Genomic DNA, 442,596 nt, shown 5'->3' with positions numbered 1-442,596 from the left:
AGACCGGCGAACCCGTCATCACCATCGGCTACGGCCCGGACTTCGCAGTCCTGCGCTCGGACGGCGTGCGCTTGGACATCCCCGAGATGGTCTCGGAACTCAACGAGGAAGTCGTCGGCGGCGGCGTCTCGGGCGGCGGCCACCTCGTCGTCGGGTCCATCAAGTTCGTGCCCGGCATGCGCGAGGAAGTGCTGGACGCCCTCGTGGAGAAGATGGCCGACGCCGAAATCGACGAGGAGTTGCAGAGTACGACCGTGGGTCACGAGCGAACCGACGACTGACTCCCGCGACTGAACTATCGGCCTTTCTCGAAGACGACCTCCCGTTTTGCGAACGCGATTGCGACGAGCGCACCGACAGCGACGGCCCCGAGAAGTCCGACCGGCACGCGGTTCGAACCACCTCCCGCTCCGCCCGCGCTCGCCTCCCAGTCGCTGTCGAACACGTCGGCGTAGAACCCGCCGACTTCCTCGCCGCGCAACACGACTGCGACTTCCCGGTTCTCTCGCGCCGAATGGTTGTTCCAGTTGAGGCTTCCGACCACCGCCGCCTCGCCGTCCACGACCACGCCCTTGGCGTGAATCTTCTCGTAGCGCCCGCGGGAGTCGGCGAGGCGTGCTTCCAGCGGTAGGTCCTCCTCGTCCGCGACCCGGTTCAACCACTCCACGAGTTTCCGGTTGTCCTCCTCGACGTACCACGCGCTGGAGAGCAAAATCTCGACCTTCACACCCCGGCGCGCGGCCCGCAGGGTCGCGCGCAGGAGCGAGTGCGTCCGCCCGCCGACCGCGACCTGCTGGACGCGAATCGACTCGTCGGCGGCATTTAGCTCCGATAGCAAAGCATCCTCTGCATTGTCTGGAGCAATCAAAATACTGCTCGAAGCAACGTCGAGATTGCTCGACGCGACGTTCGACGGATAGGTCGCGTTCGCCGGTGCGCCCTCCGCGGCGGTGAACGTCCGCCCGCGCCGGAACTCCGACCACGGTTGCGCGCCGCGCCACCCGGCGTCGGCCTCGAAGAGGTCGGCGAGGCGGCCCGCGGCCGCCTCGCTCCGCACCACCGCGCCCCACCCGCGACTCGCGTGGCCGCCCGTCCCGGCGGGTTTCCAGTTCTCGGTCATCACCAGCGCCCGGTCGTCGGCGACGGCGTACTTCGCGTGGTGGAAGTCGTAGCGTGCGCGGGGTCCGCCGAGGACGCGGACCTCCACGCCGCGGGCGACCAGCGAGTCGAGGAGTTCGGCGCTCCGCCGCGAGAGACCGCCGACCGGCGCGCCGTCCACGAGAACCCGGACTTCGACGCCGCGGCGAGTCGCCGACGCGAGCGCGTCGGCGACTCGCGGCGAGGCGAAACTGTAGCCACCGAGCAGGATTCGGCGGTCGGCCCGCCGGAGGGCTTCGAGGGGGACCCCGGGCGCGTCGGGGAGGACGAACGCCCGGACCTCGACGGGTCCGGTCCGGGCGACGCCGAAGTCGGTCGCGCCCAGCGGCGTCCACCGCCAGCGAGTCGTGCGCTCGCCGTCCGCGCCGGACGCGCTTTCGGAGCCATCCGCCCCGCGTCCGGACCGCCGGGCAGCGGTCCGGACGCGATGGCGGCGCTCGCCCTCGGGAGCGTTCTCGTAGGTGACGGCTGAAGCGATAGTGGTGTTTTCGCGGTCCTCGGTCTCGCTCGCGGCAGTGTCGCCGCCGACCAGTCGGACCGTCTCCCCGCCGACCAGTCGGACAGTTTCGCCGCCGTTCGCTAGCGAGAGGTCACCCGCGAGCGGGTAGACGGGCGCGTCGGTCAGGTTCCGCGCGACTCGCGGGTCGGTCGAGACCGCGACTCGGCCCGAGACGGTCGCGTTCGGGAGCGAGACGGTGGCTTCGCCGTCGGCGAGTGCCCACCGCGAGAGGTCGGTGGACTCGGGAACCCGGAGGACGACGAACTCCCCGGCGTCACCGTCGGCGACCGGGTTCGGGTAGAGCGCGACGATTTCGGGTGGGGTGGTCGCGGACGGGGAATCGACCGGCGCGTCGTTGGCCGCCGTCGCGCCGACCGAACTCGTCTCTGCGTGCGCGCTCGCGGCGACGGCCACCGGAGCAGTCACCGAGACGACCGCAAGCAGGACGGCGAGGAGCGTCGCCGCATCGGCCGTCGGAGGCGTGGACGTGGAAGGGGACACGGGCAGGGTTGGTCCCGTTCTCGGATTTAAACCCTCGGGGACCGATGGCTTTTTGCTCGATAGGTTCGCCGGTGTGAATATGGTAGACCTCGTGTTGGCGCTCGAACTGTCGGGATACGCGGTCGGCGCGCTCGGCGCGGCGTTAGTCTTCTTCGAGTTCTTCCAACTGCCGAGTTACGTCGAGTACAGCGAGGAGTACAACGACTACAGCGTCGATATATCTCCGATGGAAGTGACCGAACACACGTGGATAGGTCGCGTCGGCGCGTTTCTGCTCATCGTCGCGTTCGCGCTGGAGTTTCTCGCCGCGCTACTCGCCTGATAGGTAGCCCACGTTCTCGAATGCGCGGTCGTAAAAACGACGGGAGAGCGATTAGGCCGCGGTCTCGGCTCGGCTCTCGACGGCTTTCTCGGCTTCGGTCTGGACGATGTACGCCCGGTCGTCGGCGTAGGGACGGACCGCTTCGAGCGCGCGCTCGGTGCCGATTTGGTTGAGCGCCCACGCCGCGCTCGCCCGAACTTCGTCGGCCTCGTCGTCTTCGAGCAGGTCCGCCAGCGGGTCGATGGCCCGCGTGTCGCCGATGAGACCGAGCGAGCGGGCGGCCTGACTCCGAATCGAGGACTCGTCGGACGCGAGTTGGTCGGCAACGTCTTGGGTCGCCTCCTCGCTCCCGATTTCGCCGACGGCCTTCAGCGCGGGTTTGGCGAGGTTGGGGCCTGAGTCCACGTAGTCCAGCACGGCGTCGAGACCGTCCTCGTCGCCGATTTTCCCGATGGTGCGGATGGCGAACTCGTCCCGGCGCTGGGCGAGTTCTTTCATCTTGTCCAGCGATTCGGGATGGCCCATCCGGACGAGTGACTCCTTGCAGTGTTCCTCCATGAAGTTCGACTGGAGGCTATCTAGCGCGAGCAGAACCATGTCGGCGCGCCCGCGCTTCTCCCAAATCTTCAGCGCGTGCCACTCCGGGGGGTAGTCCTTCCGGTGGTCGAGTACGTCGTAGAAGCCCTGTGCCTGCAACTGCTCGCGGGTCTCGAGGTCGTCCCACTCTTCTGCGTCCTCGACGCCCGCCTGTAGCTCTGTGGCCGCCTCTTCCAGTTGTGCGATAGTCTCGGCGTCGTCGTCGGGGTCCAGACCTGCCTCGCCGATTGCGACCGCGGCGTCCTCGATTGCACCCGCGAGGTCCTCGATGTCGGCCGAAACCGTCGCGGAAACGTCGGTGTCGAGCGTCTCTTCCACGTCCGCGACGAACGCCTTCACGACTTCGACCAGTTCCTCGCGGCCAGTGTCGGTCCACTCGGTCTCTTCGACGGTGGTACCGGACTCGCTCACGTCCTCGACTACGTTCTCGGCGTAGGGGCCGCGGGCGTCTTCGAGTTCGCTCCGGAGGTCCGAGAGTCGGTCCTCGAACTGCTCGTTGGGGTCCTCCGCGTCCTCGTCCTCGGGTTCGGGGAGGTCGGTGTCTTCGAGATGCCCCTCGATTTCGTCGAGGTGGGCCTCCACCTCGTCGAGGTCGGCCTCCGTCTCGGCCGCTTCGAGTTCTTCCTCGGCGGCGTCGAGTTCCTCCTCTATTTCTTCCTCGGAGAGCGGCGTCGTGTCGAGTTCCGTCTCTTCGGCTTCCGGCGCTTCCTCGGTCTCGTCGCCCTCGGTTCCCTCGTCGCTCATTCGTCCCACCCCGCAAGGCTTACCGGACTCATATGCTCAAAACTCGGTGCGTACACCTCAAGAGCGTTTCCCTTCCATCTCGCGCGCGCCCACCTCGCGGCCGTCGAACTCGCAGTCGGCGTCTCGCCAGTAGTATCGCGGGCCGAGTAGGAGATACGCCAGCGCCGCACCGAGCAGTACTCGGGGGAAGACCCGTCCGAACGCCGCGGGCGCGAGGATGGCGAGCGCCTGCACACCTCCCATCGCCACCGCGTCCCGCGCGAACAGGTCGGGGTAGGTCACGCGCGCCACCATCAGGTACGCGAAGGCGGCCGCGGCCGCGAGCAGAACCGCGGCGTCATCGACGCCCGCAAGCACCGTCGCCGCCAGAATCGTCGCCGCGAGCGTACTCGGCACGCCCTCGGTGTGGCCGTTTCCCGCGTCGTAGGCGTTGTAGAGTCCCAACCGGACGACTGCCATCGCCACGAACAGCGCGGGCACGCAGAAGGTGGCGATTGCCATCGGCGAGAGGTCGGCGAGTCCCCACCGCTGGCGCGCGACGACGAACACCAGTACGCCCGGCGCGACCCCGAACGAGGCAACGTCGGCCAGCGAGTCCAGATACTCGCCCGCGGGAGTCCCCCCCATCTTCCGGGCGAGAACGCCGTCGAGTCCGTCGGCGACGGCCGCGAGCAACACCAACTGGGCCGCCAGTCCCGAGTCGATAGTCGCAACCGCGGCCGCGAGAAAGCCGACTGCGGCGTTGGCGACCGTCACCGCGTCGGCGACGCCGAGCCGACCGACGAACCGGGGTTCCATACGTGTCGGGTGTGCGACGGCCGTTGATACGTCTTTATATCCGGCGGACTCTCGCGGGACGGACAGGTTATCTTCTCTCGGGCCGTAGCCGGTCCGATGACCCACCGAGACGAGGAGTCCGCCAGCGAGGTCCGACGGGACCGCCCCGAGACCGAAGCGAGTTACGGCATCCCCGACGACCGCGACGGCCTGCTGTCGTGGGAGTTCGTGGCTTCTCGGATGGCCGACGAACGGACCTACTGGCTCTCGACCACGCGACCCGACGGCCGACCCCACGCTCGCCCGGTGTGGGGCGTCTGGCTGGACGACCACTTTCACTGCGGCGGCGGCGAGCGAACGCGATGGGTGCGGAACCTCCGAGCGAACCCCGCGGTCACGGTCCACCGCGAGAGCGGCGAGGAAGTCGTCGTTATCGAGGGGACGGCCGAGCGAATCGACGACACCGCCGACTCCGAGCGCGTCGCGCGCATCGACGCGGCCTACGACGGGAAGTACGGGATTCGCCACGGCACGCCGTTCTTCGCGGTTCGGCCCGACGCGGTGCTGGCGTGGAGCGACTACCCAGACGACGCGACCCGGTGGACTTTCCGGGACTCGGACGGGTAGCCGACGCCGCCGTGATGCGGCGGCGTCGGCGTTCCGCATGACCTAAATCGCTCGCGTCCCGAGGGTCGGACATGGACCGCCGAACGTTCCTCGCTGGGGCCGCGAGCGTCGGGTCGCTGAGTCTCGCTGGCTGTAGCGCCCTCCGAGACGGGAACGCGAGCGCCGACACCGACCACGACATCGGGATGGGGTCGGCGTTCTTCCGGCCCGCGGAACTCGAAGTCAGCGCGGGCGAGACCGTCGTCTGGGCGAACACGGGCAACCGCCGCCACACCGTGACCGCCTACGAGAACCAGATTCCCGACGAGGCCGAGTACTTCGCCTCCGGCGGCTTCGAATCGGAGGAGTCCGCCCGCGAGGGGTGGATGGGCGACTTCGAGGGCCGCATCGAGGCGGGCCAGACCTACGAAGTGACGTTCGAGATTCCGGGCGAGTATCACTACTTCTGTATCCCCCACGAACCGAGCGGGATGGTCGGAAAAATCGTGGTTACGGAGTAGTTATGTTACCTACATCTCTCGCTGCGGCAGGTGGCGCATTTGCAGGTTCTATCGTCACTGGAATCATCAGCTATTATAACAATCGTGTTCAGCAAAGACGGCAAGACACCCGAGAGCGCGCAGGATTCTATATCCAAAGAAAGGTAGAAATTCTGACTGAACTTCATGAAAAACTATCGGAATGTCATGCCATCCTCTCCCCGTATATTTCTCATAAAAAGATAGAAAATAAGAGATTTGACATCTCAATCACGGAGGAACAGATTCGGGAAGTCAATAATCTGACAAAGGAGCTAAGAAAATTGGCTATTAAATCTCAGCTATATTTGACTGAAGAGGAGAAGACAGCTGTTCAAGTTGGTTTGATGACTCTTAATTATGCAATTGCAGAAGCAGACGAAGAGAGACAGTTCGAACAAAAACATCTACAACAAGGAGCGCAGGAAGCAGTAGAACAAATTGATGATGATGTTGAACTTTCCAACTACTACGAAAATATATATACTGCATTAAATGCGATTAAGTCGGAGGTTAACGAACCAATTGAAGCTGTTCGTCAACCAAAATAAAAAATAAACTCCGAGGTCCGCGCTCAGACTTCGACTTCTTCTTCGTCCACGTCCACGGAGGTCTCTTCCTCGGCGGCGACCTCTTCGGGACGGGCTTCCAGCGTAGACTTCTGAATCTCGACGCGGCGCAGGGGGTAGATGGTCTTGGCCTCGCCGTAGATGGCCGACGAGAGGCGACCCTCGACCACGCTGTCGATGAGGTCCTCGAAGGTGCGGTCCTCGGCGGCCTCCTCCACGATGTCGACCATCGTGTTGCGGATGGCCTTCTCTTGGCTCGCGTCGGCGTCCTTGGTCGTGAACGCCACGGGCTGAATCTGGACGCGGTAGTCGTCGGTCGTCAGGACCGTGACGTAGGCCTCTATCTTCGAGGCACCGCGGCGCACGAGGCTCCGCAGGTAGTCGCGGGTGAGTTCGTGCTTGACGAACTCGGTGTAGGCCGAGTCGCTCCCCACGTCGTTGATTTTGAACGTGAGCTTGGTGTTGTTCTCGCTGGCGTCACCTTTCAGTTCGCCCAGCGTCGTCTCGACGTTGCGGCCGAGAACTTTGTCCGGTTCGTCCGCGGGGGTGCCACCCAGTTCCTGTCGGTCGAACTGCTGGGGTGCGTGGATGGTGTACCACCGCTTCTCCTGTTTCTGCTTGGATACGCTTCGTTCGCTCATGTTTAGGATTTATCGTCTGTGTCTGCGTTCGCGTGTCGTTTTCCTGCCTGTACGACTTTCTGCGCTACCGTGAGGTTTACGACGTAATCGTCCACCGTGGTCCGGAGTCCGCCGGTCGTCTCGCGCTCGACGGTCGTGACGACCGTCTCGACGCCCTCGCCGTCGCGTTCGACGCGGGTGTCGATTTCGGGCGTGTTGTCGGGCCGAACCGACGCCGCGAGAATCGCGGCGTCGTCGAGTTCGCTCCGAATCGTCGCCGAGCGACCGGCCGACTCGTTGGGTTCCGATTGGGTCCCGGTCACGGTCTGGCCTCCCGGAACGCGGCGAGGAACTCCTTGGTGTCCGTTTCGGGGTCGAACGTGGCGTAGCCTCTGTCGGGCGTGCCGCCGCCGGTGCCACCGACGGCTCGTGCGGCGTCGGTCATCGACGCACCGACGCCCGACGCCTCGACTGCGGCCGCGGCCGCTTCCGACTCGCTCACGACGAGCGCGGTCGGTTCGGGCGACCGGAAGTCCCGCAGGAGGCGGGCGACCGTCTCCACGGGGGCGTCGTCGGTCCGGAGGGCGAACAGGCCGTCGTACCGGCCCGTCGTCCCTTTGCGGAGGACCTCGTGTGCGCGCGCGGCGTGGTCGCGCCACGCGTCGAGCGCGTCGGCGCGCTCGGCGTGGCCGAGCGCGAGCGCGACGCCCGTTCCCGGTCGCTCGCGCGCGACGGCCTCCAACACGTCGGCGTACCCCTCGACTGTCCCGAAGGGTGCGTCCGAGTCGCCGGATTCGCCGTCCGGAATCGCGTGCGGTCGAAGCGCGCGCTCGACCGATTCGGCCGCGCGGTCGGTCGCGGCGTCCGCGCCGGTGACTGCCAGCGCGAACTCCGAGGCTATCGCGCGGTGGGCTTGCCCGTCGAGTTCGGCCGGAAGGCCGAGTTCGGCGAGGGCGGCCTGCACCGCTTCGGCGTCGCCCGAGTAGTCCGCGTGCGCGAGCGTCGAGTGTGCGAGTCCGTCGGCGATGTCGTCGGTCGGCACGCCGACGCCGGGACGCCGGTCGAGACCGGCGTCTCGCGCTTTTCGAGGACGCGGGCGCTGTCGCCGGACCCCGGCGGACGGCCCGCGGCCACGACGCCCGCGAGTGCGAGCGTCGGGTCGGGCGAGACCCCGAGTTCGCGCGCCGCGTCGAACGCGGTCACGCTCGCGGGGGTCGCCTCGTCCGGCACGGAAGCGTCCGCGGCCGAATCGAGACCGATACCGACGGTGGTGTCGCTCGCGTCGGCGGCGGGGTCGGCCAGCGTTTCGCCGAAGCGCGCGACCCGAATCTGGTAGGGGACGCCGGAGTCAGCGAGGGCGCGCGCGAGCAGTCCGGCCGCCGCGAGGCAGTCGCCGTCTGCGCGCGCGAGGACTCGAACGAAGTCGGCCTCGCGGAGGTCGGCGGCCACGTCGCTGGCGGACGGCGCTTGCCCGTCGTCAGTTCGACCCGAGGCGGACATTTACGCTTCGAGGAGTTCCTTGGCGGTCTCGTAGGAGTACGTGAAGTCGGCGTCGAGTTCGTCGCCGCGGTAGTAGTCCACGAGACGGCGGACCTTCGACTGGGTGTTCTGGAGCGCCCGCTTGTTCTGGGCGTCCTGCGGGTTGGCGTCCATGTGTTCGCGCAGGCGGACGGCCCGCTCCATCAGGTTGCGGAGGTCCTCCGGCAGGTCACCGTCGGCGTCGTTCTCTTCGAGAATCTCGGTGACTTTCTTGCCGGTCGCCAGTTTCACGTCGGGGACGGGCGTGCCCTTCACGCCCTCGTCGCGTAGCTTCAGGCCGATTTCGCTCGGGGTGTGACCCTGTTCGGCCAGTTCGACCACGCGGTCCACGATTTCGTCTTCGTCTACGTCGCTCCACTCCGGGGGTTCGTCTGCCACCGGTTTGTCCGAGTCGGACGAACCGCGGCGGCGGGTGTGCATTCGTGCCATGGTTGTCTGGATTGGAACTGCACAGGCCGCTATCGCCGACTGTGAGGTAGGCGTGCTGGTGCGTCGGTCTGACGCGGTGCACGTCCGCAATCCCGAGCCACGAAATAGCGAGACGCGAGGCGTCTCCGAGTGGCGAGTCAGATTTGCGGCTGTGCTGTTCCCGTACTTAGTACGGTAACAACGTAGCAAGTAAAGGGTTACTATCCATCAACAACGTGTGGAACACTGTTCGAGATGGGTTTCCGAAGAGGTTACTTACGCTCTTCCGGCGCGCGCTGGCGCGGCCTCGTGCCGCGCCATACCGTGCGAGGGACGAGTAGCGCAGGAGCGAAGCGACGAGCAACGCAGTCGGTTGGGGAGGACGTGGCCTGCGGTTGCGGTGCGGGGCGGTTGCGGTGCGGTCTGATTGGTTCAAGCCTGTAACTAGCTACCTTCTCGTGCGGCCGTCGTCGCGGTCGCGTTCGTCGCAATCGCGTCCTCGTACTGTCGCCGCGATGCCGCCTAGTACCGCTACCGAGCAACGTCAAAAATCGTCTGAGAAAGAAATAAATTGCTTAAAGAAATACAAAAATATTTCAAAGAACGAAAAACAGTTCTATACTCGCCGAGAACAGACCGCGGACGTAAGCCGACTCACGCGAAGCCACGTCACCCTCTCCCGATGTGCGGACGAATCCGAGAGGTTTATCAGTACCCCCGAACAACGAAGAAATGCGTTCGAGGGCTCGTAGATCAGCGGTAGATCATCCCCCTGGCACGGGGAAGGCCTCGGGTTCAAATCCCGACGAGTCCACTTCCTCCTTCACTTCGTTCGGCCGAAAAGTCGTTACTTTCCGACGCTCGCTAGCGCTCACTTTCGTCGTCGCTCGACCCCCTTTCACTGAAACCGCAAAGTCGCAGAAGAGTCGCGTTAGACGTTGATGTGTCCTTCTTGGCGCAACTGGTCCTGCGTAGACTCGTCGTAGCACCACTCGATGTCTGCCTTCTCGTCCTGTCAGTCGGACTCTCGTAACCCCAACTCTAAGTAGACGTAGACGTATACCTACATCCATGGGGACGAAGAGTCTGACCATCACCGAAGAGGCCTACGACCGACTCAAGGAACACAAGCGCGACGAAGAGAGTTTCACCGACACGATTCTCCGACTCACCGGAAGCGACCGCGACGTGATGAAGGGGTTCGGTATGATGAGCGACGTAGAAGGGTTCCGCGAGGCCGTCGAAGACACCCGCGACGACCTCGACGCCGACCTTCGGGAGCGCGATAGTCGATGATGGCGTTCGACACCTTGTTTCTGTTGGACTACCTCGACGGCAAGGAAGCCACACAGGAATTTCTGGAGGAACACGCCGATAAGCCGTTTTTCGCGCCGCAGTTGGCACTCTTCGAGGTGTACCGAGGCGCGGCGCGAAACGGCGGGCGCGAGCAAATCGAGCGGGTTTCGAACGGTCTCGATTGGGTCGAACCATTACCGATGACCGACGCGACTGCGCGAGAGGCCGCGCTGGTCGAGGCCGAACTCCTCGACACCGGGAATCGAATCAACCTCGGTGACGTACTCATCGCGGGTATCTGTCGCCACAACGGTGCGCGAATCGTCACTCGTGACGACCATTTCGAGCGAGTCCAGGAACTCGACGTGCTGGCGTACTGAAACCGCGAAGTCGCAGAAAAGCCGCGTTAGACGTTGATGTGGCCTTCTTGCCGCAACTGGTCCTGCGCGGACCCGTCGTAGCGCCACTCGATGTCTGCCTTCTCGTCCTGCCAGTCCCACGGTTCGCACAGCACGATGTCGTCGCGTCGAATCCAGATTCGCTTTCGCATCCGGCCCGGAATCCGGCCCATGCGCTCTACGCCGTCGTTACAGCGGAGGCGCACTCGGTTCTTGCCGAGCATCTCGGTTACGATAGCGAACTGCTCCGAATCGTCGGGCATACGGAGGTTCCGTCGCCCAGAATCTTCACTCACAAGCAGTGTAAGAGTTCTACACTTTTAAAGGGTTGCATCGTGCGTGGGAACCTCTCTCTGCGAGCGGTCGCTTCGGACTCAGAAGTTCGCCTTCGAAATCCACTCGCGCGCGACGGACACGAACCACGCCATCCACACCGCGAACGCGACCAACCACGCGGCGTACCGGACCAGTGGATTTGCGACGAAGTACGCCCCGCCGAGTAGCGCCGCGACGACGGCGAGAGCGGCCAAATTTCGATACGTCGGGCCGAGCAGTTCCCGCATCCGGCGGGAGTACGCGGTCCGGACACATCACTGTTAGTCGTCGGGCGAGGGATTATCGGGAGTCAGCGCCCTCACTCGCGTTCTCGGCCCGCTCCAGCGCGGACCAACCACATCACGACGCCGATAGCCAGAAGCATGACGATGCTCGCGGTGCCGATGACGACGAGTTGCACGTCGTCGTCGCCGGTGCCCGCGGCGGCGAACATCTGTAGGACGGCGGCACCGACGAGAACGGCGACGAGGGCGACGAGTCGCCAGTCGAACCGGGTAGACTCGGTTGCCATACGATAGCATACCTGTCGGGAAAACGTAATTCTGTCGCCCCAATCGCTTCCGGAACGCGGAACGCCGAATCCGTCGCGTCGGCGGGCTTACCCCTGCACGACGACTCTACCGCCCGAATGAACCGTGACCTCGTACACGTCGTAGGGGAACGACACCGACACCTCGTCGCGCAAGTCGCCGTAGCGTCGGGTGTGGAACAGCATCTGGAGTGCGTCACAGTCTACGACGGAACTAAGCGGCGTCATCTGGGCCGGGTCTCGGTCGAGTGTCTCCCCGAGCGCGAGCGCGAGGCCGGTACACACCTCTCCGGCGAGCATGTGGTCGCTGATGTCGAAGACGTAGGTAGAGGTATAGTCGCCGTTTTCGGACGTAGATTCGATTTCCACAGGGTCGATGTTCTTTCTCGACATGCTCATTTCGTTGCTACCGTTTATCAAGGAAGGGTCGTACATAGGTTTTCCGATGGTCAGAATTTCGGGAAGAGCGCTCCCGCCGAGCGCCGTCACGACGGCCGAGGCCCCCGAGACACGGGGACGAGACCCGACGTGGGAATCGCTCGCGACTCGTTGTCCGTGGCTGGTACTCTCGTCAACGCGCTAGTGAATCTTTCCCGATAGTTGGCGGATTGGTTTATAATCCCGTAGTCCGATGAGGCGGATATGACCGGTCGGCGGAGTCCGAACGCGAGGGCAGACGGGGAGTCGAAGCGCACGCGCGGTCAGTCGGAAGTACTCGGCGTCGTTCTGTTGCTCGCCATCACCATCACGGGGACGGGACTCATCGTCGCGTTCGGGTCGTCGGCACTGGACGACTCGAAGCAGTCGTCGGAAATCGACAGCGCCGAACACGCGATGACCCAACTCGACTCGAAGGCGAGTCTGGTCGGCATCGGTTCTTCGCCCACCCAGAGCGTCTCGCTGGGCGTCGATAGCGCCACCGTCGAGAACCGGACGGGATGGATGCGCGTCCGAGTCGTCAACCGGACCGACGGGACCACCGAACACGTCGTCATGAACCAGACGCTCGGCGCAATCGCCTACCGGAACGGCGATACCAGAATCGCGTATCAGGGCGGCGGCGTCTGGAAGCGAACCGACAACGGGAGTACGATGGTGTCGCCGCCGGAGTTCCACTACCGGGGGACCACCCTCACGCTTCCGCTGGTCGCGGTCAACGGGAGCGAGTCGCTCGGCGGTCGGGTCCGAGTCACCGGCGACGGCGACACTGACGCGAAGTTTCCCAAGAAGGGCAACCCCGACTTCCGGAACCCCCTCACGAACGGCGAGGTGAACGTCACGGTTCGGAGCGAGTACTACGAGGCGTGGGGTCGGTTCTTCGAGCAACGGACCGGCGGGTCGGTGACGTACCATCACCCGGACGACCGCGTGACCATCACGCTGGTCGTGCCCACGCGGACGCGCAACGTCACGAACGCGCTGGCGGGAACCACGCCCGACGAGATGACGATTCAGGGCGCTGGCGGGTCGTCGTTCACCGATAGCTACAACTCCTCTACGGGCGCGTATCCGGGAAGTCCGTCCCCGCCTTACGAGGGAACCATCGTCACGAAGGGGAGCGTCGAACTGACCGGCGGGGCCGAGATATACGGCGACCTGCGGACCGGCGGCGGCACCGTGGACTTCGGCGGCGGGGTCGCGGTCCACGGCAACCTCTCGTACGGCGGGACGGCCAGTTGCAACGGCGGCCCGCCGGGGAGCGACTGTAGCGCGGTGAACGGATGGCAGTCCGGAAACGGGACGGCCCCGGACATCAGTCCCATCGGCGACATGGTACAGGGGAAAGTCACGACCTACAGCAAGTCCTCGAACAACGACAACGGCGGCGTCACGGCCATCAACGAGAGTACCGACACGTGGAACGACTCCGAATCGACGCTGACGCTCCCCGACGGCGCGTACTTCGTCTCGAACGACGACCTCGACTCCTCCCAGACGCTCGAACTCGACAACACCGGCGGGGACATCACGCTGGTCGTGGACGACGACATCGTATGGAACGACGTGAACGTCGAAGTGACCGACCCCAACGGCGGGATGGTGAAACTCTACACCAGCGGTTCGAGGTTCCACGTCGTCGGCGGCACCGTCGGCGACACGACCACCCACCGGTCGCCCGTCTTCCGGGTGTACGCCGGGCCGGGTCTCGAAGTGAGACTCGACGACCACGCGAAGTTCGTCGGTCTCATCTACGCGCCGGGCACCGACACCAATCCGGGCGCGATTACGGTCCGAACGCAGGCGGACCTCTACGGCGGCATCGTCGGCGGCGGCGACACCCTCCTGAAAGCGGGCGGGTCGATTCACTTCGACCGCGCACTGGAATCCGTGGACCCCGTGGTCGGCGCGGCCCAGAACGTCCCGCGCCTGACGTACCTCCACATCAGCGTCTCCCACGTCAACGTCACGAGTGTTTAGTCCGAGCAGGCCGGGGTAGTTCACACGCGACGGCGTTTCTTCTGCTCCGGCGCGCGCGAGGTCTTCCGGAGCGAAGCGACGGAAGGCTCGTCGGAACTCGCTTCCGACGGTGGACGAGTGAGCGACCGAAGGGAGCGAACGAGGAGGTTGGGGAGGACGAGGTGGCGGTGTGATTGGCTCAAACCTGTAGCTAGCTTCTCGCGTCTCTTCTCGTCGTTTCTCGTCGCTTCCCGGTGAAGCCTCTGTGACCCGAGAAAACACGACTTCAGGGCGAGACAGCACTGCGACCGAACGACGAGACAGCACTGCGACCGAACGACGAGACAGCACTGCGACCGCACCGTGACTTCAGGCTTGAACCTATCAGACCGCAACCGCACGGCACCGCGCCACGTCCTCCCCAACCGATTGCGCGTCTCGGTCGTCACTCCCTTCGGTCGTTCCTCCCTGCGATGTTTGCGAACGACGTTCGCAAATCAGCGAGACGCGAAGCGTCTCGCAAGCCTCATCCCTCGCGCGCGTTGCTCGCGCGCGCCGGAGCAGAAAAACGAGAAGACGCGCCGAAAACGGTGAACTCGCCGAAAGCACCGTTTCGAGAGGAAGAACGAATCGAAAGCACACCACGCCACGGCGCTCTCACCCCGCTATCTCGAACTCCACCACCGACTCCGGAACGAGCAGGCGGTCGGTGAAGAACTGGTAGGTCACTTCCCCGTCGCTCGGGTCCGCGGCCGCCGGGTTCGAGTTCGGCGGCGACATCCCCAGCGACTCGAAGTACCGGCCCCACGCCGCCGCTCGCGGCGAGTTCACCGTGACGTTGACTCGGGCCTCGTCCGCGGGGTCCGGGCCGGTGTCGAACCGACCGCCGAGTTCGACCGACTGTCGGTGGGCGACCACCAGTACCGTCGAACTCCCGCCCACGCCGCCCGAGTCGGACGCGGGGTAGGTTACGACCAGCGGAACGACCGACTGGCGGTCCGTGACGACCAGTCCGGGTTCGGACCGCATCGCGGCGTCGCCCCCGTCCACCCGGAACGTCGCGCCCGCCGAGTACACCACCTGTCCGGCCGGTGCGTCGTACACCAGCGGCCGGGTGGTCTGGGTGTAGGTCAAGTTGGCGTCGCTGTCGGTGTCGTTGACCTGCACCGTTATTCCCACCGGGTCGCCGAACCCGACGCTCGCGCCCGAGAGTTTGAGTTCGGTCGCCCGACTCGGCGCGCCCTCGCTGGTCACGTCGCCCACGTTGTCGGCAAGCACGTCGAACGCCCGGACCGCGTTGGTGAGTTGCTCGTCCTCGCGGGCGTCCTCCAGTCCGCCGATACCGGTGGTGTAGACCACGCCGATGGAGGCGGTCACGAGCGCGAACACGAACACGAAGCCGATGGTCTCGCTGACCCCGCGGCGGTCCAGCAGGTCGCAGTTTCTGCTCACGGGTTCGTCACCTCCAGTCGGTCGGGCGCGGCCCCGGCGTTCAACTCGATTCGGAGGTCGCCGCCCCGGACCGTGGTCGATTGGACCGCGGTCGCGTTGTGGAACTCGACCCGGACCGTCACCTCGGGCGTGTTCGACTGGAGGACGATGGTCGAGTCCGTCGCCGTCGCGTCGATGGTCACGTCGTAGCGCGTGCCCGCGACTCGCTCGGGGAGCGTCATCGACACCGCCACCGTCTCGTCGCCGCGGCCGACTTCCGCGAGTCTGTCGGCGGCCATCAGGTCGGTGGCGATGCGCTCGCCCACCACCGAGAGTTCGGTCCGGACCGCCGACTCCCGGCGGTCCTCTACCATCCCGCCCGTCGCGGTCAGCACCCCGCCGATGAGTAGGGTCGCCACCACGAGATTGAGCGCGTAGTTGACCGTGACCGAGACGCCGCGGTCGTCGGCGCGAAGTCCGTCCCTCATGCTGGCTCACCCCGCGCGACTCGGACCGTCGTGTGGAACGCGAGATTCGGCGTCTCGAAGTGAATATCGAACTCGGCGGCGTACACCGCCGGGACCGCCCGCGGCGACCCCACGGACCCGGCCCCGGCGAAGTTGCCGGACGCCACGTCCGTCGCGCCGCCCGACTCGTCGGCGGTCAACTCGTAGGTGCCGGTGGCCTCCTCGCCGTTCCGGAACTCGATTCGGTAGGGCTCGGTGAGGTCGGTCGCCCAGACGAGTTTCGGGCACGCCGACCCGTTCAGCGTCCCGCGGGTGAGGTCCACCGTCGCCCGCGGTCCGTCGGTCGTACACGCGACTTCGGGCGAGTCGGTGCCGTTCTTGACCGCGACGGCGATGTCGTCGCTACTGTCGTTGTAGAGGTAGACCCGCCAGTCGGTGCCGCCCGCACCGGCGAGTCTGACGTGGAACGACCCCGACCGGCCGTCCGAGAGGTTCTCGCCGGAGACCGACAACCGGACGCGACGGGCGTTGCCCACGTCGTCGGCGAGTTCCCAGTCGCTCGACCCGCCCGCGGCGCTGGTGAAGTTCCGCGAGGCGTTGGTCTGGTAGAGCAGGGTCCCGTCGGTCAGCGCCAGCGAGTCGGTCTCGACGCGCGCGACGGTCCCTCGTTCGGCGCGGTAGCCCGCGGTCACGTCGTCGAACCGAGCGATGGCCTCGGTGACGTTGTTCTCGACTTTCGACCGGGTGTCGTACCCCTCCCGGTTCTCGGCGTCCACGACGCCGCCGACGCCGGTGACGACCTCGTGGCGGTACGTGACCGCCTCGGTGTCCTCGATTTCGGCCCCCCGCGTGGCGAGGTTCTGGGTGTAGATGACGGTGTTCAAAAGCAGTACCAGTGCGACCAGCATCACCGCGATGGCCAGTCCGGTCACGAGTATCAACTGGCCCCGGTCGCGTCCGCCGTCTCCGGACCGCCCGCGGTCGCCCGCGGGCGGTCTCGGGTCGAATCTCACATCTGCCATACGACGATTTGCACCTCCACGACGTTGTACAGCGACGAGTTTCGTGCGGCGTCGGGCGCGTAGAAGTTCGCCGCAGAGACGTTCCCTGCCGCGCCTGACAGCGACGTGTCGTCGTACAGCGCGACGGTCCGGGTCGCGGTGGCGGCGTTGTCGCTCGGCGACCCCATGTACACCATCGTCTGTCGCCGGGTCGCGTTGCCGGGCGTCCGATACCGGACGTAGACGTTGTAGGCGATGCGCCGCCCGGTCGCCGAGAGGTTCCCGAACGTCTGGTTCAGCGCGTCCCCGAAGGCGTTGGGCGGTCCGCCGTTGGCGTAGTACCCCCGCCCCGTCGCGTTGACGAACGCGCCCTGCGCGGGGTCCCAGTAGGTCACCGCGGGCCGGAGCGTCCGGTTCTGTGCCGCCGACGCCAGCAGGTCGCTGGCCGCGGTCCGGTGTTGGTTCTCGACGTGCTGGTTCGACGTGCTGGCGGTCAGCGGCGTCACCGCGGTCGTCTGAAGCGCGAAGAGGACGCCCGAGACCACCAGCAGGGCCGCCGTGAACGCTTCGAGCGTGTGGACCTGCCCGCGACCGCGGGCAGGTCCACGGCCGCGAGAGGTGTCGTCGCTCACGGCTACCACACCCTCACGTAGAGGTCGCTCTCCTCGCCGCCGAGCAGGACGACTCGGCGCGAGACGACCACGCTCTCGGACTCGGGCGGCGTCGGTCCCGCGTCGAGGGTGACGCCCCCGGCCGAGCGAACGGTGCCGTTCTCCTCGATAGTGACGTTGACCGCCGTCGTCGGACTCACTCCGAGCGCGGTCCCGAGGTCCCCGGCGTCGGCGTCGAACCGACACTCGTCGATTCGACCGTCGTCGCTCTCCGAGAAGAACTCGGCGGTACAGGTGGCGTTCAGCGCGCCCGGCGTCTCGGGGTCGGCGAGCAACTGCTCGGCCAACAGACTCGCGGTCCGGTCGCTCGCCAGCACGTCGCCCTCCCCGCTGGCGGTGAACGGTTCGAAGACGCCGGGGAGGAACCCGACGACGAACGCCACCGTCAGCAGGAAGACGCTCATCCCGACCACGAAATCGACGCTGGTCTGCGCTCGGGCGTTCGAGCGTCGGGAATCCCCGGCGAAACTGGCGGAGAGACCGCTCAGAAAGCCCCCGGTCGCGCGACCGGCCCCTTTCAGTCCCGCCCATGTCGGCTGGTCGGCCGAGCGTTCGCTTGTCGGATTTTGGAAATAAGATTCTTTCTTAGAGAAAACTCTAGTTAGCCTATAGCTATCTATGTATTGTTCGAGGGAGTCCCAACGCCGATTAGGACTCGGCCGTCGGCGTTCCGAACTCGAAGAGGAAATCTCGCCGAACATGGTTAGATGAACGCGAAGGTCAGGAGTGCGACTGTCGGCAGTACCACGGCGAACTTCACGCCAGACATGAGCGAGGCGTCCCGGATGTAGCCCGCGATGAACCCCGAGAGGACCGCTTGCAGGGTCACGGCGTGGAAGAACAGCATCGACAGGAGTTTCGTGTCGATGCCGCCGCCGAACTGCGAGGCTCCCGCGCCGCCGCCCGACGACGAGGCTTGCCCGGCCAGACCCGCCATCACGTCGAGGAACTTCACCTTCAGGATGGCCATCACCGCCAGCAGGGTGAGGTAGGTCATGATGATGATGACGACCTGCATCCGCGAACGAGACTTGCGCTCGCGGGCGATGTCGTCCTGATTCTCGCTGGCTTGGGCCGCAGTCGAGAGAACCGCCGTAATCTGGCTGGAGGCCTCCTGTGCCTTCGAGACCAGTTTGACCGTCCGGGCGAGTCGCGGGATGTGGTACCGGTTGTTGAACTCGATGAGCGCCGCCTTCAGACTCATCCCGTACTCGACCTTGGCGTGAATCACGTCGAACTCGTCGGCGAGTTTACCTGACGAGGTGTCCGCGACGGTACGAATCGACTCCAACAGGGTCAGTCCGGTGTCGTTGGCCGACGACAGCTTCCGGAGGTTGTCCGAGAGTTTGTCTACGACCGCCTTCCGCGACCGGACGTTCCACGTGTGGAAGATTGCGAGGGGAAGGAAGTTGACGTACACCGGGACGTAGACGTAGATGAACGTCCCCCAAATCGGCTGAGCGACCATATCCTGAAAGTTCCGGGGTGCCGCGCCGGTCCACACTGCGTTTCCGACCAGCACCAGCGACGCCGGGAACGTCAACCCGAGGATGAAAAGCGGGTGTTCCCGGAAGAAGATGTGGGGTCGCTTCAACAGCGCCACCGTCTCGTAGGTCCCCTCCCTGCTCTTGATGCGGTCGAAGACCGAGAACTCGCCGACGTACTTCTCGATGAGACCGAGGTGGAGCAGACCCGCGCCGGTCGTGGCTTCGAGTCGGTCCCCGCCGTCTGCGGGGTTGAGGTAGCCGTCGCCGGGGTCGTCCTGCTTGACCGTCGAGACCAGCACGAGGAACCCGGCACCCGTCAGCGGAATCAACCCGTACACCGTCGCGTAGAGCATCGACTCTTGGGCCTCCCCGAGCATCGACATGATGACGAGGATGATGATGAGAAGCAGGGGAAACAGCGAGAGGGTCATGTACATCTCGCCGAACAACTCCAGCGTCTCCAGCGTCATCTCCTGTTCCTGCTTGGCGGTCCGCATGTGCTTGTCCTTCTTGTCGTCCAAGAAGTCGCTCATGTCGCCCCCGGAGTTGACTATGGAGAGCATGTCGGTCAGAAACTGGCCCAACTCGTCGCTCGGCGTCTCCAGCGACCGCTTGCGAATCGCGGTCCGGTAGTCGGTGTCGAAGTACTCGGTCTCTTGGACGATGGACTGGAACTCGCGGGCCACCTCGCCGTAGGTGTCGTCGGCCTTCGCCATCGCCTCCAGAATCTCCAACTGGTTCAACCCCCCGATGGAGAGGGCGTACATGAACGAGATGGCGTCGGGCAACAGCATGTTTATCTCCCGTTCGCGCTCGCTGGCCCGCATGTACGGAATCCCGACGATGACGCCGAACCCGATGGTGAACCCGATTGCGCCGAAGACGAAGCCGCTTGCCACCACGAGCGCCGGGATTTTGAGCGCGTTGATAATCTGCGCCACTTGCTCGCTGGGCACCGGCAGGCCGATGAGGACTCCAACGTCCACGAGACCGGTCACGAACAGGACGTAACCCACGACCAGACCGAGCAACCAGAGGACGACTCCCGCGAGGACGCCGACTGCCAGCCCTCGGGAGAGGTACAGTTCCACCGTGTCGGGCATCCGCGCCTCGGCGAGTTTGGTCTCCACGTCGTCCACGAAGTCGCCGTCCTCGTCGAACAGATAGTCGAACAGCGGGTAGAACGCGTCGGCCAGCGAGTCGGCCGACCGCTCGGGGGAGTTCGCGCTCCCGTGACTCATCGCTCGTCCTCCCGCCGGTCGTCCTCGTCGTCTTCGAAGGCGGCCTCGAAGTCGCCGAAGGAGCTATCGCCGTTCTCGTCGTCCTCTTCTTGCTCGTCGTACACTTCGGGGAAACTCCCGAGTTCTCCGGCGTCGTTGACGTTCCGAACGCTGTCCTCCGGACCGACCGATTCGGTGTCCTGCACCGACTCGCTCTCGGCGGGTTCGGAGTCGAGGATGTCGCCGCCGAACGGCGCGTCGGCGTCGTCGGATGCGGGTGCGTCCGAACCGTCGGCACCGGGTTCGGCCTCGATTTCCGCGGGCGCGTCGGTTGGTTCGGCAGACTCGGCGAGTGCGACGGCGAGTCCGTCCACGTCGGCGTCCGCTCCCCGGTAGTCGTCGAGCAGGCGGTCCTCGGCCTCCGCGAGGATGCCCTTGGCGAGGTCGTAGGTCTCCTCGCTCGGGTCGGGCCGGGGAACCATCTCCTCTTTCTTGGGGTTCACGTCGATTTGGACGCTCTCCATCTCCCGGAGGTCTTCGAGGCTATCTTCGAGTTTCTCGTTGGCGACCAGCGTCAGGATGGTGTCGGGGTCGTTGATGAACGCCTGTACGGTCGCGGCGACCTGCGTGTACTCGTTGAGACCGTTTTTGATGAGGTACGCGAGGATGACCCGGCGCTTGAGAATTTCTTTCTCCAGTCTGTCGCGGTTCCATCCGCGGTCGAACATGATGTCCTCCATCGTGTTCGACCCCGAGAGGCGCATGAACTCGTCGTCTTCGGCGCGCCACTGGAAGATGTCTTGGACGTTGATTTCGTCGTTCTCGGCGTTGTACTCGTTTATCTCCGTGAGCGACTTGTTCCGCCGGACCTTGCTGTCGTTGACGCGGGTCTGGGTCTGGATGGACACCAAGTCGAGGGCGGTGAACAGCGTCTTGCTGACGCTGATGGGTTCGGTGGTGAACCGCTTGAGAACTTCTCCCACCGTGTCGGCGTGGAAGGTGGTGTAGGTCGTGTGCCCCGTGGACATGACTTGGAAGAGGGTCCGACCCTCCTCGCCGCGAATCTCGCCCATCACGATGTAGTCGGGGCGCTGGCGGAGCGCCGCCTCCAGCAGGTCGAACTCGTCCACGTCGCCCTTGTCGTCGTCCGAGAAGGAAGGCCGGGTGACGCTGGCAATCCAGTTGCGCTGTGGCAGTTCGACCTCGCGGGTGTCCTCGATGGAGACGATTTTGGAGTTGCTGGGGATGAACAGCGAGACGGCGTTCAGCGAAGTCGTCTTCCCGGACGCCGTGCCCCCGGCGAAGATGAGCGACTTGTGGTTCTCGATAGCGAGCCACATGAACGCCATCTCTTCGAGCGAGAAGGTGTTCCAGTTCACGAGGTCGACCGGCGTGAACGGCACGTCCTTGAACTGCCGGATGGTGTAGTTGGTCCCGTGGTCGCTCACCTCGCGGCCGAGGGTCAACTGGGCCCGAGAGCCGTCGGGGAGGGTGGCGTCTACCTGCGGTTGGCGCTTGCTGATGCCTTTCCCCGACCGCTGGGCCATCTTGACCACGAAGTCGTCCAACTCGTCTTCGCCGTGGTAGACGTTGGTGATTATCTGCTCGTAGTCGGTGTGGTAGACGAACACCGGCGAGTTGTAGCCGTCACAGGAGATGTCCTCGACGTTGATGTCGTGTTTCACGCCGTCGATGCGCTCGTAGCCGATGAAGTCCCGCCGGAGGTAGTAGAGCAGTTTCTGGGCCTGATACTCCGAGAGGTCGTCGCTGTCCTCCTCGATGAGGACCGGCTCCGGCCGGACCATGATGCCGTCCAAGCCGCCGGAGTCGTCGGGTTCCAGCGCCTCGATTTTGGCTTCGACCGCGGCCCGGACCTGCTGGCGGAGCGACCCCTCGGCCTCGAAGTCCAAATCGAGGTACTCGTCGAGTCGGATGCGAGGGTCGTCGCCGTCGTCGGTCGTTGCGGGTAGGTCACTCCCATCCGCGTCGTCGGTCTTCGCCGGGAGGTCGGCGGATTCGGCTTCGTCGGGCGAAGACGGTTCCGCCGGTGTCTCGGGCGACTCCGGCGAGACCGTTTCGGGGTCTGTAGCGTCGGTGTCTGCCGAGTCGTCGCCGACCGCGCCGCCGTCCGCCGCGACCTCCTCGGAGTCGGTCGCGGCGTCGGCATCCGGTGACGGGTCGGTGTCGGGCGTCTGTTCTGCTTCTGGCGACGAGTCGGTTTCGGACTCCGCGGCGTCCGCGTCGGGGTCCTCGTCGTCCGTCTCGTCAGTGCGTTCGTCTCGGCGCTCCTCGATGAACTCCCGGACCGGTTCGAACGCGGCGTCGGTCTCCTCGCGGAGTCGTTCGACGTAGGCCGACACCGCGTCTCTGGTCTCGTCGTAGCGGTCGAGCAGTTCTTTCAGTTGCTCGGCGCGTTCGCCGTCGTTCTCGGCGTAGAGGTCGTAGCGCGCGAGCAGTCGGAGGGTCTCGCGCTCGATGACCTCCTCGCGTTCCTCCTCTTGAGCCTCGACGACGACATCCTCGCTGGAGTACTTGATGGACGACCGAAGCTTCTCGGTCAAAAACTCCTTCAGGTCCTCCTCGATGGGCGTGCAGTACGGCTCCACGAGGTAGTACTTGGTCTCGTTCTCCTTCTCGGAGTGGAAGATGACGACGAACGAGTAGGGCTTGTTGACCCAGTAGCGGTCCACCTCCCGAAAGTGCTGTTTCTTGGGAAGTGCGACTTCCTTTTCGAGGTCGTAGCGGTTCGCCAGCGTGGTGTGGCCCTCGAAGGTCGAGAAGAAGGCGTCCTCGTCCAGTTCCTCGGGCACGTCGAGGGTGCGCTCGTCCTCGATTTGCAGGAGTTTCCGGGCGTCGTGTGCGCCCTCCGCGAGGCGTTCTTCGAGGTCCTCCTCGGGGAAACCGAGCCACTCCTCTTTGTCGAAGCGGTCGATTTCCCCCTCGTCGTCGCGCGGTCGCTCCGGGGCGGTGACGCTAGTGTCGGTGTAGTAGTACTCGTACTTGAAGTGTTCCCAGTAGTACTCGCCCTTCGTGACGGGCGTGGTCGCCGGGTCTAGCCACTCCTCGAACGACGCGCTCAGGTCGGTGACGGCCCACCCCGCCTCGAAGACGCTGGCCGGGAAGTCGTCGTGGCCGTGCCACTTGCTCCGGTCGAAGGGGACGACTTCGCCCGACTCGTCGCGGGGGAGCGCCATCCCCTCCTCGCTCTCGTCGTAGTAGTACTCGTACCGGAAGTGTTCCCAGAGGTACTCGCCGAGCGCCACGGGCGTCTTCTCCGGGTCGAGAAAGTCCTCGAAGTAGGCGCTCAGCCCCTCGGCGGTCTCTACACCGTCTTCGACTCGCTGGTCGGTCTCGTCGGGGTCGTGGCCGAGGTACTCCGACGGTTCGAAGGGGAGGGCCTTCCCCCGCCAGTTGGTCGGCGGACTCCCGTCCTCGTAGAAGAACTCGTCTTTGAACTCCTCCCAGTCGTACTCGCCGACGGTGACGCCCGCGCTGGTTAGCTTCTCGTCGCTGATTTCGAGCGAGTCCGGCCCCGCGTCGTTCTCGGCGGTGTCGGATTCATGGTCTTCGTCTCCGCCTTCGGTGTCCGCTTCGTCGGCCCCTTCGTCTTCTCCTTCGGTGTTTTCGACTTCTGGGGCTTCGATGTCGTCGTCTTTGGAGTCGGTATCGCCTTCCGCGTCTCCGCCTTCGGGGTCGGATTCGTCGGCGTCAGGTTCGTCGGCGTCGGGGTCTGCGTCGGAGCCGTCCGCCTGCCGTCGTTTTTCGTCGGGGATGTCGTCCCCGGCGTCCCGTTCGTCGCTCATTGACTACTCCCCTCGCCTAATGACGCAAAAAACCTCGTAACAGACAAAAGATACGTCCTCATACTTTACTTTACATGGTCGATGGAGGGATAATGAACATTGTGGCCGCTCACCCGCCTCCGTGATACGTCACGGTCGGCCGAGTATCGGACTCACGCGGCGCGTTCCTGCGTCTGAACCGGCTCCTACCGGGAGTCGTGTCACTAGACTTACCGAAACTCCGACCGAATCTGACGTGTCGCCGCTCAGATTCGAACCGGAAAGCGTAACTTTCGGGGTTCGCAACCCCCGTGCGTGATTTCAGTACGGTTCTTGGCGATGCTCAGCACGGTCCTGCTCGTGGTCGGTGCGCTTCTCGTCGGCGAGGCAATCCACGGCGGGGTCGTGAACGGCACCTACGCTCTGACCTCGCCGTGGGTGGTGTTGCGGGTCGTGGTCGGCGGCCTGTTCATCGCACTCGGCTACCGGTTCCGGACGCCCACCGAGGAGTACGTCGCCATGCCCTCGGGCGAGTCCCACCGGCGGGAGGGGTCCGGCGACGAGTCGCCGGACCCCGACGGAACCGGCGACCGAACCGGCGATTTCGACCCCGAGATGTCGCCGCTCGGCGGCGACGGTCTGGAACACGTAGACGCCGACGCGGACGACCCGCGCGAGAACGGCCGAGAGTGACGGCGACTGCGATTCTCTCCGCTCGATTGAAAGTGCGGAACTTTTAACCTTGGCGGATAATACCACAAACCATGGCGATACGCGAACAAGTACCGAAACCCCTCCGCGGTCCGGCGGGTTTCGCATCGTTGGCAGTCATGCTACTCGGCATCGTCGTGGGGTACATCCTCACCACGGTCGGACTGACGCTGTACTTCGGTCTCGACCCCATCGAACAGGGCGCGGTCAGCACCGTCGAGTCTATCTCGGTAATCGCCATCGGGGTCGGCACGTTCGGTCTCGGCTACCTCGGATGGCGCGGCTTCAACTACTTCGCATACTAACATGCCGACGGACGTTCGCACTCACCCCGACACGCCCGACTTAGAACAGTTACAGAACTTGGTCCTCGAACCGATTCCCCAATCCGAGATACGTCGCCGACGGTCGGACGGCGAGGTACTCGTCGAGGATGTCGTCAACGACCGCGAGGACCTCGACGTGCGCGCGCCCATGACGCCCGAACCGGGCGAACCCTCCGAGGGCGACGTTGGCACCGCGCTCTACCGCCTCGTCCAGTTGTTCGGCACTCCGACGTTCCCCGAGTACATGGCGGGCGAGGACATCAGCGACCGCCACGAGACGACGTACAAGTACCTCTTCCGGGTCCAACTCGAAGACGACGTGGAGGACCTGCCCGACGAGTGGTTGATGACCATCCGCGACTGGCAACTCGAAGTCGGCGTCGGCATCTGCGAGTGGCGCGACGACGGCGGGGAGTTCACCGCCGACTCCGGTGTCGCGCTCACGTCGATGGCGCTCGCCCAGAACGTCACCAACGAACCCGTGGCGTGCGACTTCAAGGAAATCTGGTACTGACCCGCCGACATGGACGACCCGAAGGAAACCGTCTACGTCTGGCTGACGGACGAAGGCAACCGAGTCCTTCTGCTGTTCGCGCTGGCGAGCGGTCTCGGTCTGGCGAGTCTGTTCTCGTTTTTCACCGCGTCGTCGGACGCGCCCACGCGACCCCAGTTCGCGCTTCTCGTCGCCGCGATGATAGTCGTCTTCTACATGACGCTCCGGACCAACGCGTACTGAGCGTTCGGCATCGAAAACATCTATCTAAGCACGAAAATTGTTTCTCTAAGCGTCGAATAGATTTCCGAAGCCCGCAGACGCTTAGTTCCCGGTCAGCCAGTGCATCAGCGCGAACGCGACGGCGAGCGACCCGACGAGCAGGCCCGCGAACGCGGGGACGATGGCGTCGTAGCCGTAGAGTCCGACCGAGTGCCCGGCGTAAGCCGCGACGATGAACCCCGGCACCGACAGCACCAGAAACAGCGACGAGAGGTAACTCGCCAGCGTCGGGTTGTCGTTGTGACTGGCGAACGTCCCCCGCTCGCGGACCGTCTTCTCCGGTTGGGGCGTGTCCTTCGGCACGTGACGAGGTAGCGCGTGACGGTCTAAAAACGCCTCGGTCGCTAGCGGTGTACTCGGTTGTCGCTGTGGTGTCGGTTGTCGTTGTTGTCGCCGTTTCAGTCGTCGTTGTCGTCGCTGTGGTTTCGGTTGTTGCTGTTTCAGTTGTCGTTGTGGTTTCAGTGGTGTTGGTTGTCGTCGCCGTTTCAGTCGTCGCTGTTATCACTGTCATCACTGTCGTCGCCGTTTCGGTTGTCGCTGTTTCGGTCGTCTTCGTCGTCACTGTCGTCTGAAACGTGGGAGAGACCGCGGGAACCGTCATGATGAACACCTCGAAAGCCCCCGCCCGCTCGCTACGTACCGCGACAGCGACCGCAGGAACCGACGTAACGAAGTCTTCGAAAGCCCCCGCCCGCTCGCGGTCGCTCAGCGACATATCTTCGGCTCACTTCGTTCGCCTCAGATAGGGGTCGCTGAGGCGACTAAACTGCCCGCGAGCGGGCGGCCCCTTTATCCCACCCGGCGGTTGTCCGGCCGAGCGTCTGCGGTGGTGGTTGGTCGGTCAAGCGTCTTCGCTGGCGGTTGTCCGGCCGAGCGTCTGCCGGGAATCCGGTTTGCCGAGCGCGTCCGAACCATCGAGTTCGCCGCCGCGACTCGCCGCCGAAACGACGCGCCAGTCGCTCAGGCCTCCAGATAGCCGCCGAGCGTCAGCGCACCGAAATACGCCGCGTAGAAGGTTATCAGGTACGTCGGCAGGCCGCTGGCGAGCGCCTCGCCCACCATCTTCGGCAGGAGGAGACCCCGAGCGAACCGTGGGTAGCCCAGAATCCACAGCGGCCCAATCCACGCGACGACGTTCGTCGCCAGACCCACGACCACCGCGACCAGCGACAGGGCGATGCTCTCGGAGAGGTCGGCGGCGAGAAAGTGGGTGTAGGCCCCCGCCGCGACCACGAACCCGAGCGCCCACGTCTCGGTGACGCCCCACGGCAGGAAGTTCTCTTGGAGGAACATGAACGTCCCCATCCCGGCGACGACGCCCGTCAGCGACCCGAGCGCCAACACTCGGAGGCGCTCGCGGACCGCACCGAGTCCGAACCCGGCCGCCGACAGCGCGCGTTCAGCCATCCGTCTCCTCCTCGACTCCGACCTCGACTTCCGCGTCCTGTATCGTCCCCTGTAGTTGGCCGGTCACGACCACTTCGCCCGCTCGCGCGGCGTCGATAGCCTGCTCGCGGTGGTCCTCGTCGATGCTGAGGCGGGCGGTCACGGTCCGGGTCTCGCCCGCCGGAACCGTCGCCTCTTCGAGGTCGTTACCGAACCCCGACACCTGCTCGCCGTCCGCTCTGGCGTAGAGTCGGCCGTGAGTCGCGGTGAACGCGCTCCGGGTCGGGTTGCGAACCGCTATCTGGACTACGAGGTGGTCGCCGTCGTCCGACACCGCCACGTCGGTCGCAGTCGCGTCGATGCTGACCTTGTTCATCACCGCGAGGTGCGCGGAGAACGTCGGCACGAACAGCGCGGACGCGACGAGCGCGACCACCAGAAACGACCCCAGCGTGACCGGTTTCCGGGGACTGAAGGGTGTGCGGTCGGTCATGTACTGTCAGTATTCGGTTGCTCTGGCGACAAAAATGTTGTCTGATACCACGCACCTCGGCGCACCGCGCCGGGACCCGACTGCACAGAAATCTCGGGACGGACCCGAGAGGCGTCCGGTCGTCAGTCGTCCGCGCTCGGCGCTTTCCGGGTCTCCTTGCGCTCGCCCTCGTAGAGGTGGCAGGCGGTTATCTGGTCGCCCGCCGTCCGCAGGTCGGGGTGTTCTCGGGCGCAGACGGTCTCGAACTCGCCGTCGAGTACCTCGCGGGCGGCGTCGTAGTCGCCCGAGACGACTCGCTCGGCGGCCTCCCGAAGCGTCTGCTCGGCGTCGTTGGGCAGGTCGAGTTGGCGCGGGTCCACCGTGGTTCCGGTCTCGCTCGCGGACTGGTGTTCCTCGGGGAGTTCGAGCGCCAGACCGTGTTCGAGCAACTCGTCGGCCGCCCGACCCGCCGCGGTCTCGGCGCTGGTGTCGGCGTCGTCGGGACCGAGTTGCTCGGTCACGACTTGGCGCTTGAACTGGAACGCTCGCCGGAACGCGGGTTGACTTCCGGTCCAGCCCTCCGGCGGGATAATCTTCGAACACCGCGGGTGGAACCGGCATCCCGAGGGCGGATTCCGCGGGTTGGGCACTTCGCCCGTGACGTTCGCGCGGTGGCGCTCGGCCTCGGGGTCAACCTCGGGCACCGCGTCGAACAGCGCTTCCGTGTAGGGGTGTTTGGGGTCCATCACCACGTCGTCGGTGGGTCCCTGTTCTATCACGTCGCCGAGGTACATGATGGCGGTCCGGTCGCACATGTACCGGATGAGCGAGAGGTCGTGGCTGATGAACACGTAGGTCAGGCCGTACTCGTCCTGTAGCTCCTTCATCAGGTTCAGCACGCCCGCCCGGATGGACACGTCGAGCATCGAGACGGGTTCGTCACACACCACGAAGTCGGGGTTGACGACCAGCGCCCGCGCGATGGCGACGCGCTGGAGTTCCCCGCCCGACAGTTCCTTCGGGAACTCGTTGAGGTACGCCTCGGCGGGCGACAGTCCCACCTCGTTCAGCACTTCGATGACTCGCTCGCGGCGCTCGCTGTACCCGCCGTACATGTCGTTGATGCGGAGCGGTTCGACCACCGACTGGAACACGGTCATCCGGGGGTTGAGGCTCTCGAAGGGGTCCTGAAATATCATCTGGACCCGCTTGCGGAACTCCTGTTCGTCGTCGTTCGACATCTCGGTGATGTCGTCTCCGTCGAACTTGATGCTCCCTTTCGTCGGTTCGTGGAGTTGGACGAGCAGTTTGCCGAGCGTCGTCTTTCCACATCCCGACTCGCCCGCGATGCCCATGATGTCGCCCTCGTTGATGGTGAACGACACGTCGTCCACTGCTTTCACGGGCGTCGGTTCTCGTCCCATCAGGCGGTCTACGACCCCTTGGGACATATCGAACCACTTCGAGACGTTCTCGACTTCGACTAGTGGGTCTGCGTTTCGGTCCATGTTTCCTCCATTGCGGCGTCTTCGCGCATCTGTTCGAGGTCGTCGATTCGGTAGCACGCCGACCGGTGGGCGTGGCGGTCACTCGCCTCGACTCTCGTCCCGCCTTCGGCGGCGTCCACGTCGTACATCGGCGGGTGCGACGTGTGACACTCGTCCACGACGAACGGACACCGGTCGGCGAACCGACACCCCTCGCTGGGGTCCAACAGGGTCGGCGGCGACCCCGGAATCGAGACCAACTGCTGTTGTTCCTGTTTGACCGTCGGGAACGAGTTCTTCAACCCGAGCGTGTACGGGTTGGAGGCGTTCTCCAACACCTCGGCCTTCGGGCCGCTCTCCATCATCTTGCCACCGTACATCACGCCGAGTTTGTCGCAAATCTCGGCCATCACGCTGATGTCGTGGCTGATGACGAGGATGGACACGTCGAACTCGTCCTGCAGTTCCTCGATTTCTTCGAGGATGCGGTCCTGAATAATCACGTCGAGCGCCGTCGTCGGCTCGTCGGCGATGAGCATGTCCGGGTTGCACGCCATCGCCATGGCGATGACCGCGCGCTGTTTCATCCCGCCGGAGTACTCGTGGGCGTAGTCGTCGGCCCGGTCGGGTTCGATGCCGACCCGTTCGAGCAGGTCCCGGGCGCGGGCGTCGGCCTCCTGCTTGGACGTGTGGGGTTCGTGTCGCAGGATGGCCTCCACGATTTGGTCGCCCACCTCGTAGACGGGGTTCAGGGCGTTCATCGCGCTCTGTGGAATCAGTGCGATGTTGCGCCACCGCACGTCCCGGATGTCTTGGTCGTCGAGTTCGGTGAGGTCGGTCATCCCGTCCTCGCGGACCGGGTACTGGTCGTCCTCGATAATCTCGCGGCGCGGGTTACCGTTCTCGTCTTCCCACTGGGGGAGCGTGCCGTCGAACCACACTTCTCCGCTCTCGACGTAGCCGTTCGTGTCGAGGAGGTGGATGAGCGACTTCCCGAGCGTGGTCTTTCCGCATCCCGATTCGCCGACGAGACCGAACGTCTCGCCGTGTTCGACGCTGAAGTTCACGCCGTCCACGGCGTGGACCTTCGATTCTCCCGCGTTGTAGCGCACCGATAGGTCGTTGACTTCGAGTAGCGACATGTTAGCTCTCCTCCTGCGGGTTGGTCACGTCCTCCATCGAGAAGCCGACGAAGTAGAACGCCGCCGCGATTAGCATGATGCAGACGCCCGGCGGGATGAGCCACCACCACGCGTCGAAGACGTATCCGTTCGACTTGATGTTCTGGAGCATCAGGCCCCACGAGTTGGCGGTGAAGTCCGCGAGTCCGAGGTACGCCAGCGACGCTTGGGCGAGGATGGCCGCCGCCGCGTCCTGCGCGAGGAAGACGAACGCAAGCGGCAGGACGTTGGGCATGATGTGTCGGAACACGATTCGCGTGTCGCTCGCGCCCGCCACCTTCGCCGACTCGACGTACGACCGCTCTTTCAGCGAGAGCGTCTCCCCGCGGATGACGATACAGTTGTTCAGCCACGAGGTGACGGCGATGCCGAGGATGATGTTGGTCGTCGTGATGCCCCGAATCGCCACGAGGACGATGAGGAACGGCAGGAACGGCAGGCCGTACATCACGTCGACCACGCGCTGAATCGTCTCGTCAATCCACGTATTGCCGTAGAAGCCGCTGATGAGTCCGAGCGGGACGCCGACGAGACTCGACAGCAGGCCCGCCGCGAACCCGATGTAGAGGGCGTCGTCGGCGGCGTGAACGACGAGCGTCAGGATGCCCTGTCCGAGGTAGTTCGTCCCCAGCGGTGCGAAGAACGGGTCGCCGAACGCGGGCGGGTGCGGGAGCGAGTCGGCTTGCTCGGCGGTCAGTCGGCCGGGTTCGGTCCCGAGGTACGCCCGCCACTCCATCGAGTGGGGCGCGAACACGTCCGGGAACAGCGCCCAGAAGATGAACACGACCATGATGACGATGCCAAGCACCCCCATCTTCTCTTGGGTGAAGCGGTCCCAACCGCGGCGGAACCGCTCGATTCGAGGCCGCCAGCGCTCCTTCAGCGAGTCGATTTGTGACGCGTTTTCGGTTTCCGTTTCGGTAGACATCAGGAGTCACCCCCGAACTTGATTCGCGGGTCGAGATACGTGTAAGCGATGTCGGTCACGAGGCGCATGACGATGATGAGAACGGCGAGCATGAAGAACGCGGCCTGTGAGACCGGATAGTCCCTGCTCAGCACCGACGAGACGATGACCTGTCCGAGACCCGGCCAACTGAACACGTTCTCGACGATGACGCTCCCGTCGAGGAGAAACGCCAGTCCAACGATGGCTTGGGTCGCCACCGGAATCAGCGCGTTACGTGCGGCGTGTTTAATCATGACCGTCCGCTCGCTCAGGCCCTTCGCCTGCGCGAGGAACACGTAGTCCTCACCGGTGACGTTGTTCATCGCGGGCCGCATGACCAGCATCGCGCCGACCCACGAGACGAACGCGATGCTAAACAGCGGCAGGGCGATGTGTTTGAGTACGTCCACGATGATGGACAGCGTGGTCCACTCGAAGTTAGCGAACTTGGTGAACATGTAGGTACTCGGTAGCCAGCCGAGTTCGTAGTTGAACAGCCAGATGAACAACCACGCGAGCCAGAAGGCTGGCATCGAGTACACCGCCAGACTCGACGTGAAGATGCTCTTGTCCTTCCGGGTTCCGCGCCACCAGCCGAGATACATCCCGACGAGTGGGCCGACGATGAACTGGACGATGAACGCCGAGCCGAAAAGCACCAGCGTCCGCGGGAACCGCCGGATGATGATGTCCCAGACGGGTTCCTTGTACGTCGGCGACCGACCGAACTGACCGGTCTGGTAGTTTATCATGAAGTCGATGTACTGTCTCCACATCGGTTCGTTCAGACCCCACGTCTCTCGCAGTCTCTTGATGTCGGACTGGTCGAGTTCCGGAGTTATCATCGAACCGATGAACGAGCCGGGCATGCTCCGGATGAGGACGAACAGTAGCGACATGATGACAAGCAGGGTCAGGTAGGACACGACCAACCGCTTGCCGAGGTATCGTGCACTAATTCGTGTCATAGTTTGGTTCAGTTACCGTTTGATTTCTTCTTTTCATTGCGACTCTGGCAAATACGTGCTATTTATGGTAAACCCACGTTATGAATGTGATGATTTACCACAACACGGACCCCTCTGGTCTCGATTACTCGTTAGTAGTCCGACGAAAACGGCGACCGAGAGAGGAGAGTTAGACCGCTATTCCTTCAGGTGCATGTTGTTCAACTGCGTGCTGAAGCTCGCGTACGGCGGGTCCACGAGACCCTCGACGAAGCCAGTGAACTTCGCAGTGTTGACCGGCCAGCGCATCTTCTCGTAGTCCATGATGAAGTAGGGCATGTCGAGGTAGATGCGTTCGAGCGCTTTCGCACTGAGTTTGTTGCGCTTCTTGGGGTCTAGTTCCGTCCGGGCCTTCGAGAGCAGTTCGTCGGCACTGCCGCCAGCGAGACCGTAGCCCGTCGAGTTGTACAGGGTCGCTTCGGCGTTCTGCTTGTCGCTCCCGTGGTCTTTCTTCGAGAGGTCGTCGGCGTTGTCCGAGTGGAAGAAGGCATAGGCCGAACTGCCGAACGGACCGGTTCCGCCCCAACCCATCGGGTAGATGTCGAAGTCCTCCTGCTGGTAGACCTTCGACAACATCGTGTTGAACGACAGCGTCTGGGTCTTCACCGGGATGCCGAGGGACTTCAGGTTGTCCGCCCATCGCTGGATGGCCTTCGCCTCCTTCGGCGTGTTCTTCGGCGGGTCGATGAAGATGGTAATCGGGTCGCCGTCCATGACCTCGGGGATGGTCTTGCCACCCACGCGAATCTCCTTGTCGGCGCTCTGGTGGTCTTTGAGGACCGAGGACTTGACCTCGCCGAACGAGTAGTCGTACTTGGCTTCCGACTGACTCGCCTTGATGCCCGAGAGACTGCCGGGGTAGTCCTTTCCGGCGTAGGTACCCGACGACCCGTCGATGACCTTCCCCTCGGAGAGGAACTTCCGGATTGCTTCCACGTCCGGCACCGCGGCTTCCGCCGACCGGAAGTCGAAGGCGTTGGTGGCCGGGTGGGTCATCATCTCGTCTTCGCTGGCGAACTGGTAGTCCGGACGCGGGGCGGGATACCCCGGCGTCTGGGCGAAGTCGCCCTTGATGGCGTTGTTCTGGAGGAGTCGCTCGACCCAGAAGTACTCGTCGAACACGAACGTCATCGCCTGCTTGAAGGCAACGTCGTCGAGCGGTTTGCGGCGACCGTTGAAGCCGAAGTAGGAGAACCCGCTGCCGAGACCGTTGATGAGCGACATGCCGTCGGTCTCCTTGACTTTCGAGAGCTTCGAGGTCTTCATGCTCCCGTAGTGGGTATCGACTTCGCCCTTCAGGAAGGCTTGGGTCAGCGCGGTCTTGCTCCCGTAAATCTTGAAGTTGATTTTGTCGATGAACGGCCCACCGGCGATGAGCTGGTCGTGTTCTTCCCGCCAGTCGAGCGTGCTGAGAGTGTCGTAGTAGTGTTCGTTGTCGAGGACGACCTGCATCGAGGTGTCAGGCTGATACTTCGTGAGTCGGCCCGGACCGAGACCCACCGGACCGTTGTCCGGGTTGGCCTTCATCGGGTCGTACTTCTTGTAGTCCTTGCCTTCCCACTTGTGCTTGGGCAGGAGCGGAAGGCCGCCGAGCGTGTTGCTCTCCCAGTAGCCGATTGGCTTGTTGAGTTTGAGGTGGAAGTCCCAGTCGCTCTTCGAGGACTCCTCGATTTTCTCGATGGGTTCGACAACGTCGGTGTACTGACCCGGCTTGTTCTCCATGCAGTACCGGTAGGTGAACAGTACGTCTTCCTTGGTGAAGTCCTCGCCGTCGTTCCACTTCAGACCCTTCTGCATGTTGAAGTAGAGGTCGGGCTTGTCGGACTCCTCGATGGTCCAGTCGCTGAACACCCACGGCTTGACTTCGTTGGTGATTGGGTCCAGCGCCGTACCGAACTCGTAGATGCGGTAGAGCGGAACGCCAGAGTAGACCGAACTTCCGACCAGAACGTTCGACGAGTCGGGTTTCGAGGACATCCCGTAGGTGAGCGTCCCACCTTCCGGGATGTCGTCGGCGGACCCGGTGACGGTGTTCGGTTCGGTTTCGGTGGTCGTCGTCTCTTCGGTCGTCTCCTCGGTGGTGGTATCGTCGCCACCGCCGCTACAGCCAGCAAGAGAGAGGGCAACGGCACCAGCACCACTCGCCTTCAGGAACTTTCGTCGGCTATCGTTCGTGTCGTCAGTTCGATTGCGCCGGTGTGGCATACCAATGAGGTATGCAATCATGCATTTAAATCTACTGGTGTGAGATGTACGTAGGGTAACGAGCCGTTAAATAAAGTGACGGGCCGTATCTCGGGGTGATTACGTCCCGCGATTGGGTCGATAAGTCGTGCTTGTCAGGTCACTCGCCGAGACCTTCGCCGTGGAGGCCCATGTAGCCGAAGTAGACGGTTGCGGCCGCCGCCATCGACGCCATCGTTATCCAGAGTTTCGGCGTCAGTGCGCTCGGATTCGACTGCGCCCAGAAGATGCTCATAATCGACCACAGGGAAGCGACGGCGAACGAGAACGCCATTATCCACGTTCCGAGCAGTCGTTCCTCCGACCGAGCGGCGATAAGCGCCACGGTCATCAACAGACCGGTGATGATTGCGAGAACGCCGCGGGTGTCTAGCGCCATCTCTCTTCGTCTATCGGTGGGGAGACCGTGATAAAAGTGTGCTTTCGGTCTACGCGGGCGATGCGACGCCGAGCGCTTCGATGAGCGCCATCACGCTCTCGTGGGACGACTCCGGACCTCGGCCGGTGATGAGGTCGCCGTCCACGGTGACGCTGGCGTCGGCGTCGAGTTCAGCGTCCCAGTTGCCACCCGCGGCTTTCACCTCGTCTTCGACCCAGTAGGGCAGTTTCCGGCCGTCGGGCATCAGGTCGTGGTCGTCCACGATGTTCTCCTCCCACTCGTTGGGAAAGCCCGTCACGTCGCGGCCGTCCACGAGAAAGCCCCCGTTACTGTCCCGCGTGAACGCCAACAGACCGACCGCGTGACAGACGACCAGCGCCTTCTGGTCGCCGCCTTCGACCATCTCCCGAAGCAAGGCGCGGGCGTGTCTGTCCTGATTCACGTCCCACTCGGTGCCGTGACCGCCGGGGAACACCACGGCGTCGTACACGTCGGCGTCGGTCTCGGCAATCGGTTTCGGGCTCTGGAGTCGCTGGTCGTTGGCGTGGACCTCCTTGACCCACTCCGCGGTCTCCTCGCCGACGGTCTCGGGGTCGATGGACCGGTCATCCACGACGGGTTTGTTCCCGCTGGGCGTGGCAACGTCTACGCTGGCGTCCGTGTCCGAGAGCGTCTCTAACGGGTCCACGCACTCTTCTCCCCAGTACCCCTCCTCGCTGACTACGAACAGTACGGATGTCATCGTAACACGTTACTCCGCGACGTTCATTAAATACGCGGCCCCGACCCCGGCCCATCGGTGCGCGTCGGGGGTCGAAGCTCTCTGTAGACAAAAATAGTTGTAATTACGGCCACCGAGAAACGGTCTGCGAGCGGGGTCGCTGTTCGGAAGAGACACCAGCACTCGAACGTTGGTTCGGAAGAAGTAGCGGGAGGTAGATTTGAACTACCGGTCTGCGGGTTATGAGCCCGCCGGAATCTCCTGGCTATCCCATCCCGCTACCAATTCGTAGTGCCGTCCCACGGATAAGGATTGTGATTCGACTTCCGTATGCGAATTTTTCTCGATGCAATCGGTCGCGTCCGCCACGGGGTTCGACCACGGTCACCCCTCGAAGAGGCGATTAGGAGGGGGTGAACCCCAAGAGGTTTATCGCTCGGTCGCACGCCTACATACCGAATGGAGTACGCGCTCGTCCTGCTCTGGTTCGCCGTGTTTCAGGCGCTCGCGTTCGTCGCACTGCCGCTGGCGGCCCGGTTGTTTCCCCGCTTTCCCGACCGGGGCGCGGCCTTCGCCCTCCCCGTCGCGCTAGTCGTCGTGACCACCGTCGGCTACTGGGTCGGCCACGTCGCGTTCGGTCGGTGGACCGCAGTCGTCGGTGTCGCGGCCCTCGCCGGACTGTCCGGTCTCGTTCTGTGGACCGACCGCTCGCTCGGACGAGACGGAGACGCTCGGTCCGAGAATTTGCTTCTCGCGCGCGCGTACGCGGAAACAATGATAGTATTCGCCGTCGCGTTCGCGTTCCTCGTCGCGGTCCGGTCGGTGGACCCCGGCATCTACCCCGGCGGCGGTGAGAAGTTCCTCGACTTCGGCATCCTGAAGTCGCTCCTGCGGGCCGACGCCCTGCCTCCGGGCGACATGTGGTGGGCAGGCGACCACGTTCTCTACTACTACGGCGGCCACCTCGCGGCCGGACTCCTCGCCCACCTCACGGGCACCGAAGCCCAGTTCGCGTACAATCTGGCGCTCTCGGGGTTTTACGCCGCGCTCGTCACCGCGGCCTACGGACTCGCGGGCGCGATGGCCGACGCGCGCGGGACCTCGCGCCGGACCGCGGGAACGCTCGGGGCCTTCTTCGTCGGGTTCGCGGCCAACCTCGTCATCGCGGTCACGGGGGTAATCTGGCTCCTGCCCGACTCGACGGCGCAGGGTGTCGCCGACTGGGTGGCCAAGCCAATCGCCGAATCGTCGTCGGGCGAACTCGTGACGAGGGGACTCGACTCCTTTGGCTACTGGGGTCCGAGTCGGGTGATTCCCGAAACCATCAACGAGTTCCCGCTGTTCTCGTTCCTCAACGGCGACCTTCACGCCCACATGGTCAGCACGCCGTTCCTGCTTCTGGTCGCCGCGCTCGGGTACTCCTACTACCGGTCGGGTCCCGGCGCGGTCCGACGGCGGCGCGTCCTCGCGTTCGGCGTCCTTCCGGTCGTGGTCGGCTTCATCGGACTCGTCAACGTCTGGAGTTTCCCGACAGGTCTCGGCGTGGTGTGGTTGGCGGTCCTGTTCTCGCCGGGCGACCCGATGGCGCTGTTCCCCGGCGTCTCGGCCGACTCGTCGGCCGAGACGGTTGCGGACGGAAGGGGCGCGAACGGTGGGGGCGCGGCCGCAGATTTGGCCGGACTCAGCCTTCGCGGGGAGACCCGCCGAATCGCTGGCGCGTTCGCCGCGACTGGCGTCGTCGCCGTCGTCGCAATCGCGTGGGCCGCGCCGTTCGTCTTCGGCATCCTCCTGCGCTCGGCGGGCAACCGGAGCATCGCGGTCCTGCCCGACCCCGCCAGCGCGGTGGGTCTCTTGCTGGTCCACGGCACCTTCTTGGCGGTGTTCGCGGCCTACCTCTGGCCGCGGGCGCGCGCCGCGTTCGACGTGGACCCCGCCCGATTCGGCGTGTTGGCCGCGGCGCTGGCCGGGTTCGCATGGTTGCTGAACTACCCGGTAGTGGCGCTGGTCGTCCCCCTGCTGGTGGTCGGGTGGCTACTGCTCCGAACGGTCGGCGACGGCGGGACCGTCGCCGACGGCACCGACGCCGAAGGCGTCGGCTACGAGACGGTACTGTTGGTCGCGGGGGCCGGACTCGTCACGCTGGTCGAGTTCGTCTACGTGCAGGACAGCGCGGCTACCGGGCGGTTCAACACGGTGTTCAAGGTGTACATGCAGGTGTGGGTCCTCTGGGCCACCGCCGCGGGGACCGCGCTGGCGTCGTCGGTCGCGCCCTCGGGACCGTCGGAGTGGACGCTTCCGGGCGTGGGCATCGACCGCTCGGAGGTCATGGTCGGATTCGCCGCGGTCCTCGTGGTCTCGACCGGACTCTACGGCGCGATGGCGCTCGGCGGGCACTTCACCGCCGACCAACACCGGACCGACGACCCGACGTTAGACGGGAAGGCGTTCGTGGAGGACTACCACCCAGACGAGGCGGCGGCCATCGCGTGGTTGGACGACAGGGAGGGCCAACCCCACATCGTCTCCCCGCCGGGCCACGACGTGTACGCGTGGAGCAGTCCGGCCTCGTCGCTGACCGGACTGCCGACCGTCGTCGGGTGGGTGTACCACGAGGGCATCTACCGGGGCCACGACACCGCCGAAGCGCGGGCCGAAGAAGTCGATGTCGTCTACACCGGGTCGTGGGCCGACCGCGCCGAACGTCTCCGGCGCTACGACGTGGAGTACGTCTACGTCGGACCGCAGGCGCGCGAACGATACGACGACGAGGACCTCCGGTTCTCGCAGTATCCGGGCGTCGAAGTGGCGTTCCGCGAGGACGGCGTGGTCGTCTACCGCGTCCACCAGTCGAAGCTCTGAACCGGCCGACGCTCGGCGGTTGTTCCACTCCACGCTCCGGAGCGAGACGTATAAAAACAATTTCAATTATGTAAGAACTGTAGAAACACGTTAGACATAGATATAGTTAGTCGTCGCTCTGCCACGCGGTTCGGCACGCTTCGGAGCAGAAGTCGTATATCTCGACTTCGCCGTCTTCGTCGCGGACGGTAGCGACCGGATGCCACTCGTCGGACGGGATGGCGTCCCCACAGCGGATACACGTCTCGGTCATTGCGTCGGCGTCACTCGGTCGGCCGTTAGTCGCGTTTCGTATCGGGTCACAACTACGTTGCATCTAATCTCCGTGGTTCGGTTTCGGACGGTCGTCGTCGCTCACGCGGTTTCGTCGAGGTCGGTTCCGAGACGGTGGGCGCTGTCGTTCTCGTCGGCGAGTTCGGCCGCAACGCCGCGTTCGGTCACTTCCACGTCGCCGTTCCCGGACACAACCACGTCGCACCCACCGAAGGTGAACTCTACGTGGCCCCCATTCCGGCCGCTCCCTCTGGTCGGCGAGAACAGACGGTCCAGCGCGTCGGGGTCGATGACGTGGTAGAGCGGTCCCACCTCGGTCGGGTCGCTATCGGTCGCTTCGGCGACGGCGGTGATGACGCGCTGACTGGTCGAACGCTTCTCGAAGGTATCCCCACTCACACTTTGGCTCATTCTGTATCGAATTGTATAGCGTGCAACCGGGATAGGAATTAACGATAGATGTATACCCTGCCGCGACCCCGGTGGGTTATACATCTAAATTCGGCGCGTGACTCGCGCTTGGGCCGGGTCTCGACGGCGCTCACGATTCCTCGAACAACAGGCCGAACAGCACCCGTTCGGCACCGCGGATGTGGCGACTCACCGTCGGTTGGGACACGTCGAGTGCTTGGGCTATCTCCTCGGCCGTGCTTCCGCGGGGCCAGTCGAAGAAACCGCTGAAGTACGCCATCCGGAGGACTTCGGCCTGTCGCTCGGTGAGTCGCTCGGCGAGTTCGGACTCGAAGTCCTGCCGGGTCATCACCGGTTCGTCGCGTTCCCGGCGCGCGACCAGTTCCACGTCGTCGTAGTAGTTCTCGAAGAGGTCCACGAACGCCCGCACGTCGGCGCTCTGCGGGAGGCGAATCACGAACCGGCCTTCCTCCTCGCTGGCGGTCAGCGTCCGGGGCATCGCGCCGCGGTCCATCAGCGACCGGAGGAACGACTGGTCGGCCAGCGCACACTCGTAGAGATACTCGCCGTCGCGCTCGGTCACGAGGTGTACGTCCTCTATCCACGAGACATCTTCGACGTACTGGAGAGTCTCTTCGGGCGGTGCGTTCCGGATAGTGAAGAAGGCGTGAAGTCTGCCGTCGCGGCGCTGGACCGCGGTCTCGAACTCGAACTCCGCGCCGGTCCGGTCTACGAACTCGAGGACCGGACTCCCCGTCCCGTGGATTCGGAAGTCGAGTTCTATCGACCGCTCGCTCACGAGCGCTTCCCGCTGTTCGAGGGCGTTCAGCGCGTAGCCGATGGTCTCTCCGAGTTCCGACAGCACCGTCCGCTCCATCGCGTCGAAGACTCCCGACTCGCTCGCGTAGAGGTTGAGGACGCCCCAGAGCGTCCCGCCGTAGCGGACAGGAACCGAGACGCTCGCTCGATAGCCGCGCTTCAACGCCTGTTCACGCCACGGTTCGAAGGGCGGGTCGCCGAGCAAGTCGTTTTGGACCTGCAACTCCCCCGTCCGGACCGCCCGACCAGCAGGTCCGCGGCCGTGGGAACTCTCGGCGTCGGCGCTGACCTCGATGTCCTCTAGATACCCCTCCCCGGAACCGGCCCACGCTTCGGGATGAATCTCGTCGGTAACTCTGTCGTAGGTGCCGAACCACGCGAACCGATAGGGTCCCGCCTCGGTCAACCGATTGCACATCGCCTGCATCACGTCCTCTTGAGACGACGCCTCGGTCAGCGCCTTGGTGATTTCCCGAATGACGCTGTTGAGTCGGTTGACTCGTTCGAGTTCCCTGTTTTTCTCCCGCAAGTCGTTGCGCTGGTTCCGGAGTTCCGATTCGCGCTCGGCCCGGTCGAGCGCCGACCTGACGTTCGAACACAGCATGTCCGCGAGCGACCGGTCGGTGGCGTCGAACGCGCCCCGTTCGGGTGCCGCGGCGACGAACACGCCGTGTTTACCGAGCGGAACCACGAGCGCGCTCTTCATCTCGGTGTCGGCGTCCAACTCGGTCCCGAGGTCGTCGAACGCCTTCGACTCGCTCTCTACGAAGGTCCGCCACGCCACGTCGTCCCCGTGACCGCTCAGAAGCACGTCGTCAATGTCCCCGCCGGACCACCGCCGGACCGTCGAGACCAGACTGTTCCCCTCGGTGTCGTACAGCGCCACCGCCGCGTTCGGGAACCCGAGCGTCTCGACTGCGGCATCGACGCCGAGGTCACAGATGCTGGTGTGGGACTCGGCGTCGGCCAGCGACTGGAGCATCTCGTTGAGCGAGGCGAGTTTCTCCTCGCGGCGCTTGCGGTCGGACACGTCGCGGACGACCCCGACCCGACCCATCACGTCGCCGAGGCGAAGCGGCGCGACTCGGGCCTCGACAGGAACCGAGTCGCCGTCCGCAGTCGGCATCGTCGCTTCCATCGTCACCACGTCCTCGTCGCCTTCGAGCGCGGTCTGTATCCACTTCGCGTCCTCGTAGAGGTCCGGGCCGACGACCGTCGAGGCGTGTTCGCCGAGCAGGTCCGCGCGGTCGTAACCGGTGAGTTCGACGTACGCGTCGTTGACCGCGACGAACCGCGAATCGGCGTCGAGGGCGTACACCCCGTCGCTGACCGCATCGAGCATCGCTTCGGAGCGTTCGAGTCCTCGCTCGCGTTCGCGCCGCTGGACGACCGTCGTGAGGATGTGGGCGATGCTCTGGACGAACTGCACGTCGTACTCGGCGTACGACCGTTCGTCGGTGTCGTGCGTGCCCAAAATTCCCCACGGGTTCTCGGGCGACCCGATTATCGTGGAGATGCCGCTGTTCACGTCGTGGGAGGTGAGCAGGTCCGGGCCGGAGAACCGCGTTTCCGAGTCGAGGTCCGTGACGACGACCGGTTCCGACGAGAGGAGCGTGTACCCCGCCTGCGAGTCGCGCTCGGTGCCGACGGTGGCGGACCCGACGGCTCCCTCTCGCCACCCGACGCCCGACCGGAGCAGTAGGTCGTCGGACTCGGGCCTGAGTTCGAGGACCTTACAGTACTCGTGGTCGAGGGTGTCGGCGACGAGTTCGACCGCCTCGTCCATCAGGTCGTCGAGCGGGTCGTCCCGGAGCGCGCGCTGGGAGAACGTCGCGAGGGCTTCCTGCTGGCGAATCCGGTCGCGGAGTTCCGACTCGCGTCGCTTGCGCTCGGTGATGTCCCGGACGATGCCGGTGAACCGCAGGTCGCCGCCCGAGGTGAACTCGCTGAACGAGACGCCGAGCATCACTTCGGTCCCGTCCCGTCGCTGACCGGGCAGTTCGAGGTAGTCCCAATCGACGTGACGCTCGCCGTCTTCGAGGTAGCGCTCGATTCCCTCGCGGTGTCGCTCGGCGAGGTCCGGGGCCATGAGCTTCGTCAGCGGTTCGCCGACGAGTTCGTCCGGCGAGTAACCGAACGTCTCTTCGACGGCGGCGTTGGCGAACCGGACGACGCTATCGGTGTCGATGACGAGGATGGCGTCGGAGAGTCCCTCCGCGAGCGCCCGGAAGTGGTCGCCTTCGACGCCGCCGTCCGTGACCGTTTCGGACGCGACGAGCGACTCGATTCGTCGCGCGAGGACCCGAACCCGTTCGGGTCCGGGCCGACGCAACTGACCGCCGGTCGCCTCGGACGCGATTTCGGCGTCGGCCTCCGACACCACATCGACTCGCACGTCGGGGTGTGCGCGACGGATGGCGCTCTCAGGACCGCGACGGGTCTCGGTCCCAGTCTCGGCGTCGAGAACGACGTGGCCGACTCGCTCGATTTCGAGCGTGACCAGCGCCCGTTCGACGCTCGTGACGTACGAGAGTTCGACTGCGGGTCGGTCGTCGGCGAACTCTGATTCGAGGGCTTCGCCCGTCGATGCGTTCGGAGCGACGTAGAGAACGCGAACCGGGCCGGTCATCGTTTCGTCGGGGAGCGAGGCACGTTCATCTCTGAGCTGTTGGCTATGTTAGCGTAACTGTACGTTGGTTCCGATGAGGAAGCAGGTACGTCTACGAATAGGCGGGTCGAACAGAAAAACCGCACGGCCCACCCTGTCGGGCGTTCGGCGAATTCCGTCCGGCGGTCAGTCGGTCAGTCCTGACCGGTCTTCACGTCTAGTTCTCGAAGGCGACTTGCACCGACTCGCCGTACCGGTCGCCGTTCTGCTCGTCGTGGTTACTCGCAGTCGGTCGAGGAAGTACGAGTCGGCAGTCACTCGCCACACAGTTCCGGAAGAAGTGCGCCGACCGGGATTTGAACCCGGGCCATGAGCTTGGAAGGCTCAGGTCCTACCACTAGACCATCGGCGCGCGACTACATTTCCCAGTTGGCCGCCCGGCATTAAGGGCCTTACTGTTTCGTCGCGCGGACCACGCCGTAGCAGTTCCCGCTCGACACCTCGAAGTCCACCATCTCCAGCGCGCTCTCGGCCACGTCCGACTCGAACTCCGCGGGCGAGTAGATGTGGTAGAACCGGTCTACGGTTTCGCCGCCCGGTAGGGTCCACTCCACGGTCGTATCGAAACCCGTCTCGCGGGTCTCGTCCGCTCGACTCTCCGAGGCGCTTTCGGTCTCGCTCTCGTCGCCGTCGAATCGGTCGGCGGCCGTACTCCACGCACTCACGAGCGCGCGACCCTCGGGCGCGAGGACGCGGGCGAGTTCGTCCAGACTCCCGACGCGGGCGGCACGAGTCGGCAGGTGGTGGAGCGTGGCGACGTACACCGCCAGTCCGACCGTCGCGTCCCGCAAGGGCAATCGCGCGGCGTCGGCCTGCACGAGGTCGGCGTCGAAACCCCTGTCCGAGGCGCGCTCACGGGCGTTTTCGAGCAACCCGCGGCTCACGTCCGCGGCGACCACCCGGTCGGCGCGCTCGGCGAGCAGTTCGGCGTGGCGGCCGTTGCCACATCCGAGGTCCAGCGCGACCGAAGCGGAGTCACCGCGGGAGACGAACTCCTCGACTTCCGGCCACGCGTACTCGCGGGTCTGGGCGAAGTGGTCGGCGATGTAGTCGTAGGTCGCCCGCACGTCGTCTCGTGCGGTCTCGGCGTCGTCGCGGCGGTTCGCGTCCGCCTCGTTCATGGGTTTTCGTGGGTGGCGGTGGGTGAAAACGCCACCGGGTTCGTCGCGGGGGAGAGGGGTCGCTTCGGGACCGAGAACGCAGGACGCTGACTACTGCGGACTCCTGTCAGACCGCAACTATACTTCACTGCAACCGAAAGGACGAGCAAGGGGCTGACTTCAGTCTTGAGCCGATGAGGACCGCCACCGCCCCGCACCGCGACCGCGGACCACACGCCTCCCCAGCCGACTCCCTCACTCCGTCCAGTCATTCGGTCATCCACCGTCGGAAGCGAGTTCCGACGAGCTGTTGCGAATCACTGATTCGCTACATCCCAAAAATCTTCGATTTTCGAGGGCTTCGGTCACTTCGTTCCCGACGACCTCGCGCGGATGGGCGCGGCCACTCGCGGGGCGCGCCCGAGCGCGCCGACGTGGAGAGCCGAATAATAAAAATCGTTCTCTAAGAAAGAAATAGACACGTAAAGAAATCCTAAGAAAGTCCGAAACAGCGGAGAACAATGTCCGAGCGAGTCCGACCCCCGCCGACCGCTCAGAGGAACAGGAACACGCCGTAGGCGACGGTCAACAGCACCGTCGCGTGCTTCGCGCCGTTCTTGACGCTCCCCTCACCCATCTGCCCGGCGAGCAGGCCCGAGAACACCGCCTGCACCAGCGACGAGTGGAAAAACAGGAGCGTGTACGCCTCGGTGTCCACGCTCGAAATCCCCGAGAGCGGGCCGCCGCCGACCGGGGACCCGCCGCCCGACGCGGCCCCGTCCGTGGGGAGGTTCGGGATGAGGATGCTGTTGAGCGCGCCGACGATGACGAGGAACACCACGAACGAGAGGTAGATGATGACGACGTAGGTCAGCATCTCCTGTCGACGCTTGCGCTTCAGTCTGCGAGTGTCTTGGGCGTCGTCGGCCGCGATGCGGAGGACGCGCGCGATGTCGCCGCTGGCGGCCATCGCGTTGGCGATGAGCGTCACCGTCCGGGTGATGGTAGGCGTGTCGAGGCGGTCCTCGAACCGGTAGAGCGCGGTTTCGGCGTCCACGCCCCACTGGATGTCGGCCCAGAGCTTCCGCACCTCGTCGTCGAGCGCCCCGAGTTCGCTCCGGGCCACGCGCTCGAAACTCTCGACGACCGACATCCCCGCCTCGTTGACGCTGGCGAGTCTGTCCAGAAAGTCCGGCACCGCCGCTTCGATGGCCGCGATGCGCCGCCGGTGGAGTTCTTGGACCACCGCGAAGGTGCCCACGACGAACAGCGCCGCCTGCACCACGAAGTCGTCCACGACCCGGAGCGAGAGCGACCCCGAGACGAGGTGCGGCCACGACCGGACGAGGACCGACAGCAGGCCGAGCGGAACCGTCGCGTACAGCACCGCGACCGGGTTGTCCCGCAGGGTCCCCACCGGGTCGGCCAGCGTCTCGCTCACCCACCGGACGTTCTCGAAGGCGTCGAGTCGTTCGAAGTTCACCGCACCCGTCTCCCCGCCAGCGTCGGCGGCGTCGGCGGACCCGCCGACGCCGCCGTCCGACTGCGCTCCGTGCGCACCCGTCGCGCTCGCGTCCGCGTCCCGCGCGTCCGCACCCGAGAGCGCGCCCCTGCCTGCGTCCGCGTCCGGGCGCTCGACGCCTACACGCTCGGACGCGGAGTCGTCGGTGCGCCGGACGCCCGCCAGCGCCACCGACGCGAGGTCGATGTCCCGGTCCTGTCGGGTCGCCCGGAGCGACTCGGTGATGCTGTCGAGGTAGACCACGAACCCGACGTTCGCCAGCGGGATGGCGAAGTACGTCAGCATCCGGAGCAGTGGCAGGGTGTCCCCGAGCGCCATCAGCCCCATGATGACGAGGATGGTGATGAACAGCAACGGCGCGACCACGAACACCGAGACGTACCCCTCCGCGAGCGTGCCGAGCAGTTCCAGAAACGCCTCCTGTTGGGCCTCGGCGTCCTCCTGATAGCGCTCGTACTGGCCTTCGAGGTACGACGAGATGCTCTGGCCGCTCTGGAGGACGCTGGCGAGGTTGTCGGCGAACTCGCCGAACTTCTCGCTGGGCGTCCGGTCGGCGAGTCGCTCGATGGCCGACAGCATGTCCAGACCCGCGTAGTCCATCGCTTTGACCACGACCGCGATTTCCTCGGCCGCTTCGCCGTACACCGACCGATTTCGGGCCAGCGTCCGCATGATTTCGGGGAACGCCATCCCGCTCCGCGAGAGGGCGTAGACGAACGCGACGGTCCGAGAGATGCTCTCGTCTATCTTGCGCTCGCGGGCGTTGGCCCGATACGAGAGGTTCTCCCACCGAATCCAGTAGGTCAGACCTCCGGACGCCACGCCGAGCGTCCCACTGCTGGTCAGCAGGATGGCGAACAACTGCCCGGCCGAGAGGTCCGGAAAGACCAGCAGTCCCGCGAGGAAGTGAAGTTGGGTCGGCAGGACTGCGCGCATCGCTTCGGGCGAGATGCGCAGAATCGCCAGCACGCCCGCGACGAGATAGACCCCGAGGACGCTCCCGACCACGGCGGCGAGTCCGGCGTACAGCAGGGTCTTGGCCGCGAACATCCGGTAGGTCTGGCCGACGTGGACCGCCTGTAGGAGGCGCTTTCGCTCGTCGCGTCGTCTGCCGTGGTCGGAGACCCACCCGCCGAAGGCGGTCAGCGCGGTCCGGGTGACGAAGCGGTCGGCCTCCCGGGAGACGGGAGCGAGCGCGACCGGAACCGCCAGCGCGAGGACCGCCAGAAGGGGCAGAAAGCCGAACATCAGTCGAACCCGGTCGAAACTTCGGCGTCCAACTCGATGGTGTCCAGCACGCGTTCGGGGTGGGAGTAGTACTCGTTTATCATCGCGGTGAACCGCCGGTAGTCGGTGACGCCCTGCTCGCGGAGGTACTGGAGGACGCGCTTGCGGTCGCGCAACTCTCCGAGGAGTTCTCCCCGCGACCACCCCTTCTCGTTTTGAATCTCGTCTAAGACGTTGCTGTCGTTGCGCCGGAAGGTGTCCTCGTCGGCGTTCCACGAGAAGGTGGTCGAGTAGTCCAAGTCGCCGGTCCGCTGGTCGATGCCCTCGATTTCGGCCAGCACGCGGTTCCGGCGGACGCGCTCGTCGCCGACGTAGGTCAGCGTCTGGACCGAGAGGATGTCGAGACTCTGAATCATCGCCCGCGGGACGTTGATGGGTTCGTTTTCGAGGCGGTTGATGACGGTCTGTACCGAATCGGCGTGCATCGTGGAGTAGGTGGTGTGGCCCGTGTTCATCGCCTGAAAGAGGGTCATCGCCTCCTCGCCGCGGACTTCGCCGACCACGATGTACTCGGGGCGGTGTCGGAGCGCGGAGCGAAGCAGGTCGTACATCGTGATGTCCGCGCCCTCGCCCCTGCGCTCGCGCGTGACCGACGACAGCCAGTTGTCGTGATACAGGGCGAGTTCGCGGGTGTCCTCGATGGTCAGGACCTTCGAGCGCGGCGGGATGAACATCGAGATGGCGTTCATCGAGGTGGTCTTACCCGACGCCGTGCCCCCCGCGAAGATGAGCGACTTATTCGACTCGATGGCGAGCCAGAGGTACGCCATCTGGTCGAGCGAGAAGGTGCCGTAGTTCACGAGGTCGATAGGGGTGAACGGTTCGTCGGCGTACTTCCGGATGGTGAACGCCGACCCGCGGGGTGTGACCTCCTCGCCGAGGGCGAGTTCGGCCCGAGAGCCGTCGGGGAGGGTGGTCTCGACCACGGGGTCGCCGATGCTGACGTGGCGGCCCGACTGCTGGGCGAGGCGGACGACGAGGTTGTCGAGTTCCTGTTGGGCGTAGACGACGTTGGTCTCGATGTCGGTGTACTCGTCGTGGTAGACGAAAAGCGGCAGGTCGTAGCCGTCGCAGGAGATGTCCTCGATGTGGGGGTCGTGCATGAGCGGGTCGAGTTTTCCGAACCCGCGGAACGTCCGGAAGAGGTAGTAGAACAGGCGGTAGAAACTCGCCTCGTCCACTTCGACGCCGTACATCGAGAGGAGTTCCCGGAGTTCCTCCTTCAGGACGGTTTCGGGGTCCTCGCTCGCGCCGCCCTCGGTTTCACTGTCCTCGCCGTCGGCGATACCCGCGTCCCGGCGGTGGATGAGCGAGTCGCGGATGTCGGCGAACAGGCGGTCCAACAGTTCGGTTTCGAGGTCGTCTAACTCGGGTTCGACGACCTGATAGAGGTACTCGTTCTCCACGTCGTCGTAGTTGACCGAGACGAACGCGAAGGGGGCGTTGACCCAGTAGCGGTCCACTTCCTCGTAGTCGGGGAGTCCGGAGAACGACACCAGCGGGCCGTGTTCGGCTGGTTCGTACTCCTCGGCGTCGATGGCGGACCCGCGAAGCACCTCGGCGGTCCGGCGGAGCGTCTGCTGGAACTCCCGGATGCGGATTCGCACGTCGTCGGTCCACTCGGACAGGGGTGACTCGGACATGATGGGTCGGGGGCGAGCGGTCGGGTCGGCGACCCGACCGCGACGGTTCACGCGCCACATCTCGTCGGGGGTACTTAAATTACCGGACAGGGGACGCGGGCGGACGGAATCGACCCGCTTCGACGTGTCCGTCGGTGGGTCTTTGGCGTCGGCACTCTCGGACGAGTTTTCCACGTCGGCGCGATGGCGTGGTCGCTTTCTACGTCGGCGCACGCTGGCGCGGCTTCATGCCGCGCCAATTCGCGCGAGGGACGAGTAGCGCACCGGGGGGAGCAACGCAGTCGGTTGGGGAGGCGTGTGGTCCGCGGTCGCGGTGCGGGGCGGTGGCGGTCCTCATCGGTTCAAGCCTGAAGCTAGCGCTCTCCGCGTTCGGGGCTGTCAGTTTCGCTCACCCTCTCCGCGTTCACGGTTGTCGGTGGTTCTCGGGGTTCCGACCTCGACCGACTGACCACTAGACAACACGTAGAAATACAAAAGAAATAAAAACAATGCCGAAGCGAATACGCAAACACGTCTTCCCGTCGTCCCGGTAGCTTTTACTCCCCGGCTTTCCGTGTCCCTCGCATGGTCTGGGTTCGGTCCGAGTACGCGGGCGAGTTGGCCGTCGTGTCGGCGTGGCTCTCGGCGCTCCTCCCGTGGAACGTCACCTACTCGACGCTCTCGGGCGTCGGGAGCGTCCTGTTCGTTCGCTTCCCGTTCTTTCAGGTCCGGTACGTCTCGGGCATCTCCATCTCGGAGGGGCTGGCGGTCTCGACGCCGGTCGGCGCGATGGCGTATCAAGGGGGCCACTCGATTGCGACGGCGTACGCCGCGTGGTCGGTCGGCGCGGCCGTGGTCGGCGCGGCCGTAGTGCTGAGCGTCCTGCTCTACCGCTACGAGGAGCGCGTCGAGGCGACCATCGACGCGGTGCGGGTCATGGGCGCGTTGCTGGCGCTCGCCGGTGTCGTCCTCACCGCCGCGACGTGGTTGCTCTGGACCCGCGGCTTCCCCGGTCTGCCGATTCCCGTCGGCGTGGTGTTGCTCTACCTGTTCGGCGGGACGCTGTTGGTCGCCGACCGGGACTGAGGACGGCGAGGGGGTAACTTATCGGGCGAAGTGGGAGACGACGAGGAACGTGACGAGAGTCGTCGGGCGAAGTGGGAGAGAACCGGAAACCGACGGGCAAGCGGGGGACAGGCTTGCGCCAATCAGGACCGCACCGCGCGGGCCACACGCCTCCCCAACCGACTCCCTCACTCCTTCCAGTCGTTCGGTCATCCCTCGCGCGACGGTGGCACGGCATGAAGTCGCGGCGGGGGCGACCCGCGTTCCCCGAGCAGTCGGCGCGGAGCGCCGACGACGCCAGCGCGCGCCGGGGAGAGCCGTCGGCCTCGCACGCCGGGTCGTGTCCGTGCCGACGCGCGGCCGCGAGGCGAGAACCCCCGAGCGACACCGACACGACGGGCGAAGAGCCACGCCGCACTCGACCGAAAAACCCGACCGGAAAAACGAACCCCCAACTCGAACCGTCGCGCCTACTCCTCGCCCGACTCGTAGTGTTCGCCCGCCGCGGAGGGCGACCGAGTGTGACCGACGAACGCCAGCACGACGATGACCGTCACGTAGGGGATGATACCGATGAGTTCGCTCGGGATGGAGTAGCCCAGTTGCTGGAGGCGAATCTGAAGTGCGTCCAGACTGGCAAAGAGGAACGACGCGCCGAACGCCCCGAGCGGGTTGTAGTTGCCGAACAGGAACGCGGTGATGCCAATCCAGCCCCGGCCGTTGACCATCGTCGCGCCGCCACCGATGAACTGCCCGACGCGCCCGAGCGCCAGACCAGCGCCGCCGATGCCCGAGAAGAACCCCGACAGCAGGACGCCCGAGTAGCGGACCTTCCGCACGTCCACGCCCACCGTGTCGAGCGCCTTCGGGTTCTCGCCGCTGGCCTCTATCCACCGGCCGAAGGCGGTCCGGTTCAGGACGTACCACGCCAGCGGAACCGCCACGAGCATCATCACGACCGGCGGGTTCGCCGTGAACAGCGAGATGTCCGTGAACGGGACGCCGAGCGTCCAGTCGCTGAGCGTGGCGACTGGCGGACTGTTGACCTGTCCCCAGATGACCTTGCTGGCGAACGGCGCGAGACCGAGGGCGATGAGCCACACCGCCAGCCCTGCGATAACTTGGTCGGCCTTGAACTCGATGCAGATGACCGCGAACAGGAGCGCGAACAGGACGCTCGAAAGTACCGCCGCGAGAAAGCCCACCCAGAGCTGAAGCTGGGTCGGACTCCCGCCGCTTATCGTCCCGGCCACCGCGATGGAGGTGAACGCCGAGATGATGAGCAGGCCTTCGAGACCGATGTTGATGACGCCGCTCTTGTCGGCGAAGATGCCCCCGAGCGCCGCGAACGTGATTGGGACCGCGAGCCGTAGCACCGACTTGACGTAGTTGGCGTCCACGATGCGGACGATTTCGGACACCGGACTCTCCGGGAAGAACAACTCCACCGCCGCCAGCGCGACGGCGACGAGAGCGGTGCCACCGGCGAGCAAGCGGCGCTTGCGCGAGCGGTCGGCGTAGCTCATCTGTCGTCACCCCCTTGGTCGCCGCCAGCACTTCCGTCTGTCGTCTCGCCGCCGTCGGTCGCAACCGTCGGACGCTCGTCGCCGAACCGGAAGCGCGCCCCGACCATCCGGAAGAACTCCGGCATGGCGATGAACAGGATAATGAGACCACGCAGGACGCCGACCAACTGCTTGGGGACCGAAAGCTGGAACTCGATTGCCAGACTGCCGGTCTTCAGCGCCCCGAACAGCAACGCCGCCGGAATCACCCCAAGTGGGTTGTTCCCCGCGAGGATGGAGACGGTGATGCCGTCGAACCCGAGCGAGGGGATGCCGGTCCGCCACCGCGAGGCGACCATCAGGACGTACACTGCGCCGCCCAGACCCCCGAGCGCACCCGACAGCGCCATGCTCGACACCATCGTCTTCTTCGATTCGACGCCGCCGTACTCGGCGGCCTCCGGTTGGACCCCGCTGGTCCGGAGGTCGTAGCCGAACGAAGTCCCGTTGAGCATCCAGTAGATACCGGCCGCGAGAACGAGCGCACCGACAAGCGCGAGCATCGAGAACACCGTGCTGTCGAAGAACACGGGACGGAGTTGCGCGAATCCGGGAATCGCTCGGGTCTGGACGGTCTGGCTCTCGGGGTCTTTGAACACCTCCGAGACCAGCGTGAACGCGATGCCCGACGCGACGAAGTTGAGCATGATGGTCGTGATGACCTCGTTGGCATCGGCGTAGGCTTTTAGCGCGCCCGGAATCGCGCCCCAGACGCCGCCGACGAACGCGCCCGCGAGCAGACCCACCGTAATCAGAATCAGCGCGCCGACCGCACCTGCGGGGACGACCGGCGCGACCCACAGAACCGCCATCGCAGTGCCGAGGGCACCGAGGACGAGTTGACCCTGCGTCCCGATGTTGAACAGGCCCGCGCGGAACGCGACGGCGACTGACAGGCCCGTGAACAGCAACAGCGTGGTCTCCTTGAGCGTGATTGCGACGTTGTACGACGGCCAAATCGCGCCCTTGAACAGCGTGACGTACACGTCTATCGGGTCGTAGCAGAACGACCCGATTCCGGCCACCGAGAAGACGGGCGACTCGCAGGTCGCCACCCATCCCGAGACGAGGATGACGACTGCACCGACGACCACCGACATCGCGAGCGCCGCGAGACTGATGAGGATGCGCTCGAACGCCGAGGCGTCCACGAGTCGCGCGAGCGCGCGGTCGGCACGTTCCTGCCACGAGTCGCCGCCCTCGTCGCTCATCGCTCACCCCCCACGGCGTCGGCGATGCTCGGCGCGTCCTCGGGGGTCTGGCCAGCCATCAGCAGGCCGAGTTCCTCCTCGGTCACCCGGTCGGGGTCCACCACGTCCACGATTTCGCCCTCGTACATCACGCCGAGTCGGTCCGAGAGTTGCTGGACCTCGTCCAACTTCGAGGAGACCAGCAGAATCGTCTTGCCCTCCCGCCGGAGGTCCAAGATTCGCTCGTGGATGAACTCGATGCTCCCCACGTCCACCCCGCGGGTCGGGTGGGAGGCGACCACCACGTCCGGGTCGCGGGCGAACTCCCGGCCGACCACGAACTTCTGCTGGTTGCCCCCCGACAGCGACTCGGCCTCGGCGTCGGCGTTCGGCGGGCGCACGTCGTACTCCTCTATGATGTCCTCGGCGTGGTCGCGGGTGTACTCCCAGTCGATGCGACCCCGGTCGGAGAACGGCGAGGTGTGCTGACTGCCGAGGAGTCCGTTCTCCACGAGGTCGAACTCCATCACTAATCCTCGCTCTTGGCGGTCTTCGGGGACGTAGGCCATCCCGGTGTCGATGCGCTCGCGCCGCGAGAGGTCGGTCACGTCCCGCCCGTGGAACGAGACCGTTCCCTCCTCGGGCGTGTCGAGACCCGTGATGGCCTCCACGAGTTCCGACTGACCGTTGCCGTCCACGCCAGCGATGCCGAACACCTCGCCCTCGCGGGCGGTGATGTCCACGCCGCTGACCTGTTCGACGCCCCGGTCGTCGGTGACTCGAAGGTTCGCCACCGACAGGCCCACGTCGCCCGGTTCCACGTGGTCTTTCTCGGCTTCGAGCAGGACCTCCCGGCCCACCATCAGTTCGGCGAGTTCCTCGCGGGTCGTCGCGTCGGCGTCCACCGTCCCGACGTTCTTGCCGTCCCGGAGAACCGTGATGTCGTCGGCGGCCTCCATCGCCTCGCCCAACTTGTGCGTGATGAAGATAATCGTCTTGTTCTCGGCCGCCAGTTCGTCGAACACCTCGAAGAGGTCCTCTACTTCTTGGGGCGTGAGGACCGCGGTGGGTTCGTCCAGAATTAGCACGTCGGCCCCGCCGTAGAGTGCTTTCAGAATCTCGACGCGCTGTTGGACCCCGACGCTCACGTCCTCGACGCGGGCGGTCGGGTCCACATCGAAACCGTAGCGTTCGCTGAGTTCCCGAACGTCGCGTTCTGCCTGCGCGCGGTCCATGGCCAGACCGCCCCACTTCCGCGGTTCGTGGCCGAGGACGATGTTCTCAGCCGTCGTCATCGTGTCCACCAGCATGAAGTGTTGATGAATCATCCCGATTCCCGCGTCGATAGCGTCTCGTGGCGTGTCGAATTCGCGCGGTTCCCCGTGCAGGTTGACGGTTCCACCCTCCGGTTGGTAGAGACCGTACAGCACGTTCATCAGCGTCGTCTTGCCCGCCCCGTTCTCGCCGAGAAGGGCGTGGACGCTCCCCTCCTCGACTTCGAGGTCGACCTCGTCGTTGGCGACGACGCCGGGGAACCGCTTGGTTATCCCCTGTAGGTGGACGGCTACGCTCATCTTTGGTCGTTGTTCACGACCGGTCCGCTTAAGATGCGTGGATTTCCCGAAGAGCCTTCAGGCAGGATACGTGTGTTGCTTGTCGAAATCGCCGTTTCCCGAGTTCCCGCTACTCGGAAGTCGTCGCCTGCCCGACTGCGGCCGGTTCGGTCGGGACCGAAATCCCACCGTTCGTTATCTTCCGCTGGGACTGCTGGAGCGCCGACTTGACGCGCCGTGGGATTTCGGACTCCAACTGGTTCCCGTAGACCGCCTCGACGCCATCTTTCTGGAGTCCGAGGCGGTGGACGGTCCCGCCGTCGAAGTTGTCGTCGACCACGCGCTCGACCGACCGAAAGACCGCCTCGTCTACGTGTTTGACCATGCTGGCGAGGATGACGTTGGCGTACTCCGGAAGGCTCTGGGACTGGTCGGCGTCCACGCCGATGGCGTACCGGCCGTTGCTCTGGGCCGCCTTGAACACTCCCGTCCCCGTGCCGCCCGCGGCGTGGTAGATGATGTCCGCGCCGTTGCTGTACATCGAGTTGGCGATGGACTGACCCTTCGCGGGGTCGTTCCACGCACCCGCGTAGGCCGACAGAACGTTTACCTCCGGGTTCGCGTGCTTGACCCCGGCTAGATACCCCGCCTCGAACTTCTTGATGAGCGGTATCTCCTTGCCGCCGACGAACCCGACGGTCAGGTCGTCGTTGGTCTCTCCCGCCCCGGCACTGAAGTCCATGTCGGTCATCAGACCCGCGAGGTGGCCGACTTGGAACGACCCCTGATGCTCCTTGAACACGTAACTGGCGACGTTCGGCGACTCGACCACGGTGTCTACGACCATGAAGTTCTGGTCGCCGAATCGCTTCGCGTTCTGGGCCAGCGCGTTCTGTTGGACGAACCCGATACAGCAGACGAGCTCGTAGTCGGGATTCCGGGAGCGCGCGAACCGCCGCTGGAGGGTCGCCACGTCGCTCGGACTCCCCGGTTCGGCGTTCGTAAACTCGACTCGGAACTCCTCGCTCGCGCGCTGAATCCCCGCGTGAGCCATGTCGTTGAACGAGTTGTCCCCGAGACCCCCGGTGGCGTACACCATCCCGACGTTGGTCGGGTCGTTCTGTAAGAGTCCGGTCGCCCCGAACGCGGCCGTTCCCCCTAACATCTGCAAGAGTCGCCGTCTGCGTTTGTTTCTCCCCCGCATCCCATCCACGTTTACTATCGAACGTGATGAATCCGATGCTTTGTTGCTCGGGAGATACCTCGAAACCGAGAGAAAAGAGGTGAGTAGCGGTAATTCAGACGTTTCCGGGCTTGGTCGGAACTTCGATGTCGCCCGCGACGACCTTCTTCCGGGAAGCGTCGAGTTTCGACTTCACGGAGTCGGGAATCTCCGACCCGAGGTCCTCGCCGTAGACTGCCGCGACGCCGTTCTTCTCCAGACCGAGGCTGTGAACCGACCCGCCGTCGAAGTTGCCGTTCGAAGTGCGCTCGACCGACCGATAGACGGCCTCGTCCACGTACTTGACCATGCTGGCGAGGATGACGTTGCTGTACTTGGGCAGACTCTTGGACTGGTCGGCGTCCACGCCGATGGCGTACCGGCCCTTGCTCTGAGCCGCCTTGAACACGCCGTTTCCGCTACCGCCAGCGGAGTGGTAGACGATGTCGGCCCCTTTGTCGTACATCGAGTTGGCGATGGACTGGCCCTTTCCGGGGTCACTCCACGCGCCGACGTACGCCGTTCGCACGCTAACGTCGGAGTTAGCGTGTTTGACTCCGGCTTTGAATCCCGCCTCGAACTTCTTGATGAGCGGGACTTCCTTACCGCCGACGAATCCGACCGTCAGGTCGTCGTTGGTCTCGCCACCGCCCGCGCTGAAGTCCATGTCGGTCAGCAGGCCCGCGAGGTGACCGACTTGGAACGAGCCTTGGTGTTCCTTGAACGTGTAACTCGACACGTTGTCCCTCTCAACCACGGTGTCCACGACCATGAAGTTCTGGTCGCCGAATCGCTTCGCGTTCTCCTTGAGGGCGCTGGCCTGCACGAACCCGATGCAACTGATGAGGTCGTAGTTCTGGGAGCGCGCGAACTTGCGCTGGAGAGTCGCCACGTCGCTCGGACTGCTCGGTTCGGCGTTCTTGAACGAGGTGCCGAAGTCCGACTCGGCCTTCTGGATGCCCTTGTGGGCCATGTCGTTGAACGAGTTGTCACCGAGTCCGCCCGTCGCGTACACCATCCCGACGTTCAGCGGGTCGGACTTCGTAGTCGTTGAGTCCGACTCGGTGGTCGAGTCCGACCCGGAGGATTCTGTCGTCTCGTCGCCGGACTCCTCGGTGGTCGTCTCGCTACCGCCACCGCCGCCACCGAGACATCCCGCGAGTCCGGTTCCGAGAAGTCCCGCACCGCCGACCTTCAGTACCTGACGTTTCCCTTTGTCAATTTTCGCCATCGTATCCGACATACCTCGGCAACGCGCTATAAAACCGTCGCTTCAAAACTAAAACCGTGGAAAATACCACTTCGAGCGACTGTTCCCCGACATTTCATCCGAGGGCGTCAGGACTGCGCTTCGACTTCGCCCTCCACGGCGTCGGACGCCTCCGCGACGAGTGCGTCCACGTCGTCGCTCTCGGCGTAGATGCGAACGTAGGGTTCGGTTCCGCTCGGCCGGACCAACACCCACGACCCGTCGGGGAGAGTCGCCCGGACGCCGTACTCGGTCGCAACGTCGGCCTCGGGGAAGCGGTCGGGAATCGCGGTTTCGAGTCGGGCCATCACGTCCGACTTGGCGTCGTCCGGACACGAGACGCTGACCTTCCGGTAGGGTCGCTCGGTGACGGGTTCCCGAAGCGGCGCGAGACCCCCTGCGTCGGCGACGAGTCGGGAGACGACGGCGGCGCTGACCACGCCGTCTATCCACCCGCCGAACCGGGTGTGGACGTGCTTCCACGGTTCGGCCGCGAAGACGACTTCGGTGTCGTCGCCGCCGTCCTCGCGGGCCGCGGCGATGCCCTCGTGGAGCGCGCCGAGTCGGACGCGCTCGACGCGACCCCCGGCAGTCTCGACCTGCTCGTCGATTCGTCCGGAGGCGTTGGGCGTCGTCACGACCACGGGGTCGTCGGCCTCGCTCCGTTCGGTGTAGTGGCTGGCGAGGAGCGCGACTACGGTGTCCTCGTGGACGACTTCGCCGTCACCATCCACGACGACGATGCGGTCGGCGTCCCCGTCGTGGCCGATTCCGAGGTCGGCATCGGGGTCCGCCCGGAGGAACTCCCGGAGGTCTTCGAGGGTCTCGGGCGTCGGTTTGCTCTCCCGGCCGGGGAAGTGGCCGTCCACGTTGGCGTTGAGGGTGACGACGTTCGCGCCGAGGGCGCGGAGAACTTGGGGCGTGGCGACTGCCGCCATCCCATTGCCGCAATCGACCACGACGCGCAGGCCGTCGAGGGGCGCGCCGTGGTCGGTGGCGTACCCCACGACCGCATCCCGGTAGTCGTCCAACACGCCCACGCGCTCTCGGTCGCCCCACTCGTCCCACGCGACCGGCGGGTCGTCGTCCTCGACCCGCCGGTCGATGGTCCGCTCGGCATCCCGGTCGTACTCCTCGCCGTCGGCGAACAGTTTGATGCCGTTGTCGGTCGGTGGGTTGTGGCTGGCGGTCAGCATCGCGCCGCGCCGCCCCTGCGAGGCGAACGCGAGCGCCGGGGTCGGCAGTTGGCCCGCCCGTCGAACGTCGGCCCCGGCGCTTTCGAGTCCGGCCTCCATCGCGGCGGCCAACGCGGGGCCGGTCTCGCGGCCGTCGCGCGCGACGACGAACTCGTCTCCGTCGCGTCCGGCCGCCCGCCCGACCGCCAGCGCGAGTTCCGGCGTCACCGTCTCGACTGCACTCCCGCGGATGCCCGCGGTCCCGAAGAGGTTCATGTCGGGACTTCGGGGAGCCTGATACTTAGCTTTCCGCGGTTCGACTTCTACGGACGGGGGTCCGGGAGACGGTACTCCCGGAGGTCGCGAGCGGACGAGAGTGGTGAGACGTACGACAGGCCGAACGGCGTCGAACGAGTCGGTACGGGCCGAATGCCCGTGACACATAAGCCGTCAGTCGTGGTAGTTCGAGGTATGAAATTCAGTCTGACCGACCCGGAGGGCCTGTTCAACACGGTCATCGGCGGCATCGTCCTGCTGGCGGCGATTATCCTCGCGTATCTGTTGCTGTTCGGTACCTTCTGAGGAATCGGAGGGAGGTACGTCGCCGACGAGCGAGAGGGGTCAGAGTTCGACGCCGCTCGGGATGAGACTGTGCTGTCGGAGGAGGTTGCCCTCGTCGTTGTAGACGAGGAACGTACTCTTCTCGTACTCCACGAGGTCCTCGCCGTTGATGCTGATTTCGACGTGGTAGCGTCCGTCCATGTCGCCGGTCGTCTTCCCGTACTCGCGGGCCGCCGCGATGAACTTGAGAACGTCGTCGGCGTCCTGATTGAGTTCGAGAACGAAGTCTCCCGTGATGCGGTTGGTGACGCTGACGACACCCGCGGTGTCGTCGTCGTCCACCGGGCCTTGGAGTCGGAACGCCACGTCGGTCTCCTCGGCGTCGAGCAGTTCGTCGCCTGTCCCCGTGAGGCGCTCGCGGAGCGTCGAGGACGGACCCTCGAAGTCGATGATTACCGTCGGCTTCTTGGCTTCCGCGTCCTCCTCGACCCAATCGACGTTTCGAACCTCCAGCGTGAAGTAGTCGCGCCTCATTCCGTACGCCCACCTACGACCCGGCGCGTCATGAACGTAACGCCATTGGCAGGATGGAACGCGGTCGAAGAACGCGGCGATTACTCGGCGGGGAGGGGTCTCTGGCGGGTGAATCACGCCCTCGATTGATTTCCCCTTCGTCATTTTGTTGCGTGAGGTCGTCGGGAGCGGAGCGACCGAGGCTTGCGAGACGCTTCGCGCCTCGCTGACTTGCGACCGCAGGCAACGCAGTCGGTTGGGGAGGCGTGTGGCCCGCGCGGTGCGGTCCTGATTGGCGCAAGCCTGTCCCCCGCTTGCCCGTCGGTTTCCGGTCGTCTGCGTTTGCCCGTCGGCCTCCAGTCGTCGCGGTAGCAGTGTGGTTGCGGTGCTGTGCAGTCGCGGTGACGCGACGGTCTTCGACTGATGGAGCGTACAGACGCCTCTCCTCGACCCGCGACTCGACGCCCGATGCCCACACCACGACAGCGATGCAACTCGGCGATAGTGGCTCAGCCGTCTCCGGTTAGTCGGACTGGCGGTCCCGCGGCGCGCGGGCACTGCCCGCGCGCCGCCCGCGCCCGGAACCGCGCGAAGCGTCCGGACAGGATTCGTCGCGTTCTCGTACTTGAACCCTCGGGTCGCTGGCTTCTTCAGCCGTCGGCGTCTTCTGTCCGACTGAATAGAAATAGATTTCTTAGACAAATAAATACAATTTCTTAGGAAACGAAAATATAGTTCTGGGTGGGCTACTAGCGAGTCACCCGCCCTCCGCTGGCGGGCGGGAGATATATGCCCCGCGCCTTCGAAGCCCCGCTACCATGAACGAACTCCTCACGGCCGCCCGCGAAGTGCAGGCCGACGCTCACGTACCCTACTCGGACTACCCGGTCGGCGCGGCGCTCCAGACCGCCGACGGGAGCGTCTACGTCGGGTGCAACATCGAGAACGCCAACTACAGCAACTCGCTCCACGCCGAGGAAGTCGCCATCGCCGAGGCGGTCAAGGAGGGCCACCGCGACTTCGCGGCGCTTGCGGTGAGTTCCGGCGCTCGGGACGGTGTGACCCCCTGCGGAATGTGCCGCCAGACGCTCGCGGAGTTCTGCGACGACGACCTGCCGGTCCTCTGTGACGAGGGCGACGACGGCGACGAGTACGCGGTGTCGGAGTACACCCTCGGCGAACTCCTGCCGAACACCATCACCGAGGAGATGCTGGAGTAGCGACGGAGAGACGTTCGAGGTGTCGAACCGACGTTTAATCGTCGCTAAGACGTTCTCGAACGCCCCCGCCCGCTCCGCAGGAACCGGAGAAGTCGTCTTTTCCTCGAAAGCCCCCTTTCATCCACCCAAACCGTGGATTGATTGGTCGAGCGTGGGCCGCGACGACCGACTCCCTCGCTCGCGCCTCCGGCGGTCGGTCCTCGTTCGCCCGGCGTTCGCTCGGTAGTCGCCGGGTCAGGGTCCGAAACTCGTCCGTCTCCGCCACAGGACACCCTCGGCCTTTATACTCGCTGGTCGAGTCAGCCAACGGCATGACTGGAGACAGCGAAGACCCCAACGACGACGTGCAGTACCACCTCGAAGTCGGCGAGGGCGACGTGGCCGACGCCGTTCTCCTGCCGGGCAACCCCGAGCGAATCGAGAAGATAACCCAGTTCTGGGACGACGCCGACGAGGTGGGTCACCACCGCGAGTACCGGACCGTCACCGGCGACTACGAGGGGACGCCCATCAGCGTCACCTCCACGGGCATCGGTAGCCCCTCCGCGGCAATCGCCGTCGAGGAGTTGGCCCGCGTCGGCGCGGACACTTTCATCCGCGTCGGCTCGTGCGGCGCGATTCAGCCCGACATGGAAGTCGGGGACCTCGTTATCACCACCGGCGGGGTCCGGCAGGAAGGCACCAGTGACGCCTACGTCCGCGAGGACTACCCCGCCGTCGCCGACTACGAAGTCGTCTCGGCGCTGGTCGCCGCCGCCGAGCGCCTCGGCTACGACTACCACACCGGCATCACGATGAGCGCCGACAGTTTCTACGCCGGACAGGGCCGCCCCGGATTCGAGGGCTTCGAGGCCGCGGGGAGCGACGAACTCGTAGAGGGGCTGAAGGACGCGAACGTCAAGAACATCGAGATGGAGGCCAGCGCCATCATGACGCTGGCGAACATCTACGGCCTCCGCGCGGGCGCGGTCTGCTCGGTGTTCGCCAACCGCGAGACCGGCGAGTTCCTGACCGAGGGCGAGAACCGCGCGGCCGAAACCGCCAGCCTCGCGGTGAAGCTTCTGGCGAAGATGGACGAGATAAAGGCCGAGAACGGCGTGGAACGCTGGCACCCCGGTCTGAGTCTCGACTGACGAGTCGTACTGCGAGCGAACGGAGTGAGCGAGCAGGTTTTTTTGGTCCAGATTTTTTCGAGGAGCGGTGCCGCAGGGCGCGAGCGAAGCGAGCGCCCGAGGACACCCGACGAGAAAAAAAGGTGGTCTGACTACTCCGAGAGGACCGAGCCAACTTCAAGAGTCACGACGCCGAACCGCCGACCGATGACCCATCCCGACACCATCGCCACCTACCAGTCGGTCGCCGACGAGTACCGCGAGCGCCACGGCGACCGGTCGCAAATTCGGGAACTAGTCGAGCAGTTCGTAGACGCGCTCGAACCGGTGACTCGGGGCGACTCCGCGGAGTCGCCCCGAGTCGCCGACGTTGGATGCGGTCCCGGATGGGAGTCGGCCACCTTCGCGGACCGCGGCCACGAAGTCGTCGGCGTGGACCTCACGCCCGCCTTCCTCCGGACCGCGACCGACCGCGCCCCCGACGCCGCGTTCGTCCGGATGGACATGCGCGCCCTCGGTCTCGCGGCCGACGCCTTCGACGGTCTGTGGGCCTGCGCGTCGTTCCTCCACGTCCCCCGCGAGGACGCGCCCGCGACCCTCCGGGAGTTCCGGCGCGTGCTTCGACCCGGCGGCGCGATGCTCCTGTCGGTTGCCCGCGGCGACGGCGAGAAAGTCGGCGACAGCTACGACGACGACCGGCGGAGGTTCACGCTCTACCGCGCCGACCGACTCCGCGAGTTGGCCGATGACGCCGGGTTCTCGGTCGAGTCGGTCTCGGACGGCGACTGGGTGCAACTGCTCGCCCGCGCGTGAGGGCGGCGGTCCGCCCGACCCGCCGCGTGCGACCTGCCGAGTGACGGCGCTCCGTCGGAGCGCCGTCACTCGGCGTCTTCGTCGTCTTCCGACGAGCGCACCGACAGGACGGGCACTTCCGAGGCTCTGACGACCTTCGCGGTGGTACTCCCGAGGAAGTAGCGGTCGAGTCCGCGCCGTCCGTGCGTCCCCATCGCAATCAGGTCCACGTCCTCGTCGTCGGCGTAGTCCAACAGACCCACCGCTGGCGTCCCCTTCCAGACGGCGGTCACGGCGTCGAGACCGGCCTCCCGCGCACGCTCCGCGACCGCTTCGGTGGCTTCCTCGCCGCGTTCCTCGAACGTTTCGAGGAGTGTCGGCTGAGACGGCATCTCGTCGGCGCTCGTCATCGCCCGAACGTTCATCACGTTGACCGCGTGGACGGTCGCGTCGTACTGCTCGGCGATTGCGATGCCGTGGGCAACTGCGGCGTCGGCGCAGTCGCTCCCGTCGGTCGGAATCAGCACGTCGTCGTAGCCGTCGCCGACGACGCTTCGCTCGGTGGCCCGGACCGTGAACACCGGCGCGTCCGAGAGGCGGACGACTCGTTCGGCCACGCTCCCCGTGACGTACCGGTTCAGTCCGGTTCGGCCGTGGGTGCCCATCAGAACGAGGTCGGCGTCGTTCTCCTCGGCGTAGTCTAAGATGCCCTCCGAGGGCCGACCTTTGACGACGGCCGTCCGCACGTCGTCGCCGGATTCGGCCAACTCCTCCAGCGTCGCAATCTTCTCGCGGCCGCGGTCTTCGAGTCGCCCGACGAACTCTCGGTCTACGCCGCCCGCGCTGAACAGACCACCTTCGGTCTGTACGTCCACGACGTTGACGAAGTGGACAGTCGAGTCGAACGCGCGTGCCAGACTCAGGGCGTGTTCGGCGGCGCGTTCGGCGTGTTCGCTCCCGTCGGTAGGGACCAGAATACTGTCGTACATGATGGCTCTGTCCCGAGGTAGGACGCGCCGTCCCTTAAGATAGCTGGAAGTTCCCGGACGGTGGGAACTGGGAAAACGAGCGGTCGGCCGCTACAGCAGGTCGGCCTCGACCAACCGGTCCACCGCCTCGCCGATGCGCTCCTTGCTGTTGGCGTAGGAGATGCGGGCGTACCCCGGCGCGCCGAACGCGCTTCCGGGCACTGTGGCGACGTGGGCCTCTTCGAGGGCCTGCTCGCACCACGTCTGGTCGTCGGCGGCGACGGGCATCATGAGGTAGAACGCGCCCTCGGGTTCGGGTGCCTCGACGCCTTGCTGGCCGAGTCGGTCGAGCAGGAACTCCCGACGCTCGGCGAAGGCTTCGACCATCTCTTCGACCGACTCGTCGGTGTTGCGCAACGCTTCGACGCCCGCGTGCTGGACGAAGTTGGTCGCACACGAGACCGAGTGGGAGTGAAGCTTTCCGGCCTCCGAAATCAGTTCTTCCGGCCCGGCGAAGTAGCCCAGACGCCACCCGGTCATCGAGTAGGCCTTCGAGAAGCCGTTTATCGTGACGGTCCGGTCGGCCATCCCCTCGACGGTGCCGAGACTCGTCGGTTCCGCACCGTAGGTAATCTCCTGATAGATTTCGTCGCTGATGACGGTCACGTCGTGTTCGACCGCGAGGTCACGGACCCCCTCCAGCGCGGCGTCGGAGTAGACCGCTCCGGTCGGGTTGCTCGGCGAGTTGACCACGAGCAGTTCGGTCTCGTCCGACATCGCCTCGCCGAGTTCGTCCAGCGCGGGTTCGAGTTGGAAGTCGTGGGGCGCGAGGTCCACGCGGTTCAAGTCGCCGCCCGCCAACTTCACCATCGCCTCGTAGGAGACCCACGCGGGGTCCAACAGGACCACTTCGTCGCCGTCGTCCACGAGCGTCTGGATTGCCTCGTAGAGCGCCTGCTTCGCGCCGGGGGTCACGATGACGTTTCCGGCCTCGTGGTCGAGTCCGTCGTCGCGCAACTTCTCGGCGATGGTCTCCTTGAGTTCCGGAATCCCGTTCGAGGAGGTGTAGCCGGTGTGTCCCGCGTCCATCGCTTCCTTCCCGGCCGCGACGACGTTCTCGGGCGTCGGGAAGTCGGGTTCGCCCACGCTCAGGTCAACTACGTCCGCGCCCTCGGCCTCCAGTTCGGCGGCGAGGTTGCTGATTGCGAGGGTCGCGCTCGGTTCGACTCGTTGGATTCGGTCTGAAAAGTGCATTTAGAGTTCCTCCGAAAGTTCGACTGCGGCGTCTACCGCCTCCGCTCCTTTGTCCGCCCGCTCGCGGGCCTCCGCTCCCGACATGCCCGGTCCGCTCACGCCGAAGGTGACGGGCGTGTCGCGGTCGAGACTCACGTCGGTCAGGCCCTGTGCGGCGGCGTCGGCGATAACTTGGTCGTGGTCGGTGTCGCCGGTCACGATGGTCCCCACCACCGCCACGGCGTCGATTTCCTCGCGCCGGGCGAGGCGGTCGGCCGCCAGCGGCGCGTCGTACGCACCGGGAACGCGAAGCGTCTCTACGACCTCCGCGCCGCGGTCGGCGGCGGCCTCCCGCGCGTGTTCTTCCATCTGCTCAGTTACGTCGCGGTTGAACCGCGAAACGACGAGACCGAGGGAAACCATGTCCGGGTGGAGGTTTGGCCGAGTAAAAGAACTACCGTTCTCCGGAAAATTTGTATCCCTCTGGATGGTTTCGGGAAACGATGACCGCAGATGAGAGGTCCGCCAACGCTCGGCAGTGGACCCGCGACCCCGCGAGCGCGTTCGGTCGGGCCGTCGGCGCGCGAACCGCGCTCGCGGTTCTCGCCGTGACACTGGTTTCGCTGGCGCTTCGACTGTTCGGACTCGGCGCGCGGGTGTTCCACTGGGACGAAGGCCGCGTCGGGTACTGGATTCTCCGCTACGCCGAGAACGGTATCTGGGAGTACCACGCCGTCATCCACGGGCCGTTTCTCTATCACGTCAACAAGTACCTCTTCCAGTGGTTCGGCGCGAGCGACTTCCTCGCGCGCCTGCCCGTCGCCGTCGTCTCGGGCCTGCTTCCGCTGACCGCGTGGTTGCTCCGCGAGCGACTCCGCCGTGCCGAGATGATAGCGGTCGGACTCTTCTTCGCGGCCAACCCCGTCGTCCTCTACTACTCGCGGTTCATGCGCAACGACGTGCTTCTCGCGGCGTTCATGGTGTACGCGCTGGCGTTCTACGTCCGTCTGTTCGACACCCGCAAGCCTCGCTACCTCTATCTCGGGACGCTGATGCTCGCGCTGGCGTTCACCACGAAGGAGAACGTGCTGGTCTACGTCGTGACGTGGATGGGCGCGGCCGTCCTCCTGTTCGACCACCGACTCGTGCTGGCGGCGCAGGCCGACGACCGGAAGGCGCTGGTCCGCCGGAAGGCCCGCGAGACGTGGCGCGCGCTCTGGCACGACCGGTGGGGCCTACATCTCGTTCTCGGCGTCGTCGTCTTCTTCGCGGTGGTAATCTTCTTCTACGCGCCGCGCTCGCAGGGCATCTCGGACCCCGGACTCTGGAAGGCCTTCTCGAATCCCGGCACGTTCCCCGCGGTAATCGAGGAAGCCACCGTGGGGTCGTGGGAGTCGTTCGTCGGCAAGTGGGGCGAGGGCAACCAGAAGTCGTACCTCTCGACGTTCGAGTCGCTCGGCGCGATACTCTGGGAGGGCGCGGCCGCACTGCTCGTCCTGTCGGTGGTCGGGTTCGTCACCGACCGGTACGTTGGCGACAAACCCCGCGACGTGGTGTCGTTCGCGTCCTACTGGGGGTTCGTCAGCGTCCTCGGCTACCCCGTCATCGTGGAGAACCCCTTCCCGTGGGAGGTCGTCCACGCGGTCGTTCCGCTGGCGATTCCGGCGGGAGTCGGTCTCGCCATCCTCGTCCGGTGGGGCGCGCAAGCCGTCTCGGACGGCGACGGCGTGAGCGCCACGCTCGCGGCCCTGCTGGTCCTGCTGGTCGCCGGACAGGTCGCGGCCACCGCCGCCAGCACGACGTACATGCACCCCGCCGACCAGTACGTGGACGCCGACAGCGAGGACAGGAACGCCCTGCTCCAGTACGGCCAACCCGCGGAGGGTCTCCGCCCGACCTTAGAACGGGTGCGCTACGCCTCGAAACGGAACGACGGCATCGACGTGCTGTACTACGGGTCGGACTTCTACGTCGCCGACGAGTCCGAGAACGACCGGTGGGCCGCGGGCGGCGGGTGGTACGACCGCCTGCCCCTGCCGTGGTACACCGAGATGTACGGCGCGGAGGTAGACAGCACGACCGAACTCGGCGTGGTCGGGTCGAACCCGCCGCCGGTCGTCGTGGCCCGCGCCGGGGACCGGGGGCAGGTCGCACGGCGTCTCGACGGCTATCGGGCCTTCGAGGAAGAACTCACGCTCTGGGGGAGCGAAACGGTGTTCTTCGTTGACGAGGAGTACCTCCGGCCCGCGGACGCCGAGAGCGGCGGTGAGTAGCGACCCCGGACCCGGCGGTGAGTAGCCACGTTCTTGCACAACTACCGCCCGAGTTGGCAAATCTTATGCAGACCCGTCCACAACCCACCACCAGATGACCGACACAGAGACGCTCGGCGTCGTCGGCGGCGGACAGCTCGGTCGGATGCTGGCGGAGGCGGCCGCACCCCTCGGAGTCGAGGTGGTCGTCCTCGACCCGACGCCCGACTGCCCGGCCTCGCCGGTGGCACGGGACCAAATCGTCGGCGACTTCGACGACGAGGACGGCGTTCGGGAGTTGGCCGAACGCGCCGACTACCTGACCTACGAAATCGAGTTGGCCGACCCCGACCTGTTGGCGGCGGTCGAAGACGAGTACGGCGTGGCGGTCAACCCCGACCCCGCCACCCTCCGGACGATTCAGGACAAGTTGGTCCAGAACCGCGCCCTGCGGGACGCCGGGGTTCCGGTCCCCGACTTCCGGCAGGTGGACGACCGCGAGGACTTGGCGGACGCCATCGAGGACTTCGGCTATCCCGTCATGCTGAAGGCCCGCGAGGGCGGGTACGACGGCCGGGGTAACGTCCCCATCGCCGACGAGAGCGAGGTGGACGACGCGCTGGCGCAGGTCGAAGGCGGCGCGGTGGCAGAGGAGTTCGTGGACTTCGAGCGCGAGGTGTCGATAATCGGCGTGAAAGGCGACGGCGAAACCGCGACCTTCCCGCTCGGCGAGAACGTCCACCGCGAGGAGATTCTGCGCGAGACGGTCGTTCCGGCCCGGACCGACGAAGCGGTCGCAGAGCGCGCCCGCGAGGTGGCCGAGGACGTGCTGGCGATGCTGGACGGCCGAGGGGTCTACGGCATCGAACTCTTCGAGACGACGGAAGGGGAGATTCTGGTCAACGAAATCGCGCCCCGGCCCCACAACTCGGGCCACTACACCATCGAGGGCGCGCTGACCTCCCAGTTCGAGCAACACGTCCGCGCCGTGACCGGCCGACCCCTCGGCGCGACCGACCTCCGGAGTCCCGTGGTGTCGGCGAACCTGCTGGGCGACGGCGACGAACGCCGACAGGCCGAGGTCTCGGGCGACGAGGCGATTCTCGCCGCCCCCGGCGCGAGCTATCACTGGTACGGCAAACACGAGGTCTACCCCCTGCGGAAGATGGGCCACCTGACCGTGGTCGGCGACTGCGAGAGCGACACCGACGAACTACTCGACGCGGCCCGCGAACTGCGCGACGAGGTGACATTCCAATGAGCGAACTCCAAGCACTCATCGACGACCTGCGAGCGGAGGCAGAGCGCGACAGAAGTACCGAAGAGACGCCCGAAATCGGCATCGTGATGGGGAGCGACTCGGACCTCGACGTGATGGCCGGGTCCGAGGACGGACGACCCGGCGCGTACGACGCCCTGACCGAACTCGGGTTCGAGGAAGTGACCGACTACGACGACCCGCCCGAGGCCCGGTTCACCTTCGAGACTTACGTGGTGTCGGCCCATCGCACGCCCGAACTGATGTACGCCTACGCCGAAACCGCGGAAGCGCGCGGACTCGACGTGATTATCGCGGGTGCTGGCGGCAAGTCCGCCGACCTGCCCAACATGACCGCTTCGCTGGCCTATCCCCTGCCGGTCGTCGGCGTGCCGGTCCAAGAGAAGTCCCTGCCCTCGGTGGTGGGGATGCCAACGGGCGCGCCAATCGTCGCGGTGGACGCGGGCAAGTCGTTCAACGCCGCGCTGTCGGCGGTACAGATGCTCTCGCGGGAACACGACGAACTGCGCGACAGGCTCGTGGAGTACCACGACGACTTGCAGGAAGGAGTGGCGGACGTTTCGCGCAGACTTCACGAGAGCGGAACCGAACAGTTCCGGGCCGACCGGGAGTGACCGTCAGAGGAACATCAGCGCGAGTCCGACCGCCATAATCAACAGCGCGTAGTTGTGCATCGGGTGTTGCTTGGCCGCCCGGCGCTGGAGTCGTTCGAGTTTCGCGTCCACGTCGCGGGTGTACTCGATGTCGAACGCCTCGTACTTCTGTTCTTTCAGGTCCTCGGTCACGTAGTCGATGGCCATCAGGATGAGCATCAGGCCGAACGAGAAGATGGAGACCCCGAGCAGTTGCACGTCGAACTCGGGCGAGAGCAGGAAGTACCCCGAGACGGTCGGAATCCACGCGGCGGTGAACCCGAGGTTGCCGACGCCCGTGACGTACTCTCGGTCGTGAAGTCGGCCGTCGAACAGTTCGAGGTTGTACGCCACGGCCCCGAACGCCCCGAGGACGACGAACGAGAAGAACCACCACGAGGTCATCCACGACAGCACGCCCCCGAGGACGACTGCGGCCCCGAGCATCAGGTAGCCAACCGCGTACTGAACCCGCGAGTCGATGTCCACGGTCATGCCCTCGTCGGCGAGGTCCAGATTGTTGGCTCCCTCGCCAGCGAACCACATGAACGGCATGGCGATGGCCCAGAGTTGCCAACTCCAGTCGTGGTTGACCGCCGCCAGCACCATCCCCATGCTCATGTAACTCACTTCGAGGATGTTGAACTGCCAGTAGGGAGATACCAGCGAGTGGACGAGACTGTAGGTGAAGCCTTCCGGCGTCGGGTCGGAGTTATTGTTCGATTCGTATGACATGCAATTTATAGTAAGTTACTATGTAAAAGTAATTTTTGATACTTTTGGCGACACTATTCCGACGCTTCCGGGGGAATCTCGACTTCGCCGTACTCGACGGGCGACCCTTCGCGGGGTGCGGCCCACTTCGCGGCGTTGGTCAACACGTCGTGAACGTCCTCGTTGTGGTAAATCGGATACGCCTCGTCGCCCGGCCGGAAGTAGAAGATGCGGCCCTTCCCGCGCCGGTAACAGCAACCGCTCCGGAACACCTCGCCGCCCTCGAACCAACTCACGAACACGAGCGAGTCGGGTTCGGGCACGTCGAAGGGTTCGCCGTACGTCGCCGCCGCCGGAATCTCGATGTACTCGTCGAGTCCGTCGGCGATGGGGTGGCCTTGGTCGATGACCCAGAGGCGCTCGCGTTCGCCGTCGTTTCGCCACTTGACCTCGCCGGTGGTACCGAGTAGTTCGCCGAATATCTTCGACCCCTGTCCGGAGTGGAGGACGACGAGACCCATGCCGTCGCGGACGTGTCTTTTGACTCGTTCGACTACCTCGTCGTCAACCTCGTCGTGAGCGGCGTGGCCCCACCAGAACAACACGTCCGTCGCGTCGAGGCGCGACTCGGTTAGCCCGTGTTCCGGTTCGTCCAGCGTGGCAGTCTCGATTTCGAAGTCGTCGCCGCGAATCCCGTCCGCGATAGCACCGTGAATCCCGTCGGGATACCGGTCTCGTATCTCGTCATCTTCGCGTTCGTGCCGATATTCGTTCCAAACAGTAACGTGAACAGTCATATCTTACCAATTATGAAAGTTTTATAAAAATGTATTGTTCTCGAAGTCCCTTCCCGAATTAGGCGGTGTTGACCATCCCACCGTCCACCGCAATCGACTCCGCGGAGATGTACTCCGAGAGGTCCGAAGCGAGGAAGACGGCGGCGTCGGCGACGTGCTTGGGGTCGCCGAACTCCGAGAGCGGAATCGCGTGGCGCTTTATTATTTCTCCTCTTACACTTCCCTTTATCAGTTGTTTGAACGACACGTCTCCGCGCTTCAGCAGTTCTTTCCGACCGCTCCCGATTATCGACCCGTCGCGTTTCGTCATCGCCGTCTCGATGACGCCGGGGTGGAGCGTGTTCACCCGAATCCCGTCTTCGCCGAGTTCGGCCGCGAGCGAGTAGGTCAACAGGCGGACGCCACCCTTCGCCGTCGAGTAGGCCGAGGCGTCGGGCACCCCGACGAGTCCCCCGGCGCTCGACATGTTGATGATGCTCCCGCCCTCGCCTTGGGCTATCATCTTCAGGGCGGCCTCCTGACACCCGTAGAAGACGCCGTTGAGGTTCACGTGCATCAACTTCTCGAACTCGGCCTGTTCGAGGTCCACGAACGACTTTTCGGGTCCGGAGATGCCCGCGTTGTTGACCATCACGTCGAGACCACCGAACTCGTCGGCCGCCTCGACTGCGCGCTTCACGTCCGCACGTTCGCTCACGTCGCACTCCACGAACGTCGCCCGAGCGTCCGTCTCGGCCTCGATTTTCTCGTGGGTCGGACGCCCGCCCTCCCGCGGTTCGGTCTGTACGTCGGCGATAACCACGTCCGCGCCTTCCTCGGCGAACCGTCGTGCGATGGCGCGACCGTTACCGCTGGCCGCGCCCGTGACGACCGCCGTCTTGTCTGTGAGAAGTTGACTCATCGTGCTGTTGGTGTTTCCTCACCGCTTACTTATTTCTACTTATACGGTTCATATCGAACGAATCCCAACCGACCGCCGAATTAATCGCCAGCATCTCCGGCCGTTCGGACGTGACCCAACACTTCGTCGCCCACCGACGCTTCCGTGACGTTGAGAGGTTCCCCGTCGGAACCCATCAGTCGGACGTGACAGTGGTCCTGCAACACTGCTTCGACGGTCCGGTCGCCAGCCGTCGCTTCCACGAGCAACAGCGGTCGGGTCTCGGTCTTCTTGCGCCCGATGGAGGCGGGTCGCGTGTTACCGTCCTTATCGACGCACAGCACTTCGTCGCCTGTCGAGAGTTCGGTCAGATACTCTATCTCGTCGTCCGCGACGTTGACGTAGGCGTGGACCGACCCGGCGTTGACCCGAAACGGCCGCGGACTCATGTTCGGCGGAGAGTGGGCCTCCGAACAGACGAACAACCCGCCGTCGCCGGTCGAACCGACGACCATCCCCTCGTCTTTCGAGAACAGCGAAGTCACGTCCACGCAACTTCGCTCGCCGACGCCGACCTGTTCGACCCGCGTGATTTCGAGGGGTTCGACCGCGATTTCCCCGCGGTACTCCCTGAGTAGCGCGTTTCCAACGTCGTACACGTCCTGTGCGTCGCGGGTCGAGAGCAGTGCACCCCCGCTCGCCGCCGACCCGTCTAGCCGACTTTTCGCCGCCTCCGCACTGGACGCGTGCCGGAGTATCGTCGCCGCGCCGCCGAGTTCGTCTTCGAATCCCTCGGGCGCTTCGCCGTTGAAGATGCCGTACTCCGCGCTCCCTTCGAGCAAGTCGAGCGCCGATTCGGGGTCGAACTCCCCGTTCGTCGGCGGCAGGTACCCCGTCCGGAACCCCTGTTCGCTCGCTCGCCGGAGACACTCCGCGTGGGACGAGACGACGATTGCACCGTCCTCGACGGTTGCGAGGTCGTCTACGTTCTCGACTTCGATGGCCGCCGCCGTGCGCGCCGGGAGACTGAACTGCTCTCGCTGGTCGGGAGTGACCAAAAGGGCGTCTACGAGGGTATTGAACCCTGCCGCGACGACACTGCTGTTCCCGTCTAAAAATCGTCGGGCATCGAGCCAGAATTCCTTATTTCGTTCTCGTTCCATACGGTTTAGGAGCAAATATAAGATGATATTATTTTCGGTTCTAGATACCAATCTTTCCTGAGGAATGTGGTGTCCCCGCCGACTCAACACAAAAACGATTTGGGCCGCGTGGCCCGAGTCACCCGTATGTCCGACGAGTCACGCTCCGGCGTTCCGACGGCACGTAACGTCCACCACGTCAGTATCACTGTCCCCGACTTGGACGAGGCAGTGGACTTCTTCGTTGACGTTCTCGGTGCCGAACTGCTCTACGAGAAGGGTCCGTTCGCCGACCCCGAGTTCATGGAGACCAACCTGAACGTCCACCCCGAGGCGGAGGGACAACTGGCGATGCTCCGGTTCGGGCCGACGACCAACCTCGAACTGTTCGAGTGGGACTCGCCCGACCAAGAAGAAGGCCACCCGAGCAACAGCGACGTGGGCGCGAGTCACCTCGGGATTCAGGTCGAGGACATCGACGCGGCCATCGACTATCTCGAAGGCGTCGAGGGCGTCGAGATTCTCGGCACGCCCCAGCACAACGAGGAGGGACCCACCGGCGGCCTGACCTACGTCTACTTCACCGCGCCGTGGGGCTACCAACTCGAACTGCTCGAAGCGCCCGAGACGATGCCCTACGCCGAGTCCGCCGACGACCGACTGTACGGACCGGCCGACGACTGGTCGGACCGACCCGACGCCTAACGCTTCTCGACGCGCACCGGAATCTCGTCTTTCGGTTGGATGTTGATGGCGGCGACGAGTTCCAAGGGGTCTTCCTCGGCGAGTTCGAGTTCGAACTCCTGTGCCACCGTCGCCAGCACCAGTTGGGCCTCGATGCGGGCGAAGCGCATCCCGATGCAGTGGCGCGGACCGCCGCCGAACGGGAAGTACGAGTAGTCCGGGCGCTCGTCCTCCAACTCCTCGGCCCATCGCTCGGGGCGGAACTCCTCGGGGTCGTCGTACCATCGCTCGTCGCGGTGGACGACCCACTGGGGGAGCGAAAGGGTCGCTCCCTCCGGAATCTCGTAGCCGCCGATTTCCACGTCGGTCACGGGTTCCCGGAAGAAGTTGTACACCGGCGGGTAGAGGCGCATCGACTCCTTGACCACCTTGTCGGGGTAGTCGAGTTCGTCCAAGTCCTGCATCGTCGGCGTCCGGCCGTCGAGTACCTCGTCGATTTCGGCGACCAACTTTTCGCGCTTCTCGGGGTTCTTCGAGAGCAGGTACCACGAGTAGGTCAAGGTGAGCGCAGTCGTCTCGTGGCCCGCCAGCAGGAACGAGAAAATCTGGTCGCGGACCGTCTTGTCCGACATCTGACTCCCGTCGTCGGCCTCGGCGTCGAGAAGGATGGACAGCAGGTCGATGCGGTCGGTGTCGTCGGACTTCCGTTCCTGTATCATCCCGTCGATGACCTCGGTGAACTGCTGGAGCGTGCGCTTGTACCGGATGTTCGTCGGAGTCGGAAGCCAGTCGGGGAGGAACACCGACGACTTCGACCCGCCGAACTTCGCGGTAATCGCGTGTCCGGCGTCACCGATTGCAGTCTCCTTGTTCCGGATGTCCTGCCCGGTCAGGGTCTTGGCCAGAATCTGGAGGGTGAGCGCCCGCATCTCCTCGTGGAGCGAGATGCGCTGGCCGTCCTCCCAGTCGTCGGTCAGCGACTCGGCGTACTCGGTCATCATCTGGGTGTACTCCTCGTCCACCCGCTCGTGGAAGAACGCCGGTTGGATAATCTTCCGCTGGCGCTCCCACTGTTCGCCCTCGCTCAGGAACAACCCGTCGCCGGTGACGCCCGCCAGCGCCTCCTGCTGGAAGTCGCCCTTGACGTACTTGGCGTCGTCTTTGACGAGTATCTGCTCGATGTACTCCGGGTGGGTGACGTGGTAGAACTCCTCGCCCCCCACGTCGACGCGAACTACGTCGCCGTACTCCTCGGCACACCGCTCGTAGAGACCGAGTTGGTCCTGAAAGAGGTCCGGGAGATTACCGATGACCGGAAACCCGTCGGGACCCGGCGGGTCGTCCGATTCCTGACTTTTTTCTGTCGTATCATCGCGATTAGATGCCATCTTTTTCTATTGTCTAAATCAAAAGAAGATACAATTTACGGTTACCGGTTCGTCTGATGAAGTGTACGAAGAATCACCGGAGGCGGTGGCGTCAAAACGTCATCTCGTACATGTCGGTCTCGAACTTCTCGTTGACGAACTCCGGCAGGTTGCCGAGTATCACGTTCCGCACGCGACTGAGGATACCGTTCTCCAGTTGGGCCACCTTCCCTCGCTGTCTCGACTGTTCGACCATCTCTCGGGCCTTGTCGAGGCGCAACTCCTCGTAGGTCTCGAACGCGCGCCGGTGTGACGCGCGTTCGTCGAGACACTTCGCCAGCGCGAACCCGTCTTCGAGGGCCTGCGCGCCGCCCTGCGCGAGGTTGGGGAGCATGGCGTGTGCGGCGTCACCCGCGAGGACGACCCGGCCGCGCGACCACTCTTCTATCGGGTCGAAGTCCCGCATCTCGACGCGAGCGACGCGCTCTGGGTCGGTCCCGGCGATAAGTTCGCCCACCGGGGCCGGGAAGTCCGCGTAGCACTCCGCGAGTCGTTCGACTGGGTTGCCGCCCCCTACGGGGTCTAACGACCCGTTTATCGGTGCGAACCAGTACGACCGGCCGTCGCCGAGCGCCGAGTATCCGAACCGCTTGCCTCGGCCCCAAATCGCGCGGTCCATCCGGCGGGACGACGCCGGGAGTTCCACGTCGGTCGTCGCGGCGTAACAGACGCTTCCCGAGTCCCGTAGCGACACCTCGGGAAACAGGTCGGCTCTGAGGTCCGACTCCACGCCGTCCGCGCCGACAACCACGTCGGCGCTCGCAGTCCCGCCGTCCGCGAATTGGAGCGTTGCCGACGCCTCGTCCTGTTCGACGCCGGTACATTGCCGACCGGTCTCGACGGCGGAGTCGGGAATCTCCCCGAGCAACGCCGCCTGTAACTCCTCGCGGTGCGTCGAGACGATGGTGTGGCCGTACGTGTCTTCGACCGCGGTCAGGTCGAGGTCGAAGATGGTCGCGCCGGCCACGTCCTCGACCAGCGTCCGTTCGAGGGGGACGCCGCGTTCGCAGATTCGGTCGGCGACCCCGAGTCGGTCGAGAACGTCCATCCCGTTCGGAGGTATCCAGATGCCCGCGTCCGCCGGTTGGGGTTCGTCGGCCGCTTCGTAGACCACCGGGTCGAACCCCCGGTCGGTCAGTGATGCGGCGGTACAGAGTCCCGCGATTCCGCCGCCGACGATAGCGATTCGCTCCATCTCACTCCCGCTCTCGCACGACCATGTCGATGCCGTCTTTCGGTTCGATGATGGTCGATATTTTCAGGTCGAGGTCCTCGTCGGACACCAGTTCGAGTTCGTACTCCTGAGCGAGCGTCGAGAGGACGAGTTGGCCCTGAAGCATCGAGAAGTGTCTGCCGATACACTGTCTGGGACCGCCGCCGAACGGGAAGTACGAGTACTCCGGGCGCTCGTCGGCGACTTCCTCGGCCCACCGCTCGGGACGGAACGCCTCGGGGTCGTCGTAGTGGGCCGAGTCGCGGTGGACCGACCACGGCGTCAGGTTCACGGCCGCCCCCTCGGGAATCGTGTAGCCGCCGATTTCCACGTCTTCGGACGGTTCACGGCCGAGCGTCCACACCGGGGGGTAGAGGCGCATCGACTCCTTGAGGACCCACTCGGTGTACTCGAACTCCCGAACGTCTTCGACCGTCGGCGAGTCGCCGCCGAGTATCTCGTCGAGTTCGTCGGTCAACTTCTCGCGCTTCTCGGGGTTCTTCGAGAGCAGGTACCACGAGTAGGTCAGTGCGAGTCCCATCGGACCGCTCCCGCCGAGCAGAATCGTGTTGATTTCGTCGCGGAGCAAGTCGCCGTCCATCTGGTGGTCGTCGTCGTTTTTCGCCTCCAGCAGTAGTTTGAGCAAGTCGTCGGGATTCTCGTCGTTCTCCTTGCGGTGGCGAACGATGTCGTCCACGTCGTCTTCGAGGTTCTCGACGGCCCCCTCGTACTGGCGGTTCACCGGGGTCGGCACCCAGTTGGGCACGTACCACGAGGGGTTCGTGGGGTCGTACTTCTCGCTGATGGAGTGGACCGCCTCGCCGATGGCGCTCTCTTCGAACTCCCGGTCCTGATTGAACAGCGCCTCCATGAGGATTTCGACCGCGAGGCGTTCCATCTCGTGGGCGATGTCGTACGTCTCGCCGGGCGTCCACTTCTCGACTGTCCGCTCGGCGTGTTCGACCATCGTGTCGGCGTAGTCGGTCACTCGGTCGCTGTAGAACGCTGGCTGGGCGACTTCGCGGTTTTTCCGCCAGAAGTCGCCTTCGCTCAGCAACAGTCCGTCGCCGAACACCTTGTTGAGTCGCTTCTGCATCAACTGCGGTTTGAGGAACTTCTCGTTTTTCGTGACGAGAACCTCTTCGATGTACTTGGGGTCGGTCACCATGTACATCGGCTTGCTCCCCGCCTCGGTGTAGATTAGCCCGCCGTACTTTTCGGTACACTCTTCCCGAAATTCGAAGGGATTCTTTACGTAGTCGATTGCGTTTCCAAGTAAGGGGACACCATCCGGTCCCGGTGGTTTCGACTGTTTCATTCGAGAGGGATTCAAAACTATAATATAATAAGTGTTCTGGTAATTCTTACAAAAACACACCGAAACTACAGTTCGGCGGAAACGATACTGTAGGTCACGGCGTCGCTCTTGAGCGCGGGATACTGGTAGAAACAGGCCACCGCGTTGCCGAGTTCGGTGTCGTTCTGGCGTCCGAAGAAGTTCAGCAGTTTTCCGAGCGGATAGCCCCAGAGACTAAACAGGAAGATGTCGAACGCCGACTTCATGATGTTGTCCTCGGCGTTCTCGGAAGTGATGTTCTCGAACCCGAGGTCCGCGAGGTCGTCTTGGAAGTCGTCGATGTGAGCGTAGTTGCTCAGTCGCCATCCCTTCAACCACTGGGTGACCATCAGGTCCTCGATGAACGAGAGGTCTCGCTTCTCCATGTACCAGTCGGTGACGACGATTCGACCGTCGTCCTTGAGGACGCGCTTGGCCTGTTCGAGGAACTCGCGCTTGTCGTCGGCGTAGCAGATGGATTCGAGACCCCACACCACGTCGAAGGAGTTGTCCTCTACCGTCTCCATCTTGGTGAAGTCGTCCTCGCGGAACTCGACTTTGTCGTCCACGCCGCGCTCTTTCGCCAGTTCGCGGGCGTAACTCAACTGGAGGGGACTGATGTTCAGGCCGACGACTTCCGCGCCGCGCTCTTTGGCCTGCCACGTCGCGTTGTCGCCGTACCCGCCACTACAGTCCAGCACTCGGTCGTCGGGACCGAGGTCCACGCTGTCGGCGAGTTTCGACTTCATGTTGTGGACAGCCTCGCCGAGGGTTTCGGTCCCCTCGTCGAAGTATCCGTAGTGGATGCTCTCTCTGTCGCTGTCGTCCGACCACTTCTCGTGATAGATGGAGTGACACTGTGAGTAGTAGTCTCGTACGTCGTCGTTCGACGTTTTCTCGGTGTTTATGCCATCTCGCTGTTTGTGTTTACTCATAAATGGTTCACGTCGTTATTACCCTGTGATTCAAAATATATAAAAGTATTCCGGTATGTATTTTTGGAGTATGACTAGCTCGTTATGTAATGGACTCCGGAGACAGTAGGGAAACAACGCTCCAACGCCTATTTTCCGCCGGTAGGGGTTGGGACTTTTATATTTTCGGGCGCGACGGACACAACCGAACTGACGATTGACGTTCCTCACGTAATTTGTCACCAAATGTGGCCGGGTTCTATATTTGATTCAATCCGAGAGAAACCATCACCGGGAATACGAGTAGTTTTCCGGCCTAAGACGAAGGAAGCGTAAGAATCAACGCTTATAGGGGTGCGTTTCTAATCTCGGGATGGTAGGAGAATATCGGCATGAATCCATGGATAGCTATTGGCGCGTTGGCGCTGGTGGGGCTGTTGATACCGGTCGGAATGATGGCGGTATCCAGCCTGCTCCGGCCCACCGTGCCCGAAAAAGGAAAAACCACCACCTACGAGAGCGGCGAAGTGCCGACGGGCGGCACGCGAATCCGCTTCAACATACAGTACTACATGGTCGCGTTGCTGTTCGTCGTCTTCGACATCGAGACCGTTCTCATCTTCCCTTGGACGGTCATCTACCGGAGCGCGGTCTCGATGGACGGCGTGGGCCTGACGAAGGGCCTGCTTCCGATGTTGCTGTTCATCGGCGTCCTCGCCGTCGGTCTCGGCTGGGCGTGGCGTAACGGTGCCGTACGGTGGGTACGAAATCCCGACCGTTCCCAACGGAGCGTCGATAGACAATGAGCAACGAACCACGGGAGACGATTCACGGTAGCACAGACCCGCAGACGAAAACACGGGAAGCCCGGATGGAGGGCGTGGACAACCGATTCAACTCCAAACTTCGGGAGGCGTTCGGCTCGTCGCCGTTCATCCTCACGAAGTTCGACAAGTTCATGAACTGGGTTCGGGGGTCCTCGATGTTCATGCTCCAGTTCGGTATCGCGTGCTGTAGCATCGAGATGATGCACACGTACGCGGTCAAACACGACCTCGACCGCTTCGGGTCCGGGGTTCCCCGCGCGTCGCCGCGACAGGCCGACGTGATGATTGTTCCGGGGACCATCGTCTCGAAGTTCGCCCCCCGGATGAAGCGGATTTACGACCAGATGCCCGAACCCAAGTTCGTCGTGAACATGGGCTCGTGTGCCATCTCGGGCGGTCCGTTCCAAGAGGGCTACAACGTCATCAAGGGTGCCGAGGAGGTCATCCCGGTGGACATCCACGTCCCCGGTTGCCCGCCTCGCCCCGAGGCGCTCATCTACGGCGTCGTCAAGTTGCAGGAGCGAGTCGCCAACGGCGAGACCAGTCCGGTGACGGTCAAGCCGTACGAACTGGAGCAGTTCGGCGACCTCGAACGCGACGAAGTTGTCGAAAAGCTCGCGGGCGAAATCGACGAGGAGACGCTCGTAATGCGTTACAACTGGACTGATTCGCCATGAGCTTAGAAGAACGCACTCCGGACGTAGGCGTCACGGAGGCCGGTCTCGACTACGACGAACTGGCCGACCTGCTGGGTGAACGCGTCCTCGACCGCGAGGAACACCTCAACGCCGAGGGGTTCGTCGTCCGACCCGACGAGGTTCAACAGACCCTCCGGACGCTCCGCGACGAAGCGGGCTTCGACCACCTCTCGTGTCTCACCGCGCAGGACTACGAGGACCGCTACGAGAGCATCTACCACCTCAAGAAGTACGACGACCCGACCCAAGAGGTCAGCGTCGTCGTCCCGACCGACGCTGAGAACCCGACCAGCGAGTCGGCGACGCCGGTCTACAAGACCGCCGAGTGGCACGAGCGCGAGGCCTACGACTTGGTGGGAATCGACTACGACGACCACCCCAACCTCACTCGCATCCTCCTGCCCGAGACGTGGCAGGGCCACCCGCTGAGTTCGGACTACGACCAAGACAAACCGCAAATCGTCTCGTTCGAAGAGAACGCCAACCCGCTGGAGGCCGACCACCGCGAGTCCGGCGAGGGGTCGGACACGATGTTCCTCAACATCGGCCCGCACCACCCGGCGACCCACGGCGTTCTCCACCTCGAAGTGACGCTCGACGGCGAACAGGTCGCGGATGTCGCGCCGGACATCGGCTACATCCACCGGTGCGACGAACAGATGTGCCAGCAGTCCACCTACCGCCACCAGATAATGCCGTACCCGGACCGATGGGACTGGGGCGGCGCGGGACTGCTCAACGAGTGGGCCTACGCTCGCGCGGCGGAGGAACTCAACGACATCGAAGTCCCCGAGTACGCGAAGGTGATTCGGACGCTGAGCGCGGAACTCAGCCGTCTCCTCTCGCACATCCTCGCGGTCGGCGCGTACGCGCTAGACGTTATCGGTGACTTCACCGCGACGTTCATGTACGGCATCCAAGAGCGCGAGAAGGTCCAGAACATCTTGGAGGACCTGACGGGCCAGCGGATGATGTTCAACTACTTCCGACTCGGCGGGGTCGTCTGGGACCTGCCCGAACCCCGCGAAGCGTGGTTCGAGAAGATTCGGGAGTTCATCGACGACATGCCCGCCGCGCTGGAGGAGTTCCACGACCTGCTGAGTCGCAACGAAATCCTCCAGAAGCGGACCATCGACACGGGAGTCATCGAACCCGAAGTCGCCAAGCAGTACGGCTGTACGGGACCGGTCGCCCGCGGGTCGGGCATCGACTACGACCTGCGCCGGGACGACCCCTACGGCTACTACGACGAACTCGACTGGAACGTCGTCACCGAAGACGGCTGTGACAACTACGCGCGACTGCTCGTCCGGATGCGCGAAATCGAGGAGTCGGCCAAAATCGTCAGCCAGTGCGTGGACCTGCTGGAGAGTTGGCCCGAAGACGAGCGCAACATCCAGTCGAACGTCCCGCGGACGCTCAAGCCCGACCCCGACACGGAAATCTACAAGGCGGTCGAGGCCGCCAAGGGCGAACTCGGCATCTACATCCGGTCTGACGGCACCGACAAACCCGGCCGGTTCAAGATTCGCGGACCGTCGTTCTCGAACCTGCAGGCGCTCCCGGCGATGACGCAGGGCGACTACCTGCCCGACCTCATCGCGACTATCGGAAGCCTCGACACCATCATGGGCGAGGTGGACCGCTAATGACCGGGTTCGTTCCCCTACAGGGTCAGGCCGAACCCCTGCTCCCCGAGACCATCGGGGAGTGGCTGTTCGGCGCGAACATGGCCCCGTGGCAGGAGGCGATTGCGGCGTTCCTCGGCGCGTTCCTCATCGGCAACATCATGCTAGCGATGACGGGCGTCGCCGGGCCGTGGGCCAAGCGGAAGATTACCGCGGCGTTCACCGACCGCATCGCAGTCAACCGGGTCGGTCCCGCGGGTCTGCTCATCATCGTGGCCGACGCCGTTCGCCTCCTCGGGAAAGAACTCATCATCCCCGACAACGCCGACCGTCCGGCCTTCGACATCGCGCCAATCGTGATGGCGGGGTCGGCACTGCTCGGGTTCGCGGTCATTCCGATGGGTCACATTTTCGGCGTCAACATCCACCTCGCGGACCCCGAGACGGGGATGGCGTACGTGTTCGCGGTCGCTTCTATCGCGACGCTCGCACTGGCGATGGCTGGCTACGCGTCGAGTAACAAGTACTCGATGATGGGCGGTCTGCGCGCAATCGCGCAGAACATCGCCTACGAGATTCCGCTCGTCGTGACGGCGGCGTCGGTCGTGCTGTTCACCGACACGCTCCAGATGAGTGGCATCGTCGCGGCCCAGCAGGAGGCGCTGTTCACTATCGCGGGCGTCACGATTCCGTCGTGGTTCGCGTTCGTGAACCCCTTCGCGTTCATCCTGTTCGTGGTGGCGAACCTCGCGGAAGTCGGCCGGAATCCGTTCGACATCCCGGAAGCGCCGACCGAAATCGTCGGAGGGTACCAGACCGAATACTCGTCGGTGTACTTCGTGCTGTTCTACCTCGGCGAGTTCCTCCACATCTTCCTCGGCGGAGCAATCATCACGACGCTGTTCCTCGGCGGCGCGAGCGGTCCGTTCCTGCCCGAATCGTTGAACTTCGTCTGGTTCGTCGTCAAGATTTGGGCCGTCTTCCTGTTCACGCAGTGGGCGCGTTCGGCGGTTCCCCGCGTCCGCATCGACCAACTCATCGAAATCGGCTGGAAGGGCATGCTCGTCCTGAGCTTCGCTAACCTCGTCCTGACGGCCGTCATCGTTGGGGTGATGCTCTAATGATTGGTGTACTGAAATCGATGGCGACGACGCTGAAGCACGCACTGGACGGGTCCACGTTCACGGTCGAGTACCCCGACGTGGCACCCGAAGTAAGCCCTCGGTTCCGCGGGGTCCACAAGTTCAGCCAAGAGCGCTGTATCTGGTGTCGCCAGTGCGAGAACGTCTGTCCGAACGACACGATTCAAATCGTTCAGGACGACCAGCGCAACGGCGAGCAGTACAACCTCCACATCGGACAGTGCATCTACTGTCGGTTGTGCGAGGAAGTGTGCCCCGTAGACGCAATCCTGCTCACGGAGAACTTCGAGTTCACGGGCGACACGAAAGACGACCTCGTGTACAACAAAGAGCAGTTGAAGAACGTCCCGTGGTACAAGGACATAGACCCCCTCGAATCCCGCGAACCCGACCGCAGTGCGTGGATTGGCGAGGGCGAAGGCGAGGTGGACTACCAGTAAGTCCGTCTCGAAACCTTAAAAGGACGATTACTAGAATTTCAAGGTGACTGAAATGGTATACGAGACACTTACGTTCGGGTTGTTCGCTCTCGTCACGATAGCGAGCAGTCTGGGCGTCGTCCTGGCGCGGGACGTGTGGCACTCGGCGTTACTGCTTGGTGTCGCGCTACTTTCCGTCGCGGTACACTACGTGATGCTGCAGGCCGAGTTCCTCGCAGCGATGCAAATCCTCGTCTACGTGGGCGGGGTTCTCATCCTCATCACGTTCGCCGTGATGCTCACGCGTCAGGCCACGACAGAGGAGGTGACAGAGGTATGACTACGAAATCCAACGACGACGGAAGCCGGATGTTACCCGGCGTAGCCGCCCTCGCGCTATTCGCAGTGATGGCGTGGGTGTTCGTCGGTGCGGAGTTCGGTGACGCCGCCAGCGGTTTCGGCGGCGACGCGAGTATCACCGCCAGCATCGGCTACGCGATGTTCAACATCCCGGCGCAGAACGCCGTGCCGAGCGAAGGGTTCCTGATTCCCTTCGAGATTATCGACCTCGTGCTGGTCGCCGCGCTCGTCGGCGCGGTCATGCTGGCCCGCCGCGACGAAGGCGGCGAGATTACGTCGGCCCTGCGCTCGAAAGCGGCCGACAAGAAGGGTTCGCCCCAAGATGTCGTCGGCGAGTCGTCCGGGCGCGAAGTTGCGACCGACGGAGGTGAGCAGTGATGGTTCCGATTCAGTACTACCTCCTGCTCTCGGCCGCCGTCTTCGCAATCGGCGTCTTCGGCATCCTGACCCGCCGGAACGCGCTGTTGTTCCTGATGAGCGTGGAGCTACTGCTGAACGCGGCGAACATCAACCTCGTCGCGTTCTCGCGGTTCCACGGCAACCTGACGGGCCAGACGTTCAGTCTGTTCACGCTGGCGCTGGCGGCCGCCGAAGTCGCAGTGGGTATCGGCATCATCCTCGTCCTGTATCGCAACTTCGCGGACGTGGACGTAACCGAAGCGACAACGATGAGGTGGTGAAACGATGGCAGCACTCCCCTTCGAACTGACTCCGGTCATCGCGGCCCTGCCGTTCGTATCGTTCCTAATCGCCCTCTTCGTCGGCGCGTTCGCCCCGCGACTGCTCCCCAAGGGCGGCGCGATTCCGGGCATCCTCGCCACCGGCGGTTCGCTGCTCCTGTCGCTGTGGGTGTTCCTCACGGTGTCGGGCGGCGAGACCTACCACGAGTACGTGACGTGGGTCGCGGGCACTGGCGAGGCGACGTTCGACCTGCATCTGGGCGTTCTCGTCGACCCGCTGTCGTCGATGATGCTCATCATCGTCTCGCTGGTCGCGTTCCTCGTCCACATCTTCAGCCTCGGATACATGAACGACGAGGGCGAGACGGGCCTGCCCCGGTACTACGCCGGTCTGGGTCTGTTCACCGCGAGCATGCTGTCGTTCGTGTTCGCGGACAACCTGCTGATGGCGTTCATGTTCTTCGAGCTGGTGGGCCTGTGTTCGTGGCTCCTCATCGGCTTCTGGTTCCGCGACGACGCGCCGCCGAGCGCCGCGAAGAAGGCGTTCCTCGTCACCCGCTTCGGTGACTACTTCTTCCTCGTCGGACTCGTCGGCGTCTTCGCCACCTTCGGCACGTCGATGTTCGTCGCGGGCGAGGGCATCGAGTCGTTCCCCCACATCGCCGAACAGGTTCTCGCGGGCGAGGGCGCGGCCGAGGTGACGACCTACCTCGGTCTCGACCCGCAGGCGTGGTTCGCGGTCCTCGGACTGCTCATCCTCGGCGGCGTCGTCGGCAAGTCCGCGCAGTTCCCACTGCACACGTGGCTTCCCGACGCCATGGAGGGTCCAACTCCCGTCTCCGCGCTCATTCACGCGGCGACGATGGTCGCGGCGGGCGTCTACCTCGTCGCGCGCATCTACGGGTTCTACGCCCTGCTTCCGCAGGTGCTGGCGCTCATCGCGTTCGTCGGCGGCTTCACGGCGCTGTTCGCGGCGACGATGGGCGTCGTCAAGCGCGAAATCAAGCAGGTGCTGGCGTACTCGACCATCTCCCAGTACGGCTACATGATGCTCGGACTGGGTGCTGGCGGTTACGTCGCATCGACTTTCCACCTGATGACCCACGCCTTCTTCAAGGCACTGTTGTTCCTCGGTGCGGGGTCGGTCATCATCGCGATGCACCACAACGAGGACATGTGGGACATGGGCGGTCTCAAGGAGAAGATGCCCGTGACCTACTACGCGTTCCTCTCCGGTTCGCTCGCGCTGGCGGGCATCGTCCCGTTCGCGGGCTTCTGGTCGAAGGACGAGATTCTCTACGAGGCGCTCGTTCACGGCCTGAACACGCCGCTGCTGCTGGCGGCCTACGTGATGGGTCTGCTCGCGGTGTTCTTCACCGGCTTCTACACCTTCCGGATGGTCGCGCTGACCTTCCACGGTGAACCCCGGTCCGACACCGCGCGCAACCCCCACGACGTTCGCTGGAACGTGAAGGGTCCGCTCGCGGTCCTCGGCGTCCTCGCGGCAGTCGCGGGCGTCGTCAACATGCTCCCGGTTCAGAAGGTACTCGGCGTGAAAGGCATCGACTTCCTCCACCAGTGGCTCGACAGTGGTCCCGAGGCGCTCTCGGCCCACCACTACAGCGAGTTGCTCCACGACTTCGCCCACTACTCGGCGGGCACCATCGGCTCGGAGGTTACGACCGTCCTGCTCGGCGCGGGCCTCTCGCTGGCGCTCGCGCTGGCTGGCGCGGGACTCGCGTGGAAGCTCTACGCCGTCCCCTCGCCCGAGGAACACACCGAAAAACTCGGCGGTGCGAAGACGGTGCTGTTCAACAACTACTACCAAGACGAGTATCAGGTCTGGCTCGCGGAGGGCTTCACCCTGCCGCTCGCTCGCGCCGCGGACAAGTTCGACCAAGGCGTCATCGACGGCGTGGTCAACGGCGTCTCCAGCGTGAGCCTGTTCGGTGGGAGTCGCCTCAAGCGCGTCCAGACCGGCGTGGTGTCGAACTACGCCTTCCTGTTGACGACGAGCTTCGTCGTCCTTCTCGTCGTCGTCGGTCTCGTGGGAGGTTGGTTCTGAATGTGGATTGAAGCACTCATCGCGGTGACGTTGGCGAGCGCGTTCGCGGTGTTCCTCGCCCCGAACAAGGTGGCGGGCAAACTCGCGTTCGCGCTCAGTCTGCTCCCGCTCGTCGGGAGCCTCTGGATGTACAGCACGTACGAGGCCAGCGGCAACGCCCTCTTGGAGGGGAGCGAACTGGCCTTCGAGACGAACTTCGATTGGGTCGTCGCGGGACCGTACGCGCTGAACTGGCACGTCGGACTCGACGGCATCAGCATGCCGCTGGTCGCGCTGACCACGGTACTCACGTCGCTGGCACTGCTGGCGTCGTGGACGCCCATCGACGAGCGCCAGAGCCAGTTCTACGGCCTGATGCTCTTCCTCGAGGCGAGCCTGCTCGGTGTCTTCTCGGCACTGGACTTCTTCCTGTGGTTCGTCTTCTGGGAGATGGTGCTAGTTCCGATGTACGTCCTCATCGGCGTCTGGGGCGGTCCCCGGCGCAAGTACGCGGCCATCAAGATGTTCGTCTACACGAACATCGCCAGCCTCGTGATGTTCATCGGGTTCATCGCTCTGGTGTTCGGTCTCGGCGACTCGGTGACGACCCTCGACATGCCCGCCGTCGCCCAAGCGCTTCGCGCGGGCGAACTCGGTAGTCTGGGTCCGGTCGGCGCGGAGACCCTGAAGGTGGCGGCGTTCGTCGCCATGTTCGCCGGATTCGCGGTGAAGGTTCCGGTGGTCCCGTTCCACACGTGGCTTCCGGACGCCCACGTCGAGGCCCCGACGCCGGTTTCGATTATGCTGGCCGGGGTCCTGCTGAAGATGGGTACCTACGCCCTGCTCCGGTTCAACTTCACGATGCTCCCGGAGGTGGCTCAGAACAACGCCCAAATCATCGCGCTGTTCGCGGTGGTCAGCGTCATCTACGGCGCGATGCTGGCGTTGGCTCAATCGGACCTCAAGCGCATCGTGGCGTACTCCTCGGTGTCTTCGATGGGGTACGTCATCCTCGGACTCGTGGCGTACACGCTCTACGGCATGGGCGGTGCGACCTTCCAGATGGTCGCTCACGGTCTCATCTCGGGCCTGATGTTCATGTCGGTCGGCGTCATCTACAACACGACCCACACCCGGATGGTCTCGGACATGTCCGGACTGGCGAGCAAGATGCCGATTACGGTCGCGGTGTTCGTCGCGGGCGCGTTCGGCTACATGGGCCTGCCGCTGATGGCCGGGTTCGCCGCCGAACTGTTCATCTTCCTCGGGTCGTTCGGCGCGTTCGCTGGCTCGGTGTGGTTCACGGCCGCCGCGATGTTCGGCATCGTCGTGGTCGCGGGCTACCTGCTGTTCGCCATGCAACGCACCCTGTTCGGCACGTTCGAGGTCGAGACCGACTACGAGGTCGGTCCGGCCGCGTTCCACGACGTGGCTCCCCTCGTGGTCCTCATCCTGTTGGTCATCCTGCTGGGCGTGGACCCGAACATCTTCTACGGCATGATTCAGGACGCAGTGAATCCGCTGGTTCCGGCGGCCGGAGGTGGTGTATAGATGGCGGTCGAACTACCGACGTGGACGGCACTCGGTCCGGCGCTCGTCCTCGGACTGACGGGACTGCTCCTGTTGGTCCTCGACAGCATCAATCCTAACTCGACCAACCGCGGCCTGCTGGCCGGAACCGCGACCCTCGGGTCGCTGGCGGCGGCCGGACTCTCGGCGTGGTACCTGTTCGCGGGCACGGGCGACGACCCGATTCGGCTCTATCAGGACTCGCTCGTCATCGACACGATGAGCCTGTTCTTCGCGTTCGTGTTCGCCAGCGTGACCGTGCTGGTCGTGGTCGCCAGCTACGACTACCTGCGCGACCACTCCTATCAGGCCGAGTACTACGCGCTCGTCTCCCTCGCGGCGACGGGCATGACGCTGATGGCGGCCGCTAACAGCCTCGCGGTGGTGTTCGTCAGCCTCGAACTCGCCAGTCTGCCGTCGTACGCGCTGGTCGCCATCCTGAAGAAGAACCGCGGGAGCGTCGAGGCGGGTCTGAAGTACTTCCTCATCGGCGCGCTCTCGTCGTCCATCTTCGCTTACGGCATCAGCCTCGTCTACGGCGTCACGGGGTCGATGCTCCTGCCGGATGTCGCAAGCGGCGTCGGCAGTACGGAACTGACCGGCGTCCTCGGCATCGGCGTGATGATGGTGCTGGGCGGGTTCGCGTTCAAGACCGCCTCGGTCCCGTTCCACTTCTGGGCACCCGAGGCCTACGAAGGCGCACCCGCGCCCATCTCGGCGTTCCTCTCGTCGGCATCGAAGGCCGCCGGGTTCGCCGTGGCGTTCCGCGTGTTCACCGTCGCGTTCCCGGTCGAAGAACTCGTCACGGGTGCGACCGCGGGCGTCGATTGGGTCCTCGCGGCCCAGATTCTGGCGGTCGTGACGATGACGCTCGGTAACTTCGCGGCCGCGACCCAAGACAAAGTGAAGCGGATGCTCGCGTACTCCTCTATCGGACACGCGGGCTACGTCTTCATCGGGCTGGCGGCGCTGTCGGGCGGCAACGACGAGTTCGTCCTCGGCGCGAGCATGGCCCACCTGCTCGTCTACGGCTTCATGAACACGGGCGCGTTCCTGTTCATCGGTCTCACCGAGTACTGGTCGGTCGGCCGGAAGTTCGAGGACTTCAACGGTCTGTCCACGCAAGCGCCGTTCGCGTGCGTGGCGATGACCGTCTTCCTGTTCAGCCTCGCCGGTCTCCCGCCGTTCGGCGGCTTCGTGAGCAAGTACTTCCTGTTCGCGGCGGCCGTCGGCGCGGGCTTCTGGTGGCTCGCCGCCGCGGGTGCCATCAACAGCGCGCTGTCGCTGTACTACTACTCGCGGGTCGTGAAGGCGATGTGGATAGAGGACCCCTCGGGCGAGTTCGACATCGAGTCCAAGCCCGTCGGTCTCTACGCCGCGCTCGCCGCGGCCGCAATCGTCACGGTCCTGCTGTTGCCCGGATTCGGTCCGGTCTGGCAGTTCGCCACCGACGCGGCGGCGGCACTCGTGGCCTGAGCGACTCCGAGACGCAGATTTCCGCGGTTTCGTTTTTTATCGGTCGTCGCGCGAGATAGCCGCCGGACCCGTCGGCGTGGCATTGCGAACTGTGCTTCCGACCCGGCGCGCGCTGGCGCGACCCCGTGTCGCGCCATCGTCGTGCGAGGGATGAGGACCGCAGGCAACGCAATCGGTTGGGGAGGCGTGTGGCTCGCGGTGGCGGTGCGGTTGCGGTCTGATTGGTTCAAGCCTGAAGCTAGCCCTTCTCGACCCATTCTTCCGGACGCGAACACGTCCTCTATCGCCGACAACCACCGACGACACCCGGAACCACCGACGACACCCGGAATCATCGACGACACCCGGAATCATCGACGTAGACCGACGTACAGACTCGAGACCAACCCGAGACGCCGCGTTCGTCTCAGAGACGGTAGACTTTAGGCCGCGCAACAGAAAGCGCCGGATACGATGGTTTCCCGGCTGATACTCGGATGCGGAACCGTCGGTCAGACCCTCGTGGAGGAGATAGCCGACGGTCCGGGGAGCCTGTTAGTAATCGACGACGCCGGGAGTCGAATCGAGGCGCTCCGCGAGGAGGGCATCTCGGCGACTCTCGGCGACCCGACCGACCCCGAGACGGTCCGAGGGGGTGCCGAGAGCGCGGAAGTCGTCGTCGTGGCCGACGACGACCCCGAGACGAACCACCGGGCGGCCGAAGTCGCCGCAGACCTGTTCCCCGAGGCGTATCTGGTCGCGTACGCGGGCCGGGACCCGTCCGACGACCAGCGATTCGCGCTGTCGGCTATCGCCGACCGGACCGTGGACCCGACCGAGGCGCTGGTCGAGCAGGTGCTGGCCGTAGCGCTGGGCAACTACGCGATTCAGACCGCGAACCTCCGGCGGACGCTCCGCAACGTCGATGGGAAACTCGCGGTGTTCATGCACGACAACCCCGACCCCGACGCCATCGCCAGCGCGGTTGCGCTGTGTCGCATCGCCGACGAGGTAGGCGTCGAGGCCGAACCCTGTTACTTCGGCGAAATCTCCCATCAGGAGAACCGGGCGTTCGTCAACCTGCTGGAGTTGGACCTTCGGAACTTCGACGCCGGTCCGGACCTCGACCTCTCGGAGTTCGCGGGGTTCGCGCTGGTGGACCACTCCCGGCCGGGCATCAACGACCAACTCCCCGAGGAGACGCCGGTCGATATTGTCGTGGACCACCACCCGCCGAAAGAACCCGTCGAAGCGACGTTCGTGGACCTCCGGAGCGACGTGGGCGCGACTTCGACCCTGTTGGCCGAACACGTCCAGCGACTCGGTATCGACATCTCCGAGGCGGTGGCGACCGGCCTGCTCTACGGCATCCGGGTGGACACGAAGGACTTCGCCCGCGAAGTCTCGACTGCCGATTTCGAGGCGGCGTCGTACCTCCTGCCGCGGGCCGACACCGGGTTGTTGGAGCGAGTCGAGAGTCCCTCGGTCAGCGCCGACACCTTCGAGACGATAGCGCGGGCCATCCGGAACCGCCGCATCGAGGGAACGGTGCTGGCGACCTGCGTCGGCGCGCTATCGGACCGCGACGCCCTCGCGCAGGCGGCCGACCAACTCCTCGACATGGATGGGGTCACCACGACGCTGGTCTACGGCTTTCGCGACGGCACGGTGTACGTCTCCGCGCGCGCACGCGGGACCGACGTGGACCTCGGCGAGACGATGCGCGCGGCGTTCGGTCAAATCGGGAGCGCGGGCGGCCACGCGGACATGGCCGGGGCACAGATTCCGCTCGGCTTGCTCGGGACGGTCGAACAAGAAGAAGAGGACTCGCTCGCCAGCGTCGTCAGCGACGTGATTACCGACCGGTTCTTCGAGACGATTCAATCGACGCCCAAGTCCGACGGCGAGTACTCCCACGGCGGCGAGGCGAGTTTCGACGCGACCGTCGTGGAACGCGAGGACTGAATTTTCGGTCTTTCGAGATTCGATAGATTCCTTTTAGAAATATCCGTGATTGCTTAGGAATTGTATAGTTGGTTCAATTGGCGGTCTCGAGCGCTGGCGGTGCGCGGCGCTCTGGGCCGCGCACCGCTCGCGTGAGCGGTCCCGGCCCCTTCGCCACGACGGTTGCTCAGTCACGCGCAACCCACGGAGTCGGCCCGCCGTCGCGCGTTTTCGTCCCTCGACGCCGACTCTCGACGTTCGTATCAGTCGGGTGAAGCGGGAAGCCTTTTCACGCGCCGTCGCATCCAACCAGTCATGGACGTGGCGGCCGCAGACGGCGGGACTGCCGACGGGAAGCCAAAAGTGAAAGACTACATGACCCGCGAGGTGGCGACGGTCTCACCCGACGCCACCGTCGAAGAGGTTGCGCGTCGTATCGCCGAGAGCGACGAACACAACGGCTATCCGGTGTGCGACGGCCGACGGGTCGAGGGGTTCGTCACCGCACGCGACCTCCTGCTGGTCGAGGAGAACGAGCCGATTTTCAAGGTGATGAGCCAAGACCTCATCGTCGCCCATCCCGACATGGACGTGAACGACGCCGCGCGCGTCATCCTCCGGTCGGGCATCCAGAAACTCCCGGTCGTGGACGACGCGGGCAACCTCGTGGGCATCATCTCGAACACCGACGTAATCCGCTCGCAGATAGAGCGCGCGACCCCCGAGAAGGTGGGTAAGTTGATGCGGACGCTCGAATCCATCCACGACACCGAAGTCGAACAGACCCGCCGCGAGGTCCCCCTCGACGCGCTTACCCCGACGCAGGGGAAGGTCTACGCCGACGAGTTGGAGGGCCGGACCTACGAACTCGAACGCGGACTGGCCGAACCCCTCGTAGTCATCGACGCCGCGCCGAACAGCGACGGGAGCGACCTGTTGCTCGCCGACGGCCACCACCGCGTGATGGCGGCCAACAAGATAGACATCGCGGAGATGGACGCCTACGTCATCCTCGTGGACGACGACGTGGAACTCGGGATGCAGAAGACCGCCGAGAAGGAGGGTCTCGACGGACTCGACGACGTGAAGGTCGTGGACTACGCCCGCCATCCCCTCGTGGAGACGACGAAGCGGTTGCAGTAACCGAGAGGTCCGATTTTGCCGTCCGGCACGCGATAGCTGGCAGACCGAACCACCAGAGGGACCCGACTGGCCGGACCGCATCGAGTGGAGGAGGGCCGCCCGGTCGCGGTCGCTCGGCGACCGCGACCGGGCAGGGGCTTCAAGAAGACGACGTGGCCCGTACTCTCGGTCTCGCGTCCCTCATCACTCAGCGCCAAACGCTATCGGAAGCAGGTTGCGGAATCTTAATGGACAGTCCGGCAAGTATTACGAGTATGTACGACGAGGACGACCTCGCGGAGATACGCGACGGGAAAGAGGAGTGGGAAGAGGAGACGCTGGGTCCCGTACTCGACGCCTACGGCGAGCGCAAAGACCGGTTCGCCACCGTCTCGAACCTCGAAGTGGACCGCCTCTACTCGCCCGACGACGTGGCCGACGTGGACTACGACGAGGACCTCGGTTTCCCCGGCGAGGAACCGTACACCCGCGGCGTCTATCCCACGATGTACCGCGGTCGGACGTGGACCATGCGCCAGTTCGCCGGGTTCGGAACGGCCGAGGAGACCAACGAGCGGTTCCACTACCTCATCGACGAGGGCCAGACGGGTCTCTCGACGGCGTTCGACATGCCCTCGCTGATGGGCAAAGACTCCGACGACCCTCTCTCTGACGGCGAGGTCGGCAAGGAGGGCGTGGCCGTGGATACCCTCAAGGACATGGAAATCCTGTTCGACGGCATCGACCTCGGGGAGGTCTCCACGTCGTTCACCATCAACCCCTCCGCGCCCGTCATCTACGCCATGTACATCGCGCTGGCCGACCAACAGGGCGTCCCCCGCGAGGAGATTCGGGGCACCCTCCAGAACGACATGCTCAAGGAGTTCATCGCCCAGAAGGAGTGGGTCATCCCGCCCGAGCCCAGCCTCGACATCGTGACCGACACCATCGAGTTCGCCAGCGAGGAGACCCCCAAAATCAAGCCGGTCTCCATCTCGGGCTACCACATCCGCGAGGCGGGTTCGACCGCGATTCAGGAACTCGCCTTTACTCTCGCCGACGGGTTCGCCTACGTCGAGGACTGTCTGGACCGCGGGATGGACGTGGACGAGTTCGCGCCCCAGTTGTCCTTCTTTTTCAACTCCCACAACTCCATCTTCGAGGAAGTCGCCAAGTTCCGCGCCGCGCGGCGCATCTACGCGAACGTCATGGACGAGTGGTACGGCGCGGAGGCCGAGGCCAGCAAGCAGCTCAAGTTCCACACCCAGACCGCGGGCCAGAGCCTGACCGCCCAGCAACCGCTGAACAACGTGGTCCGGGTGACGATTCAGGCGCTCGCCGGAGTGTTGGGCGGCACCCAGAGCCTCCACACCAACAGCTTCGACGAGGCCCTCGCGCTCCCCTCCGAGAAGGCCGTCCGGGTCGCGCTCCGGACCCAGCAAATCATCGCCGAGGAGTCGGGCGCGGCCGACATCGCGGACCCGCTCGGCGGGTCGTTCGCGGTCGAGAGCCTGACCGACGAGACCGAAGAGAAGGCGATGGCCTACATCGAGGAAATCAAGGAGATGGGCGACGGGTCGGTCCGGGACGGTGTACTGGAGGGCATCGAGCAGGGGTACTTCCACCGGGAGATTCAGGACGCCTCCTACGAGTACCAAGAGCGCGTCGAAGATGGCGAGGAGACCGTCGTCGGCGTCAACAAGTACGAAATCGAGGAGGACACCAAGCCCGACATCCTCAAAGTGGACGAGGACGTGCAGGAGCGCCAGCGCGAGCGACTCGCCGAGGTCAAAGACGAACGCGACGACGATGCGGTCGAGGCCGCGCTCGACGACCTCGACGACGCCATCCAGAACGACGAGAACGTGATGCCCGCCATCGTCGACGCGGTGAAGGCCTACGCGACGATGGGCGAAATCATGCAGGTCTTCGAAGCCGAGTACGGAAGCTATCAGGAGACGGTCACTGTCACCTGACGACGGCCGGACTGCGGATTCACTCGCTACCGCGATTCGCCGACGGCGAACGGTCGCCAAACGACCTCACTATTTCTCCGCTATAATATTAAATATCATAGCTCAAAAGCAGTTATATTTATAATCTAAACTAGGAAAATTTTATTAACTGGTGTTGTATGTATCTTAATGCACATGCCATCAAGACGCAACGTGCTCAAGAAGCTCGGTGTAGCAAGTACAGCAGGACTCGCGGGAACGGCGGCCATGTCGGGTTCCGCCGCGGCGGACATGCCAGCGGTTGACTGGGTTCCGGCCGACTCCAGCAACTACACGAGTGCGAACCGCGGTGCAAGCGACATTAACTGGATCATCATCCACACGGTCCAAGGGTCGGCCAGTAGCGCAGTCAACTGGTTCCAAGACCCCGACGCCGACGTGAGCGCCCACTTCACCACCGCCGAGGACGGCTACCTCTACCAGAGCCTCTCGGAAATCAACATCGGCTGGCACGCTGGCAACTGGAGCTACAACGAGGCCTCCGTCGGCATCGAACACGGCGGCTACGTCAGCGGTACCTACGAGGACGCCCAGTACCGCAAGTCGGCCGACCTCGTCGCCTACCTCTGTGAGCAGTACGACATCCCGAAGCAACGTGCTACTTGGGTACCCACTGACGCGGCTGACAACACGACCGGCGGCATCATCGGCCACGATCAGGTCCCCGGTAGCAGTCACACCGACCCCGGTGACAACTGGGACTGGGACTACTTCATCGACCTCGTGAACTCGTACTGAACGACAGACGAACGCGCTGACCCCAGAGTCAGCGTTTTCGACGGATTGCCATACGTCGCCGAAGTTTCTTCCGGTAGCGCGCCGTTAGTCGTCGGCATGGGGTACACTGTCCAGTACTACGACCTCGTGCTAGTCGCCATCTTCGCCACGATGGGCCTCGGTGCGGGCGTCGGCGTCTTGACCTCGCTCGCGCTTCCGACCGCCGTGACCGTCGCAGGTGTGGCCGCGGCCCTACTCATCGCTCATGGCCTGTTCGTCAACGGCCCGGTGGACGGTCCGGAGGACCTGACCGACGAGGTGGACGCGCTGAACTGAGGTCCCGGCGTTCCTATCCGGAAAGCGGAACGTAACTCGCGGTTTCCGCGGCCTGCGGTCCGGAACGACGCGCTTTCGGGAGGTTCTGGCGTGCTAACTCGCGCCAACATTTATTGCTCTCCTGAGTGAGTATTCGAACGAACTCATGCCCGAAGATACTGCCGAACTCGAAGCCCGACTCGAAGAACAGGACGAGTTCGAGCCACCGGAAGAGTTCGTCGAAGGCGCGAACGTCTCCGACGACTCCATCTACGACGAATTCGAGGAGGAGTGGCCCGAGTGTTGGGAGCGGGCGGCCGAACTTCTAGACTGGGACGAGGAGTACGACACGGTGTTAGACGACTCGAACCCGCCGTTCTACGAGTGGTTCACCGGTGGCGAACTCAACGCCTCGGCGAACTGCCTAGACCGGCATCTGGACGAGCGCGGCGACGAGGCCGCAATCGAGTGGGTCGGCGAGCCGACCGACGAGGAGAACCGGACCTACACCTACGAACAGCTCCACCGCGAGGTCAACGAGTTCGCGGCGGCGCTCCGCGAGATGGGCGTCGGCGAGGACGACGTGGTGACGATGTACATGCCGATGGTACCGGAGTTGCCAATCGCCATGCTCGCGTGCGCTCGCATCGGCGCACCTCACTCGGTCGTCTTCGCTGGCTTCTCCGCGGAAGCCCTCGCAACCCGGATGGAGTCGGCCGATTCGGAGTACCTCGTCACCGCCAACGGCTACTTCCGGCGGGGTGACGCTCTGGACCACTACGAGAAGACCCGCGAGGGTCTCGGCGACGTGGGCCACGAGGTGTCGGACGTAGTGGTCGTGGACCGACTTGGCGAACACGGCCACGGTCACGACTTGGAGGACAACGAACACTACTATCAAGACCTCGTTGAGGAGCAGTCGGGCGCGGAAGTCGAACCGGTGTCGCGTGACGCCGAGGACATGCTGTTCCTGATGTACACGTCGGGGACCACGGGACAACCCAAGGGCGTCAAGCACACGACGGGCGGGTATCTGGCGTGGACTGCGTGGACCTCCCAAGCGGTACTGGACGTGAAACCCGAGGACACGTACTTTTGCTCGGCGGACATCGGGTGGATTACCGGCCACTCCTACATCGTCTACGGTCCCCTCGCCTTGGGGACGACCACGATGATGTACGAGGGCACGCCCGACCACCCCGAGCGCGACCGACTCTGGGAGATTATCGAGGAGTACGAGGCCGACCAACTCTACACCGCGCCGACCGCGATTCGGGCGTTCATGAAGTGGGGGACCGAGTATCCCGACCAGCACGACCTGTCGAGTCTGCGCCTGTTAGGGACGGTCGGCGAACCCATCAACCCGCGGGCGTGGAAGTGGTACTACAAGCACATCGGCGACGAGTCCTGTCCCATCGTGGACACGTGGTGGCAGACCGAGACCGGCGGCATGATGGTCACTACCCTCCCCGGCGTCAAGACGATGAAACCCGGAAGCGCGGGACCGCCCCTGCCGGGCGTGGACGCGCAAGTCGTGGATACCGACGGCGACGAGGTGGACGCCGGACGAGCGGGGTATCTGACGGTCCAGAAGCCGTGGCCGGGGATGCTCCGGACGCTGTACAACAACGACGAACGATACATTCAGGAGTACTGGGCGGAGTACTCGGACACCGATTCGGACGACCCCGACGACTGGGTGTACTTCCCCGAAGACGGCGCGAAGATAGACGAGGACGGCTACATCACGGTCCTCGGACGGGTGGACGACGTACTCAACGTCTCGGGCCACCGCCTCGGCACCATGGAAATCGAATCGGCCATCGTCGGCGTCGAAGGCGTGGCAGAGGCCGCAGTCGTCGGCGGCGACCACGACGTGAAAGGCGAGGCGGTCTACGCCTACGTCATCACCGAGGACGGCTACGAGGGCGACGACGAGATGCGCGACCGGATTATCGAGGGCGTCGAGGACGCCATCGGTCCCATCGCTCGGCCCGAGGCGGTCGTGTTCACCCCCGAACTCCCCAAGACTCGCTCGGGCAAAATCATGCGCCGCCTGCTCGAGGACATCGCCAACGACGAGGACCTCGGCGACACCTCCACGCTCCGGAATCCCGACGTGGTAGAGGACATCCAGCGGAGGGTCGGCGGGGACTGATAGCGGGGTTCGGATGCGCTCGGTGCGACAGACCACGGGCGAACGCTCGGTGGAAGTTTCTACCGGGGCGCACCCGGTGACTCATCCGCCGGAATGCGCCCGGTGTCACTCACCCCAATCTAGGTGGACTGAAAGAGGCCGGTCGCTCAGCGACCGCGAGCGACCGAGGGCTTTCTAAGCCATTGTTGCGAAATCAGTTACTCGCTAGATTGAAAACCGAAGTACACGGAATAAAACGCTTCTCAAGCCCCGAGCCAGTCGTTCGTCGAAACCGCCTCGCCCACGTCGCGGCAGATTTCCGCCCCCTTTTTGCGGACCTGCTTGCCGGAGGGGAGTTTCTCCTCCTCCCGAATCGTGGTCTCTATCCACATCGCCAGTCGCTCGGCCTCGGTCTTGCCCGCTGTCTTGCGGACTTCCTCGATGGACTTCTCGTAGACGCGGCGGCGCGACCGGCCTTCCTTTTTCGCTTCGTACTGTTCGTGGGTTCCGACGGTATCCTCGACGGCGCGGTCGATGTCCCGCATCGACTGCTTGATGCTCATGGTACCCGTGACGGCGTTGACGTGGGTATAGCTGGTGGGCGATGGTGGTTTCGTCGCACACCTTTCCATAGAATTTTTCTTTCGGCGAGTAAATTTTCGTTTCCCAAACTTTGCACCCACCAGAACGTATATCATGAAAGTAGCGAACAGTTTCAGTATGAAGAAACCGCTGTTGGTGACTGACTTTTTAGACAGGGCGCGGAACCACTACGGCGACCAAGAGGCTATCGTGGCGACGACGGGGGAGCGATACACGTACGACGAGTTCGGCGACCGAGCGGACCGACTGTCGGCGGCGCTGGCAGACCGCGGCATCGAGAAGGGTGACAGGGTGGCGGTGTTGGACCCCAACACGCACTACCACCTCGAATCGGCCTACGGCATCATGCAGTTGGGCGCGATTCACACGCCGCTGAACTATCGGCTGACGCCCGACGACTACGAGTACATTCTGAACGACGCGGGCGTGGACGCCGTAATCGCCGACTACGCTTACGCCGAGAAAATCGAGGCCGTCCGCGACGACGTTCCGACCGAGGTGTTCGTCTCCAACGACGCCAGCGAGACCGATGGCGACTGGGAAGATTTCGAGGAGGTCATAGACGACGCGAGTCCCGACGACTACGAGCGCCCGGAGATGTCCGAGGACGACATCATCACCATCAACTACACGTCCGGCACCACCGGCGACCCGAAGGGCGTAATGCGGACCCACCGGACCGAGACCCTCCACGCCTACATCGTCTCGGTCCACCACGAACTCTACGACGACGACGTGTACCTCTGGACGCTCCCGATGTTCCACGTCAACGGGTGGGGACACATCTACGCGATTACCGGGATGGGGGCCAAGCACGTCTGCACGCGCGGGGTCGATGCCGACGACATCGTGGAGACGATTCGGGCCGAGGACGTGTCGTTCCTCTGTGGCGCGCCGACGGTCCTCAATATGCTCGCCGACTACTACGAGGAACACGGCGAACCCGAGATGTCCGGCGACAGCGACGTTCGAGTCACGACGGCGGGGTCGGCCCCGCCCGAGGCGACGATTCGGACCGTCGAAGACGAGTTCGGGTGGTACCTCAAGCACCTCTACGGCCTGACCGAGACCGGACCGCTCGTCACCATGTCCGACGCCCGCCGCCTGATGGACCAAGACGACGATAGTCGATTCAAGATGAAAAAGCGCCAAGGAATGGGCGTTCTCGGCACCGAAGTCGCCGTCGTGGACGACGACGGCGAGGAGGTGCCCCGCGACGACTCGACCATCGGCGAAATCGTGGTCCGGGGCAATCAGGTCATGGACGGCTACTGGGAGAAACCCGAAGCGACCGAAGAAGCGTTCAACGAGAAGCGCGAAGGCTGGTTCCACACCGGGGACCTCGCGGTGGTGGACGACCACGGTATGGTGTCGATTCAGGACCGCAAGAAGGACATCATCATCTCCGGCGGGGAGAACATCTCCAGCATCGAAATCGAGGACACCCTCTTCGAACACGACGACGTGGCGGAGGTGGCGGTCATCCCGGCCCCGAGCGAACAGTGGGGCGAGACCCCGAAGGCGTTCGTCGTGCCCGCCTCCGGCGACCCCGACGAACCCGGCGTGACCGAGAACGAGATTCAGGAGTTCACGAAAGAACACATGGCCTCCTACAAGGCGGTCCACCGCGTCGAGTTCGTGGCGGAACTGCCCCAGACCGCGACGGGCAAGATTCAGAAGTACGAACTCCGAGCCCGCGAGTGGGACGACGAGGACCGGATGGTCGGACAGGGATAGGTGGCTTTCGGCCGTAATTTCGTTTCTCTCGACATCGTATCGCTTTTCTAGACAGTTATCTCTCTGTCTCTAAACCCTCTCCCTCCAACTTGGCGCGCGCGGGCGCGACCGCGCAAGCGGGTCGCGCCCGTTCGCGCGAGGAGTCGGCCGCCGGAGGCGGCCGACGAGGATGGGGAGGCGTGAGGCCCGCGCTCGGCCCGACGAACGGCCGCGAGCGGGCGGGGCTTTTGAAGACCTCTCCCCCCGGTTCTGACGACGAATCCACTTCAGAAGAACCCACTACCCCGAACCAAACCATCAAGACCCGCCGGATAGTGAACCAGACGGAATGCCCGAAGACGAACCCGACGCGCTCTGTTTCGACATGTACGGCACGCTCTGTGACACCAGCACCGTCACGACGGCACTCGGCGACCACCTCGACGTGGCCGACGGGTTCGCCGCCGACGTGGGCGCCCTCTGGCGGCGGACCCAGTTGCGCTACGCCCAGCAGGTCGCGCTGATGGACGACTACGCGCCCTTCCGCGAAGTCACCGAGCGCGCGCTCAACTACGCGCTGGACTTCTACGACCTCGACCCCGCCGACGGAGAGCGCCAGCGGGTCCTCGACGCCTACGACGACCTCGACCCGTTTCCGGACGCCGCCGACGCGCTCGCCGACCTCGGCGGGCGTCACGCCGTCGTCGTCCTCTCGAACGGCAACCCCGAGATGCTCGACACGCTCGCGGAGAACGCCGGACTCGCCGACCGTCTGGACGACGTGGTGAGCGCCCACGAGGTCCGGACGTTCAAGCCCGACCCCGCGGTGTACCGGAACGCCGCCGACCGACTCGACCGGGCCGTCGGCGACTGCCGACTCGTCTCCTCGAACCCGTGGGACGTGGCGGGTGCCGCCAGCGCGGGGATGGCGACCGCGTGGGTCAATCGGTCGCGCGAACCGCCCGAGCGAGTCGGCGGGGACGCCGAACTGACCGTCGCGTCGCTCGCGGCACTGGTGGACTCGCTGTAACCCTCGGATGCACGGAACTTCCTTCCGTCGGAGACCAGTCCCGGCGCGGCCGATAAGTGTTAGAAAATGAATGTCTCTCGCCGTCCGACGAGCGCGGGATGGTTCGGCCCTCAACGCTTCGCTACTCGGTATTTAGGCCGATATTTTACAGCTTCGACGCCGGAATCTTCCCGTATAATTATTAATGATGTTCACGTCCCGTGATACCATGGCACGGGGAGAAAACATCGACGTGTCGCGCCGAGATGTCGTCAAGATGGCCGGAGCGTCCGGTCTAGTGGGGTTGTCGGGGGTCGCGGGGAGCGCGAGCGCACAGGAGAATCCGCCAATCGGGAACTTCCCGATTCAGGGGAACCCGACCTTCGGGTTCACGGTTCCCCAGTCGGGACCGTACTCCTCGGAGGGACAGGACGAACTCCGAGCGTATCGACTGGCGGTCGAACACCTCAACAACGGCGGCGGGTGGGTGGACAACTGGTCGGACCTGACGGGCAACGGGGTACTGGGCAATCAGGTCGAGTTCGTCTCGGGTGACACCGCCACCGACGCCGACACCGCCCGCCAGACCGCCCGCCGGATGATTCAGCGCGACCGAGCAATCATGCTGTCGGGCGGGTCGTCGAGCGCGGTGGCGATTGCGATTCAGGAGCTGTGTCAGCGCGAGAAGGTCCAGTACATGTGCTGTCTGACCCACTCGAACGACACCACGGGCAAGTCCTGCGTCCGGTACTCCTTCCGGGAGATGTTCAACGCCTACATGTCCGCGCAGGCGCTCGTCCCGCCGGTCACGCAGGAGTACGGCAACGACAACAACTTCTACCAACTGTACGCCGACTACACGTGGGGCCAGACCGTCCAGTCGTCGATGAGTCGGTTCTTCGGCGAGGCGGGGTGGTCGGAGTTGAACAGCGTGGCCACGCCGCTGGGCACCAAGGACTTCTCGTCGTACCTCTCGCAGGTACCTCGGGACAGGACCGACGTGCTGTTCCTGAACCACTACGGACTCGACGGCGCGAACTCGCTGAGTCAGGCCCGAGACATGGGTCTCGACCAAGACATGGAGATAATCGTTCCGCTGTACAACCGGCCGATGGCCCAAGCCGCGGGCGGAGCAATCGAGGGCGTCTTCGGGACCGTCGCGTGGGACTCCCAAATCGACAATCCGCCCTCGAACCAGTTCACGTCGGCGTTCAACGAGAAGTACTCACGCGTCCCGTCCGGCCCGGCGCAACTGGCCTACGCCCAGACGCTCCAGTACGCCGCGGCGGTAGAGCGCGCTGGCACCTTCTACCCGCCGGAGGTCATCAGGCAACTGGAAGGCTACAACTACAACAACATCGGGATGGGCGAGGAGACGATGCGCGCCTGCGACCACCAAGCCCAGCGCGCGGTGCCCGTGGTAAAGGGCCTGCCCGAGGGCGAACAGCAACAGGGCCAGTTCTTCGAAATCGTCAACGTCACGCCGAGGAGTAAACTCGGCTACGCCTGCGACGAGGGACCGGCCGGGGAGTGCGAACTCGGCCCCTACGAGTAGTCGAACGCGACACCCCGTCTCGGGGTTCAACTGAAGGGACTAACCTTTATGCTTGCGAGAGGATACCACACAGACATGGTGGGGAGAGGCGATATGCATCGACTTTCGAACGACTCGGCCACGGGGGGAGAGCCGTGAGCGTCCTCGCCGAAGTGGTGACGGTGGCGCTGAACGGACTCCAGCAGGGCGCGATTTACGTGCTGGTCGCCATCGGCCTGTCCATCATCTTGGGGACGCTGAAGTTCGTCAACTTCGCCCACGGCGCGCTCTACCTCATCGGGACGTACGCGGGCCTGCTGATTACGCTCGAAATCAACGTCACCGACGGTAAACTCGCCGACTGGGGCTACACCCCCATCGGACTCGAATGGGGCTTTCTGCCCGCGTTGGTTATCGTCCCGTCGGTGGTGTTCGCCGTCGGCCTGTTGATGGAGCGGTTCGTCGCCCGGCCGTTCTACGACCGGCCGGACACCGACCAGATACTGCTCACGTTCGGTCTCGCAATCGTGGTCCAAGAGGTGTTCAAAATCCTGTTCGGCGGCCAGAGCTACAACTTCGCGCGGCCCGGATGGGCCAGCGGACAGGTCGACCTCCCCATCGTGGGGACGTTCCCCGAGTGGCGACTCTACATCATCGGGATTACCGCCGCAGTCGTGGTGCTGGTCTACGGTCTCATCGAGTACACCGACTTCGGGTTGGTCGTGCGCGCGGGCACGCGGGACGCCGAGATGGTCGAACTGCTCGGCATCAAACTCTCGCGGCCCTACCTGATGGTGTTCGGCGTCGGCGCGGCCCTCGCAGGTGTGGCGGGCGTCGTCGGCGGCCCACTCTACGCGGTCAACCCCAACATCGGCACCGAGATTCTGGTTCCGTCGTTCCTCGTCGTGGTTATCGGCGGGGTCGGGTCCATCACGGGCGCGGTCCTCGGCGGGATTCTCATCGGCGAGACGCTGGCGATTCTGGTGGCCGTCGCGCCCCAGTGGTCGCAGGTCGGCATCTACGTGCTGGCCGCAATCGTCCTGCTGGCCCGCCCGCAGGGACTGCTCGGCGTCGAGGAGGTGACGCCGTGAGCGACGAACCCACAGAGACGGCCGACGCCGCCGAGGACACCGGGACGGTGGTCGAACGGGCCGAACGCCAGCTCCCCTCGTGGGAGCGCGTCCGGGAGAGCGAACTGTTCGTCGTGGCGGCGACCACCGTCGCGGTCGCACTCTTCCCGTGGCTGTTCGCGCGCGCGCCGGTCGTCAGCGGCGTCCTGCAGGGGTATCAGGACCTCGCCACGCTCATCCTCATCTGGGGCATCTTCGCCATGGGGTTCAACCTGCTTCTGGGCTACACCGGCCTGCTGTCGTTCGGTCACGCCGCGTTCTGGGGCGGGGCGGCCTACGCCGCGGGCGTATTCAGCGCGAACGTCTCGTCCAGTCCCATTCTGGTCATCCTCGCGGGCACCGCGTTCGCGGCGCTGTCGGCGTGGGTCCTCGGGTTCGTCTCGCTCCGGCGCGGCGGCATCTACTTCGCCATCCTGACGCTGGCGTTCGGCCAGATGGCCTACTACATGGCGCTGTCGCCGCTGGCGGGGATAACTGGCGGCGAGAACGGCTTTACCGGCGTGGAGTTGGGGAAACTGTTCGGCGTCTTCGAACTCCGGTATCCGGTGCCGGGGCTGGACTGGCTAGTCGGGACGTGGAAGTACGTGCTGGTTGGCGGGATTGCGGTCCTCTGCGTGGCCGCCGCGAACCGCATCCTCCACTCGCCGTACGGGATGGTGTTCCGAGCCATCCGGGAGAACGAACAGCGCGCGGAGTTCGTCGGTCTGAACGTCTGGCGCTACAAGTTGATGGCGTTCGTCATCTCGGGGACGTTCGCGGGTATCGCGGGAAGTCTGTTCACCATCTACAGCGCCTACGTCCCGCTGTCGTCGTTCTACTGGACGACCAGCGGCGAGGTGGTCATCATGGCGGTGCTTGGCGGGGTCGGGTCGCTGTTCGGTCCCATCGTCGGCGCGGGGGTCTACCTCTACGTCGAGAACATCGTCAGCGGGGTCCAACAACTGACCCTGCCGTTCACTGGTCCCGCGGAGTACCTGACGCTCGTGGAGGAACCGGTCGTCATCCTCGACGGGTTCGGGGCGTACTGGCACCTGATTCTCGGACTGGTGTTCGTCGCGGTCGTGGTGCTGTTCCCGCGAGGCATCTGGGGTCTGTTCGAGGACGTGGGGAGCGCGCTCCGGCGACTGGGAGGTGGTCGGTGATGGCCCTGTTGGAGACCCGCGGTCTCACCAAATCGTTCGGCGGTCTGGTGGCGGTAGACGACGTGGACCTCGAAATCGAGGAAGGCGAGTCCATCTCGGTCATCGGGCCGAACGGCGCGGGCAAGTCCACGCTCATCAATCTCGTCACGCGGATGTTGGACGCCACGGAAGGCGACATCGAGTTCAAGGGCGAGTCGATTCTGCGCGCCGATCCCCACGAGGTTGTCCAGAAGGGGGTGAGTCGGTCGTTCCAGACCGCCTCCATCTTCCCGGAGCTTTCGGTCGAAGAGAACGCCCAAATCGCGGCTCTGGCTGCCGAACACGGCTCGTTCCGGTTCAACTTCCTTCGGCACCGCAACGTCTACGGCGACGTGGACGCGCTGGCGCGCCGGACGCTGGACGCGGTGGGTCTGCTCGGCCAGCGTGAGGTGACCGCCGAGGACCTGCCCTACGGCGACAAGCGCCGGTTGGAACTCGGTATCGCGCTGGCGAGCGAACCCGACCTGCTGTTGATGGACGAACCCACCGCGGGGATGTCGCCCGAGGAAACCGCCGAGACGGTGAAACTGGTCGAGGAGGTCAAGGAGGAACTGGGCCTGACCATCCTGCTGGTCGAACACGACATGGAAGTGGTGTTCAACGTCTCGGACCGAATCGTGGTGTTGAACCGCGGGAGCGTCATCGCAAAGGGGACCCCCGAGGACGTGCAGGGCGACCCCGAGGTCCAAGAGGCGTATCTGGGAGGTGTCGAGGCGTGAGCCTGCTCGAACTACGGGGCGTAGACGCCTTCTACGGCGAGAGCCACATCCTCCGAGACGTGTCGTTGGCCGTCGAGGAGGGCGAGGTGTGTGCGCTCCTCGGGCGCAACGGCGCGGGCAAGTCCACGACGCTCCGGTCGATTTCGGGCGCGCGCCCGCCGGAGGTCCGCGACGGCCGCATCTCGTTCAAGGGCGAGGACGTGACCGCGATGGCACCCGAGGACATCTCGGCGCGGGGCATCTCGCTGGTGCCCGAGGAGCGCCGCGTGTTCCCGAACCTCACGGTGGCCGAGAACCTCCACCTCGCGGAGGTGTCGGAGAACCGCTCGAACACGGTCGGCCGGTCGCTCGGGCAGGTGCAGGTCGAACACGTCGGGATGACGACCGAGGAGGTGTACGACGAGTTCCCGCGCCTGCGCGAACGCAAGTCCCAGCAGGCCGGGACGCTCTCGGGCGGCGAACAGCAGATGCTCGCCATCGCGCGGGCGCTCAAGCAGAACACCGACCTGCTCCTGTTGGACGAACCCTACGAGGGGTTGGCACCCCAAATCATCGCCGACGTGGAGGACGCCATCGAGCGAATCAGCGAGTCTGGCACCACGATTTTGCTGGTCGAACAGAACGCCGTCGCCGCGATGAGCATCGCCGACCGGTGTTACGTCATCGACCAAGGGGGCATCGTCTTCGAAGGAACCGCGGCAGAACTACGCGACGATGACGAAACGAGAGACCGATACCTCGGCGTCTGAGGCATCGAGCGACGAAAAAACGGACGGAACACGGCGAGCAGTCGCCGCCGAGCGCGAGGCCCTCTTCGACGCGCTAATCGAGGCGGGAGTTCTCGCAGAGAACGACGACGGCGGGGTCCGGACGACCGACGAGTTCGACGACACCCACGCCGTCTACCACGACTCGTACGTCGGCGTGAACACCGCCGAGTTCCACGAGGCGGTGGCGGCGACGTTCGGCCTGCCGGACGCCGACGCCGCGGCGGACCTCGTGGCCGAACGCGGGGTGTCCCGCGACGAGTTCGTCGTCTATCTGGCGGTCCGGTCGCACCTCGGCGGCGCGACATCCGACTCCGAGGACGCCGCGAGCGCCGACGACCTCGCGGCGATGGCCGGGATGGTCTCGGCGGTGGTCCCGGACTCGCCGGTCCCGGCCGACCTGCCGGACGTGACCGACGACCCCGAGTCGTTCCTCGCGGGACGCGACCGGGCGGTGGTTTCGGTGTGGAAGCGATTTTGCGACCCCTGCGAGGCGACGAAGGCCGACCTGCCGACGATTCTCGACGCCGCGCCCGACGAGGTGGCCCTCGCGGGCATCGACGGCGAGGTGGCGGTCGAGTTCTGCGAGACCCACGCGGTGGAGTCCGCGCCGGGGTTCGTCGTCGTGGACGGTGAGGACCGTCGGGCGGTGTGCGAGACGGACGCCGACGCGGTGGCCGAGCGCCTGCGGTCGGTCTTCGGCGACTGACCGCCCGCCGATTCTCGGAATCTTCTTTCGTTCTCAAAGCAACCTCCTTGCTTTCTAAGCAGTTGTAAATATTTTCTAGAGCAACTTTTCTCTTTGTCTAATCCTGACCGACAAGCGTGCGCTCGGTGGAACGGACCACCGGGACGCGCTCGGCACGATAAACTGCCAGCAGACGCTCGGCCGACCATCCGCCGTCGGGCGGGGGCTTTCGAGGAATTCTCTGTCACAGTTTTCGTGGTTGCTGTAGCGGTTGCGGTGCGTAGCGAGCGGGTGGGGGCTTTCTGGACGTTCGTCGTCGTGATTCTTGCCGTAGCCGTGCTGTTGCGGAGCGGACGCGAACGCTCGACGCGCTCACCCCTGACGCCCCCCGGAGGCCAACATCTAAGGCGGCGTTGCCCGTCGTTGCGAACATGTACCACGTCGTCATCGCCGTGGACGAGGAGACCGAACGAGCGCGCAGACAGGCCAGAGCGGTCGCCGACCTCCCGAGTTCCGACGAGGAGGTCCGAGCGACCCTGCTCCACGTCTTCACGGAGAACCCCGACGGCGCGTCGGCCACGCAGGTCGGGTCGGTCCGGCGCGCCGAGGAACTGCTCGAAAACGTCGGCGTCGAGGTCGAAATCGCGGAACGGAGCGGCGACCCCGCGCCGACGGTTCTCGACTTCGCGCAGAGCGAGGACGCCGATTGCGTCTGCGTCGGCGGCCGGAACCGCTCGCCCGCGGGGAAGGCCATCTTCGGGAGCGTCTCCCAGTCGGTCATCCTGCAAGCCGACCGGCCGGTCCTCGTGACCGGCGGCGGCGAACCGGAATAGTCGGTTCGTGGGTTTTTCGGGACGTGTCGTTTCACCGTCGGTCTCCGTCGTTCTGCTACCGCAATCGTCGGAGTCGAGACTGTGAATACCCGGAAGCCTCTGTCCGCTCGCTACGTGACGACCCAGCAACTGCGACCGCAGGAACCATCGTGACGAACGCCTCGAAAGCCCCCGCCCGCTCGCGGTCGCTCTGCGGGATATTCTCGCTCACTGCGTTCGCTCGAATAGTGGCCCGCAGAGACGACCACGGGTCTGCGACCCGCGAGCGGGCGGCCCCTTTCATCCACCCGACGGTGGTCGGCCGAGCGTCTGCTGGCGGGTGGTCGGCCGAGCGCATCCCGGTGGACTGTCGCGCCGAGCGCACTCATCGCCGTCTCTCGGTCCCCTCACGCCGAGGGTTCCCGGAGCAGGAGCGCGGCCAGTCCCGCCAGCACCGCCAGCGCGCCGCCGAGGGCGAACGCGGCGGGCCAACTGGTCCGGGTCACGAGCCATCCCGCGACCCCGCCGCCGAAGACGCCGCCCCACATCTTCCCGGAGTAGAGCAGGGCGTAGTTCGCCGAGGAGTGCTTTTGGCCGTAGTAGTCGCCGACCACGCTCGGGAAGAGGGTGTACTGGGGACTCCAGAAGAAGGTGGCGAGGACGACGGCCGCGAGGAACCCGACCGCCGTGTTGGTCACGCCGAACCAGACCACCGCGAACAGGCCGAGACCGCAGAGTGTGAACGAGACGGCCATCGCTCGCTCGCGGTCCACGCGGTCCGACAGGTCGCCGACGACGAGGCGGCCGACCCCGCCAGCGATGGGCAGGACCGTCGCCCCGGCAGTCGCGGTGACGGCGTTCAGACCGACGTTCTGGGCGAACGACACCACCTTCGCGGTCAGCATCAGTCCGGCCCCGCTGACGAAGACGAACATGGCGTACATCAGCCAGAACTGCCACGTCCGGAGCATCTCGCGGGAGGTGTACTGCTCGCCAGTCGCGCCCGTGGGGTCGGCCGAGTCCGACGAGTCGGCCGCGTCCCCGCCCGCGCCGACCCACCCCGTCGGCGGGTCCCGAAGCACCAGCGCACCCGTGAGGACGCCGACGCCGATGAGCAGGCCCACGTTCCGAAGCACGTCGGGATAGCCCGTCACGGTCGCGTTCGCCCGGACGTAGGGGACGACGAGCGCGCTCCCCCCGGCGAACGCCATCGTCCCGAGACCCGTCGTCAGGCCCCGCCGGTCGGGGAACCACTTCAGCGCGGTGTTGACCGCGACGGTGTAGACGATGCCGACCCCGACCGCTCCCACCGAGTAGAGGACGTAGAGTTGCCAGAGTTCGGTCGCGTAGGCCAACCCGAGGTAGCCCCCGCCCGCCAGCACGCCCGCCAGCAGGGTCAGTCCCCGCGGTCCGTGGCGGTCCCGGTACCACCCGACCGGAAACTGCGACCCCGCCTGAAAGACGACGAACAGCGTGAACACGAACCCGAGCGCGGTCGGGTCGAGCGAGAGCGACCGGGCGATGGGCGACTCGATGGACGACCAGACGTACTGGTAGGGACTGATGAGTCCCATCATCACCGCGGCGGCGGCGACCTGCCACCACCGCGAAAAGCCCAGCACGTCCCGCGCCCGAGCAGAGTAGTCGATGTCGGACTGCGACGGCGCTGTCATTGGTTGGAGGTGACGGTCGGGTTCAATCAGCGTTGTGCTTTCGGCGCTCGCGGAACCGCGAGCGCCGAACGCCGAGTACCGGACGCCGAACGCGAGAACTCAGTTCGGCGAGAACGGTCGCCAGTCGGTCCCCTCGCCCACGCCCTTCACGCGAAGCTCCGACCCGCCCTCGTCGGCCTCCCGGACCTCGATTTGGCCGTCGAACAACTGCTTGAGGGTACTCATCGTCTGCTGGTCGTGGGCCGTCGAGTCGATGACGAAGATGCCCAGCGCGTCGGCGCTCTGGACGCGACCGGTGAAGACGTGGAGGAACCGGAAGACGGTCTGGAGGTTCGAGTACATCAACAGCGTCGAGAGCGAGTGTAACAGGATGCGGTTGCGCTTGACGCCACCGTCCTTGTAGAACGCCTGCAGGAACTCCGAAAGCTGAATCCCGATGCCGGTCATGTCCTTGGGCGAGGAAGCGTAGGTAATCTCGTCGCCGCCGGAGGGACTCATTCCCTGTTGCTTCGAAACGCAGTCCACGATGCCGAGCGGTCCGCCCTCTTCGCGGCCGAGTAGCTCACGGAGGCTCTCGCGCACGTCGTCACCGCCGTCTTTCGTCGTGACGACGATGGTACCGTCTCCGCGACGGCCGCCGTGCGCGAGAACTTCCAGAGCGAGAGTTCGTTTGCCCGTCATCGGTGGCCCGGTCACCAGGAGATTCGTTCCCGGTTCGACCTCGACCCCCGGACAGACCTCACCCAATCCGTACATGGCAGTTCCTCGCGGTGAAGTTGCGACAGGAACGGAGCCTCGGCCAAGTCCGTCCCCGGCGTCGTCTGGCAGTAAAATCTCTTGTTCCGCTTATATTCTTTTTGATTGCTACTGGCCGGTTGTCACGCTCGCCAACGTCGTGGCGTCTCACGTTCTCAGCCCCTCGATTCTGTCGAGTGACTGCTGGCGGATGTACTCGACGGCCATCCGAGTCAGGTGGTCGTCCCGGTCCGCGCAGTCGTCGGCCCGGTCGAGATACGCCTCCAAGATGCGCCGGATGCGCTCTACGCCCGCCGTCCGGTCCTCGGCGAGGTTCAACTCCGCGGTCACGGGCGTCAACTGGGTCCCCTTGTCCTCGGGGTAGTCGTCGGTGTCGTCGAGTCCGATTTGCGCGCCGAGGACCATCAACACGATGGCGCGCTTGAACCCCTCGCCCAACTCCACGCCGAGGTCGGCCTCGTACATGTTGAGCATGTCCTCGTAGAGGACGCCGACGCGGGCGTACTGGGTGGCGAAGTACGGGAGGTCGGTCGCGGACTCGAAGAGGTCGGCGTCCTCGGCGTCGGCGAACTTGTACTGTTCGCGGATGTCCTCGGCGGCCGCCCTGCGCTCCTCCGAACCATCGGCGTCGTGGAACCGGTCTAGCAACTCCCGGAACGCCTCGTCTTCTTCCTGATGTCGTTCGGAGAGTTCGACCGCGTGGTCGTAGGCGCTCCGGACCGCCTCGGGCGTCTCGTCGGCGTCGAACCACGCTTGGACCCCCGACTGGAGGCTCTGCTGGGCGAGTTCGGCCACGCGCTCGCGCGGCCGGAGGTTCGTCTCGAAGTCCTCGTACTCGTCGTCGTTGATGGCGTCTCGCATGTCGCCGTCCAACAGCGCCCGGACGACGTTCCGGGTCGTCTCGCGCCCGCGAGCGACGAACTCGTGGTCAACGTCCCTGCCGACGCGCGCCAGCGGCACGTCCCCGGCCGCGACGTGGATGCGCCCGAGGGTCAACATCGCGGGCAGGACGAGGCGGGTGTCGTAGTCGAACCGGGCCTGTTCGTCCTCGGCACCGGGAATCGGGTCCACGTCCCCAGCCTCGCGCGCGCGCTGAAGGTCGCGCTCGACGCTCAGAAAGAGGCGTTCGGTTATCGACTCGATTTCGGCGTCCGCCTCGTTGCGGAGCAACACCGTGGCGACCACCCGCGGGTCGTAGGTCTCGGCGAGGTGACTCGCCAGCGCCCGTGCAGTCGCCGGAACTCGTGACCGAACGCTACCCATGTTGTCGGAGACTCGCCCGTCGCGGTATATCAGGGTTGTGGAACTGCCGGGAGTCCGGCCCGCCGGAAACGAGCTATTTATCTACCTGACGCCGGGTTGTGGGCGTGTATGACGAGTCTCGACGGTGCCGCGCGCTCGCTGGGTCGCGTCGGCCGCGGGATGACGCTGGCCGCCCGGACCGTGTTGCCGGTCGATACCAATCCGGTTCCCGCCGACTGGACCCACGTCACGAAAGTAGACCCCGAGAACGCGAAGAAACTGCCACTGCTCTATCCGGTCTACCTCCGGCACACGAGCGCGGTGTCGGTCGGCGGGTCCGCGGACGTAACCGCCCGCAACACTGAAGAGACGTTCGACCTGCTCGCGCCAGCCTCGGTACCGGTGTTCCACGAACCCAGCGGCCCGCGTCACGTCACCCCCCGGACCCGCGAGCGGGCCGACCTGCTCGCCATTCCCGAGGTGCTGAACGGCGATTCGGAGTCGCTGGTCGGGCAGTTGGGGGAGGGCACCGAGTATATCCGGGAGGAGCTGGTGCCCGAACTGCTCGGCGAGAAACTCCCGTGGCTCCCCGCGCGCCTCGCGGACGCGCTCGCGGACGTGACTACCTCGTGGTTGCTCGCCGAGGCAGTCTTCGAGGCCTACGTCATCCAGAACCCCGACAGCGCGGCGGCCCGCGAAGCCAACGTCACCGAGTCGGACCTGCTCTCGGCGAGCGAGACCAAACAGCGAGCGATGGCGGCCGAACGACACCTCGAGAGCGAACTCGTCTACCTCGAATACTCGGGCACCTACGGCGGCGACGAGGCCGCCGAGACGCTGGCCGCCGTCTCCGAGAGTCTGTCGTGGTCGCGGCTCTGGTACGGCGGGGGACTCGACTCCCGCGAGCGCGCTACCGCAATGCTCGACGCCGGGGCGGACGCTATCGTCGTCGGCGACGCGTTCCACCGAGTCGCCGACGAGGAGGCCGACCTCTGTGAACGCGCGGCCGAGGACCTCGAACCGGGGGCCTCGGCGTCGGCGGTCCGCGAGTGGGTCGGCGAGAACGTCGCCATCGCCGACTCCCACGCGGCGGCCTATCTCGCCACGATTCCCTCGGTTTCGGACCCCGAGGGACTCGCCCGGCGGTACCTGACCGCGACGGTGTGGACGTGGCTCCGCCTGTGGGAACTCGGCCGGGACGGCGCGGACGAACGGGCGAGCGCACCGAACCCCTCCGACACGGGAGACCTCCGGCGCGCGCTGGGTCCGGACGCGGCCGACGACGTAGAGTCCGAGGACGCCGCGCTCGTCGGCCGATGTCTGCGCGCGCTCCTCGCCGAGGGCACCGAAAGTGACGGCGACGCCGACCCGTCGGCGTCGCCGTCAACCTCCGAGGAGATTCCGGTTGACCACCTCTCTGTGTCGGTTTCTCGACAGTAGCGGCGCTCATACGGGAGTTGTCACTATCTCGCGTCGTGGAGAAAGAAAGCGTCTCAGCGTTTCTGCCGCCGGTTCTCGTCCGAGCGAATAGAAAACGTCTTTAGGCAGTTCGTAGAAACGGGCGTACACGTAGCGGTACACTACGAATGAGTCTCGCCGACAAACTCGCACGCGTGGTCTGCGCCGACGCCGACTCGGAGGAGACCTACGAGTGCAAAGACTGCGGCGCGGCGTTCCCACTCGACCGGCAGACGTGCCCCGACTGCGGCGGGTACGTCATCGACCGCATCGACTGGGACGGCGTCGTCGCTGGTGATGCCTCGTCACCATAGCACACGCCGGGTCGAAACCATGATGTTTAAAACTACCCGGCCAGTAGAAGTGAGCGAGGGCGCTTAGCTCAGTCTGGACAGAGTACTTGGCTTCGGACCAAGCTGCCACGGGTTCAAATCCTGTAGCGCCCACTCGTTTTCCGAAACATCGAGACGACGAGAGATTTCTCCACTACGCCGAGTCCGGCGACTCGGCGGGTCGCTCGTCCGTCCCGTCGTCGCTCGCGCCGTCGGTTTCCGCGTCGGCGTCGTCTGCCCGGCCGAAAATCGCTTCGGGGTCGTCGGCGTCCGCCGGAAGCGCGAACCGGCCGTCCGCGAAGTCGCTCGGCAGGTCAGCGTCCGCCGACGGCGACCGGTCGCCGTCGGCGTCGGTCTCGAAGCGGTCGAGGGCGGCCGAGAGGCGTTCGGCCTGCACGGTCAGGTCGCTGGCCGACCGCGAGACTTCGGTGAGCGCGGAAGTCTGTTCCTCGGCGGCCGCGGCGACGTTCGACGCCTCCCCGGTCGTCTCGTCGCTGATTCGGGCCACCTCGTCGAACATGGCGACGACTTCCTCGGTGGCGTCGGCCTGCTGTTCGGTCGCCTCGCTGATGCTCTGGACGCCGGTGTTGGTCTCTTGGGCGTAGTCGGCGATTTCTTCCAGCGCGTCCACGGCGCGGGCGATGGAGTCGGTGTGGTCGGAAATCCGGGCGCTCGCGGACTGGACTTCTTCGCCGGTGCGCTCGGTCTGGGTCTCGATGCGGTCGAGTCGTCGTTCGATGTCCTCGGCCGCGATTTTGGTCTCCTCCGCGAGGTCCTTGATTTTGTTCGCCACCGCCGCGAACCCCTCGGGGTTGCCGCCGTCGGTACTCGACCGCGACACCTCGATGCTGGCGTTGAGCGCGAGCATGTTGGTCTGGGTGGCTATCTCCCGGATGAACTCGGCGAGTTCGTCCACCTCAGTCACCTCGTCTTCGAGGCGCTGGATTTCGGCGACCGCTTCGTCCGACTCCGCCTCGATTTCGGCGAGTCCGCGAATCGCGTCTTGGGCGGCCTCGCGGCCTTCGCGTCCGGTCTCGGCCGTCTCGGCCGCGAGTTCGGCGACCTGATTCGAGGAGGCCGCTATCTCCTCGGTCGTCGCCGACAGGCCGCTGAGTTCGTCCGCGACGGTCCGTAACTGCTCGTTCTGGCTGTCTGCCCCGGCCGAAATCTCCTGAATCGACTCGGTGACTTGCTCGCTGGCCGAGTACACCTCTTCGGAGGAGGCGGTCACGACTTCGCTGGCGTCGGCAACCCCGTCGGCGAACGCCGCGAGGTCGGCCATCGTCGCCTCGATGTCGGCCAGCATCCCGTTGAACGCCTCGGCGATGGCGACCATCGCCTCGTTGTCGCTCTCGGCGTCCATCCGCCGGGTCAGGTCGCCGTCGGCGCACGCCTCCATCACTTCGCGGTAGTCGTCGGCCTTCCGTTCGAGGTGGCGGTTGAGACGCTCGGTCGTCCGAATCTGGTCGCGCAACTCGTCGCGCATGCTGGCGAACGCGGCGTAGAGGCGGCCGAACTCGTCCTCGCGGCGGGTCGCGAGCGCCACGTCGAGTTCGCCCTGCTCCATGCGCCGACTCCGCTCGCGCAGGTCCGCCAGCGGTCGGACGGTTCGACGGCCGAGGACGAGACCGACGCCGAGCAACGAAACCAGCGTCGCGCCCACGAGCAGACCGATGTTCCGTCCGACGGCCCCGCTCAGCGCGTAGGCCTCCCGTTTCTGGATAGCGGTCGCCGCCACCCAGTCGGTTCCCTCGATGGGCGCGTAGGCCAGCACGTAGTCGCCACGCTCTCGCAGGGTGGCAATCGAGTCCACGCCGTCGGTCGGCGAGTCGTCGTCCGCCGACGCGCCCCGGCCGTCCGCCGACGAGAGGTCGGGACCGCCGACGGCCACCAGACCCGCCGACGAGACGTTGGTCGCGTCGGACGCCAAGACCGTCTCGCCGTCGGTATCGACAATCCACGTCGTCTGGTTGGTCGCGGGTTGGTGGAGTCGCTTCACTCGGTCGTCGATGCCGCCCGCGACGACTAGATACGTGTCGTCGGCACCGGCGACGGGGCTGGCGACGGCCATGTACTTGTGGTCGTCGGTGTACCACGGCGAGTCCTCGTCGGTGTACGTCGTGGTCTTCGAGACGTACGCCCTCGAAGTCCACACGTCGTCGTCGCCCCCGAACGAGGCGGCGACAGACGCGTTCGACCACGGCATCTCCACTCGGTCTAGCGACCACCCTTCGACGGTCCGCATCGTGCTGGCGGTCACGACGCCGCGGTCGGCGTCCACCAGATACATCGCCCGCACCCCGTTCGAAGACCGGTTCATCGCCGCCGCGAGTCGCCGACGCTTCTCGGTCCGGTCGCCCGCCGCCAGCGACTCGCGCGCCGAGAGCGTCCGGGTCTGGGTCCGCACCCCCGCTATCCAGCGACTCAGCGAGTCGGCCTGTAGCGTCACCGTCGATTCGACTTCCGCCGCGGCCTCGTCGCGCGCCATGTCTCTGGCGTCCACGTAGGTCGTCGCGCCAGCCGCGCCGACCACGAGGACGACGAGCGTAATCGAGAGCGTGAACTTCGCCGCGTACCGCCGCCGAATCGCCGCTGGCGTCGCCGCGGCGACGAACCGACTCCACGCCGAACGGTCCCCGGACCCAGACGACGTATCTTCGGTTGTCTCCCCCGTGCTATTTTCATCTTTCATTTATGTGTTGGTCTTTCCGATAGTCCGTGTATAAATCTAATTGCCGACGAATTATCTAAATTTTCAGTGGGGTCGGCGGAGGCGGGTCGTTCCGGGACGACGGGCGGGGGTTTCGCGGTGGCGGGTTCGCCGTCGCGGTGTGCGAGCGATTTGTCAGATACGCCCGCGTGTCGGCCGTTAGAGCTAACTCTTTAATTGGAAGGGACGTATATAGAATTGGTAAACAATTATTCGTATTTCTTAGTTGGTCAGTTGCCGACGGCGTGTCGTCCCCACCTGCTCCGAACGCGACCGAACAGGGGTCCTTTAGACGCTCGCCCACCAACTCCGCCCATGGTCGAAGACCGCGACGAACTGCTGATGACGCCCGGCCCGACCGCCGTCCCGCCCGAAGTACGGGAGGCGATGAGTCGCGCACCGGTCAACCCCGACGTACAGGCCGAGTTCTCGCCGTTCTACCGCGACGTGCTGGAGAAGACCGCGCGGGTCTACGACACCGACGACGACGTACTCGTCCTGAGCGGCGAGGGGATGCTCGGTCTCGAAGCGAGTGTCGCCTCGCTGGTCGAACCCGGCGAGGAGGTGCTGTGTCTGGCGAACGGCATCTTCGGGGAGGGGTTCGCGGACTTCGTGGAGATGCACGGCGGCGAGGCGGTGGTCCACGACGCGCCGCCCGAGTCGGGATTCGACCCCGAGGCGGTGAAGTCGGTGGTGGCCGACCACGACTTCGCCGCCGCCACGATGGTCCACTGCGAGACGCCGACCGGCGTCCTCAACGACCTCGGCGAGATTCTGGCCCTGCTACGGGACGCGGGCGTCCTGACGATAGTCGATGCCGTGTCGTCGCTAGGCGGGACCGCGGTGCCGACCGACGACATCGACGTGTGTCTGGGCGCGTCCCAGAAGTGCCTGAGTTCCCCGCCGGGACTGACCACCCTCTCGGTCAGCGACCGGGCGTGGGAGAAAGTCGAGGCGACCGAACAGGACACCTTCTACACCAGTCTCGCCCCGTGGCGCGACGTTGACCTCCCCGACGACGAACCGCCACACTTACCGTACACTCACGCCGTCTCGAACCTCTACGCGCTCGACGCCTCGCTCGACCGACTGCTGGAGGAGGGCCTTGCGAGCGCCTACGACCGCCACGAGTCGGTCGCCGAGCAGTGCCGCGAACGCGGCCGTGACCTCGGACTCGACCCGTTCGCGGACTCGACGGCGCTCTGTTCGCCGACCGTGACCGCGTTCCGGACCGAAGGTCGGGCGAGCGACCTTCAGCGCCGACTCGAAACCGACCACGGCGTCGTCGTGGCGACCGGTCTCGGCGAACTCGAAGACGACGTGCTTCGCGTCGGTCACATGGGGTACAACGCCGACGCCGAACGCGTCGAGCGGACGATGGACGCCCTCGCGGACGTGCTGGACTGAGACCGCGAGACGAGTCGGCGCGCCGACTCGTCTCGCGGCGCGACTCGCTCCGCCGAGGCTACTCGTCTCGCGCTCTCAGAAGCCATCGCGGGTCGAACGCCGGATGGCCCTCGTAGCTGATTGTCCCGCGGGCGTCGTCGTACTCCACTAACCCGGCCGCGGCCAGTTTCGGGGCGTGAGCGTGGCGGAGTCCGGCCAGAACCGACTCGACTCGCTCGTCGGACGGGCCGCCGGGCGCGTCGTCCTCCCGCGCCGCGACCCGGCGCGCGAGCGTGGGGAGTTCGAGCCGTCCGGTCTCCCGCAGGACCGACAGCACCGTCCGACGCCGACCGTCTGCTAGCGCCGAAAGTATCGCGTCCCGGTCGTCCGATTCGTCGTCGGTCTCGCCGTCGTCTCGTCGGACGAGCGCGTCGAACTCGGGTCGGTCGAGGACCGGACTGCTCGCCGCCGAGACCCGGCCGTCGCTCCGGCGAATCAGTCCGGCGTCGGCCAGTTTCGGCAGGTGGACGTGGTGAAACCGGGTCCACGTCTGCCGGTGTTCCTCGCGGGTCACGTCGAGGAGCGGTTTGTCCGCGCGTCGGGCGACGACGTGGGACACGAGGTCGGACTCGGAGACCGACCCCTCGCGGGTTCGGAGGACCGAAAGCGCCTCGCGCCGACGCCGACTCGCCAGCGCGTCGAGTACGGCGTCTAGCGACCGACCGAGCGAGACGTTCGCGTCGAAGCGACTTCGATAGCTACGGGAGCGGGACATGCTATGGCCGTTCGTTCAGTCGGCACGGGATTAACCACGTTGCCTAATAAAAAAGGTTAGCTCATCTGATACCGGCGGTCGATTCCTCGAACAACGCCCTCAGTAGCTTCTGTTCGGCCAATCGGACGTGCTGGTGGAACGTCGCGTCGGCCACGTCCAGCGAGTCGGCGACTTCTTGGGCGCTGCTCGCTCGCGGCCACTCGAAGAACCCCGCGAAGTAGGCCGCTTCCAGCGCGGTGCGCTGGCGGTCGGTCATCTCGTCGGCCAGCACCTCGTCGAGTCGCCGGAGCGAGTCGCCCGACCGGGAGACCTGCCTCCGGGTCACGGCCTCCACCGTCGGGTAGGTCTCTCGGATGCGTTCGACCACGTTCCTGATTTCGACCGTCGGCGGGAAGTGCAGGGTCATGTTGTAGTCGCCGTCTTCGATGGTCGCGGCGTCGATGTACCCGCCGTTGGACGCGACCAGCGAGACCACCGGCGGTTCCGAGAGTCGCGCCTCGAACGTCGCGGTGCCGAACTCCTCGCGTATCACCGTCACGTCCTCCCAGTAGGGAAGTCGCTCGGTCAGCGTCTCCAGCATCGCTATCCCGTTGCCCGTCGCGGTACCGTACTCCACGAACCTCCCATCGCCGACCGGCACGGTCCGGTGGAACGAGATAGTCCCGCCGTTTTCGGGGACGCCGACCGCCTCGAACACGTCTCGGATGTAGAACTCCAGTTCGACCACCTCGTCGCTCATCAGCGCCCGCTTGCGCTCGATGCTGGCTATCGCGTGGCCGACGATTTCGCCGAGATGTCCGACGACGCGGCGCTCCTCGCCCTCGAACCCGTTCGGTCGCTCGGTGTAGACGTTCAACACCCCGTAGAGGGTGTCCTCGTGGACGACCGGAATCGCCGCCGCCGACCGGAAGCCGTGAGTGCGTGCGTGGTCGCGCCAGTCTTCGAGTTCCCACTCCTCGGTGACGTTCTGGGAGATTTGCACCTCCTCGGTCAGCACCGCCCGTCCGGTGGGTTCTTTCGACCGGTCGTCGTCGGGTGCCACCGGAATCTCGATGGCGTCGAGGTAGCCCTCGACGCCCGCCTCCGTCGTCAGTTCGACTCGCTCGGACCGCGGGTCGACCTCGCCGAACCACGCGAACTCGTAGGAGTCCGACTCTGACAGTCGGTCACAGACGACCTGCTCGACTTCCCCGCGGGTGGACTGCTGGACCAGCGCCTCGTTGATGTCCCGGACGACGGCGTTCAGGTTGTTGAGCGCGGTCAACTGCTCGCGGTGGCCCGCGAGTTGCTCTTCGCGGGCAACCCTGTCGTAGGCCGCCTCCGCGTTCGCGGCCAGCAGTTCCACCAACTGGCGGGTCCGGTGGTCGAACTCGCCCGCCTCACGGGACCCGACGACGAGGATGCCGTGGTCGCCCATCGGCGCGAACGACCCCGCGCGCATCTCGGTGTGTTCGGGGTCCACGCTCAGGTTCGCCACTTCGCAGATGTCGTCGTAGTGGGCGGGGTCGCCGTCCGCGAAGATGCTCCCGGTGATACTGGTGGCGTCGGCCGGGACTTCCGGGAACTCCCGGCGCATGAAGTCGGCGACGACCGACCGCTCGGCCGGGACGAGCAGTCCATCGTCGGCGTCGTGTCGGTAGACGACGACGCCCGGCAGGTCGAGAACGTCTGTGGCAGTCCCAACCACGATGTCGCCGACTTCGGCCGCCGACCCCGCGCCGAGCAGTTGGCGCGCCGAGTCGTGTAGCGCCTTCAGCGTCTCCTCGAACTTCCTTCGGTCGGTCACGTCCCGGACCACGCCGACGCGGTGTACTCCGTCGTCCGAGGGGAGGTTCGAGAACGTCGCTTCGGTGGGAAGGCGTCGGCCGTCTTTGGTGAGCAGGTCGGCCTCGGCGGTCACTCGGTCGTCGCTGGTTTCGATTTCTCGGTCTATCTCGCTCGCAAGTTCGAGGGTCTCCTCGTCGGCCACCAGCGAGACGTGGCATCCGAGCAGTTCCTCGCGGTCGTAGCCCAGCATCTCCGCGTAGGCGTCGTTGACCAGCACGAACTCGCCGTCGTCGTTCACCACGTAAACGCCGTCGTCCACCGTCTCGATGATGCGCTCGTACTCTTCGAGTTCTCGCTCGCGGTGTCGTCGCTCGGTCACGTCGCGCAACACCCCGACCCGGCCCACGTCGTCTCCGAGGTCGTACGGGGCGAAGTGGGTCTCGACGGGAATCCGCTGGCCGTCCTTTCGTTCGATTTCGGTCTCGATTCTTCCGGTTTCCTCGTCGCCGGTCACGAGACCCTCGTGGATTCGCTCGGCCCGGTGGAGCGTCGCGTCGTCCGTGGCGAGTATCGAGGCGCTCCGTCCCCGGAGTTCGTCCGCGGAGTACCCCGTCAACTCCTCGTAGGCGGAGTTGGCCGTCACGAACCGCGAGTCGTTGTCGAGTACGTAGACGCCGTCGTCTACCGTCTCCACGATGCGCTCGTACTGCTCTAACTCGCGTTCGCGCTCCTTGCGCTCGGTCACGTCTTGGAAGTAGACCGAGAGACCGGACTCGGATGGGTAGACGTGGGTCTCGAACCACGTTTCGAGCGGTTCGTAGTACCCCTCGAAGACGGTCGATTCTTGGGTCGCCAGCGCCTCCTCGAAGGCCGCCTGCGCCGCCGAACTGGGTTCGAGTTCGTTCCAGACGTGACCGCCGAGTACGTCGGCGGTCTCGACATCGAGTAGCGACTCCGCGCGCTCGTTGACGTAGGTGAACTGCAGGTTCTCGTCGAGCGCGAAGAAGGCGTCGTCGATTCGCTCGAACACGTCGTCGAGTTCGCGGCGCAGGTCCTCGCGCTGGCGTTCGAGGCGTTGGGTCTGTCGCTTGAGTCGGGTCACGTCGTTGGCCGTGGCGACGACTCGCTCTAACTCGCCGTCCTCGTCTTCGAGGGGGACCGCAGTGACAGACACCCACCGGTTCTCGGCGTTCGGGAGTTCGATTCGGACTTCGCGCTCGGTGACGGACTCGCCGGTTTCGAGAACCTCTCGGACCGGTTTCTTCTCCAAGCGGACCGTCTCGCCGCTCTCGTTCGTCATCTCCCGTTCGCCCGCGGTGTACCGCTCCATCTCGGCGTGCGAGACGCCCACGATGTCGGACATCCGGCGGTTCGACCTGACGACGCTCCCGTCCGCGTCGAACACCGCGATGCCGGTCTGACTCGCCGCCAGAATCCGCTCGGTGAGTTCCTTCTCGCGGGCGAGTGCGGCGGTCGCTCGCTGGTGTTCGACCAGTTCGCCGAGTTCGACGCCGACCGACGTGAGGAGTTCGACCATCCGCTCGTCGGGCGGCCGCGAGTCGGTCATGGCGAGGACCAGAACCGCCACGACGCCGCCTTCGGTCGTGATTGGGACGGCGAGCGCCGACCCGATGTCGTGTCGGTCGGCCTCGTCGGTCCGGACGAACGTCTCCTCCCCGGCGGTCGCGGCGTCTCGAATCCACTCCGAGTCGCCCGACTCCCACACTCGACCGGGGAGACCCTCGCCGCGTTCGAAGGTGAACGACTCCGAGACCGTTCCGAACGGTTCGAGGGTCCCGTCTTCGGCGTAGTCGGCCGAGGCGCGTTCGAGGACGCCGCCGTCGTCGGGAATCCACGTCTCGCCGAACTCCCAGTCGGTCGCCGCACACACCTCCCGCAGGGTGGCGCACAGACCATCCTCGAACGTGTCGGCCGCGGCGATAGCGTGCGTGGTCGAGTAGAGCAGTCGGCGCTCGGTCTCGGCGTAGCGGTCCTCGGTCATGTCGCGGACGACTTTGGCGTAACCGACGAGTTCACCGTCGTCGCGGATTGCCGAGAGCGTGACCCGCGCCCAGAACCGCGACCCGTCGGCCCCGACGCGCCACCCCTCTTGCTCGATGGTGCCGCGGTCGGCGGCGTCGGCGAGGTTCCGGTCGGGAACGCCCGCAGCGGCGTCCTCGTCGGTGTAGAACGTCGAGACGTGTTCCCCGAGGATTTCCTCGCGGTCGTACCCCTTGATGCGCTCGGCCCCCTCGTTCCAACTCACGACTCGACCCTTCGGGTCGAGTCGGAAGATGGCGTACTCGTCTACGGCCTCCACGAGCGACCGGAAGCGCCGCTTGCTCTCGCGGAGGTCGGACGCGGCGTCGGAGTCGGCAGGCGGTCGCCACCACACCCGGCCGCGCGCGCCGACCTTCTTGGTTTCGAGGTCGTCGCGCTCTACGAGTCGTTCGAGGCGGTTGTACGCGGTCCGGCGCGAACAGTCGAGAGCGTCGGCGACTTCGTTGGTCGTGTACGGGGTAGCAGGAGCGTCAGAGCCGTCGAAAACGGCGATAGTGTCGGCGAGAGCGTCCGCGGCGTCCATGTGAGTTTCAGTGGACAGTCGAACATAAGTGCTTCCGTCAACGGAAACTGCGGCGTCTCCGTACATAAATAGGTGGTCTAGCGCGCACGTAAAACTCGCCACGCAGTACCGCGCGACTACACCAACAGCAGGACCGCCGCGTAGCCCGCGGTGGTCTCGGTTCGCGCGCCGCCGACCGTCTCGGGACTCCGGGACTCGCGGGCGAGTCGTTCGAGACCGTAGAAGGCCGCGAACCCCGCGAGCGCGAGCGAAGCCTCGACGGCCCGAGCGACGACTGATTCGGCCACGGCGACGATTCGGGACTGGCGACCTAACGGGTTACGGCCGCCCTCCGTGGCCCACATTCCCGCGCTCGCTACTGCTTCGACGGGTTTAAGTTCCACATGACCATCTTTCCGGAACGAGACAGGCGTCTACTGTCAACTGTCGTTCTGTCGCGGACCGCCGTGTTGGTGGCCTGCGACGACGGCGACGACGGACAGTAACCTGTTTCACTGACCCGTAGGAGCGTCCTGCGTACTACGGAGGTGAACAATGGCAGATCAGGAGATAGAGCAAGCAGTCTCTCGCGCACTCGAGGATGCACCCGAGCGGAACTTCCGCGAAACGGTGGACCTCGCAATCAACTTGCGCGACCTCGATTTGAACGAACCGTCGAACCGCGTAGACGAAAGTATCGTCCTTCCTGCCGGAACCGGACAGGAGACGAAAATCGTCGTGTTCGCGGAGGGCGAAACCGCCCTGCGCGCCGAAGACGTTGCCGACGAAGTTTTCGATGGCGACGACCTCGAAGACCTCGGCGACGACGACGACGAGGCCAAGGACCTCGCCGACGACACCGACTTCTTCATCGCGGAAGCGTCCATGATGCAAGACATCGGTCGGTATCTCGGTACCATCCTCGGCCCGCGCGGGAAGATGCCCGAACCGCTTCAACCCGACGACGACGTGGTCGAGACCGTTAGCCGGATGAAGAACACGGTCCAGCTTCGAAGTGGCGACCGGCGCACCTTCCACACCCGCGTCGGCGCGGAGAACATGGACGCGGAGGAAATCGCCGACAACATCGACGTGATTCTCCGCCGACTCCACTCCAACTTGGAGAAGGGGCCGCTCAACATCGACAACGTCTACGTCAAGACGACGATGGGACCGGCCGTGGAGGTGGCCTAACATGTCAGCCGAAGCAGAACGGAAGACCGAGACCATCCCGGAGTGGAAGCAAGAAGAAGTCGACGACATCGCCGACCTCATCGAAGGCTACAGCAGTGTCGGCATCGTCAACGTCGCGGGCATCCCGTCCCGTCAGCTTCAGACGATGCGGCGCAACCTTCACGGAAGCGCCGAACTCCGCATTAGCCGGAACACGCTCGTCAAGCGCGCGCTCGACCAAGTAGACGAGGGCGTCGAAGACCTGAAAGAGTACGTGGCTGGCGAAGTCGGACTCATCGGGACGAACGACAATCCCTTCGGACTGTACAAACAGCTCGAAGCGTCGAAGAGTCCCGCCCCCATCAGTGCGGGCGAAGTCGCACCTAACGACATCGTAGTCACCGAGGGCGACACGGGCGTAGACCCCGGTCCGTTCGTGGGCGAACTCCAGTCCATCGGTGCCGCGGCCCGCATCATGGAAGGGTCCATCCACGTCACCGAAGACAGCGTGGTCGCCGAAGAGGGCGAAGAAGTGGACGAAGACGTGGCGAACGTCCTCGCGGAACTCGGCATGGAGCCGAAGGAAGTGGGACTCGACCTCAAGGGTGTCTTCTCCGACGGCGTTCTCTTCGAGGCCGACGAACTCGCCATCGACGTGGAGGAGTACCGCGCGGACGTGGAGGCCGCCGCTGCCCGCGCCCGCAACCTCTCGGTCAACGCGGTTTATCCGACCGCCCAGACCACGCCGACGCTCGTCCAGAAGGCCGAAGGCGAGGCCAAGAGCCTCGGTCTGCAGGCCGAAATCGAGAGTCCGGACGTAATGCCGGACCTCGTGAGCAAGGCCGACGGACAGCTTCGCGCGCTCGCTGCACAAATCGACGACGAGGAGGCACTGCCCGAGGAGCTTGCTGACGTAGAGGCTCCGGCGGCGGGTGGCTCTTCCGAGGACGAATCGACTGACGAAGACACCGAATCCGACGCCGAGGAAGAAGCCGACGCCGAAGACGACGAGGAGGAAGACGACGACGACGACGGCGGCGACGCGCTCGGCGCGATGTTCGGATAACAAACTCCCCCCAAACTACTAACCATGGAATACGTTTACGCTGCACTCATCCTGAACGAATCGGGCGAAGAAATCAACGAAGAGAACCTCACCAACGTACTCGACGCCGCTGGCGTCGATGTCGAGGAGTCCCGCGTCAAGGCGCTCGTCGCCGCGCTGGAAGATGTCGACATCGACGAGGCCGTCGAGCAGGCCGCCGCAGTGCCCGCTGGCGGTGCCGCCGCAGGCGGCGCGGCCGAAGGCGGTGCCGACGAAGGTGGCGAAGAGGAAGCCGAAGGTGGCGAGGAAGAAGAGGAAGCCGCCGAGGAAGAAGACGACGACGAGGACGACGACGCCAGCGGCGAAGGTCTCGGCGAACTCTTCGGTTAAACTCGACGCTTCAGAACTCGACTTTTCTTTCGCGCGCTACCGGGTAGCGACCGGTGTGGCTCGTTAGGAGAGAAGTGCTTTTGTGTTGTTTTGAGCAATATTCTTATTTTTTAGATGTGCTTTTCTATTTTTCTTAGAGAGGGTTCGAGTCGGCGGCGACTGCAACCGCACCGCGATTCGGAGAAACTGACGAGGAGCTTCAGATTTCTCCGATTTCTACGGTGTAAAGTGAGCGGACGAGGACTTTCCGGACGGTTGCTCCGACGATTTTGGCGGTGGCAGTTGCTATTCCTCGCCAGCGATTCGTAGACGCCCCCGACGCGAACCTTTAAATCCCATCACGGGACCAAAGTGCCCCGATGGAGGCGCTCGGCGTCCGACTCGGGATGAACTTCGGATTCTCAGCCACAGCACTAGCGTTCGTCCTCGGCGGCGTGGCGCTCGGCACCCTCAGCGGTCTCACGCCCGGACTGCACGTCAACAACCTCGCGCTCCTGCTGGCGTCGGCCGCGCCCGCGGTGCCCGGTCCGCCACGACTCGTCGGCGCGGCGATGCTCGCGGCGGGGGTGGTCCACTCGTTCCTCGACGCGGTGCCCGCGCTGGCGCTCGGGGTCCCCGACGCGGCGATGGCCGCCACCGCGCTCCCCGGCCACCGACTCGTCGTCGCCGGGCGGGGTCGGGAGGCGGTCCGACTCTCCGCGCTCGGGAGCGGACTGGCCGTGGCGTTCGCGGTCCCGCTGGCCGTCCCCGTCACGCGCGGGATGACCGTCGCCTACCCCGTTGTGCGCGCCCACTTGCCGGTCGTCCTCGGCGTCGTCGTCGCCTTCCTCCTGCTCACCGAGGGGAGCGTCCGGGCCGCTCTCGGCGGTGCGGCGGCGTTCGCCGGGAGCGCGACCCTCGGCCACGCGACGCTCGATTTGACACCGGCCGCACCGCTCGACGCGGGCGGGATGCTCACGCCGCTGTTCGCCGGACTCTTCGGCGCGCCGGTCCTGCTCGAAGCCCTCTCGGGTGGTGGCGTCCCCGCACAGGACGACCCGGTGATAGCCGCCCCCCGACGCACCGTCGCGGTCACGGCGCTCGCCGGGAGCGTGGCGGGTGCGGTCGTGGGCTACCTGCCGGGCGTCTCGTCGGCCGTCGCCGCGGTGCTGGCGCTGGCGGTCGTCCCCGGTTCGACCGACGCCCGCGGGTTCGTGGTGGCGACCAGCGGCGTCAACACCGCGAACACGATTTTCGCGCTGTTCGCGCTCGCCGCCCTCGGCACGCCCCGGACCGGCGTGATGGTCGCGCTCCAAGAAGCGGACGCTCCCGTCAACCTCCCGCTCTTGCTCGCTACCGCCGGAATCGCCGGTATCGCTGGCTTCCTGCTCGTTCTCGTGGTCGGGGACCGCTACCTCCGGACGGTCGGGACCGTAGACCAGTTTCGACTCTCGACGGGGGTCCTCGTCCTGCTGGCCGGGTTGAGCTTTCTATTCGCGGGCGTACTCGGGGTCGCAGTCTTCGCCGTCGCCACGCTCGTCGGTCTCGTCCCGGCCCAGTTCGGTGCCCGGCGAGTCCACCTGATGGGGGTGTTGCTCGGACCGCTGATTCTGGGTCTCTAAATCGGACTCACGACTCCAGAATCCGCTTGGTCCGGCGATGTCGGTCGCGGAACATCGGCACGAAGCCTATCGACCCGAGCGGTCCGAGCAGGTCGCCGACCACCGGGAGTTCGTACTCCACGCGGTCTCTGAGGAGGGTCTCGTCGTCCGCGATTGCGTAGAACTGATGGGAGTGGTGCCACTCCGGGAACGGCCCGCCCTCCATCACGTCCTCGAAAACGGCCGCACCGTCGCCCTCCTCCCGGCGGGTGATGCGCGAGGTCCACCGTTGGCGCGGGCCGACGCCGAACGGTCGCATCGACATCCGGACCGCGGTCCCGGTCTCTAACACCTCGGCGTCGTCACGACTACTCCCGTCCGGTCCGCGGACCCCCTCGACCCGGAGGTTCATCCAGTCGGGCGTGAGCGCCTCCAGTCCCGAGATTCGGGAGTGAAACTCCCACACCTCCTCTAGCGGCGCGCGAACCCTGACCTCGCGCTGATAGGTAGCCATCGGTCGGGCGTTTGGTCTCTACCAACCCAATCCTTGCGGTCCGGGGAGCGTATCACGTCTTTCCCGGTTTCGCAACCGCTCCGTGCGTCCGGTCGGGGGACCACAAACTGTGACGGATTCGGGAGCGCGGCAAATACTGACTGTCACATCGAAGGTTTATATGCCGAGTACCCTTCTGTTGTTTACATGGCTTCGGAGCGCGCGACTCGAACGACCCCGTTCGCCGCGATGGACGTTCTCGAACGGGCCAACCGCATGGACGACGTGGTACACCTCGAAGTAGGCGAACCCGACTTCGAGACGCCGGATGCAGTGACCGAGGCGGCAGTCGCGGCGCTCCGAGCAGGTGAGACCGGATACACCTCCTCGAAGGGCAAACCCGAACTCCGCCGGGCGATTTCTGCCTACTACGACCGTCGGTACGGCGTGGACGTGGCCCCCGAACGAATCGTCGTCACCTCGGGGTCTTCGCCCGCGCTTCTTCTGGCGTTCTCGGCGCTGGTGGACCCCGGCGACGAGGTGGTGCTGACCGACCCCTACTACGCCTGCTACCCGAACTTCGTCCGCCAGACCGGGGGTCGAATCTCGACGGTCCCGCTGTCGGCCGACGAGGGCTTTCGCCCGCGCGTCGGCGAGTTCGCGCGCACGGTGAGTTCCGAGACGGAGGCGCTACTGTTGAACTCGCCCGCGAACCCGACCGGCGCGGTGTTGGACGGTTCGACGCTCGAAGAACTCGTGGCGCTGGCCGACGACGCCGACGCGACGGTCCTCTCCGACGAGGTGTACCACGGCCTGACCTACGAGGGCGAGGACCACACCGTGCTGGAGTACACCGACGACGCCTTCGTGATAGACGGCTTCTCGAAGCGGTTCTCCATGACGGGGTGGCGACTCGGGTGGATGGTCGCGCCCGAGGAGTACGTCGGCCACGTCAACCGCATCGCCCAGAACACGCTCATCTGCGCGCCAAACTTCGTCCAGTCGGGCGGGGTCGCGGCGCTCGAATCCGGCGACGACTTCCTCGCGGAGGTCCGGGACACCTACCGCGAGCGCCGGGACTACCTCGTGAGCGAAGTCGAGGACTGGGGCTTGAGCATGGGGTACACGCCGGGCGGAGCCTACTACCTGCTCGTGGACGTGAGCGACCTGCCGGGAGACGCTTTCGACGCCGCGGACTTCTTCTTAGAGGACGCGGGCGTGGCGATGACCCCCGGCCCGGACTTCGGGACGAACGCCGAGGAGTGCCTGCGGGTCTCCTACGCCAACAGCGCCGAGCGACTGGCCGAGGCGTCCGAGCGCATCCAGCGCGCCTTGGAGCGCGTCGAGATTTCGGCCGCGGACTGAGGACGGCGCGACGGCGTTTCAGCAATTATTTTATTTCTTTAGACCATCTAGATGTTTCTTAGAGCATTTCTTATCGTTCCACGTCGGCGCGCGGGCGCGGTCACTCGTGACCGCGCCCATCCGCGCGAGGTCGCCGGAACTTGCTTCCGACGGCGGACGACTGAGCGACCGCAGGGAACGAAGGAGTCGGTTGGGGAGGGCGTGGTTCGCGGCGGCGGTTCGCGGTGGGGCAGTGCGGTCTCGATAGGTTCAAGCCTGTAGCTAGCTCCCTATCTCTCCGGTCGTTTACTGTCACGGTACGGTCTCTCTCGGTTCAGAGATAGTGGTTTTTGTCCACGGCTACGACTCTAAGGACTCGAAACGTAGCCGACGCTTCCGAACCGGACACCTCCGACGCCTACTTCAGTCGCTCTTGGAGGAACGAGGGATGGGCGGCGGTCACGCCGCCGATGTCCAGAATCTTCTCGCTGATGACCTCGCCGACGGCATCGCCGTCGGCGGCGCGGACCTCCGCCATGAGCATGTGGTCGCCCGACGACGAGTAGAGCGTCTCCACCTCCTCGAGTTCCTTCAGGTCGCGGGTCGCTTCGACGTACTGCTCGCTGGCTACGTCGATGCCGACCAGCGCGATGGACTTGCTCGATAGTTTCTTCGGGTCGATTTCGGCCGAATACCCCACGATGACCCCCTCGTCTTCGAGCTTTTCGATATACTTACGGACCGTGGGCTTCGAGACGTTCGCCCGTTCGGCAATCTCGGCGTAGGACGCTTGGGCGTCCTCTTCGAGAACCGATAGAATTCTGTCTTCCGTGGACTGGGCACTCATTGACAGAGTATTTCGGATACGGGAAAAAATACCTTGCGAACGGAAAAACGGTCTGTGCGGTGACCGAATCCGGGTTGGCGACGGACTCGGCGGCGTTCGGTCTGGCGTAACCGGGTCTCGGAACCGAGAACGACTCGTTACCGTCGCTCGACGAACGGAACCCGCCGAACGGTGCGGGACGGCCGCGACCCTTTTCGGACTCGCTCGTCTACCCGTGGACATGGCACGACGCTCGCGGAGACGTTTCCTACAGGTCTCGCTCGCCGGAGTCGCCGCCGGTCTCGCCGGATGCAGTTTCCCCGGCGGTGGAGGAGAAGGCGAAGAGGGCGACGAGGAAGGCGAAGAGGGCGACGAGGAAGGCGAAGAGGGCGACGAGGAAGGCGAAGAGGGCGACGAGGGCGACGAGGAAGATAGTCGGTCCGCGCCCCCGTTCCCCGACGAGTAGCGAACCACCGTCACTATCGACGCGGAACGCCGTCGCTGTCGGAGCGGAGAGCGAAGAAGACGCCGAAGCCGACGGATTCGGCTTACTTGTGCCGTTCGAGCAGGTCGTAGCTACGCTCCCACTCGTAGTCGTCGTCGAAGTACCGCTCCGCCAGCGGTTCCTCGGGCATGTCGCCCGTGGCCTGCTTCTCCTGCTGGTAGGACGGCCGGTCCTCGTCGTGGTAGAAGCGACCCGTGAGAACGGTGCCCTCGTAGAGGGCGTTCTCGGCCTCCTGCATCATCTCCGACGCCTCGCCGCGGTCGGTGATGTCGAAGTCGTAGTCGTCGCTGTCCTGCACGTCGATGTACGGGACGTACTGCTTGGCGTCCTTGTTCCACGTCGGACACTGGGTCAGGAAGTCCACGTGGGCGAAGCCGTCGTGTTCCATCGCCTCCGCGAGAATCTCCTTGGCCTGATTCGGGTTGACCGCCGCGGTCCGGGCGACGTACGACGCCCCGGAGGTCAGCGCGAGCGACAGCGGTCGGATGGGCTGTTTGGCGCTCCCGTGGGGTTGGGTCTTCGACTTGTGACCCTTCGGACTGGTCGGGGAGGTCTGGCCCTTCGTCAGCCCGAAGATTTCGTTGTCGAAGACGATGTAGGTCATGTCGTGGTTCTCGCGGGCGGTGTGCATGAAGTGGTTCCCGCCGATGCCGTAGCCGTCACCGTCACCGCCCGCCGCGATGACTTCGAGGTCGGGGTTCGCCATCTTCGCCGCGCGAGCGACCGGTAGCGACCGGCCGTGGATGGAGTGGAACCCGTAGCTCCGGAAGTAACTCGACAGTTTGCCCGAACAGCCGATACCCGTCACGAGCAGGGTCTCCTCGGGGTTGCGTCCTACTTCGGGCATCGCCTGCTTCAGTGCCTTCAGGACGCCGAAGTCGCCACAACCCGGACACCACGTCGCCTGCGGTTCGATTTCCGGGGTGAACTCGTCTCTGTCTATCTCGCGTTCTTCGCCGATTGCGTTGAATGCACTCATGGTTAATCACCCGTTGCGGATTCGATGCGGACGTTGTACTGGCTCAAGTCGGCCTCCTCGCCGAGACGACTCTCGAACCCGGAGACGATTTCCTCCGGTTCGAAGGGGTTGCCGTCGTACTTGAGCAGACTGTACAGTTTCTCGCCGAAGCGACCCAACTGGCCCTGAATGTGGCGGCGGAACTGCGCCGACGCGTTCATCTCCACGACGAGCGACTCGTCCACGCTCTCCAAGAATGCAGTCACTTCGTCCTTCGGGAACGGCATGATGTCGCTGACGTTCATCGCTTTGACGGAGTGGCCCTCGTCGTTGAGTTGGTCAACCGCCTCTTCGATGACGCCCTTGGTCGAACCGAAGCTGAGGATGCCGTAGTCGGCGTCCTCCGGTCCGTAGACCGGCTGGTGGTCGGCTTCCTCCGAGAGTTCCGTCCGGATGGCGTCGAGTTTGGCCATCCGGCGGTTCATCTGGATGGTACGGTTGTCGGGGTCCTCGCTGATGTGACCGACTTCGTTGTGTTCGTTACCCGACGCGAGGTAGTTCCCGCCCTTCTGACCGGGGAGCGAGCGGCGACTGACGCCGCCGAATCCGCTCTCCTCGTCGTCGTACATGTATCGCTTGAACCGACCGGCCTCTTGGACGGCCTCTTCGAGGTCCTGCTCGGTCACGACGCTTCCGATGTCGGGGTTCGGCTCCTCGTCGAACACGTCCTCGGGCACGGTCTGGTGGCCGCCCGAGAGTTTCTGGTCGTAGAGGACGATGGCCGGAATCTGGTACTCGTAGGCGATTTCGAAGGCCTTGCGAGTCTGTTCGTAACACTCCGCGGGGTCGCCCGGCGCGAACACCACGCGGTTCGAGTCGCCCTGACTCGTGTACAGGACGTGTTCGAGGTCACCCTGCTCGGGCTTGGTCGGCATCCCGGTCGAGGGACCGGCGCGCATCGCCTCTACGAGGACGATTGGCGTCTCGGTAATCTCGGCGAGACCGAGCGGTTCGGACATCAGCGCGAAGCCACCGCCCGAGGACCCGGACATGGCCTTCGCGCCCGCGTGACTCGCACCGATTGCCAGCGACGCCGCGGCGATTTCGTCCTCGACCTGCTCGGAGATACCGCCCATCTCGGGCAGGTGTTGGGTCATGATGGTGTACACGTCGGTCCACGGGGTCATCGGATAGCCCGAGATGAACCGACAGCCCTCGTCTAAGGCACCGTAAGCGATGCCGTGAGACCCGGAGACGAGGACCTGCTCCTCGTCGGCACTTCCGGTCGGGGCTCGCAGGTCGTGGGTGTGTTCGTAGTCCTCGTTGACCGACTCGTAGGCCTCTTCGAGAATCTGGAGGTTCGCCTCCAGCACGTCGCCGCTCATCGCGTCCTCCATCAGGCCCTCGATGTGTTCGAGGTCCATGTCCAGAAGCGCCGCGGTCGCACCGACACCCGCGGTGTTACGCATGACTTCACGGCCGTGTTCCTTGGCGAGTCCTCGCAGGTCGAGGTCGTAGACGTGCCAGTCGTTCTCCTCGGCGCGCTGGTCGAAGTTCTCGATTTCGCTGGCGTCGAGTAGCCCCGAGTCGTAGACGATGACTCCCCCTTCCCGGAGTTCGTCGAGGTTCTCCGACAGCGGCTTTATCTCCTCGTTGCCGTAGTAAGCCTCTTCCTGCGGGTTCCGGGCGAAACTGTCGCCCAGCGCGAGCAGGAAGTTGTAGTTGTCTCCGCGCGACTTTACCGGTTCGTCTTTCGCCCGAATCTCCACGTATGTGTGGCCGCCGCGGATGCGCGACGGGTAGTGTCGGTGCGTGAAGACGTTCAGCCCCGAGCGCATCAGCGCTTTGGCGAAGTTCTGGCTCGTCGAGTCGATTCCGTCACCGGAACCACCTGCGATTCGCCAGATGAGTTCGTCATCCGTCATATTTGTAGCTCACGGCCGTTAGGCCCAGTGTTTACTGATTCGGCGGGGAATCAGTAAAGCCTTTGCTATTGATTAGCAAGCATCTTTCGTGAGGGTTTGGCGGTAATGGCGGGTTTCCTACTATTTTTCACTCGCTCTGTATCCTCATCCCGCGTCCCGGTTCCGGCGGCCGTCGCCCCCGGTATTTACGTTTTCAAACACATAATTTTTTAAGTAGGTAAGGAGCAAACCGTTCGCATGTCGAAGCCGACGCCGGTCGCCATCGCCGTACTCCTCGTCGTGACGACCACTGCCGCCGGAACGCTTCCGCCTACCGACGCAACACCGGCGAACGAGACCGGACTCTCGAACGAGGCACCCCTCGCGGACGCCGGACTCGACCAAGACGTAACGAAAGGGGCGACGGTCCTTCTCGACGCGACCGGTTCGCGCGACCCCGACGGGCGCATCGCGCGCTACGATTGGTCGATAAGAACGCCGAGCGACGACGCCATCACGCCCGACTGCGCCGACTGCGCCCGAACCCGATTCACCCCGGCCGAGACAGGTCGCTATCGCGTCACGCTGACTGTCACCGACGAGGACGGCGCGAGCAGTTCCGACACGCTCTACGTGGACGTTTCGCCCGGCACGGAACCCACCGTCTCGCTCTCCGGACCGACGCGACCCACCGCCGGAACTCCCGCGAACTACACCGCAGACCTCGACGCGGGGGCCGCGACGCTCGATTACGTCGTCTGGAGAGTCGGTGGCGTCGTCCTCGCCAACCACTCGCTCTCGCCGGACCAGCGGACCGACTCGGCGACGAAACACTTCCCGACGCCGGGCAATCGGACGATTACCGCGACGGTCTACGACGCCGACGGTCAGTCGAGTACCAGTTCACTCTCGGTCGGGGTGCGACCCCGACGACCGAACGAGCGCCTCGACCCTGAGTCTATCGCCGACCGTAATTCGCCCCACGTCACCGGTGACGAACTCGTAACCGGGGCGCGGCCACTCCGAGGACAGTACGCCGTGCGCTTCGACGCCGCCACCGGATTCGTGGTCTCGGTCGAATGGCGGAACGCCGCCGGACCCGTCGGAAACGGCGAGTCGCTAACCCGGACGTGGAACCCCGGAGACCACGAACTCTACGCGGTCGTAACCTACACCGACGGGTCGAAGAACGTCGCCACCTTCGCTGACGGAACGACCACGGTTACGGCGGACCCGCGGCCGAACGTATCGTTCGGTTCGCTCGACCGATACGGGTCGATAACGGGAAGTGCGACCGGTATCGACGAGTACGAAAATCTGGACGCGCTTCGCGTCGAAATCGACGGCGAGACCGTTGCGACCGCGCGTTCTACGATGCGCGGTCGCCACCGACTCGGTTTCGACCGCCAGCGCACGATACGCTTCTCACACACGGACCTCACGCCGGGAAAGCAGTACTCCGTGACTGTCGTTGCCACCGACGACCGCGGTCAGACGACCCGCGTGACCCGCGATGTCGTTCCAGTCCAGAAACCCGAAGTCGTCCGGTCCGAGTTCGTCAACGACCCGGTGGACTCCTACCACGAGCGCATCGACCCGAAACGATACGTCGCCCATCATGTGTTGGAGATTGATTTGAACGGTGTCGAACCGGAGAGATTAGATATAGAAATTGGAAAAAGAGATGAAAAATCACGGAGGATTCAGACATCAAATTACCACCAAGTCAAAACCACATCCAGTGATACGATTACGGTAGATAGCTTCTGGGCTGGTGATGTTCCACAAGAGTATTACGTAAACGCCATTTGGGAGGTCCGACAGAGAAGTTCGAAGCAGATGTGGGGAGGAAGTAACAGGACTAATTTCAAGGTCACCCCCAGCAAGCCCGAACTCCGTCTCGACGTGGTGAACGACGGAACGAGGGGATACATAACCCGAGAACACGGAATTTTGGTGAACGCGACCGGGTCGTTCGACCCCGACGGGACGGAACTCAAATACATCTGGAAGTACGGTGCAGAGCCGACCAAACCGGACAACACGACGGCGAAGTTCCGCGCGTACGAACGGGCCGCGAGTATCGTGGAAGACGAGTACGATTTGCGGACGAAGCGCAACTTCGACTTCCTGAACTACTTCGTGCCGGACGTGTCGGAGAAGACGGTCGTCGGTGACGGGCCGCACTATCCGAACGAAACGGTTCGGTTTCGGGTGAAGACGGAGCCGTATCACTTCTCGAAGCAGACGTACTATCGGGATTTCGGTCTCGGTGCCTCGGTGTCGAACCCGGCCGCAAGCGTCGTCGAGTGGAGAGCGGTCGAAGCACCGAAGAGTCGGCACTCGGAACCGACCGAAGACGCCTACCGGTACGTCGGGACAATCGAGATTCCCGCCGACGAACTCGCGGGCACGTCTCGGCCCCCGACGGTGACGATATACAACGAGGACAACGCGAGGAAGCGAGTTCGTGTGGAACTCCCCGAAACCGACGTTCTGCTCGAAGACGAAACCTACTGGAGAAACGTCAGCGTCCGAGACCTCGCGTATCTCGTGGAAAAGCGTCGAGTGAAGAAGGCCGAAGTCGATACGAAGCAACGGCGCGACGAGTACCTTCGTCAGGGATACCGCGTCGAGGAAGTGAACAACGATACGCGATACGTCCTCGAAAAGCGGGTCAAAGTTCGGGACGCGAAGTACGAGACGGTGACCGAAACCTTCCCGAACGAACGCCAGCGAGACATGTTTCTCGACTCGGCCCGTGCGTGGTACGCGGCCGGGACCCACCAGACCGAGGAGACCCGAACGAGGACGTACTCGAACTGGTTCGACGCCTCGACGACGACTTCACCCCGAAAGTGGCACGATTCGAGTCTCTGGAACGGCGAACACACCGGCGCGACGCGGGAGGTTCAGGTCGAACCCGCGGAGTACGAAACCAAACGAAAGTACCGGTACAGCTACGAAGTCCGGAAAACGGGTACTCGAACGGTAAAACGCTGTAGCCTCCGTTTCGGTTGTGAAACGGAGACGGTCACTTACACCTACACGGACACCGAGTACTCGACCTACTGGGCTACCTCCCGCTACGCGTACGACCACTGGTTTACCGGTAAGACGAAACGGGTGAAAGTCCGGGACGCAGTGTACGAGACCCAGTTCGAGGTTCGGTACAAGTCCCAATCGACCGAATTAGTTACGTACTATGAGGCCGCGCGCGACGAGAAGGTGCAGGAGGCGCGCTACGAGTGGGATGGAAGGAGTTCGACGATGGACTACGCTATCGCCAGAAAGCAAGCCGCTGTCGGCGACGAGTGGCGAATCGCCGAGGAACCCGTAAAGCGGTGGACGCTCGTTCGGACCGAAGTCGAGTCGCGCTTCTGGACTCCCGCGTACGAGAACAGGAGTCGAGTCTCGGAGACGACAGCGACGGTCACCGGCGAACTCGTGAAACAGTATTCCGACCCCGATACGGGCGAAACCGTCGAGCGGAGCGAATTCGAGTCGTCGGAGGTGACGTATCGCGGAGCCAGAGACCGAAACGAGATACGGCAAAATATAACTTCTAATTCTGATAATACGAGATGGTGCGAAGTGAAAGCCGCGTGTTCACGCGAGACGAAAGACCTTCGAACTCGTTCCCATGAGTAGAGAAAACACGTACGCCGTCTGGGGTGTACTGGCGTTACTCGCCGTTGTAGCCGTCCCCCAAGTCGGAGTCGTTACCGCCGACCTCTCGAACGACGACGGAACGAACGGAAACGTCACGTCGGTAGGTGGTATCGAGTACCGAGTCTCTCTCGGAACGAACGACTCGACGATGCTGGTCGAGTACACTAATCCGACGGACAGAGAAATCGAATCAGCGGGATACGTCGTTACAGTGGACGGGCAACGAGTTTACGAAGAGAACGTCAATCTCTCCGAAGGTGAGTACCGGACCGAGCGCGTAAACATCACGCCCGGCATCGATGTCAATCGGGACGACCACACCGTCACGTTCTCGACGTTCGGGGGACACACCCACCGAAACTTCACTCGGAGCGTCGACTCCGCCGAGTCTGGTCGAATACCGACGCCGTACGTCTCGGACGTAGAGGTCCGAGAGGGTACCATCGACGGCGAACCGTCCGCAGTCGCCGAGGTGACGCTCGTAAACCCGTCGAGACAACTCTACGGGACCAAGCTCATGGTCCACACCACTGGGACCGACGGGAGTCTCTACCCCGCGTCGGTCCGGCCGGGCGACTCGCGGACGATTACGGTCGAACTCCTCGACGACCGCGGTGCGAAAATCGCCGGGGAGGCGCGACTCTACACCGGGAACATGACCACGAAGGAGGGTGCGATAGACCAAGTCGGGTTCGCGGGACGGGACGGAGCGAAGACTCGGACGTGGAACACCTCCTACGAACCCGTTAGGCCGACGTGGATGAGCGACCACTACGAGTACCGCAACGACAGTTATACTCGGAGTTTCGGTGAGAAAATCAGCGGCGGGCACGAACTCGGCGGGATACCGCTAGCGTACTTAGGTATCGGGCTTCTCGTCGGATGGATGGTCGTCCGGAAGTTCCGCTAGCGGGGTTTTCGACCTACGACTCCTTCGTGCGGATGATTTCGCGCATGTTGACGTAGATGTCTCGCGGGGAGGTCTCCTCGTCGGGGTCGTAGAGGTCGCTGATGCGGTAGAGAATCGCCGCAATCATCTTGCTCTCGGAACTCTCGGCACGGATGTCGTCGGCGACTTCTCGGAGGGTTTTCGTGCGCTCCACGTCCGGACCGTACGCGCCGTCGTCGTGTGACATGGTTCAGCGTTGCTGGCGTCGCCTGATAATCCCGACGTTGTTCGCCACGTTCTCGGTCAGGACGCGGAAAGCGTCCCCGGTGTCGTCGTCGTCCAAGACGATGGGTCTACCCTCGTCACCGCCGGTCCGGACCGTCGGGTCGATGGGGATAGAGCCGAGAAACGGCATGTCGTTCTCTTCGGCGAACTTCGCGCCGCCGCCGCGCCCGAAGATGTCGTGTTCGGACCCGCAGTCGGGGCACTTGAACGTGGACATGTTCTCGGCGATGCCGAGGACGGGGGTGTCGTGCTTGCCGAACATCCGCAGGCCCTTGCGGGCGTCGTCGATGGCGACTTCCTGTGGTGTCGTGACGATGACCGCGCCCGTGACCGGGACGCTCTGGAGGAGGGTGAGTTGGGCGTCACCGGTGCCCGGCGGGAGGTCTACGACCATGTAGTCAAGGTGACCCCACTCCACGTCCTCCCAGAGTTGGGTGAGGACCTTGTGGACCATCGGGCCGCGCCAGATAACGGGGTCGTCCTCGCCGACGAGGAACGCCATGCTCATGAGTTTCACGCCGAACTGCTCGGGCGGAATCATGGTCTCGTCCTCGGTGGCTTTCGGTACTTCCTCGGCGTCCACCATCCGGGGGACGTTCGGACCGTACACGTCGGCGTCGAACAGGCCGACGCGCGCGCCCATCTGGGAGAGTCCCGCCGCGAGGTTGACCGCGACGGTGGACTTGCCGACGCCGCCCTTGCCGGAGGCGACGGCGATGATGTTCTCGACGTTCGGCAGGACCTGCTCGTCGGCAGAGATGCCGTCGTCCACGCGGGCCGAGAGGTTGGCTTCGATGCCGTGGTCCGAGAGAACTTCCCGGACGCGGTTGGCGATTTGGGTCTCGTGGGGCGAGTAGGGCGCGCCCAGTGCGAGCGAGATGTCGGCGGTGTCGCCCTCCACGGACACGTCGTTGACGAGGTTCAGCGAGACTATATCGTCGCCGAGGTCCGGGTCTTCGACCTCCCGGAGCAGGTCGCGTACCTCTGATTCGTTCATACCGGGGCTACGGTCCGAAGCGTCGATAAGCCTTGTCAACTTGGGAGTCGGGCAGGTGGCGTCGGTCGGCGTGGTCGGCGTCGGTCCGCGCCGGTCACGCACCGATTACTTAACCGATGGGGGGTCGTGGACGGTCCCATGCCAGACCGCGAGACTGCTCCGGTCGAGTCCGGTGAACGTTACTCCGTCGAAATCGAAGACCTCGGGAGCGAAGGCGACGGTATCGCCCGAATCGAGTCGTTCGTCGTGTTCGTCCCCGGCGCGGACCTCGGGGACCGCGTGGACATCCGCATCGAGGAAGTCGGCGGGAGTCACGCCACGGCGTCGATAGTGGAGGACGAGGAGGGCGACCGGAGGGAGAGCGACCGCGACGAATAGCGTTATCGCCCGGCGTAGAACGTAACCGGATACGGTTACGCAGAGTCGGGATTCGACAGCGAATTTAAGGATACGCACGCGAAACGTCTCCAAGTGATGCTGGAGGACGACTTCGGGCGCGAGGTCTCGGGCGTGCGAGTCTCGCTCACCGACAGGTGCAACTTCGACTGCGTGTACTGCCACAACGAGGGATTGGGCGACACGCGCGGTCCGATGGACCCCCGAGACGACGAGATGACCGCCGACGAGGTCGTCCGGTTTCTGGAGGTCGCCCACGAGTTCGACGTGGGGAAGGTCAAGTTCACGGGGGGCGAACCCATGCTTCGCCAAGACCTCGAAGAAATCGTCCGGCGGACGCCCGACGGCATGGAGGTGTCGCTCACGACCAACGGCACGTTCCTGCCCGGCCGGGCCGAGGACCTCGTTGACGCCGGACTGGAGCGAGTCAACGTCTCCCAAGACGCGCTCGACCCGGAAGCCTTCGCCGAAGTCACCCAGAGCGGTGCCTACGACAAGGTTATCGAAGGCGTCCACGCCGCCGTGGACGCCGGACTCGACCCGGTGAAGTTGAACATGGTCGTCTTCGAACACACCGCGGGCTACGTCGAGGAGATGGTCGAACACGTCGCCGACAACGAGGGGTTGCAGTTGCAACTCATCCAGTACATGCCCGAACTCACGGGCAGACCCGAGTGGAACATCGACATCCAGCGAGTCCACGACTGGCTAGCCGACATCGCCGACGAGGTGGAGACCCGCGAGATGCACAACCGGAACCGATACTGGGTGGGCGGCACCGCGGACGAGTCGGGCGGCATGGTCGAAATCGTGGACCCCGTTGAGAACCCGCAGTTCTGCGCCAACTGCCACCGCGTGCGCGTCACGCACGAAGGATACCTCAAGGGGTGTCTGAACCGCAACGACGACCTGCGGTCGATGGGCGAGATGACGAAGGACGAGATTCGGGAGACGTTCCGCGAGACGGTGGCGAACCGCGTGCCCTACTACGGCGAGTACATGGTGCGAGACGACGACGGCGAGTGGGAGATAAACGACGAGTACGTCGGGAACGTCCAAGCCTGAGCGTCGGAGTCGGAGTGTGAGCGTTCGGTGAACGAAAGTTTCGTGTTTCTCTTAGGCGGGTAGATGTTTTCTTCGTATAGGTCTTTGATTGTCCCGGAATGGTGTAGTTGTCTCTGTTACGGCGGCGATGTTACAGAGACCGAACAGCACCGCGACGGCACTGCCACCGCGACGGCACCGCTACCGCACTGTACCGCTACCGCACCGCGACGACGAACGGCAGGAGAGTCGTAGAGCTAGCTTCAGGCTTGAACCAACCAGACCGCACCGCCACCGCGAAAGCACCGCCACCGCACGGCATCGCCACCGCGACAGCACCGCGACGGCCACGTCCTCCCCAACCGACTCCCTCACTCGCTTCGCTCGTTCGGTCGTCCCTTGCGCGGGTTGGCGCGGCGCGCTCGTGCGCGTCGCGCCAGCGCGCGCCGGAATCAAAATTATATTGTCTCGAAGCCACGACTGGTCGGCGTAGCAGTCGTGGCCGACCAACCGCCAGCAAACGCTCGACCAATCAACCGACGGGGTGGGATGAAGGGGTCGCCCGGTCGCGGGCTTTCGAGGACTGCTTCACTGCAGTTTCTGGCGGTTGCTGTCACGGGTCGGAACGGGACGCTCCATAGATTCGTGTGCCAATCTCACGACCGCCGAACGCGTCCCGAAACCGGCCCGCACGCTTAACCCCGACTCCGATGAAGGCCGACCCATGAGCGAAACCGAACTGGTCGAACGCCTCGGCGGACTCGACCCGAACGACCGCGTTCGGGTCACACTCGCCGACGGGACCACCTTCGAGGGACCCGCGAGTCCCATCGACTACGTGCCCGAGGAGTCCCTCCGGGTCGAAGTCCGACCCGAGGGCGGGACCACCGACCGCTACGAACTGTCGGCCGAGTACGACGCCGGATGGTCCGAGGTGTCGGTCCGGCACGCCGACGCCGCCGGGGAGTCCGAAGGGTGGGAAGACCTCGGTGCCGTCGAAGCGGTCGAGCCGGGAGACGACGAAGGCGAGTGGAACTGGGGGACCGCGTAGTCGGAGAACCGGCGGGGGACCGACTACGGGGAACCTACCGGGAGGGTGAGAAGAACCCACGCGGGTAAGCCGTTTCGTTGTATTTATATACTCGCCGCCGGTACGATTAGTTGCAAACCTGTAGGGGCGTCCGGTCCCGAGTCCGAGAGGGCGACAGTGAATGCAAGCGTGTCGAGGTAGCCTAGTCTGGCCCACGGCGCAGGGTTGCTAACTCTGTGGCGTCAAGCCTCGAGGGTTCAAATCCCTCCCTCGACGCTTTCCAGTATCCAAACCATGAGTACGGAAGAACCACAGGAGGAAGACGAGGACCTCCGCTACTTCGTCCGCATCGGGCAAACCGACCTCGATGGGACGAAGTCCGTCGAACGGTCCCTGACCGAACTGAACGGGATCGGTCGCCGAGCGGCGCGAATCATCGCCGACAAGACCGGCGTAGACCGCACGGCGACGTTCGGCCGTCTCGACGACGACGAAATCGATACCGTCGTCGAGGCCGTCGAGAACTTCGCCAACGAGGTCCCTGAATGGCTCGCAAACCACCGCAACGAGTACTTCTCCGGAGAGACGACCCACCAGACGGGCAACGACCTGAACATGACCCGTCGGCAGGACATCAACCGGATGAAGATGATTGACTCGTACAAGGGCGTCCGACACAAGCGCGGTCAGAAGGTGCGCGGTCAGCGGACCCGCTCGACGGGCCGTACCGAGGGCACCATCGGCGTCAACGTCGAGGAAATCAAGGAAGAACAGGCCGCCGAAGCAGAAGAAGAGGGTGGTGAAGAATAATGGCGCTCGGCGAAAACACCAAGTTCTACGAGACGCCGAACCACCCCTATCAGGGCGAACGCATCTCCGAGGAGAGCAGTCTTCTCGACCGCTACGGTCTCCAGAACAAGCAGGAACTCTGGAAGGCCCAGTCCGAACTCCGCGGCTACCGCCGCGAGGCCCGGAACATCCTCGCACAGCGTGCGCAGGGTGACACCGAGGCCACCGAGGGCGAGGAGTTCGTCTCCCGCCTCCAGCGAGTCGGCGTCCTCGACGACGGCGACGAACTGGACGACGTGCTTCTGCTCGACGTGACCGACGTGCTGGAGCGTCGTCTCCAGACCGTCGCCTACCGGAAGGGTCTGGGCAACACGCCCAACCAAGCGCGCCAGTTCGTCGTCCACGGACACGTCAAAGTGGACGGGCGGCGCGTGCAGGCCCCCTCGTACAAGGTCGAAGTCGCCGAGGAGGGCACCGTCCAGTTCGACGAGAACAGTCCCCTCGCGGACGAACTGCATCCCGAACGAGCGGAGGGTAACGAATGAGCGCAAACGACGACGATAAATGGGGCGTAGCCCACGTTCACGCATCGTTCAACAACACCATCATCACGGTCACTGACCTGACCGGCGCGGAGACGATTGCGAAGTCCTCCGGCGGCACCGTCGTCAAGCAGAACCGCGACGAGTCCTCGCCGTACGCCGCGATGCAGATGGCCGAGACGGTCGCAGAAGAGGTCAAGGCCGCGGGCATCGATGGCGTCCACGTCCGCGTGCGCGGTCCCGGCGGGAACCTTCAGCAGAACCCCGGTCCGGGCGCGCAGGCGACCATCCGCGCGCTCGCTCGCGCCGGACTCGAAATCGGTCGCATCGAGGACGTGACCCCCATCCCGCACGACGGCACCCGCGCACCCAAAGGCAAGAGTGGATTCTAACCCATGACAGAAGAGTACGAGGTCGAGTTCGTCGAACGCGGGGACCGAGAAGCGCGGTTCCTCGTTCGAGGCGCGACCCCGGCGTTCGCTAACGGGATTCGCCGAGCCATCGTCGCAGACGTGCCGACGCTCTCTATCGACACCGTTCGGTTCGTGGAGAACTCGTCGGTGATGTTCGACGAGCAAATCGGCCTCCGGCTCGGTCTCGTCCCGCTCAGCACGCCGCTGGGCGAGTTCGAGGAAGGCGATACAGTGACCCTGAGTCTCGACGTGTCGGGACCGGGCACCGCCTACTCGGGCGACCTCGTGAGTTCGGACGGGATGGTCCAACCCGCCGACGACAACATCCCCATCATCGACCTCAAGGACGACCAGCGTCTCGAACTCGAAGCGGACGCCGTTCTCTCGACGGGGAAAGACCACGCCAAACATCAGGGCGGCGTGGCCGTCGGCTACCGACATCTCCAGCGCGTGGAGGTCGTCGGCGACCGGGACGAGTACGACGAGGAGGAGACCAACATTCTCCGCGGCGTCATCGAAGACGACGGCGAACTCGTCCCGACCGAGGCGTTCGACAACGACCTGACCAACCGGTTCCCCGGTAAAGAGGTCGAGGTCCACGACGTGCCCAACGCGTTCGTGTTCCACGTCGAGACCGACGGGTCGCTGTCCATAGACGAACTCGTCACTGCCGCGGCCGACTCGATTGCCGACCGCGCAGACGAACTCGAAGCAGCTGTACAACTTTAGAACCATGCAGGGACCTTCGAACCACGTTTCGGCGTTCGTCCGCCCCGGCGAGTCGGGAGACCGTACTCCCGTCGGGCGAACTCGAAGTCAGACCGAAACTGGTTTGAAGGGCCACCTACAACACACTGTTGCCCGCGACGGGCTGCACGTGTGTTCTACGTGCAGGGATAGCCAAGTCAGGCCAACGGCGCAGCGTTCAGGGCGCTGTCTCGTAGGAGTCCGCAGGTTCAAATCCTGCTCCCTGCACTTCAGTTCTTATTCCCATCAGGAGGAAGTATTATGAGCAAGACGAATCCGAGGCTCACCAGTCTCATCGCTGACCTGAAGTCGGTGTCCCGCGATTCGGACGCCGACGTGTGGAGTACTGTCGCGGACCGCCTCGAGAAGCCCCGGAGTACGCACGCGGAAGTCAACCTCGGTCGCATCGAGCGATACGCCGAGGAGGACGAGACCGTCATCGTACCCGGTAAGGTTCTCGGTAGTGGGGTCCTGCAGAAGACCGTCACAGTCGCCGCAGTGGACTTCTCGTCCAGCGCGGAGACGAAGATTCAGCAAGCAGACGGTGAGGCTCTTGAAATCGAACAGGCTATCGAACAGAACCCCGACGGGTCGAACGTGCGGGTGATCCGATGAGTCTCGCAGAATTCGACGCAGACGTAGTTGTAGACGCCCGCGACTGCATTCTCGGTCGCGTGGCGAGTCAAGTCGCACAGCGCGCCCTCGATGGCGAGCGTGTCGCGGTGGTCAACGCCGAGGACGCGGTCATCACCGGGAGCGAAGACGACGTGATGGCGAAATACGAGAAACGCGCCGAACTGGGTTCGGACAGCGGTCCGTACTACCCCAAGCGCCCCGACATGATTTTCAAGCGGACCATCCGCGGGATGGTCCCCTACAAGGAAGACAAGGGCCGCGAGGCGTTCGAGAACGTTCGGGTCTACGTCGGCAACCCCTTCGAGGAGGACGGCGAAGTCCTCGACGGCACGTCGCTGGACCGACTATCGAACATCCGTTTCGTCCAACTGGGCGACATCAGCGAAACTCTGGGTGCTAACGTCACATGGTAACGAACACGAGCGGAAAGAAGAAGACGGCCATCGCCCGCGCCACCGTCACGGAAGGCGAAGGCCGCGTGCGAATCAACTCCCAGCCCGTCGAGCTGGTCGAACCGGAGATGGCCCGTCTGAAGATGCTGGAACCGTTCCGCATCGCGGGCGACGAGAGTCGCGACACCGTGGACGTGGAAGTGGACGTGCAGGGCGGCGGCATCAGCGGACAGGCCGACGCCGTTCGCACCGCCATCGCGCGCGGACTCGTCCAGTACACGAACGACGCCGAGCTTCGGGACGCCTTCATCGAGTTCGACCGCTCGCTGTTGGTCAACGACTCGCGGCGTTCCGAACCCAAGAAGTGGGGCGGTCCCGGCGCTCGCGCGCGCTACCAGAAGTCTTACCGGTGATTACCATGACAGGAAACCCGCGGTCCAAAACGGAGGCAACGTAATCCATGATGGTACCAGTCCGCTGTTTCACGTGCGGCAAGGTCGTCGGGGAGTACTGGGAAGAGTTCAAAGCACGGTCGGAGACCAAAGAGGGTGACGAGGACCCGGAGAAGGTCCTCGACGAACTCGGCGTCGAACGACAGTGCTGTCGCCGGATGCTCGTCGCGCACAAGGACCTCGTGGACATCGTCGCACCCTACCAGTAATGGCTCAGAAACGCTACTCCCGCTACGAGAAAGCTCGCATCATCGGGGCGCGCGCCCTGCAGGTATCCTACGGCGCGCCCGTGCTGACCGACACCGAACAGACCGAGCCGATTCTCATCGCGGCCGACGAGTACGACGCGGGCGTCCTGCCGTTCACCGTCCGCCGAGGTGAGCAATGACGCTCGTCAGCGAGGTCCGACTTCGACAGATTCTCGACTCCCGAGGAAATCGGACGGTCGAAGCCGACGTGCGCACGGAGAGCGGTGGTTTCGGCCGGGCGGCCGCACCGAGCGGTGCTTCGACCGGCGAGTACGAAGCGATAGAACTCGACCCGAGCGAAGCCATCGCCTCGGCCCGCGAACACGCCGTCCCTCGACTGGAGGGCAAGGTCTTCGTCGGCGACCAGCGCGACGTGGACCGCACGTTGCGCGCGGCCGACGGCACGGACGACTTCTCGGAAATCGGTGCGAACAGCGCAGTCGCCATCAGCATGGCCGCCGCGAAAGCCGCGGCGGACGTACTCGGCGCGCCGCTGTATCAGCACCTCGGCGGTGCGTTCCGCGGCGAGGAGTCGCCCACGCCGCTGGGCAACGTCGTCGGCGGCGGCGAACACGCCGCCGACGCCACCGCGATTCAGGAGTTCCTCTCCGTGCCCGTCGGCGCACCCAACGTGCAGGACGCGGTGTTCGCAAACGCCGCGGTGCATCGGGAAGTCCACGACCTGCTGGCCGACCGAGACATCGCCGCGGGGAAAGGCGACGAGGGCGCGTGGGCACCATCCATCGACGACGAGGAGGCGTTCGAAATCGTCCAAGCGGCGACCGACTCGGTGGCCGACGACTTCGGCTTCGAGATTCGATTCGGTCTCGACGTGGCCGCCGCGGAGATGTACGACGAAGACGACGAGGAGTACGTCTACCGCGACACGACGCGTTCGACCGACGAGCAAATCGAGTACGTCGCCGAACTCGTAGACGAGTACGACCTCGCGTACGTCGAGGACCCGCTGGACGAAGACGACTACGAAGGCTTCGCGGAGTTGACCGAGAAGGTCGGCGACCGGACACTCGTCTGCGGTGACGACCTGTTCGTCACCAACGTAAAGCGACTGGAGACGGGCATCGAGCAGGGTGCGGCCAACAGCATTCTGGTCAAGCCCAACCAAATCGGTACCCTCTCGGACGCCGTGGACGCCGTGGAACTCGCCGTCGAGAACGGCTATCAGCCGGTCATCTCCCACCGGAGCGGAGAGACCGAGGACACGACCATCGCACACCTCGCCGTGGCGACCGGTGCCCCGTACATCAAGACGGGCGCGGTCGGCGGCGAGCGAACTGCTAAACTGAACGAACTCATTCGCATCGAGCAAAACGTTTCGAGACTATGAGCGAGAACGACCCCGAACAGGTAGACGAAGAAGGCCTCGACGCCGCGGAATCCGAAATCGACGCGGAACCCGAGGGCGCTGGCGGCGCAGAGCCGTCGGAACAGCCCGACGAGGACGTGGCAAGTGAGGCTGACGACGAGCAAGCAACCGAAGATGTCGAAGACGAGGGACCGAACCTCGACGAAGACGTGATGGAGAACCAAGAGGAGGCCGACCTCCTCATCCCCGTCGAGGACTACCTCGGCGCTGGCGTCCACATCGGTACCCAGCAGAAGACTCAGGACATGGAGCGGTTCATCCACCGCGTCCGGACCGACGGTCTGTACGTCCTCGACGTATCCAAGACCGACCAGCGGATTCGGACCGCCGCGGACTTCCTCGCCAACTACGACCCCGAGCAGATTCTGGTGACGAGTTCGCGCCAGTACGGTCGCTTCCCCGCCGAGAAGTTCGCGGAAGCGGTCGGCGCGCGCGCCCGGACCGGTCGGTTCATCCCCGGCACGCTCACCAACCCCAAGTACGAGGGCTACATCGAACCCGACGCGCTGGTCGTCACCGACCCCATCGGTGACGCCCAAGCCGTCAAGGAAGCCATCACGGTGGGCATCCCGGTCATCGCGATGTGTGACTCCAACAACAACACCAGCAACGTGGACCTCGTGGTCCCGACGAACAACAAGGGTCGCAAGGCGCTGTCGGTCGTCTACTGGTTGCTCGCCAACGAGACGCTCGACCGGCGCGGTGCCGAACCGACCTACTCGCTCGACGACTTCGAGAGCGAGATTTAGACGGTAGATTTTCCGTTTTGCGCGTTTTTCGATTCGCACTCGCTGGTCGCTCGGTAGCGTCGGCTATCGGTCGGAGAAACGGACGTGAAAACAGCGTTCGGGGTCAGTCCCGGAGTTCGTCCAGACAGTCCTCGATGGGACCGATAACCTCGTCGGCGACCGTGTAGGGGTCGGTCTCGCGTTTGCGAACGCCTTCGACCAGTTCGTCCATTCCGCCGTGGCGCTCGATTTCGCCTTCGAGGAGTCCGCCCACGTCGTCGCGCAGGAGGTTGCGAATCTCCTCGGCGTAGCGCATCCGCGCCTTCTCTTCGAGCAGGCCCGAGGATTCGAGGTACGCGCGGTGGTCGGCCAGCGTCTCCACGAGGTCGGCGACGCCTTCGCCGTCCTTGGCGATTGTCTCGACCACGGCGGGTTCCCAGCTTTCCTCGTCGTCGCTCTCGGCGTCGTCGGTTTCGTCGCTTCCGACCGCGCCCGCGCCGTGGTGTCCGGTCGCCAGCCCCGCGGTGTGGTCGTTCTGCATGTGAATCATCTCGCGGAGTTCTTGGACCGTGCGGTCCGCACCGTCCAAGTCGGCCTTGTTGACGACGAACACGTCGCCGATTTCGAGGATGCCCGCCTTGAGCATCTGCACGTCGTCGCCGCTCCCCGGCGGGACCAGCACGGCCACCGTGTCGGCGGACTTCACGATGTCTATCTCGTTTTGGCCCGCGCCGACCGTCTCGATGAGAATCTTGTCCTTGCCGAAGGCGTCGAGGGCTTTCACGGCGTCGGTGGTCGCCGTCGAGAGACCGCCGAGGGTGCCCCGCGCGCTCATCGACCGGAAGAACACGTCCATGTCGCCGACGTTGCTCGCCATCCGGATGCGGTCGCCCAGCACCGCCCCGCCCGTGAACGGCGAGGAGGGGTCTACCGCGATGACGCCGACGGTCTCGCCGCGTTCGCGGTAGTAGTTAGCCATCTTGTCCACGAGCGTCGATTTGCCCGCACCGGGGCTTCCGGTGATGCCGACGACTTCGGCGTGGCCGGTGTGTTCGTGGAGTTCCGAGACGAGGTTTCGGTAGCCCGGCGCGCGGTTCTCGATTTTGGTGATGACTCGCGCGAGCGCGCGGTGCTTGCCCGCGAGCAACTCCTCGACGAGTTCGGCGTTCTCGTCTCGCACGTCGGTCGCCGCGTCGCCGCTCATCGCTGGGGCGCGTTCTCGCGGACGAACTCGATGGTCTCCTCCATCGGCGTACCGGGACCGAACACCTCGGCGACGCCCATCTCCTTGAGGTCCGCCTTGTCGTCGTCGGGCACGACGCCGCCGACGAGGACAAGGGTGTCCTCGAACGCGTCGTACTCTTTCAGACCGTCGATAACCTTCGGGACGAGCGTGTTGTGCGCGCCCGAGAGAATGGAGATACCAAGCACGTTCACGTCCTCTTGGACCGCGGCCTGCACGATTTCGTCGGGCGCGTTGTGCAGGCCCGAGTAGATGACCTCGAACCCGGCGTCACGGAACGCACGGGCGATGACGTGTGCGCCCCGGTCGTGTCCGTCGAGTCCGACCTTGGCGACGAGACAACGAATCGACTGCTGTTCCTGTTCTGCGCTCATACTCCCTTGTTCTTCCCGTCTGACTTTCACAGTTACGGAAACCTTGCTGAAAGTTCATTTTGTTTCGTGCAAGCACAGTTGATGTGCGTGGGAACTCGGGGTGTGTCGCGGCGTCACTGGTTGCTGTATCGGTGGGGACCGGAGAGGGGGCGGCCGTCTCGAAAGCCCCCGCCCGCTCGCGGTCACGCGAGCGGTGCGCGGCGCGGAGCGCCGCGACTGCGAACGGTGCAACCGTGAGCAAAGCGAGTGTGACCTCGGAAGACGCGGTTTGTCTTCCGGCGGTCGTGGTTCGAGACGATGCGCTCGTCATCTCGAAAATCGAAGATTTTCGGTGACTCCGCGGGATATTTTCGCTCGCTCGAATAGTGGCCCGCGGAGCCGGTGCGGTTCTCGTTGGCTCGAGCCTGAAGCTAGCGTCGTCGCCGTCCGCGGTACTGCGCAGTCGTGATAACCGAAGAGCCGTCTATTCTCCCGTCCGCCACGACCACATTCACACACCTCTAATAATTCTTTAGATATTCTTAACAAATATAAATATTTGCAAGACACCGCCACAGAACACTCAGACAGAAGACACTTATCGGCGTCCGTGCGACGACCAACCATGCTCTCGCGTCCCTCCACCGACCTTCCACTTGCGGCCCTCTCGCTCGCGGTCCTGCTGGTCGCCGCCGGGTGTCTCGGTAGCGCGTCCGCGCCGTTCGCGACTACTGACGCGCCGATGGACGACGCCGCGACTGCGGCGTCGTCCTCGACTCCGACAACGACGACCGAATCGACCGCGACGACCACCGAGACGCCCTGCTCGCCCGACACCGACTAAACCGCTCCGTCTCGGAACCGACCGCGCTCTCGGCCGGGTCCGCCCGTCGAGTCGCCGAAACCGTCGAGTCGCGCTACCAGTCGGCCCGCGTCGAGGAACACACCTACTTCAATCACCACCTCCGGAGCGGCGGGGAAGTCGAACCGACCGCCGAGGGCTACCGCGTCGTCCTCCGTTGGGAACTCGACTACGACCGCCGCGGAGTCGGAGAATTTCGACCGCTTCGTCGCCGTCGGTCTACATTCGACTCGGAGGCGTCCGACTTCAAGTCGCCCGGTACGCGGCCGCGAGGTCGACCACGCAGACGCCCGCGACGACCACCACCGACGGCAGGTCGGCCGTCGGGGACAGTCCCGGTTGCGGTAGTCGTCCGAAACGTCCACTCGTCGGTCACGACTCGGGACCCGACGCCGGAGGGCTTCAGTGGGGCGGTTCGACTCCACGCCGGTCAGAAACCGAGGTCGGACAAGCGCGCGTCGAGTTCCGCGGCGTAGCGGTCCTCGCCGAAGTACAGCAGGTGTTCGAGTAGCGGGATCACCTGATACACCTCGCGGCGGCCCTCGAAGAAACCGGGGTCGATGCCTTGCGCGTCGTCGTAGGCCGCGAAGAAGTCCTCGCCGAACGACCCCGCGAACGCGACGTAGGCGAGTTCGACCTCGGCGTGGCCGAAGTAGCACGCGGGGTCGAGAAACGCCCGGACGCGGCCCTCGTCCACGACGAGGTTGTTCGCCCACGCGTCGCCGTGGATTAGCGCCGCGGGCGGCGAGTCAGGGAGCCACGAGTCGAGATTTCGCGCGAGCGAGTCGATGCGGTCGGCGAGTTCCGACGAGAGGACGCCCGCCTCGTCCGCCATCCCCGCGAAGTACCGGAGTCGCTCGTCCCGGAAGAACGCGACCCACGAGTCGGTCCACGGGTTCGGTTGGCGGTACGGCCCGGTCAGGGTGTCGCGCGGAAAGCCGAAGGACCCCGGACGCTCCCGCGGTCGTTCCCCGTGGAGGGCCGCGAGGTGCCGGGCGGCGTCTCGCTCGGCGGCGGGCGAGAGTTCGTCGTCGCCCGCGACGTACTCCATCACCAGCAGGTCGTCGGCACGGTGGTACACCTCGGGAACCGGCAGGCCGCGGTCGGCCAGCGAGTCGAGCATGAACGCCTCCACGCCGAGCGAGGTGTCGCCGGTCTTGGCCGCCGCGGTCCGACCGTCGGCGAGCGCCACTCGGTGGACCCGCCCGACTTCGCCGCCGTCGAGTTCGGTCGCGGATTCGACGCCGACGCCGAGGGCGTCGGCGACTCGGCGTCGAATGCGGGAGTCCGGCGACTCGTCGCCAGACTCCCTACCGGACGCGTCATCCGACGACCCGCCGGACGACTCGTCGCTCATCGCCGCCGGAGGGCCGCGAGCGGAGCGAGCGCCGCCATGTACTCCTCGACGCCGTAGACGTGGTTGAGCATCAGGTAGGTCACGATGCCCAGCGCCAGACTCAGCGCCCACGCGCCCGCGGCCCACCGCCCGACGCGAGCGTGGGCCGTCTCGCGGAGTTCCGACGGCGTGTGGGTCAGGCCGAGGACGACGGCGTAGACGACCACCGGGACCGCGACCACCGACAGTAGGATGTGAATCGCCAGCATCACGAGGTAAGCGTAGTAGACCGGTCCCGTCACGGCGATGGCCTTCTCGCCGCCGCCGCCCACCTTCACGAGATAGAGCGCGAGGAAGACGATGATGAGCGAGAACGCGGTCAGCATCGCGGCGCGGTGCTTGCGGACCTCGCCGCGGCGAATCCACCGCCACCCGGCGAGCAGAGCGGTCAGCGCGACGGTGTTGACCACCGCGATGGCGTGACTCAGCAGGTCTACGGTCGCGCGTTCGAGTTCCGGGTAGACGGGGAGCAGTCCCGCGAACGTCCCGAGGACGAGGACGTAGCCGAGTACCGACAGGACCGCACTCGCGGCCCGCGGGTTGTCCTTGACCCGTCGCTTCGCGTTCGAGGTAGCCATATTTGGGGTTTGGACTATCGACTCAAGTGTGTTGCTGTCCCGTATCGGCGAGGACGGAGCGAGACGAAAGCCGAAGACGAAACGCTACTTCAGGCTTGAGCCAATCAGACCGCGACCGCACTGCCCCGCACCGCAACCGCGGACCACACGCCGAGTCGGTAGCCGAGATTCGCACCCGCCGAAGGAGGCGTCAGTCCGTCCGGGGAATCGCGGCGGCCCCGGCCGCGAAGAACGCCAGCGTCAGCACCGCCAGCACCGCGAGTGAGGTCGTCCACCCGTCGAGCGGCGTTTCGGCGAGGACGGTGACAGCGGTCTCCGGAGGCTGATACGTCAGGTCCCGGACGCCGCGAGCGAAGTACGTCAGCGGCGAGAGGTTCATCGCGGGCCGGAACCACGTCGGCAGCATGTCGGGCGTGACGAACGTGTCCGAGAGAAACAGCAGGGGGAGCGCGATGGCGTTGCTCGCCGCAATCACGCCGTCTTGGGAGTCGGCCAGACCCCCGAGGACCGCGCCGAGACCGCAGAACAGCGCTACCGCGAACCCGACGAAGACGGCGACGAGCGCGAGGGTGGCGGGACCGAGCGAGAGGGTCGCGGTGCCCGTCACCAGCGCCATCAACCCGAGGATGAGGAGACCCGCGATGCCGATGATGGCGACGTTGACCAGCGTGTGCGCGAGCAACCACTCCGGGCGCGACAGCGGCGTCGTCGCCAACTTCTCGAAGCGGTTGCCCTCGCGGTGGCGCGCCACCTCGGACCCGACCCGCGACAGCGGCGTGAACAGCACCACGACCGCGAGATACCCCGGCAGGTAGTAGCCCGGCGGTTGTGCGAACAGGCCGCCGCCGGTCGGGTTGGTCTGGACCAGCACCGCGAAGATGAGGATGAGGATGACCGGGAAGAAGAACGTGAAGAACACCGCGGTCCGTCGCCGGACGAACGACCGCCACGCCGCACTCGCCTCCGCGCGGACCCGACTCGCGGCCGTCATCGCTCACCTCCCGCGAGCGCAGTCTCGCCGGAGTCGCCCCCGAGCGACACCCCTGCTCCGCCCGCGACCGACTGGCCGGTCACCCGGAGGAAGGCGTCTTCGAGGTCGGGTTGTTTCCACGTCAGGGCGTCGTAGGCGACTCCGCGGTCGTTCAGCGCCGTGACCACCTCTCCGATGTCCTCGGGCCGGACGCCGCCGATGACCAACCCCTCGGCGGTCGATTCGACCTCGAAGTCGGTCCCGGCCAGCGCCTCGCGCGCCTCGCCGTCGCCCTCGCCGGTCTCGACCACGACGCGGGTCCGCCCGCCGTACTCGGCCACGAGTTCCGACGGCGACCCGACCGCCGCGAGTTCGCCGTCGGCGAGCAGGCCCACCCGGTCGGCGAGGCGTTCGGCCTCCTCCATGTAGTGAGTCGTCAGGAAGACCGTCGTCCCGCGGTCGGCCAACCCCTCGATGAGGTCCCAGAGCGCCCGCCGACCCGCGGGGTCGATGCCCGTGGTGGGTTCGTCCAGAAACAGCAGGTCGGGGTCGTTGACCAGCGCGGTCCCGACGCAGGTCCGGCGTCGCTGGCCGCCCGAGAGGTTCTCGTACCGGGTCCCGTCGTCGTCGGCCATCCCGACCTCGGCGAGGACTTCCTCGGGGTCGCGGGCCTCGTCGTACAGTCCGGCGTAGTACTCGACCAACTCCCGAGCGGTCAGTCGCTCGGGCGGGTCGAACGACTGGGGCAGGAGACCGAGGCGCTGGCGGTCGGCGGACTCGGGAGCGGTCCCGAACACCGACACCGACCCCGAGTCCGGGTCGGTCGTCCCCGTCAGCGCCCGGACCAGCGTGGTCTTGCCCGCGCCGTTCGGTCCGATGAGCGCGAACACCTCGCCCTCGCCGACCGACAGCGAGACGCCCGCGAGCGCCTCGGTGTCGCCGTAGGACCGCCGAAGGTCCTCGGCGACGAGTACGTCGTTCATGACCGTGGGTTGTGGCGGTTCGCTCCTAAGAAGTTCGGTTCGGTCGCCAGCAGGTATTTGTGTAAGCGGTCGGATGGGACCGGTATGACCGACGCGACCGACTACTTCCGGGCCGACGTGGAGGCGAAAGTCGCGGCCGAGTTCGGTTCGGAGCGGGACGCCGAGCGCGTGGCCGACGCCGCGGTCCGACTCCGCGACGCCGAGGGCGTCGAGTGGAGTCCGTCGTTCGTCGCCGAGCGGATGGCCGACGCGCCGAAAGACCGGAGCGTCCCCGAGAAGTGGAACTGGTTGCTCGGGGTCGCTGGCGGCGAGGTGGAAGACGTTACGGAGTACGAACTCGACGGCGGGCGCTGACGCTTAGAGCCGACCGCCGAAACTGGGCCGCCACCGCAACAGTCCGACCGTCAGGAGGAACGCGACGGTGCCGAGAGTGTAGGACCACTCGCTGGCGGCGGCCGCGACCGCGGTTCCGCTCCCCGTGACTCCCGCCGCGAGGGTGGCGATGACCGGCCACGTGCAACTCACGCACGAGACCAGACCGAGGACGCCCGACACCGCCGACCCCGCGGTGTCCAGCACCGTGTCGTAGACCAGATACGCCAGCGCCACGTAGCCAACGAGTTTGTACGGCATCAGAGTGAGTTGGACGAACGACCCGATGTAGGTGACTGCTGGTCCCCAACCCGGCGGGAGCCAACTGACCTGCCAGCCGGTAGCGTGGTTGTGTCCGACCGTCCCGCCTGCGTGACTGTGAGCCACGAGCCCCGGTTTGACGAGTCCCCCGACGTAGGCAAGCAGGAGGAAGTAGCCGACCGCGATGGCTACGCCGAGGTAGCGCGCCCGGTCGGACCCCGCGGTCGGAGTCGTCCGGACGAACGCCCACACCGCGACGTTAATCCAGACGAACGGGAAGACGAGGTAGCGCCACTCGGTGATAGTCACGTCCGCCAGCAGGAGGTACGCGAACGTCAGGACGAGTTCGGTGTTGACGAGCAGGCCCGCCCACAGCAGGGTGTCACGACTCGGGCGGAGTCGGTCCGCGTCGAAGTCGAGTGTTCCGGTCATAGCTCGTCAGAAGACCAGCGCGTCGGCGACCACCGCGAGCAGGAGCGCGCCCAGATACGCGTTCGAGGCGTGGAACGACCGGAAGGCCGCCTGCTCGGTTCGCTCGTGGTGGAGTCGGACGACGGTCCACAGGAAGATGGCACCGAACGCCACGCTGGTCGCGGCGTAGACCCACCCGAGCGTCGTGACCGCCGAGAGCATGACCGCCGCCAGCAGGGTCGCGCCGAGGTACAGCAGGATGTGCTTGCGGGTGACGGCTTCGCCCCGAACCACGGGCATCATCGGGAACCCGCCGCGGGCGTAGTCGTCCTTGTACGCCAGCGCGAGGTTGTAGAAGTGCGCGGGCGTCCAGAGGAAGATGATGCCAGCCAGCACGACCGCAGGAAGCCCGATGTCGCCGGTCACCGCGGCCCCGCCGATAAGTGCCGGGAGCGCCCCGGCGAACCCGCCGATGACCGTGTTCTGGACCGTGTTGGGCTTGAGCAACAAGGTGTAGACGACGCTGTAGAACAGGATGGCGAACGCGCCGAGTACCGCGGCCAGCACGTTCACCGTCAGGAACGCGACCAGCGAGAGGGCGGCCAACGCGACGCCGAAGGCCACCGCGTTCCGGACCGGAATCTGGTCGGTCGCCGACGGGCGGTCCGCGGTCCGGTTCATCTTCCGGTCCACGTCGCGTTCGAGGACGTGGTTGAACGTGCCCGACGCACCGATTGAGAGGACTCCGCCCGCGAGGGTGGCGACCACCGTCTCGACGCGCAGGGCCGGACCCGCCGCGAGCGCCATGCCCGCCGACGCGACCAGACAGAGCAACCACATCAGCCGCGGTTTCATCAGTCGGAAGTAGGCGAACCCGATTCGCTTCGCGCGAGCGACCACCCCTTCGGGTCGGTCGCTCGTCGGCGAGGGTTCGGGTTCGGTGGCGTCCGGAATCTCGTCGGGGTCTTCGACGCCCTCGGGGTCGTCGAACGTCTCGGGTTCGAGCGTCCACGCGAGGGCGACGACGATGCCGCCGAAGATGGCCATGCCCACGACGAGGTGGACCGCCGACAGCAGGGCGGGGGTGGCGGTGGTCGCCGCGAACGCGCCGAGACCCACCTGCGCCGGATAGAGAAGCGCGGAGGCGGTGAGCGCGCCGCGGACTCGCCGGGAACTCCCGGTCCACCACGCGAGCGCGGTCGTGGCAGTCAGTGCGAGCGCGACCCCGAGCGCGGCGACTCGGTGGCCCCACGCGACTGCCAGTTTCGGCTCGTCGAGCGGGACCAGCCACTGACCGTTACACGCGGGCCACGTCGGGCAGGCGGCCGCGGCGTCGGTCAACGCAGTCGTCGCACCGACGACGACCAGCAGGTAGACGCCGATGGCCGTGCCAGCGAGCATAGAGACGAATCGCCGAGACGTGTGTTCGGTCACGCGAATCTCCTAGCCGATTGTGGGTACTCGTCGTATTTAGAAGAACCGAATCGGGTGAGGCCAATAGGAAAGTCAGTAGGTATTTATGAGTCTCGGCCTAATCCGCAACCAGCATGAGTTCAAAGCGGACAGCGTTCGCAACGCTACTGGGTATCGCGGCGCTCGCCCTGTTCGCCGACCCGGTACTTGCCTACGAGTCCACCACGGAGGAGCTAATTCGGTCGCTGAACACACAGCTTCTCTACATGGCGATTCCCATCACGGTGCTGGTCGAGGGCATCCTCATCTACACCGTGTGGAAGTACCGGAACAACGACGAACCCAAGCCAACCAAGGAGAACCGTCGCCTCGAAATCTCGTGGACCATCGCCACCGCGCTGGTCCTGTTGGTCGTCGGGTACGCCTCCTACGGCGTGATGGCAGACCCGTACGTCTCGAACGCCAAAGGCGAGTTCCAACCGAGCGAGGACGCGGTGGAAGTCGAAGTCGTCGGCCAGAAGTACCTCTGGAACTACAACTACGAGGGTGAGAACGTCTCGGCGACCGGGACGCTCGTCCTGCCGAAGGGTCAGGATGTCTACCTCAACATCACTTCGACCGACTGGTTGCACGCGTTCCACGTTCCCGAACTCGGCCTGAAGCAGGACGCCATCCCCGGCGCGCACAACACCATCAAGACGAAACTGACCGAGGAAGGCACGTACCAACTCTACTGCGCCGAGTACTGCGGCGTCGGCCACTCCAAGATGCTGGGCGAAGTCGAAGTCGTCTCCCAGCAGGAGTATCAGGATTGGCTCGACGAACAGCAGGGTAACAGTTCGGCCTGAGAACCCCTCGCGCCCTTTCTCTCGCGTTCTCGACCGTGTGACGGCGACGACCTTCCGGCGACTAAACGCCGTATTTTAGCTTACGCCGGAGTTATCTTTCGGCCGAAACGACGTGTGAACAACATGCGGTGTCACCACTCCCCGCCCTCTCGAACGCCTCGTCCCCGACCGAACCGACGCCCGGCGCGCGCCGGTGTTACTCGCTCGAACCCCTCAAAGGCGAACCGATGACCAGCGCGAGACTGCTCGCGGTCGCTCTCACTCTCGCAGTCGGAGCGTCCGCCGTCGCCGCGACCGGTAGCGCCGTCTTCACGGCAAGCGGTCTCGCGGTCGGCGAGGGGACGCACGTCGTCTCCGACGGCGACCGACTCGTCCTCGAATCCGGACCCGGACGGGCGATTCGCGGCCGGACCGACCTGCCCGCCGGGACGAAACTCAGCGTCCGCGTCCAGTCGCAGTCGGGCGAACACCCGTTCCTGATGACCGACGAGACGACCGTGGACCGAAACGGCACGTTCCGGGCCGTCGTGGACTTCTCGGACGTGCCGCCCGACACCAACTTCAGCGTGGTCATCCACCACGACGGCACCGACCTGACCGAGACCGAAGGGACCGTCGTGGAGTGCGACGACTGCGGCGGCCGGTCCGGAGACGCCGCGACCGAGACGAACTTCGCCTTCGCGGGCGACCGCTTCACCCTCGGAAACGGGCCGGGCAGGGCGGTCCGAGTCCGGACCGCCCTGCCCGCGGGGACGGAAGTTTCGGTCCGACTGAAGTCCTCGGGGCTCTTTCTCAAGGCCCGAACTGTCACGGTGGACGCCGACGGTCGGGTCCGTGCGGTGTTCGACCTCTGGGACATCCCGTCCAGAACCGAGTTCGAGGCGTCGGTCCACCGCGAGGACCGGGAACTCGCGGCGACGGGGGGGACCGTCGTCGCGTGTTCGGTCCAGTGCGACTCGCCCCACGCCGACGGCGAGTCGCCGGACGACGACCGAGATTCCTCCGAAGCGGACGACCTGACCGTGTTCTCGGTGACGCGAGGGGGGACCGTTCGCATGCCGATTGGAGTCTCCCCGAACGGAACCGCCACGCTCTCGGTCGGCGGCGAGAACATGACGTACTCGCTCGACGCCGCGGTCGAAGACGGCGACGGCGACGGGAGGGTCACGCTCCTGTTCGACACGGGCGAAGTCGGTCTCGACCGGAAACCGATAACCGTCGCCGACGACGCCGACGCCGCGTCGGTCCGCCACGAGTCCGGCCCCTCGTCCGGTGAGAACGTTCTAGACGCCGGGGAGTATCCGCTACTCCAGTACCGCGGCGACCGGCCGACGGGAGCGCCCTCGGAGGACCGCGGGGCGCTCACGGTCGGCGTCAGGTCTGGCGGCGAGTCGGATGGCGGGTCGGACGACGGGCCGGTCGTCGCGGACTTCGGGATTCAGAACGCCTCGGTCGCTACCGACCCCGGCCGGTCCGGACTGTCCGCGAAAAACTATCCGACCGACCGCTCGGTCGAGACCAGAGTCGGCGAGACTGCCCGGTTCGAACTCTGGACCGACGAGGCGAAGTCGGCGACGGTCACGGTCGGGGAGTTCGACCGCGACTACACCCTGTCGGCGACCGTCCGAGACGGCGACGGCGACGAGCGCGTCGTCCTGCTTTTCAACACCACCGCGGCCCGGAGCGCGGGCGGGTCGCCGACGCTGACCGCGGCCGACCCCGACGACGAGGTGACGGTGACGACCGAGCGCGGGTCGTTCGCGGCCGCCGAGTACGACCTCCACGTCTACGTCGGGCCGAGCGTCGAACTCAGCGGGGACCTCGACGGTCCGAAAAAGTATCGACTGCTCCACACCGGAACCCTCGTCGTCACCGAGACGGGGACGACGCCCACGCTCGCGGTCACCGAGGGCGCGGCGGGCGACTCCGGACCGCCGCTGATGGCAGTCGGTGCGTTCGGTCTCGCCGCCGTCCTCGGCGTTGTCGGCGTGGCGCTTCTGGTCGGCGCGTTCGAGTTCGGCCGGTGAGACTACCGGTCGGCGACCAGCGTGGCGACTCCAGCCACGACCAGACATCCGAGGAAGAAGACGAGTCCGGGTTCCAACACCTCGAAGAGTAGCCACGCGAGGGTCTCCGGTGCGGTCGGGTCGGCGGGCGAGTAACTCGCGGGGCCGATGTCGTCGGCCGGGAGTCGCGCGCGGACGAGTCGCTCCCCGGCCCACTGGACGAGTAGGCTCGCGGCCGCCAGCAACCCGAGTCCGCCCACCACGTTCGACAGCGAGCGCCTGACTCGGGGCACCCGGTCGCCGTCGCCGACGAAGATTATCGGGTCGCTGGCGGGTCCGTAGACCGTCATCTCGTTGCCCTTCTCGGAGTACACGGTGTCGATGGGTTCGACCAGTCCGGTCTCCTCCAACTCCGAGAGGTGGTGGTGGACGTTCTGGACCGAGGTGTCGAGTCGGTCGGCGAGTTCCGAGGTGGTCGCCGGTCGGTCGAACAGCGCCCGGAAGGTTCGCCGCCGGGTCTCCGTGGCCAGCGCGTCCAGCACCTCGTCGGCGTCGGCGTCGGTCATCTCCAGCACTCGGGGCTGTTCGTCCGCGCTTCCGGTCCGGTCTCGGAGTCGGTCCACGAGGCTCGCCATACTCGGCGGGATTTCGAAGACCGGCTAATAATAGCTGTCCATAGCTAAAATCGGGCTTTAAGCGGTCGCGTTCCGGCCGCGCTCGACCGCTCGCTCGGGCGCGACGAGTCCGTGACCGGCCACCGGGTCGGTGCCCGGCCGCCCCGCGTCGAAGGCGGTCCGTTCGAGAAGCGTCTCGACCGCTCCGGGTTCGAGAGCCGGGTTCGCGTCGAGGACGAGGGCGACGACGCCCGCGACGTAGGGCGCGGCGGCCGACGACCCCACCAGACCGCCGGGTTCGCTGGCCGCCCGGAGTCTGTCGGGCGCAATCACGTCCACGCCGGGCCGGTCGCCAGCGACCGGTCCGGCGGAACTGAACGGTTCGACCCGTTCGCGTTTAGCGTCGTACGCGCCGACCGCGAGCGCGTCGTCTGCGGTCGCTGGCGCGACGACGCTCCCCGCGCGCTCGCGGAACTGGAACCCGTGGGTCGGCGAGGAGACTTCCAGCGGCGTGCCGGTCGCGTTCCGCGACCCCCGAACCGCGTAGTAGTAGGTCGCTTGCGGGTCGATTCGGGCGACGATACGCTCGTTTGGCGTCGCGTCGCCCGCGTAGGGCCGCGACCGGGCGACGAGTCGCGCGTCGGTCCCGTCCGACCGGTAGAGTTCCATCGAGAACTCACAGGACTCACAGTCGTCCCACGAAAGCCAGAGCGCGAGTCGCCGCGAGTCGCCAACGAGGTAGTTCCGGAGTCCGCCCTCGAAGCGGTGGGTCCCACGGCGATTCGGCGCGAACCGGTCGCGCCAGTGGCCCCGACCGAGGTTGCCGACCGGCGCGACGAACGCCACGCCGCGGTCGGCGGTGCGGTCGGCGACTCGCGCCACCGCAGACGACCCGTCGCCGACTTTGCCGTAGAAGGAGACGGGTGCGACGATTACGTCCACGTCGCTGTCTACCAGCCACGCGACCGCGTCCCGGAACCCCTCGGCGGTGTCGAACGAGGCGAGATAGAGGTCGGCGTCCGGTGCGGTCCGGGCGACCAACGACGCCGCGGCGGTACCGTGGTCGTTTTGCCCGCCGTTGCGAATCGTCTCGCCCGCCGCGAACGACCGCGAGTCGGTGACTCGGCCCTCAAGCGAAGCGTCGCCGGGGTCGAACCCCGTCACGCCGACCACGCCCACGCTGACGTTCGCGCCGGTGACGCCCGCGGCGTGCAACCGGTCGAGTCGGTGGGTGGCGTCGAGCGGAGTCGTCGAGGCGCGGCCGTCGTCGGTCCCGAACGGGACCGACGTTGCGACGAGACCGATGCTGGCGACGAGGACGGCGACTGCGACTGCGATGACGGCGACCTGTCGGCGCGCGCCGCCGTCACCGCCGGAGGGAGAGAGGGTCGTCATACCGATGTCGGGTGAAATCTCGGGCCAACGTCAAAACTGTGGGTGACTCGAAGCGGTCGCTTTCGGGATTCGGAACGAACGGTGAAAAGTGAGACCGAGTTACAGCGTGATTTCCGCGCCAGCGTACAGCACGACGACGAGGAAAATCCACACCGCGTCCACGAAGTGCCAGTACATCGAAACCGTCGTGACCGAGACGTGGCGGTCTGCGGTGTACTGCCCGTAGAGCGCGCGGATGAACACGATAGCGATGAGGACCGCACCCATCGAGACGTGGAGTCCGTGCAGGCCGGTCAGACCGTAGAACGCGCTAGCGAAGATGCCCGACGTGAGGTCGAAGCCTTCGTGCTGGATGAACTCGTAGTACTCCAGCACCTGCCCGCCGATGAAGACGACGCCGAGCAGGAGCGTGGCCGCGAGTCCGATGAGGAAGTTCTGGCGGTTGCCCTTCCGGAGTTCGACGTGGCCCCAGTGGAGCGTGAAACTCGACAACACCAGCAGGGTGGTGTTGATGAGAACCAGCGACCCGAGCAAGTGGGGGAATCCTTCCGTAGACCACGTGCCGACGCGGATGAAGAAGTAGTAGACGAACCCGGCGCTGAACGTTGCGATTTCCGACCCGAGGAACAGTATCATCCCCCATCTGAGCGCGCCGCCGCCGTGACCGTCGCTGGACCAGAACGCCTTCACGAAGGCGTGGTAGACCCACCCGTACAGGCCCGCGAGGAACAGACCGACGGACGCGACGAACGTCACCGGGCCGAAGATGGGGTCGATTATCGGTTGCTGTCCCTTCCCGAGCAGGAACAAGGCGGCCCCGACGTAGATGCCCGCACCACCGAGTGCGGTGATGAAGGGCCACCAGCTCGCCTCGCCGAACCCGCGAGGCCAGTCCTCGACGGCCGGAAGGTGATGGCCGTGCTCTTCTGTTGAATCGTCCGCTACTGTCATACGAGGTGGTTGCGCGTGGAATAGTAAAAAGGCACCTGAACGCGTCCGCGATACGACTCGACTGCGAGGGGACGCGCCGCTACGTCGTCGGTCGGACGGCGGTGGGTTCGCCGCGATTATCGCTCGACTTCCGGTTCGTCCACCACTCGCTGGCGCTGTCGCCGGAGGGAGTCGGGCGTCTGGGCGTAGACGTGTTCGAAGATGTCGTCAACGTCGAGACCGGTCCGCTCCTCGGCGTTGGCGATGGCCTCGACCACTCGGTCGTCGGCCCACGACTGAACTCGTAGCTCGTCGTCGTCGGTCCAGCCGTGAGCGTCCTCCAGATACTCGCGGGTGCGCTCTATCGGGTCCTTCTTGCGCCACTCCTCGACCTCTTCGTCGCCGCGGTACTTCGAGGGGTCGTCGGTGGTCGTGTGTGCGCCCTTCCGGTAGGTGACGGCTTCGATGAGGCGCGGCCCGTCGCCGTTCTTCGCGGCTTCGAGGGCGTTTTCGACCGCGCCGTAGACCGCCAGTACGTCGTTGCCGTCCACGCGGACGCCCTCGAACCCGTACGCTTGGGCCTTCTGAGCGATGGTGGCGCTGGCGGTCTGGCGCTCCTGCGGGACGGAAATCGCCCAGTGGTTGTTCTGACAGAAGAAGACGGTGGGCGACTCGAAGACGCCAGCGAAGTTCATGCCCTCGTGGAAGTCGCCTTCGCTGGTCGCGCCGTCGCCGAAACTGACGAGGGTCGCGCAGTCGTCGCCGCGGTAGTCCGCCGCCATACTCGTCCCGACGGCGTGGGGCAGTTGGGTGGCGATGGGGATGGTCGGCGGGAACGTCCGGAGTCCGTCGGGGTCCTCGCGGTCGACGTAGTTGCCCTCGCCGAGCAGATAGACCAACACGTCTTCGAGTTCGAGACCCCGCGCGAGATACATCGCGTGGTCCCGATACGTCGGGAAGCAGTAGTCCGAGTCCGCGAGCGCCGACGCCGCGCCGACTTGGGCGGCCTCTTGGCCTTGAAGCGGCGCGTAGGTTCCGATGCGTCCCTGTCGGTGGAGTTTGACGGCCTTCTCGTCGAACGTCCGGGCGAGTACCTGCTGTCGATACAGGTCAGTCACCACCGACTCCGAGAGGTCCGGGTCGGTTCGTTCGTCAACGGTTCCGTCCGGGGCGACGACGCGAGTGACTTCGGGTTCCTGTATTGCCATGTCGTCAATCACCGACTTTCTATCAGATAAAGAAGGTCCAGTGTTATAAAGTGTTGTTGGGACACCAAAAAGTCGAAAATTGTCTACCTCGTTTAAGTTAAGAATACAGATTCGTCTTCGATAGTCCCGAAGAGTCCCCGTCGAGTGAAGAATCGTCGGAAGTTTCGATTCGAAAAGCTTACGCCGTCTCCGGATTCATGCGGCCGTATGACACAGTGGATAGGCGAGACGTTCACTAGCGACGTTGGGTGGAACCACCTCGAATCGCTCGTGGACATCGGCGACCGGATGGCCGGGAGCGACGGCGAACGCGAGGCGGCGGAACTGACCCGCGACGCCCTCGAACGCGTCGGCGCGCGCGACGCCCGCATCGAGGAGTTCGACGTGCAGGGGTGGACCCGCGGCGACAGCGAGATTCGGGCGGGCGAGACCGTCCAATCGTCTATCGCGCTCCCGCGGAGTCCGGACGCGGCGGCGACGGGCGAACTCGTGGACCTCGGGTACGGCCTGCCCGAGGACTTCGAGGAGACCGACTTCGAGGGGAAGGTCGTGATGGTCGCCTCGAACGTCCCCGACTACTACGACCGGTTCATCCACCGGCGCGAGAAGTACTACTACGCCGTCGAGGGCGGGGCGGCGGGGTTCGTCTTCCGCAACCACGTCGAGGGATGTCTCCCCCCGACCGGTAGCGTCGGCACCGCCGAGGACCCCATCGGCGACATCCCGGCGGTCGGCGTCTCGAAGGAGGTCGGCGCGCGCCTCTCGCGGCGCTTCGAGGGCGAGGAAGTCGAGGTGTCGGTCGAGGCCGACGTTCACGACGCGACCAGTCAGAACGTCCACGCGGAACTCGGTCCCGACACCGACGAGGAAGTCCTCGTGACCAGCCACGTCGACGCCCACGACATCAGCGAGGGCGCGATGGACAACGGCGCTGGCACGGCGATGGTCGTCGAGATGGCGAACGCGCTCGCAGAGCGCGAGGACGAACTCGACACGAAGGTCCACTTCATCGCCTACGGTGCCGAAGAGGTGGGTCTCGTCGGGTCCGGATACGACGCCGACGTGCGCGACTTCGACTCCATCAAAGCCATCGTGAACAACGACGGCGTGGTCCGCGGGCGGACGCTCTCGTTCCACACCCACGGCTTCGACGCCCTCGCGTCGGCGGCCGAAGACGTGGGCGCGGACTTCGACCACCCGGTGAAGACGATTCCCGAGCAGGGACCCCACAGCGACCACTGGCCCTACGTCAAGTGGGGCGTGCCGGGATTCCACGTCATGAGCGAGACCGGCGACGAGGGCCGCGGGTGGGGCCACACCTACGCCGACACCCTCGACAAACTCGAAGTCCGTGACCTCCGCGAGCAGGCCATCCTGCTGACGGAACTGACGGTGCGTCTCGCGGGCGAGGAGTTCGAAGTCGGCCACGCGGACTCCGAGGAAATCGCGGCGGCGCTAGAGGACGAAGACCAAGCCGCGGGGATGAAGATTATCGGCGACTGGCCCTACGACGAGTAGGGACCGGTAGAGATGTCTTAGAAGAACAATATTCTTTGCTTCGGTAGCTTTTCTATTTCTCAAAGACTCGGATTTCTTTTCGAGATGGGACGCGGCGGACGGAGTGGACGACACTGAGTCCGGACCGGGACCCACGACGACCCTCCACACCGCATCGCGGGCCACGTTCACCACGGCCCTCCCTATCCGAGTCGGTAAACTCCGTACCCTTTTCACGGATGGCGGTCCAAGACGAGACTGATGGGTAGCGCGAACGTAGAGGGGGTCGGAAGCGAATGACGCTCGGAATCGTGGGCGAGGGTGCGCTCGCCGACTGGATTTACGACGCGGCGGCGACCGAGGCGACGGCCGTTCTCGGTTCGGCGACCGAAGTCGTCGCGGCCGACCCCGAATCGGTCGTCGCGGTCGGCGAGTCGGCCCTGCTCGCGCTGGTTCGGGAAGGCGTCGAAGCGCCCGTCCTCCCGGTGGACGCCGGACCGGGCTACGGTGGCGTCTCGCTGGACGACGTGGCGGTGGCGTCCACCGACCGCGAGTCGTCCGCCGAGACCGACGCCGAACCCCGCGAACTCGAACCGGTGTGGGGCGCGCTCGACGCCCTGCTCGCGGGCGAGTTCGAGACCGGCTCGCGGACACTCCTCGGGGTCACGGTCGGCGGCGAGCGCGTCGGTTCCGCGCTCGCGGACGTGATGCTCGTCACCACCGAACCCGCTCGCATCTCCGAGTACGCCGTCGAGTCGCGCGACGAACGGGTCGCACGGTTTCGCGCCGACGGCGTGGTCGTCTCCACCCCGACCGGAAGCCACGGCTACGGCCGGAGCGCGGGCGGTCCCCTGCTCGAACCGGAGTCGGGGGTCGTCGGCGTCGTCCCCGTCGCGCCCTTCGCGGTGAACGTGGACCACTGGGTGGTGTCGGCCGACCGGCCGGTCGCGCTGACGGTCGAACGCGACGAGGGCGCGGTGTCGCTTCTCATCGACGACCGGACCGTCCGTCGGGTCGCGCCCGACACGCGCGTCGAGGTGGTCGAAGACGACACGATAGAACTGGTCGCGGTGCCCGAGAGTCGTCCGTTCTTCGAGCGATGACCGGGCGGGTTCGGAGTGAGTGCGCCGCGTCCCGCCCGCGTCGGCGGGACGCGGCGGTATCGACGGACGCAGAAATCAAGGTTTAATACGTCGCCTTTCCGATTATCGTGTATGGAACCGCTGTCACTGCTCGGACCGATTGACGCGCTCTTCGCGGACATCATCGAGTACGTGGTGTTCGCCCTCGTGTTGGTCAACATGGGCACGCGCTGGTGGGCGTATCGGGATTACCGCAAGCAGGCACGGAGCGACGACCACGACGAGGCGCTCGACCGCAACTGGGTCCACGAGGTGTCGAACGTCGTCCTCGTCCTCGGGTCGTTCTACCTGCTGAGCCTCCATCACCACGCTGGCATCGTCCTCTCGACGCTCGTCCTCGGCCTGTTCGTCACGGACTTCTTCGAGTTCGAGGCCAAGGAGGTCGAACTTCGGAGCGACGAGACGCTTTCGAGTCCGAAGGGCGCGATGACCGCCTCGTTCGTGGTGTTCCTCTACGCGGGGTACCTCAGCCTCTTCTTCCTCATCGAACCCGTCTGGAGCGCCATCGTCTAACTTCGGTCCGCTTTTTTCCGGTTCTCCGATTCCACGGAGACGCATCCACGCTTCGCGCGAGACGCCGCGAGGTCGGACGCCGCCGAGTGACGCGAGCGTGGCGAGAGAGCAACGCACCGCGGACATCCGACCTGCGCATCTCGTCGCCCCACCGTGACTGCTGGCCGGTCGCTCTGCCGTCCGTCCTCTCTCACCCTGCGTGACCGATGGCGGGTCGTCACCGTCCGCGTGGAAGCAGAGTGGCGACCACGCCCTCCGCCGACCGCGGTCCTCCGTCGAGGACGGCAGTCGGTGGACTCTCCCGTGACGCGCGTCACGCGCCCGACCGAGACCCGAAGCGCTCACGCGAGGTGACTCGACGCGGCGCGGGTCCCCCGAAGGACGAACAGCGACCCGAGAGCGACGCTCGCCTCGGAGCGTCTCGGCGACCGCTCGGCCGCGAGGAGTTCGGAGAAGAGCGCAGTCGCTCGCAGGCTAGCGGCGAGACGAGAAAGACGAGACCGGTCGGTTCTACGACGACGCTTCTCGAAGTTGGTCCAGCGCCGGGATGACGACCCAGAACGTCAGGACGCCGATGACGACGAACCAGAACATCACTTCCCGGAGCATGATTGCGGCCTGTCCGTACGTGTCGAGGTCACCGGGTATCTCGCCGAGGAGTTGCGTGTCCTCGAATCCCGGCGTGGTGTACCAACCCGACAGCACCATCCAGATGAGGCCACCGCCCGTCAGGATACCGAGTCCCTTTGCGAATTCGTCAGCCATTGTTTGATGGTTCGTCGGGTTCGTCTTTAGGTTTTCCCATTCCTTCGGCGCGAAACCGAGTTGCGAACGCGTAGACGAGCGCGCCCGCCCCAATCATCGCCACGCCGAGGATAGCCAACGGCAGGTCCATCTCCGAGACCGAAAGCTGTGCGCGCTGTGTCGCCGTGTCGAGGACGATGAACCCGCCCACGACGAACGCCACGGCGAACATCGTCGAGAACACCGTCACGACCTTGTAGAGTCGGAGCGGCACCTCGACTTCGCGGGCGCGAGACTCCCCTTCGGTGTCGGTCGTGTCTGAACTGGAATCCATGAGAAAAATCGCTACGGCGTTACTTCGGCGGTCGGAGCCGGTAGTACCGCCGGTTGAGGTCGAACATGTACCCTTCCTGCATCGACTTCAGCACCGCGTAGGTGATGGTCCCGACGATGATGGGGACGAGGAACGTCAGGTCGAACAGCAGGTGGGAGTCGATGGGGATGAGGTTCTTGATTGACAGCGCGCTGATAGTCCACGCGAACGCGAACCCGGCCATACCGACCGCGGCCCAGAACGGCTGTTCGACGGGACGCCGGGCGCTCCCCTTGTTGAGGAACGGCACGATGGCGATGAACCCGACCACGATGACGTTGGCGACGACGCCGTACATCCGGTCGGTCATCAGCTTGTCGCCGCCCAGAATCGCCAGTTCGGGGTTGAGCGGACCGAGCTTCAGCAGGCCGAACGACCAGTAGAGATACCAGTCGGGCAGGATGACCGCCGGGGTCGAACTCGGGTCGGCGGGCGGCCCGAGGTGGGGCGGGAGCGTCGCCGACAGGAAGATTATCATCCCGACGAAGAAGCTCGTCAACGAGAGGTTCCGAATCATCTCGTGGGGCCACACCGGGAACGCCAGCACGTCGCGCTCGACGTAACTGGACTCCTGTCGCAGGTCTTGGTCTTCCCGTCGTGCGCGCTCGAAGTACTCGTACGTCAGCCGGGAGAGACCCTGCGTGCGTTGCTTGCGCTCGCTCCACGTCGGGGTCTCGTCGTCCGGCGGGACGATGCCGGTGCCGCCACCGTCCGTCTGTGCCTCGCCGCTGCCGTCGGTTTTTGTTTCGTTATCTGTCATTGTTAGTGGGGTTCAGCGATGCCCTGAATCCACACGATAGCGATGTGGACCGCGATGAGCGTCGTCACCACGAACGGGAGCAGGAACACGTGGATGATGTACATCCGCTGGAGCGTTGCCTGTCCGAGGCTGAAGCCGCCGAACAGTAGTTGGGCGACCCACTCGCCCGCCAGCGGTATCGAGAGGCTCATCTCGACGCCAATCTGACCGGCCCAGAACGCCAGTTGGTCCCACGGGAGCAGGTAGCCCGTGTACCCGAAGACCATCGTGAGGCTGATGAGGATGATGCCGATTATCCAGTTGAGTTCGCGCGGTTCCTTGTACGCGCCGGTGAAGTACACCCGGAGCATGTGGAGGAACACCGCGGCGACCATGACCTGCGCCGACCATCGGTGGATGGACCGGAGCATGAACCCGAAGTTCAGGTCGGTCATGATGAACGCCAATTGGTTGTAGGCCGCCGACGCGTCTCCGGACGCCGATACCGTCGCTGGCGCGTAGTAGAACCCGAGTAAGGCCCCACTCAGCGCCGCGACGACGTACGCGATGGTCGAGAAACTACCGAGCGCGTACAGCGGGTACCAGTACCAGAACTTGTTGTCAAGACTGTACTGTTCGGTGTGACTCTTTGGCATCTGCATGTTGACCCTGTAGTACAGAGTCTCGAGGATTTCGAGGTAATCCACGATGCGGAACCGCTTGTCCATCCAGATGAGCGCCGTCAGGAACGTCGTCTCTACCGGCGTGAGGTCCTTCGTCTGCATCCACTCGCCGTGGTCGTGTTCGTCCTTGCGTTCGATACTCATTGGTTATTCCTCCGGTCGCGGGAGTGCCACGAACGATTTCTTCACGACGTTGAACGGGTCGTACACCGACTGGTGGCACTGGCAGTATATCATGTCTTCTGCGCTAGCGACCTTCGAGCCTGCGAGTCCCTTGAACGTCGGCACGCAACAAAAGTGCGTGCATTTGTTCAGGTTTGCGATGAATCCTTCGTCGGTGCTGGCCGCGAACCAGTCGTCTTTCTTCGCCAACTGTTCGACGCGCTTGCTACGGATGACCTGAACCGGCATCGTTCCGCTCGGGGGAACGTCCTGCGAGCGCCACGACCCCTGTGCGGGTTTGCCGAGACCGCTCTTGCCGATACCGTTGCCCCACGACTCGTAATCGCTGAAGTCGTCTACGTGAATCTTCTGTCCGCCGCTCATCTCGTCGTTCTGCCACTCGAACTTCGAGTTGTCGATGTAGCGGAAGTAGTTGTCTTGGTCGGCGTCGGGTTGGACGCCGGGGTAGGTCTGGACACCGCAGTACTGGAACCACTCGCTGGAGTAGGTGACGCCGCCGAGTTGCGTCTCGGCGATTTTGACCTCTCGGCCCTGTTGTTCGACCGTCTTCACCTCGGGCCAGACGCCCTTGAGGTAGCCCTCAGAGTCTACTTCGACCGGAATCTGGGGCATTCCGCGCGGGGCGGGACCGGCCGTGTTCTCCATCGCCATGTACTGGGTGATACCTCCGCCCGCGCCGGTCGGCGCGGTGGCGGAGTTGATACCCGCCGCGGTCGCGGTGCCGACCCCGGCGAGGGAGGCGCTGCCGACGACGCCCTTGACGAAGCGGCGACGACCTGTGCTTTCCGGATATTTGTCGTCTTCTTCTGGCATAGTTATCGTTTGTAGTACGGGTAGACTGCGTGCTTGAACTGTTCCCACGCGCTACCGAGCGTCTCGGTACCGTATTGCTGGTCTTCGCGGACGTAGAGGTCCTCCCACTTGCGACGACGCTTCTTGACAATCATCACGTCGGGGAGGAACTCCTTGCGGTACAACAGGAGGACGAACGCGAGGTCGATGAATATGACCGCGAGAATGAACCCGAGATACATGTTACCGACTTCGCTGTACCCCCAACCGCTCACCAGCCCGTAGGTGAACATGCCGACGAACACGACTTCTACTACCGTCAGGAGGACGATAGCGATGGCCGCGGCCGTACTCTCGCGGGCCGGTTCGTAGCGGTGAATGTCGCCGTACGTTGAACCTGTGGATGACATGGTTATCGGTTACTCCCACTCGCGTGCGGTGATTCGCCGTACTTCAGGAGGAAGAACGTGTAGATGAGCGAGACGACCATCATCAGGAGGGTCGCCAGCCCGACGAAGTGGGCCTGAAACGGCACGCCCATGTGTTCGGGGTCCGCCTCCGCAGCGCCACCACCGCCACCGCCACCACCGCCCTCTTGGACGGTGATGGTTCCGACCATTCCGGCGGTCTTGTGCGGTTGACAGAAGTACTCGTACGTCCCCGTCGTACTGAACGTGTGACTGTACTCGTGACCGGTGTTGTACGTCTTGCTCGGCGCGCCCTCGGTCCCTTGCCAGTTCGCACCGTCGGGTTGGCTCTCCACGACGACGTTGTGGTTGTCCGACTCCCAGACGAAGTTGACCGTCGTTCCGGGTGCGATGGTTAACTCGGCGGGTTCGTACACAAGGCTCCCGCCGGGACCGACTATCACCTCTTTCGTTGGACCGCCGCCGCTGGATGCACCGCCACTCGTGGTGGTCCCGTTGGCGACGGTCGTGGTCTCGTTTCCGGAGGCAGTGGTATTGCCGGACGACGTGGTGGTCGTCTCCTGTGCCGCGGCGGCCGTCGCGCCCGCCCCAGCGCCGCCAGCAACACCGGTGGCTGCCATCAGAAAGTCCCGCCTCTTCATACAGATGAAACTCAGGACAGGAATTGCTTAAAGCCACCGATGCCGCCGTAGCGGGGTTTTCGACGCCGACGCGCCGAGTGCGGCCTAGTTACGGCCGTCGGACGCCGAAGAAACCTCGGTTTCGGCCGTCCCGTCGCCCGGACGCTCGGGGTGGTCCTCGGGGACCGGACCCTCCTCGCCGGGGAGGAAATCGGGTCGCTCGTCGTCTTCGAGACCCACCGCGCGGAGACGGTTTCGGTACTCCTCGGCACGGAACCGGTCGGAGAGTCGGGCGTTGGCCACCAACAGGAAGACGAACACGCCGAAGAAGAAGAAGCCGAACGCGGCCACCGCCGCGACGAGCGGAAGGCCCATCGCAATCCACGCGGCGAACAGCGCGACTCCCGCGAGGACGTGGACCGCGGCGACGACCTGCATCAACTGGTTGCCGAGTTTCCCGGAGCCTTCGGGCACCTCGGCGGGTTCGGGAAGCACGTCGCCCTCGGGCGGGTCGGGCACCTCGTAACTCTCCATCGACGCCAGCGCGACGGAGGGCTTCACGTCCCGGAGGACGGTGCCGCTCCCCTCGACGCTCCCGTCGGGGTAGACCACGGCGTACCCCTCGTCGGAGTACGCGAGCAGTTGGGGTTCGCCCTCCTGTTCGATGCGCTCGACGACGGCGAACACGTCGCGGTCGGCGACCCTGCTCTTGAGGTCGGCCTCCACCCTGTCTAAGAGCTTCTCGCCGGTTATCCACGAGTCGTGGTCGAAGGCCACCTGCCACTCCTCGTAGCTCATCTCGGCCATCTCGCGCGGGCCGAAGTTCTCGAAGTCGTACTTCTCCTCGATTTCCTCGGCGGTGAGTCGGTCGCCGTCGTCCCGTGACGCCGGGGAATCGTCCCGCGACTCCGGGGAAGCCTCTTCGCGCGTCTCCGGGGCGTCCGCGGGTCGTTCGCCCGCCGGGTCGTCCGAGGCGTCGGTCATCGTCCGAAACTCACACCTGAAGCGGCATAAGCGCCGCGACGTGACTTCGGACTGGGAGAACACCGTCGGGACCGGAGGGCCGCCTCACGCTCACTTCGCACCCCTTATCCACCCTCGCTCCTAATCGCCGCGCATGGCGAGCGAGACGCTGGTTGCGACCGTGGTTGCCCTCGTCGTCACCGCCAGTTTCCCCTTCTACCTCTACGGCGCGTGGTACATCCTCGACCAAGAGGTGGTGACGTGGGACGTGCTGATACACCACCTCAAGTTCATCACGGTGGGGTTGTTGCTGACCACGGTGCCCGTGGTGACGTGGATGGCCCCGCGCTTTCTCGACCAACTCGGCGGGTTCGCGGCACTCCACGTCTTTCTGGGGTTGCAGGCCTACGCCATGCTGTTGGTCGCGCTGACGGGCATCGTCCGCATCTTTCAGGTCAAGCGTCAACACGACATGTACGAACGCGGCGCGGCCGACCGTGACGTGGAGATAGACGACCTCCACGAGAACATGGGCGCGTGGCGGGGGCGACTCCGCGTCGGCGTCGCGGGGTACGTCCTCTTCTGGATGCTGGCGTGGCTCGTCGGGATGGTCCGGTTCGTCAGCGACTACTTCCTGTACTGACGAGTCGCCCCGACGCGAGCGTGCTTGTCGCTTCTCACCACGCCTCGCCGCTGGCGAGGTCAACGTCGTGGTCGAGTTTCGAGGACGGACAGATGTCCTCCAGCACGCAGTCGCCACAGTCGGGGTTGCGCGCGGTGCAGGTCGCTCGGCCGTGGCTGATGCAGAGGTGCGTGAACTGTTGCCAGTGTTCCTCGGGGACGATGCCCATCAGGTCCTCCTCGATGTCTTCGGGGCGCTCGTCCTCGGTGATGCCGAGGCGACGGGTGAGTCGCTGGACGTGGGTGTCCACGACGATGCCCTCTACGATGTCGTGGCCGTGCTGGAGGACGACGTTGGCGGTCTTTCGCCCGACGCCCTTGAGTTCGGTCAACTCGTCCATCGTGTCCGGGACCTCGCCGTCGTACTCGTCGAGCATGGTCCGGGCCGAGGAGACGATGTAGTCGGCCTTGCTGTTGTGGTAGGTGATAGACCCGATGTCCTCGGAAAGTTCGTCCACGTCGGCCTCGGCGTAATCCTCGACTGTCTCGTACTTCTCGAAGAGGTGGGCGGTCTCTTTGTTCACGCGCTCGTCGGTACACTGGGCCGAGAGCATCACCGCAATCAGGAGTTCGAGGCGATTCGAGAAGTCGAGCGAGATAGTCGTGTCGGGATACTCGTCGTAGAGTCGGTCGATGACCTCCTCGGCTTGGGCGTCGCGGGTGTCGAGTGGCTCTCCCATGTGACACGCGTGGGACGGGGAGGGTTTGAGCTATTCGGCTTATCCGCGCTCACGTCTTGCCGTCGTGAAATCCAAACTGAAACGCCGAACAGTATCGAAGATAACAAATACAGAAAGTGAAACGAACTGCATATGGACGGTCGCAACTGGCGGGTGAGTCTCGTCTACCTCGTCGTCTCGCTGGCGAACGCCGCCGCGAGATACGGCCACGTCGCGTTCGGCGACGCGACGCTCGACAAGGACGCCGAACACTCCTATCGGCCGTTGGCCGAGGCCGTCAACTCCGGAACGCCGCTGTACTTCGACGGCGCGGCGACGAACAAACCGCCGGGGTTCCTGCTGGCGGACGTGGCAATCGAGTCGCTAGGCGACCTCTATCTGCCGGTGTTTCTCCTCGCGGTCGGACTCTGCAACTTCGGCGGCGCGTACCTCCTGTACCGATACGTCTCGCGGGCCGACTGGCGCGTGGGGGTGGCCGCGGGCGGCATCCACCTGCTGGCGCTCTACCCCGTTTCGGGCTACTACATCAACGTCCGGAGTTTCGCGGTTCTGTTCCTGCTCGGAAGTCTGCTCGCGTCGAGACCGAGCGTCCGCGGCGTGCTGTTCGCGGCGGCCGGGTTGTTCACCCAGTACGTCGTCTTCCTGCTTCCGCTGGTCGCCTACCCGGTCGTCGCCCGCTCGCGGTTCGACGCCCGGCGAGTCGCGGCGTTCTGCGCGGGCGGCGTCGGCGTGACCGCGCTCGCGTGGGCGGCCGTCTTCGGCATCTGGGGCCAAGAGTCGCTACTGGCGGGTCTCAACTGGACCTACGGTCTGCCGACGGGCGTCGAGACCGAACCCGCGTGGGGCGACCGGACCGGCGTCGGCGGCGGCACGGAACCGGCGAGCTATCTGGCCCGGTCGTGGCTGGTCGCCCGTCCGCGCCTCTGGTTCGCCCGGTTCGGTCTCCACAGCGCACCAATCGTCCCGGTTCTCTTCGGTGCGGTACTGGGAGTCACCCACACCCTACGGACCGAGCGGACTCCCTTCCGCCTCGGACTCGTCGCGGCGGCGGCGCTCGCGGCCCTGCCGTTCCTCGTGCGCACGCTCATCGACTACTGGATTCTGCCGCTCCCGTTCCTCTCGGCGCTGGCGGCGCTGTACGTCGTGAGCGACTTGCAGAGGATGGAGACTTCGCCCACGCGCGCCGAGGCGGATTGACCGGATGGTAGGGCGACCCGATTTTACCGGATGGTAGGGCGACCCGATTTTCGGTCCGGCGCGTGCGGGCGCGACCGCGTAAGCGTGTCGCGCTCACCGCGCGAGGGACGAGTAGCGCAACGAAGTGAGCAACGCAGTCGGTTGGGGAGGATGTGGCCGTCGCGGTGCGGTTGCGGTCGCGGTTGCGGTCGCGGTTGCGGTTGCGGTTGTGGTTGCGGTTCTCATTGGTTCAAGCCTGAAGTTAGCTCTCGTCGCGTCTTCCACCGTTCACGGTCGCAGTGCTGGACAACTCTCGTAGGTTCAAGCCTGAAGTTAGCTCTCGCCGGGTCAATTCCTCCGAATCACGGTGAGTAGTTGCGGTGCCGTGTCGTCGTCCACGCAACTTCAACAGTAGCCAGTCCTCCGGCGTCGATGCCGCGAGACGGACCCCGCATCACCGATTCGGCTAACTTCAACCACCGAAAAGACAACTATACCAACTTCTAACAATCAAATGGATATGCGAAGCCATCCATCCCGCGTCCCTCGCCGTACCGTCCACCCGAGAACACTATCGGAGTACCGAGAGTTTTAACCTCTCTTCCCACACCGGTCCAAGCATGAAGGCAACCGCGAAAGCCCACCCCATCCAAGGGTTGGTCAAGTACCACGGGATGCGCGACGAGCAGTTGCGACTCCCCTACCACGACAGCATCAGCGTCTGCACCGCGCCGAGTCACACCAAGACCACCGTCGAGTTCGACCCCGAACTCGACTCGGACACCTTCGTCGTCGGCGGGGAAGAACTCGCCGACCACGAGGCCGACCGCGTGGCGAACGTCGTCGCGGAGGTCCGGGCGCGCGCCGACGCCGACCACGCCGACTACCCCGTCCGACTGGAGAGCGAGAACTCCTTCCCGTCGAACGTGGGTCTCGGGTCCTCGTCGTCCGGGTTCGCCGCGGCCGCGACGGCGCTCGCGGAGGCCGCCGACCTCGGTCTCTCCCGGCCCGAAATCTCGACCATCGCGCGCCGCGGGTCCTCCTCGGCCGCCCGCGCCGTCACCGGCGGGTTCTCGGACCTCCACGCCGGACTCAACGACGAGGACTGCCGGTCCGAGCGCCTCGACTCGCCGCTCGAAGACGACCTGCGCATCGTCGCGGGACTCGTCCCCGCCTACAAGGAGACCGAACACGCCCACCGCGAGGCCGCCGACAGCCACATGTTCGAGGCCCGCCTCGCGCACATCCACGACCAACTCGCCGAGATGCGCGACGCGCTCCGCGAGGGCGACTTCCAGCGCGTCTTCGAGACGGCCGAACACGACTCGCTGTCGCTGGCCGCGACGACCATGACCGGTCCCGCGGGGTGGGTCTACTGGAAACCCGACACCTTAGCCATCTTCAACGCCGTCAGGGAACTCCGCGAGGAAGAGGACGTGCCGGTCTACTTCTCGACGGACACCGGCGCGAGCGTCTACGTCAACACGACCGACGAGTACGTCGAGAGAGTCGAGGAAGTCGTCGCCGACTGCGGCGTCGAGACGATGGTGTGGGAAGTCGGCGGTCCCGCCCGGGTTCTGGACGAGAGCGAAGCGTTGTTCTGAACCGGCGTCAGCGACCCATGTAGTCGGTCGCCTGTTCGACGCAGGCATCGACTACCTCAGTTTCGAGCGTCCCTTGCCACCGGTCGTGGTCGAGGTCGTCGTGGTCCGGTGAAGCGAACCCCCACGTCACGACCTTGCTCTGCGCTGGCATTCCGCCGCGAATCCAGTGTTCGTCGCACAACTCGAACCCTTCGTCGTACCACGATTTCGAGGTCAGTGTGAGGGCGACGTACTGTTTTCCGTAGAACGGGTGGGAGTCGTCGGAGACTATCAGCCACGGCCGGGCGTCCGTACTGTTGTCGAAGGGGTCCCGACCGTAGACGACATCGCCTCGGTCGTACTTCATTCGTCGTCGCTCTCCCGTCCAGCGTTCGGATGCGGTTCGTCCGGTGCGTGTGCGGCCCACTCGTCGGGGTCTTCTTCGCCGAGACGCTCGTTGAGTGCGGAAGTCGTCTGGAAGTACGTGCTGAACGACGCAAGTCGTTCCTCGTCGTCGGTGATAGCCCAGTACGGTCCCTTGTGGCGGACGAGTTCGCGGTCTTCGAGACGCCCGAGGACGTTGCCGATGGAGTTTTTGTTCACGCCCGTCTGCTCGGCGATTTCCGCTGGCTTGAACGCGCGGTTGTCGTTGTGTGCCAGAAATCGGAGGACTCGCTCGCCGTTCGTCATGTCGGCGAGTTCGCTCTCGCTCTTCTCCTCGAAGGTGTCGATGTCGATTGACATGGGAGTACGTAGTGTACACGACGTAATTAGCGTTACTACGTAAGTCAGTAACCTTCGTAACTACTGTCTGCTATACCCTGTCGAGAACCAATCGACCGCTGAGCGCGTCGTCCCCTCACTTCTAAGCCGGTCGGCCCCTTACCCACGGCCGAATGCGACTCGCTGTCCTCGGCGCGGGCTACGCCGGACTGACCCTCGCCCGAAAACTGGAGCGCACCGTCCCCGACGACGTGGAGATTCTCGTAATCGAGAAGACCGGCCGCCACCTCGTCCAGCACGAACTCCACCGGGTGATTCGCCGCCCGTCGCTGGCCGACGAAATCGTCGTCGACCTCGAAGACGTGCTGGACCGCGCGGAGGTCCGGCAGGCCGAAGTCGCCGACGTGGACCCCGACGCTGGCGTCGTCACGCTGGCGTCGGGCGAGACCATCGACTACGACTACGGCGCGGTCTGTCTCGGAGCCGAGACCGCGTTCTACGACCTGCCGGGCGTCGAGGAGCGCGCCACGCCGCTCAAGACGCTCGACCACGCCGAGCGCATCCGCGCGGACTTCCTCGACGTGTTGGAGACCGGTCGCGCGCGCGAGTCGAACAGTCGCGTCGTGGTCGGCGGCGCGGGTCTCTCGGGGATTCAGGTCGCGGGCGAACTCGCGGCGCTCGCGTGGGAGGAGGACGCCCGCGAGACGACGACCATCACTCTCCTCGAACAGTTCGACAGCGTCGCACCTGCGTTCCCCGAGAACTTTCAGGCGGCGGTCCGAGACCAACTCGAAGACCGCGACGTGGAGATTCGGACGAACACGGCCGTCGCCTCGGCGGACGACTCGGCCATCGAACTCGACTCGGGCAAGCGACTCGACTACGACCAGTTCGTCTGGACGGGCGGCATCCGCGGCCCCGCGGCGTTGGACGGCGAGCGCCCCGACGTAAAAAACACCCTGCGCCTCGGCGACGGCACCTTCGTCGTCGGCGACGCGGCCCGCGTTGTGGACGCCGACGGGGAACCGGTACCGGCCAGCGCGCAGGCGGCGGTCCGCGAGGCCCGCGCAGTCGCCGAGAACGTCGCTCGCCTCGTGAGCTACGACCGGGAGGGAGAGGACATCTTCGAACCGCGACTCGACCCCTTCGCGTTCGACTCGCCGGGGTGGTTGGTGTCGGTGGGCGACGGCGCAGTCGCCCAAGTCGGTCCGACGGTCCTCACGGGGACGGCCGCGAAAGCACTGAAGACCACCGTCGGAGCCGGATACCTATCGTCGGTGGGCGCGATACGCAACGCCGCGGACCTCGTGAGCGAGGAACTGGGGTACGAGAAGTAGTCGGGCTACAGTCCGGGGACGCCGAGCGCGCCGGACGCGAGGAGACCGACCGAGTTGAGCAGGACCAACACGACCCAGACGGTGAGGTACGCGACCAGTGCGATGCCGACGGCGTTGCCCCATCCGCCGGGGTAGCGGGCGTTGATGACGTACACCCACGCCAGCAGGCCGAGAACCGACCCGATGAGACCGCCGACGATGGGGATGATGCTGAACAGGCCCGCGACCAACCACCAGACGAACGCGCCGACGAGCGCGGTCAGGATTGCGTACTCGTAGTCGTCCCGGTCGGCGATGACGCGCGCGCCGACGTAGATGCCGAACGCCCCGATGAGGAGGCTTACGACGAATCCGATGACGAAGTTCAGGAACCCTACCATGTACCTGTATCTGTTTCGACCGGCCTATTATATGTGGCGTCTGTCGGTCGCCGAGCGGCGACCCCCTCGAGGCGCGGCGTTCACGCGTTCTCGTCGGTTTCGAAGGTCGCGTCCGTCCGGTCGCGGGCGTCTGCCCGCGTTCGCTCGCGCTCGCCACGCCCGCGCTCAACCCGCTTGCGCGCGCTCTCGGGGGTCTCGGTGTCGAGCAGGGCTTCGACCTTCCGCTCGAACTCCGCTTCGGTGAGGTCCCCGCGGGCGTATCGGTTCCGGAGGGTGTCGAGGGCGTCCTGCTTCGAGTCGGGTTCGTCGGCGGTCCGACTCCGCGGAACGTGGTCGCTCGTCTCCGGGGTCGTACCGATGCCGAGCGCGCGCGTCACGACTTTCACGATTGGGACGAGAACCGCGAACCCGAGTACGAACGCGAGCCAGAACCAGTCGTAGCCCAGAAAGAGTCCGGCGAGTCCGACGCCGAGAACGAGCAACGAGGTGAGTTTCACCAGCGCGTTCTCGTCGTCTTCCAGAGGGTCGTCCATGAGAGTGGCTATCGGGGACGGTGACAAAAAGGTTGCAACTTCGCGGACGCGACGGAATTGTGTTGTTTTTCCGCCGTCAATGGGTTTAAGTTTGTGGGCCAACCTCGGGAGCGCATGGCACGCGAGACTGCGCTGTTCGACAAGGCGCTCGCAGGGTTCGTCGGTATCGCCGCCGGAGCGGTCATCGGCGCGCACGCACTACGCCGCTATCGAGGGAACGAAGGAACGACCGTCGTCTGTACGGAGTGTGGCGAGTCGATGCCGGTAGACGACGTACTCGACCCGACAGTGACCTGCGCCTGCGTCGCGCCGCGGGACTTCCACGACTTCTGGTAACGAGTCGTTTACCCGCTTCGACCCGTATCATCACGCATGGACGACGAGGACCTCCGCGAGCGACTGGAACAGCGACTGATGAGCCACGGCGTCTACGTCACCCACCTCGAAACCGACGACGGGACGCTCCGAATCGACTACGAGACGGCCACGCCCGGCGAGGGAGTTCCCCATCAGGAGGTAGGCCGGGTCCTGAACCGTCTGCTTGCGCTGGCCGACGACGGGTGGGACCCGACCGACGTGCGCGGCACCGTCGCCGACATCGACGGGGACCACCGCGGCGCGTGGCGCGCGGATAGCGAGTGGTTAGTCGCTCACGACCGCGGCGAACTCTCGGACGTGGACCTCTCACAGCGAGTCCTCGACACCATCGAGGAGGCCTGAGGGGACGCGCCCGGCGGGACGGACCACCGAGGCGTGCGCACGGCGGGGCGTAGCGAGCGGTCCGAGAACGGGAAAGACGGTTTTAAGCTATGCGGGACGCCAGTGGTTCACATGGATTTCGACTTCGACCTGTTGCGGGAACTCACCGAGACCAGCGGCGTGCCGGGCTACGAGGACCGAGTTCGGAACCTCGTCCGCCGGGAATTCGAGGGCGTGGCCGATTCGGTCCATACCGACCCGATGGGCAACGTCGTCGGGACGATAGAGGGGTCTGGCGACTACGAGGTCGCTATCGCGGCCCACATGGACGAAATCGGCTTCATGGTCAAACACGTCACCGACGAGGGCTTCCTCGAAATCGACACGCTCGGCGGGTGGGACCCCGACGTACTCCGCGCTCAGCGCGTGACGGTTCACACCCCCGACGAGGACCTCACGGGCGTCATCGGGTCGATTCCGACCCACGTCCAAGACGACGAGGAGGAGTTCGACATCGACGACGTGGCAATCGACCTCGGACTCCCCGCCGAGGAGGTCGAAGAGCGAGTCTCGGTCGGTGACCTCGTGAGCATGGAACAGACCACGGTGCGGGTCGGCGACAACGTGACCGGGAAGGCGCTGGACGACCGGGTGTGCCTGTTCGCCATGCTCGAAGCGGCCAAGCGACTCGACGACCCCGACGTGACGGTCCACTTCTGCGCGACGGTCCAAGAGGAACTGGGCGTCCGCGGCGCGCCCGCCGTCAGCACGGACGTAGACCCGGACCTCGCGGTCGCGCTCGACGTGACGGTCGCAAACGACATCCCCGCGGTCCGCAAGGAGAGCGAGTACGTGACGGAACTCGGAGAGGGCGCGGCGATTAAGCTCAAAGACTCCAGCGTCGTCACGACGCCGAAGGTCCACCGACGGATGCGGTCGGTCGCCGAGGACCGCGGCATCGACCACCAGATGGAGGTGCTTCCCTCGGGCGCGACCGACACCTCGGGCTTCCAGAACACCCACGGCGCGAAACCCGTCGGAGCCATCTCGGTCCCGACGCGCTACCTCCACACCGTCACCGAGAGCGTCCACCACGCCGACGTGGAGGCGACCATCGACCTCCTGACGGCGTTCCTCGAAACCGAGACGGGCGACCACGACTACAGCCTGTAGGTCGGTCCCGGCCAAGCGACGGGCCGTCGAGCGCGGCCGGAAGGACAATCTCTTCCGTTCTCTAAGCACGAAAGTTGTTTCTTTCGCAAACCGAGACGTTTGTCCGACTACGACCCTCGCTCCCTGCCGGTCGCTCGGTCGTCGGGCCGTCGAACTGGCGATTCGACCGCGAGCGACGACCGAAGGGAGGAGCGAGCGGGACTTTTGGTCCAGCTTTTTCGAGGAGCGGTGCCGCAGGGCGCGAACGAAGTGAGCGCCCGAGGACACCCGACGACGAAAAAGGTGGGGTCGTATCGAAAGTATAGAGTACCCACCACCGTTAGCCCCGAGTATGAGTACGGAAGGAAGCGAGTCGGTCACGCGGCGTGGATTCATGCGGGCCGCCACGGGAACCGCGGCGGCCGCGGGTGCGGCGGGAACCGCCGCCGCACAAGAAGAAGGCGGTGGCGGCGGTGGCACTCAGGAAGTTGCAGTCGGTCCCGGCGGGAGTCTCGTCTACGAACCCGCCGACTTGACTATCGCGCCCGGCACGACGGTCAACTTCGTCTGGGAGTCGGACAACCACAACATCGTCGTGGAGAGCCAACCCGACGGCGCGGGTTGGGAGGGGACGAAGGGCGGCGCGAGCAAGACGTACAACACCGGTCACGAGTACAGCCACACCTTCGAGACGACCGGCACCTACGAGTACTTCTGTCAACCCCACAAGACCGCCGGGATGACCGCCAGTATCACCGTCCAAGAGGGCGGTGCCTCCTCGGGGAGTAGCGGCCCGGCAATCCCGAGTAGCGCGAAGACGCTCAGCATCGCTACGACGGCCGCACTGGTGTTCACGCTCGGACTGGCGTACTTCTTCATGAAGTACGGCGGCGACTACGGACAGGCCGAGTAACGCAGTCGCGGTTTCGCTTCGTTTCGCTTTTTTGGGCGTACCGCGTCGAGCGGTCGCTCCGCGGCGCTACACGGTGTCCGGCGATTCGTGGAGCGTCAGTTCGACTTCGCGGCGCTCGCCTTCGAGGTCCTCGACGATGCGCGCGACGACGCGCTCGGCCTCCTTGCGGACGAGTGGTCGCACCTTGCCGATTACCCAGTCGAGCGAGACGAGTCGCGGCAAATCGAGCATGTCGGAACTCGCCGAGTCCGCGTCGAACTTCACGACGAGTCGCACCCGCGAGGCCGACTCCCTGTCGGGCGGGGCCTCTTCTGGCGCGGGTTCGACTACCCACTCGCCGTGCGCGCGGAGGTCCTTGACGATTTTCCACCCGATGCGCTCGGGCGGTTCGAAGTCGGTCACTTCCGACCGGACGACGTAGTTCAGTTTCCACCACTCGAGATGAATGTCGTACTCGGTTCCGGGACCGCCCTCGCCGTGACGCTCGACCCGGCCGAGATGCTTGGAGTAGTCGGCGTATCCGCGAAAGTCCACGAGAAAGTCGTAGGCCTCCTCGGGCGGCACGTAGACGACGGTGCTGAGTTCGACGCTATCCACGTCGGCGACGTTGGAACGAACGCGGCGTAAAACTTCCGGCGGACGCGTTCAAGTGTTCCCACCGGGTCGCTCGGCGTCGGCCCGTTTCGAGACGAGGACGACCAGCGCCAGCGGAACGCCGAGCGCCAGACCCACCGTGACCATGCCGTAGACCGCCAGACCCAGCGGCGTCGGCTGGAGTTCGACCAGACCGAGAAGTTTCACGGCGGTCAGGTCGTCGGGACCCGCCACGCCGAGTACCGCGCCGACCACGCCGGTCAGGGTGACGATGACGCCGTAGAACCCGACCACGAACGACCGTCCGCCGAACGTCTCGCTCACGTCCGGGAGTCCGGGCGGCGGAAGGATTAGCCTTTTCATCCGGACGGCCCCTACCTCCGGTATGTCCGAGAAAGATATGCTGGCCTACCTTCTGGGGGGCATCGCCGTTCTCATGTTCGCCATGGGCATCGTGCTGGCGGTAACGTGACTCGAGACGAGACCTGTGACTCCTCGGAATCTGAGTCCGAGACGGTTCTCGTGACTGGCGCGACCGGCACCGTCGGTCGCACGTCGTGCGCGCACTCGCGGACCGGGGCGTGCGGGTACGTGCGGCAGTGCGCGACCCCGCGGGGACACGAGAGCGATTCGACGAACACGTCGAACTCGCGGAGTTCGACTTCGAGCGACCCGGGACGTGGGGCCGGGCGCTCGCGGACGCCGACCGACTCTTCCTGATGCGCCCGCCCGCGGTCAGCGACGTGAAGCGCCACCTCACGACGTTCGCGGACGCCGCGGTCCGGACCGGCGTCGAGCGAATCGCCTACCTGTCGGTCCTCGGCGCGGAGAAGAATCTGCTTTTACCCCACCGACGACGCCTCGCGCCTCCTCGACCGGAACCCCCGGACGCTCCGGGAGTACGTCGCCGACTACGCCGACGAGTTCCGGCGATAGCTCGCGCTGGTCGGCGAAAAAGAACGAAAAACGAGTCGCTTCTGGGCTATTCGTCTTCGGCGACTTCTTCGCCGCCGTCGGTGAGGGCGGTCTCGCGCTTGCGCTCGAACCACGCCCACTCTTTGGTCTTCATTCCGGTCTCTTCGAGGTCCCACGGGTCGCCGCTCTCCACGAGCGGGCCTTCGAGCCACGAGACCAGCAGGTTGTAGACGAAGATGAGCTGACCGAAGCCCATGATGAACGCGCCCACGGTGGCGACGAGGTGCATGTCGGTGAACTGCGGGAGGTAGGTGGCGTACCGACGCGGCATCCCGCCGTAACCCAGCAGGAGCATGGCGATGAACGTCACGTTGCTCCCAATCATCGTGAGCCAGAAGTGCCACTTGGCGAGCGTCTTCTGGTACATCCGACCGGTGAACAGCGGGAACCAGTAGTAGATGCCCGCGAACCCGGCCACCGCGATGGCACCCATGACGATGAAGTGGAAGTGGCCGACGACGTAGTAGGTGTCGTGAAGCACGAGGTCAACCGGGATGGACGCGAGGAAGACGCCGGTGACGCCGCCGAGGATGAAGTTCTGGACGAACCCGATGGTGAACAGCATCGGCGCGGTTAGCCGGAGTTTGCCGTTCCACATCGTCGTAATCCAGTTGAACACCTTGACTGCGCTCGGCACCGCAATCGCCAACGACACCGCCATGAACGACGCGCGAATCCGGGGGTCGATGCCCGTGCTGAACATGTGATGCGCCCAGACGCCGAACGACAGGACGCCGATGGCGAGCGTCGAGTAGACGACGAACTTGAACCCGAACAGCTTTCGGCCCGCGAACCGCGGCAGGATGAGGCTGACGAGACCCATCGGGGGCAACACGAGGATGTACACTTCGGGGTGGCCGAAGAACCAGAACAGGTGTTGCCACAGGATGGGACCGCCGCCTTCGGCCGCGAAGAAGAGGGTCCCGAAGTTCCGGTCGAGCAGGAGCATCACGAGGGCGCTCCCGAGCAGGGGGAACGAGAACAGGATGAGTCCCGACTGGGTAATCATCGTCCACGAGAAGATGTCGAGGCTCTCCCAGCCAACGTCGTCACCGCGCTCGGTGAAGATGGTGGCGATGAAGTTTATCGCCCCCATCGTCGCCGACACCCCTGAGAGGTGTAACCCGAGTAACATCAGGTCCACGCCGGGGTTGGTCTGTTCGACCGACAGCGGCGTGTACATCGTCCACGAAGTCTGGGCCGGGTCGATAGTCTCGGTCAACGACGCCAGCGGGAAGCCAGCCCAGATGAGGACCGCCGCGGGCGGGAGCAACCAGAACGCGATGGCGTTGATGCGGGGGAACGCCATGTCGTCCGCGCCGATGAGTAGCGGGATGAAGTAGTTCCCGAACGCCGCGATGATGGGCGTCCCGAACAGGAACAGCATCGTGATACCGTGGGTCGTCAGCAGGGCGTTGTAGAAGTTCGCCCCGATGAAGTCCTCGGCGGGCGCGGCCAGTTCTGCCCGCATCAGGAGGACGGCGATGCCGCCCCACGTGAACGCGACGAGACCGTAGAGACCGTAGAGGAGACCGATGTCCTTGTGGTCTACGGTGGTTAGCCAACGCACGATTCCGGCAGGCTTCTCGTGGTGTGCCTGCCCAGTCTGTTCGCCGACGTAGCCACCGCCAGTCGAGAGGGGCGTGTAGGAGCGCCAGTCCTCGAGTCGGGTGAGGAACGCGGCGACTCCGAAGAGGAGTACCCCCATGATGACGGTGAGTGCGATTTGCCCGGCTTCTACCATACGCCTTGGTCAGGACTACAAGGTAAAGAAAGGTTAGGATACGCCCCCGCCCAGTCGCGGAATTTCGTGTCAACTGGTCTCAAACGTTACGGAGACCTGTTCCGAACGCGTCACCGTCGCGTCTTCGACACGTACTCGAACGATACCGGAAGAATCAGGACCGATTCGTCGGACTCACTCCGCCTCGGCGTCCTCGATGAGACGGGCGGCGATGTAGGTCAGGTACGCCAGCAGGACGAAGGGAACGACCAGCAGGGCGAACCCGAGGATGGAGGTCAGCCCTTCGATTGCCCACGGCGATGCGACGGCGAACAGCGCGACGAAGAAGCCGATGATGAAGAGCGGGATGATGTTGACCGAGATGTCGAGCCACGTCTCCCGTTCGAAGATGGGGGTTGCCATGTACGTCGGTAGCCACCGGGGTATCAAATAGGTTGGCGATTCCCTCCGACGCCGAACGCCACGCTCCGGGCCGGTGGGATGGGTTCGGTACCCCCTTCGGCGGCGTGAATCGGATAGGTGATAGGCGATTGACTTCTCCGTGGGGCACGCTCGACCGACCAGTCCACGGGACGCGCCCGCCGACACGTTCCACCGGTCGCGCCCGCCCGCCCAACCGCCAGCGAACGCCCGGCCGACCAAACCCCGGTGTGGGTGGATGAAAGGGGCCGCGCGCTCGCGGTGACAGTACGGAGCGAACAACAGAGACGAACCCAACGAAAACGACGCGGGAAACAACTACAACCACATCAGAGACAACTATAATGACTCCTAACAACGAAAAGCAATTCTCGAAGAAACAAACTTCTAGTTCTACACGCTATTCGGTTGCCAGAAACTCCCGAAGACGCCGCCGAAGAGGATGATGATGCCGCCGACGAGGATGGCGACCCCGCGGAGGTGGACCGACCCGGTCGTCGCGTACGCGATGAGACCGCCGACGCCGAGACAGAGGACCGACGCGGCGACCAGTCCCTTCCACGGGTCGGCGATGTAGCCCGACTCGCGGAGGATGCCCACGACGCTCCCAACGAACAGCAGGAGACCGCCGACCGCGACGGGGAAGAGTGGCCACACGATGCCGACCTCGAAGATGGCGAGTCCGAAGGCGACGAACACCGGCCACGGACTCGCTTTGCGGTATTCGTCACTCAGTCCGGGTTGTTCGTCCATAGCTACGACTCGGGAGGGCCGAGACTAAAGGGCACCGCTCCGAGGTTGAGCGGTCTCGGAGGGTGGTCTGAACGTGTACGTGCCGGAATCTACCGCCGTGAACGACTCATCGGAGCTAGCTACAGGCTCGAACACGTCAATGAGTCATCGGAGCTAACTACAGGCTTGAACCAATCATACCGCACCGCCCCGCCCCGCCCCGCTACCGCGGGCCACACGCCTCCCCAACCGATTGCGCGTCTCGGTCGTCACTCCCTCAGGTCGTTCCTCCCTGCGATGCTCATCCCTCGCGCGACGATGGCGCGGCATAAAGCCGCGCCAGCGCGCGCCGACCGCACATCACTCCGCGAGTACGCCACGCCGTCACCACACTCCGTCTCGCACCCCTCAGACGAACACCAGCGAAATCACGCTGTAGGGGTCGGTCGTCTGCCACGAGTAGACGAACAGGAAGACGAAGTAGACCACCACCAGCAGTCCGAGCATCTTGAGTCGGAACCCTCGCAGGTCGTCGCTCTCGCGCTGGTAGGTCTCGCGGAACTGTTCGCGTCGGTCCTCGTCGAGTCGCTCCCAGTGGTCCAGACCCTCGTGGAGGACGAGCAGCTCCTCGCTCTCCAGCGGTCGGTCGCAGTAGGGGCAGTCGGCGGACGATTCGCCCGGCGGCACGTCGGTGTCGTAGGTGGGTTCTCCGGTCATGGCTCAGACGAACGGCGGTTCGGCGCTCGGTGCGGAGACTATCCAGAGACTGGTCATGGTGTACAGCACCATCACGACGACGAAGGGGTACTGGCTCCGGACTGCCTGCAACCGGCCCGGAAACACTTCGTACGCGCTCGCGTGCGCGACCCACACCGCCAGCAGGTGGCCCAACAGGACGAACGCCACCGCCAGCCCTCCGAACCAACTCGGCAGGACGACCACCGAGGGGTTGATGGGCGGGTTCAGCGGGTTCGACAGTGCCGAGAGGAACGCGGGCGACAGCGAGACGAACAGGCCGAGGAAGTGCGCGAGGTGATAGCCCGCCGCGATGGGCAGAAGCGAGGGCGCGAACCGGCGCGCGATAGCGTCGGGCGTGAGGTACGTCTCGGCGGTCCGCCGGGAGTAGCGGGCCGCGAGCCAGTAGACCCCCAGAAAGAGGGCGTACCCCGCGAGCAGTCCGGCCGGGTAGAGGACGGCGGCGGGCAGACCCAGACCCACCGTGCCCCGAGCGATGTCCGACCACAGCGGCGTCCCGACGAACCCGTCGTAGGTCGTGACCCACAGAATCGCCACCACGAACGCCACTTCGTCCCGACCGTCGGCGAGTCGGGCGTCGGTCAGCGCCATCCCCGGCGCTCGGAGTTCCAGCGACCCCTCTTCGTTCCGACCAATCGGCGCGACACTGCCGTAGTATCGGAACAGTCGCGCCACGGGGTCCACGCTCCCGAACCACCGGTCCGGGCCGACGAGAAGCGCGCCCGCCAGCGTGACAGTCGAGTAGCCCACGACGACCCACGACAGCAGTCGAGGGTCGTCGGCCAGCGGACTCACGACTTCCAACCACACCAGCGCGAGCAGACCGACGACGCTCGGCCACGCACCGAGTCCGTCGAGGTAGTCTCGGTCGAGCGACGGCATCCACTCGGCGATTGCCCGCCACGGGTTCAGCGCGGGCCAACTGTTGCCGACGAGGTAGACCGTGGCGACGTACCCGGCCCACCACCCGACCCAGACGAAGAGGATGGCGGCGTTCCGAAACATCGACTCCGGTCCGAGGAAGCCGACCGCGACGACCCCGACCAGTCCCGCGACCGAGACGAGGCGCGTCACCGTCACCGCGCCGTCGGGTCGTCCACCGGCGACCCGCCGCCAGCCGTGAACCGCCCGGATGAACGCCCGGTCGGTGACGAAACTGGCGAGCAGGAACGACGCGCCGACGACGCCGCCGCCGGTCAGCAGGAAGAGCCACGTCGGAACCGAAAGCGACCCCGCGGCCGCGCGCAGGCCGCCGCCGTGGGCGAGCGCAGTCCCGACGAACTGCGTCCCGGCGAGCAGTGCGAATCCCCCGGCCAGCGTTCGAGCGGTCGGCCGTTTCATCGTCGGTCCTTGGGCCGGTCGGAACTTGTCGCTTCCGAAGTCCACGGGCGGTCCCGGCAGGTGACGAGTCGAGTCTCGGCCGGGCGCGCCAGCAAGGTTTTATGGGATGCTGTGGTACGGAGCGACGGGGAGATTACCGTGGAACGTCAAGGTACACCGACAGGTCCGGGGGAACGCGAGATGGGTGAACAGACCGATGTCGCTCGGCAACCAGACGACATCGCCGAGATGGACATCACCGAGCCGACGGTAACGTGGCTGGAAGTATCACACCCGCAACAGCCGATTCCAATCGGCGAGAACGATAGGGTCCTCGACAGCGAGTTCAATCACCAGCAGGACGTGTGGGAGGTCCTACTGGTCGCGCTACCCGAGGACGAGGGTGAAGAAGAAGACGAGTAGTTACAGCATGTCCTTCTCGTCCAGTCCCACGATGAGGTCGTCGACGAGCGTCTCGACATCGTCGTAGGGGAAGTCCTGTATGTCCGAAAGCTTCGTGGACAGTTCCATCGCGGTGAAGCTAACGTCGCCCGCCTCGAAGCGCGTGCCCGGTCCATCGGGGAGCGCCGGAACGAGGTCCATCGGGTTGCTGACGGGGTAGTCGGCACCTTCGAACGCTTCGGTGAACTGCTCGCGGAGTTCGGCTTTGGTTTCTTCGTCTGCCATATCCGTTGGTGAGTGTCGTTTCGGCCAAAAGCGTTCCGGAACAACGCAGAACTCGTTGACCGTTTCTTCGCTCGGCCGGGACCCGACGCGGCGGGACGACCGACCCTCGCCGTCCCGTCGCGGTTCGGAGTCGCCGAACCGCGACGACCCGCGGGACTGGTCGTCCCTCGCTGTCGATACGTGCGGATTTCCGCCAGCTACAAGCCGCGATTACCGCCGGAACGCTCGCGTTAACCACCCCTTGCTCGCCGAGAAGACGCCACCTCGCGGCGGCGAGTGCGGTTTCGGCGCTCGACCGGAACGTCGCCCGATTCGGTCCCCAACGGGGGAACGAAGATGGCACATAAATCGTTAATTTACCATTGAAGCGAAACCGCAAAGCTTGTAATATAGTAAGATAGCCTTGAAAGTGGCATGGCACGCGACAAGACAGCACGCGAACGCGAACAGTGCGACACGACGGTAAATCGGCGCTCCTTCTTGGGGGCCGCCGGAACCGGCGTCGCCGCCGCACTCGGCGTCGGGACGCTGGCGAACGCGAGCGACGTGGCGAACGCGGCGGACTACCGGACGGTCACGGTTCCCGCCGGTGGGACGAAGACGTTCAGCGTCGGAAGCGGCGAGACGCTGGAGAACCTCCTCATCGACATGACCGCCGACGGCGCGTCGGCGAAGATTTACGCGAAGGGTGACGGGTGGACGGTCAGGAACGTCGCCTTCAAGGGCAACCACCCCGGCGGCCACTACCTGTTCACGCCCGCGGTCTCGAAGGGCGGCACCGCCACCGTCGAGAACCTCTACATGGGCGACGGCCAGACCGCACAGACCGCCAAGGGCGGTATCTGGGTCAACGCGAACGCCCACTACGGCACGCTGAACTTCCGGAACGTCCACATCGCCCACTTCATCGACAACGGACTGTACGGCACCGGTCCGGGCGCGCAGGGTCACGGCGGCGTCGTCAACGTCTACGATAGCTACTTCAACAGCAACAACATCGCCAACATCCGCGTCGGGTCGCGCGACGGCCGGACCTGCCACGTCGAGAACTGCGTGGTGGAAGGCGGCACCGCGCGTCCCTGCGGTGCTGGCTGTTCGAGTCCCGGTAGTATCAGTAGCCGCGGCGTCTGGGCGTGGTGGGGTCCAGTCGAGGTCCGAGACTCCGACATCGGCACGTCGCCCGCCCGCCGCGAACAGGACAACAGAGCCGGGGACCCCGAAATCCTCTCGCAGAACACCCGGTGGGGTTCGGACGCCGACACGAGCAGAGTCCCCGCGGGCGTCCCGATGACCGCCGAGGAAGCCGCAAGCGGCACGTCGAGCGCCGACGGCGGTTCCGGGTCCGACTCCACGACCAGCGAACCCGACGACTCGGACGCCCCCGGCACGGTTCTCGAACTCGTCGCCGGTTCGAACACGTCGAGTGTCTCCTACCAGTTCACCGTCGAGGGAAGCGTCCAAAAGCGCATGTCGCCCGACGACGTTGCCTCGGAGGGCAACGACAGCGTGACGGACAACGGCGACGGCACGGTGACCGTCTCCGGCGTCGCGGGTAACGGCTACGGCGATTCGTACTTCGTTGACGGCGACGTGATTTCGATGGACCTCGACGAGAGCAAGTGGACCATCCGGTACGGCGGCGAGGAAGTCGGCGTCTCCGACCTCTCGCTCCCGAACAAACTCGTCATCGACGGGAGCAACGCGCCGCGACTCGCCAGCGACTACACCTTCGAGGTCAGCGGCACGGCCCGCAAGAGCGCGGCGCTCGGGTCGGTCAACGACCACGACACCATCTCGGATGGCCAGATTTCCGGTCGGGTCATCGGCGGGAAGGACGGGTTCCGCTTCTCGGGCGAAATCACGGCCTTCGAACTCGACGGCCCGGCGACCGTACAGGTCGAAGACGGCTCCTGACTCCGCGCGGTTCGAGGTAGCACTTCTTCTCGTCGTCGGCCGCCTTCGTCCCGACAGGGCGCGATTACCGACAGGATGAACCGGCCGTACGCGGTCCGGAAAAATCGGTTGTCGGAATCTGAATAAACGGAACGCGCCGTAGAACAATACCCTCGTCGGGGCGATACGTATCCGAGACATGAACTACCTGTTCTTCACGAACACCCCGGCCCACGTCCACCTCTATCGCAACGCCATCGCGGAGTTAGAGGCGCGTGGCCACGAGACGCTGGTGCTGGCGCGCGACTACGGATGCACGCTCGACCTGCTCGACTACTACGACATCCCGCACGTCGTCTACGGCGAACTGGCGACCAGCAAGTACTCGCTGGCCCGACAGCTTCCGAGCCACTACGTCACCATCCTCCGGGAGGCCCGAGCGTACGACCCGGACAAGATTTTTGGCGTCGGCGCGTACGCCGCCCACGCGGGGGCCGCCATCGACGCGCCGGTGGTCCTCATCACCGACTCGGAGAACACCCACCTCGACCACGCCATCTCGCGGCCCTTCGCCGACGCCTACCTCACGCCCCACACCTTCGACAAGGACCTCGGCGAGAAACACCACGTCTTCCGCGGGTTCAAGGAGTGTGCGTACCTCCATCCAGACGAGTACGAACCTCAGAGCGACGTGCGCGAGGAGTTGGGCGTCGGCCCGGACGAGGAGTTCGTCGTCGTCCGGCTCAACGCCTTCGGCTCGCACCACGACGTGGGACAGGCCGGATTCACGCCCGAGAAGCGCCGCCGACTCGTGGCGGAGTTGGCCGAAGACGCGACCGTCTTCGTCTCCGACGAGGGCGAGGAGATGGACTTCTCGGAGACGCCCGCCCGCGAGTTCGACCTGCATCCCGCGCTCCTCCACGACGCGCTCGCGGAGGCGTCGTTGCTGGTCGCCGACACCCAGACGATGGTGACCGAGGCGGCGCTGTTGGGGACGCCCGCGATTCGGTCGAACTCCTTCGTCGGCGACGGCGACATGGGCAACTTCGCCGAACTCGAACGCGAGGGTCTCATCTTCAACCGCCGGGAGTTCGACGCCGTGATGGAGACGGCGACCGACCTCCTCGGACGGTCGGGGGTCGCCCGCGAGTGGGCGCGCAAGCGCGAGACGTTCCTCGCGGACAAGGTGAACCTCACCGACCTCGTGGTCGAGGTTGCGACCGACCCGACGAGACTCGCGTCGCTCCCGACCAAGCGGACCCACGACCGGATGCCGACCGGCGCGTCGGTCTGACCGAAAAATCTGTTTCTCCTACTCGTCGGCGTCGGTCACTCGGAGTTCTAGGGCGTCTCCGCTCGTCCTGTCGGAGTACGCGCCCACCGCGAGCGACACGAGACCCGCGACGACGAGGGCCGCGAACGCGCCGAGACCGGCGAGCAGACCAGCGACGACTGCCGCGAGCAGTCCGACCGCACCGAGCGCGTACCCGAGCGACGTGACCCACCCGCCGGACTCGACGAGTTGGGTCCGCTGTCGGTGGAGGAAGTTGGTCAACAGGAGCCACGAGAGTTTCGGGACGAAGCTACGGTACCGGATGGTACTCTCCTCGTCGCCGTAGATGGCCGGAATCGCCACGTCCGCGACGGTCATCCCGTGGCAGTTGAGTCGCACGAGCAGTTCGTTGGCGAAGCCGTAGTCGTCGTAGAGGCTCTCTACGTCGAGTTCCTCCAGCGCCCGGTGGGAGATGGCGGTGTAGCCGTTCTGCGGGTCGGTGGTGCGCCAGTAGCCGCTGGCGATTTTCGTGAGACCCGAGAGGAGTCGGTTGCCGAACAGCCGAAACGCGGGCATCCCCTCGCGGAATTCCGGGTCGAGGAGGCGGGTGCCCTTCGCGTAGTCGGCTTTCCGTTCCACGATGGGGTCTACGAGTCTATCCAGCAGGTCGGGGTCCATCTGGCCGTCGCCCGCGACGACGGCGGTCACGTCCATCCCGTCGTCGTAGGCCCGACGATAGCCGGTCTTGATTGCGCCGCCGACGCCGCGGTTCGTCTCGTGGCGAATCGGCACGACTCGCTCGGAGAAGTCGAGACCCCCGTCCGCGAGCGTCGGCGAAACCTCGAGGCGGGTCGCGGAGTGATTGACCTTCTCGGCGTGTCGCCGTATCTCCCGCCACGTTCCGTCGGTCGAGCAGTCGTCTACGACGTAGATTCGGTCTACGAAGTCGGGTACGGAGTCGATGACCTCGCCGACGAACCCCTGTTCGTTGTACGCCGGTACGACGACGCCGACTGTGTTTCCGTTGTACATTGTTCGGTGTCTCGCTGGAAGTCGCTGGCCGAATCGACGCGGGGGAACCGCACGCCCCGGCCAGCCCGTAGTTCAGTTCCGGCCGTTCGACATTTCGTTATACGCCGTCTGCCGACCTTCGGCGACCGACCGACCCGAAAACAGGGTCGGCCGTCGGTCCGGTAGACGCTCCCAATCGAGCGGTCAATCGCGGTACACGAGGCGACAGTCGGTCCCTGTCCGGCGAATCGGCCTTCCGACCCGAGACCGGAACGCCGACGACGGACCGCCACGGACGCTCGGCGAAACGTCCCCCGTGGCACGCGCCCGGTGGCACCTCCGGGCGGGAACTTCCGAGAGCGAAACCGTGGAGTCTTCCCCCGGCGGCGAAATTACTGACAGGAATTTTCAGAACGCTCTGAGAACCGCTGTACGGTAGCTTTTGAGGATTCTACGGGTGGAAATAGATTCATAGCGTATCTATAAGTTATGAGAATCCAACGATGTGCATAAGATTCGCCTATCAGAAATGCCTCGCTCAACTACGGGAAAGAGTTATATACCTATACCGCATATTCTGTAATGGATTATGACTGGGTACTACGACCTCATCCTCGGACTGATTCCGCTTTCGCTGATTGGTGTAACCGCCGCGCTAAGCGTCGTCGGGTTTTCGATAACGTCTGCCGTGCCACTGGCGGCCAGCATTCCCGTCGCGCTCATCGGTCACGCCCTCTTCGTCAACAGTCCCGTCGATGATACCCAGTCCCCGACGGAGACTGTCGATTCGTCCTCGCCGACCTTCGAACCGGCGGACTGAACGACGCGGTTCTCTCTCGCGGTACTGCGGTTTTCGGTGTGCGCTCGTTTTTCGCGCGTTCGTTCCGGCGCTTCGCGTCCGTCTCGACTGCTCTGGTCAGAGCTACTGTGGACAGCATCTAGTTGCTTAGAGAATTATCTTTCTTGCTTTAGGACCGCTTTGGCATTCTTTAAAGCGTGTAATTCATGTCCTGAGGCCACTAACGGCGTCTCCCGTCTACGAGGGACCGACGACTCGGGTCGTCCGAAGCGAGTCCCCCGCCACCGCTTCCCGCAAGCCTAACCGTCTGCGCCGCTAACTCACTCCCGATGACTCCAGACGCGAACACCGAGACGGCCACCCTCGGCGGCGGGTGCTTCTGGTGCGTGGAAGCGGCGTTCAAGGAACTCGACGGCGTGCGCGAGGTCACGTCGGGGTACGCGGGCGGCCACGTCGAGGACCCGACCTACGAGGCGGTCTGCTCGGGCGACACCGGCCACGCCGAAGTCGTACAGGTCGAGTACGACCCCGAGGTGCTGAGTTACGAGGACGTGCTGAAGGTGTTTTTCACGGTCCACGACCCGACCCAGTTGAACCGGCAGGGTCCCGACGTGGGCACCCAGTACCGGTCGGCCGTCTTCTACCACGACGACGACCAGAAAGAGACCGTCCAGCGGTTCGTCCGCGAGTTGGACGCCGAAGGTGCCTACGACGGCGACGAAATCGTGACCGAGGTCGAACCGCTGGAGGCGTTCTACGAGGCCGAGGAGTACCATCAGGACTACTACGAGAAGAACCCCAACGACCGGTACTGCTCGATTCAGGCCGAACCCAAGGTCCAGAAGGTTCGGGAGAAGTTCGGGGAGAAAGTAAAGAACCGCTGAAATTTATCGAGTCCGGTAACTCCGCCAAGCCGGGGTTACGTACTCGTCTTCTTGGAACCCACCGAAATGGCGACCTTCGTTACATTTTGGGCAACTTTGCGGGTCGAAATCAGCAAAGTCGTAATCTACCGTCCATCCGCATGCTCCGCAATGATAGTGTTTGCGGTAAATTAGGTCATCACCCTTGTATGCCTTTACCGGGTTTCCGTGGCTATCTTCAATAACGTATACCACAATGGAATTGCATATTCCGTTTTTAAATTTTCCGCGCGTTTGGACAGCATAGGGAATCGAATGGCTGTAGAAAATCTGAACGACCAATACTGCCCCATCTAAGCCGAACTGAAGGTTCAGAAGGTCCGCAAGAAGTTCAGGGGACCGTAGGAACTGTTAGGCAAGGTCCTCGAAAGCACCCGCGCGGTCGCTCAGCGACATATCCTCGCTCGCTCACTGCGTTCGCTCGCTCGGAGAGGGGTCACTGAGACGACCACGTAAACGCGACCGGGCGGTCCCTTTATCCGCCCCATCGGTTGGTCGGACGAGCGTTCGCCGGTGGCGTCAGTCCCCGCCGTCGCCCTCTCGAAGCAGAATCGGCTCCGGGTCGTAGACGGTTACGACCGCGATGCGGCCGGTTTCGGTGTCGAACTCCACGGTCCGGCCCCTGCTCCCGCCCACGTCCTCGCCCTCTACCGGCACGTCGAGTTCCGCGAAGGCGCGGCGGGCGGTCGCAACGTTGTCGTCGCTGACCTCGCGGGGGAGTTCCCGGAGGTCCAGCAGGTCGCTCCCGCCGACGACGTACCCCTCCAGCGCGGTGTAACTCGCGCCCGCCGACACCGCCTCGCGGAGCATGGTCTCGACCGCGGCGTCCACGTACTTGCCGTCGCCGGTGCCGTCGCCCTCCGACCGCCGGGGGAGCATCGCGTGGGCCAGTCCGCCGACCGCGCTCTCGGGGTCGTAGACTGCCAGACCGACGCACGCGCCGAGACCGTAGGCGACCAGCGTCTCGCCGTCCGCGACAACCTCGTACTCCGAGACGCCGACCATCCGGCGCTCGCGGTCGGGTCGCTCGGGGTCGCTCTCGTAGGTCTCCATCAGTCGATGACCTCCAGTCCGACCCCCGATAGCTTGTCGAGGAACTCCGCCTTGCCGGGGAACACGTAGATGGCGGCGTTCACGTCGTGGCGGGGGATGCGGAGGCGAGACCGGATGAACAGGCCGACGCCGTACTGCTTGAGGATGCGCGCGACCAGCGTTCGCTCGGGGTCCTGCACGGGAACGGGCGACCCCGTGTCGATGGTCGTGTCGAACAGCGCGGCCCACTCGTCCACGAACCCGTTGGCCATCATGTTGCAGAGTTCGGTCAGCGCGTCCCGGCCCATCTCCGTCGAGACCGACGAGAGGTCCTCGACCGCTCGCTGGAGCATCAGCGCCGCGGCCTTGTTCGCGCCCCCCATCGGGAAGACGACCAGCACGTTCCCGACGAGGGGCTTGCTCAGCAGGACCCGCGCCCCGGCGCGCTCGTTCGCCCGGAACTGCGCGGCGACGGTCTCTTTCTCGGCGTAGCCGATTTTGACCTGCTCGGTCGTCACCGTCAGGTCGTCGTCCAGCACGTCGTTGAGTCGGTCCTCGACGCCGGTGACGCCCCTGTCGCCGAGCCAGTTCAGCACCGCGAGCGTCTTCAGCGGTATCGCGGGGTCCGACCCGGACGACTCTCCGGCGGCAGGGTCGGACCCGGATTGCTCGGCGGAGTCCGCGCCAGACGGCGCGGACTCCGCCGAGCGCGCCCCCGTCGCGGGTGCGGGTGCGTCCGTCCGCGTCTCGCGAGCGTCCGTCCGCGTCCCGCGAGCGTCCGTCCGCGTCCCGCGTGCGCCCGGACGTACCATCTCTATAAGTCATGCTTGAGACCTCACTTTGGCGACGAGTACGTCGAGGTCGAACACCCCGAGCGACCGGCCGCTCCGGTCGTCGTCCACCACGGCGCGGAACCACCGCCGCCTGACGGGGGGTTCCCAGTCGCTGGCGTCCGGGGCGTCGATGCGCCCGACGTGGTGGGCGTCGATGCCGACCACCTCGTCCACGAGCAGACCGGTCGGCCGACCCTCGCCGCGGTCCAGAAGCAGGAGGGTCGTCTCGGCGTCGGGCGCGCGGGCGGGAAGTTCCAACAGCGCTCGACCGTCCACGACGACCGGAATCTCGCCGCCGAGGTTCGCCACGCCCGCGATGGCGGGACCGGTCTGAGGTACCGGCGTCACCGCCGGGCCGTCGAGTATCTGCTCGACGCGGCCGAGTTCGAGACCGTAGTCGCCGCCACCGAGACCGAAGCGCACGAACTCGACCCACTCGCGCCTGTCGTCGCCGGTGTCGGGAGTCGGCGCGCTCGACAGTTCGCCGCTCATCCGTCAGGCCTCCTCGTCGCCGACGAGTTCGGCCGGTTCACCGCCGTCGGGTTCGGGCGTCTCGGCAGGTGGTTCGGCGTCAGCGGCGTCGGCCAGTGGGTCGATGCTTTCGGCCGTCGTCTGGGCGATTTCGTCCGGGTCGATTTCGTCCGGGTCGATTTCGTCCGGGTCGATTTCGCCGTCGGCGTCCGCTTCGGTCTCGTCGTCGCCCAGTACCGCGTCGTCTGTGTCGAAGTCGTCCAACGCGGTGCTGAGTCGGGTCGCTTGCTCGGCGAGGTCGCTCGCGCTGTTCGAAACCTGCGAGAGCGCCGTCGTCTGGGACTCGGCGGAGGCGGCCACCGTCTCGGCCTCGTTGGTGATGCCCTCGCTGACTGCCGCGGCGTCTTCGACCATTTCGAGGGCTTCCTCGGTGGAGTCGGCTTGCTCTCGGGTCGCGTCCGAGATTTCTTGGACGCCCGCGTTGGTCTCTTGGGCGTAGCCCGCGATGTCCGCGAGCGCCTCGGCCGCGTTCTCGACCGAATCGGTCTGCTGGGAGATGCGGGCGCTGGTGTCCCGAACCTCGTCTACGGTCCGGTCGGTGTGGCGCTGAATCTGCTTGAGGCGCTGTTCGATGTCGGCGGCGGCCTCCTTGGTGCGCTCGGCCAACTCCTTGATTTCGTTGGCGACCGCCGCGAAGCCAGCGCCCTGTTCGCCAGCGCGCGAGGCCTCGATGTGGGCGTTGAGCGCGAGCATGTTGGTCTGCTCGGCGATTTCCGAGATGAAGTCGATGAGTTCGTCCACCTGCTGGACCTCGGATTCGAGGCTCTCGATGGCCTCGACCGTCTCCTCGGACTCGTTTTCGATGTCGTTCATCCCCTCCACCGCGTCGGTCGCGGCCGCCCGACCCTCGCGGCCGGTCTCGGCGGTTCGCTCGGCGATGGACGCCACGTCGTCGGTCGAGGCCGCGACTTCCTGCACCGCCGTCGAGAGTCGGTTCATCTGGTCTGTGGCGGCCTGTAGGTCGTCGGTCTGGGTCTCGGCGTCCACCGAGATGTCCCGGAGCGAGTCCACGACGCGCAAACTCCCGTCGCTGACCTCCTCGGTGCTGAGCGTGACCTCTTGGCTGTAGGTCGCCACCTCGTTGGCGAACCGGGTCAGGTTCTCGACGGTCTCCTCGAACTCCGCTATCATCTCGTTGAACTCCGTGGCGACCCGGTTCATCGCCTCGCTGTCGGAACTCGGGTCCATACGCCGGTCCAACTCGCCGTCGGCGCACCGGCGCATGACCTCGCCGTACTGCTCGGCGGTCTGTTCGACGCGGGCGTTGCGGTCCTCGGCGGCGAGTCTGGCCCGGTGCTGGTCGAGAAGCGTCTCGTGGGTGTCGGCCATCGAGTCGGCCACTCGGCCGACGCAATCGACGCGAGGCGTGTCGAACTCGGGGTCCTCGCCCTCGGCCCGCCGGTCGGCGCTCGCCACCAGTCGGTCGAGCGACCGACTGGTCCGCCACGAGACGGTCGTTCCGACGAGACCCGCGAGGAGTGCGCCGCCGAGGGTCGCGCCGACGACACGTCGGTCGAACTGCCCGGTCGCGTACACGCCTCCCGCCGCGACTGCGCCGACCGCCACCATCGTCAGACCGAACTTCAGGGCGTAGCGCCGCCCGAGGAAGGCGGGGACGACTGCGCGCGCAAAGTTAGACATTGAGCGAACCCAATCGGCATAGCGTAATAAATCTTCACGCAACATGACCGTTTAGTTATAAAATATAGGGCAGAATAAAAATCAAACTGATAGTTAATCGCTTCAGAGACTTCGCGGAGCGCGGGAGCGTCGGCGTGCCGACGCTCCCGAGGCGGGGCGCGAGACTCACTGCCGGACGACGAGTTCACACCGGTCGTCGCCGTCGTGCATGCACGTCCGTTCCTCGATTTCGAACGCCGCGTCGTAGTACGATTCGACGCCGCGGAGCAGACCCACCGCCAGCGAACAGAGTTCCCGGTCGGAGGCGTAGGTCACTCTCACCCGGTCGTCGCCGACCCACTCGGAGGCGAGGGCGGGCGGCGTGTAGGTGGACAACTGCTTGGCGCGCAGGGCCTCGTGGATGTACGCCTCGACGTTGGCGACGAGTTCGAGACCGGTCCAGTCCTCCTCGACGTGGACGCCGTAAGTTTCGACCAGCGGCGGCACGAGGAACCGACCGAACGCGTCGAGGAGGTCCGACACGTCCTCACCGGTAACGTCCGAGGCGGCCTCGACCAGCGCGAGGGCGTCGGCGTCGTCGTACTCGGTGATGGGGACGTAGACTTCTCCGCCGAGACCGGCGGCGTCCTGTATCGCCCGCCACGCCTCGCGGTCGTACTCGGCGGTCACGAAGTCCTTCAGACCCTTCAGCACGATGCCATGCACGGCGACCACCACCCTTCGGCGACAGGTCGGTCGGGGCGTGGTTCCGGGAGTTCGGCTACGGGGACGCCGCGGCCGGGCCGGGGTTCCGCGACGGGCGGCCGAACCCTCCGACGCTGATACATGGTTGAAGTGCATTCGGACGGATATTATAACTGTTCTGGCCGTTGAGTCGAAGGATTGTCGAATTCGTGAGGGTGTGAGATACGATATAGGATTCCGGACCGGCGAGAGCGACACCACACGGCACTGCGACCGGGCGACGACCCGCGTCCGCCGAGCAGTCGCGTCGTCGGCGCGCCGCGCCGACGACGCCAGCGTGCGCCGGAGAAAATCTTTTAGCTGTTCGAGACAAACGTCTTTCAACACTAGAAAAATAAAAACAAATCTCAAAGCAATCAAAACATTGCTCAAAGTGATTCCCAGTAGTCCAAATCCACGTCCTCGTCCGAGAGGTCCGTGTCGGCCTCGGGTCGGGTCTCGGCCACGCGGTCCACGTCGAACGCGCCGAGGGCCTGTCGCAGGTCCTCCTCGTCGGGGATGACGTAGATGTCGAGGTCCACCTCGGTCTCGACCGCTTCGATGCGGGTGTCGAAGACGAACGCGAACTCCTGAGACCCGCCGAGTCCGACCACGAGGGGGTCCACCACCGCCGCGCCCATGTCGTGGGCGTAGGCGGGCGTCGAGTGGTCGATGGTGGTGTCCAGCAGGTTGGCCCACCCGTCCAACATCCCGCTGGCCATCACGTTCGAGAGTTCCTGAATCGCGTCGCGTTCGAACTCCCCGAGTCCGGCGGCGGTCCGGGTCTCGACGCTCCGAGCGACGAGTCGCTCGGCCGACCCCTCGCCGAACAGGAACAGGAGATAGCCGCTGGGCATCCCCGCGAAACTGAACGCTACGCCGATTTTGCGCTCGGTCGAGACCTCGCTCGGAATCGCGTCGAGCGAGATGAAGTTGATGCGCCGGATGTCCACGTCCATCTCGATGCCGGTCATCTGCGTGAGGTTGGCCGCCACCTGCGTCGCGCCGCGTTGGGCGATGCGGTCGAACCCGACCAACTTCTCGAACTCGATGGCGCGGTCCTCCGACCGCGCCCGGAAGAGTCGCCGGACCGTCTCGCCGTCGGGGACGAGGTAGTGGCGGAACGCGAGTTCCTCGCCGACCGCTTCGAGGTTGTTCCGGAACAGGACCGCGAGTTCGTCGCTGGCGCGTCCGGCGTCACCTCCGGCGACGCCGGACGCGCCGTCCTCGGAGGGACCGTCTCCGGGCGCACCGTCCCCGACCGCCAGCGCCGACTCTGCGAGGAACTCGTCGGGAGTGTCGGCCGCGACGTAGGTCGGGGCCGACACGTCGATGTTGGTGTCCAGCACGTTCGCCCACCCGTCAACGAACCCGTTGTTCATGATTTGGGCGATTTCGGTCACGGCGCTGTCGTGGAGCGTCCCGTCCTCTACGGTCGGGATGCCGTCGATGACCGCCGACGCGATGGTGGCGGCGCTCTCGGCGTCGAACAGCAGAATCGAGGTCCCGCCGAACCCGTCGGAGAGACCGACCCGGACGCCGACCCACTCGGTGTCGGGCAACTCGCGGGCGATGGAGGCGTCCCGCGTGAAGTTGAGGTGGGTGACGTTGACCCGCGCCGGGATGTCGGTCATCGAACTCAGCCGATTCGCGGCGAGTCCGGCCCCCTCGCGGGCCATCTCGTAGAACGTCCCGAGGGTGTCCACGTCGAGTTTCATAGCGTTGCCACGTCCAGCACGTTCACGGCCCGTCCGTCGCCGAGCGTCGTCGCGCCGCTGACGCCCGGCACGTCCCGGAGCAGGTCGCCGTAGGGCCGGACCACGACCTCTTGGGACGCGACCACGCGGTCACACCGGACAGCGAGTCGCCCGGTCTGGGTCCGAATCCAGACGATTTGGCCGTCGTCGGATTCGCGCCCGGATTCGGCGATGTCCAGCGCCGACGCCAGTCGCACGAACGGGTAGGCGTCGTCGGCCTCGACGCCCTCGGGCAGGCCGCCCACGAGGTCGAGGTTCGACCGCCGAACCACCTCGCGGTCGCCGTCGGACTCGACTGGCGGCGCGGGGGTAATCTGCTCGACGGCGGTCATCGGGACGCCGAAGGTCTGCCCGGCGGCCTCCACGAACAGCACTTCGGTCAGCGCGATAGACACCGGGACCGTGAGTCGGACCGTGGTCCCGACGTTCGGTTCGCTCTCGACGGTCACGGTGCCGTTGAGGTCGGCTATCGTCCGGTTCACCACGTCCATGCCGACGCCGCGGCCGCTCACGTCGGTCACTTCCTCGCTGGTCGTGAATCCGGGTTCGAAGAGCAGGTCGTAGGTCTCGGAGTCGCTCAACTGCTCGGCCTCCCCGGGTTCGACTACCGCGCGCTCGACCGCTCGCTCGCGGACCGCCTCGGGGTCCACGCCCCGGCCGTCGTCCGAGAGTTCGACGACCACCTCGTCGCCGACGCGTTCGGCGGCGACGGCGACGGTTCCCTCGGGTGCCTTGCCGAGCGCCTCTCGCTCGTCGGGCGACTCGATGCCGTGGTCCACGGCGTTGCGCGCGAGGTGGACCAGCGGGTCGCGCAGACGGTCCACGATGGAGCGGTCGAGTTCCACGTCGGCGTCGTTCACGACGAGTTCGACCTCCTTGCCCTGCGAGCGCGCCACGTCCCGGACGGTCCGGGGAATCGCGTCGATGGCGGTTTCGAGTGGCGTCAGGCGCACGTCAACGACCGTCCGTCGGTACTCGGTGACGACCCGCAGGAGGTTCGAGACTTCCTCGCGGATGTCCTCGTCGGTCTCGGGACCGACGGCCTCGTCCAGTCGGAGGTGGGTCAGCGACAACTCCTCGGCGACGTTCAGGAGTCGGTCGGCGGTGTCCACGTCCACGCTCATCGACTGGAGGCGGTCGAACTCCCCGGTCTCGGCCGACCGGTCGGCCCCGCCGGTCGGGAACCCCTCGGCGTCGAGACTGCTCTCCTCGATGGTCGCCACCGCCGACCGGAAGACGGCCCCCTCCTCGCCGTCGTCGTCGCCTCCCGGCCCGGTGCCGAGCAAGTCGCCGAACCGCGATTCGAACTCGGCCATCTCCTCGTCCACGGACACGTCCATGCCGGTGTCGGCGGCGAGTCCGGTGTCGCCCGCGATGCCCGCCTCGCTCTCGCCACCGGGACCGAGACCCGCGTCGAACTCCCCGGACAGGTCCATCCCGAGGTCGGTCTCGGGCATCGAGTCGGGGTCGGGAACCCCACCGTCATCCGGCACCGAGTCCGGTTCGTCCTCGGCGTCCGAAACCGAGTCGTTTCCCTCCTCCGAGAGCGCGTCGAGTTCCGGAACGTCGTCGGGCACCGAATCGGTCTCGGGGACCGAATCCCGGTCCGGCACCGAATCGGTCTCGCTCCCCGCGTCGCCCACGCTCGCGGACTCGGACGCGCCCGCGTCCGAGTCCGCGGCCATGTCCGCGTGGTCGGGCACCTCCACGTCCGCGGGTTCGCTCGCGTCCGCGAGCGAACCCGGTTCCGACTCGGTACCCGGCGTCTGCTCCGACTCGGTACCCGGCGTCTGCTCCGACTCGGTTCCCTCGTCTTCCGTCTCGCCGAAGACGAACGTGCCGGTCTCGGTCGCTTCCTCGGACACCTCGTCGCCCGCGTCGGCCACTCCATCGTCGGCGTCGGCCGACCCGAGCAGGTCTGCCGACAGGTCCAGTGGGTCGCCGTCCGAGGGCGACTCGGTGTCCGTCGCGGACGACGGGGGTCCGTCCTCCGGTGTCTCGTCCGGACTCTCGCCGGGTTCGAGGTCCATCAACTCCTCGATGGTGTAGTTGTCCTCGTCGTCGAACTCGCCGAACTCCACCGCGTCGATGTCCTCCTGCAAGTCGTGGATGTCGCCCGACTCGTCGATTTCGGCTTTCGTCTCCTCGAAAAAGGCCGACGGTCGGTCGGGAGTCTCGGCGGACCCGGAGTCGTCCGCGGGGTCGCCTGCCGGGGAGTCGTCCGCCGAAGCGCCGGGCGAGTCGTCCCCGTCGCCCAACATCCCCCACCCGTCGAGTTCCGCGTCGTCCTCGGGCGCGTCCATCCCGTCGAGGAGCGAGTCGATGTCGTCGAACTCGGCGGTGTCTTCGAGGGCCGCAACCACGTCGTCGCTCAGGCCGTCGTCCGCAGGGTCCCAGTCGCCGCCGGACTCGCCGAAGTCGGCCGCCGCGGAATCGGGGAGGGCGTCCGAATCGGTCTGCACTCGGTCGCGTTCCGCGTCGAGGGTGGCCCGGAGCGACGCCCGAATCGCTTCGGGGTCGGTCTCCACCTCGCCGCCGGTTGCGTCGGCCCGGACCGTCGCTTCGAGGAGGTCCACGGCATCCAACGTCTCGTCTATCAGGGTCGGGGTCGGTCGCACTTCGCCGCCGCGAAGCGCGTCGAGGGCGTCCTCGACGGCGTGAGCGAGCGCACCCGCCTCGTCCAGTCCGTGAGTCCGACACGACCCCTTGAGCGAGTGGGCCACGCGGAACAGTTCGGCGACTGCCACGTTCTCGGCGTCGTCCTCGACGGCGAGCAGACCGTCGTTCAGCGCCCGAATCTGTGATTTGGTCTCCCGATAGAAGGCGTCGTCAGTCGGGACCATCCCTGCACCTCCGCGAGGGTCCGCGTCGAAGGCGCTGGCGGGCGTCGGCGTCCGCGGTCATCCCGTGACCACCCCGTCGATGGCGTCGGTGAGTTCGTCGTCCTCGAACGGTTTGGTGATGTAGGCGTCGGCCCCGGCGCGGGCCGCCAACTGAATCTTCTGTCGCTGACCGACGCTGGTACACATGATGACCCGTACGTCGTCGTCCAGTTTCTTGATGGCGGCGGTGGCCTTCAGTCCGTTCGCCTTCCGCATCACGATGTCCATCAGGATGAGGTCGATGTCGTCTGCGTTCTCCTTGTACTTCTGGATAGCCCACGCGCCGTTGGGCGCTTCGGCGACGATTCGGTACTCGTCGTCGGCCAAGGCGCTCTTCACTCGCTGTCGCATGAACTCCGAGTCGTCCACGATGAGAATCCCGGTCTTCATGGCGTGTTACTCATCATTTAGTCCGCTTCCGTGCGAAGTATAAAATACTATTCCCCGAAATAACACCAAAAAATCCGATACTTCGTCGGTTTCAACTGACTTCCGACAATCTACCCCAGCGTATTACCAGCTATCGGCCAATAGATTTAATTATGCTGGTTATTTGCGGCTAGATACACGTGTCCGAGAGTCTTTACGAGCGTCTCGGCGGTCGAGACGAGATTTCGGCCGTCGTCGGGGATTTCTACGACCGCGTTCTCGGCGACGACCGGGTTAGTCACTTTTTTGAGGACGCCGACGTGTCCGCGCTCCGGTCCCACCAGACGCAGTTTCTCGCCGCCGCGACCGGCGGGTCGGACGGGTACGACGGCGCGGACCTCTCGTCGGCCCACGCCCACCTCGACATCGACCGCCGGGACTTCGGAATCGTCGCCGACCACTTAGACGCGGCCCTCGCGGAGTTCGACGCTCCGGCGGCCGATAGAGAGGAAGTCGTCGCCGCAGTCGCGGAACTCGAACCTGCCATCGTCTCGGGCGGACGAGAGTGACGACCGACTGAGGGCTTCGCAGAAGGGTCTCGAAATCGTCGGAAATCGGGTGTGCAGTCTCCGGACACAGCCGTAGAAGTGTTAACTTTTCCCAAGAACTACCGGCCGACATGGAACTGACTTCGAGGCGAGGATTCGTAGCGACGGCGGCGGGGGTGGCGCTCGCGGGACTCGCGGGATGCATCGGCGGCGTGACCTCACAGGGGGCCGACGGGCACGAGGGGCGAGGAACGGGCGACGACGCCCAATCGACCGCCCGCGGCCCGCGGAAGCAGGGCGTGCCGATTCGGTCGTCGCCACTGCCGGTCGAGTACGAGTTCTCGACCCTCCGGGAGGAAGTCCTGTCGGGCGGCCCGCCGAAGGACGGCATCCCCTCCATCGACGACCCGAAGTTCCGGAGTGCCGAGAACGCCGACGAGGACTTGCGGGACGCAGACGTGGTGTTCGGACTCGTCCGGAACGGCGAGGCAAAGGCCTACCCGCAGAAGATTCTGGTCCACCACGAGATTACCAACGACGCGGTGGGCGGCGAACCCGTCGCCGTGACCTACTGTCCGCTGACCGGCACCGCGATGGGGTTCCGGCGCGGCGAGACCACCTTCGGCGTGTCGGGCAAGTTGCTGAACAACAACCTCGTGATGTACGACCGCGAGACCGACAGTCGGTGGCCCCAAGTTCTCGGGACCGCGATTTCCGGGGCGTTCGAGGGCGAGTCGCTCCGGGAGTTCCGACTGGTGTGGACGACGTGGAAACGGTGGAAGCAGGCCCATCCCGAGACCCGCGTTCTCTCGGAGGAGACGGGCTACGTCCGCAACTACGGCCAAGACCCCTACGGCTCCTACGTCCCGAACCCCAGCGGCTACTACGTCCGGGACTCGACGCTGTTCCCGCCGCTCCGGAGCGACGGCCGACTGCCGAACAAGCGCGTCGTCGCGGGTGCCCGGACCGGCGCGGGCCGAATCGCCTTCGACAAGTCGGCCCTTCGGGAGGCGGGTCTCCTGTCGGGGTCGGTCGGGGACACGCCGCATCTGGCCGTCTACGACGCCGAACTCGACGCGGCCTACGTCTACCGGAACCCCGACGGCGCGTCGTTCGACTACGAGGACGGGCGGGCCGTCGCGGGCGACGGGACGCGCCACGACCCCGCGGACCTGCCGCTCTTGGGCGTGTACGCCTTCGACGCGATGTGGTTCGCGTGGGCGGGGTTCTACCCGAGTACGGGACTCGTGACGGGAGAGGGGGAGTCGGGGTGAGTCGGTAGTGGCGACAGAAACGCGGTCCGGCGGACCTGTCCGCCGGACCGTCTCACGCACGGGGTTCGCGGTCCGGGCGGCGCTCGGTCGGCGCGACGGGTTCGCGGCGTTCGCGGCGACGACGGTGGGCTACCTGCTGGCGTACCTCTACGGGGTCGGCCACCTCGCGTTCGGCGGCGACGGCGAGGTGGGCGTGCTGGTGGTCGCCGACCCGCTCTCACGACTCTTTCAGCGGTCGCTCGGCCACCTGTCGTTCGAACCGGTCGCGCTCGTGGAGTTCGGCGTGGGTACCTACCTGTTCTCGCTGAACACCCTGCTCGGTCTCGCCATCGCCGCGCTGGTCGGGGTCAACCTCGCGGTGACGTATCTGGCGTGGAGACGGCCGAAAGCCTGCGGAGTCGGCGCGTCGGAGGCCTCGACGGGTCTGCTCGCGGGGATTCCGGCCCTGCTCTCGGGCGCGGCCTGCTGTGGTCCCGTCGTTCTCGTCGTCCTCGGGATTCAGGCCTCCGGCGCACTGTTGACCGCGTTCCAGTGGCTGATTCCGGTCGCAGTCGTCCTGTTGGTCGGGAGTCTGCTCTGGGTCGCCCGGTCGGTGGACCCCGCCGCAGTTTAGCGAGTCAGCGCCAGCACCGAGAGCGCCCCGAAGACGCCGACGACTCCGGCCGCGAGCAGGAGGGGCCGATAGCCGGTCGTCGCCGCAACTCCGGCGAACAGAATCGGGCCGACCGCGCGGCCGAGGAAGGTGACGCTGTTGCGGATGCTCAGGGCACCCGCGCGGTACTCCGTCGTCACGAAGTCGCTCAGGAGCGCGTCCACCGAGGGCATCGTCAGGCCGACGCCAGCGCCGAGAACGACCGCGCCCGCGACGACGGCCGGGAGCGAGACCCCGGCCCAACTCACCAGCGGACCGACCGCGTAGCAGACGTAGCCGACCGCGATGATTCGCTCGTCGGAGAGCCGACCCGCCAGCCACCCGTTCGCGGCCGCGACCACCGCCGAGACGACTTCCGCGGCGGTGAGGACGCCGCCGACGAACACCGGCGAGACGCCGTAGCTCTCGGTCAGCAGGAACGGGAGCGCGGTGATGACGACTCCGAACAGTAGGACCTCGGTCAGGAAGGCAGTGGCGTAGGGGACGACCGCGGTCCGGCGCGCGAGCGTCCGGACCGCCGCGCGGAGGTAGGCGGTCCCCCGACCCGCCGCGCCGGTCTCGCTCGCGGTCTCTTCGAGGACGACCCACCCGAACGCCGCGACGGGCAGACCGCCGAGGTACGCGAGGAACGGCGCGTTCCACGAGACGGTGGCGAGAACGCCCCCGAGCAGTGGATAAATCGCCGCGCCCGTGGCGAGGACCGCCGTGTTGACCCCGAGGACGGCGTTTCGCTGGACGCCCTCGAAGGCGTCGCCGATGAGCGTCACCGTCGTCACGAAGATGCCCGCGGCGGCGGTCCCCTGCACGAGTCGGGCCGCGAGGACGACCCGGTAGTCGGGCGCGAGCGCAATCGCGCCGCCGACGACGCTGAAGACGACCAGCGAGGGGACGAGGACGCGCTTGCGGCCCACCCGGTCGGCCAGCAGGCCGATGAACGGCGAGAGGACGATGCCCGTCAGGAAGTAGACCGAGACCAGCAGGCTGGCCGCCGCGTCGGTCAGGCCGAAGGCGTCCCTGACGACCGGGAGCGCGGGACTCACCAGCGGCACGCCCAGCGGCGCGAGCGCGGTGGCCGCGAACACGACCCTGACGGTGGGCGAGCGCCACGGGACGGCGGTGGGTTCGCGGGCGGTGGTCATGGTGAATCGCGGTCGGCGAGCGAGTCGAAGGAGTTGCGACGCGCTCGGCCGTAAAGCTACGGTCGCGGTTGCGGTGCCGTGTGGTCTGATTGGTTCAACGATAGAGGCGGTCGCGGTGCGGTGGTTGCGGTCGCGGTTGCGGTGCCGTGTGGTCTGATTGGTTCAACGATAGAGGCGGTCGCGGTCGTAGTCGCGGCGGTCGCGGTTGCGGTTGTGATTGGTTCGACGGTAGAAGCGGCCACTCTCGGCCCGACGATACTCGTCAACCGGGACGACAGAACTCGCTCGTCCCGAACGCTCCGCACCGCCACAGCAACCGCAGAAGTCGTGACGAAGGAGTCCCGGAAAGCCCCCGCCCGGTGGTCCGGTCGGGACGCGACCACGTACTGACGGACAAAAGACGTATTTTAACGCTGTAAAGAAAGGTTTGGAATTGGTAGAGGAAGGTAGAGATTGCTCTGGTCCGAGACCAGTCGTCGCGGAGCGCGGGGAGAGGAAGGCGACGATTACCATCACTCGGGCCGGGAGCGCCGCGGAAAGAACGTGTGTCGGTCGAGGTGGAAGAAGTCCGCGCTACGCCTCGTCAAACAACTCCTCGCCTTCGACCATCTTCTCCTCCACTACGTCCATGTCCAGCGTCACGCCGAGACCCGGTTTCTCGGGAATCGTGATGTAGCCGTCCTGAATCACGTCCTCTTCCACGAGGTCCTCCCACCAGCCGAGTTGATAGCTGTGGTACTCGACCGCCAGCGAGTTCGGGATGGCCGCGCCGACGTGCGCGGAGGCCATCGTCGCCACCGGCGAGGAGACGTTGTGCATGGCGACCGGCAGGTAGTAGGTGTCGGCCATGTCCGCTATCTTCCGGGTCTCGCGCATCCCGCCGGTCTTGGGCATGTCGGGCGCGATGATGTCCACGGCCTGCTCTTCCACGAGGCGGCGCTGGCCGTGCTTGCGGTAGACGTTCTCGCCCGCCGCGATGGGCGTCGTCGTGGAGTGGGTGACGTTCTTCTGCACGTCGTGGTTCTCCGGCGGCACGGGGTCTTCGAGCCACCACACGTCGTACGCTTCGAGCGCGCTGGCGAGTCGCTTGGCGCTCCCGGCCGAGAACGTCCAGTGGCAGTCGAAGGCAACGTCCGCCCGGTCGCCCACGCGTTCGGTGACGGCCTCCACGATGTCCACCTTGTGCTGAATCTCGGGATTGCGGAGGTGACGGTTCGCGCGGTCCTTCTCGTGGCCCGAGGGCACGTCTAAGTCGAACTTCAGGGCGTCGTAGCCCAGTTCCTCGACCACGCGCTCGGCCTCGTCCGCGTTCGACTCGGGGTCGGCCTCCTCGCCAGCGTGACAGTCGCAGTAGACCCGAACCTCGTCGCGGTACTTCCCGCCCAGAAGCTGGTAGGCGGGCACGTCCAGAATCTTGCCCGCGAGGTCGTGAAGCGCCACTTCGATGCCCGAGATGGCGGTCACGGTGACGCCCTCGATGGACCCCTCTCCCGACATCTTCTGAATCAGGTGTTCGTAGAGGCGGTCGATGTCGAGCGGGTTCTCGCCCACGACGAACGGCTTCATCCGCTCGATGAGTTCGGGCACGCCCGCGCCCCAGTAGGCCTCGCCGGTCCCGACGACGCCCGCGTCGGTGTAGACCCGGACCAACGTCCACGGGAAGTTGCCGTCAATCATCGTCGTCTGCACGTCGGTAATCTCTACGTCGCGGGTGCCGCCGCGCTCCCCGCTACAACCCATCGTCTCCGCCGAGAGGTCCCGCATGGTGTACTCGGCGTTCGGGTCGTGGAGCGACTCGTAGTTACGAACCATGAAAAGGACTTACTCCCCATAGAGTAAAAATTTGGAGGTTCCGGCGCTCCGGCTCGGTGCGACTCAGAGCAGGCCGAGTTCCGAGAGGTCCGCGCGGAGCGCCTCGCGGTCGGACTCGTCCATCGTCCGGAGCGGACTCCGGAGCGGACCGGGGTCGAAATCGGTGTCTCGAAGGCTCAGTGTCGTCTTGACGCCAGCCATGTACGGGCCGCGCTTGAGCGCCGACCGCACGTCGTACACCTCGCTCTGCAGTTCGCGGGCGCGCTCCTCGTCGCCCTCGTCGTAGGCCTCGTAGAGGTCCGCGACGAGTTCCGGGAAAACGTTGGCGACGGCGCTGACCATGCCCGCGCATCCGACTTCCAAGCCGGGGAACAGAAGCGAGTCCGACCCCGCGAGGAACGTCATCTCGGGATGGGCGTCGATGGCCTGTCCGAGCCACGGCACGTCCTTGCTGGAGTCTTTCAGGCCGACCAGATTCTCGATGTCTGCGAGCGCGTCCAAGGTGTCGAGCGACAGCGAGTTGCCGGTCTTGCTCGGGATGTGGTAGACGTAGACCGGCAAATCGACGGCCTCGGCGACCCGCCGGTAGTGGCTCACCGCGGCGTCGTGGTCCACCGGGTAGTAGTAGGGCGTGACGACGACCACGCCGTCTGCGCCGACGCTCTCGGCGTGTTCGGCGTGTGCGACCGTCTGGCGGGTACTCGGTGCGCCGACGCCCGCGATGACCGGCGCGTCGTCGCCGATTTCCTCGACCACGGCTTCCACCACGCCGTCTCGCTCGTCGGGCGTCAACAGCGGGAACTCGCCGTTGGTCCCGAGCGGGAAGACGCCGTGAGCGCCGCGGTCCACGACAAACCGCGCGTGTGCGGCAGTCGCGTCGTAATCGACCGATTCGTCGTCGTCGAATGCGGTTATCGTCGGCGGGACGACTCCGTGTACGCCCAGCGAGTCGTCGCGTCCGGGGGCGGGTGCGTGGTCCACCATACGAGAGTCGTCGGGAGCCGCCTCCTTAAGGGATTTCGTCCCGGCAGGACTTTTTCGCGTGTGAGTAAACTTTTTGTAAGTGGCGGTTCGATGCGTGTGTATGAACGTCACAGTCGAACTCACCGGAACCCTCGTCGCCCGCACCGGCACGCGCAAGGCCCGCGTCGCCGTGCCCGAGGACGCGACGGTCGCCGACGTGGTGGAGACGCTCGCAGACAAGTACGGCCCGCAGGTCCGCGCGGGCGTCCTAGACGGCCAGCGACTCCGGTCGGACACCGTGGTCGTCCGCGAGTCGTTCGACTCGACCGAGACGCTCTCGACGGGCAGTTCGCTGGAGAACGGCGACACGGTTCGGTTCAGCCTGAACGTCTGAGCGGGCGTCTTCCGGGTTCTTCTCGTCTTTCTGGCGTTCTTCCCGCTGATTTCCGGACGCGAACCGCGAGGGACTACTCTCCCTCTTTCCGGCGCGTGCGGGCGCGGTCTGATTGGTGTCGACAATAGTTAGCTTCTCGCCGCCGTCTACTGTCACCCCTCGCAGTCTACAGCGAAGTCCCGACCGAACCCGGTCCGAAACCGCTCACCCCAGATTCGCAAGCCGGTTCATCGCGTAAATCGTCCGGAGTACGTCCCCGGCCTTCCCCCGGTCGAAGACCAACTCGTCGGTCTTGACCACGTGGTCCAGCACGTCCCGCGAGGAGTGTTCGGGCGCGGCGGCGATGCCCGCGTCGTTCTCGGCGACCCACTCCATCACCCGGAGGTCGCTCTTGCTGTCGCCCATGACCGCCGCGAAGGGGTCGTCGATTCCCAGCACGTCGAACGCGGCTTCGACGCCCACGACCTTGTTGAGTTCGAGGCTTCCGATTTCGGCGGCGTCGGCCTCGTAGTAGGCAACGTCGATGCGCTCGAACGTCTCGCGGACGCCCGCCGGAACGTCTTCGGGGTCGGCGTCGGGCATCTCGCCCTCGCCTTCGAGGACGCCGCGGATTTCGGGGTCCTGTTCGGCGTAGTAGGCCCGCGCCCAGTCGCTCGCGCCCTCGGAACTCTCGCCGACTTGCTCGGCGACTGCTTCGCCGAGCAAGTCGAGTTCGTAGACCAGCGCGTGGTCGATGACCTCGCGGGCCTGCTGGCTTCCGGTCTCGAAGTTTGGCTTGAGCGTGACGTTGAACTCGTTGCCCTGCAGGTGACACCCGCGGCGCAGGTCCTCGGGCGCTTCCGAGAGGACCCGCGAGCGCACGGCGTCGAACACCGACTGGATGTCGTCGTCCAAGTCCTCGTAGAGCAGTCGCTTGGTATCCGCGCCGTGGCCGGGCGTGAACACGCCGGTTCCGGCCTCGTAGACCACCGAGAGGTCGCCCGAGTGGACGATTTCGTTGCCGAGACCCTGAATCAGGAACCCCTTGACGTTTTCGAGCGTTTGGCCCGTGCAGACCACGATGGGCATCCCGCCCTCGTGGAACTCGGTCAGGAGGTGGAGGGTCTCGCGGGGAATCTCGTTGTCGGTGCCGCCCGCCGAGCGCAGGGTCTCGTCCACGTCGAGGACGAGGACGTTCACCCCGCGGTCGTACTTGGCGTAGAGGTCCAAGGCGGTGAACGCTTGGTCCCGAGAGGCCCGCGCCGCGAGTTCGCAGAACGTCTCGCCCGTCGCGGGGAACGCCTCGCGCACCTCGGCCTTGCATTCGTCCAGTTCCTCGCCGACCTCCCGCCAGTGTTCGAGGGCGATGCGGGAGTCCACCGGGGGAAACAGGTCCACGAAGTTCTGCAACGCTCGGAGGGTTCCGGCGTCGAACTCGTCGTAGAGTTGATAGAGTTGGTCGTACCGCTCCATGCCGGAAGTGGGTCGCAATCCGGGATAAAGTTCGGGGTCGGCGCGAAATGTCGGGGGATTGTGGTGGTTCGTTGCGCGGGCCGCGCAAGTGCGGGACCTACGAAAATGGAGTCGAACCTCCGCTCTCTTACTTTGTAGCTTCGTTGTCCCTGTTACTCTCGGTCCATCCGACGCCGAAACTCATCTAAGTCGTAGGTATCGTCTCCCTTCGGGAGAATACCGACAACGACCATCTCGTCGTTGCTAATTTCGTAGACGACACGATAACCACTGTTGCCGACTCGTTCCCGATAGAAATTGTATGCTCCTGTTCCAGTAAGGTAGGTGAGATGGTCCTGTGGAACGCGGTCCCACTCTATTTTGTCCTGCCAATCGTCGATTTTCCGTAAAATCCGTTTGGCGTGGTCGGGATTGTGCCCCTGAATATCGGCCAAATCGTCGCGTGCTTCGGGGAGAAACCGGAGTGTAGAAGGTGCGCGCGGCATCCCCTACTCTAACTCGATGTCTAACTCCTCGGCGACTTCCTCGACAGAAAGATGGCTCGAATCGTCGTCCAGCGACTCAATGCGCTCGGCGATTACTTCCCGTTCATCGGGAAGCATGTCGTCGTCAGACGGCTGTCGAGCCGGTTTTCCGTCAGTTGCCATACAAAACTGTATGGCTGTCATCTGCATAAGCGTTACTGTGTAAGCTACTCCGTGCCGCCGATTATCCGCCGAACCTTAGGTCCCGGCCCACCGAGCAACGGGTATGATTGGGAAACTCGACCCTGACGACCTCGCGCGCGTCCTCGATCGCACGGGCGCACGCGACGACTCGGTAGAGATGGGACCCCAGTACGGCGAGGACGCCGCGGCGGTGCGACTCGACGACGGGAGTGTCCTCGTGGTCAACTCCGACCCCCTCTCGCTGGCGAAAGAGCGACTCGGAACGCTCGCGGTCCACGTCGCGTGCAACGACGTGGCGGCGTGCGGGGCCGACCCCCGATGGCTGACGAACGTCGTCTTCCTGCCCGACGATGACCCCGAGACGCTAGACGCCCTGACGACCCAGATGGACGAGGAGGCCCGCGAGTCGGGGGTCGCCATCGTCGGCGGCCACTCCGAGTACACCCCCGCGCTGGAGCGCCCGATGGTCTCGATGACCGCGATGGGACTCGCCGACGAGTACGTCCCGACCGGCGGCGCGCGGCCGGGCGACCGCGTGCTTCTCACGAAGGGCGTCGGCATCGAAGGAACCGCGGTGCTGGCGACCGACTTCCGGGACGAACTCGACCTGTCGGCCGACCTGCTCGCACGCGCCGAGTCGTTCTTCGGCGAAATCAGCGTCCTGCCCGAGTCCCGCGTCCTCCGCGAGTCGGCCACCGCGATGCACGACCCGACCGAGGGCGGTCTCCTCAACGGGATGGTCGAGATGGCGATCGCCTCGGGCGTCCGCCTCGAAATCGACCGGAGCGCGGTCCCGGTCCGCGAGGAGACGGCCGAAATCTGTGCGGCGATGGGCGTGGACCCCCTCCGCATCTTCGGGTCCGGCGCACTGCTGGCGACGGTTCCCCCGGAGACCAGCGCCGACGCGCTCGCGGCGCTCGACGCGGAAGGCATCCGGGCGAGCGAAATCGGCGTCGTCGCCGACGTGGACGGGGCGGACGAGGCGGGCGTGGACATCGACGGCGAACTCGTCCGGGACGCGATTCGGGACGACCTGTACGACCTCTGGGAGTAGCACAGCGTACGACCCGGTAGAGACGTGACGAAAGCCGCCGGAATCGTGGCGACAACTGTGGTTTGTGGGGACGAGCGCGTTCGGATGGTCCGACCGGTCGGCGTGGGACCGAATCTACCGGTAAAATCCCGGACGCGGCCGAAGAAGCGCGGTGGGCGAGCGGTGACAGGCGTTTAGGTTCGACTGGCCCACCCGGTCCAGAGGTTTACTCGGGATAGAATAAATCTTTTGTCCCTCCCGGTCCAACCCCCCGCCATGGAAGCAGTTGTCATCCGGCGGGGCGAGAACTCGCCGACAGTCGCCGAACTCTCGCGTCCGGACCCCGGACCCGGCGAAGTGCTGGTTCGGACGCTCCGGGTCGGCGTGGACGGAACCGACCGCGAGGTCATCGCGGGAAGCCACGGCGGATACCCCGAGGGCGAGGACTTCCTCGTGTTGGGCCACGAGGCAGTCGGCGTCGTCGCCGAAGCTAACGGGACAGCCTTCGAGGAAGGCGACGTGGTGGTCCCGACGGTGCGCAGACCGCCCGCCGAGGGACCCAACGAGTACTTCGAACGCGGCGAACCCGACATGGCCCCGCCCGAGGCGTGCGTCGAGCGAGGAATCGACGGCGCGCACGGGTTCATGGCCGAGTACTTCACCAGTCCCGCCGAGAACCTCGTGCCCGTGCCCGAGGAGATAGCGGAGTGGGGCTTTCTGGTCGAACCAATCAGCATCTCCGAGAAGGCCATCGAACACGCCTACGCCGCGCGCTCGGCCTTCGACTGGAATCCAGACGCGGGTCTCGTGCTGGGCAACGGAAGCCTCGGCCTGTTGACGCTCGCTATGCTCGACCAGCGCGGATACGACCGCACCTACTGTCTGGGACGGCGCGACCGACCCGACCCGACCATCGACGTTATCGAGGACCTCGGTGCGACCTACGTCGATTCGCGCGAGACACCCGTCTCCGAGATTGCCGACGCCCACGAACCGATGGACTTCGTGTACGAGGCGACTGGCTACGCGCGACACGCCTTCGAGTGCATCGAAGCGCTCGCGCCCGCCGGAGTCGGTGCCCTGCTCGGCGTGCCCGAACCGTGGGAGTTCGAAATCGACGGCGGGCGACTCCACAAGGAGTTCGTGATGAACAACAAGGCGCTGGTCGGGAGCGTCAACTCCAACGTCACCCACTTCGAGGCGGCGGTCCGGACGCTCGGGGACCTCCCGGCGTGGTTCTTGGACGACCTCGTGACCGCCGTCTACGAGTTGGACGACTACGAGGCCGCATTTGCGGATGACGAAACGACAATAAAGACCGCGCTCCAATTTAGCCAGATATGAAGAACGTAGACGACCTCATCGAGAGCGCGGCCCACCTCGCCGAGCAGGGGCTATCGAAGGGCGAAATCGCAGACGAACTCAACGTCTCGCGCGAGACGGCGAGTTGGCTAGTCGAGCGAAGCGGCGCGGGCACCCCGACCACCTCGCGGACCGAACCCGCGGGCGGACCCCACGACATCCACGTCGATTGGTCGGCGCTCGGCCGGGACAGCAACCGACTCCACCACGCCGGGGCCTCGATGGCCGACCTCCTGAAAAAGCAGGGAGAGGAAGTGGACCTGACCATCGGCATCGAGAAGGCGGGCGCACCTCTCGCCACCGCCGTCGCGCGCGAACTCGACACCGACCTCGGGACCTACGCGCCGAGCAAACACCAGTGGGAGGAGGGGGACATCGAGGAACTCGGCGGCACCTTCTCGCGGAACTTCGCCCAAATCCGCGACCGGGAGTGCTACGTCGTGGACGACACCATCACCAGCGGAACCACGATGGCGGAAACCGTCAAGGCCATCCGCGAAGAGGGCGGCACGCCCGTCGCCTGCGTCGTCCTCGTGGACAAGCAGGGCGTCGAGGAAGTCGAAGGCGTCCCGGTCCACTCGCTCATCAACGTGGTGCGGGTCGGCAACGACGAGTAACGTCGCAACTTTCTGTAACAGGTTGCTGAAGAGAGCTACTTATCAAAGCGGTAGTTTGTTGTTATAGAATTGAAGTTTATACTTTGGTTTGGAAACCATATTCGTTTCACACTTCGGGAAAGGAAATAACATCATTCTAAAGAGTTAGTTTTAGTTAGGAATATAACTCTAGTCACCAAAATGAATAAGTGACCAGCAACACTCATTTTGAGCAAACGTACGCTATAAGTACAACTGGCACGCGAACAGGACGTATTGGGTGAGAGACCGTTAGGGCGGTCTATCACCATCCCTCGGTAAGCTAGCTTACACGGCAGAGTACGCGTACATTCGCTACGCTCTACTCTGTTGTATTAAAGCCACCGATACCGGGGTGAAATGTCAAATCTGGAGGTTCACAATGACACTACAGGACCTAGAAAGCCAAATTCGGAACGACCGGGAAGGAATTCCGAGTCTTGACAGCCTCGTAGCCCTCGCTTTGGCTATGTACCGTGATGCGATGGTTCCCAGCGAGGACAACAGTCTCAAAAAGAAGCATCTTGACCGAGTTTACGGTGATGTCGTAGATGTAACAATCGACACTTGCCTTGACCACCTCGTCAACATCAATATAGTTGATGAGTGGGTCAACGGTGGTGATTGGTTGATAATCAACGAGCGTCGTGACGAAATCGTAAACGATGAAGATTTAGAAGTTCTCTTAAGAGACGAAACAGAGAGATTAGTTGATGATTTAGAGCCTCTCGCTCTCGCAGATGGCGGGGGTGACGAAATCACACGGCGAGAAGTCGTCGCTGAAGCGTTGGGAGTCGGACTTGATGAAATAGAAGAACAACTCGTTGACGACGAGGAACTCTGGGACTGGCGAGAAAATCTTGAGACAGCTATCGAGGCGATAGAAGACGAAGAGACTGTTGAGAAAGGTGGTGACTACGCACCGATACGAGTAATCCGAAACCCATATCGTTACGAATTGACCGAATGGGCGGTTGAACTCGCTGAAGCGTAGTCACAAGTCAGTCTTCCACTCCAACACTACGTCGCAACTTCTTTGCGCTCGGGGGTCGTATCGAAGCGTATGACCTTTCAACCGAAAAGCGACCTGACCGAGGAAGAAGTCCGCGAGCGCGTGGACTCGGCCATCGAGGACAATCGGGTCGTGCTGTTCATGAAGGGCAACGAACTGATGCCCCAGTGCGGTTACTCCCAGAAGGCGCTGGAACTCGTCCAGCGACACCGCGACGAGTACGAGACGGTGGACGTGCTGGACGCGCTTCCCGAGTTCCGGGCCGCCTTGGAGGACCACAGCGGGTGGGAGACCATCCCACAGACGTTCGTGGACGGCGAGTTTATCGGCGGGAGCGACGTTCTCGCCGAACTGGACGAGCGCGACGAACTGGGTGAGAAGCTGTCGGCGTAAGTACTCGTTACGTGGACAGAAACGAGAACCAAAAGAGTAGGTCATATATGTTCGGAACACCTACACTCCCGTGTACCGTGTCGTCAGCCGGGAACCTGTATGTAAATCACAAATGACGGGGCAAGTATATCGACTTCATTCGACGCTCGAACTGCCGTTAGAGAACGTTTACGACCACTTCGAAGGCGACCCCGACCTTCCGCCCAAGATTGCTAGCGTCGATATTACCCGGCGCAAGAACACGCTCATCATCAGCGCGGTGGCCGACGACGACAGCATCAGCAAGTACACGCCGACCGCGCAGTTGAAAGCCAGCATCTCGGAGACCCGCGTCTACACCGAAGAGGAGCAAAAACGGCGCGAAGGTCCCCGATGGGGCGACGAGGTCGAGGAAGAAGAGGAAGACGAAGAACCCATGGGCGAACTCATCGAAGTCGCCGCGTTCAAAGGTGACCGCGAGACGGTTCTCCAGAACACGGCGCTCCAGTATCCGATGTTTCTCGTCCTCTGCGACATCGCTCGCTTGGCAGAGAAAGGAACGCTCACCGCAATCACCGAACGGGACGGCGAACTGCAGGCGACCCGCATCGTGGACGGCGAGGACCGACCCGCGTCCATCGAAGTGGTCGAAGGGCCGACCTCCTCGGACTCGGGGTCCAGCGGGGTCGATTGGCGGGACAACGAGTTCATCTAACCACCTTTTTTCTTCGTCGGGTGTCCTCGGGCGAGCGACGCACCGCGTCGCTCGCCCTGTGGCACCCTCCTCGAAAAATCTGGACCAAAAAGGGCCGCGGGCGAGCGAGCGCCGGAGACCTTCGGTCCTCCGGCGCTCGCTCGCCCGCGGTACAACTGCCAGTGCGCGAGCCTTCGGCTCGCTGTGGGTGGAAAGGAGAGGGTCGCGTACCGTCGTGGGTGTTTCTCCCACGTTACAGGTTGTCACCAACGACGGCCTGAAAACGCGGTAGACGGCTCGTTCGGGTCGGTGGTCGCGTCCTGTAAGCGTGGAGAGCCGAAAGACACTTTAGGGTGGTAATTAGATGTAATTACGAACGATGCCCGAAGACTTCCCGAACTACGTAGACGTAGACTACACGGACGGCGAAGGCGAAGACCCCGAGGACTACGCCTCGATGGAACACAAGATAGAGAAGGCCATCGACGTGACTCGGCAGGGCCTCGAAGAGTACGAGAACCCGGCCGTGATGTGGACCGGCGGCAAGGACTCGACGCTCACCCTCTACTTCATCAAAGAGGTCGCCGAGAAGTACGACCTTCCGACCCCGACCGCGGTGTTCATCGACCACTTCCAGCACTTCGACGAGATTCACGACTTCGTTGCCAAGTGGGAAGACGAGTGGGGCCTCGATGTCGTCTACGCCAGCAACGACGACGTTGGCGACTACGCCGAGGAGAACGACCTCGAACCCGGCGACGACATCCCCATCGACGCGCTCAACGAACACAACCAGCACCACGTCCGCGAGATTCTGGAGTACGAGGAGGACACCTTCCCCTTCCTGCTCGACACCTACGTCGGCAACCACCTGCTGAAGACGGTGGCGCTCAACGACACCATCGAAGAACTCGACATCGACGGCATCATCTCCGGCGTCCGCTGGGACGAACAGGAGGCCCGCGCGGACGAGACGTTCTTCTCGCCGCGCCACGACCCCGACATCTACCCGCCCCACGACCGCGTTCAGCCGATTCTCCAGTTCGACGAGCGCGCGGTCTGGGACACCTTCTGGCACTACGTCGTCCCGGACACGGTAGACGAATACCCCGACGACGGCTACGTCCCCGAGGCCGACGACGACCTGCCGGGCGACCTCACGCAGGACGACATCCCGGTCAGCCCCAAGTACTTCGCCGGATTCCGCTCGCTCGGTAGCGAAGTCAGCACCGAGAAGTCCGACGAGGAACCCGCGTGGTTGCAGGACCTCGAAGACACGACCGAGCGCGCGGGCCGCGCCCAAGACAAAGAGGACCTGATGGAGCGCCTGCGCGACCTCGGCTACATGTAGGAACGACCTTTTACTGCGCTCGAAATCGCGGCGAAACCGCGATTTCTCGCTGGTAAAAGCTCGACCAAAATCCGTCGTCACCCCCTCCATCGCCCGGAGGTGCGCGGAGCGCACCTCCGGCGCTCCGTCGAGGGATTCCTCGGTCCGCTCGCTCACTGCGTTCGCTCGCGGTCGTCTGCTAATACCTGACCGCGGGTAGTGAATCGAGCAACACCACTCCTACCGTTTTTCTGGCTTCACTCGTCCGGACAGGTCCGGTCGTCGGTGGCGAACGTTAGCCGAGAATCGTCGTAGTCGGTCGTTCGAACGACGACCGTTCGCGAGGGGGACGGTCCGCGGTCGAGACTGACGCGAACGAGTCGGGTTTCGATGTCGCTGGTGCTCGGTCCGGGAACGCCCTCGGCGATGGTGTGGACTCGGAGAGTCGTCTCGGTCTCACGGACGATGTGGTCCACCTCGTACTCAACTGGTCCCGGATTCGTCGTTCGACCCGCCAGCAGGCACGCCATCTCGAAGTCGGTCGCTCGGACGAACTCCCGGACGCCCTCGTCGGTGGTCGTCCAGTCGAACTGCTCGGCTTCGCTCCTGTCAGTCGCTAGTGCGGCGGCGTGGGTGCAGTCTGCAGTCGAGGAGAGGTCGGCCGTGACGATTCGACCCACCTCGTCGGGATACACCGTGAACGGCAATCGTGTTTCGGGCGGACTTCCGATGTCGATGGTCGTCGTGTCGGTGGTCATCTCCGTGGCTTTCGTCTCTGTCCGGTCGGTGGTCGGGGCCGTAGTCCGGTGCGTCGTGGTCCGTGACATCGCGGAGGGCGTCTCGTCTGGGTTCGACCGAGTACAACCGGCGAAGAAGGCGACAGAAGCGCCGACGCACGACCGGAGCAGTTCGCGGCGGTCAGGACGCTCCATCACTACGAGACGTGCCGATGGTCGGGAAAATACGCGTCGGAAGCGCCCGACCTATCGCGTCGCCCGGTACTCGCCGTGCTTGACGCCGACGAAGAGCGCTATCGCGCCGAACACCAGCATCGAGGGCGTCACCATCATCAGCACGGTCGTTGTGGCCATGAATCCCATCCCGATGAGCGCGGCCGTACCGAGCGCGACGATTCCGAGCAGTATCGCGGCGGTCGCGGGGAAAGTAAACTCCATGTCCGAACGTGAGGACGAGGCGAGCAAAAGCGTTGCCCTGTCTCGTCGCGCTCCTCGCCGCCGAAGACAACCTATTTGTTTCTAAAAGAAATAAAAATATTTCTCTAGCACGTGAAAAAGATTCTATAGACGAGACGACACCGGCGGTCGGGACCCGACCGCCTCACTCTCCTTTCGGTCGCACCACGTCCGCCAGCGTCACCAGAGAGCCGAGGACCCACCCGGTCGGTACCGACAGGCCGAACCACATCGCCGCGTAGTTCGCGCCTTCGAGGGTGAACTGCTCGCGCAGGAACGTGTTGAGACCCCACAGGTCCAGCGGGTTGTCGAGCAACCACACCGCCAGCGTGTAACTCTTCGGGAAGACGACCTCCGAGAGCGTCGGCGAGTAGAGCGCCGCGACGACCGGCGGCAGGAAGATGGCCGTCATCGCAAACGGATAGGCGAAGAAGACTGTACTGAGGCGTCCACCGCGCGTCCCCGAGAGGTACGCCAGCGCCGCCGCGACGGTGGCGACCCCGCCCGCGGCACCCACCGCGAGAAAGCCGTCGGTCGAGAACCGGAGTCGGGCCAGCGCCGTCAGGCCGCCCCAGACCAGAAGCGACAGGAGGACCACGCCCACGACGCCGAGTCGGGTCGCGGTCCCGTCTATCTTCCGGGTGTAGTACCGGGCCGCGAACCCGGCGAGCGCGAGGGGGTAGAGTACGCCTACGACCGGCGTTCCGACCGCGCTCCACGCCCGGTACGCTACTTTCCCCGACTTCGAGGACGGTTCCCACTTGCCGAGGACGCCGCTCTGGGTACCTCGCTGGCGCGGGAAGAACAGCGCCATCCAACTCTCGTGCAGTCGTTGCAAGTCGTATCGGACCGCTCCGACGAGACCGGTACTGCTTGTTCCGCCATGCATCTGCGTTTTTACTACGTTACGGTCACTATGAAGCTTCGGGGTCGTTTTTCTGCCGGATTTCGGATAGGTACGGCGTCCGTCGGGAGTAGGGACCGACTACGACCGACTGCGAGAGCGTTCTCGGCGGCCGTCGCGTCCCTCCTCGCGTCTCGACTCGCTGTCGGTTTCCGACCGGCCACCGGTTGGTCCCGACGGACCCATAACGTCGCTCAGTCGGCGCTCGAACTCCTCGCGGGTGAGTTCCCCCGCCGCGTAGCGCCGTTTCAGGACGGCCTCCGCGCTCTCGGGGTCTTCCCCCGGTCCGGTCGCGCCCTCGGGGTACGCCCCGGCGGACTCGACGTTGCCGATGAGCGAGAGGTAGACCGGCCAGAGCGTCATCACGCCGACGACGAACGCGGGGATGCTGACCAGAAACGAGAACAGACCGAACACCAGAATCGGGAAGACGGCACCACCGTACAGAATCGTCGCCCCGCCGAGAAACAGGAACGGCGCGAACGCGAGGGCGGTCCCGCCGAGCAGGGTCCGCCCGAGACTCTCGTCGGGCGTGTAGTGTTCGACCAGTCGGTGGAGGGCGCGGAAGGTGGAGATGTCGCCGGAGTCGTTCATCGTTCCGGTAGTCGGGGACCTCTCGGTAAAAAATTGTGTTCCGCCCGCTGTAACGAAACTCCGGCGAACCGAAACCGGCTATCCCGTCAGTTCCACGGGGCGAAACCGGGGTCTACCTCTCGCTCGCGCCGGTCGATGCCGTCTATCTTCGCCACGTCCTCGTCGTCGAGTTCGAGGTCCAGCGCACCCCAGTTGTCCCGGATGTGGTCCTCGCTGGAGGCCTTCGGAATCGCGGCCACGCCGTCTTTCTGGAGAAGCCACGCCAGACTCACCTGCGCGGCGGAGGCGTCGTGTTTCTCGGCGACTTCCTGAATCTCGGGCACGTCGAACACCTCCCCGCGGGCAAGCGGCGAGTAGGCGACGATGTTCACGTCGTTGTCCCGCCCGTACTCGACCAGTTCGTCTTGGGGGAGCATCGGGTGCATCTCGACCTGATTGGCGAACAGGGGCGCGTCGAGAACGTCCTGCGCTTCGTCCAAATGGCGAGGCTCGAAGTTCGAGACGCCGACGTTCTCGATGAGACCGTCGTCGTAGAGTTGGTCGAACGCCGGGAGCGTGTCCTCGGGGTCGTACTCGTCGGCGGGCCAGTGGACGTACAGCAGGTCCACGTACTCGACGCCGAGCCGGTCCAGACTCTCTTTCGCGGTGTGAATCACGTCCTCGTGAGCGAGGTTGCTCGTCCAAATCTTCGTGGCGAGGAACACGTCCTCGCGGTCAACGTCGGCGTCGGCGATGCCGTCGCCGACGTGTTCTTCGTTGTCGTAGGCTTGGGCGGTGTCGATGTGGCGATACCCCATCTCCAGCGCCTGCCGGACGCTCTCGGCGCACGTCCCGGCGTCGGTGTTCTCCCACGTCCCGAGTCCGAGTCGCGGCATTCCGTCGAGTAGACGCTCGTCGTCGAGTTCTTCGCGTTGAGCCATAGCACGCTATCGTTGGACGAGAGCGAGGAAAGTGGTTACGGCGTCGGAAATCTACGACGATTCGACGCCACGGGACCGGGTTTCGAGAGCGATTTCCGCGGCCGAAGAAAACTCTTTTATCCTATCTACCGTATGGGGTACGATAGCAAGGGCAGGCCCATGATAGACATCACGATGGACATGGAGCAGTACGACTGCCCATTTATCGACACGACCGACGACCACGAAGTCGGCTTCTCGGCAATCCAGTGGGACTTCGACCGGGTGAACCGCCAACTCGAAACCCGGTTGATGGTCGAAGGAGCGGACCGCGCGGCACTCACCGCCGGTCTCGGAACGTTACGCGAACAGGATAACATGCGCGACTACGACCTACTCACCCGCAGGGACAACGTTGCGCACATCCGAACGGTCATCGGCGAGACGGACGCGATGGCGGCCATCCGCGGGAACGGCGGCTACATCACCGGCCCCTTCCACATCGAGGACGGGAGCGAAATCTGGCACGTCGGGTTTGACGACATCGAGTGCGAGGACACGACGCTGGCGGAACTCGACCGGGACAACGAGTTCGAGGTTCTGGAACGCAACAACACCGAACTCCCCGACTTGCAGGGGTTCGTCCAGAACGCGGGCGCGGCGATGACCCTCATCGAGGGGTGTCGGGACCTCTCGGACGTAGAGCGCGAGACCCTCGAAACCGCGGTCAACGACGGTTACTTCGAGAGTCCCCGCGGCGCGACCCTCGGCCACCTCGCCGACGAGTTCGACGTGTCCAAGCCCGCGGTGTCGAAGAACCTCCGGCGCGGCCAGCAGAAGATGATTCAGCGCGTCGTGGAGGCCCTCGAAGAGTTGGAGTAGTCGGCCACGGGCGCGGTACGTTTTTGTGACTCGACTGGGACCACGAAACCATGCCACGAGTCGAACGAACTGACGGGCCGAGCATCTCGTGCGACGCCTTCGAGGAGGGACGCGAGGGACTGATTCTGAAGGACAGTCACGGCCGCAACGTCGGGTGGCTTCCGTTCGAGAAGGTCGAACGCGTGCTTCCGGAGAGCGGGTAGTCGGACGCCGACCGTCGGATTCCGACGGTCGGCGTCCGATGGTCGGCGTCCGATGGTCGGTCCGGTTTCGAGACCCAAATCGCGCTCAGAGCGTGACCGCGGTGTCGTCGCGCCCGAGCGTCCGCGGAATCCGAATTCGGACGGTTCGCTTGCTCCCGGCGGCGGTCACGACGTGGAGGGTCGCCTCGTCTCCCCCCGCCAGCGCGCCGGGTTGGAACGTGTTTCTGAGGGTGCCGCCGTCGTGGTACTGGAGCGGGATGGTCAGGTTGAGCATGTCGTGAGTCCCGCCGAGGACCGTGGCGTCCGCGCCCGAGGTGGTGTAGGTGTGGAACGAGGGCGTCGTCCCCTCGTCGGGACCCAACGGGTTGCCCGAGACGAGCGTCGTCGTCCGGTACTGTGGTCGCAACGCGGTGCTGGTGTAGCCGACGGTGACGTTCTCGGTGTCGATGGGGTCCGCGCCCGCCGTAGGCCGAATCAGCAGTCGGAGTCGCGTGACGGTCACGCGGTCCCGGCCGCCGGTGTGGTCGATTCGGATGTCGGTGCCGAGCGTCGAGACGACCCGGATACCGTCGGAAACCGACGAGACGCTCTCACTGCCCGTCCGTTCGCCCTTCGACTGGAGGAGTCCCGCAGTGTTGAGCAGGACTCCGGCGGCGATGGCCGCCACGAGGACCATGGCGATGAACACCACGAGCGTCCCGATTCCGACCTGCCCGCGCCGACCGGTCCCGTCCGATTCAGTCATGACTCCCTGTCGAAACCACATCTACAATTACCTATTGATTCGGACAGAAACGTGTCGGTGGGGCGTGGTTTTGCGACCTACTCGTAGGTCAGCGTCATCCCGCCGTCGAAGCGCAGGTCCCCGCCGTTGAGGTGACTCGCGTGCGAGGAGAACCCGAAGGCGAACAGGTTGGCGACTTCGGCGGGCGTCATCATCTCCTTGGTGCGCGACTGGCCGAGCATCACGTCCTCGACGACTTCTTGGACCGAGATGCCGCGCTGTTCGGCCGTGTCGGGAATCTGGTCGGTCACGAGCGGGGTCTTGACGTACCCGGTGCTGACCGAGAACGACCGGATGTCGCCGTCGCCCTCCGCGGCGATGGACTGGGTGAGTCCGCGGAGACCGAACTTCGCCACGTTGTAGGCCATCTTGTCGCTGGTGACGTAGTGGCCGTGGACCGACGCCATGTTGCCGACGCACCCGAATCCCGTCTCGCGCATGTGGGGCAGACACTCCTTGGCGAGTTCGACCGGCGCGCGGACCATCACGTCCTGCATCCGGTCGTAGGCCTCCATCGGGAACTCCTCGATGGGGTCGATGTGTTGCATCCCCGCGACGTTGGCGAGGAAGGCGATGTCGCCGTAGTCGGCGGCGGACTCGACGATTTCGGGCACGTCCTCGCGCAGGTCGCCCGCGACGGTTTCGACGGTTCCGTCGGTGCCGAGTTCGTCGGCTTTCTCGCGGGTCTCGGCCAGTCCCTCCTCGTCTACGTCGGTGCCGACCACGGTCAGGCCGTTCGCGGCCAACACGAGGGCAGTCGCGCGGCCGATACCGGAGGCTCCGCCTGTCACGAGCGCGACGTTTTCGGCGGCGAATCGGTCGTCTTCGAGGACGAGTGCGTCCTCTGTCGAGAGTTCCGGAGCAGTAACTTCTTCTGGCATGCCCGAACGCACTCACCGAATCAGTGAAAAACCGACGGTTAATACGTGAACGAATCGGCACTTCCCGTGGCAATCCCCGGTCCGTCTTGCGGTCCTGTTCACATGTTAACCCCGCAGTATTTGCCGGGGGGAAGTTATCATTCCAATCTGTTATGGCGGATGACAGCGTTTCACGACGGCGATGGCTCACTGCGCTCGGGGCGACCGGAGCGGCGGGTCTCGCTGGATGTACCGGCGGTGACGGTGGACAGGACGAGACGACCGAATCGACTACGGCGGGCGACACGACAGAGAGTGGTATGACCGAAACTACGGCGAAGACGACGGAGCAGTCGAGCGTCTCGGGGAAAGTGAAAATCGGCGTTCTCCAGCCGACCTCGGGGGACCTCAAGTACTACGGCCAGCAGGCGCTGTGGGGCTTCTACTCCGGACTGGCATACAAGGGAGACACCGACCCGATAAAGGGGTCGAGTACGGGCAAACACACCATCTCGGTCGGCGACGTGGACTACGAACTCGTCGTCCGGGACACCCAGTTCAGCGCGAAGAAGGCCCAGTCGCTGGCGACCAACCTCGTGAAGGACGAAGAGGTAGACCTGCTGTTCGGGTGTGCCTCCTCGGGTGCGGCCAACCGCGTCATCAAGACGGTGGTCAAGCAGGCCCAAGTCCCGTACGTGGCGGGTCCCGCGGCGTCGGCCGACGTGACTTCGAGTTCCGAGACGTGCGGCAACCTCGTGTTCCGCGCGAGCGAGAACACCGCGATGGACGCCCGTTCGGGCGGGAAGTACGTCGCTAACCAGACCGACGTGAGCAAGGTCTACCTGTTCGGTGCCGACTACTCCTTCGGGAAGGCGGTCGTGAACAACTACGAGCAAGTGCTGAAAGACGAGGGCGTCGAAATCGTCGGCAAGAAGTTCGTCCCGCAGGGCCACTCCGAGTGGAAGGGCCTGCTCGACAACGCCAAGAGCGCGGGCGCTCAGGGCATCGTCGGCGGATTCACCGTCTCTACCCTCCCGAAACTGTTCACGTCGTTCCTCAACGGCGACTACGACTACCGCGTGTTCGGCGGGTTCGCCACGCGCATCACCAACGGCATCGTGGGCCAGACCCTCCAGAAGGCGCTCGGCAAGCCCCTGACGAAGGAGAAGCTTCAGGGTGCCAACCTCGGGCCGTTCACGACGCGCTACCACTGGAACCAGTACGACAACGAAATCAACAACTCGTTCGTGGACACCTACACCAGCACCTACGGTGCCGTGCCCGACCTGTTCACGTCCGGCACGTTCACGGCGGCGTCGGCCATCGCACAGGGAGTCAACGAGAGTGGTTCCACGGAGGGCGCGGACATCGCCGAGGCCCTCCGCGGGATGACCGTCACGGACACGCCGAAGGGCGAGAACGGCTACACCTTCCAGAAGTACAACAATCAGGCCCGGTCCGCGATGACCGTGGCGAACCCGGTGCCGACCACCGACGAGTGGGCGGACAACTGGAAGGCGGCCATCATGCCGAGCGAACCGCTCGCCACCATCGACGCGAAAGAGGCGACCATCCCCAAGAGCGGCGTGGACTGCTCGCTGTAGGCCATGTTGCGAACCACGGGACTGACGAAGGAGTTCGGCGGGCTCACGGCCGTCGACGACGTAGACTTCGCGCTCGACGAGGGCGAACTGTGTTCGCTCATCGGGCCGAACGGCGCGGGCAAGACGACGTTCTTCAACCTGCTGACCGGCGTGCTGACCCCCACCGAGGGCACCATCGAGGTGCGCGACGGCGGCGGATGGCGCGAGGTGACCGACGCCACGCCCTACGAGACGGCGAGCATCGGCCTGCATCGGTCCTACCAGATTACCAACGTCTTTCCGACCAGCACGGTGCTGGAGAACGTCCGAGTCGCGGCACAGGCCGCAAGCGGTGACGCCGCGAAGTTCTGGCGCAACGCCGGGGCGTTCGAGCGACACGTCGAAGAAGCGTACAGCATCCTCGACCGGGTTGGACTCGCACACGAGGCGGAGACCACCGCCGAGAGTCTGAGCCACGGCGCGAAGCGCCAACTGGAGGTCGCCATCGCGCTGGCGGGCGACCCCGACGTGCTGTTGATGGACGAACCCAACGCGGGCGTCTCCTCCGAGAGCGTCGGCCGAATCATCGACCTCATCGAGGACGTAGCGACCGACCACGCCGTCCTGTTGGTCGAACACAACATGGACATCGTGATGAACGTCTCGGACCGCGTGGTCGTGTTGAATCAGGGGGCGGTCATCGCGGAGGGCGAACCGGAAGCGGTCCGCAACGACCCCACCGTCCAAGAGGCGTACCTCGGCGGCTACGAGGCCGGAAGCCTCGACGCCGAGTCGGACGCCGAGTCCGGGACGGACCCGGAGGAGGGTGCGGCGTGAGGACGACTCGCCGACCCTCCGCCGGAACGCGCTCGGTGAATCTTTCCACCGGGACGCGCTCGGTGCGACAGTCCACGGTCTGTGTGGCTGAAAAGGGCCGCGCGCTCGCGGGCCGCAGGCCCGTGGTCGCCTGTGCGCGGCCACTATTCAGCGCGCGCAGTCCTGCGCGCGCTGAATATCCCGCACAGCGAGCGCGCGGGGGCTTTCCGAGCCTTCTCAGCCGGTCGAATCGCGGTCTCTGCCGTCGGCGTCACGACGGCAGAGAAGTCGCTCACGCCGATTCGGACGCCGACCGCGACGGAGAGCGAACGGCGCGCGTCGCACACGAAAGCAACGAATACAATTTCAAAACAAATCTAAACATTGCTAAAGAAAACAAAAATACCTTCGAGAGAAACACGGAGAAGGGTTTAACGGAGGAACGAACATGACGCTACTCGAAGTCGAGAACGCCCACACCTACTACGGCGAGAGCCACATCCTCGAAGGCGTCTCGCTGGAGGTCCAAGCGGGCGAGGTGGTCGCGCTGGTCGGCCGCAACGGGGTCGGCAAGACCACCACGCTCCGGACCATCCTCCAGTTGACGCCGCCGCGCGAGGGGACGGTCCGCTACCGCGGCGAGGACCTAACCGGGCGCGAGACGCACGAAGTCGCCGACGAAGGCGTCGGGTGGATTCCCGAGGAGCGGCGAATCTTCACGCAACTCTCCGTCGAGGAGAACGTCCGGGTCGCGGTCCCGTCGGGCAACGACGTGGACGAGGCGCTGGACCTCGCGTTCGAGACGTTCCCGGACCTCCGGGAGTTCGCCGACCGGGACGCCGGAAACCTCTCGGGCGGCCAACAGCAGATGCTCGCGCTGGCCCGAGGGTTGGTCGGCGACAACGACCTGTTGCTCGTAGACGAACCCAGCGAGGGTCTCGCGCCGCTCATCGTGGAGCGCGTCGCCGAGGCGCTGGCCGACGCCGCCGAGGACACCACGCTGTTGCTGGTCGAGCAGAACCTGCCGCTGGCGCTGGACCTCGCCGACCGCTTCTACGTGCTGGACAACGGGCAAGTAGTCGAGGAGGGTAACGCCGACGAGACTTCCGCGGACGACGAGCGACTCAGGAGGTATCTCTCGGCATGACGCTCGCATCGACGCTCGTCAACGTCGTCGTGCTGGCGGGGTTCGTGGACGCACTCGGCCAGTTCCTGCGTCCCGAAAACCTCGCCTCGGTCTTCGTGGACGGACTGGCGAAGGCCGCCATCTACGTCATGATTGCGGGCGGTCTCACCCTCATCTTCGGGCTGATGGGCGTGTTGAACTTCGCTCACGGGTCGATGACGATGATTGGCGCGTATCTGGGCGGCCTGCTGATGGTGTTCGCCATCGGCGGTTCGACCGGACCGGGCGTGCGCCTGCTGACGTTCTTCCTCGCGCTGGCCGCGACGTTCGCGCTACTGGCGGGTCTCGGCGGCGTGGTCGAGGTCGGACTCATCAGACGCCTCTACGACCGACCGCCGGTCTACCAGATTCTGCTGACGTTCGGGGTGACGCTCATCCTCGACGAGTTGGTCCGCATCGCGGTCCTGTTCTACGGGATGCAACCCACCAGCGACTGGCAGGCCGCACTCGGCACCAAGCCGTCGTTCCTCGCCGAGTCGGTGGACCTCGGACTCATCTCGGTCAGCGGTCTCTCGCTGTTCGAAATCGTCGTCGGCGCGGCCACCGTCGCGGGACTCTGGGCGTTCCTCACCCGGACGCGCTACGGACTCATCATCCGCGCCGGGAGCGAGGACGCCGAGATGACCGAGGCACTCGGTATCGACGTGCGCCGCGTGTTCACCGTCGTCTTCGCGCTCGGAGCGGGCGTGGCGGGCGTGGCCGGGACGCTGTTGATGTGGGACCCCGCGTGGGGTGCCAGCGTCCCCCTCGCCGCCGACACCCTGCTCCCGGCGTTCGTTGTCGTCATCATCGGCGGTCTGGGCACCTTCCGAGGCACCGTCGTCGCGGCGGTCATCGTCGGGATGGCCGACGCCACGACGACGTGGTGGTTCGTCAACGAAATCGACTTCGCTAGCCTCCCCGAGATGACAATCTTCCTCATCCTCGTGGTGATGCTCATCCTGCGTCCGCAGGGTCTGTTCGGCGTCGAGGAGGTGGGCGGCCATTAGCACCGAAACCGCGGACGCCGCGGCGACCGACGCGGAGTCGGAGTCGGCGGCGTCGTGGCCGGTCCGGTACGCCCGCGAGCAGTCGGTCCACGTCGCGGTCATCCTGTTCTTCGCGGCCTACCCCATGCTCCACTCGGCGCTGGTCAACTCGCCGGTCGGCGCGGAGATGGTGACGGTTCTGCCCGACGTGGAGACGATGATAACCGTCCTCTACTTCGGGTTGTTCGCCATGTCGTTCGACTTCATCAGCGGCTACACCGGCTATCTCTCCTTTGGCCACGCGGCCTTCTACGGCACCGGGGCGTACTTCGTCGTCCTCGCGTCCAACGGGAAGATACCGGTCCTCGGCACGGGCACGCCGTTCGTCTACCTGCTGATTCTGGCCGGGCTCGCCGCCGCGGTGCTGGCGGTCCTCATCGGCGCGGTGTCGTTCCGACTGTCGGGCGTCTACTTCGCCATGATTACGCTCGGATTCTCGCAGGTGCTGTACGTGTTCGTCCGCGACTGGGACTACGTGGGTTCGAATCCCCGCGACGGTCCCGCGGTACTGGAGCGGACCGAACCGTTCAGCGTCGGCGTGCCCGGCGTGGACTCGCTGGACCTCGCCATCGGCCAACTCGCGGGCGACAGCATCGAGGGCTTCCTCGGCTTCCTCTCGTTCGGGACGACCGAGGTGTCCTACTACATGATAGGTCTCGTAGTGCTGGTGTGTTACTTCGCCATGCAACGCATCATCCACTCGCCGTTCGGCAAGGTGTTGGTCGCCATCCGCGAGAACGAGGAACGCGCCGAGGCAGTGGGTTACAACACCTTCTGGTACAAACTCGGCGCGTTCGCCATCTCCGCCTTCTTCGCGGCAGTCGCTGGCGGCCTGTTCGCCGGGTTCCAGCGGTCGGTCTCCCCCGAGAGCAGTTTCTACTTCCTCGTGACGGGCGACGCACTGCTAGCCTCTATCATCGGCGGGTTCGGCACGCTCGCCGGACCGCTGTACGGGTGGCTGTTCGACGAGACCGTCACCGAGTTCCTCTCGAAGGCCGGTGAGGGCGGCGGCCTGCTCCCGTACCTCCGGGACCACCTCGGCGAGGCGACGATGACGACCGAACTCTACAACGGGTTGACGGTCGGACAGGCCATCGACACGTTCCTGAACGGCCACGCCGAACTCTACGTCGGCGTCATCTTCGTTCTGTTCGTCCTGTTCGTGCCCAACGGCCTGCTCGGAACCGTCCGGGACCGCCTCGGCGGTCCGGTCGGCAAGCAGGTCGCCGCGCGACTGCGAGGTGACGAGTGATGAACCGGAATGTGAGGCAGTCCACCGGGACGCGCCTGACCATCCAATCCACGATTCGGGTGGATGAAAGGGGCCGCGCGCTCGCGGCCGCAGGCCGTGGTCGTCTCAGCGACCCCTATCGGCGCGCGCAGTCCTGCGCGCGCCGATATGTCGGTGAGCGACCGCGAGCGCGCGCGGGCTTTCCGAGCCTCCGTCGCCGCGGCCCTTCTCGAGCTGGTGACGACTATCACGACGACCGAAAGGAGGCCACAGCATGACCAATCGAGACGAATCCACGGTCGGACTCACGGGCTACGGCGTCTACGTGCCCGACGAGACCGTCACGGGCGAAACAATCGCGGCACAGAGCGGGATTCCCGAGGAAGTCGTGGTCGAGAAGATGGGCATCCGCGAGAAGCGAGTCTGCCCGCCCGACGCCGACCACGCGACCGACATGTGCGTGGCGGCCGCCGAGGACGCGCTTGCGGACGCCGACGTTGCGGTCGAGGATGTCGATATGGTCCTCTACCACGGGTCGGAGTTCAAGGACTTCGTGGTGTGGAGCGCCGCGGCGAACGTCGCCGAGCGCATCGGCGCGGACGGGGCCTTCGCGGTCGAAAGCTACGCGCTCTGTGCGGGCGCGCCGCTGGCGATTCGACAGGCCAAGTCCCAACTGCTCGCCGACGCGCCAGAGACGGCACTGCTGGTCTCGGCGAGTCGGGAGGAGGACCTCGTGGACTACGAGAACGAGGACTCGTCGTTCATGTTCAACTTCGGGAGCGGCGCGTGCGCGATGGTCTTGGAAGCCGACCCCGACGAGTCGCGCACCCGCGCCACCGTCCGGGAGAGCGCCGCGCTCACCGACGGCAGTTTCTCGGAGGACGTGGTGATGCCCGCGGGCGGGTCCCGAAACCCGGCGAGTCAGGCCACGGTCGAACAGGGTCTCCACGCCCTCGACGTGCCCGACCCCGACGGGATGAAAGAGCGTCTGGCGGACGTGAGCCTCTCGAACTTCGAGGAAGTCGCGGAGGACGCGCTGGCGCGGTCGGACTACGACCGCGCGGACCTCGACTTCGTGGCGCTGACCCACATGAAGCGGTCGTTCCACGACCTGCTGACCGACCGCTTAGACGCCGAGAACTACTACTTAGACGAGTACGGCCACGTCCAGAGCGTGGACCAGATTCTCGCGCTGGACGAGGGCTTGGAGCACGGACTGGTCGAGTCCGGCGACGTGGTTTGCTTCCTCGCGGCCGGAACCGGCTACACGTGGGCCGCGACGGTACTTGAGTGGCAGGGCTGAACTCCGGGATTTCGTTTTTTGCGCGGTCGTGACCGCGAACTCGGATAGATGGAGAAATAGCTACAGACTTGAGCCAATGAAACCGCACAGCACCGCTACCGCGAACCACACGCCTCCCCAACCGATTGCGGTCCTCGGCCGATGGCCTGCGTTCCTCATCCCTCGCGCGGAGATGGCGGACCACGAGGGTCCGCCAGCGCGCGCCGACCGCCCTTTTGAGGTGGAAAATATTGCTTAGAGAATGTAAAATACATCTCTAACACGACTATAGATTGCTTTATCGACGCGGAACCAATCCGTCAACGACACCGCACCGCTCGACCGGCGACCGGCGACTGCCGAGACTCACCGCAGACTGCCGAGACTCACCGCAGACTGCCGAGACTCACCGCAGACTGCCGAGACTCACCGCAGACTGCCGAGACTCACCGCAGACTGTCGAGAGCGTCCACCACGCGCTGGTTGACTTTTCGCTGGGCGCGTCGGAGGTTCTTGGACACCGCCGGGGCCGAGACGCCGAACTCGTCGGCGATGGTTTCGAGCGTCCCGTTCCGTGGCGTGTCGAAGTAGCCGTGTTCGACGGCGGCCGTCAGCGTCTCGCGTTCGACCTCCGAGAGGTCCGAACAGCCCTCGACTAGCGTGGCCGCGGCGTCGGCGTTGCGGGCGAACCGTTGGAGGGTGTCGAGGCGGAGGCGTTCGCGCGAGAGGATGTCGAACTCGTTGTTGACTTCCAGACCCCCGAGCGCCCGGTCGGTGACTTCCGGACTGTCGAACCCGACGTTCCACGTCTCGCTCCCGTCTTCGATGTGGAACGGGCCGGTGATGTAGCCGTCGTGGTCCCGAATCGTCGCCATCGCGTCCGTCTCGCCGATGACCGTCCGGACGTGGGCGGCACCGCCCCGTTTCGAGAGGAGTTCGTAGTCGCGCATGTTGTCGTGGTCCCGCAGAGCGGACAGACCGTTCGAGAGCGCCCCGCGGTCCTCGCCGTCCACCACGATTCTGGTCTCTAACTGGTCTACGCTCGGGTTGAAGTCCCAGTGGAGCGTCGTGAACGTCACGTCGTGGTCGTCGCTGGTGGCGATGAATGGACAGTCGTACTGCTCCATGTCCATAGAAATTGTTATCATAGTTCCCGAAGGGTCTCGTCTGGCGGAAGGATTGTGACTCACCCACATAGGACTTTCCCTTCACCGGGACCCGACGTTAAGTGATTAACCACGGGTTATTAGCAACGAGAACGCGGCGTATTGATATATGGTATTGATGCGCACGGTAGACGCGCGCGTGAGCGACCGTCCGCGGTACCGCGCCGACCGTCGCGCAGAGAGATACTAGGTGATTTCATGACTCAGGACGAGCAAGCTTCTGGTGGCATAGAGCGACGGAGCATGTTGAAGGCGGCGGGTGGAACCGCGCTCGCGGCGGCGCTCGCGGGGTGCAGTTCGCTCCTCGGCAGCGGAGAGGAAGACGATAGCCAGTCGAGTAGCGACGTGCCGGACGAACCCATCGAGGCGGGACTCCAGACGTTCACGGAGGGCGCGGCGGCGGTCCTCGGACTACAGGCCCAGTACGGCGCGCAACTCGCAGTCGAGCGCATCAACGGCGCGGGCGGTGTCGCGGGGCGCGAGATGAAACTCGACGTGGTTCACGAGGGCGACTCCCACGTCGAGAACTACAACCAGTTCGTCGAGGAGGGCAAGGACGTGACCTTCGGTCCCATCTCGTCGGGCGGTCACGCGGCGATGGCACCCGAAGTCGAATCGCAGGAAGTCGTCAACGTCGGCACCGACGGTACCGTGACCACCCTCTACGAGGAGACGGTGACGGACCCGACCTACTCGTTCCGGTTCCAGAACTACGACGTGATGGAGTGCGTCTCGGCGGCGCGCGAAGCGGTCGAACGCCTCGGCGCGGACAACGTAAACACCATCGCGGGCATCAACCCCAACTACGCGTTCGGGAAAGACGAGTTCAGCGTGTTCAAGCGCGCAATCAAGAAACTCGCGGGCGACGTGGAAGTCGTCTACGAGGGCTACCCCGACCTGATGGCCGACGACATGTCCACCCACATCACGGAGGTCAACAACGAACAACCCGACGTGACCTTCTCCAGTTGCTGGGGCGGCGACGTGACGACGCTGATGAGTCAGGCCGCCGCGAACAACATGTTCGAGAACACCCAACTCGTCGGGTCGGTCCTCTACAGCGCGGTCAACGACCTGAGCCAAGACGTGGTTGAACAGGCCAGCGCCATCTCCGGGTCCCGGAACTTCTACTGGGGCGAACCCACGACGAACCGGTGGCAACCCGGCAAGAAACTCCGCGAGGACGCCAAGTCGAAGTGGGACATCGTGCCGAGCGCCCACTTCATGAGCGGATACGGCGCGGTCGCGGCGTGGGCCACCGCGACCCAGAAAGCCGTCGATATAGTCGGCGGGTGGCCGTCCCAAGAGCAGATTGCGAAATCGTTGGAGGGCCACGGCTTCTACACCCCCGCGGGCTACCACGTCATGTCCGAGGACCATCAGGGCATGTCCAACAGTTACTACGGGAAGATGTCGTGGTCCTCGGACGTGGGCGCGCCCGTCCTCGAAGACGTGAACATGTACGACCCGCGGGAGGTGTCGCCGCCACCGGGAACCAAGTCCGCGAAGTGGATTGGTAGCTGGTCGTAACGTCGCCCGGACTTCGAGAACACGACGATTTCCATCATGGTTGCACTACAGAACTTCATCACGCACACGCTCCACGGGGTGCAGTACGGGTTCATCCTGTTTCTCATCGCCTCGGGACTGACGATTATCCTCGGCATCTTGGACGTGCTGAACCTCGCGCACGGCGAGTTGTTCGCGCTCGGCGCGTACGTCTCGTTCAGCGTCCTCGGCTACCTGACCGGACTGGTCGGGTCGCCGACCGACCCCGCGTCACAGGCGATATTCCTCGTGCTGGTGTTGGCCGGTGCGGTAATCGCCGCGCTGGTACTGGTCCCGGTCGGGGTACTACTCGAATCGACGCTGTTTAGACCAATCTACGAACGCGACGAGGTGTACCAACTCGTGTTGACGTTCGGCCTGCTCCTCATCATCAAGGACTTCAACAAGTTGGTGTGGGGTCCCTCGCCGCGACGAATACAGGGCGTCTACAGTGGCATCAACTCCATTCCGGTGGCGAAGTTCGTCGGACTCACCTATCCGACCTACAACGTCGTCGTCATCGCCGTCGGCGCGGTGGTGGTCGTCGGTCTGTTCTGGTTCTTCGACCGCACGAAGACCGGGCGCATCATCCGAGCGACCGCAATCGACCGCGAGATGGCGACCGCAATCGGCGTCAACACCGAGCGGACGTTTACCCTCGTGTTCGCGCTCGGCGCGTTCTTCGCCGGGTTCGCTGGCGCGATGGCGCTCCCCCAGTCGTTCGCCAGTCTGGAGATGGGCGCGAACCCCCTCGTCCTCTCGTTCGTCGTCATCGTCATCGGCGGTCTGGGGAGCCTTCAGGGTGCGTTCGTCGCGGCCCTGCTCGTCGGCCTGCTGAGCAAGTGGGCGACGTGGCAGGTGCCCGCGCTCGAACTTGCCGCGCCGTTCGCTATCATGGCGCTGGTCCTGCTGGTCAAGCCCGAAGGTCTCTTCGGAACGTGGGGTGAGACCGAATGAGCGACGCCGAGAAACCAGCCACCGACGGCGGGGGGACGACCGACGCCGGACGCTCGCGGCCGGGTCTCGTCACCCGCGGCGGCGAGACCCACGTTCGGGTGATGAAGGGTCTCGAACTCACGCGCAAGCAGGCCGTGTTGACCGTGGTGGGTCTCCTGTTGGCGTTCGCGGTGCCGGACCTCGCGCGACTCACCGCCAGCGTGCAGTTGAGCGTCGTCCATCAGGGACTCGCGTTCGGTCTGGCCGCGGTCGGTCTGAACCTCCTGCTTCGACACACCAAGCTGGTGTCGTTCGGACACGCGGCATTCTTCGGGACGGGGGCGTACGCCACGGCACTGTTGGCCTCGAAACTCGACGTGGCGATGATGTCGGTGCTGTTGCTCGCCGCGGTTCTGGCGGCGGGGCTGATGGCCGCGGTCATCGGCTACCTGTCGCTTCGCCACACCGGACTGTACTTCTCGCTGTTGACGCTGGCGTTCGGCCAACTGCTGTACGCGCTGGTGCAGGGCCAGAGCTACCTCGGTTCCAGCGACGGGCTTCCGGTCCGGCCGGGCGAGGCGAACCAGCCGCTCATCTTCGGGTTGGCGCTCGACGCCGACGCCTACGCCGTCCTGCTGTACTATCTGACGGTGGTGTTCGCGGTCGTCTCCCTGCTGGTGATGTACCGACTCGTGAAGTCGCCGTTCGGGGCGGCGCTCGACGCCATCGGACAGGACCGGACCCGCGCGGAGTTCATCGGCATCCCGGTCCAGCGATACGTCTGGCTGGCGTTCGTCATCTCGGGTCTCTACGGCGGACTCGCGGGTGCCATCTACGCGATGGTCCAACAGCACGTCCGGCCCGGCCCGGTGTTGTACTTCCTCCAGTCGGGCGACATCCTCTACATGGCGATTCTGGGCGGCTTCCAGACCCTGCTCGGCCCGCTCGTCGGCGGCGTCGTGCTGGTGTTCCTACAGGACGCCGGGAAGGACTTCACCAACTACTTCGACGCGCTGACGGGCATCGTCCTGCTCGTCATCGTGTTCGGCTTCCCGCAGGGAATCGTCGGGTCGCTCGAACGCGGCGGCAACGTCCGCCAGCGGGCCCGAGAGTTCGCAGAGGACCCCAGCGTCGTCGGGTCGTGGGCCGCGGGCGCGGCGAGCGCGCTCAGGTCGGCCTTCGGCGACTGGGTGAACAGCGTGCGGTCGATGCTAGGGGTGCGATAAGATGTTGGAAGCGAAAGGTCTCCGGAAGTCGTTCGGCAAGGTACTGGCGACCGACGACGTGACCGTCGAGTTCGGCCGCGAGGCGGGCGAGATGGTCTTCATCGTCGGTCCGAACGGAGCGGGCAAGACGACGCTCGTCAACCTGCTCACGGGGCGTCTCGACCCCGACGAGGGGAGGGTGTTGCTCGACGGCGACGACGTGACCGGGATGGCCTCCCAGCGGCGGGTCCACGAGGGACTCGTCCGGAGCTTTCAGGTCGTCAAGCTGTTCGAGGAGATGACGGTCCGCGAGAACCTCCGGACCGCGGTGCTGTCCGAGCGCGGACTCACGTCGAGCATGTTCAGCCTGCGCGACGAACACGCCGAAGTCGAGTCGCGGGTCGAGGACCTGCTGGCGCGGTTCGGCCTGACCGACGAGGCCGACGCGGTGGCCGAGGAGTTGCCCCACGGCACCCGGAAGTTGCTGGACGTGGCGATGTCGTTCGGTCTCGACCCGAACTACCTCCTGCTGGACGAACCCACCGCGGGCGTCTCGACCAGCGAGAAGGAGTACGTCATCGACACCATCGCGGACGTGAGCAAAGAGCAGGGAGTGACCACCGTGACCATCGAACACGACATGGACATCGTGACCGAGTACGCAGACCGGGTTATCGCGCTCCATCAGGGGCAGGTCCACGGCGAGGGACCGCCGACGATGATAGAGACAGACGACGAACTCCGCCGCCTCCTGTTGGGGGTCGAAGAATGAGTCTGCTCGAACTCTCGGACGTGGACGCCGCCGTCGAGGGGTTCGACGTGACCCACGACCTGAGCCTCGACGTGAAGGAGGGCGAGGCGGTCGGACTCGTCGGGCGCAACGGCGCGGGCAAGACCACGACGTTCCGTTCCATCATGGGCCTGACGGAGGTCCTGAGCGGGTCGATTCGCTACGACGGCCGGGAACTCACGGAGATGGACCCCGACCGGATTCCCGAACTCGGACTGGGCTACCAACCCGAGGACCGGAAGCTGTTCACCGGCATGAGCGTGGACGAGAACTTCCGCCTACCCATCTGGACGGTCGGAAGCGACCGGGGAATCGACGACGAGGACGCCGTGGTCGAGGACGTGTACGACGTGTTCTCGGAACTCGACGACCGGCGGGACGCGAAGGTCGAGAACCTGAGCGGCGGGCAGGCCAAGATGGTCTCCATCGGCCGGGCGCTGGCGCTCCAACCCGACCTGCTCCTGCTTGACGAACCGCTGGAGGGACTGGCCCCCGTGGTGGTCTCGAACCTCAAGGAACACATCCGGGCCATCAACGACCGGGGCATCGCGGTGCTGGTCGCCGAGTCGAACGTCACCCACGTCCCGGACATCGTGGACCGCATCTTCGTGGTCGAACGCGGCGAAATCGTGGACAGCGGCGACCCCGAAGTGCTGGCCGAGGACGAGGAGATTCAGGAACTGATGCAGGGGAGCGGCAACGAGTAGGCCGGTTCTGACGAACCGGCCTACTCGTCGTCGCGGCCGCTTCGCTCGTCGCCAGAGCATTAAATATAATCTCCTGAAAAATAAAAAGGATTGTCAGAGACAGCTACTTCGTTCTCCGTCGCGGACGAGGCTACGACTCGGCTTCCCACTCGTCGCGGAGCAGGCCGTAACAGTACATGTCGTGGTACTCGCCGCGGTACCACGCCGCCTCGCGCCGGGTGCCCTCGCGTTCGAAGCCCAGCGACTCCAGCAGGGCCGCGGACGCCTCGTTGAAACTCCCGACGCACGCGCCCACCCGCCGGAGGTTCCGGTCCTCGAAGGCGTACCGGACCATCCGGGCGGCGGCGTCTGACCCGTACCCCCGTCCCTGCTCGTCGGGCGCGACCCAGTAGGAGAGTTCGGCCGAGCGCGACCGGGAAGTCTCGTCCGGGCCGTACTGACTCCCCGTCAGCGAGACCCGGCCGACTGGCTCGCCGTCGGCGCAGACCAGACACTTCACGTCGTCGGCGTTCGACAGCACGTTCTCGAAGAACTCCTCGCCTTGCTCGCGGTTCATCGGGTCGATGTCGAGGGCTGGCCGCCAGATTCGCGGGTCGTTCATCCACCGCTGGACGAACTCCATGTCCTCTCGTTCGACCGGGCGGAGGGTCACGTCCTCGCCCTCCAGAAAGACGGGTCCGGGCATGGAACGGGGTTCAGGCCCGGCCGACAAAACACTGTGGCAGGGTCGTCAACAGGTGTCACCGACCGCGGTCCACTGCCGCCGTCACTCCGCTTTCTCTCGCGCCCGTAGCTCTCGGCGTTGAATCTTCCCCGTCGTGGTCTGGGGGAGCGACTCCACGAACTCGATTTCTCGGGGGTACTCGTACTTCGCCAGTCGGTCGCGCACGAGGTCCCGAATCTCCTCGCGCAGGCCGTCGTCGCCCGAGACGCCGGAAATCGGCTGGACGAACGCCTTGATAATCTCGCCGCGGGTCTCGTCCGGGACGCCGACGACGCCGACCTGTTCGACGCTCGGGTGTTCGAGGACGGCCTTCTCGACTTCGCCGGGACCCACCCGGTAGCCCGAGGTGATGATGAGGTCGTCGTCGCGGGACTTGAACCAGACGTAGCCCTCCTCGTCCTGCACTGCGATGTCGCCGGTCAGGTGCCAGTCGCCCACGCGGACGCTCTCGGTCTTGTCGGGTTCGTTCCAGTAGCCCTCGAACTGCGCGGGGTTGCCGTCCGCCCGGATTGCGATTTGGCCGGGTTCGCCCCGTGGGAGGACTTCCCCCGTCTCGTCGTCCACGATTGCCACGTCGTGGCCGGGAACCGGCTTGCCCATGCTCCCCGGTCGGGCCTCGAACCAGTCCTGACAGTTGACCACCGGGAGGTTCGACTCGGTCTGGCCGTAGATTTCGTTGACGACGACGCCCGACAACTCCTCGTCGGCCCAGTCCAGAATCTCGGGCGTGAGCGGTTCGCCGCCCGAGCAGATGGCGTCCACCGCGAGGTCGTACCGGTCGGTCGGGTCCGCTACGTCCATCATCATCCGAATCGCGGTCGGCGGGAGGAAGGCGTCGGTCACGCCGAACTCCTCCATGATTTCGAAAGCTTGCTCGGCGTCGAACTTCCCCATCGGATAGCCCACGACCGGGCGGCCGTAGTGCCACGCCGGGAAGACCAAATCGCCGAGCGCGCCTATCCACGCCCAGTCCGCGGGCGTCCACGCCACGGTCTCGTCCACCACGTCGCGCTCGAAGTACATGTAGAACGCCGGGCAGTGGCCGAGCCACACCTTGTGAGTGTGGAGCGCGCCCTTCGGCGGGCCGGTCGAACCGCTGGTGTAGATGATGATGGCGGGCGTGTCGGCGTCGGTGTCGGCGAGTTCGCGCTCGGCGGAGCAACCCGCGACGAACTCCGAGAACGCTATCGCGTCGCCCCAGTCGGCCGGTCGGTCGCCCTCGCCGTTCTCCCCCGCCCGGTTCTCGCCCTCGCCGTCCACCTCCACGACGGTTTCGAGGTCCGGACAGTCCGCCCGGACCTCCTCCAGCGTCTCGCGGACGCTGGCGTCGGCGACCACCGCTTTCGCGCCGCTGTGCCGGAGTCGGTAGCCCAGTCCCTCCTCGCCGAACAGCACGGACAGCGGGACCGAAATCGCCCCGAGTTTCCAACAGGCGAGGTGCGTGATTGGGTTCTGTGGCTTCTGTGGAATCACGACGGCCACCCGGTCGCCGAACTCGACGCCCGCGTCGGCCAGCGCGTTCGCCATCCGGTTCGACGCGCGGTCCAAGTCCCGGAAGGTGTAGGTCTCGCGCCGCCCGTCGGGGTACGCCTGAAACAGCGCCACGCTCCCGGCCGGGTCGTCGTGTTTCCGGAGGGCGTCGCGGGCGATGTTGTAGTCGTCCGGAATATCCCACTCGAAGTTCTGCCGGGCCTGCTCGTAGCTCTCGTCGTCGAGCGTGAGATGCCAAGCCATGGCAAAATATGGGTCTCGTGCCACCTTCTAACCGGACGTTAATATATTGCCGTCGCTCGATTATGGGTTGCTGTCGCTGTCGTGGTTGCTGTCGCTGTCGTGGTTGCTGTCGCTGTCGTGGTTGCTGTCGCTGTCGTGGTTGCTGTCGCTGTCGTGGTTGCTGTCGTTGTTGGGGTCGTCGGGGGTCGCGGATGCTGTCTCGTCGGCGGTCGCTGTTGTTGCCGCGGTTGCGGGTGCTGTTGTGGTTGCTGTCGCAGTTTCGAGTGCCGAGTGGTTCGAGTAGTCCCAACCACGACAGCGACCACAATCGCCAGAACCACGACGAAGAAGTTCTCGAAAGCCCCCGCCCGCTTGCTACGAACCACGACTTCCGGAATCGGGGTAATAAACGTCCAGAAAGCCCCCGCCCGCTCGCGGTCGTTCAGCGACATATCCTCGACTCATCTTCGCTTCGCTCGATTCGTCTCGGATAGGGGTCGCTGAGACGACCACGGCCTTCGGCCGCGAGCGGGCGGCCCCTTTATCCCACCCCGTCGGTTGGTCGGCCGAGCGCGTGCTGGCGGTTGGCTGGCTGTCGCGCTTCTGGCGGTTGGTGGACCGGGCGCGTCTCGTGGTCCGTCGCGCCGGGCGCGTCCGGTGAAAGCCGACCCGTCTGCCGTGAGTCCCCCGAAGCGTCGGCGTTCCGAAACGGCTTTTCCGCCGCCGTGAGCGATGCCGGTGTGAACGACGACAGACTCCAGTTCTACGCGCTCTATCTCACCCGGTTCGCGTCCGGGTTCGGGTTCGTCACGCTGTTGACGCTCCTGCCGAAGTACATCGCGCTGTTCGGGGCCTCCGGTCTCGTCGTCGGGTTGTTCACCACGGCGTTCACCGGCGCGCAGACGCTCGCTACCGTCCCGCTGGCGTGGGCGGGCGACCGGGGCGACAAGCGACTCGTCCTCGTGGGCGTCCTCGGCGCGAGCGTGCTGAGTTACGTCGGGTTCGCGCTCGTCTCGACGCCCGCCGCCGAGTCGTGGCACTTCATCCTCGTCCGGGGGCTACAGGGCGCGGCCGTCACCGGGTCGGGCCTGATGTCGCTGGCGCTCGTCGGCGAACTCTCGCCGCCCGACCAGCGCGCCAACCACATCGGGAAGGCCAACTCGTGGCGACTCGCGGCGGGCATCCTCGGAAGCCTCGCCGCGGGCGCACTCTACCGCTGGGGCGGGTTCGACGCCGTGTACGCCGTGCTGGTCGCGCTGTTGGTCCCCGCGATGGCCGGCGTCTGGTACCTGCTGGACGCCGACGAGACCCGCATCCGGGGCAACCCCTTCGCCGGACTCGCGTTCAACCGCCGACTCCTGACGCTGACCAGTTTCCGCGCCCAGTACGCCGTCGCGGTGACGCTCGTCCGGACGTGGGTCCCCATCTACGCGGGCGTCAGTGCCGCGCAGGGCGGACTGGGCTACACCGCGCCGCTCGCCGTCGGCGTCGTCCTCACGGCCGAGAAGGTGACGAACATGCTCTGTCAACCGTTCACCGGCCGCCTCTCGGACCGCGCCGGGCGCTCGCTGTTCGTCTTCGTCGGCGGCGGGTGCTACGGACTGGTCGCGCTGGTCGTCCCCTTCACGCCCGACATCGGGACGGCGCTCGACCTGCCCGCTACGTTCCCGGTCGTCGGCGACCTCTCGGCCGCTTTCCTCCCGCTTCTGGCCTGCAACGCTCTGCTCGGCGTGGCCGACAGCATCCGCGAACCCGCGAGTATGGCGCTGTTCGCCGACGAGGGAACCGACGACGGGAGCGTCGCGTCCAGTTTCGGCATCCGAGAACTCGTCTGGCGGCCGGGGAGCGTCCTCGCCCCGATGCTCGGCGGTGCGCTGATGACGACGAACATCGATTGGGTGTTCTTCGTCGGCGCGGCCGCCGCGTTCAGCGGCGTCCTGACGTTCTTGGGGGTCCTCTCCCGTAATTACGGGACGCGGGCGCTGACGGAGTGGTAGCCCGGTCGGAATTCGTCGCCGGTCTTCGTCGCCTCTGTCGTTCCGGAGTCGTCGGAGTCGGCGACGGCATCGCGGGTGTCGGCCAGCATGGGGGTGCAGAAAGCATCCGGTCGCTGAGACGACCACGGGCCGGAGGTTCGCAGTCGCGGGACACCCCGACGCGCTGTCGTCGTCCGGCGCTCCTTCCCGGCGACCGATAGGTATATAAATAGTAATTATCAAGTAGCTAAAAATGGGTCGTTCGCGGCTACGCGAATCGCTGTCGGTCTTGCTCTCGGTCGTACTCGTCGTTTCCGTCGTCGCGTCCGGAACCGTCGTGTTGACCGACACCGCCCAGTCGCGCGCCGAGAACGTCGGCATCAGCGCGTCCGAAATTAAGGCCGGGAACTCCTTTACGGTCAGTTACGTGGACGACTCGGCGGACGACGGGAGTACGATGCACGTCGTCTTGGACACCGACGGCGACGGGACCTACGACGCTGGCGACCCGAAGACCACCGCGCCCTCCGACGACGACAGTTTGGCGACTTCCACGACGTTCTCCGACACCGACGGTCTCGACGGCACCTACTCGGTCTACGTCTACGAGGGACCCGACTCGCTCTCGACCGGTACCGACCTGACCACCGCCGGGTCCGCGACCATAACCATCGACGGGTCTCCGCCGTGGATTAGCGAGTTCAACCTGACCAACCCGGCGGGTCAGCAACTGAAACTGACGATGGTCGCCGACGAGCGACTCCAGACCCACGAGGCCGACCTCTCCGGTCCCGAGAGCGCGACCCTGACGACCTTCGCCGAGACGAACGGGACCGGGACGTACACCTACACCGCGACGTACAACGTCAGCACCGACGGTGACTACACCGCGAGTCTCCGGACCGCGACCGACGACTTCGACAACGAGGTCACGACCAACCAGACCCTCTCGGACGCCGTGACGGTGGACACCACCCCGCCGACCGTCGAGAGCGTCGAGACGGCGGTCGGCGCGCAGCGAGTTCGGGTCGTCTTCAGTGAGGGAGTGACCGACGCGACCGGCGGCGCGCTCACCGCCGCGGACTTCACCTACGACGACGCGAACGCGGCGGGCGCGGCGACGATTTCCGGCGTCTCCCACACCGCGGGGACCGACGCCGCAACCCTCGTCCTCGACGCCGCCGTCGGGCCGACCGACCTCGGCAACGACACGATTGGGCCGAGGACCGACGCGATTTTCGACGCCTACGACAACCCCGCGGGGAACGCGACGACCGAACTCGCCGACACCGAGTCGCCCGCCGCGCCCCTGTCGGCGTCGAGTCGCCCGGTCAACGCCAGCAACCACGAGAGCTACGACCTCGCGGTCACGCTGGCCGACGACCACGAGGCGGGCACCCTCGACGTGGCGGTTTCCGACGGGAGCGCGACGGTCCGCGCGAGCGCGACCGTCGCCAACCGGACCGACGGCGACGCCGACCCCCACACGGTGTCGTTTACGGGCCTGAACCTCTCGACGCTGGCCGACGGCCAACTCTCGGTCGAGGCGAACCTGACCGACTACGGCGGGAACGCCGCGGGCGCGACGGTAGCGACCCCGACGAAGGACACCACCGTGCCGACCGTCGCCGACGCGTCCATCAGCAACGCACCAATCGGCACCTACGACGTGGGGACTCAGCAGACCGTCACAGTCGAGTTCGACGAGACGATGGCGACGACCGACCAACCGAACGTCACCATCTCGGGCCTGAATCGGTCCTACGACGTGACCGGCGGAGGCTTCGCCGACGCGACCACGTGGACCGGCACGGTGAGCATCGCCGACGACGACGAGGACACCCAAGCGGCCATCAGGGTCGCCGACGCCACCGACGCCGAGGGCAACTCGCTCGCTCCCGACGCGTCGAACACCTTCCGGGTCAACACCACCGGCCCGGCCAAACCCGAGGCGACGAGGGCCAGCGACATCGACGCGAGCAACGCGAGCGACTACGCCGCGACGGTCGAACTCGTCTCGGGGACCGACGCCGACGAGGTGCGGGTCCGGGTCGGCGACGGGACGAACGTCGTCGTCGCCAACGCCAGCGTCGGCGCGACTCAGACCAACGTCACCGTCTCGGGCATCGACGCCTCGTCGCTCGCCGACGGGTCGGTGACTGTCGAGTCGATGACGCTGGACGACGGCTACCCCAACATCGAGGGGTTCGTGGAGGAGACGACCGTCGAGAAGGATACGGTCGCGCCGAGCGTCTCGGGGGTCGCAATCGAGGGCGGGGGTGTCAACGACTCCACTGCCGGGACCGTCCAGCAGGTCACGGTCTCGTTCAGCGAACAACTCAACACCTCGCGCGCGCCGACCGTCACCGTCTCGGGCCTGAATCGGTCCTACGCCGTCACCGGCGGAAGCTACCCCGACGCGACGACGTGGACCGGCACCCTCACCGTCGCCGACGACGAGGAGACGACCAACGCCACGCTGACCGTCGCCGACGCCGCCGACGGCGTGGGCAACCCGATTGGGGCAAACGCCCACGAGTTCCGGGTCGACACCGACACGCCGTCGGTGTCGAACCTGACCGTCACCAACCCGGCCGACCGGCAGGTCGCGGTGTCGTTCGAGAGCGACCAACAACTCTCGGCGGTCGGGGTGACGCTCGACACCCCGACCGGCACCGTGACGCTCGACCGCTCGGACTTCGCCGAGACCGGAACCGGCCCGTACAGCTACGAGGCGACCCACGGCGGGAGCGCCGACGGTACCTACGAGGCGGCCCTCGACCGGGCGGCCGACGACATGGGCAACGACGGCGCGGCCGGTGGGACCGACGCCACGACCGTAGACGTGACCGGCCCGACCTTCGCGGCGGCGTCACCCGCCGGGACCACCGTGGCCGACAACCGGACGAACGTCGGCGTCGATATTTCGGACGCGACCAACGCGGTGAACGCGAGTAGTATCGAACTCACCGTGACCGACGCCGAGGGGACGAAACTGGACGCGGCCGGAACTGGCGCGGCGGGCGTGACGTTCTCTGGCGGACGACTCGCGTTCGACCCGGCCGCCGCGGGCGTCTCGTTCGCCGACGGCGACGTGACCGTGACCGCGGCCGCAAACGACTCGGTGGGCAACCGCGCGAACGCCACCTTCTCGTTCCGGGTCGATACGACGGCCCCGACGTTCGGCGACGGGTCGCCGAACGCGACGGTCGAAGACTCCCGGCCCGCTGTCAACGTCTCCATCGACGACGCGACCGGAGTCGCGTCGTCGTCGCTCGCCGTGACCGTGACGGACTCGGCGGGGACGAAACTGGACGCCGCGGGAACCGCCGCGCCCGGCGTGACCTTCTCGGGCGGACGACTCGCGTTCGACCCGGCCGCCGCGGGCGTCTCGCTCGCCGACGGCGACGTGACCGTGACCGTGGCCGCCAACGACACGCTGGACAACCGGCGGACGACCACGTTCTCGTTCCGGGTGGACACCCCGCCGGACATCAGTGGGTTCGACGCCGCGGCGTCCGGGGGCAACGTGACCGTCAGCTTCGACTCCACCGACCAGTTGACGAACGTGTCGGTCGGCGTGTCGGGACCGAACGGGACCGACACGCTGGCGACTCCCGCGTTCGGCCGGTCGGCGAACGGAGCGGGCGGTTACGAGTACGCCGCGTCGTTCGATCCCGGACCCGACGGCGAGTACGACTTCCGACTCGACGCGGCGACCGACCCGCAGGGCGACGGCGCGACCGGCCAGACCGCGACGGCGGTCGTGGACCGGGCCGACCCCGAACCCACCGGCGCGTGGATACGCGACGCCGACGCCTCCTCCACGACGTTGACCGTCGAGTTCAGCGAACCCGTGGACACGAGTTCGCTCGCCGCGGGCGACGTGAGCGTCCAGAACGCGACCGTCACGAGCGTCTCGGGCACCGCGAGCGAGACCACGAGCGTCAACGTCACCGTCTCGGGCCACGTCCCGACCGACGACGCGCCCGCGCTCTCGTTCGACGCCGGAAGCTACGCCGAGGCGGTCGGCGACGGGAGCGGGGGCACCGGGTCGCCGACGAACGTCCACACGCTCCGGATGTCGCTGTCGGCGGGCGAGAACTTCGTCTCGGTCCCGGCGGTCGAGGGCAACGTCTCGCTGGCCGCACTCGACCTCACGGGCGTCGAGACGGTGTGGACCTACGACGACAACCGGTGGCAGAGCTACGACCCCGACGCGCCAGCTAACGACTTCTCGTCGCTCGTCGGCGGCAAGGGGTACGTCTTCGTGGCGAACCGCGAGACGGCAATCGACGTGACTGTCCAGAACGTCGCCGACGGGCCGACTCGCTCCGAGCGACTCGAAGACGGGTGGAACCTCGTGGGCCACTGGGAGGAGGGCGACCGACCGGCCGGGGACGCCCTCGGCACGGTGCAGGCCAGCGACGTGACGGTGTTCGCCCAGCGGACCGACTCGACGCTCGACTACCGACTCGTGGACCTCCAGACCGGGACGTTCGAGTCGGGCGAGGCCTACTGGGTCCTCGTCTCGGAGAACGCGACGTACAACACGACTTCCTACTGATATGCTTCCCCGAAACTCCGACCTCGACCGACGGTGGCCGCGCCGAATCGGACTCCTGTTCGCAGTCGCGGTCGTCGCCGCAGTCGTCGGCGTCGGTCTCGGCGGCGGCGTCCCCGGCCCGCCCCACCGACTCTACGGGACAGTCACCGACCAGAACGGCACCGCCCTCGCGGGTGCGACGGTGGAAGTCGTCTACGGCGGCCAGACGGTTGCCACCGCGACGGCGAACGCGAGCGGATTCTACGACGTGTCGGTCGAAGACCCCGACGTGGACAAGTCCGGCGAGACGCTCGCGCTCTACGTGAACGGTAACTCGACCGGCGCGACCACGACGTGGGAGTCGGCCGCCTCCGAGCGACGCGACCTGACCGGCACCGCGTCGAACGGCACGTACAATCCGACCACCACGCCGACGACTACCGCCGCGACGACCACCTCTACGACGACCACGACGAACGGAGGGTCGAACGGCGGCGGGAATCCGGGCGGGTCGAACGGCGGCAGTCCGGCCGGGTCGGAGAACGACGCGACCGACCCGGACCGCTCGACGCCGGGCGACGACTCGACGCCCGACGGCACGGTTTCGGCGACCGGAACCGAAGGCCCCGCGACGAACCGCACGGCGACGACCGACCCGGCACCCGACGCGACCACCGCCAGCGAGACGCCGGACGCGACGACGACCGTCGGCACGACCACTGACGCGACGACTGGCGAGGCGACCGGCGACGCCACGACGTTCCCCGACAGTCCGGCCGTCGCCGCGGTGGGAGGTGCCGCGCTGTTCGCGCTAGGTGCCGCGGGAGCGATGGGGATTCAGAAGCTCTTCGGGTAGCGCGTTAAATCATCACCAAATCGTATTAACCCCCTTATTTGGTATTAAAATATCCTTAGCCATTCAGGGGTAGCCTCTTGTATGGCTTCGCGGATGGTTCATCCATGACCGAGTACCCACCATCAGATTCGGGAGACCACCACGAGCAAGGTGGCCGAACCCAGCGACTCCTCGCGGACCCCGAGGACTATCGAGCGAACTGCGGCGTCGGCGTCGTGATGAACCTCGACGGGGCGACCGACCACGAGATTCTGGCCGACGGTCTCGACCTGCTGGCCAACCTCGAACACCGCGGGACGACCGGCGCGGAGGAGAACACCGGCGACGGCGCGGGCGTCCTGCTGGAGAAGCCCCACGGCTTCTTCGCCGACGAGGTGCCGGACCTGCCCGCCCCCGACGAGTACGCCGTCGGGTCGGTGTTCCTCCCGCAGAAGGACTCGACCCGCGAGCGATTGCAGACGCTCGCCGAATCGCTCCTCGCAGACGAGGGGTTGGACCTCTTTCACTGGCGGGAGGTACCGACCGACAACTCGGACCTCGGCCGGACCGCGCTCGACGCCGAACCCGCGGTCTGGCAGTGCTTCGTCCGCGCCGAAGACGGGGCCGAACTCGACGCCGAGGCGTTCGACAGAAAGCTCTACGTCGCCCGGCGCGCCCTCGAAGGGTCGGTCGGCGAAGTGGACCTCGCGGGGGCCGACCGCTTCTACGTCTGCTCTCTCGACCGCCAGACCCTCGTCTACAAGGGCCTGCTCAAGGGCGAGCAACTGCCGGGCTACTTCCCGGACCTCCGAAACGACCGCCTCGAAACGACCTTCGCCATGGTTCACGCCCGATTCTCGACCAACACCCTCGGCGCGTGGCACCTCGCTCACCCCTACCGAAACGTCGTCCACAACGGCGAGTTCAACACCATCCGGGGCAACGTCAACTGGATGCGCGCACGGGAGAACGACCTCGAATCCGACGCCTTCGACCCCGACAGCGTGACGCCGGTCGTCGCCGACCCCGAGGGGAGCGACACCGCCGCAGTTGACAACGCCCTCGAACTCCTGTTGCAGGACGGCCGCGAACTCCCCCACGCGCTCCGGATGATGGTCCCCGAGGCGTGGCGCGACGACGACCACATGGCCGAGGCCCGCCGGGAGTTCTACGACTTCCACGCCTCCCTGCTCGAACCGTGGGACGGTCCCGCGCTCGTGGCCGCCACCGACGGCGACCGTGTGGGCGCGGTGCTGGACCGCAACGGCCTGCGTCCCTGCCGGTACGACGTGACGACCGACGACCGCCTCGTGATGGCGAGCGAGGCCGGTGCGCTCGACACCGACGAGAGCGAGATTCGGGAGCGCGGCCGACTCGAACCCGGCCAACTCTTTCTGGCCGACCCCGAGGAGGGCCGGGTCGTCCCCGACGCCGAGGTGTTCGAGGACCTGACCGACGAGAAGTACGGCCAGTGGGTCGAAGACGAGCAGGTCGAACTCGACGCCGACGACGACCCGCGCGCGTCGGCGAGCGCCGACGCGCGCATCGACGCCAGTCTCCGCGAGCGCCAGACCGCGTTCGGCTACACCCGAGACGAGTTGGACGAACTCCTCGAACCGATGGCCGCCGAGGGCAACGACCCCGTGGGGTCGATGGGCGACGACACGCCGCTGTCGGTCCTCTCTTCGTTCGACCGGCCGCTGTTCTCGTACTTCAAGCAACTGTTCGCGCAGGTGTCGAACCCGCCAATCGACTACATCCGCGAGGACTGCGTGACCAGCCTCGAAAGTCGGTTGGGCAACCAGCGCAACCTGCTGGGGGAGTCGCCCGACCACGCCCGCCAGTTGGTGCTGGACTCGCCCGTCCTGACCGACGCCGAGATGACCGGGGTCCGCGACTGCGGCCTCCCGACCGAGACGGTTGACCTGACCTACGACCCCGACACCGACCTCGAAACAGCGGTCGAGCGTGTCCGCCGGGAGGCCAGCGAAGCGGTCGAGTCGGGCACCGAGATTCTGGTCCTCTCGGACCGCGACGTGGGACCTGACAGACTCGCGGTTCCGAGTCTGCTGGCGACCGGTGCGGTCCACCACCACCTCGTCCGGAACGGCCTCCGGAATCGCACCGGTCTCGTCGTGGAGTCGGGCGACCCCCGGACGGTCCACCACCTCGCGTGTCTCGTGGGCTACGGCGCGGGCGCGGTCAACCCCACGCTGGCGTTCGAGTCCATCGCGGACATCGTGGCCGGACCCGAGGGTGCAGACGAGTCAGACGCAATCGACGCCTACGTCGGTGCGCTCGAAGACGGACTCCAGAAGACGATGGCGAAGATGGGCATCTCGACGGTCGAGAGCTACCGCGGTGCCCAAATCTTCGAGGCCGTCGGACTCGACTCGGACTTCGTAGAGGAGTACTTCGAGGGCACCCCCGCCCGGACCGAGGGCGTCGGCGCGGATGGCGTCGAATCCGACCTGCGCGAACGCCACGCCGCGGCGTTCGGCGAGGGAAGCGAACCCGAGCGCCAAGGCGAGTTCGAGCATCGCTCGAACGGCCGCCGCCACCAGTGGAACCCCGAGACGGTCGGCACCCTCCAGCGCGCGGTCCGAGAGAACGATTCGGACGCCTACGCCGAGTTCGCCGAGGCCGCCGACGACCAGAACGGCGGTCCCCAGACCCTCCGGGGCCTGCTGGCGTTCGACGGCGAGGGCCGCGAGTCGATTCCGGTCGAGGAAGTCGAACCGATTTCGGACATCGTAGAGCGATTCTCGACGGCCGCGATGAGTCTCGGGTCGCTGTCGCCCGAGGCCCACGAGAACAACGCGATTGCGATGAACCGCCTCGGCGCGAAATCGAACACGGGAGAGGGCGGCGAACCGCCCGAACGCTTCGGCACCGAACGCGAGTGCAACGTCAAGCAGGTCGCCTCCGGGCGGTTCGGCGTCACCAGCGCCTACCTCGCCAACGCCGAGGAGATTCAAATCAAGATGGCCCAAGGGTCTAAACCCGGCGAGGGCGGCCACCTGCCGGGGAGCAAGGTCAACGAGATGATTGCCCACGTCCGGTACGCCACGCCCGGCGTCGGTCTCATCTCGCCGCCGCCCCAACACGACATCTACTCCATCGAGGACCTCAAACAGCTGGTCTACGACCTGAAGTCGGCCAACTCCGACGCCGACGTGAACGTCAAACTGGTCTCGGAGGACGGCATCGGGACCATCGCCGCGGGCGTGGCGAAGGCCAACGCCGACGTGGTTCACGTCTCGGGTCACTCCGGGGGCACGGGAGCGAGTCCCCGAACCTCAATCAAGCACGCGGGCCTGCCGTGGGAGTTGGGTCTCGCGGAGGCCAACCAGATGCTCCGGGAGACCGGCCTGCGCTCGCGGATTCGCGTGAGCGTGGACGGGGGTCTGAAGACGGGCCGCGACGTTGCAGTCGCGGCCCTCCTCGGGGCCGAGGAGTACGTCTTCGGCACGGCGAGTCTCGTCACCTCCGGGTGCGTGATGGCCCGCCAGTGCCACGAGAACACCTGTCCTGTCGGGGTCGCCACCCAGCGCGAGGACCTGCGCAAGCGGTTCCCCGGCGAACCCGACCACGTGGTCAACTACATGACGTTCATCGCCCAAGAACTCCGGGAAATCATGGCCGACCTCGGCTTCGAGACGGTCGAAGAGATGGTCGGTCAAGTCGAGTGTCTCGAACAGCGCGAGACCGACCACCCGAAGGCCCGGACTCTCGACCTCTCGGGAGTCGTGGCGGAACCCCGAGACCGCGACCCCGAGAGTCCCCAGCGCACCAAGACCCGCGAGCAGACCCACGAGATAGCCGACCACCTCGACCGGGACCTGCTCGGAGTCGCCGAGAGTGCGGTCGAAGACGGCGACCCCGCGAGCGTCGAGACCGAAATAGGCAACGAGGACCGCGCGGTCGGCGCGATGCTCTCGGGGCGCATCTCCGAGGTTCACGGCGAAGAGGGTCTACCGACCGGGACGCTCTCCGTGGACTTCCGGGGCACCGCGGGCCAGAGCTTCGGGGCGTTCCTCCAGTCGGGCGTGGACTTCCACCTCACCGGCGCGGCCAACGACTACCTCGGCAAGGGGCTTTCGGGCGGACGAATCGCCGTCTCGACGCCCGAGTCGGCGGCCTACGACCCCACTGAGAACGTCGTGGTCGGCAACGTCGCGCTCTACGGCGCGACCGGCGGCGAGGTCTACGTCAACGGTCTCGCTGGCGAGCGGTTCGCGGTCCGCAACTCCGGCGTGAAAGCCGTCGTGGAGGGCGTCGGCGACCACGGTTGCGAGTACATGACCGGCGGCGTCGTGGCGGTGCTGGGCGAGACGGGCAAGAACTTCGCCGCGGGGATGAGCGGCGGGGTCGCGTACGTTCTCGACGAGTCGGGCGACTTCGCCGAGAGCGTGAACAAGGGGATGGTCAGCCTCGAAACCTCGCTGTCGGAGCGTGACGAGAACGTCCTGCGCCGCCTCGTGGAGAACCACGCGGCCTACACCGACAGCGAGCGCGCCGAGGAACTGCTGGCGAACTGGGACGCGGTGCTGGAGCGGTTCGTGAAGGTGATGCCCGAGGCCTACGAGCGCGCCGTGACGGAGGAAGGCCGCGAGGACGTGCGCAACTCGCCGCCGCCGGAGGCGCGAGTCCGTGAGGACTCGGGGCGAGCGGTGCAGAGCGGGGCGGATTAAGTAATCAAATCTATCATAAATTCTTTCGCTTCTTTCGCCTTTTCTATAGACTTTCTTGTTGCAGTTCCTCCTAGCATAAATACTGTTGTTATAAATCCTGAGAATACGACTGACATAGAAATCCGTGTTCCCATGGAAGTAGCGGCAATGTTTTGAAAATCACCCTCATTAAGAGCAAAAAGAAAGTAAACAATAAACGATATTATAGAAATCCCGAGAGTTCGGAGGAGATATGCCGAAAATAAACTCATATTCATGCGTGCAGATACAAACACAAGAGCTATCAAAATAAGAAAAATAATGATTGAAAAGACTGAATTCATCGTATTTCCACTCTTTATCCACTCACTTATAATGAGAAAAGCATATAGAGTTATAAATGCCCACCCTACATCAAGCTTCCAATTAAAGACTAAGCATCTCTTGGCGTGTTTATTAGGTATTCTCTGGATTAACCAAAATATTATAAACATACCTAACAAAACACTTGCTAATATGGCGAGAAATGGTTCCCTTATACCAATAATTGGAAAGAATAATCCCACGCTAGCGAGAAAACGCCTAAATGAAGACCATAATGCATTATACCCATTCTGCCAGTTTTCTTGTTTCTTTTGAATTATCTCTCTATTCCCTTCGATAGTTTCCGAATATTCTTTGAGTATCTTTTCTTGAAATTCCTTTGAGGGGAAATCCTTTTTCAGCTTTAATGATTTAAAGTCTACTCCGGTACTAAGAAGATTTAAATCCAATATAACTAACAAATTCTTTGGTATTTCCACTATAAATGAAAATACTGACAGATACAGGGAATAAACACCAGACATCAGTAGTAATACATACAAAAATATAGCAAAATTATAACTTAAATATCTGGAGCTAGCTAACTCCCTAGCTAAATTCCCTATATTGAATTCGGATAGCGGTAGTGTCAACAAAGATGTGGAAAAAGTGGAAATAAGTAAAGAAGAAGTGGTGACTATTAAACCTATGGCGGTTAATAGAATCCGGAGATACTGAGCGGCTTGTTCTTGAAGCCACCGATTAGTTTCAATCTGGTTATCAACCCGTCGCTGTGCTTCCTCATACCAAGTCTCCCATTCTGACTCAGAAATGCTGGAAGATATATCTATTTTGCCTTCGTCATCCGCTTTCATCGGTTAGAATGCTGTATAATTCGGTACTAAATACTTCTGGTTGAATTTAGAATGAACGGCTGATTCGTTACAGATACGACGCGTCCCACCGAACCGGCTTCTTCGTGTTCCCGCACTGGTTGCACTCCAACCGCTCCATCGAGTCCATCGCGGTGTCGAAGCTCTCGCAGTTCGAGCAGAACCATCCGTAGAGGTCCTCGGCGTCCTCGTCGCTGTAGGCCGCGAAGAACGGGGCCTTCGACCCGCGCTCGTTCTCGGCCCAGTTGACGTAGAGGGTCCGGCCGTCGTACTCGCGGGTCTCGAACTGCTCTTTGCCCGCTTGGACGTAGACGTTCTCGACGTAGGTCCCGTCGCCGATTTCGGTCTCGCGCTCGGTTGCCTTCTCGAAGCCGTTGGCCTCGTAGAAGCGGTTGCCGTTCTCGTTGCCAGCCAGCACCTCCGCGGCGACGCGTTCGACGCCGCGCTCCGAGAGGACGGCTTGGGTGTGTTTCAGGAGAGTGGACCCGACGCCGCTGTCGCGGTTGTCCGGGTCCACGTGCAACCAGAGGATGGTGCCGGTCGGGTCCTCGGGGAGGACCAGACTCTGGGAGAACCCGACCACCGTGTCGCCCGCGACGGCGACGAGGTAGACCATCCCCTCCTCGTCGAGTTCGGCGTCCATCGCGTCGTCTGCGTACCAGTTCTCGACCGCGGTTTCGACGACTTCCCGGTCGAGAACGTCGGCGTAGGACGCCCGGAGCGACTCCAGCGCGACGTTTCGGATGCCCTCCACGTCATCCGACTTGGCTTCGCGGATTTCGATTCCGTCGGACTCGACCTCTCTCTGTCCCATGGTCCATCTATTCGACGTTTTCACTGATAAACGTTCTACCCGATTCGCGCAAATCAGACGAAAACCGGACGGTCGGTGGAGTCCGTGCCGGACTCCTACCCAATCGTCTCGGTTCGGGCGAGAAACTGCCCGGGCGTGGGATTCTCGGTCGTCGGGGCGGGTTTCCGACTCCAGTAGGTCTTTGGGACGCGCCGTCCAAGCGCGGGCATGGACACCGCACTCGTCGTCGGCGGCACGCGGTTCATCGGCCGCCACCTCGTCTCGGAGTTGCTCGACCACGACTACGACGTGACGATTTTCAACCGCGGGAACCACGACAACCCCTTCGCCGACACCGACGGCGTGGCCCACTACGAGGGCGACCGGACCAACGAGTCGGCGTTAGAACAGGCCGCGCGCGAAGTCGAACCCGACGCCGTGTTCGACTGCGTGGCGTACAAGCCTCGGGAGGTCCGGGCCGCCACGGAAATCTTCTCGGACGCCGACGCCTACGTCTACATCTCGTCGGGCGACGCCTACGGCAACGAGGAGATTCCCAAGCGCGAGGGCGAGACCGAACTCCGGCCCTGCACGCGCGAGCAGGCCACCGACGACACCTCGGAGACCTACGGCAACCGGAAGGCCGAGGGCGACCGGGCGATTCGGGCGGCCGCAGAGCGCGGCGTCAACGCCTACAGCGTCCGGCCCTGCATCGTCTACGGTCCCCACGACTACACCGAGCGACTCGACTACTGGATTGACCGGGTAGTCAACTACGACCGGGTGGTCGTGCCGGGCGACGGCGACAACGTGTGGCACCGCGCCTACGTCGAGGACGTGGCGAGTGCGCTCCGAACCGTCGCCGAGGAGGGCACGCCCGGCGAGTCCTACAACGTCGGGGACCGCCGAATCGTGACGATAGACGAGATGGTCGAACTGATTGGGGACGCACTGGACACCGACGTAGAGATTGTCCACGCGGGAGAGCGTGAACTCGCGGCGGCGGACCTCGCGCCCGAGGACTACGTTCTCTACCGGGACTACCCCCACGTGCTGGACACGGACAAACTGGCGAATCTGGGGTGGGACTCGACACCGCTTTCCGAGGCGATGGAGCGAACCGTGGTCGAACACCTCGACAGCGACCGGGACGGGAGCGAGTACGACCCCGGCCGGGAGGCCGAAGAGCGCGTTCTGGGCGTGTTAGACACGCTCTGAGCGGTCGAAGGCGGGGTCCCGCCGCTCGATTCCGCGTGTCGGCGAGTCGGACTCGCCGACCCCGCATCTCCCGACGTTAATCACGATTTGAGACCGTTCGCAGGGCCGCGCTACCGGTTTCAGGAGGCTGATAACAAACACACTCGGGGTTCACTCTCGGGACATGACCCGGCATCGCCACCGAACGTCCCACTGCTCGCGGGGCCGACCATGATACGCGAGACGATTCGGACGACGGTCAGAGGCGTCGGGGTCGTCTGTCTGACGGCCGTCGAGGTCACTGCGCTGTCGGTGTGGTTCGGACTGATGGCCGACGCCGACCCACTCTCGGTGCCCGCGCTGGTCGGCGTGGGCGGTCTCTCGGCCGGGATGCTCGTGGAGGCGCTTTTAGTCCACGTCACCGTCAACGGGTGGAGTCGGCCGATTCCGGCGCAGGCGGTCGCGGGTCTCACGCTGGCCGAAACCGCGCTGTGGGTGTGCTGGTTCGCGGTGGTCCGGTGGGCCGAGGGCGTCCTCGGCGTCGTGGCCGCCGGACTCGCGCTTTCGATTGCGCTGGTCCCGCGCCACACCGCGGTGGACAACGCCGTCCGCGACCGGAACGCCCTCGCCTCGCTGGTCCAGCGCGCGACGGTCGGACTCGCGGTGCTTCAGGCCGCGGGCGCGACGGCGTGGCTTCTGGTCGTCTCCGGCGCGGTGGCCCTCCCCGAGTGGTTGCTCGCGGTCCCGGTCGCCGGATTTTCGGCGAGTGCGGTGGTCGGCGCGGGACTACTCGCCGGTGCGGTGTTCGCCCGGCACCTGCTGGCGGTCCGCCACGCCCTCCGGGGCGTTCCGGAGTCGCCGAAAGCGGGGTGGCGGTCCTCGCACGGGACGGTTCGGAAGTAGATAGCGGTTTCTTTCGGGAGTGTTTGTGTTTCTTTCGGACATTTTTACCTTTCCTTCGGACGTTTATATGTTTCCGTCGTCTGTTTGGTCGTCGTCTGTTTGGTCGAAGGAACGACGATGCCTCGGACCGCCACCGCACAGCGACCGCGGACGACTCGAACGGCTAGCTTCAGGCTTGAACCAATCATGACCGCACGGCACCGCCACCGCACCGCGCCCCCGTTCCTCCCCGCACCGCTCGCGCCTGTCGGCGCTCGCGGTGCGCGTCCCGTGGTCGGTAATACTTTCGCGTCCCGTGGTCGGTGATACTTTCGCGTCCCGTGGTCGGTGACTCTCACGTCGCGCGATTCGGAACGTTCCACGGGAGCGCGGACTGTCACCGTCCACGAGGGGTCGGCCGGTGGAACGAGTCGTTGGTTCAAGCAGTCGGTCGCGGTCCGTCGTCTTCCTCCAACTCGCTGTCGTCGCCGTCCATCCCCGAAATCTCTCGCCGCCGTCCATCCCCGAAATCTCTCGTCGCCGTCTACCTCCGAATCTCCGTCGTCGGTGTCGTCCGAAAACGCGCACCGCCGAAACCACCGCGAGCAGTCGAATCCGTCCCGACAGAGAGGTAAACTGTTTTCCCCGCCCGCCATAGAGTAGCGGGTATGTTCGACAAAACGACGTGGATTCGCCTGCCGCGCAACGTACTGGTAGGCCACGGCGTCCTCGACCAGACCGTCGAGGCCGTCTCCGAACTCCACCTACAGGGCCGTCCGCTGGTCGTCACCAGTCCCACCCCGCGGGAGGTGGCCGCCGAGCGCGTGGCCGCCGACTTCGAGGCGGCGGGCGACGACCCCGCAATCGTGGAAATCGAGTCAGCGAGTTTCGAGTCGGTCCAGCGCGTCATCGAGGTGGCCCGCGAGGTAGACGCTGGCTACCTCGTCGGCGTCGGCGGCGGGAAGGCCATCGACATCGCGAAGATGGCCAGCGACGACCTCGGCACCGGATTCGTCTCGGTCCCGACCGCCGCGAGTCACGACGGCATCGTCTCGGGCCGGGGTTCGGTCCCGGAGGGCGACACCCGCCACAGCGTGGCCGCCGAACCGCCGCTTGCGGTCGTCGCCGACACCGAGATTCTGGCCGACGCGCCGTGGCGACTCACCACCGCCGGGTGCGCCGACATCATCAGCAACTACACCGCGGTCAAAGACTGGCGACTCGCCAACCGCCTCCAGAACGTCGAGTACTCCCACTACTCGGCCGCGCTCGCCGAGATGACCGCCGAGATGCTGGTCGGCAACGCCGACTCCATCAAGCAGGGTCTCGAAGAATCGGCGTGGGTGGTCGTGAAGGCGCTGGTCTCCTCGGGCGTGGCGATGTCCATCGCGGGGTCCTCGCGCCCGGCCTCCGGCGCGGAACACCTCTTTTCTCACCAACTCGACCGGATGGTCCCCGACGCGGCGCTCCACGGCCATCAGGTCGGCGTCGGCACCGTCGTCGCCGAGTATCTCCACGGGGGCGACTGGCGGGGCATCAAGCAGGCGCTCGCAACCATCGGCGCGCCCACCACCGCGGCCGAACTCGGTATCGAGGACGAGACGGTCGTCGCGGCGCTGACCGCGGCCCACGAGATTCGGGACCGCTACACGATTCTGGGCAACGGGATGAACGAGGACGCCGCCATCGAAGCGGCCGAGACGACCGGCGTCATCTGAGCGCGGGTCGCATCCGGCCGTCGCTCGCGCGTCTCGCCGCTCAGTCGTCCTGCGCGACGCGGAGGAACGCCAGCGCGCCGCCGAGGAGCGCGGCGTTCTTCAGGAAGTGAATCGCGTGTTGCTCTTTCTCCTCGTCGTCGTCTCTCGACCAGAAGTCGTGCATGACCGGCGTGATGGCGACGAAGAAGGTGGCGACCGCTCCGGCGGCGAGTCGCGGGAGTTTCCACGCCGCGATGCCCAGACCGCCGAACAGCAGACTCCCGCTGATGGCCGGAACCGACCGCTCGGCCGCGGGCGCGCCCTCGCTGTCGGCGAACGCAATCATCTCGTCCAACTTCCGGAAGTTGTCCAGCGCCGTGAACGCCAGCACGCCGCCGAACAGCGCGCGGGCGATTTTGAACGAAGTCGAGTGGGTCTTCGGCCCGTCGTCGTCGGTCGTTTCCTGCGCTACGTCGCTCTCCGTCGAATCGCCTGACATGGACGAACGTAGCCGATTGAGCGACTTACGTCTGTCCGTCGCGTTCGGAACTGCCGGTGTCGGGCGTCACTCCGCGCCCGGAATCGGGAAGTCGGCCAGTTCGGGATACAGCAGGTCGTCGGGCCGGTCGCGCCACCACCGGACCTCGGCGATTTCGCCCTCCCGCGGCCGCACCTCGCCCGAGACGCGCTCGCCGTCGAAAATCACGATGAGGCGGTGAATCGCCGGTTGCTCTCCCTCGGCGTCCCGAATCTCGACGCGGTGGGCCTGCCGGACGCCGGTAATCTCGACCTCGACGCCGCTCTCCTCGCGGGTCTCGCGCCGGGCGGCCGCTTCGAGGCTCTCGCCCGCTTCCTGCTTGCCGCCGGGGTCGCTCCACGCCGACTCTCCCTCGTGGCGAACCAGCAGGACCCGGTCCGTCTCGTCGGTCGCCCAGACGCCCGCCCCGCCGAGGGTTCCGGCCTCGAACCGCTCGCGGACGCCCCGGTACGCTTCCGGCGGGTGGTCCCACGCCTTCTCGACTCGCTCGACGCTCGCGTACTCGCGTTCGAGGCGGTCGAGGGCGTCCCGGACCCGACGGCGCGAACGCTCGGTAACGGTCATTGCCGACGGTTCGGCCGGACCGAAGAAGGAAGTGACGGTCGCTACCCGAGAACAGCGGAGACGAGTCCGCTACCCGAGTTCGGCGCGCTGGAACCGCCAGAAGCCCACCAGCAGGGGAGCGACCACCCACGCCGCGAGGACGACCAGCATGAACTCGGGTTCGAGATAGAACGGCGTCGAGGGGTCGGCGGGCGGCAGGTCCCGGTAGCCCGCCGGAAACGCGAGGCGGAGCGACTGGAGGTAGGCACTCGTCGGACTCAGACTCTGGACGAGCGACTCGGTGTTGGCCGCGAGTTCGACGCCGAGGGTGTCCTCGAAGACGAACCGGAGCGCACCCACGACCGAGAACGCCGACCCCTGAATCCAGAGGACGTTGAACACGAAGAAGTAGCCGATGGACCCGGCCATCGCCCGCGACCGGGAGGCAGTCAGCGCCGAGATGCCCACCGCGACCGAGACGTACGCCAGCGTGTAGAACAGCGTCAGGCCGACCACGCGGGCGAACGTCGCCAACTTCGCTTCGGGGTACCACACCGCCGACAGCACCGCCGCGACCCCGAACGCCAGCAGAATGGCCCCGGTGACGAGACCCGCCCGCGAGAGGTACTTGCCGAACACCACGTCCCGACGCCGGTTCGGAATCGACAGCAGGAACTTGATGCTCCCCGACTCGCGCTCACCGGCGATAGAGAGGTAGGCCGCGACGAGCGCGACCAGCGGGATGAAAAGCACCGCGAGACCCGACATGTTCCAGAGTTGCCGGAGGACCCGCGGGTTCTCGCCGGTACTCCCGGTGTAGAAGAACAGCACGGCGAACAGGGTGTAGATGCCGCCGACGAACCACAGCAGTTTCGCCCGGCGAACGTCCTTGAAGTCCTTGCGGACCACCGCGGCGAGACTCACGCCGCCACCTCCGGGGACTCCTCTGTCTCGCCGGTTTCGCGGTTCACGTCGGGGTCCTCGTGGGTGTACCGGTTGAACAACTCTTCGAGCGAGGCTTCCTCGGAGTGAACGTCGCGGACGGTGGCCACCTCGTCGATTCGCTTCAGCACCTCGATTTTCGCGCCGGGGTTCGAGCAGACCGCGGTGATGGCCTTACCGTCGGCGCTCGCGCGCTCGACGCCCGCGAGCGCCGCGAGGTCGAGGTCCGCGGGCACGCGGTCCACCGTCGCCGTAATCCGGCTGGTCCCGCCCGAGGCGTCTCGGAGGCCCGCGATGGTGTCCTCGGCGACGAGTCGCCCGTCGCTCATGATGCCTACTCGGTCGCAGACCGCTTCGACCTGCGGCAGGATGTGGCTGGAGAAGAAGATGGTGGTGCCGCGACTCGCTTCCTCGCGGAGCAACTCGCGCATCTCCTGAATCCCGTTGGGGTCGAGTCCCGACGACGGTTCGTCCAGAATCAGCAGGTCCGGGTCGCCGACCAGCGCCATCCCCAACGCGAGGCGCTGGCTCATCCCCTTCGAGTAGCCACCGGCGCGGCGCTCGCGGGCCGACGGGTCGAGTCCCACCCGGTCGAGAATCGCGTCCGGGTCGGCGTCCGCGTCCTTGGTCTCGGCGACCCACGAGACGTGTTCCCGGCCGGTGAGTCGGTCGTAGAGGGTCGCTCCCTCGGGCAGGACGCCGACCCGCTCGCGGATGGCTTGGGTCTCGCGCTGGGCGTCGTAGCCCAGCACCTCGGCCGACCCGTCGGTCGGGCGGATGAAGTCCAACAGCACGTTGATGGTCGTAGACTTGCCCGCCCCGTTCGGACCGAGGAAGCCGAATATCTCCCCCGATTCGACCGTGAGGTCGAGCGAATCGACGGCGAGTACGTCGTCGCCGAATCGCTTGGTCAGGTCGGTCGTGTCGATGGCAGTCACGTTCGCGTCGTGGGCGCGCCGACACTTATTGATTTGCGAACGCATCGGAGCCAGCGAGAGGGTCAGGCCGACCCTGCCCGTCGAGCAACAGAGCTTAGACGTGCGTGTCGAGGAAGTCCGCGACTGTCGTGTAGGCCTCGATGCGGTTTTCGAGCTTCGAGAAGCCGTGGCCCTCGTCCTCGAAGACGAGTTTCTCGACCGGGACGCCCTGTTCGGCCGCTACGTCGGCTATCTGCTCGGCCTCGCCGACCGGGACGCGGGGGTCGTTCGCGCCGTGGAGGACCAACAGAGGTGCCTCTATGTTCTCGATGTTGTTGATGGGACTGATGGATTCGAGGAACTCACGGTCCGACTCCAGCGACCCGTACTCGGCCTCGCGGTGTTCGCGCCGCCAGTCGCCCGTGTTTTCGAGGAAGGTGACGAAGTTGGCGATACCCACGATGTCCACGCCCGCCGCCCAGAGGTCGGGGTACTCCGTCAGCGCCGCGAGGACCATGAACCCGCCGTAGGACCCGCCCATGGCGACGATGCGGTCGGGGTCAACGACCTGCTGGTCCCGAAGCCACTCGACACCGGCCTCGATGTCGGCCACCGAGTCCATCCGCTTTTCCACGTCGTCCAAGTGGGTGTAGGCCTTGCCGTAGCCCATCGACCCCCGGACGTTGGGTTCGAGGAAGGCGTAGCCCCGGTTCAGGAAGTACTGCTTGACCGAGTAGAACATGGGTCGGCGCTGGCTCTCGGGACCGCCGTGGATGTCCACGACGACGGGGGTCTCGCCCGCTTCGGCGTCCTCGGGCACGGAGAAGAACGCCGGAATCTCGCGGCCGTCGAACGACTCGTAGCGAACCAGTTCGGGTTCCACGAACGACTCCTTCGGGAGACCCGCGGTCGCGGCGTCGGTCCAGCGCTCGAAGTCGCCCGACTCGGCGTCCACGACGTAGACGTTCGAGTTCTCGGTACTCCCGGTGACGGTGACTGCGAACCGGTCGGCGTCGTCGTCGAACGTCATGCCGCCGACGATGCCCCGCGGGAGACCGTCCGGGGTCGAGAGTTCCCGGAAGTCGGTCTCGCCCGTGAACTCGGCGACGGTCAACTCGGTGTAGCCCTCGACGTTTCGACCGAAGATGAACCGGCCGGTGTCCTCGTCCACGGTGAGACTCTCGACGTTCCAGTCGCCCGCCTCGACCACGGGGTCTAGGTCCCCGGACGCCACGTCGAGGCGCGCGAGGTACTCGGTGTCGGCACCCTCGTCGGTGGTGAGGTAGAGCGCGCCTCCGTCCGGACCCCAGTTGACCTGCCCGTAGCGCACGTCGCCCTCGTGTGGCGTCAGGTGGTTCAACTCGCCAGACTCCAAATCGAGGACGTACACGTCGTAGTCGAAACTGGAGTGCATCTCCACGAGCGCGAGGGCGTCGTCGTCGGGACTCCACCCGGTGACGGTGAACCAGCTATCGCTCTCGTAGACCAGTTCGGCCTCGTCGTCGTCGCGGCCCTGCACGTACACGTCGAAGACCGACTCGTCGCGGCGGTTCGACGCGAACGCGAACTGCGACCCGTCGGAGTTCCACCCGCCCCAGTAGTGGATGGCGTCGGGTTCGTCGGTCAGGGGCGTGACCGTCTCGCCGTCCCCATCGAGACGGAACAACTGGGTGCGCTCGTTGCCGCCCTCGTCCATGCCGAATATCAACTCGTCGCGCTCGGGCGACCAGTCGGCGAACCCGACCGCCTCCTCCTCGAAGGTGAGTTGCTGGGGCCACTCGCGGGGACCGTCGAGTCGCCACACCTGCGGGACGCCCGTGGTGTCCATCAGAAAGGAGAGGCGCTCGCCGTCGGGACCGAACGACGGCGTGTTCGCGCTCCGCACGTTGAGATAGCGCTCGAAGTCGTACGTTGCCATGCCTCGTGGTTATCAGCCGACAGCTAAATCGCTTTGGACTCCGGAAGTCGGTCGGCCGGGACGCGGTTTCGCCGGGGCGCGTTCGCCTCGGGAAACAGCCGATTACGCCGGTTCACCGGGTGATTAACAAAACCGGGAAACCGCGAACCCCGACCCGAGAAATGAATCGGACTCGGGTTCGTGTGGTCGCAGTCGTGACGTTGGTCGTGGCGGCAACTGCACTCGGCGTCGGGACTCGCGCGGACCGACGCCGCCGACGCGACGGGGCGCGCCTCCCACGAAGGCGGTGGTCCGTCCGGCCGGGTCGAACTCGGGGACGCAGACGCCGAAGTCGTCGGGGCGGGACGCGGCGACCTCGCCGGATGGTCGGTCGCCGCGGTCGGCGACGTGAACGGCGACGGCGCGGCCGACCTGCTGGTCGGCGCGCCGTCGTACAACGCGACCGGCGAGGACACCGCGACCGGCGCGGTCCACATCGTCTACGGCGGCGAGACGGACGAACTCTCGGGGACCGTCTCGCTGGCCGAGGCCGACGCGACCCTCGTCGGGGCGGGACGCGGCGACCTCGCCGGATGGTCGGTCGCCGCAGTGCCGAACGCGAGCGAGAGCGGCGACGACGGCGAGCGAAACAACGGAACTGGAAACGGGGACGGGAACGACGGCGGAGAGAAAAGCGGTGGCGAAGGCGACGGAAACGACGACTGACGGTCCCGGTACCGAGTCACGGCGAGCGGTTCGCCTCGTCGGAGCGGTTCCGCCGGAGCGGTCGGCGCGAACGCGGTAGACAGAGCCTATACCCACCGCGAAGTCGAAATCAGCAATGGAACTCGTAGTAACAGGTGGTTCTAACGCCGGTGGGTCACGAGGCTTCCGCTGGGCGTCCCGACGGTGGAACGCGCCGGGAGTCCGACCGACCGTCCGGTCCGACGACTCCGGAGGTCGGCAGTCGCGGTTTCGGCTACGGGTTCGAGTCTCGCCGCCGTCTCGGAACGAAGAGTTTCTGCCCGAACCCCGCCGGGCAACTTTCGGTTGAATCGTTGAACGATTTCGGGGACCGCGTAAACAGTCGAATCGGTTTATGAGCGTTTCTATCCTCCGTTTTCTCCAACGAGGATGGCAACTGAAAGCACACGGACTTCCCGCGAGGAAGTCTTCGACGCCGTGAAGAACCTCCGCCGTCGGTACGTACTCTACTACCTCCAGCGATACGGCGGTCCGGTGGAACTCGGCGAACTCGCCGAGCAAGTCGCGGCGTGGGAGAACGACACGTCCGTATCCGAGATTTCACCGAGCCAACGAAAGTCGGTGTACAGTGCGCTCCACCAGACCCACCTGCCGAAACTGGAGTCGGCGGGAGTTCTCGAGTACGAGGCCGAACAGAGTCTGGTCCGAACGACCGACAAGGCCGCCAGACTCGACCTGCAACTCGCCAGCGACCCGCAGGCCTCCCTCCCGTGGCACCGGTTGTACCTCGGACTCGCGGCGGTGAGCCTCCTCGTCCTCGCCTCGGTGTGGGCGAATCTCTACCCCTTCACGCTCCTCTCGGGCGTCCAGTATGCCCTGCTCGTCATCGCCGTGTTCGGCGTGACGGCGCTGTTCCACACCCACGACCTGCGGCGCTGGCGACGACGCGCGAACAACGCCGCGCCGGACTTCATCCTCGAAGTGAACGACTGAGACTTATTTACGTGTTGTTGAAACAGCTGTAGATTTTGTAGAGGATTGTATAGTTGTCTTTCGGGTATCTTTGGTTATGTCTGCTGGCGACGCGCGAAGTTCGTCCGTGGACCGGCGGGCGTGGAGGGAAAACTGGGGACGGCGGGGTGGGAGACGAGGGACGGGAGAGATGGGAGACGGAGAGACGAGGGACGGGAGAGATGGGAGACGGAGAGACGAGGGACGGGAGAGATGGGAGACGGAGAGACGAGGGACGGGAGAGATGGGAGACGGAGAGACGAGGGACGGGAGACGAGAAAGTCACTAGCTTCAGGCTTGAACCAATCAGACCGCACCCGTCCCGCACCGCCACCGCGGGCCACGCCCTCCCCAACCGACTCCCTCACTCGCGCCTTCGGCGCTCGTTCGGTCGTCCACCGGCAGACAATCCGGTCTGCCGAGCAGTCGGCGCACACCGCCGACGACCTCGCGCGGGTGGGCGCGGCCACTTGCGGGCCGCGCCCGCACGCGCCGGACCGGGGGGAGTCACGCTGGCGCGCGGCGGGCGAGCGCGGAGACGAGAAAGGTTGGGTTTTTAGTCGGTCGCTTCGTGGCGCTTCGTATGCGCGTCGCGTTCGTCTCGGAGACGGTGGCCCAACACCGCGGGACGGGGGCAACGCGACGAATCCGGCGCACTGCCGAGGCGCTCTCTGGCCGGGGCCACGACGTGGTTGTCTGTTGCGCGCAGTGGTGGGACGGCGACCACGACTCGTTCGAACAGGACGGCGTGACCTACCGGGCAGTCACCGACGCGCCCGGCGAGGGCCGATTCGCCGTCGCGCTCCCGGCAGTCCTCCGGGCCGTAGACCCGGACGTGATTCAGGCCACCGCCGCCGACCCGACACACGTCCTCGCCGCGAAAGTCGCCAGTCTCTTCCTCCGGGCACCGCTGGTCGTGGACTGGTACGAGTCGCCCGACACCGGTGACGCCGACGACCCGCGGTGGCGTCTCGCCGCGAGCGTCCCGGACCTCGTTCTCACGCCCTCCGAAACCGTCCGGACTCGCGTCCGGGAACTCGGCGCGGACGGCGAGGCGGTCCGGGTCGTCCCCAACGGCATCGACCTGAACGCAATCCGCGCGGCCCCGGCCCGCGAAGTCGCCGACATCGTTTACTCCCGGCGACTCGACGCCGACGCCAACCTCGAAAGCCTGCTTCTGGCGCTGGCCGAACTCCGGGACCACGACTGGTCGGCCGTCGTCATCGGCGACGGTCCCGAGCGCGAGGTGTACGAGCGGCAGGTCCGGGACCTGCGAATCGACGACCGGGTGTCGTTCGCTGGCGACCAACCGCTCGAAAACCGACTCGCGGCGTTCAAGGGCGCGCACGTCTACGCCCAGACCGCCCGCCGGGAGGCGTTCCCGACCGACTTGCTCCGGGCACTGGCGTGCGGGTGCGCGGGCGTCGTGGAGTACCACGTCGAGTCGAGCGCCCACGAACTGGTCGAACAGCAGGACCGCGCCTTCCGAACGACCAGCGAGCAGGAACTCACCGACGCCCTCCTCACCGCCAGCGAGATGGACCCGATGGACTACAACGAGAACTTCGCGGACTACGACGACGAGCAGGTGCTGGACAAGTACCTGACCGCCTACGACGAGGCGAAAGAGCGGATGAGTTGGGTCGAACCCGCGGCCGTCGCGGGCGGCGTCGTGTTGGTGGTGGCGCTACTGGTGGTTCTGGTCGTGTTGCTGTAAAAACGAGGCGGTCGGTCGCGTCGCCCCGCTATTCTTCGAACCGCTCCGGCCCGTCCGCGGCCTCCACCGCGTTCACCGCGGCGACGTTCTCGGCAACGTCGTGGACCCGAACGATGTCGGCCCCGCGTTCGGCCGCGATTGCGGTCCCGGCCACCGTCGCGGCCGTTCTGTCGTCGTCCTCTCCAATCAGGCCGAACATCGACTTGTGGGAGTGGCCGACGAGGACGGGACACTCCAGCGCGTGGAACTCGTCGGTCCGGCCGAGCAACTCGAAGCTCTCGGCCGATTGCTTCCCGAAGCCGAGACCGGGGTCCACGATGATTTGCTCGCGGTCGAGTCCGGCTTTTTCGGCCAGCAGGACCTTCTCCTCCAGTTCGTCTATCACGTCCTCCACCACGTCGTCGTAGTGAACGTCCCTCTCGGGGACCACGGGCGCGTCGACGCTGTGCATCACGACGATTGGCGCGTCGTACTCTGCCGCGACGAATCGCATCTCGGGGTCTTCGAGACCCGACACGTCGTTCAGGATGTCGGCCCCGGCGTCGAGGGCGGCCTCGGCGACTGCGGCCTTCCGTGTGTCGATGGAGACCATCGCGCCGAGGTCGGCGATGCGCTCGATTACCGGGACCACGCGGTCGATTTCGTCTTCGACCGGAATCTCGTCCGCGCCGGGGCGGGTGGACTCGCCGCCCACGTCTACGATGTCCGCGCCCGCCTCGACCATCTCCTCGGCTCGGGCCACCGCGTCCTCGACGGCCTCGTAGCGGCCGCCGTCGTGGAACGAGTCGGGCGTGACGTTCAACACGCCCATGACCGCGGTGCCGTCCTCCCACGGGTAGCCCCGGCGGTCGGGGTCGGTCTGGATGCCCAGCGTCTCGCGCACGTCGTCGGCGAACACCGACAGGCCGTAGGGTTGGCCGTCGAGTTTCCCGGCGAGGCGCTTGAACTGCGCGAGGGTGCCCATCAACACCACGTCCACGTTCTGGTCGTCCTGTTCGTTGGTCCCCGAGAGCGCACACTCCCCGCCGAGGCTCAGCATCTCCTCTTTGAGGTAGCGGGCCTGTCGGACCTGCACACGGGTCTTGAGGACGCGGTGGACCGCCTTCCCGCGCATCCGCCAGACGCCGGGGTCGGTCACGTCCGCGCCCTCCAAGGCCTCGCGCGCGTCGTCCAGATTTCCGATGCGCTTGGGAATCTCGGCCCGGGTCCAGCGCGTCCGGGCCTCCGCGACGGCGAACAGCGACCCCGTGACGACCACGAGGTCGTCGTCGTCCGCGGCCTCAAGCGCGTTCTCCACCGCGTCCTCGACCGAGTTCCGGGTGCGAACGTCGTCCGCGCCCGACTCCTCGAACGCTCGGGCGACGACCGCCTCGTCCTCCGCGCGGTCTAAGTTCGGTTGGCAGGCGACCATTCGGTCGGGCGTCGGGAGAGCGTCGGCCATCCCGCGGAGGTCCTTGTCGTGCATCGCGCCGAAGACGAGGTGGAAGTCGCCGGTCTCGGCGTCGAACTCCGCGAGGGTGTCGGCCAGAGCCTCGCACGCGCCGGGGTTGTGCGCCCCGTCGAGGACGACCACGGGGTCCCGGCCCATCACCTCGAACCGGCCGGGCCAGTCGGCCTTCCGGAGGCCGCGAGCGAGTGCGTCGGCGTCCAGCGCCGACTCCGGCAGGTCGCGGTGGGCCGCGACCTGCCGGGCCAGCGCCGCCGCCACGCCCGCGTTCCGGGCCTGATACTCGCCGAGCAGGGGAATCTCGGTCTCGACCTCCCAGTCGGGTCCGGCGAGCGAGACGGCCGCCTCGGTGTGGTTGGTCCGGCCGCGGTACTCGACGCGCACGTCCGGCGGGTCGTCCGCGTGGTCGTCGGTGCCGACTCGGAGTACGTCCCCGGCGCAGGCCCGAACGTTGTCGAACGCCTCGCCGGTCGTCGCGGTGACCAGCGGCGCGTCGTCGGGCGCGACGTGGGCCTTGTCGTGGGCGATTTCCTCGATGGTCTCGCCGATGATGCCGGTGTGTTCCAAGGTGACGCTCGTGACCGCGCTGGCGACGGGGTTGACGACGCTGGTGGCGTCGTACCGGCCGCCGATGCCGACTTCGAGGACCGCAACGTCCACCCCCTCGCGCCCGAAGTACCAGAGCGCGAGACCGGTCATGACCTCGAAGAACGTCGGTGCCTCGCCGTCGGCGGCCCGGTCCTCGACGTACTCCCGGACCGACTCGACGTACTCCGAGAGCGCGGCCTTCGAAATCTTGCGCCCGCCGACCCGGACTCGCTCGCGCACGTCGTCGAAGTGCGGCGAGGTGTACAACCCCACGTCCAACCCCGTCTCCCGAAGGGCGCGCTCGGCCATTCTAGCCGTCGAACCCTTCCCGTTCGACCCGGCCACCTGCACGAAATCGACCCCCTCGTGGGGGTCACCGAGGTGGGCGAGCAACTCCGCGGTCGATTCCGTGCCCGGTTTGGGGCGGAACCGACGCAGGTCGAACAGGAAGTTCGCCGCCTCGTGGTAGTCCATGTCTGCGTGAACAGACGCGGCGTGCTTTAGCGTGTCGGACCGGAACGCCGGGGGACGCCGAGACCTGTCGTTTCAGTGTCTCGACTCACCAATCCACGGGACGCCCCCGTCCGACCCACCGACAGGATGCGCCGCGTCTGCGCTCGCGCTCGCGGTTCCCCGCGAGCGCAGACGCACGCGGGGAGGAACGGGGCGCGGTGCGGTTGCGGTGGCGGTCTTCATCGGAGTCGGCGATAGTGCGGTTGACGGTTGCAGTCACGGTGCGGTTGACGGTTGCAGTTGCAGTCACGGTGCGGTTACGGTGCGGTTGACGGTTGCAGTTGCAGTCACGGTGCTGTGCGATACTGTCACGGTGCTGTGCGATACTGTCACGGTGCTGTGCGGTTCTGATTAGCTCACGCAGTCGTCGGTCCCCGACCGCCGTCTACTCACGAACAGTTCGCCCGACGCACCTCCCTGAAAACTCACCGCTCGAACTCGAAGTCCGTCCGACTCCGCTCGTGGCGGACGCGTTCGTCGCTGACGCCCTCCTCGTCCATCAACTCCTGCAAGCGGCGCTCGTACTCCAGTTCGGTGAGTTCGCCCTCGACGTAGCGCCGTTTCAACTCCTCGATGCGGTCGTCGGTGGTGGGTTCGAAGTGGTCGGCCAGACCCACCTGCCGGGCCTCCGACGAGTAGCGTTCGACCAGTCGGGCGAGGCGCGCGAGGCGGTCGTCGCGGGGCATCGACGCCCGGCGGACCGCCGCGACCGACAGCCACGCTAGCAAGAGGAACGAGACGCCGCCGACGACGACGGCGGCGACGACGTACGGGGCCACCGCTTCGACCAGCGCGACGACGAACGGCGTCGTCGGGGTGGGTTGGGCAAGCACCGATACCGCCGCCAGCAGACCGACCGCGGCGATGCCCAGAAGCGCGAACAGCGAGAGAACGAACCCCGCGAGCAACGCCCTGACTCTCCCGTCGCCTAACAGTCCCATCGTCCGGGGATTGGCGTCGGTCGCACTTCAACTCTCGTCTTCCGGGAGACGACCGTCGGGAGTCGGACCCACGGTGGCGTGACTCGGAACGGGTCGGTCCCTCGTCGCGGTTTCGAGTCGCACGAGGAACACACAGATGCGGGTTAGAAAATCATTCAGTGATGTTAGAAATATAATTTTAATTCTTAAACGATTTCTCGTATATCCGGGTCCTATCTCTCGACGAGGACGGTCGTTATCGTCTCGACGGGATTCTCGGCGGGCGTGTAGAAGTCGCCGCTGTTTTCCCGGTAGTACTCGCGGAACTCACGCCCGACATCGTAGAGTCTCACCGACGACCACTCGCCGAGGTCCGTCTCGCCCGGCGGTTCGGCACCGAAGTCGTAGGTGACTCGAACGTTTTCCTCCGGAGTGTACGACTTGGCCAAGTGTTCCGGTCCGAAGACCGCGTGGGCGAACGAGCGGGTTTCGACTGACGTGGAGTCGTCCCATGTAGTCAGAAGTAGCGGGGCCGAGTGGATACGGTTCCGCCCGATGTCGATGACGTACACCTCCCCGTCGTGGTCTACTTGGGCGGCGACGTAATCTAACCCGGACCTCACACACTCGACTGGTACTGCTACGCCGGGAATCGAGTAGCGTGACGGCGATAAAATTTCCGTTCACTGGGCCGGTCGCCGACCCCGGAACGACGCCGGAGTTCGCTCGCTATCGCCGACCGAGCGCGCCACCGCCGTCGCGGGAGACGCCGACGAACTTCCGGCGACTCCTTCGCTTGCGCTCAGTCGTGCCGGAAGCACCTGCTTCCGGTGAAGACCATCGCTATCCCGTGTTCGTCGGCGGCCTCGATTACGTCGTCGTCGTTGACCGACCCGCCGGGTTGAATCACGGCTTCGATGCCCGCCTCGGCCGCCGCTTCGATGGCGTCCGGGAACGGGAAGAAGGCGTCCGAGGCCATCACCGCGCCCTCGGCGGACTTGCCTTCGGCGTCCTTCCCGGCCTTCATCTTCGCAATCTCCACGGCGTCCACTCGCGAGACCTGTCCCGCGCCGACGCCGACCGTCTCGGTTCCGTCGGCGAACAGGATGGCGTTGGACTTGACGTGCTTGATGGTCTGCCACGCGAACAGCAGGGACTCGTACTGGTCGTCGGTGGGTTCGTTCTGGGTGACGACCTCCAACTCGTCGCGGGTCGGCGCTTGCAGGTCGCGCTCTTGGACGAGTCGCCCGCCAACGAGGTCCTTCTCGGTCGTCGTCTCGGAAATCTCGCCGAAGCTCTCCTCGTCTCCCACGTCCAGCACGCGCAGGTTGTCCTTCTCGAAGAGGGTATCGAGCGCCGCGTCGGTGTACCCCGGCGCGACCACGACTTCCTTGAACGAGTCGATAACCTGCTCGGCGGTGGTCTCGTCGCACTCGCGGTTCAGCGCGACGATGCCGCCGAACGCGCTCTTGGGGTCGGTGGCGAGCGCCCGGTCGTAGGCCTCCGCCAGCGTCTCGGCCGTGGCGCATCCCGCCGGGTTGGTGTGCTTGATGACCGCCGCGGCCGGGCGGTCGAACTCCTTGACCAGATTCAGCGCGGCGTCGGCGTCGTTGTAGTTGTTGTAGCCCATCCCCTTCGCGCCCTCGTTCAACTGCGAGGCGTCCACGACGCTGGCCTCCTCGCAGGTCGCGTCACCGTAGAGCGCGGCGCCCTGATGGGGGTTCTCGCCGTACCGGAGGTCGGCCGCGCGGTCGGCCGTCTCGACTCGCCGGGCCGGGAACTCGCCGCCCTCGTCGCCCGAGACGCGGACCTCGCTCCGGTCGTCGGCCACCTCGACGCGACCCTCGGCGAACCACCGGACTGCGCGCGGGTAGGCTTTGAATTCGCCCTCGTAGAGGACGCGCTCTTTCAGGTCGCTCTCGTCGTCGCCGTCGTAGACCGGAATCGGCTCTTGGGTCACGACCGGTCCGGCGTCCACCTCGCTCTCTACGACCTCGCCCGCCTCGTCGGTGGCGTCGGTGACGACGTGGACCGTGCAACCCGTGGTCTTCACGCCCGCGTCCAGCACCTGCCGGTGGGCGTCCACGCCGGGGAACGACGGCAACAGCGAGGGGTGGACGTTCAGCGTCGTCGGCGTCTCGGCGAGGAACGTCTCAGAGAGGATGCGCATGTAGCCGTCGAGACACACGAGGTCGAAGTCGTACTCCGCGAGGGCCGCGACGACTCGCTGTTCGTGGTCTCGTCGGCTCTCGCCCTCGTCGCGTTCCACGACTTCCGTCGGGATACCGCGCTTCCGGGCGCTCTCCAGTACGGGCGCGTCGGCGTCGTTGGTCAGCACCACGCCGAGTTCTGCGCCGCCGGGCGACCGGTCGGCCATGTGCATCAGGTTCCGTCCGCGATTGCTGGCGAGTCCCGCGATTCGAGTCATGTTCGAATCCCCGCCAGCGGAGGAAAAAGGCATTGCGGTCTCGACCGAGCATGTGTGCAAGAACGAGCATACTTTTCGCCAGTATAGTCGCTTCACCCCTGCTTGTATGCACGACTATGACGACTTCGACCGACACGCTTTTGCCCCGCGCCCGGCCAGATTCGGGCATGAACTCCCTCTACGCCGTCTCGCCGCTCGACGGACGGTACGCCGGTCGAACCGAACCCCTGCGCGAGTACGCGAGCGAGGCCGCGCTCATGCGCGCCCGCGTGCAGGTCGAAGTAGAGTACCTGCTCGCGCTGGCGGACCTCGACGCGACCCCGCTGGAACTGGGCGACGGCGAGCGCGACGCTCTCCGGGCGCTCTACGAGGAGTTCGACGCCGAGGACGCCGAACTCGTCAAGCGAATCGAGACCGAGGGGTACCGCGACTACGCCGCGACCAACCACGACGTGAAAGCCGTCGAGTACTTCGTGCGCGAGAACCTGCCCGAGAGCGCACAGGCGGCCTCGTCGTGGATTCACTTCGCGCTGACCAGCGAGGACGTGAACAACCTCGCCTACCGACTGCTGGTGAACGGCGCGGTCGAAGACGTGCTTCTGCCGGAACTCCGCGAGGTCCGGGGCGCGCTCGCGGACCTCGCCCGCGAGTACGCGGACGTGCCCATGCTCGCGCGCACCCACGGCCAACCGGCGACCCCCACGACCTTCGGCAAGGAGATGGCCGTCTTCGCCTCCCGACTCGGCCGCGCGATTGGCCGGGTCAAGGACGCCCGCGACGGACTACAGGGCAAGTTGGCGGGCGCGTCGGGCACCTACGCCGCCCACGTCGCGGCCTACCCCGACGTAGACTGGCGAGCGTTCGCCCGCGAGTTCGTGTCGGACCTCGGTCTCGAACAGGCCCCGCTGACCACGCAGGTCAACCCCTGCGACGACCTCGCGGAACTGTTCGACGCCCTGCGCGGCGCGAACAACGTCCTGCTGGACTTGGACCGGGACGCGTGGCGCTACGTCAGCGACCGGTATCTGGGGCAGGAAGCCACCGAGGGCGAGACGGGTTCGTCCACGATGCCACACAAGGTCAACCCCATCGACTTCGAGAACAGCGAGGGCAACCTCTCGAAGGCGAACGCCGACCTCGTGTTTCTGGGCGACTACGTGACCTCCTCGCGCCTCCAGCGGGACCTCTCGGACTCCACCGTCAAGCGAAACGTCGGCGCGGCGTTCGCCTACTGTCTGCTCGGGTACGTCAAGCTACGGGCCGGACTCGGCAAGGTGGTGCCCAACGAGCAGGTCATGCGCGACGACCTCGACGCGACCCCCGAAATCATCGGCGAGGCGGTCCAGACCATCCTCCGGCGGGAGGGCCACGACGACGCCTACGAGCGAGTCAAGGACCTGACGCGGGGTCGGCGCGTGACCTTGGAGGACTTCCGTGACCTCTTCGCGGACTTGGACGTTGACGAGAGGACCCGCGAGGAACTGCTGGCCCTGACGCCCGCCGGGTACACGGGCGTCGCGGGCGGGATGGTGGACGCGCTGGACGACGAGTAGCGAAATCGCGGGTGGACGCTCGGTGTATCGGACCGCCGGAATCCTCCCCCGGCGAAAACGATATATAAGCACGCGCGTACTTCGGAAGCATGACCGACAGCGTTCACTTCGCGCTCTTCTTCGCGGGCGTCTTCCTCCTGACCGGCGCAGTCGTGGTCGGCGTCGGCGCGTTCGAGTACGAGGTCACGTCGCTCGGAACCACCGACGCGGTTCCCGACGACGCGGAGACGCTGGTCTCCTACGACTCGCTGTCCGACCGCGACCAGCGCACCGTGGACCGGGCCGTCGCGGGCGAACGACTCGTCTTCCGCGACCCGAGCGACCTGCCCGGACCGCGCAAGACGAAGGGGAAAATCGCGGTCGAACGCGACGGCGAACTCCACCTGCTGACTCGCCGGGTCTTCTTCAACTGGCGGACGACGTTCGGCGCGAGCGCAGTCGGGATGGCTCTCGCGGGCGTCGCGGCAATCAGCGAAGCCATCCGGCGACACCACTTCCCGCATCGGACGCCGTTCTGGACCGCGCGGTGACGCCGCGGGGAAAACGACTTGTGACAGTCCGGATAGGTTCGGCTATGGGAAAGAGCCTCCAGTTTCTCATGCTGTTCGTCGGGTTCTGTCTCGTCGTCGGCGCGTTCGTGGCGGGCATCGGCGCGTACGAGTACGAGGTGAAGAGGGTCGATACGGTGACGGGCCAAGCCCCGGAACTCCACGAGTTCAGCCGGTACGAGGAACTCGACGGCCGCCAGAAGGAAATCGTGGACCGGGCAATCGCGGGCGAGGCGGTCGCGGTCCGGCGCGCCGACCAACTGCCGGGCAAGCGCGAGAAGATGGGGAAGTTGGGCGTGGACAAGGACGACACGTACTACGTCCTGACCCGGCGGATGTTCTTCAACTGGCGGACGACGTTCGGGAAGGCGTCGATAGGAATGGGTTCGGTCGGGTTCGCGCTCACGTCGGAGGCGGTCCGCCGACGCCAGTTTCCCGACCGGCCGGTGTACTGGGTGCGGTTGTAGTCCGCTCGCGGCGGGCGCGCGTCGTCAGTAGTTGACCTTGACGTTGAAGGTGTGCTTGAGGTAGTAGGTGTCGGAGGTCCACCCGCCCTGATAGAACGTCCCCTTCGAGACGAGGTCCATCAGGTCGTACTGGCCGCTACCGGCGGCCTCTTGGTCTATCCAGCAGGAACTGCCGGGCTTCATGCCGTTGGTGTTCTGGCGGGCGTCGTCGCTGTTGAACTCCTCGTCCCACGTCGCGTAGTTGCCGCTGGGACTGGAGTTGTCGATGGTCGTGACCGCCGGTTGGGTGTAACTCCACCCGAGGTCCGCACCGCTGGTGCCGACCGAGACCTTGATGCTCTGGCTACCGTCGTGAGTGCCCAGCGGGTCGTACTCGTTGAGGTCGGCGTTGCCCATGTCGTTCTGACTCCAGTCGTGTTTGGGTTCGCCGACGTGGTTCACCCAGTCGGAACCGTACTTCTGGATGCCCGGTTCCATCACGAAGAAGTGCTTGACGGCGTAGGCGTCTTGGGTCGAGTCGCCGTCGCTCCCCAACTGCTTGAGGTCGAGGTTGTTGGTGACGCAACCGTACGGGTCCGAACAGTAGTCGGCCTCGTCGTGGAGGATGTTGTCCCACGAGGACTGGGTGGTCACGTCGTCGGTACTCACTGTCGAAGTCCGGTCGAACGCGCGGGCGCGGTCGGCGGCCTTGCCGTGGAGTCGGCCAGCGGACCCGGCGTCACCCGCGATACCGGTGTACTGGTGGGGAACGCCGTTCTGGTCGAGTTTGTAGGCGTACGAGACGACGGTGCCGTCCTCGGGGTCGGGGTCCGAGACGACCGGCGTCACGTCGAGGTCGCCGCCGCGGGCGTTGTACTCCGCGAGCGCGGACTGGCGAATCTCCCGGATGCGGTCGGCCGAGATGCCGTTCGAGAAGTCGGCCTTGGCGACGTGGGCGTCGCTTTCGGCGGGACCGCGGGCGCTCGCCGCCGCGGGAATCGTCGCGGCTCCGAGGGCTACCCCGGTCGCGCGCAGGAACGTTCGTCGGTCGGTGCGGTTCGAGCTGGACGAATCGTCTGACATGATTCAAGGCAATTTTTGCACCTGTAAAACTTATAATTAACTACTCTAGTTGTTGTTAATTCTTCGGAGGTAGCGGGGTCGAAACCCACGGTGGGCGAGGGGGCGGAAGCGGAGCGCTATCGTTCGAACCAATCGGACCCGGCCGAATCACGACCGCACTACACCACGACCGCACTACACCACGACCACACTACACCACGACCGCACTACACCGTGACTCACTGCGTTCGTCACGGCCACCCTCCTGATGGGCGTGACCGCACCGCGGTCACGCCCGCACGCCCGGGCATCTTCGACCATTTATAGCTAGTTTAAAACTATCTACAGATGTGTCTAAGGCGTATTTGGATTCCTAAGAGACGTTCGAATCCTGCCGAAACACGTTCGAGCCTTACTCTAGAAGGTCCGCCAGCGCCGTCTCGATGGCGTCGGCCGCGCGAGTCACGTCCGCGGTGCGAACGTACTCGCGCGGCGCGTGGGCCACCGCGCCCTCGTCGTCGGCCAGCGACCCCGGCCCGAACACCACCGTCGGGGCCACCTCCGCGAAGTACGACGCCTCGGTCGCGGCACCGAACGGTCGGACCGCCCCGTCGCTGGCCGCCCGGAGCGTCTCGACCAGTCGGGAGTCGGTCGGCGTCTCGAACGCCGCCAGAAACGGCGTCGTCCGGTCGGCCAGCGCCACCGACACCTCGACGGGTCGCTCGGTCGAGACGCGGGCTTGGAGATGGTCCTCCAGCGCCGACCGGAAGCCCTCGGCGGACTCCGGCGGGACGCTCCGGCGGTCCACGACGAACGAACACGTCGCGGGCACCTGATTCGTGGCGGTGCCGCCCTCGATGGTCGTCGGCGTCAGCGTGGCCGCCCCGAGCGCATCGCTCGACTCCGGGCGGTCCGCCCGGTCGTCGAACGAGTCGAGCGCCGCGAGCAGGTCCCCGGCCGCCCGGACCGCGTTGACCCCCGCCTGCGGTTCGGCGGCGTGAGCGTTCGCGCCCCGTACTGTGACCGTGGCCTGAAACCGACCCTTGGCGGCGTTGCACACGTCGAGTTCCGTGGGTTCGCCCACGATAACCGCGTCGGGTTCGGGGTCGAAGTCGAGCGCCGCGGCCCCCGTCGAGTTCGTCTCCTCGTCGGGCGTGACCGCGAGCGTCACCCGGCCGCGTTCGACCCGCGCGCCGAGAAACGCCGCGAGCATCGCCGCCAGCGGTCCCTTCGCGTCGCAGGACCCCCGGCCGCGGATGGTGTCGTCGTCGGTCCCGCGGCCCTCCCGCGAGAAGGAGACGTGGGGCGGCACGGTGTCGATGTGGGTGTTCAGGACGACGTGGGGTCCCTCGCGGCCCGACTCGCGCACTGCCAGCGTGTTCCCGGCGTCGTCCACCGACACCGACACGTCGGCGTCCGCGCTTTCGAGCGTCTCGACCAACAGGTCGCGCATCGCGGTCACGTCCTCGTGGGAGGGAGTCCGGACCGCGCGTTCGAGGAAGTCGATGGGGTCGAAGCTCATGCCTCGCGGACCTGTCGAGGTCCGGGTGTCGAAGCCACCTCGCCCTCGAACTCGCGTTCGGCCGGACCCGTCAGGGTCGCCCGGCCGCCTTGGTACGACACGTCGAGTCGGCCGCCCGGGGGGAAGACCGCCACGTCGTCAGCGTCGAGTCGGCCGAGTCGTCGCGCGACCACCGCGATTGCGACCGCTCCGGTGCCGCACGCTCGGGTCTCGCCCTCGACGCCGCGCTCGAAGGTCCGCTGGTCGAAGCCTCCGTCGCCCTCTCGCTCGCTCCGAGGGGACGCGAACGTGACGTTCGCGCCCTCGGGGAAGGCGTCGGCGTGCCGAATTTCGGGAGCGACCGCTTCGAGGTCCACCTCGGCCACGTCCTCGACGAACGCGACGGCGTGGGGGACGCCGGTGTTCACCGCGGTCACTTCGATACCCGCGACCGACTCCTGTACCAGCGGTTCGTCGTAGTCGGACGCGAGGGGCACGCACCCCGGCGCGAACGACGGTTCGCCCATCTCGATGGTCACGCCGTCGTCGCGGACTTCCGCCCGGCGCGTGCCCGCCTGCGTGTCGAGCATGATTTCGTCCGCGCCGGTCCGCTCGGCGGCCCACTTCGCGGCGCACCGAGCGCCGTTACCGCACATCTCCGCGGTCGAACCGTCGGGTTGGACCAGCGTCATCACCGCACGCGGCGGCGAGAACTGGTCTTCGAGCGCCAGAAACAGCGTCCCGTCGGCCCCGACCGACTCGCGGGTCGCGCCGGTCGCTTCGCCGCCGTCGGTACTCACCCCGTCGCCCCGGTCGCACACTTCCCGAGCGAACGCCCGCCTGTCGGGAACGTACTCGCTCGCGTCTACTACTACGAAATCGTTGCCACTGCCGTGAAACTTCTCGTACTCGATGCTCATGGTTCGTCCTCCGGTTCGACCGCCGTCACGTCCGCAATCGTCTCGCGCCGTCGCGCCACGCGCGCCGAGTCGTCTTCGAGGACGACCGACGCCGGACGCGGGCGGGAGTTGTACTGACTCGCCATCTCGTAGCCGTAGGCCCCGGCGTTGCCGACCGCCAGCAGGTCGCCGCGCTCGGGGTCGGGCAACCAGTGGTCGCCGAAGGTGTCGGCGCTCTCGCACACCGGCCCGGCGACCGACACCTCGCGGACCGGGCGACTCTCGGCGTCGGGGGCCAGACTCCGGAGTTCGTGGTGGGCGTCGTAGATTGCGGGCCGGGCGAGGGCGGTCATTCCCGCGCTGACGCCGACCGCGACGCCCTCCGGAACTTCCTTGACCGTGTTGACCTCGGTCAGCAGGACCCCGGCGTCGGCGACGAGGTAGCGGCCGGGTTCGACCGCGAGGGTCGCCTCGACCTCGCCCAACGCCTCGCGGGTCGCCTCGGCGACCGCTTGCACGTCGAGGGGGTCGTCGTCCGGCCGGTAGGGGACCCCGAAGCCACCGCCCACGTCCACGAAGTCGAGGTCCACGCCGCGGTCGGCGACTTCGCGCGCCAACTCGCCCATCCGCGAGACGAGTTCCCGGTGGGCCGAGAGGTCCTCGCCCGAGATGCCGCTTCCGGCGTGGGCGTGGAGACCGACCACCTCGAAGTCGCCCGCGGCGTCCTCAGACAGGTCGCCCGCCCGGTCGTAGGGCACGCCGAACTTGGCGTCCGCGCCGGTCGCCACCTTTTCGTGGTGGCCCGCGCCCACGCCGGGATTGACTCGCAGGCACACCCGGCCGTCGTACCCGCGTTCGGCGAGTCTGTCGAGGGTGTCGGCCGCGCCCGCCGTAATCGTCAGGTCCGGGTGTTCGTCGGCGAGTCCGACCGCCACGTCCAAATCGCGCGCTGGCGGGTTGACCGCGGTGTAGTGGACGCGCGAACCCTCGACGCCCGCGTCGAGGGTTCGCGCGAGTTCACCCGCAGACGCACACTCGACGCCCGCGCCCTCGTCCGCGAGCGCGCGCACGACCGGCCGGGCGGTGTTGGCTTTCGCGGCGTAGTACACGTCGGCGTCGGGGAACGCCTCGGCCATCCGGCGGTAGTTCTCCCGAACGCGGGTCAAATCGAGGGCGTACACCGGCGTCCCGTACTCGTCGGCCACGTCCCGGAGTCGGTCGGCCGACCAGTCGTCGAGGCGTCGAATCGGCGGGTTACGGGTCTTCGTGGCGTTCATTCTCGCAGGGCCTCCTCGCGTTCGACGCCTTCGAGGGTGGTCTCCTCCACGTCCATCGCCACGACCGCGGGCTTGTAGGCCCCGCCCTCGAACAGGTCGTGGTCGCCGACCGACGACTCCACGAACCGGGTGAACGCCCGGCGCTCTGGCGGGAGGTGGCCGTAGACGACTTCCTCCTCTACGAGGTCGTAGACCGGAATCCGGGGCGTGAGAAGGGTGTTCTCGGCGACCACGGAGTTCTCGCCCACGACGAACCCCGAGGTGACGCGACACCCCGCGCCGAGCGAGGCCCCGTCTTCTACGACGACCGGCGCGTCTTCGACCGGTTCGAGGACGCCGCCGACGAGGGTGTTCGCGCCCAACTTCACGTCCGCGCCGATTTGGGCGCACGACCCCACGGTGTCACAGGAGTCCACGAGGGTTCCGTCGCCGACGTGCGCGCCGACGTTGACGAAACTCGGACTCATCAGGATGCAATCACTGCCGACGTAGGCCCCGCGCCGCAGGACCGTCCCGTCGGGAGTGTTGCGGGTGCCGCGAGTCGGCAAGTCACCGGTCTCGCGCAGGGGTAACACGTCGTGGTAGGTCACGTCGCCGTACTCCCGCCCCGAAATCTCGCGCAGGCCGAAGTTCAGCAGGATGCCCCGCTTGACCCACTCGTTGGACTGCCACGCGCCGTCTCGCTTCTCGGCCGCCCGGACCTCGCCGGTTTCGAGTGCGTCGAGGAAGTCCTCGAGCGCGTCGAGTTCCTCGCGGCTTGCAGAGTCGGCCGAGAGGTCGCCGTCGTCGTATCGGTGCCACAGGTCTTCGATGTCGGATTCCAGACTCATCGTCGGTCACTCCCTTCGATTGCTTCTTGCCCTGCCACTACGTCCGCGAAGTCGTACCAGCCGGGGTCCCGGCCTGCGAGCCAAACCGCCGCGTCCACTGCTCCCTCGGCGAAGACGCCGCGGTCCTCGGCGCGGTGGGTGAGTCGGACCTCCTCGTGGTTGCCAGCCAGCAGGACTTCGTGTTCGCCGGTGATGGCCCCCGCACGGCGGGCGTGGACGCCGATTTCTCCCGCTTCGCGGGGGCTTCTCCTTCTCGGCCGTGGACGCGCGCGCCGGAGTCGGCGCGCGCGTCCTCTACGGTCTCCAGAATCGTCTTGGCGGTCCCGCTCGGGGCGTCGCGTTTGCGGTTGTGGTGGGTCTCGGTAATCTCTACGTCGTAGCCCGGCAGGTCGGCGACCGCGGACTCGACCGCCGACAGCAGGGCGTGGACGCCGCGGCCGAAGTTCGAGGCCTTCAGGACGGGCGCGTACTCGGCGAGTTCCCGGAGCGCCTGCTCGCCCTCGTCGTCGAATCCGGTCGTTCCCACCACGCTTGCGACTCCGGCCTCGGCCGCGACTGCGACGTAGTTCTGACTGCTCGCGGGACCTGTGAAGTCCACGACGGCATCGGGGTCGCGTTCGGCGAGCAGTCGGTCGAACTCGCAGGCCGGTTCGACCGGGACGCCCGCGACCGACGCCGACCTGTCGGCGTCTCCGTCGGCCGACTCCGCCCCGGAAGGGTCGGGGTCGCGGTTGACTGCGAGCGCGACGGTCACGTCCTCGCGTTCGCTCGCGGCCGCGAGGACTGCCTGACCCATCCGACCGGTCGCGCCGGTTACTGCGATAGCTACGCTCATTGCTATATTCCAGCGGGTCGCCCCTCTAACTCACCGAGGATTCCCGCAAGTTCTGCCCGCGGTTCCGCCGAGAGGCGGGTCAGCGGCGAGCGCAGGCGCGCCGGGCCGTAGCCCCGAATCTCCATCGCCTCCTTGACCGGGATGGGGTTGGTCTCGGAGAACAGCGCGCGGACCAGCGGCGCGAGTTCCTCGTGAATCCCGCGGGCCTCGGAGTAGTCGCCCGACAGCGCCGCCTCGACCAGCGCCGCGGTGCGCTCGGGTTCGACGTTCGCCGAGACGCTGATGGTGCCGGTCGCGCCGAGCGACAGCAACGGGAGCGTGAGGAAGTCGTCGCCCGAGAGAACCGAGAAGTTCTCCTCGCGGGTGCGCTCTATCACCTCGCCGATTCGGTTCAGGTCGCCGCTTGCGGCCTTGTAACCCGCGATGTTCTCGTGTTCGGCGAGCGAAGCGACGGTCTCGACGGCGACGTTGCGCCCGGTTCTGGACGGGACGTTGTAGACGATTTGTGGCAGGTCAACCTCGTCGGCGACGGTCCGGTAGTGGTTCTCCATCCCCTCGGGTTCGGGCTTGTTGTAGTACGGCGAGATGAGAAGCAGGGCGTCGGCCCCGGCGTCCGCAGAGCGCCGCGAGAGTTCGAGGGCCTCGCGAGTGGAGTTGCTTCCGGAACCCGCGATGACCGGAACGTCCACGGCGTCGGTGACTGCTTCCACGACTTCGACGTGTTCGTCGTGGGTCAGAGTCGCGCTCTCGCCGGTCGAACCGACCGCCAGCAGGCCGCCTACGCCCGCGTCCGCGAGTCGCCGGGCGTCTGCGCGAAGTTGCTCGAAGTCGATACTGTCGTCGGAGTCGAAGGGGGTCGTCATCGCCGGGTAGACCCCACTGAAGGGTTCGTCGGTACGTGTCATGTTGCGTCGTGTTCGGGACTGGTCGGCGCGCGGTGCAGAACGAGTACGGCCAACGACGGGTCGCCACGCCGCCGAGGACCTATCAGTAACCGGGTTTTGTGCGTTTCAGCCCCGAAAAACCGACCGACCCGCCAGTGGCCGAAAAAGCGCGTCCGACCGCGGCGGCGTCGGCGTGCATACTCGTCTCACTAACCGCCGCGAACTTAGTCTTTGCGCAGGGTGCGATACCTGCCTCACGTCGGTGTTCGTACTATATTTTCCCGACATGACGGGCTTCGTCTGGGAGGACTCACTCTCGGTCGTCCGTTACGGATGGCTCCGCGAGGTCGTCGCTCGCCCGCAGACTGGGAACTAAACCGCGATACGATGGGCGCAGTAGACCCGCTATCGGCACGACGATTTCGTCCGTGATTCCCTCCTCCAGATGGGCACGGAAGTCGGAGGATACGGTGTTGTAACCGTCGTCTTTCCACTTTTCTAACACGGACTCGAACTCCTCTCTGTTTCCCTTGACAATAACGAGAAACTGACATTCGATGGTGCCCGCGGGGTCGGCAGACCCTTCGATTTCGGCCGTGGAGGTCTCACTCTCGTACAGTTGCGCTTCAAGTTCGAAGGCGGCGACGAACGCACCGATGTCGGTTTCGTACTGCGGGTTGCTACTGTACGATATCTCGAATCTCGTCCGCGCGGGACGCGTCTGACCCGGAGAAATCTCCGAGAGAAACAAATCCAAGTCGGTGATGTGGTACTCTGTTGGTCTCATTCGTTGTTCGTCGTAGAAGTAGTGCCGTTGAACGGGCCGACGCGCCCTCTCGTTACCCCCGACTGTTCAATCGAGTTCTGTTTTCGACCGTCCGTACTCCCTCCGTCATCCGAAATATCCCGTCCGAAGCCCAGTTGGTCTCCGTCGATGACGTGTCGGTCCCGAATCGTTCGGTGTCGAGCGTCTCTCGTTCCTTGTCGAGGAGGCGGTCCGCCACGCTTCGGATTTCGGCTTTTCCGATCGCTTCCTCGACGAGGTACTCCGCCGTCGCCTCGCGGGTTCGTTTCGGGAGTTCGAACGCCGAGACGCTCTCGTCGGCCTGGAGTCGTTTCTGCACGTCGTTCCGGACGGTCTCGACGTTCCGCACCTGTCGGACGACGATTCCGGCGAGTCTGTCGAAAAGCTGGTTGTCCGAAAGGTCGAAACACGTCGAGATGTCGAGAACATCGTTGTCTAAACTTTCGAGATATTGGCGAATAGCCCTCTGGAGTTTCCGCCTCGTCTCCGTTTCGAGCGATTGTTCGTCCACCTCTATCTCCGAGCGCGACGCTTTCCGATTTTTCGCGTACTGAACCCACTCTTCGCTCTCGTTGCGGAGGTCAACCGTAATCGTGGGTTCCTCGTCCGACATAAGTGGGTCTCTTACGTTCGTATTTATCTCCGACAGTCTTATACGTTTTGTTCAGATGCGTTTCGCTCCGAACTTCGCCGCTACGTCTTCGTTCCAATCACGCGGAAGTTCGTTCGCCCGCCCGACGACGTAATTAACCACTCCTTCTATGGCCTCTGCGAACTCGTATTCGTCGGTTGCGAGCGTTCCGTACCAATCTGCAATCCGAGCGAAACCGGGGTCGTCCGTGATTCGTTCGTCGCTTTCCGCCAAGTGGCGTATCGCATCGACGTAACACAGATGTTCTGCCCTCGTGAACGACTCCTTCGTTGCGAGAAAATCGAATAACGAAGTCCGTTCCTCATCGACGTACAAGTAGATATCGCGGGGACGGACAGTCCCGATTTCGTCACCGAAAACTCGATACTCGGCGTCCCGTTCGGCGGGACTGCCGTCTTCCCGATGCTTGACGAGATGGTCGGCCGCGATAGCGATAGCCGTGCGCGGAACGTCGAGCCGAAGGACGAGGGGGCTGTAAAAGGACGTGAACGCTTCGGAGGCCGTGAAGTTCTTGAGTACGGTCGCGCGCACTTCGTACACTGGTTGCGTCTCCGCGCGGAGTGCCTGCGCGACGAGTGTCGAGGCGTTGCGCGACAGGCCGCGATACACGGTCAACTCCGACCCGACCGTCCGGTCGAGAAACGCTTGCGTCACGCAGTACAGGTCCCCGGCGACCGCGCAGTCTTCCGAATCGGGTCGGTCCGATGGAGGATTCTCTCCACGAACGTCACAATCGACCCCGAACGTCTCCTTGAACAGGTGTTCGTGACGCTGTGGATGGTCGTGTTCTCGCGGATTCGAAGAGACTTTCCAGCGGTAATGCGCGTCGAGAACTCGACAGACGTTTCGCGGGTCGTGAACGTCACCGAGCGCGCTGAGGAGGCGACACTCCTCCTTGAACGACAACGCCTCGTACTCCGCTCTTCGACCGAACTCGTCACAGAACTCCGAGCGGTAAGTCAGCGGGTCTGTATCAGCGAGGTTGAGTCCGTATTCGGCTTCGTAGTCCGTCGCACCTCTACAGTCGAAGCGCGGGGAGAGAGTACTATCACGGGCCTCTTCTGGGTCTGACACGGTTCTCTACTTTCGAGCGTGTAAACGCGGCAGTCGTATCTCTATGTTACGATATATTTCAGTCACGTCACTTCCCGCTCGAAATCATCACGCCCGGAACCGCCGCCCGAGAGTGGGTTTTATCTTTCCGACCGACGAACCGGTGATTAATGCTCGTTCTCGGAGACGCCCACGCCGACGACCCCGACAATCGGCGCGCACTGTTCGCCGCCTACCGCGAGGCCGACGCCGATGTCGCCTTGCAGTTGGGCGACCTGCTCTACTACGACCTGCCGATTCCGACCTACTTCATCGCCGGAAACAACGAGGACTTCGACACCATCGACGCCCTCCGACACGGCCGCGTCGAGAGTTCCGCGGTCACGAACGCCCACCTGCTGACCGACGAGGCGGTCGAAATCGAGGGCCTGCGCGTGGCGGGTCTCTCGGGCAACTACGCTCCGACCCAGTTCGAGCGCCCCCGCCCGAACCTACAGGGCGAGCGCCGACGCCACTTCGTCCGCGGGGACGTAGAGCGCCTGAAACAAGTCGAGGACGTGGACGTACTCCTGACCCACGAAGCGCCCCACGGCCTGCCGGTCGAGGAGTCCTACGAAGTGGGGTGTGAACACATCGACGGGTTGCTGGAGGCGCTAGAGCCACGGCTCTGCTTGGTGGGCCACCACCACGAACACGCCGAGACGACCTACGGCGACACCCGCGTCGTGAGTCTCGCCGCGGTCGGCGAACGCTACTACGACTTGAACCCCGAGACGCTGGAACTGACTTCCTATTCGACGCCTTCCTCGTAAATGCTTTGAGAATTTTCTAGATACTCTTTAGATAGATATAGATTGCTCTTAGACTTGTTGAGATTTCTTTCGGCGCCCGTGGCGCGGCGCAGTCCCGCGGCGTGGCCGACCGCACTGCGCCGTTGACTGTCGTCGTTCGCTGACTGTTGCTGTTCGCTGACTGTTGCCGTTCGTTGACTGTCGTCGTTTGCTGACTATTGCTGGTCGCTGATTGTCGTCGTTCGTTGACTGCCGCCGACCGCGAACCAGCGAGTCCGTATCTCTGGGAGCTAATCAGACCGCAACCGCACCGCCGACTGCACTATCGCCGACGCCGATGAAGACCGCAACCGCACCGCTACCGCCGACCGCAACGCAACCGCACAGCACCGCGCCCCCGTTCCTCCCCGCGTGCGTCTGCGCTCGCGCGGAACCGCAGGCGCGAGCGCAGACGCGGCGCGTCCCGTGGTCGGTGGTCCGAGCGCGGTCCGGTGGAGGGTCGGGACGGACTCCGGCAAGCCACAGCGTTTAGGTCCGTCCCCGGCGAGTATCCGGCGATGCTCGTCCTCGGAGACGCCCACGCCGATGCCGCGTTGCAGACGGGCGACCTGCCGGTCCCGACCTACTTCGTCGCCGGGAACAACGAGGACTTCGACGCCATCGACGCCCTCCGGCGCGGCGACGACCCCGCGAGCGTGACCGTCCGGAACGCCCGCCTGCTCGCCAGTACCGCGGCCGAAGTCGAGGGCCTGCGCGTGGCGGGTCTCTCGGGCAACTACGCGCCGACGAAGTACGACGAGTCGCGCGCGGACCTCGCGGGCGAGCGCCGACGCCACTTCGTCCGCGAGGACGTAGCGCGCCTGAAGCGGGTCGAAGACGTGGACGTACTCTTGACCCACGAAGCGCCCCACGGTCTGATTTACTACGGCTACGACGCTGGGTGCGAGCGAATCGACGAACTCCTCGACGCCCTCGGCCCCGACTTCTGTTTGGTCGGCCACCACGAACGCCACGCCGAAACGACCTACGGCGACACCCGCGTCGTCAGCCTCGCGCCGCGGAGTGAGTCGCCACGCTGTGGCTGACCGACCGGTCACGAGGGCGCGCCGCTCGGGGCGCGCCCGCTGGAAAAGGTTGTTGGGGAGATTTATACCGCAGGGCGTACCAATCTTGTCTCATGACCGAAATTCACCCGCACCAGCGGGTCGCAGTCCTCGCGGACGCCCAAAATCTCTATCACACTGCCCAGAGCGTCTACAGTCGAAACATCGACTACTCCGCGGTTCTCGAAAAGTCGGTGCAGGACCGCGAACTCACCCGTGCCATCGCCTACGTGATTCAGGCCGACAGTCCCGACGAAGAGCGCTTCTTCGAGGCGCTCGCGGACATCGGCTTCGAGACCAAAATCAAGGAACTCAAGACGTTCGGCGACGGGACCAAGAAGGCCGACTGGGACGTTGGCATGAGCTTAGACGCCGTGACGCTGGCGAACCACGTCGATACCGTCATCCTCTGTACCGGCGACGGCGACTTCTCGCGGCTCTGTTCTCACCTCCGACACGAGGGCGTGCGGACGGAAGTCACTAGCTTCGAGGAATCGACTTCGGAAGAACTGATTCAGGCCGCAGACGCCTTCATCGACATGTCCGAACGGCCCGACACGTTCCTGCTCTGAACGGTGCGACTGTCGAATCGGACCGCAATTAGACCGGGCGGCCGTCTTCGTCGGCGGTGCCGCTCAGGAGCGCGCCCGCCGCCATGAGGAGAACCGCGACCGACGAGAGGACGTAAGTCGTGAACGTCTGCGTGGTTGCGATGGCGAAGACGGCGAGACCGGCGACGACGACGAGTGCGAGACCGAGGTTTGCTTTCATTGTAGTCGCTGGTAGCCGCTCCAAGGATATAAATCAAACCGAAACCGCCGGAGAACGTAATGATTGTTAATTAAATTGTTTCACTGTGGTTCGGCTCACGTTACCACACCCCGCCCTGTTCGTCCCGAAATCGGGCGCTCGGCGACCCGCGGCGTCGTCGCGGACGAAGAGCCAAGCTTTTCGCCGGGCGACCCGAACTCGCGGCCGATGAGTACGACTCACACCGACGACCTCCCTCGACTTCGGACCATCGCTGACTACCAGTTCGGGGCGGGCGTCGGCGCGGTGCTGTTCCCCGACGGCGAGGACCGAGCGGTCAAACGGTCCTCCACGGGACGGCCACAACAGGTCATCGCCGACGCCGGACGCCTCGTGACCTACGGCACGGACGGCCGGTTCACGCTCGGACTCGAAGGAGGCCGTCGGGTCGCGGCGGCGCTCGAACCCCCGGCGGGCCGGGTCGTCGTCGGCGACGAGAGCGAACCGTTCGTCCGCGACGGCAAGAACGTCTTCGCCAAGTTCGTCGCCGCGGCGGGTCCCGAAGTCCGACCCGGCGACGAAGTTGCAATCGTCCACGAGGAGGGAACCCTGCTCGGTGTCGGGCGGGCCGAACTCTCGGCCGACGCGATGGCCGACTTCGACACCGGGATGGCCGTGATGGTCCGCGAGGGCGCGGGCGAGAACGAGGACTGATTCTGCCCGCCGACGCGCACGTCGATGCCGGTCGCCAGCCAGTCGCTCTCGCGGACTCTCCCCGACTCGTCGCGGTAGGTCGCCTGCCCGGTGACGAGGTAGCTTCCGGGTTCGGTCGCGTCGTCTGCCCCCGTCGGGACTTCGAGGGTTTCGGTCTCACCGGGCGCGAGCGACGGGACGTAGAACCCGGCCTTCGCCCGGCGGTCGAGTCGGGTGCCGAAGTACACCGACCCGTTGTCGGTCGAGAGGGTGACTCCGACCTCGCTGGCCGGTTCGGTCCCGACGTTCGTCACCGCGAAGCGGACGACTTCGCTCTCGCCCGGAGACAGCGACTGTTCGGAGGCGGCGACGAGTCGGAGTCGCGGGTCGGACTCGACGACTATCCTCGCGTTCAGCGTCTCGGTTCTGGTCCGGAGCGTGACCGTCTGGTTCGGTTGGACGGAGGCAGTGTAGGAGAAGTTCACTTCGAACGGGACTCGGTACTCGCCGGGCGGGAGTCGTCCGACCGCCACCTCGAACGGTATCGGGCCGGTGACTCCCGGCGGCACCACGCCGACCGGGACGCGACCGGTCTCGAACGAGAGTCCCTCGGCGAGTCGGTTTCCGAACTGCTCGGTCTGGGGGCGAACCGAGACGTTGTAGGCGGTCGTGACCCGTTCCTCGTCGCGGGGGTCGCCGCCGCGGAACACCCGCGCGTCGTTGACCAGCACCGCCGAGAGCGTCGTGGTCTCGCCGGGCGCGACCCGGTTGTCCGAAACCACGAGGTCGAAGTTCGGCCGCCCGACGACCGTGCCGTCCTGCGTAGTGGCGGGCGGAACCACCGCGAGACCGAACGCGAGACAGACTGCGAGCGCGAACGCGGCCCATCGTCGGGGCATACGCTACCTCTCGACGGCCGGGACAAGAAACCTGTCGGCGAGTCGAAGTCGTGTCGGCCGCCCCGAGTGGGGTCGGCCGCACCGAGTCGGGCGTTCGCTCGTGGCCGGTCCGCCAGTCTTATTTCCTCACGCTCCGACCACTTGAGTATGTTCGGAGGAGGCGGCGGGGGACTAGACCCTCGCAAAATGCAGCAAATGATGAAGCAGATGGGTATCGACGTAGACGAACTCGACGCCGAAGAGGTCGTCATCACCAAGAGCGACGGCGAGCAACTGGTGTTCGACAACCCCGACATCACCGTGATGGACGCCCGCGGCCAAGAGACCTATCAGGTCGTCGGCGAACCCGAGACCCGCGACGGCGCGGGCGGGGCCACAGCAGTCGAGTCCAGCGAGGACGCGGGCAACGCTGGCGGCATCCCCGACGAGGACGTTGAAATCGTCGCCCAGCGAACCGGCGTGACCGAGGACGACGCCCGAGACGCCCTCGAAGCGACCGACGGCGACCTCGCGGCCGCGGTCGAGCGGTTAGAGTGACGGTCCTGCTCGTCCACGGCGACCGGGAGTACCTCCGGGAACCCGGCGAGGAACTCCAGACCGACCTCGGCGTCCTCGACGTTCCCGAGGACGTGGAACCCGGCCAGACGCTGGAGACCCATCTGGGCGAACCGTTCGAGGTCCGACGCCTGCGCGGTCCGGACCTGTTCAACCACTTCGAGCGCACCGGCGCGCCGATGATGCCCCGCGACGTGGGCCTCATCGTCGGCCACACCGGAATCGGCCGCGGCGACCGCGTGCTGGACGCCGGGACCGGAACCGGCGTCCTCTCGGCCTACCTCGGCCGGATGGGTGCCGAGGTGACGACGTTCGAACGCGACCCCGACTTCGCGGAAGTCGCTCGCGGGAACATGGAGATGGCGGACGTGACCGACCGGGTTGACGTTCGGGTCGGCGACGTGACCGACGAGATTGGCGACGCCAGCGCGGACCTCGGCGAGTTCGACGTGCTGACCCTCGACACCGAGGACGCGCCGGAAGTCGTCGCTCGCGCGCCCGACCTGTTGGCCCGCGGCGGATTCGTCGCGGTCTACTCGCCGTTCGTGGAACACACCCGCGAGGTGGTCGAGTCGGCCCGCGAGACCGGTCTCGCCGACGTGGAGACGTTCGAGACCATCCAGCGCCGGATGGACTTCGACGACCGAGGGTCGCGGCCCTCGACCGCTGGTGTCGGTCACACCGGCTATCTGTCGTTCGCGCGACGGCCGTAGTCGGTCGCTCCCGACCCGGCGATTCCGGCCCTGCTCGGCCGGTCCGGTCGCGTCCGGTCCGGACGCGACCGGACCAATCGCCGCCTGTTCTTTCGTAAGCGGCCCCTTCGGGAGTCAGTCGCCGCATAACAAAGCCCACAGCGGGCGTTCCGTCCGACAAGACTCCCATGTCAGACACGCTCGAAGTCGCGCTGTTAGTCCGCGGGACCGACGTTCCGGCGTGGCAGGCCAGCGCAGTCGAGGCGATGCTCGCCCGGACCGACGCCGAGGTCAGCCACGTCGTCCGGAGTACCGGGTCGGTCGCCGGGAGCGACGGCGGACTCGACCACTACCTCGACCGAGTGCGCGAGTATCCGCTCTGGACGCCGGTCGGCGCGGCGTTCCGGTTCACCGACCGGCCGCCGTACCGCCGACCGCGGGAGGTGGGCGACATCGCGGGACTGGGTGGCCCCGAGACGCTGGCGGTCGAACCCGACCCCGCACCCGACTTCGGCAACGTCCTGCCCGACCACGCCGTCGAGACGGTCGGCGAGGCGGACGTGGCGATTCGGTTCGGGTTCGGTATCCTCAAGGGCGACGTACTCGACGCGCCGGACCACGGCGTCCTCAGCTTTCACCACGGCGACCTGCGGAAGTACCGCGGGATGCCCTCCGGATTTTGGGAGTACCTCCACGACGAGGACACCGCGGGCGTGACCCTCCAGCGACTCTCCGAAACGCTCGACGGCGGGGCCATCGTCGCCTACGAACCGGTGGACATCGCCGAGGCCCCGACGTGGCCCGCCGTCCGGAGACGCCTGTTTTCGGTCTCCGACGACGTACTCGTGAAGGGCGTCCGGAACGTCTCGCGCGGCGTCGAACCCCGGTCGCCCGACGACCTCGGCGACCTCTACTCGCTCCCGGAGGGCGGCGACGTGCTGAAGTACGTCGTCAAGGAGGGGAAGGGCCGGGTCCGGCAGGTGGTGGAGTAGAGCGGCGAAATCGGCGGTCACGCCGCCGACTCCCGCCAGTTACGCCGCCGAACCGGACCAGCACGCTCACCGCGAGCGAACGACCAGAGAGTGAGCGAGCGGGACTTTTTGGTCTCTTCGTGAGCGAAGCGAACGAAGGCTCGTCAGAGCTTGTCTCTGACGGTGCAGCTTTTTTCGAGGAGCGGTGTCCGGCACCCGACGAAGAAAAAAGGTGGCTAGTTGTCGTCCTCTCGCCACTTGTGGTCGCACTCGGTACAGACGAAGAATCGAGTCTCGCTCTCGTCGGCCGCCCGAATCTGTTGCATGTACCATCGGGCGGTGTCGTTGTCACACTCCGGGCAGTGGGCCTCGGTGGTCGGCAGGGCGGTGTTCTCCTCGTCGCCGGACTCGATGACCTCGCTGACTTCTTGGTCCTCGGTGACGACGTAGTTGGCGTCGGGGTCTTTCGGTTCCTTGTGACCGCAACTGCCACACACCCACAGTTCGTCCTCGGCTTTCATCATCGAACCGCACTCGTCACAGAACTCCATCGTTGTCACGCCGTAACCGACGGGGCAAGTTAAGCGCCGTGTTTTATCCCTCGCCCTCCGACTGGTAGGGTTCGCCCACCGCCTCGCGCGGCAGGACGTTGTTGATTTCGGACTGGAGTTCGTCGGTCGAGTCGAACTCGTCGGCCGGAACGTCCGCGATTAGTTCCCCCAAGTTACGCTCCCCGTCCGCGAGCAACAGCGTCACGTCCTCGAACTCGCTGGCGGCGTCCGCCCGGTCTGCCGGGTAAGAGAGTTCGCCGAGGACTGTTTCGACGCGGCTGAGTTTGACCTCCCGTGCCATGCGACTCGGTACGGTGGGTCACACCTTAGGTGTTGTCGGCAGTTTCCGAGTCCGGCGTCGGTGAAAACCCCGCCGTCGCGTCTTCTCGGAGCAGAGAAACTTTGTGATGCGCGACCGAACGTCCGGCCATGACCGATGTCGTCGTCGCTGGCGGTGGACTCGCCGGACTGGTCGCTAGTCGCCACCTCGCGGAGGCGGGCGCGGACGTGCGACTCTTCGAGCGCCAGTCGGACCTCGGCGGGCGGGTGCGGTCGCTCCGCCGCGACGGGTTCGTCTTCGACCGGGGGTTTCAGGTGCTTTTCACCGCCTACCCCGCGGCCCGACGGGAACTCGACTTCGACGCCCTCGACCTCCGGTACTTCAAGCCCGGTGCGGTCGTCGCTCGGCCGGGCGAGCGCTCGACGCTCGCCGACCCCTTCCGGGACGTGGACGCCGCGCTCGAAACCGCGTTCAATCGGGAGGTGACGCTCCGGGACAAACTCCGAGTGCTGGAACTCCGGCGGGAACTCGCCGACAAGCCCGACCGGGAGATTTTCGCCGGACCGGACGAGTCCACCCGCGAGTACCTCCGCGACCGGGGCTTCTCCGACCAGTTCGTGGAGAACTTCGCCGCGCCGTTCTACGGCGGTATCACGTTAGACCGGAGTCTCGGCACCTCGAAGAAGGTGTTCGAGTTCACGTTCAAGATGCTGACGGTCGGGCGCATCGCGGTCCCGGCCCGCGGGATGGCGGCGGTCAGCGAGCAACTGGCCGAGACCGCCCGCGACGCGGGCGTCGAGTTCGTGACCGACGAGACGGTCACGGACCTCGACCCGCACGCGAGCGACCCCGAAGTCGAACTCGGCCGGGACTCGACCAGCGCCGACGCGGTGGTGGTCGCCACCGACCCCAAGCAGGCCCGCGAGTTGACCGGCGTCGAGTCGATTCCGACCGACGCGAAAGGGTGTGTCACCCAGTACTACGCCTTCGACGGCCCGGAACTCGACGCCGGGAAGCGACTCCTGTTGAACGCCGAGTCCGACGCGCCGAACCAAGTCGCCCAGCTCTCCGCGGTCGCGCCCGAGTACGCGCCCGAGGACCGGAACCTGCTGAGCGCGACCTACCTCGGGGTGTCCGACGACCCCGACGAGGACCTCGCCGCGAGGACGACCCGGACGCTCGACTCGTGGTACCCCGAGCGCAGACTCGACCTCGAACCGCTCCACACCAGCAGAATCGAGTTCGCGCAGTTCGCCCAACCGCCGGGGGTCCACGACGGCCTGCCCGACGTGCGCGCGCCGGAGGGTCCGGTCTACCTCGCGGGTGAGTACACCGACGCCTCGTCGCTGAACGCCGCGATGGTGAGCGGCCGTGAGGCCGCGAAACGGGTCGCTCGGGACTTCGAGTTGGAGTTTCGAGCGTAGCTCCGACCACTTCAGACGTAGTTGACTGACCTTTCCACCCCGGCGCGAACCGTCCTCGACACTCATCCCGGCGCGTGCGGGCGCGGCCCGCAAGTGGCCGCGCCCACCCGCGCGAGGGACGAGTAGCACAGCGACCGGAGGGAGCGAGGCTTGCGAGACGCGAAGCGTCTCGCTGACCTGCGGCCGCAGGCAACGCAGTCGGTTGGGGAGGACGTGGCCCGCGGTCGCGGTGCTGAGCGGTGCTGTGCGGTCTTCATTGGCTCAAGCCTGAAGCTAGCTACGTGCCTTTTTCTCCGAGACGACGACTTCGACTCTCCCAGACGACGAGACGCTTCGACTCTCCGAGAATTACCACGAACGCCGCCGAACTCAGAGCATCCGCCGGAACTCGCCCAAGGGCGGAAACGACAGCACGTCCTCGCCCTCCGAATCCCACACCACCGGCCGCAACGCATCGGCGTCGGTCACGACCGGCGACTGGAAGTCCCGCGCCCCCATTCCGTTGACCGTCGTGCCGGGCGCGAGGCGGTTGAACGCGGGGAGCATCACCACGTCCGCGCCGCGGAACGTCCCCGGACCGTACAGCAGACAGGGGTGGCGCTTGCCCTCGATTTCGATGGCCGGGTGGTCGTGGCCGACGACGTAACGGGCCGCTTCGCCCTCCGGTCGCGCGTGGCCGTGGTGGACCAGCGTCTCGCCGACGCGGTACTCCCCGCGGGCGGAAATCCCGGTCCCCTCCAGCACCGAATCGAGCATCTCGTCGTGGTTTCCGCGGACGACCACGAACGTCGCGCCCGCCGCCTCGGCCGTCTCGCGGAGCGCCGCGACAGTCCCGGCCACGCCCTCGGGCACCCGGTCGAAGGCGTGGAGCAGGTCGCCAGCGATTACGACCTCCGCGGGGTCGAACGCCGCCAGCAGGTCGGCGAGTCGCTCGGTCAGGTCCGCGCGCTCGCCCAACGGGAGTTCGACCGCCGAGGCCGCGTCTCTCCCGACGTGGAGGTCGGCGACGACCAGCGCGTCCTCGTCGGGGAGGTAGACCGCCCGGTCGCGGAACTGCGCGTCCATCGGTGCGGGATTGGACGGCGGCCGTCTTCGGGGTTGCGGTCCGCGAGTCGTCGCTCGGAAGTGTGGGTGTCGGAACGTTTTCGTCCTCGGCAGTTCTCGTCCGCTCGCTACGTACCGCAACTGCCGGAATTGTGGTGACGCAGGCTCAGAAAGCCCTCGCCTGCTCTCTCCGTACCGCGACAGCAACCGCAGACGATGTAGAGACTGCCTTTTCCTCGAAAGCCCCCACCCGCGGCGGTTAGTCGGCCGAGCGTTCGCCGTGGACCGGTCGGCCGAGCGCGTCCGGTCGCTCGCCCGGACCCACCCGGCATATATAACTAAATATTGCTTAAAGACCAAAATAGATTGTCTTAGAAACTATCTAAATAACTGAAACATACCTCAAGAGTGGTCGGCGTGGCAGTCGAGGAACGCCTCGCGGGTGAGGACGCGCACGCCCGCGATGCCGTCGAGGTTCCGAAGGTGGAAGTCGTCGGAGACGATTACGTCGGCGGCCGAGGCCACTGCGCATTCGAGAACCGCGTCGTCGTCGGCGTCTCGGGCGGCGCGGACCCGGACCGCGGGTTCGACCACGCGGGCGACCCCGACCACGCGCTCGATTGCTTCCGCGCGACGTTCGGGGTCGAGCGCCGAAATCGGCAGGTGGTCGTACCGCAGGACCGCCGCGAACTCCCGGACGAGCGCGGGCGAGACGGCGACTTCGACCCGTCCGGACTCCGCGAGCGAGACGCAGGCCGGTGGCTCCTCGGGGAAGGCGAGTTCCGCGACGAGGACGTTGGTGTCGAAGACGACCGTCGGACGGGGCACGGAACCCGTAGAGCGGCGTCCGGTAAAAAACGTTTCCGAACGGGACCACGCCCGGCAGGACCCGCGACCCGTCTCCCGCCGACTCTCCGATAGCCAACCGCCGGGGATTTATATTCGTCGTGGTGAAACGTCGTACACATGGCCGACGTACTGGAGAACAAGCGCGCCGCGACCCGGTTTCGCATCCTCGCCGAAATCGCGGACCGCCAACCGGCGGTGAGTCAGGGCGAAATCGCCGAGGCGGTCGGCGTGACCAGTCAGGCCGTCAGCGAGTACATCCGGGCGCTGGTCGAGGACGAACTGGTCGAGAAAGAGGGTCGGTCGCGCTACACCGTCACCAAGGAGGGCGTCGATTGGCTTCTCCGAGAGGCGACGGACGTGCGCCGGTACGCCGACCACGTCACCGACGACATCCTCGGGAGCGTCCAAGAGGAGGCCGCTATCGCCACCGACGACGTGGAAGAGGGCGACTCGGTGACGCTCTCGCTTCGGGACGGTCTCCTCCACGCGACTCCCGGCGAGGCGGGACCGGCGACCGGCGTCGCCACCACCGACGCCGAGGCGGGCGCGGACGTGGGTGTGACTGGATTCGAGGGCATCATCGACTTCGACCCCGGTTCTGTCACCGTCTTTCAGGTCCCGCCGGTCCGGTCTGGCGGCGCGACTGCCACGGATACCGACGCCCTGACCGCGGCCTGCGAGTCGGCCGACCTCGTGGCCGCCGCGGGCGTCGAAGCGGTCGTTGCGCTCCGGCGGGCCGACTGTAGTCCCGCGACGACGTTCGCGGCGGGCGAGGTGGCCGCGGAAGCGGCGGGCCGGGGACTCGACGCAATCGTCGTCGCTACGGCCGACCTCGTGGGTCGGGTCACCGACGCGCTTCGGGACGAAAACATCGCCTACGAGGTCTCGGAACTCGAATCCTAGCTCACGCGGTTCTTCGCCGTGGTGTAGGCCTCCCGGACCTGTTGGAATTCCTCGTGGTCGCCGCCGTGGTCGGGGTGGACCTCCTTGACCTTCTCCCGGTAGGCGCGTTTGACCTCCGAGAGGGTCGCTCCGCGGGGCACCCCGAGGATGGCGAACGCCGCTTCGGTCGGGTCCACGCGTTCGTCCTCGTCGTCGTCGGACACGTCGGGCGTCTCGAACGGCAGGCGGTCGCCCAGATGCATGCCGGGCATCTCGTGTTCCACGAGGACCGCGTAGGTCGGCGACCGCTCGATTCGGAAGTAGGCCCGAGCGTCGAAGGTGATTGCCACGTCGCGTTCGGGGAGGTAGAACGCGACGTGTTGACCCTCAACGAAGTGGTCCTCGGCGAACGTCTCGCCGATGGCCGAGAGGTACTGGCGAATCTCGACGCGGCGTCGGCCCTCACCAGTGGTGTAGGTGGCGTTCGAGGGCGGGTTCGGGTAGAGCCGCGCCCCGGCGACGAAGATGACGCCGATGAGGACCCCGACCCCGGCCGAAAGCCAGAGACCGACGACCAACCATTCGGGCAACACGCGAGGGTGTAGGGACTGTGCGGTAAAGAATCTCCCGCCGGTCTTCCGAGGGCGCGCCGTCCCGAACGGGGATAACATTAATGTCCGTCGCCTTAGATTGAACGAACAGTATGTCACACCCGTATAGTTTCTAACATATGACAGTAAAGGACTCGAACTCGGACCGCAAAGGCGAACTCGAACCCGGCGAGATACACAACGTCCTTCGGAACGACCGGCGGCGGCACGCGATTCAACACCTCCGAGACGCCGACGGGCCGCTGTCGGTGGACGCGCTGGCCGAACACATCGCCACCGTCGAGACCGGGGAGTCGCCGCCGCCCCGCGACGTGCGCAAGAGCGTCTACGTCTCGCTTCATCAGACGCACCTCCCGAAACTCGACGACCTCGAAATCGTAGACTACGACCAGCGCGAGCAGGTGTTAGAACTCCGCGAACGGGCCGAGGAGGTCGAAGTGTACATGGAAGTGGTCTCGGAAGACGACATCTCGTGGGCGACCTACTACCTCGGCGTGAGCGTCCTCGGCGTCGTCACGCTTCTGGCGGTTCAGTTCGACCTCGTGTTCGTCTCCCAGTTCGGTATCGAGTTCTGGTCGTGGTACCTCGTGGCGCTGTTCGGACTCTCGGCGACGTATCACACCTACTCCGAGCGAAAATACGAACTGTTCGAGTAGCGTTACCCGATGTACCGCAGGTTCTCGTCGCTTGGCATCCCGGACTGCTGGTTCTCCATCTCCTGAATCTTGTTCGCCACGTCTTCCATCTCCTCGGCGCGTTCCTCCAGCGAGTCGAAGTTGACCTCGAAGCCGAGTACGTCCTCTAACACTTCGAGGACGGCCCGCGCGCTCTTGGGGTCAACGAGGTAGCCGCTGGTCTCGCCCATCAGACAGGTCGCGCGGAGTCCACGGCGCTCGCCGAGTCCGAGCAAGAGACCGCTGGTACCGACGATGCCGCCCGCGGGTTCGTCCTCGCGGAACTCGACGCCCGCGTCCTCCAGTTCCGCAACGAAGTCGGCGTCGGTTGCCGCGCCGACGACTGCGTACTCGTCCATGAGTTCGCCCGTCGGAACGCCGCCGAGTGCGTAGACCGTCTCGACTTCGAACGACTCGGCCGCGTCGAGGAACGCGCCGGTCAGTCGGTAGTGGCCCGCGTTGTCGCTGGCCTGATGGTCGCCGGTCAGTACCAACAGGTCGCGGTCCTCGAGTTCGACGGCGTGAATCTCCGCGCACGCCAGTTCAGTCGTGCCGTCGTCGGAGACCGATACCTGCGGCGGGAGGTGTTCGGAGTAGACTCGTCGCACCAACTCGCTTTCTTTCTCTTCGACGAGGTGGTCGGCCGCGAGTTTTCCGACGTGACCCACGCCCGGTAGTCCCTCGACGAGAACCGGGTCCCGCAGGTCTGGGTCGGCGACTGCCTCGATGTCGAGTTCGTTCATATGGCTTACTCGCGGGCGCGCTCCTTAAGTGCGCGTCGGTATTCGCCATGCGGGTCCTCGGGATTGAACGGCGCGGGTGCGCTGTTGACGGCGTCGGCTCCGCACTCCGGACAGGTCTCAGAAAGGGTGTAAACCGGCCGAACGTGGCGGTCGCGCCACGCCGAGCAGACGCGAATGTCGGATTTCATTGTCGGTTCGTCGTCGGCGTTCGTCGGCTTACTCGTCTTCGGTCTGTCGTTCGCGGTGGAACGACCCCGTGCCGCCGACCGACTCGATGGCAGAGCGCGCGCGCGCCGCGCTCTCTTCGAGTTGGGACTCGGCGGTCTTGTAGTTGGGCGCTTTCACCCGGATGCGGTACTCGGGCGCACCCACGTAGGTCACTTCGAGTTCGACCTCTTCGGGGATGTCGCCGTTGCCCTCCGCGGCTTGGAGGGCTTCCTTGATGTCGTCCACGCCGCTCTCCGCGGAGCTTTCGAGGTCCACGTAGCCCGTGACCTTGACGTAGGGCACCGAGACGTTCTCGCGGGCGGTGTCCACGATTCGCTCGACTTCCTCGTCGGTCAGGTCGCTGTCTTCGAGGGCTTCGGGACCGTGGATGGCCGCCTGTTCGAAGCCGCTGTAGAGACCGCCGAACTCCGCGAGCATCTCGTTGGCGACGTGCGCGTACTTGTCGTCGTCCACGTCCTCGCCGAAGGCCAGTTCCATCCAGTTGTCCGCCTTCTGCTCGTTTTTCCACTCCTGAATCTTCTCGGAGTGCTGGTGGTCGTTTACGTCCTTCAGCGAGAGGTCAATCTGCTGGGCGCTCTCGTCTACCTCGAGTACCTTGCAGACGACCGTCTGGCCCTCGTTGACGTGGTCGCGGATGTTCTTAATCCACCCGCTGGCGACTTCGCTGACGTGGATGAGACCACGCTTGCCCTCGTACTCCGAGAGGTCCACGAAGACGCCGAAGTCCTCGATTTCGTCTATCTTCCCGACGACGAGTTCGCCGGGTTCAGGCCAGCCGCTGTACTTCATCGCGCTTCTACCGTCTCGGTCACTTCGCCTTCGAATTCGGCGTCGCCGCCGGTCGGCCGAGCGAGGGTCGCACCGCAGACGGCGCACGCGACCTCGGTCGAGGCTTTGCCGAAGACGGTCTGTTCGTTGTCACAGTCCGGGCATTGGACGGTGTAAAAGTTTCCTGCCATGGTTTACTCCTGGAACTCCAGTCGGCCAGCGCGCCATCCCTCTCGGAGGTGGGCCTTGCCACACTCGCTACAGCGGTACTTGAGGTCGGTCTTCTTCGTGGGCTTGTCCCCGCCGGGCACCTTGGAGAACCGGCCGCGGTTCCCGATACCCTTCGAGCCTTCGCGCTGTTTGCGCTGGTCCCACTTCATCCCGGTCGAGCGACCGGTACGAACCTTCTCGACTTCGTGTTCTTCGTGTGCCTTGCAGTGCGGGCAGTACGTATTGAACCGTCGTGGCATCTGCATAGATATCTACCTTGCCGTGGTGTAAGGCCACGGGGCTTAAAACCCGTTTGGTTCACAATCGCCGTCGCCGAGTCCGAACCCCGGTCGGGTCGCCGCCGATTTTACTTTCACCTCGCGTGGAGCGATTTTAAGTTACGCCCCGCCAAATGTCGGGGTAACGACCGCGGAACGACGGGACGTGGTGGTGTGTCGGCGCTCGCGGCCCGACCCGCGGTCCTCGGAGGAGACTATGAAAATCTGTCATGTAACTCGGGGCGCGCGGTACGGAAATGGACGGTACGGGGTCGCTCGCGTGTCAACGTCCGAGGCGAGGGGACGGACGATGACCGGCATCGCCGAACTGCTGACTTCGGCAGGGGCGAGTGCGCCGGTCCAGCGCGTCCGGAACGACTACCTGACTCACCGGCGGGGGAGTCCGCGTGCGCGCGACTCCCACTTCCGGCAGACCCGCCGGAGTTGTCGGGTGCCCAAGGGCGAGGCGAGCGTCTGCGAACTCGCCGAGCGAGCAGTACCGAACGCCGAACGAAGCGAGTCTCACGAGTCAGTATAATGGCCGAACATCGCTTCGAGTGCGTCCACTGCGACCACCGCGTCCACGCGACCGGCGAGAACAGCGCCGCGGCCAGACGGCACGCCCGCGAACGAGGGGCCACCCACGTCAACGAGAACCACGCCGACCGTCTCGCGCGGTCGGCCCACTGGCCCGACGAACTCGCGCCCGACGACCTGCTCTCCGGGGAAGCGGCTTACGGGTCGCTCAGGGGGTGGCTCGTACCGGTGGACGAACTGTTGGTGTGTGCCGACTGCGGCTACTACTTCGGACGGGACGACCCCGAGCGCACGCCGGTCGGCGACTCGGGTCTCGTCTGTACGACCTGCTACGAGCGCCGAGTCGAGAACCGACACGACTCTGTGGCCGACGCAATCGCGGACTTCCTCCGATAACTGTTTCCACATTTATTTTTGTGTAAGAAAGTAATAAGTGAAACCGCGTAGATGGTGGTATCATGACGTTCAATCGACGGACGTTTCTGAAGCGTAGCGCAGTGACCACCACCGGACTCGCCGCAGTCGTCGGTTCCACCGGCACCGCGGCGGCGTCGGACGTGCCCCTCATCTCGACGCGGGACCACTTCGACGACGACGGCAACCTCAAGTCCGGGTACGGGACCTTCGAGTACGACACCAGCGGCGACGTGCCCGGCGTCGATACGGGTTGCGTCGGCGACCTGACCGTCTTCATCCACGGATGGGACAAGAAGAGTAGCGAGTCGGACGCCGAACAAGCCGCCCACGACAAGATTAGCCACGCCCGAGACGAACTCACCGCGGCCGGATACGACGGTACCGTCGTCGGCTACACGTGGGACAACGACGTTGGCGGCGGCGTAGACTACGGATGGGGCGAGGCCCAGAATGCCGCGCAGGGCAACGGTCCGAAACTCGCCCAGTTCGCGGTGGACCTCAAGTACAACTGCCCGAGCGCGAACGTCCGGTTCGTCAGTCACTCGCTGGGCGCGCAGGTTCTGCTGAGTTCGCTCCGGTCGCTGAACGGGTCGTGGTTCACGGACAACGGCTACGAAGTCCTCACGACTCACCTGCTCGGTGCCGCACAGGACAACGAAGCGCCTACCCAAGAGTGGCCCGATACCTACAACGCCATCTCTAACGTGGTCACGGGCGCGTTCAACTACTACAGCGAGGCCGACGACGTTCTTCAGTGGGTTTACAACACCATCGAGTTCGACCAAGCCCTCGGCGAGACGGGTGCCGAAGACGGCAACACGCCCGCGCCGAACTACACCGACTTCGACGGGACCGGTCAGGTCGGCGACAACCACTCGGGCTACCTGACGAACCTCTCGGACGAAATCGTCTACCACCAGAACCACCTCGGTTCGTACGTCTAACCCGGTCGCTTCCCGATTTCCCTCGATTTTTCGCCCGCTCGTCTCACCAACCGCCAGCGAACGCTCGTCTCACCAACCGCCAGCAAACGCTCGGCCAACCAACCGCCGTCGGGTGGATAAAGGGGCCGCCCGCTCGCGTTTACGTGGTCGTCTCTGCGGGCTACTATTCGAGTGAGCGAAGCGAACGAGAATATCCCGCAGAGCGACCGCGAGCGGGCGGGGGCTTTCGAGGAAAAGGCAGTCTCTCCGGTTCCTGCGGTACGTAGCGAGCGGGCGGGGGCTTTCGGGGCCTTCGTCGTCGCGGTCCCGACAGTAGCGATGACTGTGCCGTCGTCGGTGATGACGCTCGAAGGCCGACCGAACGCGAAGACCGCCGAAAATCCGCGACGAAGCAGTCCCGAAGCGTTTAACCCCGCGCCTTCCGAATCGCCGCGCATGAAGCGACTCATCATCCACGGGGACCCCGGCATCCGGAAGAACGCCGTCATCGACTACGACGGCGACGAGCGCGTCTGCTTCGCCATCAGTCGGCAGGGCGACTGGCACGGTCCCGACGAACCCCAACTGTGGTGCGTCATCGGCACCGAAGACGAGCGCGAGGACTTCGAGAAGCGAAACTACGTCCCCCACTGGCTCGAAACCGAGTCGGCGGACGCCGAGGACATCGACATCGTGAAGCGCGCCGAGGAAGTCGCCGTCGCGTAACTCGTCGGGTGCGACGCGGGCGGCGTCGGTTTTTCGCGCGATTCGGTCCGCGACCGTTCGGAAGTGTGAGCGACGCGTGCCGGTGACGGCGCGACCCTGCGGGTCGCGCCACGTACGAGGGTCTCCCCACCACGCGCCGGTCGGACGGTAACGACCGGAGAAGCAACTATACGATTGCAAAACATGCTTTCGCATTGCTTAGAGCAATAAATATACGACTCCAAGCCCGCGAAGGCCGCCGCCGACTCTCGGGTCTCGGCCGTCAGACCGAGACACCACGTTTTTCCACTTCGGACCCGAACCCCGACGCATGGCAGACGACTCCAACGAGAACGCACCTGACGAAACCGAATCCGAAGGCGGCGAGGGCGAGGAGAAGTCCTTCCGCGAGCGAGTCGAGGAGATTCGAGAGAAGCGCGCCGAGGAAGGCGAGGGCGAGGAGGGCGACCGACGCGAGAAGATGGAAGAGATGATGGGCGGCGGCGGTCCCGGCGGCATGGGCGGGGGCAACCCGTTCGCGCAGATGATGGGCGGCATGATGGGCGGCGGCGGACCCGGCGGCATGGGCGGCGGCCCGCCCGGAATGGGCGGCCCCGGCCGCGAGGAAGAGTCCGCTGGCAACGAGGAACTCGTCCGCGAGGTGCGACAACTCCGCGACGAAGTTCGGGACGCGACCCGCCAACTCCAGCGCATCGCCGACGCCGTTGAGGACTTGGACGACTGACGCCTCGCTCGGTTCCGTCGAACCGGTTCGTCCGACTTTCGAATTTTTCCGTCGTCCGCGTCCCGTAGGTGACCGTCCGTCGAGTCCAGACTGGACCGGCCACGGGCTAGACCCTCCTTGAAATACGCACCGCTGGTCGAACTACGGCCCGAATCGAACTATCAGTTCTACATTAGCGTTGTAATTTACTTTTTTGCCATTAGATTTTTAACACTTGTGTGGATATAATCGCGGTGATGTCCCCGCGAGAAAACGACGAAACGGAGTACAGTAGCGAAACTGGTCGCCGTCGTTTCCTCCAAGGCGTCGGCGTAGTCACTGCAACGAGTTTTGTCGGAGCGTCGTCTGCCCTCGCCGCACCGAGCCGAAAGCGGACGCCGAACCCCTACCCGAAGACGGGGTCCGGACCCTCGTTCGAGAGCGATGCGTACTTCCGGCACATCTCGGAACTCCCATCCGTCAAGCGACAACTCGAGAGCTACGAGAAGTCCGGAAAGGTGGGTCATCTCATGACCCACGACCTCCGGCAGAAACTCTCGGACAGCGCCAGCGGCACAGTTGACCTCACTGTCAGCACGTGCGGCGAGCGCTCGGAGATGTACTCGAAGGGGCAGTACGAACGACCGCTTCACGGTTGGCGACCGACCGAGACTGAGGTCAAAGAACTGAAGAAGTACGGCGACGTGGTGTTCGTCCCGGATGTTGTCTCGACCAAGGTCGGTCTCTCGAACGTCGCCGTAGGCGACATCCCGAAAATCGCGGCGCTCGACTTCGTTTTGGAAATCGGCCACGACCCGGCGTTGGAGGTCCCCGACGGAGAGACGAACGACATCTCGACGCAGGCGAGCAACCCGACCGCAGACGACCTCAAAACGTCGAGTCACAACTCCTTCGACAGCGAGGTCTACGACCTCACGACCTACACGCAGGTCGGCGTCATCGGTACCGGGTATCCGAGTACCACATCGTGGAGTAAGAACTGGGCCGAGTCCATCGGTATCGACACCAACAAAGCGAAAGACTTCGTGGACAGCGACTGGCGAACGGGCGATAGCCACGGAACGGACTGTGCCGATACCGTTGCGTACATGCTCAAGGAAGGCGACCCTGAATCCAACCTCATCGTACCGCTCAAGGTGTGGGACGACAGCGACAACAAGGTCGTAACCAGCGCCTTCCGCAACGCGATAGACTACGCGACGAAAAACGACATCCCGATTTGTAGCACGTCCGTCGAGACGGCCGCCAACGAGGGGACGTGTCCCAGCACGCTCTGTGAGGAACTCGACTCCTACTGTAGCGCAGGCTACATGATTACGTGCGCTACCGGAAACGACGACAAGGAGTACGAGGTCTGCCACCCCGCAACGTCGTACTTCACCATCGGCGTCGGTGGCTACAACGGAAGTTGCTCGGGTGGATATAGCTGTGACCCCGCCTCAAACTACGGGAGCATCCTCTACTACGACGATAACTTCAACACGACGTACTGCTCGTGGTGTTACAACGCCGCGGGACAGCGTTCGTTCCAACCGGACGTGTACGCGTGTTACTCGTTCGACACCGACGCGGGCAACAACATCGCGGGAACGTCGTTCGCCGCACCTGTGGTCGCGGCCGGCGGTGCCGTCCACCACTCGGTCCACGGTTCGACCGGTTACGGCACCCACAGGTCTAAGTACCACGGCATGAACAACCACACCGTGTGTCCGAGCGAGTCCTCCAACTCCGGCGACGTGCTTCACGTCCCCGACCTCACGTAACCCCGTGCCGGAGGCTTCGAAGATGAAACGCCGAACAGTCGTCGCCGGTGCGTTCGCCGTCTGCACGAGTCTCACCGGGTGTCTCGGGTCGTCGCAGTCCGACGCCGACGAGACGACCGACAAGCCGACGACGGACGACCCATCTACGACAGCCACGACACCGACGGTGAACGAGACGCCACACGCCGTCGTCGGGCAGTGGAATCTCCCGAAAAACCCGTTTCCGGCGGGCGAACCGCCGCGAGTCGCGTTGCTGACCGACGACGACTGGGGCAGTCGGCTGCGCGAGCCGGTGCTGTCCGAGCGGAGTCGGTCGTTCCTCGCGGCGACGGACTTCGCGGAGAACGCCGTCGTCGCGGTGTCGGCCCGCGTCTCGGCCGGAAAGAACCGACTCGTGGTCGAGTCGGTCGAAGGCGTCGGCACCGAAACCCTGCGACTTCGAATCGGCGAGTACGAGGCCGGGAGCGGACTCAACAACGCACCGCTCCACCTCCTGCTGGTTCGGGTCCCGAACCGCGGGACGACCCCGACGCGGGCGCGAGCGACGTTCGCACTCGTCGGAGACGCCGAAACCGTCACGACCGGCGAGTGAGGGTCTCTCCACTTCGTTTCTGCCGCGCTCGTTTCGCCGCGGGAATAGCCCTCGGTGCGACGGTTTCCGCGAGCCGTGGACTTATTACCGGCCCGTCTGCTATTTCGATTCGTAACAGTGGCCGAGTCCAGCGGCGGGTCGCTCCGTCTGTTCGGGAACCGCGAGTTCGTCGCGCTCGCCAGCACCGCGTTCGCCCGGAGTCAGGCCTACTCGACCATCCTCATCGCGCTGGCGCTGTACGCCGACATGTTCGACACATCGGGTACCGTCGAAGGACTGTTCGGCACGGCGTTCGCCGCGATTCAGTTGCTCATCGTCCTGCCGCTGGGCCGGTACATCGACCTGCGGGACTCGAAGAAGTTCCTGCTCGCGGGTCTGGCGCTCAACGTCGTCGTGTTCGTCGGGTTCGCGTTCGCCTCCGGCGTCGAACACGTCATCCTGCTCCGGGTCGTGCAGGGCTTCTCGGCGAGCATCCTCTGGTTGACCGGCACCACCGTCATCGGCGAAATCAGCCCCGACGACTCCCGAGGACTCTGGATAGGCACCTACAATCAGGTCGGCGCGTTCTCCAGTCTGCTCGGCGACGTGTTCGGCGGCCTGCTCCTGTTTCTCTACGACTTCGAAGTCACCTACGCCGTCCTGTCGGTCATCACCGTCGGCGCGTTCCTCGCGGTGTTCGCGTTCCTCCGGGACAACCCCGGCGGTCGGGCGGACCCCGAGGAAGCCACCGGCTACGAGACGCTCGCGGACCTGATGGAGCGCCGGGCAATCAAGGCGCTGGTCTTCTTCCGCGGGGCGTTCAGCGTCGGCAAGATGGCGGTCATCATCTTCCTGCCCATCTACGCCCGGACCGAGTTCGGCATCAACGCCTTGGTCATCGGCGGCATCATGGCCGGGGGCAAACTCACCAAGTCGCTCACGCAGGGGAAGGTCGGCGACCTGACCGACCGCTTCGGCGAGAAGTATCGGTTCATCCTCGCCGGCGCGCTGACCTACGCGCTCGGCACCGCGCTCGTCCCCCTCGCGGGGTTCGCCGAGGGGTACGTCCCCGGCACGACGCTCACGGCGTTCGGCACGTCGCTGGCGCTCCCCGGGGCCTTCTTCGTGCTGTTCGCGGCCTACGCGGTCCTCGGCGTGGCCGACAGCCTTCGACTTCCGGCGAGCATGGCGCTGTTCGTGGAGGAGGGCGAACACTTCGACGCGGTGGGGTCCAGCCTCTCGCTTCGGTCAATCGCGTGGAAAGTCGGACAGGTCGGCGGCCCGGTGCTGGTCGGGGCCATCTGGGACGCCACGTCGGTCCTCGTGGCGTTCTGGACCGCCGCGGCGTTCATCGTCGTCTCGGCCGCCGTCTTCGCGTGGTTGTTCACGATGGAACCCGCCCCGGACCACGCGACCGCGGCGGCCGACGACTGACCCGAACGTTCCACCTCGAAGACACGTCAGCCCGGACGAGGAACGTCTGACGCAACGTTTACTTGTTAGCGTACATTTGTCCGGGCATGACAAGCCTCGCGGACGCCTACGAGGAGAACGTCGGCGAAGTCGGGAACGTCCGCCTCCTCTACCTCGGAGTCTGCCTGTTCACCGCCGGGGCACTGCTCGTCGTGCTGGCCATCGTCGTCTCCACGACGGGCGTCGAATCGGCCGTGGGACTGGAGTGGTGGCAAGGTCGGGAAGTCGCGGGCGTCCTCGCCGGACTCGGCGTACCGGCGGTGTTCGTCGGCATCTTCAGCGTCCTCCCCGCCAGCCAACGCGTCCGGGCCGCGGCCGCAATCGGCGCGGGCGTCTCGATACTCGGCGTGGCGCTGTTCACCTACGCCTATCCCTACAAGTGGGCGGGGTCCGACGGTCCGGCAGACCTCACCCTGCCGGTCGTCGCCGTCTACTTCTTCGGCGTCCTCGTCACCTTCGGATGCCTGTTCGTCGCCGTCGTCAACTTCAAGACGCGAAACGACCCCGGCGGGACCGTGACGCTCGAAGTCGCTCACGAGGGCGAGGTCCGGACCGTCGAAGTCCAGAAGGGCGAACTGGAGAACTTCGAGAACTTGGACGAGGTGCGCGCGCTCCGGACCGGACTCGCGGACTCGGCCGCCGGGAACCCCGACAACGACCCCGAACCGGTCGCCGTCGACCGCTTCGGGGCCGACTCCGCCGGGGCCGACCCTTCCGGGACCGACCCCTCCGAGACCGGACTCGGCGGCGTCGCCTTCATGGGAGACACCCCGGACGGCGAGACGCCGACGCAGACGAACCAACCGGGGCGGCGAACCCCGAACCGGCGGACCCCGAACCAGCGGACCGCCACCTCCGGCCGAGGCGTCCCGACGAGCGACGGCGGCACGACGGACGACGACATCACGTCGCCGCTGGACGACGCCGACGCCCCTGCCCAACCCCGCCAGCGAACCACCGACGCCTACTGTGGCAACTGTCGGCACTTCGAGTACGTCCGGACCAACGAGGGGATGCAACCCCGGTGTGGCTACTACGGCCGGACGATGGACGACATGGACGCCTGCGAGGAGTGGGAACCGAACAGTTAGAGTTCCGAAAGCGTCTCTTCGACCGACTCCCAGTGACTCCCTTTCCAGAAGTGCTGACCGCAGTCCGGACACCGCCAGACCCGGAACTCGTCGGTGTCGGGCGCGTACTCGGGCGTCTCCGCGCCCGCCGCCACCGCGACCAACGCCGCGTTGCACTCGGCGCACCGCGCCGGGTCCGAGAGTTCCAGCGCGAACCCGGCGTTCGCCAGTTCGTGGAGTTGGTCGGTCACGTCGAGCGATTTTATAAGTAGTCCGCCCGCGCGCGAGGCCAGTTCCGAGTCCCGCGTCACCAGCAGTCGGCCCTCCGAATCGGCGAGGTCCGCAAGCGCGTCGTCGGCCTCGATACCCCGGTCCAGCGCGTAGGCCGCGTCGTAGCCACACATCCTGAGGTAGGTCGCCAACTTGCCGAGCATCACGTCGAGCAGGAGGGGCGCGTCGGCGGGCGTCCGGCGCGATTGGTCGTCGGCCATCTCAGTGGAGGAAGTCCCGGACGCCCTCGGCGTCGCGGGTGTTCAGCACGTCGTCGGCCTGCGCCCACCCGCGCCGGGCGGTATGGACGCCGTACCGGACGTACTCGTACTCCGGCGGAGAGTGGGCGTCGGTGTCGATGGCGATGGTCGCGCCACACTCGACGACCTGCTTGACCGCGCTCCCCCACAGGTCGAGGCGGTGGGGGTTGCTGTTGATTTCGAGGGCGGTGTCGTTCTCGGCGGCGGCGCGGGCCACCACGTCGATGTCCAACTCGACGCCGGGTCGCCGGTGAATCATCCGACCGCTGGGATGACCGATGATGTCCACGCTCGGGTGTTCGATGGCGGCGACGATGCGGTCGGTTCCGTCGCCTTCGAGTCCGCTGTGGGGCGAGGCGACCACGCAGTCGAGGTCCGCCAGCAGGTCGTCGCCGACGCTGATACTCCCGTCCTTGGCGATGTTGGCCTCGACGCCCGCGAAGACGGTGACGGGCAGGTCCGATTCGAGGTCCCGAATCTCGGCCAGTTGCTCGCGCAACTCCTCGTCGTCGAGTCCGACGCCGCCGACCATCCCCGGACCGGTGGCGTGGTCCGAGACGCAGATGTAGTCGTGGCCGAATTCGACGGCGGCCTCGGCCATCTGTTCGATGGTGTACTCGCCGTCGGACCACTCCGTGTGGAGGTGGAGGTCCCCACGAACCTCGCCCTCGGCTATCAGGTCGGGCAGGTCGCCGTCCGCAGCGGCGTCGATTTCCCCGCGGTCCTCGCGCATCTCGGGTTCGATGAAGGGCAACTCGAGTGCGTCGTACATCCCGTCCTCGGTCCGGCCAGCGACTCGCTGGCCGACTCGCTGGCCGGAATTCGGGTCCTCGACCTGACTCACGTCGAAGACGCCGTACTCGTTGATTTTCAGGTCGCGCTCGATGGCGTAGTTTCGGAGTCGGATGTTGTGTTGCTTGCTCCCGGTGAAATACTGGAGCGCCGACCCGAATTCGTCGGGCACGACGACCCGCAAATCGACGCGCTGGCCCTCCGAGCGTACCGCCGCTTTGTCGGTTCCGGCCTCGATAACCTCGTCGGCCTGCTCCCAGTCGGTGAACGCGTCGATGACGGCCTGCCGGTCGTCACTCCCGACCAGCACGTCGATGTCGCCGATGGTGGGCTTCCAGCGCCGGAGCGACCCAGCGAGTTCACACCGGCCCGCCTCCGGGATGGCCTCGAAGAAGTCGAGAGCCGCCTCGCCCACGGGTCGGGCGTCACCCAAAAGCTCGCGGCCTTGGGACTGGCGGGCGAACTCGATGCCCTCCAAGATGTTCCGTTCGGTCTTCTCGCCGAACCCGGACACGTCCCGAATCTCGCCCTCGCGGGCGGCGTTTTCGAGGTCGTCCAAGTCCCGCACGTCCAGCGCGTGGTAGAGGTCGCCCACCGTCTTCGGACCGACGCCCTCGACGCCGGTGAGCGCGGCCATCTCGACGGGCATCTCGGCGCGGGCCTCCTCCAGTTGCTCGAAGACGCCGGTCTCGACGGCTTCGACCACCTTCTTCGAGATGGACTCGCCAACGTCCTGAATCTGCTGGACCGCCTCGGGACCTTCGGCGGCCAACGCCGCGATGTCCTCGGGCGAGTCCCGGATGCTCTCGGCCGCCCGGCGGTAGGTCCTGTGTTTGTACTCGACGCCCTGTGCTTCGAGCAGGTCGGCGTACTCTTCGAGCAAGTCGGCGATTTCGGCGTTGGGTCTCATGGTTTCTGGTCGTCGTCAGAGTCGTCCGCGCTTGCCCGCGTCGTCGCGTCCGAGCGCCTGCTTGAGGAACGACATCCACCGCTTGCGGTCGGCGGCCTCCTTCGCTCGGGCCTCCTGTTCGAGGCTGGTCGGACCGAGGCTTTCGAGGGCGTTCAGCGCGCGGTCGATGCCCACGATGGCCGACACCAACTCCTCGCCCTCCTCGCGGGTGATGTCGCCCTCTTCGAGCAGTTGCTTGCGCTGGAGTCGCTCGCGCCGGAGGTTCTTCTTGGCCTCGTCCACCCGGTCGCGTTCGCCCGCGGGCACGGTGTCCCGGCGCTTGATTTCGAAGACGAACTCCCGGAGGTCTATCGACTCGCCCTGCACGTCGATGGTCTCGGGGATGTCCGCGCCGACCGTCGCGCCCTCTCGCTCGACGCGTTCGAGCAGTTGTTTTCGCTCGTACTCCTTCACGTCCCCATCTCGGTCCGCCAGCGTCAAAAATTCGCCGGGAAACGTCGCTCGGGGGGACTACCCCCTGTCGTAGGTCCGGGCGACGACTGCCGGAGCATGCGCTCGGGAAATAATCGCCGGGCGGCGTATGACTCCGTTCAAAGCATACAAGCGTGGGGTGAGTACGGAGGTGCATGAAAAAGCCCGGCGAAGTGTTCGCGGACGCGAGCGTCTACGACCCCGGTATCGAGGCCATCGTTCCGCGCTACGACGAACTCCACGACGCGATTCTCAACTCCCCGCCCCACGACCGAAACGACCCCGTGAACGTCCTCGAACTCGGCGCGGGCACCGGCGAACTCACGACCAAACTTCTAACCCGGTTCCCGAAGAGCGACGTTCTCGTCGTGGACCACAGCGAGCAGATGCTCGGCGAGGCCGAGCGCAAACTGGAGACGTTCGGCGACCGGGCGACCCTCGAACGCGGCGCGTTCCCCGACGACTACCCGGCCGCCGAAGACGAGTACGACCTCGTGGTCTCGTCGCTGGCGATACACCACTTGGACGAGGGCCGGAAGCGCGACCTGTTCGACGCGGTGTACGAGTCGCTTTCCCCCGGCGGATGGTTCATCAACGGCGACGTGATTCGGTTCGACGCCCCGCACCTCGAAACCGTCTCGGGCGAGATGATAGAAAACTGGGTGCGCTCGAAGGGGTGGCAGGAAGACGACTTCATGGACGAGTGGCAGGCCAGCGACGACTACGACGACCCCTCGACGCTGACCGACCAACTCGTCTGGCTTCGGGACGCCGGGTTCGAGGCGGTCACGTCCATCTGGCAGTACTACAACTTCGCGGTGTACGGCGGCCGGAAGTCGGAGTGAGACCGACGGATACTCCGACGACTGACACGTCCGATTCCGGGTCTCGTCGGAGCGACGAGACCCGCTACGACCCAAATCCCTTTCAGGTCCGGCCCCCAAGACTCTTCCAATGGCGCAGTGCGACGAGTGTGGCGAACACGAGAACATGCCGTACAACTGCCGGAGATGCGGCGGCACGTACTGTTCTACCCACCGGCTTCCGGAGAGTCACGACTGTCCGGGGCTGAACGAGTGGAACGACCCCGACGGCGTGTTCGACAGTGGTTTCGACGACAGCGTGAACGAAGGCGGTCAGTCCTCGGGCGTCAGCGACCGCATCGGCGTGAACACGGGTCCGGGCGGGCCGCTTGGCTACTTCCGGGACAACATGACCTACGTGTTCCTCGGACTGATGTGGCTCACCTTCGCGGCCCAACTGGTGGTCCAACTCACGGCCCCGTGGCTGGTCGGGCCGATATTCGTCCTCCAGTCCGACCACCTCCTGCGGGTGTGGACGTGGGTCACGTCCATCTTCGCCCACGGCGGGTTCGGCCACATCGCGCTCAACTCCATCGTGCTGTACTTCTTCGGGCCGGTGGTAGAGCGACGAATCGGGTCGAAGAAGTTCGTCGCGCTCTTCCTCGTCGCGGGGATGGCCGCGGGTCTCGCGCAGGCGGGCGTCTCGGCAATCATGTATCCGGGCATCCCGTCGGGCGTCGTCGGCGCGAGCGGCGCGATTGCGGCGATTCTGGGCGTGCTGACCGTCCTGAACCCCAGCCTCACTATCTACCTCTACTTCATCCTCCCGATGCCGCTGTGGTTGGCGACGACGCTGTTCGTCGGCTATTCGGTGTTCGTCTCCGCGACGGGCGGTATCGGCGCTGGCGGCGTGGCGCAGTTGGCCCACCTCGCGGGCGTCGCAATCGGTCTCGCCTACGGCGCGAAACTCAAACAGGAGGGCGAGCGCGCACCGCAGGAACTCCAACTCGGCGGCGGCGGTGGTCCGGGCCGCGGTCCGGGCGGTCCGGGCGGACCCGGCGGCCGGTTCTGACGCTCCCGCACGCTCGCTTTTTCCCGCCGCTTTCAATCGCTGTCCCGTCGCTTCCAATCGCTTTTCCCGCCGCCTCCCCTCGTCTCGCCCATGAGACCAGTCCACCCCGAGTTCGTCCCCGACGCCTCGCTCTCGCGCGCGGAGATGGAGCGACTCCAGCGCGACATCGCGGAAGTCGCCGTCTTCGAAGACCGGTTCGACTTCGACCCCGAGGCGGTGTCGGCGGGCGCGGGCGACGCCGAGCAGACGCAGTTAGGCGGGACGGTCAGCGGGGACGACCCGCCCGTCGTCGCTGGCGTGGACCAAGCGTTCGCCGCCGACGGCGAGCAGGCCGTCAGCGCCATCGTCGCGACTCGCGGCGGCGAGGTGATAGAGCGCGTCCACGCCGTCGAACCCACCGAGATACCCTACGTCCCGGGCCTGCTGTCGTTCCGCGAGGGCGGGGCCATCCTCTCGGCGTTCGAGAAACTCGCGGTCGAACCGGACCTCGCGGTCCTCGACGGGAGCGGGCGCATCCACTTCCGGCAGGCGGGCATCGCCACCCACGTCGGCGTCACCCTCGACGTTCCGGCAATCGGGGTCGCCAAGAACCTGCTCTGTGGCCGCCCGCGCGAGTCGCTGGACGGCCACCTGCCGGAGGGCGCGCGGGTCGCCATCGAATCGGACGACGGCGTGACCGCGCCGCCGGGGACGGTCATCGGCTACGCCTACCAGTCGCGACAGTACGACGACCCCGAGACGCGCCACGTCAATCCCCTCTACGTCAGCCCCGGCCACCGCGTGAGTGCCGAGACGACGACGGACCTCGTGGCGCGGCTCTGCGATGGCTACAAACTCCCGGAACCGACGCGACTGGCCGATAGCTACGCCGACGAGGTGAAGGCGGACATCGGGGAGTGAGTCCGGCACGCGTGCGCTCGGTGGAACGGACCCTCGGTCGAACCGCGAACTGGACCCCGAACCGACGAAATTTATCTGTCCCCGACGCGACAGTGGGAGTGTGACCGAAACCGTTCTCATCACTGGTTGCTCGTCGGGCATCGGACGCGAGACGGCCCACGCCTTCCTCGAAGACGGGTGGGAAGTCTACGCGACGGCCCGCAACCCCGCCGACGTGGAGGCGCTCGGCGAGGCCGGGGCGAACATCGCTACGCTCGACGTGACCGACGAAGACGACGTAGAGCGCGTGGTCGAACGCATGATAGACGAGGAGGGCCGCGTGGACTGCCTCGTCAACAACGCGGGGTACGCCCAACTCGGTCCCGTCGAGGACGTGCCCGTAGAGAGCGTCGAAGACCAGTTCGCGGTCAACGTCTACGGTCCCCACCGCCTCGTCCGCGAGGTCCTGCCCCACATGCGCGAGCGCCAGACCGGGACCATCGTCAACGTCTCCAGCGTCGCCGGGCGACTCGCCACGCCCGGCATGGGCGTCTACAGCGGTTCGAAGTTCGCCATGGAGGGCATCACCGACTCGCTCCGTCCCGAGGTGGCCGACCACGGCATCGACGTGGTGCTGGTCGAACCCGGCCCGGTGGACACCGCCTTCACGGAGCGCGCGAACGACGAGTTGCAGGGCGTCGAGCGCTCTGACGGCTACGACACCCTCTACTCGATTCTGGACGACAGCGAGGCCATCGGCGGCGGCGGTCCCGGTTCGGTGTCGCCTCGCGAGGTGGCCGAGACGATTCTCGACGCCGCGAACCTGTCGGACCCCGCCGACCGCTACCCGGTCGGACAGGTGGCGAAGGTGACGTTACTCGCCAGATTTATTCCGGCGAAGCTCCGCGACAAGTTCTTCGGACTCCTGTTCTCGCTCGTGGCGAAAAATCCGCTCGGGGAGTAGTCTACTCTCCCGCTCTGCGCGCGAGCATCGCGGCCGCGAGCAGTGCGACCACCGTCACACCGACCGAGAATCCCGGCGTGTCGCCGGTCGGCGCGGTCTCTGTGACGGTCTCGGTCCCCTCGTCGCTCGCGGACTCGGTGGTCTCGTCGTCGCGCACCTCGAAGTTCAGTTCGAGTCCGTCGTACTCCTTGGCGGCGCTGGTGTTGCCGACCGGGAAGTAGGTGATAGCGGCCCGGAGCGTGTACGTGCCGGGGTCGGACCCGACCACCTCCGCCGAGATGTCTTTGGTCTCGCCGGGCGCGATGACGAACGTCGCGGTGGGGAGTCCGCCGCCGCTACTCTGTACGTCACTCCCGCCCTGAATCTGGATGCCGCTGGGAACCTGTAGCGTAATCTGGACCTTGACCGGTTTCTCGTTGGTCACGTCCGCCGTGAACGCGCCAGCGAGTCGGCCCGGACTCCCCGGCGCGATTATCTTCTCGGGGGTGTAGAGGCGAGCGACTTGGAACAACTCGCCGTTGGCGAACGACTGGCCGTCAACGCCCGACGACGCGGTGTCTTCGGTCGATTCCGGCGTTTCCTCGGTCTCGGGCGCTTCGGTCCGCTCGGTGGTTTCGGTCGTCTCCTCCAACGCCAGCGACTCCGGCGTGGTCGTCGCCACGTCGCCGACCGGAACGCGGAGCGTCTTTTTCACCGTGCGCTCGCCGTTGTCGGTGACCCGGAGCGTCACCGTCTGGACGCCCGATTCGTCGAACGTGTAGGTGGTCTGGGACCCGTCGTAGCCGAAGTAGCCGTCGCCGTCGAAGTCCCACTCGTACTCGGTAATCCGGCCGTCGGCGTCCGAGGACGCCCCCGCGTCGAACGTCACCGTCTGGTCGGGCGCGGGGTTCGTCGGCGAGAAGGTGAACGAGGGTTCGGGGGCCGAGTTCTCGACCCGAATCGTCCTGATTTCTTTCACCGTCTGCTCGCCGTTGTCGGTGACCCGGAGCGTGACGGGGTAAGTGCCCGCGGTGTCGAACGAGTAGGTGTTTTGGGACCCGTCGTAGCCGAAGTAGCCGTCACCGTCGAAGTCCCACTCGTACTCGGTAATTTGACCGTCGGCGTCCGAGGACGCCCCCGCGTCGAAGGTGATAGTGTCGTCGGGCGACGGGTTCGACGGCGAGTAAGTGAACGTGGCGTTGGGTGCGTCGTTGCCGACTCGAATCGTCTTGGTCTCCTTGGTGGTCACGTCGCCGTTGTCGGTGACTCGGAGCGTGACGGTGTAGCTACCCGCGGTGTCGAACGAGTAGGTGTTCTGGGACCCGTCGTAGCCGAAGTAGCCGTCGCCGTCGAAGTCCCACTCGTATTCTTCGATGTTCCCGTCGGCGTCCGAGGACGCTCCGGCGTCGAACGTAATCGTGTCGTCGGGTGCCGGGTCCGACGGCGAGTAGGTGAACGTGGCGTTGGGCGCGTCGTTGCCGACCCGAACCGTCTTGGTCTCTTTGGTGGTCACGTCGCCGTTGTCGGTGACTCGGAGCGTGACGGTGTAGCTACCCGCGGTGTCGAACGACCGGGTGACCGTCGAACCGTCGTAACCGAAGTAGCCGTCGCCGTCCAAGTCCCACTCGTACTCCTCGATACTGCCGTCCGAGTCGGTGGACGACGACGCGTCGAAGGTGACCGTCTCGTCGGGAACCGGGTCCGACGGCGAGTAGTCGAACGCCGCCGTCGGCGCGTCGTTCGTCACCGAGACGGTTTTCGTCGTCGTGACGCTGTTGCCCTCGTCGTCGGTGACGCGAAGGGTCACGACGTACTCGCCCGCGGTGTCGAACGACCGGGTGACCGTCGAACCGTCGTAGCCGAAGTAGCCGTCGCCGTCCAAGTCCCACTCGTACTCCTCTATGGTGCCGTCGTCGGTGGACGACGACGCGTCGAAGGTGACCGTCTCGTCGGGAACCGGGTCCGACGGCGAGTAGTCGAACGTCGCCGTCGGCGCGTTACCCGCGGCCGCCGCACCGCCGACCACCGCGCCAGTCGTCAATCCCACAGTCAGCAAACAAGCTAGTCCCCAAAAATAGGTCAGAGCTATCGCGCGTCTGTTCATCTAATCCGTAATTTAAATCCCGAATATATAAATATTCAAAAGACCGCGCGGCGTCACTCCAGACAACTCGCCACCAGCGCCAGCATTCGCTCGCCGCGCACCTCGTCGGCCAGCAGGGGGACCCGCTTCACGTCGTGACCCCGGAACACCTCTTGGGCTTCCGCGAGGGCGTCCTGTTGTACGTCCCACCGGCGCTGACAGAACTCACAGGTATCGAGGTTCGGCGAGACGAAGGCCTCGTCGTCCACGTCGCCGCCGGTCACGTCCGCGAGGTCCTCCATCACCTTGTTGACCACGACGGTTCCGACCGGCACCTCGAACTCCGCGAGTTGGCCGAGCAGACGCTTGGACTCGAAGACGCTCATCTCCTCGGGCACCATCACGACGCGGAAGTCGGTCTGGGTCGGGTCCCGAAGCGTCGCGCGGAGTCGTTCGATTCGGTCGCTGAGTTCTTCGAGGTCGTCCAACCCCTGTTCGGGGTCGGCGTCCTCGCCGCCGAACATCCCCTTCATCCCCTCCATCATGCCCTGAAACTTCTGTTTGAGCTTCATGATGCGCCCGACCATCGTGTCCATGAGTTCCGGGAGTTCGAGCAGTCGGAGGGTGTGGCCGGTCGGCGCGGTGTCCACGACGACGCGCTCGAATCGCGGGTCGTCCATGAACTCCAACAACTTCTGCATCGCGGCGGCCTCGTCCGCGCCGGGCATCGGCCCGCCGAGCATCGCGTCCATCGGGTTCTCGCCGCCGAGCATCCCGCCGAGACCCCCGAGCGGTCCCCCTGCCGCGCCCTCGTCGCCGACGCCCGCGGCGTCGGCACCTGTGCCGTCGGCGTCCGCGGCGTCGCCAGCGCCCTCGCCGCCCGTCGCCGCGCCGCCGAAGAGGGCCTGTCCCTCTTCGAGGGCGGCCTCGGGGTCGATTTCGGCGGCGTAGAGGGGCACGTCCTCGCGGATGCGCTCGGGCGTCGCGGAAATATCGGTCCCGTAGGTGTCCGACAGCGAGTGTGCGGGGTCGGTCGAGACCACCAGCGTCGCGGTGCCGTCGCGGGCGCTGGCCATCCCCGTCGCCGCCGCCATCGTGGTCTTGCCGACGCCGCCTTTCCCGCCGTAGAGGACGTACTCGGGGGCGTCGATGCCCTCGGGAACGTCGCTCTCGTCGATTCGCTCGACCGCCTCCACGTCGAGTTCGGTCATTGCCGGAGGGTTGTGAGTCGGGACTTGTGTACCCGTCGGTCTCGCGCGTCGGCGGTCGGGTGCGTGCGAGCGTTCGGAGGTTGTTCTGGGTTTGTTAAAGGTGCATTTTTGTTTGTTTAGGAATTGTATAGATTGCTTTTTGGCAGGGGGGTAGCGTTGTCAGGGGCGTCGTCGGAGGTCACTGCGACGGCACCGCAACTACGACGGTAGACACCTCCGACTGCACTGCAACTGCGACAGTGGACGACTGCAACCGCGACGGCAGACGAATCGGGACGACTAGTTTCAGGCTTGAACCAATCATACCGCACCGCCACCGCACGGCACCGCCACCGCACGGCACCGCACCGCCACCGCACAGCACCGTGCCGCCACCGCACCGCGCCCCCGTTCCTCCCCGCACCGCGAGCGCCGTCGGCGCTCGCGGTGCGCGTCCCGTGGTCCGGACGGGTCGCGTTCGCTCGGTGGACCAAACCACCGTGGGCGGGGTAAAGGGGCCGCCCGCTCGCGGCCGAAGGCCGTGGTCGCCTCAGCGACCCCTATCCGGAGCGAGCGAACGCAGTGAGCGAGCGAGGATATGTCGCTGAGCGACCGCGAGCGGGCGGGGGCTTTCGGGGCGTTCGTTGTCACGATTCCGGCGGTCGCTGTCGCGGTTCGTAGCGAGCGGGCGGGGGCTTTCGGGGCCTTCGTTATCGCGAGTCCGGCGGTCGCTGTCACGAGACGAAGCGACCTGACGGGGGCTTTCCAAATCGGGACTCCGACCGTCTCCGAGTTCCCCGACCTACGACTCCGCCCCCGTCCGAGAGTTTTTTCCGCTGGGCCACGACGTATCGAGTATGACCGAGACCGACGCCACCGAGCAGTCCGACGACGAGGGTCGGGAGTACGACCCCGAGGCCGAACACGCCTTCCCCGACCACCGCCTCAACGAGGTCTTGGAGTTCGTTCAGAGCGACCCCGAGATTCAGACCTACCTCGACGCCCAGAACGTCAACCCCGTCGTCCGGAAGGGGTACAACGACCACGGGCGCAAACACATCTCCATCGTCCGCAACCGGGCGCTCGCGCTCTACGACCTGCTCAAGAAGGGCGGCATCGACTTCAACGGCGCGTCCGAGCAGGGGTTGGACGAGGCCGACGAGAGCGTCATCGTCGCGCTGGCGGCGACCATCCACGACATCGGCCACGTCGTCCACCGCGACGAACACGCCTACTGGTCGATTCCGCTCGCCGCGGACGTTCTCGACCGCATCCTCCCCCAGTTCGACTTCTACGACCGCGAGGATGTCGTCCGCGTGAAAGGCGAGGTCCTCCACGCCATCCTCTGTCACCACACCGAGGAAGACCCCCTCACGACCGAGGCGGGGGTCGTCCGGGTGGCCGACGCCCTCGACATGGAGAAGGGTCGCTCGCGGATGCCCTACGAGAAGGGCGGCCGTGGCATCGACACCGTGTCGAGTCAGGCCATCCAGCGCGTCACGCTGATGCAGGGCGATACCGTGCCGGTCCTCGTGGAAATCGAGATGTTGAACGCCGCGGGCGTCTATCAGGTCGATAACTTGCTGAAGGCCAAACTCCGGGACTCGGGACTCGAAGACGACATCCGAATCGTCGCGGTCAACATCCGCGACGGCGACAACAATCTGGTCGAACGGGTGGAACTCTAACCCACCGCCTGCCTACCGAATCGACTCGTAGACGCTCCGCAACTTCTCGATAGCGTTCTCGACGCTGACCGACTCGCGCCGGGCCAGACACGTCTCTCGCAACTCCTCGCGTTCGGCCAGCGTCCGGCGAATCGCCTCCCGGAAGTCCGCCACGTCGCCGCTCTCGTAGTGATAGCCCGTCTCGCCGTCGCGGATGGTGTTCGAGAGCGCGCCAGCGTCCGCGCCCACGACGGGCGTGCCGCAGGCGTTGGCCTCCAGCGCAACCAGTCCCTGCGTCTCGACCGGACTCGGGAACGCGAAGGCGTCGAGCGCCGAGTAGAACGCGGGCATCTCCTCGCGGTCCAGAAAGCCCAAAAAGCGGGCGTCCGCACCGACTCCCTTCGCCTGCGCTTGCAAGTCCTCGCGGGCCGGGCCGTCGCCGCCGAAGACGACGGTCACGTCCATCTCGGCGGCGGCGGCGACCAACTCCGAGAGGCGCTTTTCGTAGCCGTGACGCCCGGTGTAGCCGATTAGCGGCCGGTCGCCGAGCAAGTCGTGGCGGTCCAGAAAGTCGTCGGTCTCGACGGGTTGGAACCGCTCGGTGTCGATGCCGTTGGGCACCACCTCGACGGGCGTGTCCACGCCCACCTCGTCTTCGAGGTGGGCGCGGGTCGCCGCGGAGGGTGCCAATACCGCGTCGGCGCGCCCGAAGAACCAGCGTTCGTACGCCTCCGAGACCCGGCCGACCAGCGAGGCCACCGAGTCGGTGGGCGAGACGTACTCGGCATACTCGCTGGTCGGGGTGTGGTAGGACGCGACCAGCGGAACGCCTTGGTCGCGGGCGAGTCGGAGGCCGCCGAGACCGATGCTGAACGGCGTGTGGGCGTGGACGACTTCGGCGTCCCGGACCGCCTTCGGAATCGTGGGCGTGCCGAGGCGGAACCCGTCGTAGAACGGAAACGGGAGGCTCCCGACCGGATGCTCGCCGTCGTTCGGCCGGTGGCCGTCAGCGTTGGGGTAGACCACGTCCATCCGCCCGCCTGCCCGTTCCCAGCGATCGCGCCACGACGCGATAGTGTAGGTCACGCCGTTGACAGTCGGCAGGTAGGTGTCGGTGAACGCGGCGACCTGTTCCATTGTTGGCCCCTTTGGGAACCGGTAGTTAAGTCCTTTTGAAGTCGCCTCGCCGCGGAGAAGTCCGAATCCCGTGAGCTACCGCGCTAACTCGCGGTAGAGTGACACGAGGTCGTCACCTATCGCGTCGAGTTCGAACTCTCGGCTCTTCTCGGCGGCGGCGTGGCCCAACTGCTCGCGCAGGTCGAGGTCCCGGAGTCGGTCCAGCGAGGCGGCGAAATCCCCGACGGCACCGCTCGCTTTCAGGCAGTGAGTCCCGTCGTCCAACCAGTCGTAGGTCGGAATGTCTCGAATCACGAGGGGCTTGCCGCAGGACATCGCTTCCAGCAGGGCGATGCCCTCGTTCTCGTTCTTCGAGGGCCAGAAGAACACGTCCCCGGCCGCGAACGCTCCTTCTATGTCCTCGACGTAGCCCGTGAACTGGCAGTTGTCGGGCGCGCTCTCGACCAGACGTTTGGTGTCTCTGCTCTTGAGGAACCGGTCTAACTCGCCGCCCGCGGGATTGAGGTAGCCGAACCACACGAAGTCGAGTTCGGGCATCTCGTGGGCCGTCTCCACGAACGCTTCCAGTCCCTTCCGCTTGATGACGTGGCCAACGTTGAACACGACCGGCGGGTCGAGGTCGTAGCGGTCCAGATACGTCTCGCGCAGGTCCTCGTCGTCGTAGCCCTCGACCTTCTCGGGGTCGAAGCCGTTGCTGATGACGGTCTTGGGCGCGTCGGCGTACTCCTCTACGACCCGACGGTTGTACTCGGAGGGACAGACCAGATGGTCGGCCAGCGAGTAGGCGTACCGGAGGTAGGGCTTCATCGGCTTGGCGAGGAGGTTCGAGAACGCGAAACTCTCCTCGAAGTCCTCGGCGGTCTGGTGGGTGTGGACGAGGACGGGAACGTCGGCGCGTCGGGCCTGCTTCGCGTAGTAGAGGGACTTCGGACCCATGTTGTTGAGGTGGAGCAGGTCGGCGTCGAGCGTCGGTCTCGTCGTGTACTCGACGCCGTGGCGGTCCATAATCTTGCGCTGGTTGTCCACCGACTGGGCGTGGCCGCCGGTGATGTACTCCTCCCACTCGAAGTAGTGGCTCACCTTCATGGTTCGAGTCCAATCAGGCCGAAACCGCCGATTCCGGGGTCGTTGCGCGCGCTCACTGTCGGACGGAAAACGCGGCCGGGACAAAACCCTACCGGAACGCGGCGGAAACGCCTCGGAAAGTAGTCTATTTCGCCCGCCAGAAACCAAAAGATATTTTAGTTGCTCAGAGAATGACCCCGATGGGGCAACACAGGAACCTTCTATCCTTGTCCTGTCTCGCCCCGGAAACCCCCACCCCCCATTCCCATAATGAACATCGCCGAAGAGCGCATCGAGCGTCTCGCCTCGCTCGCCCGCGAAGCAACCGCCGAGTGTCACGACGACCGCGCCCGCGAGTACGTCCGCCTCGCGCGCAGACTCGCCGAACGAAACCGCGTCTCGCTCCCCGAGCAGTTCAAGCGGTTCACCTGCGACGCCTGCGATAGCTACCTCCGACCCGGAAAGAACGCCCGCGTCAGGCTTCAGAGCGGCCACGTCGTCCTCACCTGCGACTGCGGCGAACAGAAGCGACACCCCTACGACTCCTGACCCCGCGGTTCGTCCGTCCCCCTTCACGTCTTTTAAGGTCGTCCCCCACCGAGAAGGGGGCATGACCGACGAAGACCTTCGCAAGCAGGCCCACGACCTCGACGTGACCGTCTGGGTCGGCAAGGCCGGTATCGAATCCGTCACCGACGAACTCGCCAACCAACTCGGCGACCGCGAACTCGTGAAGGTGAAGTTCCTCCGGGCCGCCCGCGGCGGAACGTCCACCGAGGAACTCGCCGACCAACTGGCCGACCGGGTAGACGCCGACCTCGTGGAGACGCGTGGTAACACGGCCGTCCTCCACTGATGGTCGAACCGCTTCCGGTCTTGGAGCGACTCCTCGGCGACGCTGGCTACGCGATGGCCCTGACCCAAGCCATCTACTTCGTCGTCTCGTTTCTGACGGTCTACTTCGTCGGCCGGGCGACGGTAGTTCCGCTGGTCGGCCGATTTCTAGACCGGCGGGACCTCGACAGACACGCCAAGACGCCACTGTTGAAGTTGACCAAGTTCGGCGTCGTGTTCGTCGCCGTCTCGGTCGCGTTCGGGTTCGCCGACTACGGCAACTTCCTGACCTCGCTGGCGACCATCGCGGCGGCGGCCACCCTCGCCATCGGTCTGGCCACGCAGGATGTCATCAAGAACTTCGTCTCGGGCGTGTTCATCTACACCGACAAACCCTTCAAAATCGGCGACTGGGTGGAGTGGGACGGCGGTAGCTACTCGGGCATCGTGGAGGACATCGGCCTGCGCGTGACTCGGGTCCGTACCTTCGACAACGAACTGCTGACGGTGCCGAACTCCCAACTCACCGACGGCGTTATCAAGAACCCCGTCGAGGGCGACCGACTCCGCCTGAAGTTCCTGTTCGGCATCGGCTACGACGACGACATCGACCGCGCCACCGAGATTATCGTCGAGGAAGCCGAGGACCACCCCGACGTGCTGGACGACCCCGCGCCCTCGGTCCGACTCACCGAACTCGGCGACTCGTCGGTGGGTCTCCAGTCGCGCGTCTGGATAGCCGACCCCTCCCGAAGCGACTACGTGAAGACCCGCGGCGAGTACGTCACCGCGGTCAAAGAGCGGTTCGACGCCGAGGGCATCGACATCCCCTACCCCAATCGGACGCTCGGCGGCGGACTGGAGTTGACGAACGTCGAAGGGACGGTCGAAGCCGCGGACGACTAGTTCTGACCACTTCTCTGCTGTGCTGTCGAGTACCAGATACTGCACCGCGAACGAAGCGAGCGGACCAAGGAACCGTCGAAGAAGCGCCTGTGGCGCTTCTGAGGCGGTGACGCCGTGTTTTTCATCGAAGTTTTACAAGCGAAAGACCGGCGAGCCGACGGCTCGCCGGTCTGGAGCGTGGTAAGAGTTCGGTATGAATGCGGACAGCCGGAATCGCCCGGCGTTCCGTGCCGGGGAATCCCGGTCGCGTCCTCCACCCCGCGGCCCTACGAGCGATAGCTGTCCAGTGGTCCGCTGCTCGCTTCCGCGCCTGACGGATTACCACCGGCTAACTCCGACTGCGACACTCCTGCGAGTGCCCGCCGGAGACCGCTATCCCCGTAGGACGAGGCTTCGAAGTCGGCTTCCGGGGCCCGGCACGGTCTGACCGGACTCTTCCGGGGTTCGGCCCCCGCTGAAGACCATAGTGCGGGTGACGAGCAGGGCCTAACTGCCCGACCTAGTCCATCTCGAAGTAAGCGGCCACGGACTTAAGGGCCTTTCGCAAATCGTGCGACGGCGAGGAACCGGACCCCCGGAGAGACCGACGCCGGGCGGGAAAGGACTACGCGACGGCGAGGATAGCCCACGCGTTGCCGACGACGACGAGCAAGCCCGCGAGGAGGTAGACCGCGCCCCCGGCGCGGAACGTCCGGCGGGCGTTGCCGGTCACGCCCGGCAGGACGACGAGGACGACCGCGGCCATCGCCTTCAGGAGGACGAGACCGGCCAACCCTGCTTCCGCGAGGACCGCCGAGGCGACCGGGTTGACCTCTTCGAGTCCCATCGCCATCCCGAACCCCGTGGTTACCACGTCGCCGACCATCAGCGCGACGACTGCGCCGAACAGGACCGACGAGACGTACCCCCACCACGACCGTCCCTCGTCGCGGAGGACGTACTCGCGGTCTTCCTCTAGCAGGAACTCGTCGTCCCGGTGCATCCACCGCTCGCGGGCCTCTTTCGAGTCCGCGAGGTCGCCCACTCCGTCGCCGTCGGTCTGAGGACTCGCGGGCGGGTCGGTGCCCGTCGGGGCGTCGATTCCGGACGGGTCGCTCTCGGACACGACCCAAGCTACCGGCGCGTCGGGCTTTGTTATGCGTCGGCTGACAGCTCCACACGCGGTGGCTGTGTCGGAGTAATCGGTCGCTACTGTCGCTTACAGCACCTCGCGCGCGAACCAACCACCGCTGGCCGCGAGCGCCAGTGACGCCGCGAGCAGTGCCCACCGGTGGTAGCCGAACGCCGCCTGCTCGGTCAGACTGCCGACGAGACTGCCGACCGCGACGGCCCACCAGAGGACGAGCAACGCCACGAACCCGCCGAGGACGACTGCCGCGCCCGCGGCGGTCGGCGGGTCGGTCCGGCCGTTTCGTCCGGCGGCGAAGACGACGATTGCGACCGTGGCGAACAGGCCGACGACGAGGTGAACAGGGATGAGCGTCGGCGCGCTGTAGTAGACGCCGACTTCGGAGGCCCCGATGAGGAAGTACGGTACGACGATAGCGGCGAGGACCGCGAGCGCGGCGACGACGCCGACAGTCGGCGCTGGCGTCTCGGGCAACCGTTCCTGCGACATGCGCGATGCTTTTCGGGGGGAGAGCAAAAGGCCAGCGGTCGAGTCGGAAAAGTCACGTATCAGGCGACACGACTGTCCACCATGGGATTCGGAAGTACGGCCAAGAAAGTCCAGAAACTGGCCGACACCGCCGAGAAGCTGTACAGCAAACTCAACGAACTCCGCGAGCAGGTCGCCGAGATGCGCGAGCAACTCGACTCGACCAGCGAGCGCGTCGAGCGACTGGAGCGCGAGAACGCCCGACAGCGCGCGCTCCTCGAAGCAATCGCCGAGGAACACGACATCGACCCCGCAGAAATCGAAGTCGAGAGCGTCGAAGACGGGACCGAGACCGAAGCGTAGCGGCGGTTTCCCGACCGCCGGGAACTCCACACAAAAAAGGTTAACCGCCCTCCCAACTTTTGCCTACCCAATGACGGACCACCAGACGCCGCTCGACTCCGTGCTGGAGACGGTGGGCGAGACCCCGCTGGTTCGCGTGCAAGCGGCACCCGACGAGGTGCCGGTGTACGCCAAACTGGAGTCGTTCAACCCCGGCGCGAGCGTCAAGGACCGCATCGGCAAGTACATGGTCGAGCAGATGCTCGAACGCGGCGAACTCGAACCCGGCGGGACGGTCATCGAACCCACCGCGGGCAACACCGGCATCGGGTTCGCCATCGCCGCGGGGCAACTCGACGTGAACGCCGTCTTCGTCGTCCCCGAGCGGTTCAGCGTCGAGAAACAGCAGTTGATGGACGCCCTCGGCGCGGAGGTCATCAACACCCCGACCGACGAGGGCATGGGTGGGGCCATCGACCGAGCGCACCGACTCGCCGACGAGATGGACGACGCGGTGGTCCCCCAGCAGTTCTCCAACCCCCTGAACGCCGAGGCCCACTACGAGACGACGGGACCGGAGATATTCGACGCGCTCGACGGCGAGGTCGGTGCAGTCGTCGCGGGATGTGGCACCGCGGGCACGCTGATGGGCATCGCCGAGTACGCCGTAGAGCAGAACCCCGACGTTCACGTCACAGCCGTCGAACCCGAGGGGTCGCTCTACTCCACCACCAAGGGCGAGGACGTGGCGGAGGCCGAGTACAAAATCGAGGGCATCGGCACCCACGACCCCGCGACCAACGAACTGTTCGACCCGGACCTCGTGGACGAAGTGCTACAGGTGCCGGACCGTCGCGCTCACGACGAACTGAAACGTCTCGCGCGCGAGGAGGGCCACCTCGTCGCCTCCAGCGCGGGCGCGGCCAGCGCCGCGGCCTGCCACGTCGCCGAGCGCATCCGCGACGGCGAACTCGACGCGCCCTACGACTCGGTGGCGACGATTTTCCCCGACTCCAGCGAGCGATACCTCTCGAAGGGCATCTACGGGTCGTTCGAGGAGTGGGAAGGGTAGCTCTTACTTAGATATTTGTTTTTCTTTTTCTGAGCAATCTTTAGGTTGTTCAAGCGTGACTTTCTGATTTTCCTCGCTCCCACGGCGCTGTGCGGTCTGATTAGCTCAAGCCTGTCGCCAGATTTTCACGTCTCGCTTCGTAGAGGAGGCTGGAAACGGACCTGCGACGCGATTCCGCACAGCTAGACCGCAACGCGGCTTCAGGCTTGAGCCAATCAAAACCGCAACTGCACAGCACCGCACCGCAACCGCCTCACGCCTCTCCAATCTCCTGCGCTACTTGCTCACGTCCGTTCGCACGCCGGAACGCGACAATCACCGACGACGTGCCGAAAGGAGGGAGTCGCCGAGTGCATCCGAAGTGCAGTTACTCCCCGAGAAACCCCGGAACCGCGCGACTCACACCCACGGCGGCGCGTGCAGGTCGTGCATCGACTCGATGGTGTAGTGGGGCGCGTGGTCGGCCGTCGCACCCGTCCGCTCCGTCCCCGCCTGCTCCAACCACACCGACGCCACGCCCGCGGCGTGCGCGCCCGCCACGTCCGCGCGGAGCGAGTTGCCGACGTGGACCGTCTCGTCGGCCGAGACGCCCATCGCCGACAGCGTGCGGTGGAAGTGGTCGGGGTCGGGTTTGACCGGGCCGCCGGGTTCGGTGAACGTCGCGGCGTCGAAGTGGCCCGCGATGTCCAGCGCCGCGAGTTTCGCGGTCTGGGTCTCCCGGTCGCCGTTGGTCACCAGCGCGAGGTCGTAGCGCGCGCCGAGGGCGTCTAACGCCGACTCCGCGCCGGGCAGAAACTCCACCGCGGTCGGGTCGGGGTCCTCGTAGGCGCGGGCCACCGCCAGCGCGTCGGCGGACTCGAGGCCCTGCTCGTCGGCGATGCCGGTGAAACACCGCTCGCGGAGTTCGACCGTCGAGTCCGCACTCACCTTCGGCAACCACCGCCGGAAGTCGGCGGCCCCGAAGAACGGTTCGACGCCCGCCCGGTCGAAGGCGTCGGCGAGTCGGTCGGCCGTAGAGCGGGGATGGGCACAGATGGTGTCGTCCAAGTCGAGAAAGACCGCGGAGGGGTCCGCACTGCTCATTACGACTCGCTACGCGCTCGACCGACAAAACGCCTCCGGGGAAGTCACTTACGCGTGGACGTGCTATCCGATACGGAACCTCATGACCAGTTTCGACTCGAAGTCAGTGAACAAACTCAGTATCGTCTCGACGCTCGTGGACGCCGCGATAGCGTTCTCCCGCGGTCGCAAGAAGAGCGGTCTCCTGCTCGTCGGTGCCGCGGCGCTCTCCTCGCGCGTTCCGGGTCTCGGGACCGCGGTGTCGCTGTTCCTCCGACTCGTCCGGCGACTCCGGTGAGGCGGCAAAGTAACCGTCTCAGACCACCAATCGCTGGTGTTCGACCTTGAGGCACTTGTCCTGCACGACCCGGAGTCCGGCGTCCTCGGCGCGCGTGGCGGCGTCGGCGTCGGCGATGCCGAGTTGCGTCCAGACGACTGCCACGTCGTCGCGGGCCAGCGCCTCGTCCACGATGCCCGACACCTCGTCGCTCGGCCGGAACACGTCCACCACGTCGATTTTTTCCTCGACATCCGCGAGCGAATCGTAGGCCGTTCGCCCGAATATCTCGTCGGCGGAGGGGTTGACCGGAATCACCTCGTAGCCGTTGTCGAGCAGGTACTTCGGAATCTCGTGGGCGTCCTTGCCGGGCGTGGTCGAGCATCCGACGACCGCGATACGCTCCATCCCGAGGATTTCGCGCAGTTCGGCGTCGCTCTCTACGGGCATACCGTCCCTGAAGTCGCCTGCGTGCAAAAGGATTGAGGTAGCTACCGCGCGGTGGTCGTTCGGGACGCCGCGCTCGCGCTTGCTCGCGCTCGCTCGGGCAGGCGCGCTGGCGCTTGCCGTTCGCGGCCGCGCCAGCGCGCGGGTCGTCAAAACGTTTCAGCGGAGGTACGCCACGGCCCCGCGCCACGCCGCGAAGGAGACGGACCCGATGCCCGTCACGACCAGCGCGAACGAGAGCGGCGCGTCCCCGTGGAAGAGCGCAGTGGCCCGAAGCGCCAGTCCGATAGCGGCCGCGAGGACCCACGCCCCGACCACGCGCTGGACCGCGGTCCGGACCGTCCGGGTCGCGCCGGGCGCGTACACTCCCACCGCGAGGGCGGCGACGACCCACCCGAGGAGGAACGGGGCCAGCGTATCGGCGACCACCAGCGGCGACTCGGCAGGGTTCACGTCGTGGCGGAGTTCGCCCATCACGATGAACCCGACCAGCACTAACAGGTCGCCGAGTGCCAGAAGCGCCGTGTCCGGCGAGCGGTCGAACCGCGAGCGAAGCAGTCCTTCGGCGTTGCTCATGCCGACGGCTTGGGTCCGGGCGGTTATGATTCCCGCGATGCGCGCCCGACCACGGTGTAGGTCGGTCCCTCCGTCCGGTACTTGGCGTCGAGACCCGCGTCGGCGACTTGCCGAGCGAGGTGTTCGGGCGGGAAAAACGTCGAGTCGAAGCCGTAGAGGTGTTCGCCCGCCTCGACCAGTCGGCCGACGAGCGTCGTCGGGTCGAACTCCCGAACGACGAGAACGCCGCCGGGTCGGAGGACGCGGACTGCTTCCTCGACCGCACGCTCGGGGTCGCCGAAGTGGTGGAGCGCGTCCACCACGAACACGGCGTCGGCGCTCGCGTCCGCGAAGGGCAACCGAGCGGCGTCCGCCCGGACCGCCTCGGACCCGTTCCGGCGGGCCTGTCGGGTCATCCCCTCGGCGGCGTCGGCGACGATTCGCTCGCGGACGCCGAGCGCCGACGACCCCCGGCCGGTGCCCCCGCCCACGTCGAGGACGCGCTCTACCGTCCTGTCGGCGAACGCGAGCGCTTCGCGGAACTCGTCGGAGTCGGGTGCGGGGACAATCCAGTCGTAGAGTCGGGCCATCCGGTCGAAGGTGGCGGTGTCGCCCAGCGCGTGGCTCATGGCTGACAAGAGGTGGCGGCGCGGGAAAAAGACCGGACTTCCCAGTTACTGGCTGGACTCGTCGCTCGCTCTCTCGGGGCGTCTGCGACCGCGGGCGAGTAGCCAGACGAGGATGACGACACCCTCCACCCGCGCGGCGGTGTACACCCACGGCCGGAGGGTCACGTCGCCGCTCTCCGTGGCGAGGTTCATCCAGAAATCGACCATCCGCCGCGGGAAGAGCAACTCCACGACGCCGATTGCGAGCATGACGGTTCGGACGACCATAGCGAGCGTACGACCCCCACCGATAAATGATTGGGTGTCCGGTGAGAATCGTACACGTTTCCCTAAGAGATGAAAATAATTCTTAAAGAAATAAATAAGTGTCCGTCAACGCGACCGGCGCGGGCGCGGCGCTCGTGCGCCGCGCCCGCGTACGCGGACGACTGCACGTCTCTCACGAACGTACGCACACGTCCGCTCACGAACGCGGGCGAGCGAAGCGCAGTTACCGCGCGAGACCGAAGTCGGCGGCATGGAGTACGCGCTGGTCGGGTGGTCGGAGGACGAACCCCGGATACGTCTCGACCACCGCGAGTTCAGTTACGCCGGGAAGTTCGTGATGTCGAACACCGGCAATGCCGTGGCGCGCGACCCCGAGACCGTCGAATCCGAGCGAGAGCGCGACCCCGAGTCCGACGGGGGGACCGACACCGATTGGCTCGAAGACGACCGAATCGTCGCCGCCATCGCGTTCAACGAGGACCGGACCGACTCCGCGACGGCGTGGCTACGGTACGTCACGGTCCGGCGGGACCGCCGCGGGGAGGGCATCGGCGCGCGCCTCGCCGGATTTGCGACCGCGCGCCTCCGCGAGCGAGGCTACGACCGGGTGCAAATCGCAGTGAACAACGCGTTCGCCTATCACGCCCTCTACAAGGCCGGATTCGGCTACACCGGCGACCAGACCGGACTCGCGGAGTTGGTCCTCGCCGCGCCCGCCGACCGCACCGCCGAGGGCTACCAGTCCGGTCTCGACGCCTACCGCGAGCGCGAGGACCTCACGACCGCCGAACGCGACTTTCTCGCGGCGAAGGCCGACACGGACCCGCCGGACGTGATTCGAACCCCGGAGTAGGCCCTGTCCGAGGTGCGAAGACAGGCCCACCAACCGCCAGCGAACGCTCGGCCCACCAACCGCCAGTGTGGGTGGATGAAAGGGACCGCCCGGTCGCGGCCGCAGGCCGTGGTCGTCTCAGCGACCACTATCCGGAGCGAACGGAGTGAGCGGAGGATATGTCGCTGAGCGACCGCGAGCGGGCGGGGGCTTTCTAAACCGTCTTTCCAGCGACTCCTGCGGTTTTTCCCGCGTTTTCAATGACGTAGAGCGAGCGGGCGGGGCTTTCTGGGTCTACGTTTCTCCAACGACAACGACTACGACGACAACAACGACAGCGACCACGACGACAACAACGACAGCGACGACAGCGACTACGACGACAACAACGACAGCGACGACAACAACGACGACGGCGACAACGACTACGACGACAACAACGACAGCGACGACAGCGACTACGACGACGGCGACAACGACTACGACGACAACAACGACAGCGACGGCGACAACGACAGCGACGACTACGACAGCGACGGCGACAACGACGACTACGACAGCGACGGCGACAACGACAGCGACGACTACGACAGCGACGGCGACAACGACAGCGACGGCGACAACGACGACAGCAACAACTACGACGATAGCGACCACAACGACGACAGCGACACCCGCGTCGCCGAAGAGCCACCGAGACTAAGCGCGCCGAGACCGAATCCCGAGGCAACTGGGGGTTCGGGACATGGACGACCGAAATTCGCTACCGGGAGAAGACGCATCGTTATGGATGGCGACGACCGGGCGCACCGACTACCCGGCGCTCGGCGGCAGTCGGCGAGTCGATACCGCGGTCGTCGGCGGCGGAATCGCGGGCGTGACGGCCGCGCTCCACTGCGCGGAGGCCGGACAGGAGGTCGCACTCCTCGAATCCGACCGCATCGTCGAGGGCGTCACCGGCCGGACCACCGCGAAAGTCACTGCACAGCACGGCCTGATTTACGACGACCTGCTCGACAGACACGGCCGGACCGCCGCCCGGCAGTACGCCGCGGCAAACGCCGCCGCCGTCGAGGAAATCGCCGACCGGGTGGTCGCCCACGACATCGACTGTGACTTCCGGCGACTCCCGGCGTACACCTACGCCGCGAGCGACGACCAGCGCGCCGCGGTCGAACGCGAGGCCACCGTCGCCGAGGGTCTGGACCTGCCAGCCACCTACACCGCGGACCCGCCGTTCCCCGCCGAGACGCCCGGCGCGGTGGAGTTCGAGGCGCAGGCCCAGTTTCACCCGCGGAAGTACCTGCTCGCGCTGGCCGACGAGATTTCGGACTCGGGCGGGGCGACCATCTTCGAGCAGACGACGGTGACGGGCGTCGAGGACCGCGGGGACGGGTCCGGGTCCCCGTGCCGCGTCGAGACCGAGCGTGGGACCGTGACCGCCGACTCGGTGCTTCTGACGACTCACTTCCCCATCGAGGACCCCGCGTTCTACTTCGCGCGCCAGTACCCCAAGCGGTCGTACGTGCTGGCGGTCAGACTCGCCGAGGACCCGCCCGAGGGGATGTTCTACCGCGACGAGGAACCCTACTTCTCGGTCCGGCCGCATCCGACCGCTGATGGCCCGATAGCGCTCGTCGGCGGCCAGAACCACAAGACCGGGCAGGGCGGTTCGACCGCCGACCGCTACCGGAAACTGGAGCGACAGGCCCGCGACCACTTCGACGTGGAATCTGTCGAGTACCGGTGGTCCACGCAGGACTACGTGTCGGTGGACCGTATCCCCTTCGTGGGCGAACTCGGCCCGACGACCGACGGCGTCTACGTCGCCACGGGGTTCGGCGGGTGGGGAATGACAAACGGCACCGCCGCGGGGAAGATGCTCGCGGCGTTCGCACGGGGGACGACGCCGCGGTGGGCCGACGCCTTCGACCCGACCCGAATCGACCTCGAAGCCTCGGGGAGAGTCCTGCTCTCGGAGAACGTCAACGTCGGCAAGGAGTTCACGGGCGACTGGGCCAAATCGCCCTTCCGCGGCGCCGACCCCGAGGTGGCACCCGGCGAGGGCGAGGTGGTCCGGCGCGGCGGCAAGCAACTCGCGGTGGCCCGCGACGAGGCGGGCGAACTCCACGTCACCTCGGCGGTCTGCACGCATCTGAACTGCATCGTCCACTGGAACGACGCCGAGGGGTCGTGGGACTGCCCGTGCCACGGGTCGCGGTTCTCGATAGACGGCAAAGTGCTGGACGGCCCGGCAGTCGAGGACCTTCCCGAGCGCGGAGAGTAGCGATTAGGCCCGTCACTCGCCTTCGACGAGTTGGCTCAACCAGAGTAACGTCGCCAGCGTGCGGGTCGGATTCCGGAACCGGACCACGCGACTCCGCGGGTCGAACTCCACGAGTCCGTAGTCGGCGAGTCGCGGCAGGTGCTTGTGGTGGAGGTCCGACCGCACGCGCTCGTACGCCGACTCCGAGAGCGCGGACGGCGACCGACCCCTCTCCCGCGCGGCGACGTAGCGCGCGAGTTCGTCCTCGTTCGCTACCTCTTCCCGACTCAGGTAGTACAGCGCGTAGCGCCGCCGTTCGTTCGATAGCGCGTCGAAGTACTGGTCGAGTCGGGGCAGGCCGCCACTGGTCGGTCCGCCCGCTTCCGGTCCGCTCGTTCCCGGTCCACCTGCACCCGGTTCGTCCCCGTCGTTCTCGTCCGGGTCGGACCCGGCCCCGGCGTCAGACATGCCTGTAGTGAACGACAGTTCCCGAAGGTAAAATTCTAGCTGAGAATACTCAGATACGCGCGAGATACACCTTACAATCTCAGTCTAGTTCACGTTCGTTTCAAAACCCTTAGAAACGACTGACGGCGTAGCCGTACCGTACGGCGATTCGCGTGGGAGAGACAGCTGTACAAGACTGTGGAATCGGGGGGAACGATTGGACCTACGACGGTGACGGTCAGTCGTCGCTGACGAACGCGCTCGCCGAAGCGATAGCCGACCACGAGGGGGTCGAACACATGAATCTGGACTTCTCGCTCTATTCGAGCGTCGATGCCGAGGCGTTGGAAACGTTGCTCGATTCGGTCTCGGAGACGGAAGTCTGCGTCCGGTTTCGCGTGGCGAACGTCGTGGTCTCGCTCCGGAGCGAGGCCGACGACGAGGTTTCCATCGGTGTCGCCGACGCCGACCAGTAGCTTTCAAACCTCCGCGCTCCCTACCGTCGAGTGATGGGAAACGCTGATTTGCGCCAACTCGCGGTGTTGGAGGAAGTCGCCTTCGAGCAACTGGAGGGGAGCGTCGTCGCCGTGGACGCCCACAACTGGCTCTACAAGTACCTCACGACGACGGTCAAGTGGACCACCGACGCCGCCTACACCACCGACGACGGCACCGAAGTCGCCAACCTCATCGGAGTCGTGCAAGGTCTTCCCAAGTTCTTCGAGAACGACCTGACGCCCGTGTTCGTCTTCGACGGGGCCGTCACCGACCACAAGGCGGCCGAAATCGAACAGCGCCGCGAGGAACGCGAGAAACGCGAGGAGAAACTGGAGGAGGCCCGCGAGGAGGGGGATGCGGTCGAAATCGCTCGACTGGAGGCCCACACCCAGCGCCTGACCGACACGATTCAGGAGACCACCCGCAAGTTGTTCGACCGACTCGACGTGCCTTACATCGAGGCCCCAGCAGAGGGCGAAGCGCAGGCCGCGCACATGAACCGCACGGGCGCGGTGGACTACTGCGGCACCGAGGACTACGACGCACTCCTGCTCGGGGCACCGCTGACACTCCGACAGTTGACGAGCAAGGGGGACCCCGAACTCATGGACTTCGAGGCGACGCTGGCGAAACACGACGTGACGTGGGAGCAACTGGTGGACATCGCCATCCTCTGCGGGACGGACTTCAACGAGGGCATCGCGGGTGTCGGCCCGAAGACTGCCCTGACGGAGGTCAAAGAGCGCGGCGACATCTGGGCCGTCTTGGAGGCCCGCGGCGCGACCATCGACAAGGACGTGGACGTGATTCGGGACCTCTTCTTGAACCCGACAGTCTCGGACGACTACGAGTTCGACGCCGAGATGGACCCGGACTTGGACGCCGCCCGCGAGTACGTCGTCGGCGAGTGGGGCGTGGCCGAGGGCGAAGTCGAACGCGGGTTCGAGCGCATCGAGGAGTCGGTGGTCCAGACCGGACTGGACAACTGGACGTAGCTCTCGGCAATTAAAACACACCAAAGAGAAATCAAAATCAGGTTTTGAGAAATATATAGATTTCCGACGGCGCGCCGTCACCGGAGTTCGAACTCGAAGCCGTCCACGTCGCCGTGGTCGTCGCCCGAGACGGCGCTGGCGACGCCAGCGCCGAAGGCGTAGGCGACGGCTTGGGACCCACCGCGGAGGCGGTCCATCACGCCGCGTTCGGGTTCGAACTCCTCGACGGTGACTTCTTCGACGCCGAGGGTCGCGGCGAGGCGGTCCTCGACGCCCTTCCGGGTGGCGAGTTCGTCCACGAGACCGATTGACTCGGCGTCCTCGCCGAGGTAGACCTTCGCCTCGGTGTCTCGGACCTGTTCGTCGCTCAACTCCCTGCCGTCGGTCACGCGCTCTACGAACTCGTCGTAGTAGCCGTCGATGATGCCCTGCAAGTACTCGCGTTCGTCCTCGGACATCTCCTTGAGCGACTGCCCGGCGTCCTTGTACTTGCCCGCCGCGAGGCGTTCGTACTTCAAGCCGAGTTTGTCGGCCATCCCCTTGGCGTTGACCCGCGACCCGATGACGCCGATGGAACCGACGATTGACCCCTCGCGGGCGTAGATGTCGTCGCACCCGCTGGCTATCCAGTAGCCACCGCTGGCGCACACGTCCGTCGCGTAGGCCACCGTCGGACCGTCGAACCGCTCGGCGGCGAGTCGGATGTCGTCGCTAGGCACTACCTCGCCACCGGGCGTGTTGAGTCGGAGCAAGAGCGCCCGCGCGCCATCGTCCTCGTCGGCGCGCTCGATTTGGTCCACGATGTCGTTCGCTGGCGTCCCGCCGGGACGTGGCGGAATCGGGCTTCCGCCGCCGTCGCGGGTGATTGGCCCTTCGACGGCCACCTCCGCCACGTCGTAGGGCGCGGCCCACCCCGACGCCACGCGACCCGCCGCCCGCGCGCCGACCAGACCCGTGAGAACCACCAAGACGACGCCGAGCAGTCGCGCGAGACTTCCCTCGGGGACTTCCACGAACAGGACCCACCCGAGCGCGACGGCCACGGCCACGCCGACCAACACGGCGAGCGCCTGCACGACCCGCGAGCTATCGACCACGGTCACTCACCTCCATGCACTGCATGTCACCGACTGTGGCCGCGCGGGTGGTTAAGGCTTCGCTCGGGACGACGAGACTTCGAAAGTTTCCGGTCGCGCTGTACCGTGAGTGTAACCGCCGGAATCGTGGTGACGAACGCCTCGAAAGCCCCCGCCCGGTCGCTATGGATTGACGCAGTAAGTGAGGAACTCGTGGTGACGAATGCCTCGAAAGCCCCCGCCCGCTCGCGGTCGCTCCGCGGGATATTCTCGCTCACTGCGTTCGCTCGAATAGTTGCCCGCGGAGACGACCACGGCCTTCGGCCGCGAGCGGGCGGCCCCTTTATCCCACCCGGCGGTTGGTCAGTCGGGCGCTACTGTCGGTTGGTCAGTCGGGCGCGTCCCGTGGTCTGTGACACCGAGCGCGTCCGGGAGGTTACAGCCGTCTTCACCGGTCTCAGAGCGCCGCGACCGTCGTCCCGACGAGGAAGAGGGTGACGAGCAGTCGGCCGACGCTCCCGACGAACGTCGCCAGCGCGAACTTGGCGTAGTCCTCTTCGAGGACCGCGAAGGCGTAGATAGAGATTGTGTCGGGGAAGAACGGCACCGACAGCGCCATCGCCATCCCGACGTAGCCCCACTTCTTGGCGAGTTCGACCGTCTTGTTCTCGGACCACTCGATAACGTCGAAGCGCGACCGCCGCAGGAAGTCGATAATCGGTCCCGACTCCTTGGCCTCCTGTCCGATGTGGAACGCGAGGATGCTCCCGGCGGCCTTACCGAGTCCGCTGACGACGATGATGAGGCCGAGTCTGCCCGCCTGCGAGAGACCGAGGTCGAGGGGCGCGGCCAACACGACTTCGCTCACGCCGGGCAACGCGAACGCGATGAGAAACGAGTAGACGAAGATGATGCCGAGTCCGACCCACCCGGTCGTGGTCTCGACGACGTGTTCTAACCACTCGAACGACCCGAGGGCGGCGGTGTCTACGAACGCAGGACCGGCGATGGCAAACACAGTCGATAGAGGCGAAAGCACGATTATCAGTTTTTTGTCTTCGACCGGCGAGGACGGCGCGACGACTCGGCGGCCATCGACCGCTTCAGAGCGCGTCCACGTCCGCGACGAACTCCTCCAGCATCTCGCGGGTGACGTGAGGCATACACACCACTCGTAACTCGCCGGTCGCGGTGGGCGAGACCCGCCACCCCGCAGACTGGAGGGCTTCGATTTCCTCGCGGGGGATGTCGGCCGCGACGAGGGGCAAGACCGGCTCGACCACCGAGTAGCCCCGCGATTCGAGCGCGTCGGCTATCCACTCGGCGTTTTCCTGCCCGCGCTCGTAGTTCTCGCGGTAGCCCTCCGACCACAGCGCCTCCATCGCGGCGTGTGCGCCCGCCACGCCCGCGCCGCTCCGGGTGCCCGTCAGCGTCGCCTGCGAGGTGGATTCGAGGTAGGGGGTGTCCACCGCCAGCGCGTCGAGGACCGCCTCGTCGCGCGCGAGGAATCCACCGGCCGGGACCGGCGCGCGGCCCATCTTGTGCGGGTCGATGGCCATCGTATCGACGGGCGCGTGGTCGAAGTCCCACTCCCAGTCGGTGAACGGCAGGACGAACCCGCCCCACGCGGCATCGACGTGGAAGAGCGCCCCGACTTCGCGGGCGACCGACCCGAGCGCGGGAATCGGGTCCACGCGGCCGTACTCGGTGGTCCCGGCCACGCCGACCACGATGGCGGTGTCCTCGTCGGCGAGTCGCCGGACCTCGGCGATGTCGGTTCGCCGGTCGTCGTCGGTCGCCGCGAGGCGCAACTCCACGTCCAGCACGTCGGCGGCCTTCTGAAAACTGAAGTGGGCGCTCTCGGGCGCGACGACGTTCGGGTTCGAGGCGTCGGCGAGGTTCCGGGCCGCGCGCACGGCCTGCAAGTTGGCCTCGGTGCCGCCGCTGGCGACGTAGCCGTGCGGGTCGGCGAGACCGGTCATCTCGCCGAGCGTCTCGACTGCCTCGCGCTCTAACTCGGCGACGGCGGGGTAGGTCGTGGGGTCGCCCGGGTTGTCGGCGAGATACCGCCGGGCGGCCTCGCGTGCGTCGGGGTGGGGTTCCGTACACATCGACGAGAGGACCCGCCCGAAGTCCTGCGGCGCTCTCTGCATGCTCGGTACATCCCGTCGGGGGTGTTTATCCGTTCTGTTCTGGGGTCGCTCGCGCGGCGCACTCGTGCGCCGCGCGAGCGCACCCGACCGGCAGGTGGAAAATCGGGGCGGTCGCGCCCAGTCACAACTCTTCGAGCGACCGGAGTTTCTGCTCGACAACCGCGGGCGCGGCGCTCGGGCCGTCTCGAACCCGGTGGTCCGGAATCAGGAGCGGCGCGGGGTTCTCGTCCAGCGCGGTCCGGACCACGTTCAGGTCGTCCTCGTCGGTGTGGTCGATGCCGCTGGTCATCCTCGCCAGCGTCTCGACGCTGACCTGCTCGCCGTAGGGAATCCCGCGGACGCGCTCTAACACCCGGCGCTGGTCGGTCGGCACCGTGAGCGCGATTTCCACGTCCGCGAAGTCGTCTTCCTCGACGCCGCCCAAGTAGTCGAAGATTCGGTCTAGCAGGTCGTGGTCCTCGCTTGCCTCCTCGTCGGGCGTGTCCGGAAACGAGACGCTGAGGACGCGCCCGCTCGCAATCCCGAGTTGGACGTACCGGTCCAAATACGGTGATTCGCGCGCGAAGATGCCAGCAACGTCCGTCTCACCCGTGTCGTCCATGTCCGGCGATTCGGGCGGTCCGGACTTGAAGATTCCGCGGGCGACCGGCGCGGCGGCGCAAGCCTTATGTACAATTCCGTCCGTTGATGCACAATGATGAACGACAGTGAGGAACTCGCGCCCGCGGTCGCCTCCATCCTCCGGTCTGCGGAGGCCCGCGGCGACCCCGACGGCGGACCGCTCTCGGTCGATGCCCGGTCGCTTCCCGCGGCCCTCTCGCGGGCCGAGGAAGACGGGTGCGTCCCCGTCATCGCGGAAGTGAAGCCCACGAGTCCGACGACCGACGGCACCCGAGAGGCCGACCCGGTGGAACTGGCCGAGAAGATGGTCGAGGGCGGCGCGGCGGCGCTCTCGGTGCTGACCGAACCCGACCACTTCGAAGGCTCCCCGGAGAACCTGCGCCGCGTCCGGGAAGCGGTGGACGTGCCGGTCCTCCGGAAGGACTTTCTCGTGCGCGAGAGCCAACTCGACACGGTGGAGTCCGACGTGGTTCTGCTCATCGCCCGGTTCGTGGACGACTTGGCGGGACTGATTGGGGCCGCCGAGGACCGGGGGTTCCAACCCCTCGTGGAGGTCCACGACGCCGCGGAGTTGGCGCGGGCGGTCGATGCCGGGGCCGAAATCGTCGGCGTGAACAACCGCGACTTGGCGAAGTTGGAGGTGGACCTCGAAACCTTCGAGACGGTCGCACCCGAAGTTCCCGACGACGTGACCCTCGTCGCAGAGAGCGGTATCGGCACGCCCGACGACGCGCGCCGGATGGTCCGTGCAGGGGCCGACGGCTTGCTGGTCGGGAGCGCGATAATGGACGGCGACGTGACGGAGAACACGCGGAGGTTGACACGAGCATGAGTAGCGAATCCAAGTTCGGCGACTACGGCGGCCAGTACGTCCCCGAGGCGCTGATGCCCGCCATCGAGGAGTTGACAGACGCCTACGAACGCTACGTCCTCGACAACGAGGACGGCTTCATGGACGAGTTCCGCGAGCGCCTGCGGGACTTTGGCGGGCGACCGACGCCCCTCCAGCGAGCGGACCGTCTGAGCGACCGGTACGACCGCGGGGTCTACCTCAAGCGCGAGGACCTGCTCCATGGCGGGGCGCACAAGCTGAACAACGCCCTCGGACAGGTCCTGCTGGCGAAGTACATGGGCAAAGAGCGCATCGTGGCCGAGACCGGCGCGGGCCAGCACGGCACCGCGACGGCGATGGCGTCGGCCTACCTCGGAATGCCCTGCGAAATCTACATGGGCCGGACCGACATTTTACGTCAGCGACCCAACGTCTTCCGGATGCGCATCCACGACGCCGAGGTGAACCCGGTAGACATCGGGTCGGGTACGCTCAAGGAGGCCATCAACGAGACGATGCGCGACTGGGCGACCAACGTAGAGGACACCCACTACGTCATCGGTTCGGTCGTCGGTCCCCACCCGTTCCCCCGGATGGTCCGGGACTTCCAGTCGGTCATCTCCGAGGAGGCCCGCGAGCAGGTCCGAGCGCAGGCCGGGAGACTCCCCGACAGCGTGGTGGCCTGCGCGGGCGGCGGGTCAAACACGATGGGCGCGTTCCACGAGTTCGTGGGCGACGACGAGGTGGACCTCTACGCGGTGGAGGCCGGAGGGTCGGCACTGACAATCGACGAGGAGGAGGGTCTGGCACCCCACTCGGCCTCGCTCTCGACGGGCGAAGAGGGTGTCCTCCACGGGGCGCGCACCAAACTCCTCCAGAACCCGGACGGCCAGATTCTCGAATCCCACAGCGTGAGCGCCGGACTCGACTACTCGGGGGTCGGTCCGGAACTCGCCTATCTCGCGGACGACGGGCGGGTCACGCCGGTCAACGTCGGCGACGACGCCGCCCTCGAAGCGTTCCACCGCCTCTCGAAGTTGGAAGGTATCATCCCGGCGCTCGAATCGAGTCACGCGCTGGCGTACCTCGAAGAGAATCCCGAGGAGTTGGGCGACCTCGTGGTCGTCAACGTCTCGGGACGGGGCGACAAGGACCTCGATACCGTCATCGAGGAGAGCGAGAAGCGCGACATCGACGCCGCGCCCACGATGGAGGTGTTCGAGCGTGGCGAGTGAAATCCGCGAAGCGTTCGCCGACGAACCCGCGCTGGTCTCCTACGTCGCGGCCGGAGACCCGGACATCGAGAGTACGAAAGAGTACGTCAAGGCGCTGGTCCGGGGCGGGACCGACGTGGTGGAACTGGGACTGCCGTTCTCCGAACCCGTCGCGGAGGGACCGACCATCCAGCAGGCGATTCGCCGGGCGTTGGACGCCGGGATGACCCCCGACAAGTACTTCGAACTCGTGGCGGACCTCTCGGAGGACGTTGACGCGCCGCTGGTGTGTATGACCTACTACAACCTCATCTACCAGTACGACTCCGGCGACGGGCGAGAGGGTCCCGAACCCTTCGTGGCCGCCGCCGCCGACGCGGGCATCTCGGGACTCATCGTCCCGGACCTGCCGGTGGACGAGAGCGACCCGCTGAAGGAGGCCTGTGACGCTCACGGTCTCGACCTCGTGTTCATCGTCGCGCCCACGACCACCGACGAACGTCTCGGTCGAATGCTGGACCGAGCGACCGGGTTCGTCTACGTGCAGGGGCGACTCGGCACCACCGGCGCGCGTTCGGACGTGAGCAGTGAGACCCACGTCAGTCTCGGTCGCTTGGACGGGACCGACCTGCCGAAGGCGGTCGGATTCGGCATCAGCGAACGCGACCACGCCAGAGAAATCGTCTCGGGCGGCGCGGACGGTATCATCGTCGGGAGCGCGTTCGTGGACATCGTCGCCGAACAAGACGACACCGCCGACCGCCTCGAAGCCAAGGCCCGAGAACTCAAGGCGGGCGCACTCGACGGAGTTAATACAGCACCCGAACCGGAAAACAAATAACCTCTCATTGACACAAATCCACATACTATGGACGCAGGAACTGCGGCACGACTCGACCGAATTGGCACAGACGGAAAGTACGTAATCGTCCCGATGGACCACGGTATCACCCTCGGCGCGGTGAAAGGACTCACCGACATCGAATCGACCATCGACGCCGTGACCCGCGGCGGCGCGGACTCGGTTCTCACCCAGAAGGGCATCGCGCCCCGCGTCCACGAGAACAAAAACGACGCTGGGTACGTCGTCCACCTCAACGCCTCGACCACTATCGGTCCGGACAGCAACGACAAGCGCATGACCGGCACCGTCAAGGAAGCGGTCCGGGCGGGCGCGGACGCGGTGTCGCTCCACGTCAACGTCGGGAGCAAGTACGAACGCGAACAGATGGAGGACCTCGCGCGCGTCACCGACGAGGCCACCGAGTACGGCGTCCCGGTGCTGGCGATGGCCTACGCCCGCGGACCCGGCGTGGACGAACACGACGCCGAGAGTCTGGGCCACGCCGTCCGGTTCGCCGAGGAAGTCGGGTCCGACGTGGTGAAGACGGCCTACAGCGGGGACGCCGAGAGCTTCGAGCGCGTGGTCGAATCGACCCGCCTCCCGGTCGTCATCGCTGGCGGAGAACCGGAAGGCGACCGGGCGACCCTCGAAGCGGTCCGCGGCGCGATGGACGCGGGCGCGGCGGGCGTCTCGATGGGCCGGTCCATCTTCCAGCACGACGACCCCGAGGCCATCGCGCGAGCGGTGTCCGCCGTCGTCCACGACGGACGCTCGGCCGAGGACGCGCTTCGAGAGGCGGGTCTCGCGGTCGAAGCCTGACGCGGCGCTCGGACGCAGAGGATTATTTTTATTTCTTTCGCACTCTTTTCTAATTGGCAGGGCAATATTTTCATTCTCTAACGAATGTTCTTCCGTTCTGCTTCGCGCGTTCGGCGCGGCCGACCCGTCGGCCGCGCCGAACGCCCACTCGTGAGCAGTCGGCACGTCGCCACGAGCGATTCGACTACTCGCGCCTGCGATTCGATTGCTCGTTCCGGTCTCACACCTCGTCGCGGTCGGTGTAGGTCCACCGCTCGGTGATTCGGTCGTCGTCGAACCGGTGGAAGTCCGCGAACCCGAACGACACTCCCTCGCCGTCCTGCGTCCCGGCGAACTCCCCGCGGACGGCGACCGTATCGCCGTCAACCACTACGTCGTGGACCTCGTGGTCGCCGTCTTCGAGCGGTCGGTCTTCGAGGTAGAACTCGCGGAACTCCGCCATCCCCGAGAGGTTCGACTGGCCGGGTCGCTCGTAGGTCACGTCGTCGGCGAACAGCGAGAACACCGCCTCGTAGTCCTCGGCGTCGATGTACTCGTAATACGAGCGAACTGTCTCTACTTTTGTCTCTTGCATACGCGAAAGATGGTCGTCCGGCGTGTAGTTCCTTTCGGGAGCCACGAGGTGGCATCGAACGAAAGAAAGACCTACTCGGGACGCGAGCGTCCCACCATGGACTACGACACGCCGCTGTTCTTCCACGTGATGGAGTACGCCGCCGGTGCCGACAGGGACGTGGTGGACATGGTGAGCGGGAACCCCGACTGGGGGTCGCCCGACGCCATCAGCGAGGGACTTCACGAGTACGCCGACCTCGGCGGGGCGGACTTCCAGTACCCCCCGAGCGAGGGACTTCGGGAACTCCGCGAGGAAATCGCCGCGCGCCGGGACGTGGACCAGTCGCAGGTCGTCGTCACGAACGGCGGCGGCGAGGCGAACTACCTCGCCATGGCCCGCGCACTGGAGCGCGAGCGCGGGTCGGAGTTCGTCCTCACCGACCCCGTGTATCCGTACTACCCCGGAAAGACGACCATGCTCGGCGCGACGGCGCGGTACGTCGCCACCGACGAAGACGGCTCTCTCGACCCCGAGAAGGTTCGGGAGGCCGCCAGCGAGGAGACCGCCGGAATCGTGGTCAACACGCCCAACAACCCGACCGGGGCGGTGTACGACGAGGAGACGATGCGAGAACTCGTGGCTATCGCCGAGGAGTACGACGCCCTGCTGGTGAGCGACGAGGTGTACGACCACTTCGACTTCTCCGGTGAGTTCACCTCCGCGCTGTCGTTCGACTCCGAGAACCGCGTCGTGACGAACTCCTACTCGAAGACGTTCGCCATCACCGGGTTCCGGGTGGGCTACGCTATCTTCCCCGAGTCGCTGGTGGACGTGGCCAAGACCCGCCACATGCTGACCAACGTCGCCACTACCCGACCCGGCCAGTACGCGGTCCTCCACGCGCTACGGAACACCGACCCCGCCTACTACGAGGCGAACCGCGAACTCCTCGAAGAGCGCGTCGAGACGTTTACCGCGGCGCTGGACGACGCTGGCGCTGATTACTCCTCGCCGGACGGCGCGTTCTACGTGATGGCCCGGTTCCCGGACTACCCCGGCACGCTGGAGAACGTAGAGCGACTCATCGACGAGGCGGGGGTCGCGGGCATGCCCGGCGAGGCGTTCGGCGAGTCCCGAACCGACTGGCTCCGGTTCGCACTCGTTAGTCCCCGAGTCGAGGAGGCCGCGGACAGACTCGCGGACTACTTCGCGTAGCCGTCGCTCTCCGGACGACCCTCGGCGTCGGGCGACGACCCTCGGCGTCGGACTTCGGCCCAGAGGCGTCGTTGTCGGATTGGCTCAGCCGTTTCCGGTTAGTCGGACTGGCGGTCCCGCGGCGCGCGGGCACTGCCCGCGCGCCGCCCGCGCTCGGAACCGCGCGAGGCGTCCGCGCCGAGTTCGTCCCGGCCTCGTACTTCAACCTTCGCGTGGGCGGCCGACTCTTCACCAGTCGTCTCGGCGGGCGGGTTTTGTGCCACGGACGCGCCGCGTCTGCGCTCGCGCGGAACCGCGAGCGCAGACGCACGCGGTGAGGTCCGAGGCGCAGGGCGGTCGGCGGTTGCAGTGCTGTGCGGAGCGGTTTCCAGCGCCGGGCCGACTCGCTTCCCGAACAACTAAGCCCTCGCGAGAACCCACCCCGATAACGAATGGCCGACACCAGAGACGAACTCGCCGGGGTGGTGGACCTGTTCGGCGGACTCGCACGCGACGAACTCGAACAGGCCCTCGTGGAACTCGCGTTCAAGCAGGGAAAGGAAGTCGAGCGAGAGGCGTTCACGGCCGAAATCGAGCGCGCGGTCGAGGAGTTCTACCTCGTGGAGACGGCGGTCGAGACCCGAGGCGAGAGCGAAGCAGACGGCGAATCCGCCACGGTCCTCGTCGCCGGACCCGCCGCGTTCCCCACGGTCCCCGAGAACGGCGAGGACCTGCCCCACATTCTGGACGTACCCGACCGGACCATCGACCGCGAGGGTCTCGGCGAATCGGTCGCCGAGCGACTCCGCGAGGAAGCGCGCACCGTCGCGGCCGCCGGGGACGTGGACCGCGCCGAAGAACTGCTGGACGTGAGCTACGACCTCGAATCGTGGGCGCCCGTGGCGACCGACGAGGTGCGCGAGACGCTGGACCGGGCGTTCGAGTAGGTCGAGAGACCGTCTACCGACGGGTTTCGCCCGGTGAATCAACCGCCGGGTTCGGTCGGCGGAAATTCTGCGCGTCACTAGCGCCGGGAGGACGGGCAAATTAAGACGCCGGGGTACGACGTTCGGGGTATGAAGCTGGGTCGCGTGGCCGAACACGTCCCGCGGGACGTTCCCGACGAGGACCACGACGCGGCGGTGTTGGCCCCGGTGGTAGAGCGCGCGGGCGACCACTACCTCCTGTTCACCAAGCGCGCCGACCACCTCGGCGAACACGCCGGACAGATGAGCTTTCCGGGCGGCGGCCGCGAACCGAGCGACGCCGACCTCCGGGCGACCGCGCTCCGGGAGGCCGAGGAGGAAATCGGCCTACGGGCCGAGGAAGCCGACGTAATCGGCCGACTCGACGACATCCGGACCACGAGTCGGTACGCGGTCACGCCCTACGTCGCTACCGTCCCCGACCGGGAGTACGTCCCCGACGAGCGCGAAGTCGCCGAAATCGCGGTGCTTCCGGTCGCCGAGTTCCTGAACCCCGACAACTACGAGAGCGAGCGCCGGGAACACCCCCAGTACGGCGAAGCAGTCGTCCACTTCTTCCACGTCGGCGGCTACACGGTGTGGGGCGCGACTGCGCGGATTTTGGTCCAACTGCTGGAGTTGACCACCGACTGGCGAGCGCCCGAGCGCGTCGATAGGGTGTTGGACCCCGACGCCGACGTTCGGAAAGAAAAATAATTGTTTTAGACTTATTCTTACTGTTCTAAAGTGTTTTTGTAATTGTTTGGCGGGTAGGTGGCTGTCTTTCTTACTTCAGTTCAGGGACGGCCGGTCGTCTCGCTACGTGTCGTTACCGCGACCGCTGGAATCGCCGCGACGAACGCCTCGAAAGCCCCCGCCCGCTCGCCACCGGAAGACATTCCTGCTCACTTCGTTGTCGCCGAAAATCGAAGATTTTCGGGATGACGAGAGCGTTGCTCTCGAACCACGCGGGCTGTGACTTCCGAGGTCTCGTTCACATCCGTTCACGAGACGGCCGCTCAGCGACATATCTTCGACTCATTCCGTTCACCGGCAGACGTTCCTGCTCGCTTCGCTGTGCGGGCGTGCGACTGCCGAGGTCTGCGTCGCTTCGCTCCGCAGACCGCCTCAGATAGGGGTCGCTGAGACGACCACGGTAAACGCCGGGAGACAAACCGCGTCTCCCGAGGCCACACTCGCTCGCTCACGGTTGCACCGTTTGCAGTCGCGGCGCGGAGCGCCGCGCACCCTCGCGTGACCGCGAGCGGGCGGCCCCTTTCATCCTCCCCGACCGTGGTACGTTACACCGAGCGTTCGCTGGTGGTCTGGTCGGCCGAGCGCCTGTAAGATGGACTGTCGAGGCCGTAGAAGAGAAAGCCCGGTATGGAGAGTCAGAGAGTCACGACTGTCGCGCCGTCGCCTCGGGACGAACGGCGTCGAGAGAACCGCTTACCGCGCCTGCGCTCGCTCAATCCACGACGAGATGCGCTTGTCCGAGAGACCCGTCTCTTCCGAGAGTTGCTCGGCGTCGGCCTTCGCCAGTTCGGTCACGTCGGCGACGCCCGCGTCCTGGAGTCGTTGGGCGTAGGCCGGGCCGATTCCCTTCACGTCTTCGAGGGGTTCGCCCTCGCCGACCGGTTCGTCGGCGGCGTCGGGTTCGGCACCTTCGCCGCCGGTGTCCTCGGGCGTCGGTTCGGGTTCGTCGCCCGCGGACTGGGAGGGTTCGGCCGCGTCGGTCGATGGCTGGACCGCCTCTGCGGGTTCGGCGGCGTCGTCGCGTTCGGTCTCGACGCTCTCGGCTTCGGGGGCAGTCGTCACGTCTTCGGTGGCGATGCCCGCCTCGGCGTCTTCGGTCGCTTCGGCGTCTTCGCCCGCCTCCAAGTCGGTCTCGGGGGTCGTCTCGTCGTCGGATTCCGCACGCTCGGCCGCGGTGTCGTCGGGTTCCGCGACTTCGCTGGACTCCTCTGTGTCGGTATCGACGCCCTTGACGGCGCTCTCGACTTCCGCGTCCGGTTCGACTGACTCGTCGGGTTCTCGCTCGATGGTCACGCCGGACTCGCTCCGACGAACCTGCGACCGGTCCTCCGAGAGTCCGAGCAACGACTTCAGCTTCGTGAGCAGTCCCATTTGCGCGACAGTAGACGGCCGCGACACTTAAAGCCGTGCCCGAAGCGCCTCGTTCATCGCGTCCACGGGCGCGTCCCGACCTGTCCACCGCTCGAACGCTTCGACGCCCTGATACAGGAGCATCCACGCGCCGTCGATGGTAGTCGCGCCTCGTTCGCGGGCCTCCCGCAGGAGTCTCGTGTCGAGCGGTCGATACACCGCGTCCAGCACCGCGAGGTCGGCGTGGAGCGCCTCGGCGGGAACCGGCGAGCGGTCTTCCTCCATCCCGACGCTGGTGGCGTTGACAAGCACGTCGGCGTCTCGGACGCGGGCTTCGAGCGAGTCCAGACCGCCGGAAGTCCCGCCGCCCACGTCAGCGACGAGTCGCTCCGCGCGCTCGACGGTCCGGTTGGCGACGTGAACCGACGCGCCCGCGTCGGCGAGTGCGAACGCGGTCGCGCGCGCCGCGCCGCCAGCGCCGACGACCACGGCGTCCCGTCCAGCGAGCGTTACGTCGTGGTGGGCGAACGACCGGCGCACGCCCGCGGCGTCGGTGTTGTAGCCTGCGGGCGGGTCGTCCGGTCCCGCCGCCGAGAAGTCGATGGTGTTGACCGCGCCGATTCGGGCCGCGAGGTCGTCGGGGTCGACGTGGGCCAACGCGTCTTCTTTGAACGGAATGGTGACGTTCAGTCCGGCGATACCGAGCGCAGACGCGCCCTCGATTGCCCGTCCGAGGTCGTCGGGGTCCGGTTCGAAGGTGACGTACCGCGCGTCTACTCCGAGTTCGTCGTAGGCCGCCTCGTGCATCGGCGGCGACAGCGAGTGGCCGACAGGGTTGCCGAGAAGTCCGAACACGTCCATGTCGGCCGCGAGGCGCGCGACCGGGTTAACTTTTGGTTCTGCTGTTTCGTTCTGACCCATAACGCAAGACCTACTTTCGGGGGTGAGCTATCCTCGGTCAGAATGTTGAGTCGTTTACGACATCCTTTATCCGCAGTCGGTGTGACGACGGCGCTCACGCTCCCGTGGGTCTTCGTCTGGGCGACTGGTAGCACCCACTCGTTGAGCGACTTTCAGACGGTCGCAATCAGTGGCGTCGCGGTACTCGGCGCTTCGTTTATGCTGGCGTGGGCCGCCGAGACCGCCGAGAAGGACGTGCCACGCGCCTTCGCGCTGGCAGTGCTGGCCGTCCTCGCGGTCGCACCCGAGTACGCGGTGGACGCCCTCTACGCGTGGACCGCCGGGGCCAACGTCGGCACCGAGCGCGGCATGGAGGCCGCCAACCTCGCGGTGGCGAACATGACCGGCGCGAACCGCATCCTCATCGGTCTCGGATGGTCCGGCATCGCGTTGTTCACCGTCTATCGCACGCTCAGTTCCGAGGACCCAGCGGTGGTCCGGGAGTCGGGCTTCCTCAAGAGCAAGGTCCAACTCGACCGCGACCTCGCGACCGAAATCGCGTTCCTGCTCGCCGCGACCGCCTACGCCTTCTTCGTGCCGCTGGGCGGCGGCATCGGCATGACCGACACCATCGTCCTCGTGGGCATGTACGCGGTGTACATCGGCATCATCATCCGTGGCGAGGTGGACGAACACGACGAACAGGTCGGCGTTCCGGCCTACTTCCAGAGCTTCTCGAAGGGACCGCGAATCGCCTCGGTCCTCCTGCTGTTCGGCTACTCCGGCGGGATGATTTACACCGCCGTCCACCCGTTCGCGCACGGACTGGAGAGCCTCGGGTTGGCGCTGGGCATCCCGCCGTTCTTCATGATTCAGTGGATTGCGCCGCTGGCGTCCGAGTCGCCCGAACTCATCGTGGTCGCGTACCTCGTCAACAAGGCCCGCTCGACCGCCGGGTTCAACGCGCTCATCTCCTCGAAACTCAACCAGTGGACGCTCCTCATCGGGACGCTCGCGGTGGTCTACAGCATCGCGGCGGGTTCGGTCGGAGCGCTCCCCTTCGACGAGAAGCAGTCCGCCGAAATCTGGATTACCGCGGCACAGAGCTTCTTCGCCATCGGCGTGCTGGCGAACTTCGAGATTAGCGTCCGGGAGGCCGTCGTCCTGCTGGTGCTGTTCGCCTCGCAGGTCGCCATCGAGTTCGGCGTCATCCAGACGATGGGCGAAGCGCAGGCTAACGACCTGAGCATCCTCATCCTCTACGCTTACACCGCCATCTACGTCGTCATCGGGACGGTGCTGTTCGTCTCGCGGCGCGACGAACTCCGGAGGATACTCGACCGGACCGCGGCGAACGCTCGCAACGCGATGCCCGGCGGGTCCGAGTCGGTCGAACACGCCGACTGACTCCCGACTGACCATTCGACGCGCTTTTCTTCCGGTCCTCCCGTAGTGTCGCCCGTGATTGCCATCGTCGTCAGCAGAGCAGACTCGGCGTCAGAACACATCGGCGACCACCTGCTGGACCTCGCCGACTGGGAGACCTGCGAGGACGACTCGCTCCCCGACGGCGAGGGCGGCGGACGGTTCTACCGACTCGGCGGGTCGCCGGACGCCTCGGCGTCCGGCGACCCCGACTTCGAACTCCGGGAGTTCGACGACCTCCACCTCGAAATCGAGGACACGGCCGCGGCGTTCGGCGACCCGAACGCCGCGGGAGCGGACGCGCCCGACCTGCTGGTGTTCGCTTCCAAGCACTCCGGGGACACCGGTCCCCTGCTGACGGCCCACTTCACCGGTAACTTCGGCCCGGCCGAGTACGGCGGCGTCGAAGGCGGACTCGCGGAGGCGTGTCCGAACGCCCACGCGTACCTGCTCGACGCCTTCGAGGAGTACGCGCCCGACTCCTACGAGGTCGGCATGGAGTGTACCCACCACGGTCCCTCGGAAGTCGGCGTCCCCTCGCTGTTCGCGGAGTTGGGGAGCGACGAGACCCAGTGGGACGACCCCGAAGGCGCGCGCGCCGTCGCGCGGGCCATCCTCGACTTGGCGGGGGTACAAGCCCACCGCGAGCGACAACTGGTCGGGTTCGGCGGCGGCCACTACGTCCCCCGGTTCGACCGAATCGAGCGAGAGACCGACTGGGCGGTCGGCCACATCGCCGCCGACTGGGTACTCGACGCGATGGGGTCGCCCGACCGAAACCGCGAAGTCGTCCGGCGCGCCTTCGAGGAGAGTCGCGCCGAGCGAGCAGTCATCGAGGGCGACTACCCCGACCTGAAGTCGGTCGTCGCGGACCTCGGCTACGAGGTAGTGAGCGAGACGTGGGTCCGCGAGACCACCGGCGTTCCGCTGGAACTGGTCGCGGACCTCGAAACCGACCTCTCGCCGATTGGGGAGGGTCTGCGGTTGGGCGACGACGCGCCGGGGTACGACGGCGACTACGAAGTGACCCACCTGCCCGCCGACCTGCTGGCGGAGGCGCAGGGCATCGACGCCGACGCCGCGCGCGAGGTAGTCGAGTCGAACGCCCTCGCGTTCGAGACCGAACACGGCGGCACCCGGTCGGCGGGCCGGGCGGCGATTCGAGGGCCGACCGACCGCGAGCGACTGGTCGCGGAGTTGGCCGACATCCTCCGGACGAAGTACGATTCCGTCGCGCGCGAGGACGGCGAAGTCGTCGTCCGCGAAACCGCGTTCGACCCGGAGAAGGCCAGAACCCTCGGAATTAGCGAGGGACCCGCGTTCGGGAAGCTCTCGGCGGGCCAGTCGGTGACGGTAGACGGGAGAGAAATCGACCCCGAAACCGTCCAAACTGAACGGGTTCGCCGATTTTCGACCCGAATCTAAGCTTATCGACGCGCGAGTTGTCACCGAACGTCAGACATTCGTCCGACAGAGAGGGGAAAGATAATTACGCTTCGTTCTCAAGGCAACTTCAGCATGGACTCGTTAGTGGAAGACGCCATCGAGGAAGCCGAGGGGGGACAGGACTCCCGACAGCCCAGTTCGGGGACTGGGACGCAGGCCGCGAACGCGTCGGGGACGATGACCGACGAAGAACTCAAAGACGTTCTGCAGGACCTCCAGACCGACATCACGGTGGTCGGTTGCGGCGGCGCGGGCGGTAACACCGTCAACCGGATGGCCGAGGAGGGCATCCACGGCGCGAAACTCGTCGCGGCCAACACCGACGTACAGCACCTCGTGGAAATCGAGGCCGACACCAAGATTCTGATGGGCGAGCAGAAGACCCAAGGCCGGGGCGCTGGCTCGCTCCCGCAGGTCGGCGAGGAGGCCGCCCTCGAGAGCCAAGAGGAGATTTACGACGCGATTCAGGGGTCTGACATGGTGTTCGTCACCGCCGGACTCGGCGGCGGCACCGGCACCGGCTCTGCGCCCGTGGTCGCCAAGGCCGCCCGCGAATCCGGCGCGCTCACCATCTCCATCGTCACGACGCCGTTCACCGCGGAGGGCGAGGTCCGCCGGACCAACGCCGAGGCGGGACTGGAGCGCCTGCGCGACGTTTCGGACACGGTCATCGTCGTGCCCAACGACCGCCTGCTCGACTCGGTCGGGAAACTCCCCGTCCGACAGGCGTTCAAGGTGGCCGACGAGGTGCTGATGCGCTCGGTCAAGGGCATCACCGAACTCATCACCAAGCCCGGCCTCGTGAATCTGGACTTCGCCGACGTTCGCACCGTCATGGAGAAAGGCGGCGTGGCGATGATTGGTCTCGGCGAGAGCGATTCGGACGCGAAGGCCCAAGACTCGGTGAAGTCCGCGCTCCGGTCGCCACTGCTGGATGTGGACATCTCGGGCGCGAACTCCGCGCTGGTCAACGTCACCGGGGGCAACGACATGTCCATCGAGGAGGCCGAGGGCGTGGTCGAGGAAATCTACGACCGCATCGACCCCGACGCCCGCATCATCTGGGGGACCTCCATCGACGAGGAACTCGACGGCGAGATGCGCACGATGATAGTCGTCACCGGCGTCGAGTCCCCCCAAATCTACGGCCGCAACGAGGCCCAGCAAGCCAAGGCCAACAAGCGGCTTCAGGACATCGACTACGTGGAGTAGTCGGGGACCTCCGCCTCGCTGTCCGGGTCCGACCCATCGAGTCCGTCCCGCTCGGCCGCCCTGCCCCGCTCTCCCCCTCGCTCGCAGGTTCGGGAGCGATAGCTATCTCGGTTTCCGCGTATGGAGAACGCTTTTTCGGAGACGCGCGACTGACCAGCAACCAGTTTTGTCACGCCAACCGACTGCCGGACTGCGCTCGGTCGAACAACAGAGAGGGTGGATGAAGGGGTCGAGTAGGGGCTTCAAGAAACGTTCACGGCCTCGATTACGGTCGAGTACGACTCAACTCGCACCCGAACCACCGAGCGAAGAGCAATAGATAGAAAAAGGACGGTCTCTAACCCCCGGTAACATGGACGTTAAGCTTGACCTCTCGTCGTACGTGCGGGTGTTGAAACTCGCCAGCACGCCCTCGTGGGAGGAGTTCTCCAAGATTTCGAAAATCGCCGGTGCAGGAATCATCCTCGTGGGACTGCTGGGCTTTATCATCTTCGCCGTCATGAGCTTCCTCCCAGCGTAGGTGATTTAGCATGGCAATGTACGCAGTCAAGACGACCGCGAGTCAGGAGCGCACCGTTGCGGACATGATTATCAACCGGGAGGAACCGGAGATTCACGCCGCGCTCGCGCCCGACTCGCTGACGAGTTACGTGATGGTCGAAGCGGACAACGACGCGGTTATCACCCGCGTTCTCGAAGAGATTCCCCACGCCCGGAGCATGGTGCCCGGCGCGAGCGACATCTCCGAGGTGGAACACTTCCTGTCGCCGACCCCCGACGTGGAAGGTATCGCGGAGGGCGACATCGTGGAACTCATCGCCGGACCGTTCAAAGGCGAGAAGGCCCAAGTCCAGCGAATCGACGAGGGCAAGGACCAAGTGACGGTCGAACTGTACGAGGCGACGGTCCCGATTCCGGTGACGGTCCGAGGCGACCAGATTCGGGTGCTGGACTCCGAAGAGCGGTAACTGCGAGAGCTGTTTTCGTCGGTTTTCGCAGTCGTCGGTCGTAATTGGGAGTCGGTCGTTCTCGGTGAGTCTCCGACTCGTGATGGAGGACTGAGGCGAAAGTGAGACTATAGCGAGTTACTTCTTGAACCTCTCAGACCGCAACCGCACCGCCACCGCAGGCCACGTCCTCCCCAACCGACTGCGCGTCTCGCTCCCTGCGGTCGCTCGATGTTTGCGAACGTCGTTCGCAAATCAGTGAGACGCTTCGCGTCTCGCAAGCCTCATCCCTCGCGCGGATGGACGCGGCGCACAAGCGCTGCGCCCGCACGCGCCGGACTGGAAAATCGGCGTGAACAGAGAAGAGTCGGCGTGAGCGCACGCCGGAGAAACGTGGGTCGGGCCGGTAAGTATCGTGCCCGTCGATACGCTTTTGACCCTCCCGCAGGTAGGAGTGACTGCATGGTCGCACAGACGATGGGTCGAGTTCCGCACGGGCAGTAGCAGAGTAACACGAGTGACTATTACTGGAGGTGTTCGAAAATGTTGACCACTGGCGAGACTATCGCCGAGACTGGACTAGACGCCGCCGCGCTCAAACCCGCCGAGTGTGACGTGTCGCGCGCGGTCGAACTCCCCTTCGAGGCGGTCGCTATCGACTACGAAGGGCGCGAACACCTCCCCGACGAAGCAACGTTGGCCGAACTCGCTTCCGAGTTGGAGGTTCGCCTGACCACGCCCGTTAGGGCCGAGGGGTTCGACCCCCTCGGCGACGACGCTGGCTACGACCGGGTTCCCGACGGCGTAAACCGGGTCGCAGTCGCCGGACACGCCGCCTACCTCACCGACGACGAGCGACGGAAGGCGGTCGCACCCCGACTCCGGGCCGCGGTCGAACGCGACCCCACCGCGTGGGTCGGCACCGAGGGCGTCGAACGACTCGCGCTGGCGACGGGAGCGACCCAGTTCGAACTCCTCTCGCGGACTACCGAGCGAGACCTGCGCGCGCTCAGGGCCGCCGGGTTCGACGGCGAACTCGCGGTGTACGCGCCCACGGTCCTCACCGACGACGACGACGAAGTACTGGACGCGGTTGGTGGGTACGCCGCCCGCCGAGGTCCCGTGGCGAGCGCGCTCCCCGACGGCGCAGAGACCGACCGCGCCGCGACCGGACGGGCGCGCGAGGTCCTCTCGGCCGCGACTCGGGACTACGCGCTGGTCGGGACGCCCGCCGAAGTCGGCGAGCGAATCGCGGCGTTGAAAGACGCCGGGGCCGACCTCGTGGTGGGCTACCCCGCCCGCGGCATCGAGGAGTTCGTCGGGTAGCCGAATAGTTAATCTTCTATAATTTTCTAGAAGAAATTTCTATTATGGTTGGGATAGTAACAACTATTCGGTGCCCTCCGGCACCGGAATCGCTCATGACCCGCAAACCCAAGCCTTCCGACGACGCAGAGACCAATCGCCGAGAACTTCTCTCGTCCGTCAGCGACGACGTTTCGAAGACGAACGCCCGCCGCCGAAGCGTCCTCCGCGGTGCGGCGGCGACGGCACTGGCGACCGTCGGACTCACCAACGCCGCGGCGGCCATCGACCCATCCGACGAAGCAGAGCTACAGGCCGTGAAACAGAAGTACAGCACCGAAACCGAGATGCGGGCGACGGTCGAAACGCACGGTCGAGACCTGTTCGACCTGCTGGCCGACCACGGGTACGTCTCGGACGCCGAGATGGACGAACTCGACAACTGGTACGTCGCCGCGTGGAAAGTCGATGGGACGGCGACGGCTCGAATCGACTCGCTACAGGAGTACGGCGACGGCCAACTCCGCGTCTCCATCGAACCGGAGACTGGCCGCCGATACGCGGTCGATTCGAGCGGCGACCAGTGGACGATTCTCGACCCGGACGCCGACCAGACGGTGAAACAACGAGACGCTTCTACGGCCACGACCAGTTGTCTGGACAGCTTCGACTGCTACGAGTGCGCCGAAACCGAAGTCGTCTGTGAGGACGGCGGTTGTCACATCGGGCCGGGCGGAAGCTGTTGCTCGTCCTGTGACATCGGTTGCGGTTGCTACTGACCTGACGACCGCACCGTCGCACTTTTTCGCCGCGCCTCGTCGTGCAGTTCTAAGTACGGGGGTTCCTACGTTCCGCGTATGTACCTCCACGAACACACCACGACGACGGCGGCCGACGCCTTCACCGAGGCAGAGGTCGCGGTCCTGCCGACCGGGAGCGTCGAACAGCACGGTCCCGCGCTCCCCCTCGGGACCGACTTCCTCGCGGCCCGCGCAGTCGCCGAGACGGTCGCCGACCGCTCCGACACAATCCTCCTGCCGCCGATTCCGGTAGGTGTGAGCGCCCACCACCGACAGTTCGACGGGACGCTCTGGACCGACCCCGAGACGTTCGAGAGCTACGTCGCCGACGTACTCGCCAGCGCGACCGAACACGGCGTCCGGAAGGCGGTCGTCGTCAACGGTCACGGCGGCAACTCGGGCGCGCTCCGGCGCGCCGCCCGCGGCCTGCGCGACGACCGCGTGGCCTTCGCCGCGCCGTGGAACTGGTGGTCGAACTTGGACGCCCTCATCGAGGAAGAGTTGGACACCTCGCTCGGTCACGCCGACGAGGTGGAGACCAGCATGATGCTCGCGGTGGCGGGGGACCTCGTGCGCGAGGCGGCCCTCGAAGACGCCGAGGCCCGCGGCGGCGACTCGTGGGGCGAGTCGGTCCGGGGCGCGTCGGTCGGATTCGACGCCATCGATTTCACCGAGAGCGGCGCAGTCGGCGAACCGACCGCGGGGTCGAAGCAAATCGGCGAGAAGTTGCTCGACCACGCCGCCGAGGACCTCGCGGCCCTCGTGGAGTGGTTGGCCGGGCGAGACCTCGCCGACCTCTGGCCGCGGGGTCACAAATGACCGACGTTCCCGACCCGACCCCGGACTCGGCGACCGACTCGGATTCGCCGAGGGTCGCCGTCGTCGGCGGCGGTGCGGTCGGCGTCACCGCGGCCTACGACCTCGCGCGCCGCGGCGCGGAGGTCGTCGTCTACGAGAAAGACGAGATAGGCGGCGGCAGTACGGGCCGGGCGGCGGGTGTCCTCTACGACGCCTTCGCCGCGCCGGAGGACGCTCGCGTCGGCGACCGGGCCATCGAGCGGTTCCGCGAGTTCTCGGGCGAAGGTGACTTCGAGTTCCGCGAGACGCCCTACGTCTGGTTCGCCCGCGAGGGCGACGACCGGCGCGCGGCCGCAATCCGCGAGCAGGTGCCCCGGATGCGGGACGCGGGCCGGGACGTGTCGTTCGCCGACCCCGCGGACCTCCGCGAGCGGTTCCCCGCGGTCGAGTGGAGCGACGTTGACGTGGCCGCAGTCGCGGAGAACGCCGGGCGGACCGACCCCGGAACGTACGCCGACTTGCTCGCGGAGAAGGCCCGCGCGGAAGGCGCGGAGGTCCGAACCGGCGTCGAGGCGCGCCTCGACGCCGACGCTCTCGCGGTCGAGACTGGCGACGGCGAGAGCGAACCCTTCGACGCAATCGTGGTCGCGGCGGGTGCCCACACCAAGCGGGTGCTCGCCGTCGCCGGAATCCCGGTCCCGCTCAAGCCCTACCGGGTGCAGGCTCTGACCGTCGGATTCGACGCCGAGCGACGGGCCGACCTGCCGATGTGCTACGACGCGACCGGGGGCTACTACCTCCGGCCCCACTCCGAGGGACTGCTGGCGGGCGACGGCACCGAGGAGGTAGAGAGCGACCCGGACGACTGGGCGCGCGAGGCCGACCGGGAGTTCTGCGAGGTCACCCGCGAGCGACTCGCCCACCGCGTCGGCGACTTCGGCGCGGTCCGGGAGGCGTGGGCCGGACTCTGCGTGGCGACCCCCGACCGGGACCCGCTTTTGGGTGAACTCCGAGAAGGCCTGTTCGTCGCGGCCGGGTGGCAGGGCCACGGGTTCATGCGCGCCCCGGCGCTCGGCGAGGCGACGGCCGAGGCGGTCCTCGGCGACAACCCCTTGCCCGAGTTCGACCCGACCCGCTTCGACGGCGACGAGGAGTTTCCCGTCGTGGAGGGGATGGCGATAGAGTAGCCGCGATGTGTTCGTCGCCCGCCACGGGAAAACTTAAAGTGGGATGCCTACATTGAAGACTAGTGGCATGGGAGAAGATGCAGACGAACGGGACTTCGAGCGCGAACTGCGGGACCTACTGCTGACCGCGTTCGCCGAAGGGGTGGAGATTTCCGGGGAACGAGAACTACGGACGGTTCCGGACCGGATACCCGACTGGCGGGTGACGGTCGAACGACGCGACGAAGAGCGACCGACGAGTGCGCGTCGATTGGGCGAGTCGCCTTAGGCCTCGGCCGACTCGACTCTGGACTCGTCGGCGTTCTCGACCTGTTTCGGCACGCGAACTCGAAGCGTCCCGTGTTCGGTCAGGGTGGCAGTCGCGGACTCGGCGTCCACCACGGCGTCGGCCGGGAGGTCGGCCTGTCCGTCGAGCGAGAGACCGCGGCCGGGGAACAGCATCTCGAACCCGTCGTAGAAGTCGCGGAAGCGGTCGATGCGGACGTGGACGCCGCCGTCGGCGTACCGGACCTGCACGTCGCTTCCGGTCGCGCCCGGTGCGTCGAACACCACGAGGTAGGCGTCGTCGCTCTCTAACAGGTCCACGGGGAGGGGTTTGGACTCTTGGACCTTGCTCGCGGCACGGCCGATGCGCTGGAGGACGGCGCTTCCGAGCGACCGACTGATGTCGCGCAGAGTCATAGCTCGATTTCTCGGAGGGTGTCGGTTCGAGTGCAGTACGGACACTGGAAATCCGAGACGCCAACGTCGTCGGGCATGTCGTAGGTGTAGTGCATCTCGAACATGTCCAGTTCGCACTCGTCGTTCGTACACTTCACTTCGAGCGTCGCGGGCATGGCCGAACCTAACGCCCGAGCGACCATAAACGGGAGGGCTTCGGCGATTCTGGGGCCGACAGCGCGGGACGACGCCCGCCCGCGGACCGAGGTCTGGCCTCGTCGTCCGCGTCGGACTGACGTGTAGTCACCGTTTTACCCGTCGAGAAGCAACTGCATCCTATGACCGACCTCGCGGACCTCGACGTGACTCTCGTGGACGGGTACGTGGACGAACCCGCCCACTTCGGCGTGCCGCCGTACATCTCGACGTATCCGCGGTACACCGCCGGAGCAATCGTGGACGCGGGCGTCCCGACCGAAAACGTCACCTACCACACGATAGACGAACTCCGCGACGACACCCACAAGTGGCGCGACGTGGAGGAAGCCGACCTGCTCGTCTACCTCGGCGGAATGACCGTTCCCGGCAAGTACGTCGGAGGCACTCCGGCCGAACCCGACGAAGTGCGAAAGATGGCGTGGACCGCCGACGGGACGAGTCTGATGGGCGGTCCCGTGAAGTTCGGCGTCGGCGACGAGAACGCCGGAGCGACCGAGACCGAACGCGACGACTTGGACTTCGACTTCGTGGCGAAAGGCGACGTGGAGGCCGCGGCCTACGACCTCGTGAACACCGGACTGGAGGGGTTCGACAACCGGATGCGCGACAACGAGGAAATCGACCGCTGGGCCGCGAAGGGCGCGTTCGTGGTCGAACAGCACCCCAACCACCCCGACTACCTCATCGCCGAGTTGGAGACCTCTCGGGGATGTCCCTACCGGTGTTCGTTCTGCACGGAACCGCTGTACGGCAACCCCTCGTTCCGGCGACCGGAGTCGGTCGTCAGCGAAGTCGAGACCCTCTACGACCGGGGGACGCGCCACTTCCGACTCGGCCGACAGGCCGACATCCTCGCGTACGGCGGCGACGGCGAGAAACCGAACCCGGACGCCCTGCGCGACCTCTACGGCGGGATTCGTGAGGTCGCGCCCGACATCGGGACGCTCCACCTCGACAACATGAACCCCATCACGGTGGTCGAGTGGCCCGAGCTCGCCCGCGAGGGCATCCGGGTCATCGCCGAACACAACACGCCGGGCGACACCGCCGCGTTCGGTCTGGAGTCGGCCGACCCCCTCGTGCAGGAGGAAAACAATCTCAACGTCACCGCCGAGGAGTGTTTCGAGGCTGTCAAAATCGTCAACGAGGAGGCGGGGTGGCGACCCGGCGAGGACCCCGCGGACGCGCCCACGCACGGCGAGGACGCCGCGAACCGCCTGCCGAAACTCCTGCCGGGCATCAACCTGCTCCACGGACTCAAGGGCGAGCGCCGCGAGACGTTCGACCACAACAAGAAGTTCCTGAAGCGAGTGTACGACGAGGGCCTGATGCTCCGGCGGGTCAACATCCGGCAGGTCATGGCGTTCGACGGCACGGAGATGAGCGACGTGGGCGCGGACATCGCCAAGGACCACAAGAAACTGTTCAAGCAGTACAAGTCCGAGGTCCGCGAACAAATCGACAACCCGATGCTCCAGCGACTCGCTCCGGCGGGGACGATTCTGCCGAACGTCCACCTCGAATACCACGAGGACGGCAAGACGTTCGGCCGCCAACTCGGGACCTACCCCCTGCTCGTGGGGATTCCGGGCGAGCGCGAACTCGGCCGAACCGTGGACGTTGCGGTCGTAGACCACGGCTATCGGTCGGTGACGGGCGTGGTCCACCCGCTGGACGTGAACAGCGCGACGATGGACGAACTCACCGCGATTCCGGGTCTCGGGAAACAGCGCGCCGGGAACATCGTGGTCAACAGACCCTACGAGTCGCCCGCCGAACTCGACGCCGACGTGGGCGTGGACCTCGCCGAGTTCACGACGGCCGAGCGACCGGAGGGCGCGGACTGACCGCCGCCGCGGTCGGCGAACCAATCCACCGCGAGCGGACACCCCAGCACGTCCCACGAACCGCAATCTACCGCGAGCGAGGAGCGCCGAAGGCGCGACGAGCGAGCGGACCGAGGAACCCTCGGAAGGCCGTGCCGGAGGCACGGCCCGGAGAGGGTGACGACGCGTTTTTGGTCGAGCTTTTGCAAGGGCGGCGCGCTCGTGCGCCACCCGCGGCAAAAGGTCGTGGTCAAAAGGTCGTTGAGAAAAACTCTTTACGCGCTGACTACTTGGGTTCGAACGGAGGCATATAGCCTTGGAGATCTCTGACAAACTCCTGTGTCTGTTCAGTGCTGATGTGACTATCGAAGACGACAAGTACGTCGTCGAAGTACCGCGCCGAGAAATCGAAACCGGGTCCGTCGAACCCGGCGAAACCTACCGCGTCGCGCTCATCTCGGACGACTCCGACTCCGACTCCGGCTCCCCGAAGCAAACTGAGTCGAAGTCACAGTCCAAGAGTAGCGGCGCACCGTCCGAACCGCAACCCCCCGTCGAGGAGGGCGAAATCCGCTACGTCGAAGTCGAGGACATCGGCAAGCAGGGCGACGGCATCGCCCGCGTCGAGCGCGGATACGTCATCATCGTCCCCGACGCCGAAATCGGCGAGCGCGTGAAGGTCGAAATTACGGAAGTCAAGTCCAACTTCGCGGTCGGCGAAATCATCGAAGAGGACTTCTAACGCGGTTCTTCCGCGACTTTTTGACGAGACGCGAGTGGGTTGGTAGCGTCGGATAGGGAACGAGAGCAATATATCTATGTCTTTTAGAAATAATATCTGTTCTTAAAAGCATCTGTATATTTCTCTCCCGTTCACGGTCGCGCCAACGCGCGCCGGGTCGGAAGGTCGAAGACGGTACCTGAAGGTTTACGTACGAGAACGGGACGAACCCTGCGCGTGTCCCAGTCCCGACCGAAAAACCGTCTGCTCGCGGTGGTCGTCGTCGCGGCCCTGCTCGCGGGTCTCACCCGTCGTAGGCCGACCCGTCCGGGCGCTTGGCACCCTCGGAGTCGTGGACCACGACGCCACCGTCGGGGTCGGTGGGTTCGTACTCGTCGCGGACCGCGATGGCCTCCGCCAGTTCCCGGACCGCGCGCTCTTTGAGCGCCGCCGCGAGGTCCTCGGCGTCCTCCCGAGAGATGTCTCTCCCCAGTCCCTCGCACTCGTGAGCGCGGACGACGCCCTCCTCGTCGCCGGTTTCACCGGCTTTCCGTTGCGCTCCCAGCGCAACGCTGTCTACCGCCTCGCCCATGGGTTGACTCGTCCCGCCGAGTCCGACCGAGAAGGGGTACGTCTCGCAGATGAGCGGGCGGTCCCCGTGGACCGAGCAGGCACCCGTGCCGTCGTCGGCCTCCTCGTAGAACGCGCAGTCGCCGCAGGCGTCGGTCTGGAGCGCCCACTCGAAGGTCTCGCCCGTGGGCTCACCGTCGGACCCACCGCCGCCATCGCTCTCGCCGCCGTCGAGTCCGTAGGGCATCGGCCGGGCCACGTCGCGCCAGTCGTAGTCGGTAGCGTCTTCGAGGTCCCGCACCTCGTCGGGGAACACCGTCGCGGTGTGGGGGTCGTCAGCCTCGGCTTTACAACACGCGCCGCACCGCGTACACTCGAAACCAATCGACTCGATGGCGTCCGCGATGTCGGCGATGTCGAGACCCTGAGCGCGCTCCAGTTCCGCTTCGAGGCTCTGCACGTCCGGAGATTGGCCTTCGTGGGCAAAAGGGTGTTTATCGGGGGAGGACCTCGTGGTGGTTCTGTGGGACCGGATTGGTTCGACGGCCCTCGTCGTCTCTGTAGTCGTCGGTGTTAGAGTTGCTGTTTCTGCTGTCGTTGCGGTCTCTGTCGTCGGAGTCGGAGTCGGAGTCGGAGTCGGAGTCGGAGTCGGAGTCGGAGTCGGAGTCGGAGTCGGAGTCGGAGTCGGAGTCGGAGTCGGAGTCGGAGTCGGAGTCGGAGTCGGAGTCGGAGTCGGAGTGAACGAGGTTTCGAAAGCCCCCGCCCGCTGGCGGTCACTCAGCGACATATCTTCGACTCACTCCGTTCGTCTCAGATAGGGGTCGCTGAGACGACCACGGGCCTACGGCCCGCCAGCGGGCGGCCCCTTTATCCCACCCGACAGTTGGTTGGCCGAGCGTTCGCTAGTCCACGACGACCGGCGGGCGCGCCCGGTCGCCGTCCCACTCGACTTTCCCCTCCACGTCGAGTTTTTCGAGGTGCGCGGCCACCGTCGCGCGGGCGAGGTCCCGGACGCCCGTGAGGTCCTTGTCGTAGGCGGCGTCGAGAATCGCGTCCGGCGTGGTCGCGCCCTCTCGGACCGCGGCCAGCACCTTCGCCTCGCGGTCCAATCGGTGGCGAATCAGGCGCTCGATTTCCGTCCGGGGGTTCTCGATGACGGGACCGTGGCCGGGGTAAAGCCGGTCGGGGTTCCGTGCGTAAAGCCGCCGGAGCGAGGTCAGGTAGGCGCGCAGGTCGCCCTCGTCAGCGCCGACCATCACGCTCCCCTCGACGACCACGAGGTCGCCCGTCAGCATCGTTCCGTCCGCCGCGAGCGCAACGTGGTCGGGCGCGTGGCCCGGCGTCTCCACGACCCTCGCACCGCCGATTTCGGTCCCCTCCCGAAACGTCCGGTCGGGCGCGACCCCCGTCGCACGCTCAAAGCGCACCTCGCGGCCCGCACGCGCCCAGACGGTCGCGTCGCAGGCATCCGCGTAGTGTGCGACCCCGCCCACGTGGTCGGGATGGGCGTGCGTGACGAGGACGTGGCCGACCTCGCGCGATTCGACTGCCGCGTCGAGTTCGTCGGTCCGCCCCGCGGGGTCCACCAGAAGCGCGTCTTCGCGCCCGAGAACGTAGGCGTTGGTCGTTCCACTCGGTGCGAGCGTCTCGGTGGGAACCGAGACTTCTCGGAGTTCCATGTCGGTAACGTGGCGCGGCGACGAGAAAAGCGTAGCCGGTTCCGGCCGGTCAGCGGTTGAGGAAGTAGACCTGCTTGCGGGCGTCTTGGAAACTGTAGCGGGAGTTCACGAGGTCTTCGTCTTCGAGGCGGTTCAGGGCGTACCGGACCGTGCGGTCGGGCAGTAGCGACTCTTCCGCGAGTTGACCCTGCGAGAGGGGAGCGTCGGTCTCCAGTACCTTCGCTACCAACTTGGCGCTCGGGGGAAGTTCGCGCAGGCGGTCGCGGAAATCGTCTGATAACTGTTCGGCGACGGGGGACTCGTCCGTGGTCGCGCTCATACCTATGTCACTCCAGAACGTACTGGTAAAGCTTGGCTATATGTGCATCAGTACACTCTAAACTCCTTAAGGATGTATTATTTCACCTTAAATTCACTTCCCGCGCTCCGGACGACCAAGGATTACGTCGGCCGAGTACCAACTCCGACCATGGAGTCGATTCCCGACGAGTTCCACGACTTGTTCGAGCGACAGACGTTCGCCAACTTCGCCACTCTGATGGGCGACGGCACCCCGCAGGTGACGCCGGTGTGGATTGACCGCGGCGAGGAAGGCTACCTGCTGGTCAACACCGCCCGCGGCCGTCAGAAAGAGCGCAACGTCGAACGCGACCCGAAGGTCGGTCTCTGCGTGATGGACCCCGACGACCCCTACCGGTACGTCTCGGTCCGCGGCGAGGTGGTCGAGGTTACCGAAGACGGCGCAGTCGAACACATCGACGAACTCGCGCGTCGCTACATGGGCGTCGAGGAGTATCCCCACCACGGCGAGGAGTCCGGTCCCAGAGTGGTCGTTCGGATTCGTCCGGACCGCGTGGTCACGAGCGGCGAGTAGCCACCGACTCAGCCTTCGAGTCGGTCCGTCTGCGGGTCGTCGCCGTGACGGTGGTATCGCCCGACTAGACACTTGCAGTCCGGGCAGTGGACGACGACGAATCGGCCGCGTTCGTGACGAACGAGGTCCTCGGCGTCGAGGTGTCGTCCGCATCCTTTGCACGTCGTCATGGAATCCCCCGAGAGACGTACGACCCCGAGAGGCAAAGAGGTTGGTCACGAGACGCTTCCAATACCGTTTTAGTCCCCCCACGGACTACAAAGAAACGAGAATCGTGAAAGGAGCGGAGTGGTACCAGACGGACGAAGTTGCCGAGGAGTACGAAGAGAAGCGGTTCTCCCGTGGCGGACGACTCATCGACCGCCGCGAAAAGCAGGCCGTCCTCGACGCTATCGGTCCAGTCGAGGACAAGAAGGTTCTAGAAATCGCCTGCGGAACCGGTCGGTTCACGGTCATGCTGGCCGAACGCGGTGCCGACATCGTGGGTCTCGACATCTCTGCCGCGATGCTCCAGCAAGGCCGCCAGAAGGCCCAGAGCGCCGGGGTCGCCGACCACTTGGAGTTCATGCGGGGAGACGCCGGACGACTGCCCTTCCCCGACGACCACTTCGACACCGTGTTCGCCATGCGGTTTTTCCACCTCGCGGACACGCCCGCGACCTTCCTCTCGGAGATGTGTCGGGTCGCCAAAGAACAGGTCGTCTTCGACACGTTCAACGCCAGAAGCACGCGAAGCGTCTACAACTGGTTGCTCCCGATGGGTTCCCACCTCTACTCGCGGAGCGACGTGGAGAAACTGTTGGCCGAGTCGGACCTCCGACTCGTTGACGCCGAACACGACTGGATACTGCCCTACGGCTTCTATCGGAAGATTCCGGGCGCGATAGCCGGACCGATTCGGGACGTAGACACCGCCATCGGTAACTCGCCTATCGGCGACTACTTCGCGTCGGTCTCCTACTGGAACGCCAGCGTCGAGTGACCGACTCGCGAGGCGAACGAGACGAGGCCGAATTGTTTTTAAGGCTCGGGCGGAAGATTCGGGGGTATGGAGCTATCCGTGGTGGTCCCGACGCTCAACGGGCGCGAGCGCCTCGCGTCGTGTCTCGACGCGTTGGCGGCTCACGCTCCGGACGCGGAGGTGGTCATCGTCAACGGCCCCTCCGCCGACGGGACTACCGGGATGGTACAGGACCGCGACGACGTGGACGTGTTGGTCGAAGTCTCCGACCGGAAACTCAACGTCGCGCGGAACGCCGGACTCTCGGCCGCCAGCGGTGAGGTGGTGGCGCTGGTCGGTCAGGACAACGCGGTCGAATCCTCGTGGGCCGAGGGAGTACACGCGGGCCTCGAAGACGCCGACGTAGTGACCGGCCCGGTCCATCGGTCGGTCCGGGCGGGCGTAACCACCGAGTCCGAGGAGTGTTGCACCATCGACGGGAAGGAAGTCACCTACTTCGACGGCGGGAACGTCGCGTTCTCCCGCGAAGTCGCCGAGGCGATGGACGGGTTCGACGAGTATCTGGTGACGGGCGGGGCGCGCGACTGTGCCCACCGACTCGCCACGAACGGTCACGAGGTAGCGTGGTCGCCGGACGTGTGCGTGACCCGGACCGACGACGAGGACGACGAAGACGGTGACGGCCGCGACTGGGGGTGGAAGTACCGAGCGCTCGCCTACCGACTGGTGAAAAACTACGGCCCGCGACCCGGCATCTTCCGGCGGACGCTCCGAGACGCGGCGTCAGACGCCGTAGAGAACGCGACCGACGTGATTCGCGGCGAGAAAGCCCCCTCCGAATGGATGGGCAACGGCAAGCGCGTGACGACCAACGTGGTCGTCGGGTGTAAGGACGGTCTTTGGGCGCGGTTCAAAGACCGGAGCGAGACCAGAAACCCCTACGGTCTCTCGGCGAGGGCGGACCGAGCAGTCGAGCGATACGACTGGCGGACCGACCCCGAGGAGCGCGAGTAGTAGCCTACCCGTCGTTCTCGGGAGCCTCGTCGTCATTCGTTTCTCTGTCCGTCGTTTCGCCGTCCGGCATCTCGGAGTCGTGGTAGATAGTCGCCCGGACCAGCGCTTCGGTCGCCCGTCGGAGTCGCTCGGACACCGACTGACGGGAGACGCCGAGTGCGTCGGCGATGTCCTCCAGTTCGACCCGGCAGGGGACCTCGAAGTAGCCCATCTCGGTCGCGGTCCGGAGCGCCTCGTACTGGCGGTCGGTCAGACCGAGCGAGTCGCCGCCCTGTTCGTCGGCGGCGTACAGTTTTCTGAGGTCGAACGTGAGACCGTGGCGCTCGTCGCCCTCGTCGGTCAGTTCGACCTGATAGGGTCGTCTACGTCGGCCAACACCGTCACGTCGCCGACTGTCGGGTCGTCGGCGAGTCCCGCCTCGAACGCCTCGAAGTCTCCTCCGACGCCCAGAACGCCAGTGCGAACGGTTTCGACTTCCGCGAGGTCCGTTGTTCGATAGTAACGTTCATCTCGGGGGCCGCCCGGAGCGCGGACTGGAGGACTGGCGTCTCTAAGTAAGAGTCCGCGATGAGAGTCATAGCACTAGTACCACGGCGGCTATTTTAACCGTCCGGTCGGTTCGACGCCTGATTCAACGAACCAAAACAGTCACAATGGTCAGTCAGCGTAGCCGTGAAACGGACGGGAAGGTGTCCATCGCTTAAGTGAACGCTGAAAGTAAATCAAGGCGATGGTAGGTGGACACGAAAGGTGGACGGACCACGAGCGCATCGACCGCTCGTGTGACCTGCTCGGTAGCGCGTACCGTCGTCGCGTCGTCTATACCCTCCGAAAAGACGGTTCCGCGACGCTCGGCGAACTCGCCGACGCGGTGGTCGCGTCGGAACTCGCTACCGACCGACAGCGTGCGATGGCCTCGCTCGTACACACGCACCTTCCGAAACTCGCCGACTTCGACGTAGTGGAGTACGACGACCCCGAAGACGGGGTGGCGCTCTCGGACGGGGTAGAAGCGCTCGAACCGTTTCTCACCCTCGCCGCCCGACAGGAGACCGACGGAGCGCAACTGGTCCAATCGGACGAGGGACCCGACGCTATCGCGGGGAACGCGCCGGACTAAGTGTCTTCCCGGCTCTGGATGCGCTCGTGCCACGTTTCGAGTCGGTCGCTTCCCCAGTACCGAACTTCCTTCGTTCGGGGGTCGTAGTCCACGACGCCCGAGTCCGCCAGTTTCGGGATGTGGACGTGGTGGAGCGTCGAGAGAACGTGGTCGTGACCGGGTTGTTCGCCCGTCCGTTCGGCTTTTTTCGCGACGAGGTAGTCCGCGAGTTCGCCGACGGTCGCGGTGGAGTCCTCGGCGTCCAGCAGGTAGTCGAGTATCGCTCGTCGGTCGGAGTGGGCCAGCAGTTCGAGCGTCGCGTCCAGCGAGAGCGAGACGCCGGGAGTTGGCTGGTCGGTCTCGGGCGAGTCGTTCGACGCGCCCGCCGAGTCGTCGCTGTCGGTACAGGTGCCCTCGTCGGATTTTCGGTCGTCGCCCCCGTTGTCAGCCATTCCTTCGGCCTCGCGGGACGAGTCGGGAGCCAGCGACTAAGGAGTTTGCCCCGTAGGGTTCAGAAGTCGCCCGGAAGCGAGTCGTCGAGGACGCGTCTGGCGTTCTTGTCGAAGACCTTCCGCATCGCGTCCTCGGGCACGTCGAGGGTCAGAATCTCCATCACCGCGACGTTCGGGTGGGAACTCGGCGACCCACTGCCGAACAGCACGCGGTCGGGGTGTTCCATCACCGCTCGCTCCAGCAGGTCCCGGTAGCGGACGTAACTCGTGTCGAGGTAACAGGTGTCGTTGCGTTCCAGCATGTCCACGGCGTCGGTCATCAACTCCCGGTTGAGCGGGTGGCCGCCGAAGTGGGCCAGAACGACCGGGAACGACCGCGAGAGCAGGGAATCTTCGGCCGCGGCAGGCGAGAACCCCTCGCCAGCGTGGACGAGGACGGGCAGTGCTACGTCCTCCAACTGGTCTAACGTCTCTTCGTCGGGCAGGCCGTCCTCGGCGGGATTGAGTTTGAAGCCGTGAAACCGGTCGTCGTAGGCGTACTGCTCTACGTCCTCTGGCGAGGTGTGGTGGTCCTTCCGGCGCGCGGCGAGGTTGCGCAGGCGCGAGGACGCGCGTTCGCCGGGGTCGCGGGGTCCGTTGATACGGGCGAACGCGAGGAACGGCCGGTCCACGCTCCGGCGCGCGACGGCGTTGTTGGCGCTCACGTAACTACCGCCGTCGCGCGCGCCGGGGAACACGACCGAGCGCACGACGCCCGCCTGATGCATCTCCCGCTCTAACCGGTCCGGACTGATTGCCCGCCCGCGAGTCTGGACGCCTCCGGCGTCGGCGTTGAGTCTGGCGTGTACGTCTACGACCCGGAAGCGATGCTCCAACTCCAGCATTGGAAGGGGGTTCGGAACTACCCTATTTTTCAGTGTCGGTTCTAGAAAGGCCTCGCATTCGACACCGGCGGAGCGGACGGGAGAGTAGTCTCCTCGAAAGCCCTCGCGCGGTTCGCGGTCGCTCAGCGACCGCGAGCGGGCGGGGGCTTTAGAAACGTTCTTGGCCACGATACCTGCGGTTGTTGTAACGAGTTGGAGCGAGGAAAGTTTCCGAGCGTCCTTCTCGTCGGTCCCGTGAACGTCGCAGAAGGAAACCTAAATAATCGCTAAAGTCAACAAAAACACCGTCAAAGATAACTAAATAGTGCTAAAAGAAACGTGGAAGAGGCTTATTCGAGGTCGAAGCGGTCGAGGGTCATCACCTTGTGCCACGCGTCAACGAAGTCGCGCACGAACTTCTCTTCGCCGTCGTCGGCGGCGTAGACTTCCGCGAGGGCGCGGAGGCGGGAGTGGGACCCGAAGATGAGGTCCACGCGAGTCGCCTTCCCTTCGAGTTCGCCCGTCTCACGGTCGCGCACCTCGAAGACCGCTTCGGAGTCGGAGACCGGTTCCCACTCGTGGTCCATGCCGAGCAGGTTCACGAAGAAGTCGTTGGTCAGCGTCTCGGGGTCGTCGGTGAAGACGCCGAGGTCCGACTGCTGGTAGTTCGCGTCAAGCGCGCGCATGCCGCCGACCAGAACCGTCATCTCGGGCGGCGTCAGGTCGAGCAGGTCGGCTTTATCGACCAGCAACTCCTCCGCGGGCTCTTCGACCCCGCTCTCTACGTAGTTGCGGAATCCGTCCGCCTTCGGCTTGAGCGCCTCGAACGACTCCACGTCGGTCTCCTCTTGGGAGGCGTCCACGCGTCCGGGTTCGAAGGGCACTTCCACGTCGTACCCGGCGTCGGCGGCCGCCTGCTCGACGGCCGCGTTACCGCCCAGTACGATGAGGTCGGCGAGCGAGACTCGCGTCTCGTCGGACCGCGAGCCGTTGAAGTCCGCCTGAATTCCTTCGAGGGTCTCCAGTACGGTCTCAAGCTCCGGCGGCTCGTTGACTTCCCAGCTCTTCTGCGGTTCGAGGCGGATGCGCGCCCCGTTCGCGCCGCCGCGCTTGTCGCTGTCGCGGTAGGTGGACGCCGACGCCCACGCGGTCTTGACGAGTTGGGAGACCGAGAGGTCCGAGTCGAGAATCTCCGCTTTGAGTTCGGCAACTTCCTCCTCCCCAATCGGGTCGTAGTCGGCGTCGGGGAGCGGGTCCTGCCAGAGCATCTCCTCGTCGGGGACCTCCGGGCCGAGGAACCGCTCGGGCGGTCCCATGTCGCGGTGGGTCAGCTTGTACCACGCCTTGGCGAAGTTGATGCCGAACTCCATCGGGTTGTCTTGGAAGCGCTCGATGATTTCCCGGTAGTCGGGGTCGCGCTTCAGGGCGATGTCCGTCGTGAGCATCATCGGCGTCACGGTGTCGTCGTCGTGGGCCGCCTGCGCGGAGTCGCGGATTTCTTCGTCGACCGGAAGCCACTGCCACGCGCCGCCGGGACCCTTCTGGGCCGCCCACTCGTAGTCGAGCAGGTTGTCGAGATAGCCCGTGTCCCACTGGGTCGGCGCTTGGGTCCACGGACCCTCGATACCGCTAGTGATGGTGTCGCCACCTTTGCCCGAACCGTAGTCGCTCTCCCAGCCGAGACCCTGTTGCTCGATGGGGGCCGCCTCGGGTTCGGGACCGACGTGTTCGTCGGGGTCGGCGGCACCGTGGACCTTCCCGAACGTGTGTCCACCGGCGATGAGCGCGACGGTCTCTTCGTCGTTCATCGCCATGCGACTGAACGACTCGCGGATGTTCTCCGCCGACGCCTCGGGGTCCGGATTCCCGTCCGGACCCTCCGGGTTCACGTATATGAGACCCATCACGGTCGCGCCGAGGCCCTCTTGGAGTTCCCCATCCTCGAAGCGCTCGGAGGCTTCCATCTCGCTCTCGGGACCCCACCAGACGGCCTCGTCGGGCGCGAAGGCGTCCTCGCGGCCGCCAGCGAAACCGAACGTCTTGCCGCCCATCGACTCGATGGCGACGTTCCCGGCGAGAATCATCAGGTCGGCCCACGAGAGTTTCCGGCCGTACTTCTGCTTGACCGGCCAGAGCAGTCGGCGGGCCTTGTCGAGGTTCGCGTTGTCGGGCCAACTGTTGAGCGGGGGAAGGCGCTGGGCACCCTCGGACGCGCCGCCGCGGCCGTCGCTGGTTCGGTACGTGCCAGCGCTGTGCCACGCCATCCGGATGAAAAGCGGCCCGTAGTGTCCGTAGTCGGCGGGCCACCAATCCTGCGATGTCGTCATCACCTCTTCGATGTCTTCCTTTACTGCTTCGAGGTCGAGCGTCTCGAACTCTTCGGCGTAGTCGAACTCCTCGCCAATCGGATTGACTTGGCGAGCGTTCTGGTCGAGAACGTCCAAGCTCAACTGATTCGGCCACCAGTCTTGGTCAGACCCATTCATCGTCGGAGAGTTACGACTTTCGCATATTAAGGTTGTCTAATTCGGGATGAAGTTTTCGCTGGAATCCAAGCAGTCTTTCGAATTTATGAACTTTTGTTAGTGATAGGTCCGCGCCGCGTATTCAGCACAATCGCCGAGAGATGTCACAAGTTTCGTGCTTCGCCGAGACCGACTGCGACGGACTGCCGGGAAAGCTTTATATAGAAGTTCAAACATCTTTTGTATGGGGAGTAACCATGTCAGAATCACCATCCGGACAGCGACGCATGGGAGGCCGACCGATGTTCATCCTCGCGGAGGACACCGAGCGAACGCACGGCGAAGACGCCCAGCGGTCGAACATCTCGGCCGGGAAAGCGGTGAGCGAGGCGGTACGCACGACGCTCGGGCCTCGCGGGATGGACAAGATGCTCGTGACCGACACGGGCGACGTGACCATTACCAACGACGGGGCGACCATTCTGGAGACGATGGACATCGAACACCCCGCGGCACAGATGATTGTCGAAGTCGCGGAGGCCCAAGAGGACGAGGTGGGCGACGGTACGACGACGGCGGCGGTCCTCGCGGGCGAACTGCTCGCCAAGGCCGAGAGCCTGCTGGACGACGACGTACATCCGACGACAATCGTAGAGGGGTACGGTCAGGCGCGCACCATCGCCATCGACGCAATCGACTCGCTGGTCCTCGACGGGGAGTTGGACGACGAACTTCTGGGACACGTCGCCGAGTCCAGCATGACCGGCAAGGGAACCGGCGACGTGACGACCGAGAAGTTGGCGGACCTCGTGGTCCGGGCCGTCCGCCACGCCGAGGGCGAGGAGGGCGTCGTCCGGGACAACGTGCGCGTCCACACCCAGACCGGCGGGTCCTCGTCGGCGACCGAACTCGTGAAGGGCGTCATCAGTGACGCCGAGGCGGTCCACGCGAACATGCCCCGAGAAGTCGAAGACGCCACCATCGCGGTGGTGGACGAGAAGTTCGGCGTGCGCGAGACAGAAATCGACGCCGAGTACAGCGTCGAGAGCGTAGACCAGTTGACCGCCGCGATGGACGCCGAGGACCGCGAACTCCGAGAGTACGCCGACGTGCTCTCGTCGGCGGGCGTGGACGTGGTGTTCTCGACCGACTCCATCGAAGACCGAGTGGCGGCGTACCTCGCCAACGCTGGTATCCTCGCCTTCGAGAACGTGGACGACGACGAGGCCCGCGCCATCGCCTCGGCGACCGGCGCGAGTCGCACCTCGAAGGTCGCCGACATCGAAGACGCCGACCTCGGAAATGCCGAGTCGGTTCGCGTCCGGACCTTCGGCGACGAGGACCTCGCCTTCGTGGAGGGCGGCGCGGCCGCAGAAGCGGTCACGATGCTGGTCAGGGGAGGCACCGAACACGTCGTTGACGAACTCGAACGCGCGCTTTCGGACGCCCTCGACGTGACGACTGCGGCCCTCGACACCGGCGGCGTGGTCCCCGGCGCGGGCGCGACCGAAATCGCCATCGCCAACCACGTCCGCGAGGAGGCCGCGAGCATCGAGGGCCGACGCCAACTCGCGGTCGAAGCGTTCGCCGACGCGATGGACGTACTTCCCCGCACCCTCGCGGAGAACACCGGCATGGACCCCATCGACGGACTCGTGGACCTCCGCGCCGAGAACGAGTCCGAGGAAGGCCACGCCGGAATCATCGCCGAGGGCGAACACGGCGAGGTCGGCGACCCAGTGGACGCGGGCATCCTCGACCCCGGAGCGGTCAAGCGCGAGGCGGTCGAGTCGGCGACGGAGGCCGCGACGATGATAGTCCGCATCGACGACGTGATTGCCGCGGAGTAAGCCGAACCACTAGCCTTCTTTATCCACTCGACTGATTCGTCGCCGCTCTCGTCAGTGTGTCCCCCGAGACTGCCAGTGGCCGAGTTCGCGTGGTTGCGAAACTCGGTCAACTGCTCGCGGTGGAGGAACTCGACGCTTCGAGGGAGTTTCGAGTGAGACGAGTCACCGCAGTCGCGCGCCCTCAGGACACACCTCGGTCCGGTTGGGCAGGACGCCCTCCGCGCCGACGGCGAACACCGTCTCGCCGACCATCGCCATGCTCGCGACCCCGCCTGCGGCCTCCACGTCCGCGACTGCTTCCCGAACCTCGTCGGTCGGCAGGCCGATGGCTTCCGCGAAGTCCCACGCCTCGCGGGTCAGGTCCGCGAGCGTGGGGTCGTCGGGAAGCGCGTCGAGGGTGGCCGACCCCTCGCGCGCGACGGTGGCCATGAGGTCGTCGTCGGCCAGCGCCTCGTCGGTGGCGATGGGACCGAAACTGGCGTACTCGATTGGGGTCTCGCGCTCGAACTTCCGCGGTTCGCCGCCGTCGCCGACCACCAGTCCGCCGCGGTTCTGGACGAACACGTCGCCGAGACCCGTCCCGGCCTCGACTTCCGCGCGGTGGGCGACTTCGACCAGTTGCTCGCGGGAGTAGTCGAGTCCGAACTCCGCGTTCGCGGCGATTGCGGTGGCGAGGGTCGCGGCACCGCTCGCGCCGAACCCGCGACCGATTGGGACCTCGGCGGTGAGGTCCGAACGGGCCGAGACGCCGAGGGTTTCGAGGGCCAACTCCACGGGGTCGAAGTCGGTCGGGTCGCCGCCGACGGTGACGACCGACTCGTCGGCGTCTCCCTCCCGCACGTCCGCGACCACGCCGTCGGCGATGGCGACGCTCGCGCCCTTCGACTGGTCCGCGGTCTCTCCCGGTGCGAAGACGGCGGTGACGCTTCCGGGGGCGAAAGCTCTCATACAATCGTCTGAGAGTCGAACGGTCTTAATCGGTTGCTTTCATCTACGTTCTTCGACCCATTCACACCGACTCTCGAAGTCGTCCGCGCCACACTGGTCGCCGATGGACTGGAGCGTTCCGGTACGGATTCGGTCGTGAAGCGGGACCGTGACGGTGCGAACTTCGTCAGTGTCCGGATTCGTGTACTTCAGAATGACGTGGTAGTGAACCAACGCGATTCGTGATGCTCGCGCGAAGAAGAGCAGACGGTCACGAGAAGCTAGCTACTGCCGACTCCGACGAAGACCGCACAGCACCGAGACCGCAGACCTCACACCTCCCCAACTTCAGCGGTCGCCTGAACGCGCGACCGCTTCCCTCGCGCGACGGTGGCTCGCCACGGGACGACCTCCGTCCCCCGAGCAGTCGGCGCGAAGCGCCGACTTCGGTTAAGAAATATTTATCCGCGGTAAGAAAACGAAAACACGCCTCAAACACAGATTTATACGGCTCGACGACGCTCCCAACCGCCGACTCCCCTCGAACTGGTGCGTTTTAGGCCGTCGAAGCCGAACGCTCGCGTATGATAACGCTCGCTTCCGACTTCGGCACGCCCTACCCCGCCGCGATGAAGGGCGTTATGCTCCAGCGAACCGATGCGCGACTGGTGGACGTGGCCCACGACTTCCCCCGCCAAGACGTGCGAGCGACCGCGTTCTGGCTTCGAGAGGTCCTGCCGTACTTCCCGCCCGCGGTCCACCTCGTCGTCGTGGACCCCGGCGTCGGCACCGACCGGGCGGCGCTCGCGGTGCGGGCGGGCGACCACGCGCTGGTCGGACCGGACAACGGTGTCCTGCTTCCGGTCGCACGCGAGTTGGCCGACAGCGAGGGCACGGAGGTCGAGGTGTTCGAAGTCGAGTACGCCGACCCCGCGAGTTCCACCTTCCACGGCCGGGACGTGTTCGCGCCCGCCGCCGCCGCAATCCACGAGGAAGGCGTCGAATCGTTCCACGAGCGCGACGACGTGGTGCCCGACGACGGCTTCGAGGACCTGCGCTTTCCCGACCCCGAACTCGAAGGAGCCACCGCCGTCGGCGAGGTGCTGGTCGTGGACGGGTTCGGCAACGCCGTCACCAACCTCCCCGCGGAACTGCTCGACGGCCGGGAGTCGGTTGCGGTCAACGGCGAGTCCGCGCCCGTCGCGCGGGCCTACGCCGAAGTCGCGCCGGGCGAGCGACTCGTCACGGTCGGAAGCCACGGCAACGTCGAGTTGGCGGTCAACCGTGGCCGGGGCGACGACGCCTTCGGCGTCTCGGTCAGCGACGAAATCCACGTCGAGGTGTAGCGTGGGACTCGACGCCTTTGCGGTGATGAACGTCGTCGGCCTGCTGGCGTTCGCGGTCGTCGGGTCGCTCCGGGGTGCGGACGCCGACCTCGACGTGCTGGGTGTCGCGGTCCTCGGGGTGCTGACCGCTCTCGGTGGCGGCGTCACCCGCGACCTGCTGGTGGACAGTGTTCCGGTGGCGCTCCGCTCTACGACCGACGTGAGCGTCGTGCTGTTCGGCGTCGTCGCTGGCATCGCACTGGCCCGACTCGGCGACGACCTGACGGACCAATCGCTGACGGACCACGCGGTCGTCCTGCTCCCCGACGCGGTCGGACTGGCGGCGTTCGCTACCACGGGCGCGCTCGTCGCCACCGACGCCGGGCTTTCAGCGTTCGGCGTGGTCGTCCTCGCAACAGTGACCGGCGTCGGCGGCGGTCTCGTCAGCGATGTCCTCCTTCGGAACGTCCCGTTCGTCCTCGTGGAAGACTTTTACGCGACCTGCGCTATCGTCGGTGGAAGCGTCTTCTGGCTGGTTGCCACGGTCGGCGTCGGTCAGCGCGCGAGTGCGCTCGTCTGTGCGGTCGTGGTCTTCGGACTGCGCTCGCTGGCTATTCGCTACGAGTGGGAGTTACCGACGGTGTAACTGCCTGTTCTGCTGTCGCTCAGTCGCTCCCGGTGCTGGCTTCGGTCCGGCCTCCGAGGGCGTCCACCTCGAGTAGGCCAGTTCCACGGCGACGGCGACCCCGACGTAGATGAGGGCCGTGGTCGGAATCGAGAGGTAAATTGCAGAGTCGAGAGGTAGGTTGGTTGTGGGGTTGATTGCGGTGGGTGGTTTTTTGCCTCCCGTGCGCACTCGGCGGTCGGGCGCGCACGGCCGACGAGCGTGTCCGCCCGCCCTCAGGCGCGCTCGTCGGCGTCGTCGTACCGGGACGCGAGGGTGACGAGACCGAACAGGAGCGCCAGCACGCCCGCGGTCACGAGCATGCCGAACGCCGCCATCGAGACGGGCGACATCTGGAACGAGACGACGCCGAGAAGGTCCATCGAGACGGCGCGCTTCTGCCCGGACGCGCCGACGATAGCGCCGATGCCGCCCGCCAAGAGGACGACAATGACGGCGACGGCGGCGAAGATGGGCCGTCCGGAGACTGTCGCGTTGGTACTCACGACCGGCGGTTGGGGTTCGCGTCGATTAGGGCTATCGGTACCGGTTCAGTCGCTCTTTCAGGTCGCGGGCGGCTTCCTCGGCGGCGTCGGCGTACGATTGGTCCGACTCTTCTCCGGCGAAGATGATGCCCCGCGTGGAGTTGACCAGTCCAGCGCCGTTCGTCGCCGTGGCGTAGGTTGCGGCGGCCTCGGCGTCGCCGCCCTGTGCGCCGACGCCGGGGACGAGGAACGGCAGGTCGGGGACTCGCTCGCGGACCGTCCGGAGTTCGTCGGGGGTGGTCGCGCCGACGACGAGACCGACGTTGCCGTTGCCGTCCTCGCTCCACTCGCTGGCGAGGTCGGCCACGCGCTCGTACACGAGGTCCCCGTCGGCGAGTTCCAACTCCTGTACGTCCGCGCCGCCGGGGTTCGAGGTCCGACAGAGCAGGAAACACCCCGCGTCCTCCCGGTCGAGGAACGGCGCGAGCGAGTCCCGGCCGAGGAACGGATTGAGGGTGATGGCGTCCACCGAGTCGAGTACCTTCGCGTACTGTCGGGAGGTGTTGCCGATGTCGGCGCGCTTGGCGTCGAGCAGGACCGGGACGCCCTTCTCGCGGGCGTGTTCGACGGTCCGCTCCAGCGCGCGCCACCCGTCGGGGTCCTCGTAGAACGCCGCGTTGGGCTTGAAGACGGCGGCGTGGTCGGCGGTCGCGTCGACGATTCGGCGGTTGAACTCCCAGCGCGGTAGGTCGGCGTCTCGGACCTCGGCGGGCAAGCGGTCTGTGTCGGGGTCCAACCCGACCGACACGATGCTGTCCACCTCGGCGATGCGGTCGGCGAGTCGGTCGAAGAACGCGGTCATCGGTGGTGGTTCCGGCGGTGCGGATACAAAGGCGTCGAAGTTCACGCATCGTCGGAGGAATACCGGTCGGCGCGTGCTGGCGTCGTCGGCGCGAAGCGCCGACTGCTCGGGGGGAGGTCGTCCCCCGACGCACCCTCCGTGGCCCGCGGTTACGGTGGGGTCGGTCGGACTGAAAGGGCACGGCCGGTCGCGTTTGCGTGGTCGTCTGGCCGACCGCGACCGGCCGTGGCTTTCGGGGGAGTCGTCTTTCTGACTCCGGCGGTAGTTCTGGTACGAGTTACGATGCAGAGGACCGGTCGTGAGACGAAAACGAGCGAGAAAAGCGCCTACTCCCCGTTGCTGTCCGAGTCGCTCACGCGCTGAATCCGCTCCAAGCCGCCGGTCTCCTCGACGACTTCGACCACCGCGTCCGGCACCAGACGCTCCCAGTCTTTCCCCTCTATCATCCGGTCGCGGACCTCGGTTCCCTCCAGTACGTCGCGGTTGTACATCGGCGACTGGCGCACCTCGACGCCAGCCTCCTCGAACAACTGGATGACGAGCGGGTTGTTCGAGTAGGCCACGTCGAAGTCCGGACTCATGCTCTGGACGTGACTGACCCACACCGAGTTGCGGTCCAAGTCCTCGATGGGAACCGCGTAGGTCACGAGGTCCGACTCGACCAGCGACTTGGTTATCATCATGATTCGCTCGCCCGCGGTGAACGGGTCGTGTTGTGTGTGCGAATCGCCCGCACTCCCGATACCGAGGACTAACTCGTCTACTTCCTCGGCGATAGACTGGACCACGTTGTGGTGTCCGTTGTGGTACGGTTGGAAGCGACCGATGTAGAACCCGCGGGTCATACCTATCGTTGGGCCGTGAGGTTTTATAAGGGTGGCGAGATGCCGCTTCCGTCCCAAACGCCCACTTCGACGCCTCTATCGCCGAGTTCACCGTAGCCACTGTTGGCGAATCGAGGGAGAAAGTATATCAATTCTCCAGCCCTCAATTCAGGTACGTACAGGACAGTTCTATGAGTAAGGACACCGATAACGAGGCTCCGCCGCCGGAGCAGTCAACCGGACAAGACAGTCCGGGCTTCGAAGACCTCGGTAGTGACGTTGAACCCGACGTGACGGACGACGAGGCAGTCGAAGCCGACCTGCTCGGCGGATTGGAGATAGAGACCACCGACGAAATCGAGATTCCCGACCGACTGGTGGATCAGGTCATCGGGCAGGACCACGCTCGGGATGTCGTCCAGAAGGCGGCCAAACAGCGCCGCCACGTCATGATGATTGGCACGCCCGGAACGGGCAAGTCGATGCTGGCGAAGGCGATGAGCGAACTCCTGCCGAAAGAGGACCTACAGGACGTACTCGTCTACCACAACCCCGACGACGGTAACGAGCCGAAAGTCCGGACGGTCCCGGCCGGAAAGGGCGAGCAGATAATCGAGGCCCACAAGGAAGAGGCCCGCAAGCGCAACCAGATGCGGTCGTTCCTGATGTGGGTCATCATCGCCATCGTGGTGGGGTACTCGCTCCTCATCGCTACCCGACCGCTACTGGGCATCCTCGCGGCGGGCGTCATCTATCTCGCGTTCCGCTACGGGTCGCGGGGCAACGACGCGATGATTCCAAACCTGCTGGTCAACCACGCCGACCAGACCACCGCGCCCTTCGAGGACGCCACCGGTGCCCACGCCGGTGCCCTGCTGGGCGACGTGCGCCACGACCCCTTCCAGTCCGGCGGGATGGAGACCCCGAGCCACGACCGCGTGGAACCGGGAGCCATCCACAAGGCCAACAAGGGCGTGCTGTTCGTGGACGAGATAAACACCCTCGACATCCGCAGTCAGCAGAAGCTGATGACCGCGATTCAGGAGGGCGAATTCTCCATCACGGGCCAGTCCGAGCGCTCCTCGGGCGCGATGGTTCAGACCGAACCCGTCCCCTGCGACTTCATCATGATTGCCGCGGGGAACATGGACGCGATGGAGAACATGCACCCGGCGCTCCGGTCGCGCATCAAGGGATACGGCTACGAGGTGTACATGGACGACACCATCGACGATACCCCGGAGATGCGCCGGAAGTACACCCGGTTCATCGCCCAAGAGGTCGAGAAAGACGGTCGCCTGCCCCATTTCAACGAGGAAGCGGTCGAAGAGATAATCCTCGAAGCACAGCGTCGGTCGGGCCGAAAGGACCACCTCACGCTCAAGCTTCGTGACCTCGGCGGACTCGTTCGCGTGGCGGGGGACATCGCTCGCGCCGCGAACAAAGACCAGACCGAGCGCGAGGACGTGCTTCAGGCCAAGCGCCGGAGTCGCTCCATCGAGCAACAGGTCGCCGACGACTACATCGAACGCCGCAAGGACTACGAACTCACCGTCAATCAGGGCGAAGTCGTCGGCCGCGTCAACGGACTCGCGGTCATGGGCGAGGACTCCGGTATCGTCCTCCCCGTGATGGCCGAAGTGACCCCTTCGCAGGGTCCCGGCGAAGTCATCGCCACGGGGCAACTCAAGGAGATGGCTCAGGAGGCAGTCCAGAACGTCTCGGCCATCATCAAGAAGTTCAGCGACGAGGACATCACCGAGAAGGACGTTCACATCCAGTTCGTCCAAGCCGGTCAACAGGGCGTAGACGGCGACTCGGCGTCGATTACGGTCGCGGCCGCCGTCATCTCGGCCCTCGAAGAGATTCCGGTCGAACAGGACCTCGCCATGACCGGTTCGCTGTCAGTCCGGGGCGACGTGTTGCCGGTCGGCGGCGTCACGCACAAAATCGAGGCCGCGGCGAAGGCGGGTCTCGACCGGGTTATCATCCCGGCGGCCAACGAGGACGACGTGATGATAGAAGAGGAGTACGAGGAACAGATAGAAATCATCCCCGTCTCCCACATCAGCGAGGTTCTCGAAGTCGCCCTCGCGGGCGAGGCCGAGAAGGACAGCCTCGTGGACCGCCTGAAGAACATCACCGGGTCGGCGCTCGAACGGCAGGTCGGCCGTCAGGGTACAGGCAGTCCGAGTCCGCAGTAGCGCACTCGGTTTTTCTCCGTTTTTCGCGCCGAGATAGATATATCTTTTAGGACACCTTACGTAGACCCAATCATGGGACTCAAAAAGAGCCTCCTTCGCGGTATCGTTGCAGGCATCGTTGCGACCCTCCTCGTCCGGAAAGTGGGCGGGAAAGGGACGAAAATCGGCGCGCTGGCCGCCGGTTCCGTGGCGCTGACCACGTGGCTGTCGGGTCGGAGTAACACCGAAATCGAACTCGAAGACGAAGTGGCGGCCGAGTAAGTCGGAATCCGGGGACGCGACCCCTCAGAAGTCGCCGTCCCTCACCGACGGCCGCGTCGCAGTCTCGTTTTTTCGAGTCGTCCCGGTCGTCGCTCGGCGAGCGACGGGTCCGACCGACGGGGAGTCGAACCCGGCGGCGACTACATCGGCAACACGGTGATGCCGACGGAGACGACGATGCCGACGCCGAGCAACACCATCACGCAGTAGCCCATGATGTCCCGGACCGAGAGACCGCTGATTGCGAGGAGCGGAATCGCCCAGAACGGTTGAATCATGTTCGACCACGCGTCGCCCCACGACGCGGCCACCGCGACTCGGGGGACGCTCGCGCCGCTGGTCTTGGCGGCCGTGACGAGCGTCTCGCCGATGACGGCCCACTCGCCGCCGCCGCTCGGGACGAAGACGTTGACCAGTCCCGCGGTCAGGAACGCGATTGCCGGGAGCGCGCCGTCCGGAGCGACTGCGACCATGCCCTGTGCGATTTGGGTGGCGAGGCTGGTCGAACCCTCGGGCGCGTAGGCCATGATGCCCATGATACCCGCGTAGAAGGGGAACTGGAGGATGATGCCCCAGACGTTCTCGACGGCTTCCTTCATCGACTCGACGTAGGCCGCGGGCGTGCCGTGGAGCGTCAACCCGAGGAAGAGGAACGCGAAGTTCACGACGTTGAGTCCGAGGTTGTTCCACGGCATGACGCCTTCCTCGACGAGCGGCGTGCCGAAGTAGAACCCGACCGCGACCAGTCCGAGCAGTCCGGTCGCCACGCCGACGAGCCGGGAGTGTTCGATTCGCTGGGCGACTGTCGTCTCCGCGGCGGGCGACTGCTCGGCCGCGACCCCACCATCGGCCGCGGCGTCCTCGAACTCGCTGGGGTCGATTGGCGTCTTCTTCTCGTCGTTCTCCGGGTACATCAGCGCGTATAGTCCCGGCAGGAACAGGAACGTGACGACCCCGAAGATGGCGAGGTTCGCCACCGTGAAGATGGTCTGGCCGGTGGAAATCGTCCCCGAGAGGACGCCCGCCTCCAGCAGGAAGTTGCCCTCCGTGTTGAGCAGGAGGGGTATCGACCCCGCGAGTCCGCCGTGCCAGACGACGAACCCGGAGTACGCGCCCGCCACGACGATGGGGAAGTCGATGGACCGGTTTGCCTGCGCGACCTTCCGGGCGAAGATTGCGCCGACGACGAGACCGAGACCCCAGTGGACGAACGACGCGAGCGCCGCGACCACCGGCACCAGCGCGGCGGCCCGGCGTTCGGTCGATGGCAGGGTCGCGGCCCACGAGAGGAGTCGGTCAACGAGGTCGGTCTGGGCCAGCGCGTACCCCGTCATCAGGATGAGCGTCATCTGCATGGCGAACGACAGCAGGTTCCAGAACCCGGCCTGCCACCCGTCCATCAGGACGTTCTGGGCGTGGGTACCGTACCCCGCGCCCGGCGCGGGTTCGACCAGCGCTATCGCCATCGCGTAGGTCACGAAGGTCAACACGAGCGCGAACAGGAACGCGTCCGGGAGGTAGCGCTCCACGAGACGCGAACTGCTCTCGGACAGTCTTCTGATTACGTTCGTCATAATCCGTGAGATAGTATCTAACAACCTATGATAAGCATTGTTAGATTAGCCCCGAGGCGCGCGAACTTGACCGACCGGGACCCGCCCGGCCGCGACTCCCGCCGAACGTCGCCGCCGACCGCGGCGCTTTTTGGGTCTCCGACCAACCGCCGACTATGGAGACGCTTGGCGACATCGTGGCCCGCGACCGGCGGTCCGACGACCCCGCCGTCGTCGCGCCGCGCGAGCGCCGACGCTACGACTACCACCGCTTCTGTACCACCGCGTGGAAGACGGGCAACTTCTTCCGGCGGATAGGTGTCCACGACGACGCCGTGGTCGCCGTCGCGGACGACCCCGAACCAGAGGCACTGCTGGCGCTGTTCGGCGCGGCGCTCCTCGGCGCGGGGACCCGGTTCGTCCCGCGCTCGGACGCCGACGCCGCCGACGCCCGAGTCGTCGTCGCACCGGGCGAGTCGGTCGGCGACTACGACCTCTCGGCGGGCGGCCAACGAGTCTGCTACGGCGGCCCGCCCGACGACCCGTCGGTTCACCACTTCGAGCGCGACGTGTGGAGCGAGAACCCCTCGTTCCCCCGGACCGCAATCGACCCCGAATCGGTCGCGCTCGTCGCCGTCGGCGACGGCGACGAGCGCGATAGCGTCCGCGGGAACGGGGACGCCCCCGGTCTCTCGCACGCCGACCTGCTCGCTTCGGCCCGCCGGGTGGCCGACAACTGGGGTCTCGAACCCGACGACGAGGTGGCGGTTCGGGCCTCGCTCGCGGCCCCCGGCACCGTCGTTGCGGGCGTCCTCGCGCCCCTGCTCGCGGGCGCGGCGGTCCTGCTCCCCGACGACGAGGCGACCGGCGACTTCGCAGTCGCGTCGGACGACGCGCCCGAAGCAGAATCGGCAGTCGTCCGCCCCGCCGACGTTCGGTTAGACTAACTGTCCGGGCGCGAACGTCGGGGCATGAACGACGACCCGCTGGACGTGACCCCGAAACTCGGACTCGGAACGATGGGCATCGAGGACCCCGACCGCATCGCCTCGGCGGTCGAACTCGGCTACCGACACCTCGACACCGCCCAAATCTACGAGAACGAAGGGGTCGTCGGCCGCGGCGTCGAACGGGCCTCGGTCGAACGCGCGGACCTCTCGGTGGCGACGAAGGTGTGGGCCGACAGCCTCGCGCCCGAGGACGTACTCGCCAGCACGCGCGAGAGCCTCGACGAACTCGGCGTGGGCTACGTCGATTTGCTCTACGTCCACCGACCCATCGACACCTACGACCCCGAGGCGACCCTGCCCGCGTTCGACCGACTCCGCGAGGAGGGCCGGGTCCGCGCGGTGGGCGTGAGCAACTTCGACGCCGAACAGGTCGCCGAGGCCCGCGAGATTCTGGACGCGCCCGTCGCGGCGAATCAGGTCGAGATGCACCCGCTCTACCGGCAGGACGACCTGCTCGCCGACGCCCGGCGACGCGGCTACTCGCTCGTGGCCTACTCGCCGCTGGCGCAGGGCGAGGTGTTCGACCTGCCCGAGATTCGGGCCGTCGCCGAGAAGCACGACGCGACCCCCGCGCAGGTGAGTCTGGCGTGGCTCGCGGGCAAGGAGAACGTCGTCCCGATTCCGCGGTCGTCCAGCGACGACCACCTCCGGGAGAATCTGGCCGCGCTGGAGTTGTCGCTGGACGACGAGGACGTGGCGAGAATCGAGTCCATCGACCGCCAGAAGAAGTTGTTCGAGTAGCTACTCGGCGTCTTCGAGTTCGTCCAGCGCCTCGGGGTTCTCGATGGAGGACATGTCGCCCAAGTCCTCGCCGGTGTAGGTCGCCTCGATTGCCCGCCGGATGATTTTGCCCGATTGAGTCTTGGGGAACTCGGAGACGAACAGGACTTCGCGGGGGCGGAACGGCTTGCCGAGTTCCTCGCCGACCTGCGCCCGGAGTTCCTCGCGCAGGTCGTCGCTCACCTCGTAGCCGTCTTCGAGGATGACGTAGGTGACGACGGCCTGCCCGGTGGTGTCGTCGGGGACGCCGACCGCGGCGGCCTGATTCACGGCGTCGTGGTCGATGAGCGCGCCCTCGACTTCGGCGGGACCCACCTTCCGGCCAGCCACGTTGATGGCGTCGTCGGCCCGGCCGTGGAGGAACCAGAAGCCCTCGGCGTCCTTCTGTGCCCAGTCGCCGTGGTCCCACAGCGGCGGGTCCTCGAAGCTAGACCAGTACTCTTCGAGGTATCGCTCGTCGCCCGACCAGAGCGATTTAGTCATCGAGGGACAGGAGTCTCTGGCGACGAGGAAGCCGCGTTCGTGGGTGTCGGCGATGGACTCGCCCTGAGAGTTCACGATGTCGATGTCCATTCCCAGCCCCGGCCCGCCGAGCGTGCAGGGCTTGAGCGACTGGATGGGCATCGGCATCAGGAAACAGCCCATGATTTCGGTGCCGCCCGAGATGTTGATGATGGGTGCCTCGCTCCCGCCGACCTTCTCGTAGAACCACTGCCAGCTCTCGGGGTCCCACGGTTCGCCGGTCGAACCCAGCAGGCGAAGGGTCGAGAGGTCGTGTTTCTCTACGTACTCGTCGCCGTGCTTGCGGAGGGCGCGAATCGCGGTCGGCGAGATGCCGAACGTCGAGATGCCGTGGCGGTCTATCATCTTCCAGAAGCGGTCGGGTTCGGGGTGGTCGGGCGCGCCCTCGTACATGAAGACGGTGCCGCCGAACGCGTGGTTGCCGATGAGCGTCCACGGTCCCATCATCCACCCGATGTCCGACACCCAGAAGAAGCGGTCGCTCGGCTTGTGGTCGAAGCCGAAGTAAATCTCCTTGGCGGCCTGCATCAGCGCGCCAGCGTGGGTGTGGACGATGCCCTTGGGCTTGCCGGTGGTGCCCGACGAGTAGAGGAGCATCGACTCGTCGCCCGAGGCCATCGACGCGGTGTCGTACTCGTCCGATTGGGTCTCGACCGCCTCGTCCCACGTCTCGTCTCTGCTTCGCCACCTCAGCGACACCTCGTCGCTGGAGATGTGGCCGAGTCGCTCGTAGACGATGGTGTGTTCGACGTGGCCCGCTTGGTCGATGGCCTCGTCGGCGGCGTCCTTCAGCGTCACCTCGTCGCCGCGGCGGTAGAAGCCGTCGGCGGTGAACAGCACCTTACACTCGGGGTCCTCGATGCGGGTGGCGGTGGCGTCCACGCCGAACCCGGAGAAGATAGGTACCGCGATTGCGCCGACCTTGAACGCGCCGTAGAGGATGGAGATGACTTCGGGCACCATCGGCATGTAGAGACCCACCGCGTCGCCCTCGCCGACGCCGCGCGCTTCGAGGGCGTTGGCGACCTTGTTCGACTGGCGGGCGAGTTCGTGGAACGTGATTTCCCGGACCTCGCCGCCCTCGCCCTCCCAGATGCACGCGACCTTGTTTCGGGTCTCGCTGTCGGGGGCGGCGTGGCGGTCCACCACGTTGTGGGCGATGTTCAACTCGCCGCCGTCGTACCACTCCGAGAACTGGGGTCCCTCGCTGTCGTCCCGAATCGCGTCGTAGTCCTCGTAGAAGTCGATGTCGAGGTACTCGACCATCTCGTCCCAGAACCACTCGACGCCGGACTCCTCGACGCCCTCCACCTCGGTCGTGGTTCGTTCGACGAGTTCGTCGTAGTCCTCGATGTCGTGTTCCTGCATGAACTGGTAGACGTTGGTCGATTCCACGAACTCCTCGGTCGGTTCGTGGACGATTTCGTCTACGTCTTCGAGCGTATCCATAGTGTCCTCCTGTCAGAAAATGTTGCGGGGACGTGCCAAGTAACTTGCTCAACGACCTTTCGACCACGACCTTTTCCAGCGGTCGGTCGCGTCTGAGTCGCAGACTCAGACGCGTCCCTCCCTTGCAAAAGCTCGACCAAAAACCGTCGTCACCGCCGGAAGCGCGTCCGACGGACGCGCTTCCGACGGTTCCTCGGTCCGCTCGCTCGTCGCGCCTCCGGCGCTTCCTCGCTCGCGGTAGCAATCGCGGTTCGTACCGCTACCGCACCGCCACCGCACAGTACTGCCACCGCTACCGCACAGCACCGCCACCGCACCGCGACCGCAACCGCCATCGCACCGCGACCCGGAGTGAGGCTACTCGCGGGGCAGAAACCGCTCCAAGGTCGCGGCGACCGCTCGGGGGTCCTCGACTTCCGTGGCGTCCCGACGGAAATCACGCAGGCCCCACGGCGACCACCCGGCGCGCCGGACGACGATTTCCTCGTCGGTCACGTCGAAACTCTCGTAGGCCGACCACGACCGCAAATGCTTGTAGGCGGGGGTGGCGACGACGATGCCCGCGTCCGAAATCGTGACCCGGCGCTCGGTAGTCGTCCCGTAGAGGGCCGTCCCCGCCGGAACGAGCAACTGGAACAACCACCGGAGCGGTGCGAAATCGAGGAGGGCCGACCCGACGAACCCGAGGATGGCCGCGCCGAACAGTCCGGCCACCGCCCACGTCGTGACCCGGCGGTCTCGGGCCGGTGCGGACGCGGCGAAGCGGACGACCGTCTCCGCGTCGGCCACCATCGCCTTCGCGTGTCGGTTCCGAGAGGCCGCGACCACGCCGACGCCGGAGAGGAACCCGGCTATCGCGCCGACGAGCGCGACGGCCACCATCCCGCCGGGGAGGGCGTCACCGCGGGCGAAGGTCGTCCCGAGCGGAAGGACACCGAAATAGAGGAACGGAAGCGCCATCGCGGTCCACACCCACCGCGACCCGCCGAGGCGGACCGCCAGCGGCGTTCGGCCCGCAATTCGGCCCACCGCCGCGGTGACGGCGACGCCGACCCCGAGCGAGAGAAAAAAGAGGACGCCGGGGTCGGTCGGCACTCGGAGCGCGACCGCAATCGAGACGGCGGGAACGACGAGCGTGGCCGCGTACACGCCCACGACGAGTCCGAAGAAGGCGTCGGTGTCGGTCGCCGACCCTGCGGCGTCGGGAGGTGAGTGTTCGGCCGTCACGTTTCTACTCACACAGTTATCTGTCTGTATCTAAAAACGTTCGTCTTCGCTGGTCGGCGGTTCCCGCGCCCACTCGACGCCAAATCCCTCGTGGACGACAAACTCCAGCGCGTTGACCAGATAGTGGGCGACCACCACGACGAGCAGACTCCCGGTGAGGACGAACGCGGCCGCCAGCGCGAACCCGAGCAGGCCGGTCACGGCCACGCCGCCGGGTCCCTGCGCGCCGTGTCCGATGGCGAACGCGACGGTGGAGAACACCGCGAGCGCCCACGGCGAGACGCCGAACCCCGCCGCGAACGCGCCGACGAGCGCGGCCCTGAACAGCAGTTCCTCGAACACGGCGATGACGGGCAGGACGACGCCGAGTAGCACTGCCCAACCCCGGGGCGTGTCGGGGGCGAGGGCTTCGCGCAGTCCCTCGGAGTAGTCCACGCCCGTAGAGTCCAGAACCGTCGTGGAGAGTTCGTTCGCGGCGTACAGCGCGACGCCGACCGCCGTGCCCACTGCGAGCGCCGGGAGTCCGACGCTCCACGGGTCGCCGAGTCGGACGCCGAGGGCCTCAAGCGGCAGGTCGGCGACCCACGCCGCGGCCACGAGGATAGCGCCGAAGACGCCCTGACTCAGGGCGACGTTCGCCAGCAACGCGCCGGTGGTGAATTCGAGACGCTCCTGCTGGCGGGCGTCGGGGTCGCGCTCCGCCGACGCTCGCCGGGCGTCGAGTTCGGCCTCGTTTTCGCCCCACGGACTCGCGTCGGCGTCGGAAGTCCCCTCGGCGTCGTTCCACGGACTCGCGTCACCTCCGTCGTCCTCGCCGTCGAGGACCTCGCGCTCGATTCGCTCGGCGCGCGTCCGCCCGGTGTCGGCGTGGCGTTCGATTCGGGCCGCACCGGTCGCGGGCGGGCGCGAGTCCGAGTCGTCGCCGGTATCGGACCGCTCGTCGGTCTCGTCGGGGTCCTCGAACATCGCTTGGGAGGCCCGCGCGAGGACGATGAGCAACCCGAGGACGAACATGGTGACGGCGGCGAACGACGGGTACTGCGGCGCTGGCGGCATCGGTCGAAGGTAGGGAGGCCGTGGACAAAAGTCGGTGGTGTCTCGGGACCCGCGCGTGGTCGATTCGGGCGATGGTATCGCCGGTGACGGTTTGACTACGAAAGGTTCCTCGAACGTCCCTGCGACTACGACTGTGACCGCGGAAACTGCTGTGACGAACGCGCCGAAAGCCCATCGGTCCGCGACAGCACCGCAACCGCAGGAACTGCGTCGGTGAATACCTCGAAAGCCTCCGAGAGCGAGCCAGAGAAAACAAAATTATTTCTTAAGAAACGGAGAAAGTTGCTTTAGGAATTGTATTTCATCGTTTGGGTCTCCGACTACGGGAAGGACGGGCGGCGCGTTCGCTTCGCTCGCCCGATTCTCTCGCGGTTCACGCCGACGACTTCTGCGGTGCCCACCACGATTCCACCGTCGGCGTCGTCGGCGCGCCGACGCGAACAGGCCGAGGAACCCTCGAAGAAGCGCCCCGCGCTTCTGAGGGGTGACGACGGCTTTTCGGTCGAGCTTTTATCGAGCGCAGTCGCCGACGGCGACTGCGCTCGGGATAAAACGGTCGATTAGAAGGAGTTCTTAATCTTCTCGAAGAAGCCTTCCTCGACGCTAATCTCCTCTCCACCGGCCTCCGCGAACTGCTGGAGGGCTTCCTTCTGCTCGTCGTTGAGGTCCGTGGGCGTGACGACCTGCACCGTCACGTAGAGGTCGCCCTGTCCCCGCCCGCGGAGGTGGGGCATGCCCTTCCCCTGCAGGCGGAAGGTCTCGCCGCTCTGGGTGCCCGCGGGCACGTCCATCTCGACGGTGCCGTCGAGGGTCGGAATCTCGACCGTATCGCCGAACGTCGCCTGCGGGAACGAGACGGGTTCCTGTCGCCGCAGGTCGTCGCCCTCGCGTTCGAAGTCGGGGTGGTCCTCGACTTCGACTTCGATGAGCAGGTCGCCGTTCGGCCCGCCGTTGGGTCCGGGCGCGCCCTCGCCGTCCATCTGGAGGGTCTGGCCCGACTGGATGCCCGCCGGGACTTCGACCGAGAGGGTGGCCTCGCGGCGGACCGTGCCGTCGCCGCCGCAGGTCGAACACGTCTCGGCGTAGATTTCGCCCTCGCCGCCACAGCGACGGCAGGTCTGGGTCTGCTGGACCCGACCGAGCGGGGTCTGCTGGACCTGCGTGACCTGCCCGCGGCCGTTGCACTCCTCGCAAGTGTGGGAGTCGGTACCCGGCGGGTGGCCCTCGCCGTCGCAGTCGTCGCATCGCTCCGGACGCCGGACGCTGACCTGCTTTTCGACGCCCTCGAAGGCGTCTTCGAGGTCGATGGTCATGCGCGTGCGGAGGTCTTGGCCCTTCTGGGGCCGGTTGGACTGGCGACTCCGACCGCCGCCGCCGAAGAACTGCTCGAAGATGTCGCCCATGCCGCCCTGTCCGCCCATGCCGCCGCCGAACGGACCGCCGCCCATGCCGCCGGGACCCGCGCCGCCCGCGCCAGCGCCACCGTCGAACCCGCCGCGCTTCTCGGCCTGTTCGAACCGGTCGTGGCCCATCTGGTCGTAGGCTTGACGCTTCTCGTCGTCGGTCAGCACTTCCTTGGCCTTCTGGAGCTTTTTGAACTTCTCTTCGGCGTTCGGGTCGTCGCTCACGTCGGGGTGGTACTCGGTCGCCTTGTCGCGGTAAGCCGATTTTATTTCGTCCTCGTCGGCGTCCCTACTCACGCCGAGTACGTCGTAGAAGTCCTCGCTCATTCGTTGTGCCTTCGTAATCGGTTCTGCCACTTGAAGGGACCGGGTTACTCCGACTCGGCGAAGCGAGCAATCTCACGAGCGTAGCGTTTCTGTGCCGACCCTCTCGTCCGACTGCACCGGCAAATCTATCTTCCAATCCCTTGATAAAATTTATAATATAGGACAGCAAACTATTGGTTCGTGGTAGACAATGAATGTCAAACGACTCGCAATCACGCTCGTACTTGCAGTGTGTTTAGTTACCGCAGGAACCGGTTCGGTGTCGGCCGCTGACGCCGGAACAGATGACTGCATAGAACCTCAGGATACCTCCACGGTCCAGTCTGATGCCGGTACGCAAGGCTGTACGCTTCCGCCGTGTTATTGGGATTGCTACTCGTCCGTGAGTGCGTCCAGATTATAGCTCGACGCTAACTGCTCGGAGATTTTCCGAGTCGCTGTGAGTTATTACGTACGACGCCGCTATCCGATTCCAGCGAATCGGAACCCGCGGGTGGAACATCCGACATCCGGCCGCACGACGGTAAAAATAGTAGACTACCTGAACGCGATTACTCCTCGTCGTCGTCCACGTCTTCGAAGTCTGCGTCCACGTACTCGTCGTCGTCGCCGCCAGCACCGCCCGGTCCGGCCTGTCCGCCCATGCCGCCGGGTCCGGCACCCGCCGCACCGCCGGGACCCGCGCCGCCGGGTCCAGCGCCAGCGCCGCCAGCACCGGCTTGGGCCTGTTGCTGGTACATCTGCTTGCCGATTTCCTGCAGTTCGTCGCTCAGGCTCTCGGTGGCGTCTTCGAGGTCCTCCTTCGTGGCGTCCTCGTCGGCCAGCACCTCGCGGACGCTCTCGATTTCGGACTCGATGTCGTCCTTCAGGTCGTCGTCCACGTTCTCCTCGTTCTCTTCGAGGAGGGTCTCGGCGCGCTGGATGGCGCTCTCGGCCTCGTTGCGGGCCTCGATGCGCTCGCGGCGCTTCTGGTCTTCTTCTTGGTGCTTCTCGGCCTCTTCCTGCATCTGCTCGATTTCGTCGTCCGAAAGACCAGCGCCGCCCTCAATGGTAATCTCTTCCTGATTACCCGACCCTTGGTCCTCGGCGGTGACGTTGACGATGCCGTTCTCGTCGATGTTGAACCCGACTTCGATTTGGGGTGTTCCGGCCGGTGCGGGCGGGATGCCCGTCAGTTGGAACTCGCCGAGCAGTTCGTTCTCCTCGGCGATTTCGCGCTCGCCTTGGAACACGCGGACCTGCACCGAAGTCTGGTTGTCCGCGGCGGTGGTGAACACCTTCGACTCCTCGGTCGGAATCGTGGTGTTCTTGTCGATGAGTCGCTCGAAGAGACCGCCCTTGACCTCGATACCGAGCGAGAGGGGAGTCACGTCGAGCAACACGATGTCGTCCACGTCGCCCGAGAGGACGCCGCCCTGAATCGCCGCGCCGAGCGCGACGGCCTCGTCGGGGTTGACGTTCTTCTTCGGTTCTTGGCCGGTCATCTCCTCGACCTTCTCTTGGACTTGGGGCATCCGGGTCGAACCGCCGACCAGAATCACCTCGTCGATGTCCGACTTCGAGTAGCCCGCGTCTTCGAGGGCCTGCTCGGTCGGGCCGACCGTGCGCTCGATGAGGTCCGAGGTCAGGCTCTCGAACTTCGCGCGAGTGATGCTGTCTTCGAGGTGGACCGGCCCCTCGTCGGTCGCGGTGATGAACGGGAGGTTGATGTCGGCCTCTTTCCGGGAGGAGAGTTCGATTTTGGCCTCTTCCGCGGCGTCCTTCAGGCGCTGGAGGGCCTGACGGTCCTCGCGGAGGTCGATGTTGTGGTCGTTCTCGAACTCGTCGGCGAGGTAGTCGATGATGGCCTCGTCCCAGTCGTCGCCCCCGAGGTCGTTGTCACCGTTCGTGGCGACGACTTCGTAGACGCCGCCGCCGAGGTCGAGGATGGACACGTCGAAGGTGCCCCCGCCGAGGTCGTAGACGAGGACGGTCTGGTCGGACTCGTCGTCAAGCCCGTACGCCATCGACGCCGCAGTGGGTTCGTTGACAATGCGCTCGACCTCGAACCCGGCGATTTCACCGGCGTCCTTGGTCGCTTGGCGCTGTTTGTCGTTGAAGTAGGCGGGGACCGTGATGACCGCCTTCTCCACGTCGTCGCCGAGGTACTCCTCGGCGTCGCGCTTGATTTTCTGGAGGGTCATCGCCGAAATCTGCTCGGGCGTGTACTCCTCGCCGTCGATTTCGACCGTGTAATCCTCCTCGCCCATGTGACGCTTGATGGACTGAATCGTACGCTCGGGGTTCTGGACCGCCTGATTCTTGGCGGGTTTCCCGACGAGACGCTCGCCGTCGTCGAAGGCGACGACCGAGGGCGTGGTTCGCTCGCCCTCGCTGTTGACGATTATCTCCGGGTCGCCGCCCTCCATGACCGCGAACGCGCTGTTCGTGGTGCCGAGGTCGATGCCCAGAATCTTGTTGCTCGCCATCTTGTTCGATACCTTGCGCGTTCTGCCGTTTAAGCCTTGCTAGTCTCGCCGTTCGTGCCTCCACAAACATCCCGACGCCTGCTTGCGGTTTCGGAAAACCACTGTGCCGATAGATGGCATACTTATATATCCGACCGCAATTCCACTTCTCGTCTGACTGTCAACTCCGCATCGGTAGCCGCGTTCCGAGGTGGTCGCTTCGCCCGGTGTGCTTTCCACCGGGAAGCGCTCGGCCGACCGAACCACGGTTCCCGGCAGTCGCTCTCTAGGTCCCGAAAACGAAACCGACCTACTCGCCGTCGCTGACCGTCACCTGCGCGGCCCGCAGGACCTTCTCGCCCATCTCGTAGCCCGGCTGATAGACATCCGCGACCGTCCCTTCCGGTTGGTCGCTCTCGACCTGCATCATCACCTCGTGGCGTTGCGGGTCGGTCTCGGTGCCGGGGTCGGGGTCTATCGCCTCGACGTTCTCGCCTTCGAACACCCGGTCTAGTTCCTTCAGGGTCATCTCGACGCCCTCTTTGAGGCTCTCGACGTTCTCGTGGTCGTCCTCGACGGCGCGCACGAGGTTGTCGCGCACGTCCAGCAGGTTCTCCACGAGGTCCTCGGTGGCCCGGTCTTTCATCTGCTCTTGGCGCTTCTTGGCGCGCTTCTTGTAGTTCTGGAAGTCGGCCTGCTTGCGCTTGAGTTTGGATTCGAGTTCGTCGGCGCGCTCTCGGGCCTCTTCTCTGTCGGCTTCGAGTTGCGCGAGGTGGCCTTCGAGTTCGGTGGCGAGGTTGGCGTCCTGCGTGGCCACCTCCGCGACGAGTTTCGTGCTGGTCGGTCCGAGGTGGTCCTCGGTCTCGGTTTCGGCCTCGGCATCTTCTGCTTGCTCCTCGGCGTCCTCCCGCACCTGCTCGGTGACTTCCTCGTCGGTCATGTTCGGTACAAACGGTTGGGCGCGTTTAAGGATTCAGAAACGGCATCGTAGGAGAAGCAGATTCTACATTTAGTATATAAATTGGTTTTTCTATCTCGTTTAATTATATGGCAAAATCAATCAAATCAGAGGTGGGATGTATGGCCCTATAGTTCGGTTGACTGGCTTTCTTTAACTACCTGTCTGTCTATTTGCTCGACGTATGTTTGCCCGCCACCGCCTGAGACACTGAGAGACATGGAACCACTGGAATCAACGGAGAATCCGACAACACTAGTTGATTCGTTCCACACCGTTTGATAAGTAGCTTCTATCTTTCTCGGTGTCTCTGTTGTCGTTTTGTCCATGTCGGTGGCTACCGAGAAGGAGAGGTCACATCCCCACCCGCACGCGTTGAAATCGTCGAATCCCCATAGCGCACCATCGAAGCTGGAATCCTTGAGATACGCGTTGGTGGCGTCTTGTGTTCGAGTACCGTTCTCCTGTAAGTCGTAATCATCAGGTACCCAAGAAATACCAATTACGTCGTGATTATCTTCACCAGTTCCGTATCCGTCTTTTATTTCTACTTTATAATCTGCGAACGTCTCGGTGAGATTCCCACCGACTGTCAAGTAGCCGGTCATGTCTGCGTCTTCTACTTTCTGCGTGGTGACATTTTCGGATGTACCGTCGGAAGGTCGAGCTGGCTTCTTAAACTCGTTTTTTGACGTATTAATTGAAACACCGTGGTTTTCAAGATACGCAATGAACTGTTCTTGACTTCCCGTTCTCTCTCGAATACGCCGTGCTTTTTCGAGAATGTCGCTCAGTTCTCGTCCTGAAGAAGCGTTGGCGCTAGCTGACCCGACAGTAGCCAGAGAAAGTCCAGAACCTGCTATTTTGAGAGCTTTTCGTCTTCCAAATATGTCTTTTTCACTAGACACGAGATGACAAATTCATATAAACTACTTAAAGTTTTATATCTTATGTAAATAATCTATACTTATATATAGTTGCTAATTGTGCATCGTGGCTCTATTCGGAGGTTTCCTCCCGCACGTATCCACCAATGGCACCGCCAAGAGGTGAAATAACGATTGCATACAAAGACGCCGTAATCAATGGTTGTACCAGTGCCCACCAATATCTAATTTCTCCTTGGAGAAGTTCATTACTGATTGTAATTATCCACAGCAATAGTATGGCCACCAAACCAGTTAAAAGACCAACTATTATATTCTTTTTTCTACTTCCCCTCTGCAGATAGCCAGCGAGACTACCCCCTATTAAAGCACCTCCCGGAAAATCAACCAATAATAATGATGAAATAGCGCCAATTGATATATTGATTGCTGTTTTCTTTTTCACATTTCTAGTTTGAACTCCAGAATTAAATTACTACCTTTTCCGGTCGAAGATGAGTTTATATTATAAGTTTGCCATCACCCCTCGCCGCTCGAACGCCGCCCGAACCTCGTCGCTCACGCCCAACTCCTCCAATTCCTCGGCTACGTCTATCTCTTCGAACATCTCCGCGCCCTTCGGCGTCTTCTTGAGATTGTTCACGTGGTAGAGGTAGGACAATCGGAGCAACCAGATAGCCCGTTCCACGTCCTCGTCGCCTTCGATGTAGTGTGTCGTCCACCCCGACTCCGGGACGACGTGGTGTTCTTTCGTCCTGTCCTCCTCGACGAGGGTCTCGCGCAGGCGCTTGGTGAACGGCACGTCCACGATACCCCATCGGTGGACGTGGCCCACCTCGCGCGGGCCGAGAGTGAACTCTCGGCCCTCGAACCGGTGTTCGTTGGTCTCGACGTGGGGCCACGCGGCGACTTCCTCGATAACGCGGTCCACGAGTCGCGCCGCCTGACGCTGGTCTTGGTCCCCCATGGTCTCTGTCGAAGACACGCCGTCTGGCAACTTAGTCTGACTGCCCGTCTATCACGGGAGAACTTCGAGGACCACGACCGAGAGGTAGAGTTGGCCGAGTCCCGCGAGTATCATCACGACGGCGGCCGCTCGCTCCAGCGTCCCCGAGTACCGACCGAGGTCGCGCCACGTCTCGACGCCCGCGCTCGTCAGGAGCGTCACGCCCACCAGCGGGGCCGCGACCGCACCCGAGTACGCGCCCAGAACTGCGAGACCGCGGGCGGGCGAGAACGCGAGCGCCTGCGTCACCACGCCGAGGAACAGCGGCGCGACGCACCCGGCGGCCGCGAGCGCGTATACCGCGCCGAAGACCCCGAACCCGGCGACCGAATCCGGACGCTCGGGGAGCGCCACCCGCAGGTCGGGCGCGCGACCCGTCAGGGTCAGCGCGCCGAACGCCACGAGACCCACCCCGACGATGGGTTCGAAAAGCGGCAGGACCGAGGTGACTGTCTGGCCGAGCGCGAACGCGAGGGCGGCAATCGCTCCCAGCGCGACCAGCGCGCCCGATGCGGCCGCCGCCGCGGGGACTACGCCCGACGAGTCGTCGTTCTCGCTGACGTAGTAGCCGACGTATCCCGGCAAAAGTGGGAACGCGCAGGGCGCGAAGAACGTCGTCACGCCCGTACTCGCCGCGAACGCCACCGCGCCCGCGAACTCGGAAGTCGTCATCGCTCGGCGAGTGCGTCGGCTATCTGTTTCCGGAGGACGCCCTCGTCGGTGAGACCACCGTCCTGCCAGCGCACCTCGCCGTCGGCGTCGAAGACGACGACGTAGGGGATGCCGTGCGCGCCGAGCGCCGACGCGATTTCGCTGTCGGGGTCGAGACCGACCGTCCACCCGCCGTCGTGGGTGCGCCACCAGTCGCGGATGTCGGCCTTCGAGAGCGACCCGCCGACGCGTTCGTTCGTGACCGAGACCATCGCCACCTCGTCGCCGAAATCACGGTGGACGGCATCGAGCGCGTCCATCTGCTTCTTGCAGGGGCTACACCACGTCGCAAAGAGGTCGAGGACCGTCACGGTGTTCTCGACGGGGAGACGGACCTCGCCCGCCTCGGACCCCTGCGCGTCCATCGTCTCGACGCGGAGGGGCAGGTCCGCCGACGACCCGAGGTCGTTTCCCAGAAGCCACGCGCTCGCGCCGGTCAGACCGAGACCCCCGAGCGCGACTAGCAGGGTGCGTCTGTTCATGTTCGAACTGTTTCGAGGTCCGAAATTATCTGCTTCGCTTTCGGCGACTTCGACCGATAGGCGCGTTCGACGTAGCCGTCGGCGTTCACGAGGAAGGTGAGCGCGCTGTGGGTGAACATGTACATGTCCATGTCCTCGGGGTCGGTTCGCTCGAAGGCGACCCCGAACTCGTCTTGGACGACGGCCTTCGCGCGGTCTTTCGACTCCGGTCGGAGGAAGTGCCAGTTTCCGGCGTCGGCGTCCACGTTCATTTTCTCGGAGTACGCCTCCAAGCGGTCGGCGTCGTCGCGCGCCGGGTCGAACGTCGTCGGGAAGAACGCCACGTCGTCGGCGTACCTCTCGTTCAGCGAGTCGGTCTGGACGTTCCGCACGGTCGAGACCAGCACCGGACACACCGTCTTACAGTGACTGTAGAAGAACGTCAGGACGCTCGGTTTGCCGACGCTCCGGAGTTCGACCGTCCGGTCCTCCAGCGGTGCCGGGAGCGTCACGTCCGGGACCTTCTGGCCCCACGTCGGGTACGGCAGTTTCTCGCCGTCCACCTCCCTGTCGGGTTCGCCCAGCGCAACGTTCGAGTTCGAGTCGAGGACGCCCGTACACCCCGCTACCCCGCCCGCGAGTCCGACCGCGGTCGCAGTTCGAAGAAATTCGCGTCGGTCCATACCGGCCCTTACCACCGCCCGGTGAAAGGTAGTCTGGTGCAACTCTCGAAAGACCGAGGTCGGCGACTAGTCCCCGTCGCCGCGTTCGATGGGCGCGCGGACCAGATTCCCCCACTCGGTCCACGACCCGTCGTAGTTGCGCACGTCCTCGAACCCGAGAAGTTCGTGTAGCGCGAACCACTCGATGGAAGACCGTTCGCCGACGCGACAGTAGGTGATGACCGACTCCTCACCGTCCACGCCGTGGTCGGCGTACAGTCTCCGGAGTTCGTCTGGCGACTTGAACGTCCCGTCGTCGTTCAGGACCTGCTTGACCGGGACGTTCGACGCGCCGGGGATGTGACCGCCGCGTTGGGCCGTCTCGCGCATACCCTCGGGCGCGATGACCTCGCCCGAGAACTCTTCGGGCGAGCGCACGTCTACCATCGGCAGACCGCTGTCCATCGCCTTGTCCACGTCGTCCTTGTACGCCCGGATGCTCTCGAAGGGTCCGCGGGCGCGGTACTCCTGCGCCGGGAAGTCGGGCACTTCGTCGGTCGTCGGATAGCCCTCGTTGACCCAGTAGTCCTTCCCGCCGTTCAGGACGCGGGCGTCCTCGTGGCCGTAGTACTTGAACTCCCAGTAGGCGAACAGTGCGAACCAGTTGGGAATCCACCCGTCGCCGTAGAAGACGACGGTTGAGTCGTCCGATATTCCCGCCTCGCCGACGACTCGCTCGAAGTCCTCCTTCTTGAGGATGTCGCGTTCCTGCTGGTCCGAGAGGTCCTCGTCCCACTGCATCCCGATTGCGCCGGGAGCGTGGCCCTCGTCGTAGCGCGAGGGGAAGTCGGTGTCCGGCGACTCGGGACTGTTGACCTCCACGAGTCGGTACTCGGGGTCGTCGCTCCGGAACTGTTCGAGTCGGTCTTCCACCCAGTCGGCCGAGACGAGTACGTCGGTGTCGTAATCCGTATCGTTCATTTGCCCCACCGACCGGGACCACGACGCCGACCTACATAACCGGGAGTGTCGCGTTCCGTGACAGGACGCCTCGGAAGGCGAGCGGGCGTCCCGGTGAGCGAGCCGATGGGTTCCGAGCACTGGTCAGCGCACCAGTCGGGTCCGCGCGCCGACCGGCGCGCGGACCCGACCGGCAACCCTCGGAACGCCGGTCAGCAGATGGGTCGCGGGTCGAGACCCATCCCCTCCAGCGTCTCGGCGTAGTCGTCGTACGCGATTCGGACGACTCCCTCGGCGGTCTCGCGGGCGCGCTCCCAGTCGTCCTCGCCCTCGCAGTGGGACCCGAGCAGGTCCGTCCCGACCGAGACGGCTTCCTGCGTGTCCGCGCGCAGGTCCCGGAAGAGGTCGGCCCGGCGCTCGTCGGCCTCGTTGACGAAGAAGTTCACGACCTGCAACTGGGTCCGGTCGCTCGCCAGCGAGCGACCGACGAGTCCGGCCGCGCGCTCGACGGTCGAGTCGAGATTTCGCAGGTGGGCGTGTACCGAGTCCACCGCGTCGTCGGGGTCGAACCCGCCGTCCAACTCCGCCACGACTCGCTCGTAGTGGTCGCCCTCCTGTTCGGCGAGGGCCGCGAACGCGTCTTCGGCGTCGGCGTCGTCCGCGCTCTCGGCCCACCCGTCGAACGTCTCGCGGGCGGTGTGTTCGCTTCGGGCGGCGGCGCGCAGGACCGTCTCGGCGTCGAGTTCGGCGTCGGTCAGGGCGACGAGCGCCTGCTGAGACCCGAGGCGGTCGAGTTGGGTCGCCTTCGCGTCCTCTACGTCGTCGGAGAAGGTCGCGGGATTCATGTCGGGAGTCTACGGCGTCATCGCGCTTGAAGGTTTGCGGAAGCGTTTCGCGTCCCTTCTACCCTTCTTTTTGTTGCTCTTAGAAGTATTTGAATATGTTAGAAAAATATCTTCCATTCTTTAGACAATCTCGTGATTGCCGGCGTGGAACGTCCGGAACGATGTCGCGGTCGGTCGGACCGCCGTTCATCGTGACCGTGAACGGGGTTTCGGAGTGGTAGCTTCAGGCTTGAGCCACTCAGACCGCAACCGCACCGCAACCGCCGCCGCACCGCAACTGCCACCGCGAACAGCAGTATCGCCGACACCGATGAAGACCGCCACCGCACCGCCACCGCGGACCACACCCTCCCCAACCGACTCGCTCACTCGTACCCTTCGGGTACTCGCTCGTCCACCGGCAGACAATCCGCGTCTGCCGAGCAGTCGGCGCACAGCGCCGACGACACCGTCGGAAGCGAGTTCCGACGAGCAGTCCGTCGCTTCGCTCCGGACGACCTCGTGCGGATGGGCGCGACCACGAGGGTCGTGCCCGCACGCGCCGGGGTGGAGAGGCGAAACGGCAAGGGGAGTCGTCCCTCGTCGGCCTGCCACATCGTTTTCTTCCCTCGCGCCGTACCCCCGCGCATGTCCGACGAGAGCGCGGAAACCCCAGACGCACCGTCCGTCTCGGCCGAGGACCTCCACGACCGAATCCGGCGCGGCGAGCGCGTGACCCTGCTCGACGTGCGCAACCGCGACGAGTTCGAGGCGTGGCGCATCACCGGCGAGAGCGTCGAAGCAACCCAAATCACCTACGCCGAGTTCATGGCGGCGAAGGCCCGCGGCGACCTCTCGGCGTTCGTCGCGGACCTCGGTCTCGGCGAACCCGTCGTGGCGGTGTGCCCCCGCGGGGAGGTCAGTGCCACCGTCGCCGCCGACCTCCGCGAGCAGGGAATCGACGCCCGGAACCTCGCCGAGGGGATGGAAGGGTGGGCGCGGGTCTACGTCCCGCGCGAGGTCCCCGGCGCGCCCGACGATACCACCGTCCTCCAGTACGACCGGCCCGCCAGCGGGTGCCTCTCGTATCTGGTCGTCTCCGGCGACGAGGCCGCGGTCGTAGACCCCTTGCGGGCGTTCGCCGACCGCTACGTCGCCGACGCAGAGGCCCGCGGTGTAGACCTGACCGTCGCCATCGACACCCACGTTCACGCCGACCACCTCTCGGGCGTCCGGCGACTCGCCAGCGAGGCGGGCGCGCGCGCAGTCCTGCCCGCGGGCGCGGCCGACCGCGGTCTCGCCTACGACGCGACCCTGCTCGGAGACGGCGACGAGATTCGCATGGGCGAAGTCGCGCTGACCGCCCTCGCCGCGCCCGGCCACACCACCGAACTGACCGCGCTCCGCCTCGGCGACGTGCTGTTCTCCGGCGACGCGCTGTTCACCGACAGTTTCGGCCGCCCGGACCTCGAACGCGGCGACGAGGGTGCCCGCGACCTCGCGGGCACCCTCTACGACACCCTCCGAGACCGACTGCTCGCGCTCCCCGACGAGACGCTGGTCGCGCCCGGCCACCGGACGCCCGAGAGCGCGCCGAACCCCGACGAGAACGACACGTACACCGCCGGAATCGCCGCCGTGCGCGACCGACTCCGCATCCCCGACGAGAAGTCGGCGTTCGTGGACCGGGTGCTGGACTCGCTCCCGCCGCGACCCGCCAACTACGAGGACATCATCCCGGTAAACCTCGGCCGGGAGTCGCTGGACGACGAGACGGCCTTCGAGATGGAACTCGGCCCGAACAACTGCGCGGTGGCGGCCGACGACTGACCGACGAGTCGCCCTCGTTCCGTCGCTCGCCGCGACCGCAAGCCCTTCCCCGGCGTACCACCTTCCGACGGTATGGAAATCGACCCCGACGAGGTGCCCTCGCTCTACCGAACGCTCGCGGGTGCGGTCGTCCCCCGGCCCATCGCGTGGGTCTCGACCACCGACCCCGACGGCGTGGACAACCTCGCGCCCTACAGCTTTTTCAACGTCGTCGCTATCGACCCGCCGACGGTGATGTTCGCGCCCGTGGACGACGACGGGTCGCCCGAGGGCCTGAAAGATACCCCCCGGAACGTCCGTGCCACCGGGGAGTTCGTCGTCAACGTCGTCACCGAGTCCGTCGCCGAAGCGATGAACGAAACCGCCGCAACCCTCCCCGCGGGCGAGAGCGAGTTCGACCGCGCGGACCTCACGCGGGCGGACTCGCGCACGGTCACGCCCCCGAGGGTGGCCGAGTCGCCCGTCGCCTTCGAGTGTTCGCTCTCCGAGATGGTAGACGTGGGTGGGTCCACGATGGTCCTCGGCGAAGTCGAGTGGGTCCACGTCGCCGACGAGGTGACCACCGACGGGAAGTTGGACGTGGAGAAATTGGACGCGGTGGGCCGTCTGTCGGGGAGTCTCTACGCGACGACGGCCGACCGGTTCTCGCTGGAGCGACCACCCTAACATGGAAGAACGCATAGAGCGCACCGACCACCCGGTAACGCCCGACCGAATCGAGAGCGACCTCGCCGACCTCGGCGTCGAACCCGGCGACACCCTGCTGGTCCACTCGTCGCTGTCGTCGCTCGGGTGGGTCACGGCCGGGCAACCCGCGGTCGTGGACGCGCTGATGGAGGCGGTCACGACGGAGGGAACACTGGTGATGCCGACCCACTCGGCCCAGTACACCGACCCCTCCCGGTGGGAGAACCCGCCGGTCCCCGACGACTGGGAGGACGTGATTCGGTCCGAGCGCCCGGCCTACCGGCCCGAAGTGACGCCGACGCGGAGCGTCGGCGCGATTCCGGAGTGCTTCCGGACGTATCCCGACGCGATTCGGAGTCGCCACCCGGCCTACTCGTTCGCGGCGTGGGGCGCGGACGCCGAGGAAATCGTCGCCGACCACAGTTACGACGACGGACTCGGCGAGGAGTCGCCGCTCGCGGCGGTCTACGACCGCGACGGCACCATCCTCATGCTCGGCACCGGCCACGACACCAACACCTCGCTCCACCTCGCGGAGCATCGCGCCGACCGCCAGCAGGAAATTGCGACCCACACCACGACGGTTCTCGACGACGACGGCGAGAAAGAGACGATTACGCTCGAACACCTCGCGTACGACGCCGACGACTTCGCCGACGCGGGCGCGGACTTCGAGGACGACCACCCGGAGGCGGTCACTCGGGGACAGGTCGGCATGGCGGACGCGAAACTCGTCTCCCAGCGAGCGCTCGTGGACTACGGGGCGGAGTGGTTCGAGCAGAATCGGGAGTAGCGTTCGGGTATCAGTCGTCGGCGGCCGCCGCTTCGTTCTCCATCGCCGTAGCGTCGTCCTCGATGCTCGGCGGGTACTTCCCCCGGTCCAACACGAGGTCGCTGTTGGGTCGGGCCATGCAGGTCAGGGCGTACTCCTCGGCCTCCTCGTCGGTCAGGCCGCGGGCCGCGGGTTGGGTCACGTCGCCCTCCACGATTTCGGCCGAGCAAGCCAGACACATCCCGACGCGACAGGAGTACTCCTGTGCGACGCCCTCCTCGATGCACTTGCTCAGGATGGTCTCTTTGTCCGAGACTTCGATGCTCTCGCCCGTGCCGACGAACTCGACGGTGTACTCGGTCATGCCTCGTGCTACGAAACTCCCGCACTTTACTCTTTATCGCCGGGGCTGTCCCCCGTGCGTCGACAGGATGCCGCTTCGCGTATAAAGAGTTTTGCCCCCTCCGTCTCGTAGCCGAATGCATGGCTACGCACGAGTGCGACATCGTCGTCGTCGGGGCGGGGACGGCCGGTTGTTACGCCGCCGCGACCGCCGCACGCGAAGGATACGATGTCGTCGTAGTGGAGCGAAAGACCGAGGAGGAAGCGGGCCACATCGCCTGCGGTGACGCCCTGAAGGGCGCGGACGCCTTCCCCGAGGCCATCCCGAAGTCCCAACTCGAACCGTCGTTCACCAACACGGGGGTAGACCACGGCCGGTTCGAGATTCCTCAAGAGAACACGGTGCTGGAGATTCCGGTGCCCGGCGAGTTGGCGGTCATCGACCGGTGGGAATACGGTCGGCGCATCATCGAAGGCGCGGAGCGCGCGGGCGTCGAGTTCCACTACGACACGGTGGTCAAGGACGTGACCCAGCGCGAAGACGGCCGCGTGACCGGCGTTCGGGGCAAGCGCAAGGGCAACATCCACCGGTACAGCGCCGACGTGGTGGTGGACGCCGCGGGGTCGCTGTCGATTCTACAGGACAAGGCCGACCTCGAAGACCCCACCTTCGACACCAACGTCACCTACTCCCAGTTCTGCTCGGCCTACCGCGAAATCGTGGAGGTCGAAGAGCCGGTGCCGTGGGACGACGCTCTGGTGTTCAAACCCACCAAGCGGGCCGCGGGCTACCTCTGGTACTTCCCGCGCACGGACACCGAAATCAACGCCGGACTCGGCTTCCAGATGAACGAGGAACCGATGAAACTGGTCGAAGACCTCAAGCGGGACCTCCGGCGTCGGCCGGAGTTCGAGAACGCGACGGTCGAGGACAAACTCGGCGCGGCCCTGCCCACGCGACGGCCCTACGACTCGGCGACTGCGCCGGGATTCATGGCGGTCGGCGACGCCGCGGGCCACGTCAACCCGACGACGGGAGGAGGCATCGCTGGCGCGGCCTACGCGGGCAAGTACGCGGCCGAGGCCGCCATCGACGCCATCGAGGACGGCGACGTGGGCGAGGCCAACCTCTGGGAGTACAACCGGCGCGTGATGGACCACTTCGGCGCGCGCTACGCGGGTCTCGACGTGTACAACATCTTCTCGACCGCGGTGGACGTGGACGACCTGATGGGTCTACTGGGTGCGCTCCCGGCGAGCAAACTCGCCGAGGCGCTCTACTCGGGCAGTGCGAACGTCGGGTGGTGGCTCAAGATTCAGACCGCAATCAAGTCGTTCGGCCACTGGGACCTCATCTACGACCTCTACGAGACGAAGAACCTCGCAGACGACCTCATCGACCACTACGGGAAGTATCCGAGTCGCCCGCAGGGTCTGGAGGCGTGGCAACGCGAGCGCGACTCCATCATGGACGACATCTACGCGACGACCGGCGCGGACCCGAAGTACTGAAACGACCTTTTACTGCGCTCCGGAATCCGCCTGCGGCGGATTCCGTCGCTGGTAAAAGCTCGACCAAAAACACGGCGGTCGTCCCGCCACTCACTTCGTTCGTTCTGGTCCTCCTTGGTCCGCTCGCTCACGTTCGTTCGCTCGCGGTAGAACTGCTGGTGCGAACCGCGGAGGTTGCTGGTGCGAACCGCAGTAGTTGCCGGTGCGAACCGCAGAAATCGTTGGCGTCGGCGTTCAGCGCCCGGTTGGGGCTACTCCGACTCCGCTTGCTCTCGCAGGTCTTCGACGTGGCTCTCCAAGCGGTCCAGCGCAACGTCGGCGTTCATGTACCCCTTGTCGTACTCGCTGTACACCGTGTCCGCTTCGCTCAGGAACTCCGAAACCGCGTCTTCGAGGTCGGTCATACCCGCAAAAACGCGCCCGGCCGAGTTAGGTCTAATGAAGTCGCGGCGCGTCGGCGACCGACGCGCCGCGACGGGCTTGCAGGCCGGACAGGATTTAGTTGATTAGAGAACTATATAGATTTCTAAAGGAAAGGATTTTGTTTGTGAAAGGATGAGCTACGTTTCCGCGGTCCCGCCGTCGGCGGAACCGCGGCGGTCCACCGTCGCCTGCCGCGCACCCATCCAACACTCCGAGCGGCCGACCGTTCCACACCACCCACCAGCGTACGGCGCGAAGCGCCGTTTCGCCGCGAGCGAAGCGAGCGGACGTTTTTAGCGTAGCTTTTTGCGAGGAGCGGTGGCCGCAGGCCGAACGGCCTGCGGCCACCCGACGACGTAAAAAGGTACTATTGGAACATCCGCAACGGTTGGGCCTGCGAACTCTCGTCGGTCTCGGCCTCCTGCATGCGCTGGGCCAGTTGCTCTTTCTGCTCGCTGATTTCCTCGGCGCGGTCCACGAGGTCGTCGGTCCCGACTTCGACGCCCGCCAGCGGCGCGATGCCGTGGTCGATGAGGATGCGGGCGGCCTCCGGGTCGGGGAACTTCGGGTCGCTCTCCACGACGAGACCGAACGCGTCGAGACCCCGCGCGCCCGCCTCGTGCAGGAGCGCGCCCGTGGGACCGCTGACCGCGCCGCGTTCGGTCGGCGCGTCGATGTCCTCGTCGTCGAGTCGGTCCCCCGCCGCGCCGGTCGCCACGCCGTAGAGCGACGGGATTTGGTCGGCCTCCTTCTGCTTTGGCAGGCCGCTCATGTAGATTGGCGTGCCGTCGTGGTCGGCGACCCACTCCGTGACGCAGGAGGCGAACTCCGACGCCGCCGACGCCGACACCGGCACGTCGCTCTGGAGCGCCACGAGGTCCCGACTCTCGTCGGCGTAGAGGCGGACCGGCGGTCGGAGGTCCCGACTCCCCTCCTCGTAGACCGAAATTCGGGGCAGGCCCTCGCAGTCGATGCTGGCGTAGTAGGTCATGTCCAGCGTCCCGACGATGTGGTCGGCCGCGATTTTGCCGACCAGTCCGACGCCGGGCAGTCCCTCGACCAGCGTCGGTTCGGTCAGCGCTACGTCCTCGTCGTGTATCGTGACGCTTGCCATGCCGGAAGATGGGGCAGTGATTGCTTAAAGGTCGGGGGCGCTAGGGGTCTCGAACGGAGTCGGTTCGTTCCGAACCGACGAGGAACACCTCGCAAGCCCCCGCCGGTCGCTACGCACTGCCACCGTAACCGCAAAATCTGCGACGAAGGCTCAGAAATCCCCGCGCCCGCTCGCTACGTCCTGCCACCGTAACCGCAAAATCTGCGACGAAGGCCCAGAAAGCCCCCGCCCGCTCGCGGTCGCTCACCGACATATCTTCGGCTCACTTCGTTCGCTCGGATAGGGGTCGCTGAGACGACCACGGGCCTATCGGCCCGCGAGCGGGCGGCCCCTTTCATCCACCCCTGTCGGTTGGTCGGCCGAGCACGGCCGGTGGTTCGGTCGCCCGTCGCGCGCTACGTCTCGGATTCGGGGTCGGCGGTGTACGCCAGTTCGAGTTGGAGGCGGGCCGAACACGAGATGTTCTTCACGTCGAAGTCGATGCCCTCGACCTGTTCGTTCAGGTAGCCGTTGCACCGGCCCTTCTCGATGATGTTCTCGATGGTCGCCGGGGACCCGCATTCGGGGCAGTCGAAGTAGTAGCCGTCGTCGTTCTCGTGGATGGCGTCGGGTTCGAGTTCCATGCGCGCCGCGTCGTCCCAGTCCACGTCGTCGGGTGCGTTCGCGTTTGCCATGAGAGAGACGACGAGAGATGCACGGGTAATCTCTGGGGCCAACGTTCAGTTTGGCTTACCATGTAAAGTCTGTCTTCCAAATAACTCCGAGAAATACAGAAAAGACCAATATCGCAAACAACGTGAGAGAATCTTCACCGATAATTGGCTCCATTGTACGAACCGCAGACGTTCCAGCTAAAAGAAAGGTTAGTAGCACGATAGCAACGTTTCTATCATCTTCTCTCTTGGCTATTTCTCTCTCGTGTGCTACCTGAAAACCTTCTTCTGTTAGTTTTATTTCCCACCCCATGCTTTCCGCTACTTCTTCGACAGATTCTGCCTCGTCAGGGACCGTCTTGTTCGTTGGCTTCCTCGAAACCAGCTCCTGACGCTCTAAAAACTGTAGTGATTTTTCCACTTCGTCCTCAGAGAGTTCCGTCTCTTCTACGAGTCCGTGTCCCTCAATTTCTGCCATTCGATGTTTGACCGTTTCCGGGTCTTGATACAGGTATTCGATTACTTTTGCCCAATTTGGTTCATCCATTTGTACGATTGCTGATTCTCCTCGACCATATTATTTTTCTGCTCGCCAGTACGCCCTATCGTCGGCCTTCCGAAACCCACAAACGCCGCTCGCGCCAACTCCCCGCCAATGGAGAAACTGGAGCGCTACGAACCGCTGGTCGAGGACTTCGACGCCTTCCTCGACGCGTGCCAGCGCCCGCTCCCCTCGGTCGTTCGGGTCAACACCATCAAGGCGACCCCGGAGCGAGCGAAGGCGGCGCTGGACGAGGACGGAATCGACTGGACCGGCCGCGAGTGGTCCGACACCGTGCTGGAGTTGGACACCGACAACCCCGGTAGCACGTGGGCGTCGTACCACGGGTGGATTCACGGCCAAGAGGAAGTCTCGGCGATTCCGGCCGAAGTCCTCGCGCCCGAGTCCGGCGAGCGCGTCTGGGACGCCTGCGCCGCGCCGGGGAGCAAGACGACCCAACTCGCCGCGCTGATGGACGACGCGGGACTCGTCGTCGCCAACGACAACAACCTCGGTCGCCTCTCGGCCCTGCGGTTCAACACCGAGCGACTCGGCGTGACGAACACCGCGGTCACGAACAGCGACTCGCGGAACTTCTCGCTCAAGCCCTTCGACTTCGACGCCTTCGACAAGGCCCTCGTGGACGTGCCCTGCTCGTGCGAGGGGACCATCCGGAAGAACCCGACCACGCTGGACGAGTGGTCGATAGACCACGTTCGGAGCATCGCCGGGGTCCAGAAGGGCATCCTCCGGCGCGCGGTCCAAGCCACCCGCGAGGGCGGCACCGTGGTCTACTCGACCTGCACCTTCGCGCCCGAGGAGAACGAGGCCGTCCTCGACTACGCCCTCGAAACCGAGGACTGCCGACTCGTGGAGTTCGACATCCCGCTGGACTCCCGGCCCGGCGTCACCGAGTTCGACGGCGAGTCCTACCACGAAAGCGTCCGGAAGGCCAGACGCTTCTACCCCCACCACAACGACACCGGCGGGTTCTTCTGCGCGAAACTGGAGGTGGAGGGATGACCGAAGACGCTCCCACGAACGACGGCCAGCAGTTCGACCGCCTGCCCGCCACCGCCGACGACCGGGAGGTCGAAGGCCGGGCGACCCGCGAGGAGGTCGTCGAGTGGTGGGACCAGCGGTTCGCAATTCCGCCCGAGACCTTCGAGGGGTACACCTTCTGGGAAAAGGGCAAGGGCAAAATCTGGATTCTCCGCGGCGACGTGTCGTCGCCGCTCCGCATCGAAGCCCTCGGGATGAAGTTCCTCCGGACTCGCCAAGAACACTGGAAACCGACGACCAACGCGGTCCAGCGGTTCGGCCGCGAGGCGAGTACGAACGTCATCGAACTCACCCGCGAACAGGCCCGTCGGTTCGTCCGGGGCGAGGACCAAGAAATCGACTGGGACGGCGACTGGGGGTATCTCGTCGCGGTCCACGAACTCGCGGGCGGCCGCGAACCCCTCGGCGTCGGTCTCTACGTCCACGACGAACTCCGGAGTCCGGTGCCGAAGGGTCGCCAGCGCGACCTCTGAACTACCGAATCCCCGATATTTTGTACCCCTCCTTCGAAGGGCCGGTATGAACCGCCGCGCGTTCTTGGCGACCGCCTGCTCCGGTGCGGTCGCGGGGTGTAGCGGACGCCTGCTCGGGCCGAAACTGGACCGGACGGCGATAGCCGACCACCTGCGCGACTACGTGAACGAGGCCCGGACCGACCGCGGCGTGGGCTACTTCGCCACCGACGAGAAACTGGTGAAAGTCGCGCGCTACCACGCCGAGGACATGCTGGACGACTCGTACCTCCGGATGACCTCGCCCGACGGCGAGACGCTGGCCGACCGCTACCGGAAGTTCGACTACTCGTGTGGCGGCGTCCCGGCGGACTCAGACGGGCCGCGGGTCGGCAACGCCGTCCTGTTCAAAATCGGGTTCGACTCGGGGTCGTACACCGAAGCGGAAGTGGCCCGGAGACTGTTCGACCGCCTGCTGGCCAGTCCCGAGAAGAAGGAACTCGCGTTCTGGGACGTGTGGGACGCGCAGGGGACCGGCGCGGCCGTCGGCACGGACGCCGGGGGTCGGACGCTGGTCTACGCGGCCCAATGCTACTGCTGAGACGGGTCAGGACTTCTCGACCACGGTGCCGCCGCTCAACCCCTCCCACTCGACGGCGTAGCCGAGTTCCGAGAGGACCGCGCTGGCGTCCTCGACGCCGCGGTCCGCGAGGGCGTCTTCGGCGTCCGCGAACGTCATCCCGGTCTCGATTTCGTCGGCGAGGGCCGCGAGGACGGCGGGCCGGACGAGCGTCCGACCCACGCGCTCGTGGTCGGGGAACGACTGACCCTCGATGGCGTCTTCGCTGACGCCTCGCGCGCGGGCGAGAGACGCTAGCGTAGTCACGTCGGCCTCGGGGACGAGTTCGTCGGGGAGGTCCGCGGCGCTCTCGGCGACTAACTCCTCCTCGTAGCGCCGGAGGGCGTCCCGAACCTCCTTGAGCCGAATCGTCCCCGAGTAGGAAATCGCTCGGTGGTCGCGGGCCTCGATGTCTTCGCCGACGCCGAGACTCTCGTCCACCGCGACCAGCATCTCGACATCTTCCACGGTCTCCAACTGGCCGAGTTTCTTCTCGACGTACTCGGGCGTCCAGAAGCCCATTATCTCGAAGAAGACCCGGAAGTCGGCGTGTTCGTAGTCGAACGCGAAGTCCGGAATCATGACCCGAGCGCCGGTTTCGAGGGGTTCGGGTTCGCGGGTGAGGTCCCAGTCTAAATCCAGCGACTCGAACCGGGCGGCGAAGTCGGCCTCGACGCCGCTGTCGAAGCTCACGTCCGCGACCGGTTCGGTACCGGGAACCGCCACGGGGTCGTCGTCGGACAGAGAAAGGGTGCGCTCGGTGCCGTAGTCGTCCACGGTCGCCGAGAGGGTCCACTCGTCGGCCTTGGCGACGGTTCGGAGCAGGCGCGCGAACCGGGTGCCGTAGCGCCGGGTCGAGCGAAAGAGGGCGTCCGGACCGGTGACGACGACTTCCCTGCCCGCGCCAGTCTTACGAATCTCGTACAGCAGGCGCAGGCGCTTGACCGCCGAGACGAGCGCCTTCGGGTCGGAGGTGCGGACCCGGACCTCGGTGGCGTCGAAGAGCGCGGTTTGGGCCAGCGAGAGGTTGTACTGGGCGAGCAGTTCGTCGGGACTCCACCGAGCGTCGAACTCGGTGAGGACCTGTCGCTCGTCCAAGTCGGCGTAGAGCGAGTCGGCGACGGACTCGGGGTCGGCGTTCGCCGCGAGTCGCTGGCTTGCGGTCGTGAGGGCCTCGGCGCGTTCGGACTCGGAGACGACGCCGACTTCCTCGGCGGTCTCGAACGCGGCTCGGCGTGCGCGCTCGGGCGGGACCTCGGCGCGGGTCTCGAAGAGGGCCTCGCGTTCGAGGAGTTTGGCGAACCCGCGGACGAGTTTGAAGTGGTCGGCCTCGCCTTCGAGGTCCGAGAGCGCGGCGTCGAGTCTCTCGCGGGGTTCGCCGACGTGTCCCTGATACGTGCCGAGGACCCGCGCGGCCAGCGGCCGGTGTCTCCGGCCAGCGAACTGGGGATGGTAGCCCCCGCCCGCTCTGGAAACGCGCAACAGGTCCTTCGTGAGCATATCCGGAGGGAAGGGGGGCGCGTACAAAAATCGTCGGAAGACAGAAGACTCATTTCGCTGGCCTCGGACTCTGGGCTATGCGCAGACGCGACGCGCTCCGGAAGTGTCTGGCCGTCGGGACGACTGCGGGTCTCGGGTCGCTCGCGGGATGTTCGGGGGGAAGCGGAGACGCGGAGTCGGGACCGTCGGCGGACCTCTCGAAGGAGGGGTTCGACTTTCGGGAGGACGAGTCGGGGAATCTGGTCGTGACGGTGACGGTGAAAAACGCCGGAGACGCCGAGGGGACCGGCCACGTCTACGTCACCGTGACCGCCAGCGAACCGACCACCGGGACCGAAACCAGCGATAACGCGACCGGAGAGAGCGAGACCGAAACCGACGACGGCGACGACACGGTTGCGGCCCGCGAGTCGCGGGAAGTCACCGTGCCCGCGGGCGAGACGAAGACGGTCACGCTGTCGTTCGACGTTGCCTACCGGCAGTTCGCCCGAGGCGGAAACATCGAAGTTGACTTCCGGCCCTGAGCGTCGGCGGTTCTCACCGCCGACGCTCGGCCACCCGTTCCTCGGCGGTTTCCGCGCTGACGACTTCGTAGAGCAGTGCCGGTCGGTCGTCGTCCTTCGGTCGGAGGATTCGTCCGAGTCGCTGGGTGAACTCGCGTTCGCTCCCGCTTCCCGAGAGGAGGACCGCGACGTTGGCGTCGGGCACGTCCACGCCCTCGTCCAAGACGTTCGAGGTGACGACCCGCGAGTAGTCGCCCTCGCGGAACCGGCCCAAGATTTCCCTGCGCTCGGCCGCGCCGGTCTGGTGGGTGATGGCAGGGAGCAAGAATCGTTCCGAGAGGCGGTACACGAGGTCGTTGTGCGCCGTGAAGACGATGATTCGGTCGTGGCGGTGGTCGTCGAGGATGGCTTCGAGCGCATCCACCTTCGCGTCGCTGTTCATCATCACCTCGCGGGCGCGTTGCTTGGCGAGCAGTGCCTCGCGCGCCTCGGGGTCGGACCCCGAGCGCTTGACGAGTTCCTGATAGTCGCTCCCGCTTCGCATCCGAATGTTGGATTTGGCGAGGTAGTTCGTGAACACCTCGTTTGCGGCCTCGTAGCGCTCGCGTTCCTCGGGGGTCAACTCGACTTCGAGGCGCTTGATGTCGTAGGGCGCGAGGTGGTCGCCGGCGAGTTCGTCGGGGTCGATGGCGTAGACCTTCCCGCCCACGAGTTCGGCGACTACCTCGTGTGCGCCGTCGGGTCGCTCGAACGTCGCGGTCAGGCCCATCCGGGCGGGCGCGGTGAGCAGTCGGGCGATGTCCCGGTAGCCCTCGCCGCCGAGGTGATGCACCTCGTCGAAGACGGCGAGTCCGAACCGGTCGCCCAACTCGTCGGCCCGCAGGTACGCCGAGTCGTAGGTCGAGACGGTCAGCGCCTCGACGGTCTGCTCGCCGCCGCCCAACTGCCCGACGGGGACGCCGAACTCGGCTTCCAACTCGCGGCGCCACTGCTCCAGCAGGTCGATGGTGGGAACAACGACGATTGTCGCCGTCTGGAGGTCCTCGATGGCTTTCAGGCCGATGACGGTCTTGCCGCTCCCGGTCGGGAGTTCCAACACCCCGCGGCGTCCGGCGTCCTGCCACGCCGAGAGCGCATCGTGCTGGTACTCCCGGAGTTCGTAGGTCGAAGCGACGTTGGGTAGGTCGGGCGCGTCGAGGACCGAATCCTCGTAGTCGACCGCTCGCTCGTCCAACCACCGGCGCAGGGCGGCGTACCGGAAGGCGGGCGCTCTCCGGGTCTTCGACCGGGCGTCGGTCTCGGTGTGGGGCGGGTCGAGCGTCGTTTCGGGGGCCGTCTCGACCCGGACGGTCCCGTCCTCGAAGGTGAGGGTCGCGTCGGGCACGTGTCGGTAGTCTCTCGGTTCTCCGTCGCCTTAAGCGACGTGTCGCGCGGGCTTTGGCATTCTATAGAATTGTTAAAGACGCTTATTGATATTTTTAAGAATTGTTTCTAGTTGTCTGACTTCCTCCGGACGTGCGTCGGCGCTCCGCGCCGACGACCGAAGCGACGTGGCGGTGGCGAGCGCGCGGGGACTCTTCGGGACCGCTTCCGTGCAGTCGTCGCGGCGACTGGATACGTCACGGGACGAACCTTCCGAGCATCCGTCTCGAACTTTCGACGCCGGTGCCTCAACGGTTTTGAGGCTGGACTGTGTTGTCCCGGCCATGACGGACGCAGTGTTTCTGACGAGCGAGGAGATTTCCGGATTGGCGACGCCCGCGGAGTACGTCGAGGCGGTCCGCGAGGGCTACCGCCAGCGCGGGGAGGGCGCTCCGGCCCGACCCCGTGCGAAACTCACCAACGAGGAACCGCCGGGGATGCTCACCGACTACTCGGCGGTCCTGCCCGAGACCGGCGCGATGGGCGGGTACATGTACGCCGCCGGGTTCGGCGAGACGGACGCGTGGTTCGTCGCGCCGCTGTTCGACGCCGAGTCTGGCGAACCGCTCGCGCTCCTCGACGGCGCGAGCATGAACCCCTTCAAGACCGGCGCGGCGGGCGCGGTGGGCGTGGACGCGCTTGCCCGCGAGGACGCCGAGACGCTCGCGGTCATCGGCGCTGGTTCGCAGGCCCGCGGGCAACTCCGCGCGACGGCGACGGTCCGGGACCTCGAAAGCGTCTGGGTCTACTCGCCCACCAAGGAGAGTCGGGAGGCGTTCGCTGGCGAGATGAACGAGCAGTTGGACCCCTCGGTCGCCGCCGTCGCCTCCAGCGCCGCCGCAGTCGAGGAGGCCGACATCGTGATTACCGCCACGACCGCGAGCGAACCCGTCTTCGACGGCGACCTGCTCGCGGGCGGCACCCACGTCACCGCGATGGGTCAGTACCACCCAAACAAGCGCGAACTCGACGCCACGACCGTCGAGCGCGCGAAGTACGTCCCCGACCTCCGCGAGCGAGTCACGCAGGACGCCGGGTCGTTCATCGCGGCGCGCGACGAGGGCGTAGTCTCGGAGGACCACGTTCACGCCGAACTCGGCGAAGTCGTCGCCGGGCAAGCGCCGGGCCGCGAGTCCGACGACGAAATCACGGTCTTCGACAGCGGCGGCACCGGCATCGAGACGGTGGCCGCGGCCCACATGCTCTACGAGAAGGCGACCGAGGACGGACTCGGGTCGGACATCTCGCTCGCACCGGCGAGCGAGGCGCTCACGGGGAAGTAGGCCGGTCGTTCGCCGACGAGTAGTCGAGCGACTCGTCGGGACGGAATTCGGAGAAAGGGAGAGTCGAACGAGCGAGTCACCGTTCTCAGGCCGCAATCATCACGGCCGCGATGAACGACGAGTTGGTGCCCGCCTTCGTCTCGTGTTTCTTGCGCTCTACGTCGGTCATGTTTCGGGGATGTTGCCACTGCATATCTCTACAAAATATTTACTCACACTTGAGTATGTCGTCTCGTTTATGGGTTGACAGAGCCTCGCAAATCACTTGTGATGGCATATCACGGGCGAAACGCGCCCACCGCAATCGTGACGAAGCGCGGACCGAGAAGAGTCGCGGTTACAGTCCCAACGCCTGCACCAACGTCATCCCGCTCGCCAGCGCACCGACCAGATACCCGCCAATCGCGCCGCCGTTCAGAAGCGGGAGTCCCGCGTGCGCCCGACCCTTCATCACCATCCAGAGCAGGACCAGCAGGCCCGCGATGGTACCAATCATCGAGGTCAACGCGGGCAGGTTCAGTGCGAGACCCGAGACCAGCGGTTCGGCGGGCGCGAAGAACGCGGCGCTGGCGACCATCACCGTCGGCATCACGGCGTCGCCGAGACCGATGAAGAACACGTCGCGCTCGCCCATCTCTGGGCGCTCGGCCTCCGCGTCCGTCTCCGGAGTCCCATCGGCGTCCGCCGCCGGTTCTCCGCCGTCGGCGGCACTGGCGTCCGGTTCGCCGCCCGCGTCGTCGGCCATCCCCTCGTCGTCGAGAAACGAGTACGAGAGGCTCATCGGAATCACGAGGATGACCGGAATTTTGAGGTCCATCACGCCCGAGGCCAGCGTCAGCATGTGTTCGGTGCCGTAGACGCTGATGGCGTCGTACACCGCCAGCACCGTCAACAGCAGGATTGCCGGGAGCAGGCCGAAACTGATGCCGAACAGTCCCGCCGCGCCAGCGCCCATCAGGACGCCCGCGGCGTCGATGACGTACCACTCGGGGTGGACCGCAAGCGCCAACGCGACGACGCCCGCGGCGGCCAGCGCGACCACGTTGAGGGGTGCGCCTCCCGCCTCCACGACCACCCAGTCGGGTACCACGACCGAGAAGACGTACCACGAGAGCAGTCCGCTGGTGAAGATGAGCGCACCGCGGAGCAACCACTGCACGTCGAATTTGATGATGAGGAGCATCACTCCGGTCAGGACCAGCACCGCCCCGACGTACACCAGACTGTTCGTCGGGTCGGAGGGGTTCTCTACCTGCTGGTAGCCCGCCTGCTGAAACGGCTCGACCAGCGCCAGCGCGCCGAGTTGGACCAACAGAAACATCCCGACGGTCAACCCGAGGGCCGCGAACGCACGCGTTCGAGTCTCCATGTCGGAGGCGTGGCACCCCGCGGCCTTTGGGGTTGTGGTCTCCCGTCGCTCCCGAACCGACGGTCGGCCGAAGCGCGACCACCCGAATCCGAGTAAATTCCGCGCGTCTCCTCGCGGCTTTTATCCGGGAAGTAACCGATACGCTTTTTGTAGTGGCCTTCCCGTGAGATGGTATGTCAAGTCACGGAGCGAGAGGGCGGTCGCCGGAGTCCGCTCGCCTCCCCGGTGCCGTCCCGTTCACCGTACCCGCCCTGAACCGCCTCAGTTGGGAACTGGGGTCGCAGGTCGTTTCGGACGCGACGCTGGTGGCGGAGTGGGAACACGTCACCTCGGGTCGGACGCTGGCGGTCTACGACGTGACCGACCACACCGTCGTCCTCGGCGTCCGGACGCCGGTCGGCCGCCAGCGGTTCTACGGCGCGGCGAAAGACGACGTGGAGTCCAAGCGCTCGCGCCTCGACGACGCCGACGACTGGCGGCGGTGCGAGTAGCGTAGCACGAAAATAGTGCCCGCGACGAACGCGAGTGTTCTGGACGACCCCAGCCTACCGCGCGTAGAGTTTCGACCCGAGTAGCGGCGCGAGCGCGACCCCCTCGTCCGGCGAGACGGCGACGTAGGGGCGCGAAACCGGGCCGAACACGTCCACGACCCGGCCCACGGCGTTCAGTTGTTCGTTCACCGCCTCGGTGCCCACGTCCGGGGGTTCGTCGTCGGGACACCGGACGACGGCGAGACCTTGGGCGGTCCGGACGACATCGCCGAGTTTCTGCATCGCCATCAGTCCCGCAGTGCTGCGACGTAGGCCGCGACTGCTTGAATCAGGTCGTTCTTCGAGGAGTCGTCGGCGTTCTGGACCAGCACGCGACCACGCTCGTTCCAGTTCTCCCGCGAGTAGGCCTTGTCGCGTTCGATTATCGCGTCGTAGCCCACCTGCTGAACTGCCTGCGCGATTTCGTCTACCGTCGGCTCATCGACGGCCATCTCGGAGGCCACCCGGCGTCCCTCGTTGCGACTCTTCGCCGCGTCGAAGTACGCAGGCCACAGAACTTTCTCGACCATACGTCAACGTCTCGCCCCGGCCATTAAACAAGTTAGGAAAAGAGCGAGGCGAGCGAGCGGGCGAGAGCGTCGTCAACGACGCCGTGCGAGCATCGCCGCGCCCGCGAGCGCCGCGAGCGCCACGGGGACGCCGAAGCCGGGAGTTCCGCCGGTCGAATCCTCGGCGTCGGTGGTCGTCTCGGTCGAGTCTCCTTCCATCGCACCCTCGGTGGTCGTCTCGGGTGCGCTCTCCGTGGTCGATTCCGTCGGTTGGGTCGTCGTGGTTTCGGACGCCGTGGTCGTCGCGTTCGCCGCGGCGAAGGCGTCGGGGTGGAACGCCTCGGCCATCTTCACGATGGCGTAGACGACCCGCGGGGCGGGTTGGCTGACGTTCTGGTTGCTGACCGTCATGACCCGTCCGTTCTTCACCGCGTCGGTGCCGTTGTAGGCGTCGGTCTTGGGGTACGCGCCGAACGCGCCGAGTTGGACAATCCACTCGGGGTTCTGGGCGACGATGACCTCCTCGCTAATCTTTCCGTAGCCCGAGACGTTGGCTTCGACGGCGACGTTGTTGCCGCCAGCGAGTTCGACCATCCGGTTGATGAAGGTGTTCTCTCCGGCGGTCCACCCGGCCCCCTGCGAGACGAACACGCGCGGGGCGTCGGAGCCTTCGACGGCGCTACGGACCGTCGAGATGCGGTCTTTCATCCACGAGAGCGTCTCTGACGCGCCCTCGCAGTTGCCCGTGAGTTCGCCCACGAGCGTCGTCTTGGCGTAGATGTCTTCGAGGGACTTCGCCTTCTCGAACTTGTAGACCGTCAGGCCCGCGTCACGGAGCTTCTGGACCGTCTCGTTCGAGACGATGTTTGCCGCGAGGACGATACCGGGGTCCTCGGCGACGACTTTCTCGACGTTGACGTACGACCGGCCAGCACCCGAGACGTTGGTTCGGGAGTCCGACCCGTCGAGGTACGAGGCGTACTTCGTGAGACCGACGACTTGGGACTTGCCGCCGATTTCCCACATCGTCTGGGCCTCGCTCGGTCCGAGGGTGACGACGTTCTCGGGTTTTTGCTCGACCGTGACTTCGGTTCCCGTCGCGTCGGTCGCCGTGACGGGGAACGAACAGTTCGACTGCACCGCGCTGGCTTCGACGCCAGTCCCAACGACTGCCCCCACGGGGGCGACACCGGCCGCGAGCAACAGCAGTACCGCGAACAGACTCGTCGCTTTCTGTCTCATGCACTCCCATCTCCAAGCGTATCCAATAAGTATTTACCTAAAGCAATCTGGCTTTCACACGATGCGCCAGCGTACGCGAGTCGTCGGGTGGTCGGCAGGGTTAGCCGCCGCGTTGGGGGTCGTCGTGGTCGCCAGCGCGACGGTTGGCCCGGTGGCGCTCGACTACCTCGTGGTCGGGAAGGTGCTGTTGAACGCGCTCGCGGTGCCCGCTGGCGTCGGACTCACTCACCGGACGCTCCGAGTCGCGGGGGTGGCGCTCACGACGCCCGCGCCGTCGGTGGCGTTCGCGCCGGTGTTCGACTTCACGGTGCCCGACACCGCCGAGACCATCGTGATGACGCTCCGTCTGCCCCGAATCGCGCTCGGTGCGGTCGTCGGTCTCGCGCTCTCGACGGCGGGGGTCGTGATGCAGGGGTTCTTCCGGAACCCGATGGCCGACCCCTCCATCATCGGGGTCTCGTCGGGCGCGGCGGTGGGCGCGGTGGCGACCATCGCGCTCCCGTTCGCGGTCCCCTTCGCGCTCCCGACGGCGGCGTTCCTCGGGGCGGTGGCGGCCGCGTTCGGCGTCTACCTGCTCGCCACCGAGGACGGTCGGACGCCGGTCGCCACCCTCCTGCTGGCGGGCGTGGCGGTCCAGACGTTCCTCGGGGCGGTGGTGTCGTTCCTGTTGCTTCACAGCGGCGAGAGCCTTCGCCGGGCGGTCTACTGGCTGATGGGCCACCTCCATCTGGCGTCGTGGGAGGACGTGCGACTGGTTCTCCCGGTCGCGCTCGTCGGGTTCGCGGTTCTGCTCGCGTACGCGCGAGACCTGAACGTCCTCCTGCTCGGCGAGGAGGACGCCCACGCGCTCGGGGTGGAGGTAGAGCGCACCAAGCGCCTCCTTCTGGGGGTCGCCAGCGTGATGACGGGCGCGGCGGTGGCGGTGTCGGGGGTCATCGGCTTCGTCGGTCTGGTGGTCCCCCACGTCATGCGCCTGCTGGTCGGCCCGGACCACCGCATCCTCCTGCCGACTTCGGCGCTGGCGGGCGCGACGTTCCTCGTCGCCACGGACACGGTGGCCCGGTCGGGCGCGGCGGAGTTGCCGGTCGGCATCGTGACCGCGTTCCTCGGCGCGCCGTTCTTCCTCTACCTGCTCCGAACGCGGGAGGTACACGCGCTGTGAGCCGGGATTTCGATACGTCCCGCCGGAACCGCCCCGCCGACCATCACCTCCCGGCGCGCGCTGGTGCGGCGTCTCGTCGCCGCACCGCCTCCGCGCGAGGGGACGAGCATCGCAGGGAGAAGCGACCGGAGGGAGCGACGACCGAGACGCGCAGTCGGTCGGGGAGGACGAGGCCCCCGCGCTCGGCCGACGGTCCACCGGTCGCGCTCGGTGACGCTAGCCTCCGTTCGGGTGGACCGAAAGGGGCCGCCCGGTCGCGTTTACGTGGTCGCCTCAGCGGGCACTATCCGGAGCGAGCGTCAGCGAGCGGAGAATATCCCGCTGAGCGACCGCGACCGGGCGGGGGCTTTCTGAGCCTTCGCCACGACGGCTACCGCGGTTGCTGTCGCGGTGCAGAGCGACCGGGAGAGGGCTTCCCGAACCGTCAACTCCGACGACGCCGACCGCAGAGACCGCAGAGACGGCTCCGGCGACCACAAAAACAGCAAAAACAGCAAAAACAGCAACGACGACAACCACGAACCCGACAACCGCAACAACGACCACGACGACGACCACGGCAACGACCACGACAGCCACGGAAACCGCAAAAACGAGGGGGAAGACGACCCCAAGAACACCAGCGACGACCAAGACATGATACGCCTCGATAACGTCACGGTCGAACTCGGCGGCAACCCGATTCTCGACGGCGTGAACACCGAAATCCGGGACGGCCGGTTCGTCGGACTCGTCGGACCTAACGGCGCGGGCAAGACTACGTTGCTCAGAGCAATCCACGGCGTTCTTAAACCTAACTCTGGCGTTGTCGAACTCGACGGCGACCCCGTGTCCGCGCTCTCTTCGAGGGAGGCGAGTCGGCGGGTCGCGGTCGTGCCCCAAGACACCACGCTCTCGTTCGACTTCCCGGTCGAGGAAGTCGTGGCGATGGGCCGCCACCCCTACAGGACGCGGTTCAGCGGGCCGACCGGCGACGACGCCGACCGCGAGCGGGTTCGGGCCGCGATGGAGCGTACCGAGGTCGGACACCTCGCCGACCGCTCCATCGCGGCCGTCTCGGGCGGCGAGCGCCAGCGGGTCCTGCTGGCGCGCGCGCTGGCACAGGACGCGCCCGCGCTCCTGTTGGACGAACCCACCGCCAGCCTCGACATCAACCACCAAGTCCGGACGCTCGAACTCGTCCGCGAACTGGTGGACGACGACGGCAAGACCGTCGTCGCCGCCATCCACGACCTGAACCTCGCGGCCCACTACTGCGACGAACTCCGCCTGCTCGCGGGCGGCGGGATTCGAGCCAGCGGCGACCCCGAGGCGGTCCTCGCGGAGGACCACCTCGAAGCGGCGTTCGACACGCGGGCGGTGGTCTCCAGCCACCCCGTCACGGGTTCGACCTACGTGACGGCCCTGCCCGAACGCGCGAGCGACCGGGAGGGCCGGGTCCACGTCGTCGGCGGCGGGGGCACCGTCTCACGACTGCTCTATCTGCTGTCGGCCGCGGGCTACGAGGTGTCGGTCGGCGCGCTCAACGAGGGCGACTCGGACCTCGAAACCGCCCGGTCGCTCGGACTCGACGCCGTGACCGAAGAACCGTTCGCGCCGGTCGGCGACGCCGCCCGGCGCGAAGTCGAGTCCCGTGTCCGGGAGGCCGACGCGACGGTCCTCGGTGACGTGGAAGTCGGCGCGGGCAATCTCGCCAACCTCCGCGCCGCGCGCGAGGCCGACTCGATGGTCGTGGTCGAGGAACGACCGTTCGACGAGCGCAACTACGCCGGGAGCGAGGCCGCCGCCCTCTACGGCGAACTCTGCGAGCGCGGGCGGGTCGTCGGTCCCGACGACCTGCTGTCGGCGGTCGTCGAGGCGGTGGCCGCGAGCGACGAGTCGCCGCCTCCCCGCGCGGAGTGAGAGGCGAGCGCGTGCCGCCGGGCGCTATTCGATACCACGCCTCACGAACGCTTTTCCACTTCGCTCCGGACGTTTCGGCCATGTCCGACCCGTTCGGTCGCGCCGTCCTCGACCACCACCGCGGCGAGCGCGACGACCCGCTGATTCAGCGCGACGGCGAGCAGGCCCGCGAACACCCGATAGAGGGGTTCTACTTCACCGAGTTCACCGGCGAGAGCGACGCCGACCGGTGGCTCGAATCCCGTCTCGACGGCCCGCTACTCGACCTCGGGGCGGGCGCGGGCCGCCACGCCCTGTACTTTCAAGAGCAGTTCGAGACGGTCCCAATCGAGGTCAGCGACCACCTCGTGCGGACGATGCGCGAGCGCGGCGTCGAAGACGCCCGCGAGGGCGACATGTTCGCGCTCCGCGAGCAGTTCGACCGCGACCGGTTCCGGTCGGCGCTCGCAATCGGCACGCAGTTGGGACTCGCGGGGTCGATAGCCGGTCTCCGGCGGTTCCTCGGGGACCTCGCGCACGTCACGACGCCCGACGCGACTGCGGTGACCGACTGCTACGACCCCGAGCGAATCGTCCCCGAGGAGATGCTGGGCTACCGCGAGGACCCGACGCCGGGTCTGGCCTCGCGCGTGATGACCTTCGAGTACGACGACGACGTGGGCGAGACCCTCCTGTTCCGGTTGTTCGGTCCCGAGAAGGTCCGCGAGGCCACCGTCGGCACTGGTTGGGAAGTCACCGAAGTCAGATACGGGTCCGACGAGAACGCGCCCCACTACCGGGTCGCACTTGAGAAAATCTAAGTCGTGGCGCGCTCGCGCTGTTGGGCCAACTCGAACAGCATCAGCGCCGCGAACGTGCTGGCCGCGAGTAGCGACATCCCGGCGATACCCACCCCGACGGTGGGCGCGGCCAGACTCGCGGTGCCGAGGACGACGCCCGAGACCAGCGCGATGCCCATCCGAGCGGGCCGCGAGAGCCTCGCGCACCGCTGGGCGAGCGTGGGGTCCAGTCCCACGATGCGAGTCCAGACGACGTAGAGGGACACCACGAACAGGAACGCGAGCAGACCGACACCCAAAAGGAGGGTGAACTTCGCAGGGTTCATCTCCTATTTCCAACAGGGTAACGAGTTAGATATAAGTGTACCGGTGATAGGTCCCGGAGATTACGTAATCGTGAACCGACACGACCGTCGGGGACAGCGGTCCGTCGATTTATGTCGCTCGCGCACTCAGACACCGACATGAACCTCGCCGACCGGTCAGTCGTCGTCGTCGGGAGTGGCTTCGGCGGTCTCTCGACCGCTTGCTACCTCGCCGACGCGGGCGCGGACGTGACTGTCGTAGAGAAGAACGACCAGTTGGGCGGCCGGGCGAGCGTCCTCGAACGCGACGGTTTCAGATTCGACATGGGACCGTCGTGGTATCTGATGCCCGACGTGTTCGAGCGGTTCTTCGGTCACTTCGGTCGGCGTCCCGACGACTACTACGAACTGGAACACCTCGACCCCCACTACAAGATTTTCTTCAAGGACGGCGACGACGTGACCGTCACGGCCGACCGCGAGGAGACCAAGGCCACCTTCGAGGAGTACGAACCCGGCGCGGGCGCGGCCCTCGACGCCTACCTCGAGGAGGCCGAGGAGACCTACGAAATCGGGATGGAACACTTCGTCTACACCGACCGGCCCCGGTTCCGCGACTACGTGGACTTGGACGTGTTCAGGCACGCCCGCGGCCTGACCTTCCTCGGGTCGATGCAGGGCCACGTCGAGGAGTACTTCGACCACCCCAAACTCCAGCAGATAATGCAGTACACCCTCGTCTTCCTCGGCGGGTCGCCCAAGAACACGCCCGCGCTCTACAACCTGATGAGCCACGTGGACTTCAACCTCGGCGTCCACTACCCCGAAGAGGGGATGGGCGGCGTCGTGGACGGCATCGTGGAGATGAGCAGAGAGTTGGGCGTCGAGTTCCGGACCGACAGCGAAGTCGAGTCCATCCTCGGGTCGGCGGGGAACTTCCGCGTGGAAACCGCTGATGGCTTTTTGCGGGCCGACTTCGTGGTCAGCGACGCCGACTACGCCCACACCGAACAGGAACTGCTCCCACCCCAGAGCCGCCAGTACGACGCCGACTACTGGAAATCGCGGACCTACGCGCCCTCGGCGTTCCTGCTCTACCTCGGCGTTGAGGGCGACGTTGACCCCCTCGCACACCACACGCTCGTCCTCCCCTCGGACTGGAACGACCACTTCGACGAGATTTTCGAGGCTCCGGCGTGGCCCGACGACCCGGCGTACTACCTCTGCGTGCCGAGCGAGACCGACGATTCGGTCGCGCCGGAGGGCCACAGCAACCTGTTCGCGCTGGTGCCAATCGCGCCCGGACTCGACGACGGTCCCGCGACCCGCGAACGCTACCGGGACCTCGTGTTGGACGACATCGCCGAGAACACCGGCGTTGACCTCCGGGACCGCATCGTGGTCGAAGAGCGGTTCTGCGTCTCGGACTTCGCCGACCGCTACAACTCCATCGAGGGCACCGCGCTCGGACTCGCCCACACGCTCCGCCAGACCGGGCCGCTCCGTCCGGGCCACCGCTCGTCGGAGGTGCCGGGGTTGTACTTCACGGGGTCGTTCACCACGCCCGGTATCGGCGTGCCGATGTGTCTCATCAGCGGCCAGCACACCGCCGACGCCGTGGTGGAGGACTACGGCGAGTAGCGTCCCATGCTCGGCTACCTGCTGAAACTCTCGCGGCCCCGGTTCTGGCTCTACCTCGCCGGGCCGGTCCTCGTCGGGGTGGCCTACGGCGCGTCCGGCGTCGCCGACCTGTTCGCGCCCGCCTCGGTCGCGTTGTTCGCGTACTTCCTCGTGCCCGCGAACGTCTACCTCTACGGCGTCAACGACGCCTTCGACGCGGACATCGACGCGCAGAACCCCAAGAAGACGGGCGAGGACGCGCGCGAGGAACGCTTCCGCGGGGGACTCGCGGTCAACGCAGTCGTCGCAGTCTGCGGTCTCGCGGGTCTCGCGCTGGCGGGCGCGCTCGCCACGGGCGCGCTCGCAGGCGCGTCTGCGCCTGCGAGCGCGAACGCGGAACCGGTCGCGTGGGGCGCGGGCGCGTGGGTCCTCGCCTTCCTCGCGTTGGGGTACGCCTACAGCGGCCCGCCGTTCCGACTCAAGACCGCGCCGCCGCTCGATTCGGTGTCGAACGGTCTCTACGTCCTGCCGGGCGCGGCCGCGTACGTCGCGCTCGCGGGCGAGCAACCGCCCGCGCTCGCGCTCGCGGGCGGGTGGCTCTGGGCGATGGCGATGCACACCTTCTCGGCGGTGCCCGACATCGAACCCGACCGCCGGGCCGGGATTCGGACCACCGCGACCCTGCTCGGCGAGCGCCGAACCTTGGCGTACTGTGCGGTCTGCTGGTCGCTGGCGGCGGGAGCCTTCGGCCTGCTCGACGCCCGTGCCGGGGCGCTCCTCGCGCTCTACCCCCTGTTCGCGGTCGGCGTCGCCGAGACCGACGTGGACGTGGCTCGGGCCTACTGGTGGTTCCCGGCGTTCAACACGCTGGTCGGGATGGCGCTGACGCTCGGCGGTCTCTGGGGGGTCGTGCGTGGGTAGCTTCGACCGGGCGAGCGCGGAGGCAACGCTCGCCCGACTGGTCCGCGAGAACCGATTCACCATCGCGGTCGTCTTCCCGCTGGTCGGGGCCGCGCTGTTCGTCCTGAGTCACCGGGGACTGCTCCCGGCGTTTCTGGCGATGAACCCCGCGCTCGTCCTGTTCGGAACACTCGTGATGCGCCTGCCGCTGGTGGCGGGACTCGCGCCGCTGGTGGACCGCCGGGCGGGACTCGGCCTGCTGGCGGTGACGGCCTACAGCTACGCCGTCGAGTACGTCGGGGTCCACTACGGCGTGCCCTACGGCGAGTTCAGCTACCAGTTGGAGTTGGGTCCGATGGTCGGCGGGGTCCCAATCGGCCTGCCCGTCTTCTTCCTACCGCTGGTGGTCAACAGCTACCTGCTCGTCTTGCTGTTGCTCCCGCGGGTCTCGCGGGTTCGGCGGACGCTCGCGGCGCTGGCGGTCGTACTGGTCGTGGACTTCGTGCTGGACCCCGCGGCGGTCGGTCTGGGCTTCTGGGCCTACGACGGCGGCGGGTTCTACTACGGCGTCCCCCTGTCGAACTTCGCGGGATGGGTGTTGAGCGGTTCGATTGCGGTCACGCTGGTCGAGTGGGGATTCGACCGCGACGCGCTGGCGGCGCGACTGGAGAACTGCGAGTTCGCGCTCGACGACTTCGTGAGCTTCGTCGTCCTCTGGGGCGCGATGAACGTCTACTTCGGCAACTGGATTGCGGTGGCACTGGCGGTCGGTCTCTCCGTCGGGTTGGTCCGGACCGACCGCTTCGACTTCGTGGGCGTCGGTCGGGAGCGTCCCGGACGGAACTGAGACCCGAAGGGAGTCAGTCCGCCTGCGGTGCCCCTTCGGGGTGATGGCTCGCGCGAGTCCCGCCGTCCTCCGGGATGGCGCTGACTGCCCGGAACACCGTCACCGGGTCCCGAGACTTCTGCCAGTACCAGCGCGTCTTCGCCCAGAGCCACGCCGCGCGGACCGGACCTACCTCGGGCGGCGACGAGAACACGTCGTAGTCGAGCGCCCGGATGAGTCGGTGGTGTTCGGCGTAGAGTACCGCGGCGTACAGCACCGCGAACTGACAGTCGTCGGGCAGGTGCTCGATGCCCGCGACTCCCTCGCGGTACTTGCGCTCGGCGCGCCGGAGTTCGTCGGCCATCGCGGACCGGAAGCCGTCGGTCGGGTTGCAACGCCGAACGTCGGCCTCCGTGACGCCGTGGCGGTCGCGGGTGTCGCCGGGGAGATAGATTCGGTCGCGGTCTTCGATGTCCTCGCGCACGTCGCGCAGGAAGTTCGTCAACTGGAACGCCTCGCCGAGGGCGACTGCGTGCGGTTTCACGCCCTCGAAGTCTTCGACGCCCATGACCGACTGCATCATCACACCGACCGCGGCGGCCGACCCGCGCATGTACGCTTCCAACTCGTCGTAGTCCTCCCATCGGCGCTTCTCTATGTCCGAGAGCATCGCGTCGATGAAGACTTCGATTTCCTCGTCGGGAATCCCGTACTTCTCGCGCACCTCCTGAAAGGCGGCGAGAACGTCGTCTTCGGTCTCGGCCCGGCCGAGTGCTTCCGCCCGGAGTCGTTCGAGTCGCTCGCGTTGGTCCTCCGGCGGTCGGTCGGTCGCGCTGTCTACGACCTCGTCGGCCACGCGGAAGAACGCGTAGAGAACGTAGGTCGGGTGACGGACGCGCCGGGGGAGCAACCGCGTAGCGAAGTAGAAGGTTCTGCCGGTTCGCTGCTGAATCGTCTTGCTTCTTCGAAGTTGTCGGTCGGTGACCATTCTGTATCCTGTGTTGTGCAGAGTTCGGCCGAACAGCAGCGCCTCGCAGCATTCCCTCTAGGGTTTCCTCCGAGTTAACTGTTAGCGTCGATGAAATCCTCGGGGGGAGACAGACCGCCCACGTACTTTTTTGTCGTTAGGTCGCGTCGTACGTCCCCAAGCCACACGCTTGGCTCTCTCTCCATGACAGATTCCGAGTCCTCCCCGACCGACGACCGCTCGACGCCCGACGATTCGACTCCGGCCCGGAGCGTCCGAAGCGACGACGGTGCGACGGCCAGCGACGGCCCGGACCCGTCCGGACAGTCCGTCGAAGCACTCACCGAACGTGTCCAGCGGTTAGAGCGCCTCCTCGCGTGGATGGCCCGCCAGCAGGCCGCCGAGACGGGCACCAGCGTCTGTCCCGAGTGCGACACCGGCGGGGCGTTGCACGTCTCGCGCGCGCCGACCGGCAAGAAGCAAGTCGAGTGTACCAACTGCGGCGAACGACTCAACTGACCGCCACCACGCCTTTTTGCGCCGCTGTCCTCGTTCCGTACGCATGAGTTCTTCCGACGCCGTTACCGAGACGTTAGACGAGGGTAGCAACGGAGTCGCCGACCGAGCGGGGTCGCTGGCGGAGACGGTCGGGCCGAAACTCGCCCGCCACGCAGAGTCGGGCAACCTCGCGGCCGCGTCGGGCGTCGTCTCGCTGGTCCGGGCCGGGCGGACCTTCCTGAAGGGCGAGCGCAAGCGAGGGGCTTTGCAGGCGCTCGGCGGCCTGTTCTGGATAGGGGTCGCTCTCGCTCAGCGCCGGTCGGGTGGCGCGGGCGAGCGTCGGAGGGAGTCGGACCTCGCGGAAGTCGCCGACACCCCGCCGGACGTGGACCCGCGAGACGTAACTGGGTCGGCCGACGTGGGAGACGCCACCGAGGACGACCGGACGGAGGCGGCGACCGGAACGGTCGCCGCCGACGGAGCGGACGCGGAGAGCGACCGAGCGGACGCCGCCGACTCCGAGGTGGACGACGAGACTGCGGCCGAGGACGACCCCGCGGACGCCGACGAACCGACGACGGCCGAGTCCGCGGAGTGAGAACGCCGACGGGGACCGACGAACGGCGACGACAGCGGGGTCGCGCGGTCCCGTCATTTTGACGGGACCGCGCGACCCCGGCGGAACCGCGTGGGTCGTCGGAACGACGACCCTGCGATGGAAAACGAAATACGATTCTCTAAGAAATATTTACGTTTTCTTTGGAACGAAATAGCTGTCCCGTCGTCGCACGTTGGCCCCGCGAGTTTTACGCCTCACCGTCCAATCGGGGGTCGTGACCGACGAACTACTCGTCTACGGCTCGTACGGCTACACCGGCGCGCTCGTCGCCCAAACCGCGCTGGACGAGGGACTGTCGCCCGTCCTCGCCGGGCGCACGGCCGAGAGAGTCGAACGACAGGCGACCGACCTCGGAGTAGACCACCGGGTCTTCAGCCTCCGGCACCACGAGGTGGTCCGGCGACAGGTCGCCGACTTCGACGCGGTGCTGAACTGCGCCGGGCCGTTCTCGCAGACCGCCGACCCGCTGGTCTCGGCGTGCCTCCGGGCCGGGACGAACTACCTCGACATCACGGGCGAAATCGACGTGCTGGAGGCAATCGCCGAACGCGACCCGGACGCCGAGGACGCCGACGTGACGCTTCTCCCGGCGGTGGGGTTCGACGTGGTGCCGACCGACTGTCTGGCGGCCCACCTCCACACCCGATTGGAGTCGGCGACCCGCCTCTCGCTGGCCATCGACGGTCTCGGCACGTTCTCGCCCGGCACGGCCAAGTCCATCGTGGAAGGTCTCTCGACCCCCGGCGCGGTCCGGCAGGACGGCCGGATTCGGGAAGTCCCGGCGGCGTGGAAGACCCGCCGCCTCGACTTCGGCCAAGGGCCAAAGCCCGCGGTGACGATTCCGTGGGGCGACGTGTCCTCGGCCTACTACACCACCGGGATTCCGAACGTCGAAACCTACGCCACGGTGCCGGAGTACGCCGCGACGGTGATGGCGAAGTCCGCCGCGCTCGCGCCGCTCCTCGGAGCCAAGCCCGTCCAGCGCGCGCTGAAAGCCGCCATCGACGCCACCGTCTCGGGACCCACCGCAGAGGAACGCGCCCAGAGCGCGAGTCGCGTCTGGGGCGAAGTCGAGGACGACGAGGGGAATCGGGCGACGGCGCGACTCCGGACGCCCGACACCTACGACCTGACGGCCCGGACCGCGGTGGAGTCCGCGCGCCGGGTCCTCGCGGGCGAGGTCGGTGCGGGGTTCCACACCCCGGCGTCGGCGTTCGGCCCGGACTACGTGCTGGAGTTCGACGGCGTGGAGCGCGAGGACGTGGGTAGCGGGTCGGAAATCGGGGTGAGTGTGCCTGAGGAATAAAAACTAACCGTAGTGACCGCTCAGCCTCCGCCGTCGGTACTGGAAGCGCCAGATCTACATACTTAGGGGGACGAGGGTTGATTTGAAGGTGGCTCGGCCACAATTCGTTCTATCGTATCTTCTGTTCGCTATATATTTCAGACTAGACAGGTTCGAATCGGAAGGTGCCATAATAATTCTAAGAAAGTTCGTCAGTTTCGATGAGTAAAACGAGAAAGCCAAAACCCACATAACTCTCGATGTCGTATTAATCTTTATTCAGAAGATAACCAGTATGGTGTGCCTAAAGCAGTGCTTGTATTTAACATATACAAAACAATCCAATAGATTTACATCCTCTGAATATAACCATCCTTACAGGACTAATCCATGACTGAATCTACTCAGACAAGCGGTCCAATCGAATTTATTGTTCGGACCAGTCGTGATACGGGTAGATTCATAATTGGCTACGTTATTTTGTCAGCGTTTTCTCTCTACTCTCTTTATCAAGTTGGCCCCCTCTGGGGTGGACTTGGCTTAGCTACTATCTTTGGATTTGCTATCCTGATGAGCCAAGATTATGTTGAAAACGAAAACGAAGGTGACTTTGAGGACTTGGCTTTATGGAAACAATTACTAATAGGTGGTACCATGTTTATTTACGTGAATGCAACTATCCTCTTTAGCGGAGCAATTGGCGGGGCGCTTATACGTCAGGGTCTTGTCCCAGTTGCCCTCCTATTTGCGTTACTCTATCCTGCTTGGGATAAGGCAATGATTCAGAGAGGAATCCCTCTTAGTGTTGGAGGTTTAGCTGTTGACCTCATTTTTATTTTGTTATTTATTAGTGGTCTTAGTAGCGCGGCAAGAGAAATGATTTCTAGCAGTCTCAATAATCCCATCGTGACATTCACCGATTCATTCCACATCGGTAAAAAGCGAAGCAAGCGGCTTAACTAATCTTCGGCATCATCCGAATTTTTTTGATGCTCTTCTTCCGGCCGGAGCCATTTGTCATGGCCAGTAATAAATAAAAGAGAAACTGCGGCCCCTATGTACATCGGATAGGCATACCAAGCGTTCGGCATCAGAATAAACGGGGTAAATAGATCAATGACAAGAACAAATGTAGAAAAAATAATGCCAAATAGTAAGTAAACTATGAACTCGGTTACTATCTGTCTAAAAAATCCTAAAAGCCGGATAGAGCCAGAATCAGATTTCCGTTCTCGGACTATCGATTCTACCCATTCATCCCATGAACTACTGATAGTGTTTTTTGCAGATGTAGCCGTATTGGTGACCTCTCCATCAGAACTCATAGATTTAGTGACCAACAATAAACGTCAATTTGTTTTATCCCTTATACATATAGGAAGTATAGCCGTACTCAAAAGTCTTATGGTGTGATATATTATAGACTCAAAGTAGTTCGTCTATACGAACTTCAATTCGCCTTAATCAAATTTCACTCAGCAGTAGTTGGCCGTTCGTTATGTTCGCCAGAAAGAGCCGGTGGAGGGATTTGAACCCTCGGCACTCCGACAGGTTCGCTGAACCCTGTCGTCGTTACCGCGTCAGTACGCGGAGGCCGTAGCAGGTGGGCGTCGTACAAGACAACCATGCGAACCAAACAAACCCCACCGGAAGACGCCGTGAACAGATACCTCAAACGGAAAGAAGCCCACGTCAGCAAGAAGACGCTCTACAACTACGACACCGCCCTCACCCGGTTCCTCGAATACCTCGAAGAGCGCAACATCACCGATATGCGGGACGTAGACAGCGACGTGATAGCCCGGTTCGAGGAATGGAGACTGGACGACGTGAAACCCATTACCTGCCGAAACGATATGCGGACAGTCAAGAACTTCATCCAGTTCTGCGAAACCATCCAAGCCGTCCCGGTCGGACTTCACGAACTCGTCAACGTCACTAAAGTCAACGAGGACGACGAGATTTGCGACGACGTGCTGACCCGAGAAGAGGCCACGGCCATCCTCGACCGCCTCGGGAAGTACGACTACGCCAGTCTTCGGCATATTATTCTCCTTCTGCTCTGGAAGTGTGGTATGCGAATTGGCGGCCTTCGGGCACTCGACCTCGGAGACTTTGACGAAGGACGCCCGGCGGTGGAACTCCGACACCGCCCCGAGAGCGGCACGCCTCTCAAGCGGAAGGACCACAGCGAGCGGGACGTAATCATCACCCCCGAGGCCGCCGAGGTCGTCACGGACTTCATCAACGACCAGCGGCCCGACGTGGAGGACAAGCACGGCAGGAAGCCGCTGGTTGCCACCAAGCACGGTCGGACCAGTCGGACGACCATCACCAAGCACGTCTATCTCGCTACCTCTCCGTGCTTCTACAACGGCGGGAAGTGCCCGTTCGACCGGGACCCCGACACCTGCGAAGCGACCCAATGGGGCCACGCTTCCAAGTGCCCCGGTTCGGTCAGTCCCCATGCCCTCCGGCGGGGCTACGTGACGGCGGCTCGGAATGCGGGGCAACCCAAGGACGTAACCGGCGACAGGGTGAACATGAGCGGGAAGATTCTGGACAAGCACTACGATAAGGGTTCACATGACGAGAAAGCGGAGCGACGGCGGGACTATCTACGGGATATATAGCATCTCCATCCAAACATTAATTTGACTTCTTCCTCTCTGTAATAGTGATGGTGGAAGAGATTAATGTTCCTCACGTCTATACCGATTCTAACCAGTTGGACGGTATTACGAAGGAGTACGTCTGTTGGTTGGATTTGATGGGTGTCCGAGGAACAATGTCAAGGTCGCTCGAAACATCTGCAATTGATATTCTTAACCTCCATGTTGCAGTTGATGATGCTATAGACCGAGATGCTGTGACCCATTATCCCATCATGGACGGCGTATATCTGACATCTGACGATAAAATGAGTATGCTTGAGCTTCTTTCAGATGTTTTCGGCAAACTTGCTAAAGACAACATTGAGAACCGGAGTGCGGAATACACATACATCCCCCGAGCGTCTCTTTCCTACGGACCCATCTTACACGGAGAAAATATTTCAGAAGATGTGAATCAGGATTTTGTAGCTGATTCCGATTACGTAGAATCTCTTCTTTTGGGATTACCCATGATTCAGGCTGTTGAAAACGAGACTAAGGCACCACCATTTGGAATTTTTATTGATAAATCTGCGCGCGCATTCGCTCCTGATGGTGATGAGCCAATTGAACGAGTCTGGCACGAGTGGTTCCGTTACGTTGATGACGATATTAGTAGTCTCCTCTACCAGACGCTCGAAGAGTATTACGAGTGGTGTGAATCCAATTCATATTTCTTGGAGTATAGTAAGGAGGATATAGAGGAGCATCGTGAGATGGCAGAACAATACCTATTGGAGTAAACAGTACGCTTGGAAAGGAATTAAATGAAAGGAATTTGGGCCATCATCCATTGTAAAATCGACTCGTATACCCACGGGCCGAATGTGAGTACCAACCCCAGAAGGGCCAAAGCGAGCATAAACCGACTTCCATCGTTTACATTCCATTCGTCCACTTCTTGATTTGCAAGATAAAGACCAGCAAAGCAGATAAGACCGAGCGCAGAAACCAGCATCCGAATATCACGGAATATGCGGATAAGGTGAGGTTGGAGAATTGCAGTAGTAAAAGAACTTCCGAGAGCGATTATTATCAGGGCTACCGCGACTGCCGCTTTTCCACGGAAATCCTCTCCAATACGTGCATACTTTTTTCCGGTGTCATAGTATTGAGCGACTATAATTGCTACTAAGAACGTTATGAGGACAATTGCTACTGCTTTTCGGACATTAAGAAATAGCCAGTCTATGACTCCTTGTATCATCACTCTGTAGATAACACTCCTTCTCGAAAAGGTTCGGGAATATATCTTTTTTATAAATCCACAGCACTAAGTGGTTGAGGTGATAGACTGAAATCATGTCCTCAAATACAGATAAACAGCAGGAAATCATTGACCGGCTTGAGGATACTGTTCCGGGTAGCGTCTTTGGATTCATGCATTGGGATTCAAATGTAGGTGAGAGCGGTGAACTCTACGCTACAGGACAAAACGGAACTATAGCTAACGACGGTTTGGATACCCACATCAATTTGCTGTCCGTGTATCTGCTTATGCTGGAGAACAACTACGATACTACCGTCTCCGAAATTGCCAAACAGACTGTGCAAACGGCAGAGGCCCGTAAGCAAGGGCGTGGCGTGGAGGATATTCGTTTCGACCTTGTAAAAGAACACGACGAGCTTTGAACATCGAGTTGATTCTAAACGGCAAGGTCCGAGAAGAGATTCAATCCGTTTTCAAAACTCTATTCTTCTAATTCATCGCCCCAAACCGAGATACCCGTAAGCAGTAGGTCGTTGTCCTCTGCCACGTCCATCAAGTCACCGAGGAATTCCTCGGTAACGTCGTCCGTCGAAACGCCCTCGAACAGCAGGAGCAAGCCGTTCATCGAACTCACGCCTCACTCCGGTTCCCCGAGTAGCACGCGAAGCACGGGAGTTCGTCGTCTTCGGGACCGCCACACCGGACTTGCCCGTTCGGACACGCTTCGGCCACGACCGAGGAACCACCATCGGCGCGGAGCTTGTCGGCAACGGTGACTGATTCGGCGGGAACGCGCCCGCCTTCCGAGGGGGCCGAGAAGTTGACCGCCGCATCGAGCAGGACCTTCCCGCCGATAGTGGCGACCGCGACCTTGTGCTTGCAGTCGGATTCGTGGTGAACGTCGGCGGGACAGTCGCACTCGGCGGGAACACCACGCCCGTCGCGCTCCTCGACACCGACCGTGTAGGCGTGGTCCTCCTTCAGGTAGCCGTAGCTGGCGTTCGTGACCTTCACGAGGTGCGGGCCGACAACGGTGAACTCCCACGACTCCCACGCGACACGCTTGGCCGTCTTTGCGCCGAAGGTTAGTTCCCGAACAGCACTCTTTTTACCGCTGGTTTCCTTTGTTGTCATGCTTCTGGCTTCCATCAGAAGCACGGTCGGTGTTCCAGCACCGGCCTTTCTGCGAGGCAATACCGCGCTTCCTACTTCCGAGTAAGAGTGGCGTTGTCTTATACCTTTGGTTTGTATGCATACGAACCAACTATTACGTAGGGTTTGCTTCATATGCATACGTTCAAAAGTATAAGTAGGCAAGGAGACAACAACCAGTATGCCCGAGATAGACCTTAGCCCGACTGACCGGGCTATCCTTGAGATGTTGCGAGAGGGCCGATGTACGCCCGCCTACATCGCCGAGGAACACGACTACAGCCGCCAGCACGTCCGCAACCGTCTCCAGCGTTTCATGGAACTCGGATACGTCGAGCGCGTCCACAAGGGCCTGTATGAGCTGGAGAGCGACCCAGAATCAGAGTAACGCCAGAAGAAATAGGAGAGACTATCGACAGTTTCCAGAGCCAATAAACGGTTGCCGACTTGATATTCAAGGAAGTCAGATGGTAAAGTTATATTCAAAAATTCAGGAAACGCTAAGTATTTGAAATCATATGTCGTTATATGTGACAGACGAATCCGGGGGAAGTTCACCTGACCGCAATCCTCAAAGTCTCTCAGCACATGCTTCGGCCGGTGTGGAATGTAGTGCTACACTCTCTCGCTCATTTCCAGTAGATACTATCCGTGACCGTTTGGAAGACAATGAATATGCGTTATCTCTTATACTCACTTCAACAAGACTGGAAACCGTTATAAGCGAGGCTATCCGACTTCACTACGGTTGGGATTTAGAGGAGTTTGAAAACGAGGGCTACAACAGCTACAGCCTTGGAAAATTGATAACGGAATGCTCTAAGTACGGGGCACTTCAAGAACATGACGAAGAAATCAATCGTATAGAGAGCAATAAAAATCCCATCGTGAACTTACGGAATAACTTAGTTCACGATTACGGATACCTTGAGAAGATTGAAAAGGATGAAGAGACTCAAAAGAAGGTTAGAAACGCAATAGAGGATACTCTTGATTTCATAGAAGCGGTTGAGTTATAAAGGACAAAAGCCAGAAGATTCGTTAGAGTAACCGAAATTTAGGCGTGAAAAATAATGAGCGTCCTGATATCCGGTATTCGGTGCCCGCGTTCAGCACGGTCAGTCTGTCCCAGTCGCCAACATTTCGTGTAACTCGGATGTGTCAAGCGTGTTCACAAGGGCCTGTATAAGCTGATAGAAGGCCCTGAATCATAGCCAGCGTAGTGCCCCCGGTTATTACACCACTTCGGAAGGGTCCTTCTGTATAGACGTAACCCGCCTCGCGTTGATGAGCAATTTTCCTTGCGCGTAAGGGGCCTTCCCGATTTCCCCGCCTTTCCTTTATATACCCTCGACAGGGTATATGAATGGTTGTCTATTCTTATTAGTGAGGGAAGCAGAACGGACGCCCGCCCACGGCGTTCGGGATTGTTCTAACTGGCCGAAGGTCAGTATCGTGGGCTAAGCACCGTCCCAAGTTCGAGGTTCATACATGGGCCGTATCCACCGGGTACGGCTCTCGGATAGCGCACAGCGATGGTGGAGGGCCACAGACCGGAGACTGAAGTGGGGAACACAACCCGCCGAGGTCGAGGACGGACTGTGGCGACTAACGCTCCTTAGGTAGGTCGTTTCCGCGCTCCGGCCAAGTTGGGACACTCGGAGTGGCAACACCGACTCTAAGGCCGTTTCTATTATCCCCGATAGGGGAGGGGCGAATTGGGTTCGAGAACCTTTGCCTCCAAGACAGCCGGGAGGAATCGGGAAGAGCCAAGACCTGCGGGAAGGTGAGCAATCCTTTGAGGATAGGCGTGACCCGGATTAGCCGAAACGAGAACTATGCCTTCCCGCAGAGTTGGGGATTCCCGAGTACAGAAGGGAATCATAGGATTCGAGTCTTGAAGGACAGACCAGAGAAGTTCGGATTAACAAGGACTCGCGCCTTCCCGCAGGTTTGGGGCTTCTGAGAAGTCCAAGGTTGGGCAACCCGGTCCCATCTTTAGCGTGCAACATCCGACAGAGAACAGGCCCCTTGGAGGATTACTTAGAGTAATTACTCGTGCGGACATTCTCGAAGAACCACCTTCCCGCCGTGAAAGGCGCGGGCCGCAAACGACAGCAGAACGACTCCTTTTTCAGAACCGCCAGACGCGGAGGCTCCGTGTCGGTCGGGGAATCAAATGTTAGCGGCAAAACCCACGGGTAAACCTAATCAAATGTTAGGTCTTCCGGGGGAGAAGTTTATATAGACACCGTCCCGTAGGTGCCTTTACGACGTTTCGCTCTGCGAAAGCCGGTGGAGGGATTTGAACCCTCGGCCTATTCCTTACGAAGGAATCGCTCTAGCCAGTCTGAGCTACACCGGCACGCTCACGTCCGTTCGCGTCCCGAGCCTGACCTCACTCCGTTCGGTCAGACACCGGCAGACTACTTCGCCTGCACTTCTTACTCCATCTACGGGAGAAATAAGACTTCCGAAATCGCCCGCCGTTAGCGAGACAGTCGCACGTCGAGACAGACGTTCAACTCGTGGGGCGCGTACGACCGGACGGCGTGGCGGGTCTCGACTTCCACGTCGTAGTCGGGTTCCGCGGCGGCGCGAATCGCCGCCTCGCCCGGTCCGAAGGGGTCGTCCTCGTGCTGGATGTCGTAGTAGTGGACCGCGCAGTCGTCGCCCGCGAGTTCGACCGCCGAGTCGAGGAACTCGTCGGCGCTGTGGGGCAGGTTCATCACCACGCGGTCGGCCCAGTCCGCGTACTCGGGCGCGACTTCCCGTACGTCGCCCTGAATCGCCGTCACCCTCTCTTCCACGTCGTTGCGGCGGGCGTTCTCCCGCAGGTACTCGACCGCACGCTCGTTCAAGTCCACGCCGACGGCTTGAGCGCCGCGCTTGGCGAACGGGACGACGAAGGGACCCACCCCGGCGAACATGTCGAAGGCCCGCTCGCCCGACTCGACCTGTTCGGCCACGCGGTGGCGCTCGGTGGCGAGGCGCGGCGAGAAGTACACCTCGGCCACGTCGAGTAGGTACTCGCATCCGTACTCGCGGTGGACCGTCTCGGTGCCGTCGCCGACCAGCACCTCCCAGTCGCGGACGCGCAACTCGCCTTTGACCTTCGACGCGCGGTTGACCACCGTCTTCACGGGGATGTCCGAGTCCATCACCGCGTCGGCGATGTCGCGGGCGCGGTCGGAGTCGTCCTCGTCGAGAATCACGATGTCGCCGAGTCGCTCGTAGGTGGGTTCGAAGCCGAGCAAGTCCGTGGGCGTGTCGGGCGTGTCGCGTTCGCCGACAGCGCGCGCGACGACTTCCAACTCGTCGGGCACCGCCTCGGGGTCGGTCACCGGGAGGTAGAGGTACCCCTCCGCGACTTCGATTTCGAACTCCTCGGCGAGCAGGTTTGCCTCGGCCAACCGCGTTCGGGTCTCCTCGCCTCGCTCTCGTTCGACGCGCACGCACGGCGCTTCCATGCCCCCGACTTTTCGGGGTACGGCGGTAAGCGTGACGCTTCGCGGTCCCGATTCCCCGCCGGGAGTCCGGGTTTTGCCCGGATTGTATTCGGGGAGGGCGTTCGTTACTCAGCTACAATCGTCCTCTTCCGATGCCTCGGGGTGTACGACGTGATAGCGTTACTCGTTCTACAGGCTCAGTGTTCTCGGGGTGAACAGTTTTGAACGGTCTGGGGCTATTCGCCGCGAGGGAGAAGTCCCTCGCCGGTATCGCGGGAAAGCATCGGGAATCGAATCCGAACGGCACTGAACGAGCGTCGCCATTCAATACGGAAATCGTCGTAGCCGGAGTTGGCTCCGCGACGGGCGGAGTCGGTGACTACCTATGGCACAAACGTACCAGCAACCCCAGTACGGACAGGAAGAGCAGTCGCAACTCGGCCAACAGCGGTTCGGTCAACAGCACCAGATGGGCCAGCAGTCGCAAGTAGGCCAGCAGTCTCAGGTTGGTCGACAGCCTCAGATGCAACGGTCTCAGCTCGGCCAGCGAATCGGCCAGCAGTTCGACCAGACCGTCCCGCAGGAAGTCCAACAGACCATCGAGACCCTCGACCGAATCGAATCGGTCGCGGAGTGGGCCAAGACGAAGGTCTCGAAACGCCAGATGCCCGAGGCGGTGCGCGCTCTCGACGACATGCAGGACATCGCACACCTCGAGAAGAAACTCATCGTCCGCGAGTCACCGTACGCGCAACCGATTGGGCAGGCCGTGCGACAGACGTTCCAGCAGAACGTCCAAGAACTCCAGCAGTACGCCCAACAGCCCGAAGTCCAAGAGGCCGTCCAGCAGCTCCGTGAGTCGCTTCAGACGCTCGACCAAGGTCTGAACGCGGTCCAGAGACAGGGTGGACAGCACGGCCAGTCCGGTCAGCAGTTCGGTCAGCAGACCGAATCTCGACAGTTCGGTCAGCAGGGCGGAAGCCGCCAGCAGTACTGAATCCGGACTCCGACACCGCTTTTTTTGGCGAGCGTCGTCGGTCGCACTCGAAAGGCTATAGCAACCTCGGACGCCTACACCGGGTATGCTCACATTCGTCGGTCTCGGTCTCTACGACGAGCGGTCGATAACCGTCGAGGGACGGGACGCGCTCCGAGACGCCGATAGCGTCTTCGCCGAGTTCTACACCAGCAAACTCCTCGGTGCGAACGTCGCGGACCTCGAAGCCCACCACGACACCGAAATCCAAGTCCGGGACCGCGCGGGCGTCGAACAGGACCCCGAAACCATCTTGCGGGCCGGAGAAGAGGGCGATGCCGTCTTCCTCACCGCGGGCGACACGATGATTTCGACCACGCACGTGGACCTCCGACTCCGAGCCGAACAGCGGGGCATCGACACGCGCGTCGTCCACGCCCCGACCGCCGAGTCCGCGGCCAGCGGTCTCACCGGACTCCAGAACTACCGGTTCGGCAAGGCGACGACGCTCCCGTTCGACTACGCCCACGGTGCCGACGGCATCCCCGCCAGCGTCACCGACGCAATCGAGGAGAACCGCGAGCGGGGTCTGCACACGCTGGTCTATCTGGACATCAAGCTCCGGAACGACGAGTACATGACCGCCGACCACGCCGCCGACCTGCTCGCCGACGAGTATCCCGACCTGTTGGCGGTCGTCGTCGCGCGCGCCGGGAGTCCCGACCCACTCGTGACTGCCGACCGACTCTCGGAACTCGCCGACCGCGACTTCGGCGACCCGCTTCACTTGCTCGTGGTGCCGGGCGACCTGCACCACGTCGAGGCCGACGCGCTCGCCGAACTCGCGGACGCGCCCGACGAACTGCTCGACGTGGAGTAATCCCGAAGGCGACGTTTTCGACAGCGACGACCAAAACTATTCTCTCGGAACAGACTTCAGAACCCCAAAAAACCGACTCACGACCGCCGAACTACTCGCCCTTACCGTCGGTCGCAATCGGGCGCTCGGTGCCGACCGCCTCGTGGAGGTCGTACTCGTCGCCGGTCACGATGTAGAGTACGTCCTCGCCGACGGTCAGGAGTTCGGGCACCTCGCGGGCGACGGCCCACGCGATACCGACCAGCGCGACGACCGAGAGGCTCTGGGCCAACACCCGGTCGGAGATGAAGTACGACACCATGTTGGGGTTCTCGTAACCCACCAGCGCCATCGTCGGGTCCACGAACACCTGCAACCACTGCTGGCTGAACGCGAGGGTGATGAACACGACCCGGACGAGGTTCAGCGCCCAGATGACCGGGATGGCGATGGCGATGGCCCGAAGCTTTCGGCGAAGCGGCGCGCGAACCGCGGCGATGAGTCCGCCGAAGATGGCCATGCTCCCGAGACCGGTGCAGGCCAGCAGGACGTTGATGGTGAACTCGCCGTCGTTCTCAGTGGCGAAGAAGTACGCGCCCCGGATAGTCTCCTCGCGCTGAATCACCTGAAACTCGTAGCCGAGCGACTGCATGACGATTTCGCCCTGCCATGCCACCGTCTCGATGAGCCACTCCTTGGCGGGCGGAATCATCGTGAACGGCATGTAGATGAGTCCCATGAACGCGACGGCCCGTGAGAGCAAAAAGAGCGTCTCGCGCCCCTGCAAGAGCAGGTAGCCGACGTACAGACAGGCCGGAAGCGCGACGAGGCTCAGGGCACCTTCGATGAAACTCTTCTGTTCGAACGCGAAGTGGGGAAACAGCGCGAGCCAGAAGACGCCGAACACGACCCACGCGCCCGCCGCGAGGTAGCGCGCGCGCCCGCGTCCGTGGTCGCCGTCGTACCAGTCGAGTGCGGCGGCGGCGGCGAACAGTCCGACTGCGAGCCACGCCAGACCGTCTGTCAACGCCGTAGTCACTGTTAGCAGAGTGAACGCGCCGCCCAGATAAAGAGTTGACGGCTTCAACCGGTCCCGGTAAGCACTGCTTAGGAGTACGGAAATGCCTCGTTTCTCCCACGCGACGGCTGTCGCTACGGGGTCGAACGTACGAAAAATGGAAACAGCGGAAACCGGAGAAATCCGGTGGTTAGTCAGCTACGCTTAGTTGCTGCGGCGGAGAGCCAGCAGCGCGGCGGCGACGAGTGCGACGAGAGCCACACTGACACCGAAGCCGGGGATGCCACCGTCACTTTCGGTCGTGGTGGTTTCCTCTTCCGTGGTTTCCTCTTCGGTGGTCTCCTCGGTCGTGGTCTCCTCGGTCGTGGTCGTCGTGGTCGTCGTAGTCGTCGTGGTCGTCTCGTTCGTCGTCGTGTTCGTCGTCGTCTCGTTGCCGTCCGGCTGGTCGGCGGACTCGACGATCACGCCGCTAACCTCGTCGCTAGCGTCACCGGACTTGGCGGAGACGGTGACTTCCGTGCCCGTGTCGACATCGCTGAAGTCGAACGGAGCGACGAACGTACCGTCGTCCTGAACGGTCGCGGTCGCGGTGCGGACGAAGGAGTCGGACTTGACCTGAACCTGGAACTCGGAGCCAGCAGCGATGCTGGTGTCACCAGTGATGTTACCGCCAACGGGGAGCACGTCGCTCTCGTTCACGCCAGTGAAGGAGAGTTCGCGGTCCTCGACGGCGAACGTCGCGTTGGCCGAGCGAGCCTCGTCCGTGACGTTACTGTTCTGGTGGACAGTGAACGTCGCGCGGTACTCGTCACCAGCGGCGATGCCGTTCTTGCTGGTGTCAACGACGCTGTAGATGGTGTTGTTCGCGGAGTCGAAGTAGACCGCGCGGGTGCCGTTGCCCTGGAATGTCTTGGGCTGGGCGTTCGCGCCGGGGTTCGTCTCCGTGAAGTTCATCGAGTAAACGTCACTGCCGTTCGTGGCAGTGCTGAGGTTCTGCATGTCGAGGCTGGCGTCGCCGTAGAGACCGGACGCGCTGAACTCGACAACTGCGAGGTCCTGCATGGCGACGGAGTCACCCTCGACGACACCGCTGACGAGAGCGCTCACGTCTTCGGGCAGGTTGCTGGTCTGACGCGGGTGCGTCCAGACCTGGGCGCTGTCGACGGAGCCCTCGTTGAGGACGAGCTGGGTAACGTCGTCGTCACCCGTGACGCCCGTCGTCATCTCGTACTGACCGGCCGCGATGGGGCTACCGAGACCCGAGTCGGGGGACTGGTCGTCCCAGTTGGTGTGGACGCCCTGGAGCGGGCCACCGCTGGTGTCGACACTGTCTTCGCCCGTGGCGCTCACGAAGTCGGTGACAGTGGCGCTACCGGACTGGTAGCTGTTGAACTGAACGGTAACTTCGCCGTCGTTGTTGTTGTCGTTGACGGTGAAGTTAGCCTTCCAGTTGACATCCTGACTACCGATGGAGGCGTTGGCCATGTTGCTGTTTTCGAGGTTGATGGTGTACGTGGCAATGTCACCGCGCTCGTCGGTGACGACCGAGCCACTCTGGAACGACGACATGGCGTCGCCACCCTCGGTGACGTTGATGTCAGCGGAGGCGGTTGCGCCGGTGTCGTTCACTTCGGCCTCGAAGGTGTAGTTACCGGCCGAGATGCCGTTGAAGTTGGTGCTGAACGTTTCCTGCTGAACGTTCACGATGGCAACGCCGCTCTCGGTGCGGTTGGACGTAACGTTGAGAACGCCCTGAAGCTCCTCGGAGCTGAGGCCACTCGCCGTAAGCGTGACGTTGTAGCCGATGCGCTTGGAACCGAGGGTGAAGTTCGTCGTCGAGGAGTGAGCGTTGTCCACGCTACCGTCCTCGAAGGACGCGCTCAGGTCCTGGTCACGAACCGTGAAGGAGAGGTTGCTTCCACCAACACTGAGGTTCGTACCGTCGTCCTCTTGGAGGTAGAAGCCACCTTCCATGCCGTCGGTGCTGAACTTGAAGTCACCTTCACTGTCGGTAGTGATGGTGTCGTACAGTTCACCGTTGGCATGCATAATCTGCACAGTTGCGGAACTACTCAGTGCGGAGTCGTTGAAGACGGTCTGACCGGCCCAGTAACTCTGGCCCGCGTCTAGCGAAGTCGCTTTGCCCATCTCGACGTTTCCTGCCTGCGCTGTGGCCGCGCCCGCGAAGGCGACGGTGCCGGCGAAAACCGACATTACCAGCATCGCAGCAAGGAGTACGCCGCGAAGTTTGTCTGTTGTCGTTGTCATGTTTAGTTTGTTTATTCGGTCGGCGACAGCACCTTTCCTGTGCCCGTCGGGGGAACCCGGACGAACCGGGTGAGGGCCGTGGTACTCGCTACTGCCACCATGGGTAGGGGTACGGATGAAAGGTTAAGCCGTGGTTATAAGTGCTTTGTGGTCTGTGGCGTGGCTCGTCAACCCTTCACACGCCCGCGAGCGCCGCTGAGTACCGGTTCTACGGCGTCGAATCGCTTCGGTAATCCGAGAATACCTTATAAAGAAACGCGGCGTTTCCGCCGTCTGTTCCGCCTACGGCCCGCCCATTCTAACATCTTTACTCGGCGAAGAATTAGTCAACGGAATTTTCTTTCCGGTCGCTTAGCTCTCGCACTCGACACGACCTTTTCCGGCGCTCGCTCGCTGGTCGCTCGCTTGCAAAACGTCGATGAAAAACCGCTGACTTGCCCTACTCGTCGCGTTCGATGACTTCGATTTCGTGGCCGTCTACGTCCTTGGTGAAGGCGTAGCGGTTGTCACAGGACTCGGGGTCGCGGTAGTCTTCCGCGTCTCGTTCCATCAGCGTCTCCCAGTCGTCTTGCAGGTCGTCGGCGCGGACCGCGAGGTGGCCCCACGCGTCGCCCATCGTGTACGTCCGGCCGTCGTAGTTGTAGGTGAGTTCGACGGCCATCGCCTCGTCCGGCGCGCCCTCGGGTTTCACGAAGTAGTTTGCGAAGGTGTCGGACTCCCACCGGCCGGTGTGTTCGTACTCCAGTTTCCGAGTGTACCACCCGAGGGCTTCGTCGGCGTCCTCGACGCGAATCATGGTGTGGTCGAGACTCCAGCGCGCGCCGTAATCTCGCTCCACGATTTCGACTTCGTGGCCGTCGGGGTCCTTCACGAAGGCGTAGGAACCGCCGCAGGAATCGGGGTCTCGGTAGTCCTCGCACCCCTCATCCATCAACTGGTCGTAGGCGTCGTACACGTCCTCGACGCGCACGGCGATGTGGCCCCACGCGTCGCCCATCTCGTAGGTCCGGTCGTCGTGGTTGTAGGTGAGTTCGAGGACCGCGCCCTCCTCGTGTACGTCCTCGGGACCGAGGTAGACGTTCGTGAAGGTGTCGGCCTCCCAGCGACCCTTCTCCTCGTAGCCGAGGTGATTTCCGTACCAGTCGAGGCTCTCGTCCAAGTCCGCTACGCGCATCATCACGTGGTCGAGCGTGGCGTTCATGACGGTTCGAAGTAGGCGTTTCCGACGCGTTAAGGCTACCGTTCGCGGAAACGCCGTGCCCGGCGAGATGCGACGATGCCCCGCGATGGCGCGGTGCACGAGTGCGCCGCGCCCGTGCGTACACGGGAAGAATTACCGCCACAGCGCGCGCCGCAGGTCCGGCCAGTGGAACCACCACGCCGCGGTCCAGAGCAGGACCGACCCGACCGGAACCGCTAGCAGTCCGGGGCGTGCCAACCCGAACGCGAACCAGAAGTTGCTCGCACCCGCCAGCGCGAGCAGACCCCCGGTGACTCGCCGGTCCTCCGAGTCGGGAGCGAACCACCCGAGGGCGGCGTTGCCGACGGCGAGCAGGTAGAGGACGACTGCGACCGGCCACGCGAGCAGTCGGTTCGGTAGCCCGCGGGTGTAGACGAAGAGGTAGTCGGTCAGCGTCGTGACGTGAAACGGGTCGAGCGTCGCCAGTCCCCACGCGAAGACCAAATCGCCGGTCGAGAGGACAGTCCACGGCGCGAGAAAAAGCGCGAGCAGTGCGAGCAGTCGCCGCGGGGAAGTCGGCCGGTCCATCACTTCCGGACGACGAGTCGGAGAACGTCCTCGTCGGCGAGTTCGTGTTCCTTGCCGACCTGTTGCTCGTCGTGTTTGGCGCTCGGACCGCTCACGCGGGCGAACCG

General features: G+C 65.3%; 455 protein-coding genes, 7 tRNA genes, 1 other RNA gene and 7 pseudogenes (2 of these 470 only partly in view). 229 read left to right on the top strand and 241 right to left on the bottom strand.

All coding sequences use genetic code 11. The annotated features are described in order from the left end of the window. On the top strand, positions 1 to 281 hold the 3' portion of the coding sequence (locus P2T60_RS05425; protein WP_276281534.1) for a Hef-associated nuclease. The gene continues 1,618 nt to the left of window position 1, outside the view; 281 of the gene's 1,899 nt are visible here — the last part of the coding sequence; its start codon lies off the left edge, out of view; its stop codon occupies positions 279 to 281. A 14-nt stretch (positions 282 to 295) separates the two neighbouring features. On the opposite strand, the gene P2T60_RS05420 is transcribed toward P2T60_RS05425, so the two are convergent. Beyond that, on the bottom strand, positions 296 to 2,158 hold the full coding sequence (locus tag P2T60_RS05420) for a phospholipase D-like domain-containing protein (RefSeq protein ID WP_276281533.1): 1,863 nt from the start codon (positions 2,156 to 2,158) through the stop codon (positions 296 to 298). A 79-nt stretch (positions 2,159 to 2,237) separates the two neighbouring features. On the opposite strand from P2T60_RS05420, the gene P2T60_RS05415 reads away from it, so the two are divergent. Next, entirely contained in the window at positions 2,238 to 2,480 is a 243-nt protein-coding gene (locus tag P2T60_RS05415) for a hypothetical protein (protein WP_276281532.1), read from the top strand. Between the two features lie 51 nt (positions 2,481 to 2,531). Here P2T60_RS05415 and P2T60_RS05410 read toward each other — a convergent pair whose 3' ends face one another. Beyond that, entirely contained in the window at positions 2,532 to 3,821 is a 1,290-nt protein-coding gene (locus P2T60_RS05410) for a HEAT repeat domain-containing protein (RefSeq protein WP_276281531.1), read from the bottom strand. A 57-nt stretch (positions 3,822 to 3,878) separates the two neighbouring features. Continuing rightward, a complete protein-coding gene (locus P2T60_RS05405; protein WP_276281530.1) occupies positions 3,879 to 4,619 on the bottom strand; it encodes a protein sorting system archaetidylserine synthase in 741 nt (246 codons plus the stop codon). Between the two features lie 96 nt (positions 4,620 to 4,715). On the opposite strand from P2T60_RS05405, the gene P2T60_RS05400 reads away from it, so the two are divergent. The 3 genes from P2T60_RS05400 (at position 4,716) to P2T60_RS05390 (ending at position 6,294) form a co-directional block, all read left to right on the top strand. Continuing rightward, a complete protein-coding gene (locus tag P2T60_RS05400) occupies positions 4,716 to 5,225 on the top strand; it encodes a pyridoxamine 5'-phosphate oxidase family protein (RefSeq protein ID WP_276281529.1) in 510 nt (169 codons plus the stop codon). 71 nt (positions 5,226 to 5,296) lie between these two features. After that, positions 5,297 to 5,725, top strand: coding sequence for a plastocyanin/azurin family copper-binding protein (locus P2T60_RS05395; RefSeq protein WP_276281528.1), 429 nt, complete (start codon positions 5,297 to 5,299; stop codon positions 5,723 to 5,725). A gap of 2 nt (positions 5,726 to 5,727) precedes the next feature. Next, a complete protein-coding gene (locus tag P2T60_RS05390; RefSeq protein WP_276281527.1) occupies positions 5,728 to 6,294 on the top strand; it encodes a hypothetical protein in 567 nt (188 codons plus the stop codon). Between the two features lie 23 nt (positions 6,295 to 6,317). On the opposite strand, the gene P2T60_RS05385 is transcribed toward P2T60_RS05390, so the two are convergent. From P2T60_RS05385 to P2T60_RS05370, 4 genes and pseudogenes are all read right to left on the bottom strand, one after another. Next, a complete protein-coding gene (locus P2T60_RS05385; RefSeq protein WP_276281526.1) occupies positions 6,318 to 6,953 on the bottom strand; it encodes a 30S ribosomal protein S3ae in 636 nt (211 codons plus the stop codon). Between the two features lie 2 nt (positions 6,954 to 6,955). Further along, positions 6,956 to 7,255 carry a KEOPS complex subunit Pcc1 gene (locus P2T60_RS05380; protein WP_276281525.1) on the bottom strand — a complete coding sequence of 100 codons (300 nt, stop codon included), beginning with the start codon at positions 7,253 to 7,255 and terminating at the stop codon, positions 6,956 to 6,958. Beyond that, positions 7,252 to 8,432: pseudogene (locus P2T60_RS21835) on the bottom strand (exonuclease RecJ). The gene P2T60_RS05380 and the pseudogene P2T60_RS21835 overlap by 4 nt, the downstream one beginning before the upstream one ends. Then, complete coding sequence (locus P2T60_RS05370; RefSeq protein WP_276281524.1) at positions 8,433 to 8,900, bottom strand: 30S ribosomal protein S15; 468 nt, start codon at positions 8,898 to 8,900, stop codon at positions 8,433 to 8,435. A gap of 721 nt (positions 8,901 to 9,621) precedes the next feature. Between P2T60_RS05370 and P2T60_RS05365 the strand changes: the two genes are divergently transcribed. The 3 genes from P2T60_RS05365 (at position 9,622) to P2T60_RS05355 (ending at position 10,555) form a co-directional block, all read left to right on the top strand. Next, a tRNA-Ala gene (locus tag P2T60_RS05365) sits at positions 9,622 to 9,693 on the top strand. A 257-nt stretch (positions 9,694 to 9,950) separates the two neighbouring features. Further along, positions 9,951 to 10,175, top strand: coding sequence for an antitoxin VapB family protein (locus P2T60_RS05360; protein ID WP_276281523.1), 225 nt, complete (start codon positions 9,951 to 9,953; stop codon positions 10,173 to 10,175). After that, positions 10,172 to 10,555, top strand: coding sequence for a type II toxin-antitoxin system VapC family toxin (locus P2T60_RS05355; protein ID WP_276281522.1), 384 nt, complete (start codon positions 10,172 to 10,174; stop codon positions 10,553 to 10,555). The genes P2T60_RS05360 and P2T60_RS05355 overlap by 4 nt, the downstream gene beginning before the upstream one ends. A 26-nt stretch (positions 10,556 to 10,581) precedes the next feature. Here the strand turns inward: P2T60_RS05355 and eif1A are convergent, their stop codons facing one another. The 4 genes from eif1A to P2T60_RS05335 all read right to left on the bottom strand — a co-directional run bounded on the left by eif1A (position 10,582) and on the right by P2T60_RS05335 (position 11,873). After that, positions 10,582 to 10,869, bottom strand: a complete 288-nt coding sequence (gene eif1A / locus P2T60_RS05350; protein WP_276281521.1) for a translation initiation factor eIF-1A — start codon at positions 10,867 to 10,869, stop codon at positions 10,582 to 10,584. A 78-nt stretch (positions 10,870 to 10,947) separates the two neighbouring features. Then, a complete protein-coding gene (locus P2T60_RS05345) occupies positions 10,948 to 11,136 on the bottom strand; it encodes a hypothetical protein (protein ID WP_276281520.1) in 189 nt (62 codons plus the stop codon). Between the two features lie 71 nt (positions 11,137 to 11,207). Then, a complete protein-coding gene (locus P2T60_RS05340) occupies positions 11,208 to 11,420 on the bottom strand; it encodes a hypothetical protein (protein ID WP_276281519.1) in 213 nt (70 codons plus the stop codon). 87 nt (positions 11,421 to 11,507) lie between these two features. Beyond that, complete coding sequence (locus tag P2T60_RS05335; protein ID WP_276281518.1) at positions 11,508 to 11,873, bottom strand: HalOD1 output domain-containing protein; 366 nt, start codon at positions 11,871 to 11,873, stop codon at positions 11,508 to 11,510. Between the two features lie 207 nt (positions 11,874 to 12,080). Here P2T60_RS05335 and P2T60_RS05330 point away from each other — a divergent pair, with 207 nt between their 5' ends. Next, entirely contained in the window at positions 12,081 to 13,856 is a 1,776-nt protein-coding gene (locus P2T60_RS05330; RefSeq protein WP_276281517.1) for a DUF7289 family protein, read from the top strand. A gap of 636 nt (positions 13,857 to 14,492) precedes the next feature. Here P2T60_RS05330 and P2T60_RS05325 read toward each other — a convergent pair. The 7 genes from P2T60_RS05325 to P2T60_RS21830 form a co-directional block, all read right to left on the bottom strand. After that, entirely contained in the window at positions 14,493 to 15,287 is a 795-nt protein-coding gene (locus P2T60_RS05325; RefSeq protein ID WP_276281516.1) for a DUF7289 family protein, read from the bottom strand. Next, positions 15,284 to 15,754, bottom strand: a complete 471-nt coding sequence (locus tag P2T60_RS05320; RefSeq protein WP_276281515.1) for a DUF7266 family protein — start codon at positions 15,752 to 15,754, stop codon at positions 15,284 to 15,286. The genes P2T60_RS05325 and P2T60_RS05320 overlap by 4 nt, the downstream gene beginning before the upstream one ends. Further along, a complete protein-coding gene (locus P2T60_RS05315) occupies positions 15,751 to 16,755 on the bottom strand; it encodes a DUF7261 family protein (protein ID WP_276281514.1) in 1,005 nt (334 codons plus the stop codon). Before P2T60_RS05315 ends, P2T60_RS05320 begins: the two co-directional genes overlap by 4 nt. Next, positions 16,743 to 17,366, bottom strand: coding sequence for a DUF7288 family protein (locus P2T60_RS05310; protein WP_276281513.1), 624 nt, complete (start codon positions 17,364 to 17,366; stop codon positions 16,743 to 16,745). Before P2T60_RS05310 ends, P2T60_RS05315 begins: the two co-directional genes overlap by 13 nt. Positions 17,367 to 17,368: 2 nt before the next feature. After that, on the bottom strand, positions 17,369 to 17,893 hold the full coding sequence (locus P2T60_RS05305; protein WP_420028707.1) for a DUF7287 family protein: 525 nt from the start codon (positions 17,891 to 17,893) through the stop codon (positions 17,369 to 17,371). 215 nt (positions 17,894 to 18,108) lie between these two features. After that, complete coding sequence (locus P2T60_RS05300) at positions 18,109 to 20,133, bottom strand: type II secretion system F family protein (protein WP_276281511.1); 2,025 nt, start codon at positions 20,131 to 20,133, stop codon at positions 18,109 to 18,111. Continuing rightward, positions 20,130 to 23,915: a type II/IV secretion system ATPase subunit gene (locus tag P2T60_RS21830; protein WP_420028700.1), complete on the bottom strand. Its 3,786-nt coding sequence runs from the start codon at positions 23,913 to 23,915 to the stop codon at positions 20,130 to 20,132. Before P2T60_RS21830 ends, P2T60_RS05300 begins: the two co-directional genes overlap by 4 nt. A 294-nt stretch (positions 23,916 to 24,209) precedes the next feature. Between P2T60_RS21830 and P2T60_RS05290 the strand changes: the two genes are divergently transcribed. From P2T60_RS05290 to P2T60_RS05275, 4 genes are all read left to right on the top strand, one after another. Then, positions 24,210 to 24,587 (top strand): hypothetical protein, encoded by a 378-nt coding sequence (locus P2T60_RS05290; RefSeq protein WP_276281510.1) that lies wholly within the window; start codon positions 24,210 to 24,212, stop codon positions 24,585 to 24,587. A gap of 71 nt (positions 24,588 to 24,658) precedes the next feature. Continuing rightward, the gene (locus tag P2T60_RS05285) at positions 24,659 to 24,910 is read left to right on the top strand and encodes a hypothetical protein (protein ID WP_276281509.1); all 252 of its coding nucleotides are present in this window, start codon (positions 24,659 to 24,661) and stop codon (positions 24,908 to 24,910) included. Position 24,911: 1 nt separating this feature from the next. Next, on the top strand, positions 24,912 to 25,445 hold the full coding sequence (locus P2T60_RS05280; protein WP_276281508.1) for a hypothetical protein: 534 nt from the start codon (positions 24,912 to 24,914) through the stop codon (positions 25,443 to 25,445). Between the two features lie 9 nt (positions 25,446 to 25,454). After that, positions 25,455 to 25,667: a hypothetical protein gene (locus P2T60_RS05275; protein WP_276281507.1), complete on the top strand. Its 213-nt coding sequence runs from the start codon at positions 25,455 to 25,457 to the stop codon at positions 25,665 to 25,667. An 81-nt stretch (positions 25,668 to 25,748) separates the two neighbouring features. Here P2T60_RS05275 and P2T60_RS05270 read toward each other — a convergent pair whose 3' ends face one another. Further along, the gene (locus tag P2T60_RS05270; RefSeq protein WP_276281506.1) at positions 25,749 to 26,009 is read right to left on the bottom strand and encodes a hypothetical protein; all 261 of its coding nucleotides are present in this window, start codon (positions 26,007 to 26,009) and stop codon (positions 25,749 to 25,751) included. A 47-nt stretch (positions 26,010 to 26,056) separates the two neighbouring features. Here P2T60_RS05270 and P2T60_RS05265 point away from each other — a divergent pair, with 47 nt between their 5' ends. Then, positions 26,057 to 26,278: a hypothetical protein gene (locus tag P2T60_RS05265; RefSeq protein ID WP_276281505.1), complete on the top strand. Its 222-nt coding sequence runs from the start codon at positions 26,057 to 26,059 to the stop codon at positions 26,276 to 26,278. Positions 26,279 to 26,666: 388 nt separating this feature from the next. On the opposite strand, the gene P2T60_RS05260 is transcribed toward P2T60_RS05265, so the two are convergent. The 10 genes from P2T60_RS05260 to P2T60_RS05215 all read right to left on the bottom strand — a co-directional run bounded on the left by P2T60_RS05260 (position 26,667) and on the right by P2T60_RS05215 (position 35,812). Then, positions 26,667 to 27,113, bottom strand: a complete 447-nt coding sequence (locus P2T60_RS05260; protein ID WP_276281504.1) for a hypothetical protein — start codon at positions 27,111 to 27,113, stop codon at positions 26,667 to 26,669. Further along, on the bottom strand, positions 27,106 to 27,585 hold the full coding sequence (locus P2T60_RS05255; protein ID WP_276281503.1) for a hypothetical protein: 480 nt from the start codon (positions 27,583 to 27,585) through the stop codon (positions 27,106 to 27,108). Before P2T60_RS05255 ends, P2T60_RS05260 begins: the two co-directional genes overlap by 8 nt. A 122-nt stretch (positions 27,586 to 27,707) precedes the next feature. Further along, positions 27,708 to 29,072: an ABC transporter ATP-binding protein gene (locus tag P2T60_RS05250; protein WP_276281502.1), complete on the bottom strand. Its 1,365-nt coding sequence runs from the start codon at positions 29,070 to 29,072 to the stop codon at positions 27,708 to 27,710. Further along, complete coding sequence (locus P2T60_RS05245; protein WP_276281501.1) at positions 29,048 to 30,193, bottom strand: ABC transporter ATP-binding protein; 1,146 nt, start codon at positions 30,191 to 30,193, stop codon at positions 29,048 to 29,050. The genes P2T60_RS05250 and P2T60_RS05245 overlap by 25 nt, the downstream gene beginning before the upstream one ends. A 1-nt stretch (position 30,194) precedes the next feature. Then, positions 30,195 to 31,160, bottom strand: coding sequence for an ABC transporter permease (locus P2T60_RS05240; protein ID WP_276281500.1), 966 nt, complete (start codon positions 31,158 to 31,160; stop codon positions 30,195 to 30,197). Continuing rightward, a complete protein-coding gene (locus P2T60_RS05235) occupies positions 31,160 to 32,149 on the bottom strand; it encodes an ABC transporter permease (RefSeq protein ID WP_276281499.1) in 990 nt (329 codons plus the stop codon). Before P2T60_RS05235 ends, P2T60_RS05240 begins: the two co-directional genes overlap by 1 nt. A 177-nt stretch (positions 32,150 to 32,326) precedes the next feature. Continuing rightward, positions 32,327 to 34,393, bottom strand: coding sequence for an ABC transporter substrate-binding protein (locus P2T60_RS05230; RefSeq protein ID WP_276281498.1), 2,067 nt, complete (start codon positions 34,391 to 34,393; stop codon positions 32,327 to 32,329). Positions 34,394 to 34,532: 139 nt separating this feature from the next. Beyond that, positions 34,533 to 34,811, bottom strand: coding sequence for a hypothetical protein (locus P2T60_RS05225; protein WP_276281497.1), 279 nt, complete (start codon positions 34,809 to 34,811; stop codon positions 34,533 to 34,535). 49 nt (positions 34,812 to 34,860) lie between these two features. Beyond that, entirely contained in the window at positions 34,861 to 35,553 is a 693-nt protein-coding gene (locus P2T60_RS05220; protein WP_276281496.1) for a type 1 glutamine amidotransferase domain-containing protein, read from the bottom strand. Positions 35,554 to 35,737: 184 nt separating this feature from the next. Continuing rightward, a tRNA-Met gene (locus tag P2T60_RS05215) sits at positions 35,738 to 35,812 on the bottom strand. A gap of 179 nt (positions 35,813 to 35,991) precedes the next feature. Here P2T60_RS05215 and P2T60_RS05210 point away from each other — a divergent pair. Then, complete coding sequence (locus P2T60_RS05210) at positions 35,992 to 38,391, top strand: DUF2298 domain-containing protein (protein ID WP_276281495.1); 2,400 nt, start codon at positions 35,992 to 35,994, stop codon at positions 38,389 to 38,391. Positions 38,392 to 38,497: 106 nt separating this feature from the next. Here the strand turns inward: P2T60_RS05210 and P2T60_RS05205 are convergent, their stop codons facing one another. From P2T60_RS05205 to P2T60_RS05175, 7 genes are all read right to left on the bottom strand, one after another. After that, on the bottom strand, positions 38,498 to 38,644 hold the full coding sequence (locus tag P2T60_RS05205) for a DUF7576 family protein (RefSeq protein WP_276281494.1): 147 nt from the start codon (positions 38,642 to 38,644) through the stop codon (positions 38,498 to 38,500). Between the two features lie 101 nt (positions 38,645 to 38,745). After that, positions 38,746 to 39,063, bottom strand: a complete 318-nt coding sequence (locus P2T60_RS05200) for a DdfA family disk-determining factor (RefSeq protein WP_276281493.1) — start codon at positions 39,061 to 39,063, stop codon at positions 38,746 to 38,748. Between the two features lie 142 nt (positions 39,064 to 39,205). Continuing rightward, a complete protein-coding gene (locus tag P2T60_RS05195; RefSeq protein ID WP_276281492.1) occupies positions 39,206 to 42,523 on the bottom strand; it encodes a PAS domain S-box protein in 3,318 nt (1,105 codons plus the stop codon). A gap of 320 nt (positions 42,524 to 42,843) precedes the next feature. Continuing rightward, positions 42,844 to 42,914 (bottom strand) — tRNA-Gly (locus P2T60_RS05190). Between the two features lie 40 nt (positions 42,915 to 42,954). Beyond that, a complete protein-coding gene (locus tag P2T60_RS05185; RefSeq protein WP_276281491.1) occupies positions 42,955 to 43,683 on the bottom strand; it encodes a class I SAM-dependent methyltransferase in 729 nt (242 codons plus the stop codon). Positions 43,684 to 44,215: 532 nt separating this feature from the next. Continuing rightward, on the bottom strand, positions 44,216 to 46,432 hold the full coding sequence (locus P2T60_RS05180) for a type II secretion system F family protein (protein WP_276281490.1): 2,217 nt from the start codon (positions 46,430 to 46,432) through the stop codon (positions 44,216 to 44,218). Continuing rightward, positions 46,432 to 48,114 (bottom strand): type II/IV secretion system ATPase subunit, encoded by a 1,683-nt coding sequence (locus tag P2T60_RS05175; RefSeq protein WP_276282176.1) that lies wholly within the window; start codon positions 48,112 to 48,114, stop codon positions 46,432 to 46,434. The genes P2T60_RS05180 and P2T60_RS05175 overlap by 1 nt, the downstream gene beginning before the upstream one ends. A 564-nt stretch (positions 48,115 to 48,678) precedes the next feature. Here P2T60_RS05175 and P2T60_RS05170 point away from each other — a divergent pair. Continuing rightward, positions 48,679 to 49,179, top strand: coding sequence for a DUF7549 family protein (locus P2T60_RS05170; protein ID WP_276281489.1), 501 nt, complete (start codon positions 48,679 to 48,681; stop codon positions 49,177 to 49,179). 449 nt (positions 49,180 to 49,628) lie between these two features. On the opposite strand, the gene P2T60_RS05165 is transcribed toward P2T60_RS05170, so the two are convergent. The 7 genes from P2T60_RS05165 to P2T60_RS05135 form a co-directional block, all read right to left on the bottom strand. Beyond that, on the bottom strand, positions 49,629 to 50,684 hold the full coding sequence (locus P2T60_RS05165; protein ID WP_276281488.1) for an ABC transporter permease: 1,056 nt from the start codon (positions 50,682 to 50,684) through the stop codon (positions 49,629 to 49,631). Beyond that, a complete protein-coding gene (locus P2T60_RS05160) occupies positions 50,681 to 51,934 on the bottom strand; it encodes an ABC transporter permease (protein ID WP_276281487.1) in 1,254 nt (417 codons plus the stop codon). Before P2T60_RS05160 ends, P2T60_RS05165 begins: the two co-directional genes overlap by 4 nt. Beyond that, the gene (locus tag P2T60_RS05155; RefSeq protein WP_276281486.1) at positions 51,931 to 53,487 is read right to left on the bottom strand and encodes an ABC transporter ATP-binding protein; all 1,557 of its coding nucleotides are present in this window, start codon (positions 53,485 to 53,487) and stop codon (positions 51,931 to 51,933) included. The genes P2T60_RS05160 and P2T60_RS05155 overlap by 4 nt, the downstream gene beginning before the upstream one ends. A 109-nt stretch (positions 53,488 to 53,596) precedes the next feature. After that, entirely contained in the window at positions 53,597 to 54,631 is a 1,035-nt protein-coding gene (locus P2T60_RS05150) for a BMP family lipoprotein (RefSeq protein ID WP_276281485.1), read from the bottom strand. Positions 54,632 to 54,764: 133 nt separating this feature from the next. Then, positions 54,765 to 55,919, bottom strand: coding sequence for a BMP family lipoprotein (locus P2T60_RS05145; RefSeq protein WP_276281484.1), 1,155 nt, complete (start codon positions 55,917 to 55,919; stop codon positions 54,765 to 54,767). 107 nt (positions 55,920 to 56,026) lie between these two features. Further along, positions 56,027 to 57,388 carry a phosphohexomutase domain-containing protein gene (locus tag P2T60_RS05140; RefSeq protein ID WP_276281483.1) on the bottom strand — a complete coding sequence of 454 codons (1,362 nt, stop codon included), beginning with the start codon at positions 57,386 to 57,388 and terminating at the stop codon, positions 56,027 to 56,029. A 345-nt stretch (positions 57,389 to 57,733) separates the two neighbouring features. After that, entirely contained in the window at positions 57,734 to 58,207 is a 474-nt protein-coding gene (locus tag P2T60_RS05135; protein WP_276281482.1) for a DUF5793 family protein, read from the bottom strand. A gap of 797 nt (positions 58,208 to 59,004) precedes the next feature. Between P2T60_RS05135 and cdd the strand changes: the two genes are divergently transcribed. The 3 genes from cdd (at position 59,005) to P2T60_RS05120 (ending at position 61,331) form a co-directional block, all read left to right on the top strand. Next, positions 59,005 to 59,406 carry a cytidine deaminase gene (gene cdd, locus P2T60_RS05130; protein WP_276281481.1) on the top strand — a complete coding sequence of 134 codons (402 nt, stop codon included), beginning with the start codon at positions 59,005 to 59,007 and terminating at the stop codon, positions 59,404 to 59,406. A gap of 311 nt (positions 59,407 to 59,717) precedes the next feature. Further along, complete coding sequence (locus P2T60_RS05125; protein ID WP_276281480.1) at positions 59,718 to 60,539, top strand: nucleoside phosphorylase; 822 nt, start codon at positions 59,718 to 59,720, stop codon at positions 60,537 to 60,539. 186 nt (positions 60,540 to 60,725) lie between these two features. After that, positions 60,726 to 61,331 (top strand): class I SAM-dependent methyltransferase, encoded by a 606-nt coding sequence (locus P2T60_RS05120; RefSeq protein ID WP_276281479.1) that lies wholly within the window; start codon positions 60,726 to 60,728, stop codon positions 61,329 to 61,331. Positions 61,332 to 61,396: 65 nt separating this feature from the next. On the opposite strand, the gene P2T60_RS05115 is transcribed toward P2T60_RS05120, so the two are convergent. From P2T60_RS05115 to ribH, 3 genes are all read right to left on the bottom strand, one after another. Next, positions 61,397 to 62,299 (bottom strand): universal stress protein, encoded by a 903-nt coding sequence (locus tag P2T60_RS05115; protein ID WP_276281478.1) that lies wholly within the window; start codon positions 62,297 to 62,299, stop codon positions 61,397 to 61,399. Between the two features lie 90 nt (positions 62,300 to 62,389). Then, a complete protein-coding gene (locus P2T60_RS05110; protein ID WP_276281477.1) occupies positions 62,390 to 63,532 on the bottom strand; it encodes a pyridoxal phosphate-dependent aminotransferase in 1,143 nt (380 codons plus the stop codon). Then, positions 63,533 to 63,934: a 6,7-dimethyl-8-ribityllumazine synthase gene (gene ribH, locus P2T60_RS05105; protein WP_276281476.1), complete on the bottom strand. Its 402-nt coding sequence runs from the start codon at positions 63,932 to 63,934 to the stop codon at positions 63,533 to 63,535. An 80-nt stretch (positions 63,935 to 64,014) separates the two neighbouring features. Between ribH and P2T60_RS05100 the strand changes: the two genes are divergently transcribed. The 3 genes and pseudogenes from P2T60_RS05100 to purE all read left to right on the top strand — a co-directional run bounded on the left by P2T60_RS05100 (position 64,015) and on the right by purE (position 67,656). Beyond that, positions 64,015 to 65,784 carry a flippase activity-associated protein Agl23 gene (locus P2T60_RS05100; RefSeq protein ID WP_276281475.1) on the top strand — a complete coding sequence of 590 codons (1,770 nt, stop codon included), beginning with the start codon at positions 64,015 to 64,017 and terminating at the stop codon, positions 65,782 to 65,784. 82 nt (positions 65,785 to 65,866) lie between these two features. Next, a pseudogene (locus tag P2T60_RS05095) lies at positions 65,867 to 67,024 on the top strand (5-(carboxyamino)imidazole ribonucleotide synthase); the annotation flags it as partial. Further along, a complete protein-coding gene (purE, locus tag P2T60_RS05090; RefSeq protein WP_382209821.1) occupies positions 67,021 to 67,656 on the top strand; it encodes a 5-(carboxyamino)imidazole ribonucleotide mutase in 636 nt (211 codons plus the stop codon). The pseudogene P2T60_RS05095 and the gene purE, both read left to right, overlap by 4 nt. Positions 67,657 to 67,659: 3 nt before the next feature. Here purE and P2T60_RS05085 read toward each other — a convergent pair whose 3' ends face one another. From P2T60_RS05085 to P2T60_RS05070, 4 genes are all read right to left on the bottom strand, one after another. Continuing rightward, positions 67,660 to 68,409 (bottom strand): UbiA prenyltransferase family protein, encoded by a 750-nt coding sequence (locus P2T60_RS05085; RefSeq protein ID WP_276281473.1) that lies wholly within the window; start codon positions 68,407 to 68,409, stop codon positions 67,660 to 67,662. Between the two features lie 53 nt (positions 68,410 to 68,462). Continuing rightward, positions 68,463 to 69,185: a ThuA domain-containing protein gene (locus P2T60_RS05080; protein ID WP_276281472.1), complete on the bottom strand. Its 723-nt coding sequence runs from the start codon at positions 69,183 to 69,185 to the stop codon at positions 68,463 to 68,465. A 58-nt stretch (positions 69,186 to 69,243) separates the two neighbouring features. Beyond that, positions 69,244 to 70,086, bottom strand: coding sequence for an SDR family oxidoreductase (locus tag P2T60_RS05075; RefSeq protein ID WP_276281471.1), 843 nt, complete (start codon positions 70,084 to 70,086; stop codon positions 69,244 to 69,246). Positions 70,087 to 70,166: 80 nt separating this feature from the next. After that, on the bottom strand, positions 70,167 to 71,228 hold the full coding sequence (locus P2T60_RS05070; RefSeq protein WP_276281470.1) for a 3-dehydroquinate synthase II domain-containing protein: 1,062 nt from the start codon (positions 71,226 to 71,228) through the stop codon (positions 70,167 to 70,169). A 126-nt stretch (positions 71,229 to 71,354) separates the two neighbouring features. On the opposite strand from P2T60_RS05070, the gene P2T60_RS05065 reads away from it, so the two are divergent. Continuing rightward, positions 71,355 to 71,912 (top strand): VOC family protein, encoded by a 558-nt coding sequence (locus P2T60_RS05065; protein WP_276281469.1) that lies wholly within the window; start codon positions 71,355 to 71,357, stop codon positions 71,910 to 71,912. Here P2T60_RS05065 and P2T60_RS05060 read toward each other — a convergent pair. The 4 genes from P2T60_RS05060 to P2T60_RS05045 form a co-directional block, all read right to left on the bottom strand. Then, positions 71,909 to 73,279 (bottom strand): cytochrome P450, encoded by a 1,371-nt coding sequence (locus tag P2T60_RS05060; RefSeq protein ID WP_276281468.1) that lies wholly within the window; start codon positions 73,277 to 73,279, stop codon positions 71,909 to 71,911. The two genes, P2T60_RS05065 and P2T60_RS05060, sit on opposite strands and share 4 nt — an antisense overlap. Positions 73,280 to 73,370: 91 nt before the next feature. After that, positions 73,371 to 74,513, bottom strand: coding sequence for an FAD-dependent monooxygenase (locus tag P2T60_RS05055; RefSeq protein WP_276281467.1), 1,143 nt, complete (start codon positions 74,511 to 74,513; stop codon positions 73,371 to 73,373). Between the two features lies 1 nt (position 74,514). Further along, positions 74,515 to 75,849, bottom strand: coding sequence for a cytochrome P450 (locus tag P2T60_RS05050; RefSeq protein ID WP_276281466.1), 1,335 nt, complete (start codon positions 75,847 to 75,849; stop codon positions 74,515 to 74,517). A gap of 65 nt (positions 75,850 to 75,914) precedes the next feature. After that, positions 75,915 to 76,802 (bottom strand): SAM-dependent methyltransferase, encoded by an 888-nt coding sequence (locus tag P2T60_RS05045; protein WP_276281465.1) that lies wholly within the window; start codon positions 76,800 to 76,802, stop codon positions 75,915 to 75,917. Between the two features lie 371 nt (positions 76,803 to 77,173). On the opposite strand from P2T60_RS05045, the gene P2T60_RS05040 reads away from it, so the two are divergent. The 17 genes from P2T60_RS05040 to acs all read left to right on the top strand — a co-directional run bounded on the left by P2T60_RS05040 (position 77,174) and on the right by acs (position 95,874). Next, positions 77,174 to 77,587, top strand: a complete 414-nt coding sequence (locus P2T60_RS05040; protein ID WP_276281464.1) for an NADH-quinone oxidoreductase subunit A — start codon at positions 77,174 to 77,176, stop codon at positions 77,585 to 77,587. Then, positions 77,584 to 78,285 (top strand): NADH-quinone oxidoreductase subunit B, encoded by a 702-nt coding sequence (locus P2T60_RS05035; RefSeq protein WP_276281463.1) that lies wholly within the window; start codon positions 77,584 to 77,586, stop codon positions 78,283 to 78,285. Before P2T60_RS05040 ends, P2T60_RS05035 begins: the two co-directional genes overlap by 4 nt. Then, entirely contained in the window at positions 78,282 to 79,955 is a 1,674-nt protein-coding gene (locus P2T60_RS05030; protein WP_276281462.1) for an NADH-quinone oxidoreductase subunit D, read from the top strand. Before P2T60_RS05035 ends, P2T60_RS05030 begins: the two co-directional genes overlap by 4 nt. Beyond that, positions 79,955 to 81,055, top strand: coding sequence for a complex I subunit 1/NuoH family protein (locus P2T60_RS05025; RefSeq protein WP_420028699.1), 1,101 nt, complete (start codon positions 79,955 to 79,957; stop codon positions 81,053 to 81,055). The genes P2T60_RS05030 and P2T60_RS05025 overlap by 1 nt, the downstream gene beginning before the upstream one ends. Further along, positions 81,055 to 81,516, top strand: a complete 462-nt coding sequence (locus P2T60_RS05020; protein WP_276281461.1) for a NuoI/complex I 23 kDa subunit family protein — start codon at positions 81,055 to 81,057, stop codon at positions 81,514 to 81,516. The genes P2T60_RS05025 and P2T60_RS05020 overlap by 1 nt, the downstream gene beginning before the upstream one ends. Before the next feature lie 52 nt (positions 81,517 to 81,568). Continuing rightward, a complete protein-coding gene (locus P2T60_RS05015) occupies positions 81,569 to 81,835 on the top strand; it encodes an NADH-quinone oxidoreductase subunit J (RefSeq protein WP_276282173.1) in 267 nt (88 codons plus the stop codon). Continuing rightward, positions 81,832 to 82,233 carry an NADH-quinone oxidoreductase subunit J family protein gene (locus tag P2T60_RS05010; protein WP_276281460.1) on the top strand — a complete coding sequence of 134 codons (402 nt, stop codon included), beginning with the start codon at positions 81,832 to 81,834 and terminating at the stop codon, positions 82,231 to 82,233. Before P2T60_RS05015 ends, P2T60_RS05010 begins: the two co-directional genes overlap by 4 nt. Next, positions 82,233 to 82,535, top strand: a complete 303-nt coding sequence (nuoK, locus tag P2T60_RS05005; protein WP_276281459.1) for an NADH-quinone oxidoreductase subunit NuoK — start codon at positions 82,233 to 82,235, stop codon at positions 82,533 to 82,535. The genes P2T60_RS05010 and nuoK overlap by 1 nt, the downstream gene beginning before the upstream one ends. Positions 82,536 to 82,539: 4 nt before the next feature. After that, entirely contained in the window at positions 82,540 to 84,600 is a 2,061-nt protein-coding gene (gene nuoL, locus P2T60_RS05000) for an NADH-quinone oxidoreductase subunit L (protein WP_276281458.1), read from the top strand. Further along, complete coding sequence (locus tag P2T60_RS04995) at positions 84,601 to 86,130, top strand: complex I subunit 4 family protein (RefSeq protein WP_276281457.1); 1,530 nt, start codon at positions 84,601 to 84,603, stop codon at positions 86,128 to 86,130. Beyond that, on the top strand, positions 86,131 to 87,624 hold the full coding sequence (locus tag P2T60_RS04990) for an NADH-quinone oxidoreductase subunit N (protein WP_276281456.1): 1,494 nt from the start codon (positions 86,131 to 86,133) through the stop codon (positions 87,622 to 87,624). A 453-nt stretch (positions 87,625 to 88,077) separates the two neighbouring features. Next, entirely contained in the window at positions 88,078 to 89,568 is a 1,491-nt protein-coding gene (locus P2T60_RS04985) for a DHH family phosphoesterase (RefSeq protein WP_276281455.1), read from the top strand. 294 nt (positions 89,569 to 89,862) lie between these two features. Further along, positions 89,863 to 90,690: a CBS pair associated ParBc domain-containing protein gene (locus P2T60_RS04980; protein WP_276281454.1), complete on the top strand. Its 828-nt coding sequence runs from the start codon at positions 89,863 to 89,865 to the stop codon at positions 90,688 to 90,690. Between the two features lie 254 nt (positions 90,691 to 90,944). Continuing rightward, positions 90,945 to 92,645, top strand: coding sequence for an acyl-CoA mutase large subunit family protein (locus P2T60_RS04975; RefSeq protein WP_276281453.1), 1,701 nt, complete (start codon positions 90,945 to 90,947; stop codon positions 92,643 to 92,645). Positions 92,646 to 92,891: 246 nt separating this feature from the next. Continuing rightward, complete coding sequence (locus P2T60_RS04970; RefSeq protein ID WP_276281452.1) at positions 92,892 to 93,422, top strand: N-acetylmuramoyl-L-alanine amidase; 531 nt, start codon at positions 92,892 to 92,894, stop codon at positions 93,420 to 93,422. 96 nt (positions 93,423 to 93,518) lie between these two features. Next, positions 93,519 to 93,737 (top strand): DUF8015 family protein, encoded by a 219-nt coding sequence (locus P2T60_RS04965; RefSeq protein WP_276281451.1) that lies wholly within the window; start codon positions 93,519 to 93,521, stop codon positions 93,735 to 93,737. Between the two features lie 145 nt (positions 93,738 to 93,882). Then, the gene (gene acs / locus P2T60_RS04960) at positions 93,883 to 95,874 is read left to right on the top strand and encodes an acetate--CoA ligase (RefSeq protein WP_276281450.1); all 1,992 of its coding nucleotides are present in this window, start codon (positions 93,883 to 93,885) and stop codon (positions 95,872 to 95,874) included. 242 nt (positions 95,875 to 96,116) lie between these two features. Here acs and P2T60_RS04955 read toward each other — a convergent pair whose 3' ends face one another. Continuing rightward, positions 96,117 to 96,416 (bottom strand): hypothetical protein, encoded by a 300-nt coding sequence (locus P2T60_RS04955; protein WP_276281449.1) that lies wholly within the window; start codon positions 96,414 to 96,416, stop codon positions 96,117 to 96,119. A 157-nt stretch (positions 96,417 to 96,573) separates the two neighbouring features. On the opposite strand from P2T60_RS04955, the gene P2T60_RS04950 reads away from it, so the two are divergent. The 9 genes from P2T60_RS04950 (at position 96,574) to P2T60_RS04910 (ending at position 106,033) form a co-directional block, all read left to right on the top strand. Beyond that, positions 96,574 to 98,193: a long-chain-fatty-acid--CoA ligase gene (locus tag P2T60_RS04950; protein ID WP_276281448.1), complete on the top strand. Its 1,620-nt coding sequence runs from the start codon at positions 96,574 to 96,576 to the stop codon at positions 98,191 to 98,193. A 328-nt stretch (positions 98,194 to 98,521) separates the two neighbouring features. Next, positions 98,522 to 99,202 (top strand): haloacid dehalogenase type II, encoded by a 681-nt coding sequence (locus tag P2T60_RS04945; RefSeq protein ID WP_276281447.1) that lies wholly within the window; start codon positions 98,522 to 98,524, stop codon positions 99,200 to 99,202. 208 nt (positions 99,203 to 99,410) lie between these two features. Further along, positions 99,411 to 100,736, top strand: coding sequence for a substrate-binding protein (locus tag P2T60_RS04940; RefSeq protein WP_276281446.1), 1,326 nt, complete (start codon positions 99,411 to 99,413; stop codon positions 100,734 to 100,736). A 134-nt stretch (positions 100,737 to 100,870) separates the two neighbouring features. Continuing rightward, positions 100,871 to 101,806 (top strand): branched-chain amino acid ABC transporter permease, encoded by a 936-nt coding sequence (locus P2T60_RS04935; protein WP_276281445.1) that lies wholly within the window; start codon positions 100,871 to 100,873, stop codon positions 101,804 to 101,806. Continuing rightward, positions 101,803 to 102,987, top strand: coding sequence for a branched-chain amino acid ABC transporter permease (locus P2T60_RS04930; protein WP_276281444.1), 1,185 nt, complete (start codon positions 101,803 to 101,805; stop codon positions 102,985 to 102,987). The genes P2T60_RS04935 and P2T60_RS04930 overlap by 4 nt, the downstream gene beginning before the upstream one ends. Beyond that, on the top strand, positions 102,987 to 103,745 hold the full coding sequence (locus tag P2T60_RS04925; RefSeq protein WP_276281443.1) for an ABC transporter ATP-binding protein: 759 nt from the start codon (positions 102,987 to 102,989) through the stop codon (positions 103,743 to 103,745). Before P2T60_RS04930 ends, P2T60_RS04925 begins: the two co-directional genes overlap by 1 nt. After that, positions 103,742 to 104,494: an ABC transporter ATP-binding protein gene (locus P2T60_RS04920; RefSeq protein WP_276281442.1), complete on the top strand. Its 753-nt coding sequence runs from the start codon at positions 103,742 to 103,744 to the stop codon at positions 104,492 to 104,494. Before P2T60_RS04925 ends, P2T60_RS04920 begins: the two co-directional genes overlap by 4 nt. Beyond that, complete coding sequence (locus P2T60_RS04915) at positions 104,460 to 105,221, top strand: thioredoxin (RefSeq protein WP_276281441.1); 762 nt, start codon at positions 104,460 to 104,462, stop codon at positions 105,219 to 105,221. The genes P2T60_RS04920 and P2T60_RS04915 overlap by 35 nt, the downstream gene beginning before the upstream one ends. A 410-nt stretch (positions 105,222 to 105,631) precedes the next feature. Beyond that, positions 105,632 to 106,033 carry a universal stress protein gene (locus tag P2T60_RS04910; RefSeq protein ID WP_276281440.1) on the top strand — a complete coding sequence of 134 codons (402 nt, stop codon included), beginning with the start codon at positions 105,632 to 105,634 and terminating at the stop codon, positions 106,031 to 106,033. A 386-nt stretch (positions 106,034 to 106,419) separates the two neighbouring features. Here the strand turns inward: P2T60_RS04910 and P2T60_RS04905 are convergent, their stop codons facing one another. The 3 genes from P2T60_RS04905 to P2T60_RS04895 form a co-directional block, all read right to left on the bottom strand. Next, the gene (locus P2T60_RS04905; protein WP_276281439.1) at positions 106,420 to 107,685 is read right to left on the bottom strand and encodes an OFA family MFS transporter; all 1,266 of its coding nucleotides are present in this window, start codon (positions 107,683 to 107,685) and stop codon (positions 106,420 to 106,422) included. A 99-nt stretch (positions 107,686 to 107,784) separates the two neighbouring features. Further along, the gene (locus tag P2T60_RS04900; RefSeq protein ID WP_420028698.1) at positions 107,785 to 108,441 is read right to left on the bottom strand and encodes an RAD55 family ATPase; all 657 of its coding nucleotides are present in this window, start codon (positions 108,439 to 108,441) and stop codon (positions 107,785 to 107,787) included. A gap of 147 nt (positions 108,442 to 108,588) precedes the next feature. After that, the gene (locus tag P2T60_RS04895; protein WP_276281437.1) at positions 108,589 to 109,704 is read right to left on the bottom strand and encodes a hypothetical protein; all 1,116 of its coding nucleotides are present in this window, start codon (positions 109,702 to 109,704) and stop codon (positions 108,589 to 108,591) included. Positions 109,705 to 109,812: 108 nt separating this feature from the next. Between P2T60_RS04895 and P2T60_RS04890 the strand changes: the two genes are divergently transcribed. From P2T60_RS04890 to P2T60_RS04880, 3 genes are all read left to right on the top strand, one after another. Beyond that, a complete protein-coding gene (locus P2T60_RS04890) occupies positions 109,813 to 111,123 on the top strand; it encodes a geranylgeranylglyceryl/heptaprenylglyceryl phosphate synthase (protein WP_276281436.1) in 1,311 nt (436 codons plus the stop codon). A 146-nt stretch (positions 111,124 to 111,269) separates the two neighbouring features. After that, positions 111,270 to 111,455, top strand: a complete 186-nt coding sequence (locus P2T60_RS04885; protein WP_276281435.1) for a hypothetical protein — start codon at positions 111,270 to 111,272, stop codon at positions 111,453 to 111,455. 57 nt (positions 111,456 to 111,512) lie between these two features. Further along, positions 111,513 to 111,587 (top strand) — tRNA-Arg (locus P2T60_RS04880). A gap of 40 nt (positions 111,588 to 111,627) precedes the next feature. Here the strand turns inward: P2T60_RS04880 and P2T60_RS04875 are convergent. Then, complete coding sequence (locus P2T60_RS04875; protein WP_276281434.1) at positions 111,628 to 114,165, bottom strand: methyl-accepting chemotaxis protein; 2,538 nt, start codon at positions 114,163 to 114,165, stop codon at positions 111,628 to 111,630. A 333-nt stretch (positions 114,166 to 114,498) separates the two neighbouring features. On the opposite strand from P2T60_RS04875, the gene P2T60_RS04870 reads away from it, so the two are divergent. Then, positions 114,499 to 115,590 (top strand): pyridoxal-phosphate-dependent aminotransferase family protein, encoded by a 1,092-nt coding sequence (locus P2T60_RS04870; protein ID WP_276281433.1) that lies wholly within the window; start codon positions 114,499 to 114,501, stop codon positions 115,588 to 115,590. Between the two features lie 58 nt (positions 115,591 to 115,648). Here P2T60_RS04870 and P2T60_RS04865 read toward each other — a convergent pair whose 3' ends face one another. The 3 genes from P2T60_RS04865 to P2T60_RS04855 form a co-directional block, all read right to left on the bottom strand. Next, complete coding sequence (locus P2T60_RS04865; protein ID WP_276281432.1) at positions 115,649 to 116,344, bottom strand: DUF7344 domain-containing protein; 696 nt, start codon at positions 116,342 to 116,344, stop codon at positions 115,649 to 115,651. Between the two features lie 61 nt (positions 116,345 to 116,405). After that, entirely contained in the window at positions 116,406 to 120,695 is a 4,290-nt protein-coding gene (locus P2T60_RS04860) for a PAS domain S-box protein (RefSeq protein WP_276281431.1), read from the bottom strand. Between the two features lie 116 nt (positions 120,696 to 120,811). Next, a complete protein-coding gene (locus P2T60_RS04855) occupies positions 120,812 to 121,039 on the bottom strand; it encodes a hypothetical protein (RefSeq protein ID WP_276281430.1) in 228 nt (75 codons plus the stop codon). A gap of 190 nt (positions 121,040 to 121,229) precedes the next feature. Between P2T60_RS04855 and P2T60_RS04850 the strand changes: the two genes are divergently transcribed. From P2T60_RS04850 to P2T60_RS04835, 4 genes are all read left to right on the top strand, one after another. Beyond that, the gene (locus tag P2T60_RS04850) at positions 121,230 to 121,868 is read left to right on the top strand and encodes a 50S ribosomal protein L1 (RefSeq protein ID WP_276281429.1); all 639 of its coding nucleotides are present in this window, start codon (positions 121,230 to 121,232) and stop codon (positions 121,866 to 121,868) included. A 1-nt stretch (position 121,869) separates the two neighbouring features. Beyond that, positions 121,870 to 122,913, top strand: coding sequence for a 50S ribosomal protein L10 (locus tag P2T60_RS04845; protein ID WP_276281428.1), 1,044 nt, complete (start codon positions 121,870 to 121,872; stop codon positions 122,911 to 122,913). Between the two features lie 24 nt (positions 122,914 to 122,937). Beyond that, entirely contained in the window at positions 122,938 to 123,282 is a 345-nt protein-coding gene (gene rpl12p / locus P2T60_RS04840) for a 50S ribosomal protein P1 (RefSeq protein WP_276281427.1), read from the top strand. Between the two features lie 359 nt (positions 123,283 to 123,641). After that, entirely contained in the window at positions 123,642 to 124,883 is a 1,242-nt protein-coding gene (locus tag P2T60_RS04835; protein WP_276281426.1) for a tripartite tricarboxylate transporter permease, read from the top strand. Between the two features lie 7 nt (positions 124,884 to 124,890). Here the strand turns inward: P2T60_RS04835 and P2T60_RS04830 are convergent, their stop codons facing one another. Next, on the bottom strand, positions 124,891 to 125,376 hold the full coding sequence (locus tag P2T60_RS04830) for an SRPBCC family protein (RefSeq protein WP_276281425.1): 486 nt from the start codon (positions 125,374 to 125,376) through the stop codon (positions 124,891 to 124,893). A gap of 186 nt (positions 125,377 to 125,562) precedes the next feature. Between P2T60_RS04830 and P2T60_RS04825 the strand changes: the two genes are divergently transcribed. Next, positions 125,563 to 126,720, top strand: coding sequence for a pyridoxal phosphate-dependent aminotransferase (locus P2T60_RS04825; RefSeq protein WP_276281424.1), 1,158 nt, complete (start codon positions 125,563 to 125,565; stop codon positions 126,718 to 126,720). A 397-nt stretch (positions 126,721 to 127,117) separates the two neighbouring features. On the opposite strand, the gene lrpA1 is transcribed toward P2T60_RS04825, so the two are convergent. Then, entirely contained in the window at positions 127,118 to 127,546 is a 429-nt protein-coding gene (gene lrpA1 / locus P2T60_RS04820; protein ID WP_276281423.1) for an HTH-type transcriptional regulator LrpA1, read from the bottom strand. Positions 127,547 to 127,766: 220 nt separating this feature from the next. Between lrpA1 and P2T60_RS04815 the strand changes: the two genes are divergently transcribed. After that, a complete protein-coding gene (locus P2T60_RS04815; RefSeq protein WP_276281422.1) occupies positions 127,767 to 127,991 on the top strand; it encodes a hypothetical protein in 225 nt (74 codons plus the stop codon). Positions 127,992 to 128,073: 82 nt separating this feature from the next. On the opposite strand, the gene P2T60_RS04810 is transcribed toward P2T60_RS04815, so the two are convergent. Both P2T60_RS04810 and P2T60_RS04805 read right to left on the bottom strand, forming a co-directional pair. After that, positions 128,074 to 129,009: a thiamine pyrophosphate-dependent enzyme gene (locus P2T60_RS04810; protein WP_276281421.1), complete on the bottom strand. Its 936-nt coding sequence runs from the start codon at positions 129,007 to 129,009 to the stop codon at positions 128,074 to 128,076. A gap of 2 nt (positions 129,010 to 129,011) precedes the next feature. After that, positions 129,012 to 130,913 carry a 2-oxoacid:acceptor oxidoreductase subunit alpha gene (locus tag P2T60_RS04805; protein WP_276281420.1) on the bottom strand — a complete coding sequence of 634 codons (1,902 nt, stop codon included), beginning with the start codon at positions 130,911 to 130,913 and terminating at the stop codon, positions 129,012 to 129,014. 237 nt (positions 130,914 to 131,150) lie between these two features. Between P2T60_RS04805 and P2T60_RS04800 the strand changes: the two genes are divergently transcribed. Further along, positions 131,151 to 134,543, top strand: coding sequence for a PKD domain-containing protein (locus tag P2T60_RS04800; RefSeq protein WP_276281419.1), 3,393 nt, complete (start codon positions 131,151 to 131,153; stop codon positions 134,541 to 134,543). Beyond that, complete coding sequence (locus tag P2T60_RS04795) at positions 134,536 to 135,474, top strand: hypothetical protein (protein WP_276281418.1); 939 nt, start codon at positions 134,536 to 134,538, stop codon at positions 135,472 to 135,474. The genes P2T60_RS04800 and P2T60_RS04795 overlap by 8 nt, the downstream gene beginning before the upstream one ends. A gap of 13 nt (positions 135,475 to 135,487) precedes the next feature. On the opposite strand, the gene P2T60_RS04790 is transcribed toward P2T60_RS04795, so the two are convergent. Together P2T60_RS04790 and P2T60_RS04785 are read right to left on the bottom strand one after the other, a co-directional pair. Then, positions 135,488 to 135,700 carry a DUF7976 family protein gene (locus P2T60_RS04790; protein WP_276281417.1) on the bottom strand — a complete coding sequence of 71 codons (213 nt, stop codon included), beginning with the start codon at positions 135,698 to 135,700 and terminating at the stop codon, positions 135,488 to 135,490. Positions 135,701 to 135,703: 3 nt separating this feature from the next. Next, entirely contained in the window at positions 135,704 to 136,735 is a 1,032-nt protein-coding gene (locus P2T60_RS04785) for an Mrp/NBP35 family ATP-binding protein (RefSeq protein ID WP_276281416.1), read from the bottom strand. Positions 136,736 to 136,873: 138 nt separating this feature from the next. Between P2T60_RS04785 and P2T60_RS04780 the strand changes: the two genes are divergently transcribed. The 16 genes from P2T60_RS04780 to rpsB all read left to right on the top strand — a co-directional run bounded on the left by P2T60_RS04780 (position 136,874) and on the right by rpsB (position 145,560). Next, positions 136,874 to 137,113: a TRAM domain-containing RNA chaperone gene (locus P2T60_RS04780; RefSeq protein ID WP_276281415.1), complete on the top strand. Its 240-nt coding sequence runs from the start codon at positions 136,874 to 136,876 to the stop codon at positions 137,111 to 137,113. Between the two features lie 96 nt (positions 137,114 to 137,209). After that, positions 137,210 to 138,196, top strand: coding sequence for a GTP 3',8-cyclase MoaA (gene moaA / locus P2T60_RS04775; RefSeq protein ID WP_276282172.1), 987 nt, complete (start codon positions 137,210 to 137,212; stop codon positions 138,194 to 138,196). A gap of 703 nt (positions 138,197 to 138,899) precedes the next feature. Beyond that, a complete protein-coding gene (locus tag P2T60_RS04770; RefSeq protein WP_276281414.1) occupies positions 138,900 to 139,226 on the top strand; it encodes a hypothetical protein in 327 nt (108 codons plus the stop codon). Between the two features lie 170 nt (positions 139,227 to 139,396). Then, positions 139,397 to 139,481, top strand: a tRNA-Ser gene (locus tag P2T60_RS04765). 18 nt (positions 139,482 to 139,499) lie between these two features. Beyond that, the gene (locus P2T60_RS04760) at positions 139,500 to 140,015 is read left to right on the top strand and encodes a 30S ribosomal protein S13 (RefSeq protein ID WP_276281413.1); all 516 of its coding nucleotides are present in this window, start codon (positions 139,500 to 139,502) and stop codon (positions 140,013 to 140,015) included. Beyond that, positions 140,015 to 140,539 carry a 30S ribosomal protein S4 gene (locus P2T60_RS04755; protein ID WP_276281412.1) on the top strand — a complete coding sequence of 175 codons (525 nt, stop codon included), beginning with the start codon at positions 140,015 to 140,017 and terminating at the stop codon, positions 140,537 to 140,539. Before P2T60_RS04760 ends, P2T60_RS04755 begins: the two co-directional genes overlap by 1 nt. Continuing rightward, a complete protein-coding gene (locus P2T60_RS04750) occupies positions 140,536 to 140,928 on the top strand; it encodes a 30S ribosomal protein S11 (protein WP_276281411.1) in 393 nt (130 codons plus the stop codon). The genes P2T60_RS04755 and P2T60_RS04750 overlap by 4 nt, the downstream gene beginning before the upstream one ends. Positions 140,929 to 140,931: 3 nt before the next feature. Then, complete coding sequence (locus P2T60_RS04745; RefSeq protein ID WP_276281410.1) at positions 140,932 to 141,678, top strand: DNA-directed RNA polymerase subunit D; 747 nt, start codon at positions 140,932 to 140,934, stop codon at positions 141,676 to 141,678. A gap of 161 nt (positions 141,679 to 141,839) precedes the next feature. Continuing rightward, positions 141,840 to 141,924 (top strand) — tRNA-Leu (locus P2T60_RS04740). A gap of 33 nt (positions 141,925 to 141,957) precedes the next feature. Beyond that, a complete protein-coding gene (locus P2T60_RS04735; RefSeq protein WP_276281409.1) occupies positions 141,958 to 142,311 on the top strand; it encodes a 50S ribosomal protein L18e in 354 nt (117 codons plus the stop codon). Continuing rightward, positions 142,308 to 142,745, top strand: a complete 438-nt coding sequence (locus P2T60_RS04730) for a 50S ribosomal protein L13 (RefSeq protein ID WP_276281408.1) — start codon at positions 142,308 to 142,310, stop codon at positions 142,743 to 142,745. Before P2T60_RS04735 ends, P2T60_RS04730 begins: the two co-directional genes overlap by 4 nt. Then, the gene (locus P2T60_RS04725) at positions 142,739 to 143,137 is read left to right on the top strand and encodes a 30S ribosomal protein S9 (RefSeq protein WP_276281407.1); all 399 of its coding nucleotides are present in this window, start codon (positions 142,739 to 142,741) and stop codon (positions 143,135 to 143,137) included. The genes P2T60_RS04730 and P2T60_RS04725 overlap by 7 nt, the downstream gene beginning before the upstream one ends. Positions 143,138 to 143,184: 47 nt before the next feature. After that, positions 143,185 to 143,385: a DNA-directed RNA polymerase subunit N gene (locus P2T60_RS04720; protein WP_276281406.1), complete on the top strand. Its 201-nt coding sequence runs from the start codon at positions 143,185 to 143,187 to the stop codon at positions 143,383 to 143,385. After that, on the top strand, positions 143,385 to 143,564 hold the full coding sequence (locus tag P2T60_RS04715; RefSeq protein WP_276281405.1) for a DNA-directed RNA polymerase subunit K: 180 nt from the start codon (positions 143,385 to 143,387) through the stop codon (positions 143,562 to 143,564). Before P2T60_RS04720 ends, P2T60_RS04715 begins: the two co-directional genes overlap by 1 nt. Beyond that, positions 143,561 to 144,772, top strand: a complete 1,212-nt coding sequence (gene eno / locus P2T60_RS04710) for a phosphopyruvate hydratase (protein ID WP_276281404.1) — start codon at positions 143,561 to 143,563, stop codon at positions 144,770 to 144,772. Before P2T60_RS04715 ends, eno begins: the two co-directional genes overlap by 4 nt. Next, on the top strand, positions 144,769 to 145,560 hold the full coding sequence (gene rpsB, locus P2T60_RS04705; protein WP_276281403.1) for a 30S ribosomal protein S2: 792 nt from the start codon (positions 144,769 to 144,771) through the stop codon (positions 145,558 to 145,560). The genes eno and rpsB overlap by 4 nt, the downstream gene beginning before the upstream one ends. Before the next feature lie 103 nt (positions 145,561 to 145,663). Here the strand turns inward: rpsB and meaB are convergent, their stop codons facing one another. After that, complete coding sequence (meaB, locus tag P2T60_RS04700) at positions 145,664 to 146,743, bottom strand: methylmalonyl Co-A mutase-associated GTPase MeaB (RefSeq protein ID WP_276281402.1); 1,080 nt, start codon at positions 146,741 to 146,743, stop codon at positions 145,664 to 145,666. Further along, positions 146,740 to 147,156, bottom strand: coding sequence for a cobalamin B12-binding domain-containing protein (locus tag P2T60_RS04695; RefSeq protein WP_276281401.1), 417 nt, complete (start codon positions 147,154 to 147,156; stop codon positions 146,740 to 146,742). The genes meaB and P2T60_RS04695 overlap by 4 nt, the downstream gene beginning before the upstream one ends. 604 nt (positions 147,157 to 147,760) lie before the next feature. Here P2T60_RS04695 and P2T60_RS04690 point away from each other — a divergent pair. Beyond that, the gene (locus P2T60_RS04690; protein ID WP_276281400.1) at positions 147,761 to 147,979 is read left to right on the top strand and encodes a hypothetical protein; all 219 of its coding nucleotides are present in this window, start codon (positions 147,761 to 147,763) and stop codon (positions 147,977 to 147,979) included. Positions 147,980 to 148,427: 448 nt separating this feature from the next. On the opposite strand, the gene P2T60_RS04685 is transcribed toward P2T60_RS04690, so the two are convergent. The 4 genes from P2T60_RS04685 to P2T60_RS04670 all read right to left on the bottom strand — a co-directional run bounded on the left by P2T60_RS04685 (position 148,428) and on the right by P2T60_RS04670 (position 151,924). Continuing rightward, the gene (locus tag P2T60_RS04685) at positions 148,428 to 149,354 is read right to left on the bottom strand and encodes a fructosamine kinase family protein (RefSeq protein ID WP_276281399.1); all 927 of its coding nucleotides are present in this window, start codon (positions 149,352 to 149,354) and stop codon (positions 148,428 to 148,430) included. Further along, positions 149,351 to 149,971, bottom strand: a complete 621-nt coding sequence (locus P2T60_RS04680; RefSeq protein ID WP_276281398.1) for a DUF420 domain-containing protein — start codon at positions 149,969 to 149,971, stop codon at positions 149,351 to 149,353. Before P2T60_RS04680 ends, P2T60_RS04685 begins: the two co-directional genes overlap by 4 nt. 190 nt (positions 149,972 to 150,161) lie before the next feature. Continuing rightward, a complete protein-coding gene (locus P2T60_RS04675) occupies positions 150,162 to 150,962 on the bottom strand; it encodes an ABC transporter permease (RefSeq protein ID WP_276281397.1) in 801 nt (266 codons plus the stop codon). Further along, a complete protein-coding gene (locus tag P2T60_RS04670) occupies positions 150,959 to 151,924 on the bottom strand; it encodes an ABC transporter ATP-binding protein (RefSeq protein WP_276281396.1) in 966 nt (321 codons plus the stop codon). The genes P2T60_RS04675 and P2T60_RS04670 overlap by 4 nt, the downstream gene beginning before the upstream one ends. 84 nt (positions 151,925 to 152,008) lie before the next feature. Between P2T60_RS04670 and P2T60_RS04665 the strand changes: the two genes are divergently transcribed. Beyond that, positions 152,009 to 152,278 (top strand): WNWW family protein, encoded by a 270-nt coding sequence (locus P2T60_RS04665; RefSeq protein ID WP_276281395.1) that lies wholly within the window; start codon positions 152,009 to 152,011, stop codon positions 152,276 to 152,278. 3 nt (positions 152,279 to 152,281) lie between these two features. On the opposite strand, the gene P2T60_RS04660 is transcribed toward P2T60_RS04665, so the two are convergent. Further along, on the bottom strand, positions 152,282 to 152,989 hold the full coding sequence (locus P2T60_RS04660) for a DUF7546 family protein (protein WP_276281394.1): 708 nt from the start codon (positions 152,987 to 152,989) through the stop codon (positions 152,282 to 152,284). Positions 152,990 to 152,995: 6 nt separating this feature from the next. Then, positions 152,996 to 154,369, bottom strand: a complete 1,374-nt coding sequence (gene cyoE, locus P2T60_RS04655; protein ID WP_276282171.1) for a heme o synthase — start codon at positions 154,367 to 154,369, stop codon at positions 152,996 to 152,998. Positions 154,370 to 154,515: 146 nt separating this feature from the next. Between cyoE and coxB the strand changes: the two genes are divergently transcribed. Both coxB and P2T60_RS04645 read left to right on the top strand, forming a co-directional pair. Further along, positions 154,516 to 155,229 (top strand): cytochrome c oxidase subunit II, encoded by a 714-nt coding sequence (coxB, locus tag P2T60_RS04650; RefSeq protein ID WP_276281393.1) that lies wholly within the window; start codon positions 154,516 to 154,518, stop codon positions 155,227 to 155,229. A 128-nt stretch (positions 155,230 to 155,357) separates the two neighbouring features. Beyond that, the gene (locus P2T60_RS04645; RefSeq protein WP_276281392.1) at positions 155,358 to 157,256 is read left to right on the top strand and encodes a BGTF surface domain-containing protein; all 1,899 of its coding nucleotides are present in this window, start codon (positions 155,358 to 155,360) and stop codon (positions 157,254 to 157,256) included. Between the two features lie 2 nt (positions 157,257 to 157,258). Here P2T60_RS04645 and P2T60_RS04640 read toward each other — a convergent pair whose 3' ends face one another. The 4 genes from P2T60_RS04640 to pdhA all read right to left on the bottom strand — a co-directional run bounded on the left by P2T60_RS04640 (position 157,259) and on the right by pdhA (position 161,382). After that, positions 157,259 to 157,870 carry an ArsR/SmtB family transcription factor gene (locus tag P2T60_RS04640; RefSeq protein WP_276281391.1) on the bottom strand — a complete coding sequence of 204 codons (612 nt, stop codon included), beginning with the start codon at positions 157,868 to 157,870 and terminating at the stop codon, positions 157,259 to 157,261. A 57-nt stretch (positions 157,871 to 157,927) separates the two neighbouring features. After that, complete coding sequence (locus tag P2T60_RS04635; protein ID WP_276281390.1) at positions 157,928 to 159,244, bottom strand: S8 family serine peptidase; 1,317 nt, start codon at positions 159,242 to 159,244, stop codon at positions 157,928 to 157,930. A 99-nt stretch (positions 159,245 to 159,343) separates the two neighbouring features. After that, the gene (locus P2T60_RS04630) at positions 159,344 to 160,195 is read right to left on the bottom strand and encodes a cytochrome c oxidase subunit 3 (RefSeq protein ID WP_276281389.1); all 852 of its coding nucleotides are present in this window, start codon (positions 160,193 to 160,195) and stop codon (positions 159,344 to 159,346) included. Positions 160,196 to 160,311: 116 nt separating this feature from the next. Next, entirely contained in the window at positions 160,312 to 161,382 is a 1,071-nt protein-coding gene (pdhA, locus tag P2T60_RS04625; RefSeq protein ID WP_276281388.1) for a pyruvate dehydrogenase (acetyl-transferring) E1 component subunit alpha, read from the bottom strand. Between the two features lie 207 nt (positions 161,383 to 161,589). Here pdhA and P2T60_RS04620 point away from each other — a divergent pair, with 207 nt between their 5' ends. From P2T60_RS04620 to P2T60_RS04610, 3 genes are all read left to right on the top strand, one after another. Beyond that, positions 161,590 to 162,900, top strand: a complete 1,311-nt coding sequence (locus P2T60_RS04620) for a M28 family peptidase (protein ID WP_276281387.1) — start codon at positions 161,590 to 161,592, stop codon at positions 162,898 to 162,900. Positions 162,901 to 163,175: 275 nt separating this feature from the next. Further along, a complete protein-coding gene (locus tag P2T60_RS04615; protein WP_276281386.1) occupies positions 163,176 to 163,982 on the top strand; it encodes an NAD(+)/NADH kinase in 807 nt (268 codons plus the stop codon). A gap of 111 nt (positions 163,983 to 164,093) precedes the next feature. Further along, the gene (locus tag P2T60_RS04610; protein ID WP_276281385.1) at positions 164,094 to 164,534 is read left to right on the top strand and encodes a DUF7313 family protein; all 441 of its coding nucleotides are present in this window, start codon (positions 164,094 to 164,096) and stop codon (positions 164,532 to 164,534) included. Positions 164,535 to 165,044: 510 nt separating this feature from the next. Here the strand turns inward: P2T60_RS04610 and P2T60_RS04605 are convergent. From P2T60_RS04605 to P2T60_RS04570, 8 genes are all read right to left on the bottom strand, one after another. Beyond that, positions 165,045 to 165,299 carry a DUF7314 family protein gene (locus P2T60_RS04605; RefSeq protein WP_276281384.1) on the bottom strand — a complete coding sequence of 85 codons (255 nt, stop codon included), beginning with the start codon at positions 165,297 to 165,299 and terminating at the stop codon, positions 165,045 to 165,047. Beyond that, entirely contained in the window at positions 165,292 to 165,612 is a 321-nt protein-coding gene (locus tag P2T60_RS04600; protein ID WP_276281383.1) for a DUF7315 family membrane protein, read from the bottom strand. Before P2T60_RS04600 ends, P2T60_RS04605 begins: the two co-directional genes overlap by 8 nt. 19 nt (positions 165,613 to 165,631) lie before the next feature. Continuing rightward, on the bottom strand, positions 165,632 to 166,411 hold the full coding sequence (locus P2T60_RS04595) for a cytochrome b family protein (RefSeq protein ID WP_276281382.1): 780 nt from the start codon (positions 166,409 to 166,411) through the stop codon (positions 165,632 to 165,634). Between the two features lie 2 nt (positions 166,412 to 166,413). Beyond that, positions 166,414 to 167,217, bottom strand: a complete 804-nt coding sequence (locus P2T60_RS04590; protein WP_276281381.1) for a cytochrome b — start codon at positions 167,215 to 167,217, stop codon at positions 166,414 to 166,416. 3 nt (positions 167,218 to 167,220) lie between these two features. Continuing rightward, entirely contained in the window at positions 167,221 to 168,069 is an 849-nt protein-coding gene (locus P2T60_RS04585; RefSeq protein WP_276281380.1) for a ubiquinol-cytochrome c reductase iron-sulfur subunit, read from the bottom strand. Between the two features lie 2 nt (positions 168,070 to 168,071). Next, on the bottom strand, positions 168,072 to 168,458 hold the full coding sequence (locus P2T60_RS04580; protein ID WP_276281379.1) for a DUF7318 family protein: 387 nt from the start codon (positions 168,456 to 168,458) through the stop codon (positions 168,072 to 168,074). Positions 168,459 to 168,460: 2 nt separating this feature from the next. Then, the gene (locus P2T60_RS04575; protein ID WP_382209843.1) at positions 168,461 to 169,117 is read right to left on the bottom strand and encodes a plastocyanin/azurin family copper-binding protein; all 657 of its coding nucleotides are present in this window, start codon (positions 169,115 to 169,117) and stop codon (positions 168,461 to 168,463) included. Between the two features lie 84 nt (positions 169,118 to 169,201). Continuing rightward, a complete protein-coding gene (locus tag P2T60_RS04570) occupies positions 169,202 to 170,080 on the bottom strand; it encodes a DUF7319 domain-containing protein (RefSeq protein ID WP_276281377.1) in 879 nt (292 codons plus the stop codon). A gap of 133 nt (positions 170,081 to 170,213) precedes the next feature. On the opposite strand from P2T60_RS04570, the gene P2T60_RS04565 reads away from it, so the two are divergent. Continuing rightward, positions 170,214 to 170,702, top strand: coding sequence for a DUF7321 family protein (locus P2T60_RS04565; protein WP_276281376.1), 489 nt, complete (start codon positions 170,214 to 170,216; stop codon positions 170,700 to 170,702). A 34-nt stretch (positions 170,703 to 170,736) separates the two neighbouring features. On the opposite strand, the gene nth is transcribed toward P2T60_RS04565, so the two are convergent. Continuing rightward, on the bottom strand, positions 170,737 to 171,420 hold the full coding sequence (gene nth, locus P2T60_RS04560; RefSeq protein WP_276281375.1) for an endonuclease III: 684 nt from the start codon (positions 171,418 to 171,420) through the stop codon (positions 170,737 to 170,739). A 132-nt stretch (positions 171,421 to 171,552) separates the two neighbouring features. Here nth and P2T60_RS04555 point away from each other — a divergent pair, with 132 nt between their 5' ends. Both P2T60_RS04555 and mvaD read left to right on the top strand, forming a co-directional pair. Next, positions 171,553 to 172,617, top strand: a complete 1,065-nt coding sequence (locus tag P2T60_RS04555) for a hypothetical protein (RefSeq protein ID WP_276281374.1) — start codon at positions 171,553 to 171,555, stop codon at positions 172,615 to 172,617. A gap of 599 nt (positions 172,618 to 173,216) precedes the next feature. Continuing rightward, positions 173,217 to 174,200 (top strand): phosphomevalonate decarboxylase MvaD, encoded by a 984-nt coding sequence (mvaD, locus tag P2T60_RS04550; RefSeq protein ID WP_276281373.1) that lies wholly within the window; start codon positions 173,217 to 173,219, stop codon positions 174,198 to 174,200. 7 nt (positions 174,201 to 174,207) lie between these two features. On the opposite strand, the gene P2T60_RS04545 is transcribed toward mvaD, so the two are convergent. After that, on the bottom strand, positions 174,208 to 174,546 hold the full coding sequence (locus P2T60_RS04545) for a type II toxin-antitoxin system PemK/MazF family toxin (protein WP_276281372.1): 339 nt from the start codon (positions 174,544 to 174,546) through the stop codon (positions 174,208 to 174,210). Continuing rightward, positions 174,543 to 174,923: a MarR family transcriptional regulator gene (locus tag P2T60_RS04540; RefSeq protein ID WP_276281371.1), complete on the bottom strand. Its 381-nt coding sequence runs from the start codon at positions 174,921 to 174,923 to the stop codon at positions 174,543 to 174,545. The genes P2T60_RS04545 and P2T60_RS04540 overlap by 4 nt, the downstream gene beginning before the upstream one ends. Before the next feature lie 152 nt (positions 174,924 to 175,075). Between P2T60_RS04540 and P2T60_RS04535 the strand changes: the two genes are divergently transcribed. After that, a complete protein-coding gene (locus P2T60_RS04535; protein WP_276281370.1) occupies positions 175,076 to 176,239 on the top strand; it encodes an NAD(P)/FAD-dependent oxidoreductase in 1,164 nt (387 codons plus the stop codon). 5 nt (positions 176,240 to 176,244) lie between these two features. Here P2T60_RS04535 and P2T60_RS04530 read toward each other — a convergent pair whose 3' ends face one another. Both P2T60_RS04530 and P2T60_RS04525 read right to left on the bottom strand, forming a co-directional pair. Then, a complete protein-coding gene (locus P2T60_RS04530) occupies positions 176,245 to 176,619 on the bottom strand; it encodes a hypothetical protein (RefSeq protein ID WP_276281369.1) in 375 nt (124 codons plus the stop codon). 80 nt (positions 176,620 to 176,699) lie between these two features. Continuing rightward, on the bottom strand, positions 176,700 to 177,152 hold the full coding sequence (locus tag P2T60_RS04525; protein ID WP_276281368.1) for an SHOCT domain-containing protein: 453 nt from the start codon (positions 177,150 to 177,152) through the stop codon (positions 176,700 to 176,702). A gap of 114 nt (positions 177,153 to 177,266) precedes the next feature. Here P2T60_RS04525 and P2T60_RS04520 point away from each other — a divergent pair, with 114 nt between their 5' ends. From P2T60_RS04520 to P2T60_RS04505, 4 genes are all read left to right on the top strand, one after another. Next, positions 177,267 to 177,488 carry a hypothetical protein gene (locus tag P2T60_RS04520; RefSeq protein ID WP_276281367.1) on the top strand — a complete coding sequence of 74 codons (222 nt, stop codon included), beginning with the start codon at positions 177,267 to 177,269 and terminating at the stop codon, positions 177,486 to 177,488. A gap of 36 nt (positions 177,489 to 177,524) precedes the next feature. Next, complete coding sequence (locus P2T60_RS04515) at positions 177,525 to 177,872, top strand: DUF8159 domain-containing protein (RefSeq protein ID WP_276281366.1); 348 nt, start codon at positions 177,525 to 177,527, stop codon at positions 177,870 to 177,872. A 111-nt stretch (positions 177,873 to 177,983) separates the two neighbouring features. Next, positions 177,984 to 179,024, top strand: a complete 1,041-nt coding sequence (locus P2T60_RS04510; protein WP_276281365.1) for a M42 family metallopeptidase — start codon at positions 177,984 to 177,986, stop codon at positions 179,022 to 179,024. Positions 179,025 to 179,355: 331 nt separating this feature from the next. Beyond that, positions 179,356 to 179,916, top strand: coding sequence for a plastocyanin/azurin family copper-binding protein (locus P2T60_RS04505; protein WP_276281364.1), 561 nt, complete (start codon positions 179,356 to 179,358; stop codon positions 179,914 to 179,916). A gap of 66 nt (positions 179,917 to 179,982) precedes the next feature. On the opposite strand, the gene P2T60_RS04500 is transcribed toward P2T60_RS04505, so the two are convergent. Continuing rightward, positions 179,983 to 180,513: an SRPBCC family protein gene (locus P2T60_RS04500; protein WP_276281363.1), complete on the bottom strand. Its 531-nt coding sequence runs from the start codon at positions 180,511 to 180,513 to the stop codon at positions 179,983 to 179,985. 48 nt (positions 180,514 to 180,561) lie between these two features. Beyond that, on the bottom strand, positions 180,562 to 180,873 hold the full coding sequence (locus tag P2T60_RS04495; RefSeq protein ID WP_337250836.1) for a DUF7520 family protein: 312 nt from the start codon (positions 180,871 to 180,873) through the stop codon (positions 180,562 to 180,564). Between the two features lie 194 nt (positions 180,874 to 181,067). On the opposite strand from P2T60_RS04495, the pseudogene P2T60_RS04490 reads away from it, so the two are divergent. Further along, positions 181,068 to 181,286, top strand: a pseudogene (locus P2T60_RS04490) (SDR family NAD(P)-dependent oxidoreductase); the annotation flags it as partial. A 206-nt stretch (positions 181,287 to 181,492) separates the two neighbouring features. On the opposite strand, the gene ctaD reads toward P2T60_RS04490, so the two are convergent. The 5 genes from ctaD to P2T60_RS04465 form a co-directional block, all read right to left on the bottom strand. Beyond that, positions 181,493 to 183,229: a cytochrome c oxidase subunit I gene (ctaD, locus tag P2T60_RS04485; RefSeq protein ID WP_276281362.1), complete on the bottom strand. Its 1,737-nt coding sequence runs from the start codon at positions 183,227 to 183,229 to the stop codon at positions 181,493 to 181,495. Positions 183,230 to 183,403: 174 nt separating this feature from the next. Continuing rightward, on the bottom strand, positions 183,404 to 183,631 hold the full coding sequence (locus tag P2T60_RS04480; RefSeq protein WP_276281361.1) for a DUF6684 family protein: 228 nt from the start codon (positions 183,629 to 183,631) through the stop codon (positions 183,404 to 183,406). A gap of 411 nt (positions 183,632 to 184,042) precedes the next feature. Then, positions 184,043 to 184,402, bottom strand: coding sequence for a DUF7541 family protein (locus P2T60_RS04475; RefSeq protein ID WP_276281360.1), 360 nt, complete (start codon positions 184,400 to 184,402; stop codon positions 184,043 to 184,045). A gap of 387 nt (positions 184,403 to 184,789) precedes the next feature. Further along, the gene (locus P2T60_RS04470; protein ID WP_276281359.1) at positions 184,790 to 185,098 is read right to left on the bottom strand and encodes a DUF7410 domain-containing protein; all 309 of its coding nucleotides are present in this window, start codon (positions 185,096 to 185,098) and stop codon (positions 184,790 to 184,792) included. A 3-nt stretch (positions 185,099 to 185,101) separates the two neighbouring features. Beyond that, the gene (locus tag P2T60_RS04465; protein ID WP_276281358.1) at positions 185,102 to 186,478 is read right to left on the bottom strand and encodes a hypothetical protein; all 1,377 of its coding nucleotides are present in this window, start codon (positions 186,476 to 186,478) and stop codon (positions 185,102 to 185,104) included. A 180-nt stretch (positions 186,479 to 186,658) separates the two neighbouring features. Here P2T60_RS04465 and P2T60_RS04460 point away from each other — a divergent pair, with 180 nt between their 5' ends. Continuing rightward, complete coding sequence (locus P2T60_RS04460; RefSeq protein ID WP_276281357.1) at positions 186,659 to 186,880, top strand: hypothetical protein; 222 nt, start codon at positions 186,659 to 186,661, stop codon at positions 186,878 to 186,880. On the opposite strand, the gene P2T60_RS04455 is transcribed toward P2T60_RS04460, so the two are convergent. Continuing rightward, positions 186,881 to 187,144, bottom strand: a complete 264-nt coding sequence (locus tag P2T60_RS04455) for an MTH865 family protein (RefSeq protein ID WP_276281356.1) — start codon at positions 187,142 to 187,144, stop codon at positions 186,881 to 186,883. A 414-nt stretch (positions 187,145 to 187,558) separates the two neighbouring features. Between P2T60_RS04455 and P2T60_RS04450 the strand changes: the two genes are divergently transcribed. Together P2T60_RS04450 and P2T60_RS04445 are read left to right on the top strand one after the other, a co-directional pair. Then, positions 187,559 to 189,058: a hypothetical protein gene (locus tag P2T60_RS04450; RefSeq protein WP_276281355.1), complete on the top strand. Its 1,500-nt coding sequence runs from the start codon at positions 187,559 to 187,561 to the stop codon at positions 189,056 to 189,058. A 178-nt stretch (positions 189,059 to 189,236) separates the two neighbouring features. Further along, positions 189,237 to 190,331 (top strand): DUF354 domain-containing protein, encoded by a 1,095-nt coding sequence (locus tag P2T60_RS04445; protein ID WP_276281354.1) that lies wholly within the window; start codon positions 189,237 to 189,239, stop codon positions 190,329 to 190,331. Positions 190,332 to 190,349: 18 nt separating this feature from the next. Here P2T60_RS04445 and P2T60_RS04440 read toward each other — a convergent pair whose 3' ends face one another. Further along, complete coding sequence (locus tag P2T60_RS04440; RefSeq protein WP_276281353.1) at positions 190,350 to 191,342, bottom strand: glycosyltransferase family 2 protein; 993 nt, start codon at positions 191,340 to 191,342, stop codon at positions 190,350 to 190,352. Positions 191,343 to 191,910: 568 nt separating this feature from the next. On the opposite strand from P2T60_RS04440, the gene P2T60_RS04435 reads away from it, so the two are divergent. Next, positions 191,911 to 192,141, top strand: coding sequence for a DUF8015 family protein (locus P2T60_RS04435; RefSeq protein WP_276281352.1), 231 nt, complete (start codon positions 191,911 to 191,913; stop codon positions 192,139 to 192,141). Positions 192,142 to 192,449: 308 nt separating this feature from the next. Beyond that, on the top strand, positions 192,450 to 193,004 hold the full coding sequence (gene msrA, locus P2T60_RS04430) for a peptide-methionine (S)-S-oxide reductase MsrA (protein ID WP_276281351.1): 555 nt from the start codon (positions 192,450 to 192,452) through the stop codon (positions 193,002 to 193,004). Positions 193,005 to 193,562: 558 nt separating this feature from the next. Here the strand turns inward: msrA and P2T60_RS04425 are convergent. The 8 genes from P2T60_RS04425 to P2T60_RS04390 all read right to left on the bottom strand — a co-directional run bounded on the left by P2T60_RS04425 (position 193,563) and on the right by P2T60_RS04390 (position 202,832). Further along, the gene (locus P2T60_RS04425; RefSeq protein WP_276281350.1) at positions 193,563 to 194,096 is read right to left on the bottom strand and encodes a chemotaxis protein CheD; all 534 of its coding nucleotides are present in this window, start codon (positions 194,094 to 194,096) and stop codon (positions 193,563 to 193,565) included. Then, positions 194,096 to 194,887 (bottom strand): chemotaxis protein CheC, encoded by a 792-nt coding sequence (locus tag P2T60_RS04420; RefSeq protein WP_276281349.1) that lies wholly within the window; start codon positions 194,885 to 194,887, stop codon positions 194,096 to 194,098. The genes P2T60_RS04425 and P2T60_RS04420 overlap by 1 nt, the downstream gene beginning before the upstream one ends. A 9-nt stretch (positions 194,888 to 194,896) precedes the next feature. Then, positions 194,897 to 195,400 (bottom strand): chemotaxis protein CheW, encoded by a 504-nt coding sequence (locus tag P2T60_RS04415; protein WP_276281348.1) that lies wholly within the window; start codon positions 195,398 to 195,400, stop codon positions 194,897 to 194,899. 3 nt (positions 195,401 to 195,403) lie between these two features. Beyond that, a complete protein-coding gene (locus P2T60_RS04410; RefSeq protein WP_276281347.1) occupies positions 195,404 to 197,080 on the bottom strand; it encodes a methyl-accepting chemotaxis protein in 1,677 nt (558 codons plus the stop codon). A gap of 165 nt (positions 197,081 to 197,245) precedes the next feature. Beyond that, the gene (locus tag P2T60_RS04405; protein ID WP_276281346.1) at positions 197,246 to 197,785 is read right to left on the bottom strand and encodes a heme NO-binding domain-containing protein; all 540 of its coding nucleotides are present in this window, start codon (positions 197,783 to 197,785) and stop codon (positions 197,246 to 197,248) included. 407 nt (positions 197,786 to 198,192) lie between these two features. Beyond that, positions 198,193 to 199,521 (bottom strand): chemotaxis protein CheC, encoded by a 1,329-nt coding sequence (locus P2T60_RS04400; RefSeq protein WP_276281345.1) that lies wholly within the window; start codon positions 199,519 to 199,521, stop codon positions 198,193 to 198,195. Next, on the bottom strand, positions 199,518 to 202,403 hold the full coding sequence (locus P2T60_RS04395; protein ID WP_276281344.1) for an ATP-binding protein: 2,886 nt from the start codon (positions 202,401 to 202,403) through the stop codon (positions 199,518 to 199,520). Before P2T60_RS04395 ends, P2T60_RS04400 begins: the two co-directional genes overlap by 4 nt. Before the next feature lie 57 nt (positions 202,404 to 202,460). Further along, positions 202,461 to 202,832, bottom strand: coding sequence for a response regulator (locus P2T60_RS04390; protein WP_276281343.1), 372 nt, complete (start codon positions 202,830 to 202,832; stop codon positions 202,461 to 202,463). Between the two features lie 179 nt (positions 202,833 to 203,011). On the opposite strand from P2T60_RS04390, the gene P2T60_RS04385 reads away from it, so the two are divergent. The 3 genes from P2T60_RS04385 (at position 203,012) to P2T60_RS04375 (ending at position 205,246) form a co-directional block, all read left to right on the top strand. Further along, the gene (locus P2T60_RS04385; protein ID WP_276281342.1) at positions 203,012 to 203,380 is read left to right on the top strand and encodes a group I truncated hemoglobin; all 369 of its coding nucleotides are present in this window, start codon (positions 203,012 to 203,014) and stop codon (positions 203,378 to 203,380) included. 110 nt (positions 203,381 to 203,490) lie between these two features. Next, positions 203,491 to 204,633, top strand: coding sequence for a DUF3179 domain-containing protein (locus tag P2T60_RS04380; RefSeq protein WP_276281341.1), 1,143 nt, complete (start codon positions 203,491 to 203,493; stop codon positions 204,631 to 204,633). Positions 204,634 to 204,640: 7 nt separating this feature from the next. After that, positions 204,641 to 205,246 (top strand): hypothetical protein, encoded by a 606-nt coding sequence (locus P2T60_RS04375; RefSeq protein ID WP_276281340.1) that lies wholly within the window; start codon positions 204,641 to 204,643, stop codon positions 205,244 to 205,246. On the opposite strand, the gene P2T60_RS04370 is transcribed toward P2T60_RS04375, so the two are convergent. The 3 genes from P2T60_RS04370 to P2T60_RS04360 form a co-directional block, all read right to left on the bottom strand. Continuing rightward, positions 205,243 to 206,424 carry an MFS transporter gene (locus tag P2T60_RS04370; RefSeq protein ID WP_276281339.1) on the bottom strand — a complete coding sequence of 394 codons (1,182 nt, stop codon included), beginning with the start codon at positions 206,422 to 206,424 and terminating at the stop codon, positions 205,243 to 205,245. The genes P2T60_RS04375 and P2T60_RS04370 overlap by 4 nt on opposite strands. 573 nt (positions 206,425 to 206,997) lie before the next feature. Continuing rightward, complete coding sequence (locus tag P2T60_RS04365) at positions 206,998 to 208,236, bottom strand: mandelate racemase/muconate lactonizing enzyme family protein (RefSeq protein WP_276281338.1); 1,239 nt, start codon at positions 208,234 to 208,236, stop codon at positions 206,998 to 207,000. A gap of 63 nt (positions 208,237 to 208,299) precedes the next feature. Continuing rightward, positions 208,300 to 209,220: a dihydrodipicolinate synthase family protein gene (locus P2T60_RS04360; RefSeq protein ID WP_276281337.1), complete on the bottom strand. Its 921-nt coding sequence runs from the start codon at positions 209,218 to 209,220 to the stop codon at positions 208,300 to 208,302. A gap of 100 nt (positions 209,221 to 209,320) precedes the next feature. On the opposite strand from P2T60_RS04360, the gene P2T60_RS04355 reads away from it, so the two are divergent. Next, positions 209,321 to 209,593, top strand: coding sequence for a MoaD/ThiS family protein (locus P2T60_RS04355; RefSeq protein ID WP_276281336.1), 273 nt, complete (start codon positions 209,321 to 209,323; stop codon positions 209,591 to 209,593). Between the two features lie 204 nt (positions 209,594 to 209,797). Here P2T60_RS04355 and P2T60_RS04350 read toward each other — a convergent pair whose 3' ends face one another. The 3 genes from P2T60_RS04350 to P2T60_RS04345 all read right to left on the bottom strand — a co-directional run bounded on the left by P2T60_RS04350 (position 209,798) and on the right by P2T60_RS04345 (position 211,692). Continuing rightward, positions 209,798 to 211,045 (bottom strand): HAD family hydrolase, encoded by a 1,248-nt coding sequence (locus P2T60_RS04350; RefSeq protein WP_276281335.1) that lies wholly within the window; start codon positions 211,043 to 211,045, stop codon positions 209,798 to 209,800. Between the two features lie 152 nt (positions 211,046 to 211,197). Beyond that, complete coding sequence (locus P2T60_RS21825; protein WP_420028697.1) at positions 211,198 to 211,530, bottom strand: type II toxin-antitoxin system RelE family toxin; 333 nt, start codon at positions 211,528 to 211,530, stop codon at positions 211,198 to 211,200. 3 nt (positions 211,531 to 211,533) lie between these two features. Further along, on the bottom strand, positions 211,534 to 211,692 hold the full coding sequence (locus tag P2T60_RS04345) for a hypothetical protein (protein ID WP_276281334.1): 159 nt from the start codon (positions 211,690 to 211,692) through the stop codon (positions 211,534 to 211,536). Between the two features lie 103 nt (positions 211,693 to 211,795). On the opposite strand from P2T60_RS04345, the gene P2T60_RS04340 reads away from it, so the two are divergent. The 7 genes from P2T60_RS04340 to P2T60_RS04310 all read left to right on the top strand — a co-directional run bounded on the left by P2T60_RS04340 (position 211,796) and on the right by P2T60_RS04310 (position 218,172). Next, positions 211,796 to 212,767: an AIR synthase family protein gene (locus tag P2T60_RS04340; protein WP_276281333.1), complete on the top strand. Its 972-nt coding sequence runs from the start codon at positions 211,796 to 211,798 to the stop codon at positions 212,765 to 212,767. Positions 212,768 to 213,022: 255 nt separating this feature from the next. Further along, positions 213,023 to 214,090, top strand: a complete 1,068-nt coding sequence (locus P2T60_RS04335; RefSeq protein ID WP_276281332.1) for a glucose 1-dehydrogenase — start codon at positions 213,023 to 213,025, stop codon at positions 214,088 to 214,090. After that, a complete protein-coding gene (gene gfcR / locus P2T60_RS04330) occupies positions 214,087 to 214,725 on the top strand; it encodes a transcriptional regulator GfcR (RefSeq protein WP_276281331.1) in 639 nt (212 codons plus the stop codon). The genes P2T60_RS04335 and gfcR overlap by 4 nt, the downstream gene beginning before the upstream one ends. Before the next feature lie 400 nt (positions 214,726 to 215,125). After that, entirely contained in the window at positions 215,126 to 215,737 is a 612-nt protein-coding gene (locus tag P2T60_RS04325) for a hypothetical protein (protein ID WP_276281330.1), read from the top strand. 69 nt (positions 215,738 to 215,806) lie between these two features. Continuing rightward, positions 215,807 to 216,148, top strand: coding sequence for a glutaredoxin family protein (locus tag P2T60_RS04320; protein WP_276281329.1), 342 nt, complete (start codon positions 215,807 to 215,809; stop codon positions 216,146 to 216,148). 112 nt (positions 216,149 to 216,260) lie between these two features. Continuing rightward, complete coding sequence (locus P2T60_RS04315) at positions 216,261 to 216,842, top strand: DUF7110 family protein (protein ID WP_276281328.1); 582 nt, start codon at positions 216,261 to 216,263, stop codon at positions 216,840 to 216,842. Between the two features lie 358 nt (positions 216,843 to 217,200). After that, complete coding sequence (locus tag P2T60_RS04310) at positions 217,201 to 218,172, top strand: phosphoadenosine phosphosulfate reductase family protein (RefSeq protein ID WP_276281327.1); 972 nt, start codon at positions 217,201 to 217,203, stop codon at positions 218,170 to 218,172. A gap of 236 nt (positions 218,173 to 218,408) precedes the next feature. On the opposite strand, the gene P2T60_RS04305 is transcribed toward P2T60_RS04310, so the two are convergent. From P2T60_RS04305 to P2T60_RS04285, 5 genes are all read right to left on the bottom strand, one after another. Beyond that, positions 218,409 to 219,083, bottom strand: a complete 675-nt coding sequence (locus tag P2T60_RS04305) for a hypothetical protein (RefSeq protein ID WP_276281326.1) — start codon at positions 219,081 to 219,083, stop codon at positions 218,409 to 218,411. A gap of 51 nt (positions 219,084 to 219,134) precedes the next feature. Beyond that, entirely contained in the window at positions 219,135 to 219,326 is a 192-nt protein-coding gene (locus tag P2T60_RS04300; protein ID WP_276281325.1) for a DUF7333 family protein, read from the bottom strand. Positions 219,327 to 219,489: 163 nt separating this feature from the next. Beyond that, positions 219,490 to 220,233: a hypothetical protein gene (locus P2T60_RS04295; RefSeq protein ID WP_276281324.1), complete on the bottom strand. Its 744-nt coding sequence runs from the start codon at positions 220,231 to 220,233 to the stop codon at positions 219,490 to 219,492. Between the two features lie 96 nt (positions 220,234 to 220,329). Beyond that, positions 220,330 to 220,842, bottom strand: a complete 513-nt coding sequence (locus P2T60_RS04290; protein WP_276281323.1) for an SHOCT domain-containing protein — start codon at positions 220,840 to 220,842, stop codon at positions 220,330 to 220,332. Between the two features lie 86 nt (positions 220,843 to 220,928). Continuing rightward, complete coding sequence (locus P2T60_RS04285; RefSeq protein WP_276281322.1) at positions 220,929 to 221,762, bottom strand: aldo/keto reductase; 834 nt, start codon at positions 221,760 to 221,762, stop codon at positions 220,929 to 220,931. A 159-nt stretch (positions 221,763 to 221,921) separates the two neighbouring features. On the opposite strand from P2T60_RS04285, the gene P2T60_RS04280 reads away from it, so the two are divergent. Beyond that, positions 221,922 to 222,623 carry a helix-turn-helix domain-containing protein gene (locus P2T60_RS04280; protein ID WP_276282169.1) on the top strand — a complete coding sequence of 234 codons (702 nt, stop codon included), beginning with the start codon at positions 221,922 to 221,924 and terminating at the stop codon, positions 222,621 to 222,623. Between the two features lie 50 nt (positions 222,624 to 222,673). After that, entirely contained in the window at positions 222,674 to 222,826 is a 153-nt protein-coding gene (locus tag P2T60_RS04275) for a hypothetical protein (protein WP_276281321.1), read from the top strand. Positions 222,827 to 222,911: 85 nt separating this feature from the next. Here P2T60_RS04275 and P2T60_RS04270 read toward each other — a convergent pair whose 3' ends face one another. After that, the gene (locus P2T60_RS04270) at positions 222,912 to 223,571 is read right to left on the bottom strand and encodes an archaellin/type IV pilin N-terminal domain-containing protein (RefSeq protein ID WP_276281320.1); all 660 of its coding nucleotides are present in this window, start codon (positions 223,569 to 223,571) and stop codon (positions 222,912 to 222,914) included. Positions 223,572 to 223,648: 77 nt separating this feature from the next. Further along, on the bottom strand, positions 223,649 to 224,491 hold the full coding sequence (locus P2T60_RS04265) for an SDR family oxidoreductase (protein WP_276281319.1): 843 nt from the start codon (positions 224,489 to 224,491) through the stop codon (positions 223,649 to 223,651). A gap of 152 nt (positions 224,492 to 224,643) precedes the next feature. Here P2T60_RS04265 and P2T60_RS04260 point away from each other — a divergent pair, with 152 nt between their 5' ends. The 6 genes from P2T60_RS04260 (at position 224,644) to P2T60_RS04235 (ending at position 231,617) form a co-directional block, all read left to right on the top strand. After that, positions 224,644 to 226,074 (top strand): ABC transporter substrate-binding protein, encoded by a 1,431-nt coding sequence (locus tag P2T60_RS04260; RefSeq protein ID WP_276281318.1) that lies wholly within the window; start codon positions 224,644 to 224,646, stop codon positions 226,072 to 226,074. Between the two features lie 3 nt (positions 226,075 to 226,077). Beyond that, positions 226,078 to 226,890 (top strand): ABC transporter ATP-binding protein, encoded by an 813-nt coding sequence (locus tag P2T60_RS04255; RefSeq protein WP_276281317.1) that lies wholly within the window; start codon positions 226,078 to 226,080, stop codon positions 226,888 to 226,890. Positions 226,891 to 227,317: 427 nt separating this feature from the next. After that, complete coding sequence (locus P2T60_RS04250) at positions 227,318 to 228,016, top strand: ABC transporter ATP-binding protein (RefSeq protein ID WP_276281316.1); 699 nt, start codon at positions 227,318 to 227,320, stop codon at positions 228,014 to 228,016. Further along, positions 228,013 to 229,044: a branched-chain amino acid ABC transporter permease gene (locus P2T60_RS04245; protein WP_276281315.1), complete on the top strand. Its 1,032-nt coding sequence runs from the start codon at positions 228,013 to 228,015 to the stop codon at positions 229,042 to 229,044. The genes P2T60_RS04250 and P2T60_RS04245 overlap by 4 nt, the downstream gene beginning before the upstream one ends. Before the next feature lie 124 nt (positions 229,045 to 229,168). Next, positions 229,169 to 230,335 (top strand): branched-chain amino acid ABC transporter permease, encoded by a 1,167-nt coding sequence (locus P2T60_RS04240; protein ID WP_276281314.1) that lies wholly within the window; start codon positions 229,169 to 229,171, stop codon positions 230,333 to 230,335. Between the two features lie 253 nt (positions 230,336 to 230,588). Then, positions 230,589 to 231,617, top strand: coding sequence for a 3-oxoacyl-ACP synthase (locus P2T60_RS04235; protein ID WP_276281313.1), 1,029 nt, complete (start codon positions 230,589 to 230,591; stop codon positions 231,615 to 231,617). 425 nt (positions 231,618 to 232,042) lie between these two features. Here P2T60_RS04235 and P2T60_RS04230 read toward each other — a convergent pair whose 3' ends face one another. After that, entirely contained in the window at positions 232,043 to 232,744 is a 702-nt protein-coding gene (locus tag P2T60_RS04230) for a helix-turn-helix domain-containing protein (protein WP_276281312.1), read from the bottom strand. Positions 232,745 to 233,005: 261 nt separating this feature from the next. Between P2T60_RS04230 and P2T60_RS04225 the strand changes: the two genes are divergently transcribed. The 5 genes from P2T60_RS04225 to P2T60_RS04205 all read left to right on the top strand — a co-directional run bounded on the left by P2T60_RS04225 (position 233,006) and on the right by P2T60_RS04205 (position 237,948). Then, positions 233,006 to 234,292 (top strand): ABC transporter substrate-binding protein, encoded by a 1,287-nt coding sequence (locus tag P2T60_RS04225; protein ID WP_382209865.1) that lies wholly within the window; start codon positions 233,006 to 233,008, stop codon positions 234,290 to 234,292. A gap of 36 nt (positions 234,293 to 234,328) precedes the next feature. Beyond that, complete coding sequence (locus P2T60_RS04220; RefSeq protein ID WP_276281310.1) at positions 234,329 to 235,267, top strand: branched-chain amino acid ABC transporter permease; 939 nt, start codon at positions 234,329 to 234,331, stop codon at positions 235,265 to 235,267. A gap of 101 nt (positions 235,268 to 235,368) precedes the next feature. After that, positions 235,369 to 236,472, top strand: coding sequence for a branched-chain amino acid ABC transporter permease (locus P2T60_RS04215; RefSeq protein WP_420028706.1), 1,104 nt, complete (start codon positions 235,369 to 235,371; stop codon positions 236,470 to 236,472). Between the two features lies 1 nt (position 236,473). After that, positions 236,474 to 237,223 (top strand): ABC transporter ATP-binding protein, encoded by a 750-nt coding sequence (locus P2T60_RS04210; protein ID WP_276281308.1) that lies wholly within the window; start codon positions 236,474 to 236,476, stop codon positions 237,221 to 237,223. Beyond that, a complete protein-coding gene (locus tag P2T60_RS04205) occupies positions 237,220 to 237,948 on the top strand; it encodes an ABC transporter ATP-binding protein (RefSeq protein ID WP_276281307.1) in 729 nt (242 codons plus the stop codon). The genes P2T60_RS04210 and P2T60_RS04205 overlap by 4 nt, the downstream gene beginning before the upstream one ends. Positions 237,949 to 238,078: 130 nt before the next feature. Here P2T60_RS04205 and P2T60_RS04200 read toward each other — a convergent pair whose 3' ends face one another. Further along, complete coding sequence (locus P2T60_RS04200) at positions 238,079 to 238,633, bottom strand: GNAT family N-acetyltransferase (protein WP_276281306.1); 555 nt, start codon at positions 238,631 to 238,633, stop codon at positions 238,079 to 238,081. Positions 238,634 to 238,714: 81 nt separating this feature from the next. Then, positions 238,715 to 240,406: an AMP-binding protein gene (locus tag P2T60_RS04195; protein ID WP_276281305.1), complete on the bottom strand. Its 1,692-nt coding sequence runs from the start codon at positions 240,404 to 240,406 to the stop codon at positions 238,715 to 238,717. 46 nt (positions 240,407 to 240,452) lie between these two features. On the opposite strand from P2T60_RS04195, the gene P2T60_RS04190 reads away from it, so the two are divergent. The 5 genes from P2T60_RS04190 (at position 240,453) to gltB (ending at position 252,436) form a co-directional block, all read left to right on the top strand. Further along, the gene (locus P2T60_RS04190; protein ID WP_276281304.1) at positions 240,453 to 240,689 is read left to right on the top strand and encodes a hypothetical protein; all 237 of its coding nucleotides are present in this window, start codon (positions 240,453 to 240,455) and stop codon (positions 240,687 to 240,689) included. Positions 240,690 to 241,125: 436 nt separating this feature from the next. Then, positions 241,126 to 242,382: an MFS transporter gene (locus P2T60_RS04185; RefSeq protein WP_276281303.1), complete on the top strand. Its 1,257-nt coding sequence runs from the start codon at positions 241,126 to 241,128 to the stop codon at positions 242,380 to 242,382. Positions 242,383 to 242,614: 232 nt separating this feature from the next. Further along, entirely contained in the window at positions 242,615 to 246,928 is a 4,314-nt protein-coding gene (locus P2T60_RS04180; protein WP_276281302.1) for a beta strand repeat-containing protein, read from the top strand. A 1-nt stretch (position 246,929) separates the two neighbouring features. Next, the gene (locus P2T60_RS04175) at positions 246,930 to 247,763 is read left to right on the top strand and encodes a carboxypeptidase-like regulatory domain-containing protein (protein WP_276281301.1); all 834 of its coding nucleotides are present in this window, start codon (positions 246,930 to 246,932) and stop codon (positions 247,761 to 247,763) included. Between the two features lie 104 nt (positions 247,764 to 247,867). Beyond that, the gene (gltB, locus tag P2T60_RS04170; protein WP_420028695.1) at positions 247,868 to 252,436 is read left to right on the top strand and encodes a glutamate synthase large subunit; all 4,569 of its coding nucleotides are present in this window, start codon (positions 247,868 to 247,870) and stop codon (positions 252,434 to 252,436) included. Here gltB and P2T60_RS04165 read toward each other — a convergent pair. Together P2T60_RS04165 and P2T60_RS04160 are read right to left on the bottom strand one after the other, a co-directional pair. Continuing rightward, the gene (locus tag P2T60_RS04165; RefSeq protein ID WP_276281300.1) at positions 252,433 to 253,593 is read right to left on the bottom strand and encodes a hypothetical protein; all 1,161 of its coding nucleotides are present in this window, start codon (positions 253,591 to 253,593) and stop codon (positions 252,433 to 252,435) included. The genes gltB and P2T60_RS04165 overlap by 4 nt on opposite strands. Positions 253,594 to 253,660: 67 nt before the next feature. After that, entirely contained in the window at positions 253,661 to 254,425 is a 765-nt protein-coding gene (locus P2T60_RS04160; protein ID WP_276281299.1) for a GNAT family N-acetyltransferase, read from the bottom strand. Positions 254,426 to 254,632: 207 nt separating this feature from the next. Between P2T60_RS04160 and P2T60_RS04155 the strand changes: the two genes are divergently transcribed. The 3 genes from P2T60_RS04155 to P2T60_RS04145 all read left to right on the top strand — a co-directional run bounded on the left by P2T60_RS04155 (position 254,633) and on the right by P2T60_RS04145 (position 258,201). Further along, positions 254,633 to 255,622, top strand: coding sequence for an NAD-dependent epimerase/dehydratase family protein (locus tag P2T60_RS04155; RefSeq protein WP_276281298.1), 990 nt, complete (start codon positions 254,633 to 254,635; stop codon positions 255,620 to 255,622). A 210-nt stretch (positions 255,623 to 255,832) separates the two neighbouring features. Then, a complete protein-coding gene (locus tag P2T60_RS04150) occupies positions 255,833 to 256,504 on the top strand; it encodes a hypothetical protein (RefSeq protein ID WP_276281297.1) in 672 nt (223 codons plus the stop codon). Between the two features lie 647 nt (positions 256,505 to 257,151). Next, the gene (locus P2T60_RS04145) at positions 257,152 to 258,201 is read left to right on the top strand and encodes an NAD(P)-dependent glycerol-1-phosphate dehydrogenase (protein WP_276281296.1); all 1,050 of its coding nucleotides are present in this window, start codon (positions 257,152 to 257,154) and stop codon (positions 258,199 to 258,201) included. A gap of 40 nt (positions 258,202 to 258,241) precedes the next feature. On the opposite strand, the gene P2T60_RS04140 is transcribed toward P2T60_RS04145, so the two are convergent. The 5 genes from P2T60_RS04140 to P2T60_RS04120 form a co-directional block, all read right to left on the bottom strand. After that, positions 258,242 to 258,679 (bottom strand): DoxX family protein, encoded by a 438-nt coding sequence (locus P2T60_RS04140; protein WP_276281295.1) that lies wholly within the window; start codon positions 258,677 to 258,679, stop codon positions 258,242 to 258,244. Positions 258,680 to 258,745: 66 nt separating this feature from the next. Beyond that, positions 258,746 to 259,282, bottom strand: a complete 537-nt coding sequence (locus tag P2T60_RS04135; protein ID WP_276281294.1) for an NUDIX hydrolase — start codon at positions 259,280 to 259,282, stop codon at positions 258,746 to 258,748. A 69-nt stretch (positions 259,283 to 259,351) separates the two neighbouring features. Further along, the gene (locus P2T60_RS04130; RefSeq protein ID WP_276281293.1) at positions 259,352 to 260,185 is read right to left on the bottom strand and encodes an ABC transporter permease; all 834 of its coding nucleotides are present in this window, start codon (positions 260,183 to 260,185) and stop codon (positions 259,352 to 259,354) included. Then, positions 260,182 to 261,141 (bottom strand): ABC transporter ATP-binding protein, encoded by a 960-nt coding sequence (locus P2T60_RS04125; RefSeq protein ID WP_276281292.1) that lies wholly within the window; start codon positions 261,139 to 261,141, stop codon positions 260,182 to 260,184. Before P2T60_RS04125 ends, P2T60_RS04130 begins: the two co-directional genes overlap by 4 nt. A 94-nt stretch (positions 261,142 to 261,235) precedes the next feature. Further along, positions 261,236 to 263,038: a S9 family peptidase gene (locus P2T60_RS04120; RefSeq protein WP_276281291.1), complete on the bottom strand. Its 1,803-nt coding sequence runs from the start codon at positions 263,036 to 263,038 to the stop codon at positions 261,236 to 261,238. A 216-nt stretch (positions 263,039 to 263,254) separates the two neighbouring features. Here P2T60_RS04120 and P2T60_RS04115 point away from each other — a divergent pair, with 216 nt between their 5' ends. From P2T60_RS04115 to P2T60_RS04105, 3 genes are all read left to right on the top strand, one after another. After that, complete coding sequence (locus P2T60_RS04115; protein ID WP_382210403.1) at positions 263,255 to 263,743, top strand: integrin alpha; 489 nt, start codon at positions 263,255 to 263,257, stop codon at positions 263,741 to 263,743. A 408-nt stretch (positions 263,744 to 264,151) separates the two neighbouring features. Further along, positions 264,152 to 264,715 (top strand): DUF7344 domain-containing protein, encoded by a 564-nt coding sequence (locus P2T60_RS04110; RefSeq protein WP_276281289.1) that lies wholly within the window; start codon positions 264,152 to 264,154, stop codon positions 264,713 to 264,715. A gap of 601 nt (positions 264,716 to 265,316) precedes the next feature. Next, positions 265,317 to 266,450, top strand: a complete 1,134-nt coding sequence (locus tag P2T60_RS04105; RefSeq protein WP_276281288.1) for a glycosyltransferase family 4 protein — start codon at positions 265,317 to 265,319, stop codon at positions 266,448 to 266,450. 28 nt (positions 266,451 to 266,478) lie between these two features. Here P2T60_RS04105 and folP read toward each other — a convergent pair whose 3' ends face one another. The 4 genes from folP to purH all read right to left on the bottom strand — a co-directional run bounded on the left by folP (position 266,479) and on the right by purH (position 272,346). After that, a complete protein-coding gene (gene folP / locus P2T60_RS04100; RefSeq protein ID WP_276281287.1) occupies positions 266,479 to 268,959 on the bottom strand; it encodes a dihydropteroate synthase in 2,481 nt (826 codons plus the stop codon). Between the two features lie 464 nt (positions 268,960 to 269,423). After that, positions 269,424 to 269,939, bottom strand: coding sequence for an SHOCT domain-containing protein (locus P2T60_RS04095; RefSeq protein ID WP_276281286.1), 516 nt, complete (start codon positions 269,937 to 269,939; stop codon positions 269,424 to 269,426). A 212-nt stretch (positions 269,940 to 270,151) separates the two neighbouring features. Continuing rightward, positions 270,152 to 270,541, bottom strand: a complete 390-nt coding sequence (locus P2T60_RS04090) for a hypothetical protein (RefSeq protein WP_276281285.1) — start codon at positions 270,539 to 270,541, stop codon at positions 270,152 to 270,154. 179 nt (positions 270,542 to 270,720) lie between these two features. Next, positions 270,721 to 272,346, bottom strand: coding sequence for a bifunctional phosphoribosylaminoimidazolecarboxamide formyltransferase/IMP cyclohydrolase (gene purH, locus P2T60_RS04085; protein ID WP_276281284.1), 1,626 nt, complete (start codon positions 272,344 to 272,346; stop codon positions 270,721 to 270,723). Positions 272,347 to 272,513: 167 nt separating this feature from the next. On the opposite strand from purH, the gene purB reads away from it, so the two are divergent. The 3 genes from purB to P2T60_RS04070 all read left to right on the top strand — a co-directional run bounded on the left by purB (position 272,514) and on the right by P2T60_RS04070 (position 274,914). Further along, positions 272,514 to 273,899, top strand: coding sequence for an adenylosuccinate lyase (gene purB / locus P2T60_RS04080; RefSeq protein WP_276281283.1), 1,386 nt, complete (start codon positions 272,514 to 272,516; stop codon positions 273,897 to 273,899). An 89-nt stretch (positions 273,900 to 273,988) separates the two neighbouring features. Then, positions 273,989 to 274,429, top strand: coding sequence for a DUF7979 domain-containing protein (locus tag P2T60_RS04075; protein ID WP_276281282.1), 441 nt, complete (start codon positions 273,989 to 273,991; stop codon positions 274,427 to 274,429). Between the two features lie 44 nt (positions 274,430 to 274,473). After that, entirely contained in the window at positions 274,474 to 274,914 is a 441-nt protein-coding gene (locus P2T60_RS04070) for a DUF7979 domain-containing protein (protein ID WP_276281281.1), read from the top strand. 24 nt (positions 274,915 to 274,938) lie between these two features. Here the strand turns inward: P2T60_RS04070 and P2T60_RS04065 are convergent, their stop codons facing one another. The 10 genes and pseudogenes from P2T60_RS04065 to P2T60_RS04020 all read right to left on the bottom strand — a co-directional run bounded on the left by P2T60_RS04065 (position 274,939) and on the right by P2T60_RS04020 (position 284,178). After that, the gene (locus P2T60_RS04065) at positions 274,939 to 275,976 is read right to left on the bottom strand and encodes a hypothetical protein (RefSeq protein ID WP_276281280.1); all 1,038 of its coding nucleotides are present in this window, start codon (positions 275,974 to 275,976) and stop codon (positions 274,939 to 274,941) included. Positions 275,977 to 276,367: 391 nt separating this feature from the next. Further along, positions 276,368 to 277,477, bottom strand: a complete 1,110-nt coding sequence (locus P2T60_RS04060) for a M20 family metallopeptidase (RefSeq protein ID WP_276281279.1) — start codon at positions 277,475 to 277,477, stop codon at positions 276,368 to 276,370. Beyond that, positions 277,474 to 278,376, bottom strand: coding sequence for a diaminopimelate epimerase (gene dapF, locus P2T60_RS04055; protein ID WP_276281278.1), 903 nt, complete (start codon positions 278,374 to 278,376; stop codon positions 277,474 to 277,476). Before dapF ends, P2T60_RS04060 begins: the two co-directional genes overlap by 4 nt. Then, positions 278,373 to 279,632: a diaminopimelate decarboxylase gene (lysA, locus tag P2T60_RS04050; RefSeq protein WP_276281277.1), complete on the bottom strand. Its 1,260-nt coding sequence runs from the start codon at positions 279,630 to 279,632 to the stop codon at positions 278,373 to 278,375. Before lysA ends, dapF begins: the two co-directional genes overlap by 4 nt. Next, positions 279,629 to 280,462 (bottom strand): 2,3,4,5-tetrahydropyridine-2,6-dicarboxylate N-succinyltransferase, encoded by an 834-nt coding sequence (locus P2T60_RS04045; RefSeq protein WP_276281276.1) that lies wholly within the window; start codon positions 280,460 to 280,462, stop codon positions 279,629 to 279,631. Before P2T60_RS04045 ends, lysA begins: the two co-directional genes overlap by 4 nt. Continuing rightward, positions 280,459 to 281,297 (bottom strand): annotated as a pseudogene (gene dapB, locus P2T60_RS04040) (4-hydroxy-tetrahydrodipicolinate reductase). The gene P2T60_RS04045 and the pseudogene dapB overlap by 4 nt, the downstream one beginning before the upstream one ends. Before the next feature lie 2 nt (positions 281,298 to 281,299). Next, positions 281,300 to 282,202 (bottom strand): 4-hydroxy-tetrahydrodipicolinate synthase, encoded by a 903-nt coding sequence (gene dapA / locus P2T60_RS04035; RefSeq protein ID WP_276281275.1) that lies wholly within the window; start codon positions 282,200 to 282,202, stop codon positions 281,300 to 281,302. 289 nt (positions 282,203 to 282,491) lie between these two features. After that, positions 282,492 to 282,932 carry a hypothetical protein gene (locus tag P2T60_RS04030; protein ID WP_276281274.1) on the bottom strand — a complete coding sequence of 147 codons (441 nt, stop codon included), beginning with the start codon at positions 282,930 to 282,932 and terminating at the stop codon, positions 282,492 to 282,494. Positions 282,933 to 283,020: 88 nt separating this feature from the next. Further along, complete coding sequence (locus tag P2T60_RS04025) at positions 283,021 to 283,599, bottom strand: hypothetical protein (protein ID WP_276281273.1); 579 nt, start codon at positions 283,597 to 283,599, stop codon at positions 283,021 to 283,023. Between the two features lie 51 nt (positions 283,600 to 283,650). Continuing rightward, positions 283,651 to 284,178 (bottom strand): hypothetical protein, encoded by a 528-nt coding sequence (locus P2T60_RS04020; protein ID WP_276281272.1) that lies wholly within the window; start codon positions 284,176 to 284,178, stop codon positions 283,651 to 283,653. 225 nt (positions 284,179 to 284,403) lie between these two features. Between P2T60_RS04020 and P2T60_RS04015 the strand changes: the two genes are divergently transcribed. From P2T60_RS04015 to P2T60_RS04000, 4 genes are all read left to right on the top strand, one after another. Then, a complete protein-coding gene (locus tag P2T60_RS04015) occupies positions 284,404 to 284,709 on the top strand; it encodes a hypothetical protein (protein WP_276281271.1) in 306 nt (101 codons plus the stop codon). Positions 284,710 to 284,861: 152 nt separating this feature from the next. Beyond that, the gene (locus P2T60_RS04010; RefSeq protein WP_276281270.1) at positions 284,862 to 285,503 is read left to right on the top strand and encodes a metallophosphoesterase family protein; all 642 of its coding nucleotides are present in this window, start codon (positions 284,862 to 284,864) and stop codon (positions 285,501 to 285,503) included. Positions 285,504 to 286,039: 536 nt separating this feature from the next. Then, positions 286,040 to 286,567: a metallophosphoesterase family protein gene (locus P2T60_RS04005; protein ID WP_276281269.1), complete on the top strand. Its 528-nt coding sequence runs from the start codon at positions 286,040 to 286,042 to the stop codon at positions 286,565 to 286,567. Positions 286,568 to 286,659: 92 nt separating this feature from the next. Further along, positions 286,660 to 287,157, top strand: a complete 498-nt coding sequence (locus P2T60_RS04000; RefSeq protein WP_276281268.1) for a LabA-like NYN domain-containing protein — start codon at positions 286,660 to 286,662, stop codon at positions 287,155 to 287,157. A gap of 28 nt (positions 287,158 to 287,185) precedes the next feature. On the opposite strand, the gene P2T60_RS03995 is transcribed toward P2T60_RS04000, so the two are convergent. Further along, positions 287,186 to 287,356, bottom strand: a complete 171-nt coding sequence (locus P2T60_RS03995) for a hypothetical protein (RefSeq protein WP_276281267.1) — start codon at positions 287,354 to 287,356, stop codon at positions 287,186 to 287,188. A 207-nt stretch (positions 287,357 to 287,563) separates the two neighbouring features. Between P2T60_RS03995 and P2T60_RS03990 the strand changes: the two genes are divergently transcribed. Beyond that, the gene (locus P2T60_RS03990) at positions 287,564 to 288,049 is read left to right on the top strand and encodes a PUA domain-containing protein (RefSeq protein WP_276281266.1); all 486 of its coding nucleotides are present in this window, start codon (positions 287,564 to 287,566) and stop codon (positions 288,047 to 288,049) included. Positions 288,050 to 288,105: 56 nt separating this feature from the next. On the opposite strand, the pseudogene P2T60_RS21690 reads toward P2T60_RS03990, so the two are convergent. Then, a pseudogene (locus P2T60_RS21690) lies at positions 288,106 to 288,927 on the bottom strand (COG1361 S-layer family protein); the annotation flags it as partial. A 147-nt stretch (positions 288,928 to 289,074) separates the two neighbouring features. Here P2T60_RS21690 and P2T60_RS03985 point away from each other — a divergent pair. From P2T60_RS03985 to P2T60_RS03975, 3 genes are all read left to right on the top strand, one after another. Continuing rightward, positions 289,075 to 289,464 carry a nascent polypeptide-associated complex protein gene (locus P2T60_RS03985; RefSeq protein WP_276281265.1) on the top strand — a complete coding sequence of 130 codons (390 nt, stop codon included), beginning with the start codon at positions 289,075 to 289,077 and terminating at the stop codon, positions 289,462 to 289,464. Beyond that, a complete protein-coding gene (locus P2T60_RS03980; RefSeq protein ID WP_276281264.1) occupies positions 289,461 to 290,195 on the top strand; it encodes a tRNA (adenine-N1)-methyltransferase in 735 nt (244 codons plus the stop codon). Before P2T60_RS03985 ends, P2T60_RS03980 begins: the two co-directional genes overlap by 4 nt. Positions 290,196 to 290,362: 167 nt before the next feature. Continuing rightward, the gene (locus tag P2T60_RS03975; protein WP_276281263.1) at positions 290,363 to 291,166 is read left to right on the top strand and encodes a formyltransferase family protein; all 804 of its coding nucleotides are present in this window, start codon (positions 290,363 to 290,365) and stop codon (positions 291,164 to 291,166) included. A gap of 215 nt (positions 291,167 to 291,381) precedes the next feature. Here the strand turns inward: P2T60_RS03975 and P2T60_RS03970 are convergent, their stop codons facing one another. Both P2T60_RS03970 and P2T60_RS03965 read right to left on the bottom strand, forming a co-directional pair. Continuing rightward, positions 291,382 to 291,696 carry a transcription factor S gene (locus P2T60_RS03970; protein WP_276281262.1) on the bottom strand — a complete coding sequence of 105 codons (315 nt, stop codon included), beginning with the start codon at positions 291,694 to 291,696 and terminating at the stop codon, positions 291,382 to 291,384. 43 nt (positions 291,697 to 291,739) lie between these two features. Next, a complete protein-coding gene (locus P2T60_RS03965; RefSeq protein ID WP_276281261.1) occupies positions 291,740 to 291,997 on the bottom strand; it encodes a DUF5789 family protein in 258 nt (85 codons plus the stop codon). 128 nt (positions 291,998 to 292,125) lie between these two features. Between P2T60_RS03965 and P2T60_RS03960 the strand changes: the two genes are divergently transcribed. Further along, complete coding sequence (locus tag P2T60_RS03960) at positions 292,126 to 293,400, top strand: NAD(P)/FAD-dependent oxidoreductase (RefSeq protein ID WP_276281260.1); 1,275 nt, start codon at positions 292,126 to 292,128, stop codon at positions 293,398 to 293,400. A gap of 369 nt (positions 293,401 to 293,769) precedes the next feature. Here P2T60_RS03960 and P2T60_RS03955 read toward each other — a convergent pair whose 3' ends face one another. Then, positions 293,770 to 294,465 (bottom strand): metallophosphoesterase, encoded by a 696-nt coding sequence (locus tag P2T60_RS03955; RefSeq protein ID WP_276281259.1) that lies wholly within the window; start codon positions 294,463 to 294,465, stop codon positions 293,770 to 293,772. Between the two features lie 381 nt (positions 294,466 to 294,846). Continuing rightward, on the bottom strand, positions 294,847 to 295,272 hold the full coding sequence (locus P2T60_RS03950; RefSeq protein WP_276281258.1) for a putative toxin-antitoxin system toxin component, PIN family: 426 nt from the start codon (positions 295,270 to 295,272) through the stop codon (positions 294,847 to 294,849). Between the two features lie 138 nt (positions 295,273 to 295,410). Between P2T60_RS03950 and P2T60_RS03945 the strand changes: the two genes are divergently transcribed. Then, on the top strand, positions 295,411 to 296,196 hold the full coding sequence (locus P2T60_RS03945; protein WP_276281257.1) for a DUF7839 domain-containing protein: 786 nt from the start codon (positions 295,411 to 295,413) through the stop codon (positions 296,194 to 296,196). Here P2T60_RS03945 and P2T60_RS03940 read toward each other — a convergent pair. Beyond that, the gene (locus P2T60_RS03940) at positions 296,193 to 296,765 is read right to left on the bottom strand and encodes a J domain-containing protein (protein WP_276282167.1); all 573 of its coding nucleotides are present in this window, start codon (positions 296,763 to 296,765) and stop codon (positions 296,193 to 296,195) included. The two genes, P2T60_RS03945 and P2T60_RS03940, sit on opposite strands and share 4 nt — an antisense overlap. Before the next feature lie 140 nt (positions 296,766 to 296,905). Between P2T60_RS03940 and P2T60_RS03935 the strand changes: the two genes are divergently transcribed. Continuing rightward, a complete protein-coding gene (locus P2T60_RS03935) occupies positions 296,906 to 297,442 on the top strand; it encodes a DUF7344 domain-containing protein (RefSeq protein ID WP_276281256.1) in 537 nt (178 codons plus the stop codon). A 2-nt stretch (positions 297,443 to 297,444) separates the two neighbouring features. On the opposite strand, the gene P2T60_RS03930 is transcribed toward P2T60_RS03935, so the two are convergent. The 5 genes from P2T60_RS03930 to P2T60_RS03910 are packed head-to-tail and all read right to left on the bottom strand — an operon-like array spanning position 297,445 to position 299,675. Then, a complete protein-coding gene (locus P2T60_RS03930; protein ID WP_276281255.1) occupies positions 297,445 to 298,203 on the bottom strand; it encodes a proteasome assembly chaperone family protein in 759 nt (252 codons plus the stop codon). A gap of 5 nt (positions 298,204 to 298,208) precedes the next feature. Then, positions 298,209 to 298,391: an RNA-protein complex protein Nop10 gene (locus tag P2T60_RS03925; protein ID WP_276281254.1), complete on the bottom strand. Its 183-nt coding sequence runs from the start codon at positions 298,389 to 298,391 to the stop codon at positions 298,209 to 298,211. A 28-nt stretch (positions 298,392 to 298,419) separates the two neighbouring features. Further along, positions 298,420 to 299,220 (bottom strand): translation initiation factor IF-2 subunit alpha, encoded by an 801-nt coding sequence (locus P2T60_RS03920; RefSeq protein ID WP_276281253.1) that lies wholly within the window; start codon positions 299,218 to 299,220, stop codon positions 298,420 to 298,422. Next, positions 299,217 to 299,390: a 30S ribosomal protein S27e gene (locus P2T60_RS03915; RefSeq protein ID WP_276281252.1), complete on the bottom strand. Its 174-nt coding sequence runs from the start codon at positions 299,388 to 299,390 to the stop codon at positions 299,217 to 299,219. The genes P2T60_RS03920 and P2T60_RS03915 overlap by 4 nt, the downstream gene beginning before the upstream one ends. A gap of 3 nt (positions 299,391 to 299,393) precedes the next feature. Then, on the bottom strand, positions 299,394 to 299,675 hold the full coding sequence (locus tag P2T60_RS03910) for a 50S ribosomal protein L44e (RefSeq protein ID WP_135851680.1): 282 nt from the start codon (positions 299,673 to 299,675) through the stop codon (positions 299,394 to 299,396). A 322-nt stretch (positions 299,676 to 299,997) separates the two neighbouring features. On the opposite strand from P2T60_RS03910, the gene P2T60_RS03905 reads away from it, so the two are divergent. The 9 genes from P2T60_RS03905 (at position 299,998) to P2T60_RS03865 (ending at position 307,912) form a co-directional block, all read left to right on the top strand. After that, positions 299,998 to 300,225 carry a hypothetical protein gene (locus P2T60_RS03905; protein ID WP_276281251.1) on the top strand — a complete coding sequence of 76 codons (228 nt, stop codon included), beginning with the start codon at positions 299,998 to 300,000 and terminating at the stop codon, positions 300,223 to 300,225. Next, on the top strand, positions 300,225 to 300,620 hold the full coding sequence (locus P2T60_RS03900; RefSeq protein ID WP_276281250.1) for a hypothetical protein: 396 nt from the start codon (positions 300,225 to 300,227) through the stop codon (positions 300,618 to 300,620). Before P2T60_RS03905 ends, P2T60_RS03900 begins: the two co-directional genes overlap by 1 nt. 62 nt (positions 300,621 to 300,682) lie before the next feature. Continuing rightward, on the top strand, positions 300,683 to 301,585 hold the full coding sequence (locus P2T60_RS03895; RefSeq protein WP_276281249.1) for an alpha/beta hydrolase: 903 nt from the start codon (positions 300,683 to 300,685) through the stop codon (positions 301,583 to 301,585). A gap of 435 nt (positions 301,586 to 302,020) precedes the next feature. Then, on the top strand, positions 302,021 to 302,290 hold the full coding sequence (locus P2T60_RS03890; protein ID WP_276281248.1) for an HAH_0734 family protein: 270 nt from the start codon (positions 302,021 to 302,023) through the stop codon (positions 302,288 to 302,290). Between the two features lie 310 nt (positions 302,291 to 302,600). Beyond that, on the top strand, positions 302,601 to 303,014 hold the full coding sequence (locus P2T60_RS03885) for a hypothetical protein (protein WP_276281247.1): 414 nt from the start codon (positions 302,601 to 302,603) through the stop codon (positions 303,012 to 303,014). A gap of 236 nt (positions 303,015 to 303,250) precedes the next feature. Beyond that, positions 303,251 to 304,777, top strand: a complete 1,527-nt coding sequence (locus P2T60_RS03880) for a S8/S53 family peptidase (protein ID WP_276281246.1) — start codon at positions 303,251 to 303,253, stop codon at positions 304,775 to 304,777. A 22-nt stretch (positions 304,778 to 304,799) separates the two neighbouring features. Further along, positions 304,800 to 305,369 (top strand): hypothetical protein, encoded by a 570-nt coding sequence (locus tag P2T60_RS03875; RefSeq protein WP_276281245.1) that lies wholly within the window; start codon positions 304,800 to 304,802, stop codon positions 305,367 to 305,369. A gap of 117 nt (positions 305,370 to 305,486) precedes the next feature. Continuing rightward, positions 305,487 to 306,782, top strand: a complete 1,296-nt coding sequence (locus tag P2T60_RS03870; RefSeq protein WP_276281244.1) for an MFS transporter — start codon at positions 305,487 to 305,489, stop codon at positions 306,780 to 306,782. Between the two features lie 86 nt (positions 306,783 to 306,868). Further along, the gene (locus P2T60_RS03865; protein ID WP_276281243.1) at positions 306,869 to 307,912 is read left to right on the top strand and encodes a cell division protein CdpA domain-containing protein; all 1,044 of its coding nucleotides are present in this window, start codon (positions 306,869 to 306,871) and stop codon (positions 307,910 to 307,912) included. Here the strand turns inward: P2T60_RS03865 and P2T60_RS03860 are convergent. From P2T60_RS03860 to P2T60_RS03850, 3 genes are read right to left on the bottom strand one after another with little or no spacing between them, the layout of a single operon-like run. Then, on the bottom strand, positions 307,909 to 308,382 hold the full coding sequence (locus P2T60_RS03860) for a Mut7-C RNAse domain-containing protein (protein WP_276281242.1): 474 nt from the start codon (positions 308,380 to 308,382) through the stop codon (positions 307,909 to 307,911). The two genes, P2T60_RS03865 and P2T60_RS03860, sit on opposite strands and share 4 nt — an antisense overlap. A 1-nt stretch (position 308,383) precedes the next feature. After that, a complete protein-coding gene (locus P2T60_RS03855) occupies positions 308,384 to 310,123 on the bottom strand; it encodes a helix-hairpin-helix domain-containing protein (RefSeq protein WP_276281241.1) in 1,740 nt (579 codons plus the stop codon). A gap of 15 nt (positions 310,124 to 310,138) precedes the next feature. Then, on the bottom strand, positions 310,139 to 310,576 hold the full coding sequence (locus tag P2T60_RS03850; RefSeq protein ID WP_276281240.1) for a DUF5788 family protein: 438 nt from the start codon (positions 310,574 to 310,576) through the stop codon (positions 310,139 to 310,141). A gap of 173 nt (positions 310,577 to 310,749) precedes the next feature. On the opposite strand from P2T60_RS03850, the gene P2T60_RS03845 reads away from it, so the two are divergent. The 4 genes from P2T60_RS03845 to P2T60_RS03830 all read left to right on the top strand — a co-directional run bounded on the left by P2T60_RS03845 (position 310,750) and on the right by P2T60_RS03830 (position 314,312). After that, positions 310,750 to 311,439: a class I SAM-dependent methyltransferase gene (locus P2T60_RS03845; protein WP_276281239.1), complete on the top strand. Its 690-nt coding sequence runs from the start codon at positions 310,750 to 310,752 to the stop codon at positions 311,437 to 311,439. 109 nt (positions 311,440 to 311,548) lie between these two features. Continuing rightward, the gene (locus P2T60_RS03840) at positions 311,549 to 312,469 is read left to right on the top strand and encodes a rhomboid family intramembrane serine protease (protein WP_276281238.1); all 921 of its coding nucleotides are present in this window, start codon (positions 311,549 to 311,551) and stop codon (positions 312,467 to 312,469) included. Positions 312,470 to 312,559: 90 nt separating this feature from the next. After that, positions 312,560 to 313,369, top strand: a complete 810-nt coding sequence (locus P2T60_RS03835; RefSeq protein ID WP_276281237.1) for an endonuclease V — start codon at positions 312,560 to 312,562, stop codon at positions 313,367 to 313,369. Positions 313,370 to 313,469: 100 nt separating this feature from the next. Then, a complete protein-coding gene (locus P2T60_RS03830; protein ID WP_276281236.1) occupies positions 313,470 to 314,312 on the top strand; it encodes an SDR family oxidoreductase in 843 nt (280 codons plus the stop codon). 1 nt (position 314,313) lies between these two features. Here P2T60_RS03830 and P2T60_RS03825 read toward each other — a convergent pair whose 3' ends face one another. Both P2T60_RS03825 and P2T60_RS03820 read right to left on the bottom strand, forming a co-directional pair. Beyond that, positions 314,314 to 316,338, bottom strand: a complete 2,025-nt coding sequence (locus tag P2T60_RS03825) for a PKD domain-containing protein (protein ID WP_276281235.1) — start codon at positions 316,336 to 316,338, stop codon at positions 314,314 to 314,316. A gap of 110 nt (positions 316,339 to 316,448) precedes the next feature. Beyond that, positions 316,449 to 317,714, bottom strand: a complete 1,266-nt coding sequence (locus P2T60_RS03820; RefSeq protein WP_382210405.1) for an ArsA family ATPase — start codon at positions 317,712 to 317,714, stop codon at positions 316,449 to 316,451. A 707-nt stretch (positions 317,715 to 318,421) separates the two neighbouring features. Between P2T60_RS03820 and P2T60_RS03815 the strand changes: the two genes are divergently transcribed. Further along, entirely contained in the window at positions 318,422 to 319,252 is an 831-nt protein-coding gene (locus P2T60_RS03815; RefSeq protein WP_276281233.1) for an HD domain-containing protein, read from the top strand. 12 nt (positions 319,253 to 319,264) lie between these two features. Here the strand turns inward: P2T60_RS03815 and P2T60_RS03810 are convergent, their stop codons facing one another. Both P2T60_RS03810 and P2T60_RS03805 read right to left on the bottom strand, forming a co-directional pair. Next, positions 319,265 to 320,368 (bottom strand): glycosyltransferase family 4 protein, encoded by a 1,104-nt coding sequence (locus P2T60_RS03810; protein WP_276281232.1) that lies wholly within the window; start codon positions 320,366 to 320,368, stop codon positions 319,265 to 319,267. Between the two features lie 75 nt (positions 320,369 to 320,443). Further along, positions 320,444 to 321,454 carry a glycosyltransferase family 4 protein gene (locus tag P2T60_RS03805; RefSeq protein WP_276281231.1) on the bottom strand — a complete coding sequence of 337 codons (1,011 nt, stop codon included), beginning with the start codon at positions 321,452 to 321,454 and terminating at the stop codon, positions 320,444 to 320,446. A gap of 249 nt (positions 321,455 to 321,703) precedes the next feature. Here P2T60_RS03805 and P2T60_RS03800 point away from each other — a divergent pair, with 249 nt between their 5' ends. The 3 genes from P2T60_RS03800 (at position 321,704) to P2T60_RS03790 (ending at position 323,173) form a co-directional block, all read left to right on the top strand. Further along, the gene (locus tag P2T60_RS03800; RefSeq protein WP_276281230.1) at positions 321,704 to 321,982 is read left to right on the top strand and encodes a ribonuclease P protein component 4; all 279 of its coding nucleotides are present in this window, start codon (positions 321,704 to 321,706) and stop codon (positions 321,980 to 321,982) included. Positions 321,983 to 322,043: 61 nt separating this feature from the next. Further along, positions 322,044 to 322,289, top strand: coding sequence for a YhbY family RNA-binding protein (locus P2T60_RS03795; RefSeq protein ID WP_276281229.1), 246 nt, complete (start codon positions 322,044 to 322,046; stop codon positions 322,287 to 322,289). Continuing rightward, on the top strand, positions 322,289 to 323,173 hold the full coding sequence (locus P2T60_RS03790) for a mechanosensitive ion channel family protein (RefSeq protein ID WP_276281228.1): 885 nt from the start codon (positions 322,289 to 322,291) through the stop codon (positions 323,171 to 323,173). The genes P2T60_RS03795 and P2T60_RS03790 overlap by 1 nt, the downstream gene beginning before the upstream one ends. 197 nt (positions 323,174 to 323,370) lie before the next feature. Here P2T60_RS03790 and ffs read toward each other — a convergent pair. The 3 genes from ffs to P2T60_RS03775 form a co-directional block, all read right to left on the bottom strand. Then, positions 323,371 to 323,683, bottom strand: an RNA gene (gene ffs, locus P2T60_RS03785) — signal recognition particle sRNA. 94 nt (positions 323,684 to 323,777) lie between these two features. Then, positions 323,778 to 324,278, bottom strand: a complete 501-nt coding sequence (locus P2T60_RS03780) for a DUF5658 family protein (RefSeq protein WP_276281227.1) — start codon at positions 324,276 to 324,278, stop codon at positions 323,778 to 323,780. A 93-nt stretch (positions 324,279 to 324,371) separates the two neighbouring features. Further along, positions 324,372 to 324,791: a DUF7548 family protein gene (locus tag P2T60_RS03775; protein WP_276281226.1), complete on the bottom strand. Its 420-nt coding sequence runs from the start codon at positions 324,789 to 324,791 to the stop codon at positions 324,372 to 324,374. Positions 324,792 to 324,872: 81 nt separating this feature from the next. Between P2T60_RS03775 and P2T60_RS03770 the strand changes: the two genes are divergently transcribed. Continuing rightward, on the top strand, positions 324,873 to 325,133 hold the full coding sequence (locus P2T60_RS03770) for a DUF5798 family protein (protein ID WP_276281225.1): 261 nt from the start codon (positions 324,873 to 324,875) through the stop codon (positions 325,131 to 325,133). Between the two features lie 70 nt (positions 325,134 to 325,203). After that, on the top strand, positions 325,204 to 326,184 hold the full coding sequence (locus P2T60_RS03765; RefSeq protein WP_276281224.1) for a PLP-dependent cysteine synthase family protein: 981 nt from the start codon (positions 325,204 to 325,206) through the stop codon (positions 326,182 to 326,184). Positions 326,185 to 326,583: 399 nt separating this feature from the next. Here P2T60_RS03765 and P2T60_RS03760 read toward each other — a convergent pair whose 3' ends face one another. Beyond that, entirely contained in the window at positions 326,584 to 327,267 is a 684-nt protein-coding gene (locus P2T60_RS03760) for an HAD family hydrolase (RefSeq protein WP_276281223.1), read from the bottom strand. A gap of 82 nt (positions 327,268 to 327,349) precedes the next feature. On the opposite strand from P2T60_RS03760, the gene P2T60_RS03755 reads away from it, so the two are divergent. Continuing rightward, positions 327,350 to 327,544 carry a hypothetical protein gene (locus tag P2T60_RS03755; RefSeq protein WP_382209884.1) on the top strand — a complete coding sequence of 65 codons (195 nt, stop codon included), beginning with the start codon at positions 327,350 to 327,352 and terminating at the stop codon, positions 327,542 to 327,544. A gap of 18 nt (positions 327,545 to 327,562) precedes the next feature. Here P2T60_RS03755 and P2T60_RS03750 read toward each other — a convergent pair whose 3' ends face one another. The 4 genes from P2T60_RS03750 to P2T60_RS03735 form a co-directional block, all read right to left on the bottom strand. Continuing rightward, positions 327,563 to 327,973, bottom strand: coding sequence for a CoA-binding protein (locus tag P2T60_RS03750; RefSeq protein ID WP_276281221.1), 411 nt, complete (start codon positions 327,971 to 327,973; stop codon positions 327,563 to 327,565). 156 nt (positions 327,974 to 328,129) lie between these two features. Next, on the bottom strand, positions 328,130 to 328,546 hold the full coding sequence (locus tag P2T60_RS03745; protein ID WP_276281220.1) for a DUF3054 domain-containing protein: 417 nt from the start codon (positions 328,544 to 328,546) through the stop codon (positions 328,130 to 328,132). A gap of 23 nt (positions 328,547 to 328,569) precedes the next feature. Continuing rightward, a complete protein-coding gene (locus P2T60_RS03740; RefSeq protein WP_276281219.1) occupies positions 328,570 to 329,154 on the bottom strand; it encodes a class I SAM-dependent methyltransferase in 585 nt (194 codons plus the stop codon). Between the two features lie 45 nt (positions 329,155 to 329,199). Further along, a complete protein-coding gene (locus tag P2T60_RS03735; RefSeq protein ID WP_276281218.1) occupies positions 329,200 to 329,421 on the bottom strand; it encodes a hypothetical protein in 222 nt (73 codons plus the stop codon). 250 nt (positions 329,422 to 329,671) lie between these two features. Here P2T60_RS03735 and P2T60_RS03730 point away from each other — a divergent pair, with 250 nt between their 5' ends. Beyond that, positions 329,672 to 330,274, top strand: a complete 603-nt coding sequence (locus tag P2T60_RS03730) for a GNAT family N-acetyltransferase (protein ID WP_276281217.1) — start codon at positions 329,672 to 329,674, stop codon at positions 330,272 to 330,274. Between the two features lie 273 nt (positions 330,275 to 330,547). Here the strand turns inward: P2T60_RS03730 and P2T60_RS03725 are convergent, their stop codons facing one another. After that, entirely contained in the window at positions 330,548 to 330,910 is a 363-nt protein-coding gene (locus P2T60_RS03725; protein ID WP_276281216.1) for a hypothetical protein, read from the bottom strand. A gap of 88 nt (positions 330,911 to 330,998) precedes the next feature. On the opposite strand from P2T60_RS03725, the gene P2T60_RS03720 reads away from it, so the two are divergent. Continuing rightward, positions 330,999 to 332,540, top strand: a complete 1,542-nt coding sequence (locus P2T60_RS03720; protein WP_276281215.1) for an FAD-dependent oxidoreductase — start codon at positions 330,999 to 331,001, stop codon at positions 332,538 to 332,540. Positions 332,541 to 332,552: 12 nt separating this feature from the next. Here P2T60_RS03720 and P2T60_RS03715 read toward each other — a convergent pair whose 3' ends face one another. Beyond that, positions 332,553 to 332,987: a DUF7344 domain-containing protein gene (locus P2T60_RS03715; RefSeq protein WP_276281214.1), complete on the bottom strand. Its 435-nt coding sequence runs from the start codon at positions 332,985 to 332,987 to the stop codon at positions 332,553 to 332,555. A gap of 152 nt (positions 332,988 to 333,139) precedes the next feature. Between P2T60_RS03715 and P2T60_RS03710 the strand changes: the two genes are divergently transcribed. Then, positions 333,140 to 333,442, top strand: coding sequence for a HalOD1 output domain-containing protein (locus tag P2T60_RS03710; RefSeq protein ID WP_276281213.1), 303 nt, complete (start codon positions 333,140 to 333,142; stop codon positions 333,440 to 333,442). A 33-nt stretch (positions 333,443 to 333,475) separates the two neighbouring features. After that, positions 333,476 to 334,459 (top strand): flap endonuclease-1, encoded by a 984-nt coding sequence (fen, locus tag P2T60_RS03705; protein WP_276281212.1) that lies wholly within the window; start codon positions 333,476 to 333,478, stop codon positions 334,457 to 334,459. A 77-nt stretch (positions 334,460 to 334,536) separates the two neighbouring features. Here fen and sppA read toward each other — a convergent pair whose 3' ends face one another. The 4 genes from sppA to P2T60_RS03685 form a co-directional block, all read right to left on the bottom strand. Next, positions 334,537 to 335,556: a signal peptide peptidase SppA gene (gene sppA / locus P2T60_RS03700; protein WP_276281211.1), complete on the bottom strand. Its 1,020-nt coding sequence runs from the start codon at positions 335,554 to 335,556 to the stop codon at positions 334,537 to 334,539. 436 nt (positions 335,557 to 335,992) lie between these two features. Beyond that, on the bottom strand, positions 335,993 to 336,544 hold the full coding sequence (locus tag P2T60_RS03695) for a YqaA family protein (RefSeq protein WP_276282245.1): 552 nt from the start codon (positions 336,542 to 336,544) through the stop codon (positions 335,993 to 335,995). A gap of 94 nt (positions 336,545 to 336,638) precedes the next feature. Further along, a complete protein-coding gene (gene mfnA, locus P2T60_RS03690; protein ID WP_276281210.1) occupies positions 336,639 to 337,688 on the bottom strand; it encodes a tyrosine decarboxylase MfnA in 1,050 nt (349 codons plus the stop codon). Positions 337,689 to 337,809: 121 nt separating this feature from the next. Beyond that, positions 337,810 to 338,289 (bottom strand): MGMT family protein, encoded by a 480-nt coding sequence (locus P2T60_RS03685; RefSeq protein ID WP_276281209.1) that lies wholly within the window; start codon positions 338,287 to 338,289, stop codon positions 337,810 to 337,812. Positions 338,290 to 338,385: 96 nt separating this feature from the next. Here P2T60_RS03685 and trpC point away from each other — a divergent pair, with 96 nt between their 5' ends. Genes trpC through P2T60_RS03665 form a run of 4 tightly spaced genes read left to right on the top strand, consistent with a single transcriptional unit; the run spans position 338,386 to position 342,018 of the window. After that, on the top strand, positions 338,386 to 339,141 hold the full coding sequence (gene trpC, locus P2T60_RS03680) for an indole-3-glycerol phosphate synthase (protein ID WP_276282244.1): 756 nt from the start codon (positions 338,386 to 338,388) through the stop codon (positions 339,139 to 339,141). Then, positions 339,138 to 340,376 (top strand): tryptophan synthase subunit beta, encoded by a 1,239-nt coding sequence (trpB, locus tag P2T60_RS03675; RefSeq protein WP_276281208.1) that lies wholly within the window; start codon positions 339,138 to 339,140, stop codon positions 340,374 to 340,376. Before trpC ends, trpB begins: the two co-directional genes overlap by 4 nt. After that, positions 340,366 to 341,196 carry a tryptophan synthase subunit alpha gene (gene trpA / locus P2T60_RS03670; protein WP_276281207.1) on the top strand — a complete coding sequence of 277 codons (831 nt, stop codon included), beginning with the start codon at positions 340,366 to 340,368 and terminating at the stop codon, positions 341,194 to 341,196. Before trpB ends, trpA begins: the two co-directional genes overlap by 11 nt. Before the next feature lie 27 nt (positions 341,197 to 341,223). Continuing rightward, the gene (locus tag P2T60_RS03665; RefSeq protein ID WP_276281206.1) at positions 341,224 to 342,018 is read left to right on the top strand and encodes a 2-amino-3,7-dideoxy-D-threo-hept-6-ulosonate synthase; all 795 of its coding nucleotides are present in this window, start codon (positions 341,224 to 341,226) and stop codon (positions 342,016 to 342,018) included. Positions 342,019 to 342,238: 220 nt separating this feature from the next. Here the strand turns inward: P2T60_RS03665 and P2T60_RS03660 are convergent, their stop codons facing one another. Further along, positions 342,239 to 342,592 (bottom strand): nuclear transport factor 2 family protein, encoded by a 354-nt coding sequence (locus tag P2T60_RS03660; RefSeq protein WP_276281205.1) that lies wholly within the window; start codon positions 342,590 to 342,592, stop codon positions 342,239 to 342,241. Positions 342,593 to 342,688: 96 nt separating this feature from the next. Between P2T60_RS03660 and P2T60_RS03655 the strand changes: the two genes are divergently transcribed. After that, entirely contained in the window at positions 342,689 to 343,789 is a 1,101-nt protein-coding gene (locus P2T60_RS03655; RefSeq protein WP_276281204.1) for a pyridoxal phosphate-dependent aminotransferase, read from the top strand. A 98-nt stretch (positions 343,790 to 343,887) separates the two neighbouring features. Here the strand turns inward: P2T60_RS03655 and P2T60_RS03650 are convergent, their stop codons facing one another. Next, on the bottom strand, positions 343,888 to 344,052 hold the full coding sequence (locus P2T60_RS03650) for a hypothetical protein (protein WP_276281203.1): 165 nt from the start codon (positions 344,050 to 344,052) through the stop codon (positions 343,888 to 343,890). Between the two features lie 168 nt (positions 344,053 to 344,220). Here P2T60_RS03650 and P2T60_RS03645 point away from each other — a divergent pair, with 168 nt between their 5' ends. Together P2T60_RS03645 and P2T60_RS03640 are read left to right on the top strand one after the other, a co-directional pair. After that, positions 344,221 to 344,715, top strand: coding sequence for a DUF7109 family protein (locus tag P2T60_RS03645; protein WP_276281202.1), 495 nt, complete (start codon positions 344,221 to 344,223; stop codon positions 344,713 to 344,715). 129 nt (positions 344,716 to 344,844) lie between these two features. After that, positions 344,845 to 345,450, top strand: coding sequence for an NUDIX hydrolase (locus tag P2T60_RS03640; RefSeq protein ID WP_276281201.1), 606 nt, complete (start codon positions 344,845 to 344,847; stop codon positions 345,448 to 345,450). A 732-nt stretch (positions 345,451 to 346,182) separates the two neighbouring features. Here the strand turns inward: P2T60_RS03640 and P2T60_RS03635 are convergent. After that, on the bottom strand, positions 346,183 to 346,860 hold the full coding sequence (locus P2T60_RS03635; protein WP_276281200.1) for a helix-hairpin-helix domain-containing protein: 678 nt from the start codon (positions 346,858 to 346,860) through the stop codon (positions 346,183 to 346,185). A 27-nt stretch (positions 346,861 to 346,887) separates the two neighbouring features. Next, positions 346,888 to 347,700 (bottom strand): shikimate dehydrogenase, encoded by an 813-nt coding sequence (locus tag P2T60_RS03630; RefSeq protein ID WP_276281199.1) that lies wholly within the window; start codon positions 347,698 to 347,700, stop codon positions 346,888 to 346,890. Between the two features lie 102 nt (positions 347,701 to 347,802). Here P2T60_RS03630 and P2T60_RS03625 point away from each other — a divergent pair, with 102 nt between their 5' ends. From P2T60_RS03625 to P2T60_RS03580, 10 genes are all read left to right on the top strand, one after another. After that, complete coding sequence (locus P2T60_RS03625; RefSeq protein ID WP_276281198.1) at positions 347,803 to 349,146, top strand: sodium:calcium antiporter; 1,344 nt, start codon at positions 347,803 to 347,805, stop codon at positions 349,144 to 349,146. 54 nt (positions 349,147 to 349,200) lie between these two features. After that, positions 349,201 to 350,589: a D-aminoacyl-tRNA deacylase gene (locus P2T60_RS03620; RefSeq protein ID WP_276281197.1), complete on the top strand. Its 1,389-nt coding sequence runs from the start codon at positions 349,201 to 349,203 to the stop codon at positions 350,587 to 350,589. A 93-nt stretch (positions 350,590 to 350,682) separates the two neighbouring features. Continuing rightward, positions 350,683 to 351,822, top strand: a complete 1,140-nt coding sequence (gene ftsZ, locus P2T60_RS03615; RefSeq protein WP_276281196.1) for a cell division protein FtsZ — start codon at positions 350,683 to 350,685, stop codon at positions 351,820 to 351,822. 352 nt (positions 351,823 to 352,174) lie between these two features. Then, on the top strand, positions 352,175 to 352,342 hold the full coding sequence (locus P2T60_RS03610; RefSeq protein WP_115795056.1) for a protein translocase SEC61 complex subunit gamma: 168 nt from the start codon (positions 352,175 to 352,177) through the stop codon (positions 352,340 to 352,342). A 10-nt stretch (positions 352,343 to 352,352) separates the two neighbouring features. Beyond that, positions 352,353 to 352,790 carry a transcription elongation factor Spt5 gene (locus P2T60_RS03605; protein ID WP_276281195.1) on the top strand — a complete coding sequence of 146 codons (438 nt, stop codon included), beginning with the start codon at positions 352,353 to 352,355 and terminating at the stop codon, positions 352,788 to 352,790. A gap of 522 nt (positions 352,791 to 353,312) precedes the next feature. Next, positions 353,313 to 354,095: a DUF7388 family protein gene (locus P2T60_RS03600; protein WP_276281194.1), complete on the top strand. Its 783-nt coding sequence runs from the start codon at positions 353,313 to 353,315 to the stop codon at positions 354,093 to 354,095. 95 nt (positions 354,096 to 354,190) lie between these two features. Further along, complete coding sequence (locus P2T60_RS03595; RefSeq protein ID WP_276281193.1) at positions 354,191 to 354,853, top strand: hypothetical protein; 663 nt, start codon at positions 354,191 to 354,193, stop codon at positions 354,851 to 354,853. 78 nt (positions 354,854 to 354,931) lie between these two features. Further along, the gene (locus P2T60_RS03590) at positions 354,932 to 355,693 is read left to right on the top strand and encodes a creatininase family protein (protein WP_276281192.1); all 762 of its coding nucleotides are present in this window, start codon (positions 354,932 to 354,934) and stop codon (positions 355,691 to 355,693) included. Continuing rightward, complete coding sequence (locus P2T60_RS03585; RefSeq protein ID WP_276281191.1) at positions 355,690 to 356,859, top strand: NAD(P)/FAD-dependent oxidoreductase; 1,170 nt, start codon at positions 355,690 to 355,692, stop codon at positions 356,857 to 356,859. Before P2T60_RS03590 ends, P2T60_RS03585 begins: the two co-directional genes overlap by 4 nt. A 67-nt stretch (positions 356,860 to 356,926) precedes the next feature. After that, positions 356,927 to 357,127 carry a hypothetical protein gene (locus tag P2T60_RS03580; protein ID WP_276281190.1) on the top strand — a complete coding sequence of 67 codons (201 nt, stop codon included), beginning with the start codon at positions 356,927 to 356,929 and terminating at the stop codon, positions 357,125 to 357,127. Between the two features lie 23 nt (positions 357,128 to 357,150). Here P2T60_RS03580 and P2T60_RS03575 read toward each other — a convergent pair. Both P2T60_RS03575 and P2T60_RS03570 read right to left on the bottom strand, forming a co-directional pair. Beyond that, positions 357,151 to 357,540, bottom strand: a pseudogene (locus P2T60_RS03575) (Hsp20/alpha crystallin family protein); the annotation flags it as partial. Next, the gene (locus P2T60_RS03570) at positions 357,537 to 357,695 is read right to left on the bottom strand and encodes a DUF7559 family protein (RefSeq protein WP_170977208.1); all 159 of its coding nucleotides are present in this window, start codon (positions 357,693 to 357,695) and stop codon (positions 357,537 to 357,539) included. The gene P2T60_RS03570 and the pseudogene P2T60_RS03575, both read right to left, overlap by 4 nt. Before the next feature lie 162 nt (positions 357,696 to 357,857). Here P2T60_RS03570 and P2T60_RS03565 point away from each other — a divergent pair, with 162 nt between their 5' ends. Then, the gene (locus P2T60_RS03565; RefSeq protein ID WP_276281188.1) at positions 357,858 to 359,585 is read left to right on the top strand and encodes a radical SAM protein; all 1,728 of its coding nucleotides are present in this window, start codon (positions 357,858 to 357,860) and stop codon (positions 359,583 to 359,585) included. 295 nt (positions 359,586 to 359,880) lie between these two features. Then, positions 359,881 to 360,306, top strand: a complete 426-nt coding sequence (locus P2T60_RS03560) for a TRAM domain-containing protein (RefSeq protein WP_276281187.1) — start codon at positions 359,881 to 359,883, stop codon at positions 360,304 to 360,306. A gap of 283 nt (positions 360,307 to 360,589) precedes the next feature. Here P2T60_RS03560 and P2T60_RS03555 read toward each other — a convergent pair whose 3' ends face one another. The 4 genes from P2T60_RS03555 to P2T60_RS03540 all read right to left on the bottom strand — a co-directional run bounded on the left by P2T60_RS03555 (position 360,590) and on the right by P2T60_RS03540 (position 362,853). After that, entirely contained in the window at positions 360,590 to 361,315 is a 726-nt protein-coding gene (locus P2T60_RS03555; protein WP_276281186.1) for a YkgJ family cysteine cluster protein, read from the bottom strand. Positions 361,316 to 361,428: 113 nt separating this feature from the next. Then, complete coding sequence (locus P2T60_RS03550; protein ID WP_276281185.1) at positions 361,429 to 361,632, bottom strand: hypothetical protein; 204 nt, start codon at positions 361,630 to 361,632, stop codon at positions 361,429 to 361,431. Positions 361,633 to 361,757: 125 nt separating this feature from the next. After that, complete coding sequence (locus tag P2T60_RS03545; protein ID WP_276281184.1) at positions 361,758 to 362,534, bottom strand: MBL fold metallo-hydrolase; 777 nt, start codon at positions 362,532 to 362,534, stop codon at positions 361,758 to 361,760. 49 nt (positions 362,535 to 362,583) lie between these two features. Then, on the bottom strand, positions 362,584 to 362,853 hold the full coding sequence (locus P2T60_RS03540) for a winged helix-turn-helix domain-containing protein (RefSeq protein WP_276281183.1): 270 nt from the start codon (positions 362,851 to 362,853) through the stop codon (positions 362,584 to 362,586). A 150-nt stretch (positions 362,854 to 363,003) separates the two neighbouring features. On the opposite strand from P2T60_RS03540, the gene P2T60_RS03535 reads away from it, so the two are divergent. Continuing rightward, positions 363,004 to 363,408: a PPOX class F420-dependent oxidoreductase gene (locus P2T60_RS03535; RefSeq protein WP_276281182.1), complete on the top strand. Its 405-nt coding sequence runs from the start codon at positions 363,004 to 363,006 to the stop codon at positions 363,406 to 363,408. 8 nt (positions 363,409 to 363,416) lie between these two features. Here the strand turns inward: P2T60_RS03535 and P2T60_RS03530 are convergent, their stop codons facing one another. Continuing rightward, on the bottom strand, positions 363,417 to 363,578 hold the full coding sequence (locus tag P2T60_RS03530; RefSeq protein ID WP_276281181.1) for a hypothetical protein: 162 nt from the start codon (positions 363,576 to 363,578) through the stop codon (positions 363,417 to 363,419). A gap of 104 nt (positions 363,579 to 363,682) precedes the next feature. Here P2T60_RS03530 and P2T60_RS03525 point away from each other — a divergent pair, with 104 nt between their 5' ends. Next, on the top strand, positions 363,683 to 364,390 hold the full coding sequence (locus P2T60_RS03525; protein ID WP_276281180.1) for a class I SAM-dependent methyltransferase: 708 nt from the start codon (positions 363,683 to 363,685) through the stop codon (positions 364,388 to 364,390). A gap of 66 nt (positions 364,391 to 364,456) precedes the next feature. Continuing rightward, positions 364,457 to 365,383, top strand: coding sequence for a glycosyltransferase family 2 protein (locus P2T60_RS03520; RefSeq protein ID WP_276281179.1), 927 nt, complete (start codon positions 364,457 to 364,459; stop codon positions 365,381 to 365,383). Between the two features lie 4 nt (positions 365,384 to 365,387). On the opposite strand, the gene P2T60_RS03515 is transcribed toward P2T60_RS03520, so the two are convergent. Together P2T60_RS03515 and P2T60_RS03510 are read right to left on the bottom strand one after the other, a co-directional pair. After that, a complete protein-coding gene (locus P2T60_RS03515; protein WP_420028719.1) occupies positions 365,388 to 365,636 on the bottom strand; it encodes a helix-turn-helix domain-containing protein in 249 nt (82 codons plus the stop codon). A 127-nt stretch (positions 365,637 to 365,763) separates the two neighbouring features. Then, positions 365,764 to 365,961 (bottom strand): hypothetical protein, encoded by a 198-nt coding sequence (locus tag P2T60_RS03510; RefSeq protein WP_276281177.1) that lies wholly within the window; start codon positions 365,959 to 365,961, stop codon positions 365,764 to 365,766. 152 nt (positions 365,962 to 366,113) lie between these two features. Between P2T60_RS03510 and P2T60_RS03505 the strand changes: the two genes are divergently transcribed. After that, positions 366,114 to 366,503: a DUF7344 domain-containing protein gene (locus tag P2T60_RS03505; protein WP_276281176.1), complete on the top strand. Its 390-nt coding sequence runs from the start codon at positions 366,114 to 366,116 to the stop codon at positions 366,501 to 366,503. On the opposite strand, the gene P2T60_RS03500 is transcribed toward P2T60_RS03505, so the two are convergent. From P2T60_RS03500 to katG, 3 genes are all read right to left on the bottom strand, one after another. Then, entirely contained in the window at positions 366,500 to 366,934 is a 435-nt protein-coding gene (locus P2T60_RS03500; RefSeq protein WP_276281175.1) for a winged helix-turn-helix domain-containing protein, read from the bottom strand. The two genes, P2T60_RS03505 and P2T60_RS03500, sit on opposite strands and share 4 nt — an antisense overlap. Positions 366,935 to 366,993: 59 nt before the next feature. Beyond that, on the bottom strand, positions 366,994 to 367,818 hold the full coding sequence (locus tag P2T60_RS03495; protein ID WP_276281174.1) for an amidohydrolase family protein: 825 nt from the start codon (positions 367,816 to 367,818) through the stop codon (positions 366,994 to 366,996). 329 nt (positions 367,819 to 368,147) lie between these two features. Continuing rightward, on the bottom strand, positions 368,148 to 370,283 hold the full coding sequence (katG, locus tag P2T60_RS03490) for a catalase/peroxidase HPI (RefSeq protein WP_276281173.1): 2,136 nt from the start codon (positions 370,281 to 370,283) through the stop codon (positions 368,148 to 368,150). A gap of 266 nt (positions 370,284 to 370,549) precedes the next feature. Between katG and thsA the strand changes: the two genes are divergently transcribed. Then, positions 370,550 to 372,112 carry a thermosome subunit alpha gene (gene thsA, locus P2T60_RS03485; protein ID WP_276282243.1) on the top strand — a complete coding sequence of 521 codons (1,563 nt, stop codon included), beginning with the start codon at positions 370,550 to 370,552 and terminating at the stop codon, positions 372,110 to 372,112. 162 nt (positions 372,113 to 372,274) lie between these two features. Here the strand turns inward: thsA and P2T60_RS03480 are convergent, their stop codons facing one another. Together P2T60_RS03480 and P2T60_RS03475 are read right to left on the bottom strand one after the other, a co-directional pair. Beyond that, entirely contained in the window at positions 372,275 to 373,060 is a 786-nt protein-coding gene (locus P2T60_RS03480; RefSeq protein ID WP_276281172.1) for a GHMP family kinase ATP-binding protein, read from the bottom strand. A 39-nt stretch (positions 373,061 to 373,099) separates the two neighbouring features. Next, positions 373,100 to 373,246: pseudogene (locus P2T60_RS03475) on the bottom strand (type II toxin-antitoxin system HicA family toxin); the annotation flags it as partial. A 377-nt stretch (positions 373,247 to 373,623) separates the two neighbouring features. On the opposite strand from P2T60_RS03475, the gene P2T60_RS03470 reads away from it, so the two are divergent. Both P2T60_RS03470 and P2T60_RS03465 read left to right on the top strand, forming a co-directional pair. Next, on the top strand, positions 373,624 to 374,385 hold the full coding sequence (locus P2T60_RS03470; RefSeq protein WP_276281170.1) for an SAM hydrolase/SAM-dependent halogenase family protein: 762 nt from the start codon (positions 373,624 to 373,626) through the stop codon (positions 374,383 to 374,385). A gap of 25 nt (positions 374,386 to 374,410) precedes the next feature. Beyond that, on the top strand, positions 374,411 to 375,010 hold the full coding sequence (locus tag P2T60_RS03465; protein ID WP_276282242.1) for a trimeric intracellular cation channel family protein: 600 nt from the start codon (positions 374,411 to 374,413) through the stop codon (positions 375,008 to 375,010). A gap of 254 nt (positions 375,011 to 375,264) precedes the next feature. On the opposite strand, the gene P2T60_RS03460 is transcribed toward P2T60_RS03465, so the two are convergent. The 3 genes from P2T60_RS03460 to P2T60_RS03450 form a co-directional block, all read right to left on the bottom strand. Next, positions 375,265 to 375,534, bottom strand: a complete 270-nt coding sequence (locus P2T60_RS03460) for a DUF7520 family protein (RefSeq protein ID WP_276281169.1) — start codon at positions 375,532 to 375,534, stop codon at positions 375,265 to 375,267. 31 nt (positions 375,535 to 375,565) lie between these two features. Continuing rightward, positions 375,566 to 376,375 carry an orotidine-5'-phosphate decarboxylase gene (gene pyrF / locus P2T60_RS03455; protein ID WP_276281168.1) on the bottom strand — a complete coding sequence of 270 codons (810 nt, stop codon included), beginning with the start codon at positions 376,373 to 376,375 and terminating at the stop codon, positions 375,566 to 375,568. A gap of 326 nt (positions 376,376 to 376,701) precedes the next feature. Continuing rightward, on the bottom strand, positions 376,702 to 377,220 hold the full coding sequence (locus tag P2T60_RS03450; protein ID WP_276281167.1) for a nicotinamide-nucleotide adenylyltransferase: 519 nt from the start codon (positions 377,218 to 377,220) through the stop codon (positions 376,702 to 376,704). 170 nt (positions 377,221 to 377,390) lie between these two features. On the opposite strand from P2T60_RS03450, the gene lonB reads away from it, so the two are divergent. Both lonB and P2T60_RS03440 read left to right on the top strand, forming a co-directional pair. After that, complete coding sequence (lonB, locus tag P2T60_RS03445) at positions 377,391 to 379,403, top strand: ATP-dependent protease LonB (protein WP_276281166.1); 2,013 nt, start codon at positions 377,391 to 377,393, stop codon at positions 379,401 to 379,403. 72 nt (positions 379,404 to 379,475) lie between these two features. Next, entirely contained in the window at positions 379,476 to 379,664 is a 189-nt protein-coding gene (locus tag P2T60_RS03440; RefSeq protein WP_276281165.1) for a hypothetical protein, read from the top strand. Between the two features lie 140 nt (positions 379,665 to 379,804). On the opposite strand, the gene P2T60_RS03435 is transcribed toward P2T60_RS03440, so the two are convergent. After that, complete coding sequence (locus tag P2T60_RS03435; RefSeq protein WP_276281164.1) at positions 379,805 to 381,238, bottom strand: short-chain fatty acid transporter; 1,434 nt, start codon at positions 381,236 to 381,238, stop codon at positions 379,805 to 379,807. A gap of 155 nt (positions 381,239 to 381,393) precedes the next feature. Between P2T60_RS03435 and P2T60_RS03430 the strand changes: the two genes are divergently transcribed. Together P2T60_RS03430 and P2T60_RS03425 are read left to right on the top strand one after the other, a co-directional pair. Beyond that, positions 381,394 to 382,164 (top strand): hypothetical protein, encoded by a 771-nt coding sequence (locus tag P2T60_RS03430; RefSeq protein ID WP_276281163.1) that lies wholly within the window; start codon positions 381,394 to 381,396, stop codon positions 382,162 to 382,164. Positions 382,165 to 382,188: 24 nt separating this feature from the next. Continuing rightward, positions 382,189 to 382,968, top strand: coding sequence for an aldo/keto reductase (locus tag P2T60_RS03425; protein ID WP_382209899.1), 780 nt, complete (start codon positions 382,189 to 382,191; stop codon positions 382,966 to 382,968). Here the strand turns inward: P2T60_RS03425 and P2T60_RS03420 are convergent, their stop codons facing one another. The 3 genes from P2T60_RS03420 to P2T60_RS03410 form a co-directional block, all read right to left on the bottom strand. Further along, the gene (locus P2T60_RS03420) at positions 382,969 to 384,978 is read right to left on the bottom strand and encodes an AMP-binding protein (protein ID WP_276281162.1); all 2,010 of its coding nucleotides are present in this window, start codon (positions 384,976 to 384,978) and stop codon (positions 382,969 to 382,971) included. A 357-nt stretch (positions 384,979 to 385,335) separates the two neighbouring features. Continuing rightward, complete coding sequence (locus P2T60_RS03415) at positions 385,336 to 386,205, bottom strand: hypothetical protein (protein ID WP_276281161.1); 870 nt, start codon at positions 386,203 to 386,205, stop codon at positions 385,336 to 385,338. Between the two features lie 30 nt (positions 386,206 to 386,235). Continuing rightward, on the bottom strand, positions 386,236 to 387,261 hold the full coding sequence (locus tag P2T60_RS03410) for a CPBP family intramembrane glutamic endopeptidase (protein ID WP_276281160.1): 1,026 nt from the start codon (positions 387,259 to 387,261) through the stop codon (positions 386,236 to 386,238). A 294-nt stretch (positions 387,262 to 387,555) separates the two neighbouring features. On the opposite strand from P2T60_RS03410, the gene P2T60_RS03405 reads away from it, so the two are divergent. Further along, a complete protein-coding gene (locus tag P2T60_RS03405; RefSeq protein WP_276281159.1) occupies positions 387,556 to 387,825 on the top strand; it encodes a hypothetical protein in 270 nt (89 codons plus the stop codon). On the opposite strand, the gene dnaJ is transcribed toward P2T60_RS03405, so the two are convergent. The 12 genes from dnaJ to P2T60_RS03345 form a co-directional block, all read right to left on the bottom strand. After that, a complete protein-coding gene (gene dnaJ, locus P2T60_RS03400; RefSeq protein ID WP_276281158.1) occupies positions 387,822 to 388,991 on the bottom strand; it encodes a molecular chaperone DnaJ in 1,170 nt (389 codons plus the stop codon). The two genes, P2T60_RS03405 and dnaJ, sit on opposite strands and share 4 nt — an antisense overlap. 551 nt (positions 388,992 to 389,542) lie before the next feature. Further along, positions 389,543 to 391,459: a molecular chaperone DnaK gene (gene dnaK, locus P2T60_RS03395; RefSeq protein ID WP_276281157.1), complete on the bottom strand. Its 1,917-nt coding sequence runs from the start codon at positions 391,457 to 391,459 to the stop codon at positions 389,543 to 389,545. Positions 391,460 to 391,748: 289 nt separating this feature from the next. Continuing rightward, the gene (locus P2T60_RS03390; protein ID WP_276281156.1) at positions 391,749 to 392,378 is read right to left on the bottom strand and encodes a nucleotide exchange factor GrpE; all 630 of its coding nucleotides are present in this window, start codon (positions 392,376 to 392,378) and stop codon (positions 391,749 to 391,751) included. A 146-nt stretch (positions 392,379 to 392,524) separates the two neighbouring features. After that, positions 392,525 to 393,304, bottom strand: coding sequence for a hypothetical protein (locus P2T60_RS03385; RefSeq protein ID WP_276281155.1), 780 nt, complete (start codon positions 393,302 to 393,304; stop codon positions 392,525 to 392,527). Between the two features lie 91 nt (positions 393,305 to 393,395). Further along, positions 393,396 to 393,728 (bottom strand): DUF5518 domain-containing protein, encoded by a 333-nt coding sequence (locus tag P2T60_RS03380; protein ID WP_276281154.1) that lies wholly within the window; start codon positions 393,726 to 393,728, stop codon positions 393,396 to 393,398. A gap of 60 nt (positions 393,729 to 393,788) precedes the next feature. Continuing rightward, a complete protein-coding gene (locus P2T60_RS03375; protein ID WP_276281153.1) occupies positions 393,789 to 394,250 on the bottom strand; it encodes a luciferase domain-containing protein in 462 nt (153 codons plus the stop codon). A gap of 51 nt (positions 394,251 to 394,301) precedes the next feature. Further along, the gene (locus P2T60_RS03370; RefSeq protein WP_276281152.1) at positions 394,302 to 394,961 is read right to left on the bottom strand and encodes a cytochrome c biogenesis CcdA family protein; all 660 of its coding nucleotides are present in this window, start codon (positions 394,959 to 394,961) and stop codon (positions 394,302 to 394,304) included. Then, positions 394,958 to 395,482: a TlpA family protein disulfide reductase gene (locus tag P2T60_RS03365; protein WP_276281151.1), complete on the bottom strand. Its 525-nt coding sequence runs from the start codon at positions 395,480 to 395,482 to the stop codon at positions 394,958 to 394,960. The genes P2T60_RS03370 and P2T60_RS03365 overlap by 4 nt, the downstream gene beginning before the upstream one ends. Beyond that, the gene (locus tag P2T60_RS03360) at positions 395,479 to 396,144 is read right to left on the bottom strand and encodes an SCO family protein (RefSeq protein WP_276281150.1); all 666 of its coding nucleotides are present in this window, start codon (positions 396,142 to 396,144) and stop codon (positions 395,479 to 395,481) included. Before P2T60_RS03360 ends, P2T60_RS03365 begins: the two co-directional genes overlap by 4 nt. A 66-nt stretch (positions 396,145 to 396,210) precedes the next feature. After that, on the bottom strand, positions 396,211 to 397,104 hold the full coding sequence (locus P2T60_RS03355; RefSeq protein ID WP_276281149.1) for a sulfurtransferase: 894 nt from the start codon (positions 397,102 to 397,104) through the stop codon (positions 396,211 to 396,213). A gap of 191 nt (positions 397,105 to 397,295) precedes the next feature. Further along, on the bottom strand, positions 397,296 to 397,928 hold the full coding sequence (locus tag P2T60_RS03350; RefSeq protein WP_276281148.1) for a rubrerythrin family protein: 633 nt from the start codon (positions 397,926 to 397,928) through the stop codon (positions 397,296 to 397,298). Between the two features lie 365 nt (positions 397,929 to 398,293). Further along, positions 398,294 to 398,524: a hypothetical protein gene (locus P2T60_RS03345; protein WP_276281147.1), complete on the bottom strand. Its 231-nt coding sequence runs from the start codon at positions 398,522 to 398,524 to the stop codon at positions 398,294 to 398,296. Between the two features lie 31 nt (positions 398,525 to 398,555). Between P2T60_RS03345 and P2T60_RS03340 the strand changes: the two genes are divergently transcribed. From P2T60_RS03340 to P2T60_RS03330, 3 genes are all read left to right on the top strand, one after another. Next, entirely contained in the window at positions 398,556 to 399,737 is a 1,182-nt protein-coding gene (locus P2T60_RS03340) for an MBL fold metallo-hydrolase (RefSeq protein WP_276281146.1), read from the top strand. A gap of 72 nt (positions 399,738 to 399,809) precedes the next feature. Continuing rightward, the gene (locus P2T60_RS03335; RefSeq protein WP_276281145.1) at positions 399,810 to 400,403 is read left to right on the top strand and encodes a flavin reductase family protein; all 594 of its coding nucleotides are present in this window, start codon (positions 399,810 to 399,812) and stop codon (positions 400,401 to 400,403) included. A gap of 1 nt (position 400,404) precedes the next feature. Beyond that, a complete protein-coding gene (locus P2T60_RS03330; protein WP_276281144.1) occupies positions 400,405 to 401,217 on the top strand; it encodes an AAC(3) family N-acetyltransferase in 813 nt (270 codons plus the stop codon). A gap of 10 nt (positions 401,218 to 401,227) precedes the next feature. Here the strand turns inward: P2T60_RS03330 and P2T60_RS03325 are convergent, their stop codons facing one another. After that, positions 401,228 to 401,560, bottom strand: coding sequence for a 2Fe-2S iron-sulfur cluster-binding protein (locus tag P2T60_RS03325; RefSeq protein WP_276281143.1), 333 nt, complete (start codon positions 401,558 to 401,560; stop codon positions 401,228 to 401,230). A gap of 119 nt (positions 401,561 to 401,679) precedes the next feature. On the opposite strand from P2T60_RS03325, the gene P2T60_RS03320 reads away from it, so the two are divergent. After that, on the top strand, positions 401,680 to 403,050 hold the full coding sequence (locus P2T60_RS03320; RefSeq protein WP_276281142.1) for a geranylgeranyl reductase family protein: 1,371 nt from the start codon (positions 401,680 to 401,682) through the stop codon (positions 403,048 to 403,050). 251 nt (positions 403,051 to 403,301) lie between these two features. Here P2T60_RS03320 and P2T60_RS03315 read toward each other — a convergent pair whose 3' ends face one another. The 4 genes from P2T60_RS03315 to P2T60_RS03300 form a co-directional block, all read right to left on the bottom strand. Then, positions 403,302 to 403,454 (bottom strand): hypothetical protein, encoded by a 153-nt coding sequence (locus P2T60_RS03315; RefSeq protein WP_276281141.1) that lies wholly within the window; start codon positions 403,452 to 403,454, stop codon positions 403,302 to 403,304. Positions 403,455 to 403,840: 386 nt separating this feature from the next. Further along, positions 403,841 to 404,587 (bottom strand): proteasome assembly chaperone family protein, encoded by a 747-nt coding sequence (locus tag P2T60_RS03310; RefSeq protein WP_276281140.1) that lies wholly within the window; start codon positions 404,585 to 404,587, stop codon positions 403,841 to 403,843. A 395-nt stretch (positions 404,588 to 404,982) separates the two neighbouring features. Next, a complete protein-coding gene (locus P2T60_RS03305) occupies positions 404,983 to 405,261 on the bottom strand; it encodes a hypothetical protein (protein ID WP_276281139.1) in 279 nt (92 codons plus the stop codon). Between the two features lie 55 nt (positions 405,262 to 405,316). Then, positions 405,317 to 405,718 (bottom strand): hypothetical protein, encoded by a 402-nt coding sequence (locus P2T60_RS03300; RefSeq protein ID WP_276281138.1) that lies wholly within the window; start codon positions 405,716 to 405,718, stop codon positions 405,317 to 405,319. A gap of 177 nt (positions 405,719 to 405,895) precedes the next feature. Here P2T60_RS03300 and P2T60_RS03295 point away from each other — a divergent pair, with 177 nt between their 5' ends. Genes P2T60_RS03295 through P2T60_RS03285 form a run of 3 tightly spaced genes read left to right on the top strand, consistent with a single transcriptional unit; the run spans position 405,896 to position 407,896 of the window. Beyond that, positions 405,896 to 406,804 (top strand): RsmB/NOP family class I SAM-dependent RNA methyltransferase, encoded by a 909-nt coding sequence (locus P2T60_RS03295; protein WP_276281137.1) that lies wholly within the window; start codon positions 405,896 to 405,898, stop codon positions 406,802 to 406,804. Further along, positions 406,801 to 407,316, top strand: a complete 516-nt coding sequence (locus P2T60_RS03290) for a DUF7122 family protein (RefSeq protein WP_276281136.1) — start codon at positions 406,801 to 406,803, stop codon at positions 407,314 to 407,316. Before P2T60_RS03295 ends, P2T60_RS03290 begins: the two co-directional genes overlap by 4 nt. 46 nt (positions 407,317 to 407,362) lie before the next feature. Next, positions 407,363 to 407,896 carry a CAP domain-containing protein gene (locus P2T60_RS03285; RefSeq protein ID WP_276281135.1) on the top strand — a complete coding sequence of 178 codons (534 nt, stop codon included), beginning with the start codon at positions 407,363 to 407,365 and terminating at the stop codon, positions 407,894 to 407,896. A 6-nt stretch (positions 407,897 to 407,902) separates the two neighbouring features. On the opposite strand, the gene P2T60_RS03280 is transcribed toward P2T60_RS03285, so the two are convergent. Next, positions 407,903 to 409,414 carry a DUF790 family protein gene (locus P2T60_RS03280; RefSeq protein ID WP_276281134.1) on the bottom strand — a complete coding sequence of 504 codons (1,512 nt, stop codon included), beginning with the start codon at positions 409,412 to 409,414 and terminating at the stop codon, positions 407,903 to 407,905. A 77-nt stretch (positions 409,415 to 409,491) separates the two neighbouring features. Here P2T60_RS03280 and P2T60_RS03275 point away from each other — a divergent pair, with 77 nt between their 5' ends. Next, on the top strand, positions 409,492 to 409,938 hold the full coding sequence (locus P2T60_RS03275) for a hypothetical protein (RefSeq protein WP_276281133.1): 447 nt from the start codon (positions 409,492 to 409,494) through the stop codon (positions 409,936 to 409,938). A 13-nt stretch (positions 409,939 to 409,951) separates the two neighbouring features. Here the strand turns inward: P2T60_RS03275 and P2T60_RS03270 are convergent, their stop codons facing one another. Further along, positions 409,952 to 411,301, bottom strand: a complete 1,350-nt coding sequence (locus P2T60_RS03270; RefSeq protein WP_276281132.1) for a DEAD/DEAH box helicase — start codon at positions 411,299 to 411,301, stop codon at positions 409,952 to 409,954. Positions 411,302 to 411,623: 322 nt separating this feature from the next. On the opposite strand from P2T60_RS03270, the gene P2T60_RS03265 reads away from it, so the two are divergent. Beyond that, positions 411,624 to 412,622 (top strand): ornithine cyclodeaminase family protein, encoded by a 999-nt coding sequence (locus tag P2T60_RS03265; RefSeq protein WP_276281131.1) that lies wholly within the window; start codon positions 411,624 to 411,626, stop codon positions 412,620 to 412,622. A 337-nt stretch (positions 412,623 to 412,959) separates the two neighbouring features. On the opposite strand, the gene P2T60_RS03260 is transcribed toward P2T60_RS03265, so the two are convergent. Further along, the gene (locus P2T60_RS03260; protein ID WP_276281130.1) at positions 412,960 to 413,991 is read right to left on the bottom strand and encodes a presenilin family intramembrane aspartyl protease PSH; all 1,032 of its coding nucleotides are present in this window, start codon (positions 413,989 to 413,991) and stop codon (positions 412,960 to 412,962) included. Positions 413,992 to 414,164: 173 nt separating this feature from the next. Here P2T60_RS03260 and P2T60_RS03255 point away from each other — a divergent pair, with 173 nt between their 5' ends. Next, positions 414,165 to 414,482 (top strand): hypothetical protein, encoded by a 318-nt coding sequence (locus P2T60_RS03255; RefSeq protein ID WP_276281129.1) that lies wholly within the window; start codon positions 414,165 to 414,167, stop codon positions 414,480 to 414,482. Between the two features lie 54 nt (positions 414,483 to 414,536). On the opposite strand, the gene P2T60_RS03250 is transcribed toward P2T60_RS03255, so the two are convergent. From P2T60_RS03250 to P2T60_RS03240, 3 genes are all read right to left on the bottom strand, one after another. Then, positions 414,537 to 414,764, bottom strand: coding sequence for an H/ACA ribonucleoprotein complex subunit GAR1 (locus P2T60_RS03250; RefSeq protein ID WP_276281128.1), 228 nt, complete (start codon positions 414,762 to 414,764; stop codon positions 414,537 to 414,539). Positions 414,765 to 414,769: 5 nt separating this feature from the next. After that, the gene (srp19, locus tag P2T60_RS03245; protein ID WP_276281127.1) at positions 414,770 to 415,051 is read right to left on the bottom strand and encodes a signal recognition particle subunit SRP19; all 282 of its coding nucleotides are present in this window, start codon (positions 415,049 to 415,051) and stop codon (positions 414,770 to 414,772) included. A gap of 72 nt (positions 415,052 to 415,123) precedes the next feature. Continuing rightward, entirely contained in the window at positions 415,124 to 416,272 is a 1,149-nt protein-coding gene (locus P2T60_RS03240) for a PGF-CTERM-anchored ABC transporter substrate-binding protein (protein ID WP_276281126.1), read from the bottom strand. A gap of 61 nt (positions 416,273 to 416,333) precedes the next feature. Here P2T60_RS03240 and btuC point away from each other — a divergent pair, with 61 nt between their 5' ends. The 3 genes from btuC (at position 416,334) to P2T60_RS03225 (ending at position 420,136) form a co-directional block, all read left to right on the top strand. Then, positions 416,334 to 417,434 carry a vitamin B12 ABC transporter permease BtuC gene (gene btuC, locus P2T60_RS03235; protein ID WP_276281125.1) on the top strand — a complete coding sequence of 367 codons (1,101 nt, stop codon included), beginning with the start codon at positions 416,334 to 416,336 and terminating at the stop codon, positions 417,432 to 417,434. 636 nt (positions 417,435 to 418,070) lie between these two features. Further along, the gene (locus tag P2T60_RS03230) at positions 418,071 to 419,336 is read left to right on the top strand and encodes a heme ABC transporter ATP-binding protein (protein ID WP_382210408.1); all 1,266 of its coding nucleotides are present in this window, start codon (positions 418,071 to 418,073) and stop codon (positions 419,334 to 419,336) included. A gap of 80 nt (positions 419,337 to 419,416) precedes the next feature. Beyond that, complete coding sequence (locus P2T60_RS03225; protein ID WP_276281123.1) at positions 419,417 to 420,136, top strand: class I SAM-dependent methyltransferase; 720 nt, start codon at positions 419,417 to 419,419, stop codon at positions 420,134 to 420,136. On the opposite strand, the gene P2T60_RS03220 is transcribed toward P2T60_RS03225, so the two are convergent. Beyond that, complete coding sequence (locus P2T60_RS03220; RefSeq protein ID WP_276281122.1) at positions 420,133 to 420,441, bottom strand: hypothetical protein; 309 nt, start codon at positions 420,439 to 420,441, stop codon at positions 420,133 to 420,135. The two genes, P2T60_RS03225 and P2T60_RS03220, sit on opposite strands and share 4 nt — an antisense overlap. A 111-nt stretch (positions 420,442 to 420,552) precedes the next feature. Here P2T60_RS03220 and P2T60_RS03215 point away from each other — a divergent pair, with 111 nt between their 5' ends. Genes P2T60_RS03215 through cruF form a run of 3 tightly spaced genes read left to right on the top strand, consistent with a single transcriptional unit; the run spans position 420,553 to position 423,787 of the window. Beyond that, complete coding sequence (locus P2T60_RS03215) at positions 420,553 to 422,061, top strand: phytoene desaturase family protein (protein ID WP_382209905.1); 1,509 nt, start codon at positions 420,553 to 420,555, stop codon at positions 422,059 to 422,061. Positions 422,062 to 422,067: 6 nt separating this feature from the next. Beyond that, positions 422,068 to 422,961 carry a prenyltransferase gene (locus tag P2T60_RS03210; RefSeq protein ID WP_276281120.1) on the top strand — a complete coding sequence of 298 codons (894 nt, stop codon included), beginning with the start codon at positions 422,068 to 422,070 and terminating at the stop codon, positions 422,959 to 422,961. After that, complete coding sequence (cruF, locus tag P2T60_RS03205) at positions 422,954 to 423,787, top strand: bisanhydrobacterioruberin hydratase (RefSeq protein WP_276281119.1); 834 nt, start codon at positions 422,954 to 422,956, stop codon at positions 423,785 to 423,787. The genes P2T60_RS03210 and cruF overlap by 8 nt, the downstream gene beginning before the upstream one ends. A gap of 13 nt (positions 423,788 to 423,800) precedes the next feature. Here cruF and P2T60_RS03200 read toward each other — a convergent pair whose 3' ends face one another. Further along, on the bottom strand, positions 423,801 to 424,754 hold the full coding sequence (locus P2T60_RS03200; RefSeq protein ID WP_276281118.1) for a phytoene/squalene synthase family protein: 954 nt from the start codon (positions 424,752 to 424,754) through the stop codon (positions 423,801 to 423,803). Positions 424,755 to 424,937: 183 nt separating this feature from the next. Between P2T60_RS03200 and P2T60_RS03195 the strand changes: the two genes are divergently transcribed. From P2T60_RS03195 to P2T60_RS03180, 4 genes are all read left to right on the top strand, one after another. Further along, positions 424,938 to 425,252, top strand: a complete 315-nt coding sequence (locus P2T60_RS03195) for a hypothetical protein (protein ID WP_276281117.1) — start codon at positions 424,938 to 424,940, stop codon at positions 425,250 to 425,252. A 43-nt stretch (positions 425,253 to 425,295) separates the two neighbouring features. Continuing rightward, on the top strand, positions 425,296 to 425,829 hold the full coding sequence (locus P2T60_RS03190; protein ID WP_276281116.1) for a hypothetical protein: 534 nt from the start codon (positions 425,296 to 425,298) through the stop codon (positions 425,827 to 425,829). A gap of 235 nt (positions 425,830 to 426,064) precedes the next feature. Further along, positions 426,065 to 427,156, top strand: a complete 1,092-nt coding sequence (locus P2T60_RS03185) for a saccharopine dehydrogenase family protein (RefSeq protein WP_276281115.1) — start codon at positions 426,065 to 426,067, stop codon at positions 427,154 to 427,156. A gap of 369 nt (positions 427,157 to 427,525) precedes the next feature. Further along, entirely contained in the window at positions 427,526 to 428,098 is a 573-nt protein-coding gene (locus P2T60_RS03180) for a hypothetical protein (protein WP_276281114.1), read from the top strand. Here the strand turns inward: P2T60_RS03180 and P2T60_RS03175 are convergent. Further along, complete coding sequence (locus P2T60_RS03175; RefSeq protein ID WP_276281113.1) at positions 428,095 to 428,460, bottom strand: hypothetical protein; 366 nt, start codon at positions 428,458 to 428,460, stop codon at positions 428,095 to 428,097. The genes P2T60_RS03180 and P2T60_RS03175 overlap by 4 nt on opposite strands. Before the next feature lie 300 nt (positions 428,461 to 428,760). On the opposite strand from P2T60_RS03175, the gene P2T60_RS03170 reads away from it, so the two are divergent. Further along, positions 428,761 to 429,768 (top strand): tyrosine-type recombinase/integrase, encoded by a 1,008-nt coding sequence (locus P2T60_RS03170; RefSeq protein ID WP_276281112.1) that lies wholly within the window; start codon positions 428,761 to 428,763, stop codon positions 429,766 to 429,768. Between the two features lie 44 nt (positions 429,769 to 429,812). Then, complete coding sequence (locus P2T60_RS03165; protein ID WP_276281111.1) at positions 429,813 to 430,532, top strand: hypothetical protein; 720 nt, start codon at positions 429,813 to 429,815, stop codon at positions 430,530 to 430,532. 20 nt (positions 430,533 to 430,552) lie between these two features. Here P2T60_RS03165 and P2T60_RS03160 read toward each other — a convergent pair whose 3' ends face one another. Next, positions 430,553 to 430,996 carry a hypothetical protein gene (locus tag P2T60_RS03160; RefSeq protein ID WP_276281110.1) on the bottom strand — a complete coding sequence of 148 codons (444 nt, stop codon included), beginning with the start codon at positions 430,994 to 430,996 and terminating at the stop codon, positions 430,553 to 430,555. A 95-nt stretch (positions 430,997 to 431,091) separates the two neighbouring features. Here P2T60_RS03160 and P2T60_RS03155 point away from each other — a divergent pair, with 95 nt between their 5' ends. Then, complete coding sequence (locus tag P2T60_RS03155; RefSeq protein WP_276281109.1) at positions 431,092 to 431,421, top strand: hypothetical protein; 330 nt, start codon at positions 431,092 to 431,094, stop codon at positions 431,419 to 431,421. Between the two features lie 59 nt (positions 431,422 to 431,480). Here the strand turns inward: P2T60_RS03155 and P2T60_RS03150 are convergent, their stop codons facing one another. Further along, the gene (locus P2T60_RS03150; RefSeq protein WP_276281108.1) at positions 431,481 to 431,633 is read right to left on the bottom strand and encodes a hypothetical protein; all 153 of its coding nucleotides are present in this window, start codon (positions 431,631 to 431,633) and stop codon (positions 431,481 to 431,483) included. Beyond that, a complete protein-coding gene (locus tag P2T60_RS03145; protein ID WP_276281107.1) occupies positions 431,630 to 432,133 on the bottom strand; it encodes an SWIM zinc finger family protein in 504 nt (167 codons plus the stop codon). The genes P2T60_RS03150 and P2T60_RS03145 overlap by 4 nt, the downstream gene beginning before the upstream one ends. Before the next feature lie 199 nt (positions 432,134 to 432,332). On the opposite strand from P2T60_RS03145, the gene P2T60_RS03140 reads away from it, so the two are divergent. Together P2T60_RS03140 and P2T60_RS03135 are read left to right on the top strand one after the other, a co-directional pair. Then, positions 432,333 to 432,539, top strand: coding sequence for a winged helix-turn-helix domain-containing protein (locus P2T60_RS03140; protein WP_382209907.1), 207 nt, complete (start codon positions 432,333 to 432,335; stop codon positions 432,537 to 432,539). 142 nt (positions 432,540 to 432,681) lie between these two features. Beyond that, complete coding sequence (locus tag P2T60_RS03135; protein WP_276281105.1) at positions 432,682 to 433,170, top strand: hypothetical protein; 489 nt, start codon at positions 432,682 to 432,684, stop codon at positions 433,168 to 433,170. 1,271 nt (positions 433,171 to 434,441) lie between these two features. Here the strand turns inward: P2T60_RS03135 and P2T60_RS03130 are convergent. After that, positions 434,442 to 434,516: transfer RNA gene (locus P2T60_RS03130), tRNA-Thr, on the bottom strand. A 124-nt stretch (positions 434,517 to 434,640) separates the two neighbouring features. Then, a complete protein-coding gene (locus P2T60_RS03125) occupies positions 434,641 to 435,621 on the bottom strand; it encodes a class I SAM-dependent methyltransferase (protein ID WP_276281104.1) in 981 nt (326 codons plus the stop codon). Between the two features lie 364 nt (positions 435,622 to 435,985). Between P2T60_RS03125 and P2T60_RS03120 the strand changes: the two genes are divergently transcribed. Then, positions 435,986 to 436,597, top strand: a complete 612-nt coding sequence (locus tag P2T60_RS03120; protein WP_276281103.1) for a hypothetical protein — start codon at positions 435,986 to 435,988, stop codon at positions 436,595 to 436,597. 85 nt (positions 436,598 to 436,682) lie between these two features. Then, on the top strand, positions 436,683 to 437,456 hold the full coding sequence (dph5, locus tag P2T60_RS03115) for a diphthine synthase (protein ID WP_276281102.1): 774 nt from the start codon (positions 436,683 to 436,685) through the stop codon (positions 437,454 to 437,456). A gap of 91 nt (positions 437,457 to 437,547) precedes the next feature. Here the strand turns inward: dph5 and artA are convergent, their stop codons facing one another. The 5 genes from artA to P2T60_RS03090 all read right to left on the bottom strand — a co-directional run. Next, positions 437,548 to 438,474 (bottom strand): archaeosortase A, encoded by a 927-nt coding sequence (gene artA, locus P2T60_RS03110; RefSeq protein WP_276281101.1) that lies wholly within the window; start codon positions 438,472 to 438,474, stop codon positions 437,548 to 437,550. 183 nt (positions 438,475 to 438,657) lie between these two features. Next, complete coding sequence (locus tag P2T60_RS03105) at positions 438,658 to 440,721, bottom strand: DUF7827 domain-containing protein (RefSeq protein WP_420028693.1); 2,064 nt, start codon at positions 440,719 to 440,721, stop codon at positions 438,658 to 438,660. 439 nt (positions 440,722 to 441,160) lie between these two features. Next, a complete protein-coding gene (locus P2T60_RS03100) occupies positions 441,161 to 441,922 on the bottom strand; it encodes a VOC family protein (protein ID WP_276281099.1) in 762 nt (253 codons plus the stop codon). A 132-nt stretch (positions 441,923 to 442,054) separates the two neighbouring features. Beyond that, a complete protein-coding gene (locus tag P2T60_RS03095; RefSeq protein WP_276281098.1) occupies positions 442,055 to 442,489 on the bottom strand; it encodes a TIGR04206 family protein in 435 nt (144 codons plus the stop codon). Continuing rightward, positions 442,489 to 442,596: the 3' end of an OBG GTPase family GTP-binding protein gene (locus P2T60_RS03090; protein WP_276281097.1), read on the bottom strand. 1,002 nt of this gene lie beyond the right edge of the window; the window shows 108 of its 1,110 coding nt (coding positions 1,003-1,110); the start codon falls outside the window, past its right edge — the gene reads right to left on this strand; it ends in the stop codon at positions 442,489 to 442,491. Before P2T60_RS03090 ends, P2T60_RS03095 begins: the two co-directional genes overlap by 1 nt.

It is taken from the genome of Halorussus caseinilyticus (assembly GCF_029338395.1).
Taxonomy (GTDB): Archaea; Halobacteriota; Halobacteria; order Halobacteriales; family Haladaptataceae; genus Halorussus; species Halorussus caseinilyticus.
This window is presented reverse-complemented; position numbering and strand designations above follow the sequence as displayed.

Coding starts and splice junctions, on each gene's coding strand:
- P2T60_RS04970 (WP_276281452.1), top strand. CDS start 92,892: ATGTCGGGTTCCGCCGCGGCGGACATGCCAGCGGTTGACTGGGTTCCG.
- P2T60_RS05280 (WP_276281508.1), top strand. CDS start 24,912: ATGCCGACGGACGTTCGCACTCACCCCGACACGCCCGACTTAGAACAG.
- P2T60_RS03965 (WP_276281261.1), bottom strand. CDS start 291,997: ATGGCACGGGAGGTCAAACTCAGCCGCGTCGAAACAGTCCTCGGCGAA.
- lysA (WP_276281277.1), bottom strand. CDS start 279,632: ATGAACGCCACGAAGACCCGTAACCCGCCGATTCGACGCCTCGACGAC.
- P2T60_RS04595 (WP_276281382.1), bottom strand. CDS start 166,411: ATGACAGATAACGAAACAAAAACCGACGGCAGCGGCGAGGCACAGACG.
- P2T60_RS04975 (WP_276281453.1), top strand. CDS start 90,945: ATGTACGACGAGGACGACCTCGCGGAGATACGCGACGGGAAAGAGGAG.
- P2T60_RS03240 (WP_276281126.1), bottom strand. CDS start 416,272: ATGAGACAGAAAGCGACGAGTCTGTTCGCGGTACTGCTGTTGCTCGCG.
- P2T60_RS04890 (WP_276281436.1), top strand. CDS start 109,813: ATGACGAGTCTCGACGGTGCCGCGCGCTCGCTGGGTCGCGTCGGCCGC.
- P2T60_RS03325 (WP_276281143.1), bottom strand. CDS start 401,560: ATGACCGAGTACACCGTCGAGTTCGTCGGCACGGGCGAGAGCATCGAA.
- P2T60_RS03595 (WP_276281193.1), top strand. CDS start 354,191: ATGACCCGCAAACCCAAGCCTTCCGACGACGCAGAGACCAATCGCCGA.
- P2T60_RS03200 (WP_276281118.1), bottom strand. CDS start 424,754: ATGGTCACCGACCGACAACTTCGAAGAAGCAAGACGATTCAGCAGCGA.
- P2T60_RS03510 (WP_276281177.1), bottom strand. CDS start 365,961: ATGACTCTCATCGCGGACTCTTACTTAGAGACGCCAGTCCTCCAGTCC.
- P2T60_RS04110 (WP_276281289.1), top strand. CDS start 264,152: ATGGCAACTGAAAGCACACGGACTTCCCGCGAGGAAGTCTTCGACGCC.
- P2T60_RS04230 (WP_276281312.1), bottom strand. CDS start 232,744: ATGATAACAATTTCTATGGACATGGAGCAGTACGACTGTCCATTCATC.
- P2T60_RS03105 (WP_420028693.1), bottom strand. CDS start 440,721: ATGACAACGACAACAGACAAACTTCGCGGCGTACTCCTTGCTGCGATG.
- P2T60_RS03590 (WP_276281192.1), top strand. CDS start 354,932: ATGTACCTCCACGAACACACCACGACGACGGCGGCCGACGCCTTCACC.
- purE (WP_382209821.1), top strand. CDS start 67,021: ATGAGCGAACTCCAAGCACTCATCGACGACCTGCGAGCGGAGGCAGAG.
- P2T60_RS03210 (WP_276281120.1), top strand. CDS start 422,068: ATGCTCGGCTACCTGCTGAAACTCTCGCGGCCCCGGTTCTGGCTCTAC.
- P2T60_RS04545 (WP_276281372.1), bottom strand. CDS start 174,546: ATGAAGTACGACCGAGGCGATGTCGTCTACGGTCGGGACCCCTTCGAC.
- P2T60_RS04335 (WP_276281332.1), top strand. CDS start 213,023: ATGGAAGCAGTTGTCATCCGGCGGGGCGAGAACTCGCCGACAGTCGCC.
- P2T60_RS04850 (WP_276281429.1), top strand. CDS start 121,230: ATGGCAGATCAGGAGATAGAGCAAGCAGTCTCTCGCGCACTCGAGGAT.
- P2T60_RS03795 (WP_276281229.1), top strand. CDS start 322,044: ATGACCGACGAAGACCTTCGCAAGCAGGCCCACGACCTCGACGTGACC.
- P2T60_RS04175 (WP_276281301.1), top strand. CDS start 246,930: ATGCTTCCCCGAAACTCCGACCTCGACCGACGGTGGCCGCGCCGAATC.
- P2T60_RS04340 (WP_276281333.1), top strand. CDS start 211,796: ATGATTGGGAAACTCGACCCTGACGACCTCGCGCGCGTCCTCGATCGC.
- P2T60_RS03255 (WP_276281129.1), top strand. CDS start 414,165: ATGTCAAGTCACGGAGCGAGAGGGCGGTCGCCGGAGTCCGCTCGCCTC.
- P2T60_RS03155 (WP_276281109.1), top strand. CDS start 431,092: ATGTCCTCAAATACAGATAAACAGCAGGAAATCATTGACCGGCTTGAG.
- trpB (WP_276281208.1), top strand. CDS start 339,138: ATGAGTAGCGAATCCAAGTTCGGCGACTACGGCGGCCAGTACGTCCCC.
- P2T60_RS04915 (WP_276281441.1), top strand. CDS start 104,460: ATGACGAAACGAGAGACCGATACCTCGGCGTCTGAGGCATCGAGCGAC.
- P2T60_RS05230 (WP_276281498.1), bottom strand. CDS start 34,393: ATGCCACACCGGCGCAATCGAACTGACGACACGAACGATAGCCGACGA.
- P2T60_RS05110 (WP_276281477.1), bottom strand. CDS start 63,532: ATGCACTTTTCAGACCGAATCCAACGAGTCGAACCGAGCGCGACCCTC.
- P2T60_RS05255 (WP_276281503.1), bottom strand. CDS start 27,585: ATGACCGACCGCACACCCTTCAGTCCCCGGAAACCGGTCACGCTGGGG.
- dapF (WP_276281278.1), bottom strand. CDS start 278,376: ATGAGCATCGAGTACGAGAAGTTTCACGGCAGTGGCAACGATTTCGTA.
- nth (WP_276281375.1), bottom strand. CDS start 171,420: ATGGGAGAGCCACTCGACACCCGCGACGCCCAAGCCGAGGAGGTCATC.
- P2T60_RS04285 (WP_276281322.1), bottom strand. CDS start 221,762: ATGGCTCAACGCGAAGAACTCGACGACGAGCGTCTACTCGACGGAATG.
- P2T60_RS03160 (WP_276281110.1), bottom strand. CDS start 430,996: ATGATACAAGGAGTCATAGACTGGCTATTTCTTAATGTCCGAAAAGCA.
- P2T60_RS04160 (WP_276281299.1), bottom strand. CDS start 254,425: ATGGGACAGAGAGAGGTCGAGTCCGACGGAATCGAAATCCGCGAAGCC.
- P2T60_RS05385 (WP_276281526.1), bottom strand. CDS start 6,953: ATGAGCGAACGAAGCGTATCCAAGCAGAAACAGGAGAAGCGGTGGTAC.
- P2T60_RS03985 (WP_276281265.1), top strand. CDS start 289,075: ATGTTCGGAGGAGGCGGCGGGGGACTAGACCCTCGCAAAATGCAGCAA.
- trpC (WP_276282244.1), top strand. CDS start 338,386: ATGAACGACAGTGAGGAACTCGCGCCCGCGGTCGCCTCCATCCTCCGG.
- P2T60_RS05260 (WP_276281504.1), bottom strand. CDS start 27,113: ATGGCTGAACGCGCGCTGTCGGCGGCCGGGTTCGGACTCGGTGCGGTC.
- P2T60_RS03425 (WP_382209899.1), top strand. CDS start 382,189: ATGAACGACGACCCGCTGGACGTGACCCCGAAACTCGGACTCGGAACG.
- P2T60_RS04495 (WP_337250836.1), bottom strand. CDS start 180,873: ATGAAAAGGCTAATCCTTCCGCCGCCCGGACTCCCGGACGTGAGCGAG.
- P2T60_RS03665 (WP_276281206.1), top strand. CDS start 341,224: ATGGACGCAGGAACTGCGGCACGACTCGACCGAATTGGCACAGACGGA.
- P2T60_RS04555 (WP_276281374.1), top strand. CDS start 171,553: ATGGACGGTCGCAACTGGCGGGTGAGTCTCGTCTACCTCGTCGTCTCG.
- mvaD (WP_276281373.1), top strand. CDS start 173,217: ATGAAGGCAACCGCGAAAGCCCACCCCATCCAAGGGTTGGTCAAGTAC.
- P2T60_RS04640 (WP_276281391.1), bottom strand. CDS start 157,870: ATGGCGAGCCTCGTGGACCGACTCCGAGACCGGACCGGAAGCGCGGAC.
- P2T60_RS04000 (WP_276281268.1), top strand. CDS start 286,660: ATGACCGAAATTCACCCGCACCAGCGGGTCGCAGTCCTCGCGGACGCC.
- P2T60_RS04320 (WP_276281329.1), top strand. CDS start 215,807: ATGACCTTTCAACCGAAAAGCGACCTGACCGAGGAAGAAGTCCGCGAG.
- P2T60_RS05285 (WP_276281509.1), top strand. CDS start 24,659: ATGGCGATACGCGAACAAGTACCGAAACCCCTCCGCGGTCCGGCGGGT.
- P2T60_RS05125 (WP_276281480.1), top strand. CDS start 59,718: ATGACTGGAGACAGCGAAGACCCCAACGACGACGTGCAGTACCACCTC.
- P2T60_RS05315 (WP_276281514.1), bottom strand. CDS start 16,755: ATGGCAGATGTGAGATTCGACCCGAGACCGCCCGCGGGCGACCGCGGG.
- P2T60_RS04095 (WP_276281286.1), bottom strand. CDS start 269,939: ATGGGACTGTTAGGCGACGGGAGAGTCAGGGCGTTGCTCGCGGGGTTC.
- P2T60_RS04810 (WP_276281421.1), bottom strand. CDS start 129,009: ATGAGTGCATTCAACGCAATCGGCGAAGAACGCGAGATAGACAGAGAC.
- P2T60_RS04575 (WP_382209843.1), bottom strand. CDS start 169,117: ATGAAGAGGCGGGACTTTCTGATGGCAGCCACCGGTGTTGCTGGCGGC.
- P2T60_RS05160 (WP_276281487.1), bottom strand. CDS start 51,934: ATGAGCGACGAGGGCGGCGACTCGTGGCAGGAACGTGCCGACCGCGCG.
- P2T60_RS05340 (WP_276281519.1), bottom strand. CDS start 11,420: ATGGCAACCGAGTCTACCCGGTTCGACTGGCGACTCGTCGCCCTCGTC.
- acs (WP_276281450.1), top strand. CDS start 93,883: ATGCCCGAAGATACTGCCGAACTCGAAGCCCGACTCGAAGAACAGGAC.
- P2T60_RS05180 (WP_276281490.1), bottom strand. CDS start 46,432: ATGTTCGGCTTTCTGCCCCTTCTGGCGGTCCTCGCGCTGGCGGTTCCG.
- P2T60_RS04945 (WP_276281447.1), top strand. CDS start 98,522: ATGCCCGAAGACGAACCCGACGCGCTCTGTTTCGACATGTACGGCACG.
- P2T60_RS05120 (WP_276281479.1), top strand. CDS start 60,726: ATGACCCATCCCGACACCATCGCCACCTACCAGTCGGTCGCCGACGAG.
- P2T60_RS03730 (WP_276281217.1), top strand. CDS start 329,672: ATGGAGTACGCGCTGGTCGGGTGGTCGGAGGACGAACCCCGGATACGT.
- P2T60_RS05355 (WP_276281522.1), top strand. CDS start 10,172: ATGATGGCGTTCGACACCTTGTTTCTGTTGGACTACCTCGACGGCAAG.
- P2T60_RS03435 (WP_276281164.1), bottom strand. CDS start 381,238: ATGACGAACGTAATCAGAAGACTGTCCGAGAGCAGTTCGCGTCTCGTG.
- P2T60_RS04605 (WP_276281384.1), bottom strand. CDS start 165,299: ATGGCTGACGAATTCGCAAAGGGACTCGGTATCCTGACGGGCGGTGGC.
- P2T60_RS04380 (WP_276281341.1), top strand. CDS start 203,491: ATGGAACTGACTTCGAGGCGAGGATTCGTAGCGACGGCGGCGGGGGTG.
- P2T60_RS04865 (WP_276281432.1), bottom strand. CDS start 116,344: ATGTCCCGCTCCCGTAGCTATCGAAGTCGCTTCGACGCGAACGTCTCG.
- P2T60_RS03855 (WP_276281241.1), bottom strand. CDS start 310,123: ATGAGACCCAACGCCGAAATCGCCGACTTGCTCGAAGAGTACGCCGAC.
- P2T60_RS04565 (WP_276281376.1), top strand. CDS start 170,214: ATGGCGAGCGAGACGCTGGTTGCGACCGTGGTTGCCCTCGTCGTCACC.
- P2T60_RS04750 (WP_276281411.1), top strand. CDS start 140,536: ATGAGCGCAAACGACGACGATAAATGGGGCGTAGCCCACGTTCACGCA.
- P2T60_RS03180 (WP_276281114.1), top strand. CDS start 427,526: ATGACTGAATCTACTCAGACAAGCGGTCCAATCGAATTTATTGTTCGG.
- P2T60_RS03775 (WP_276281226.1), bottom strand. CDS start 324,791: ATGTCGCAGGAACGGTTGCCCGAGACGCCAGCGCCGACTGTCGGCGTC.
- P2T60_RS03470 (WP_276281170.1), top strand. CDS start 373,624: ATGATAACGCTCGCTTCCGACTTCGGCACGCCCTACCCCGCCGCGATG.
- P2T60_RS04205 (WP_276281307.1), top strand. CDS start 237,220: ATGAGTCTGCTCGAACTCTCGGACGTGGACGCCGCCGTCGAGGGGTTC.
- P2T60_RS04965 (WP_276281451.1), top strand. CDS start 93,519: ATGGGGTACACTGTCCAGTACTACGACCTCGTGCTAGTCGCCATCTTC.
- P2T60_RS04715 (WP_276281405.1), top strand. CDS start 143,385: ATGGCTCAGAAACGCTACTCCCGCTACGAGAAAGCTCGCATCATCGGG.
- P2T60_RS04755 (WP_276281412.1), top strand. CDS start 140,015: ATGGCGCTCGGCGAAAACACCAAGTTCTACGAGACGCCGAACCACCCC.
- P2T60_RS04675 (WP_276281397.1), bottom strand. CDS start 150,962: ATGACGGCCGCGAGTCGGGTCCGCGCGGAGGCGAGTGCGGCGTGGCGG.
- P2T60_RS03300 (WP_276281138.1), bottom strand. CDS start 405,718: ATGGCAGAAATTGAGGGACACGGACTCGTAGAAGAGACGGAACTCTCT.
- P2T60_RS04310 (WP_276281327.1), top strand. CDS start 217,201: ATGCCCGAAGACTTCCCGAACTACGTAGACGTAGACTACACGGACGGC.
- P2T60_RS05245 (WP_276281501.1), bottom strand. CDS start 30,193: ATGTCGCTACTCGAAGTCAACGACCTATCGGTGCGCTACAACGCGGGA.
- P2T60_RS03570 (WP_170977208.1), bottom strand. CDS start 357,695: ATGCCCGCGACGCTCGAAGTGAAGTGTACGAACGACGAGTGCGAACTG.
- P2T60_RS04180 (WP_276281302.1), top strand. CDS start 242,615: ATGGGTCGTTCGCGGCTACGCGAATCGCTGTCGGTCTTGCTCTCGGTC.
- P2T60_RS03770 (WP_276281225.1), top strand. CDS start 324,873: ATGGGATTCGGAAGTACGGCCAAGAAAGTCCAGAAACTGGCCGACACC.
- P2T60_RS03545 (WP_276281184.1), bottom strand. CDS start 362,534: ATGGAACTCCGAGAAGTCTCGGTTCCCACCGAGACGCTCGCACCGAGT.
- P2T60_RS03610 (WP_115795056.1), top strand. CDS start 352,175: ATGGACGTTAAGCTTGACCTCTCGTCGTACGTGCGGGTGTTGAAACTC.
- P2T60_RS03715 (WP_276281214.1), bottom strand. CDS start 332,987: ATGTCTGACGCCGGGGCCGGGTCCGACCCGGACGAGAACGACGGGGAC.
- P2T60_RS05210 (WP_276281495.1), top strand. CDS start 35,992: ATGGAGTACGCGCTCGTCCTGCTCTGGTTCGCCGTGTTTCAGGCGCTC.
- P2T60_RS04295 (WP_276281324.1), bottom strand. CDS start 220,233: ATGCATGGCGGAACAAGCAGTACCGGTCTCGTCGGAGCGGTCCGATAC.
- P2T60_RS04410 (WP_276281347.1), bottom strand. CDS start 197,080: ATGTCTAACTTTGCGCGCGCAGTCGTCCCCGCCTTCCTCGGGCGGCGC.
- P2T60_RS04570 (WP_276281377.1), bottom strand. CDS start 170,080: ATGACCGACGCCTCGGACGACCCGGCGGGCGAACGACCCGCGGACGCC.
- coxB (WP_276281393.1), top strand. CDS start 154,516: ATGAGTTCAAAGCGGACAGCGTTCGCAACGCTACTGGGTATCGCGGCG.
- P2T60_RS03740 (WP_276281219.1), bottom strand. CDS start 329,154: ATGAGCCACGCGCTGGGCGACACCGCCACCTTCGACCGGATGGCCCGA.
- P2T60_RS03640 (WP_276281201.1), top strand. CDS start 344,845: ATGAAGCTGGGTCGCGTGGCCGAACACGTCCCGCGGGACGTTCCCGAC.
- P2T60_RS05320 (WP_276281515.1), bottom strand. CDS start 15,754: ATGAGGGACGGACTTCGCGCCGACGACCGCGGCGTCTCGGTCACGGTC.
- P2T60_RS04255 (WP_276281317.1), top strand. CDS start 226,078: ATGTTGCGAACCACGGGACTGACGAAGGAGTTCGGCGGGCTCACGGCC.
- P2T60_RS03520 (WP_276281179.1), top strand. CDS start 364,457: ATGGAGCTATCCGTGGTGGTCCCGACGCTCAACGGGCGCGAGCGCCTC.
- moaA (WP_276282172.1), top strand. CDS start 137,210: ATGCTGGAGGACGACTTCGGGCGCGAGGTCTCGGGCGTGCGAGTCTCG.
- P2T60_RS03230 (WP_382210408.1), top strand. CDS start 418,071: ATGATACGCCTCGATAACGTCACGGTCGAACTCGGCGGCAACCCGATT.
- P2T60_RS05060 (WP_276281468.1), bottom strand. CDS start 73,279: ATGGCATCTAATCGCGATGATACGACAGAAAAAAGTCAGGAATCGGAC.
- P2T60_RS03170 (WP_276281112.1), top strand. CDS start 428,761: ATGCGAACCAAACAAACCCCACCGGAAGACGCCGTGAACAGATACCTC.
- P2T60_RS04105 (WP_276281288.1), top strand. CDS start 265,317: ATGCGCGTCGCGTTCGTCTCGGAGACGGTGGCCCAACACCGCGGGACG.
- P2T60_RS03805 (WP_276281231.1), bottom strand. CDS start 321,454: ATGAAGGTGAGCCACTACTTCGAGTGGGAGGAGTACATCACCGGCGGC.
- P2T60_RS04470 (WP_276281359.1), bottom strand. CDS start 185,098: ATGACCGGAGAACCCACCTACGACACCGACGTGCCGCCGGGCGAATCG.
- P2T60_RS03305 (WP_276281139.1), bottom strand. CDS start 405,261: ATGGCAAACGCGAACGCACCCGACGACGTGGACTGGGACGACGCGGCG.
- P2T60_RS05300 (WP_276281511.1), bottom strand. CDS start 20,133: ATGAGTCACGGGAGCGCGAACTCCCCCGAGCGGTCGGCCGACTCGCTG.
- P2T60_RS05040 (WP_276281464.1), top strand. CDS start 77,174: ATGAATCCATGGATAGCTATTGGCGCGTTGGCGCTGGTGGGGCTGTTG.
- P2T60_RS03375 (WP_276281153.1), bottom strand. CDS start 394,250: ATGGGGGACCAAGACCAGCGTCAGGCGGCGCGACTCGTGGACCGCGTT.
- P2T60_RS03860 (WP_276281242.1), bottom strand. CDS start 308,382: ATGGCCGACGACCAATCGCGCCGGACGCCCGCCGACGCGCCCCTCCTG.
- P2T60_RS04580 (WP_276281379.1), bottom strand. CDS start 168,458: ATGTCATCCACAGGTTCAACGTACGGCGACATTCACCGCTACGAACCG.
- P2T60_RS04315 (WP_276281328.1), top strand. CDS start 216,261: ATGACGGGGCAAGTATATCGACTTCATTCGACGCTCGAACTGCCGTTA.
- purH (WP_276281284.1), bottom strand. CDS start 272,346: ATGACTCGAATCGCGGGACTCGCCAGCAATCGCGGACGGAACCTGATG.
- P2T60_RS05170 (WP_276281489.1), top strand. CDS start 48,679: ATGGTCTGGGTTCGGTCCGAGTACGCGGGCGAGTTGGCCGTCGTGTCG.
- P2T60_RS04630 (WP_276281389.1), bottom strand. CDS start 160,195: ATGACAGTAGCGGACGATTCAACAGAAGAGCACGGCCATCACCTTCCG.
- P2T60_RS04735 (WP_276281409.1), top strand. CDS start 141,958: ATGAGCAAGACGAATCCGAGGCTCACCAGTCTCATCGCTGACCTGAAG.
- P2T60_RS03900 (WP_276281250.1), top strand. CDS start 300,225: ATGGCCGAACATCGCTTCGAGTGCGTCCACTGCGACCACCGCGTCCAC.
- ftsZ (WP_276281196.1), top strand. CDS start 350,683: ATGGACTCGTTAGTGGAAGACGCCATCGAGGAAGCCGAGGGGGGACAG.
- P2T60_RS04830 (WP_276281425.1), bottom strand. CDS start 125,376: ATGGCTACCTATCAGCGCGAGGTCAGGGTTCGCGCGCCGCTAGAGGAG.
- P2T60_RS04215 (WP_420028706.1), top strand. CDS start 235,369: ATGAAGGGTCTCGAACTCACGCGCAAGCAGGCCGTGTTGACCGTGGTG.
- P2T60_RS05155 (WP_276281486.1), bottom strand. CDS start 53,487: ATGAGCGTAGCCGTCCACCTACAGGGGATAACCAAGCGGTTCCCCGGC.
- P2T60_RS04135 (WP_276281294.1), bottom strand. CDS start 259,282: ATGACCGTTACCGAGCGTTCGCGCCGTCGGGTCCGGGACGCCCTCGAC.
- P2T60_RS04150 (WP_276281297.1), top strand. CDS start 255,833: ATGATACGCGAGACGATTCGGACGACGGTCAGAGGCGTCGGGGTCGTC.
- P2T60_RS04745 (WP_276281410.1), top strand. CDS start 140,932: ATGACAGAAGAGTACGAGGTCGAGTTCGTCGAACGCGGGGACCGAGAA.
- P2T60_RS03935 (WP_276281256.1), top strand. CDS start 296,906: ATGACAGTAAAGGACTCGAACTCGGACCGCAAAGGCGAACTCGAACCC.
- P2T60_RS05065 (WP_276281469.1), top strand. CDS start 71,355: ATGTCCGACGAGTCACGCTCCGGCGTTCCGACGGCACGTAACGTCCAC.
- P2T60_RS04815 (WP_276281422.1), top strand. CDS start 127,767: ATGGCACGACGCTCGCGGAGACGTTTCCTACAGGTCTCGCTCGCCGGA.
- gltB (WP_420028695.1), top strand. CDS start 247,868: ATGACCGAGTACCCACCATCAGATTCGGGAGACCACCACGAGCAAGGT.
- P2T60_RS04060 (WP_276281279.1), bottom strand. CDS start 277,477: ATGAGCTTCGACCCCATCGACTTCCTCGAACGCGCGGTCCGGACTCCC.
- P2T60_RS04660 (WP_276281394.1), bottom strand. CDS start 152,989: ATGACCGGAACACTCGACTTCGACGCGGACCGACTCCGCCCGAGTCGT.
- P2T60_RS03195 (WP_276281117.1), top strand. CDS start 424,938: ATGACAGATTCCGAGTCCTCCCCGACCGACGACCGCTCGACGCCCGAC.
- P2T60_RS04450 (WP_276281355.1), top strand. CDS start 187,559: ATGGCACGCGACAAGACAGCACGCGAACGCGAACAGTGCGACACGACG.
- P2T60_RS03215 (WP_382209905.1), top strand. CDS start 420,553: ATGTCGCTCGCGCACTCAGACACCGACATGAACCTCGCCGACCGGTCA.
- katG (WP_276281173.1), bottom strand. CDS start 370,283: ATGAATGGGTCTGACCAAGACTGGTGGCCGAATCAGTTGAGCTTGGAC.
- P2T60_RS04245 (WP_276281315.1), top strand. CDS start 228,013: ATGACGCTCGCATCGACGCTCGTCAACGTCGTCGTGCTGGCGGGGTTC.
- P2T60_RS03250 (WP_276281128.1), bottom strand. CDS start 414,764: ATGCAGAAACTCGGCGATGTCGTCCGGACCGCCCAAGGTCTCGCCGTC.
- P2T60_RS03840 (WP_276281238.1), top strand. CDS start 311,549: ATGGCGCAGTGCGACGAGTGTGGCGAACACGAGAACATGCCGTACAAC.
- P2T60_RS03625 (WP_276281198.1), top strand. CDS start 347,803: ATGTTGAGTCGTTTACGACATCCTTTATCCGCAGTCGGTGTGACGACG.
- P2T60_RS04925 (WP_276281443.1), top strand. CDS start 102,987: ATGGCCCTGTTGGAGACCCGCGGTCTCACCAAATCGTTCGGCGGTCTG.
- P2T60_RS04995 (WP_276281457.1), top strand. CDS start 84,601: ATGTGGATTGAAGCACTCATCGCGGTGACGTTGGCGAGCGCGTTCGCG.
- P2T60_RS04610 (WP_276281385.1), top strand. CDS start 164,094: ATGGAACCGCTGTCACTGCTCGGACCGATTGACGCGCTCTTCGCGGAC.
- P2T60_RS03920 (WP_276281253.1), bottom strand. CDS start 299,220: ATGAAGTACAGCGGCTGGCCTGAACCCGGCGAACTCGTCGTCGGGAAG.
- pdhA (WP_276281388.1), bottom strand. CDS start 161,382: ATGGCAATACAGGAACCCGAAGTCACTCGCGTCGTCGCCCCGGACGGA.
- P2T60_RS04225 (WP_382209865.1), top strand. CDS start 233,006: ATGTTGAAGGCGGCGGGTGGAACCGCGCTCGCGGCGGCGCTCGCGGGG.
- P2T60_RS04475 (WP_276281360.1), bottom strand. CDS start 184,402: ATGGACGAACAACCCGGACTGAGTGACGAATACCGCAAAGCGAGTCCG.
- P2T60_RS21825 (WP_420028697.1), bottom strand. CDS start 211,530: ATGCCGCGCGCACCTTCTACACTCCGGTTTCTCCCCGAAGCACGCGAC.
- P2T60_RS04680 (WP_276281398.1), bottom strand. CDS start 149,971: ATGGCTACCTCGAACGCGAAGCGACGGGTCAAGGACAACCCGCGGGCC.
- rpsB (WP_276281403.1), top strand. CDS start 144,769: ATGAGCGAGAACGACCCCGAACAGGTAGACGAAGAAGGCCTCGACGCC.
- P2T60_RS03720 (WP_276281215.1), top strand. CDS start 330,999: ATGGACGACCGAAATTCGCTACCGGGAGAAGACGCATCGTTATGGATG.
- P2T60_RS04210 (WP_276281308.1), top strand. CDS start 236,474: ATGTTGGAAGCGAAAGGTCTCCGGAAGTCGTTCGGCAAGGTACTGGCG.
- P2T60_RS03930 (WP_276281255.1), bottom strand. CDS start 298,203: ATGAACGAACTCGACATCGAGGCAGTCGCCGACCCAGACCTGCGGGAC.
- P2T60_RS04635 (WP_276281390.1), bottom strand. CDS start 159,244: ATGACGACCCTCTCTCCCTCCGGCGGTGACGGCGGCGCGCGCCGACAG.
- P2T60_RS04010 (WP_276281270.1), top strand. CDS start 284,862: ATGCTCGTTCTCGGAGACGCCCACGCCGACGACCCCGACAATCGGCGC.
- P2T60_RS03330 (WP_276281144.1), top strand. CDS start 400,405: ATGGAAGAACGCATAGAGCGCACCGACCACCCGGTAACGCCCGACCGA.
- P2T60_RS03970 (WP_276281262.1), bottom strand. CDS start 291,696: ATGGAGTTCTGTGACGAGTGCGGTTCGATGATGAAAGCCGAGGACGAA.
- P2T60_RS05070 (WP_276281470.1), bottom strand. CDS start 71,228: ATGGAACGAGAACGAAATAAGGAATTCTGGCTCGATGCCCGACGATTT.
- P2T60_RS05185 (WP_276281491.1), bottom strand. CDS start 43,683: ATGAACGAGGCGGACGCGAACCGCCGCGACGACGCCGAGACCGCACGA.
- P2T60_RS04235 (WP_276281313.1), top strand. CDS start 230,589: ATGACCAATCGAGACGAATCCACGGTCGGACTCACGGGCTACGGCGTC.
- P2T60_RS03915 (WP_276281252.1), bottom strand. CDS start 299,390: ATGGCAGGAAACTTTTACACCGTCCAATGCCCGGACTGTGACAACGAA.
- P2T60_RS03835 (WP_276281237.1), top strand. CDS start 312,560: ATGAGACCAGTCCACCCCGAGTTCGTCCCCGACGCCTCGCTCTCGCGC.
- P2T60_RS05075 (WP_276281471.1), bottom strand. CDS start 70,086: ATGAGTCAACTTCTCACAGACAAGACGGCGGTCGTCACGGGCGCGGCC.
- P2T60_RS04505 (WP_276281364.1), top strand. CDS start 179,356: ATGAGTACGGAAGGAAGCGAGTCGGTCACGCGGCGTGGATTCATGCGG.
- P2T60_RS04800 (WP_276281419.1), top strand. CDS start 131,151: ATGTCGAAGCCGACGCCGGTCGCCATCGCCGTACTCCTCGTCGTGACG.
- P2T60_RS04270 (WP_276281320.1), bottom strand. CDS start 223,571: ATGACTGAATCGGACGGGACCGGTCGGCGCGGGCAGGTCGGAATCGGG.
- P2T60_RS03265 (WP_276281131.1), top strand. CDS start 411,624: ATGACGGACGCAGTGTTTCTGACGAGCGAGGAGATTTCCGGATTGGCG.
- P2T60_RS03735 (WP_276281218.1), bottom strand. CDS start 329,421: ATGGTCGTCCGAACCGTCATGCTCGCAATCGGCGTCGTGGAGTTGCTC.
- P2T60_RS03755 (WP_382209884.1), top strand. CDS start 327,350: ATGACCAGTTTCGACTCGAAGTCAGTGAACAAACTCAGTATCGTCTCG.
- P2T60_RS05205 (WP_276281494.1), bottom strand. CDS start 38,644: ATGACCGAGACGTGTATCCGCTGTGGGGACGCCATCCCGTCCGACGAG.
- P2T60_RS04795 (WP_276281418.1), top strand. CDS start 134,536: ATGAGTAGAGAAAACACGTACGCCGTCTGGGGTGTACTGGCGTTACTC.
- P2T60_RS03310 (WP_276281140.1), bottom strand. CDS start 404,587: ATGGCAAGCGTCACGATACACGACGAGGACGTAGCGCTGACCGAACCG.
- P2T60_RS05045 (WP_276281465.1), bottom strand. CDS start 76,802: ATGAGTAAACACAAACAGCGAGATGGCATAAACACCGAGAAAACGTCG.
- eno (WP_276281404.1), top strand. CDS start 143,561: ATGACGCTCGTCAGCGAGGTCCGACTTCGACAGATTCTCGACTCCCGA.
- P2T60_RS04370 (WP_276281339.1), bottom strand. CDS start 206,424: ATGACCACCGCCCGCGAACCCACCGCCGTCCCGTGGCGCTCGCCCACC.
- P2T60_RS04325 (WP_276281330.1), top strand. CDS start 215,126: ATGACACTACAGGACCTAGAAAGCCAAATTCGGAACGACCGGGAAGGA.
- P2T60_RS04950 (WP_276281448.1), top strand. CDS start 96,574: ATGAAGAAACCGCTGTTGGTGACTGACTTTTTAGACAGGGCGCGGAAC.
- P2T60_RS04145 (WP_276281296.1), top strand. CDS start 257,152: ATGTTCGACAAAACGACGTGGATTCGCCTGCCGCGCAACGTACTGGTA.
- P2T60_RS04785 (WP_276281416.1), bottom strand. CDS start 136,735: ATGAACGAATCAGAGGTACGCGACCTGCTCCGGGAGGTCGAAGACCCG.
- P2T60_RS03565 (WP_276281188.1), top strand. CDS start 357,858: ATGACCGACCTCGCGGACCTCGACGTGACTCTCGTGGACGGGTACGTG.
- P2T60_RS03355 (WP_276281149.1), bottom strand. CDS start 397,104: ATGAACGATACGGATTACGACACCGACGTACTCGTCTCGGCCGACTGG.
- P2T60_RS03890 (WP_276281248.1), top strand. CDS start 302,021: ATGAAGCGACTCATCATCCACGGGGACCCCGGCATCCGGAAGAACGCC.
- btuC (WP_276281125.1), top strand. CDS start 416,334: ATGCGCCAGCGTACGCGAGTCGTCGGGTGGTCGGCAGGGTTAGCCGCC.
- P2T60_RS04300 (WP_276281325.1), bottom strand. CDS start 219,326: ATGGAGTTTACTTTCCCCGCGACCGCCGCGATACTGCTCGGAATCGTC.
- mfnA (WP_276281210.1), bottom strand. CDS start 337,688: ATGCAGAGAGCGCCGCAGGACTTCGGGCGGGTCCTCTCGTCGATGTGT.
- P2T60_RS03225 (WP_276281123.1), top strand. CDS start 419,417: ATGTCCGACCCGTTCGGTCGCGCCGTCCTCGACCACCACCGCGGCGAG.
- nuoL (WP_276281458.1), top strand. CDS start 82,540: ATGGCAGCACTCCCCTTCGAACTGACTCCGGTCATCGCGGCCCTGCCG.
- P2T60_RS05050 (WP_276281466.1), bottom strand. CDS start 75,849: ATGAAACAGTCGAAACCACCGGGACCGGATGGTGTCCCCTTACTTGGA.
- P2T60_RS04155 (WP_276281298.1), top strand. CDS start 254,633: ATGGACACCGCACTCGTCGTCGGCGGCACGCGGTTCATCGGCCGCCAC.
- purB (WP_276281283.1), top strand. CDS start 272,514: ATGAACTCCCTCTACGCCGTCTCGCCGCTCGACGGACGGTACGCCGGT.
- thsA (WP_276282243.1), top strand. CDS start 370,550: ATGGGAGGCCGACCGATGTTCATCCTCGCGGAGGACACCGAGCGAACG.
- P2T60_RS03660 (WP_276281205.1), bottom strand. CDS start 342,592: ATGCAAGAGACAAAAGTAGAGACAGTTCGCTCGTATTACGAGTACATC.
- folP (WP_276281287.1), bottom strand. CDS start 268,959: ATGGACTACCACGAGGCGGCGAACTTCCTGTTCGACCTGCGTCGGTTC.
- P2T60_RS05410 (WP_276281531.1), bottom strand. CDS start 3,821: ATGAGCGACGAGGGAACCGAGGGCGACGAGACCGAGGAAGCGCCGGAA.
- P2T60_RS03495 (WP_276281174.1), bottom strand. CDS start 367,818: ATGCTGGAGTTGGAGCATCGCTTCCGGGTCGTAGACGTACACGCCAGA.
- P2T60_RS03290 (WP_276281136.1), top strand. CDS start 406,801: ATGACCGAAGACGCTCCCACGAACGACGGCCAGCAGTTCGACCGCCTG.
- P2T60_RS04760 (WP_276281413.1), top strand. CDS start 139,500: ATGAGTACGGAAGAACCACAGGAGGAAGACGAGGACCTCCGCTACTTC.
- P2T60_RS03335 (WP_276281145.1), top strand. CDS start 399,810: ATGGAAATCGACCCCGACGAGGTGCCCTCGCTCTACCGAACGCTCGCG.
- P2T60_RS04025 (WP_276281273.1), bottom strand. CDS start 283,599: ATGTCGGACGAGGAACCCACGATTACGGTTGACCTCCGCAACGAGAGC.
- P2T60_RS04120 (WP_276281291.1), bottom strand. CDS start 263,038: ATGGCAACGTACGACTTCGAGCGCTATCTCAACGTGCGGAGCGCGAAC.
- P2T60_RS04065 (WP_276281280.1), bottom strand. CDS start 275,976: ATGTCAGACGATTCGTCCAGCTCGAACCGCACCGACCGACGAACGTTC.
- P2T60_RS04460 (WP_276281357.1), top strand. CDS start 186,659: ATGGGTGAACAGACCGATGTCGCTCGGCAACCAGACGACATCGCCGAG.
- P2T60_RS05035 (WP_276281463.1), top strand. CDS start 77,584: ATGAGCAACGAACCACGGGAGACGATTCACGGTAGCACAGACCCGCAG.
- P2T60_RS05030 (WP_276281462.1), top strand. CDS start 78,282: ATGAGCTTAGAAGAACGCACTCCGGACGTAGGCGTCACGGAGGCCGGT.
- P2T60_RS04220 (WP_276281310.1), top strand. CDS start 234,329: ATGGTTGCACTACAGAACTTCATCACGCACACGCTCCACGGGGTGCAG.
- P2T60_RS04240 (WP_276281314.1), top strand. CDS start 229,169: ATGCTCCACTCGGCGCTGGTCAACTCGCCGGTCGGCGCGGAGATGGTG.
- P2T60_RS03750 (WP_276281221.1), bottom strand. CDS start 327,973: ATGCCCGTAGAGAGCGACGCCGAACTGCGCGAAATCCTCGGGATGGAG.
- P2T60_RS04390 (WP_276281343.1), bottom strand. CDS start 202,832: ATGAAGACCGGGATTCTCATCGTGGACGACTCGGAGTTCATGCGACAG.
- P2T60_RS04805 (WP_276281420.1), bottom strand. CDS start 130,913: ATGACGGATGACGAACTCATCTGGCGAATCGCAGGTGGTTCCGGTGAC.
- P2T60_RS03145 (WP_276281107.1), bottom strand. CDS start 432,133: ATGACAACAAAGGAAACCAGCGGTAAAAAGAGTGCTGTTCGGGAACTA.
- P2T60_RS03340 (WP_276281146.1), top strand. CDS start 398,556: ATGTCCGACGAGAGCGCGGAAACCCCAGACGCACCGTCCGTCTCGGCC.
- P2T60_RS04395 (WP_276281344.1), bottom strand. CDS start 202,403: ATGGTCCCGACTGACGACGCCTTCTATCGGGAGACCAAATCACAGATT.
- P2T60_RS04885 (WP_276281435.1), top strand. CDS start 111,270: ATGAGTCTCGCCGACAAACTCGCACGCGTGGTCTGCGCCGACGCCGAC.
- dnaK (WP_276281157.1), bottom strand. CDS start 391,459: ATGGCGAGCAACAAGATTCTGGGCATCGACCTCGGCACCACGAACAGC.
- P2T60_RS04665 (WP_276281395.1), top strand. CDS start 152,009: ATGACCGACGCGACCGACTACTTCCGGGCCGACGTGGAGGCGAAAGTC.
- P2T60_RS05370 (WP_276281524.1), bottom strand. CDS start 8,900: ATGGCACGAATGCACACCCGCCGCCGCGGTTCGTCCGACTCGGACAAA.
- P2T60_RS03345 (WP_276281147.1), bottom strand. CDS start 398,524: ATGTGGCAGGCCGACGAGGGACGACTCCCCTTGCCGTTTCGCCTCTCC.
- P2T60_RS03790 (WP_276281228.1), top strand. CDS start 322,289: ATGGTCGAACCGCTTCCGGTCTTGGAGCGACTCCTCGGCGACGCTGGC.
- P2T60_RS03175 (WP_276281113.1), bottom strand. CDS start 428,460: ATGAGTTCTGATGGAGAGGTCACCAATACGGCTACATCTGCAAAAAAC.
- P2T60_RS04420 (WP_276281349.1), bottom strand. CDS start 194,887: ATGGTACGTCCGGGCGCACGCGGGACGCGGACGGACGCTCGCGGGACG.
- P2T60_RS04895 (WP_276281437.1), bottom strand. CDS start 109,704: ATGGGTAGCGTTCGGTCACGAGTTCCGGCGACTGCACGGGCGCTGGCG.
- P2T60_RS04855 (WP_276281430.1), bottom strand. CDS start 121,039: ATGTGGGCCACGGAGGGCGGCCGTAACCCGTTAGGTCGCCAGTCCCGA.
- P2T60_RS04075 (WP_276281282.1), top strand. CDS start 273,989: ATGACCGACAGCGTTCACTTCGCGCTCTTCTTCGCGGGCGTCTTCCTC.
- P2T60_RS04350 (WP_276281335.1), bottom strand. CDS start 211,045: ATGGAGCGGTACGACCAACTCTATCAACTCTACGACGAGTTCGACGCC.
- P2T60_RS04465 (WP_276281358.1), bottom strand. CDS start 186,478: ATGAAACGGCCGACCGCTCGAACGCTGGCCGGGGGATTCGCACTGCTC.
- P2T60_RS04165 (WP_276281300.1), bottom strand. CDS start 253,593: ATGAAAGCGGATGACGAAGGCAAAATAGATATATCTTCCAGCATTTCT.
- P2T60_RS05330 (WP_276281517.1), top strand. CDS start 12,081: ATGACCGGTCGGCGGAGTCCGAACGCGAGGGCAGACGGGGAGTCGAAG.
- P2T60_RS03315 (WP_276281141.1), bottom strand. CDS start 403,454: ATGACCGACCTCGAAGACGCGGTTTCGGAGTTCCTGAGCGAAGCGGAC.
- P2T60_RS03410 (WP_276281160.1), bottom strand. CDS start 387,261: ATGCCGCCAGCGCCGCAGTACCCGTCGTTCGCCGCCGTCACCATGTTC.
- P2T60_RS04140 (WP_276281295.1), bottom strand. CDS start 258,679: ATGTCAGGCGATTCGACGGAGAGCGACGTAGCGCAGGAAACGACCGAC.
- P2T60_RS03800 (WP_276281230.1), top strand. CDS start 321,704: ATGAACATCGCCGAAGAGCGCATCGAGCGTCTCGCCTCGCTCGCCCGC.
- P2T60_RS04985 (WP_276281455.1), top strand. CDS start 88,078: ATGGTTTCCCGGCTGATACTCGGATGCGGAACCGTCGGTCAGACCCTC.
- P2T60_RS03440 (WP_276281165.1), top strand. CDS start 379,476: ATGGGACTCAAAAAGAGCCTCCTTCGCGGTATCGTTGCAGGCATCGTT.
- P2T60_RS04265 (WP_276281319.1), bottom strand. CDS start 224,491: ATGCCAGAAGAAGTTACTGCTCCGGAACTCTCGACAGAGGACGCACTC.
- P2T60_RS04275 (WP_276281321.1), top strand. CDS start 222,674: ATGCCACGAGTCGAACGAACTGACGGGCCGAGCATCTCGTGCGACGCC.
- P2T60_RS04910 (WP_276281440.1), top strand. CDS start 105,632: ATGTACCACGTCGTCATCGCCGTGGACGAGGAGACCGAACGAGCGCGC.
- dapA (WP_276281275.1), bottom strand. CDS start 282,202: ATGACACGTACCGACGAACCCTTCAGTGGGGTCTACCCGGCGATGACG.
- P2T60_RS04590 (WP_276281381.1), bottom strand. CDS start 167,217: ATGAGTATCGAACGCAAGGACGAACACGACCACGGCGAGTGGATGCAG.
- P2T60_RS05015 (WP_276282173.1), top strand. CDS start 81,569: ATGGTATACGAGACACTTACGTTCGGGTTGTTCGCTCTCGTCACGATA.
- P2T60_RS04585 (WP_276281380.1), bottom strand. CDS start 168,069: ATGCCAGAAGAAGACGACAAATATCCGGAAAGCACAGGTCGTCGCCGC.
- P2T60_RS04720 (WP_276281406.1), top strand. CDS start 143,185: ATGATGGTACCAGTCCGCTGTTTCACGTGCGGCAAGGTCGTCGGGGAG.
- P2T60_RS04825 (WP_276281424.1), top strand. CDS start 125,563: ATGGCTTCGGAGCGCGCGACTCGAACGACCCCGTTCGCCGCGATGGAC.
- P2T60_RS04360 (WP_276281337.1), bottom strand. CDS start 209,220: ATGGTGGACCACGCACCCGCCCCCGGACGCGACGACTCGCTGGGCGTA.
- P2T60_RS04620 (WP_276281387.1), top strand. CDS start 161,590: ATGACACAGTGGATAGGCGAGACGTTCACTAGCGACGTTGGGTGGAAC.
- P2T60_RS03430 (WP_276281163.1), top strand. CDS start 381,394: ATGGAGACGCTTGGCGACATCGTGGCCCGCGACCGGCGGTCCGACGAC.
- P2T60_RS03600 (WP_276281194.1), top strand. CDS start 353,313: ATGTTGACCACTGGCGAGACTATCGCCGAGACTGGACTAGACGCCGCC.
- P2T60_RS03925 (WP_276281254.1), bottom strand. CDS start 298,391: ATGAAATCCGACATTCGCGTCTGCTCGGCGTGGCGCGACCGCCACGTT.
- P2T60_RS04615 (WP_276281386.1), top strand. CDS start 163,176: ATGACGCTCGGAATCGTGGGCGAGGGTGCGCTCGCCGACTGGATTTAC.
- P2T60_RS04860 (WP_276281431.1), bottom strand. CDS start 120,695: ATGGACGCCGCGGACGCTCTCGCCGACACTATCGCCGTTTTCGACGGC.
- P2T60_RS03465 (WP_276282242.1), top strand. CDS start 374,411: ATGAACGTCGTCGGCCTGCTGGCGTTCGCGGTCGTCGGGTCGCTCCGG.
- P2T60_RS03280 (WP_276281134.1), bottom strand. CDS start 409,414: ATGCTCACGAAGGACCTGTTGCGCGTTTCCAGAGCGGGCGGGGGCTAC.
- P2T60_RS04455 (WP_276281356.1), bottom strand. CDS start 187,144: ATGGCAGACGAAGAAACCAAAGCCGAACTCCGCGAGCAGTTCACCGAA.
- P2T60_RS03420 (WP_276281162.1), bottom strand. CDS start 384,978: ATGGATACGCTCGAAGACGTAGACGAAATCGTCCACGAACCGACCGAG.
- P2T60_RS05275 (WP_276281507.1), top strand. CDS start 25,455: ATGGACGACCCGAAGGAAACCGTCTACGTCTGGCTGACGGACGAAGGC.
- P2T60_RS03360 (WP_276281150.1), bottom strand. CDS start 396,144: ATGGACCGACGCGAATTTCTTCGAACTGCGACCGCGGTCGGACTCGCG.
- P2T60_RS03765 (WP_276281224.1), top strand. CDS start 325,204: ATGACGGACCACCAGACGCCGCTCGACTCCGTGCTGGAGACGGTGGGC.
- P2T60_RS03370 (WP_276281152.1), bottom strand. CDS start 394,961: ATGACGACTTCCGAGTTCGCGGGCGCGGTGGCGTTCGCGGCGAGTACG.
- P2T60_RS03865 (WP_276281243.1), top strand. CDS start 306,869: ATGACAAGCCTCGCGGACGCCTACGAGGAGAACGTCGGCGAAGTCGGG.
- P2T60_RS04425 (WP_276281350.1), bottom strand. CDS start 194,096: ATGGAGACCTACGAGAGCGACCCCGAGCGACCCGACCGCGAGCGCCGG.
- P2T60_RS03580 (WP_276281190.1), top strand. CDS start 356,927: ATGGGAGAAGATGCAGACGAACGGGACTTCGAGCGCGAACTGCGGGAC.
- P2T60_RS04260 (WP_276281318.1), top strand. CDS start 224,644: ATGGCGGATGACAGCGTTTCACGACGGCGATGGCTCACTGCGCTCGGG.
- P2T60_RS03320 (WP_276281142.1), top strand. CDS start 401,680: ATGGCTACGCACGAGTGCGACATCGTCGTCGTCGGGGCGGGGACGGCC.
- P2T60_RS03220 (WP_276281122.1), bottom strand. CDS start 420,441: ATGAACCCTGCGAAGTTCACCCTCCTTTTGGGTGTCGGTCTGCTCGCG.
- P2T60_RS03815 (WP_276281233.1), top strand. CDS start 318,422: ATGACCGAGACCGACGCCACCGAGCAGTCCGACGACGAGGGTCGGGAG.
- P2T60_RS03295 (WP_276281137.1), top strand. CDS start 405,896: ATGGAGAAACTGGAGCGCTACGAACCGCTGGTCGAGGACTTCGACGCC.
- P2T60_RS04365 (WP_276281338.1), bottom strand. CDS start 208,236: ATGGTTCGTAACTACGAGTCGCTCCACGACCCGAACGCCGAGTACACC.
- P2T60_RS04305 (WP_276281326.1), bottom strand. CDS start 219,083: ATGGAGCGTCCTGACCGCCGCGAACTGCTCCGGTCGTGCGTCGGCGCT.
- P2T60_RS05250 (WP_276281502.1), bottom strand. CDS start 29,072: ATGGACCGAAACGCAGACCCACTAGTCGAAGTCGAGAACGTCTCGAAG.
- P2T60_RS05165 (WP_276281488.1), bottom strand. CDS start 50,684: ATGAGCTACGCCGACCGCTCGCGCAAGCGCCGCTTGCTCGCCGGTGGC.
- P2T60_RS04730 (WP_276281408.1), top strand. CDS start 142,308: ATGAGTCTCGCAGAATTCGACGCAGACGTAGTTGTAGACGCCCGCGAC.
- P2T60_RS04835 (WP_276281426.1), top strand. CDS start 123,642: ATGGAGGCGCTCGGCGTCCGACTCGGGATGAACTTCGGATTCTCAGCC.
- P2T60_RS05400 (WP_276281529.1), top strand. CDS start 4,716: ATGACCCACCGAGACGAGGAGTCCGCCAGCGAGGTCCGACGGGACCGC.
- P2T60_RS04200 (WP_276281306.1), bottom strand. CDS start 238,633: ATGCCCGGACCCGTCTTTCTGGAGGGCGAGGACGTGACCCTCCGCCCG.
- P2T60_RS05020 (WP_276281461.1), top strand. CDS start 81,055: ATGATTGGTGTACTGAAATCGATGGCGACGACGCTGAAGCACGCACTG.
- P2T60_RS05085 (WP_276281473.1), bottom strand. CDS start 68,409: ATGTCATACGAATCGAACAATAACTCCGACCCGACGCCGGAAGGCTTC.
- P2T60_RS05220 (WP_276281496.1), bottom strand. CDS start 35,553: ATGACATCCGTACTGTTCGTAGTCAGCGAGGAGGGGTACTGGGGAGAA.
- P2T60_RS04445 (WP_276281354.1), top strand. CDS start 189,237: ATGAACTACCTGTTCTTCACGAACACCCCGGCCCACGTCCACCTCTAT.
- P2T60_RS03645 (WP_276281202.1), top strand. CDS start 344,221: ATGGCCGACACCAGAGACGAACTCGCCGGGGTGGTGGACCTGTTCGGC.
- P2T60_RS03845 (WP_276281239.1), top strand. CDS start 310,750: ATGAAAAAGCCCGGCGAAGTGTTCGCGGACGCGAGCGTCTACGACCCC.
- P2T60_RS04875 (WP_276281434.1), bottom strand. CDS start 114,165: ATGAAAGATGAAAATAGCACGGGGGAGACAACCGAAGATACGTCGTCT.
- P2T60_RS04940 (WP_276281446.1), top strand. CDS start 99,411: ATGGCACGGGGAGAAAACATCGACGTGTCGCGCCGAGATGTCGTCAAG.
- P2T60_RS04870 (WP_276281433.1), top strand. CDS start 114,499: ATGGTCGAAGACCGCGACGAACTGCTGATGACGCCCGGCCCGACCGCC.
- dph5 (WP_276281102.1), top strand. CDS start 436,683: ATGCTCACATTCGTCGGTCTCGGTCTCTACGACGAGCGGTCGATAACC.
- P2T60_RS04345 (WP_276281334.1), bottom strand. CDS start 211,692: ATGGCAACTGACGGAAAACCGGCTCGACAGCCGTCTGACGACGACATG.
- P2T60_RS05080 (WP_276281472.1), bottom strand. CDS start 69,185: ATGACTGTTCACGTTACTGTTTGGAACGAATATCGGCACGAACGCGAA.
- P2T60_RS04725 (WP_276281407.1), top strand. CDS start 142,739: ATGGTAACGAACACGAGCGGAAAGAAGAAGACGGCCATCGCCCGCGCC.
- P2T60_RS04670 (WP_276281396.1), bottom strand. CDS start 151,924: ATGAACGACGTACTCGTCGCCGAGGACCTTCGGCGGTCCTACGGCGAC.
- ribH (WP_276281476.1), bottom strand. CDS start 63,934: ATGGTTTCCCTCGGTCTCGTCGTTTCGCGGTTCAACCGCGACGTAACT.
- P2T60_RS04045 (WP_276281276.1), bottom strand. CDS start 280,462: ATGAGTCTGGAATCCGACATCGAAGACCTGTGGCACCGATACGACGAC.
- P2T60_RS03260 (WP_276281130.1), bottom strand. CDS start 413,991: ATGGAGACTCGAACGCGTGCGTTCGCGGCCCTCGGGTTGACCGTCGGG.
- P2T60_RS03480 (WP_276281172.1), bottom strand. CDS start 373,060: ATGAGAGCTTTCGCCCCCGGAAGCGTCACCGCCGTCTTCGCACCGGGA.
- P2T60_RS05390 (WP_276281527.1), top strand. CDS start 5,728: ATGTTACCTACATCTCTCGCTGCGGCAGGTGGCGCATTTGCAGGTTCT.
- P2T60_RS03905 (WP_276281251.1), top strand. CDS start 299,998: ATGACCGGCATCGCCGAACTGCTGACTTCGGCAGGGGCGAGTGCGCCG.
- lrpA1 (WP_276281423.1), bottom strand. CDS start 127,546: ATGAGTGCCCAGTCCACGGAAGACAGAATTCTATCGGTTCTCGAAGAG.
- P2T60_RS05010 (WP_276281460.1), top strand. CDS start 81,832: ATGACTACGAAATCCAACGACGACGGAAGCCGGATGTTACCCGGCGTA.
- P2T60_RS03975 (WP_276281263.1), top strand. CDS start 290,363: ATGTCAGACACGCTCGAAGTCGCGCTGTTAGTCCGCGGGACCGACGTT.
- P2T60_RS03120 (WP_276281103.1), top strand. CDS start 435,986: ATGGCACAAACGTACCAGCAACCCCAGTACGGACAGGAAGAGCAGTCG.
- P2T60_RS03140 (WP_382209907.1), top strand. CDS start 432,333: ATGCCCGAGATAGACCTTAGCCCGACTGACCGGGCTATCCTTGAGATG.
- P2T60_RS03990 (WP_276281266.1), top strand. CDS start 287,564: ATGAGTACGACTCACACCGACGACCTCCCTCGACTTCGGACCATCGCT.
- P2T60_RS03530 (WP_276281181.1), bottom strand. CDS start 363,578: ATGACGACGTGCAAAGGATGCGGACGACACCTCGACGCCGAGGACCTC.
- dnaJ (WP_276281158.1), bottom strand. CDS start 388,991: ATGAGCGAGGACTTCTACGACGTACTCGGCGTGAGTAGGGACGCCGAC.
- cdd (WP_276281481.1), top strand. CDS start 59,005: ATGAACGAACTCCTCACGGCCGCCCGCGAAGTGCAGGCCGACGCTCAC.
- P2T60_RS03895 (WP_276281249.1), top strand. CDS start 300,683: ATGACGTTCAATCGACGGACGTTTCTGAAGCGTAGCGCAGTGACCACC.
- P2T60_RS03885 (WP_276281247.1), top strand. CDS start 302,601: ATGGCAGACGACTCCAACGAGAACGCACCTGACGAAACCGAATCCGAA.
- P2T60_RS04480 (WP_276281361.1), bottom strand. CDS start 183,631: ATGGCAACCCCCATCTTCGAACGGGAGACGTGGCTCGACATCTCGGTC.
- P2T60_RS03745 (WP_276281220.1), bottom strand. CDS start 328,546: ATGAGCAACGCCGAAGGACTGCTTCGCTCGCGGTTCGACCGCTCGCCG.
- P2T60_RS05145 (WP_276281484.1), bottom strand. CDS start 55,919: ATGGCGAAAATTGACAAAGGGAAACGTCAGGTACTGAAGGTCGGCGGT.
- P2T60_RS03190 (WP_276281116.1), top strand. CDS start 425,296: ATGAGTTCTTCCGACGCCGTTACCGAGACGTTAGACGAGGGTAGCAAC.
- P2T60_RS05195 (WP_276281492.1), bottom strand. CDS start 42,523: ATGACCGGCCCGGTTCGCGTTCTCTACGTCGCTCCGAACGCATCGACG.
- P2T60_RS03810 (WP_276281232.1), bottom strand. CDS start 320,368: ATGGAACAGGTCGCCGCGTTCACCGACACCTACCTGCCGACTGTCAAC.
- P2T60_RS04400 (WP_276281345.1), bottom strand. CDS start 199,521: ATGAAACTCGACGTGGACACCCTCGGGACGTTCTACGAGATGGCCCGC.
- P2T60_RS04900 (WP_420028698.1), bottom strand. CDS start 108,441: ATGTACGGATTGGGTGAGGTCTGTCCGGGGGTCGAGGTCGAACCGGGA.
- P2T60_RS03275 (WP_276281133.1), top strand. CDS start 409,492: ATGCGCAGACGCGACGCGCTCCGGAAGTGTCTGGCCGTCGGGACGACT.
- P2T60_RS05115 (WP_276281478.1), bottom strand. CDS start 62,299: ATGTACGACAGTATTCTGGTCCCTACCGACGGGAGCGAACACGCCGAA.
- P2T60_RS04355 (WP_276281336.1), top strand. CDS start 209,321: ATGAACGTCACAGTCGAACTCACCGGAACCCTCGTCGCCCGCACCGGC.
- P2T60_RS05175 (WP_276282176.1), bottom strand. CDS start 48,114: ATGTCCGAGTCACCCCTGTCCGAGTGGACCGACGACGTGCGAATCCGC.
- P2T60_RS04980 (WP_276281454.1), top strand. CDS start 89,863: ATGGACGTGGCGGCCGCAGACGGCGGGACTGCCGACGGGAAGCCAAAA.
- P2T60_RS04540 (WP_276281371.1), bottom strand. CDS start 174,923: ATGTCAATCGACATCGACACCTTCGAGGAGAAGAGCGAGAGCGAACTC.
- P2T60_RS05055 (WP_276281467.1), bottom strand. CDS start 74,513: ATGGAGCGAATCGCTATCGTCGGCGGCGGAATCGCGGGACTCTGTACC.
- P2T60_RS03945 (WP_276281257.1), top strand. CDS start 295,411: ATGGCCGACGTACTGGAGAACAAGCGCGCCGCGACCCGGTTTCGCATC.
- P2T60_RS04990 (WP_276281456.1), top strand. CDS start 86,131: ATGGCGGTCGAACTACCGACGTGGACGGCACTCGGTCCGGCGCTCGTC.
- P2T60_RS04415 (WP_276281348.1), bottom strand. CDS start 195,400: ATGAGCGGCGAACTGTCGAGCGCGCCGACTCCCGACACCGGCGACGAC.
- P2T60_RS03540 (WP_276281183.1), bottom strand. CDS start 362,853: ATGAGCGCGACCACGGACGAGTCCCCCGTCGCCGAACAGTTATCAGAC.
- P2T60_RS05345 (WP_276281520.1), bottom strand. CDS start 11,136: ATGCGGGAACTGCTCGGCCCGACGTATCGAAATTTGGCCGCTCTCGCC.
- P2T60_RS05100 (WP_276281475.1), top strand. CDS start 64,015: ATGACCGCAGATGAGAGGTCCGCCAACGCTCGGCAGTGGACCCGCGAC.
- P2T60_RS04515 (WP_276281366.1), top strand. CDS start 177,525: ATGGACGACGAGGACCTCCGCGAGCGACTGGAACAGCGACTGATGAGC.
- P2T60_RS04290 (WP_276281323.1), bottom strand. CDS start 220,842: ATGAACGACTCCGGCGACATCTCCACCTTCCGCGCCCTCCACCGACTG.
- P2T60_RS03685 (WP_276281209.1), bottom strand. CDS start 338,289: ATGGACGACACGGGTGAGACGGACGTTGCTGGCATCTTCGCGCGCGAA.
- P2T60_RS03655 (WP_276281204.1), top strand. CDS start 342,689: ATGGACTACGACACGCCGCTGTTCTTCCACGTGATGGAGTACGCCGCC.
- P2T60_RS03505 (WP_276281176.1), top strand. CDS start 366,114: ATGGTAGGTGGACACGAAAGGTGGACGGACCACGAGCGCATCGACCGC.
- P2T60_RS03500 (WP_276281175.1), bottom strand. CDS start 366,934: ATGGCTGACAACGGGGGCGACGACCGAAAATCCGACGAGGGCACCTGT.
- P2T60_RS05150 (WP_276281485.1), bottom strand. CDS start 54,631: ATGTTAGGGGGAACGGCCGCGTTCGGGGCGACCGGACTCTTACAGAAC.
- P2T60_RS05225 (WP_276281497.1), bottom strand. CDS start 34,811: ATGGCGCTAGACACCCGCGGCGTTCTCGCAATCATCACCGGTCTGTTG.
- P2T60_RS04005 (WP_276281269.1), top strand. CDS start 286,040: ATGCTCGTCCTCGGAGACGCCCACGCCGATGCCGCGTTGCAGACGGGC.
- P2T60_RS05025 (WP_420028699.1), top strand. CDS start 79,955: ATGACCGGGTTCGTTCCCCTACAGGGTCAGGCCGAACCCCTGCTCCCC.
- P2T60_RS03605 (WP_276281195.1), top strand. CDS start 352,353: ATGGCAATGTACGCAGTCAAGACGACCGCGAGTCAGGAGCGCACCGTT.
- P2T60_RS04070 (WP_276281281.1), top strand. CDS start 274,474: ATGGGAAAGAGCCTCCAGTTTCTCATGCTGTTCGTCGGGTTCTGTCTC.
- P2T60_RS04905 (WP_276281439.1), bottom strand. CDS start 107,685: ATGACAGCGCCGTCGCAGTCCGACATCGACTACTCTGCTCGGGCGCGG.
- P2T60_RS05335 (WP_276281518.1), bottom strand. CDS start 11,873: ATGTACGACCCTTCCTTGATAAACGGTAGCAACGAAATGAGCATGTCG.
- P2T60_RS03995 (WP_276281267.1), bottom strand. CDS start 287,356: ATGAAAGCAAACCTCGGTCTCGCACTCGTCGTCGTCGCCGGTCTCGCC.
- P2T60_RS03535 (WP_276281182.1), top strand. CDS start 363,004: ATGGAGTCGATTCCCGACGAGTTCCACGACTTGTTCGAGCGACAGACG.
- P2T60_RS03635 (WP_276281200.1), bottom strand. CDS start 346,860: ATGGGACTGCTCACGAAGCTGAAGTCGTTGCTCGGACTCTCGGAGGAC.
- P2T60_RS04195 (WP_276281305.1), bottom strand. CDS start 240,406: ATGGCTTGGCATCTCACGCTCGACGACGAGAGCTACGAGCAGGCCCGG.
- P2T60_RS03960 (WP_276281260.1), top strand. CDS start 292,126: ATGACCGATGTCGTCGTCGCTGGCGGTGGACTCGCCGGACTGGTCGCT.
- P2T60_RS04530 (WP_276281369.1), bottom strand. CDS start 176,619: ATGGTAGGGTTCCTGAACTTCGTCATCGGATTCGTCGTAAGCCTCCTC.
- P2T60_RS21830 (WP_420028700.1), bottom strand. CDS start 23,915: ATGAGCGACGAACGGGACGCCGGGGACGACATCCCCGACGAAAAACGA.
- P2T60_RS05360 (WP_276281523.1), top strand. CDS start 9,951: ATGGGGACGAAGAGTCTGACCATCACCGAAGAGGCCTACGACCGACTC.
- P2T60_RS05235 (WP_276281499.1), bottom strand. CDS start 32,149: ATGACACGAATTAGTGCACGATACCTCGGCAAGCGGTTGGTCGTGTCC.
- P2T60_RS04790 (WP_276281417.1), bottom strand. CDS start 135,700: ATGTCACACGACGACGGCGCGTACGGTCCGGACGTGGAGCGCACGAAA.
- rpl12p (WP_276281427.1), top strand. CDS start 122,938: ATGGAATACGTTTACGCTGCACTCATCCTGAACGAATCGGGCGAAGAA.
- ctaD (WP_276281362.1), bottom strand. CDS start 183,229: ATGGTAGAAGCCGGGCAAATCGCACTCACCGTCATCATGGGGGTACTC.
- P2T60_RS03450 (WP_276281167.1), bottom strand. CDS start 377,220: ATGACCCGCGGGTTCTACATCGGTCGCTTCCAACCGTACCACAACGGA.
- P2T60_RS04525 (WP_276281368.1), bottom strand. CDS start 177,152: ATGGACGACCCTCTGGAAGACGACGAGAACGCGCTGGTGAAACTCACC.
- P2T60_RS03955 (WP_276281259.1), bottom strand. CDS start 294,465: ATGGACGCGCAGTTCCGCGACCGGGCGGTCTACCTCCCCGACGAGGAC.
- msrA (WP_276281351.1), top strand. CDS start 192,450: ATGACTCCAGACGCGAACACCGAGACGGCCACCCTCGGCGGCGGGTGC.
- P2T60_RS03390 (WP_276281156.1), bottom strand. CDS start 392,378: ATGACCGACGAGGAAGTCACCGAGCAGGTGCGGGAGGACGCCGAGGAG.
- P2T60_RS04510 (WP_276281365.1), top strand. CDS start 177,984: ATGGATTTCGACTTCGACCTGTTGCGGGAACTCACCGAGACCAGCGGC.
- P2T60_RS04435 (WP_276281352.1), top strand. CDS start 191,911: ATGACTGGGTACTACGACCTCATCCTCGGACTGATTCCGCTTTCGCTG.
- P2T60_RS05415 (WP_276281532.1), top strand. CDS start 2,238: ATGGTAGACCTCGTGTTGGCGCTCGAACTGTCGGGATACGCGGTCGGC.
- P2T60_RS04695 (WP_276281401.1), bottom strand. CDS start 147,156: ATGAGCGCAGAACAGGAACAGCAGTCGATTCGTTGTCTCGTCGCCAAG.
- P2T60_RS04520 (WP_276281367.1), top strand. CDS start 177,267: ATGGCACGCGAGACTGCGCTGTTCGACAAGGCGCTCGCAGGGTTCGTC.
- P2T60_RS05240 (WP_276281500.1), bottom strand. CDS start 31,160: ATGTCTACCGAAACGGAAACCGAAAACGCGTCACAAATCGACTCGCTG.
- P2T60_RS03630 (WP_276281199.1), bottom strand. CDS start 347,700: ATGGACGTGTTCGGACTTCTCGGCAACCCTGTCGGCCACTCGCTGTCG.
- lonB (WP_276281166.1), top strand. CDS start 377,391: ATGAGTAAGGACACCGATAACGAGGCTCCGCCGCCGGAGCAGTCAACC.
- P2T60_RS04780 (WP_276281415.1), top strand. CDS start 136,874: ATGCCAGACCGCGAGACTGCTCCGGTCGAGTCCGGTGAACGTTACTCC.
- P2T60_RS04690 (WP_276281400.1), top strand. CDS start 147,761: ATGCTCTCGCGTCCCTCCACCGACCTTCCACTTGCGGCCCTCTCGCTC.
- meaB (WP_276281402.1), bottom strand. CDS start 146,743: ATGAGCGGCGACGCGGCGACCGACGTGCGAGACGAGAACGCCGAACTC.
- P2T60_RS03100 (WP_276281099.1), bottom strand. CDS start 441,922: ATGAACGCCACGCTCGACCACGTGATGATGCGCGTAGCGGACTTGGAC.
- P2T60_RS04685 (WP_276281399.1), bottom strand. CDS start 149,354: ATGAGCGACGAGTCGTCCGGCGGGTCGTCGGATGACGCGTCCGGTAGG.
- P2T60_RS03880 (WP_276281246.1), top strand. CDS start 303,251: ATGTCCCCGCGAGAAAACGACGAAACGGAGTACAGTAGCGAAACTGGT.
- cyoE (WP_276282171.1), bottom strand. CDS start 154,369: ATGCTCGCTGGCACGGCCATCGGCGTCTACCTGCTGGTCGTCGTCGGT.
- P2T60_RS03585 (WP_276281191.1), top strand. CDS start 355,690: ATGACCGACGTTCCCGACCCGACCCCGGACTCGGCGACCGACTCGGAT.
- P2T60_RS04955 (WP_276281449.1), bottom strand. CDS start 96,416: ATGAGCATCAAGCAGTCGATGCGGGACATCGACCGCGCCGTCGAGGAT.
- P2T60_RS04250 (WP_276281316.1), top strand. CDS start 227,318: ATGACGCTACTCGAAGTCGAGAACGCCCACACCTACTACGGCGAGAGC.
- P2T60_RS04280 (WP_276282169.1), top strand. CDS start 221,922: ATGATAGACATCACGATGGACATGGAGCAGTACGACTGCCCATTTATC.
- P2T60_RS03910 (WP_135851680.1), bottom strand. CDS start 299,675: ATGCAGATGCCACGACGGTTCAATACGTACTGCCCGCACTGCAAGGCA.
- P2T60_RS04535 (WP_276281370.1), top strand. CDS start 175,076: ATGCGACTCGCTGTCCTCGGCGCGGGCTACGCCGGACTGACCCTCGCC.
- P2T60_RS03365 (WP_276281151.1), bottom strand. CDS start 395,482: ATGAACAGACGCACCCTGCTAGTCGCGCTCGGGGGTCTCGGTCTGACC.
- P2T60_RS04845 (WP_276281428.1), top strand. CDS start 121,870: ATGTCAGCCGAAGCAGAACGGAAGACCGAGACCATCCCGGAGTGGAAG.
- fen (WP_276281212.1), top strand. CDS start 333,476: ATGGGAAACGCTGATTTGCGCCAACTCGCGGTGTTGGAGGAAGTCGCC.
- P2T60_RS05140 (WP_276281483.1), bottom strand. CDS start 57,388: ATGAACCTCTTCGGGACCGCGGGCATCCGCGGGAGTGCAGTCGAGACG.
- P2T60_RS05395 (WP_276281528.1), top strand. CDS start 5,297: ATGGACCGCCGAACGTTCCTCGCTGGGGCCGCGAGCGTCGGGTCGCTG.
- pyrF (WP_276281168.1), bottom strand. CDS start 376,375: ATGACCGCGTTCTTCGACCGACTCGCCGACCGCATCGCCGAGGTGGAC.
- P2T60_RS03095 (WP_276281098.1), bottom strand. CDS start 442,489: ATGGACCGGCCGACTTCCCCGCGGCGACTGCTCGCACTGCTCGCGCTT.
- P2T60_RS03350 (WP_276281148.1), bottom strand. CDS start 397,928: ATGAATCCCGCGACCTTCTCCGACGACGTAGAGGACGCGAAGGCGACC.
- P2T60_RS04770 (WP_276281414.1), top strand. CDS start 138,900: ATGAGCGAAACCGAACTGGTCGAACGCCTCGGCGGACTCGACCCGAAC.
- P2T60_RS05405 (WP_276281530.1), bottom strand. CDS start 4,619: ATGGAACCCCGGTTCGTCGGTCGGCTCGGCGTCGCCGACGCGGTGACG.
- P2T60_RS03875 (WP_276281245.1), top strand. CDS start 304,800: ATGAAACGCCGAACAGTCGTCGCCGGTGCGTTCGCCGTCTGCACGAGT.
- P2T60_RS04600 (WP_276281383.1), bottom strand. CDS start 165,612: ATGGATTCCAGTTCAGACACGACCGACACCGAAGGGGAGTCTCGCGCC.
- srp19 (WP_276281127.1), bottom strand. CDS start 415,051: ATGGTCGAGAAAGTTCTGTGGCCTGCGTACTTCGACGCGGCGAAGAGT.
- P2T60_RS03125 (WP_276281104.1), bottom strand. CDS start 435,621: ATGGAAGCGCCGTGCGTGCGCGTCGAACGAGAGCGAGGCGAGGAGACC.
- P2T60_RS04440 (WP_276281353.1), bottom strand. CDS start 191,342: ATGTACAACGGAAACACAGTCGGCGTCGTCGTACCGGCGTACAACGAA.
- P2T60_RS05135 (WP_276281482.1), bottom strand. CDS start 58,207: ATGAGGCGCGACTACTTCACGCTGGAGGTTCGAAACGTCGATTGGGTC.
- P2T60_RS03285 (WP_276281135.1), top strand. CDS start 407,363: ATGAACCGCCGCGCGTTCTTGGCGACCGCCTGCTCCGGTGCGGTCGCG.
- P2T60_RS03760 (WP_276281223.1), bottom strand. CDS start 327,267: ATGAGCAGTGCGGACCCCTCCGCGGTCTTTCTCGACTTGGACGACACC.
- gfcR (WP_276281331.1), top strand. CDS start 214,087: ATGAAGAACGTAGACGACCTCATCGAGAGCGCGGCCCACCTCGCCGAG.
- nuoK (WP_276281459.1), top strand. CDS start 82,233: ATGGTTCCGATTCAGTACTACCTCCTGCTCTCGGCCGCCGTCTTCGCA.